This window comes from Vibrio ponticus (assembly GCF_009938225.1).
In the GTDB taxonomy this organism is placed as follows: Bacteria; Pseudomonadota; Gammaproteobacteria; order Enterobacterales; family Vibrionaceae; genus Vibrio; species Vibrio ponticus.
Genome location: NZ_AP019657.1, coordinates 2,708,119 through 3,169,491, shown reverse-complemented (window position 1 = coordinate 3,169,491; position 461,373 = coordinate 2,708,119). Strand labels below are relative to the sequence as shown.

Genomic DNA, 461,373 nt, shown 5'->3' with positions numbered 1-461,373 from the left:
CAAATCCACGATCTGCATGATTTCATCGGGAGAATCGGTACAAAGAATGATTGCTTCCGCTTTACTCGCCCCTGCAGCGCGGAGCAGATCGAGTTGAGTCGCGTCACCATAAAACACTTTGTAGCCATACTTTCTCAACAGCTTTATTTGACTGGCATCGCTCTCTAAAATAGTCAGTTTGATTTTATTGGCGTAAAGCAAACGCCCAACGATCTGACCAAATCGCCCGAAACCGGCAATGATCACCCGCGGTTGGTTATCCACAACATCACTTGAGAGCTGTGTATCATCATCTAGGTTTAAACTCAGCGCATACCATTTCTCTTGTCCCATCAGCAACAGCGGTGTGGTCACCATCGACAAACTCACCACCACCAACAGAAATGCCGTTTGCTCTGCGCTGAGTAGATTTTGACTTTGCGCCGCGGTAAAGATGACAAAAGCAAACTCGCCACCTTGGCTCAGAATGGCTGCCATGCGACTACGAGATTTGGCTCGGCTGCCTGCCGCGCGCGCTAAAGCATAAAGCAGTAACCCCTTAACCGTGATCAAAGCTAAAACGCCCAACAAAATCTTCCACGGATGCAGCGCTAATAGACCAAGGTTAACCGCCATACCGACAGCAATGAAAAACAGCCCAAGCAACAACCCTTTAAACGGCTCGATGGCGATTTCTAATTCATGGCGATACTCACTTTCTGCCAGCAGTACCCCTGCCAGAAATGCCCCCAGTGCCATTGATAACCCGAGTTGCTTCATGATCAGCGCAATACCAATCACCAACAGTAGCGCCGCGACAGTAAACAGTTCTCGCACACCACTGGCAACCACATAGCGAAACAGTGGTCGCAATAAGAAGTGTCCGCCGACTAAAAGCCCGAGAACACCACCTAGCATCCATAAACCATCTTGCCAATTACCACTGGTGTTACCCGCCAACAAAGGCAACATCGCCAGCATCGGGATCACCGCAATATCCTGGAACAGCAAAACCGCAAAACCCGATTGCCCCGTTTCACTCCCTGCCAGCCCCTGCTCCTCTATCACCCGTAAAGCGATCGCGGTAGACGAGAGCGCCAAGCCCATACCTATGGTTAAACTGACCTGCCACGACAACCCCATCGCATTGGCAACACTGGCAATAAAGGCGGTAGTTAACACCACCTGTGCACCACCGAGACCGAGAATCGGACCTCGCAGTTGCCACAACTTTTTAGGATTAAGCTCTAAACCAATCAGAAACAGCAGCAGCACCACACCAAATTCGGCAAAATGAAGTATTGCCTCTACATCGCGGATCAGCCCCAGCCCCCAAGGACCTATCGCCACACCAGCAAGTAGGTAGCCCAAGACCGACCCTAACCCAAGACGCTGCGCCAATGGTACGGCAACGACCGCAGCCGTTAGGAAGATCGCACTACTTTGCAGAAAATCACTTTCTAGAGCCATGGCTACCTCCTTGCCTATTGGAGTGCAAGTTCACCACTTCACCACTGATCACACTCACATCTTGCAGTGGCTTGAGTAGCCATTGACGATAGCGCTCTGCATGCGCTTCTCGCTCACCATCAGAAACGTTACGCGCCCAATAAAGCACTAAAGGCTCAATCCAATTCATGCGACATAAGGCTGCCGTCAGTTCAAACGGTTGCAGGATCTGTTCAAGGGGATATTTGTTGTAACCATGCTCGCCAAAAGCTTCTTGCTTACCACCCGTGGTGATCACGCTGCGCCAATATTTGCCACGCAGTGCGCTTCCCTCACCATAAGCAAAACCTTTTTTACCTAATACTCGGTCAAGCCACTCTTTGAGTAATGACGGACAGGAGTAGAGGTACATAGGGTGATGAAACACGATCACATCATGCTCTAGTAGCGCTTGATGTTCTGCACTAACATCAATAAAAAAATCGGGATAAAGGGCGTAAAGATCGCGCACAGTGACATTATCTAGTGAGGCGATCTTATTGATCATCACTTGATTGGCGACGGACGTTTGTGATTCCGGATGAGCGTAAATAACTAGTACTTTCGACTGGGCAGTAGCTGATAAATCCATTACTTGTACAGCATTCCTTTTATTTTCGTTATCATTTTGTTATACGCGGTTGAGAGGGATAACGCAATGATCGACTTTTTCGACCAATCCTCCTACTATGCGTGCGGAAACGATTAAAGAAAAAACAAAACTCTATGATTACCTTCTCTGATATTCAATTGCTACGCGGCGGTAAACCCCTGCTAGAAAATGCATCTGCAACCATCCACCCTGGCGATAAAGTCGGTCTAGTGGGTAAGAACGGTTGTGGTAAGTCGACCCTCTTTGCTTTGATCAAAGATGAACTTTCTATTGATGCTGGTAATTTTAGCAAACCAGCGCACTGGGAGTTAGCTTGGGTCGCTCAGGAAACCCCTGCACTTGACCGAACCGCACTTGAATATGTGATTGATGGTGATCGTGAGTACCGCGCCCTTGAGCAACAACTGGCGCAAGCTGAGCAAGCGGATAACGGCACACTCGTCGCTGAGCTGCATGGCAAAATCGAAACCATCGGTGGCTACAGTATTCGTGCTCGTGCGGCAGAACTCTTGGATGGTCTGGGCTTTACTCAGCCACAGATGAGTTGGCACCTCACTCAGTTCTCTGGTGGTTGGCGTATGCGTCTTAACCTTGCGCAAGCACTGCTATGCCGCTCTGACCTGCTATTGCTCGACGAGCCAACCAACCACTTGGACTTAGATGCGGTAATGTGGCTAGAACGCTGGCTACAAAACTATCCAGGTACATTAGTGCTGATCTCACACGACCGTGATTTCCTTGACCCAATCGTCGGTCGCATCATTCACGTTGAAAACCAAAAGCTGAATGAGTACACCGGTAACTACTCATCGTTTGAAGATCAACGTGCGCAGAAACTGATCCTGCAACAAGCTATGTATGCCAAACAGCAAAAGCATATGGCACACATGCAAAGCTATATTGATCGTTTCCGCTACAAAGCTTCGAAAGCGCGCCAAGCACAAAGCCGCATCAAAGCCCTTGAGCGAATGGAAAAAGTGCTACCTGCGCAGTTTGATAACCCATTTAGTTTTGAATTCCGTGAGCCAGAAGCCTTGCCAAACCCAATCATTATGATGGATGAAGCATCAGCCGGTTACGGTGATAACCTAATTCTCGAGAAAATCCGTCTTAACCTCGTACCGGGTAGCCGCATTGGTCTACTGGGTCGTAACGGTGCGGGTAAATCGACGCTGATCAAATTGCTCTCTGGTGAGCATAAGCCTCAAAGCGGTGAACTGACATACTCTCAAGGGGTAAAAATCGGTTACTTTGCCCAGCATCAGTTAGAAACACTACACCCTGAAGAAACGCCTTTGCAGCACATGATGCAGATCGCGCCAAAACACACCGAACAACAACTGCGCGATTACCTAGGTAGCTTTGGCTTCCAAGGCGACAAAGCGTTGGAGAAAGTGGCACCTTTCTCTGGTGGTGAAAAAGCGCGTTTGGTATTGGCATTAATAGTGTGGCAAAAGCCAAACTTGCTGCTGCTCGACGAACCAACCAACCACTTGGACTTGGATATGCGTCAGGCATTAACCATGGCACTGCAAACCTTTGAAGGTGCAATGGTGATTGTCTCCCACGACCGTTACCTACTGCGTGCGACCACCGATGACCTTTACCTCGTCCATGACCGCCAAGTAGCGCCATTTGATGGTGACTTGAACGACTACTACAAGTGGCTGACAGAGCAACAAAAAGCGGATCGTCGTGAAGCACAAGCGGAACAACCAGAGAAAAATACCGCCAACAGTGCCGCAGCGAAAAAAGATCAAAAACGTCGCGAAGCCGAGTTCCGTAAACTGACTGCCCCAATTCGCAAAAACCTGTCCAAACTCGAAGAGAAAATGGATAAATTAGGTGAACAACTTGCCAATGCAGAGCAACAATTAGCGGATAACTCACTGTATGAAGCCGAAAACAAGGCTAAACTTAATCAAGTTCTCGCGATACAAGCCTCCAGCAAAGCTGAGTTAGAAGACGTAGAAATGGAATGGATGGCTCTTCAAGAAGAGCTAGAGCAGATGGAACAGGAGTTCAGTGATCAATGAGTAATGAGCGCGTATACCTTTCACTTACCCTAGAACGCCTTTGGCAGTTTAGCTTGCAATACTACAGTGTGCGAGAAGTGAAAGAAGCGTGCTTAACTCTGCAAAACCATCACCATGGTAACGTTAACCTCCTGCTGCTTCTCAAGTGGCTGGATGAACAAGGCGCGACTATCGCGCCACAAGATTGGGCTCAAGTCGAACAGTGCTTGAGCCGCTCTGAAACGCTTCTCAGCAGCTTCCGAGAACTACGCCGAAAACTCAAACGTAATGTGCCCGATACCTTGTATCGTGAAACCTTACAATTTGAACTACAACTAGAAAAGCAACAACAGTCAGATTTAGTTGATTGCATCAATGGGCTTACTCTGCACAACGCCGATGATGAGTCCCTAACTCTGCGTTATTGTCGTCAGTTAGATGGAGAGCACCTTTACTCCATTTTCTCTCAACCCTTTGTACCGGATAACCCAACTGACACGCTATGACAAACTTTACTGCTGCCTCGGGCATGACCAATCCCCACATGCAAACTCTAGCGCCACGTTTTATTCGTAAAAAAGCGCTGTTTGAACCCATTTGGCAAACCCTCGATACCCCAGACGGTGATTTTATCGATCTTGCTTGGAGTGAAGATCCCCACTCCGATGCTGCACAAAACAAACCGCTGTTTATTCTGTTTCATGGTTTAGAGGGTTGTTTTTATAGCCCATACGCCAATGGATTGATGTCAGCCTTCGCCAAGCAAGGTTGGCTATCGGTGATGATGCATTTTCGCGGTTGTAGCGGTAAGCCGAATCGCTTGCCACGCGCCTATCACTCCGGTGAAGTAGAAGATGCACGTTTCTTCTTAGAGCACATTGAGCAGCAATTTCCTCAACAGACCAAAGTTGCGGTAGGCATTTCTCTCGGCGGTAATATGCTGGCTAACTATCTAGCTGAGTATGCTGATGAACCACTGCTCAATGCCGCATCGATTATCTCGGCACCACTCGACCTCTCAGCATGCTCAAGTCGTATTGAACAAGGTTTCTCGAAGCTCTACAAAGCCTACTTACTTAAGTCACTCAAGCGTAACGCGCTGCGCAAGCACCATCTACTTAAAGGTGAACTTGGGCTCACCTACCAAACCATTAAGCGCGTGACTAAGTTATACGACTTTGACGATTTGATTACCGCGCCACTGCATGGCTTTAAAGATGCAGAAGATTATTATCAGCGCTGCTCAGGCATCCATCGCCTGCAACAGATCAAACTGCCAACCCAGATCATTCACGCCAAAGATGATCCCTTTATGACTGATGCGGTGATCCCTCACTTTGTGCTGCCTGACAATATCGACTATCGACTGCTGGATAACGGCGGGCACGTCGGCTTTGTCACTGGCTCACTGCTCAAACCAAGATTCTGGCTAGAAGAGATGCTACCCGCTTACTATCAGCCACTAAAAACCGCATAATGTTAGAGCCAGCAAGACTGGCTCTCTCCCAATCATAAAAGTAAGAGGTATTTATGATTATCCCTTGGCAAGAAATTGCTGCCGATACCCTAGACAATTTAATTCGTGAGTTTGTACTACGTGAAGGAACCGACTACGGTGCGGTTGAGGTTTCACTACAAGCTAAAGTCGATCAAGTAAAAGCTCAGCTCGCTTCTGGCGAGGCAGTGATTGTCTATTCTGAGTTGCACGAAACCGTGGATATTCAGCTTAAACAGAAATTCTAATCTCTATGCGGCATAGACACTTCTGTGCCGCTACACCGTATTTTCTTCACCCATGCCCACAGTAGAATCTTTTAAACAAAAAGTTAAAGCATGTTATATTGCTGTGATATCCAAATAAGTCTGCCCAGCGCAGTACTGACTTGGAACAAACATAATTATTAACAGGAACGTTAGTTTTAGACAGGGTTTGTCATGTCAGCAAAGCATCCAATCATTGCCGTCACTGGTTCTTCTGGTGCGGGTACTACCACGACCTCCGAAGCCTTTCGCAAGATGTTCAATATGATGGACATCAAACCCGCCTGGGTTGAGGGGGATAGCTTCCATCGTTTTACACGTCCTGAAATGGATGTGGAGATCCGCAAAGCCCGTGAACAAGGTCGCCATATCAGCTACTTTGGTCCGCAAGCGAACGACTTCCCTGCTCTGGCTGAGTTTTTCCGTCAATACGGTGAAGATGGCAGCGGTAAAGTCCGTCGCTACTTGCACACTTTTGATGAAGCGGTGCCTTACAACCAAATGCCCGGCACTTTTACGCCATGGCAAGAGCTCCCAGAAGACAGTGATGTTCTGTTCTACGAAGGCTTGCATGGCGGCGTGGTGGATGGTGATGTTAATGTGTCTCAACATGTCGACTTTCTGATTGGCATGGTGCCGATCGTCAACCTTGAGTGGATTCAAAAGTTCGTCCGCGATACTCGTGACCGAGGTCATTCTCGTGAAGCGGTCATGGACTCAATTGTTCGCTCAATGGATGATTACCTAAACTACATTACGCCACAATTTTCTCGCACCCATATTAACTTCCAACGTGTGCCGACCGTGGATACCTCCAACCCGCTGGATGCGAAGGGGATTCCAAGCTTAGATGAAAGCTTTGTGGTAATCCGCTTACGTGGCTTCAAAAACGTTGACTATCCCTACCTATTAGCAATGATAGATGGGTCATTCATGTCGCGTCACAACACGCTCGTTGTCCCTGGTGGCAAAATGAGTTTTGCGATGGAACTGATTGTCAGACCGATTCTTCAGCAGTTAATAGAAACGGGCAAAATTGGCTAAATAGCGTAACCCAAGTCACCTAAAAGTGTGAGTATTACTGAGCGAGTCACGTACAAACGACCTAGAGAATACTTACCCCTGGGCGGCATTGTGCCTGTTACCTTTGTGGTAAATCAGGCACCGTGACGAGACTCTGAAGTCCGCGTTTTTAAGTCATTTAGGTAGCGATAAACGCGATTACTTTTCATACCGTGATCATGTGCACGTTTTCGCTTATAAAATAGCACCCTGTACCCGATTAAAATCAAGAAATCCTTTGGGAAAAAGGATACTATTTGAAACCGAAACACAAGATAGCTTGCAGCACTAGTAAAGTGCTCTTATCCTAGTTATCCCCATTTTGGGCTTAGCAACAACATGGAAAGCGCAAGCGTACCCTGCAGAGGAAGTGAGATATTATGGTTCTAGGTAAACCTCAAACCGATCCAACATTAGAGTGGTTCCTTTCACACTGTCATATTCATAAGTACCCATCAAAAAGCACGCTAATTCATGCGGGCGAGAAAGCAGAAACTTTGTACTACATCGTTAAGGGTTCTGTTGCGGTTCTTATCAAGGACGAAGAAGGTAAGGAAATGATCCTTTCTTACCTAAACCAAGGTGATTTCATCGGTGAGCTTGGTCTATTTGAAGAAGATCAAGAGCGCACAGCTTGGGTTCGTGCCAAGTCTCCTTGTGAAGTAGCTGAAATTTCATTTAAGAAATTCCGTCAACTTATCCAAGTAAACCCAGACATTCTTATGCGTCTGTCTTCGCAAATGGCACGTCGCCTACAAGTGACTAGCCAAAAAGTGGGTGACCTAGCATTCCTAGATGTAACTGGTCGTATCGCGCAAACGCTACTAAACCTAGCGAAACAACCTGATGCGATGACTCACCCAGACGGCATGCAAATCAAGATCACACGTCAAGAAATCGGTCAAATCGTTGGCTGTTCTCGTGAAACGGTTGGTCGTATCTTGAAGATGCTAGAAGAGCAGAACCTAATCTCTGCTCACGGTAAAACTATCGTTGTGTACGGCACTCGCTAATTCACACCTGTGAGCGAATAAGATTACAAAAGCCACCCTCGGGTGGCTTTTTTCTTTAGCGGAATCGAGAATTTGGAACGCTTCGCTCCGAGATCGGACTTCGAGATAAAACAACTTAAACCCCGTTCCATACACGAAGCACTCCAATATCTGTCAGCGGCAGCATTCCGTGTGAGAAGCATTCCCGTAGCCGTAAGCGACAGCGTTCCGTGCGCGAAGCATTCCCGCATCCGTAAGCGGCAGCGTTCCGTGCGCAAAGCATTCCCACATCCGTGAGCGGCAGCGTTCCGTGCGCGAAGCATTCCCACCTCCGTAAGCGGCAGCGTTCCGTGCGCGAAGCATTCCCACCTCCGTAAGCGGCAGCGTTCCGTGCGCGAAGCATTCCCACCTCCGTAAGCGGCAGCGTTCCGTGCGCGAAGCATTCCCACCTCCGTAAGCGGCAGCGTTCCGTTATCCGTTGGTACTCTCAAATATCTTATCGGCTGATGCGGCGACAAAGCCGGGGTAAAGCTCACCGTCTGCCATTGGGTAGCGCTTAGCAAACTCGTAGAAACCTCCGGGGATAAGCACTACCCCATCCTCAAATTCCACTTGAACTTTATCTGCCATGGTAGACGATTGTTCGAGCAACACATCGGGGGAACCTTTTACCTCTCCGCCGGATTGGTTAATCACAAAACCACAAGCTTTGAGATAGTCATTCACCTGTTGCACTTGGTCAAACTGATTGAGCTGATTAACACTCACAGTAAAGTGGTTGGCGCCATAACCGTGCGCGGCTAACCACGCGGCGTACTCACTCTCTTGTGCGAGCAGTTGATAATCTTGATGCGTCAATTGCCAAGGACGACCAGCGTACAAAAACTCACTACCTTGCATATCCTCCGCGGATACTTGAGCAACCAACTGTTTGACTATCGTTTGTAGCTGCGCAGAGCACTCTTCGACTTTAAGTTGACTAATAAACACTTTAGGTTGAGTTGGATCAGGGTGTTGATAGTGCTTGGCGACCAGTTTTTTGGCTTCAAACAGATAATCGCCAGCTTCTTGGTAGCCTAACGCTAAGAAAGGTTTAGCTAACACCTCTAACTCAACTGGCGCTAAGTTGAAGGTACGCAGGGCAATGTGGTCATTGATGAGTGGTTCATCTTCTTGCAGCAGCTTATGCACATTACCCGCTGAGGGGCAAAGGCGTGAGGTATAATCTTCCCATAGCGACTGGAACAATGTATCTGGCGTCATAGCGCCTCCTTGTTTCGGTGTAGGGTGTTGTTATTGTTCTTTGAGTAAGTCAATCAAGTGTAGTGTAAGACTAAGTCACTAGAGTATTAACCTATGTGACTTAGTCTAAGTTTTTACAAGATGATACCCGGGCTTAAGCTATCAGGTAACAAGGTTTGCTCACCTTCCATCGAAGCCATTGGGTAGGCGCAGTAGTCAGCCGCGTAATAAGCACTTGGACGCAAGTTACCCGATGCGCCCGGTCCACCAAATGGCGCATCGCCACTGGCTCCGGTTAACTGACGATTACGGTTAACGATACCGGCGCGAATGTGCTCAACAAAATATTCCCACTCCGCGTCATCGGTGGAGACTAACCCTGCCGACAAACCAAAGCGAGTATCATTGGCGAACTCTACCGCTTGCTCAATGCCTTGATAGCGAATCACTTGCAGTAAAGGACCGAAATACTCTTCATCTGGCAACGATTCGACAGCTGTTACATCAATGATGCCCGGTGAAACAAACGCGCATGAACCTAACTTTGCTTCAATGAGACTTTCACCACCGAGTGACTGCAGGTTTTGCTGAGCATCGAGGATTATGTTCGCTGCCGCTTGAGAGATCTGTGGTCCCATAAAAGGCGCCGGGTCGGCAAAAGGTTGATCAACACGAATATTACGCGTGGCTTCGACCAGTCTCACCAGCAGTTGGTCACCTTTATCACCGCTTGGTATATAAAGTCGGCGCGCACAGGTGCAACGCTGACCAGCACTGATAAATGCGGATTGGATAATGGTATAGACGGTCGCATCAAGATCGCCGTACTGCTCTGAAATCACCATCGGGTTGTTACCGCCCATCTCCAGCGCCAGCATTTTATCTGGCTGACCTGCAAACTGGCGATGCAGTAAGTGTCCAGTATTGGCGCTACCGGTAAACAACAGCCCATCAATCCCTTTTGATTCAGCGAGCGCGATCCCGGTCTCTTTGCCGCCTTGAACTAAGTTAATCACGCCATCAGGCAAACCCGCTTTCTGCCAAAGTTTCATCGCCAGTTCACCCGTCCACGGAGTTTGCTCCGACGGCTTAAACACCACGGTATTACCGGCTAACAGCGCAGGAACGATATGCCCATTGGGTAAATGGGCAGGAAAATTATAAGGACCAAAAACTGCCATAACGCCTAACGGTCTGTGACGCAGCACGATTTGATTACCTGCCGCCTCACGTTGCGACTCACCCGTGCGCTGATGATAAGCTCGAATTGAAATGGCAATTTTACCCGCCATAGCCGCCGCTTCCGTACGCGTTTCCCACAGCGGCTTCCCGGTCTCTTTGGCTATCACCTCAGCAACTTGCTCGCTATTGGCTTTGACCAATTCGGCAAAGCGCAACACGACCGCTTCACGCTGCTCAAAGCTCAGCTTTTTCCAGCTTAAAAATGCCCGTCTTGCGGATGAAACCGCCTCATCCACTTGAGCCGCCGTTGCGCTACGGCTTTGCCATACCACTTCACCACTGTATGGCGTGGTTGACTCTATCGTTTCACCTGCACCTTCTAGCCACTTACCTGCTATCCACTGTGTCATATCATCATTCCTTAACTGTTTGACGTTATTGCGCAAGCATGCGCACGTAATCCCCGTTTTCGACCTGCAAAGCCTCTGCAACATCCGGTGCGATAATGACCGACTCAGTGGCGTGGTCGTGAGCCGCTTTAGCCGCGACGGCTCTAAAGTTTTCAAACGAGGTGTTACTGATCAAATAGTCGTTATCGCTACTGTGCTCACTGATAGCAACTTTGGCGCGGAAAGAGTGACGCACCGATTCGATATTACGCAAATCGCACTCGACGGTTGGACCACCATCAAAAATATCGACGTAATTACGGCAGGTGAAGCCCTCTTTTTCCAATAGGCTCAACGCCGGCTTGGTATTGTCATGCACCTGCCCAATGACCGCTTGCGCTTCTGGGCTAAGCAAATTGATGTAGATAGGTAACTTCGGCATTAGGTCGGCAATAAATCCTTTCTTACCAATCCCGGTTAAGTAATCTGCCATGGTAAAATCGATACTGAAAAAGTTCTCTTGTAGCCATTGCCAAAATGGAGAGTTGCCCTCTTCGTCAGAGACTCCACGCATCTCTGCAAAAACGGTTTTTGAGAAACGATGAGGATGTTCCGCCATCATCAAAAAACGACACTTCGACATCAAGCGTCCATTGAGACCACCACGGAACTTCTCACGCAAAAACAAGGTACAAATTTCACTGCATCCAGTGTAGTTATTACCAAAGGTCAGCAGCTTCACCACATTATTCACCCCCAACTTGGGCGATGAATGAACAATGGTACTGATGTGGTAAGAATAAAACGGCACATCCCAACCAATCGATGCTTCAATACCAGTACAGCCCGCCACTTCATCACTGTCACTATCAAACCCGACCATGAGATAACCTTCATCACCAGGTTCGGTCACTTGGGGTTTAGCGAAGCTATATTCTGAGTGGGTGATACGGTTAGTCAGTAGTTCTTGATTAACCGGTAGAGATGTAAATCCGTGACCTGATTCGACGGCACAGGTGTGCAACGCATCATAGTCTGACATAGAGATAGGACGAACAACCAGCATCGATACTCCCTCCAGATACTGATATCAACACCACAATCTCAAGCTGGCTCAAAGCAAGCGAGTTGCCATGACCAGTTAAGAACCGCTGCGGGGTTGATATAGCGAAAACAGAGCTCTGTTTTCGCTGAATGTTGTAATTAGTTAGTCAGGCTTGCCAGAGCCTTATCCAGTTTTTCTAAACCTTGTTCGATATCTTGCTTACTGATCACTAAAGATGGTGTAAAGCGCACCACATTGGCTCCCGCCACAAGAACCATCAGCCCTTGTTCTCCTGCCGCAACCAACACATCGCGAGCGCGACCTTGCCATTTTTCATTGAGTGCCGCACCAAGCAATAGACCTTTACCACGGATTTCGCTGAAAATCTGATACTTAGCATTGATTTTCTCTAGCCCTGTGCGGAATAGCACTTCACGCTCTTTGACACCTGCCAAAGTTTGGGGCTCACTCACCACATCAATCACCGCTTCTGCAACCGCACAAGCAAGCGGGTTACCGCCATAAGTCGAGCCATGTGTGCCCACTTTTAAATGCTCAGCCAGTTCATTGGTCGTCAGCATTGCGCCAATTGGGAAACCCCCACCGAGAGATTTTGCGGTACTTAAAATATCTGGCGTAATACCCAAACCTTGGTAAGCATAAAACTCTCCAGTACGTCCGTTTCCGGTTTGAACTTCATCAAAGATCAGCAGCGCGTTGTGCTTATCACATAGTTCACGCACGGTTTGAATAAACTCATCGGTGGGTGCAATAATGCCGCCTTCCCCCTGCAATGGCTCCATCATGATCGCGCAAGTGCGATCAGAGATGTGCGCGCGCAAAGCATCAACATCATTATATTCAAGGTGAGTAACGTCACCGGGCTTTGGACCAAAACCGTCTGAATAAGCTTCTTGACCACCGACCGTCACAGTAAAAAATGTCCGCCCGTGGAAGCCTTGTTTAAAGGCGATAATTTCTGATTTTTCCGCGCCATAAACATCCGCCGCATAACGACGAGCCAGTTTGAGCGCCGCTTCATTGGCTTCTGCGCCAGAATTAGCAAAAAAGACCTTATCGGCAAAACAGAGATCGGTCAGTTTTTTCGCCAAACGCAGCGCGGGCTCATTGGTCATGACATTACTTAAATGCCAGATTTTTTGGCTCTGCTCATTAAGTGCCGCAACCATTGCTGGGTGACAATGACCCAAACAGCTCACGGCAATACCACCAGCAAAGTCGATGTATTCTTTACCGTTTTGATCCCATACTCGTGAACCTTCACCTTTTACAGGGATCATTTCCATTGGGCTGTAACAAGGTACCATCACCTCATCAAACAGCGCTCTTTGTACATTCATTTCTACCGTCATCGCACATTCCCTCTCGATACCGCATGCCAATGCAGGTTCTGTATCCTTACACTCGACCTTTCCCAAGTCATCGCAAACTGCTCGGTTTAAAGTCTCTTGACTATAAGTATAGAAACAATTTTTTGTGTTATGCATTCCCTAGCACGGCATTGTATTTACATTTAATTAACCAATTCAATAGTGATTTATGCTGTTTAAATGCAGAAAGATCACTTCATCAAAACAAGCCATGACTATTTATGCATCATTAAACGACTTTTATGAAGCAATTAATAGTTAAGATTGCCATAAGCTAAGGTTTAGAGTGCAGAGAGTTGAGATTGAAGAAGTGAGAATAGAGATGGTAGATGTGAGAATTGAGATAGTAGAACCAAGAGTTGAGATGGGAGATACGAGAAGAGTGGAGAATTGTGAGATTAGAAATTAGATGGAAGGGTTCTGAAATTAGAGTCGAGATAACAGATTTATCACCCGATAGAGAACGAATAGTTTTGCAAAACCCTCTACCCTAACAATCCTGTAAAGCAAATGTTAAAACAGTGAGCTTCATCGACATTTGAAGGTGAGTATCGCGAGTTTGGCATGGTCAAAAGCAATAAAACGAATCTCACCGATCACTGAGACAGATGCGCCGTGTTAGGCGAACAACACCACCAACACAGCAATAACCTCAATAAAGGCTGGGATTAACGCGCAAGGAAGTTAGCCAGCAGTTGATGACCTTGTTCCGTTTTAATCGACTCAGGGTGGAACTGCACCGCATCAATTGGCAAGGTTTTATGCTGATAGCCCATGATCTCATCCATTGAGCCATCTTCAAGTTCCGTCCAAGCTGTCAGTTCAAAGCAATCTGGTAAAGTATCGCTTTTTACTACCAATGAATGGTAACGCGTTACAGTCAAAGGATTGTTCAAGCCTTTAAATACGCTCTCACCAGTGTGACGAATTGGCGATGTTTTGCCATGCATCACTTGGCGTGCTCGCACGACTTCGCCACCAAACACCTGTGCGATCGCTTGATGACCAAGACAAACACCTAAAATTGGCAACTTACCCGCAAAGTGCTCAATCGCTTGTAACGAAATGCCCGCTTCATTGGGCGTACAAGGTCCTGGAGAAATCACCAAGTGGGTTGGCTCAAGCGCTTCAATGCCCAAAATATCAATCTGATCATTGCGTACCACTTGCACCTCAACCCCCAACTCACAAAAGTATTGGTATAGGTTGTAGGTAAACGAATCGTAATTATCAATAATCAGTAACATGACGGATAAACAGCTCAATAATCAATCTTGGTTAGGGCGTGTATTGTGCAATAGTGAACCATAAAGGTCAGCAAAAATTTTCTCGAGTACAAATAAAAAAGGTCAGCATTTCGCTGACCTTCGATTCGTTATGTTATCGCTTATGGGCGAGTAACAAAACCCACTGCTTTATACACTTCTTGCAGTGTAATGGCTGCGCGAGCAGATGCTTTCTCTGCACCTTGCTTCATCACTTGATCCATGTACGCGCGGTCAGCACGAATGCGGTGGTATTCCGCTTGAATCGGCTCAAGCATCGCAACCAGTGCTTCACCAACGTCTTTCTTAAATGGACCGTACATCTCTACGCCTTGGTATTTCGCTTCAATTTCCGCAAAGCTCAAACCTGTTGCAGCTGAGTACAGACCCATTAGGTTAGAGATACCTGCTTTGTTTTCCCAGTCGTTAGCGATACGTGGTGGCGTCTCGGTATCTGTCTGTGCTTTGTTGATCTTCTTGATGATCGACTTAGGATCTTCTAGCAGAGTGATAACGTTCTTACGGTTATCGTCTGATTTAGACATCTTCTTCGTTGCATCTTGCAAGCTCATTACACGCGCATTCACGGTTGGAATGTACGGCTCAGGAATGGTGAAGATTGGATTCTCTGGCGAGTAGATGTTGTTGAAGCGAGTCGCGATATCACGTGCTAGCTCAAGGTGCTGCTTCTGATCGCTGCCTACTGGTACTTGGTGCGCACCGTACAGCAGAATATCCGCAGCCATTAGCACTGGGTAACCAAATAGACCCACGTTCACGTCATTCGCGTAACGTGCAGACTTATCTTTAAACTGAGTCATACGGCTCAGCTCACCCATTTGGGTGTAGCAGTTAAGAAGCCAACCAAGTTGAGCATGCTCTGGTACATGTGACTGAACAAATAGTGTGCTCTTCTGTGGGTCAACACCAACAGCAAGACAGATAGCTAATGCGTCTAGAGTTGCTTCATGCAGCGCTTTAGGATCTTGACGAACCGTAATCGCATGAAGGTCAACTACGCAGTATTGGCAATCGTAATCGTCTTGCATTTGCTGCCATTGACGTAGAGCACCCAAGTAGTTACCGATACTTAGTTCACCTGATGGTTGAACACCACTCAATACGATGGGTTTGCTCATGGATGGATTCCTTTGACTTCTTAATCTAATAAATTGGGGGCATACCGCAAAACATTACTCCTCAATTTTCTGGATGTGATAGCCAGGCGACAAGCAAACGCACCGCTATCCGCATAGTAAACTATGTATTCAAGCTAAGTGCGCGCTGACAACACAGCTACAGCTTTCAGAAAGCCGAGGAGCGCGGTTTAATCAGTGTACTCATAGATGAGTATTTTGAAAGAGATTTTCGTCTACTTACGCAGAAACAGCGATCACTTCGAGTAATTGCGCAATATTATCCGCGACGAAATCAGGACCACTGGCGGAAATAGGTTCACCATGGTTATAGCCATAAGTCAGAGCAAACGACGCACAGCCAGCATTCTTTGCCGCTAAGATATCGTTCTTTGAATCACCAACCATCAGCATTTCATTCGGAGTGCAACCATGCTTTTCCATCAACCAATTCAGTGCAACGGGATTCGGTTTACGCTCAGGGAATGCGTCACCACCGAGCACATCACTAAAGAAATCTGCGATGTTGTGTTGCGCTAGCACATCCGGCACAAACTTAGATGGCTTGTTAGTGACCAACGCCAAAGTAAAGCCCGCTTGCTTTAACTCCGCCAAGGTCTCTTTTACTTGCGGATAAAGGTGCGTCAGTTTATGACCACTCTTTTCGTAGTAGTCATCAAACAATTCACGTCCCTTCGCTCGTAGCTCTGGGCTCAGCTCAGGGTCAATATCAATACTTTGGCTCAGTGCACGAGCAATCAAAATATCGGCACCATTACCCACGTAATCACGCACTTGCTCTTCGCTAACGCCCGCATAGCCTAATTCACGTACCGCTTGATCCGCAGCCACGGCAAGATCAGGCACGCTGTCTAGTAACGTACCGTCAAGATCGAAGGCGATCAGTTTTAATTGGTTCAAAACTCTATCCTACAACTTTAATCGATTAACTATGTGGGCTTATTTTGCTTGCGCAAGCTCGGCACGCATTTCGTCGATAACTTGCTTGTAATCTGGCTGGCTAAAGATCGCCGAACCTGCCACAAACATATCTGCGCCCGCTTCTGCGATTTCGCGAATGTTATCCACTTTTACACCGCCGTCGATTTCAAGACGAATATCGCGACCAGACTCATCGATCATCTTACGCACTGCACGCAATTTATCGAGTGTATTAGGGATAAATGACTGACCACCGAAGCCTGGGTTCACTGACATCAGTAGGATCATATCAACTTTGTCCATGATGTATTCAAGGTGAACCAGCGGTGTAGCAGGGTTTAGCACTACGCCAGCTTTACAGCCGTGTTCTTTGATCAACTGTAGTGTGCGGTCTACGTGTTCAGATGCTTCAATGTGGAAAGTGATCATCGACGCGCCTGCTTTAGCAAAGTCCGGGATGATGCGATCCACTGGTTTTACCATTAGATGAACATCAATTGGCGCGGTAATACCGTAGTCACGTAATGCTTTACACACTGGTGCACCAAAAGTCAGGTTTGGCACATAGTGGTTGTCCATAACGTCAAAGTGCACAACATCCGCACCGGCTGCGAGAACTTTCTCTACGTCTTCACCAAGACGAGCAAAATCCGCAGACAGAATCGAAGGAGCGATAAGGAAATCTTTCATACCTGACCTCAAAAAGTAAATTGGCTTCATTGCGTAAATTTGGCGCAATTCTACCTAAGCGGTCAGGCAGATGATAGTGGTAGGTTAAGAAATGTGTACCCTAGTCGTTATTTGGCTTAAACAGTGCCAACAACTCATCGACTTTATTGCGCCCTGCGCCATTGCGGCTGATGGTGCGCTTGACCTTCACCACGTTCAGTTCTGCACCATGGTACAAACGACGGGTTAATGTGGTGTCGTGGTTCGAGATCAATACTGGAATACCGCGCTGTTTGGCTGTCGTTTCCGCAATATCAGCCAGTGCAGCTTGATCATCAAGCGAGAAGCCATTACCTGCGTATGAGGTAAAGTTAGCGGTATTTGAAAGCGGTGCGTACGGTGGATCGCAATAGACCACGCTGCCTTTACGGGCACGTTTGAACGTCTCTGGGTAACCTTCACAGACAAAGGTTGCTTTCTTCGCTTTCTCAGCAAAAAACTCCAATTCTTTCTCAGGGAAATAAGGTTTTTTGTAAGAGCCAAACGGGACATTGAAGCCGCCTTTTTTGTTGTAACGGCAAAGACCATTAAAACCAAAACGGTTCATGTAAAGGAACGCCAGTGAGCGATACATCACGTTGTCGGTTTTATTAAACTCGGCGCGAATATCGAGATACACCTCTTTGCGGTTGTTTTCAGCCACAAACCAGCGCTTCGCCTCAGTGATGTACTCTTCTGGGTTCTCTTTCAGCAAGTTATAAAGATTGATCAGATCTGGGTTGATATCTGCCAGTAGATATTGCTCATAGTCAGTATTGAGAAATACAGAACCAGCGCCTACGAACGGTTCTACCAACTTGCGCGCTTCAGGCAGATGACGCTGAATATCTTCAACTAGTCCGTATTTTCCGCCAGCCCATTTCAGGAAGGCACGCTGCTTTTTCATCGACTGCTCTATCTATCAACCACAAATTAAGGCTGCGGAATGTAACATATTTAACGCCATACCCAAAGCAATTGGCAGAGTGATTTAGGCTGAGCGAGCAGAAAGTCACTGCTTTCGCTCAAGCTTTATCTAGTTAGTTGCTTCGAGCGATTTCACGCTGCACTTGATTTAGCGATTTTGCCCAAGGTCCAAGCCGTTGAATTGGTTCTGGTAGACCACCCACTGCATCGCGCGCGACCTGAATTGTCGGGTAGTTTTGATAAGTAATAATAAACCACTCAACCCCATCTCTCAGGGTTGGATAGACCATCACTTTATTGTTCAAATCAAAACGGTCGAGGAAGTTTTGCACCTCAGCTAAGCTATTTACCGCCGCCAGTTGCAACGTATAACTGCGTGGAGAAAAGGCATTGAGCTCATCTTTGGCAAAGGAAAAGCGAATCGCAGGCTCTGCCGGTGACGCTGAATCGGCTTCAACCACTTGACGGGTATCATCAACAAATTGTTCCACTTGCGAGATATCCGCTTGCTCTGCTTCATTTTCTAACAAGGCATCAACCACTTCCGATGTAATCACCACTCGCTGAGAGTCATCATCAATCACACCCACGCTTTCTGGTTTTTCCACCACTTCAGGCGGTAAAGCCGTGGAATCGTCTTCTGCACCAATAAATGAAGGGTCAAGCACCTCCGTTTGCTGCTCAGCAATAGATTGAGACTCACCGCCGATGCTTGCATCTGCCGCGCTACTCGCTTGTGGCTGTTCGAGAGTCGGAATAACCGTCTGTTCTAACTCACCCGTGATCTGCTGCGCGGTTTGATCTGGGGTTGGTTGCCCCATCATCCACCAGTAACCACCACCAATCATTGCCAAAAGTAGTAACACCACCAATGCAATATTGAGTGGCGAGCCAATAATTGAACGAATCACAATCTTCTTCTCCACCTTTTGATCCAGCAAAGCCATGATCTCTCCTGGTCGACGCGCAACCGTGCGATAAGCATTTCGCACTCTTCTTTCCATGTCATCTTCGACATAGCGCATCACCAATTGTTCCAAAAATCGTTCCGCTTCTTGCGAGCTAAGTGGTTCAATTTCCAGCTCAATCGGTTTAATTTCTTGTCCGTGACTTAAGCGTCTAAACAGCGCGTCAAGACTGGCTACGCGAGTAAACAGCACGATGTTAATCCGCCAGCGATTGCGATGCTGTGCTTGCATCAATAGCAGCCAGAGCTCAGACAACAAAGATTCATTGAGCAGGTGCGCATCATCGACCACTATGACAATATCACACGTCTCATGCTCCATATTGCGCGTAAAGCTCTCAACCAAGCTATCGGCTGGGTTAAATAACGGCTCTGACAACAACTGAGTGAGAATGGTTGTACGACGCTGCTCATCGGTTTGATTAGGATGACACATCAATAGCGCTTGGTTCTTATCTTGCGCCCATGTTTCTAAAAAACGCTGCGCAAGCCAGGTTTTACCTGCCCCGCTAGCACCAGAGACGGTGACAAAATTAGAAGTAAAATGTGTCAATAATTGCAGCCGTTCCAGCAACTCAATTTGACTATCTAATTCCAATACTCTGGCTTGATGTGTCACACTCATGTTCTCAACCTAAGCTTTTTCTAACTCTGCTCTTTTCAGCCACAGATAGGGCAATTACAGCTCTCGACCAAAGTCTATCGCTTGTTTAATGATTTGTTCAGAAACGCCTTTCACCACTTCTGCACGACCAATATCCGTTGGCAATACAAGACGCAGTTCACCAGCAAGCACTTTCTTATCACGCATCATATGACGCATGAAATCTTCAAAACTCATACTTTCTGGCGTATGTACTGGCAATTTTGCACGTTTCAGTAGCGCAATAATACGCTCGAGTTGCGCTTGAGTGATGTCGCCCAACAATTGTGCGGTTTTAGCTGCCATCACCGTACCCGATGAGACTGCCTCGCCGTGCAACCAATTGCCATAGCCCATCTCAGCTTCAATCGCATGACCAAAAGTGTGTCCAAGATTGAGCAGCGCACGAATGCCCGACTCTTTTTCATCTTGAGAGACCACTTCCGCTTTGATTTCACAGCAACGAGCAATTGCGTAAGTCAGTGCTTTTTCATCATGGGCATACAGCGCATCCAAGTTTTGCTCTAGCCAATCGAAAAACGCTGCATCATAAATAATGCCGTATTTAATCACCTCAGCCATACCTGCCGCAAACTCGCGCTCAGGTAAAGTGGATAGGCAGTTGGTATCAATAATCACCGACTTAGGCTGGTAGAAAGCACCGATCATGTTCTTGCCGAGTGGATGGTTAACCGCCGTCTTTCCGCCAACTGATGAGTCCACTTGTGACAATAAGGTGGTAGGGATCTGAATAAAATCGACCCCGCGCTGGTAACAAGACGCAGCAAAACCCACCAGATCACCAATCACACCGCCACCTAATGCAATCATCACCACATCACGGCTATGGTTGTGCTCAAGCATATAGCTCATCACGGTGTTAAAGGTTTCTAAGGTTTTGTATTGCTCGCCATCAGGCAATTCAAGTAACGATGCTTGGCAGCCATGCTGTGCCAGCATTGAGAGGATTCTATCGGCGTATAACGGCGCAACAGTGACATTACTAATCACTACTACCTTTTGCTTTGCCGTTAGAAGAGAAAGGTGGGCCGGATCATCAAACAATCCGGCACCAATTGATATTGGATAGCTACGTTCACCTAAGCTGACCGTAATCCGTTCCATGGGTATGCTCCAATTCGAGTTAAGTGATTCTTAACTCTCTTCTAGCATTTTTACGATCTGGTTGGCTACCACTTTTGCACTTTGATCGTCTGTGCGTACAGTGTAATCCGCAATTTCAGCGTATAGCGGGTTGCGCTCTTCAGCCAGAGACTCTAGTACATCGCGAGGCTTGTCCGTTTGTAGCAAAGGACGTTTTTTGTCGCGGTTTGTACGTGCAAGTTGTTTTTCAATGGTTGTCTCTAGGTATACAACGATACCGCGAGCAGATAGACGGTTACGGTTTTCTTTGCTCATGATTGAACCACCACCTGTAGCAAGAACGATACCTTGCTCTTCAGTTAGGTCATTAATCACTTTTTCTTCACGAGCGCGGAAGCCTTCTTCACCTTCAACATCGAAAACCCAAGCGATATCTGCGCCTGTGCGTTCTTCGATGACAGTGTCAGAGTCAACAAACTCCATATGAAGCTGTTGAGCTAGATGTCTACCAATCGTACTTTTGCCGGCTCCCATTGGGCCAACAAGGAAAATATTGCGTTTCTCAGCCATGTTTTAGCAGTAATTTACAACGTTAATTCAATGACATCGCCACAAGAAGGGACAGCCTTAAGCTGACTTAGAAGATGCTTGTGACACCTATTCCTCACAGATATTTCGTGATAAGACCCGAAATTATCTAGATAAGGTCGACCTAATGCAAATTTATTTTCTATTTAATGCACAACTACTTTTGGCGTAACGAAAATAAGTAGCTCACTTTTACCCAATTGTTGGTAGCTACGCCGAAACAAAGCGCCAAGCAGCGGCAAGTCACCGAGCAGTGGTACTTTATCCACTGTATCAGTCACACTGCGCTGATAAATACCGCCCAATACTATGGTTTCGCCATTTTCTACTAACACTTGCGTGCCAATACGTTGAGTGTTGATTGAGACCGCTTCTCCGGTACCCGTTTTCAACACCTCACCCGGTCTATCTTGAGTGACATTTAAATCTAAAATTAATCGATTATCAGGGGTAATTTGCGGCGTTACTTTAAGGCTTAATACCGCCTTTTTAAAGGATACTGATGTTGCACCACTCGATGCAGCTTCCAAATATGGAATTTCTGTCCCCTGCTCAATATAAGCAGGTTGCTTATTAGTCGTGATAAGACGTGGGCTGGAAATCACTTCCGCCTTCGACTCACGCTGCAATGCCGACAGTTCCAAATCGAGTAAAGTACTGCTACCTAGTTTAGCTACTTGAAAAGCGATGGTCGAAGAATTCGCTGCCGCAGCGGCTAAATTTACATTGAGCAACTCACTAATATCAACGTCAGGAAGCAAGCTACCATTAGCGTCAAGGAGTTGAGATTGATTGCGCTGGTCAAAGTTACCCTCTAAAGAGGCGCCTAGTCTACCATCATTGGAGTTGACACTCCAACGTACACCTAACTCATCGAGATTTCCTTCACTGATGGTGACAATCCGCGCCTCGATCTGCACCTGTTTAATTGGCACATCCAAAGCGGCAATAATCTCTCGCACAGCATCAATATTAGTCGAAAAATCACGAATCAAGAGGGAATTGGTACGTTCGTCGACCCGCACCGTTCCGCGCTCTGAAAGCATACCCGTGACGCCTTCTCCCCCGACTAGCTCTGCAATATCACTTGCATTGGCAAAGTTAACTTTAATGATTTGCGATTGAAACCCAACGCGCTCACTCTCTAAACGCGCCTGTTCAAGACGAATCTGCTCCCTTTGTTCAATCTCCGCCAAGGGCGCCACAATCACGACATTACCGTCAACATGTTTAGCCAGCCCTTTCACTTGTAAAATCACATCGAGTATTTGCGTCCACGGCACTTCATCTAACCGCAAACTGATATTACCGCTCACCGAGTCTGCCATGACTAAGTTAAAGCCATTGTATTGCGCGATAAGTTGCAACACGTTACGCACCGGCACGTCTTGAAAGTTAATCGACATATTCTTTGCGGGTAAGCTTAACTCTTCGCCTTTATTTGGCTCAACAGACTGCACTATCACTTCCAGCAAATGATCATTGAGTTGATAGTGATAGCGAAACGCTCCCTCAATTTGTGCGGTTAACTCAATATCATCACCATGCTGAAACAGCTCAAGCATCTGCACGCTACTGGCAAAATCAGCGACATCAAAGCGCTTAAGTTGCTCAGCATCAATCGCCGTATCAAAGACTTTAATTGATAAACCTTGAGCCGTTTTTTCGATATCCAATGCAATATGCGGCTCACTCAACTCAAGCATAATTTTACTGTTGCGCTGCTTATTAAGTTGAAAATCAATCCCTTCTAAGCGGTTAGACGTCACTTGCGCTAAGCTTGTTGTCGTGTGCATCAATGTAACCATCATCAGTGCAGCAAATAACCTAAAACGCATCGGCGAACCATTCATCATTGTCCCACTCCTTGTTTCCCTTCTCGCGGCTCATTAGCAACCACTATTGCTTGCGAAGAGAGTGATACGTTTGCCGCGACTGAAGATGGCAGAACGCATTGCGGCTCCCCGGTGTCAAACTGAGCCACTTGCATCCCTTGCGAGCTAATCTCAGTGATCACTCCAACATATGTACCGCTATCGAACGTCTGCCCCACTTCTCGCCCAATTAATTGACCATCAGCTAACGCCACCAATGCGATAGGTTGATTCTCTTTCAACACAACCCCTTTTAATGAATGCTCACCCACTTTGATCGCAATAGGGGCTGACCGAGCATTGGGTCTACAATGATCTTTTTGCTCATTGACCTGCACTACCACATCATTAGGGAGCGAAAACGGTGAGCCCTGCGCTTGGTAACTCAAGGGCGTAATCGCTAATACGGGCAGAGAAAACTCCGCCTTATCAATAGGCTGAGCTTTACCGTTCGCAATAAACGCCGCTAAATCGGATTGCTCTGCTCGACACCCCAGCAAGCTAACCAACAACGTCGCAGTTACAGTCATTTGTCTAGATAACGTCATCACCTATCACCTTGTTGTGCCACTTAGTTGGTCAGCCGAGCTGGATTCACTGCTCGCTTGATAAAGCTGCGCTCGTAGCGTGACTTTAACCAGCTGTGTCGTCACACCACTGCGACCAAACGCCATCTCGCTAATATGGATAAGTTGCGGAAGCGTCGCGATTTGTTGAATAAACCGAGCAATATCGTGATAGCTCCCAGCCAGCTCGATATTCAATGGCAGCAAATAGTAGCTTGCCTGCTGGTGTCGCTGTCCCCAATCAATGTGGTGCAACGACAAATGGTGGTGTTTCGCTAGCTGATTGATCGCCTGTAAAATCTGGGAAGATTGATGCGGCTGAACTAATTGCTGAAAAGATTGCTTTTCTAGCCGCTTAAGTTGGCTGATATGTTGAGTCAGGGCAGGCAGCAATGAGAGCTTTTGGGTCTGGTTAACAATACTCGCCTTTAAAGTCATTTCTTGCTGACGTAACTGCTTGAGCGTGAGCAATTTCCCGTCCAGATACCACAAGTAGCCAATTGCTTGGAGTGCTATCAATAATGCCAAGCAACACAGCAGACGAACCATCATCGGAGCTTGTGCTAAGTAAGCGAAATCTATCTGACTATCGATTCTCATCAGCACGCTCCTCTCTTTTTTCGCCCTTTTTATTCTTCTCTGGACGTAGAGGCAAACGAAAAGAGAGATGAAAAGTTTGGCTCAAATCACTGCTCGCCTGCTGACTGTGCTGAATAGAGTGCATCACCACCTGAGTGATCGATTGGCTCGTTTCAAAGCTTTCGAGCAGGTGAGTCAGTTGCTCGGTCGAGTGAGCAACTCCCTTTATGGTCACCAGCTGCGCTTTTAGCGTCATACTCTCGAGATACACCCCTTGGGGAATTAAGCTGGCTAATAACTGCATCAGTAATGTGGGTTGATTGCGCTGCCACTGTAAGTCGCTCAATTGCTGCAACTGCTGTTGTAATGCCTGTTGCTGCAAAGTGCGTTGCGCCAACTCCGTTTGCTGATGATTCAGTTTAGCCAGATGAGTGTTTAAATAATCCAACCGTTGCTGCTGGATCTGCTGTTGTGACTCGATATAACTCCCTGCACCTAAAAGCAGTAGATAAGCAATGACAATCGACACAACCAACATCGAGATAAAGCGCCGCTGTTGGTGCTTAAGCTGTTGCTCACGCCAAGGCAATAGATTGATTCTATGCAGCACCACTCCCCCTCAGCCAATCCAAGCCTAATAATGCAATGCCTAAAGCCGCGCTATAGCTAGGACCATCTTGAGCGGCGCTATCATCAACCAATTCGAGCGGATTGAGTAACTGACATTCAAGCCCCAAGCGACGCTTTAGCCTTAGTTGTAGGGCTTGAGCAATAAATGGCACATTTGCCCCGCCACCGGTTAACCAAACTCCGCGTATCGATGCTTGCTCCTCACTGCCAAGCAACTGCCATTGCCGCTCTATTTGCGCCACCAGCTCATTGGCAAACTCCTCCACCGCATCACCCCAAAGCTCACTCTGGGGTTGCTTCGTTATTGAACGAGTGCCGACCACCAGTTCTTTGCACCATGGAGAGCCGGTAATGAAGTCGCGAACTAGCAGTGCGTTGGTCTGCCCCAGCTCAAGTAACATCCAATCGTAACGCGCTTGGTTTTGCGCCGCTTGCTGCCATAAGCGAACCAGTCCATGACTGTGAGCATCACAAAACAAAGGTTTAAATCCGGCTAGTTGAAAAGCATGACAGCGACTATCAACAATCGCTTTTTTCGTCGCATAAACTTGGACTGATTGCTGGTCTGACTCAGAGGATAGCGAAGCTAAATCACAATGATCGAGATAGAGTTCAGTCACATCAAAGGGAGATTGATGAGAAAATCCCTCAATAATGGCATACTCTTTCTCTTGTACAGACAAGGCTTTATCTATCTGTATTAGTTTAGAAATCACTGAATTATCAGGTACCGAGATTGCGACTGTTTGACTAAAAATAGGCAAAGCCTTCCTTAGTTCTTTTAGTTTATTTACAATTTCCTGATGATTTAACTGATGATTATCGGAGAAAATATCATCTCTTATAATCAACTCTCGGCATGCTGAGAGTGTAAGTGTGCCTTTAACTGGTTTGATAACAACGGCTTTAATGCTGTAATGACCAATATCAACGCCAGTGATTAATGAATTAATCATATCGCTGTGCTCCAGGCATCGGTTGCAAATATTGCGTAAACAGCATTGTTGCCGACAAAAAGCACAAAATTAACGCAAGCTAAATTGTTAGCTAAGGTTACAAGGCATCTTGCCTTGAGTACCTCAATCAATCAGGAAATATCCGGTGAAGTTCATAAAGCGATTGCTCATTTTCATTGTGGTTTGCATGATACTTGGAGTAGGAACCATTTTTGGCTTCTATCTCTATGTCAAACCAGAACTACCAGACGTAGCGACTTTACGGGACGTTAAACTTCAAACGCCTATGCAGGTGTACAGCCAAGACGGCAAACTGATTTCTCAGTTTGGTGAAAAGCGCCGTATTCCTGTGAAGTATGACGAAATCCCACCGCATCTAGTTGAAGCCTTAATCGCGACCGAAGACAGCCGCTTCTACGACCACTATGGTATCGACCCTATTGGTATTACTCGTGCAGCCATCGTTGTGGCACTGTCGGGTTCTGCAAAACAGGGTGCGAGTACCATTACGCAGCAGCTTGCGCGTAACTTCTTCCTTTCAAACGAGAAGAAGATCATGCGTAAGATTAAAGAGATCTTCATTGCTATCCATATTGAACAACTTCTTAGCAAGCAAGAGATCATGGAGCTGTACGTTAACAAGATCTTCCTCGGTCATCGTTCGTACGGTTTTGGTGCTGCTGCACGCGTTTACTTTGGTAAAGATCTTAACCAGTTAACTCTGAGCGAAATTGCCACCTTAGCGGGTATGCCAAAAGCGCCATCCACTATGAACCCAATCTACTCGATTGAGCGCGCGACCAACCGTCGTAACGTAGTGCTAATGCGTATGTTGGATGAAAAATACATCACGCAGCAAGAGTACGACCAAGCCCGTGCTGAAACGATCGTTTCACGCTACCACGGTGCAGAGATTGAGTTAAGTGCACCCTACGTAGCTGAACTTGCGCGTGCGTGGATGGTTGAACGCTACGGTGAAGATGCTTACACCTCAGGTATGAACGTTTACACCACGGTTAACTCGAAACTGCAAGACGCAGCGAACGATGCCGCTATCAATAACCTGCTTGCTTACGATGAGCGTCATGGCTACCGCGGTGCTGAAAAAGTACTGTGGAAACCGAATGCAACGCCAATGTCTGCTGAGCAAATTGAAAAAACGCTTCGCAACGTACCAAGCTATGGTGAACTGACACCAGCGGTAGTGACTGCTGTGGCAGCAAAATCAGCAACCGTCACCATTAAAAATGTGGGTGAAGCAAAACTGGATTGGGATGGCATTAAGTGGGCGCGTCAATTCCGCACCGATGAACGCCAAGGTCCTGCTCCGAAGAAAGCAAGCGATGTTCTCGAAGTGGGTGAGCAAATTTGGGTACGCCAAATTGCCAATCAACAAGAGGAAGGTGACGTAGTTTATCACTGGCAACTAAGCCAAGTGCCAAATGCCAACACCGCCTTTGTCGCAATGAACCCTGAAAATGGTGCGGTGCTATCACTGGTGGGTGGCTTTAACTTTGTACATAACAAGTTTAACCGCGCCACTATGTCGGTACGCCAAGTGGGCTCAAGTATTAAGCCATTTATCTACTCAGCAGCAATCGATAAAGGTTTATCGCTAGCAACACTGATTAACGATGCGCCAATCAACCAGTGGGATCAAAGCCAAGGCACTGCATGGCGCCCGAAGAACTCACCACCAACTTATGTGGGTCCTACTCGTCTGCGTATCGGTCTTGCCCAATCGAAGAACGTAATGGCAGTGCGTGTACTGCGTGAAGTCGGCTTGGATGACACACGTAACTACCTCACTCGCTTTGGTTTTGCGATTGAAGATGTGCCGCGCTCAGAAACTATCGCGCTTGGTGCAGGCAGCTTAACACCGATGAAGATGGCACAAGGCTACTCAGTATTTGCCAACGGTGGTTACTATGTTGAGCCTTACTACATCGAAAAAGTGACCGGTCCATACGGTGATATGGAGTTTGAAGCAACGCCAAAAACCATTTGTCAGCAAAACTGCCCTGCGGCACAAATTGCACCGGTCGCTCAAGCTGACCAACCAGAAAATGAGTTTAACGAGCAAGATATCCCAACGGGTAACGAAGCTGAAGAAACCACAAAAGTTGAGTCACCTTATGCTCCGCAAGTGATCTCTGAGCAAACCGCATTCCTTGTACGTGAGATGATGTACAGCAACATCTGGGGTGGTGGTAGTTGGCGTGATGGCACAGGCTGGAACGGTACTGGCTGGCGAGCACAAAAACTGAAACGTCGTGATATTGGTGGTAAAACCGGTACGACCAACGATTCAAAAGATACTTGGTATAACGGTTACGGTCCTGGTGTCGTTGCGATTGCTTGGGTTGGCTTTGATGATCACAGCCGCACTCTAGGTCGCACAACACAAAACGCGAACCTAGGCAAAGGTCAAATCACTGGCGCTGAGTCTGGGGCGAAAACTGCTGAACCGGCTTGGATCGACTTTATGCATACTGCGCTATCCATCAACGCTGAGCAAGATAAGAAAATCCCGCAAGGTATCGTGCGTATTCGCATCGACCGTGACTCAGGTCTACTGACCAATAAAGTCGATGGTACATCGATGTTTGAATACTTCCGTGAAGGTCATGAGCCTAAGGAATATGTGTCAGAAGAGCTCACCGACACAATCTACTCAAGTGACGAAGGCGAAGAGCTGTTCTAGATACCTTCTTAAGTCATAAACGCAAAGAGGTTGGCAATGCCAACCTCTTTTTTATTCCAATCAAACAGTGTGAATTAAGCTTCAAGCTGCTGCTTAATCGTCTCTGCCAATTGCTCAAAGCGCGCTCTAAATGGTGACCCCGGACGATAAGCTACAACAATGCTGCGCGTCGGTTCAGGGTTGACGGCACGCACGTAGCAGACCCCATCTTTGATCTTCTCTTTTGGCAGCGCCAGTTTTGGTAGCAAGGTGATCCCTGCTCCTGCTGCGACCATGTTACGTAGAGTCTCTAAACTGGTTGCTTTAAAACGCTCATCATCTTTAGCACCAGCAGCAAAGCAAAAACCTAACGCGTGGTCGCGTAAACAATGCCCATCACCCAACGCTAAAACCGTGCGTCCATTAAGCTCTAACATGTCGATTTCATCCAGCGATGCCCATTCATGCTCGCAAGGCACGGCTACACTTAATGGCTCACTGTAAACTTCAATCTCTTTAAACTGCGCCGTTTCTTCTACCGCCGCTAACACCAAACAATCCAGCTTGCCGTCTTCAAGTTGATGAACAAGTTGCTGAGTTTGTGCCTCATGCAGATAAAGCTCAAGCTCAGGAAACTGCTCTTTCAGCTTAGGGACAATGCGCGGCAGAATGTAAGGACCAACCGTCGGGATAAAACCAATGTGCATCGGTCCTGTCATCGCGCCACTTTGATCACTTGCCATATCGCGGAACAGCTTCACCTCACTGAGGATTTTTTTCGCCTGTTCCACCAGTTGTAAACCCGCATCGGTAAACAACACGCGACGACTACTGCGCTCCAGCAGCGCGGTACCTAGCTCATCTTCCAGCTTACGAATCTGCCCACTCAAGGTAGGCTGACTAACAAAGCAGGCTTCCGCCGCTTTACGAAAATGATTGTGCTCAGCCAAGGCGACTAAGTATTCGAAATCACGAATATTCATAAACCATCCTTTACTAATAGGATCAAACTATCAAAATCATAACACCAAACGTTTATGACTATCAAAGCCATAGCGCCAAACGATTAGAGCTATCAATAAAAATTTTTATAATAACTGCAAAGAAAAAAGATTGAGTCCACCCAACTCTCAGATATATTACCAACGAACAATATCGTTAATAAGGATTTAACCATGTTTACATCAAAAGAAGGTCAAGCTGTACCACAAGTTACTTTTCCAACTCGCCAAGGTGATGCTTGGGTTAACGTAACGACTGACGATCTATTCAAAGACAAGACCGTTATCGTATTCAGCTTACCTGGTGCATTTACTCCGACTTGTTCATCAAGCCACCTACCTCGTTACAACGAGCTATTCTCTGTATTCAAAGAGCACGGCGTTGATGACATTCTATGTGTTTCTGTAAATGACACTTTCGTAATGAACGCATGGAAAGCAGACCAAGAAGCAGAAAACATCACGTTCATCCCAGATGGTAACGGTGATTTTACTGACGGCATGGGTATGCTGGTTGAGAAAAACGATCTAGGCTTCGGCAAACGTTCATGGCGTTACAGCATGCTAGTGAAAAACGGCGTGGTTGAGAAAATGTTCGTTGAAGAAAACGTACCAGGCGACCCGTTCAAAGTCTCTGATGCAGACACTATGCTGAACTACATTGCGCCAGAGCACAAAGAGCAAGCGTCAATCACAGTATTCAGCAAACCTGGTTGCCCATTCTGCATGAAAGCAAAACAGAACCTAATCGACAAAGGTCTGAACTACGAAGAGCTTGTACTAGGTAAAGACGCAACCACAGTGAGCCTACGTGCAATCACGGGGCGCACGACTGTTCCTCAAGTATTTATCGGTGGTAAACACATCGGTGGCAGCGAAGAGCTAGAAGCTTACCTAGGCTAATCCCCTAGCCGATTTAAGCTAAATAAATAGAAAGCTAAATAGAAAGGCGATGGCTAACTGGCTATCGCCTTTTTTCATTTCTGCTTCGAGAGCGAAGTGGAATAACCACCCAGCGCATCCAAAGGTGCAATGCTAATAACCCAGTAAAACCAACAATCGCAGTAATCAACGCGATAGATTCAATGCTCTTAGGCGTATCACGAAACATCAGCCACCAGATCGCCATACTCAGTAGCGATAATCCGCTCAGCTGATACACGCAGCGCATGCAGCGTCCAATCTTGCGCCAAAACCAGTTCTGTTGGCAGGTATTACAACTCATGTTTATCACTGACAAGGAAGAGTGAACCACATTGTAGTCCCTTCCTTTATCCGTTGGTAATAGCAAAGCACGATATGGGGAGTCGATCAAAAATGAAAAGTAAGCTTCGCCAGATAACAGTAGCACGTCATTGGTGTACCTTGTTGCTTCAAAAATAATCAAAATAAAATCCCAGTTTACTAGGGATTAATCTCGATATATTGAGGAGAAGTAAAGTGAGTACTGAATTAAAAACTGCATTAGTAATGGGTTCGAGTTGGTTTGTGATTGGTTTTAGTGCCATCGTGTTGGTAAGCCTGCACGCAATGCACTAATTCTTCCTGCCTATTTGGTGCTGAACTTGAGAGCCTAATCCCCCATCGTTCCAACACCGTCATCCCTGCGCAGGCAGGGATCTATCTTTTAATATCACCAACATATGAACCAATTAAAAGCGAGATTCCCCTCTTCAGGGGAATGACAAAATAAAAGCATAAACGCTTCGTAAGATCTTATCTAAAACTCAACGCACTCACAGCACTCAAACTTGCCCACTTCACTAGGTAAAAGTTCAGGACGAACTTTTAGGTTTTCGGTGTCGGGAACGCCTAAAACCGACCGGACAGCACACTCGAAACTAAAGCGCCTTTCTGATGACTCTTTGGCGCAGCAAAGAGTTATTGGACCGCTAGCACGGAGTCTAAGAAAGCGATGAGCTAATAGCGGGACATACCCTTCCCCTTCCTATTTGGCGCTACAGCGTCGTTAACCTGCATTCGAAAATCTCATCACATAGCTCACTATGCTCAGAGACTTTTCTCATTTGATTGCCTAGCTATAACACCAACTAGTTTGGAGAAAGACTTTCATATTGATGCTGAGCTTGAAAGCCTAATCCCCTATCGTTCCAACACCGCAATACCCACGCTCCAATACCGCCATAGCCACACCCCAATACCGTCATCCCTGCGAAGGCAGGGATCTAGCTTTTAATATCCCCAGCATATGGACCAATTAAAAGCGAGATTCCCCTCTTCAGGGGGAATGACAAAATAAAAGCATAAACGCTCCGTAAGATCTCATCTAAAACTCAACGCGCTCACACCACTCAAACTCACCCACTTCACTAGGTAAAAGTTCAGGACGAACTTTTAGGTTTTCGGTGTCGGGAACGCCTAAAACCGACCGGACAGCACACTCGAAACTAAAGCGCCTTTCTGATGACTCTTTGGCGCAGCAAAGAGTTATTGGACCGCTAACACAGAGTTAAGGAATACGACAAGCTAATAAGCGGGACATACCCTTCCCCCTTACTACAAACAAAAAAAGCCAGCAGTGGGATGCTGCTGGCAAAGTCTTGGGCTTCTAGTTTTGCTTCTTTCTTGCTGTGTAATTAACTGTTACGTCTTTTCTTGTCGCGTCACTTCTTATCAAGCAGATGACGCTCAAAAAATTAGCGCTTAACCTTGTTTACGGATTAGGTAATCAAATGCACCTAAACTTGCTTTTGCACCTTCACCCATCGCAATGATGATCTGTTTATAAGGTACTGTCGTTGCATCACCCGCTGCGAATACACCTTCTAGGCTGGTTTCACCTCGGCTACCAACTTCAATCTCACCACGCTCAGAGAGTGCCACTTCTGAATCTTTTAGCCATTCTGTGTTTGGTACTAGACCGATTTGAACAAAGATACCTGACAGTTCAATCTGTTTGATCTCATCTGTGTTGCGGTCTTTGTACTTCAAGCTCGTTACACGAGTACCGTCACCTACGACTTCTGTGGTTTGTGCCATGGTGATGATGTCGATGTTTGGTAGTGAGTTCGCTTTGTCGATAAGCACTTGGTCGGCGCGAAGTACATCGGCGAATTCAAGAACCGTTACGTGTTCAACAATACCTGCTAGGTCAATAGCGGCTTCAATACCTGAGTTACCACCACCGATAACCGCAGTTTTCTTGCCTTTGAACAGTGGACCGTCACAGTGTGGGCAGTACGCGACACCTTTGTTGCGGTACTCTTGCTCACCCGGGACGTTCATTTCACGCCAACGAGCACCTGGGCTTAGGATGACACTCTTACTCTTCAGCGTTGCACCACTTTCAAGTTGGATGTGAATCAAACCATCTTCTGTGTGTGCCGCGCCCATTAGTTTCTCAGCTTGTTGCTCAGTCACGACGTCTACGTCGTATTCTTTTAGATGTTCTGCCAGGTCAGTCGCCAGTTTTGGACCTTCAGTACGTTTTACCGAAATGAAGTTCTCGATTGCCATAGTATCCATAACCTGACCACCAAAACGCTTAGCAACCACACCCGTGCGAATACCTTTACGAGCGGCGTATAGAGCGGCTGCGCTACCACCAGGACCACCACCGACAACCAATACATCGTATGGGTCTTTTTCGCTCAGTGCTTTCGCCGCTTTCTCACTTGCACCGTCATCCACTTTGTTAAGGATTTCAGTCAGAGACATACGACCTTGACCAAATAGCTCACCGTTCACGAATACGCTTGGTACTGCCATGATGTCGCGCTGTTTCACTTCATCTTGGAATAAACCACCATCGATCATGGTTGCTTTCACTTTCGGGTTGATCGCTGCCATCATGTTGAACGCTTGAACCACGTCTGGGCAGTTTTGACATGACAGTGAAATAAAGATTTCTACGTCTAACTCTTTGTCTAGAGCTGCGATTTGCTCAATTACTTCCGGTTCTAGTTTGATTGGGTGACCGCCAGAATGTAGCAGTGCCAATACTAGAGAGGTAAATTCGTGCCCCATTGGCAAGCCTGCAAAACGTAGTGCGGTGCCTTTCGCTGGGTTGGTCACTGCCATCACTGGTTTACGTGCGCTTGCGTTGTCGTCACGTTCAACGGTGATGAGATCGCTCATTTCTGCGATTTGATTTGCTAGTGACAAGATATCATTCGATGCTTTGCTTTCATCTAGACTAACCACTAAACGAACTTCTTGTTTTACATTAGCCAGATATTGTTTGAGTTGTTGTTGGATCGCTTGGTCTAACATAGTGTTACTGCCTTCATTAAAGAGTTACCTATCAAAACAAGTATTTGTTCATTCTTGCTGGTTAAAATCGTTGATAACTGCGTTATAGATTTTGTAGTTAGATTGACTAGCTATCAAAAGTCTATGCCTTGTTCTGAACGATTTTCCCTGCGCAATTTCTGGACACCTACTTATTCAGAAAGGTAATAAAAGTGGTTACTGTAGATAAAATCTTGGGGTAGAGAGCAAATCAGGCAGATGGTCGTCAAGGTATCTAACCTGAAGTGCTCTCTGTTTGGTTCTAGTCAGTAAAAGGAGAATTAAACTGACTAGGTCCTAAATTTGTGTGGCTTAGATTTTGCCAACTAGGTCTAGAGATGGTGCTAGCGTCTCTTCGCCTTCTTTCCATTTAGCAGGACAAACTTCGCCTGGGTGTGCTGCTACGTATTGAGCTGCTTTTACTTTGCGTAGTAGGTCTTCTGCGTCACGACCGATACCTTCAGCAGTGATTTCCATTGCTTGGATAGTACCTTGTGGGTCGATTAGGAACGTTGCACGGTCTGCAAGACCTTGACCTTCACGCATCACACCGAAGTTGTTGGTGATGTTGCCTGTTTGGTCGCCAAGCATGTAGTACTGAATCTTGCCGATTGTGTCTGAGCTGTCGTGCCATGCTTTATGAGTGAAGTGTGTGTCAGTTGATACTGAGTAAACTTCTACGCCACGTTTTTGTAGCTCTTCGTAGTGGTCAGCAAGGTCGCCAAGTTCAGTTGGACATACAAACGTAAAGTCTGCTGGGTAGAAGAAGAACACCGCCCATTTACCTAGAACATCTTGCTCTGTTACTTCAACGAATTCGCCGTTTTTGTATGCTGTAGCTGAGAATGGTTTGATTTGAGTGTTAATCATAATTTACTTTCCTTTGAATGTTTTAAGCTGAGCTGTTGTTGCTTTCGGAAAGTATATTCGCATCACAGTGAGTTTAAGGAAAATCGCTTGTAACTATCCTATTGATAGTCATTTCCTATTAATGGTTATTTCACTTAATAGGGAGTATCGATGTCAGTGACGTGATATTTGAGTTTTGATTAGATCGATGTGTTTTATGTCCCGCATATCCATTTGGTGAACCCATTGAGATTTTCGTCTGCGGTCCAATAACTCTTTGCTGCGCCAAAGAGTCATCAGAAAGGCGCTTTAGTTTCGAGGGCGCTGTCCGGTCGGTTTTAGGTGTTCCCGACACCGAAAACCTTAAAATTCTTCCTGAATTTTTACCTCATATGCAGCGAATCTTTAATTGATTAAAAACGCTTCTAGATCTTTGCACTGATACTAAATACTTCCTCAAACTAATTAGATTCACAGTTAGGCGAGTAAATGAGAAAAGCCTCTGAGCATAGTGAACTATGTGATGAGGTTTTCGAATGCAACTCAACAACGCTGTGGGCTTAATTAGGCAGAGGAAGCTAGGCAAGCAAATGAGAAAAGTCCCTGAACATAGTGAACTATGTGATGAGATTTTCGAGTGCGGGTTAACGACGCTGTAGCGCCAAATAGGACGGGGAAAAGAAAAAAGCCCTGAAATCAATAGAAGATTTCAGGGCTCTCTTAGATTCATCTAAGAAAAAGCAGTGGTACAGTTATAGACCGAGCCTTTTCCAGATGGTTCAATTTTTTATCGATCTTTTTTGATCTTTTTATCTATCCACTAAAAATCAATATCTTAGATAGAGGGTTGCTGTACCTATTCAAACCAATTGGTGCTGCAGGTAGGCGACCAAAGAGCAAAGCCACTGCAGCGACCATTGGGAGGAATGATGAATCGCTACTTTAAACGCGCTTCGGCTTGCTCAACAGCAAACGCCACTTGCTCTGGCGCAACGCCGCCTAGGGCATTACGTTTAGCCAAACAAGATTCAATCGTTAGAATCGCGTACACGTCTTCTTCAATCACTGGCGAGAAAGCTTTGAGCTCTTCTAGTGACAATTCTTCTAGCGCACTGCCCTTTTCAATTGCGCCGACCACGGCAACGCCGACGATATGGTGCGCTTCACGGAAAGGAATCCCTTTCGCCACTAGGTAGTCAGCCAACTCGGTCGCGTTGGCATAACCTTGCTGCGCCGCTTCTAGCGTACGTTCACCGTTAACTTTGATACCATCAAAACAGAGCGCCGCCATTTCAATACAATCGAACCAAGTATCGAGTGCATCAAATAGCCCTTCTTTGTCTTCCTGCATATCTTTGTTGTATGCCAATGGCAGTGCTTTGACTGTCATCATCATGCCGGCTAAAGAGCCATAAACACGCCCGGTTTTACCACGGATAAGCTCTAGGGCATCCGGATTTTTCTTTTGCGGCATCAACGATGAACCGGATGTAACGGTATCGGCTAATTCAATAAAGTTGGCTTCACCTGAGTTATAGAAAATCATGTCTTCAGCTAGACGAGATAGGTGCAGCATTGAAATCGACGCAACCGACATCAGCTCCATCACATGGTCACGATCCGAAACCGAATCTAGCGAGTTACGAGTTGCACGGGCAAAACCAAGGTTTTGTGCAATCAGCTCTCGATCCATCGCATAGGCAGTACCTGCTAGTGCGCCAGAGCCAAGCGGACAAGTATTCAGACGCGCGACTGCATCTTTTAAACGGGAATGGTCACGTTCAAACATTTCAACGTAAGCAAGACACCAGTGAGCAAATGTCACCGGCTGCGCACGTTGCAGGTGAGTATAACCAGGTAGAACCGTGGTTTGATGCGCCTTAGCTACATTGACCATCTGCAATTGCAGATCTTCAAGCGCTTTTAATAGCACTTCACCTTGCTCACGGCACCACAGTTTGAGGTCGGTCGCCACTTGGTCGTTACGCGAACGCCCCGTGTGCAGTTTTTTACCCAAATCACCCACTTTGGCGATCAGTTGCTGTTCAACCCAAGAGTGAATGTCTTCCGCATCCGAAGCTAAGATCTGCTTGGGATTCTCTTCGACACTCACTTTCAGCTCATTCAAAGCCTGCTCAAGTTGCTGCTGCTCTTGCTCGCTCAACACGCCGACTGTGACTAGTGCTTTTGACCACGCAACCGAGCCGACAATGTCTTGCACTGCTAAGCGATAATCAAAACGAAGCGAATCATTAAAGTCTTTAAAACGTGTATCTGCTGCTTGGGTAAATCTACCGCCCCATAGTGCCATTGCATCTCTCCTGATAATCAAAGGATCCAGCCAAAGCTGAACCCTTTTAAGTCGGTCACATCGCCCAGACTCCGCTGAGCTTATTGGTCCTGGCAAGCTTTAACCTGCCAGTTTATTTATTACTTTTTCTTTGCTGCGTTTAGCGCTCTGATTCTGCTTGATAGCGAGTACAGGCGGATAAAGCCACCAGCATGGCTTTGGTCATACACTTCATCAGCACCAAAGGTTGCAAACTCTTCGCTGTACAAGCTGTTGTCTGAACGCTTCTGCGTAACCGTTGCTTGACCTTTGTAAAGCTTGATCACTACTTCACCATTCACATCTTGTGCAAGCTCATCTGCTGCCGCAAGCACTGACTTACATAGTGGCGTAAACCAACGACCATCGTATACAAGTTGAGCAGCTTTCACACCTAATTCTTCACGGAATTCGAACGACGTCTTGTCCAATACCAATTGCTCTACTGCACGTAGTGCTTCCATGATGATGGTGCCCCCTGGAGTTTCGTAACAGCCACGAGACTTCATACCGACAAGACGGTTTTCAACGATATCGATACGACCTACACCGTGCTTAGCACCTTTATCGTTTAGGTAAACCAGTGCGTTGTATGGGTTCATTGCTTCACCATCAACTTCAACCACTTCGCCTTTCGCCACTTTCAGCGTGACGTATTCCGCTTCATTTGGCGCTTGCTCAGGATCAACCGTCCAAGCCCAGCAATCTTCGTTTGGCGCATTCCAAGTATCTTCTAGAACACCACCTTCGGTTGATAGGTGCCATGCGTTCGCATCACGTGAGTAGATTTTGGTGATTGAAGCTGAACAAGGAATATTGCGCGCTTCTAGGTAATCCAAACACTCTTCACGGCTCACCAAGTCCCATTCACGCCATGGCGCAATCACTTTTAGATCCGGAGCAAGAGCGGCAAACGCACCTTCGAAACGTACTTGGTCGTTACCTTTACCCGTACAACCGTGACACAATGCGTCAGCGCCAACTTTACGTGCCACTTCTACTTGCGCTTTAGCAATGATTGGACGCGCCATTGAAGTACCCAGTAGGTATTTACCTTCGTAACATGCACCAGTTTTCAGCGTAGGGTTGATGTACTCAGCGACCATCTCTTCTTTTAGGTCAACCACGTAACACTCTGATGCACCAGAAGCGATAGCTTTTTCTTCAATGCCTTCAAGCTCGTAGTAGCCTTGACCAACATCAGCCACAAACGCCACGACTTCACAATCGTAGTTCTCTTTTAACCACGGGATAATTACTGAGGTATCGAGACCACCAGAGTAAGCTACTACTACTTTGTTTACGTTTACTTTGCTCATTTTCATTCTCCGAGCCTAAGCGTATGACGGCTTAGGTACTAATCCTTGTTATGACTCTCTATACAGATTTTGTCTGCGTTAGAAAATTTACTGCGGCAGAAATTGTGTGCCGATACTCTCACCCGCGAAAAGCTGGGCTAATTTTTCTGGGTAGCGCCAAGTAGCCACTTCAATAGGACGACCAAGGTCATTTGCCGCTTCCAGCGCCGCTTTAACCTTAACAATCATGCCATCAGTGATCACTTGACCATCAATCAGTTGGTTGGCTTTTTGCTCATCTAAACTCTTGATCAAATTACCTTTGCCGTCCAATACACCGCTCACATCTGAGAGCAAAACCAGCTCTGCATCAAGAGCGCCAGCGACCGCAACGGCAGCTTGGTCAGCATTAACATTCATCATTTGACCATCGTCGGTTAGACCAATTGAGCTGATAATTGGCAGTGCGCCCGTCGCTAATACCGCTTGCAGCACCGCTGGGTTACCCGGCGCCGCTTTACCGACTGCACCAAGCTCAGGATCAAGCTCTTCAACCTGACACAAACCGCCATCCGCTAGGCTAAATCCGACTGCATTCAAACCATCTTTGATTGCTTGACCTTGCAGTTGCTTATTGGCAGTGCCCGCTAGCGCACCGGCAATTAAACCAATTTGCTCGTAAGGGGTAACACGTAGACCCTGTTTTTTCACCGTCGGCAACTGTAGCTGTTTCATCAGGTCATCCACTAGGTAACCACCACCATGCACAATCACAATTGGTCGCAGCGCCTGAACTTGGTAGTTCGCAATGGCGCCAAATACTTGGCTAAGCGTGTCGGTACATGACAGGGCTGCTCCGCCGAGTTTGATCACTAATGGATTTTGTTTGCTCTCTGTCATAACTGCTCCTTGGTATGACTGACCTTGATAAGACTGACCTAGATATAATGAGTTAAATCAGTGCCGTGATTTCAGGGTATCCGTAGTGGATGTTCAAACATTGCATCGCTTGACTCGATGCACCTTTTAATAAGTTGTCGATCACCGCACATACAATGATGTGCTCGCCTTGTACTTTCCAACCGATATCGCAGAACGGGGTGAACTGAACGTTTTGCAGCTTTGGCATGCCATCGACTAGGCGCACCAAAGGTTTGTCTTGGTACGCATTAGCAAATACTTGTGCGACTTGCTCTGGGTTTACACCCGCAGAAAGTTTCATGGTGATAGTGGCAAGAATGCCACGTTTGAAGTCCGCTAAGTGCGGGGTAAAAATCACATCACAACCTAAATGAGTGGCGATTTCTGGCTGATGACGATGAGCAAACACGCCGTAAGGTTGCAAGCTCACTTCACACAAACTGTTGGTTAGTGTTGCCTTACGACCCGCGCCCGACGCACCGCTAGTTGCGTTAATCACTGGCCACTGATTGGTATCGATTAAGCCCGCTTGCAGCAAAGGTTTGATTGCCAATTGTGAAGCAGTTGGGTAACAACCCGGCACCGCCACCAGTTGGCTTTGTTTGATTTCTTCGCTCGCCCACTCAGCAAGACCGTAAGCGGCGTTATCTAGCCATTGTTCGTGTTGATGCTCAAAACCATAAAACTCTGGGTAGAAGCCGCCCTTTTTAACTCGGAAGGCACCCGACAAGTCAAACACTTGGCAACCATGCGCTAACAGCGTTGGCGCTAAATCATGGCTCACTTCATGCGCAGTAGCGAGAAAGACTACGTCTGCATTTTTCGCTACCGCTTCAACATCTACCAGCGGTTGAACTTGGTCATCAACCAAACCGGCTAACTTACCGTGCAAAGCAGAGATTGGCGTACCTGCATCTGCGCTGTTGGCGGAAACGTATAAACCTGATAGCGTAAGCTCTGGGTGTTTGTGCACCATCAGTGCAAGTTCTGCTCCGGTATAGCCAGTGGCACCAATGATGGTCGTTTTTAGCATTTTAAGACATCCGTATCGTTATTCAGCGTCACTCAATGTGACTAAAAAACTATTTAAAGTGTTTTTTAATGATTTTTTATTCATTAAAAATGATTTAATATGTGTTTTACCTTCTTAGTTAGCGTCTGTCAACAGGGAAACGAAGATAATATGCAACTACCGAGCTTTATTGAGGTCTACCGCGGCCTAATTTCTACTTCCTCTATCAGCTCTTCTGACCCAAGTTGGGATGAGGGTAACCAGCAGGTTATTGAGAAACTTGCCACTTGGCTGAAAGATGTCGGCTTTGACGTGGATGTCATTCAAGCTGCACCCGGTAAATACAATCTATTAGCCAAGAAAGGTCATGGCGAAGGCGGGCTACTACTTGCTGGTCACAGTGATACCGTGCCGTTTGATGAGGGGCGTTGGAACTTCGAGCCGCATGCGATTACCGAAACCAATAACCGCTTCTATGGTTTAGGCACTGCCGATATGAAAGGCTTCTTTGCTTTTATCTATGAAGCAGTAAAGAAGATTGATTGGAGCAAGCAAACCAAACCGCTCTATATTCTCGCCACTTGTGACGAAGAAACCTCGATGCTGGGCGCGCGTCACTTTACTGATAACACGCAGATCAAACCGGATTACTGCATTATTGGAGAGCCTACGAGCTTAGTGCCGATCCGTGCTCACAAAGGGCACGTCGCCAATGCGGTGCGCGTGACCGGTAAATCAGGTCACTCTTCCGACCCTGCGCTTGGTGTAAACGCTATAGAGATCATGCATGAAGTGCTTTTTGCACTGATGCAACTACGAGACAAGCTGATCAAAGAGTATCACCATCCGGGCTTTGCGATTCCAAGCCCTACGCTGAACCTCGGGCATATTCATGGTGGTGACAGTGCTAACCGTATCTGTGGTTGTTGTGAGTTGCATTACGATGTGCGTCCTCTTCCGGGGATCAGCTTAGATGGTCTAAGCAATATGCTGCTGGGTGCTTTGCAAGAAGTGCAAGCCAAATGGCCGGGAAGAATTGAAATCACCCCACTGCATGATCCCGTGCCAGGCTTTGAGTGTAACCACGACCATCCATTTGTCGGTGGCATGGAAAATATCTGTCAGACGCCATCGGAAACGGTCAACTACTGCACCGAAGCGCCATTTTTAAGCCAGCTATGCCCAACCTTGGTCTTAGGTCCCGGATCGATTGAACAAGCCCACCAGCCGGACGAGTTTTTAGCGTTTGAGTTCATCGACCCAACCATCAATATACTGTCGAAATCGATCTACACCTATTGCTTTGATTAAAGCGCTTGAAGCAGCAGAGAACGACTCTGCTGCTTTTTGATAGCCGTTAATAGAGATGCACGACTAAAGCCTAATGGGGGCGGAGCTCAATACAGTTTATAGTGATTGATCGCTCAAAATAGCGCTTTTCTGTAATAAATTTTCAGTAATTTAGGCAAAATAAGCGCAATTGTTCGAAGTGAACGAAATGACATTATTTGTGCAAAATAAGCTGGCACTATTTGACTGTTGGCGATATTTTTAGCTAGATTGTCTATCGACAAGGAACAATGGATGTAATTTTTTTACAAGGCAGGATGATAATGAACGAGAAATACTCTGCTCTACGTAGTAATGTGAGCATGTTGGGTCACTTGCTCGGCAATACTATCAAGGATGCACATGGAGACGTGATTCTTGAGAAAGTAGAAACCATACGTAAGCTTTCTAAATCAGCACGCTCTGGCAACCCAGCCGATCGCGAAAATCTCATCGAAGAGATCAAAAGCTTACCGAACGAACAACTCACTCCTGTTGCTCACGCCTTTAACCAGTTTCTAAATCTGACCAACATGGCAGAGCAATACCATACGATTTCACGTCATTGCGATGCGCATGTCTGCGAACCTGACGCTATCAACACTCTGTTTTCTAAACTCAGCCAAAATGGCATTAGCAAACTTGATACTGCACAAGCGGTTCGCGATCTGAATATCGAACTGGTACTGACTGCTCACCCTACTGAAATCACTCGTCGCACCATGATCAATAAACTGGTGAAAATTAACGAGTGTTTGTCCAAGCTTGAACTGAGCGATCTCTCGGTCAAAGAGCGCCAAAAAACTGAGCGCCGCCTAGAGCAACTTATCGCCCAAAGCTGGCATTCGGATACCATTCGCCAGCAACGCCCAACGCCACTTGATGAAGCGAAATGGGGCTTTGCTGTCGTTGAAAACTCACTTTGGGAAGCGGTACCAGACTTTCTCCGTGAGCTTGATGAAAAACTTGAAGCTTACCTAGGTGAAGAGCTGCCAATTGATGCAGCACCAGTACACTTCTCATCTTGGATGGGTGGTGACCGCGATGGTAACCCATTTGTGACACACACCATCACACGCGAAGTGCTGCTACTGTCTCGCTGGAAAGCTGCGGACCTATATTTAGGTGACATCAACGAGTTGGTTAGCGAACTGTCGATGACCCGCTGCAACGATGAAGTACGCGCTCTCGCTGGTGATGATGAGCATGAACCTTACCGTGCGATCCTTAAATCGCTGCGCGCGCTGCTAAATGACACCAAAGAGATCTTAGACGCTAAGATCCATGGTCAAAAACTGGCAATCAAAGCACCACTGCAAAATGCTGAGCAGCTATGGCAGCCACTACTCGCCTGCTACAAGTCGCTACACGAATGCGGTATGGGCGTGATTGCTGACGGCTCACTGCTTGATACTCTGCGCCGCGTAAAAGCGTTTGGCGTACACCTAGTGCGTTTGGATATTCGCCAAGAAAGCACCCGCCACTCCGATGTAATTTCAGAGCTTACTCGCTACCTCGGTATTGGTGACTATGACCAATGGAGCGAGCAGGACAAGATTGCGTTCTTAACTCAAGAGCTAAGCTCGAAGCGCCCGCTTCTTCCGCGTGATTGGCAACCGTCAGAGCCAGTTCAAGAAGTGCTGGATACTTGTCGTATTATCGCTGCGCAACCACGTGATGCCTTTGGTGCGTACGTGATCTCAATGGCGCGTACTGCTTCTGATGTATTAGCGGTGCACCTATTGCTGCAAGAAGCTGGTTGTCCTTACCGTATGGACGTGTGTCCACTGTTTGAAACCCTCGACGACCTCAATAACGCCGAGTCAGTGATCAAGCAACTAATGAGCATCGATCTCTACCGTGGCTTTATCCAAAACCAGCAAATGGTGATGATTGGTTACTCTGACTCAGCCAAAGATGCCGGCGTGATGGCGGCAGGTTGGGCGCAATACCATGCGATGGATGCCCTGGTTAAAGTTGCCGACGAAGAAGGCATCGAGCTGACACTATTCCACGGTCGTGGCGGCACGATTGGTCGCGGTGGTGCGCCAGCACACGCAGCACTACTCTCTCAGCCACCAAAGAGCTTGAAAGGAGGCTTGCGCGTAACTGAACAAGGCGAAATGATCCGCTTTAAGCTTGGGCTACCTGAAGTAGCAGTAAACAGCTTCAACATGTACGCCAGTGCGATTCTGGAAGCGAACCTATTGCCACCACCAGAGCCAAAACAAGAGTGGCGCGATCTGATGAACGTGCTGTCTGAAGTTAGCTGTGAAGCATACCGTGGCGTAGTTCGTGGTGAACCGGATTTCGTACCTTACTTCCGTCAAGCAACACCTGAGCTGGAGTTAGGTAAATTGCCATTAGGCTCACGCCCATCAAAACGTAATCCGAACGGTGGCGTGGAAAGTCTACGTGCAATCCCGTGGATCTTCTCATGGAGCCAAAACCGCCTAGTGCTACCTGCGTGGTTAGGTGCGGGTGAAGCGATTCAGTACTCGATTGACCAAGGTCACCAAGAACTACTAGAAGAGATGTGTCGCGAATGGCCATTCTTCTCAACTCGCCTTGGTATGCTTGAGATGGTGTATTCGAAATGTAGCATTGGCATCTCGCGTTACTACGATGAGCGTCTGGCTGATCCTGAGCTGCTTCCACTGGGTGATCGCCTCCGTGAACAGCTACAGAAAGACATCAAAACGGTGCTTAAAGTAGAGAACAACGAGAACCTGATGCAAAGCGATCCTTGGGGTCAAGAGTCTATCCGCCTACGCAACATCTACGTTGAGCCACTCAACATGCTGCAAGCTGAGTTACTCTACCGCACTCGCCAAGTCGACGATCCATCGCCAGAGCTAGAAGAAGCTCTAATGGTGACGATTGCAGGTATCGCTGCGGGTATGCGTAATACCGGCTAACCATACCGGCTAATCCTTAGCAACCGCCATACTACCGCAATATAAAGGTCGCTTTCATAGCGACCTTTTTGCTACCAAACAGCATAAAACACTAGTGATATGGGTCGCATTTAACTGTTAACTGCTAACATTTAATTTCATTTATAAGACATAAAAAACCACACTTTCAGTATAAAATACTGCAATAATTATTTATTGAGTGTTTTGTCAGTTTTTTCTGAACTTTGCCCCATCTATTCTACTTTATGCTTATTATTTAGATATACTATCGCTCCCCTGCGAAACACATAAATAATACAGTTCGCAGTTACGGTTATAGCAACCGTACTAGGTGAATAACGGCTTTATTAAGGTGACATGACCAACTTTGTTGGTACTGCCTCCATCGACATAACACAAGTGCCTATAGAAGCACATCTAGATGTTGGCGGTTGATTTGAGTTTTATTGACCATTTGGATTAAAGACATGTCATTACCACACGTAATTCTCACAGTTCTTAGCACTCGCGACGCTACTGGATACGACATCACCAAAGAATTTTCTAACACTATCGGTTACTTCTGGAAAGCAAGCCACCAACAAGTTTACCGTGAACTGAACAAGATGGCGCAAAACCAGCTTGTAACGTGCGTACTCGAGCCACAAGAAGGCAAACCAGACCGCAAGGTTTACTCAATCACTGACGCAGGCCGTGTTGCGCTAGGTGAATGGTTTGACCAACCGACAGCACACCCAACAGTACGTGACGAGTTCTCTGCAAAATTGATGGCATGTTCAGTACAGCCTTCAGCTGCGTTTAAAGAGCAACTTGCAGGTCTAGTTGAAGAGTCTCGTAAACTGGTTGAGCACTACAAAGAAATTGAAACTGCGTACTACTCAAACACAGCAAGCCTAGACAAGCAGCAACGTCTAGAGCGCCTAACTCTGCGCCGCAACCTACTACTACGTCAAACGTGGATTGAGTGGGCTGACGAAGTGTTAGCAGAACTAGAATCATTAGCATAAGTTCTAACACTCAGTAGCAAAACACTGACAGACAGATAAACAAAAAGGTTGGCACTGCCAATCTTTTTTATACCTTACGGATTAACGCTTATCCTGATTGGTATTAAATCCCATCGCCATGGACAAACTGCTGCGACTTGCCATTAAACTGCTGATCCATATCTAACGATGGTTTATCGGACTGTGGACGACCGACAATTTTCGCCGGAACCCCTGCTACCGTGGTATGAGGCGGAACCTCATGCAATACCACCGAACAAGAAGCAATCTTCGCCCCTTCGCCAACTTCGATATTGCCTAAGATCTTCGCACCAGCACCGATCATTACGCCTTCACGGATTTTCGGGTGACGATCGCCACACTCTTTACCCGTACCACCTAGCGTTACGTCTTGCAGGATCGATACGTCGTTTTCGACTACTGCCGTCTCACCAATCACAATACCCGTTGCGTGGTCGAGCATGATACCGCGACCAATGCGCGCTGCCGGGTGAATATCGACCTGACACGCCACCGAAATTTGGTTTTGCAGGTAGGTCGCAAGCGCGACTCGACCTTGTTTCCACAGCCAGTTAGCGACACGGTAGCCTTGCAGCGCATGGTAACCTTTTAGGTAGAGCAGCGGGATTGAATACATTGAAACCGCAGGGTCACGATTGACCGTCGCGCAGATATCACAAGCTGCCGCTTCAGTAATACTTGGGTCTGCAGCAAACGCCTCTTCCACCACCTCACGTACTGCCATTGCTGGCATTGACGCGGTGTTTAGCTTGTTGGCAAGAATGTAGCTCAGTGCCGCACACAAGCTATCGTGCTTGATGATGGTGGCATGATAGAAACTAGCAAGCATTGGCTCTTGTTCAGACTGCTCACGCGCTTCCTGAATAATCGTCTGCCATATCTGTTTTTTTTCACAATGCTTCATATTGATTGAACCTTTCTAAACGACGAACTTCCTTGTTTTGCCTATCCCCTTAATTATAGGTTTGCTGGGATAGATTAAGCTTCTGCTTTTTTATCGCGAGCGAGTAAGTCTTTAGCCGCTTCTCGCGCGTCTTTGTTTTGGTAAAGCACTTGGTAGATCTGATCAACGATTGGCATCTCGACGCCCATACGCTGTGCCAGCATCCACACTTCTTTAGTATTACGGTAACCTTCCACCACCTGACCAATCTCTTGCTGAGCGGTATCCACATCTTTGCCTTGACCAAGTGCCAAGCCAAAACGACGGTTACGTGATTGGTTATCAGTACAGGTTAGTACAAGATCACCCAAGCCAGCCATGCCCATAAAGGTCTCTTTATGCGCACCCAATGCCGCGCCAAGACGGCACATTTCCGCTAGACCACGAGTAATCAATGCAGTACGCGCGTTGGCACCAAAACCAATACCATCCGACATACCCGCACCGATGGCAATCACGTTCTTCACCGCACCACCTAGCTGCATGCCGGTAAAGTCACTGTTGGCATACACGCGGAAGGTTTTGCTACAGTGGATTTTCTCTTGTAGATCAGCCACAAACTGCGCATCTGGTGATGCGACCGAGATTGCGGTTGGCATCCCCATCGCCAGCTCTTTAGCAAACGTAGGACCCGATAACACAGCCAGTGAATAGCTCTCACCAAGAATATCGTGTGCCACTTCTTTAAGTAGGCGACCCGTCTCAGGCTCTAAGCCTTTGGTCGCCCAACAGATACGTGAGTTATCGTGCAAGTAAGGCTTCACATTACCTAACACAATGCCAAATACATGGCTTGGTACAACCACCAGCAAGTCACGGCTTGCTTGAACTGCCTTTTCTAAGTCTGACTCAACGATCAACGACTCAGGAAAATCAACGCCTGGTAAAAACTCATGGTTAGCACGCTCCGCTTCAAGCTTCGCCATGTGCTCAGGCTCATGCCCCCAAATCACCACATTGGCGCCATTACGAGCCAGAGAAATAGCAAGAGAGGTGCCGTAAGAGCCAGCGCCTAAAACCGTCATTGCGATCTCTTTTCCGTAGGCATTATTGATGTTTGAATTTGTCATTCGTCCGCCTGTTCAATACATATTGAGTAGTTATACCAAAACCGCTTTAGCCACAAAGCCAAGTTTGAGTATAACCACTGCGCTTAAAACAAAAAATGCACAACGCACGCTGTTTACGCTATGCCTTGTGCATTTTAATTGCAATCTTACCAATTAACAAAAAACGTTAATTAAGCTTCAGCTTGACCTTCGCCTTGTTGAGCTTGCTGTTGTAGGTAGTTCATGAACAGCGCATCAAAGTTTACAGGTGCAAGGTTAAGTTGAGGGAAAGTACCCTTCATCACTAGGCTAGAAATAGTTTCACGCGCGTATGGGAATAGGATGTTTGGACAGAAAGCACCTAGGCAGTGTGCTAGTTGACCCGCTTCCATATTCTCAGCAGTGAAAATACCACCTTGCTGAACTTCACATAGGAATGCAGTCTCTTCAGCGTTTTTCACTGTAGTAGTAAGGCGAAGAACCACTTCGTAAACGCCAGCACCTAGCTCACGGCTTTGCGTGTCTAGATCTAGCTTCACTTCTGGGTTCCAATCTTTTTGGAACATTTCAGGAGAGTTTGGCGCTTCAAAAGAAACATCTTTTAGGAAGATGCGTTGAATTACAAAGTTTTGCGCTTCTTGTTGCGGTGCTGCTTCAGCCATGTTCGAATCCTTTATTCCTTAAATTTCAAATTCTGCTTGAGACTAACGGAGAGATGCGTTTCGCTCTATTTGAACACGCAAAATCGTGCCACAATTCACATCTCTCTCAGTCAAACGCCGATTTATTACTCAGCGCTTACTTCTTACCACGTACTAGTGGCAGGTTTGCTTCGCTCCAAGAGACTAGACCATTTTTCAGAACAAACACTTGTTCAAAGCCAGCTTTCGCTAGTAGGTTAGCGCTCTCTTGAGCAGTTTGACCTGTTTTGCATACCACAATAATTGGGTCAGCTTTACGATTTTCAAGGCTACCGAAGTTACCTGCCTTGATATCAGACGGCAAAATGTGAACTGCTTCAGTAATGTGACCTTTTTTGAACTCGTCTTTTGAGCGGATATCAACAACCACACCGTTCTCACGGTTGATCTTGTGCGTCGTATCGCCCGCAGTGATCTCTTTGTACGCTGCAGTCGATGTTTTAACGATATTCATGATAAGTGCAACCAGAAGGCCAACCCATACCACAGACAGAATCATATTCTCTTGGAAAAACGCGATGTACTCTTGCATATCCTGTGCTCTTGTATAAATAAGAGGGGCAAATCGGTCGCCCCAGTTTCAAAATCAGATTGGGAGTATAGCGAGGATAAAGCCTCAAGGCGATATACAGCTTAAGTTATTTGTGAGGGCTAATGGTTTTATTGGCACGAGCTCAGAAGGCTTTGGTGCTGCACACTCCCCCTTTCCACTCGATCACCGACACATAAGCCAAGATAGGCTTTTCATCTCACATTTCCTGTACTTGGCAATTGCAAAGCAAAATCAATTGCATTTCTTGGTTCGATTTTTGCTAGCAAGACAAAAAATGGTAAATTACGGAATCAGTTTCACATGAAATCAGCTCAGTTATCGGCTCTACTCGCTATACCTGCCCTACTAACCGGCTGCGGCGGCGGCTCTGAAGGCGGCAGCGGCAATTCAGCGCCGTCAGTTCCTTCGGCACCAAAATATACTTGGCAGATCGTTAGCCTAAAATCAGAGAGCAGCGTAGCTTCTGGCTGTGCAACACTGGGAACTGTAGCAAGTACTGGTAACGTAATTGCTGTCTATGAAGCGACCGATAACTTCAATATCCTGATCCACAACCCTGATGGTTCCGTTAAGTCTACCATCAATACCAATGGCAGCAGTAAAGTTGTCATTGATAGCGCATCCGTTCCAGACGATGGCTTTGTCTCATTAGAAGAAATTGACGGCTCAATCGGTGGTAACAATGATGTGTATATGTTTGCAGTTGAAAAAGATTTACTGAGCAATATGACATTGAATGTTCGCCAGTTCTCTAACTCTTACACATGTTACAAAGGTGAGCAGTTCTCAACGGCTAATATCAATGTGGCTTCCGTAGTTAAAGTCGATCAAGTTAGCGGTAGCACTCAATACTACCAAACAAGCTATATAGACAATGCCGTAGATGGGCATAATATTGCAGCTAAGATTCCAGTGAAGTCCCCACTCCCTGCCCAAGAAAAAGTGTTAGTGACACTATTTAATTCTTATGCAGCAAATCAAGCAACTGACCTAACCCACTATGCAATCATGAATGGTAGCAGCGTATACAACGTTGCAGATACAGGGACAATAAGTGGCAATCCAACTGATCAAAACATTCTAACCCCCACCCTTGATGCTTTAACTCTGGGTACATTATCCAACACAGCTTCAAGCAGAATCGATGCGAACATTGGCAGCCATATCTATACTTGGCAACCAATTTACGCCCTCGACCAAGAGTACAGCGTCATCGATGGCAACTCAGATATCAAAAAATGGTCTTTAAATTTGACTATTAGTGACAACAATAATTGGGCAGGTAAAGTTTTTGCTCCTGTGGAAACAAACGGAACAACGATTGCAGCACCAACACTAACCGCTCTTGCGACCAATATTAGCTCAAGCTGTACCATCGGTGATTTCTGTGTTTCAAGCGCAAGTTTCGATGATAGCGAAGTAGATTTACAAAGAACTCATATTCGCTCTCAGACAACTAACTCTAGTCGTAGTTTTTATCAAACCATCTTAGCTTCAGCAAAAAATGAACAAGTCCTAATGCAAAGCAGCAGTGAAAGATTGGCTCCTACAACAGGCGACCGAGTGGAAATTTCTCTCGCCAAAGTAGACCAAATTTCACAAGCAAAAGTGGAACACTTCCTTTCTTGGAGTATTAACCCTGAAGAGTTAGTTTCCTCTAGCCCTGCAAACTTTAATGACGTCAACGGCTTTATTTCAATGCCATCCGATGACAAAGAACGCAGAATTGCAATCATGGGTAGTGAACTACAGATGTATCGCAGCAGTGTAAATTGATAGCAAACAGCCCAGCAACGCTGTAATGCCAGTCAGTTAAGCTGACTGGCATTTTTTCTATTTGTCGCATATTTCTTGGGTTTCAGTTTCACCCAACGAGGATAACTTCTATCTTCTCTTCGGGGGGGTAGGATAAACATGGATATTTGCTGTAGTAGCACTTCATAGTGTTTAGGGAGTTTCCCTGGACTCGTTAAAGGTAAAGCTGCAAAGTATTGAGTCACAGCCATGGCACTACTCGTAAAGCTTAATTGGTTCGGCCAAACGCTATCTAACTTGCTCGCCGCTTTTGTCATAACCTGCCTTATAAGGTTATAGGCTAGCAAAATCCCCCAGAGCTCCTGTCTAACCATATCTGGGCGCTTACTTCGCAATGTATACTCACTATCAAGCAAGGTTTGCTTCATTTCTCTATAGCCTAATTCGATTTCCCAACGATAGCGATAGAGCTCTACAATGTCTTCTCCGGGAAAGCGCAACCCATCACGCATTGAGGTAAGAACCTGATACTCCTTACCTTTAATGGCTTTCGATACCAACCTTGCTTCTATTATCTCAGGCAGGTCACTGAACTTCTTCCTTGCCTGAGGTGATGTTTTTATAGCAACGATAGCATCACTCTGACTGTATTTATGGACAACTTCATACTGAAAGTCTTTTCTCACAGGGAGCATCCAATGCCTTTCTTGACCTACTTTGTTCCAGCGATTAAGCAGCCCTAAAGAGTAATATCCTTTGTCAAAAATGGTCAGTGATTGATCTGGCGTTTGTTCAATAAGCTCTTCTGCGAGCCGCATTTCGCTGGTGCGATAGTCAGAGAATGCACTATCGATTAGCTGATGACTTGTAAGCTCCATCAAGCAAACCATGCGGACCTTAGGGTAAATATTCTCAGATGATTGATTGCGCTGCGCTTTAAACTCTTGATGATTTTCGGGTGTATCTGTCGTTCTCCAAACGACACCATCGACAGATAGAAGGTTTAGTCCACACCAAGTTTCGAAGTTAGACGACTGATAGCTATGCGCAGCCATCTTCTTAAAGACTTGCTTTACACCTTCTTCGCCTAATCTCTGTCTCGCTTGAACAACTGCACTTGGTGCAACAAAACGTTGTTTGTCTGGCAAGACAATATCGAGTTGGTTAGCAATATCCCAAACAGATTGTTGACGAAAGAGACTCATTCCAACAACGGACCAAAGTACGGCTTCTAAAGGTAACCGTCTTCTTCTAACGGTTGCTACACCAGCTTGCTCAAAACCTTGCTGGATAAGCTCTGGACTAAGAATGTCAGAGTATTTATCAAAGTGGTGGAAGGTATTACATGACCGAAAAGTATTGGCAAGTTGGCTTTCTAAAGACATAAAAAAATCCGATATTAGTTTCCTAATATCGGATTTTGAAGCCTTTTGAGGATCGGTCAAATGATCTCACAAATTTCTTAACTGATCGGCATTACAGCAACGCTGGGCTGTTTCATTTAAGCAATCGGAAACGGAAAGGCTGTCACTTGATCAATATGATCGCAACCGAGTGCGAGCATAATCAAACGATCAACGCCAAGGGCAACTCCTGCACATTCCGGCAAGCCAGACTTCAATGCCTCAATCAAATGGTAATCAATTGGCTGTGTGGGTAAGCCCATCTCAATACGTTTCGCATTGTCTTGCTCAAAACGCGCCAGTTGCTCAGCAGGGTTATCAAGCTCATGGAAACCATTAGCTAGCTCAATCCCTTTAAAATAGACTTCAAAACGGTCTGCTACGCGCGAGTCTGCTTGGTTAATCTTGGCTAATGCCGCTTGACTGGCTGGGAAGTCATACACAAAGGCTGGCACTTGTTGTCCAATTTTTGCCTCAACACCAATACTAAACAACAGTTGCAATAAGGTATCGCGGTCTTGCTCTGGCTCAGCAATATCACTCAAGCCTAGCTTAGCCGCTACTTGCTTTAACGCCTGCATTGAACCTTCTAGTGGACACACACCAAGCACATTAATGAAAGCTTGTTGGTAAGTCATGCGCTCGGCTTGCCCTACTTTGAGTACAAGCTGCAGCAGAGCATCCATCTCATCCATAAGCTTGTGGTGATCAAACCCAACGCGGTACCACTCAAGCATAGTGAACTCAGGGTTGTGGTAACGACCGTTCTCTTCATTACGAAATGCTTTGTTGATTTGGTAGATACAACCACTACCCGCCGCCAACAGACGCTTCATGTGAAACTCAGGGCTAGTCATCAAAAACAGTTTGCTGCCATCGGCATAACCCGGACCAATAAAGTCGGTTTGAAAAGTATGCAGGTGAATATCAGTCACCGTGGCGTGACTCATCGCAGGGGTGTCGACCTCAAGTACATTACGCTCAGAAAAAAAGTGACGAATTTGGCTGAGCACTTCAGCCCTTTGTTTAAGCAGTTCAATCGATGCGGTTGGTTGCCAGTTCATCTTGCTACCTTGTTTATCAAACCAATCAATGGGCGGGGAAGATACCATACCCATCACAAGAAGTATTTAGCCAACCGATTGAGGCGTCTGAGCGCGTTTTGAATCTCATCCAGATCCCAATCACAAGCTTTGAAATAGCAATCCGTAACGTGCTGATAATGCAAATTATCAGTGATTCAAACTTGTGTTCACAGCCATGTAACAGAGCGCAATTTCGCAACTTCATCTTGCGAATAGCGCGCCGTGATTAGCCTCACATATCCTATAAATTGTATGCCCACAAGTTCATTACCGGAGTAAAAAATGGGTCAAATCAATTTTTACCCCGTAGCCCTATTTTACACTGTTTGTAACACTTTTGAGTCGTGTGTAGCACGTTCTTCCTAGGCTAGAAAGTAACCGACTGCACCTACTCTATTACTATAACAAAGCGGCTATAGGCTGCACTTACACACTGGAGGATAACTGTGCAAACTATCATCACAGATATCGCAGTCATCGGCGCTGGCGGCGCTGGTCTTCGTACTGCTATTGCAGCGGCAGAGGCAAACCCGGACTTAGAAATCGCTCTGATCTCTAAAGTTTATCCAATGCGTTCCCACACAGTCGCGGCAGAGGGTGGCTCAGCGGCAGTTATCAAGGATGAAGATAGCTTAGACAATCACTTCAACGATACCGTTGGCGGTGGTGACTGGCTATGTGAACAGGATGTCGTTGAATACTTCGTTGAGAATGCGACTCGCGAGATGATCCAAATGGAACAATGGGGTTGTCCTTGGAGTCGTAAAGAAAATGGCGAAGTAAACGTACGCCGCTTTGGCGGTATGAAAGTCGAACGTACTTGGTTCGCAGCCGACAAAACCGGCTTCCACATGCTGCATACCCTATTCCAGACTTCAATGAAGTACCAAAACATCAAACGTTTTGACGAATACTTCGTGGTTGACCTATTGGTTGACGAAGGTGAAGTGCAAGGTCTTATCGCTATCCATATGGCTGAAGGTGAACTGGTTACCATCAAAGCTAAGTCTGTAGTACTGGCAACCGGCGGTGCAGGTCGCGTTTACCACTGCAACACCAACGGCGGCATCGTAACGGGTGACGGTATGGCAATGGCTTACCGCCACGGCGTACCACTGCGTGATATGGAATTCGTGCAATACCACCCAACCGGTCTACCTGGCACCGGCATCTTGATGACCGAAGGTTGTCGTGGTGAAGGCGGTATCATCGTTAACAAGAACGGCTACCGTTACCTGCAAGACTATGGTATGGGACCAGAAACCCCTGTTGGCGAGCCGAAGAACAAATACATGGAACTGGGTCCACGTGACAAAGTTTCTCAAGCATTCTGGCACGAGCAGCAAAAAGGCAACACCATCAAACACCCACTGGGTGATGTCGTGCACCTTGACCTTCGCCACCTAGGTGAAGAGTACCTGCAAGAGCGTCTACCATTTATCTGTGAACTTGCCAAAGCTTACGTCAACGTAGACCCAGCAAAAGAGCCGATTCCAATTCGCCCTACGGTTCACTACACCATGGGTGGTATTGAAACCAACGGTCAATGTGAAACGCGCATCAAGGGTCTATTTGCCGTTGGTGAATGTGCTTCTGTTGGCTTGCATGGCGCGAACCGTCTTGGCTCAAACTCACTGGCTGAGTTTGTGGTATTTGGTCGCGTAGCTGGTGAACACGCGGTACAACGCGCAGCAGAATTCAAAGGCTGGAATGACGAATCAATCGCAGAACAAGTGAAAGCAGTTGAAGCTCGCATTGAAGCGCTGATGAACCAAGAAGGCGATGAAAACTGGGCAGATATCCGCACGGAAATGGGTCACACCATGGAAGCGGGTTGTGGTATCTACCGCCAAGAAGATTTGATGCAAGCGACGATCGAAAAGATCACTGAGCTGAAAGCACGCTACAAAAAGATCGGCATTAAAGATAAAGGCAAAGTGTTCAACACTGACCTACTTTACGCAATCGAAGTGGGCTACGGTCTGGAAGTGGCTGAAGCAATGGTTCACTCAGCAATCCTACGTAAAGAATCTCGCGGTGCGCACCAACGTCTAGATGACGGCTGCACAGAGCGTGATGACGTGAACTTCCTTAAGCATACTCTGGCTTTCTACCAAACGGATGCAGCGCCAGCTATCGACTACAGCGATGTCACCATCACTAAGTCACAGCCAAAAGCGCGTCTATATGGCGAAGCGGCTGAGAAGGCAGCGGCTGAAGAAAAAGCAGCAGAGAAAGCGGCAGCGGAAAGCGCAGAGGAGCAAGCATAATGTCAGCACATCGTATTCAAAAAGTAGACATCCTGCGTTATGACCCAGAGAAAGACGCAGAGCCGCATTTCCAAACCTTTGAAGTGCCGTTTGATGAAACAATGTCAGTGCTCGATGCACTCGGCTACGTGAAAGATAACCTGGATAAAGATCTGGCTTACCGCTGGTCTTGTCGCATGGCAATCTGTGGCTCTTGCGGCATCATGGTTAACGGCGTACCAAAACTGGCGTGTAAGAGCTTCCTACGTGACTACATTGATGGCGTGAAGATTGAGCCTCTAGCAAACTTCCCAATCGAGAAAGATTTGATCGTTGATATGACGCCATTTATCGAGCGCCTTGAAGCGATTAAACCTTACATCATTGGTAACGATCGTAAACCTGAAGATGGCACCAACCTGCAAACGCCTGAACAGATGGCAAAATACAAGCAGTTTGCTGGTTGTATCAACTGTGGTCTGTGTTATGCAGCGTGTCCGCAATTCGGTCTAAACCCTGAGTTTATTGGTCCTGCAGCACTCACCCTTGCACACCGCTACAACCTAGATAGCCGTGATAATGGTAAAGCCGAACGTATGGCACTGATCAACGGCAAAAACGGCGCTTGGGGCTGTACCTTCGTTGGTTACTGTTCTGAAGTATGTCCGAAAAACGTCGATCCTGCAGGCGCGGTTAACCAAGGCAAAGTCGAGTCTTCAATGGATTTCGTGATTGCGATGCTTAAGCCTGACGGCAAACCAGTGAAAGAGGAAGCTTAGTATGAGTAACCGTAAACCTTATGTACGTGAGATGAAACGTACTTGGTGGCAAAGTAGCCCTTTCTACCGCTTCTACATGCTGCGTGAAGCAACAATACTGCCTCTGATCCTATTTACGCTGTTCCTAACCTTTGGTTTAGGCGCGTTAGTCAAAGGTCCAGAAGCTTGGCAAGGTTGGTTAGAGTTTATGGCAAACCCTTTAGTCGTAGCGATCAACATCGTTGCACTAGCAGGTAGCCTACTGCATGCACAAACTTTCTTTAGCATGATGCCACAAGTAATGCCAATTCGTATCAAAGGCAAACCAGTAGAGAAAAAGCTGATCGTACTTGCTCAATGGGCAGCGGTAGCGTTTATCTCTTTGGTTGTTCTGATCGTTGTATAAGGAGCAATGTATGAAACCCAATTATAAAGTTGACCGTTCTCCTGCTCGTTCAGATGAGCCAATTTGGTGGAGCCTATTTGGCGCGGGCGGTACTTGGTTTGCGATGATCACGCCAATTACTGTGTTAGTACTGGGTATCTTAGCGCCGCTAGGCATCATTGATGCTGACGCACTAAGCTATGAACGCGTAGCTGAGTTTGCTACTAGCTGGATTGGTGCGCTGTTTATTATCGGCACCCTCTCACTACCAATGTGGCATGCGATGCACCGCTTGCACCACGGCATGCACGATCTGAAAATCCACGCAGGCGTAGTAGGCAAAGTTTTGTGTTACGCATTTGCGGGTCTAATTTCAGCGCTATCAGTGATCTTTATCTTTATGATCTAAGTTCCACGCTGAAACTCTGAAATAATAAATCCCCCATTAATTTAAAAGATTAACTGGGGGATTTTTGTATCTATTCAATCACAGAATTAACTAAATCAGACCTTGCTCTTTCGCCATTTGCTGCGCGATTTTCGGCGCATTCCACAGCGATGGCAGAATGATGAAAGAGGTCGGCACAGCCGTGATAACAATAAAAGATTGCAGCGCGGAGATGCCGCCATCACCCATTGAAATCAGCACAATCGCCACTGTTCCCATCACCAAACCCCAAAATGCACGAATCAACGCATTTGGTTGGCTGTTACCTGTCATAACCACGCTGATGGTGTAAGTCATCGAGTCACCGGTAGTGACAATGAAGGTGGTAGTTAAGACTAAAAACAAAATCGAAATCAGCATTGGGAACGGCAATTGCTCGGTGATAGCAAGCAGCGCCCCCGGCAAATTAAAGCCTTCAAAACCTGCTTGAATACTGCCTGGGTTAGCCAACTCAAAGGCTAATCCGCTACCACCGACAATACTGAACCAGAAACAGGTGATCAATGGCGCGGCAATGCTGATCGCCAGAATCAATTGACGAATGGTGCGTCCACGGGAGATGCGGGCAATAAAAATTGCCATCATCGGCGCGTAACCAATAAACCAGCCCCAGAAAAATACCGTCCACCAGCTTAGCCAGCCCGTATCACCACGATAAAGCGCCATCGGGACAAAGTTATCGACCATGCGCCCTACCCCTTGAATATAGCCATCAATGATAAAGCTGGTTGGTCCTGCCACCAGAATAAATACAACCAATGCCAGTGAAAGGATAATGTTGTAGCGGCTAACAAGCTGAATGCCTCGGCTTAAACCACTCAGCGCCGACAGGGTATAACAAGCCATCGCAAGTACAACCACCAGCGTTTGGGTTTCAAACTGATCCGGCAGACCAAATAGCGCATTGAGCGCGTAGCTGATCTGTAAGCCCAAAAAGCCAATCGGACCAATTGTGCCGGCAGCAACCGCAATGATGCTCAACGCATCAATGGTATCACCAAGCCAGCCATGAATCGCACGCTGACCGAAGATTGGGTAAAGCAAAGTGCGCGGCTTAAGTGGCAAGCCTTTATCGTAGTGGAGGTGCATCAACACAATTGAAGATAAACAACCCAGAATGGCCCAAGCTAAGAAGCCCCAATGCAGAAATGACTGCGATAGTGCGTTGATTGCCATATCTCGAGTGCTGATCGAGCTATCATTGGCACTATAAAACGGCGGCGCCGAAACAAAGTGGGCAATGGGTTCTGCCGCAGCCCAAAATACCCCGCCACCAGCAAGCAGCGTACACAATACGATCGATAGCCATTTCGAGGTTTCAAGTTCAGGCTTGGCTAAACCGCCCAAACGCACGTAGCCTGTTTGACCTAGGGCGATAAACAGCCCTATCACAAAGTTGGCAAAAAGAAGGATTTGCCAGTAGCCACCAAACCATTGAGTCGCGTAGCTAAAGCCAGTATTAACCAAAGAGGTCAAAAGCTCGGTATCAAGTAGAGCCAGCAATACAAATAGAGAAAGAAAAGTGCCACTTAACCAGAGCACAGGGTTAGACAGCTCCAGTTGGGAGCGGATAGAAGGTTTACTGTCTGCAGTAAACGATGAAGATGAATAATCAGCTTCAGAAACGCAGGAAAGTCCTGCCGCCAAAGTGCCTTTAGACATTAGTGTCTCGCTTTTTTTGGCCCGCGTTAACGGGTTAGGCGTATTTCCCTCACAACTCATCCAGAGCGTGAGAATGATCACAAAGGCGATGTATCATACAGACACTTTTTACAAATTGCACACCGACAACCAGCACAAGTCACTAACTAAGCTATTAAATTATCTATAATTTGCCACATAACCCCTTAATATGCGGTCAATTTCTCTGAGTTAAAAATTTGTATAAAAAATATCTTAGCGACGATGAAATTGGTATGGTTTTGGGTGGTTGTTATGGTTCTAAATGCACAAAAAAGCCCCACCAAATGGCAGGGCTAGCAAACTTCGATTCGGGGAATTAAAGAATAAAGCGGCTTAGATCTTCATCTTCAACGAACTCACCTAAACGATCTTTCACGTAAGCAGCATCGATAACCAGCTTGCTGCCTGATTTATCGGTTGCTTCAAATGAAATCTCATCCATCAAACGCTCCATCACGGTATGTAGACGACGCGCACCGATGTTTTCAGTGGTTTCGTTTACCGTCCATGCAGCTTCAGCGATTTGCACGATGCCATCTTCAGTAAACTCAACATCCACTTCTTCAGTTTTCATTAACGCAATGTACTGCTCAGTCAATGATGCTTTAGGCTCAGTCAGAATGCGTTTGAAGTCATGGCTAGAAAGCGCTTCTAGTTCAACACGAATCGGTAGACGACCTTGCAGTTCAGGGATCAAATCCGATGGCTTCGCCACTTGGAATGCACCTGAGGTGATAAACAGAATATGGTCGGTTTTTACCATGCCGTGCTTAGTTGAAACCGTGCTACCTTCAATCAATGGCAGCAAGTCACGCTGTACACCTTCACGTGATACATCAGGACCTGAACTCTCACCACGTTTACAGATCTTATCGATCTCATCGATAAACACGATACCGTTGTTTTCAACGTTGTAGATCGCCTGCTCTTTCAGCTCTTCTTGATTCACAAGCTTAGCCGCTTCTTCTTCAACCAGCGCTTTAAGTGCATCTTTGATCTTTAACTTACGCTTTTTCTTGGTATCGCCAGCAAGGTTTGAGAACATGCTTTGTAGCTGGTTGGTCATCTCTTCCATACCAGGAGGCGCCATGATCTCTACGCCCATTTGTGGCGCAGCGACATCAATTTCAATCTCTTTCTCGTCTAGTTGACCTTCACGCAATTTCTTACGGAAGATTTGACGAGTATTCGAACTGCCTTCTTCTTGCTGCTGGTTTTGACCCCAAGCATCACGTGCTGGCGGCAGCAATGCATCAAGAATGCGCTCTTCCGCTTGCTCTTCTGCGCGGAATTTTACTTTTTCCATCGCTTGCTGATGTGTCATCTTAATTGAAACATCGGTTAGGTCGCGGATAATAGTTTCCACTTCCTTACCAACGTAACCCACCTCAGTAAACTTAGTCGCTTCCACTTTGATAAAGGGTGCATTCGCCAGCTTTGCTAGACGACGCGCGATTTCAGTTTTACCTACACCAGTTGGACCAATCATCAGAATGTTCTTGGGCGTGACTTCGGCACGCAAGCTCTCTTCAAGCTGCATACGACGCCAGCGGTTACGCAACGCAATCGCTACTGAGCGCTTTGCTTTATCTTGACCAATGATATGGCGATTCAATTCATGAACAATTTCACGTGGAGTCATTTCAGACATAATCAAATTCCTTTAAATTCCTACGAACACTATCTTTGGTTTTATTCAGCTTTGTCTGCTGGAATTTCTAGTTCTTCAATAGTGTGATGGTGATTGGTGAATACACAGATATCACCAGCAATGGTTAGCGCCTTCTCCGCAATTTCGCGCGCGTCTAACTCAGTATTTTCTAGTAGCGCTGTTGCCGCCGCTTGAGCAAAGTTACCGCCTGAACCGATCGCAATCAGATCGTGCTCTGGCTGCACCACGTCACCGTTACCAGTAATGATCAGCGATGCTGTTTCATCAGCGACCGCAAGCAGAGCTTCAAGCTTACGCAGTGCGCGATCGCTACGCCAATCTTTAGCGAGCTCAACAGCCGCTTTAGTCAAATGACCTTGGTGCATTTGCAGCTTGCTTTCAAAGCGCTCAAATAGAGTAAATGCGTCTGCTGTACCACCAGCAAAACCCGCCAGCACTTTACCGTTGTACAAACGGCGTACTTTGCGCGCATTACCTTTCATGACGGTATTGCCTAGTGATACTTGTCCGTCACCCGCGATGACAACTTTGTTATTTCGACGTACAGATACGATGGTAGTCACGAGTAGGGCCTCTTATTTTTAAAATTCGCTATTAAAGAGTATATGCGGATAAATAAGGAATAATTCAAGGGCTCGTTCAATGACTGATTCAAGGGCTCATTCAAGGAATCGCGCAAGCAGTCGCTAACAAATCGACCATGTGCAGATAAATGCTCGAAGTAACAATTCAATGAATAGTAAACAGCCAATGAGAGAAACGGAGCAAGGTCACATTACTCACGGTACGCTGCACAAATTTCGTGCAACACCATTGCGCAATTTAACAGCTGGGTTACATTATGCGCTGACAAATTTGCTAACCACGAATTTAAGTAAATTGTAAGTTTACTCCGTGCAGATTAGTCATTAAAACTTAACGGTTTTATGTAAGAAAATTCCTAGAGACTCATGTTTTTAGAGAGTTTGTTTACGCTTCGGTTCATAATTACCCTTAATGCAATTGCGGTCTTATGAAAATGCGTGGATAATCGACAAGTTTATCTTTTCTAGATCGGTCATTTCTGGCAAAGAAAACCCAATACAAACAATACATCTCGCGCCTCGCAAACAGTTGAGCGCGTAGTTTTTACACTACAGTTTGGCACGTGCTTTTTACTCTGACTTTTATAACTACAACAATCAGCGTTGTAAGCCAAAACTACAAATGATTTAGCGAACATGAAATTCAACAAAAAGCTTTTGCTTACGATCGCCATACCTGCCCTACTAGCAGGATGTGCAACTCCCGGCTCTCACTTATCGACCGATAATAAAAATTTAGTTGAACCTGACACCTCTCAAGAATCATCACTGTCAGGGCATATCAACCTCTACCCTTTAACCGCCCAAACCGTTGGTCGCCTATCAACCGCGCCAAAGTTTATCTCTCAGCCAAACCCTGAGTTAGACCAGCAAATTGCCAACTATGAATACCGCATTGGTCCTGGCGATATCCTTAACGTGACGGTATGGGACCACCCTGAGTTGACGATTCCGGCAGGCTCTTACCGCAGTGCTTCGGAATCTGGTAACTGGGTGCATGCTGATGGCAGCATTTTCTATCCGTACATTGGCACGGTAGAAGTTGAGGGTAAAACTGTGCGTGAAATTCGCACCGAGATTGCTCAACGTTTAGCGCGCTTTTTAGAAAGCCCACAAGTAGATGTTAGCGTAGCGGCATTTCGCTCACAAAAAGCGTATATCACCGGTGAAGTAGACAAACCTGGGCAACAAGCAATCAGCAACATTCCGCTTACGCTACTAGATGCGATTAACCGCGCTGGCGGTTTGGCAGAAAATGCCGATTGGCGCAATGTCACCCTAACTCGCAACGGCACGGAAGAGAACCTCTCTCTATATGCTTTGATGCAGCGTGGTGATTTAAAGCAAAACCGCTTATTACAAGCGGGCGATATTGTGCATGTGCCACGTAACGATACGCAGAAAGTGTTTGTCATGGGAGAAGTGAACGATCCTAAACTGCTTAAGATGGATCGCGCAGGTATGAGCCTAACCGAAGCACTAAGTAGCGTAGGCGGCATTAACCAACTTTCTGCGGACGCAACCGGTGTATTTGTTATTCGCACGGCTGCTGATGATTCCGAGCATATGGCGGATATCTACCAACTTGATATTAACGATGCTTCTGCCTTGGTGATTGGTACTGAGTTTGATCTAAAGCCTTACGACATTGTCTATGTAACAGCAGCACCAATCGTGCGTTGGAACCGCGTGATCGCGCAATTGCTGCCAACAATTACCGGCTTTAACGAGCTCACCGAAGGCGTACTACGCGTGCGTAACTGGCCTTAGAAGCTCAATTAAATCAATACTTATTTAATAAATGGAGCGCCTGACTGGTTAGCGGTCGGGCGACGAAAACAATGTTTAATAAAATCTTAGTCGTTTGTGTCGGTAATATTTGCCGCTCACCTACTGGTGAACGTGTATTGCAGCAACTGCTACCAGAAAAACATGTCGCATCTGCGGGTATCGCAGCCGAGAAAAGTGGCTTAGTTGGCAAACCTGCGGATAAAAGCGCAACCCTATTGGCAGAAGAGCACGGTGTGGATTTGAGCTCACATCAAGCACAACAACTGACCTCGGCACTGTGTGCTCAATACGATCTGATCCTAGTGATGGAAAAAGGCCATATTGAAGCGCTGACATCAATTGCCCCAGAAGCGCGTGGCAAAACCATGTTATTTGGTCAGTGGATTGGGCAAAAAGATATTCCTGACCCGTACCGTCAAAGCCGTGAGGCGTTCGAATTTGCTTACCAGCTAATTGAAGAGTCAGCTCAAGCTTGGGCTAAAAAGCTGTAACTACTAAAGAATTGCTAAATTTATTATGACAACAAAACAGACACGACAAGCATCAGAGCATAATTCTGATGAGATCGATTTGGGTAAACTGTTTGGCATTTTGTTAGATGCCAAATGGCTAATCATGGGTGTAACGGCGCTATTTGCCTGTATCGGCGTAGCAGTAGCACTGCTATCAACCCCTATCTACAAAGCGGATGCACTGATTCAAATTGAGCAGAAAAGCTCGGGCGGAATTTCTGCCATGGTTGGCGACATGGGTGAACTCTTCTCGCAAGAGTCTTCGGCGACAACTGAAATTGAAATCATCAAATCACGCATGATTTTAGGTGATACGGTTGAGAAATTTAACCTCACCACGGTAGCCACCCCAGATTACTTGCCATTGATTGGTAAAGGATTTGCTCGTCTATCTGGTGACGTAAACCAAATTAGTATTAGCCGCTATGAAACGCCAAGCTTTGCTCAAGTTATGGGTCACAAGTTAATTGTCACCAACGCTGAGCAGAAAACTTACCAGCTGGTGCGTGAAGATGAGCGCATAGTACTTGAAGGTAAAGCCGGTGAGCTAGCACAAAAAGATGGCTACACGCTATTTGTAACGGACTTACAATCTCATGATGGTTTTGAGTTTAACGTTGCACAACGCACCCCTCTGCAAGCCATTGAATGGCTCAAGCAAGGCTTAGCTATTAGCGAACGCGGCAAACAAACAGGTATTTTGAGCCTAAGCTTTGAAGGCGAAGATCGCGTGCTGATCAGCGAGATTCTTAACCATATTAGCCAAACTTACTTCTTACAGAATGTTGAACGCAACTCAGCAGAAGCGGAGCAAAGCTTAACGTTTTTAAAACAGCATCTACCAGAGATTAAGACTAACCTTACCGCCTCTGAAGATGTGCTTAACGCGTTCCGCCAGCAAAATGAATCTATCGATTTAGGCTTAGAGGCGCAATCAACGCTGAAAGTCATGGTTGAGCTAGAAGCGCAGCTTAATGAACTGACCTTTAAAGAGAGTGACATTAGCCAACGCTTTACCAAAGATCACCCAGCGTACCGCTCGCTACTCGATAAGCGTCAAACACTGTTAGCAGAGAAAGAGCGTTTAAACCAGCAAGTACAAAAACTGCCTAAGACGCAACGTGAAATTCTGCGAATGACGCGTGATGTAGAAGTAAACCAACAAATCTACATTCAACTGCTAAACAAAGTACAAGAGCTGAATATCATTAAAGCTGGCACAGTAGGTAACGTGCGCATTCTTGATGCGGCGCAAACTTATGCCAACCCAGTTAAACCAAAAAAACCATTAATTGCAGTGCTAGCGACTCTACTTGGCGGCATGTTAAGTGTGGCATTTGTGTTGGTTAAAGCCGCTTTCCATCGCGGGGTTGAAAACCCAGATGAGATTGAACAGCTTGGTCTATCGGTTTATGCCAGCGTTCCACGCTCAGAAATGCAAGAAAGCCTATTTGGTAAAGTGAAGCAAAAACGCAATCTAGAACAAATGCAATTACTTGCGGAAGCGAACCCTGCTGATTTGTCGGTAGAGGCGCTACGCGGTCTGCGCACTAGCCTGCACTTTGCAATGATGGAAGCGCAAAACAATGTGTTGATGATTTCAGGTCCGGCACCGGGCATTGGTAAATCTTTTGTGTCAACCAACTTTGCTGCAGTCGCTGCAAAAACCGGGCAACGCGTACTCTTGATTGATGCCGACATGCGTAAAGGCTACCTACAAAAAACCTTTGGCTTGCAATGGGATAACGGTTTATCCGATTTCTTATCAGGCAAGATCGCTAGAGAAAACGCAGTTAAGAAAACACCTGTAGAAAATCTCGATATCATTACCCGCGGGCAAGTACCACCTAACCCATCAGAGCTGCTAATGCATAACCGCTTTAAAGAGCTACTAGACTGGGCAAGCAACGACTATGACCTCGTGATTGTGGATACGCCACCAGTACTGGCGGTGACAGACCCGAGCATTGTCGGCGCGCTTGCGGGCACAACACTGATGGTGGCTCGTTTTGGGCAAAACACGGTAAAAGAGATTGATGTGGCACGCGATCGCTTTGAAAAAGCCGGCATCGAAGTAAAAGGCGTGATCTTAAACGCGGTCGAGAAGAAAGCATCGAGCTCTTATGGCTACGGTTACTACAACTATGCTTATAAGAGTGATAGCTAAACCCATTTTATTAATTTTGAACTAAACATTTGGAATTAATAAAAACAGTGAGTTAAACATTTTACTGTTTAAAAAATGTCACATAGAATAAGAAACGGAATGCTTAACATTCCAACATCGATGTGAATAATTGTAAATTTACAAGGAAATAACCCATGAAACATATTGCTTTAGCAATGTTAGTCGCGCTAGGTGCTTCAACTAACGCATTCGCAGCAGTAGAAGCTGGTGCAGGCGCTGGTGCAAGTGCTGGCGGTTCTGCAGGTGCGACAGCTGGCGCAACAGCAGGTGCAACGACTGGCGCGGCAGCTGGTGGTACAGCAGCAGCAGGCGCAGCAGCAGCGGGCGTAGCGACAACAACAGCAGTAGCGGTTGGCGCAGCAGTAGCAGTAGCAGCAGTTGCAGTGGCAGCTTCTGATGATAACGATGGTACTAATGACGGTACTGCTCAGTAATCAAACTGTATAAGTAAAACACCCTTAGCCTTGCTAAGGGTGTTTTTTTAGCTGTTACTGACAAATCAATTACTGTCAGCTTAAAAATAATTTCTTGGTTCATTTCAGGAAGAGTTAATGACTTACCTACGCAGAATTCTCCTCGTTCTATTACTTGGCTCACTCGTTGGCTGCTCACAAAAATTCCAAGATGTTAACGCCACTCTCAATGAAGCAATTTTTGGTTTTAACGACGTTAACATGACAGCAGCCCAAGTGGCAGAACTCGAATACGCCAGCATTTATGCACGTATCAATCATGGTGCAAAAATTTTTATGGTGCTGGCACTGGTTGATACCAACCCAGTAACTGGCAACCCACAACTGAAGTGGTCGTCTTCTGATGGCGCCATCATCACTACCGAAAATGGTCGCATTGTAAAAACCACCGCCTTACCTGAAGCCAACTTAGTCAATATTCAAGCATCAAACAATCTTGCCGCACCAAACTCACAAGTAAAAACTTGGCAAGCACAATACGATTGGCAACCGGGTTATCACTTTAGCGAATCTGCCCAAATAGAAAGCTTTCCAGTGGGTATTAATACCACCTCCTCTCTGTTATGGATTAAACCGACCACTCAAGTGCGTGAAATCATTAGCTTCAATGGTCACCAAACAATGCAAAGCGATTACTGGGTAGATAAAAACGGTAACGTAGTCAAAAGCGCTCAATCATTAATACCTGAGCAGCTATTTATTGAAATTGAAGTACTCAAACCTTTTGCTGGGTAATTTAAATGAAGCTTTTTTCCACTAAGACAAACAGACCCATTTCTGCAACTTTAAAAACGGGTGCTGTGGCGCTACTCACTTTACTGCTCTCGCCAATCACTCATGCAGAAAACCAGCTGTCGGTCCTGCTACCTGCAGAGCAAATCACGCTAAGTTACCCACAACCGGTACGCTTAGAACAGGTATTTAATGACGCAGTCACTCACAGTAAAGCAACCTCTCCGCTTGAGTTTCCGCTAGCAAACCAGTTATTCAACCTTGATAAACAAACTCAAGCAGAAAAGTTGAAGCAAAATGTGCTTACTCAAATTGATCAGCAATTGAATGATAATAAAGACAAACAATCTCTTATAAAACAAGTAACCAACTGGCAGGTAGGTTATCGCGAGCAGATCAACTTAGATTTTGACGTAATTCGCTCTCAAGCAAGCGCTAACCCAATGCTCAGTGGCAACTTGGAGCTAATTACAACCAAGCGCTCAGCAACCATTTCGATTGAAGGGTTAGTTAAGCAGCCACAAGCACTGAAATTCAAAGCCGACTCATCACTCAGCGATTACATCCAGCAAGTAAACGAGTCTGATAATGCTCACCCAAGTTATGCATGGGTCATTTACCCTGATGGTCACTTTGTCCGCGCCGGTTACGCGCTGTGGAACAATGAAAATATTCAACTGACGCCGAATAGCGTGATCTTCTTAGGCTCGAATTCTGACTCGGCAGAAACTATCAAACTGGAAGAGCAAATCGTCACACTAATCACCATGAGAAAGAACGCCCAATGAAGATTCGTCAATTTACTTTAATTCTCTCGTCATTGAGCGCGCTCTCTGCAAGCAACGCTTATGCAGATTCAACATGGCAGGTTTCACAAACTGACTTTGGCGGCACTGGCTTAATCCAAACCCCAACGGCACGCATGGCCGATGAAGGCGAATTTAATGTCGGCGTTAGCTTTAATGATGACTACCATCACTATAACGTTTCGCTACAGCTAATGAGTTGGCTAGAAACCACCATTCGCTATACCCGTGTACCTGATCTTTATTTTAGTAATGATGACGAATACAGCGGTGATAACTTATATACCGATAAAGGTATCGACTTTAAAATTCGCTTATTCGAAGAAAGCTACTGGTTACCAGAAACCTCGATTGGTGTACGCGACTTTGGCGGTACGGGACTTTTTGATGCTGAATATATTGCGGCAAGTAAACGCTTTGGTAATTTCGATTTTACCCTAGGTTTGGGCTGGGGCTATTTGGGACAAAGCGGCTCAATCACTAACCCATTTTGTAAAGCCAGTGATAAATACTGCAATCGCCCTAGCGACTATAAAGGTACTGGCGGTAGCGTCGACTATGAACGTTGGTTTAAAGGACCTGCCTCCCTGTTTGGTGGCATTGAATACCAAACCCCGTATCAGCCTTTACGCTTAAAACTCGAATACGACGGCAACGACTACAGCCAAGACTTCCCGGTTATTCGTGGTGGCAAAGCGATGCCACAACATATTCCATTAAACTTTGGCGTGAACTACCGTTTAGGTGACTGGGGGGATGCCAAACTTAGCTACCAGCGGGGTGATACCCTCACCCTTGGTTTTAACCTCTACACCAACTTCAACGAGATGAGTGCGATTTGGCGAGATGAGCCAAAGCCGCAAGCTTTGCTTCGCCCCTCAGTAACCGACACCAACTGGCAAAAAGTCGCTCAGCACATAGAAAACAATGCGGGTTATGAGCAAAACAGCATCAGCCAAGATGGTACAACGCTTGTTGTGACTGGCGAACAAACCAAATACCGCGATAGAAATGAAGCCTTAGACCGAACGGCAGCGATTCTCTCCAATAACAGTAACGACTCAATCGATAGCTTTGTGGTAATCGAGCAGCAAGATGGTATGCCTTTGATTGAAACGCGCATTGACCGCAATGAATACTTAACCGCTGCCAACCATATAGGTATTAACGCGAAGGTAGAAGAGAGCTTTACAAACGGTGAACCAAATGCAACTTCGAGTTCAGCCACTACACTAGCGCAAAATAAACAGCGTTGGGGATACGGGGTTGAACCCGTCTTAAGCCAGACTCTTGGTGCACCGGAAAGCTTTTACCTATACAGCATTGGTTTAAACGCAAAGTCGAACTACTGGCTCAATGATAACTTAGAGTTAGCTGGCTCGGTTTACTTAAACCTAGTGGATAACTACGACAAATTTAATTACGTAGAGAACTCACCTCACGTGCACAACTACGCAACACCGCGGGTTCGAACTATGTTCCGCGCTTATGTGGATGAACCACTGCGCCTAAACCGCTTACAGTTAACTTGGTTTGAGCAACCAGCAGAAGCTATTTATACCCAAATGTATGGTGGCTATTTAGAAACCATGTTTGCTGGTGTCGGTGGTGAAGTGTTGTATCGTCCATTAGGCAAAAACTGGGCAATAGGATTAGATGCCAACCTAATAAGCCAACGTGACCCAGATTCTTGGTTTGGCGTTTACAGTGAGGATTACTTCTTCTATGACGAAGAAGCTTGTAACGACCGTACCCCACAGTGCCAAGCGTATGTGCTTAGCCAAGGCACAACCGGACACATCACCGGCTACTACATGCCAAAATGGAAGTTACTTGAAAGCACGCTGTTTAAAGTCAGTGCTGGTAAATTCTTAGGTGGTGATATTGGCGCGCGAGTGGATTTTTCTAAGCAATTTAAATCCGGAGTGATTGTCGGGGCATACGCGACGCTAACCGACTTAACAGAAGAAGAGTATGGTGAAGGCAGTTACAACAAAGGTTTTTACGTCTCTATTCCGTTTGATTTAATGACAGTAAAACCAAGCACCAATCGAGCAAAAATTTCATGGCAGCCAATTACGCGCGATGGCGGGCAAATGTTAAATAGAAAATATTATCTATTTGATCAAACTGACGCTCGTTCGCAATGGAGCCAAAGACCAAGCAGTGTGAAATAATCGAGTTATCACTGCTAAAATTTATTAGAGCTAACCTTTAAAGTTAGCTCTAAATTTATAAATTGCAATGATTATATAAATTATAAGCCAACATCCTCTTTACCATCGTAGAAGCCATCAAATTACATCTTGTTAGGTAATGTAAACTAATAATTATTTTTGTCGGACATTTGGAATAATCAGCCTAGTTTCATATACAACCATGTGCGATTATCATATAATTTTTAGCCAACATTATAAAAAACCTTTTGGCTAGAAACCCTTATGTTAGTTGAGCTATCTTTTGTTAGCTTCTTTTCGTTCGCCTCACTTTTCTTAATGCGGAAAGTTGCTCGAACGATTGGCTTAGTCGACAAACCCAATGAAAGAAAACACCATATTGGTGCCGTGCCTCTAGTCGGTGGTATTTCTATATTTCTTTCTATTGCCCAATTTATTACTGCCAAGCCAGAAGTGATTACTAACAGCCATTTATTCATTGGTTGTTTAGCGGTATTGATCGTGGTTGGTGCTCTTGATGACAAATTTGATATTAGCTTTAAGATTCGACTTATCGTTCAAGCCGCCCTATCGATATTTATGATCGAATTTGCTGATATTAAACTGGATAATATTGGTGATATATTTGGCTTTGGTGAGATGCACTTTGGTATTCTTGCGCCAGTTGTGACGATTTTTGCCGTAATTGGAGCTATTAATGCATTTAACATGGTCGATGGTATTGACGGGCTACTTGGCGGGCTTGCTATCGTAACCTTTGCCGGAATTGCGGTACTACTCAATGTTGAGAGTAAGTATGGGCTGGCGTATTTGTGCTTGGTGTTTATCGCTGCGATCGTGCCTTACATTTGCATGAACTTAGGTATCTTTGGACGAGAGCGAAAGGTATTTATGGGTGATGCGGGTAGTATGATGATCGGCTTTACCGTGATTTGGATGCTACTCGGTGCCAGCCAAGAACCACTAACCAATGCGATTCGACCAGTCACTGCACTGTGGCTAATCGCCATCCCTCTTATGGACATGGCTGCTATTATGATCCGCAGAATGAGGCGTGGTCACTCCCCTTTCAAACCAGACAGAGAGCACTTACACCATATTTTCCAACGCTTAGGTTTAAGCTCACGCCAAACGCTATTAGTCATCTGCTCATTTGCAAGCCTACTCGCGGGCTTTGGTATTTATGGCGAGCTGGTTGGAATTAGTGAACCAATCATGTTTGTTACATTTCTTAGCTGCTTTATTTGCTATGCACTGGCGATGAACTACGTGTGGCGCATCACCAGTTGGATTCGAAGATCCAGAGGGTTACCAGAGAAGGTTTATTGAGCGCCAGAGCCACTAAAAGAGAGCCTATCTGGTTATTGGTCGCGTCGAATTACTGATGAGCACCGAATGATGACGACACGATAACTATAGTTGGCCTGAGATATCACTATAAGTGAGAACAAGTCGCCTTCGGGCTAACTCCTAATAAAATTATACCGTCAAAGGATGATGTAATAGAGTGTTTTCTTATCCATATTGTCCATCCTTAGCCTTTAAGGCTTAAGTTTAGGCAGTTGCACAGAATTCAGGAAACCTCTCCTGAACACACATAGAAATTACAGGCACTCATTGACGCTTTACCTGCTACCCAAGCCCTCTTGGTGTGTTGCGCATAACTTTCAAGCTCTTTGGTTGAACCCACCGCACAGCGAAATTTGCCCCCAAAGCTTTCAGAAAACTTCAGCCACTCTCCGCCATTCATATTGAGCCGTTCAAGAATCGTAGTATCACATGGCGGAATATAACCACGCGTGTTTGGCCGAACCACTTGGCCTAATGCTTCTACTAGCACTAAATAATCCAACAACGAAAACTCAATTCCACCTATTTTGGAAAAAACCGATGGCTGCATTTCTCGCTCATTTCCCAAAAAACCAGCCAAGCCTTTAGCGGGTATAGAGGCCAACTCGCCTTTTCTTTCATCCCCTTTACAAGTCACCGAATGAATGCGCTCATAAATGGAAGTAAACTCAGACTCTTCAAGTGATTGCGCCATATCCGCTCGAACGGGGTTTAAGTCCACATAAGCCATGCAGCTCAACAGCGCTTTTTCATCCAACAAGGCTTGACACTTAAAGCGACCTTCCCATCAGAGCAGTGGTCTGCTCAAACTAAACTCGCCATTGTCGCTGAAACTTACTCGATGACGGAAAATGAACTCAGTCAGTATTGTCGCGAGAAAGGCTTGTTCCCTGAACAAGTGCAAGGTTGGCGAAGTGAGTGTATGCAAGGGTTTATGTCTGCTAAAGAGCGTGAGGCTGAAGCCAAGAAACAAGCTAAAGCTGACAAACTTGAAATTAAAGAGCTGAAAAAAGAGTTACGCTTTAAAGAAAAAGCGTTAGCGGAAACGGCGGCGCTATTGGTTCTGCGAAAAAAGCTGAGAGCCTTTTACGGGGAAGAGAGCGTTGGTCAGGCAAGATTAGGAACTGTGAACCCGTTAGTGAGGTTCATCTAAATCCAGAAAGAAAAGCCGCTTAATAACTAAGCGAATGATGACAACTACCTTGAAAAACGCCGGAAGGCATGGGACTCTGGGTGGTATGAGTCCCATTGACTTTGAACTAATGAATTAATCCCATGTGTCTACTTTTATGGGGTCATACCAAACTAGAAACTAGATAAAAAATACAATATTTACTGAGTTCGCATCAAACTATACTCTAAGCTATTGGCAATACTTTCCACAGAAAATTCTGCTTCCAGCAGGCCATATGCAGATGAGCCAATCGCTTGTCGAGTAGGTAAATCCATTAATTTCACAGCATTTTTAAATAGCGCGTCGTCTTCGCCATTGACCGTAATAAGACCGGCTTCATTGTTGTTTACAATATCCAGCAAGTCGTTTCCGGCATTAACACTGCCTAAAATAGGCAACGACTGAACCATGTAGCCTAAAAGTTTACCTGGAAAGTTGTGTGCCGTATGGTTCGCAGCTAAAGAGAATAAACCAACGTCCATTTCAGCTAGAATTTCTTTGAATTCATCTTGATTTACGGATGGTAAATAAGAGAAATTAGTGAGATTCCAATCTGATGCCTGTTGATTTATCAATTCAACTTCATCCCCTTGACCGACGAACAGAAAATGCGCATCACGATAGGGTTGCATCGCTTTGGCAAGTCGCATCAAATTTCCCATATCTTGAGCATGCCCAATGTTACCGCCGTAGAAGAAAACGACCTTGTTTTCAAGACCTAACTTTCTTTTATACCGCCCTTCTTCTCGGCTCTCATGAGGCTCAAGAGACGCCCAATTACGCAATACCTCTGTTGGGTATCGACCATCCGTCAAATCATTAAACAGCTCTACATTCTTCTCTGACATTAAGCCAATCGTATCTGCTTGCTGATAAGATTGAGCCTCAAAGAATCGAAAGTAACGCTCAATGGCAGAACCTTGCTTCACCATTCCAGCATCAATAACCCATTGAGGGAATAAATCTCTTAAAATTAAGTACGAAGGGCACTGACAACGGCTTTTTATTTTTTTAACCAAATTCCCAAAGAAAATGGAAGGCGAATAGTAAATAACTCCATCAAAGGTGTCTGGTGCAATATTATTGGATATTGCACTCCAAGCTTTGGTCGATAATAGCGTTTCGTTTATTGCCCTTTTGACTTTACCAATATCCTTGATAGCGCCACTCGAAAAGCGCCAAACAGTTACACCGTCATACTCGGAAAATTCTAACTGAGACTTTTGCTCTACGGCTGGTGTAATCACTGTCACTTGATGCCCCATAAGTACAAATTGCTTTGCTAACTCATGAAACATTTTGGCTGCCACACGTGTGCTGTGTGGAAGGTAGTCATCAATAATTAACGCTAAGTGCATTACTGTTTCTTCCAAACAACGCGGTTAACATAATCGGTGTAGCTTAGAATTGTACGAAGTACCTTATCAGAAACATTTGGTGCAATATAATCCGCGACTTTGTTCAACAAACGATCTTCACCTCTTGGTTGATCACCCAAGATTTCAATCGCTTGTAGAATTCGCTCTACACTCATCCCTGTAAACATCACAGCCCCCTCTTCAAACCCTTCAGGTCGTTCTTGAGCTTCGCGGATGTTAATAGCAGGGAAGTTTAAAATCGAAGACTCTTCCGTAATCGTACCGCTATCACTTAAAACGACTTTCGCTTCTTTCTGCAGACGAATGTAATCACTGAAACCTAGCGGCTTCATCAGTCGAACTAAAGGATGGAACTCTAGGTTTAGTAGCTCAATTTTTTTACGCGTTCTTGGGTGAGTTGAAACGATAATAGGCAGATTATACTTTTCAGCAATCGTATTCAGCGCTAACACATAGTTATTAATGTTACGCTCAGAATCCACGTTCTCTTCACGATGCACACTCACCAAGAAGTAACCTTCAGTGGTCAGTTCTAGACGGCTTAAAACATCTGACTGTGCAATCTTTTCTTCGTAGTGATTCAATACTTCATCCATCGGGCTGCCCGTTTTAACGATGAAGTCAGGACTAATACCTTCACGCAATAGATAATCACGTGCAATATCACTGTAAGGTAGGTTCACATCAGAGATGTGATCAACAATCTTACGGTTAATTTCTTCTGGAACGCGTAAATCGAAACAACGGTTACCCGCTTCCATGTGGAAGATTGGGATCTTTTTACGCTTCGCTGAAATTGCAGAAAGGGCACTGTTGGTATCACCCAAAATCAATACCGCTTCAGGCTTGATTTCTTCAAAAAGTTTATCTGATTTACTAATCACCTGAGCCATCGTTTCAGCTGCAGTCCCACCCGCACATTCTAGAAAGACATCAGGAGAGCGGATACCCAGATCATCAAAAAAGATTTGGTTCAATTCGTAGTCATAGTTTTGACCTGTATGAACTAAGGTGTGATCCGTATATTCATCCAGCTTAGCAATGGTTCTTGATAGACGAATAATCTCTGGGCGAGTGCCAACGACGGTTACTACTTTTAATTTATTCATAGCTGTATCTCTTGCGGTAATCTGTGTGCATAAAGGCGACCAACTCATCCCAACTAGGTACTACGAACCCAGTCTCTTCACGGAACTTCGTTGAATTAAGTGAACGGTCCATCACAAAGTCTTCAAACTTCTCAATTTCAATCTGCTTGCTATAAATATCTGCAACTTTCGAGATCAAAGAAAATTTATCGATAGGGTCTACCGATAATTGGTACAGGCCAGACAACGATGGGTTGGGCAGTACATACTCTGCTAAAACTTTGGCAACATAAGCCGTTGGAAGGCCTGAGAATACAGCTTTCGAGAACCCTTTTACAGAACCTTCTTGGCTTAAGAACCAATCAATGAGGCTCACAGAAGATTTGAGCTCATGGCCTATGATTGAAGTACGCAGAGTCACGTGTTGACCATAGTCTACTTCACCGAGGCACTTAGATTTACCATACAGATCGGTTGCTGTAGGTAAATCAGATTCTAAGTAGTTCCCCGTTTTGCCATCGAAAACACAGTCCGTTGAAAAGTGGACTAAACGTGCTTGAATAGAATCACACAGCTGAGCAATTTTATGTGGAAGTAGCGCATTGATCTCAATGGCTTCCACATGCAGCTTAGATACATCGTGCTGCTTGATAAGGCCAATACAGTTAATGACAACGTCAGGGTTTGTGTCTAAGACAGCTTTTTCCAAAGTAGCGAAATCTTTAACGTCAACATTCGGAATCAGTTTATCTGTTGATGGAAAGAAATGCTCCACCCCATTGACGCTGCGGACTGTGCCATATACGTCGAGGTTTGATAATTCGGATAAATTGGAAAAGATGCTGTAACCCAGCATCCCTGTCGTTCCAATAACAAGAACTTTCACGTTATACACCCTCTGGAACGATAATGTTACCCGCTTCAATTTCACGGATGAAGTCTAGCTTTCTTAGCAGCTGCTTCATTCCTTCTACGTCGAGCCGCTCAGTATTATGAGAGTTATAATCTTTGACTTTAGAAAGATCTTTCTCGCCTTCTTCAAAATATTTTGAATAGTTAAGGTCACGATTATCAGCAGGAACACGGTAATATTCGTCTTGATCCTGTGCGACAAACATCTCTTCACGGCTACATAATGCTTCATAGTGTTTCTCGCCATGACGAGTACCAATGATGTTAACTTCATGGTTTGGCTTGTCTAAAATTTCGAGTAAGGCCTTCACTAATACCTCAATCGTCGCTGCTGGAGCTTTTTGAACAAAAATGTCGCCATTAGAGCCATTTTCAAACGCATGAAGCACTAAATCTACTGCATCATCTAACGTCATCATAAAACGCGTCATGTTTGGATCAGTAATCGTAATCGGTTCACCGTTAACGACCTGACGAATGAACAAAGGAATCACAGAACCACGAGAGGCCATCACGTTACCGTAACGGGTGCCACAAATCGTCGTATTGGTGTGCTCTAAATTACGACTCTTGGCAACAATCACCTTTTCCATCATCGCTTTAGAAATGCCCATTGCGTTGATTGGGTATACCGCTTTATCTGTACTTAAGCATACAACACGTTCAACGCCATGGTTGATCGCAGCTTCAAGTACATTCTCAGTGCCGATAACATTCGTTTTTACGGCCTCTAAAGGGTAAAACTCACAAGAGGGCACTTGTTTCAACGCAGCTGCGTGATAAACATAATCAACACCACGCATAGAGTTTGAAACACTTTGGTAATCACGTACATCACCAATGTAAAACTTTAATTTATCAGATAGAAAGTGCTTACGCATGTCATCTTGTTTCTTCTCGTCACGAGAAAAAATTCGGATTTCTTTAATATCAGTATCCAGAAAACGGCGTAATACAGCGTTGCCGAATGAGCCAGTACCGCCGGTAATTAACAGAGTTTTATTCTTAAACATATTTAGTTTTTCCCATCACTAAAGAAAAATTTCGTTGTATCATTTACAGTTTTACTCCATTGAAATGAGAGTGACTGTTTATATGCTCGTTCCCCCAACTCCTTCATTAACAGAGGTTTTTTTTCCATATCAGTTATAGCAAGAGCCAACGAGGTAGGCTCGTAAGGATCAAAATAAATTACTGACTCCTTGCCAAACTCGGGCATTGGTTGAATATTTGAGCACAAGATCGGTCTAGCTGATGAGAGCTTTTCTAAAAGAATATTAGGGCAACACTCGCAAGAAGAAGCAAAAACAAGCGATCTCGCTGATTGATACAGTTTAGGGAGTTCATCATAATCAATATGCCCTAAATAAATCACATGTTTTTCAAGATTGAGTTCAGATATTAAACTCAAGACTTGGTCACCATAATCGTTATACTTAGGTCCAACAAGAATAAGTGGATATTTAAATCCATTTCTAACAAGAATATCCCAAGCTTTTAAAACTTCTTTTTGAGCTTTATATACATCAAGGATGGAAACATAGAGGTAGTAGCCATTTTCAACTAACCCAGATGGTAAACCATTAGATTCAACTCTGTTAAAAAACAACTCATTTAATCCGTGTGGAATAACCGTGCTTTTTTTCATTATTTCAGGCATGTAACCTTTGACAACATCTCGGGAATAGTGAGATATAAATACTACTTTGTCACATTTCTTGTATGAAATTAGAAAAATATATTTAAGTAACCACAACTTAAACCTAGAGTAAGATAATAAAGAAAACCTTTTCCTCTCATTAACATCGAAAGGAAGCATATTTCTCAATGCTGTTACAGAGCATACTTCTTTGGGAATAACCGACAACATTATTCCCCCTGGGGAATAATACACATCAGCACATTTATCTTTAAGGTAACGAGGAAGGAAAAATAGTTCCCACAATGTCCGGTGAATGATACTTTTTGATGCTTGCTTTAAAACATGTATCTCCACCAAATCCGATTCATAATTTATAAAACAATCAACATTAAGTTTACTTACTAACAAGACAATTTTATAGTTCTTCGGTGAATGTTGAATGAAGTTAAGGATATATGTTTGTCCCCCACCTCTCAGTGCACTAAGTGCGTTAATCACAATCGTTTTCATAAAAGCCAACTTTAAATAGCAATTTAAAACACAGACATATACAAAATAGGGGGACTATTTTTATTATTAAATTCATGAATAAGTTAGTGAACTCACCAAATAACAAGCCACCTGGAATAGTAATTACAAACAAATAAAATGCACTAAAAAAAATCGCTTTATGAAAATTAACCACCCTATATTTTTGATCACAAAAAATCATAATAAACTTTTTATATATATATGAAACAATCAAAAACACAACTGTAGATATAAGCACAGAGAATAAAGCACCATAAAAATAACCGAAGTTAATTACTGACTCAGCAAAAATACCTGGGCTGTAGTTTGATGTTCCAAGATAAGATGTTCCTTTTGCAAATTTAGTTATTACCACTCCACCAGTGTCAGGCTTTTCAGGCCAGATCGAGCGAGGTACAAAATTGGTTACAACACTAAGAAATGTCACGCCATGCTGTAAATTTGTGAAATCGTCATCAAGTATAATATCTAATGGGATTATCCCATACCTAGTCAAATGCATCTTAGACAGGGAACCGCCTTCGTGATTCAAATCGACGCCTTCGGAAGATGAGTAACTAAAAGTATTTCTTATACTTCCAAGAAACGCAGCAACTACTACAAATATAACAATTGACAAAAGCGCCTTCGATATACTTATTCTCTTTATGTAGTAATGACCGATTATCATGATAAATAAAAATCCATACAAAACCCCACCTCTCGATCCCGACATAAAGCCCATAAATACGAGAGCTAAAAAATGAAAAATAAATAGAAACCACCACAATCGTCTATTCTTAACTTTATACATAATTCCTATTATAAAGTATACTACATTAATTATGGGGTATATTTTTCTCATAAATATTACATGCCCTAAACCTTGCCATTCAGTAACCCTTAACTGGATCGATGAAATATATGGTTCGATACCTCCCATTATACTAATGAGATAAGCTTGAGCTCCTAAAGGTATCAAACTCAACAACCAAAGAAAGAACAACACTTTTCCAGATGAGACAGGAAGATCGCCTTTATTAAAATTAAACTTATTACTATCTCCAACAAATGATTTTTCTATAAAGACAAAGATTAAACCTAACAGCATAAAAAAAACATAAATTAAATATACATACAAACTTTGCTCATCATAAAAAATTGAAGCAAAGTAAACAAAGAGGAATAAAAAGTAAAATTTAACGGGTGAAAAAATATCTCCGTTCACATGGAAGGATATAACAATACATATTGCAAGAAAAACAAAAAGCAATATACCTATCATGAAATCTTATCCAAAATATATTCAGCTCTTTTCTGCCAAGTATAGTTTTCAGTAAAGTCGATGTAAGCTCTTTCAGCGATTTTTTTTCTCAAGCTTAGATCGTGTAACTTATCTAATGATAAGGACCAAGCTTCGACACTATCCGGAGTAACTAATATAGCATTTTCGTCATTTAGCACTTCTCTTAGTACAGGAAGGTCCGAGCAAATTATTGGTTTTTGGTTAGACATATATTCAAAAATTTTCATTGGAGACATCCACCGACTTGTATCCGACTTACCATCAGATTGATTAGAACCTTGCTGATAAGGAGCTATTAAAACATCAAACTTTGTATAGTAATCATGCAAGTCAGCATGATCTAAATGCCCCACAAAATATATATTATGATCATTGTCAGTCTCTTTTTTCCAATGCGCTATATCCTCAGGCATTCCTCCTACTAGATAAAAATCACATCCCTTCTGCATCCTAGCTAAAGAAATTATAACTTCTATTCCTCTACCTTTATATAAATGCCCAACATACCCAACGGATAACCTTTCTTTTTCTCTAATTATTGATAATCCATTAGATTCATGAGGGATATCAGCACCATCATGTGCAACTAAGATATCACTACTTGTAAGTTGAGGGAACAACTCTAAATAGTCTTGTTTTAAAACTTCAGATATAACAACTAGCTTGCGGAAGCCATTTCTTTTAAAAAGCAGCTCTTCTAGTTTCCTTCGACTTCTATTTGGAGGTAGTGCATGGGCTTCGTATACAATTCCAGATCTAAAAAAAGAGACCATAAATAAAGGAATAAGATGTCTCCCATAAATTATATCTGATCTTGTATTAATAACTTTTTTAAATATATTAAAAAAGTATTTACACACTCCTAAAAGGCTCCCCTCTTTCCGAAAAAGAAAAATATCAAATGTTCCATCAACGCCATATTTTCCCTTTAAAATATCAGTACATTCTGTATTTTCACCTTCAGAACCTATCAATATGGTATCTTTGTATATTGAAAAAGCATTACACATCTTCATAACATGTACACTATTAGCAAATTTTGAAGGAATAATTGAGTTCGATATATATATCAACTTCATAGCTTTAGCCCATTTTTGAGGTGTATATCCAAGCTTGTAATTAATAACAAAATATTAGCGTGATTATTATACCCATTAACATGTTCCAAAAGAACTTTGTTTACATCGAAAGGTAATACAAACTCTCTTTCATTAAAATCGTTTACACTACATCTAATTAAATTATAGAATTTTTTATCTCTCCTAATCAAGTTCGCGAAATCCATGTAGTTAACATTAATATTTCTGTTTATTCGACTAACTTGTAGGAACTTATTAGATAGTCGTTTAAAGTTTGCTACTCTATGAGAGGTATTTAGAGGTAATCCATACTTTGTTCTAGTTCGGTATTTAAACTCTTTAGGAAAAGATTGTAGCAAGATATCAAAATATAAGTTTTGGTTGTCTCGATACTTATTATCTACATCCAACATGAACTGTGAGAAAGCACTATTAACAAATGGTAACTTATAGTCATATCCTTTCATTAATACATGTGGCATTACATACTTTAGTTGTCTATTAAAAAAATCGATCTGTTCGTAACATGATAAGTTATTGGAATTAATATTAGGCTTTGTCAAAAAAAACTCTTGCTCTATAGCATCATATAACTTAACTGATGTTGTAAAAACATTATCTAGTAAAAATTTTTCTTTTGCAGATTTCAAGCAGTTTTTATATTCATTTTTGTATTTAGATCCTGAAATAGGATCTCCCATAAAACCAGACCAATGAAAATGATCTTTAAAATTTTGATCGACCGCTTTAATCGGAGCATGATGAAATAGCATAGTTTGGCGATCAACTCGAGAAGATATATCGAACAAACTAGACTCATCGTAATCATACTTCTCTAGGTCGAAAGACATATGATTGGTACCGAGCTTTTTGGCTATATAATTTCCGATCTCAAAATCTAATGAGCCCCTAACTCCAAAAGTATAAGTTTCAATATTTCTTGCATCAGTAAACCTCAACAGTCCAGCCAAGATCGCCCTACTATCTAAACCACCACTAATAGGTACAAGATTTCTTTTGTTTGGTTCATACTCTTTAGAAATACTGTCTAAGAACTTATCTCCTCCAATTTTGACAAGTTCGCTTCTTGAAGCAGACTCATACTTATTTTTGTCTATCTCATCTAGTTTAATTTCCAAATCTGGGTTGTAATCAAAAAAATAACCAAACTTAAGGAAATTATTTATTTTATCATTTTTTATTTCAGTCATGATTGATAGAAACCATTAATTTTTGTCTAAGTAGCAATATAGATTCAATTTATAAAACGAAAAGTTATCATTTAAGCAGTAATTTCATTTTTATGCCCCTTAAAATACACAAAAACGATATACATCAAATTTGTAATAGCACTTGCCACACAAAAACATAGGACTGTAATAGTGAAATCTGTGTACTTACTACTAATTACAAGAGTAGATACTTTAATTAACATGCCAATAAACTCTAAACTAAACATCTCTTTCTGCATCATATTTTTGGTTAAGAATGCGGAACTTGGTGATTTGATAAATGCAAAACTCATCCACAAACATAGATAGGAAATCAAAATACCACTATCAATCCATTTTTCACCGAGATAAATCCTTACTATATCACCACCAAAGATTGCTATCGGTATAAATACAATTAAAGAGACCACAGATAACATTAGTGTAGGTTTAATAAAATATTGACAAAATGAGAGGTTCTCCTCTTTACATATAACTTGATATACTGATTTTGACAAAAATTGGACTGGTATTCTTACTATTTTATCGGCAAATACATATAGACCTACACTATATGCATCATAAATGCTATAAAAGTAATAAATAGGCAACTGCTGAGATAGCATATTAATAAAATATTCAGGAAGAGAGTACTTAGCAAATTTATTATACTTGAAAAATACTTTCTTGCTAAATTTGGCTTTATTTATATCCCATCTTGAGAACTTAACATAAAGTAATAAAGGTACCAACAAGCTAAATATCATACCAACTATCAAGCCCTCTTTCTTTATGATAGAAAAAGAAAGGGCAAATTGAGACATATTTAGTATTAAAGATTTTATTAAGTCAACGACTGTTACTTTGCTTATGTTATCTATTTTTAAATTATATATTCTAAAAACATTGTAATTAGATGTTATAAATATCCCAACCATGAGCCATATTGAGTTTAGGTTTGTAATATAGCCTAAGAATTCCAGTATCATAACAATCAGGGAGAACAATAAAGACATAAATAGATTCAATATTACAACGGTATCTAACACATCTTTTCTTTCATTATTTTCAGATATAAGTATAGCTTGTTCATATCTAAGAGTAGAAACTCCAGATAAAAGAGCTATTAAACTTAAAATCAGACCATAAGAGCCAAACTCTTCAGGAGAATATAGTCTAGCAAGTATTGGTGCAAAAATTAAAGATAAAACTTGACCTAAACCTACGGATGTAGATAGCTTTAATATCTTTCTATACATTTAACGTACTCAGAATATTGTTGATTAAGATTAACTTGAAGATGCACACACGGAAGAATAATGAATATACTTACTACATAATGGAAAAATCCGCATAAACATCACTATTACCATCACGTAAACTTTTATTTTTTTATTTTTTAGAGCATATGTTGTATCGAGTGCTCACATCCTGCTTTGTTGCCACCGCAAACACTTATCACATTAAAACCACAATACCCATCACTCTTGACTTAGGCCATTTATGTTCCATAGCACCTAAACCCGACAAATTACAATTCACTAAGTCCACTCTCATCTCCATTTTTCCGAAACTTTTGCCTTAATAGCTGCAAGTAAGTGTCATCTAAGTTTAGAACCTTACTACTCGAGAATAATTGTCAAGTGTTTGCTCAAGCATCTAGCGCCAATAACCGTTAACAAAAAAACCGCTTCTTTATAGAGAGTTTTGTGCACTATTTTTTCTTTTGGAACTCTGTAATTTCATTATTTTTCTAGCAACCTTATCTTCATCAACAATCATTCCGTTTGCAGTGGCAAAAGCGTTCACCAAGTGACTGGCTCCTTTGTCTTTCGGAGCGGTTATAAGAGCCAAGGTATATTTATCCATCAATCGGTATTATTTCGCCATCCGCTAGTACATGGTACTCATTTATCTATATCTTTAACGATGCAGGGTTAATCATACCCATCACACGAGACAATTTATTCAAAAAAGAAATATCAACGTCAAAATAACTATATCGCTTGAGGATATATAAGCGAGCGTTACAATAATCGATAAAACTATACCAATTATAATCCCACTCCAATATTACATAAACTGAAAGTATGGGGCAGTAGTAGCTATCTCTAAGCATCATCGCCCCCTAAAAATCAACGACCTTCAAGCGATTTCCCTAGATAACTAGAATTTTCATATAATTGATTAACCAATAAATTGTTTATACCACGGCATCGATTCCGCTATTCCCGCTGAAATATCATATTTTGGCTCATAACCCAACTTGCTTTTAGCTTTACTAATATCAGCTTGTGAGTGACGCACATCTCCAGCTCTGAATTCACGATATGCAGGTTCAGAAGAATAGCTAACACTATTATTAGACAACTCATTCTTAAGTGCATTAAACAACGTATTCAATGTGGTTCTATCACCTACCGCACAGTTATACACTTCGCCTAACGCTTCTTCTGACCCGGTCGCAGCCAACACATTCATTTGAACCACATTCTCTATATAGCAAAAGTCTCGGCTTGTTTCTCCATCACCATTAATGAATACATCTTCATTATTAATCATTGCCGATGTCCATTTAGGAATAACCGCAGCATAGGCACCATTTGGGTCTTGTCGACGACCAAATACATTAAAGTAGCGTAAGCCCGTCGCTTTAAATCCATAAGTCCTTGCATAAACAGAAGCATAAACTTCATTTACATATTTAGTAACCGCATATGGAGAAAGAGGCTTACCAATGTTTTCTTCCACTTTCGGTAATGCTGGATGATCACCATAAGTAGAGCTGCTCGCAGCATAGGTAAAGCTTGCCACGCCTTCTTCCTTAGAAGCTTGTAGCATATTTAAAAAGCCAGTAATGTTTGCAGCATTTGAAGTAACAGGATCCGCAATTGAGCGTGGAACAGAACCTAATGCAGCTTGGTGCAATACGTAATCAACCCCTTTCACAGCAGTCTCACATGTGGCGTAGTCTCGAATGTCACCTTCAATAAAACGAAACTTATCCCACTGCGTTTCAGTCACTAAGTTTTTTACTTCATCCAGGTTATGCTGATGACCCGTTGCAAAGTTATCTAAGCCAACTACAGTCTGGTTGAGTTTTAATAGCTTTTCTAATAGGTTTGAGCCAATAAAACCTGCAACACCTGTCACAAGCCATACTTTTGGCTGCTGCAGTAAGTCTTGTTGAATCTGTTCAAATTTAGACATTATTTATTCCATAAATAAAAAGTGAGAACTCTTCGCTCTCACTTTAATTAATTAAAAAGTTATTTTAATTACAGGCGCATATCTACGCTTTCTTTATCCAGTACATATTTCAGGTCGTATAGCACGTGCTCTCCCTTACCATATGCATGAATATTTTCTGCACCCATCTTCTTAAATTCGTCATGAGATACTGCCATGACAATCGCATCGTAGTAACCTTGCTGTGGTTCAGCGCATAAGCTAAGGCCATATTCATGTTGCGCCTCTTCTCCAGAACACCAAGGGTCAACGATATCTACATTAATATTGTATTCTTTTAACTCACTGACAATATCAACAACTTTCGTATTTCGTAAGTCTGGACAGTTCTCTTTAAACGTGAGTCCCATAACCAATACATTAGCGCCCTCGACATGAATGCGTTTCTTCAGCATTTTCTTCACAAGTTGAGAAACAACATATTGACCCATCCCATCATTGAGTCGGCGACCTGCTAAGATCATCTCAGGGTGGTAACCCACTGTTTGAGCTTTATGAGTTAAGTAGTATGGATCAACACCAATACAGTGCCCACCTACTAGACCTGGACGGAATGGCAAGAAGTTCCATTTCGTTCCAGCCGCTTCCAGCACCTCCAGCGTATCGATGCCCAGCTTGTTGAAGATAATTGATAGCTCATTGATCAATGCGATATTCACATCACGCTGTGTGTTTTCAATCACCTTCGCTGCTTCCGCAACTTTAATGGTTGACGCCTTATGCGTACCTGCCGTGATAATTGTTTTATATAACTGGTCAACGAACTCGGCAATTTCTGGAGTAGAGCCACTGGTTACTTTGAGAATATTGGTAACACGGTGCTCTTTATCACCTGGGTTAATACGCTCTGGAGAATACCCAGCATAGAAATCTTGGTTAAACTTAAGTCCAGACACTCTCTCTATAACAGGGATACAATCTTCCTCTGTTGCACCTGGGTATACTGTTGATTCATAGATGATAACATCGCCTTCTGATACCACTTTACCTAATGCTTCAGAAGCTTTGATCAGCGGCGTTAAATCTGGTTGTTTATGCTCATCAATAGGTGTAGGCACGGTAACAATGTAGACATTACACTTTGCTAAATCTTCAATGCTCGAAGAGTATCTCAACATCTCGGCATCATTTAGTTCTTGCTCCGAACATTCCAATGTAGAGTCATAGCCATCTCGCAACTCTGCGATACGGCGATCGTTAATATCAAACCCAACCACGTTGAATTTTTTTCCAAATTCTGCAGCCAAAGGAAGACCTACGTAACCAAGACCTATAATGCCAATTGTGACGTCGTTATGAGAATGCATTCGAAATTTTCCATGTATCAATAATAATTTTAGACACGCTACCGCCCTTAGGTTACAACCCCTAAAAGCTGATGGCTTTACCAATTTTTTCTACTACTTATTGTGAAGTGTTGAAACTATTTTACTTCGTTCACAAAAATGTTATTTCGCTATTTTCCACACTTAATTTTACTTGTTGATTGAGCAGTTTAATCAACAAAATGCTGCGTTTTTCACTTTCTGCTTCTAAGAAAATTGCGCTGATATTTTTGTACTGGTCATTGTTAACCATGACTTGATCGCCAGCTTGTAAACTTGTGTCGATCGTTTGGTTTTCTAACGTTTTCAGTTCCGCAATCAATTCATCAGGCACTTGCTGCGGGTTGCCTGCGAACTTAACAAAGCCATATACGCCAAAGGTGTAGTTCACCTTTGAAGTCGCACCACTTAAAAGATCTAAATGAACGAATAGATAACCAGGGAATAACGCTTCTTGTTTGGTTTGTTTTCTGCCACGCACCACTTTAATCACATCAACAGTCGGGAAGTACGATGTAATCGATTGATTTGAGAAATTAACACTCGCGCGCTGCTCTTGTTTGGATTTACATCTAACAAGGAACCACTTCTTATCGGTTTTAGCCGCGTGAATAGAATCTGTCATCGTGGGTTAGTTCAAATCCATTTAGTGATACTTTTGTTTTTACATACTAAAGGGATGAGCCTTTTTACAGTGCTCATCCCTTCTACTTCGTCTTTGCGAGTAGCTTATTTTATTTTTACTACTCGTCTTTAAACCCTTTCGGGTTGTTTGATTGCCAACGCCAAGAGTCTTGTGTCATCACTTCTAGCGTTCGCGTGGCTTGCCAGCCCAATTCGTTTTGCGCTTTGCTTGGGTCAGCCCAGCACTCGGCAATATCGCCAGGGCGACGCGGCGCAAACTTAAATGGCACCGCTTTGCCACTAGCTTTTTCAAACGCGTGCACCATATCTAACACGCTGTAGCCGTTGCCGGTACCAAGGTTGAAAATGTGCAAACCCGCTTTTGGTCCAACTTTATCTAATGCAGCAAGGTGCCCATCCGCTAAATCTACAACGTGGATGTAATCACGAATACCCGTACCATCTTTAGTTGGGTAATCATTACCAAAAACTGAGACAAATTCACGTCTGCCCACAGCCACTTGCGAAACAAAAGGCATTAAGTTGTTTGGAATACCTTGTGGATCTTCGCCTAACTCACCGGATTCATGTGCGCCCACTGGGTTGAAGTAGCGCAGAAGGGTAATGCTCCACTCGGGGTTGGCTTTATGAAAGTCCGCTAAGCACTCTTCCACCATTAACTTACTGCGACCGTATGGGTTAGTCGCACTGGTTGGGAAGTCTTCGGTAATTGGCACACTCGCTGGGTCGCCATACACAGTCGCTGATGAGCTAAAAATAAGCTTGCTCACGCCCGCTTCGCGCATCGCATCCACCAGCACTAATGTACCGTTCACGTTGTTGTCGTAATACTCAAGTGGCTTTTCTACCGATTCACCCACCGCTTTTAAGCCTGCAAAGTGAATCACAGCATCAATAGCGTGTTGCTTAAGCACATCAACCAGAGCTTTCTTATCGCGCACATCCGCTTGAATAAACGTTGGTTCGGTACCTGCTACCAGTTTAATTTTGCTTAGTACCGCTTTTTTGCTGTTACACAAGTTATCGATGATCACTGGCGTGTGACCAGCATTTAGCAGCTGAATGCATGTGTGGCTACCAATGTAACCTGTGCCGCCTGTAACTAAAACTTTCATACTAGATAATTCAACCCCATGCATAATCCACTCATTGTACATGTTTTGTGGAGCATATCTCAAATATAAATCCAAATACGTGATTTAGACCAATTACAAAATCAATTAGTTTAAATATAAGTACGATAGTGTTTAAAAATGGTTATACATTCATGCGCTTATACTAGCGCTCTGTTAACCAACTCGTATCGTATTGCAAACTACTAATAAACCATTTTGTAAGCAAGCGCAGCAAAAAATGCAGCTCTAAAGCACAAAAAAAGCCAGTCTCGACTGAAACTGGCTTTATACTCATTTGTTATAGGTTATTAGTGCATATTGAATTAAAAGCACCTATTTACTGCGTCTCTTTCCAAATCGCGCATGGCTCTATCTTGGCGCGCTGCAGTTTGTGCTTATCTCGCTCCGCATCACGCTTAAGCTTGTAAGGACCTAGCACCACGCGATACCAAGAACTGCCATCTTTTTTACGCACTTCACTGCTGATACCTTGGAATGCGATATCCAACTTACGCGCTTCTGCTTGCTGCGCATTTTTATACGCGCCGCACTGCATGATATATGGGATCGCCGAGATCACTTGCTCTTTGGCTTTCACTTCCACTTCACGGCTTGGCAACGTATCCACATAGTCCCACTTTTCTTCTGGTGGCGGTGGAATGGCTTTTTCCGCTTTTGGCTTAGTTTTGACTGGCGTTTGTGTTGCTACAACTGGCGCTGGCGGTTCAGGATCTTGACTCAAGGTATATAAACCAAAGCCAAAGCCACCCAGCACGATCAAAGCTAATAGTCCACTGCGCCATGGTTTGCGCTTTGGAGCAGGCTTTTTCTTTGCGGGTCTCTTACTGGCACCACGTTTTACGTAATCTCTACTTGCCACAGTTGTACTACAAATTTAGTGAGTGATTGCCGTTATCTTAATCTAGAACGTCGGTCGATAATAGCGTGGTTGAGCTTTCCTAACGGAATGAGGTGGAAAATTTGACATAGGGTAACAAAATTTAAGCAGCACCATTGCAGAGAACAGTGCTGCATTAAACTCTCTATAGAGTGAGTTAGATAACTCGCGGCGGCGCGGCGCTTTTACGTACGACAAGGTTGGTCTCTAACAAGCGAGAGCCTGTGCGCACATCGTGACCACGTAAAATCTCCAGCATCATCAACATCGCTTGGCGACCAATCTCATAGCGCGGTTGAGAAATCGTCGTTAACGGTGGATCGCAGTATTGAGCAAATTGAATATCATCAAAACCCACTACCGATAAATCTTGTGGCACACGTAGACCAAGGCGTTTGGCTTCTTGGATTGCACCAATCGCCATCGCATCATTGTGGCAGAAAATCGCCGTCGGTGGTTCAGGCAACGTCAGCAATTGACGAACCGATTTCGCCCCATCTTCAAAACTGAAATTACCGTGGATGCTGTAAGCCGGGTTCATGGTGATACCCGCACGGCGCAGCGCTTGTAGGTAACCTTGTTGGCGGAACTGGCACAGCGCAGCATCTTGCGGACCTGAAATCTGAGCAATACGCTTATGACCAAGCTGAGTCAGGTAATTCACCACTTCAAACGCTGAGGTAAGGTTATCAATGTGTACGGTTGGCAACTCAAGCTCTGGAGCAAATTCACACGCCATGACCATCGGTGGCAAATTCTTCTGCTCAGGCTTGCTCACATCAAAAGGTAGATCCGTTCCGAGTAGTAGCATGCCATCTGCTTGCTTGGTGAAAACCAAGTTAACAAAGGAGTTCTCGCGTTTTTTCTGCTGAGCACTGTCACCAAGTAAAACAATGTAGCCGTGCTCCATTGCCGCATCCTCAATACCGCGAATGATTTCGGTATAGTAGGGATCGCAAATGTCTGGAACAATCGCAATAATTGTTTTTGATTCGTTGCGGCGCAAATTGCGCGCAAGTGAGTTTGGTGAGTATCCAGCTTCTAGAACTGCATCTTCAACACGTTTTCGCGTAGCCGAAGAGACTTTCTCAGGATTCATCAGCGCCCTTGATACTGTCGCTGTCGAAACCCCTGCGAGCTGGGCAACATCCTTCATTGTCGCCATAAAAATAACCCTCTTAAATTTTCCCTTGTTAGTAGCGTAAGCCACCCAAGCCTGATAGTTGTTGATGGACTCTATCTCAACCTTCTCATCCGCCAACTCAATGAGTCATCATCATGGTCGCAGCTGAAAAAAGTAAAGATATATGCATCCACTCTTTAATAGTTTGTTTGTCCTTCACCATTTGAATTTATAATCGTCTTGATTGTCACTCATACGGTTTAGGTATATCGATGACACCGATAAAAACTGGGTATTCATCGAGGTGCGTAATGCAACCTGTAATAGTGTATTTATTTCACGCTTTAAAGTTACGGGATATTTAACAAAAACTGCTCCGCTATCGAGAGATACCTCACAAAATAACTTAAAACTGTAGCGTACGTAACATTGTAAAATCGAACTAGCTTAGATCTTGAGGTTCTATGTCTAGCGACCAGCGCACCTTTTTGCTATTGGGCAAAATCTCAATAGCTGGTTTAGCACTGGCGAGTAAACGCTGCATTTTTGGTCGCGTTTGCGTCTGCAGTAATAACTGCCAACGGTACTTACCCGCTTTTCTTGCCAATGGTGCAGGCGTTGGTCCTAATACTTGGCATTGTTCATCAAACAGCGGGTGCGCTTCTAAGCTGTATCTCACCTGCCGCAAAAACTCCTCTACAACTTCACTGCTGTTGGCTTCTGCGCGAAACAGAGTGAGGTAAGTATAAGGAGGCAACATAGCAAATTTTCTTTCCTGCAAAGCTGTTTGCGCAAAATTGCGATAGCTATGGTTCAATAGCGCTTGCAGCAATGTATGCTCCGGATGGTGAGTTTGTAATATCACCTCGCCAGGTTTACTTGCGCGCCCTGCACGCCCTGCAACCTGAATAAATAATTGAGCCAATCGCTCTGAGGCTCTGAAGTCACTACTGTACAGTGATCCGTCTACATCCAGCAATGCGACTAAAGTGACATCTGGGAAGTGGTGCCCTTTGGCGAGCATCTGTGTACCAATTAAGATTTGATACTCACCTTTGCGGATCGCCGTCAGTGCACTTTCTAAACTGCCTTTACGTCTGGTACTGTCACGGTCAATACGAATCGCTTTATGCTCAGGAAATAGCGTTTTAAGCTGCCCTTCTAGCTGCTCGGTCCCCACCCCGACTGTGACTAAATTCGTAGAGCCACACCCTTGGCACTGGTGGATAATCGGCTGCTGCGAACCACAGTGATGGCAGCGGATCTCATTGCTGTATTGATGGTAGGTGTAGTAAGCATCACAACGTTTACACTCAGCAATCCAACCACATTCATGGCACATCAAGGCAGGTGAAAACCCGCGACGGTTTAAGAACAGCATCACTTGGTTGCCGGCGGTTAAGTGCTTACGCATCTCCGCGATTAATGGCGCGGATAAGCCACTCTCTAGATAGAGCCCTTTGACATCGAGCACTTTATTGGTGGTTGGCTTGGCATTACCGGCACGCTTAGACAACTCCAAATGGTGATACTTACCAGTGAGCGCGTTGTGTAAGGTTTCTAACGCTGGCGTTGCCGAGCCAAGCACAATCGGGATTTGTTCTTTATTGGCGCGCATCACCGCCACATCGCGAGCATGATAACGCAAGCTGTCTTGCTGCTTATAAGAGCTGTCATGCTCTTCATCAACAATAATGATGCCTAAGTCAGCAAATGGCGTCAGCAGCGCTGAGCGAGTACCAATCACAATCCCCGCCCCTTTGTCTCGCGCACTCAACCAAGCATTAAGACGCTCAGTTTCATTTAACCCAGAGTGGATCACTTCCACGGGCACATTAAAACGCTGACGGAATCGGTTAATGGTTTGTGGCGTTAAGCCAATCTCTGGGACCAGCACCAAAGCTTGCCTGCCTTGCTCCAGCAGTGGCTTGATTAGGTTTAGGTAAACTTCGGTTTTTCCTGAACCGGTTACCCCTTCCAGTAGATAGCAACCAAAGCCTTGAGCACTATTGACTGTCGCGATGGCCACCGCCTGCTCTTGATTGAGCTTAGGCTTGTCGACCTCTGCCTCTACTTGGCTCCCCCAAGCTTTTATCGCTGGTTTTTTCTCTACCGCTTCAACCCAGCCTTTGTCTTGTAGCGTTTTCAGCGTGGTACCCGAGATATCTTGGTCAAGCAATTGCTGATGAGAAACCGCACCATACTCGAGCGCGCGCATCGCACTTTCTTGTTTGACTGCACGCCCCAACCCCGCCATCAATTGATTCTTGCCGGCTTCTGTCAATTGCCATTCGACCAAAGTAGAAAAGTCAGCCGGTTTACCTTTACGCAATGCGGTCGGCATCGCATTAGCCAGCGTATCGCCTAGTGGGTACTGGTAAAATTGACTACACCATTTGAGCAATTGATAGAGTGAATCAGCCCATACCGGCTGGCTATCAAGCACCTGCTTAATCGCTTTTAGCTGGCTTTGGTTAAATTCAGAATGATTGGTTAACTCAGTGACAATGCCAATTAAGGTTTTCGGTCCAAATGGCACAGAGACGCGCCCACCAATCACAGGGAAAAGGTGGCTTGGGATCAAGTAATCAAATTGCTTATCTAACGGTACAGGCAGTGCCACCCGAGCAATGGTAGGACGCATAAAATTGACGCTAACACTTGTGAGTAATGAACGGGATCAGTCTAAAGCAAAACGTCGCTTGATTCTATTTCCCTCTCCCTTCCTATTTGAACCATCAGCACTGTCTTTTAAAACATCAACACTGCCCTCCCAAACCTCATTACATACCCTGTCCAAATTAATGGCTATGCTCAGAGGCTTTGCTCGCTTGTCGCCTACCTGATGGTCCAACTAGTTTGGGAATAGTTACTCTCAAAGATAATAACGCGCTAGACTCTGGCTAATGGTGAAAAAAGTAGCAATAATTTTAGTAAATCTGTTGATCCTCACTAGCGGATTCATTACTATACTGCGCCTTAGCATTATGGCTTGAGGATTTATTCATCAAGCGGTATGCGAAATTTTTTATTAACTACGTGTGGTGTCCGGCTTAGAATCGGATGGCGACACGGCCTATTTGAGGTTTTCCCATGAAAGTTGGTATTCACCCAGAATACAAAGCAGTACAAGCTACTTGCTCTTGCGGTAACTCTTTCGAGTTCAACTCTACTCTAGGTAAAGAGTCAATCCACCTAGACGTATGTGACAAGTGCCACCCATTCTACACTGGTAAGCAACGTATCGTTGATACAGGCGGCCGTGTTGATCGCTTCAACAAGCGTTTCGGTGCTCTATCAAGCGGCAAGAAGTAATTACTACTTTTATACCGATTATAAAAAGGACGCTCAGGCGTCCTTTTTTCTTGCCTGCTATTTACCTCTTCCCTTCTCCTTCCCTCGCTATTTGCCGCTTAAATGCAAATTTGTGAGCTATCTGGTCTTATCAGACGCTCAAACCGACATAATGGTTACACCAATCGCATTCTTGCCTATGCAGCTTGACTTTATGGGTATAGAATAACTTTTGCTTAACAACCAACGATAACGAGAAACAAAACACCATGTCAGATGACCAATCACAAGAATACACCGCCGAAGAACTGTTCCGTCAGCAAGCGCTTGATTACCATGCCAACCCAGTACCTGGGAAAATTTCAGTCGAGCTAACCAAACCTGCCGAAACAGCCAAAGATCTAGCACTCGCATACAGCCCTGGCGTCGCCGAGCCTGTACGCGAAATCGCGCAAAACCCAGATAACGTCTACAAGTACACGTCCAAGGGTAATATGGTCGCGGTGATCTCAAACGGTACGGCAATTCTTGGTTTGGGTAACTTAGGTCCTCTGGCTTCAAAACCAGTAATGGAAGGTAAGTCGCTACTGTTCAAGCGTTTTGCAGGTCTAGACTCGATTGATATTGAGGTAAAACACCGCACTATCGAAGAGTTTGTCGATACCGTCGCCAATATCGCTGATACCTTTGGCGGTATTAACCTTGAAGATATTAAAGCCCCAGACTGTTTTGAAATTGAAAAACAGTTGATTGAACGTTGTGACGTGCCGGTTTTCCACGATGACCAGCACGGTACCGCGATTGTTACGGCTGCGGGCATGCTCAATGCGATTGAACTGCAAGGCAAGAAGCTAGAAGACGCAACCATTGTTTGCCTTGGCGCAGGCGCTGCCGCAGTGGCGTGTATGGAACTGCTAATCAAGTGCGGTGCAATGCGTGAAAAAATCTACATGCTTGACCGTAAAGGCGTGATCCACACTCGCCGTGATGATCTGAATGAATACAAAAAGCTATTTGCTAATAACACTGACAAACGCACGCTAGAAGATGTGATTGAAGGTGCGGATATTTTCTTAGGCGTATCGGGTCCTAACCTGCTACCACCAGAGGATCTCAAGCTAATGGCAGACAAACCAATCGTGTTTGCTTGTTCAAACCCAGATCCAGAAATCAAACCGGAATTGGCACATCAAGTCCGTGATGATTTAATTATGGGTACTGGTCGCAGTGATTACCCGAACCAAGTTAACAACGTTTTATGTTTCCCATTTATCTTCCGTGGTGCATTAGATGTGCGTGCAAGCGAAATCAACGATGAGATGAAGCTTGCTGCGGTAGAAGCAATTCGCCAGCTAGCCAAAGAGCCTGTTCCAGCCGAAGTACTTAAAGCTGCTGGAGTTGAAGCGCTGGAGTTTGGCGCGCAGTACATTATTCCAAAACCAATGGATCACCGCTTACTGCCACGCGTAGCAAAAGCGGTAGCGCAAGCTGCAGTTGATTCTGGTGTAGCGCGTATTGAGATGCCTGAGGGGTATATGGCGTAGCGGAACGCTGCGCTACGGATGCGGGACTGCGGAACGCCTCGTGAAAACGAGGCTTACGGAAGTGGGTACACGGAACGCCTCGTAAAAACGAGGCTTACGGATTCGCGAACGTTCGGCTTCGCCTCTCTACGGACATACCTTACTTTTGTCATCCTCAAGAGTGAGGAACGAACGAGTTGGGGATCTCTGGTTTAATCTAGAAAACAAGATTCCCTACTCGCGCTACGCGCTCTATGGAATGACAAATTGAAGTATGGGCGCTCTATGGATATACCTTACTTTGTCATCCTCAAGAGTGAGGAACGAACGAGTTGGGGATCTCTGGTTTAATCTAGAAAACAAGATTCCCTACTCGCGCTGCGCGCTCTATGGAATGACAAATTGAAGTATGGGCGCTCTAAAACAAAAAACCGCAGCTAATGAACTGCGGTTTTTTTATGTTCTGGTTTTCTCACCATCTGAACTGGTGCTTTAATTCAGATGCAGCAAGAATACGCTAACAATTATTCGTCGAACGCTTCAAATTCGATGCCCATTTCGGTCATAAGCTGCTTAGCTTCTGATGGGATGTCATCTGGGCGGTCTTTACGTAGATCTTCATCTGTTGGCAACGGTTGACCTGTGTAAGCATGCAGAAATGCTTCACATAGCAGTTCACTGTTCGTTGCATGGCGTAGGTTGTTAATTTGACGGCGTGTACGCTCATCGGTTAACACCTTTAATACTTTCAATGGAATTGAAACAGTAATCTTCTTTACTTGTTCGCTTTTCTTTCCATGCTCAGCGTATGGGCTAATGTATTCGCCATTCCAGTCTGCCATTGCGCACCTTCGTTATTGTTAGTCAGTAATTTTTGCAAAGTCTAATTTTAGCGGCTTTTAAGGCTACAAGCAAAGACATATAGACGTCTAGATGTGTTGACGTCTCAGTTTAACAACAGTAAAGTAGCGTGAATGGATTGTGAACGTGATGTATCAATGCTGATTGTGTAGATATATCGCATTCAAACTGACAAGTCACTATTGTTCTGGAAGGATACACTTATGAGCACCCACAAGCCTGCTACTATTGCGGTTCGCACTGGCATCGAGTCTGACACTCAACACCATGCCGTGGTTCCACCAATTTATCTTTCTACCAACTACGGTTTCCCTGCATTTGGCGAAGTGCCTAAATATGATTATACCCGCTCAGGCAACCCAAATCGCGGCTTGTTGGAACAAACTCTGTTTGAATTAGAATCAGGCAAAGGCGCGGTAATTACTAACTGTGGCACTTCCGCATTGAACTTGTGGGCAACCGCCTTTCTCGGACCTGACGATTTGATCGTAGCGCCGCATGATTGCTATGGCGGCAGCTATCGATTGTTTAATACCCGCGCGCAAAAAGGCGATTTCAAAGTTCTATTTGTTGACCAGTCCGATCCGGTCGCGCTTGCTGAAGCGTTAGCGCAAAAACCAAAACTGGTGCTGGTTGAAACCCCTTCTAACCCGCTGGTACGCGTGGTCGATATTGCGGCTTTATGTGAACAAGCCCATGCGGTTGATGCCTTAGTAGCTGTCGACAATACCTTTTTGACACCCGTATTCCAAAAGCCTCTGGAACTTGGCGCTGACTTTGTTATTCACTCAACCACCAAATACATCAACGGTCACTCTGATGTAATCGGCGGCGTTGTTATCACCAAAACTGAGCAACACGCAGAAGAGCTTGCTTGGTGGGGCAACTGCATTGGCGCGACGGGCACCCCATTTGATAGCTATATGACACTGCGTGGTCTACGCACCTTAGGCGCACGTATGCGCGTGCATGAAGAAAGCTCTCGCGAGATCCTTAGCTATCTGCAAAATCACCAAAGTGTCGGCACAATTTACCACCCTAGCCTACCGGAGCATCCTGGGCATGAGATTGCGCTAAAACAGCAATCTGGCTTTGGCTCGATGCTCAGTTTCGAATTCGCTGGCAGTTTTGAGCAGCTTAAAACTTTTGTTAGCGCGCTTAAGCTATTCTCTTTGGCTGAATCCCTTGGCGGTGTGGAAAGTTTAATATGCCACCCAGCATCAATGACGCACCGAGCGATGGGTGAAGCCGCCTTAGCGGAAGCTGGCGTATCTCAACAGCTGCTGCGCCTTTCGGTAGGGCTGGAAGATGTACAAGATTTAATTAGCGATTTAGAGCAAGCCTTTAATGTGGCAGCGGAGGACAACTAAATGAGCGTGGAAAGACAGCTGCACAAGTTTGGTGGCAGCAGTTTAGCAAATCCAGAATGCTACCGCCGCGTAGTCAATATTCTTAAAGAATACTCGCAGCAAGACGATTTGATTGTGGTCTCCGCAGCCGGCAAAACCACCAACAAGCTGATCGAGTTTATTGATGGCTTACACAAAGATGGTCGCCTTGCCCATGAAGCACTACAAGAGTTAAAGAAGTTTCAGACAGATTTAATCGAGCAACTGCTTGAAGGAGAGAGCAAAGAGCCGTTACTTGCTCAACTGAATGATGAATTTAAATTACTTGGTGAGCTGACTGCGCCACTGAGTGAAATCGAACAAGCTTGTGTATTAGGTCATGGCGAAAGCTGGTCTTCACGCCTGCTTGCTGCCCTGCTTAACCAAAATAAGCTGCCTTCTCGCGCCCAAGACTCGCGTGTATTTCTACGTGCTGAAGCAGGTACACAACCAGAAGTTGACCGCGGCGCTTCTTACCCACTACTCAAAGAAGTTCTCGCGCAACATGCTCATCACCGCGTGGTGATCACTGGCTTTATGGCGCAAGACAAACAAGGTAAGACTGTGCTGCTGGGTCGTAATGGTTCTGACTACTCAGCAACCGTGATTGGCGCACTCGCTCAAGTCTCTCGTGTGACCATTTGGAGTGATGTGGCTGGCGTTTACAGCGCAGATCCACGCCTCGTCGCTGATGCTTGCCTACTGCCACTACTGCGTCTTGATGAAGCCAGTGAACTTGCTCGTCTTGCTGCGCCTGTATTGCATAGCCGCACCTTACAGCCTGTCGCGCAAAGCACCATGGATTGTCATTTGCGTTGCAGTTACGAGCCTGAATCCGGCTCGACGCGTATTGAACGTGTGCTGGCTTCTGGTCGCGGTGCAAAAATTATTTCTTCACTTGATGAAGTGTTAATGATTGAACTGCACTTCTCATCAGGGCACGACTTCTTGCGTCTCTCTCAAGAGACGTTAGCTGGCTTAACCCGCGCACAGCTCGAGCCTTTGGCGTATGAAGCGCAAGATGATCAGCATTGCCTGCGCCTCACCTATACCGCAGAAATTGCAGGCGGCGCACTGAGCCATCTGCAAGATCGTGCCATCGAAGCCGAGATTAAGCTCAAAGAGGGCTATTCGATGGTGGCAGCAGTTGGCGCAGGGGTAACCAAAAACCCGAATCATTGCTACGGTTTCTACCAACAGCTGAAAAACGCCCCAGTAGAATTTATTTGCGAATCCGCCTCTGGGTTAAGTTTGGTTGCTGTCCTGCGCAAAACCGAGACCGATACGCTGGTGCAAGGCGTGCATAACCAACTGTTTCAAGCACAAAAGCGCGTCGCGATTGCCCTATGTGGTAAAGGCAACATCGGCAGCAGTTGGCTCAACTTGTTTGCAGAACAAAAACTGGAACTAGAAAAGCGTCGCGGGATGAACTTTGAATTGGTGGCGATCATTGATAGCCAAACCTATTGGTTTGACGCCAATGGTATCGATGCATCACAAGCCAATCAGCGTTTTGATGCCGAAGCGATTGAATACCAATCTGGCGAGTGGATCAAACGTTTAGGCGCGATTCAAGGCTATGATGATGCGGTGGTGTTAGATGTCACTGCCAGCCATGAACTGGCTGAGCGTTACGTCGAAATTGCAGAACAGGGGATGCACCTGATCTCAGCCAACAAAGTGGCAGGTTCTGCATCCAGTGAGTACTACCATCAAGTACAAGATGCGTTTGCCAAAATTAATCGCCACTGGCTATATAACGCCACCGTGGGGGCGGGTTTACCAATCAACCACACCGTCAGAGATCTGCGCGAAAGTGGCGATGAGATTGTCGCCCTATCGGGAATTTTCTCTGGCACCCTGTCTTGGCTATTCCAACAATATGATGGCTCGGTTCCTTTTGCCGATCTGGTAGATTTGGCTTGGCAACAAGGTCTGACGGAACCTGATCCGCGCAATGATCTCGATGGCTCAGATGTGATGCGTAAGCTGGTAATCTTGGCGCGAGAATCCGGTTTGACGATTGAACCAGGTGCTGTAAAAGTTGAAAGCTTAGTGCCAGAAGAGTTAGTCGATTTACCGCTGGATGACTTCTTAGACAATGGGCACATACTCAGCGAACTATTGGCAGAGCGACTGCGTAAAGCCCAGCGCGAAGATAAAGTGCTGCGCTACGTTGCTCGCTTAGAGAAAAATGGTAAAGCAACGGTAGGGGTCGAAGCGCTTACCCGTGAGCATGCGCTGGCAAACTTACTGCCATGTGACAACATCTTTGCCATCGAGAGTAAGTGGTATAAAGATAATCCACTGGTGATACGGGGACCTGGAGCAGGCAGAGAGGTCACTGCGGGTGCAATCCAATCTGACTTAAACTTGCTTTCAAGTCAGCTATAACTAAATAACAGGGGCGTGATGGGTAACTATCGCGCCCTTTTTGTATGTAACTACATTGCACTTAAGTAATTAACTTGAGATAGATTAATTATCAACTTGAATAAAATTCATAATCAGTTTGTTGACTTTAAACTCTATTCAATACATTCTGTGGACATATAGACGTCTATACTCAAGTAACCTCAAGGTGCGAGTTTCAGCGAGAATGACTTGGTTTGCAGACAAGACAACGATTTGAAGATCTAGTGGTTCTAAATCAAAAATCGTTAACGAAGTATGCGGACCAAGGCAACTCGCCCTTCGGGAGCATGTCACTGTCCCTATTTCTGCGTCAAGCAATTTGGCAATAGCCCGCTATTACACTGCATTGCTTTCCTTGATCTAGTAACAGTGACATTGCTCTGAATTCTGCACCTTGAAGTCACTTGAGTATAAGCATCAAAAGGAATTTAAAATAGCGAGTGGCAGAGGCAGCCACAGGGAGAGCAAGATGGGATACACACACGCCAGTCATATCGACGCTTTAAATCAGAATATTGCTGAATTATCGGACAATATTAATGTGTCATTTGAGTTTTTTCCACCGAGCAGTGAAAAGATGGAAGAGACTTTGTGGAATTCTGTCCATCGTTTAAAAACGCTCAAACCAAAATTCATTTCCGTTACCTATGGCGCCAACTCAGGTGAGCGCGACCGTACTCACTCAATCATCAAAGATATTAAGTCAGCAACCGGGCTTGTGGCAGCGCCACACTTAACGTGTATTGATGCGACCCGAGAAGAGCTGATTCAAATCGCCGATGATTACTGGTCAAACGGCATTCAAAGCATTGTTGCGCTGCGTGGTGACATTCCACTCGGTGGCGGTGCGCCAGATATGTATGCCTCAGATCTGGTTGAGCTATTAAAAGCACGTCATGACTTTGATATCTCAGTTGCAGCTTTCCCTGAAGTCCACCCAGAAGCAAAGAGCGCACAAGCTGATTTACTTAACCTAAAGCGCAAAGTGGATGCCGGGGCTAACCGCGCCATTACCCAATTCTTCTTTGATGTAGAGAGCTACCTGCGTTTTCGTGACCGCTGCGTCGCGGCTGGTATTGATGTGGAAATCGTACCGGGGATTCTGCCAGTTTCGAACTTTAAGCAAGCGTCACGCTTTGCTGCTCAGAATAATGTCAAAGTACCAGGTTGGATGGCAAAACAGTTTGAAGGGCTAGATGATGATCCGACAACACGCCAGCTGGTTGGGGCAAGCCAAGCGATCGATATGGTGCGTGTATTGAGCCGTGAAGGTGTTAAGGATTTCCACTTCTATACACTTAACCGTGCAGAGATGACTTATGCCTTGTGTCATACCCTCGGTGTTCGTCCGCGCTAACAACTCTGTCGTTGATAATTAACGTTTCTAAGGTCAGTGCTCGCTGGCCTTATTTGTCTACCGTTACTGTTTCCGATATCCGCTTTTGACCACCCATGATCCAAAAGCTGTTTGAAGCCATTCTAAGTTCAAGCTCTAAGCTCAAGTTCTAAACTCCAGATAGCAAAAAGGCCAACCTTTCGGTCAGCCTCTCTTCAGCTCTCAGCTCTCAGCTCTCAGCTCTCAGCTCTCAGCTCTCAGCAGCTTATTCTACTTCATCCATTTTGCCTAGTAGGCTACGGATGCGGTCTTGCCATGCAGCGTGCTCTTGTTGCATTTGCTGAGATTTTTGCTCAAGCTCTTCACGGCTTGTGCGTAGTTCTGTTGCTTCAGAAGATAGCTTTTCTTTTTCTTCTTTAAGCTCTTCAACTTCCATTTGAAGAAGTGCGATTGTATCTACTGCAGTTTGAATTTTTGCTTCTAGTTTTTCTAGTACTTCAAAAGACATCTTAGCCTACCTTTGATTTATTCGGTTGAAGTGAAGAACGCTTCACGTATTACCCTCATTCTACTTAGCACAGCCGAGAGACACACGCCCTATATTTGATATTGTGCGCTATTCGCGCAAAAAAGCACCAGTTACTGACATTTACCTAACTTTATCACTGAATGACTCCACTTAACTGCGCTGAATAGACGCAAAACTGAGGCGAGCCATGCATTGACGGTTAGGCTGACAGTGCTTCGGCAACCCACTTTACAGTGCTTTATTGATCAAATTCAATCTCTGCACGGCAAAAAGGCAAACGTTTTCTTTTTGATGTGGTAGAATCGCGCCAAAATTTAGTTCCTTCCATAAACCTATTTGGAGTCATCATGAAACGCGATTTAGCAATGGCATTTTCTCGAGTCACTGAAGGCGCAGCACTAGCCGGTTATAAATGGCTTGGTCGTGGCGATAAAAACGCTGCTGACGGTGCCGCGGTTGAGGTAATGCGCACCCTTCTCAATAAAACTGAGATCAGCGGTGAGATTGTGATCGGTGAAGGTGAAATTGATGATGCACCGATGCTTTACATCGGTGAGCAAGTGGGAACTGGTGGCGATGCGGTTGATATCGCTGTCGACCCTATCGAAGGGACGCGTATGACAGCAATGGGTCAATCGAATGCATTGGCTGTATTAGCTGCTGGCGAAAAAGGTAGCTTCTTGAAAGCGCCTGATATGTACATGGAAAAATTGGTGGTTGGTCCTGGTGCAAAAGGCTGCATTGACCTAAACAAACCACTGAAAGAAAACCTAGAGAACATTGCAGCTGCGCTAAACAAAACGCTGGATACACTGGTCGTAATTACACTGGCAAAGCCTCGTCATGACCAAGTGATTGCCGAAATGCAAGCGATGGGCGTGCGTGTATTCGCCGTGCCAGATGGTGACGTAGCCGCTTCTATCCTAACGTGTATGCCTGATAGCGAAGTGGACGTGATGTACTGCATTGGCGGAGCACCGGAAGGTGTGGTTTCTGCCGCGGTGATCCGCGCATTAGATGGTGACATGCACGGTCGTCTGCTGCCTCGTCACGAAGTGAAAGGCGATACCGAAGAAAACCGTATTTACGGCGCAGCAGAATTAGCTCGCTGTAAAGAGATGGGTGTCGAAGCTGGTATCGTACTGAAAATGGAAGACATGGCGCGCAGCGACAATGTGGTCTTTTCAGCCACCGGTATCACTAAAGGTGATCTGCTAGAAGGCATCACTCGCCAAGGTAATATCGCAACCACAGAAACTCTGCTGATCCGTGGTCGCTGCCGCACGATTCGTCGCATTAAGTCGATTCACTACCTGGAGCGTAAAGACCCAGAAGTACGCGACATCATTCTGTAATCGTTCGCGAAAAATTGAACAAGGATGGCTAAATGCCATCCTTTTTTATTTGTGTCGCTTTCCCAAACGGCTTGGCGTTACCGCTCAGTCAGCACAGTTAAACTTGATACAGGAATCGCTTAGCCATTATCTATGTCGATAATGATACGATTTTTCCCGGCTTTTTTCGCTTGGTAGAGCAGTTTATCAGCCGCGACAATACCCTTGCCTTGCCACACCTGCGCGGCGCTGATCATTTTGTTCATTTTATAAATGATTGCACCACCAGACGCCGTGACAGAAATCGTTTCATCACACAGGCGTATCTCCGGGGAGCTAATATCACTCTGCACTCGCTCAAGAACCAGTTGTGCTAATTCAGCCGTTTCACTGGTAATCGCGATCACAAATTCTTCTCCGCCAAAGCGAGCAATCAAATCACTTTGGCGTAAACTGGTGCTTAATAGCTTCGCCACTTGGCAGATGATGTCATCCCCAACTTGGTGCCCGCAGCTATCATTGATCGCTTTAAAGTTATCGATGTCAAATACCGCTATCGCCAAATACTGGCTCACTGGCAGATCTTTCAGTTTCGCTTCGAAACCGCGTCGATTGAGTAGGTTGGTCATTGGGTCCAACATCGCTAACTGTTTTAACTGCAAATGCGTGACTTGGGTATAGCGGAACCAAATAATACACAAAGCCAAAATGTAGAAAGAGATCAAAGCAATTAAACGTTGCCTCTCCACTTCAAAGATATGCCATAGGTGGATGCGTTTGGGCTCATGTACAGTTAGATATAGCCCCGTTTCTTTACCGTCCACCAGCACGGGCTGCGAATAGGTAAAACTAAACACATCCTTACTATTAGCGCCCTGCTCTTCAGTCAGCCGATAATCGCCAATATAGTTCTCGATTAAATGGTCCAAATCATTATCTATCGCTAGGACACCTTTGAACTGACCATCAACATAGATACCGCGAGTAATTGTCACGACACGCTTACCTGTCATGTAATCTTGATAGTCTCCGGTATAAATCACACTGTCGAAGTTTTCAGAGCAAGCAACGGTTCGTACCCAATACGGTCGGGTTGAAATCACTTTATCAAATGCATCACCTTCGATTGCTTGGGCAAAAGCTTTGGGCGAAGAGATGATGAACTTGCTGGTAGAGATGAAGTAGATCGATGATATGTGGCTAATACTTTTCGCAAAGTACGCCATGGATGGTGCGACAAATAGGCGTCGATACGCTTCCTGAAATAAAAGGGAGTGGTTATTACACATCTCTTTGGGTCCAGAGAACATAAAGTCGTACTCTTTGCCAGTATGCGATTTGCCACCAAAATTACAGGTGTCGCCGTTGAGCTTGATCGTATGGGGCAATACATAGCGATCATTTTGCAGCGGATAGAGTGACGTAATGCTGTAGTCCAAGGCGTTAATCACTTGGCTCGTGTCTTCCAGCAGCCTTTCTACTCGCTGTTTTTGTCTTTCATACTTCTGCTGCGACTCTTCTGCTGAATCAAGGACTAAAAAAGTCAGTATGATAATAAAAAGTGTTGTGATCCCTACAAACAGTCTTTTGTATCCTATTTTATCGTCGGTAATCACTAACTATGGCTCTACTTCTCGACTAAAACGAGCAACATTACTTAACCCGCTGTTTCTAAGAAACTTATATTTATGTATATAAGCCTGAAGTGCGGACACTAAAAAAGCCGAAGCATTTACTTCGGCTTTTTTTAATCAGCACTGGATGAGTCTCTATCTACTCAAGGGGCGGAGTGTATACTTTACAACCAACCCATTCAACGATTTTATAAATGAGACTATCACTGAGTGAGAGAGGATGATTACATCATGCCGCCCATACCACCCATGCCGCCCATACCACCCATGTCAGGCATGCCTGAATCTTTCTGTGGTAGGTCAGTTACCATTGCTTCTGTAGTGATCATTAGACCCGCAACAGAGGCTGCAAACTGTAGTGCACTGCGCGTTACTTTCGTTGGGTCTAGGATACCCATCTCTAGCATGTCGCCGTATTCACCTGTTGCTGCGTTGTAGCCGTAGCTGCCTTCACCCGCTTTCACGTTGTTCGCAACCACTGACTCTTCATCACCTGCGTTACGAGTGATTTGACGGATTGGCGCTTCCATTGCACGTAGTGCAACGCGGATACCAACGTTTTGCTCTTCGTTGTCGCCTTGTAGGTCAACAATCTTAGATGCTGCACGAATAAGTGCTACACCACCACCAGCCACTACGCCTTCTTCAACGGCAGCGCGAGTCGCGTGTAGAGCATCTTCTACGCGGTCTTTCTTCTCTTTCATTTCAACTTCAGTTGCTGCGCCAACTTTAATTACCGCAACACCACCAGCTAGCTTAGCCACGCGCTCTTGTAGCTTCTCTTTGTCGTAATCCGAAGTTGCATCTTCGATTTGTTGACGAATTTGCGCTACGCGACCTTGGATCATCGCTTCTTCACCCACACCGTCGATAATGGTGGTGTTTTCTTTCGTGATAGCCACGCGCTTCGCTTGACCTAGGTCTTCAAGAGTCACTTTTTCAAGCTCTAGACCAACTTCTTCAGAGATAACTGTACCGCCAGTTAGGATCGCGATGTCTTGCAGCATTGCCTTACGACGATCACCGAAACCAGGTGCTTTAACCGCAGCCACTTTCACGATACCGCGCATGTTGTTCACGACTAGCGTTGCCAGTGCTTCGCCTTCTACATCTTCTGCGATGATCAGTAGTGGACGAGAAGCTTTTGCTACTGCTTCTAACGTTGGAAGAAGTTCACGGATGTTTGAAACTTTCTTGTCTACAAGCAGGATGAATGGGCTTTCTAGATCAACAGAACCTGACTCTTGGTTGTTGATGAAGTAAGGAGATAGGTAACCACGGTCGAACTGCATGCCTTCTACAACATCAAGTTCGTCTTGTAGTGCTTGACCTTCTTCAACAGTGATAACACCGTCGCGACCTACTTTTTCCATTGCTTCAGCAATGATGCTACCTACGCTTGTATCTGAGTTTGCAGAGATTGTACCTACTTGCGCGATAGCTTTAGTATCTGCACATGGTACTGATAGCGTTTTTAGCTCTTCTACTGCTGCGATAACAGCTTTATCGATACCGCGCTTAAGATCCATTGGGTTCATACCCGCAGCAACAGCTTTAAGACCTTCGTTTACGATAGCTTGCGCAAGTACTGTTGCCGTTGTGGTACCGTCACCCGCTGCGTCGTTTGCTTGAGACGCAACTTCTTTAACCATTTGCGCGCCCATGTTTTGGAACTTGTCTTCAAGTTCAATTTCGCGCGCTACCGATACACCATCTTTAGTGATAGTTGGTGAACCAAAAGATTTGTCTAGAACTACGTTACGGCCTTTAGGACCTAGTGTTACTTTTACTGCGTCAGCTAGGATGTTCACACCTTCTAGCATTTTTACGCGTGCGTCATTACCAAATTTAACGTCTTTAGCAGCCATCTTTTATTTCCTTTATTCTGGTTTATCTGTTGTATGAATCAGAGTAAAAACTACTCAATGATTGCTATTACTCGACAATAGCCATGATGTCATTTTCAGACATGATAAGAACTTCTTTACCGTCGATTTTCTCAGTTTTCGTGCCGTAGCCTTCTGCGAAAATAACAGAATCACCAACTTTAACGTCCAAAGGTAGAACAGTGCCATTTTCTAGGATGCGGCCTTTGCCAACAGCTAGAACAACACCGCGAGTCGATTTTTCCGCAGCAGAACCAGTAAGCACAATGCCACCTGCAGACTTAGATTCAACTTCTTGGCGCTCTACGATAACTCGGTCATGTAATGGACGAATGTTCATCGGTCGTCTCTCCTGAAAATTTCCATGTGATTTGATAATTGCTTTAAAGCAACTTTAAAGCCTTGTGATAACGATATATGGGCAAAGGGAGTAAACCCAAGGGGAGATAGAGTGATTTTTGTGAGAAAGACAACAAAAAAGGGCTCAAAGAGCCCTTTAATCTGCCGTATTAAATCTATCGCCAATCAGAGAAGCGTTCATTAATGGAGATTACGTTCAGTTTAGCGGTTTTTTCTGGCTCTTTTGTCTCAAGTCCGCCTTGTAAACTTTGCTGAAACTTATGCACTTGCTTTCGCAGTTCTTGCATCAAGACAACGTTAACATGGTGAGGGTTTTTGCAGTGCCCAACCAATCGGTCAATATGGCTCTGTTGCGCCCAAAGCCGCGGCTGCATATCTTGTGAAGCACCTTGAATCATCTCTTGACACTTTTCGCGCTTAAGCTGTTCAAAGGCGGCTTCATCTTCCTGAGCAAGTTTGACTAACTCATCAAATGACGGCAATTGCTGCTGTTGTGGTAATTCCATCTTACCCTCACATAAACTGGCTGTTTATATTGAGCCTAGTTCATATCAGAGCAAATTTGTCCTCTAAAGATGTCTCACATTTAAGACGACTTAAAATTGAGACAAGATTGAGCCGACTAGATGCCTCTTAGTGAAATTTCGCCACCGATGTAAGTCTCAATGCCCTGCTCAGTTTCAATCAACACCCCACCCTGCTCATTAATGCCACGAGCAACGCCACTGACTTCTCGGTTACCCATAATCAATTTGATTTCACGTCCTAAGAAGTTATCTAAGCGATTCCAACGCTCAACAAACCCTTGCATGCCCGACATCTCGTATTCATTCAGGGCATTTTCAAGAGTGTTAATCAACTCAGCGGCAAGCTCATTACGGTCGATATCCTGCTCCGTGACCTCACTGAGGCATGACCACGGCTGAGTAATCCCTTGAGTATCACCTGCCATACGTAAATTCATCCCCATACCAATCACAAGGTGCGCAGCAGAACCTGCTTGCCCGGACATTTCGACTAAGATGCCTGCCAGCTTTTTGTCTTGGTAATAGAGATCATTCGGCCATTTAAGCTTGATACCTTCGATACCTAATTTCTCCATCGCTTCAACAATTGCGACACCCACCACTAGGCTCAAACCCATTGCGCCAGCCATGCCCGCTTCTAAGCGCCAGTACATAGAGAGGTAGAGATTGCAGCCAAATGGCGACACCCACTCTCGCCCACGACGACCACGCCCTTGGCTTTGATATTCCGCTAAGCAGACCGAGCCAGACTCTAAGCTATGAATGCGCTCAAGTAGGTGCTGGTTAGTCGAATCAATGACGGGAATTAGCGCTAGAGGAACATTGACCTTATCTTGCAGCCGTTGCTGATTAAGTAATTGCATCGGTTGAGCTAACTTATAACCTTTACCTTGCACGCTAAACACATCGACGCCCCACGCTTGAATGCCTTTGATGTGTTTGCTAACCGCAGCTCGCGAAATGCCAAGCTGCTCACCCAAGCCTTCACCTGAGTGAAAATTGCCATCAGCTAACGTATTTAGAATCGATAACTTGATTGAATGCTCTTTCATTTAACCCGTCCTCGCAGCGCTACTAGATTGGTTTCATGTTGCGCGCCCATAAAGCGTACTTCATGTTCAAGCTCAATTTGGTATTTTTGCCACACGGTTTGACGTACATGGTCTGCCAGCAAGACCACATCTTGCGCCGTTGCTTGAGCGCTATTCACTAGCACTAACGCTTGGTTGGGATGTACTTGGGCACCACCTTGCACGAATCCCTTCAAGCCACATTGGTCTATCAACCAACCTGCGGCGACTTTAACACCTTCTTCTACAGGGTAAGCCACCATATTAGGGTATTGCTCTAGCAGCGTTTGGTACTGCGCTTGTTCAATCACAGGGTTTTTAAAGAAGCTCCCTGCATTGCCCGTGACTTGTGGGTCGGGCAGTTTTTCCATACGAACTTGGCAAACTTGTTCAAAAATTTGTTGTGCAGTGACGGTTTCAACACTAAAAGACTGCAGCGGTCCGTAAGCAATACATGGCTGCCATGATTTTGCCAATTTAAAACCCACCGCCACGATGACGACTTTGCCAAACAGTTGATGTTTGAAAATTGAATCACGATAGCCAAACTGACACTCATCAGCCTGCATGCGACGAATGGCAAAAGTTTCTAAGTCGAGTACATCGACATACTCACAGACATCTTTGATCTCTTTGCCATAAGCGCCAATATTTTGAATCGGTGCAGAACCTACGCAGCCAGGGATTAGAGCCAGATTCTCTAAGCCAAAGTAACCCTGCTCAACCGACCATTTAACCAAACTTGGCCAATCTTCACCGCCAGCAACATGTAAATGCCAGGCGTGCTCGGTTTCGCTAACCTCTATCCCATGTAATTGGTTGATCATCACCAAGCCAGCAAAGTGTTCGGTAAACAGCATATTGCTGCCTTTACCCAACATCAGTTTAGGCAAATCTTGCCATTGTGGCGCTTGATAGACTTGCTGGATATCCTCAACAGAAGCGACTTCAACAAGTACGTCACACGTTTGTTCGATTGAGAATGTATGGTAGCTACGTAAGCTGGCGTTGGTTTGTATTTGCATGGGATTTAATTGCATCAGGCAAGTTTCGTCATTTACACTGCCGCCATTCTACATAGATATGACCGGATAGAGAATGCGCCAACTCAGAATAGAAACGCTGGATCCAATAAAATTGCCGCTAGTCGCGCGTTTATACAAAGCGCACTATCCTTCGGGTAAAGCCAAAAGTAATGAGTTGACCATTGCGGGTTACCTAGAGCATCAACTGGCGTGTGTGGTGCGTTTTCGTCCTATCGAGCAATATCACTTGCTCACAGGCATGTTAGTGGTGCCAGAACTACGTGAGCTGGGTTTGGGGCATCAACTGCTCAACCATTGCCAAACCGAAGTATGCAACACAAATACTTACTGTTTTGCTTATCCACACTTGGAAAACTTCTATCAGCAGCACGGTTTTGCCACTATTTCAGCGGATACACTGCCTAATAGCCTAAATCAGCTGTTTACGCGCTACACTGGAAGTGGGAAAGCCCTTATTCCAATGCACTATTTTGATAAGCAGAGCATTATTGCGTAGATAATTTATGAACTTTGCGCCATTTCTGGTAAATCCGTAGAGAGATTTGGTAGTATCCGTCTTCTGCTTTTTTGGCAGACGCTATTGTCGCCATTTTTGAGGTTAATCTTTCAATATGATCGCTAACAGGTATTCATTACAGCATCTTCCTACCCTTGCACAAGATCCAGAACAGTTTGAAGTTCTTTACGCTGCGGCAGATTTCCGCACTCGCTTAATTCAAGCAATACGTGAAGCTAGCAAGCGCATCTACCTTGTTGCCCTCTACCTAGAGGATGATGAAGCTGGTCGTGAAATTCTAAGCGAACTTTACCAAGCCAAGCAGAGAAACCCAGGTTTAGATATCAATGTTTGCGTAGATTGGCATCGTGCCCAACGTGGTTTGATTGGCGCTGAAGCGAGCGAAACCAACGCAAGCATGTACAAAGCTTTTTCTGATAAATACGAACACAAGGTGCCTGTTTATGGCGTGCCTGTACGTGGCAGAGAAGTGTTTGGTGTATTGCACCTTAAAGGCTTTATCATCGATGACTCGGTGATTTACAGCGGCGCAAGCTTAAATAACATCTACCTAAACTATCAAGATCGCTACCGTTTTGACCGCTACCATGTACTGCACAACCCTGATTTGGCAGATACTATGGTGCAGTTTGTGCAAAACGAGATGATTGCGCATCCAGCCGTCAATAACCTTGCCTGCCCGGCAAAACCAGAAACCAAAGAGATTAAAGCCAGCATACGCCAACTGCGTGCCTCTCTTGCTAAAGCGGCTTATAAATTTGATAGCCAACCGGTCTCTCCTGAGCAAGTCGCGGTGACACCGATTGTAGGCGTTGGCAAAAAGCGCAATAAGCTTAATCAAAGCATTAATAACTTGTTGGCATTGGCCAAAGATGAAATTTTCATCTGTACGCCTTACTTCAATTTCCCACGTAGCGTGGCTAAACAAATCAAACGTGCGATTAAGCGCGGCGTACGAGTAACCATCGTGGTCGGCGATAAAACCGCGAACGATTTCTTTATCTCACCAGAGCAAGAGTTTAAAACTATCGGTGGTTTGCCATACCTTTATGAGCGTAACCTACGTCAATTTGCGAAAGCCAATGAAGCGCACATTGCAAGCCGCCAGTTATCTATCCATCTTTGGAAGCATGACGCGAACAGCTTCCACCTAAAAGGTATCTGGGTTGATAAGCGTTACATGCTAATCACAGGTAACAACCTAAACCCACGCGCATGGAAACTCGACCTTGAAAACGCGATCATGGTGCAAGATGACTACAACCATCTGACTGAGAAGTTTGAAAAAGAAGTTGAGAACATTCTGCAGCACACCCAACTAATTTGCACCTACAAGCAGTTAGAAAAACTGGAAGATTACCCAGAAGTGGTGCAAAAACTGATGCGCAAGATCACCCGCGTAAAAGCGGACCGTGTGTTGAAGCAGATTCTTTAAAAATAGAACAAATATATTCGGATATTCAAAGTGAAGCGATTAATCCAAAATTCGGTCGTATGTCATGGACTCGGGGTCATTGGCACTGTAATTCTTATACATCTAATTACTGGTTGGAGAAGCAACTTACCGATTACTGCCGTAAATAGTTTATGGATAATTAGTGCTGCCTATATCTGTACGTCTTTAACTATCCCAAAGATAACTAATTATCTATTAGTTGATAGGAAATTTTACATTCTGCCTGTATTAGCTTCTATCTACGCAACGGCAATGGCCATAATCCTTCTACTACGCATAGATTACTCTAGAGAAGTGTTGATTTACGGTTTTAGCTTTCATCTGCTTTGGATGTATCTTAGCGCGTCACTTAGAGGTGAGCATTATAAAATCAAACTTAGCGCGATCAATAATTTTGAATATCAAGCTTTTCTGATGAAACATGCTCGCTTAGAAATAAATACACTTGAACACCTTACTTTACAAAGCGTGCATGGTGGATTAGTGGTTGATCTGCATGGTAATTTAACTGCCGAGCAAGAAAAATTTATTGCTGATTGCAGCATAAATAATATTCCCGTATTCCATTCAGAAAGCATTCGAGAAATGGTCGAGGGGAAAGTTCAAACCCAGCACCTTTCAGAAAATGCGATTGGAACATTGACTCCTAATCCAATATATCAAGCATTAAAGCGTTTTTGGGAATCATTATTAATTATTACAACTTTCCCACTCACACTACCGATAATGATAGTTACTGCGATCGTAATTAAGCTTGAAAGCCCAGGTAAAATATTTTTCACTCAAGAGCGCATAGGTCAAGGAGGGAAGCCTTTTACGATCTATAAGTTTCGTAGTATGACGAATAAGATGGAAGGAGCTAAAGACAAATTCGCAACTGAAGAGCAGGCGCGTGTTACTCGTATCGGTAGGTTTATACGCAAAGTTAGAATAGATGAACTTCCACAATTCTTTAATGTATTAAAAGGTGATATGTCTCTAATCGGACCTCGTCCTGAACAGGAAAGCTTTGTGAAAATGTTTGAACAGGAAATACCATTTTACGGATATCGACACATGGTTAAACCTGGCATTACAGGGTGGGCACAAACCGTTCAGGGTTATGCCGACTGTACTGACTCGACTAGAGAAAAGTTAGCTCACGATTTATACTATATTAAACATATCTCCTTCTGGCTAGATATGAATATTGTACTAAAAACGATAAAGACAATGTTGACAGGGTTTGGTGCAAAGTAAATGTATCAACACAATACAATATAAAAAAACAGCCTATTAGGCTGTTTTTTTTTCGACTGGCTAAATTTTTCTAGTGACACCTCTATACGCATAGTGCCTGAAATAATTGAGTGACTTTAACAATGGTAATTTCTCAACTTCACGATAAATCCGCCATTGATACTTAAGCACCGAAAGTTTATTTGAAGAAACAGTATTACGCCCTAGCCTATACCGAGCAAGAGGCTTCTCAAGTAAACCATAAGCTCTATCAATTTTTTTCAGTATATCTAACCACAATCCCATATCTTGTCGTTTCGCTACGTTAGGCATATATACTTTGCCCAATGCTTCACTATCATAAATAGCAGTCAAGCACCCTATTTGATTCGACTTTAAAATATCGTGATAAGTGAGTGACTCAGGAGGAACACGCTGTCCTAATACTTTACCCATAGTATCAACCACTTCATAAGAAGTATAAGAAAGGTAAACCTTATTTTCGAGCATGAAACGAACTTGAATCTCAAGTTTTTCTGGATGCCAAACATCGTCTGCATCCAAAAATGCAATAAATCGACCTCGAGCCTCGCTAATTGCTCTGTTTCTTGTTACTGCTGGACCAGCATTCCAAGATCTCTGTATAAATCTGATTTTTGGGTCGTCTTCTATCATTCTTGTAATATCAGAAGAATGTTCAATAGAAGATGCATCATCAACAATGATATGCTCATAGTCTTTAAAAGTTTGATTTTGAACACTAACTATGGTTTCCAAAAGCTTAGCATCGGGGTTGTAGCACGGAGTTATAATAGAGACTAATGGCATTGAATAAGACCCATTTCATTTATTATGTTTAAGATATAGTACTAAAATACTAGCAATATTCTTAAACCATGACCACTTGCTTAATGCTCTCAAAAAGTCGCATTAAGCAAATAAGCTTTTCACTTCATCGTAGATATGCTTTCTCTTCTTCTCTACGGATGTAGGAAGAATAAATTTATTATATGTGTCTATTTTTTGAGATAATACCCAAGGTTTTATATAGTTTCCACATAATTCACTAAGAATCAGTGCATGCATACGTCCTGAAAAAACAGAACCACTATCCAACACCAAAGACACATACTCTTCGAGTGGCGGAACTCTATCGATAAACCTTATTTCCATTCCTTCTTTTTTTTCTAACAGACGAATATAAACCTTATGGGATATATCAATATCCTCAGACGAAGTTGAACAAAACACTACCGTGCTAACATTAAGAGATAAAATAGAATTTACCCACTTATCGATATACTCTGTTTCATTTAATCTTCGCTCAGAAAATTCTAATTCACTAAAATATCGTTTATATATTTCATAATTAGTCACTCCAACAATTAGCCTTCTTTTATTCTTAAGACTAGTGGTTGGGAGTGGATAAGCATATGCGCTGTCGAAAGTTACCGTGGATTCTATATTGAAATTATTTCGTAAATTATCTCTACTTACCTCATCCCTAACTAGCACTTTTTCAGAGAGAGAAAGTGTGCATCTAAACATTAACTTAGAACCAAATGAAAACTTAGAACCAACGCCTACGGAAACAAAGTAAATTGGTATTCGTCGAAATCGAGCGATTAAACTCCAAACTAATAAAGCGACAGGGAAATAACGATTATCTAAAATCAATTGCCCCCCACCAACTACCAAAGCATCATAATTGCCTTTCGTTAATAAAAAAACCTTACGAATGTTAGATAACCCCCACTTAATCCTGGATAATAAAACCCAAAACCAGTGATTTCTATTCGCTTTTTTATTAATTACTCTTTCTGTTGTTACTTTGAAGTGATTTTCATTATTTGAAACAGAGTCAGACGATCTACATCGAGTCAAATCTATCTGTTTTACTTTTAAATCCAGAGAAGATAAACAATGGAACAACCCCTTATTCAAGGCCTGGTCTCCAATGTTGTCTGAAGACCCTTCGTTAACCAGAAGTATGTTATTCAATTAATTTACCCCACTGTATTCTATATTCTTTCGCACTATTTTTTAGTGAAAAATGGTCACATATATGTTGATAAGCCAACTCTACATCAATACTTGATAGAGCGTTTTTTATTTCGTCAGCAGTTAAAACTGTAGAGTCATCCAAAATACAGCCAAATCGCTCATCAATTATTAACTCATCAATGCCAGGACTTCGTCGTACGACAGCCTTACAGCCCAAATACATTGCCTCTTTAACAGCATTAGGAAGGCATTCACCGGGTTTATTTGATAGCAATAATAATACCTCACAAGAAGCCATATGATTAAACATTGTTGATTGCTTAACATGCCCATAAAATATTACTTTTTCTTTTATTTTCAATGAACTAACCAAAGAAGCTAAACGCTTCTTCTCCGGTCCATCCCCAAAAATCCAAAGTTCAGCATTGTCTTCGGTACTAGTGCATCTTGAGAACAATAAAATTGCATCATCTATATTTTTCTCATTTATCAATCGACTGGACAGGCACCACCTTGATCTCACTTTTTCTATACTCTTAAGTGCCGAATAAGTAGAAGTGTCTATACCACGATAGATTACAATTGGGTCCACATCACTACATAGCTTTCTAATTTTCGCCACATTCGAAACGCTATGTGTGAATACACGATCAACTTTGGATAATAATAATTTCGTCACTCCCAAAGATTGAACAAGGTCATATGCACCTAAAAACATAGTCAATTTTTTTGATGGCAACTTTTTTTTATATAGTAAACCACACAATGATGGAGTGTGCCCCCAAAAAAGATGTACAATATCGTAATTACTGCGACTCAAATTCCTATACAGAGAGATTGATGGCAAAATATAAAAAATACATTTAGCTATGTTAAAAAAACCACTCTCATGTTTGATTATTAGAAATAAAAGATAAAAAAACGACTTTACATCGAAAATTGAAATTAAATTTTCAGTATAAGATGGATAATATAGTTTAACACTCCCTAAACCACGTTCTTTAAGTAGTTCTATCTGTTTCTTGCTTGGACGCTTTAAAGAAAACACATCAGCAATCGAATCCACTTTATTCATTGCTTTTACATCTAAACAAGCAAACGTCTCTGAAAACTGGGGGAACAATGTAAATATATATGCAATTTTCAATAGATTAACTCTCGCACTTTATTAATAAACTGACTTCCATCAAAACTCTTGGCATACCCATACATGTCATGTTTTGACAAATAAACATACCTTTCTTCTAAGAGGATTCTAACCAGTTCATTTTCATTATTAACCAAAAAACCAGTCTGACCATTAACTATAGCCTCTTTTGCCCCATACCTATTGAAACCTATTGAAGGAATTCCTGCTAAGTTAGCCTCTAAATAAACCAAACCAAATGACTCTTTAAATTCAGACAATAATATCATACAAGATGATTTTGAATAAATTGCATTTAGACATGATCTATCAACCTTACCGAGAAAAGTTACGAACCTAGAAACCTCGCTTTCTTCTACTAGAGTTCTAAATTCATTTAAATACTCACCATCGCCAACAACTAACCAATGCCAATTTAAACAACCTAACTTCTTTAGTTCAATCAATGAATTTAAAACTCGCTCATGCCCCTTCCCTCTAACAAGCCTACTTGCAGTTATATATATGCGTTTATTTTTAATCTTATTAAAAATAAACTTAGTATCGACATCAACTTCATTAACACTGTCAACATTACCAATTGGTGTATAATCAACATCAATTACTAATCCTGACAATTTATCGACGGTTAACATCTTTTTTCTCATATACTTGCTAACCGCAACTCTTTTTATGCAATGATTTATAGCTCGTGAGTAAAACTTTTCATACCCAATAACTCTCCGAAAAACATTTGGAGACATGTATATTCTTTCCGGCTCACTCCCATGGAAAAAACAAATACATTTACTAAGTAATTTTTTAGAAAAAAACAGACCAGCAAAGAAAATTGATGACGAATCATTGAGGATAATCAAGTCGTAGTTAATAAACTCTTTGAACTTTATAAAACGCAAAACCCCGGGTAGAAATTTAGATGATGGCATTCTTTTAATGTCAAATTTGAAAGAACATTTACCCTCAATTCCTTCAATGTATTCTGTTAATACTGTGACGTGAATGTTAGCTTCATTACTCAATAACTTCGCATACTCAAATGCAGCAGAACCAGCTCCACCGACGAAAGGTGGAAATTCGCGAGAGAAAATTAGAATTTTTTTACCATGCTTTTCCAAAATATGTCATCACTTTAATAGATAATACAAGTATTTAATTTTCTCAACGCTCAAGCTTTTAGCGTATTTAATTTTTTCAAAAAAAGAAGGAACAACCCTTAAATAAGCCAACCTCCTGCAATGGAATTTATAATCATTTAGAGACTTAATGACTTCCTTATTACTAAATGAGTTGGTGATATTATTGCCATGTCTTCGGTAGAGTGAACGAGAAACATCAGTATATTTTATCCTCCCAAACTCCAATGATTTTATATAGAACAACCATTCACCGTAATTTCGATAACTCTCATCCCAACCACCAACCCGATTAAATAAACTTGTTCGGTGAATCATTCCGCAACTATTAATGAAGTTATCTATTGACAATTCAAATGCACAATTAAGTGTTTTTTCAAATTGAATATCATCACTTTTTTTCATCAGACCATGTTTATCATCCATATCAATATAAATACTATTGCAATGAACGCTAACCACATCAATCTCAAATTCATGCAACATTAATTCTACATGCCTACTTGGAAGTATGTCATCATGACCCAAGAGAATAAAAAACTCGCCTGACGCCAATGACATTGCCTTATTGACACTTTTAGATATACCGCAATTAACTTCGTTATATATAATTTTAACTTGCCCTTCATAAGGCTTAATTGTTTCTCTGGATTTATCTGTTGAACAGTCGTCAATAAGAATAACTTCTATATTTCGATAAGTCTGATTCAGACAAGAATCAATTGTTTTAGCGATAAACGAACTACCATTATATAGTGGTATAATAATACTAACCTTTTCGTTCAAACTCATCTAACCTTATATCTAAACAACGCACACATAGTAATAGCGTGCATTATAACTGTAATTAAAAAAGAATAGAGCACTCCATTCAAACCCAATTCACCTACAAAAACAACAGTTAAGAAACACCAAAGCAATGAAAATAAAATCTCTGTTGACACAGTATACTTTATCATTCCTTTTGCCACTAAAACGTAGCCAAATAACCATCCGAAAACTTTTATATTTATCCCTATCATTTGAAAAAGAAATAAATCTCTTAATTTATCAAACTCATTTGTATATAAAACAAGGATGATATAGTCCCTTAACAGATACATAATCATTGTCATACAAATAGTTAGCGGCATGATTATCTTAACTGCATCATATAATTCTCTAGTTATTTCTTTTTTATTATTAATCTTTGACAATGTAGGTAATAAGTATGTAGACAACGAGGTAGTAATCAACGAAAGTACGACTTGAGACAATGCCCATATTGCTTGCCAATTTCCTGCTGCGTTGGGTGACAAACTATCGATTAAATAATTTCGTATAAATAAAATAGAACTATTAGATGCTGCAATAGAGGTGAAGGTAAGTAGCGCAAAACCAAACAAACTCTTATACTGAGCTAATTCGGGCTTATACTGAAAATATTTAGTACTAAACCACTTTTGTTTTCTTACAAAAAATATGGTGATAAAACAAACTACAGATTGATTGGTAGCATAAGCTAACAATGCACCATTAAGACCATATGAATAACTAAGGAACACAACCAAAAACAATGAAACCACACTGAGTGATATGTTCAGGAATATATACATCTTTATTTCCTTCATCCCATTTAGAATGGCCAAAATGAAGGAATTTATTACAAAAAATGGCAATGAAAAAGCGAGCGCGCGGAATACAAAAGCATAACTAACTTCGCCTAATAAGATCTTTGATATTTCATTTGAAAAAAAATAAAACACAACAAAGAATACAACGCACAAAATGAAAACAATTTTCACTCCTGCCGACCATATTTTATATCGCCGCGCATCTTCATACTCTGCCGTATATTTTGTAACTGCAGTTTTCAAGAAGTCACCACATATCAACATAGATATGTTAATAACATTTTGAAGTTGCCCTATTACCGCAACACCACTTGGACCAGAAAACACCGCGATGGTTTTAGTTATAATAAGACCGCAGGCAATTCTTATGAACGTCGACACCCCTGACAACATCGATGTTTTAAGCAAGTTCATAACGTTCTGATCACTGTTGCTGGAACCCCGGCAGCTACTACATTGCTTGGAATTGACTTAACGACAATACTACCACTTCCTATAGATGTATTTTTACCAATTCTAACTCCTTTTAAGACAGTTACATTATTACCAATAAACACATTATCTTCTATGTGTACATCTGCTCTTTTTGTATTCCCACCAGTTAGTCGACCAGATGGACTAATATCATGAAAATCCGAATTTGAAACTTGGAAGTTCAACCCTATAAGACAGTTACTACCAATAGAAATGCTACCGCCCTCAGCAACAATAGAACAATTATTATTAATAAAAGTACTATCTCCTATTCTTATCAGACTATTTGCATTTCTTGACTCGATATAACCATAACCTGAAAAAAAGAATGGAGAACTTTCCACTCCAAATTGAATGTTATTGGAAAAACAGAAATTACCTTTCCCTTTTATCAGAACTGGTTGGTTTGCAATAAATTCATACTGTCTTTCTGACATGAACTTATACATTAAAACTCTAATTTTTTTTGTAATTGCCAATATCAATATTCTAATCTTAGCCATCAACCTTCGAATCCATTTACAATATCAATTATACTCATTACATCCGATTCATTCATTGTCGGATCGATTGGTAATGATAATATTTTTTCATGTATACATTCTGTAATCGGTAACTTAACAGAATTTAGCTCTGAATATGCTTGCTGTTTATGTGGAGGTATCGGGTAGTGCACTAATGTTTGAACTCCATTAGCATTCAGATAATTTATCAACTCTGTTCGACTCTCCGTTTGTATAACAAAAAGATGCCAGACATGACTCATTGGTTGTAAATATACGGGCAATGTTATACGTTTATTTACTATTTTAGTTAGATAGTTATCCGCAATTTCTCTTCGTCTGTTTGTTTCATAGTCAAGATATTTAAGCTTGACTCGAAGCATAGCTGCTTGTATTTCATCAAGTCGGCTATTAACGCCCTTGTATAAATTTTCATACTTCCGGTGAGAACCATAGTTTCGCAATGCTAGAAGAACTCCCGCTAACTCTTCATCGTTCGTAGTTATCGCGCCAGCGTCGCCCAACGCGCCTAAGTTTTTTCCTGGATAGAAACTAAAACCCGAAGCATGTCCCCAATTACCACATTTTACACTTTCTATTTCTGCACCATGAGACTGAGCACAATCTTCCAATACCAGAAAGGATCTTTCTTCCGCTAGTCTCATAATTTCTGGCATTGGAGATATCAGCCCATAGAGATGCACAGGCAAAATAACTCTAGTTCGACTCGTTATGGCTTTTTCAATTGAGTCTTTAGTTAAGTTATAAGTTTTAGGATCAGGTTCCACTAAAATGGGCACAAGTTCATTTTCAGTGATCGCGAGAATACTAGCAATATAAGTATTTGCTGGAACTATAACTTCATCTCCTTGCTTAATTTTCCCCATTTCCTTCCAAGCTCGAAGAGTTAGAGTTAGTGCGTCTAGTCCATTTGCAACACCTATGCAATATCTACTTCCGCAATAAGATGAAAACTCTTGTTCAAATTTAGATAACTCTTCCCCCATAATATACCAACCAGAATCAATAACTCTAGAGCACGCTAACTTCAATTCTTTGTGATACTGAGCGTTAATACTTTTTAAATCTAAAAATGGAATTTTCATATTTTTAACTCATAAAAATCGTGGACAATCGTTCTAGCACCAAAGCCTTCTTTTTGTGCAATTAATCCAGTATTTAAAAATCGACCTTGTTCTTCATTTGATATTCCGAAATCAAAATACCGCATATCGACAAATGTCTTATTAATTAGTTCATCTAAAACTAAATCTAGCGCCCCTATATCTCGACCCACTGAGTTAGATGCAAGATACTGACAGTGAGCGACTTCATCCGAAATGTAGATTAACGTACCTGCAACAATTTCACCATCATACTTCGCGACAAAACATCGAATGTTTTCAGGAAATTTTTGTTTAAGCCCTTCTATTTCATCAATACTGTGTACTGGTGTTGCATTGTGATTTTTTTCAAGTACGTTCGTGAGCATTGACCAATAACGATTCAATTGCTCAACTTCTTCTACTATTACATTTAGCTTTCTTGCTTTATTAATAGTTCTAACTCGACGCTTTTGATAAGGGATTCTATCTCGCATATTAATTGCAACTGAACTGTCTCTTCTTATTAATTGTGCATCATGTAAAAAGAGAGCATACAACTCCTCATCACTTGGTTTTGTTTCGTATATTCTTGGTATACATTTATATATCAAACTAGATATTTTATTTTTAGCAAGGTAATCAACAATGCAATCAAATATATTTATTACTAACTCACATGTTGCATTATCATCAACAATTAACCCACCAAAACTTAAACCTTGATGGCTATACAGAACAAAATCTCTTTCATTAGCCGGTAGTAGCGCTATTATTCTATTTTTATTGTTAAAAAAAACAAGAGAGTGGTCTAAAAATCTATCCTCATGGTAATCCATATAGTTACGATTAAACATAAAGTGTTTTTTTTTGCCACTATTGACAAAATTATTCCACTGCTGTTCTATATCCTTAGAATACCTAACTACTTTAATCATAATCGAGTACCTATCTTAAATGTCTCAATGTTAAAGTTTACTTCATCATTATGAAATTTAGATACTACTAAGTATCCATCTAAAACTTTAATCCAAATTCCATCGCTATCTATGTTTACTATTCGCCCTGTAGTCATTAAGTTTTCACTTTTCACTAGTTTTGCTTCAACAATAAATAGTTTTTTCTCTTCATATTCAATATAGGCTCTTGGATATGGTGGTGACAATGCCTTCAAAAACCTACTAATGCGCTCCACACTCCAGTCAAAACCAACTTTACAATCACTTAAATTTCGTTTGCAAACCCAAGATGCTTCACTTTTGTTTTGAGGAATTGGAGATATGTTCCCATTGAGATATTTAATAATTATATTGGCTAGATTATTTTCAACATGATCATTAAATGTTTCAACCACCTCTGTAGCTGTTTGACAGTCATAATCAATACAATGCTGATATACAATATCACCATCATCAATATTTTCATTTACTTCATGTATAGTATAACCCAACTTTTTTTCACCATTAATAATCGCCCATACAACAGAGTGCATTCCTCGATACTTTGGCAGGAGGGAGTAATGGATATTGACAAATTTGTTTTCAGCCAAGTCTCGATTATTAATAATAGGCTTGTAACCAGAGCAAATTATCAGATCGAAGTTTTTAGCGTTAAAACTATCGACTAGCATTTCATTATTATCAACCAGCTTTTTTAACTCTTCATCTCGGGTCAATAAAAACAAATTAATTCTTTCACTCTTCATTGCTTTATAAGCAGAAATAGCACCCCAGCCATCTCCAGCTATGCATATGTTTTTCATTTCGAGACCACCTCTAAAAACTCATCATAATTTCGAATATAATCACTTTCTAAATAAAGATGGCTTGCTAGCACTACTAAAATACAATCATCCGTAAAATCATGCATTTCATGCCATTGAAAAACATCAATTAATAAACCTTTATTTGGCGAGTCCAATTTTACTGTTTTTCTTGACTGACCATCATCCATTAAAATATTACATGATCCATTTAGACATATGGCTACTTGACGAGTTTCTTTATGAGCATGAAACCCTCTTGATATACCATTTTTTAGGTCAAATAAGTAATATACACGCTTAATATCAAACGGTATCGTCTTACAACTTTCTAAGGCAACTAACGTACCTCTTTCGTCTGTGAAATTAGGAAAATCTATCAAGTGAATAAGCTTATTCATTTATGAATCCAACAAAGCTAAAAGATATTGCCCATAATCATTTTTTTGCAACTGCACCCCGGCATTATAAAGTTCAGAATCACTTAACCATCCCTGCCTCCATGCAATTTCCTCTAGGCAAGCCACTTTAAGCCCTTGTACATGCTCTATCGTCTGTACGAATGATGAAGCTTCATGAAGACTGGAATGAGTGCCTGTATCAAGCCAAGCAAAACCTCTACCTAGTAACTCCACGCTCAATGAACCATCCATTAAGTACATTTCATTTAAAGTCGTAATTTCCAATTCACCTCTTTTTGATGGTTTTACTTTTTTGGCGAATTCAACTACTCGATTGTCATAAAAATACAACCCTGTCACAGCATAATTCGACTTCGGCTTAGCCGGTTTTTCCTCTATCGAAATTGCTTTCATTTGGTTATCAAACTCAACAACCCCAAAGCGCTCAGGATCTTTAACCTGATATCCAAACACTGTTGCACCACTTTGTCTCTCTGAAGCTCTGATTAAAATTGGAGTAAATCCCTGACCGTAAAAGACATTATCTCCTAGGACTAAACATACATCCTCATCTCCTATAAAGTCTTCTCCAATGATGAATGCTTGAGCTAGTCCATCTGGATTCGCTTGAATTTCGTAGCTCAATCTAATGCCAAAATCCGATCCGTCCCCTAATAATCGAATAAAATGAACCTGATCTTCTGGAGTTGTAATGATTAAAATATCCCGAATACCCGCCAACATTAAAACGGAAAGAGGGTAATAAATCATTGGCTTATCGTAAACAGGTAATAACTGCTTAGAAACACCCTTCGTTATAGGATACAATCGGGTTCCAGACCCCCCAGCAAGAACTATTCCCTTCATTTGATATTATCCTCATTACAGATACCTAAACGCTCTCCTGCATAAGAACCATTTCGAACTCGACACCACCATTCCTGATTATTTAAATACCATTGAACTGTTTTACGGATACCTGATTCAAAAGTCTCCTCAGGCTTCCATCCCAACTCTCGTTCAATTTTAGACGCGTCGATAGCGTAACGAACATCATGCCCAGGTCGATCTTCTACATGGATAATCAAATCCGTATAGTTTGCAATACCCTCGGGTTTCTTAGGGACAAGTTCCTCTAGTAGAGAACAAACTGTTTTCACTACCTCTATATTTGACTTTTCGTTATGTCCACCTATGTTGTAGGTTTCGCCAATACACCCTTTACTAACAACCTTGTAAAGAGCTCTCGCGTGATCTTCAACATATAACCAGTCACGGATTTGATTTCCACTCCCATAAACTGGCAAATGTTTACCTTCTAGAGCATTCAGAATCATCAATGGAATTAACTTTTCAGGAAAATGGTATGGTCCATAGTTGTTAGAACAATTAGTAATTATGGTAGGTAAACCATAGGTACGATTCCATGCCCTAACCAGGTGATCACTTGAAGCTTTCGACGCAGAATAAGGGGACGACGGAGCGTATGATGTGGACTCTGTAAACAGTTCATCTGTATCCTCTAAATCGCCGTAGACTTCATCCGTTGAAATATGATGAAAAAGAAATGATTGCTTCTTGTTCTCACTCAATGAAAGCCAATATAATCGCGACGCTTCCAATATATTATAGGTACCGACGATGTTTGTTTCTATAAACGCTGCGGGGCCATCTATCGAGCGATCGACATGCGATTCTGCAGCCAAATGCATAACCACATCAGGTTTGTACTTTGTGAATATTCTTTCTAATTCACTTCTATCACAAATATCAACCTTCTCGAAAGTATAACGCTTATTATTATCAATACCATGTAGAGACTCTAAGTTACCGGCATATGTCAATTTGTCGATATTTACAACTTCATCATCAGTGTTATTGATAACATACCTAACTAATGCTGAGCCTATAAAACCAGCCCCACCAGTAACCATAATTTTCATGGATAGCCCTTACAGTAAATGCAATAAACCATAGCATTGAAAATCTCGAAACTAATGGCCTATTTGAAATATTCAAGACGTTTTAGTTTACTAAAAAGACCTTAGAGAAGCGACCAATTCATTGCCACTTCTACCCAGAGCTAGATTTCAACCATAACCATAGCAATTTGTGCAAGGAAGTTTGAATGATATACTCAAGTTAGTTACATCCGCATACTTTAGGAACCTATATGATCATCGTAACCGGCGGCGCTGGCATGATTGGCAGCAACATCATCAAAGCACTCAACGAGAAAGGCATCAATGACATCTTAGTCGTTGATAACTTAAAAAATGGTAAGAAATTTCAAAACCTTGTCGATCTTGACATCGCCGACTATATGGATCGCGATGATTTTCTAATGCAAGTCATGGCTGGGGAAAACTTTGGGCCAATTGAAGCGATTTTCCATGAGGGCGCTTGCTCTGCGACTACCGAGTGGGATGGCAAATACATCATGCTCAACAACTACGAATATTCAAAAGAACTTCTTCATTACTGCTTAGAGCGTGAGATTCCCTTCCTTTATGCTTCATCTGCAGCAACCTATGGTGAAACCGATACCTTTATTGAAGAAAAACAATATGAAGGTGCATTGAATGTTTACGGTTACTCAAAGCAGCAGTTCGACAACTACGTTCGACGTATTTGGCAAGATGCTCAAGAGCATGGCGAAGAACTTTCACAAATTACCGGTTTCCGCTACTTCAACGTTTATGGTCCGCGTGAACAACACAAAGGTTCAATGGCATCGGTTGCCTTCCACCTAAATAATCAGATGAATGCTGGCGAAAATCCGAGACTTTTTGCAGGCAGTGAACATTTCAAGCGTGATTTCGTCTACGTTGGTGATGTATCAGCAGTCAACCTATGGTTCCTAGAGCACGGTATCTCTGGTATTTTCAATCTTGGCACAGGGCAAGCAGAGTCATTTAATGAAGTTGCAAAAGCCGTTATCAACTATCATGGCAAAGGTGAAGTTGAAACTATTCCTTTCCCTGAACATTTGAAAGGGGCTTACCAAGAGTACACTCAAGCTGATTTAACTAAGTTACGACAAGCTGGATGCAATCATAGTTTTAAAACTGTTGCCCAAGGCGTTGCCGAGTACATGGCTATTATCAATAAATAACTGCCATTTAAATGTAATTTTTTGAGGATATTGTGGTGAAAATTGCCATTGCAGGTACTGGTTATGTTGGGCTATCAAATGCCATGTTGCTAGCTCAAAATAATCAGGTGGTTGCACTTGATATTATTGCGGAAAAGGTTGAGATGCTAAATAACAAGCGCTCTCCTATTGTTGACAGTGAGATCGAGAGCTTTCTTACAAACAAAGAACTTGACTTTACAGCCACCACTGACAAACAAGTGGCATATGAAAATGCGGATTACGTAGTCATTGCAACCCCAACAGACTACGATCCTCAAACTAACTACTTCAACACCTCATCAGTTGAAGCGGTTATCAATGATGTTATGCAGCTAAACCCATCTGCAACCATGGTAATAAAATCAACCGTACCAGTGGGTTACACGGAAAGAATTAAACAGGAGCTGAGCTGTGACAACATTATTTTCTCTCCTGAATTCTTGCGCGAAGGTAAAGCGTTGTATGACAATCTATATCCATCGCGAATTATCGTAGGCGAACAGAGCCAACGCGCAGAGATCTTTGCTCAGCTATTAGTCGAAGGGGCCGAAAAGCAAGACATCCCGGTGTTATTCACTAATTCTACGGAAGCCGAAGCGGTTAAGCTATTTTCAAATACTTATCTAGCGATGCGAGTAGCATACTTCAACGAATTGGACTCATACGCTGAAGCTCATAACCTCGATGCTCGCCAAATTATTGAAGGTGTTGGACTCGATCCTCGTATCGGGAACCACTATAACAACCCTTCTTTCGGTTACGGCGGTTACTGTTTGCCAAAAGATACCAAACAGTTACTGGCGAACTATCAAAAGGTTCCAAATAACATCATTGGTGCAATTGTTGACGCGAACCGAACTCGAAAAGACTTTATTGCTGACTGTGTGCTCAAACGAAACCCGCAAGTCGTAGGTATCTATCGCTTAGTGATGAAAGCGGGTTCAGACAATTTCCGCGCGTCATCAATTCAAGGAATTATGAAGCGCCTTAAAGCCAAAGGGGTGGAAGTGGTTGTCTATGAACCCGTGTTACAAGACTCAGAATTCTTCCATTCTCGTGTAATCAAAGATGAGTCTGAGTTCTTTGATATTTGTGACACCATCGTATCCAACCGAATGTATCCAGAACTCGAATCTGTCGCTAATAAGGTATATACCCGAGATCTGTTTGGCTGCGACTAGATATCATATATTCCTCACTTTAGAGATGGGGTTATCCTACCCTATCTCTCATTGCGAACTTCCCTTTCTCATATATCTTTGACTGAAACAGCAAACATTGCGTGATACACTAGTGTGTATCAAATTAGACTAACTTTTCGCGCGAAGCGCCTATTGAGCAATATATGTCTACACCTCCACGCAATGACTTTGATGAAAAAGCCTACAACCCCAAGTTTGCATGGCACTTTTTAGCCCCCAAATATTGGCTAACTTGGTTAGGCGTACTGTTTGCACTACCAATTGCACTTTTACCCCTATCTTTCCATCGCTGGTTAGCTACCAAAGCAGCGAATAAACTATCTAAAGCAAAATCAGGTCCAGCCCACCGCGCACGAGTTAACTTTGAATTATGTTTCCCTGAGTTAAGCTTCGCTGAACGCGAGAAAATGGTTTATGACACACTTTTTACTTCCGGCGTTTTTTTACTTCGCTTTAGTCTACTGAGTTTAAAGTCTAAGTCATGGTTACAAAGCCAATGCGACTTTGTAAACAAAGAGAACCTAACAAAACTGACTAACGCTGGTGAAAAGGTCATATTACTCGTACCACACTCTTGGGCGATCGATATTCCGGCAGTGATGCTGGCATCGATGAATTTACCTGTTTCAGCAATGGCAAAAAAACAAAAAAACCCGGTTACGGATTGGTTGATGCACAGACAGCGAGTCCAATATGGTGGTCGTGTATACGAGCGCTCTGGCGGGATCAAACCATTTATCAAGTCGGTTAAAGATGGCTACCTCGGTTACTATTTGCCAGATCAAGATCATGGTGCTGAATTGAGTGAGTTTGTTCCCTTTTTTGCTACGACTAAAGCAACACTGCCCGGTTTGAGTAAACTCGCAAAACTCTCTAAAGCAAAAGTCGTCCCGCTATTTGCCTCAATTAATACTGAAACAGGTCGTTATAGTCTAGAGGTTCTGCCTGCGTTAGATATTCAAACGTCAGACTATGATGATGCTCGAGCAATGAACCAAGCAATTGAGCACTTTGTTCAGCCAAAGCCAGAACAATATATGTGGATATTGCAATTGCTTCGCACTCAAGAAGATAACAGTAACTACTACAACCTATTCAAAGAACGCTACAACAGTGACTGGAAAATAAAATAATGAAGGTATTTGTCGTTAGCCTTTCTCGTTCTAGCGAAAGAAGAGCAAGAATGCTGTGTCAGTTGAGTCAGCAAGGCATAAACTTTGAGTTTTTCGATGCAGTTGATGCTTCTCAAGTCGATTTCAAAAACTCAGATAGAGCTGTTCCAGAAATCACAATAAAACGCAAAGGATATGAACTTAGAGCGGGTGAACTAGGCTGTTTTTCCAGCCACTATATGCTTTGGCAAGAGTGTATTAAATTACGAGAGCCAATCCTTATTTTAGAAGATAATGTCGATATTCAACCGAATGTCAAAGAAGTAATCGAAGCTATCCGCCCCCTCGTGGATCGTTATGGTTACATTAAGCTCTCTGCTACTCAACCGAGCAAGTTTACCCCCATAGAAACAATTGATTCGCAACATGAACTAGGGCAATACGCAAAAAAAAGCTGTGGTACCACCGCCTATGCTCTAAGTCCTGGTGCGGCAAAAGCGTTTATCGAAAATGCATCAACTTTTATTGAGCCAGTAGATGACTATATGGAAAAACCTTGGCGTCACGGAGTCAAGACTTATAGTGTAAGCCCATCGCTATTCGAAAGAGCAAACATCAACTCAACGATCAGTAGCGATACAACCAAGCGTAAAGAGAAGAAAAAATTATCGCTGTTACATAAGGTCTATATTGAACTCTATCGTAGTTACGAATCGGTAATGAAGAAAATATACTGGACGCACAACCATGAATAAAATCTTAATTATTGGTCCATCATGGGTCGGTGACATGGTGATGTCACAATCACTTTATATCACGCTAAAACAGCTATACCCTGCGTCTCAAATTGATGTGCTTGCACCAGGTTGGTGTAAACCTATTCTTGAGAGAATGCCAGAAGTGAATAAAGCGCTCGAGATGCCGTTAGGGCATGGGGATTTAAATTTACTCGCAAGAAGAAAGATCGGTATTGAATTACGTACCGAGCAGTACGATCACGCCTTTGTACTGCCTAAGTCAGCTAAGTCAGCACTAATACCTTGGTTTGCCAACATCCCCGTAAGAACTGGTTGGAAAGGTGAGATGCGCTTTGGTTTGCTCAATGATATTCGCTCAAATATGTCAGAATTTGAGTATATGGTAGAGCGCTATGTAGCACTTGCCTACCCAAGCGAGACAATGCGCGATTCATCTTCATTGGGCGGCTTAGAGCAGTTAGCGAAACCAAAACTGTTTATTGATAAAATAGTACAACAACATACTCTTGCTAAGTACTCCTTAAGTACATCTCAAGTTGCAGTCGGGCTATGCCCAGGAGCTGAATTTGGACCAGCCAAAAAGTGGCCTGAGGATAAGTATGCTGAAACGGCAACTCACTTAGCCAAGCAAGGGAAGCAAGTTTGGCTGTTTGGCTCTCAAAAAGATGTTGAGACCTGCGAAGGCATCAAAGCACTCGTAAATACTGAACTTCAAAGCAATATTCATGTGTTAGCAGGGAAAACATCGCTAATTGAGGCAATCGACTTACTGGCAGCTTGCGAAACCGTAATCAGTAATGACTCTGGCTTAATGCACGTAGCAGCCGCTGTTGGTTGCCATGTTATCGGTATCTATGGTTCAACCTCGCCGCGCTACACGCCACCTTTGGCAGAAAAAGTAGATATCGTATCTATCGACCTAGAATGCCGCCCTTGCTTTAAACGCGAATGTCCACTGGGGCATTTGAATTGTTTGAAAAAACTACCTGCAACATCGGTTGTCAATAAAATATGAACAATAGCTATATAACAAAATCCCTGATGGCATTGCCCTTTATTTGGGTTTTCTCAGGTCTTTTTATGTATGAAAACTCTGACAAACATTTCTTTATTATCTGTCTTCTAAGTTTTTTCACTAACTTGTATGTTAATGGATATGAATCATTTCTTGATAACTTCAAGAAAAATACGTTAACCTGGATTATTGGTTTCGCTACAATCTCATGTATTATTACAAAGATTAATATGGGAGGGAGTTCTTCAGAACTCCGCGTTTTTATTTCTTTACTGCTGTTATCAATATGCACTAGTGCCAGCATTAAAAATAAGATAAATAATTACCTACCGCACCTCATCTTTATCGGAACAATTATATCATTACTCTTCGTGTCATATCATGCACTAATCCTTAAGATAGATCGTTCTTTGTGGAGCATCAATGCGATTCCATATACAACCTTTACAGCTGCAATAACATCCATAGCGATTTATTATGTATTCCTTTCAGATAACAAAAAAACCAGGTTATTATCATTAACATCTGTTATTTTAGGTTCATCCGCAATATTAATAAGTCAAACTCGAGGAAGTTTACTTGCTCTACTAATTGCACTTTTCGCAGTCGTCACCTTGGTTTTGTATAATAAAAAAAACACAATCTTAATTTTGTTAATTATAATTTCCACTTCAATTATTGTCGGTCTTTTTAGTTTTAATAGTTTACAGTCAAGATATATTCAAACAAAGCAAGAGGTTACCAAAATTTACAATGGTAACCTAAACACATCCATTGGCTATAGAATTCAAATGTGGAAGGCTGGTCTGGAGCTATCCAAGCAACCTACGATTTTTGGTTTAGGAAATACGCACATTCAGGCTAAGAAAAATCTATTTAATGAAGGAAAAATATCCGAAAAAGCATCCAAATTTAAACATTATCACAACCAAATAATAACAAACTTAATTATGAAGGGTATTGTAGGGCTTAGTTTTCTCATCTTGCTTCTTGGTTACCCTGCGTACAATTATTTGAAAAACAGAAGTGAAAAACACTTCTTAGCGTTCATATGCTCTATCGTGTATTTTGTTGCTGGACTTACAGACATTCCTCTATCTCAGCCACACTCTCTCGCTTTTTACCTTGTTATGCTCTTACTGCTCTGCACTTCGGATCAAAAAAATGCGAATTCTGTATAACTTACTTTTAATTCTACTAAGTCCTGTACTCCTCTTTTCTCTGTATAAGAAAAAAGAGGGGAAACCAAGCTTTAGCAAACGATGGAAAGAACACTTCGGCATATGTCCAAAATATAACGGCTCATCTCAGCCAGTTTGGATTCATGCAGTTTCAGTTGGTGAAAGCATTGCTGCAATACCACTTATTCGCGCGATTAAGCAAAGTAATCCAAAACAAAATATTGTTGTCACTACAACCACCAGCACTGGCGCAGCTCAAATCGAGAAACTTGGTAATCTTGTTGAACATCGATACATGCCGATTGATTTTACCTGGGCTATTAACGGTTTTCTTAATGCTATCAAACCAAGCCAACTATTGATTATAGAAACCGAGTTATGGCCAAATACTCTGCATCAGTTAGGTAAAAAGCACATTCCAATCACCGTTGTGAATGCGAGACTCTCTGAAAAATCATGTCGAAACTATGAAAAAGTTGGCAGACTATTTAAGCAAATGCAGGAAAATATAGACCAGATCCTGTGCCAATCTGAAGCCGATGCTAAACGATTTGCTCGACTAGGAGTCGATAACCAAAAACTGCAAGTTACGGGCTCGATCAAGTTTGATATTCAAATATCTAAACACATCCAGCAACAAGGACGACTGCTACGTGAACATATCGGCAGTGATCGTCCAGTTTGGATAGCCGCTAGCACTCATGCCGGTGAAGATGAAATAATCCTATCTAGCCACCGTAGAATTCTCGACAAAAATAAAGAGGCCCTGTTAATTATCGTGCCACGACATCCTGAACGCTTTAATGATGTTTATCAACTCTCTATCGGTGCAGGGTTTAATGTCGCAAGAAGAACCGTCACAGATAGCCTTAACCAATCTTCTCAAGTCTATCTAGCGGATACTATGGGTGAGATGCTAATTCTACTAAGTAGTGCTGACATTTGCTTTATGGGCGGTAGTTTACTCGGCAAAAAAGTAGGTGGTCACAATCTACTGGAACCGACTGCTGTAGGTATTCCATCCATTACTGGTCCGAGTTACTTTAATTTTAAAGAGATAACTGAAGCCCTTGTTGAAGAAAAAATTGTCTCTATCACATCATCAGAAGATGAGATCGCCAATTCTTTAGAGCAATTTTGGCAGTCCGATTCTACCAAAGTAAAACAAAGAGCTCTGCAGTTTATCGCACACCAAGGCGGCGCAATTCAAAAAAGCCTTTCGCATATAAAGCTTTAAATAACAGTGCTCGATATAACAATCGAGCGCTGTGTCACTAAAGTCTTCCAGCGTTAATCACATGGTGCGCCGTAAAGAGATAACCACTCTTCGCACTGCCAATAAATCCCCCGCTTAGCCACTTCCTTCTCAAATGAGCGCTTTAATCGATCCCAGTTCGCTTGTTTCCAACTATCACCTTCCTGCTGATAGCACTTATCAAAATCGATAATCCATACTTGCTGTTGATCATCAATGAGAATGTTGTGGATATTGAGATCGGTGTGATTAACCTGCGCCGCATGCATTTTGCAAATTTCGTTACCAATTTTTTGATACATCTCTGCTGACAATGGTTTTTCTTGCAAAATAGCCACGAGATCGCGCGCATTCGGTACTTTTTCGCTCAATAAGTCTGCTTGGTATACTACGCCTTTCTTAACGATGCGAGCGGCAATAGGACGTGGCACATTGACACCTGATGAGCGCAAAGTTTGCAAAAGCTGAAACTCTTGCAGGCTTCTGCTTTTCTCTTCTCCTTGATAGCAGTAACTGTCTGCAATCAATTTGCCAAACAAGCCTCCACGACGATAATGACGTAGCGCCGCTTGCAGCGAGTCGAGCTGAATAAACCAAGTCGTTCCTCTCCCTTGGGCACTGCCAATAATCTTATCTTGCTGCTGCCAAAAGTCAGCATCAAAAGCCTGTTTTACGGTTGCTTGATCAATCAGCGTTTCATCAAACCAAATCACCTGATCATCAATTCTCAGCGTTTGCATTCTATTCACCTGCGTCGTTAAGTAGATTTATTTTACATTGCCTACCCCCAACTGCATAATTCTTGTCTAACCATTAAGTTGAGTTCGTTTCATGCCGCTATTTAAATCCTCTCCTGAGTCCATTTGTATCTTACGCTTATCTGCCATCGGCGATGTTTGCAATGCCATCGCAACCGCACAAGCGATTCAAAAGCATTGGCCAAATACACACATCACGTGGATCACGAGTAAGCTGGAGGCTCAGCTTCTTGCTGCTGTAGAGAACATTGAAATCATCGTGTTTGATAAAAGCGCTGGCTGGAACGGCTATAAACAGCTTTGGCAACAATTAAACGGGCGTGAGTTTGATGCGCTACTGCATATGCAATACGCAATTAGAGCCAGTATTGCAACGTTAGGAATCAAAGCGAAATACAAGCTAGGCTTTGACTCATCACGCAGCCAAGATTTTCAAACCTGGTTTACCAACATCAAAGTACCATCACCGCAATCTTTGCATGTGGCTGATGGTCTCATGGCATTTGCACACAAACTCGGCGTTCCGGCTAATACAACGCCCTCTTGGTCTCTTCGTTATCAACCAAGTGATCTACAATGGGCAAATCAACAGTTAAATCATGAAACGCGCAATCTGCTGGTTGTCCCTGGTGCGAGCAAGGCTTATAAAAACTGGCACGCAGCAGGCTATGCCGAACTCATCGAGCATGCTCAGCAACGCGGTTGGAATATTATTCTGGCGGGTAGCCCAGCCAAAGTCGAAGTTGATTTAGCCAATACGGTTCAAGAACACTTAAATAAACCTTGTCTCAACTTGGTGGGTAAAAGCAGTCTATTGCAAATGTTAGCACTCATCGATCAGGTCGATTTAGTGATCGCGCCGGATACTGGACCTGCTCATATGGCGAATGCCATGCAAACGCCAATTATTGGGCTCTATGCTCACCATAACCCACTGCGCGTTGGTCCTTATCAATATCTAGACTATGCCGTCTCTGTTTATGAAGAGACCATCTTTGCTGAAACGGGCAAACACAGTGAACAACTCAACTGGCGAACTCGAGCCAAAGATAACCATGCTATGCAGCGCATCACGAGCGCACAAGTCATCACCATGTTTGACAAAGCAGTAGCAGATTTTCAGCTAACGAGCAGTTAAAATCATCAGTAGCACAGAGAAAGAAGGAATAATCAATTGTCTAAGCCAACCTTAGCCGTAGCATTGATCGTTAAAAATGAAGCAAAGCATCTCCAAGCATGCCTAGATACAGTCAAGGATTGGGTAGACGAGATTGTCATTCTGGACTCAGGGAGTACTGATGCGACAGAGTCTATCGCGAAACAATATACTGATAAGTTTTACACCAATCTTGATTGGCCTGGATTTGGCAAGCAACGCCAACTCGCACAGCAATATGTCGCTAGCGATTATGTGCTCTGGCTAGATGCCGATGAACAAGTCACTCCAGAGTTAAAAACCAGTATTCTCGCAGCAGTTGCAGCCGATAAGCCTAACGTACTGTATAAAATCAATCGTCTCAGCTCTGCATTCGGCAAATTTATCTACTATTCCGGCTGGTCTCCAGATTGGATTGTGCGCTTATATCGAACCGAATACACCCACTACAACGACGCACTGGTTCATGAAAAAGTCATTGATGGTAATTACGAAACAATCAAGCTCGATGGTCGTTTACACCACTATACTTATGAGCATCTTCATCACTACATCAACAAAACCACTGGCTACTTGAAAGCTTGGACTGATGAGCGTGAGGGGAAAAAGAAATCCGGTTTAACTACAGCTATTGTCCATGCTCTCGCGAGTTTCCTTAAGATGTATGTTCTTAAACGGGGCTTCCTGGATGGCAAGCACGGTTTCATCCTTGCGTGGCTCAGTATGCATTCCACTTTTGTTAAATACATCGATCTTTACCTACGCGAACAGGCAAAAAAATAATGAAAACCACCTTAATTATTACCACTTACAACTGGAAAGAAGCGCTAAAAGCGGTACTAGAAAGTGTTAAACGCCAAACCGTGTTGCCTGATGAAGTGATCGTCGCGGATGACGGTTCGCGTGAAGATACCAAGCTATTGATCGAAGAAATGGCACAGCATTTCCCTGTTGCTCTGATCCACAGCTGGCACGAAGATAATGGTTTCCAATTAGCCATGAGTCGCAACCGTGCAATTGCCAAAGCGAGTGGTGATTATTTAATTATGATTGACGGCGATATGGTGTTATCACAAACCTTTATCGAATCACATCAGCAAGTCGCCCTTGCAAATCGTTTTGTTCAAGGTGGACGTGTACTCACTGATGAAAAATGCAGTCAGGCGATCATGCATCAAGGCTTAGTGCCTTCGATCTTTACTCAGGGAATTCGCAACCGAAAGAACTGCATTACTCACCCGCTTTTAGCCAAGCTATTCTCTTATGAGCGCAATAACGATAAAGCCACTCGTGGTTGTAATATGGCATTTTGGAAAGCGGACGTTATTGAAGTCAATGGTTTTAACCAAGACTTCGTTGGCTGGGGTCGCGAAGATAGCGAATTTGTTCATCGCATGCTTAACGCTGGCAAAACTCGCCTCTATCTTAAGTTTGCCGGAGTGGGTTACCACTTGTATCACAATGAGAATTCACGCGCCTCATTAGCACAAAATGATGAGATTCTTGAAAAGACAATTCAGCAGCATTTAAAGCGCTGTGAGAATGGCGTTGATCAATTTATATCAGGAGCAGGCGATGAGTAAAAAAGTCATCTATCCCGGTACTTTTGACCCTTTAACCAATGGGCATCTCAATCTGATTGAGCGAACTGCAGAGATGTTTAACGATGTCACTATCGCTGTGGCAGCCAGTCCATCAAAGAAAACCATGTTTAGCTTAGAAGAGCGCGTTGCGCTTGTAGAGCTATCATGCGCTCACTTACCCAACGTTGCAGTGGTTGGATTCAGTGGCTTATTGGTCGACTTTGCCAAAGAGCAGAAAGCGAATGTACTGATCCGCGGTTTGCGTACCACCATGGATTTTGAATACGAGTTTGGACTAACCAGCATGTATCGCAAACTGCTACCGGGTCTAGAAAGTATCTTTCTAACTCCAGCAGAAGAATTTGCTTTTCTCTCTTCAACCATTGTCCGTGAGGTCGCAATTCATCAAGGCGATGTGGCGCAGTTTGTTCCTGAGCCAGTTAACAACGCCATTTTAAAAAAGCTCGCTGAACAATGAAAAAGTTAAAGTACTACTTATCTAATGGGTTACTCGCCGCCTTACCTGCCCCACTATTTCGCTGGTATGCTAAAACGCTGCTTGCAAAACGCAGCCAGTATGATGAGACATACCTAGCTGAACGCGTCGACTATTACTGTAAGCTAAACTCACACTTTAACCTCAGCGAAGAAGCACTTACTCGAGTTGGTGATTTCAAAAAAACCGGTGGTAGCGCTTACTACTATGACCTACTTAAAGTCATCAAATGCTTCCCAGCAAGCGCAGCATTCAAGTACGTTAATGGTGATGTGATTGATGTGCCAACTGAGCCTAGCTTTCTCAAAAGCAGACCCATCGATGGGGATAATGCAAACTCAGTATTATTGAAACTAAATGCGGTTAGGCATTACTTTTTTGTCGACAATGACATTCGTTATGAAGACAAAAAAGACATGATTGTCTGGCGTGGGACGGGATTTCGCCCCAATCGTCGAACCTTACTGGTCAAACACTTTGACAATCCGCGCTGTAATATCGGTCGAGTAGATACAAAGGATGAAGACCCGCAACAGTTAAACTATGTCACACCATCGATGACCATCGCTGAGCAGTTGCAGTATAAATTTATCCTCAGCTTAGAAGGCATGGACGTAGCAACTAACTTAAAGTGGATTATGTCATCAAACTCACTCTGCTTTACGCCAAAGCTTCGTTACGAAACATGGTTTATGGAAGGAAAGCTCGAAGCTGATGTGCATTTCGTTGAAGTAAAAGATGACTTTTCGGATCTTGATGAGAAAATGGATTACTACCTCGCCAATCCAGAAGAAGCTCAAGCCATTATTCATAATGCTCAAGCTTGGGTCGCGCAATTCAAAGATCATCAACGAGAGCAACTTATCTCACTGATGGTGGCAGAAAAATACTTCCTGCAGTCTTAAATAAATGGAGGTCAATAAGCCTCCATTTATAATTTTACTAAAGTTTAAAATATTCTCTATACCAATCAACAAAAGCCTTCACACCTACCTGTACATCAACTTGTGGCTTATAGCCTGTCACTTCAAAAAGATCCTCTGTATCTGCATAAGTGGCATAAACATCACCTGGTTGCATTGGCATAAAATTTTTCTTTGCTTTAATACCGAGAGATATCTCTAGCGATTCAATAAAATCCATCAACTTCACAGGACTACCATTACCGATATTATAAACTCTATATGGCGCAGAGCTATTTGCTGGAGAGTTATGCTCAACTGTCCATTCGGTATTTCTAGTTGGGATTATGTCCTGGATTCGAATAATGCCCTCTACTATATCATCAATATAAGTAAAGTCTCGGCGCATATCGCCATTGTTATACACATCAATTGTCTCACCTTTCACTATCGCATCTGTAAACTTAAACAGTGCCATATCTGGACGTCCCCACGGGCCGTATACAGTAAAGAATCGTAACCCGGTGGTTGGAACACCATATAGATGAGAATATGAATGAGCCATTAATTCGTTGGCTTTTTTCGTTGCAGCATACAAAGAGATTGGATGATCCACAGAATCACCAGTACTAAAAGGCATTTTTTTGTTCAAGCCATAGACAGAGCTTGATGAAGCATAGACTAGATGCTGAACTTTATGGTTGCGGCAACCTTCTAAGATTGTCAAGTGACCAATTAAATTACTATCAGCATAAGCCATTGGATTATCGATAGAATAACGGACACCAGCTTGTGCAGCCAAATGGATTACTCGGTCAAAGTTCTGTGTAGAAAATAAATTAGTAATGCCCTCGCGATCAGACAAATCCAACTCAAAAAAACTAAAGTTCTCGTGATCAATACGAGCAAGGCGATCATATTTTAGTGATACTGGATAGTAGTCATTTAAATTATCAATTCCAACAACACTGTGACCTAAAGAACATAAACGTTCCGAAACCGCAGCCCCAATAAAGCCAGCAGCACCCGTTACTAAATATTTCATTATAATGCTCTCAAATTATGAAATTTCGTTAATTGTATAACATGAATCAATGCATCAACCACTAGTACACTAAGTTATTATTTTTGGCAGTGGGTGCAGAAAAACGTATTACGCTGACCTATTTTTAGCTCTTCAATTTCCTCCCCGCAGCTTGGGCAGGGTTCCCCTGCCTTGCCGTAAACGCACAGCTCTTGTGCAAAATACCCTGGCTTACCATCTGCTTGGGAGAAGTCTTTGAGAGTCGTCCCACCTTGTTTTATCGAGGTCTCTAATACTTGTTTGATCTCTTTGACCAATAGAGTCCAGTCGTCTAGCGTTAAGCTACCCGCCGCACGCTGCGGATGAATATGAGAACTAAACAAGGATTCACTGGCATAAATATTCCCAACTCCGACCACGACTTTATTGTCCATAATAAACTGCTTAATCGTCACGCGCTTATTGACTGCCTTCTCCAGCATATACTGCGGATTAAACTCATCAGTCAAAGGCTCAGGTCCCATGTGACTAAGTACTTGATGATTGCCATCTTCACTATACAGCCAAGCACCAAAGCGGCGAGGATCGTTATAGCGCAGCACTTTGCCATTGGTCAGTTTTAAATCCACATGATCATGTTTGCTCGGTTCAATCTCAGCATCCAATACTCGCAGTGAGCCAGACATACCTAAATGCACAATCGCACAACCTGAGTCGGTTTCGATGACTAAATATTTTGCTCGGCGGCGAATACTGCGTATCTGTTGACCTTCTAATCGTTTTAACTCGACCGGAATATCCCAACGTAATTTGGGCGTGCGGAAAGTAAGAGTTTTAATGGTTTGTCCGACTAAGTGAGGAGTAATCCCCATGCGGCTCACTTCAACTTCAGGTAATTCAGGCACAGGTTTACTCCATTACTTAGTTTGAATCATTATGAGTAGGGAATAAGTAGGATTTATCAACGGTCACAGCAATCCAATCGCCCTGCCAATTCTGCAGCAACCAAAACTGAGGCAACTGATAAAACGTGATCCTATCAGGCTCTTCGTGACCCTCATACCATACCTCGATTGAGCTAGGCGATGTCAAACGAGACTTTAATGATTGATAATTTTCATCTGGAACTTGAGTTCCCGTCAGTGACTGCCAACGTGCAGCAAGCTCTTGCGCCTTAACTGGTGATGGAACGCTTAACACCCAATCATTCTCTTCATGGGTTAATGACCAATGGCTGGTATAAATGGCTTTTAATTGTTTCTGAGGGGCAAGCAGGTAGGGGTATTCACTTTCCGCAGGCGCTTCCAGTAAATAATTTTTAATCAAAGTCGGTAAGTTAAGCAACACCATAAACACTAACACACCTAAGATTAGGCGATTATTCCAGCGTCTACGATCTCTCGTTGATTTAGCCATAATAAATCCTTTATTCAATCAAGCTAATATTCTTGTGTGTAACATTGCTACACACAAGAAACAGATAACTCATCAGCTATGAATTGGATCGTCACTCAATTCTTCTAAGGGAACTAACTCCCCTTCACCATTGTTGATGATAGGCTCATCTCGATATGGTGAAAAGAATGACGGCACATCCGACAACTGCTCAGTCGACACACCCATTAACTCAGAGATCGCTTTAATCATCGCAAAGCCATTGCGTGGATAATCGATCAACTCTCGAGAATTAAACGCTGAACCAGTAATAAACAAAGGGACTTGATAAGACTGGCGCGTCGTCGGGTCATGACGCAAATTATGCCCACTATCGCGATGCGCCAAACCGTGATCAGACACATACAGCAAATTGAATGGTATCGACTGTGCTTGTGCCAAAGCATCAATTTTCTCTAACAAACTATCTGTTTGTCGAATCGACTCGATATAACATGAAATCTTATCGCCATTAAAGTTGAACTCAACGTCCCCTTCAACACGATCACAGAAGCGAGGGTGAGACCCAATTAAATGTACCACAATCAATTTTGATTGGTTGTTTGCGGCTAAAGCCTCTTCAACGCTAGGTAGTAACGTTGAATCATACACGTTGGAGTCACGGAAACTACCACTGCGGGTAAAAGAGATGTGCTGAGCATAGTTAGCTATCGCACTGATACCGGTATCAAACTCACCCATACGACCTTGGTTAGAAATCCAAAACGTCTCTATTCCAGCATTGTTCGCCAAGGTATTGATATTATTATTCAACTCTAAATCAATACCATTATTCAACGTGACATAACGCATCACTGAAGTAAACGTATTAGGACCTGGAGATAAAAATTCCGTCCAAAGTTGTCCATTGGCTCGTGACATAAATGGAGTATTCGCCAATGGAAGACCATAAGCATTCATATAGTCTTTACGTACACTCTCACCTAATACAATGATGGTATTAGACGCATGTTCAGGTCTCTTAGTCACAACCCAAGTTGCTGGCACTTCTTTTTGCGCCATGATTTCTTGATTGTACTGGTAGTACTTATCGTAAGAGTCATACCAATCGAAAACAAAACGAACTGGTGCAAAACGCATATTGGCAAACAATGCACTCGCATAATTCTCGCTAATATTGCGATCATTAATGGTTCGAATTGGCTTGTCCAACAATAAAAAAGCAAACAGTAACACACTCACTACCGTGACACGTCGCCCTGAAATAGCAGGCACAAACTTGAACAGCGCCATACTCACAATAGCAAACAGAATTGCTGCACTTAATGTCATCCATTCAAGATCCTTAAAGAACTCAAAGGCTTCAGATGAATTGGTCTCAAGCAGGGAGGATACGATAGTTAAATTGGGATGACCATAATTCCATGAAACTGGGATATAACATGCGGTAATTATGGTTAAGAAGACAAATACACCAAAGCCGAAACGGCTTGATTTGAGCCATGCTAGAGTAATAGAGAGCAAGATGACACTATCTACTTTTACTTCATACCCTAAAGCTGCGGTGATCAAGAAGGCTAATAAAACTAACGAAATGAACTTCAGTGTTGGCACGACATACTTCACTTCACGACTCTCCTACTCTCATTCTGCTTTTTTAGATAATAAAAAACCCAACTCGAAAGTTGGGTTTCTAATTTAAACTTCTTAAAAGAAGTTACAAAGAAAAAATCAATTACTTGATTTTAGCTTCTTTGTACACAACGTGCTTGCGAACTACAGGATCAAATTTCTTGATCTCGAATTTGCCAGGCATGTTACGTTTGTTCTTATCAGTTGTGTAGAAGTGACCTGTCTCAGCAGTTGATACTAGACGGATTTTCTCACGAACGCCTTTCTTTGCCATTGCCTATTTCCTCTTAAACGTTTTCGCCGCGCGCACGGATGTCAACAAGAACAGCATCGATGCCTTTCTTGTCAATGATGCGCATACCTTTTGCAGTAAGGCGTAGTTTAACAAAACGTTTTTCGCTCTCTACCCAGAAACGATGAGTTTGTAGGTTCGGCAGAAAACGACGCTTAGTAGCATTTCGTGCGTGTGAACGGTTGTTACCCGTTACTGGACGCTTACCAGTTACTTGGCATACTCGTGACATGAATGTCTTCTCCAAAATCGTTTCAGCTCGATATCAACCTTGGTGGCCGAACCTCTTCTATTTCTAAACAGAAGGATAGAGGTTTAGATCCGCTATAGAAAGTCTATACAAGGCTATCAAAGGTCGCGCATTATACTAACTTGAATAGCATTGCTCAAGACCCGAACAGATCCTTTTTACAGATTTCAGTGATCTTTTTTTAAGCAGAGCTGAATTTAGTCTAAAAAATGTCGAGGGATTGTACTCAGATTTAGTTAAAGTCACAACAAAAATTGTGATTCAAATCCAACCACGTTCTGCGAACGAAATTACGTCACCATCTCCAACCACAAAATGGTCGAGAATTCTTATCTCAACTAAGGCTAATGCATCCACTAAACGGCGGGTAATGCGCCGATCCGACTGACTTGGTTCTGCTACACCTGATGGATGGTTATGAGCCAGAATTAAAGCGGCTGCATTGAACTCTAACGAACGTTTCACCACTTCCCTAGGGTAAACCGAGGCAGAATCGATAGTGCCCTCAAACATAATCTCAGAGCTAATCACGCGATGCTGGTTATCCAAAAACAATATATAGAACGCTTCACGTTGGCGATCACGCAGTAAACCGGTGAGATAAAGTTTAGTTTGCTGCGGGCTGGTTAGCGCATCACCTCGCTGCAAAGTTTCTCGTAGATATCGTTGTGACATCTCCAAACACGCTTGCAGTTGTACATATTTTGCGGTGCCTAAACCTTTATGAAGGCAAAACTCATCCTGCGTCGCAGAAAACAGCTTTCTCAATGAGCCAAATTCCTTGATTAAGTTATCAGCCAGCTCTAAAACGTTCATCCCTTGCGTGCCAGTGCGAAGAAAAATCGCCAGCAACTCCGCATCAGTCAGCGCCTGTGCCCCGCGAGACAACAGTTTTTCTCTCGGCATCGAGCCTGTTGGTAGTGACTTTATTCCCATTGCTGCGCCCAATATCCAAATAAACCTGCCTCTATTGAACAAAATAAATAATTGAAACCAAAATCGCCGTCTTTATTTGTCCACTCATATCAGCGTTCTGATGCAATCGATAGGCAACTCCAAGCATTAGAAAACCTCTCGTTCGATTATCTTCTAAGACTAAAACCACGGCTTCGGCACTGGTTGTCGCGTTTCATTCTTCACTTGTTGGCTTTCACTATCCGCTCTTTCTTTGATTGAGATTCATAATCTGACCACTCCTGCAGAGCCTTGGTTGTGATACTATCGGCAGCAATATTTTGGAGATTCAACAATGCAAACACTCGCAGGTAAAAAGATTTTACTCGGCATTAGCGGTGGTATTGCCGCCTACAAATGTGCTGAATTAACCCGCCGTTTAATTGAACGTGGTGCGCAAGTTCAAGTCGTCATGACCAAAGCAGCCAAAGAGTTCATTACACCTCTGACCATGCAGGCAGTTTCTGGTCGTCCAGTCTCTGACAGCCTACTCGACCCTGCGGCAGAAGCTTCAATGGGTCACATTGAGTTGGCTAAATGGGCAGACCTTGTGTTGCTCGCTCCCGCCACTGCTGACTTAATTGCACGCATGGCAGCAGGCATGGGCAATGACTTACTGACAACATTAGTGCTCGCGAGTGACGCGCCGATTGCCGTATCTCCAGCAATGAATCAGCAGATGTACCGTAATCAAGCGACTCAAGAAAATATCGCCACCTTAGCTCGTCGCGGTATGCATATTTGGGGACCAGCAGCCGGTGAACAAGCCTGTGGTGATGTGGGTCCGGGTCGTATGCTAGAGCCAATGCAGCTGGTCGGCTTATGTGAGCAATTTTTTGCCGACAAACCACTAGAAGGCAAATCAATCTTAATTAGCGCGGGACCTACTCGTGAGGCGATCGACCCTGTCCGTTACATCAGCAACCACAGTTCTGGCAAAATGGGCTTTGCCCTTGCCGAAGCGGCTCAATTGCTGGGTGCAGAAGTCAAACTGGTTGCTGGCCCTGTGTCACTCCCGACACCTCAAGGCTGCGAGCGTATTGATGTAGAAAGTGCGAACGATATGCACCAAGCCGTGATGAGTAACGCTAGCCAAAGCGATATCTTCATTGCTTGCGCTGCAGTGGCAGATTACCGCCCAGAGACTGTTGCAGACAACAAACTGAAAAAGACTGATGACAGCGACTCAATGACGGTCACTATGGTGAAAAACCCAGACATCGTAGCTTCTGTTGCAGCCATGACTGACAACCGACCATTTACCGTTGGTTTCGCCGCAGAGACACAAAACGTAAAACAGTACGCACTCAGCAAACTAACACGTAAGAACCTCGATATGATCTGTGCGAATGACGTCTCAGTGCAAGGTCAGGGGTTTAATAGTAACGATAATGCGATTACCGTATACTGGCAAGATGGTGAGCAATCACTAACACTTGCATCAAAACAACAAATTGCACAACAAATTCTGCTGATTATTGCTGACAAGCTATAGTCTGGAATTCTTATTTTTTTGAGCTAATTCTCCCTGCCTTTTTCAAGGCGGGGATTCTATCGTGGTAAAAAGGAAGCGTTCATGGCTGGAACCCGAAAAACCAATCGCCGAGAAGAAATCTTACAAGCCCTAGCTGAAATGCTGGAATCGAACGAAGGCGCATCACGCATCACAACCGCTAAACTGGCAAAGCAAGTTGGCGTGTCTGAAGCGGCGCTTTATCGTCACTTTCCGAGTAAGGCTCGTATGTTTGAAGGCTTAATTGAGTTTATCGAAGAGTCTTTAATGTCACGTATCAACCGCATCTTAGATGAAGAAAAAGATACCCTGACGCGAATTCGCCTAGTGCTACAATTAATACTCGCATTTGCTGAGCGCAACCCAGGTCTGACGCGCATTCTGTCTGGCCACGCGTTGATGTTTGAAAACGAACGCTTGCGTGATCGCATCAATCAACTCTTTGAGCGTATTGAAACCTCTTTACGTCAAATTCTACGTGAGCGTAAACTGCGTGAAGGTAAATCTTTCCCTGTTGATGAGCGTATTCTCGCGGCACAATTACTGGGACAAGTAGAAGGTAGCTTAAACCGTTTTGTGCGTTCTGACTTTAAATATCAGCCAACCGCAAATTTTGACGAGTACTGGGCATTACTGAAAAAACAGATCGAATAAGATACGCCCCAAGATCTCAAACTCTATTTGGTGAGAGTTAATATTATGAATACAGATAAATACGCCAAACCGACTTTTTCGCTTGCGCTGCTGCACCCTAAAAACTGGGGGGTCTGGTTCGGCTTTGGCTTACTAGCCATCATTGTCAACATTTTGCCTTATGCATTGTTGTATCGCTTTGGTCGTCTCCTCGGCAAAATTGGTATGAAATATGGCAAAAGTCGCGTCCATGTTACCGCGCGTAACCTGGAGCTAGCCTTCCCTGATATGCCCGAGCAAGAGCGCCAAGCGATTGTTGAAGATAACTTCAAAAATACCGGTTTAGCGCTAATTGAAACCGGTATTACTTGGTTCTGGCCAACTTGGCGTTTCAAACGCTTAATCGCAGTAAAAGATATCGATGTGCTACTCGAGCACAAACAGAACAACAAAGGGGTTCTCCTTTGCTGCGTGCATGCCCTCAACCTTGAAATCACCGCGCGAGCATTTGCCGTCCTTGGTGTCGGTGGCTACGGGGCTTTCAGACCACACAACAATCCTGCCTACAACTTTATTCAATACTGGGGTCGCACCCATAACGGCAACCAGCTGATTGATCGTAAAGACCTCAAACAGATGATTCGCATCTTGCGCCAAGGCGAGCGCCTATTTTACTTACCAGACCATGATTACGGTCGTAACAAGTCAGTATTCGTGCCTTTCTTTGCGGTAGAAGATGCCTGCACAACCACAGGCACCAGTATTCTGGCTTACACCAGCAAATGTGCCATTGTGCCGGGCTCAGGCTTTAGAAACGCACAAGGCAAATATGAAATCATTGCTGACATGTCAATAGAAGGCGATTACCCACAAAAAGATGAAGTTGCGGCTGCCGCCTATATGAACAAGTATATCGAGATGGTGATCTTACGCGCGCCAGCACAATGGATGTGGCTCCATAAACGCTTTAAAACCATGGCAGACCCTGACGCACAAAAAAGTTGCCGATATAAATAAACATGTTTCAATATCTAAAACAAAGGGCTGATGGAATAATCCACCAGCCCTTTTTGTATCTTGCTCAATTGATAGAGACTAACGACCCAATTAGATGCCGTACTCAGCGCGGTAAGCTTTTACTGCTTCAAGATGCTCGGTGTTGTCGCCTTTCTCTTCTAGGAAAGTGATTAGGTCAGTCAGGCTCACGATAGAAATAACCGCACAACCAAAGTCACGTTCCACTTCTTGAATCGCTGATAGCTCGCCCTTACCTTTCTCTTGACGGTCAATCGCAACCAATACGCCCGCTAAATCTGCACCATTCGCTTGGATGATTTCCATTGACTCACGAATCGCGGTACCAGCAGTGATCACGTCATCCACCAGCATAATACGACCTTCAAGCGCGCTACCTACTAGGTTGCCACCTTCACCGTGATCTTTGGCTTCTTTACGGTTAAAACAGTAAGGCGTATCGATGTCATGGTGATCCGCTAGCGCAACCGCGGTTGTGGTCGCAATTGGAATACCTTTGTACGCAGGGCCAAACAACACATCAAATTCAATACCTGAATCCGCCAGCGCCGCCGCATAGAAACGACCTAAACGCGCCAAGTCACGACCAGTATTGAACAAGCCAGCGTTAAAGAAATATGGGCTCTTACGGCCTGACTTCAAAGTAAACTCACCAAACTTTAAAACTTCTTTCTCTAGTGCAAATTCAATAAATTCACGCTGGTATGCTTTCATCATCCACTCTCTAATTAAATGTCTAGTTTCCCTAGACTCAGTATCAACAAAATATAAATGACATTTTCTAGATAGGTAGCTTCAAGGCTAAGCAGCAAGCTTTCTCATCCCTATGAGCATACTCAAGTATGTGATTAGGGTGAGCAAGCGCAGCTAACAACGCATTGAAGTTTCCTATGACGAAAATAAAAAAATAGCCTCCGATAAAGGAAGCTATTTCTCAAAACTAATTGGCTAACGCCGTCTTCTGCGCTGCGACGATTTCCGCAATACCTTTGCTCGCCGATTCCAACAGCGCCAGCAGCTGTGCATGAGTAAACGGTTCGCCTTCCGCAGTGCCTTGCACTTCGATCATGCGACCATCTTCTGTCATCACCACGTTCATATCGGTATCCGCCGCTGAGTCTTCTACATACTCCAAATCACACAATACGTCTTCGCCAAGCAGACCCACAGACACTGCTGCAACATGGCCTTTCATTGGATTGCTCTTTAGCTTACCGCTATCGATTAGGTGTTGGAATGCATCAGCTAGTGCCACACTAGCACCAGAGATAGACGCGGTGCGAGTACCGCCATCAGCTTGGATTACGTCACAGTCAACGGTGATCATAAACTCACCCATCGCTTTTAGATCCACAACAGCACGTAGACTGCGCGCGATAAGACGTTGAATCTCCATAGTACGTCCACCCTGCTGACCATTGGTCGCTTCACGACGTGTGCGTGAGTGTGTTGCACGTGGCAGCATGCCATATTCAGCCGTGACCCAGCCTTTGCCTTGGCCTTTTAACCAACGAGGAACGTTTTCTTCAATTGAAGCGTTACAAAGAACCTTGGTGTTACCAAACTCAACAAGAACAGAGCCTTCAGCATAAGCTGTGTAGTTACGAGTAATTTTAATTGGGCGAACTTGATCCGCCTTGCGATCGTTTGGACGCATGGGCATCTACCTTTATTTGTAGGGGGAGACGTTTTGGTTGGAGCAGGATTATAACGGAAAAGGTTTGCGCTGGCGAGTCTGTCAACAATGCTTCAATAACTTAGCAAGAAACATCGACGGATTAAAAGGATTCCAGTGACGGCTGTGCTACTATCTCAGAGTTAATTTTCAGCATTTATAGACAGGAAAATTCGATGATCTACAGTATGACGGCATACGCTCGCAAAGAGCTTAAAGGCGACTGGGGTACAGCCGTATGGGAAATCCGCAGTGTTAACCAACGCTACCTAGAAACTTACTTCCGCTTACCAGAGCAGTTCCGTGGTCTTGAGCCAGTATTGCGTGAGCGTTTTCGTAAGCGTCTGGCGCGCGGCAAAGTGGAATGTCACCTACGCTTTGAAGCGAACCCTGCAGCCAAAGGCGAGCTAACCATCAATGAAACTCTGGCGAGCCAAGTGATCAAAGCGGCAGAGCAAGTGATGCACATGACGGGCGAACTTAGCCGCATTAACCCATTCCAAGTTATGCAATGGCCTGGTGTGATGGAAACCCCTGAGCAAGATATGGATGCGGTCAATAAAGACCTACTTGCTGGTTTTGATGAAGCTCTAAGCGAATTTATTGAAGCGCGTGGTCGTGAAGGCGACAACATGAAAGAGCTGATTGAACAGCGCCTAACCGCTATTACTGACGAAGTAGTAAAAGTGCGTGCACGTATGCCAGAGATCCTCGCTTGGCAACGTGAACGTCTGCTGGGTAAGTTTGAAGAAGCGAAAATTGAGCTGGATGCGGCGCGCGTTGAGCAAGAGCTGATCATGCTGGCACAAAAATCTGACGTGGCAGAAGAGCTAGATCGCTTGGATTCTCACGTTAAAGAAACCACTAACATCTTGAAAAAAGGCGGCGCAGTAGGTCGTCGTCTGGACTTTATGATGCAAGAGTTCAACCGTGAGTCGAACACACTAGCGTCGAAATCGATCAGCACCGATATCACCGCATCAGGCGTTGAGCTTAAAGTACTTATCGAACAAATGCGTGAACAAATTCAGAATATTGAATAATTTTCACCTACTTAACCTCTAGCGCCTAGAGGTTAAACTGATTAGCGGATCAGAGATTTAAGCGAATTGTTGATCCGCTTCTCCTTCCTAACCAAAATTGGTCAACCAAATCTTCCAAGCATTTTATAATTAGACTTTCTAACACCGCCGCTTGCGTGGTTATTGAGGTATAAAGTGTTTCAAGGCAACCTATCTGAGCTGAGCAACTATCAGCACCTGCCAACTAAGCTGTTCAACGTTATCGAACAAGTCAAACAGCGTATTTATGATTCTGTTGAGAATGGTCGCTACCCTATCGAAGGCGACGATGTCTTTTTCTTCGTAGTTGACGACAATACTCAAGAGCTCAAAGACCGACGTTCTGAGTGTCACCGTAAGTACGTTGACGTACAAATTCTGCTGGCTGGTGAAGAGCGTTACGGCTACAGCCTACAACCATTCCAAAGCCTTGAAGAAGATTTGCTAGAAAGCAAAGACATCGCATTCAGTGAAGATTTAATTGATGAACAGTTTACTGATCTCAATGTCCACGACTTCATTATCTTCAATGTTGCTCAACCACATCGCCCGCTAGTGGCAATCAATCAACCTATGCCAGTACGCAAAGCCATCATTAAAGTGGCGAACGACTGGTTGGAGGCGTAATCATGCATACACTAACTTGGAACGACAGCAATATTCCGCATCAAATTGCGCTTGAGAACGAAGGTCAACATACTCGTATCGAAATGCGTATTGTCAAAGATATCGAACCTGAAGTCATTGGCTTAAGCGTAGATTGGCCACTAGAGATGCTCACCACAGCATGGCAAGGCGCCGCCATGCCAGTTTCTGAAGCTTATGATGACGGCGATCTCTACTCACAAGTTCGCGTGCTATTTAACTTAGAAAATGGCTGCGTGATTTGGATGGTTAACCACATCAAAATGCCAAATGGCAAAAAGATGTCGACTGACCGCCTAGCGTGGGTACCGGCGATGCAAGGTAAAGAAGGCAAGTTAGTCGCAATTTGATCACCTGACTAACTCAAGCGATACCGATATAGAAAGATAAAACCGAGCATTTCGCTCGGTTTTTGTTTAATGCGCTGAATCAGACTGCCACGCGCCGCTCTGCGCGATACATTCTTACGATAGTCAGGCTGTTAACGATGATAAAAGTAAGCTCCATCAACGTGCCGCCAATCGAGCCGAGCAACAAATTATTGGTCACCCAACACAACGAGTTAAACATCACCAAGAGACGCATCTGAATCCCTTGAGTTTTAAACAACGCCCATGTTGCTACTGATGAACCAAAGATGGTTAATAATTCATAACTATACTCGAGCTGCGGAAGCCCCATAATCCAAAGTATGGCAATGAAAAATAGCATCACCCCAGTCGACTGAGTTTTGGTCGAAGCATAACTACGAATCGCACTAATACCACAACCAACCCCTGCCACTAGCGCTCCCATCATGATGAAGTGGCAGCACAGTACGATTTGAAACAACATCAAATGCAGGCGAAAACGACGCCCATCACTATGCAAAAATGCCGTTACACCAATGGCAAATGCGACCATACCGATTGCTTGGGCAAGGTTCCATTCCGGGAGAGTCACTATTAGCTCTGCCTCTTTTCAGCGGGTAGCACTAACTGCTCGACTAAATATTCAATACATGAGCTTGGACTGGTCAGCACTTTTACCTTCATGGCGGTCGGTAGGAACTTCACCGCTGGAGCCATTGAAGCTTGCGCGAGTACAACGGCATCATCACCCTCACAATGTTGCTCAATGTAATCAGCTATCGTCTGGTGATAGGACTCTAGCTGACCATCGATATAGTGTTGCCAAGCATCCTCGAGAATGACGACCCTCGCAACCTGATCAATATCAGCTTGATACTCTGCCAGTAAATTCATCGTTGGTTGCAGCGTCGTTTTAAGCGCCGCAAGCACACTCATTTGCTTGGCTTGTCGCGCCGCCCATGCCATCGGGCGATCCACTCGAATCACTTGTGCTCGCTGAACTTGAGCACTCTCAGCTAAGCGACCAATTGTCGAGCAAGTACAGATAATCCAATCCGCTCCTTGAGCTTCAATTTGTAAAACCTGTTGCTCTACCTGCATAGCCAAGTCCGCATCCAAACCCACTCGACTGGCGTACTGCAACAACCTTGGTGAACAATAGTGAATAACCTCAGCAATGTCAGCCAGAGAAGTTTCCTCGATACATGCGTCGAATAAGGTTTGGTTTGCCGCTAAAGTATGTAAAAACGCAACTTTCACGCTGATTGCTCCTTTAAAAAAGGCTTCCTTTTGGAAGCCTTACTCTACTCACTTTATTCCCGAATCAGTGCCGCTTATTTAACTAAATCTGCTGCTTCACGAGCTAGGCGACCGATCTCTTCCCAACGACCTTCGTTGATCATCGCTTTATCCACCATCCAAGTACCACCACAAGCGATAACGCGGTCAATCGCTAGGTAATCTTTTACGTTCTTAGGACTGATGCCGCCTGTTGGCATGAATTGGATTTGCGTGTAAGGACCAAGCAGAGATTTCACCATGTTGATACCACCTGACGCTTCCGCAGGGAAGAACTTCAACGTAGTTAGACCCATTTCGATTGCCGCTTCTACCGCACTTGGGTTGTTCACACCCGGAACGATATCGATGCCGATTTCACGACATGCAATCACTGTATTTGGGTTAAAGCCCGGTGATACCACAAACGTTGCACCCGCGTCTTTAGCCGCTTGTGCTTGCTCACGGTTTAGTATCGTGCCCGCACCGATCAACATTTCAGGTTGAGCTTCACGCAGTAGGCGAATCGCTTCAACCGCAGCGTCAGAGCGGAAAGTAATTTCAGCCGCTGGCAAACCGTTTTCTGCCAGTGCTTTACCTAAAGGAATGATGTCTTCTGCGCGATCAATCGCGATAACTGGGATTACTTTAATCGCGGCAAGCTGCTGTGCAATTGTCGTCATTTTTCGTACCTTAATTTCAATTTGGTTATTTAATTACACGAAATCAATCGCGTCAGTGGCTTGTTTAGGAATGATCGCACCTTTGTGCTGAATCACGATACCGGCTAACTGGTGACCTTGGCGAGAGCACTGTTCTGCATCTTTACCTTGTAGGTAACCCGCTAGGAAACCTGCGTTAAATGAATCGCCAGCTGAAGTAGTATCAACCACAGTCTCTACTGGGGTGGTCGGGATAGTTTGGCGAGTGCCAGCTACAAAATCATTGTAGTGGTTGCCTTGCGCGCCCATCTTCACCACAGCTTTCTTCACGCCAGCAGCTTGCAAACGCACTAGCGTTTGCTCTTCATCGCTGTCACCCCATAGGTTTTGCTCATCATCGTTAGTCACGAGAGCAAGATCGGTGATCTCTAAAACTTGGCGGTAGCACTCACGCGCTTCATCCGCGTTCAGCCATAGCGCTGGGCGATAGTTAGAGTCAAAAGCAATCTCTACACCTTGTTGGCTCAGTTTAGCCAACATCTCAACGAGGCGAACGCGATCTTCGGCAGGAAGAATCGCCAGGCTGATGCCGCTTAGGTAAACCATATCAACATTAGCCAGCTCAGCTTCCACCTTGGCGAAATCAGTATGCTGCATCATATAGCGCGCTGCAGATTGGTTACGCCAGTATAGGAAAGTACGCTCACCTTGTTCATCAAGCTGAATAAGGTACAGACCCGGCTGACGTGAACCATCACGAAGTACCAACTCAGTGCCAACGCCTTCTTCTTGCCAACGCGAAATCATGCCATCGCTGATCGCATCAGTGCCTAGCGCAGAGACATACTCCACGCCAACTTGCCCTTTTGTGCATCGTGCAAGATACACAGCAGTGTTCAATGAATCACCACCGTAAGTTTGAACCATGGCACCAAAAGGGGCGCCATTAAGTTCAATCATGCATTCACCTAATAAGGCGATACGTTTCATTATTTCTCTCCTGGTAGAGTGAAGTACGTTTTCGCGTTGTGATAGCAAATATCTTGCACCATCTTACCTAGCATAGGCATATCGCGTGGCACTTCACCGTTCTCTGCCCACTGTCCCATCATGTTACAAACAATACGACGGAAATACTCATGGCGAGTATATGAAAGAAAACTACGAGAATCTGTTAGCATTCCTACAAATTGACTTAATAATCCCAATTGAGAGAGTTGCTGCATTTGACGTTCCATGCCGTCTTTTTGGTCATTAAACCACCAGCCTGAACCAAATTGAATCTTGCCTGCGATGCCACCACCTTGGAAGTTACCAATCATGGTTGCCATCATTTCGTTATCACGTGGGTTTAGACAGTACAAAATGGTTTTTGGCAGCTCGTTAGTCACATCCATGGCATCCATTAGACAAGCCAGTTGCAGCGCAAATGGACGATCACCAATTGAATCGAAACCACAGTCAACACCAAGCTGACGGAACATGCGGGTGTTGTTATTACGCTGCGCACCAATATGTAGCTGCATTACCCAACCACGTTTAGCGTATTGTTTACCTAGCCAAACTTGTACTGCCGTACAGAACTGATCAATTTCTAACTCAGACAGCGTTTCACCCGACATGCGACGCGCAAGAATGCTATCTAGCGTGCTTTCGCTTGGTACTGCTGCATAACGCACGATTTCGATGCCGTGGTCAGCCGCGCGACAGCCGTGTGCACTAAAGTGGTCAAGGCGACGTTCTAACGCAGTCAGAAGATCAGCAAAGCGGACAATCTCCTTATCAGCCGCTTCACCTAGCAGTGTCATGTATTCAGCAAAGCCTTCTAGCTCAATTTTAAATGCACGGTCAGGGCGCCAGCTTGGTGCCACTTCAACATCAAAGCTTTCATCTTCAGCAATCGCTTTGTGGTACTCAAGTGTATGAATTGGGTCGTCAGTTGTACCCGCCATGACCACATTCATTTGCTTCATGATGCCACGTGCTGAAAACTCTGGCGTTGCCAATAATTCATTACACTCGTGCCAAATTTCATCCGCAGTTTCAGGGCTAAATAACTTACCCGTTACGCCAAATGGGCGACGTAGTTCTAGGTGAGTCCAGTGGTACAGTGGGTTGCCCAATGTTTGTGGAACCGTTCTCGACCACGCTTGATACTTCTCGTAGTCCGAGGTTTCTTTACCAGTGATCAATGACTCAGGAATACCTGCTGAGCGCATACCACGCCATTTGTAGTGATCGCCTTCCAACCAGATTTGACCTAGGTTGTCGAACTGGCGATTTTCCGCCACTTCTTTTGGATTTAGGTGACAGTGGTAGTCGTAGATTGGCATTGCTTTCGCGTAGTCATGGTATAGCTCGCGAGCGGTATCATTTGCTAGTAAGAAGTCTTCACACAAAAAGTTTTTCATTGGTCACTCCATTGGCGCCGGCTTTGCCCACGCCGAATATCGGGTAGAAATAGAAATGCCCTCACTCAGGAGGGCATATTAAATTAGATAAGAGAGGCAACTGCGCCGCGAGCACCGTCGTTAAGCAGGCATTGGTATGCATCCGTCACTGCCGTGACGAAGGTTTCATTTTGAATTAAGTCAGTACCAAAAATGGCTTCAATTGATAGCAGCGCTTTGACAACACTTACGTTCAAGCCGTGCTCTGCGTAGATAGCTTGGAACTGTTCAACCATTGGGTCGCGTACATCAATCGCTTCGCCCTGCTCAGTTTGTGCAGAGACATAGCGCATCCAACCCGCAATACCCATCGCTAGCCATTTAAAATCTGTACCTTGTGCAAGGTGATGACGCAGTGAGCCACCCATGCGTTGTGGGATCTTCTGGCTGCCATCCATTGCGATTTGCCAGGTCTGGTGCTTCAGGCTCGGGTTAGTAAAGCGCTCAATCAATAGCTTAGCGTAACCCTCTAGATCGGTACCTTCTGGCATGTTTAGCGTTGGCGCTTGCGCTTTCATCATCATATCGAATGCCGCTTGGCGGTAATCTTCGTTGGTCATGGTGTCAGAGATGTGCGCGTAACCACCTAGGTAGCCAAGGTATGCAAGGAAAGAGTGGCTACCGTTTAGCATACGCAGTTTCATTTCTTCAAATGGCACTACATCAGCAACAAATTCCGCACCAGCAACGTTCCACTCAGGGCGACCTGCAACGAAGTTATCTTCGATAACCCATTGACGGAATGGTTCACAAGCGATACCACAAGGATCAGCAACACCAACAAGCTCTGAAATTTCGTTTAGTGTTTCTTCCGTCGCAGCAGGCACGATACGGTCAACCATTGTGCATGGGAAAGTCACATTGCTTTCGATCCACGCCGCCAATTCAACATCGACTAAATTGGCAAAATCCAACACAGCAGCACGCGCTACGTGACCATTCTCTTGTACGTTATCGCAAGACATCACTGTAAATGGACGAATGCCTTTCTCACGGCGCTGGCGTAGCGCTTCAACGATATAACCAATCGCAGAGCTTGGGTCTTGTGGGTTAGCCAGATCATTAACGATAAGAGCATTATTTTTATCCAGACGACCCGTTGCTGGATCTGCGCAGTAACCCTTCTCTGTGATAGTCATAGAAACAATCGCGACTTGCTCTTCAGTCATTTTCGCAAGTACAGCGGCTTTGCCATCTAATGTTGGGTGTAGTGATTCTGTCACCGAACCAATCAGTTTTACTTCCGTCGCCTGAGCGCCTTTTTCTGCCACTGTATAAAGGTGATCTTGTTCGCGAAGTTGCTTAATCAGATCTTCGCCACCGAACAAGTTCACTTCACAGATACCCCAGTCACTACCGGTTTTCTCTAACATTTCGTTAGTAAATAACGCTTGATGCGCACGGTGGAAAGCACCAAAACCTAAGTGAACAATACGGCTTTTAAGGGCAGAGCGATCGTAATTTGGTCGAACAACTTGAGCATTCAAAGTGGTATTTGCGATTGTTTTCATTGTGTTTCCTTGTCTTCACCTTAATCAGTGGATGAAGCGAACGTATAGGTCAGAAGCTAATAATCTAAATGATGCGAAAGGGAGTCACGCCCTTGTCATGAGTTAGATGCGATTTAACTTTCATTAAATTGGTCAACCAAATTTAATGAGCAATTAAGTAAACACCTAAAAACCCATCTCGCCAAGGCATTATATAAACTAAAAAAAATTAAACTGTGACGTAAACCACATTGGATTGGATAACCAAAAAAGGAATTCAAGGCAAAAACTCACCAAAAACAACTCAATCAGTGCGACAGCCAAGAAAACCACTCAACCAATCACAAGAGAAACGCTCAACAAACAAGCTACACACTTCGTTATTCTGCTCAAAAAATGCAACATTTGATAAGTTAACACGAGATAAATCGCTTAAATCCGCACAAACACTGCTAATCAAAACGAACAAAATAACCAATTTAAACCATTGAAAATAAAGAAAAATACCAAAAATGACATTATTGTGCTAATTCAAATCACTATGCACGTCCAAGATGTGCATCACAAAAACAACCTTGGTTTACCAAAAACTATAATTATTGCTGCAAAGGTCAACCAATTGGACATATGCAATTGCTTCTTTGCCATCGAATGATAAAAATGCACCCATCACCGCTAGAACAAGAACAGAGGAAATTATGGAACAAACGTGGAGATGGTATGGGGACTCAGATTCAGTAACCTTATCTGATATTAAACAAGCTGGCGCGACTGGCATCGTTACCGCTCTTCATCACATTCCTAATGGTCAAGTATGGTCCGTTGCTGAGATTTTGAAGCGTAAAGAAACCATCGAAAATATGGGTATGAACTGGTCAGTTGTAGAAAGTATCCCAGTTCACGAAGAGATCAAAACTCGTACCGGTAACTACGCTCAATGGATTGAAAACTACAAGCAAAGCATCATCAATCTTGCCGAGTGTGGTATTGACACTGTTTGCTACAACTTCATGCCTGTTCTTGATTGGACTCGTACTGATCTAGCATTCGAACTCCCAGATGGCTCACGTGCACTACGTTTTGACCAAGTTCAATTCGCAGCATTTGACCTTTTCATCCTGTGCCGAGAAGAAGCAAAACAAGAGTACTCTGAAGCAGAACAAGAAGAAGCACGCAATTGCTTCGAATCGATGACTGCACAAGAAATCGACAAGCTAACAAGCAACATTGTTGCTGGTCTAGCGGGCTCTGAAGAGTCATACACGCTTGATCAATTCAAAGCGCAACTGGCTCGTTACGCAGATATTGATAAAGCACAACTGCGTGAGCATATGGCTCTTTTCCTAGGCGAACTGATCCCTGTTTGTGAACAACATGGCTTGCGTCTAGCAGTACACCCAGACGATCCACCGCGCCCTCTATTTGGTCTACCTCGCATCGTATCAACCATTGAAGATATGGATTGGTTAGTTGATGCAGTACCAAGCCAGATGAATGGCTTCACTATGTGTACCGGTTCGTACGGTGTTCGTGCTGACAATGATTTGGTCAGCATGATCAACAAGCACTCTTCTCGAATTTATTTTGCTCACTTACGTTCAACGCAACGTGATGAAGCTAACCCACTTTCATTCCATGAAGCAGCTCACTTAGAAGGTGATGTGGACATGTTTAATGTTGTCCATGCCCTACTTAGCGAAGAAAAAAGACGCTCGGAGAAAGGCGACATTCGTTTAATCCCAATGCGTCCAGACCACGGTCATCAAATGTTAGATGACCTGAAAAAGAAAAACATGAACGGCTACTCGGCTATCGGACGCTTGAAAGGTCTAGCGGAAGTTCGAGGCGTCGAGTTCGCACTCAAACGCACTGAATTTAGTTAAATAGATTAAAGGTGGTCGGAATTGGTCTGACCACCTAAATTTGGAAGTTTAATTATGAGTACAATAACAGCTACCCCGCAACAAAGGTCATGGCTCTGGAACTTTTTTAATAAGGTTGATACGAGTAACCCGAATAAGAAATTATGTTTAAGAAATAAAATTGGATATATGTTCGGTGACATCGGCAATAACATGTCATTTGCTTTATCTTCTACATTTTTCATGGCGTTTTATGTAGATGTTATCGGCGTATCTGCAGCAGCAGTGGGGGTTTTATTCCTTGTTGCTCGTATCTGGGATGGTTGTAATGACCCGATCATGGGTACAATCTCAGAACGCGCATACGTCAAGAAAAACGATCCAACCGCAGATAAGTATCGACCTTACCTATTAAAAGGTACGTTCATGCTTGCAGCTGCAGCGGTATTGATGTTCTTGGTTCCAGATTCACTAGAATCAATGAACGCTAAGATTGCATGGATGTCAGCGACATACATCATCTGGGGTATGTGTTACACCTTTGTTAACATTCCTTATGGTTCACTTGCCTCTTCAATGACGCAAGATGCGGCTGAGGGTCTAGCACTTTCTAACTTCCGTGTATTTGGTGCGATTCTAGCGGGTACGATCATCAAAACTGCATTACCAATTGCTTTCGTTCTCTTCGCGGATGATATGAAAACAGCATACTTAGTTGGTGCGGTTGCTTGTAGTATTCTAGGTATTACTTCTCACACACTGGCGTTCTTAAACACTAAAGAGAACATCAAGCCAGAACCACAACCAATGACCCCATTTAAAGAGCAGATTCGTTCTATCTTTACTAACCGTCTTCTCATTGCGGCAGCTCTGGCTGGTCTTGTATCACTAACAGCACTTTACGGTATTAGTGGCGTTCTAATATTCTACATCCGTAGTAACTTAGACAACGCAATGCACATCCTTGCTTACACTGGTTTTATTGACTTGACAGTAATGGCATTGATTATGAAATTCAGCCCTAAACTGGTTGATAAGTTCGGTAACCGTCTTCTTATCCTGTGGTGTTGTGCGGGTTCTCTAATCTTCTGTACGGCTGGTTACTTCCTAGTATCTACACCAACACAATATCTAGTTTTCTACTGTGTTGAAAAAATATTCAGCATGTTCAGTGTCGGTGTAATGTGGGCGCTAGTTGCTGACTGTATCGAATACAACCATTACAAAACAGGCAAACGTGAAGCGGGTGTTATCTACTCTGCTTACTCTCTGTCTCGTAAACTAGCGGGTGCTCTAGCGGGTCTAGTTGGTGGTGTTGGTGTGACTATCGTCGGTTACAACGCGACGCTAGCAACGCAAACGATTGAAACACAACAAGGCTTACACGCTATCGTATTCTTGATGCCAGCAGTTGCAGCAGGCTTGATGTGGCTAATCTTCAAGTTTATTTGGAACCTAACGCCTGAAAAACGTGAAGAAATCGTTAAGCACAACCAAGCAATGATGAAATTAGGCGACAAGTGCTAATTCAAACAATCTGAGTAATAAATACTCAACAATCAAAATAATAATAACACAATAATCGTGACCTATTTAGCGGTCGATCTCGTCCGCTAAATACTAATTAAAAACCAATCCCCTATTAATTAGAAACAAACAAAAGGTTAATGAAATTGAAAAGAATTATAATGAACAAAGGAATATTAGCATCGGCTATTACTCTTGCCCTAACAAATAGCGCTATTGCATCTGAATCGGTCGGTGAATTTGATCAGTCTTTGACTCTCAAACTACATAATGAATTACGTATAGCGGATCGCCCTAGTGCATGTGGAGATGGTGATTACGACAAAAATGGTAACCCAATTACCACACCAATTGATCGCGACTGCCAAGCTGGAGACGTAAAAGCATGGGTTCAAGGCGCCATGCTAGATTACGAAACTGACGGTCTACTGCCGTGGTTAGATGTTCAAGCATACGGTTATACAGTCCAAAAACTGTGGTCACCATCTAGCGCAACGAGTCGTTTCTACTTAGATGAAAGTAGCGGTAGTGCTGAATCGTTCTCATTGTTTGGTGGGTCGTTGAACTTAAAACCTACCGATAACGTAGAGTTAAAATTAGGTCGCTTTGGGGTCGATTTTGGACACGGTACTATCGATCATGTAGTGCCACTATTGGAGTACAGTTCAATTCGTACCATGCCTTACATGCGCGAGGGTGCAATGCTTCGCTATTCACCAACTGAAAATTCACACTTCTATGGTGCGATTACGAACAAGTTCGGCGGTGGTTACTACACTGAAATGGTTGATGAAGCAGTCGCTAACGGTGATAAAAGCGAAAAATACTTCTCTGCATACGTGTATGACGATCCGATGAAACACTTTGCTGTTGGTATGAGCTATCAAGGTGATGTTGCTGTTCAGGCACAAATGAATACCGATTACGCTTGGGTAAATGATGATAAATCCTTTATTAAGCTCGATGGTCGTGCGTTCTACGGTAGTCTATTGGGCTATACCAAAGACGCTCAACCGACAGGTAAGGACGATTCTACTTATGTAGTTTCTGGTCAAATTACCTACGCAAAAGGCAAGATGTTTGCTAATGCTGGTTTTGGTCAAGTTGGTTCTCGTATAGATGCAGGTGGTGTCGACACTGATATCGGCTTCCCGTTCGATATGTCAATCTCTCGCAACTACCAAAACACCACATCGTTCTCGACTGGCGCAGGTTACAACTTCAATGAAAACTGGATGGCGATGCTATCTCTAGTTAAGACCGACGGCGACTTAAATTATCACGAAACAACTGAAGTTGACGGCGTGGGCGCAAACTTAGTTATCCAGCACAAGTTTACTCAAGGTAACCTGAAAGGCATATCTACTCAGTTGATTGTTAACAAAGCTATGGAAGAACGTACAGGCGTCGTTAATGAAGATCTTGATTACTATGATATTAACTTAGATATCAAATACAAATTCAACATCATGTAACAACACAAGATGGGTATTAGTTTAACCTAAATAAATTAACACTCATTATTTTACAAAACGGCAACTTAAAATACCTTTTAAATTTATAAAAGCCATTTTACTTAAAGTTGCAAAGTAAAAAAGATTAAAAAATCGTCTGTATTCACGCACTCAACAGACAATTAAAAATACCAATCGTGAAGCGTTGAATTTGTATTTAAAACAACGCTTCATAATTGACAAAACAGTGATTAGCTTCACTGTTTAATAATAAGCATTGAATTACCATTTATTTTATAAAGTTAATTATAAAATAAATATCAAAATAAATTACTGAGGTATATATGACTGTTCGCGTAGGCATTATTGGTATTGGACAACAAGGTTCGATGTATTCTTCTGTTGTAGCTCACGGTAAGCTAATGGGCAATGACATCGGCAAAGTTGAGGGTATGGAATTAGGTGCGGTATGTGATATTAGCCTTGAGCGTAAAACCTGGGCTGAAGAAAATATCCCTAATGTTCCTTTCTTCACTGATTACATCGAAATGATGGACAGTGGTCTAGTTGATGCTGTGTTTGTAGTCGTTCCTCACTACCTACACCCAGAAATGGCTATCGAAGCAATGAAGCGCAACCTTCACGTGCTTGTTGATAAGCCAGCAGGTGTTTACACCAAGCAAGTTAAAGAAATGAACGAATTTGCGGCAACTAAGCCTGAGCTAAAATTCGCAATGATGTTCAACCAGCGTATGAACCCTCTTTACATTAAGCTTAAAGAGCTAATGGACGAAGGCGTTATCGGTGAAATCCGTCGTACAAACTGGATGATCACAACTTGGTGGCGCCCAGAAGGTTACTACCAAATGAGTGACTGGCGTGCAACTTGGGGCGGCGAAGGCGGTGGCGTTCTTATCAACCAAGCACCACACCAAATCGACTTGTGGCAATGGCTATGTGGTATGCCTACCAAAGTACTAGCAAAAGCATCTTACGGAAGTCAGCGTAACATCGCGGTAGAAGATGATGTAACCGCGCTTGTTGAATACGCGAACGGCGCAACAGGTTCATTCATCACTTGTGTTCACGACCTTATGGGTACTGACCGCTTTGAAATCCTTGGTGACAAGGGCAAGATTGTTGTTGATGGCAGCAAGAAAATTACGCTTAAAGTGCTTAACGAACCTGAGCAAGAAATCAGCAAAAACCTATCATTTGATGACATGAAACAGTTGTTCATGGGCGGTGGCATTGGTGACCGCGTTACTGAGACGACTTTTGAATTTGCTGACCAATGGGGCATCCAACACAAAGATGTAATGCGTAACTTTGCAGACGCTATCACTAATGGTGCTGAACTTGTTGCTCACGGCTCTGAAGGTATCAATGCATTGAGCATCACAAATGCTATGCACCTATCTAGCTGGTTGGGTGAAGAAGTTTCACTACCAATCGATGAAGACCTATACTTCGCCAAACTTCAAGAGAAGATTGACGAAGAAGCAGCTCAGAAGGCGAACTAATCATGACTAAGCCGCAAATTGCTGTTCAGATGATGATGCTGAAAGATAAAGTTGCAGAGAACGGTATCTACGAAACTCTGAAAACTTTGTCTGGTATGGGATTCAACGCTGTTGAGATTTCACAGCTTGATATGTCTGAAGAAAACGTAGCCGCGATGGAAAAAGCGATTCAAGACTTCGGTATCAATATCTGTTCTCTAAGTGCTTACACGCAACAGATTCACCCAAGCTTCCCTGTTGACTCTTTTGACTTGCACTACGACAAGATCATCTCTGATGCGAAACGTTTGAACGTCGAATACCTACGTATCGGTATGCTTCCATTCTCAATGTTTGGTGATGCAGAGAAAGTGGTTCAGTTTGCTAAAGAAATGGACAAATGGGGCGAGAAGCTAAGCGCAGAAGGCATTAAGCTGTTCTACCACAATCACCATTTAGAGTTCGATAAAGTCGATGGTAAGTCATACTTTGATATGCTGCTTGAAAACACGAACCCTAAAAACATCGGTTTTGAAATTGATGTTCACTGGATCCAACGTTCAGGTTTGAACCCTGTTACTGTGATTGAGAGTCTAGAAGGTCGTGCTGAGTTAGTTCACCTTAAAGATTTCCGTATCGCAACACCGGACCCAGAAGCAATGATGGGCGCTCTTGCAAAAGGCGATATGTCAGTGTTCTTCAACGCAATCCAATTCGCTGAAATTGGTGAAGGTAACCTTGACTTTAAAGCAATCATCGAAGCTTGTGAGCGCACTGGTGTTAAATACCTGCCAATCGAACAAGATGATACTTACGGTCGTGATCCGTTCGAATCTTTACAAATCAGTATGGACAACCTAAAAGCACTTGGTTTCTCTGAGTACTTCTAAGTCCTACTTTAAGTCGTTGTGGTGTTAGAAATAGCACCACAACTCAATCACTCTCTGTATCACTTTTCTTATTCCTTTTTTTTTATCAGAGATATCAACCATGTTAAAAGTAGGTCTTATTGGATGTGGTAACATCTCGGTTATCCACCTTGAAGCGATCAATAAAAATGCAGATGCACTATTGGTCAGTGTCTGTGACATAAAGAACGATGTGGTTTCTAAAGTCGCCAACGAAATGAACTGCAAGGCATACACCGATTATGCCGAGATGTTGGAACATGAAGATTTAGATGTCGTTCATATTTGCACACCCCACTATCTTCACAAAGAAATGATTGTAAAGGCGCTATCACTCAACATTCATGTTGTCACTGAAAAGCCTGTCGTCATGAACATCGAAGAGTCGAAAGCGGTTCAAGCTGCCCTTTCGCAATCAACAGCTAAGCTAGCAGTAACATTCCAGAACCGATTAAATCCAACCTCTTTGGTCATGCGTCGCTATGTTGACGAAGGTACCTTGGGAGACTTGATCGGTATTAAAGGTTTTGTTACTTGGTGTCGCGAGCCTATCCAATATTATGCTGAAAGTGATTGGCGTGGTCAGTACGCAACTGAAGGTGGTGGTTTCCTTATCAATCAAGGCATTCATACACTCGACCTCATTCAATGGCTCGGTGGTGAGATTCGTACTTTAAACGGAAGTTACTCGACAAAAGCCTTCCAACAATATATCGAAGTTGAAGATACAGCAGAAATATATATTGAGTTTAAGAATGGCGCTAAGGGATTATTCTACGGCACCAATGCTTACTCAACCAATACCCCTGTTGAGATGGAGCTTATGTTCCAAAATGGCTTACTAAAATACATGAATGGCAAACTTTACATCGAAGATGAAAATAAAGACTTTGTATTTTTAGAAGAAGACTTCGCACCTGATCAACGAGGCATGAGTTATTGGGGCGCGAGTCATCAAAAGACCATTAACGCTTTCTATAAAGCAATCATTGATAATACAAGTGACTACATCAATCTCGATGAAGGACTTAAAACAATCGCTATTCTTGACCAATTAAGAAACAAGGACAAATAATGAGCAAGCACGTATTGCTGTCTGCTTTTGCAGATGAAATTGATATGGACCTAACCACACAAATGGATGTTCTTGACACACATGGTATCAAGCATATTGAAATGCGTGGTGTTAACGGCAAAAACATTAGTGAAGTCACTGTAGAAGAAGCTGTTGAAATTAAAAAACAGCTTGATGCACGTGGCTTTAAAATTTCATCGCTTGGCTCACCTGTTGGTAAGATTTATCTGAAAGATGATTTTGAAGCTCACAAAGCGATGTTCGTTCAGCTACTAGAAGTCGCGAAAATCCTTGAATCTAAGTACATGCGTATCTTTAGTTTCTTTATGGAAAAAGAGACCAATCATGACGATTATGCTGATGACGTCATCAGTCGCTTGAAAGAGCTATCAGCAATCGCATCACCATACGATATCACTCTGCTTCATGAAAATGAAAAAGACATTTACGGTGACACGTCTGCACGTTGTCTGAATCTGGTTGAAAAAGTGAATTGCGACAACTTTAAGCTTGTTTTTGACCCAGCTAACTTTGTGCAGTGCGGTGAAAACCCGTTCGTTACTTACTCACTGCTAAAGGACCATGTGGCTTACTACCACATCAAAGATGCGCGTTCGTCTGATAGCGTTGTCGTGCCTGCTGGTGAAGGTGACGGTCAGATTAGTCAAATCATCAAAGAACTGACGACTGAGCGAGATTACCACGGTTTCTTATCTCTAGAACCTCATCTAGGTAACTTTGCTGGCTTCGCTGCACTTGAAAACATTGAAGAAGGTGAAGTGGAAGAGTTAGAGCAAAGTGATGCTGGTAAGTTTGGTATCGCGGTTGATGCGTTAAAGACTATTCTTGCTAGCCAGAATATTGCTCACGCATAAGGTGCATATCACCCACAGGTGTAAATATTGTGTTGAAGTAAAACACCTTAACCAATATTAATTAAATTCGCCAACCTGGGTTAACTAATCAAAAAGGTGTCGTTTATAACGGCTCCTTTTTTGATTTTGCGCACGAAAATAAATTAAAAATTTAATCGAACACAATCTTTCTTCAGACCAATTGTTGATTAAATTGCTATAAATCGAAGCGCAAGCCTAATCAATAAAAAGCATGAACAAGGTTAAAAAACCGAAAGCTTGTTCAACAGATAAAAACATCAATTTAAACAAATTAAATAGCAGTTAATTAACATTAATCTGCCGTCCTTACCTGCCTTGTAGATTTAAAATGAAATTAAAACATATTGCCGCATTAGCTTTATTTTGTTCAGCATCAACACATGCGTTAATTCTTCCTAATGACGCGAAAACTCTCGATCGTGTTTCTGTTTATTATATGGATTGGTCTGAGGGGGCAACCGAACAATCACAAGGTTTTGCTTTCGATACGGGTGTCATTCAATACAGCCACGCAGCGATCAAAGATTGGGGTGAATGGGTCGCTATCATTGATGCCTCTAACTTCACTAAGTTATCAAAAAATGATTTCGATGATATGGAGACCATAACCGTTCGCACCGTAACGCATAAGAACTTAGGGGATAGCAACTTCAATGCCTGGGCACAAAATACCCTCGCAACAAGCACCGTCATGACCGCGAACGACCTCTATGTGGGGATCAGCTATGACTGGAATATCGGCTCACTGCAACTTAAGCCTGCTGTCGGTATTCACCATAACTTTGGTATGGCAAGTCTGGTACTTCCTGACCAACCTAACCCAGAAACGGAGTTAGCCATTCACACCGATCATTCCGGTCTATCAGGCATGACGGCGGTAATTACCGCGCAATACCCACTGACATGGCTAAACCAATCATTTCTTCTTAATGCGGGTTTAGATTATCAATTTGCTCGTCCTGATGATTACAAAGAATTTGTCATGGTCGATCGTGATGCCGGCTACGCGGCGATCGTCAACCTAGACTGGATAATTTCCCAAAACTTCAACGCCTTCGTTGAATACCGCTACATGAACAACTATTCAGTGGCGATGGACGGCAACGCTGGTGGTTTAGCGGTGGGTGTCGGTTACAGCTTCTAAAACACAAGATGCCAGCCTCTCAGCCCATATATGGTTGAGAGGCTTAGCAACCACAACCCGATAGCCCTCCTCCACCGAAGCCAAACAACGCAGAATTACAAGGCAGAGTGATAGTGTTCAAGCGAGTCATGATGTCATTGGCAGATAACTGACACCATTCTTCCACCCTGGTCAGCATTGATGCACCGCAACCCGCGGCAACTTTAAGGAAAGCAAATGAACGAACTTCTTTCACTCCCACAGCTTCTTGGGTACTTGGCACTACTGGTTGCCATCATCGGGGTCCTGCAAACCAATGATATAAAGCTAAAACTGTGGATGATAGCGGGCTACGTAGTCCTCGCGTCACACTATGTCGTTCTAGGCTCAATGGTGACCGCCGGTGTTCTTCTGATTGGCATACTGAGAAACATCGTCGCGCTAAAGTATCATTCGTTATGGATCGCGCTGACATTTTCCATCATATACTTTGCGATGGGTATTATGATGATGTCTAGCCCAATTGATTTACTCCCCGTTATCGGAGCATCTATCAATACTATTGCGATTGTTACACTTCAAGGCATTAAGATGCGTGTTGTGCTTATTGTGTCGTCATTCTTTGGCATTGCCAATGCGGTTGTGGTCGGTTCCATTGGTGGTTTAGCTATCGAGAGCATGCTGCTCGTTTTCGGCTTAGTCACGTTATATCGCCTATTCAAACGCCGGCACAGAACTAACCAAGCCGATCTCAACCTCTAATTAAGCAGAAGCAACCAACTCCGCGATAAAGATCGCCCTTTGAATCAATTGTTGGTTGCTTCTTTGTTTCGCTACAAATTCATTATTCCGCACTGACCACTTCTCTGCCCTTAATAAGAACGACAAAATAACAATGCCAGTCGATAGTGCTCATAAATTGTGCACCATCACAATTCGGAAAACTTGCTCTCGCCAATTACATAACAATCCAATCACATCATTTAACCATTGCGATTATTGGTTAACCAAAAGACCAGAAAAACCGCACATCGAATCACACGTCAAAGACTAAGACTAAGCCATTGGCATTATGACTTTTTTTACTTTAAAAACTAATACCGAAACAATATTGGTTGACCAATTAAAGGGGATTATCTGTGACATTGCTCAACCAATTGTACTTTTTACTTTGACGCTTTTGTACATTGGTCGCAAGATTGGCTTGGGCAACAAAGAGGCGCATCGAAGGGCTAAAGGCTCTCCATTAAAACTCCTTTGGTCGCAAAGCTTATAAAACACCATCAAAGGTGAAAGCGCCTCAATAAAAACAGTAAACCAGTGAACGATCATCTTGAGAAGCAAACGGCAAAGTTTGTCTACACTTTTTAAGCTTATTCAAGCGGTTGATCAGCTCACGAAATTAAATTTGTTAGAGAAGTAAAGGTATTGCCACATAACTCTTGAGATAGGTTGACCAATTGCTTTGTTTGGTTATGATGGCGTGAGTAGTAATGGAAATAAGCGATAATATCATCATGGTACCTTTTGAACCCAAGCGTCCTTACCAAGAATTGGGTTTGGTTTTACGACAAGAACTCATTGACGGGCACTACCGCGTTGGCGACCGCCTTCCACCAGAGCGCGACATAGCTGAACGGCTTGACGTCAGCCGCACTGTCGTGCGCGAAGCGATCATCATGCTTGAGTTAGAAAACCTTGTAGAAGTAAAAAAAGGTTCTGGTGTTTATGTCACGCATATTCCTGACCAATCACCTCATCGTGAACGCATCATCAGTGATGAAGCGGGACCATTCGAAATGTTACAGGCGCGACAGTTACTAGAAAGTAACATTGCAGAATTTGCTGCAATCCAAGTGACGCCTGGCGACATCGCCAAAATGCGTTCAGCACTTATCCTAGAGCGCAAAGAACTGGCAGAGCAAAACGCACAATGTGTGGGTGACGAGCTGTTCCATATGAGTATTGCAGAAGCAACACACAACTCTGTGTTGGTTGATATGCTGAAGCAATCATGGGACCGTCGTGAGCAAAGCCCTATGTGGCAAAAGCTTCACTCGCGTATTAGCGGTCATGACTACCGCCAAGAGTGGATGGAAGACCACGCGAAAATCCTAGCTGCGATGCAGCGTAAAGATCCAATCGCTGCGAAAAACGCCATGTGGCAACACCTTGAAAACGTAAAGCAACGACTTCTCGAACTTTCTGATATTGATGACCCGGATTTTGATGGCTACCTATTTAGCTCCAATCCAGTTGTCTTGTTAGGTGGCGGGAAATAATCCGCCTTTTTAGGAAGCTTTACTAGCTACCTAATCATACATTCATCCGTCGTTATATTTATGCACCACTTAGTCACTCACTAGCTGAGCGGGTTAAGTGTGCCTATTAAAAGGTAATTTGTCATGGAACAAACGTGGCGTTGGTACGGTCCTAATGACTCTGTATCACTCGATGATATTCGCCAAGCTGGCGCAACTGGTATCGTTAATGCACTGCACCATATCCCAAATGGTGAAGTGTGGACGAAAGAAGAGATCTTAGCTCGTAAAGCGATTATTGAAGCAAAAGGGCTCACTTGGTCTGTGGTTGAAAGTGTACCTGTACACGAAGAGATCAAGACTCAAACGGGTAACTACCAACAGTGGATCGAAAACTACAAACAAACCCTGCGCAACCTGGCGCAATGTGGTATCGACACGGTTTGCTACAACTTTATGCCAGTTCTAGATTGGACTCGTACTGATCTTGAATATGAAATGGCGGATGGTTCAAAAGCACTGCGTTTTGACCAGATCGCGTTTGCCGCTTTTGAACTTCACATTCTAAAGCGCCCTGGTGCCAATGCTGATTATACTGAAGCGGAACAAGCGCAAGCACTTGAATACTTCAACAACATGTCTGAAGAGCAAGTTAAGCAGCTAACCGCCAATATTATCGCCGGTCTACCAGGCGCAGAAGAAGGCTACACACTAGAAGCATTCCAAGCACAACTTGATCGCTACGCAGGCATCAACAAAGACAAACTGCGTGAGCACATGCGTCATTTCCTTGCAGAGCTTATGCCTGTGTGTGACGAAGAAAACATCAAGATGGCGGTTCACCCAGACGATCCACCGCGCCCAATCCTAGGCTTACCACGCATCGTTTCAACCATCGAAGATATCGATTGGTTAACTGAGAAAGTACCTAGCCAGAACAATGGTATCACTATGTGTACCGGCTCTTACGGTGTACGCGGCGACAACGACCTAGTTAACATGATCAAAAAGCACGGCGATCGCGTTTACTTTACTCACCTACGTTCAACTAAGCGTGAAGAGCATAACCCAATGACTTTCCACGAAGCGGCGCACTTAGAAGGTGATGTCGACATGTACGGCGTAGTGATGGCGATTCTTGAAGAGGAACAGCGTCGTGAAGAAGCTGGTGATCTACGTAAGATCCCAATGCGTCCTGACCACGGTCATCAAATGCTGGATGACCTGAAAAAGAAAACCAACCCAGGTTACTCTGCGATTGGTCGTTTGAAAGGTCTGGCAGAAGTTCGCGGTTTAGAGCTAGCGTTAAAGCGCATGTACTTTACAAAATAACCCTGCCTAATTATGACAAAGCCTCGCATTGCGAGGCTTTATTGTATCTCAGCTCAAATCGAGTTTATTCGTCTTTCTCAGCCGTTTTGCCATCGATATATGGCCAGTAATGGTGGCCGACTCGAATCAGCAACGTCGCAGCCGCAAGCACAAAGGCTGCCAGTGATAGCCACACAATCATCACCGAATCGAGCTCTTTCATACCCAGCGTGATATAGCGCGCGATTGCCATCATCGCGATATAAATTGGGTAGCGCACCGGGATCTTACCGTTCATCACAAATTGCCCAACCATGGCGAGCACTTCCAGATAGATAAACATCAACAGAATATCTTCCAGTAACACACGCTTTTGCACGTAGATATGGACGAATTCTTCCACCATTGCCCACACTGTCGCCATAGTAATGGCAACCAGCAGCACAGCTTCAAGAATATGGAAAATCTTCAGAAATGGGCGACTAAACGAAGGAGGTAAATGGGAAGGCATTATGACAATTCCGCTCTGTTATTATTAATATCACGTAATAATATCACGGAAATATGACAAGCAATGCCCCTACCTTGGTAGGAGCATTGTTGAACAAAGGGTTTAAAGCAGCACAAGGTAAGTCAAAAATACCAGTGACAATACGTAAATCACTGGGTGCACTTCTTTACCACGACCCGCGACTAGCATTGAAAAGCTGTAGCTGATAAAGCCCATAGCCATACCGTTAGCTGGCGAGAAGCTCAGCACGGTGAACATAATGGTAAAGAAAGTCGCAATACGAGACTCTTTCTGATCCCAACTGATTTGCCCCAAGCGACCAATCATGTAGATGCCCACAACCACCATCGCTGGCGCTACCATCGCGGCTGAGAAAATTGAGAAGATTGGGTACATAAACAGGGATAGTGCAAACAGACCTGCCACCATCACCGCGGCTAGACCCGTTTTGGCACCTTGTGAAGAGGCAATACCTGACTCAGAGAACGCAGTGATTGATGTGGTACCAAGAATTGAACCGATCACCGTACCACCAGCATCCGCAACCAGAGCTGAACGTGCATTTGGCACTTTACCGTCATCATCGATAATCCCCGCATCACGCCCCACCCCAACGATAGTGCTTAAGCCATCAAAGAAGTCGACAATCAGGAAAATCACCACGATAAACAGCAAATCGAACCATTTGTCTGCCGTTAAGCCCGAAATATCAAAGACTGCGCCAAAGGTACTATCAATACTTGGTGGCATTGAGAAAACCTGATCAGGAATCGGCGCATTGTTGGTGCCCATGACAAGGTCAGCAATCACGGTTAGCAGAATCGCTGACACAAACGAAATGAACGTCGCTAACTTGATGTCACGAATCATACAACCGAGAGCGATAAAAATACTGATGTAAGCAATCAATACTTGTGGGTTAGAGATATCACCCATGCTGACCAAAATGATTGGGTTTGAAACAATAATCCCGGCATTCTTAAGACCCAAAAACGCAATAAACATACCCAGAGAAACGGTGATCGCCAGCTTAAGATCTTCTGGAATTGACTCAATTAAAGTCTTGCGAATATTGGTCATCGACAGGATCAAGTAAACGATACCCGAAAGGAAAATACCAAACAGCGCTTCGTTCCACACCAAAGCCACTGAACCGCTGAGTAGCATGCCTTTAAAGAAACCGTTCATACTCATGCCCGGTGCAAGCATCACCGGGTAGTTACCCCAAATACCCATAATCAGGGTTGCAATCGCTGCCGAAAGTGCCGTTGCGGTAAACACCGCCCCTTTATCCATGCCCGGAATGCCACCGAGAATGGCTGGGTTAACCGCGAGAATATAGGTCATAGCGAGGAAAGTAATAAAGCCCGCGTATAACTCAGTACTGATGGTGGTTTTGCGCTCTGAGATCTTAAAGATCGACTCAAGAACACTGCCAGATTTTTGCTCTTTAAGGGTAGATTCGAGACTCACTATGTAACCTTTGCAACTGTAAAATAAGTAGAGGGGTACACATGCTGAATAGAGAAAATCTTGGCAAGTAGCCAAGACTTACTGTAGTCACCAAGATAGGCTCGGTGGTAGAGACATCCAGTCCAATTCACTAGATATATACAGCACGTAAACGTTTGCGCGAATTGTATTGATCTAGAGTGAATATTCAACTGTTTTTGCCCAAAACCGACAAAATAAGCAAACGTTTGCTTCGAAGGTGCCAGCAAATACCACTTTATTAACCAACATGGTGCATATACTGCGTTGCTTAAATCCTCGACAAAGAGTCCCTGAACGAGAAAACCACCGAGATCGACTTTAACGCTATGGATTGCTTGTTTTCCTTGTGGAGATCCTTAAGATCGTGCTACTCTTCGCCTCCATTTTTCTGACCTATTTTTCACCACTCAAGTGATACTTCTTGGTCAGTGCTATCTTTAAACTGTCGACTCTTCTCGACACCATCCAACCAAATGTGGAACGTTACATATGGGCAAAGGTACTCTATATATCGTCTCGGCACCGAGCGGCGCTGGTAAATCTAGCTTGATCAATGCGATGCTGGAAACCAATCCAACATACGCGATGAAAGTATCTGTGTCTCACACAACGCGCGGCATGCGCCCGGGTGAGCAAGATGGTGTGCACTACCACTTTGTGCAAAAAGAGCTGTTTGAAGAACTTATCGAAAAAGGCCAGTTCCTAGAATACGCAGAAGTATTCGGTAACTACTACGGCACTTCTCGTGTATGGATTGAAGACAACCTAGACAAAGGTATCGACGTATTTCTTGATATCGACTGGCAAGGTGCTCGCCAAATCCGCGAACAAATGCCACTAGCAAAAAGCATTTTCATTCTGCCACCATCAAACGGTGAGCTAGAGCGTCGTCTTAATGCTCGTGGTCAAGATAGCGAAGCTGTGATTGCAAAACGCATGGCAGAAGCGAAATCAGAGATTTCTCACTATGACGAGTATGACTACGTTATTGTGAACGATGACTTTGATAATGCACTGGTTGATTTCAAATCAATCATTCGTGCAGAAAGATTGAAGCAAGATAAACAAGCTGCTAAATATAAAGGCATGCTTGAAGCGCTACTGGCTGAGTAAGGGTCTCCCAAAAGCCATATCACCGACGAGAAAACGCTTTGGCTAGAATATACTGGCTTTAGGCTGTATAATTTCTCGTCATTCAAAATTTTAGTTAACTATTTGGAGTCCTCATGGCACGCGTAACTGTTCAAGACGCTGTTGAAAAAGTTGGCAACCGTTTCGACCTAGTACTGATTGCGGCACGCCGCGCTCGTCAAATGCAAACTGGCGGTAAAGATTCACTAGTGCCAGAAGAGAACGATAAGCCAACGGTTATCGCTCTACGCGAAATCGAAGAAGGTCTAATCACTAAAGAAATCCTTGATGCTCGTGAGCGTCAAGAGCAGCAAGAGCAAGAAGCAGCTGAACTGGCAGCAGTTAGCAGCATCGCTCACGGTCGCTAATAGACTTTCTCTACAACTATCTTCCGGGCCTAAAGTTTGTATCTATTCGATAGCCTCAAAGACGTTGCCCAAGAATACCTAACAGAGCCTCAAATTGAGGCTCTGCGTCAATCTTATGTGGTAGCGAAAAATGCCCATGAAGGGCAAACCCGTTCAAGCGGGGAACCTTATATCATCCACCCTGTTGCTGTTTCTCGCATCTTGGCCGAAATGCGCCTTGACCTTGAAACCCTTCAAGCCGCTCTCCTGCACGACGTAATCGAAGATTGCGATGTCACCAAAGAAGATCTTGAAGAACAATTTGGCACTTCAGTTGCTGAACTGGTGGACGGTGTCTCTAAGCTGGATAAGCTTAAATTTCGTGATCGCAAAGAAGCCCAAGCAGAAAACTTCCGCAAAATGGTGCTTGCCATGGTGCAAGACATCCGCGTTATTCTGATCAAACTGGCTGACCGCACACACAATATGCGTACGCTCGGTGCTCTGCGCCCAGATAAAAAGCGTCGTATTGCCCGCGAAACTCTTGAGATCTACTCTCCTTTGGCACACCGCCTTGGTATCCACAACATCAAAACTGAATTGGAAGAGCTTGGCTTTGAAGCCCTCTATCCAAACCGCTACCGCGTTCTAAAAGAAGTGGTCAAAGCGGCACGTGGTAACCGTAAAGAGATGATTCAACGCATCCACGGCGAAATCGAAGGTCGCCTAGAAGATGTGGGTCTTAAAGCACGCGTCGTGGGTCGTGAGAAAAACCTGTTCTCTATCTACAACAAGATGAAAACCAAAGAGCAGCGTTTCCACACCATCATGGATATCTATGCATTCCGTGTGATTGTGGACAGTGCCGACACCTGTTATCGCGTACTGGGTCAAGTACACAGCTTGTACAAGCCACGTCCTGGTCGCGTAAAAGATTACATTGCGGTACCGAAAGCGAACGGCTACCAATCTATCCATACTTCAATGGTCGGCCCTCACGGCGTACCCGTAGAAGTACAGATCCGTACTGAAGATATGGATCAAATGGCGGATAAAGGTGTCGCGGCGCACTGGTCTTACAAAGGCAATGGCGAGCGCACAGGTACTACAGCGCAAGTTAAAGCACAGCGTTGGATGCAAAGCCTACTTGAGCTGCAACAAAGTGCGGGTAACTCATTTGAATTTATCGAAAACGTAAAATCGGATCTGTTCCCAGATGAGATTTACGTCTTTACGCCAAAAGGTCGTATCGTTGAATTGCCACTTGGCGCAACCGCGGTAGACTTTGCTTATGCGGTGCACACAGATGTCGGTAATGCCTGTGTTGGTGCGCGAGTTGATCGCAACCCTTACCCACTCAGCAAAGCACTGAAGAACGGCCAAACGGTTGAAATCATCAGCGCGCCGGGCGCACGACCAAACGCAGCATGGCTCAACTACGTAGTGACTTCACGTGCTCGCACTAAGATTCGTCAAGTGCTGAAAACCATGCGTCGTGAAGAGTCGATCATCTTAGGTCGTCGTCTACTTAACCACGCTTTAGGTCGTCACAATATCGACTCTATCTACCCTGAAAACATTCAGGAAGTGCTGACCGATCTACGCTTAGAAAGTGTTGATGACCTATTGGCAGCGATTGGTCTCGGTGAGCTCATGAGTATCGTCATCGCACGTCGCCTGCTGGGTGATACCGATGAGTTGACTACCACCAGCTCAATCCCAAGTGATAGCACGAAGAAACTGCCGATCCGCGGTGCTGAAGGTATTTTGCTGACGTTTGCTAACTGTTGTCACCCTATCCCGGATGACCACATCATTGCACACGTTTCGCCTGGTCGTGGCTTAGTGGTACACCGTGAAACGTGTCCAAACGTTCGTGGTTACCAAAAAGAGCCGGACAAATACATGGCTGTGGCTTGGTCAGAAGATTACGACCAAGAGTTTACCGCCGAGCTGCGTGTTGACGTACAAAACCGTCAAGGTGCATTGGCTGAGCTAACCAACGTTATCTCAAAAACGGGCTCGAACATTCATGGGCTCTCAACCAAAGAGCGCGATGGTCGTCTCTATACCGTGACGGTATTGTTGACTACCAAAGACCGCGTGCATCTGGCTGGCATTATGCGTCGCATTAAGGCTATGCCACAAACACTGCGCGTCCGTCGCCGTAAGCACTAATTAACGTCACTTCAGGCCCTTGAAGCTTCGCTTTCAAGGGCCTTATTTTTACGATCAATGTTATGAATCTAGAACGCTACCAACGTATCCAACAAGTCCTTAAAGCTCGCCAAACCGACCTCACCGTCTGCATGGAAGAGGTGCATAAACCTAATAACGTTTCGGCAGTAGTCCGTACCGCAGACGCGACCGGACTGCATAAAATCCATGCCATCTGGCCGGATAAAATGCGCACTCTCACCCACACCTCAGCGGGTGCACGCAACTGGGTTGAGGTAGACAACCACCGCACCATTGAAGAGGCCGTGACCGAGCTTAAAGCGCAAGGGATGCAAATCCTCGTCACCAACCTGTCTGATAGCGCGGTCGATTTTCGTCAAATCGATTACACCAAACCGACCGCAATTATTCTTGGCAGTGAGAAAGTCGGCGCATCTGAGCAAGCGAAAAAGCTGGCAGACCAAGACATCATCATTCCAATGATGGGCATGGTGCAGTCACTTAACGTATCGGTAGCCAGCGCAATTATTCTCTACGAAGCACAGCGTCAGCGCCAAGAGGCGGGCATGTACGACAACGAACAAAGCGCCCTGCCAGAAGAAGTGATTCACCGCACGCTGTTTGAACGCGGTCACCCAGTGCTAGCGAAAGTCGCCAAACGCAAAAAACTCCCATACCCGCCACTGGATGACGAAGGTCAGATCGTCGCAGACGAAGCTTGGTGGGCAGAGATGCAAGCCAAATAGAGCGGGGAACGCATCGCGTTACGGAACACTGCGTTTCGGGAACATCCAGCGAACTGTACTTCCAGATGCGGGACCGCGTTGCAACGGAAAAGCAACCATCTCCCGAAGAGAGGCGCAAGCCGAACGTTCCCCAATCCGTGAGCGAAGTGTTTCGGGAACTTGCAGCGAACTGCACTTCCAGATGCGGGAACGCGTTGCTACGGAAAAGCGACCTCCTCCCACAGTGGGGGGCAAGCCGAACGCTCCGTAATCCGTAAGCGAAGCGTTTCGGGAACATACAGTTAACGGCACTTACAAATGTGGGACCGCGTTGATACGGAAAAGCAACTGCTTCCCGCAGTGAGGCGCAAGCCGAACGTTCCGTATTCCGTAAGCGAAGCGTTCCCATAAAGCGTTCCACGCTTTACGCTCACTTTTCCTGTACAAAAACACAGCCAAATGGTTAACTATCTGCATCTTAGTTAATGAGCTTGGTGTTATGTCGCAACTTCTGTCTGCTATCCCTCTGACGTCTTTAAGTGGCGTCGGCGCTAAAGTAGCGGAAAAATTAGAGAAGGTTGGTTTGTGCAGTGTGCAGGATCTGTTGTTCCATTTGCCGCTGCGTTATGAAGACCGTACCCGTGTCTACCCTATCGTCAAATTGCATGCTGGTCTGTGGGCGGCGGTGCAAGGCAAAGTCATGAGCGTGGATACCTTATTTGGTAAGCGCAAAATGCTGACGGTAAAAATCAGCGACGGTAACGGCACGCTCACCTTACGCTTTTTCAACTTCACTGCGGGAATGAAAAACAACTTTAGTGAAGGCAAAACCGTGCATGCTTATGGTGAGATAAAACGTGGCAACTATGGCTTGGAAATCGTCCATCCTGATTACAAGTTCTATGCGCCAAACCAAGTCGCGGAGACAGAACCAAGCTTAACGCCTGTCTACCCAACCACTGACGGTCTGCGCCAAATTACCCTGCGCAATTTAACTGACCAAGCATTAGCGCTACTCGATAAAGCTGCCGTACAAGAGCTACTGCCTAGTGGCTTGTACCCACATCAGATCACCCTCGCGCAAGCGCTGCACACCATTCATCGCCCGCCGCCAGATATCGATTTGGCGCAATTTGATGAAGGTAAGCACCCAGCGCAAGTGCGTTTGATCATGGAAGAGTTGCTGGCGCAGAACCTCTCTATGCTCGCGGTACGCAGTAAAGGACAACAAGATGTGGCGATAGCTTTGCCAGCGGTAGAAAAGCTCAAACAACAGCTGCTAAGCCAATTGCCGTTCTCGCCAACCAATGCCCAAGCGCGCGTAGTCGGTGAGATTGAACAAGATCTTGCCAAGCCTCACCCTATGATGCGTTTGGTACAAGGTGACGTAGGCTCAGGAAAAACCTTAGTGGCTGCCCTTGCCGCAGTGCGTGCGATTGAGCACGGTTATCAAGTGGCACTTATGGCACCAACCGAACTGCTTGCCGAGCAGCACGCACTCAACTTTGCTAATTGGTTTGAAAGCATGGGCATTCAAGTCGGTTGGCTGGCTGGTAAGCTCAAAGGTAAAGCGAAAGAAGCTGAGTTGGCACGTATTGCCAGCGGTGAAGCACAAATGGTAGTCGGCACACATGCACTGTTCCAAGAGCATGTTGAGTTTCACAACTTAGCCTTAGTGATCATCGATGAGCAGCACCGCTTTGGTGTTCACCAACGCCTAGAGCTGCGCGCCAAAGGCGAGAAACAAGGTAGCTTCCCACACCAGCTGATCATGACAGCCACACCGATTCCTCGCACTCTGGCGATGACGGCTTACGCTGACTTAGAAACGTCGGTGATTGATGAACTGCCTCCGGGGCGAACGCCAATACAAACTGTCGCGATCCCGGATACCAAGCGCCATGACATCATAGAACGTGTGCGTCATGCCTGTTTAAACGAAGGCAAGCAAGCGTATTGGGTGTGTACTTTGATTGATGAGTCGGAAGTCTTAGAAGCACAAGCGGCAGCCGATACCGCAGAAGAGCTGCAACGTATCTTACCGGATGTGAAGATTGGCTTAGTTCACGGTCGTATGAAGCCAGCAGAAAAACAGGCAGTCATGCAGGACTTCAAAGACAACAAATTGCACTTACTGGTCGCAACCACAGTGATTGAGGTGGGCGTAGATGTACCCAACTCGAGCTTAATGATCATTGAAAACCCCGAGCGCCTTGGTTTAGCTCAGTTACACCAGTTGCGTGGTCGTGTTGGTCGAGGCTCCGTCGCCAGTCACTGTGTACTGCTTTACCATGCCCCGCTATCCAAAACAGCACAAAAGCGCCTTGGCGTACTGCGTGAAAGTAACGACGGCTTTGTCATTGCGCAGAAAGATCTGGAGATCCGCGGTCCCGGTGAGCTGCTTGGCACCAAGCAGACTGGTATGGCTGACTTTAAGATCGCGGATTTAGTTCGAGATCAACGCCTAGTTCCAGAAGTTCAGCGCATCGCACGTCATATTCACGACAACTACCCTCAAAATGCTTTAGCTATTATCGATCGCTGGCTAGGTGAGCGCGATATTTATTCTAAAGCCTAAGAGCTGGAATCGGGAACGCTGCGCTTACGGAGTCGGGACGTTCGGCTTACGCCTCTCTTCGGGAGACATCCGTAAGTGCCGTTTACGGCACGTTCCCGAAACCAAGTGTTCCATCAGCATAGCGCTCCCCCTTCCGTAAGCGCAGCGTTCCCGACTCCGAACCAAAAAAAAGGCCCTGCATCTGCAGGGCGCTTTGGCTTACCAACAACTTAAATCCATTTAATGATTAACTAACTGTTTAATTACTTCAGCGTGGTTACGCGACTCGCTTTCTCACCGCTGGCTGAGACTGAACGAATCCACACTTCACCACTTACGCTTGGGCGCGCATCGTCAGCATAGGTTAGCCAGTTTTGACCATCGATTGAGTACTGCAACTCAATACCTGGGAATGCACTGTTCATCGCTAACTTACCGTTCTCAATTTTCGCCCCTGGTACTGGAAGGCGGTAATCGATGCCTGCTTTCTCTAGCTTCGCCAACTCACGTTGACCAAGTACGTTAGCAAAGCGGTTGTAATCTTGGTTACGTGCAGCTTTATCCACTAAGTTGGTGCTTTGCGAATATTCTACGCCCACTTGGTACTCATTTTCCCAATCCGCTTTGTGCCATGCGCGCTCTGCTGCGGCTAGAACACGTGGGAACACCATGTATTCATACTGTTCATCGTTACGTACTGTCTCTGACCAAAGCTGCGCAGACAAACCGTAGAAAGGTTTCGCTTCGATGGTGCCTTTACCCGTAAAACCATTGCCATCGCGGTCAACCGAAGTTTCAGCGTTTTGTGGCATGTTCTCTGGTGCAAAGCCGAACATCTTACGAGTATCTGTCGCACGTGTTGCCCAGTAGTAACCACGCTCTTGTGGGTCAACTTCGTAAGGCATATCCATGTAAACGTAATCTGGGTTTGACACAATCACGTCATAGCCCTTCGCTGACCACTCATACACCGAAGAAGTGCCGCCCCAGTACAGAACATCCCAGAAGTTTACGCGGGTATTTTCAGTAGCAAAGGCTTTCTCACCACCTTCGCTGTACTTCAAGCCATCTTGCCACGCTTGGAAATTCGCAATGCCTTTTTGCGCAACAATCTTAGACACTTCTTCAGCGAAGTAACTTGGTAGATGAGCAAAGTCACTCACGGTACCGTCTTTAATCAACGCCTGACACTGAGGTGATTTAGCAAATGGCTTATCTTGTTGAGACAGGTCAATTGAGCCTTTCCACGTCACTTTGTCTTGCGCGTTAATATCTTGGAAACCTGCGCCCAGCTTAATGTTCTTCGCTTCATCACCACCGAAATGCCAAGTCGTCAGTGGCATGCCTGCCTCATTGTGCATCGCTGCGACTTCAGAAATTACCTTATCGACAAAACGAGTCGATGAGTCCAAGCATGGGTTAATAAAGCTGTGTTTATCGTAAAACTGTACCGTCGTAACATTCGATGTGTCTTGTGGGTCCATCAAACGATATTCATTGGCTTGCTGCTCTTTGCCTTGCGCCATTAAGCGATCGTAACGCGCTTCCATTGAAACAACTGCAGAACGTGCGTGAGCTGGCATATCGATTTCAGGAATCACCTCGATGTTACGTGCACCCGCGTATTTTAAGATCTCAATGTAGTCAGCTTTACTGAAGTAGCCCGAACCAAAATTATCAGAAGAAGGACCAGAGCCTAACTGCGGTAACAAACATTGTTGTTCATCCAAATCAAAACAACGCTGGCCGCCGATGTCGGTTAGCTCAGGAAGGCCTGGTATTTCTAAACGCCAACCTTCATCATCAGTCAGATGAAGGTGTAATTTGTTCATCTTGTACGCCGCCATTTGGTCTAGCGTCGCCAGAATCGCTTGTTTGCTGTGGAAGTTACGCGCGACATCCACCATCACGCCACGGTAATCAAAACGCGGCGCATCAATAATACGTAATACTGGTAGTGTCTCTTGCTCACCCGTTAAGGCAAAAATTGATTGCACTGCGTAGAACAGACCTGCTTGGTCAAATGCTACGATCTTGATGCCATCTTCAGCGATCACTAACTCATAAGCACCAGATTTCGCTAAATCTTCAGGAAACTCACTCGGTACAATCGCAGCATTGACGGCTAACTCACCGGCAAGGTTCACTTCAAGTAGATTGGCGCGCGCTTGCAGTGCAGCGTACTGCTCTGCTGAGAAATCAGCATTGTTGAGCTTAATGCCCTTAGCGATACTCACCACGCCTTGCCCTTCTTCGACAATCAGAGGGGTTGGCAATAGTGTTGTCGATACATTTTGCTCGGCAAGATCGGCGTTCTTTTCAAAACGGGTAACAGCTGTGGCGAACACATTGTTGTCATCCGGTGTACGTTTTAGGTTATCGCCCTCTAAACCTGACACAAAACTCGCCACATCTTCTGTGTTGAGTGAAGCAATCATTTTTGGCTGCGCATCTGGTGCGGTGATAAACGCGCCCGGCATAAAGTCGGTCGCAAATAGCTGCCAATATTCACCAATCAAACCCAATTCAATTTTTTCACCTGCGGCAAAACCATCAAATTTATCGGTTGGCTCTAGCTTGTGTAGGTCACCAGTGACACGAGTGATTTTAAATTGGTCGCTATCCACATCGAGAATTAAGCGAATGCTGTGGAAGTAAATCGCCCAATCTTTACCATTAACCGCATCACCTTGATTTTCTAGCGTCATAATCACTTGATTACATGATGCCCATTCCGCACCTAAGTTTTCACACGCTAAGCCATCATTGGCTCCATGGTTAGTCACAACTTGGTAGTGAATATCTAAGTTGTCTGCGAGCAAATCGACTACTTGTTGTGAGTTTTGCAGAGACGAGCAGCCGCTCAAAGTTGCTAACACTGAAGCTGCAATCAAAGTTGGTTTCAACATCTTACTTACCTTTCAAACACATAACACGCAGCCAAACAGCTGCACTTACCAAAAAAGAAAATCCAATGACAGGCAATATAAGTAGTTATTTTTCAGCGTAAAATTAATCGTGTTAATAGAGTGATCCAATTCAAATTACGCTTCGAGACAAAAATATAAAAACAATAAAATCAGCCACTTAAACTTGACGTCAAAATCACAAAAATTATTTTGACGAAAATTATGGGCTCAAGGTCACGTTTAGTGATGAGAACATCAATAACTTACGAATCGAGAGTCACGGTTTCATATTGATAAAAGGGATAGTTGTTGAATTTTCGTGATAAGAAATGTGCTTCAAGTCCCACTTTGTGACACGTTGATTTTGCTCAACAAAGCGGATTTTGACGGTTTTTCCACGGCGGGGAATAAGTGAAGCGGAGCGGGAATACGGAATCGGGAACGCTGCGCTCACGGATACGGGGATACGGAATCGGGAACGCTACGCTCACGGATACGGGACGTTCGGCTTACGCCTCTCTTCGGGAGGTACGTATCTTGAGCTGGGCAGTGGATAGTGAACTCATAAGACTGGATACTGAAGCAAAAGATTGTCATTCCAGACCGCGCGGCAGCGCGTGATAGGGAATCTGGTTTTTCTGAAAGCGAGCATTTCGCTAGAGATCCCCGACTCGGCTACGCCTCTCGAGGATGACAAAATTAAGAACTCTTATGCTGAATAGCGAACTTACAAGACTGGATACTCAAACAAAAGATTGTCATTCCATACCGCGCGGCAGCGCGTGATAGGGAATCTGGTTATTCTGAAAGCGAGCTCTTCGCTAGAGGTACCCGACTCGGCTACACATCTCGAGGATGACAAAAATCGATATCATGAGTGCGAAAACGTAACGTACTACTCTCCGTAAGTGCTGTTTACGGCACGTTCCCGGAATGGAATGTTCCGTAGCAAAGCGTTCCAATTACCGTTCCCGAAACGAAGTGTTCCGTAAGCGCAGCGTTCCAAAATCCGTAGCCCAGCAACGCTGGGCGTTCCGCTCTTCTAATCTTTAACCAACAAGATCTCATTCCAAGGCAAGTTCTCATCACCGAGGACGATAAAGTTCGGGTTCTCTAACGTGTCACGTTCATTGTAAGAAAGCGGTTCAAGTTGGGTGCTAAGAATGCGTCCACCAGCCTCTTCGACGATACATTGCGTTGCGGCGGTATCCCACTCACCGGTTGGACCAAGGCGCAGATAACAATCCACCGCACCTTCGGCAACCAAACACGCTTTGAGTGCAGCAGAGCCTAATGGTACTAAATCATAATTCCATGCAGTGCTCATACGGCTAGTAATGCGGTTGATATCTTGGCGGCGACTAATCGCAATCGCGATTGGGTGCTGAGGACCTTGATGTTGATGGGTGGTAATACGCACACTCTCATTCATGTCAGGGATCTTCCATGCGCCCTTGCCTTGGTAGGCATAATAAGTCACACCAGACACAGGACCATACACCACGCCCATCACCGGCTTGTGGTTCTCGATCAGGGCAATAATAGTGGCAAAGTCGCCGCTACGAGCAATGAACTCTTGTGTGCCATCTAATGGGTCAACTAGCCAGTAGCGATCCCACTGCGAGCGTTGCTCTAAGCTGATGTCCGCCGCTTCTTCAGAAAGTACCGGGATATCAGGGGTTAGTTCAGACAGTTTTTCGACAATAAACTTGTGCGCAGCGAGATCGGCGCTAGTCACAGGCGTCTCATCGGCTTTGATAAATTCTTCGTACTGCTTTTTTTGGTAGATGTCTAAAATCAGCTGACCTGCAGCGCGCGCCACATCAATCACGGCTGGTAAGTGATGCGATAAGTCTTGGGTTATTGGCATAAATAAATCCTTGGCACGTACTCTATTATGGTTTTAGGTATCTCAAAGCGAGCATCAGTGCGGTAATACTGCGCGCCTCGCTAAAATCGAGGTGCGTTAATAATTCTTCTGCTTGAGCTAATGGCCAGCGCACCAACTCTAGTGGCTCAGGCTCATCACCTTCTAGTTTTTCAGGGTAAAGATCTTGCGCGACGAATAACGTCATCTTGCTAGAAAAATAAGACGGCGCTAACACCACTTCTTTTAATGGCACGATCTGATTGGCACCAAAGCCAATCTCTTCTTTGAGTTCGCGGTTGGCAGCCTCAATCGCACTCTCGCCTGGGTCGATTAACCCTTTAGGAAAGCCCAACTCGTAGCGCTCAGTACCCGCGGCGTACTCACGCACCAAAAGTAAATCACCTTGCGCGGTCACAGGCACAATCATCACCGCATTACGACCACTTGGGCGCATGCGCTCATAAGTACGCTCTTCACCGTTACTAAAGCGTAAGTCCAACGCTTCAATGGCAAACAAACGTGATTGCGCCACGGTTTGCTTGTCCAGGATCTCTGGTAGCGTCTTTCTACTCACAAGATATCTCCTTTGCTCGCGCTAACTAACCTGAATATAGATTCTTAATATATGAGAAGACAATAATTTAAACCAGTTTCTCAAGTACTTAATTGCGCAACCTAAGATCTGTTCCCAATCCGGTTTGAAAGCGCAATGCTCTCTATTGTGTGGGGAAGTCAGTTGCAAAAAAGGCGCTCGTAAGCGCCTTTTGTCATCATATTCAACAGTGATTAGTAGTAAGAGTGCTCACCACGGTCATGCTCAGTAGCATCACGTACTGCGGTTAGTTCACCTTCAAACTGTTGTAGTAGCTCTTTCTCAATGCCTTCTTTTAGCGTGACATCAACCATTGAACAGCCATTACAACCGCCACCAAATGCAACGATAGCAACACCTTCATCAGTGATTTCCACTAGGCTAACGTGACCACCGTGACCAGCCAATTGCGGGTTCACTTGGGTTTGAATCACATACTCTACACGCTCAACAAGCGGCGCATCATCAGCGACTTTACGCATTTTCGCGTTCGGTGCTTTAAGCGTTAACTGAGAACCCATCTTGTCAGTCACGTAGTCAATTTCTGCATCTTCTAGGAAAGGCAGGCTAAGTTCATCAACATAAGCTGAAAGAACCTCAAACTTTAACTCTGTATCTGTAGCTTCCACCGCTTCTGGTGGGCAGTAAGAAACACCACATTCAGCGTTTTGCGTACCTGGGTTTACCACGAACACGCGAATGTTAGTACCTTCTGGCTGCTGAGCTAGCAGTTTAGCAAAGTGTTCTTGAGCGCTTTGGCTAATAGTAATTGGATTTGACACGACGAATACCTGAGTAAATTTGTAGGATATTTGTTGACCATTTTACTCCTGAAAATTTTCAGATCTAGTCCTTTAAGGACAAATCGTAAACTTATCGCTCACTATGCGGTTCAGGAGTACGGCAGATGCAATAAATATCAACGCTTTTGGCTCCGGCATCAAGCAGTAATTTGCATAATTGCTGAACGGTGCTGCCAGTCGTCACCACATCATCAACAATCGCCAGCGAGGAATAGCGGTTGATTTCAGACAACTCAAACGCATTTGTAAGATTTTGTTGCCTCTGCTTACGGCTCATACCCAACTGTGCTTTGGTGGCGCGAGTACGTTTAAATAGCCCAATACAAGGCAAACCGAGCCGTTTTGCTAAAGCTCTCGCAATCAATTCACTCTGATTAAACCCACGCCCAAACTGACGCCGCCAATGTAGCGGAACAAAAGTGATCGCCTCAACGTCAGAGGTAATTTGCTGCGCCAGCATCTGCGCTAAAACATCGGCTTGATGCAATTGCTGGTTAAACTTAAGTCGCTGCACGTAGTGCGAAAGTGGCGGGGTGTAATCACCAACGCAATATAAGTGTCGCCATAGCGGAGGGGATGTTAAGCACTGCCCACAATAGTCGACCTCTTGTAAGCAAGCGATACCACAACAACGACAGCGCGGTACCTGCAGTGCCTCTTGGCAACGTCGACACAGCAACCAAATCAAGCTCGATGAGCCCTCTCTTGCCTCAAGCGCCAAGCCACAATGCTGGCAATAATGTGCAACCAATCGCTGCCTGTTTTTCTGCCACCATTGCGTTAACATAGTCCACTCAAGGCTAAGGATTTATTTCATAGTGCAACAGCAGTCAGCTTGAAAGGATGATTTAAGTGGTAGAAGTTGAGACAACAGCAGCAAAGTTACATTGGCAAAGCATTGGCGAAGGTAAAGATCTGGTGCTTTTACATGGGTGGGGCATGAATGGTGCGGTGTGGCAGCAGACCGCAGAGGTATTAAGCCAATCCTTTCGCGTCCACGTCGTTGACCTACCGGGCTTTGGTCATAGTCACCAAGCCAGTTTCAATACACTGGCGGATCTCACCGAACAAGTCCTGCAAGAGGCACCCAAAAAGGCAATTTGGCTGGGTTGGTCATTAGGCGGTTTAGTTGCCTCGCATATTGCCCTGCACCACCCTGAGCGGATTCACGCTCTGATCACGGTTGCCAGCTCTCCCTGTTTTTCTGAGCAAAAACCTTGGCGTGGCATTCAAGCCAAAGTCCTCAAAGCCTTCACCGCACAATTGTTGGATGACTTTCAGCTCACGATTGAACGCTTTATCGCCCTGCAAGCGATGGGCAGCCCATCAGCAAGACAAGACCTCAAAGCACTCAAACAAGCGGTGCTCTCGCGTCCAGTGCCGAATCAACAGGCGCTACTGGCAGGTTTAAACCTACTCGGTGATGTGGATTATCGCCACCTGCTTGATCAAGTCACGGTACCAACACTGCGCCTTTATGGTCGCTTAGATGGCTTAGTACCAGTGCAAGTAGCCGAAGATGTGTCACAACTGATGCCCAATAGCCAAAGCTATGTGTTTAGCCAATCTTCTCACGCACCGTTTATGACTGAGTTTGAACTGTTCTGCCAACAAGTGACCGAATTTTCCCAGCTAAATGGATGATATACATCTATTTACACATTCAAGTGCCAAGTTTTTGTAGAAACCGCTAAATTTTTGACCATTGCCGCCGATAATATTGTCAGCTGACATTAGCCAATGTCAGCGGGCGAAACTGAGGAGGTCTCGGTTATGATCGTGTCACCCACTAACGTGAGCGTGCCACTTATCGCCCCATCGGTGAATGTGCATACGGAACAAACGGCGCGAGACAATCGTATTCGGCAGCCTATTGTCCCTACGGTTGCACTAGCCAAAAGTAATGCTGAACGCAAAATTAGCGGGGAAGATAAACGCCGACGTGAGTCAGCGTGGGACCCCGCCGAACATCCAAACTATGGCGCCGATGACGAGCAGGTAACTGATGCTTCTCAACATGACCCGCCACAGAACCCATTGGATCGTTTGTTTGAGTTACTCGCGCTGTCGAGTTACAGCAATCAGCAAGGTAAAGGCTACGCAATGCGGTTTCGTTTACCCAAGCGCGTTATCGATGCAGCGATAACCGAAGGTCGAATGGCGAAACGTCGGGTCGTAATTAAATTTCGTTACGGTCATGCTGTTGCGCCACATACGCCTTCAGAGGTCATTGCGGTGTTGTAGTCGCTCTTACTCTTAACCAGAAATAGAGTGAATACCTAGATAAAACAAAGCCCCACTCATTGAGCGGGGCTTTTTATTTATCTCGACAATTAGCGTTTCGCTTTAGCAAAAGCAGCGGCAAACGCGCCGCCCATTGCACCATTGCTCGCAGGCTCTTCACGGCGACGCTGACCTTGTGAGCGCTGGTTGTTACCACCACGAGGAGCGGCACTACGCTGGGTGCGGTTATCTTGACCCGGTTCATCGTTTAGGCGCATCGAAAGTGCAATACGCTTACGCTGCACATCCACTTCCATCACTTTCACTTTCACGATATCGCCGGCTTTTACCACTTCACGCGGATCAGAAACAAAGCGATCGGTCAGAGCAGAAATATGCACCAAACCATCTTGATGCACACCGATATCAACAAACGCACCGAAGTTCGCCACGTTAGATACCACACCTTCCAACACCATACCGACTTCAAGGTCTGACACTGAATTTACGCCATCCGCAAACGTCGCGGTCTTAAACTCTGGGCGCGGGTCGCGACCCGGTTTGTCCAGCTCTTTGATGATGTCTGTTACTGTTGGTAGACCGAAGTTTTCATCGGTGTAATCCACCGCATGCAACCCTTTCAGGAAGCTTGAGTCACCAATCAGCGCTTTTACCTGCTTGCCGTTTTTCTCCGCAATGGCTTTCACCACTGGGTAAGCTTCTGGGTGCACCGATGATGCATCTAACGGGTTTTTACCATCCATAATGCGTAGGAAGCCCGCACACTGCTCGAACGCTTTAGGTCCAAGACGCGCCACTTTCTTCAATGTAGTACGGCTTTCAAAGCGACCATTTTCATCACGGTAATCGACAATGTTTTGTGCCAATGTCGTCGACAAGCCTGCAACACGGTTAAGTAGTGCTGCCGAAGCGGTATTCACATCCACGCCGACCGCGTTTACACAGTCTTCCACGACCGCATCAAGGCGTTTTGCCAGCATAGATTGGCTCACATCATGCTGATATTGACCCACACCGATAGATTTCGGATCGATTTTTACCAACTCTGCCAACGGATCTTGCAAGCGACGCGCGATTGAAACGGCACCACGAATGGATACATCGAGATTCGGGAACTCTTTCGCTGCCAACTCAGATGCGGAATAAACCGAAGCGCCCGCTTCGCTGACCATAATTTTTTGCGCTTTCAGGTTGCCGCGTTTAATCACGTCAGCAACGAAACTGTCTGTTTCACGCGACGCCGTGCCGTTACCAATCGCAATCAGGTCAACGTTGTACTTACGCACTAACTGCTCAACGATTTGCGCCGATTTATCATATTGATTTTGTGGTGGGTGCGGGTAGATGGTCTCTGTTGCCAACACCTTGCCTGTCGAATCAACAATCGCAATTTTCGAACCGGTACGTAGACCCGGATCGAGACCCAGCGTTGCACGCGGACCGGCTGGCGCTGCCATCAACAGATCTTTAAGGTTAGTCGCGAACACTTCAATCGCTTCGATCTCCGCGCGCTCTTTCATCGCCCCCATCAGCTCAGTTTCCATGTGCATCGATACTTTGATGCGCCATGCCCAGCTGATCACCTGTTTACGCCACACATCGGCTGGCGCTTGGCTCAATGAAATACCGTAATGATCGGCGATCAGAGTTTCGCAGTAAGATTGGCGTACGCCCTCTTCTTGCTCAGGATCGGCATTCATCGCTAGGGTTAAGAAGCCCTCGTTGCGACCACGCAGCATCGCCAGCGCGCGGTGTGATGGCACTTTATTGAGTGCTTCGTTGTGTTCAAAGTAGTCTTTAAACTTCTCACCCGCTTGCTCTTGTCCTGTCACCACTCGAGCCACTAGCTCAGCATTGCGATTAAGGTGATTACGGATCTTCTCAAGCAAGTTAGCATCTTCAGCAATACGTTCCATGATGATCGCGCGCGCACCATCTAAAGCGGCTTTGTTATCCGTGATGCCATGCTCTGCATTGTGGTATTTCGCCGCTTCGCTCTCAGGCTCTGTTTGTGGCTGATTCCATAGCGTATCAGCTAAAGGCTCAAGCCCAGCTTCAATCGCAATTTGTCCTTTGGTGCGACGCTTTGGCTTGTAAGGTAAGTAAAGGTCTTCCAAACGCGTTTTGCTGTCAGCTTGATTGATCTCTTGCTCAAGCTCAGCCGTTAGCTTGCCTTGCTCTTGAATCGATTTCAGAATGGTTTGACGACGGTCATCCAACTCACGCAAGTAAGCCAAACGGCTGTCTAGGTTACGTAATTGGGTGTCGTCTAGACCGCCCGTTACCTCTTTACGGTAACGAGCGATAAATGGCACTGTGTTACCGTCATCAATAAGGTTAACAGCAGCAATCACTTGCTCAGGACGTACATTAAGTTCCTGAGCGATTAGTTTGCAGATAGCTTGGCTCATCCGTGCAATCTCTTTATTTGGTATCTATGTGAGGGTGAGGCAATTCTTTACTCTCACCCTAATAAAAGGGGTTAAAGCGTATCTTGATAGCGAATCTGGTTAATAAACCATTCTTTATCGCCATCGGGAGTTCTTACACAAAACTCATCATCGACTTCTTTTTTCAGTAGCGCACGCGCCATTGGCGAATCAATCGAGATGTAATTCTTAGCATCCCCATAGATTTCATCTGGACCAACGATACGAAACGACTTGATATCACCTTGTTCGTTTTCAATTTCGACCCAAGCACCAAAGAAAACCTTGCCTTCTTGTTGCGGGGCGTAATCAACCACTTTGACTTGTTCAAGGCGTTTACGCAGATAACGTACGCGACGGTCAATTTCGCGCAGACGTTTCTTATTGTATTGGTAATCCGCATTTTCACTGCGGTCGCCAAGACTGGCAGCCCAAGTGACCTTTTTTGTCACTTCAGGGCGCTCTTCTCGCCACAGAAAATCGAGTTCTTGTTTCAGGCGATCGTAGCCTTCACGTGTAATTAGGTTAGTTTTCATAACAGGTGTAATTGTAGTTACCCAATTCGCAATGGCGACACATTGACATAAAAAAGCCGACGGTAAAAGTGTGCATAATAAGAGTTGATGCAAAACTTACACTTTGCCGATTATGTCAGCGCTCACAGCAACAATTACTGCTAAATCCCTCACTAGCCGAAAGAATAAATTGCGGCGCAAAGACCATCCTAGACCGCAAAATATTGCTTAGGATAAAAAGAGTAACAATTTGAGCAAGCACGCTTTTACAAACAGTGATACATTTTTAGCACTATGCTTTGCTTTTGAATAAGGTGTTTCAATGCAAGAAAATCATAAAATCCTCGTAGTAGATGACGATGCTCGATTACGTGCGCTGTTGGAGCGATACCTATCGGAGCAAGGCTTCCAAGTGCGCAGTGTCGCCAATGGCGAACAGATGGACCGCTTACTGACGCGCGAAAACTTCCATTTAATGGTACTCGACCTGATGCTACCGGGCGAAGATGGTCTGTCGATCTGTCGCCGCTTACGTAATGCCAATAACGAGCTGCCAATTTTGATGCTCACCGCCAAAGGTGACGAAATTGACCGTATCGTTGGTTTAGAAGTCGGTGCGGATGATTACCTACCAAAACCGTTTAACCCACGCGAACTTCTTGCGCGCATCAAAGCGGTGCTACGTCGTCAAACGATTGAATTGCCGGGCGCACCAAGCGCAGAAGAGTCGGTAGTCGAGTTTGGTGATTTCCGTTTGAACCTTGGTACACGTGAAATGTACCGTGGTGATGAAGCGATGCCGCTAACATCCGGTGAATTTGCGGTACTGAAAGCGCTGGTTACCAACGCTCGTGAACCACTGTCTCGCGATAAACTAATGAACATGGCACGTGGTCGCGAATACTCAGCGATGGAGCGTTCAATCGACGTACAAATCTCACGTCTACGCCGCATGCTAGAAGTGGATCCAAGTAAACCACGTTACATCCAAACCGTGTGGGGCTTGGGCTATGTTTTCGTGCCAGATGGCAAAGAAGCGTAAGCCAACTTATCCCAACAAGTGCGAGTTCAGACTCGCACTTTTTCGTTCCTATCATCTAATAGGTTAAGTTTATGCGTTTTCGCAGTTCCTTTACTCAGTCTTTGTTACTGTTCATCACGCTACTAATTGCCAGCCAGGTCTACTCTTACTACGCCGTTTTTAACTACGCTTTGCTGCCAAGTTTGCAACAGTTCAACAAAATTCTTAGCTATGAAATCAACCTGATGCTGGACGATTCCGATACCACGGAAAACGCTCTAGCGATGGATGCGCCCATGCGCCGTCAGGTTCTCGAACGTCTTGGCGTGACCGTACATGCCAAAGACAGTGAAATCGCCAATCAGTATCACCATGCGATCAGCATTGATTTAATGAGTGAAGAGATGAGCCATGAGCTCGGTACACCAACCGACGTGCGCATGGCGCAAGGCGAAGATAGCTATGTGTTATGGATCAATATTCAAGCGCTGCCTGATTCACTGATCCGCATTCCGCTCTCTGAACTACAAGAAGAGGACTTTACCCCACTATTTCGCAACAGTTTACTGATGGCGCTGCTGATCATCGCCGGTGGTTGGCTATTTATGCGCTTGCAGAATCGACCTTTGTTGGCGTTGGAAAAAGCCGCTAAAGGTGTCGGTCGCGGTGCTATTCCGCCGCCGATCCCAGAAAAAGGCTCCACCGAAATTCGCTCAGTAACGCGCGCTTTTAACCAAATGTCGAAAGGGATTCAGGCATTGGAAGAAGACCGCGCACTGTTGATGGCGGGCATCAGTCATGACTTGCGTACGCCACTGACGCGTATTCGTCTCGCCACCGAAATGATGTCACCAGAAGATAGCTACTTAGCAGAAGGCATTATTAGCGATACCGAAGAGTGTAACGAGATCATCAGCCAGTTTATGGATTACCTTAAGCCAGTAAACAAGCAGTCGTTCACCGAAGTCGACCTCAATGAGATCGCCCGAGACTTAGCCAACTCAGAAGGCAGCGGTGAGCATATCGAGATGGTCACCGAGCTGAGCAATGTTAAGCCTGCATTCGGTAGCCCAATTGCGATGAAACGTGCAGTGAGTAACTTAGTGGTTAACGCTGTGCGCTATGGTAATGGCTGGATAAAAATCTCCACTGGCATGACCGCAGACAACAAACTGTGTTGGGTGTGCATTGAAGATAACGGCCCTGGTATTGCAACCGATCAGGTCGCGAAACTGTTCGAACCCTTCACCCGTGGCGACACCGCGCGTGGCAGTGAAGGAACGGGGTTGGGACTGGCGATTGTTAAACGTATCGTAAGCCAACATAACGGCTCGGTGGTGGTCAATAACCGGGGTGAAGGCGGCTTGAAAGTACAAGTGAGCTTCCCGGTGATCAAGTGATAATTGACCACTGACGCCAAAAGTAAAAAGCCCCAGTACTGGGGCTTTTTTTACATCTAAAATCAATAACGAATTTTGGTTAAATCTAAGCAGTATCCGTTAAATTCTTAATTTTCGGTTATAGGTGAGCAAACTCACAAATGAAATTTAATCATTAAAAATCAACACCTTAAAAATAAAATAAAATTGGCACAGTTTCTGCTCTATAGGGGATGTCACAAGACAAACTTTAGAAAGGAATATAAAAATGTCTGATTTTGAAATGAATAACTTCAACCTACAACGCGAAAAAATTATCGATACCGACCGTCGATTTAAAACAATCAATAACAAGCTTCATTTCGAAGATGTAGAACTAGAATCGCTAGCGAAAAAATACGGCACACCTCTATATGTTTACTCTGAACATGAAATCGTCCGTAATATTCGTGAAATTGAAGCAGCATTCTCTGCGCACAAAAATACAAAAACCTTCTTTGCATCAAAAGCCTGTTCTGTAATGTCAGTACTAAAAGCGATCAAAGACGCAGGCATTTACGCAGAAGCAAACTCTATGTACGAAGTACGCAAATGCCTTGAAGTTGGCTTCCCAGGTTCACAAATCGTCTTCAACGGCGTAGTTAAAAAGCCGGTGGACCTTGAGTTCGCAATCGCAAACGACCTATATCTAATCAACGTCGATAGTATTTACGAATTAGACCATATCGATGCAATCTCTCGTCGCCTAGAAAAAGTCGCTAACGTATGTGTGCGTGTTGAACCAAACGTACCATCAGCCACTCACGCTGAACTTGTAACCGCTTACCACGCTAAGTCCGGTCTAGACCTAGAACAAGCTGAAGAAACTTGTCGTCGTATTCTAGAAATGCCTTTCGTTTCTCTAAAAGGTCTACACATGCACGTAGGCGACCAAGTACCAGAAGCGGAACCATTTGCTAAAGCAACCAAAGTAATGGTGGATGAGTGTCGTCGTTTAGAAGAAAAACTAGGCATCCAATTTGAACTGATTAACGTTGGTGGTGGTATCCCAACACCATACAAATACGACGAAGAAAACGGTAACCCACTAGAAGACAACATGTATGCAGGTATCACGTCGCAAGACTTTGCTGACGCTATTATTTCTGAAGTACATAAATGGCGTGAAGATATCGCAATCGTTATCGAACCAGGTCGAAAAGTTGTTGGTTCTGCGGCCGTACTTCTCACTGAAGTTTCATGCGAAAAAACGAAAACTTTCTACGATTTAGACGGCAATGTAGAACAACTAGTTGATTGGACATTCGTTGATGCGGGTTACAGCCAGCTTTCTGATAGCCAACACTTTAACTGGTTCTTCTACGTATTCAACGCATCAAAAGTGGCAGAAAAACACGACAAATACGTGAAACTAGCAGGTCCTCTATGCGATGGTGGTGACTACTTCCACGTCGGTATCAAAGAAGAATTCTTCGCTGTACCAAACAACACTGAAATTGGCGATGTGATGGTATTCCTAGATGCTGGCGCATACACCATCGAAAGCCAGACTGTATACAACAACCGTCCTCGTACAGCCGTCGTAATGATTGATAAAGACGGTACTGACCGTCTAATCCGTCGCGAAGACACTTATGAAGACATCGTAGGCCAAGATATCTACTAATCCTCATCAATTGATCCCGTGCATTGCGCGGGATCTTTGGAAGTATAAGGACGTTGTTATGTCAGAAAATAAAAATTTAATGGGAACGAAAGAAGCCGTGTTTATGGCGGTCGCTGCTGTATTGGCTTTGCGTTCTATTCCTATGGTTGCGGGCTATGGTCCATCAGCTATTGCTATTTGGTTAGTTGCCGCATTATTTATGATCATCCCTCTGTCTATGGTATGTGGCGAGCTTGCCACTGGTTGGCCAAAAGACGGTGGTATCTTTGTTTGGGTAAAAGAGGCATTCGGTGCTCGCGTCGGTTGGGTTTCGACCGTTTGCTTCCTATTTTCTTGTGTAGTGTTTTTCCCATTAATGCTGCAATTTGGTTTTGCAGCGGTAAGCGGAAACCTACTATCACCTGAAATTGCTGAAAATAAAGTGTTTATTGGGGTCGGATCCGCGGTAATTTTCTGGGTGTTAACACTGATTAATATGCGCGGTCTTAAGTTCACGAATATCGTCAATAGCCTATCGGTGTATTTAGGTATTTTCATTCCAGCCGCCATCATCGGTTTAGTCGCAATTTACTGGCTAATGTCTGGTCGTCCAATGCAGACTGATTACGTGTCTGAAACCGCAAGCTTTATCCCTGATTTCTCCAAACTTTCTAATATCGTATTGGCATCCTCTGCAATGTTTGCTTTTGCTGGTTTAGAAGTAACAGGCATGGTTGCAGGACGAATGAAAAACCCACAACGTGATTTCCCGCGCTCAATGATCATCGCATCATTATTGATTGTCGGCATCTACACGTTGGCAACTATCGCAATCAATACCATCTTCCCAGCTAACCAATTGAACGTCGTATCTGGTATCAGCCAATCAATTGATTTTGCGAGTAAAGAACTGGGCGTTCCATGGCTGTCAGGTGTCATCGGTGGTTGTTTGTTCTTTGGTGCTATTGGTCAAATTAACTCGTGGTTGGTTGGTCCTATCTATATGTTCCAAGAAGCTGCGACAGAAGCAAAAATTCTTGCTCCAAACAGCATTGCAGTAAAAATGCATCCTGTGCATGACACTCCTTACATGGCAATGATTATTCAGGCAATTTTAGTGACCATCATGTGTTTTTCTTCATTCTTGAGTGAATCACTTGAAGGCGCTTACTGGATTCTTTCTGCGATGACAACAGTATGTTACTTCGTGCCTTACCTACTTATGTTCTCTGCATACATGGTGCTTCGTAAGACTCGCATGGATGTACACCGCTCATTTGAAATTCCAGGAAAGGTTCTACCTTACGTAATTTCAGGTATGGGTCTCGCTTCAATCATCTTTGCAATTGCGATTCTATTCATCCCACCAGAAGGCATCGAAATGGGTAACTTCTGGCTGGATACAGCGCAAATCTTTGGTGGTGCTGCAGTCGCTATCGTCTTCTCAGTGGTGCTGTATAACCGTGGTCAAAAACGCAATTCATCCCCTGAGCATGCTCTCGCTCAAGAAAAAATTAATGCGTAATGTTGCTAGGGAGGAGCCTCGCTTCTCCCTTGTTAAGGAGTCTTTATGTATAAGCCTACGCTTACAATTAATACCCGCAAGCTAAAGGAAAACACCCAAGCTGCAATCAAAGATCTTGGCGAATTTGGCGTCTCAATGATGGCTGTCAACAAAGTGTTTAATGGTTGTCCTGAAACCGCACAAGCTGTGGTTGATGGCGGAGTTCAAGTTGTCGCTGAATCTCGTGTTTACAATCTAGAAAAAATCAAACACATCGACTGTTTAAAATGCCTACTCCGTAGCCCTGTATTGAGCGAGATTGAAGATGTGATTCGCCTAGCCGATCTCAGCTTAAATAGTGAAGAAAGCGTTATTCGAGCGCTCTCTGCAGAAGCCAAAAAACAAAACCGCCAACACGGTGTGCTATTGATGATAGATTTGGGCGATTTACGCGAAGGAGTATGGTTTGAACACTACGAGCAAATCCTTAAGCTAATCAATCTTATTGAGTCACTTGATAACCTTTACCTCTACGGTATTGGCTCAAACTTCAACTGTTACGGTACCGTATTACCAACCGTAACTAATGGTGAAATGCTAAAACGCATCAAAGCTCGTTTGGAACGCGATCGCGGTCAATCAATCCCATTAGCATCTGCGGGTAACTGTACAAGCTACCACCTAATGGACAAAGGCATTTGGCCTGAAGGCTTAGATCACCTTCGTCTTGGTGGTCTACAAGAGTTTGGTATCGAATACGTCGAGATGAAATACCTCGATAATTACCACCACTCAAAAAAAGATGTCGGCTTAGCTTGCTCTGATATGTACATTCTTTCCGCGGAAATTATTGAGCTCAATGCAAAACCAACTGTACCCATAGGTGAACTTGGTGTGGATGCCTTCTTAAAAACTAAAGAGTTTGAAGATCATGGTACGCGTAAACGTGCTTTACTGGCGTTTGGTTTACAAGATGTCCCGCATGATGGCTGCCATCCATGCGACGATTCAATCAAGTTGTTAGGTCAAACTAGTGACCACACATTAGTGGACATCGAGGATTGCCAACAAGATCTCAAAGTGGGTGATCGAATTGAGTTTGAGCTCGACTACACCGCACTACTGATGGCATGCCAGACCACTGGTGTCGAATATCTGTTTACCGAAGATTAGGTCACAAAGGGAGTTGATGTAATGGCAGACGAGTTGGGGAAAAAATTAAACATGCGCCATCTTATGATGATCTCTATCGGTGGCACCATTGGTACAGGGTTATTTGTTGGTATTTCTTCCCCACTCGAAATTGCAGGAAGCCTTGGAACGCCTATCGCATATACCATAGCAGGCATTATCATGCTGCTTACCATGCTGAGTTTAGGCGAACTCAGCAGTGCAATGCCTCATTCTGGCTCATTTCAGCACTATCTACGCGTGTTGTTTAAAAGACCTTATTGGTCTTTTATGATCGGCTGGTTGTATTGGCTGAGTTGGGTGTTAACCATCTCAGCCGATCTTACAGCGACTTCAATGACGTTGAATAACCTCTTCCCTAGTATATCGACATCCGTTTATATTGGTTTGATATTACTCTTTATATGCTCTGTGCATCTCTACACAGTCAACGCTTATGGTGAAAGTGAAACCCTATTCGCGTCCCTAAAAATCGTCACAATTATTGCCTTTCTAATCGCATGTCTCTGCATCATATTCGGCGATGTCAGCACTATTTCACAAAGTAGTATCATGGATGAAAGAAGCCACCTACCCAATGGCATTATTGGCATCCTCGCCAGTATGTCTACTGTAACCTATGCATTTCAAGGAGTGGAAATCATTGGCACCCTGGCGGGAGAAGCTGAAGATAAAGGCGCATCCATGAATAAAATCATTAAAATGCTAATTATCCGCGTCTTCTTATTCTATATTCTGACGACCATGATGCTGGTGTTTGTCTACCCTCCAGGCGCGCAGGCAGCTATTAGTCCATTTGTTTGGGTTTTTGCACAAATGGGGATCGCCAATGCTGATGTGATTATGCAATTTGTCATAGTGTTATGTGGTTTTTCCGCAAGTAGCTCAGCTCTGTATGCGAGTTCACGTTTACTGTGGTCAATGTCCAAAGATAAAATCGCGCCACAACTTTTCTCACAAACGAGTCGCGTCGGTAGCCCTTACTATGCGGTATTGTTTACCGCCGCTATTGCCTCCGTAGCACTAGCAAGTGCCTATATTGCTCCCAAACAACTCTATTTATTCCTGATTGCCAGCACTGGACAAGTGGGATGTCTGGCGTGGTTCTGTATCGCTCTGTGTCACTATCGTTTTCGTAGGGCGAAGCAAGCAGGGCTCTACCCTCAATACCCATTATACTATCGAGCTCCTTGCTTCCCTTGGCTACCTTTACTCGCCATGGTGCTCAATGCGATCAGTATTGTGGGGCTGTGGTTTGCCGAAAACGGTCTGAAGATATTATTAGCCGAGTTAGTTTTAGTTAGCCTTTTATCAATTTGCTACGCTTTTTGGCAGCGCTGTAACCTTAACCAAATTATTAGCAACGAATCCGCTGCGTCATTAACAATTAGAAATTGAGAGTTTCAATTTTGTGTCGCTCAACTTTGTACTGCAATGTTGAGCGATGCACACCCAATTCACGAGCAGCTTTCGACAAACAGCCACGATTACGATTCAACGCACGCACGATAATATTGCGTTCATAAAATTTAACCGCTTCGTCTAGATTAACAGGTATGTTGCTCATCGAAGCATTCGATGAACATTGAGTATCTTCATCAATAGAAGAAATGGGCGACGCTAGCTCTACACTCACGGGCTCTTCACGTGGCAAAGAGATATCGATAGTGTTGATGCTTGAAGGCAATAATAGACCTGGCATATCCTGAAAAATCAAACTACGAATGATGGTATTTTCCAACATACGTACGTTGCCATCCCAAGACATCGATTCAAGTAGCAACTTGGTTTCAGGCGCGATGCCCGTAATCATATGGTTAAGGCTAGGTTGGTATTTTTCAATAAAGTACTCAGCTAATAAAACGATATCTTCTTTTCGCTCATAAAGACTAGGAATAGTGATAAAACCAACACAAAGACGGTAAAACAAGTCTTCTCTTAACCTTCCTTCATTTACGAGTTGTGTCGGAGCCTCATTGACTGCTGCAATCACCCTAACATTCGATCGGCACTCTTTATTACCACCTAATCGCCAGTATGAACGATCTTGCAAATAGCGGAGCAACTTAGGTTGCATGTCAATGCTTAAAGAGTTTAACTCATCCAAAAACAAGGTGCCGCCTTCTGCCATTTCAATGTAACCGGGCTTTTTCTCCGCGCCAGTATAAGCCCCTTTCTCCGTACCAAACATCATACTCTCAATGAGATTTTCGGGAATTGCCGCACAATTGACCGCAATAAATGGTTTCTCTCGACGCTCACTATTATCGTGAATAAGGTGTGCAAACAACTCTTTACCTGTACCAGTTGCCCCGTAAATCATTACCGGTACATCTTGCGTAGCTATGCGTGTCGCTTGCTTGACCAAGTTCGCCATTTTCTTGGAACGATGAATAATAGGTAGGGCGTTACCCTTTTTACTATGACGAGATAGGGTGCGGATAAGCGCATTCACTTCTTTCGTCATGCGTTGAGAAATATTTTTGCTTAGACCAATTTCTATCGCCCCAATAATACTGCCAGCATCATCGTAAATCGGCGATGTAGAATGAACATACTCAACCTTATTACCATACTTGTTATAGTAAATCTGAGTACAAGAACGATATTCTGCTCCGTGCGTTACCGCTTGCATCATCGTGCTAGAATCCGCATCCATATCCTTATATAGACTAAGAATATTAGCTCCCATCGCTTCTTGCCGCGGAATCTGGTCGATTTGTGCACTGGCCTCATTGTAATAAATGTATGTACCGTTAGTGTCGATAATTGCAATTGGGACGTCCAACAGTTCAAAAAATGGGCCAAAGGAATTGACCAGATTTGCAAGCGTAATCATAGGAGTGTGCTATTCGTAAGACTGTACGACAAAGACCTATAATTATAAAAAAAACAATAAAGAGAAACTGTGCAGCACCCCCATAATATCGCCAGTTGTCAGACTAGACTTAACGATAAATAGTAAAAAGCCCCACGCTTTTCCGAGCTTGGGGCTTTTCTTATTACTGACTAAATACGACCGCGATAGGTAAATTGATAGCGACCTTGGCTATCTGGTTTTGGTAGCCATTTCAATTGTTGGCTCAGCGCTTCTGGCATCTCTGGCTGTGGGCTAAACCATGCTTTCGCGTTGTACTGACGGTTGGCTTGCAGATCGAGACTGAATTCACTTCTCACTTGCTCGCTTTGCTGGTTACCCGCAACCGTGATGGCGCTGTCCTGACAGCTTAAATCGGCGACCACAGGACCAACTTGCAGCTCCGCGAGCGGCGTGCCGATCTTATCAGTATTCCACACCAACTTACCCTGACCTGTGCGGCAATAAGGCGCGGCGTAAGCAAGCGACTGAATGCTCAGTTCTAGCTGACCATTGATATCCAATGGCACTGGCAGCGGCGGAGCAAACTTGAGCACTTCAGTTGCAGGCAGTGAGGCAATCACATTCTCAGCGTAAGCGCCTTGTAAACCATAGCCTACCACACCGCGCGCGCGCAGTTGCCAAGGGTTACCACGACCTAAGCGCACATTCGCCTGCACCTTGCCGGTTAATAGCTTACTCGGTTGCAGCTGCCACGACACCTGACCGAGGTTGTAGCGCTGCCACTGCAATTGCTGCACTTGTCCTTGCCATAAAGTGCCACTGGCACCTGAGATACGCAGTTGCTTAGGCAATGGCGCATACGTAAGTACCGCTTGAATCGGCAAATGGACAATGGCACTGACGAAAAAGGTCACCAATAGTGCCAAGACCAATAGTAGTTTTCCCTTCACTCCACTATCCCTTTGTTAACTGCAGGCGTTTCACCTCAACCATACCCGCTTGGCTGCTCTTATCGATATCTAAAAACAGCACATCAATCGCATGATTAGCTTTCATGTACTCAATCCAGCTCATCAGCTGATTAAATGGCAATGGTTGCACCCAAACCTGCATCTCTTCACCGCGAGGTTGCACACGCACCATTTCGACGTTAAAACGACGCGCCGATGAAGATACCGCTTGGTTAAGCGGCAATGGCGAAATCGCTTTCACTCCGCTGCCACGCAGATCGACAATTTGATCGGCTTTGTCTTGCACCCAACTCAGTAACTGTTTTTCACTATTCAGATTGAGTTGAGCTTGTTCTGCTCGTTGCGCTACCGGCTGGTAAAGCCCCCAATAGAGCAACCCAAAACCTAAAGCTACGCCACCAATCATCACTAAACGCTGTTCACGCGGGGTAATGCGATACCACCAAACTTGCAGCGAGTTTAAAATAGCTCTCATCGTATTCTCCTCACTGCTGTTTCAGCACAAAGCTGCCGGTGACAAACTCACCGGATTTGCTCAATTGCCCTTGCTCGACCACAAACGCTTGTTCGAGTTGCGTGCGAGCTTGCTCAAAGGCTTGGAAATCTTTACTACGCGCCTCAAGCTTGATCTCTGCGCGGTTGCTATCAAAGGTAAAGCCTGTCATTTCAAAGCCAGGAATGTTCTTCAGCGCATTCGGCAGTTTGACCAGCCAATGCATGATCGACTCTTCAGTGCTACCACCGGACAGACGCTTCACTTCATTATCCAATTCACGCTTCAGATAACTGGTGGTTGGGATCTTATTCTTCGCCAATACCGCACGGAAAATACGCTCACTCTCAGCGCGATACGCGTCTGCCTGTTGCTGCGCTTGTTGCGCCTGAATCAAACTTTGCGCCAATAACACCGCGACTAACACACCCGCTGCGATGGCGGCTTTGCGCCAAACCTTAAGATGTTTAACCAAAGAAGATTTCGGTTTGAAGCTGCCGGTCAACAAATTGACTTTGCTACGTAAGGCTTGAGTCGCCAGCATCTGCATCACCAATTGAGGCTCTGCCTGATGCCAGTTTTGCTCTGCGGCTAAGCTTAGCGGCGGCAATGGGCTATAGGCTTGCAGCTCCAGCCACTCATCGTCGCTTTTCACCCACTCAGACTGCGCCACCATAGCCAGCCAATCCGCATCCACGGTCATCGCCTGATAAGCGGACTTTTTCAGTAGCCACTGCCCTTCGATTTCCACCGCGCTAATGCCACTAAACTCCGGCAAAGCCAGCGCATCTGGCAGCACTCGATTAACCACAAAGCCAGCATCAGCAAGCTCAGTCAGCTTTTGTGATAGCCACGCTTTATCCACCGCAGCGATGAAAGCTTGATCACCTTGCTTAGCTAACGTCGTAATGTGCAGCTCTTCCACATCTTGCGCCACATCATCTTCAATCAGATAAGGCAACATATTGTCGAATTGTCTCGCGCCACCCGCAGGGATCTCAACCTGCTTGAGCAACACATCGGCGCTATTAAGCAGCACGATCGTTGGGCGCTGCTGGGCGTAACTTTCAATTTCTGTCAGCGACTGCTCAGCGGTTAGCTCGCCACTGGCGATCACTTCTTGCTGGCTCTCTGACCAAACCAACCACTGCTGGTTAGCTTGTTGATTATTGCTCAGTCGAACGATTAGATACTCGCTCACCGATTCCTCCAAAGCGACGACTTATCACCGTCGCAGTTTCTCGATTGGCACTAAATAGTAAGCTGCGAATACGCACTCGCGATTCATTCACTACGACTTGTGCATCCAATTCAAAATAGCGGCTATCTACTGTGAGGTAGCCTTTTGCTGCATTTTTTACCGCATCGCTTAACGCGGCAATTTGTGTCTCGGCAAGGAAGTCATCAACACTTCCCCAGCCATCAAATGGGCGATTTTCTAATACGCTTTTGGCGTCACTCTCGCTAAGTTGCTTGGCAAACATCGCCACCAGCAATGCCGATTGTTCAGGCATTAAAGTGTTAACGTTAAGGCGAAATTCCGAGGTTGGCAGTGCACAAATATAGGGACGCACCTTCTCCATCACTTCACCAGAAACTTGGTTGATGGCGCGAAACTCGCTTTCGTCTGCCAATACGCTATTGGCTGCCATATAGTCCGGCGACATCGCCTCGTAAGTGCTATCTTCAACGCCAGTAACGGAGTTAATGTTGTTGTTGCGATCAACAAACTCCCATGCTGAATGGGCAACGATTTCGGCTACATACTCGTCAACTTCCAACTCGCTCAGCAAGTCTTGCAGTACATTGACCACATACGGTGCCTGCTGCGAGTTGCTCGGCGCTTGCGTATCAACCAAGCTATTGAGGTTGTAACACGCTTGGCGGTCAATCAGTCGCCCGGTTAAGCTGCCATAATCAAGCGGAAAGTTTTGCTCTTCTATTGCCCAATGTTGAGAAAGGTTAATGGTATCGCTGTCTTTATAACTTTGCTCAATACCCTCGATTGCCAGCGCTTCAGCCCCCATGGCATACCAATAGGCTTGCTGGTAATTCACTTGGTTCGCTGAACGCTTAAATTGACCAAACAAACGCTCAGACATAGTGGCAGCCACCGCTGTCATCATTGCCAGTATCAGCAACACAATCAGTAACGCGACGCCGCGCTGATTACTCTTCATCGCTGCTCTCCACGGCTATCTTGCCGCCACCGGTGAGATAGATACGCTTGATTTCACCATAGTCTTTAAAGGTTAAAGCCACTTCCACCGCCTGAGGCAGCGTAAAGGTTTTATCCCAAGTATTGCTCCACTGCTGACCATCAAAAAAGCGCAAATCAAACTTCTCAACCTGATCAATCAATGGCATTTCTGCGCCCTGTTGACCTGCTGGCGTATCGGTGTAATACCACCAGATGCGCTCCAACACGCCATCTTTGACTCGATAACCCACTTTAGTCACTTCGCCACGGGGAAATTGCTGGGCAGGGTTATGCCAACCACTGCGCGCAAACATCACGCCTTTCGCATCGGAATCCAATAAGTAATCGCGCCATTCAATCAGTTTGTCACTCGGCTCTTCACCGTTGGTGCGCATCTGACGCAGCGCCATTTGGCGAAAATCGTTATCGAGAAACACTAAAGTGCGCTGCAAGGTTTTGAGCCGCTCGCTGCGCTGCTGAGAAATATCGTTACTGCGATAAACTTGGCTCAGTACCTGCTGTGCGCCAATCGCCATAAAGGCAAAAATCGCCATCGCGATCAGCACTTCAATTAAGGTAAAGCCTTTGCGGCGACTCGCCACTGTGGTGCGCAACGGCGTTTTATTTAGGCACATAACTTCTCACCGAAATAATCGCTTCACCTTTGGCTTCTCGCGCCACTTCGACATCGAAAGCGCGGATCAAACTTTGCTGAGTTGAAACCGGAGTGATGGTCCAAAACCAATCACGATCCGCCAGTTTCTCCTTGCCTGACTGCTTACGCAGCCCTTTCGGGTTGAGCATCACTTTTGCCATTTGGTTATCGGCAACCATTGCTGCAAACGTCTTCTCTTCCATTAAAGTTAAGGTGTTGATGTGCTGCCCGACTGAACGAATTAACGCCATCGCAGACATGGCAAAAATCGCTAATGCCACCAACACTTCAAGCAGGGTTAACCCGCGTTCATTGCGCTTCATCTTGCTCTCCTGGAGCGAGTAAGATGATTTGACCATTTTCTTTTGCCACTACTTGCCATGCCGATTGTTCGATATCAGCATCGCTGGGATAAATAGCAATAGAAAATGGGGTAATTTCGCCACTCGACATAAAAAACACTTGTGGTTGAGGCAGTTGTTTCTGCTCTTCGAACTCAGCAAACATATCCTCATCAAACAGAGAGGTGGGCTCAAACAGTCGCTCTTGGTCTTGCCATACTGAGCCACCTAAAGTGAACTTAACCGCGACGCCCTCTTGAAGCTTGCTTTCATAAGGGATGCGATCCAGTGATAGCTTCTGCCAGCCTTTTTCCTCTAGCTGTTGCAAATAGTAGGTCGCTTTCTTCTCATCGACGCGTAACCCGTAGTCACGCCCACTGAGCAACGCTTCTTCATTCAGCAGTTGTAGACGATGCCATAACGCACTGGCTTGCTGCTTCGCTTCATCACGCTGATTATCAGGTAGAGCAAATACCACCGTGGTAACGGTGACAGCCAACAACGCGACCACCAACAACACTTCTAATAAGGTAAAACCTTTACTCTTAGGCATTTGGCTCTTAAACATTCGACTCTGAGATCTAGCAGGCTAGATTAAGCTAAAAGTGGCGACCATCGGTCGCCACTGGGACTATGAGGATTACTGGAAGTCTTCTAGGTTCCAGTTACCGATATCGGCATTGACACCTTCGCCACCTTCTTCACCGTCAGCACCAAGGGTGAAGATATCAACTGTACCTTTGTCACCAGGGCTTAGGTACTGGTAGTCGTTGCCCCATGGGTCTTGTGGCAGACGCTTGATGTAACCATCTTTTGGATAGTTGCGTGGCGTTGGGTTGCTTGGCTCAGTCACTAATGCTTCCAAACCTTGATCGGTAGTTGGGTAAACATTGTGATTCAAGCGGTAAGTATCCAGCGCAGTTTCTAACGCTTTAATATCCACAGCCGCTTTCTTTTGTGAAGCGGTATCTTTGCTACCCAATAGGTTTGGTGCAACCACACTCGCCAAAATGCCGAGGATCACTACCACAACCATCAGTTCTAGCAAGGTAAAGCCGGATTGTTTTTTCTTGTGTTGGTTTTTCATTGTTTTCTCCAATAACACAACTGAGCGAGGTGGATTAACCACTCATTAAGTTATTCATTTCCAAAATTGGCATCATGGTTGCCATCACGATAAACAGCACTAACCCCGCCATAACAGCAATCATCAGTGGGGTAAAAATGCCAAGCGAAATATTGACCATAGATTCAAAGTTAGCGTCTTGGTTATCTGCGGCACGAGTCAGCATGCCTTCCAATTCACCACTCTGTTCACCAGACGCAATCATATGCAGCATCATAGGTGGAAATAGTTTGGTTTGCTCCAAAGATTTACGCAGACTTGCGCCTTCGCGTACGTGGTCAGCCGCTAACAGCACTTGCTGCTTCACATACTGATTGGACATCACATCCACTGCCACGCGCATCCCCTCTAGAATCGGGATCGAGCTTGAGGTACAAATCGATAGGGTACGTGCAAAGCGGGCGGTATTTAAACCGCGCGCAATTTTGCCAATCACTGGCATACCAATCACTTTGCGGTCCCAGCGCAGACGAATGCTCTTTTTCGACAAAGCAAAACGGCACAAATAAGCGATGGCAATAAAACCAAGTGCCAAGTGAATCCACCAGTTCTGTACAAAATTACTCGCTGAAATCAGGATTTGAGTCGAGAACGGCAGTTCTTGCCCCATTTGAATAAACTGACCGACAATCTTTGGCACCACCGAGGCAAGCAAGAACGCCACGATGCTGATGGCAAACACCACCAGTACCACTGGGTAAATCAAGGCTTGTTGCAGTTTACTGCGCATCTTTTGGCGATTTTCTGCATAGTCTGCCAAACGCTCAAGGACGCTATCTAGGTGCCCGGACTTTTCGCCCGCCGCCACCATGGAACGAAACAGCTCATCAAAGATATGCGGGTAATCACCAAAGCCATCCGCTAAGGTATGACCTTCAACAACTTTGGCGCGAACTGCCAATAACATAGTGCGAATGCGCGGCTTTTCTGATTGCTCAGATACCGCACGCAAACACTCTTCCAAGGGCATACCAGATTGCACTAAGGTCGACAGCTGACGAGTGATCAGCGCTAAATCCGGGGTGCTTAAACCACGCTTAAAGGTAAGCGCCGATGATGCGCTCGGCTTCCCCGCACTGGCTGACTGTTTGGCTTGAGTCGGCACTACTTCAATTGGCACCAAACCTTGCTCTTTCAGTCGCGCACGCACTTGGCGAGCATTATCGCCTTCGATAACCCCTTTTTGTGACTTGCCCTTCGCATTGAGCGCTTTATATTCAAACGCCGCCATTAGCCTTCCTTAGTCACTCGCATCACTTCCTCAAGTGAGGTCACGCCTTGGCGCACTTTCTCTAAACCATCATCGCGGATCGCTGGCGTCTTGCCACGAATCGCTTTTTCAATCGCCTGCTCACCCGCTTCATTGTGGATCAGCTCTTGCACTTGTTCATCCACCACCAGCAGTTCATAAATACCAGAACGACCGCGGTAGCCTTTACCACTACACTTCTCACAACCCTGTGGCTTGTAGAGAGTCAGCTCTTGCTCACTGCTCAGACCAAACAGCGCTTTCTGCGCCGCATCGGCTGAGTATGGCTGCTTACATGAACATAGCGTGCGCACTAAACGCTGCGCCAATACACCAAGCAGTGATGACGAAATCAAGAATGGTTCGATGCCCATATCACGCAAACGAGTGATAGCACCAATCGCGGTATTGGTGTGCAACGTCGACATCACCAAGTGACCGGTCAGCGAGGCTTGAACCGCAATTTGCGCGGTTTCTAAGTCACGGATCTCACCCACCATCACCACGTCCGGGTCTTGACGCAAAATCGCACGTAAGCCACGCGCAAAGGTCATGTCCACTTTCGGGTTTACTTGGGTTTGACCGATACCGTCGATATCAAATTCGATTGGGTCTTCAACGGTGAGAATATTGCGCTCGTTGCTATTCAGCTCTTGTAGACCGGCGTATAGCGTGGTCGATTTACCTGAACCGGTCGGACCGGTGACCAAGATGATGCCGTGTGGGCGCTCAATCATGGTGCGGAACTGCTGATAGGTATGTGGCTTCATGCCCAAGCTGTGCAGATCAAGACGCGTCGCGTTCTTATCTAATAGACGCATTACCACGCGCTCACCGTGTGACGATGGCATGGTTGAAACACGCACGTCCACCGCTCGTCCACCTATGCGCAGCGAGATACGACCATCTTGTGGTACGCGCTTCTCGGCAATATCCAAACGCGCCATAACCTTCACGCGCGACACCAACAGTGGCGCGAGCTTACGACTTGGCGAAAGCACATCACGTAACACACCATCGACACGGAAACGAATCGACAGGCTCTTCTCAAAGGTTTCGATATGAATATCCGATGCACCTTCTTTGATCGCTTCGCCCAACATGGCGTTGATCAATTTGATGATTGGCGCATCGTCTTCTGATTCCAGCAAGTCTGCATCTTGCGGTAAATCTTCCGCCAGTGAGAAGAAATCGTCGCTGTCAGCGCCGATATCTTCCATTAACTGACGCGCTTCCGAAGAATCACGTTGGTAAGCTTGGGTGAGTTTTTTCTCAAACTCATCCTGGGTCACCGCTTGCAAGGCAAAGTCAGCAGAAATCGCACGTTTAACTTCCAGTAGCGCTTCAATCGCCAAAGGGGCAACGTAAAACAAGGTCGCACCTTGCACGTCATGCTCCAGCACCAAGTTAAAGCGCTTAGCAAAACTGAATGGCAGACGGCGCTGCACGGTCGTGAGCGGCATATCCATCATTACTTGCTTTCCATCTGATCGATAAAGGCTTGAATTTCAGCCGGGTGCTGACGCTCTTGACCAAACTCAGGCAGCACTGGAATGTGGCTGTCATCCATCAGCTTTAAGCCTTGCTCAGACTTGTACAGCTGCTCTGCACGGATAAAGTTGTATTTACGCTGAGTAATGCCATCAGCCGTCACGCCATCACGAATAATGGTTGGCTTAATGAACACCATCAGGTTTTTCTTCTCAACTTGAGTGCTGGTTGATTTAAACAGGTGACCCAGTACTGGAATATCACCCAGCAGCGGCACTTTTGATTCGCTCTCGAGTGCGCGCTCATCAATCAAACCACCCAGTACAATCATTTGACCATCTTCAACAATCACCGAGGTGTTCAATTGACGCTTAGCAAAACGTACGTCCACGGCACCATTTGCGCCCAGAACGTTCGATACTTCTTGCTCAATGTTCAGTTGTACTGAGTTGCCTTCGTTGATCTGTGGCACTACTTTAAGCTTGATACCCACTTCTTTACGATCGACGGTTTGGAATGGGTTGTCGTTGTTTGAACCCGCCGTTGAGCCGGTCAATACTGGCACTTCTTCACCCACAATAAATGACGCTTCGCCGTTATCCATCACAGTAATGCTTGGTGAAGAAAGAATGTTTGAGTTTGAGTCTGTCGATACCGCTGTCAGTAGCGCGGTCCAGTCACCCATCACTAAGCTCACTGCCGCACCATTCACACCAGTTAATGCTGACGCTAGCGTGCTGTAGTCGCCGGACTCGGTAACCTGATAAGGAACACGATCACCGTTACTATCTGTGTAGTATTCGGTGCTGGTTTGATCGCCCGCTTCTTCTAAGCCTACTAGAACTTGACCAATTGGTGCTTGCGTATTGCTGTACTGCACCACCGCACCGGTCTCTAGCGAGCCCCACTGCACACCTAAATTGATGCCGTCGCCTTCTGCCATTTCCACAATCAGCGCTTCAATCAATACTTGTGCACGGCGAATATCCAACTGCGCAATCACGTTTTGTAACGCACTCATGATCGATGGTGGCGCTGTGATCACCAACGCATTGGTTGCCGCGTGCGCCGCAATCACCACTTCATCGTTTGCTGAACGACTATTCTTCGAGCCGGCTGATTTCTCAGCCTGTAGGTTGTCTGATACGCCTTTCAGCACATCCACCAGCTCTTCGGCTTTGGCGTATTTCAGGTACACCACTTGGTTGTTACCTTTGGTTGCCATCTCAACATCAAGCTGTTGGATAAGCTTACGCAGACGCTTGCGCACCTGAGGGTCACCCGAGATCAACACAGAGTTAGTACGGTCATCGGCTACCAGCTTAGGTTGCAGAAATTCTGGGGTATTCTTGTTGTCGGTTTTATTCAGGGCATCAACAATGCGCACCATTTCAGCTGCCGAAGCGTTGTTTAGCTCCACCAGCTCAATTTCTTTATCGCCCGCTTGGTCAACGCGCTTAATGATGTCAGCCAGACGGTTGACTACCGCCGCGCGACCGGTGATAAGAATAATATTGGCAGGGTCATAGTGAACCACGTTACCCGCGCCAGCGTTGTCGTTTAGCTGACGCAGCAATGGTGACAGCTCACGCACTGACACGTTACGTACCGCAACCACGCGCGTGACGACTTCGTCACCTTTGACGTTACCGTCGCCCACGACTGGAATGGCAGAAGTCTTAGCGTCTTTCGATTTGATAACCTTAATGACGCCATTGTCCATTTCCACCACGGCATAGCCATACACTTCTAAAACATTGAGGAAGAAGCTGTAGTATTGATCCTCGGTGAGCGTGTCGTAGCTGCGAACATCAATTTTGCCACGCACAGATGGATCAACAATGATGGTTTTCTCTAGATTGCGACCAACGATATTGATGAATTCTTGAATATCGGTGCCTTTAAAACTGGCACTGTATTCGCTCGCGGTTGCCATCGGAGAGGCAGCTAAAGATGCCGCCAATAACCATGCGCTTTTTTTAAGCCAATGCTTCACTTTTTACTCCTCAAAGGATAATTCTCTGCGCGTATTACAATTCGATATAGATATCGTAGGGTTGTCCATCACGCTCTACGGTCAAATTCAGTTCGGTTAATTCCGATAGGCTCTTAAAGATCTCACCCATCGCCGCCGCGTTGCGTAAGTCTTGTCCATTTAAATGAGTGGCAACATCGCCCTCTTTTAAGCCTACCGAGTCAAACAGTTCGCGGCTTTTGCCTGGGCTAAGTCGATAACCGGCGACATCACCATCACGCTTTAATTGCGACATGCGAACATATTGGAAAATCTGTTGTGGGTTGCTGGTGATCTCAGCACGGATCTGATCAAGCTTGCCTTTATCTAGGTTATTTGCCGCCTTAGGCTGCGCTTTTTGCACTGGGGCTGCATATTTTAGCCCTTCAAGCATCACGGTTTCGTTACGCCCTGCGTTATCGACAATGATGCGATCTGACTGCACTTGCACTAATTTCGCACGCGTGCCTTCAATGGTTTCGTTAATGCCGTAGGTCGCCTGTTTGCCACCTTTTGCCACCACAGCCAAACTCTTTTGCGGATTAGTACTGGTGACCACACCCACCACGACCACGTTAAGACGGCTCTTTGGCGCATCTTCCAGCTTCTGTTTTACCACGGGTTTCACTGCCGCTTTGTACTCGCCAAACAGGTGGCTGTTGTACAGGTTTGCGGTATCCAAGCGAACATCGGCGGCTTGGCTTGCTGAGGCGCTCGCTTTCCACGGGGTGATTTGCGTTTGCTGATAAGGGAACCAAATCAAGCGACCTAGAATCCATGCGGTAAGCAACAATAAGGTGATCGTCAATAAAGCACTCACGCGCGCTTGATTGGCAATTAGCTTTTGTAAAACTGGAGAACTAGAGCTGAGCTTCACTGGATTTCCTTGATAACTGGGTGTTCAACTTGGTCATGCGATTTCAGTGCAATGGGGTTATCTATATGACCAGTAACCGATAATTCTAACAAACTATAGAATTGGGCTATATAAAAAAGATTCCTACAAACTCGGATGTTAATTAAATTTTAACCGTTAACTTGAAAAATGGGCTCCACATCACCATTGTATGGGCGATATTCGAGCTAGTTAGAGGGTAGAGAGCGAGATGAGTTCCCCAGCAGAAGCAGTAAGATTAGACAAATGGCTCTGGGCGGCACGTTTTTACAAAACGCGTTCAATTGCACGAAATATGGTTGATGGCGGCAAAGTCCATTATAATGGACAACGAAGCAAACCAAGTAAAATTGTTGAGCTAGGTGCCGTGATTACCTTGCGTCAAGGTAATGAAGAAAAGACAGTGACTATTGAGAAGATCTCTGGTCAGCGCCGTGGCGCACCTGAAGCTCAAACCCTCTACACTGAAACCGCAGCCAGTGTTGCCAAGCGCGAAGAACACGCGCTACAACGCAAACTGAATGCGCACAACCCTAGCCCAGATCGCCGCCCTGATAAGAAACAGCGCCGCGATATTATCAAGTTTAAACATCAATAAGTTGGACTCTCCAAATGACTGATACTGTAATCAAGAACAATGTTTTAAACCGCTACCTATTTGAAGAACTATCAGTACGTGGCGAAATGGTGCAACTGGATGAAGCATACCAACGAATTATCGCTAGCAAGGAATACCCAGTAGCACTGCAAAAGCTACTTGGTGAGCTACTGGTTTCGACCACGCTACTAACCGCAACACTTAAGTTTGAAGGCTCTATCACGATTCAACTGCAAGGTGACGGTCCAGTATCGCTTGCGGTTATCAACGGCGACCACGATCAAAAGATCCGTGGTGTGGCTCGCTGGGAAGGCGACATCGCTGATGACGCAACACTGCACGAGATGATGGGTAAAGGTTACCTAGTGATCACTATCGAACCGAAGAAAGGCGAACGCTACCAAGGTGTGGTTGGTCTTGAAGGTGAGAACCTAACGCAAGTTATCGAAAACTACTTCGCTAACTCAGAGCAGCTAAAAACGCGCCTGTGGATTCGCACTGGTGAATTTGAAGGCAAAGCGCACGCTGCGGGTATGCTGATCCAAGTGATGCCTGACGGCACAGGTACGCCAGATGACTTCGAGCATCTTGAGCAACTGACTAACACAGTGAAAAATGAAGAGCTGTTTGGTTTAAGTGCGGAAGAGCTACTTTACCGCCTATACAACCAAGACAAAGTTCGCCTATTTGAACCGCAACCAGTGGCGTTCCACTGTGGTTGTTCACGCGAGCGCAGTGGCGCGGCAATCATTACCGTCGACCGTGCTGAAATTAATGACATTTTGGCAGAGTCCGGCACAGTGTCTTTACATTGTGATTACTGTGGCACAACATACTCGTTCGATGAAGCGCAGGTGTCTGAGCTATTCATCGATGCAGAAAATGGTAACAAAACAATTCATTAATTTGCATTGATTATCAAGTCGATAAAATAATTCTATAGCCAGCTTTATGCTGGCTTTTTTTATGCCTAAAACCCCGCCATAACAGGCTTCATTAGCACCGCACGCTATACTTAATTTCTACACATTAATAATCTATTTGATCTAGCGCAACTGTTTGCGCACACGATAAAATAGTCGTGGCAATATGTGACGAGTCACCTAAAACCTTAGAAAAATTATGGGCAAATTTTGAGCTATACCCCTGTTTTATTGAAGGTCCGTTGCTAGCATGGTTAACATATAAAAATTAAAACATTCTTACAAAATCCCTACAAAAACTTATCACAAGGAGCACCTATGACCGTTATGGAACATACAAAGGCTGCAACAATTGATCTTTCGAAGCATGGGTTATACGACGTAAAAGAAGTGGTTAGAAACCCAAGTTATGAAATGCTTTTCGAGGAAGAAACTCGTGCCGATCTGCAAGGCTACGAGCGCGGTGTAGTCACCGAGCTTGGCGCGGTAGCAGTAGACACCGGTATCTTTACTGGTCGCTCACCAAAAGATAAATACATCGTTAAAGACGCCACAACGGAAGAACATATGTGGTGGACATCTGACGCGGTGAAAAACGATAACAAACCAATTAACCAAGAAGTGTGGAATGATCTTAAGCAATTGGTCACGTCTCAGCTTTCTGGTAAACGCCTATTTGTTATTGACGGTTACTGTGGTGCTAACCCTGATACTCGTTTAAGTATTCGAGTGATCACGGAAGTGGCATGGCAAGCTCACTTTGTGAAAAACATGTTTATTCGTCCTAGCGAAGAAGAACTGGCAAGCTTTGAGCCTGACTTCGTGGTGATGAACGGCGCGAAATGCACCAACCAGAAATGGGAAGAGCATGGTCTTAACTCTGAAAACTTTACCGTATTTAACCTAACTGAGCGTACTCAGTTAATCGGTGGTACTTGGTACGGCGGCGAGATGAAAAAAGGTATGTTCGCGATGATGAACTACTTCTTACCGCTTAAAGATATCGCTTCAATGCACTGTAGTGCCAACATGGGTCAAGAAGGCGATGTGGCGATCTTCTTCGGTCTATCGGGTACCGGTAAAACCACATTATCAACTGATCCTAAACGCGCATTGATCGGTGATGATGAGCACGGCTGGGATGACGATGGCGTATTCAACTTCGAGGGCGGTTGTTACGCGAAAACCATCAAGCTATCAAAAGAAGCTGAGCCAGATATTTATAATGCGATTCGCCGTGATGCGTTGCTAGAGAACGTAACAGTGCGTAACGACGGTTCGATTGATTTTGATGACGGTTCTAAAACTGAGAACACGCGTGTTTCTTACCCACTGCATCATATCGACAACATCGTTAAGCCAGTTTCAAAAGGCGGTCATGCCAACAAGGTGATCTTCCTTTCTGCTGACGCATTTGGCGTACTACCACCAGTATCAAAACTGACGCCAGAGCAAACTAAGTACCACTTCCTATCTGGCTTTACCGCTAAATTGGCAGGTACTGAGCGTGGTATCACTGAACCAACACCAACCTTCTCAGCGTGTTTTGGTGCAGCGTTCCTAACTCTACACCCAACTAAGTACGCAGAAGTACTGGTAAAACGTATGGAAGCGGCGGGTGCAGAAGCTTACCTTGTTAACACCGGCTGGAATGGCAGCGGTAAGCGCATCTCAATTCAAGATACGCGCGGCATCATCGATGCGATCTTGGATGGATCGATTGAGCATGCGGAAACCAAGCATATTCCGATCTTTAACCTAGAAGTACCAACATCACTACCAGGTGTGGATCCTAGCATTCTTGATCCACGTGACACTTACGTAGATCCACTGCAATGGGAAAGCAAAGCGCACGATCTAGCGCAGCGCTTTATCAACAACTTCGATAAATACACTGACAATGCAGAAGGCAAATCACTAGTGGCAGCTGGTCCTCAGCTCGATTAGTGACAATGGCTTGATTCTAACCACTAGCCCCTCTCTCGAGGGGCTTTTTTGTTGCAGCTAAACAAAATTGCGCACAGAATCATGGATATGACTTCTGTTGGGACAAGACATTGATTAAACGACTGGGCTATCTACTCTTGCTATTGGCAGCACTGTGTATCGGTGCAATCGTCGCGCTGTATGCAGTGATGCGTAGCCAATACGCGACATCCGTGGTCAATTATCTGCTCAACAACACCCATAGCAATATTCAAGTCGAACAAGCCCGCTATACACCACCGCTGCAACTGACCCTTGAGGGAATAAGCTTTGCCAGCGATGGAACTCTCTATCTACCCAAAGCAGAGTTATGGTTTTCTGCTGCGCTCCCGAATACCACCCGCCTCAAGCTGGATGCCTTAATCATTGAAGGGGCGAACCTTTCTCAACATCCAACTAAAGATTTAACCGCGTTGCACTCGCTCACCCAGTTTTTTACCACCCGACAATTGGCGATTAAGCATAGCGATCTCGCATGGGACGAGATTTCGGCGCGCAATGTCGATATTCAAATCGAGAATCCGGTTTGGCAGCCACAGCAGAGCCTTCCCTATGGCAAAATTCAATTTGCTTCAGAGCAGCTCTACCTGCAAGGTCATGCACTAAACGACCTGTTGGTTGATATTGACTACCAAGCCCAAGACAGCACCGTATATGGCGCTTCATTTGAGTGGAATGGCGCGCAAGTATCCGGGCAAGCAGAGCAATATCCACAAGGTTGGTCGCTGATCAATGTCACCATCGATGGCTTAAATATCCAGCCATCTGATCACCCATTCGAGTGGCTTGAGCAAGTGGCAGCGAGTGGCTGGATTCGCGATATTAATAGTCTCGATATTTTAAGCAGCAACCTGAACTATCAAGGCGTAGAGTTGCTCAATCTGGATTTATCGCTCGAGAACATCATACCATCTGCGTCGATCTGGCAACAAAAAGAGGGCTATTTGTCGTTTAATGCCGATACGCTTAACTATCAAGGTGAACAGTTTGTCGAGCCAAGCGCGACGATCTTCTTTACTCCTCAGTCGGTTGAAATCACCGAGCTTGATACTGACTGGCAACAAGGTCGCGTTCAATTACAAGGACGATTTAGCTCAGAGGCGGTGAAACTAAAATACCTCACTATTTCGGGGATGAAATGGCTCGATATTAATGGCGAAAAACTGGCAGCGTTAAACCATTGGAGCAACAGCCTTACCGACGTCAGTGTGGAGCAACTCGAGATCAACAACGCGCAACTGATCCAAATTGCCGATAAGCCATTTTGGCAAATCTCAGGGCTAAATATCGAAGGCAAACAACTCAAGCTCAAGCAGTACAATCAATTCGGTTTATGGCAAGGTTCACTGCAAATCTCGGCAAATAGCGCCAGTTACGCGCAATATCTCAGCACACAAGCGATTGTGGAAATGAGTAATCAAGAGAAAGTATGGCGACTTGAGCGTTTATTCTTACCACTAGAAAGTGGTTATATCGAAGCGACGGGAAAATGGGATCGCCAGCAACTCAGTGCGCCTTGGCAAATGGAGCTGAGCGTTGACGGCTTACCGCTTGAACACCAGTTTAGCAGCCCTCAAACACCACTTTACGTAAGTGGCACCGTCGATCTGCACGCGCAACTCAACGGCTTAGCCGGTGACTACTCTATGCTGGCACATTCGCTTAGCGGCGATATCACTGCCACACTGCGTGATAGTCATGTAGCCATGATCTCTCAGCCTAATCATGGTGAGCAAAGTGACCAAACTTCGCTTAAAATTACGCAAAATAGCCAATTTAGTCGCGATTTCCATGTAGATAAGTTACTGATCGCCGCAGATCGAGGCAGAATCTCACTTAGCTCTCAAGAAAGCAGTCACGGCACGCAACTGGCTGGCAAAATTGACTTAACCAAACCAGAGTTAGCCACGGTACTGCTACAAGTGGAAGATAAATGCCAACGCCTACAGGCAGATCTCACTGCAAAGGCATATCAAGTCAGCGATATCTGTCCTGAGCTTAATGCTCAGCAATCAAGCCTAGAATCGAGCAACTGATTGTAGTTAGGCAGCAGCATATAGGTACCGACAAACTCAACCGCAGCACGGTCGCCACTGTAGATAGTCACGTGAATAATGATGCGCGCTTTACGCCCGCTCGCGAGGCGATCTAAATCGCCGCTGATGCCATCTAATGAGCTTTGTGCGACAGGGTTTTGCTCGACAGGATGGCGATAACGAATCTGACTATCTGCCAAGACTATGTCGCCATGCAGACCGCGCTCTTTAAGCAGCAACCAAGTCATGCCCCACCCCGTTAAGGTGGCAAGGGTAAACGCCGAACCGGCGAACATGGTGTTATGTGGATTAAGATTGGGGTTAAGTTGGGCACTACATTCAAACTGATAACCAGTGTATTGGTTTATCTTGATGCCCATCTTATCGCTGATAGGAATGTGATGTTCCCAACGCTCTTGCAGCTCGGCGCACCACTCAGGGCGACGCAGAACATTCGCCATTGGATCGAGCGGTTTCACCATCTGTTGGTGACGCGTCGGACCGCGTTGGTCATTCAATTCACCCCGACGCTCGAAACCATTGCGCTCATAAAAGCTGATTGCTTCTTCGCGTGCATTACACACCAGACGCTTAGCGCCTTCTTGGCGCGCTAACGACTCAAGTGCCACTAAAATGAGCGAGCCCATGCCTTTGCTACGGCGATTGCTTTTTACCGCCATAAAGCGGATCTGACCTTCACTATCTGGAGTCATATAGAGACGACCAATCGCCATCGGGCGACCACGACCATCGACAATCATCCGGTGGTGGCTCATGGCATCAAACTCGTCACGCTCCGAGCCTTGCGGCATACGCCAAGGTTCACGCAGCATTTGCCAGCGAAATTGGTAGTATTTATTAAGTTGGTTATCTGTTTTCGGCGTGATCAGCTTAAACATAAAAATCCCTTTTATTGCTGCTCATCAATGAGTTTAGGCAACGAAACGTTGCGATGGTTCCCCAAGCGACTGTGCTCGGGGATGGGCTCGCTATACTTGCAGCCAGAAAGTCACAGGACCATCGTTAACCAGTGACACTTTCATGTCTGCGGCAAAGCGTCCACGTTCAGTCGGCAGTACTTGCTCACATTGGTCGGCAAAGTAGTCATACAAACGCTCTGCATCCACTGGGTGAGCACCGCGAGAGAAGCCAGCGCGCGTGCCTTTTTTGGTATCAGCTGGCAGCGTAAATTGCGAGACCACCAGCACCTTACCTTCGACTTGCTTAACGTTGAGGTTCATCTTGCCATCTTGATCTTCAAACACGCGGTAAGTCGTGACTCGCTCCATTAAGCGTTTGGCTTTCGCTTCATCGTCATCTTTTTCTACGCCGAGCAGCACCAAAAGACCACGATCAATTTCACCCACGACTTCACCATCAACGCGTACTGCGGCTTCACTCACTCTCTGGATCAGGGCTATCACTTTGACTTCCTTTTTGTTTATTTAGCAAATGTCTTGGCGCAGAGTGTACCATTTCTGCATCCTCACTCCAGTGCTCTTGCTCACCAAGCGCCGCAGTAACCTCCGCACCAACCAGTACAATCAGCCAGCACAAATAGACCCAAATAAACAGAATCGGAATCGTCGCCAACGCCCCATAAATCAACTGATACGACGGGAATTGCGTGATATAAGCGGCAAAGCCTTTCTTACTCAATTCAAACAATAATGCGGCGACTATCGCCCCAACCATAGCATGCGAAAGTTGCACTTTTTTGTTGGGAACCAACATATACAAGCCAACAAACGCCAAGAAAGAGAGAATTAACGGCAGCCAACGCAACATCAATTGGTAAGCCGTTGAGACGACTTGGTTATCCATCACCGTCAGGGAGGTGACATAAGACGTCACCGCGATACTTGCCCCAACCAGAATTGGTCCGAGGGTCAAAATCATCCAATACATTGAGAAAGAGAACACGGCGCGGCGCTTATGCTTCACCCGCCAAATGTAGTTGAGGTTCTTATCGATGTTAGATATCAGCATTAAAGCGGCGACAAATAAGAAAGCACCACCGACTGCGGTCATCTTGCCGGTATTTTGAATAAACTCCAGCAATGCGGATTTCACTGCATCACCGGCGGTCGGCACGAAATGGGTAATGACAAAATCTTGGATCACGGTGCCAACGTTAGCGAACACCGAAAACGATGAGAGAACCGAAAGCAGTACCGTCAACATAGGTACAATTGAGAGCAAGGTAATGTAAGCCAAATAGCCCGCATTGACATTGACACGGTCATGCAGCATCCGCGCTAAGAGATAACGCGCAAATTGATTAACATGCTGAATGATAGAAGTCATTTTCAACTTGTATCTCCCTATCATCTGATTCATCCTAACTACATATTATTGATTATTACAGGGACTTAAAGATGCCTTATTTGATTGCGATGCTGATTGCCCTCACCACCCTTACGGGTTGTCAGTCCACCTACTATGCGGCTATGGAGCAAGTTGGCGTGCATAAACGCGATATTATGGTTGATCGCGTTGAAGATGCTAAGCAGTCTCAACAAGAAGCACAACAAGAGTTTACCAGTGCTTTGGAAGCTCTGTCAGCTTTAACCAATTTTGATGGCGGTGAACTGGAGAGCGTTTACAACCAAATCAATGATAAATATGAGGCGAGTGAGAGCGCAGCGCAAGATGTTAGCGATCGCATTGCCGCGATTGAAGACGTTTCAGAAGCGTTATTTGCCGAGTGGCAAGATGAGCTCGACCTTTACACCAACGCCTCTCTACGCCGCGCCAGCGAGCAAAAACTGCGTGAAACGCGCACCTCATACAACACCATGATTAAAGCGATGCAGCGCGCCGAGCAACGCATGACCCCGGTGCTTAATGCCCTGCGTGACAATACGCTATTTCTTAAGCACAACCTTAACGCCAGCGCGATTGGCTCGCTACAAGGTGAGTTTGTTAGCTTAGAGAAAGAGATTGAACAAGCGATCAGTCAGATGAACCAAGCGATCAACGAATCAGACAAGTTCCTCAACAAACTCCAGGCTAAGTAATCCTACTCGATCGGGAGCGCAATCGCGCTCTCGATAAACACCACGCGCTCATCTAAGCTCCCCCAAGGCACTTCCACCACTCGATAACCCAACTGCTGATAGATTGCCACCAGCGCATCGTGAATCGCTAACGCGCCAGCAAATGGGTAGGGGCGCACCTCATCTTGCACATAAATCGCCTGATGTGGGCGGCAGAAAAACACCTGCGGATGATAGCCAGCACTCGCTTCAATATAGCACGCGTCAATCTCCAGCTTAGCCTCCGCTAAATAACCACAAATATCAGGAATCGCACGATCTAAAAATGCTACTGGATGCTGCGCTGCTTGTTGCTTTTGCTCACCCATATGAGTCAAACATAAAGCCGCAAAACCCGGCAGATCATGCCAAGGCAAAATGCCATTTTCTAACTGCGCCTGCTGCTCAATCAAATCGCGCGAGACTTCAGCAAATGTCTGATAGCCCTGCTGCGCCAACTGATTAATTAAACTGGTTTTACCTGCCCCCGGACCGCCGGTGATTATGATGGGTAACATCTGCTTTTCTGCCAATTGAAAGGATAGTTATTGGAAAGTTCAGTGAGATAGTAGCATGAGGATGATGGGTTCTTAAGTAAGCAAGTTCGTAGGTGTGTATAAAACGAAAAAAGGATGACCAATGGTCATCCTTATATACGAAAAATACTGATTTTTAATACATTTAGTCTTCGACTGGAACAATCGGTAGTTTTTTACCAAGCTCAGTCATAAGCGCTTTGTCTGTAGAGAACAGCATATATTGAATACCATCTTGTGCACCCATATAGTTTCCGCGATCCCATTCAATGTTGATGTAGAACTTTCCAAAATCACGATGAATGTATCGGGTACGAGTCTTCGGATAATCTCCATCGGTGTCTGTAAGTTGAATGATTTCTCGATTCTCTTTATCGTGAGCAATCGCCCAATCATTTACATGTGCTTCACCAATATATCCAGGAAGAACCCAATCCAAACTGTATTTAGTATCACTCGTGTAGGTGTACTCGTTGACGCTATACTTATTCTCGTTGTTCTCTGCCGGATGAGTATCTTCCATTAATTGATATTCAACGGTACCAACCTCTACTTTCGAGCTAACCGGGTTAACTTGCGCAAATGGTGTATCTGTTGAGTCAAACCAAAATAGCTCATCATCATTTAACTTCATAATGATTTGGTATTGAGCCTCTTCACCTGAACCAATCACATTTTGATATAGCATTTCCCAAGTTGATTCTTCGGTCACACCATTATAAACCTCTGACGAAACCAATAAGCCATTTCTTAGCTCAGCAGCCCAACAGTCTTTAGTTTCAGAGTCCTCATAACCTGTCGCTTGATCCAAACGGCTTAGTACCGGAATGATTTGGTCGCTCGAAAGAGGATTATTGAAGTCTTCACCATAATTACCAATGTTCGATTGGTAAGAGCCATTATCGTTGTCACCCCAACAAATCTCTAACGTTTCTCCATTCTTGCGCATCATTGCGTAAGCAATTTCGCCATCAGCGCGGGCAAAGCTACCCATCTTCGCAACTTTATTGTTGAAATGTGCTTCGGTGAATGCAAGTTCTGCTGCTGGCGGTGGAGTGATGTCCTCTCCAGGCTGAACCACTGGTAGATCAATAACTACCATCTCAGACTCTACATCGATGTCGTTGTCATCGATAAGATCGTAGCCTTTCGCAAGATACAATTTAACATCGGTTGCAACCTTTGTTGGAGTACCTACAAGCGTCACAACACCTGTCTCATTATTAACAGAAACCTTCACACCATGAATTGGGTTAGCTGGCGTTGTATGGTCATTCGCAGCGTAGTTAGCGTAGTACTCTGCTTTACCAGCAATTTCATCCACAAATAGCGTGCGAATATCCAGTGTTTTCTCAAATCGAACACCGACTTGAAGCTCATTTGCCCAACCATTCGCTGTAGTTTGAAGTTCACTCTTAGCAGCATGGTTAATATCGATCGAACCCAGATCTGCAGCCTGTACGTTTGGCAGCACAATCTTAACCATTTCAGACTCAACATCGTTATCCGCGCCACCGGTATAGTTAATACCTTTCGCAAGATACAGCACTACACCATTGGTTTTACTTGTCGGTGTGCCCGATAAGGTTACATCACCAGTCGTATGGTTAATTTCAATATCAACGCCTGGAATTGGATTTGCCGGATCGGTATTATCATGTGCAGCATAGTTCGCGTAGTACTCAACTTCACCACTTTCATCACCAGAGAACAATGAGCTGATATTCAGTGTTTGATTAAATGGTTCAAGTACTTTTAGCTGCCATTGATTTACTGCTTTCTGAAGCTGATCTTTAGCTTCAGTATCGACCGTAATATCACCTTGGTGGATCACTGGTAGAGTAAAGGTTGCAGGTTCAGACTTGATACGAGCAGGAACATTATCTTCCGCAACGATATTAAATGTTTTACCCGCAGAGTGAGCTTCAGCTGGGCGACCTGAAATCGTCATCACACCTGTTGTTGCATCATAGCTTGATGTTAAACCTGGAATGACGGTTTTGATATCAGCGATGTAGTCAAGAACATCACCTTCACGGTCAGTAAATAGATCCCACATGTCAAGTTGCGCAGTAAACGCCTTACCTTGAATTAGCATCCACTCAGAAATTCCTGTCTGCAGTGTTGATTGATACTCTGCATTTAGTTGTGGCGCTTCATTCGGTAACTCAACCTTCATCTCAAATGTGACAGAAACAGCGGTGTCTTCCTCTGTACCCGTCGCTGCAATGCCATCGTAAGTTGTCACCTTAATGATATACAGATCGCGCTTAAACTGACTATGGGACGTAACTGTAAAAGATTGCGTCGCTTGATTAAATGAAATGCTAACGTCGTTGCCGATATGATTGATTTCTACCTTAGAGGCATCAACATCATTGTATGAGCCATCAATACTAAACTTATCTTCGAATAAACCTACCAATGAGATTTCATTTGAAGTCGCACCTTGCGTAAGGGCAATTGCATTGATCTCATTTGCTACGCGTGATTGCTGCTCTGCCACAACCAGTAGTTTGAAGTTAGTCTTAACTTCATCACTTGGTTTGCTCGGGTTGATCACTGGCTTAACATCGAGTAGCTCTTCACTCGCCATGTTTTGTTCAGTCACCAGCTTTTCTGAGGTGTCTTTAGCTATGGATGCAATTTCACTCGCGTTATCCTCATACGCATCAACACCCTTCGCTTTAGTTTCCGTTAGGATCTGTGCTGTTTTATGTAGTTGAGCACTTGCTAGGTTGGTTTTAGCGTCTTGGACAAAGTCCGAAAATAAATCAGCTTCATTCGCACCAAGGTTGTTACTCACATTCTCTTTAGCCGTCGCAAGAGAGCCTACTTTTTCCAACTCAATTGAAACTAAGTCCGTGATAGGAGAGATAACCGCGTTAGTACCTAAACCTTCCGCCGGTGCACGGAAAACCACCGAGTTAGCCATAGGCTGATTTGGATGGTCCATATCGGTAGTAAAGATATTTTGGATTTGCGCAGGGGTATCAATTTCCGGAGTTGCTGCCGCAATACGTTTTGCTAGAGGCTCGGAGATGCCACCTGGCTTAAAAGTTTGTAGCGCAATTGACCCTTCGACTTTAGTGTCAGCAGGAAGAGTCAATTTACCTTGTGCGTTAGTCAGACCAAAAATCTTCTCACCATCACCCAAGATGCCGTTATTGTCGAAATCTTCAAACACCACTGCATTTTTAAAATAGCCATCAAAGCCAGTAATGACGATGCCTTTACCCTCTGGTTGAGAACCATCATTGTCACTGCCACTGCCGCCGCCACAGCCCGCTAGCGCGATCGCCATCGAAGCTGCTAAAAAAGATAACTTTTTGTTCATTGTTACTTCTCTAATTTGTTGTTAAATTTTTGTTTTATAATAATTTTTTAGCGCGGCATTATCATTTAACGAAGGCTCTGATGTACATCTAAAGCATTATTCTGCGTGACGCTGATCACATTAAGATTGGCTTTTATTGCCACTTCCATCAATAATTGTAAGAAATAGCGGACAAAAGACACCTTAAGCATCAAGTCATTGATAATACGCACTTTCTAATGGGCAAAATAAAAACTGCCATAGTAAAAAAATCTGAAGCCACTGACGTTGTTCTATAAACGTGTCAGATCACACCGCTGCGAAATTAGCCGTGCAATTTTGAGGCTCTTTTTTACGGGATTGGCGAGAGTGCTTCAAGGAACGAAAAACGAAAAAAAAACCGTAAAATAAATCACGGCTTTTTCTAAAAATTTTAGTTTGATTCGGCGTAGATAAGATTGAGCTTTATCTCCTCAATTCGATCGGCAAACTGAGGTTTGGGTTTGAGCACATAGCTGTATACCTCCCCAGGAACAAACTCTTCATAGGGTGAATAAGCGAGATCAAATGCCAGCGAGATCTGCCCAGTTTGTTCATTACTGACAAACTCAAAGCAATCTAACGAGTAAGCAGGATGGGCTGGATAATTGGTCGAAATAATGTCTACGCCATACTTTCCAACCCCGCCTAACACCCCATTATCAAACATCGGGGCGACTTGTGCGCAAGTTAAACTGCTTGAGTATGCTTTCAGGTTGAGATCAGAATCGGTGGTTTCCCCATTTGGTCCAGCGACTTCGGTCTTATAGTCATAGATATAGTTGGCATACTTCGTCATCAAATACTGTTCGCTGTTTACTGGCAACAGAAAATCAAACCATTCATTTTGAAACACATACTGCCCCGTCACACCATTAATCCGAGCTTCCATCGCCCGTTTATCTTTTTGCATGGTATAGCTTTCATGCTGACGACCATTATCGACAGAAACGAAATAGTTGGTCACACCTTGCTGTTGCACTGAATCGTATTGTTTTTTCAGTGTCCAAGTCTGAGCCGCATCGAAAAGAGAACGATCACTTGTCAGCACTAATTGCTGCTCAGACGCAATCTCATAGCGACCAATGGGCTCCAACTGCTCCTCACTAGGACAATGAGTCTTGTCCTTTGCTGCCGCAAAATAGACTTGCTGGTTAACAAACTTAAATGCTTGGCAATACACCACTTCATAGTTGGTGAACTTACCCGCTAAATTATTGGTGGTCTCCAGTCGATAAAGGGTTTCACCTTCTAAAGGAAACAGCGTTTGCACCAAACCATCTACCGCCGGCAGAGAAAACTGTGTCGTCACCCAATCCGTGTCGTCCCCAAGATTTTGACTATCACTTGCTTCAACGACCAGCGCCCCACGTCCGTTTGTGGCAACTGGCAAACCAAAAATATTGACCAACGGATAACCTGTAATTTTCAAACCATCAGCTTCCACTGCTACACGCACCGAGAGTAGATCATTCTCAGGGTCTTCAAATAGCCCCGCTAAATTAAGCGTGTCACGCACAGGGGTATTCACAGCCCATTGCCATTGATCGATAGAGGCTTGAATTGCACGATGTACTTCCTGATTAATCACTGGTCGTCCATTCGCTTCAGCCCCCGATAGCGAAGAGTCATCTTCATTAGCAACAATGGTTGTCGTAGATTGCTGCTGTTGATTAAACTGCTCGGCTAATAGCTCTTGCTCCAAGTTCGATAGCTTCGAGTTGTGTTGTAGAGCATCTTGGTTACCGCTATCGTCAACATCGGTAGAACGCAAAGTATCTGCGGCTTGAGCTCGCTCAAACTCATTCATTGCAACTAACGTATCAGCATTGTTGTGCTTAAATGTCAGCTCATCACTTTGTGCCGTTGTTCCGGTAGGTTGTGCGCTTTCGGTATTACTAACGAAGAAAAACGCACCTATACCAAGCGTCAAACCTATACTGGCAATAAGAAGTCTTGTTTTCTGATGCATGGGACATTAAACCATTCGAGCCTGTAGCCAGCTTCTTGAGAACTTGAGGTCTTTTTCAATCAAGCTGCTACTGCACTCTAGCAACTGACTAATCTCTTCGTTTTTAAGCCCCATCAAGTATTTCAACTTCACTGCATTCGATTGACGCGGATAGCGCTCGCTGAAACTATCCAAAACCTCATCAACCACTAAAATCTCTTCGAAGCCCCGTAGCGGCTTCTCTTCAAGCGGCGATTCTTGATCAATCTGGCGCTTTTGCGCTAATTGAGTTCGAGCATTATCAATCAATATTTGACGCATAATTCTCGCTGCCATCAGATAGAAATCACGATGATTGGCAATGTTGAGCATTTCACTATGTGACAACTTCAAATAGGCATCATGTATCAAGGCTGTGGTGCTATTGACGCTATCCATCAACACCTTATTTTTATGACCATATTTCTGGGCACTGCGTACACGTTCCTGCTGAGCGATGGTACGCAATTGTAAGTAGGCGAACTGATAAAGCTTGTTCTCTGCCTGTTTATCTCCGGCTTGCCATTGATGAATAATGGTCGTTAAAGCTGATCCCATACTAGTTATTTGTCCCTGTTATTTTTTTGAATTCAGAAATTGAATGTGTTTTAAGCCTTTCAGAACCATCAAGGTTACGAGTGATTTCCTGTTGATAGCGATACAAGATCCCTTGATCCCACCCCTGACCTGCGGGCAAATATTCCCACGAAGTGACCTTAGGTTGTGATTCCACATACCAACGCACCGAAATATTTAACTGCTCAAGCGATGCTAAGCGCGACTGGTTGCTTACCCACCACATATCTCCATATAAATGAGTGACCTCGCGCTGATATTGCGTGGTGTCTGAGGGGCAAGATTCACCATCTGCAAGACTTGTTTCATCAGATAAGGTGCTTACCTTGCCATCACTAATCAATATGCAGTGTGATTCCATCTGGTCAGTGAGGTAGATGGTCTCTTGCCAAATCCCTTCATATGAAAACTGCTTGAATTGCTGTTGTGGAGAAGTAAACCAAATCTGCTCGATCAGATTAGGATGGGAAATGAACTCTTTTTTGCCTAGCCCTTGCGTCTTCTCCATCATAAGCTGAGTCGCGGGATCGAAACTTAAAGATAATGAGCGATATTTCCAATCACCATCATCATTAAAACTATCAATATCAAAGCCATTCAGATCGTTGCGCGTACAGCCACTTTTGGCGCATTCTACCAAACCACGCTCCCCCCTCATTTCAACCAATGGGGTATATAAGGTTTGCATCGTATCAATATTATTGGGGTCTACATGGCAACCTCTAAAACGATCGCCGATATCAGGGTATTCCACCAACGTATCCGAGGTGATTTCAAACGTTACAGAACCATAAGGTGGACGATATTTAGGGTGTTGAGCCAGGCGTAAATCATAAACACAAATACGCCCAGAATAATCACGCCTTTTGACCACTATGGTTTTCAAACGTTTATTCATTGGAGAGAACAGCACTTGATCTGATGCAAAATGCTCAGCAATATATTCTTGGCTTTGGTTTAAGTGCTCGACTGCTTCCCGCGCGGTAACCAGATCGATATTCAGAGATGACAGCACCTCTGGTTCTAACGTTATCAGATCGAGTTTTTTCAAATGCTTCTGGATCTCTGGTTTAGCCAACCAGTCACTGACTAACAAGATTTCTTGCCTGTCTTCCGGCGTACTATCCAGTGATAACAGCAAACGCGTCAAGTTGATGCTTTTTGAAGGTAAACTAGAGATTAAATTTGGAGTGAGTATTTCTTGGCTAGAGACTCGGTTAAGCAGATACCCACTATCATCTCGTCCTAAATAAAAGCTGATCACATCCCCATCTTGGTATGAAAAAGCGCCTTTATTAGTCAAGCCACTTAGGTTTGATGTGGTTTTATAAAATAATCCCGTTACCGGAGCATCGATAAAATAGCCCGTTTTGACTGAACTTGCCGAGACAAACGTTGAAAAGCCAACCGCTAAGAATGCCAACAACTGGCTAGGTATTTTTTTTATTATCATGGGTTACTGATCGTATTTTGTTGTTGATTGTCCCTATGGCGCTCAGCAGGCGTCAACATAGCCAACAGCATTTTCTGTTTAATATGTTTAGGGATTTCTGGGTTAGATAAAATGCGACGGCGTGTAAGATCCAAAACCACATTAGCAGGCAAAGATTGAGCCTGCTCCGACTTAGCATCGAAAACCATACTCGTTACTTCAAAGATGAGATTTTCCGCAATCCGCTTCTCTTTGGCGAGTTGTTGATTCTTCCCGACCAACGCTGTTGAAAAAAGGGTACCGCCAAGCAGCAAAACCAAGGCAAGAGAGCTAGAAAGGGGGTGACGTTGAAACAATCGCTTGCCTGTATAAACCAGCTCTTTTTTGCGCAGTGAAATAGGATGTTTAGACAAAATGTTCTCGATGTCATTTTGCAACGCCATTGCACTTGAATAACGCAGAGAGGCTTGCGACTGGGTCGCTTTAGTTTGAATCAGGGCAATATCAGAGGTTGGGCTTTGGTTGGGAAATAACCACTTCAATAGTTGTCCAAGCGAATAGATATCACTCGCCGCGGTTAACTCTAAACCCGACAACTGCTCTGGGCTTGCGTATTGCTTACTTAACGCCGCTATTGGTGCCTCACGTCGGTCAAGTTTTTGCGTTAGATTAAAATCAATCAATTTGGCATTAAGTCGCGTATCTATCAGCACATTTTCTGGTTTGAGATCACCATGCACAATGCCTTGTTGATGAGTATGCTCTATACCATTACAAATCTGACAAAACAGCCGTAATCTATCCTGAACACACAAGGGTTGTTCTAACACGAATTCAGCTAAATGCTTACCCTCGATATACTCCATGACGATATAAACTTGTTTGCCATGCATGCCGCCATCAAACACTTTGGCAATATTAGGATGATTGAGATTGGCTAACAGCTGCGCTTCGGAGAATAATAAAGTCTCATCAAAAATTTGCGCCATATGAGGATGAAGAAACTTAATTGCTAACTTTTGCTCAAAACGGCGATCAGCTCGACAAGCGGCATACACCACCCCCATACCGCCTCGCCCCAATTCATGGGTCAGCAGATATTTATCGATTTGTTGATGGGTATAGTCCACCTCAGTATCACCCGAACTACAGATATTGAAATTAAGTAGCTCTGTTAATATGGAATCTGACTCTACAGCGAATAGCGTCATCAATTCCTGATGCAGTTCCGGATTCTGGGTCTGGAGATTTTCTAGATAACGGTTCTTTTGCTTGTCATCCAAGTCAAGCAAAGAGTAGTAAAGCTCGGTTATGCCAGCAGAAGAAGTCAATTTGTTTACACTTGTCACTTTTTTGGCTGCATTGTAGCGCAACTAACTGTTTTTATGATTATTTTATCGTGACAATTTTATCATTATGAGAAATGCCGACATGATTGATGATTTATCATACTGGCGAAACAGGAGCCTATAAAAAAGGCCCTGATAAAAATCAGAGCCTTTTGATAATCGACTAGCGACTAATTATTTTGCATCACGTGAAGCACGTTTACGATCGTTCTCAGTAAGGTGTTTCTTACGGATACGGATGCTTGCAGGTGTTACTTCTACTAGTTCGTCATCATCGATGAACTCAAGTGCTTGCTCTAGCGTGTATTTGATTGCTGGAGTTAGTACTTGCGCTTCATCTGTACCAGATGCACGTACGTTAGTTAACTGCTTACCTTTTAGACAGTTTACTGTTAGGTCGTTAGAACGGTTGTGAATACCGATTACTTGACCTTCGTATACTTCGTCAGCGTGCTCTGTAAATAGACGACCACGTTCTTGTAGGTTAAACAGTGCGTAAGTCAGTGCTTTACCTGTTGCATTCGAAATTAGAACACCGTTATTACGTTGACCGATAGTACCGCCCTTGTGTGGACCGTAGTGATCAAACGTATGGTAAAGAAGACCTGAACCTGAAGTTAGCGTCATGAATTCAGTTTGGAAACCGATTAGACCACGAGAAGGCATCATGAAGTCCATGCGAACACGGCCTTTGCCATCTGGAGACATATCAGTCAGTTCACCTTTACGAAGACCGATAGCTTCCATGATGCCACCTTGGTTTTCTTCCATAACGTCGATAGTTACAGTTTCAAACGGTTCTTCTAGGTTACCATTTTCGTCACGCTTGATGATTACTTCTGGACGAGATACTGCTAGCTCGAAACCTTCACGACGCATGTTTTCGATCAGGATAGATAGGTGAAGCTCACCACGGCCTGAAACGCGGAAACGGTCTGGGTTATCAGTTTCTTCAACACGTAGTGCAACGTTGTGTACTAGCTCTTTTTGCAGACGTTCAAGGATGTTACGTGAAGTTACGAACTTACCTTCTTTACCCGCAAATGGAGACGTGTTTACTTGGAACGTCATGGTTACTGTTGGTTCATCAACAGATAGCGGAGTCATCGCTTCAACGTTGTTCACATCACAAATTGTGTCAGAGATCTTAAGCTCGCCAAGACCTGTGATTGCAATGATATCACCAGCATTCGCTTGTTCAATATCGTGACGCTCTAGGCCTAGGTAGCCCATTACTGTGCCCACTTTACCGTTACGCTTCTTACCGTCTGCACCGATAATCGTTACTTGTTGGTTTGGTTTAACCGAACCACGAGTTACACGAGCAACACCGATAACACCTACGTATGAGCTGTAATCTAGCTGAGAGATTTGCATCTGTAGTGGACCATCAAGGTCAACGTTTGGCGCTTCAACAGTATCAACAACTGCTTGGAACAATGGTTCCATGTTCTCGCCAGTTTCGCCTTCTTCTAGCGTCGCCCAACCGTTAAGTGCTGATGCGTAAACTACTTTAAAGTCTAGCTGTTCATCAGTTGCACCTAGGTTGTCGAATAGGTCGAACACTTGGTCCATAACCCAGTCAGGACGTGCGCCAGGGCGGTCAATCTTGTTGATTACAACGATTGGCTTAAGACCGTGAGCAAATGCTTTTTGCGTTACGAAACGCGTTTGCGGCATTGGACCGTCAACAGCGTCAACGATAAGTAGCACTGAGTCTACCATCGACATGATACGCTCTACTTCACCACCGAAGTCCGCGTGTCCCGGAGTATCTACGATGTTGATGCGGTAGTCATTCCAGTTGATTGCTGTGTTTTTAGCAAGGATGGTAATGCCACGCTCTTTCTCGATGTCGTTCGAGTCCATGACTCGCTCTTCAGCTTCACCGCGAGACTCTAGCGTACCTGATTGTTGAAGTAGCTTATCAACCAGTGTGGTTTTACCGTGGTCAACGTGCGCGATGATCGCGATATTTCTTAATTTATCAATCTGTGGAGTAGCCATGGATTTGATTCACTTAATTTAAATGAAATGCCCCTAGTTGGGAACGGGTGCTCCCCAGCGACATTTTCTGATTAAAAAAACGGCCATTAATGTACCAGATTTTGGCGAAAAACCTAGAAATATGTGATCTATACTCGGGTTTTAAGCGATAAAATGAGATTTCGATAGCCTCTATTTTGTCAATTTTCCAGTACACCTTAAGCATAGCCAACATTTCCGCTCTATTTAGTCCCTTTTTTTCAACGGTGACGTTTCCAAATTCATCGCCCTGTCGTTGACTTATTGTTCAATTAGCGGCTGAATGAACAAGTTAGATTTGCGCCAACATTGTGCAGGATATGGAATTTGCACCAACAAGGTGCAACGCCGGATCAATCTGGTGCAATCACACTAACCTATATCTAGTCTATTTTTTTAAGTTACTGAAAAATAACACTTAAAATTATTGGCACGAATTTGGCTATATGAATTTCAACATTGTTTAGTCGCTCAAGAATCAACTTTGCATCAAGATGATTTACTGAAACGAGCACATACCGCTTTAATAACACTGGAGGTTATCCAAGATGTCAGTAGAAAACGTTTTATCGCTGATCCAAGAAAACGAAGTTAAGTTTGTTGACCTACGCTTTACTGATACGAAAGGTAAAGAGCAACACATCTCTATTCCTGCGCACCAAATCGACGCAGACTTCTTCGAAGAAGGTAAGATGTTTGATGGTTCTTCAGTGGCTGGCTGGAAAGGTATCAACGAATCAGACATGGTGATGATGCCTGACGCATCTTCAGCTGTTCTTGACCCATTCACAGAAGACGCGACGCTAAACATCCGTTGTGACATTCTTGAGCCAGCAACAATGCAAGGTTACGACCGTGACCCACGCTCAATCGCTAAACGTGCAGAAGACTACATGCGCGCTACTGGCATCGCAGACACAGTTCTTGTTGGTCCAGAGCCAGAGTTCTTCCTATTTGATGATGTTAAGTTCTCTAACGATATGTCTGGTTCTTTCTTCAAGATTGACGACGTAGAAGCTGCATGGAACACAGGTTCTGAAATCGAAGGCGGTAACAAAGGTCACCGTCCTGGCGTGAAAGGCGGTTACTTCCCAGTAGCTCCAGTTGACTCTTCTCAAGACATCCGTTCTGCTATGTGTCTAATCATGGAAGAAATGGGTCTAGTTGTAGAAGCGCACCACCACGAAGTAGCGACAGCGGGTCAAAACGAAATCGCAACTCGCTTTAACACGCTAACCACTAAAGCGGATGAAATCCAAATCTACAAGTACGTAGTACACAACGTTGCACACGCATTTGGTAAGACTGCGACATTCATGCCTAAACCACTTGTTGGTGACAACGGTTCTGGTATGCACGTGCACCAATCTCTAGCAAAAGATGGCGTTAACCTATTTGCTGGCGACAAGTACGGCGGTCTATCTGAAACAGCGCTATTCTACATCGGTGGTATCATCAAGCACGCTCGCGCAATCAACGCGTTTGCTAACCCATCGACTAACTCATACAAGCGTCTAGTCCCAGGCTTCGAAGCACCAGTAATGCTAGCTTACTCAGCTCGTAACCGTTCTGCTTCTATCCGTATCCCAGTGGTACCAAGCCCGAAAGCTCGTCGTATCGAAGCTCGCTTCCCAGATCCAGCAGCAAACCCATACCTAGCGTTTGCATGTCTACTAATGGCTGGTCTTGATGGTATCAAGAACAAGATCCACCCAGGCGAAGCAATGGATAAAGACTTGTACGACCTACCAGCTGAAGAAGCAGCAGAGATTCCAAAAGTAGCTGAATCTCTAGAAGTTGCACTGAAAGCTCTAGACGAAGACCGTGAGTTCCTAACTGCAGGCGGCGTATTCTCTGATGACTTCATCGATTCATACATCGCTCTGAAATCTCAAGACGTTGAGCGCGTAAACATGGCGACTCACCCACTTGAGTTCGAACTTTACTACTCTGTTTAATCACTAAGCAGACTGTTAGGCTCGCCTTTATGGCGGGCCTTTTTTTTACCGGCGAGAAGCGGAAAAAGAAAGAAGAGAGAATAAAGAAGAGAGAATTGAGAGTTGAGAAAAGAGAAAGAGAAAAGATGACGTGACCTAGTGCGGCAAGCAAATTGCATTACTCTATTGAGAGGGAGAGAAAAGCAGCTTAACCACTGCGCTTTCTCACCAATGATGTGCAAAACCGCGACTGGATCATGTTATCGCACCGATTTAGCCATTTATCTAATGGTGATGTAGTGCTGGTTTAGCGATAATGCACCAACATGGTGCGTTACTATGGATGGAGAACTAAGGTGAGCCTTGAGCTGAATACGACAATATTAAATCACCAAGTCACCGCGATTCTGATCATGAATGAGTCGCTGCAAATTCGCTACGCCAATCCGTCAGCTGAACAACTGTTTTCACAAAGCGCTAAGCGTCTAACCAGTTCTCCTCTGAGCAAGCACATTCAGCACGCTTCGCTCGACTTAGCCTTATTATCACAACCACTACAAAGCGGTCAGAGCATTACCGATAGTGACGTGACCTTTGTGGTGGATGGGCGCCCTCTGATGCTCGAAGTCACGGTAAGTCCAATTACTTGGCAAAAAGAACTGCTTCTGCTGGTCGAGATGCGCAAAATCGATCAGCAGCGCCGCCTCTCACAAGAGCTCAACCAACATGCCCAGCAACAAGCGGCAAAACTTTTGGTGCGTGGACTTGCCCACGAAATCAAAAATCCACTCGGAGGGTTGCGTGGCGCTGCGCAATTACTAGAACGCTGCCTGCCTGATGCCAGTCTTAAAGAATATACCCAAATCATCATTGAGCAGGCTGATCGCTTACGTTCACTGGTCGACCGACTGCTCGGCCCTCAGAAACCGGGCACCAAAAGTTGCGAGAATCTGCACCTTATTCTTGAAAAAGTGCGCCAGCTGGTTGAGCTAGATGTCGGTTGCCAAATCGTTATCGAGCGTGACTACGACCCTAGTCTGCCTGACATCATGATGGATGTTGAACAGATAGAGCAGGCTCTGCTTAATATTGTCAGCAATGCTGGTCAGATCCTCGCCAAGCAAGAGCATGGCAAAATCACCATACGCACCAGAACGGTGCATCAAGCCAATATCCATGGTCAACGCTACAAGTTGGCTGCACGAATAGAAGTCATCGATAACGGTCCAGGTATTCCTGCTGACCTACAAGACACCCTGTTTTACCCCATGGTCAGCGGTCGTGAGGGGGGCACCGGTTTAGGATTGTCGATTTCACAAAACTTAATCGATCAACATAAAGGTAAGATCGACGTAGAGAGTTGGCCAGGCCACACCTGCTTTACGATCTATCTGCCAATCAAATAGCACCATAAATTTAAAATTCGCCATAACGCACGGCTGTGAGGAGTAACGAGTATGAGTAAAGGAAACGTATGGGTAGTCGATGATGACAGCTCCATTCGCTGGGTTATGGAAAAGACTCTCTCTTCAGCCAATATCAAGTGCGATACATTTGCCGATGGTGAAAGCGTACTGCTTGCACTTGAGCGCGAAACCCCTGATGTGCTGATTTCTGATATTCGCATGCCGGGCATCAGCGGGATTGAGCTACTTAGTCAAGTTCATGAGCAATCACCGGATTTGCCAGTGATCATTATGACCGCGCACTCCGATTTAGATGCTGCGGTAAATGCCTACCAGCAAGGGGCGTTTGAGTACCTACCTAAGCCCTTTGATGTTGATGAGACACTCACCTTGGTTGAGCGCGCTATCGCTCACAATCAAGAGCAGCGCCAACAACAAGCCAAAGAGGATTATCAGCTACAGCCGACACCAGAAATCATCGGCGAAGCGCCCGCGATGCAAGAGGTGTTTCGCGCCATTGGTCGTCTTTCCCGCTCGTCGATTTCGGTATTAATCAATGGTGAATCGGGTACGGGTAAAGAGTTAGTCGCACATGCTCTGCATCGTCACAGCCCGCGGGCGAAAAATCCATTTATTGCCTTGAATATGGCTGCGATTCCCAAAGACTTAATTGAATCTGAGCTGTTTGGACACGAGAAAGGGGCATTTACTGGTGCCAACAGTGTCCGCCAAGGTCGCTTTGAACAAGCCAATGGCGGCACGCTGTTTCTCGATGAAATCGGTGATATGCCGCTTGATATCCAAACCCGTTTACTGCGCGTTTTAGCGGATGGGCAGTTCTATCGTGTTGGTGGGCATTCTCCGATCCGCGTCGATGTACGCATCGTCGCCGCGACCCACCAAGATCTTGAGAAACTGGTACATAAAGGCGATTTTCGCGAAGATTTATTCCATCGCCTCAATGTGATTCGTATTCAGATCCCTGCACTGCGTGAACGCCGACAAGATATTGAAAAATTAGCACTGCATTTCTTACAACTCGCCTCCGAGGAGCTGGCAGTGGATGTCAAAACCCTGCATCCTGCGACGGTTGAGAAACTGGCACAGCTCGATTGGCCGGGCAACGTACGTCAGTTAGAGAACATCTGTCGCTGGCTAACCGTAATGGCGAGTGGCAGTGAGGTATTACCTAATGATTTGCCAGCTGAATTACTCGAAAGTAAGCCGGTTGTCGCAACCAACAGCGAAGCAAACTGGCAACTGCAATTAACGCAATGGGCAAAACGCGCTCTTGCCAGTGGAGAAACGGAAATCCTCAACTCCGCACAACCAGAATTTGAACGCATTCTGCTTGAAGTGGCACTTGAGCATACTAATGGACATAAGCAAGATGCCGCCAAAGTGCTCGGTTGGGGACGAAATACGCTGACAAGAAAGCTCAAAGAATTGTATTAATACTCGCCAAAAACGAACAGAACATCTCAACACAGAGGTCCTAATTGGACCTTTTGTGTTTATAGACAAACAATATTGACCAGAATGATAGTTCTGTCACTTTCTGGTCTGCGCACCTATAAAGCGCTCGCCTTATCGATTAAAATCAATACAATTACAGAACACCATATTAAAAAGAACAATTACTAATGTCGCTCAATACTCAATGTACATTAAGAACTGCAGTGGTCTTGCCGTTTTTGCTCGTACTGCTTAGCACATTTGTCGTGCTGACCGTAGTACAAAATAACAACTACGAGAAGATGGCGACTGATGTAAGCCGTAAGCAACTTACGGCATTGAGCGACAATGTTGAACTTGAACTGACCACATTTCTCTACCAGCCACTTCAAGCAAGCCTTGCTTTAAGCCATAGCATCGCATTACATAAACTCTACAAGCCGCACGATATCTCAGCGGTGCAGACGGTGATGCTGAGTAAATTCAGTGAGCTGTATAATGGGGTATCGCAACTCGATAACATTGGCTTCGGTGGTCAAGCAGGCGAGTATGTGGGCTTGCGTAAAGAGTCTGACGGCGAGTTCTCTTTAATGCTGCAAGATAACCTACTCCATCGTGGGCTGGTTATTTATCAAGGTCACCAAATCAGCGACAACATTCGTTCGGTGATCAAAGATTACGATCCGCGTTTCCGCCCTTGGTATAAACCTCATGCTGGTACTGTCGACTCACGCTGGTCACCAATCTACGCGAACGCAGACGAGCGCCAAGAAGTCACGCTCTCGGCAACTGAGCCTGTTTACTACCAAAACAAATTGCAAGGCGTGGTTGTCAGTGATGTTAAGCTAAGTACTTTCAACGCATTCCTCAGCCAGCAACAACAAAACACCGGAGCCGTGATCTACTTGTTTGATGCTGGTCATCGTCTTGTTGCCCACTCTACCGGTGGCAGCATTATTTCTTGGGGTACCGACAAGAGCGTTAAGGGGCAACGTTTACTGAGCATTGAGAGCTCTAGCCCTGTCATTCAATCCAGTGCCAACTACGCTAATGACCATGAACTGAAACAACGTGAATTGCTGTTTAATACTTATGTGGATGGCGAGCGCTATTTTCATCTAATCACGCCATATCAAGATGACAACGGACTAGAATGGTACATCGGTGTCTCGATTTCTGAACACGAACTATTAGGCTCGATGCTTGAAAGCCAGCGTAACAGTTGGGTGATTGGTCTCTTAGTCAGTGGTATTGGTATGGTTTTAGGTCTGATTGTCTTTAACCGCACCGTGACTCCAATCACGTCAACAGCCAATGCTGCCAAGCAGTTAGCGCAAGGAAATTGGGATAGTGAATTACCAAAGCCAGGTAATATTTACGAAACCTCAATGCTGGTGCATGCGTTTAATGACATGGCCGACAAGCTCAAAGCGTCGTTTGAAGAGATCAGTACACGGCTGTTATACGACTCACTGACGAAGCTTTATAGCCGTGAGGGACTCGTTAATACTTGCGATAAGTTGAATAAACTAGAAGGCTGTTTGATTCTTATCGGAATCAACAAATTCCGCCATATCAACGACAGTATGGGGCATTTAAGTGGTGACCAGTTACTGGTGATCATTGCTGAACGCCTTAAGTCCACTTTTGGCACCGAGGCTCTGGTGGCGCGTATTGGTGGAGATGAGTTTGCCGTTTATCTACCGGAGTTAACCCAACAAGATCAAATTCCTCTTGCCACTGGACGCATTCAGCAAATGTTTGCTGCACCATTCTCAATGGGACAAGAGAGCATCATCATTCAAGTTTCATTAGGCATAGTGACCAATATTGAGGATAACTCAATGACCACATGGCTGCGCAATGGCAGCATTGCTCTAAGCAATGCCAAACAAGAAAAAGCGTCCATCAGTCACTACAAACCTGAAATGGCTGACATTTCGCGCAATAAAACCCGCATGCTGGCAAAAATAAAGCAGGCCATTGAACTGGAAGAATTTGTTCCTTATTACCAACCCATCGTTGATATTCAATCGGGTAAGGTGATTGGCACTGAAGCCCTAGCGCGTTGGATATCACCAACGGAAGGGATGGTTTCGCCGTTAGAATTTATTCCAATTGCAGAAGAAAGTGGGTTTATCTCGGCGATTGGCGAGATGATTCTAAGCAAAGCTTGTTACGATGCCGTCAAAGGCATGGAGCAAGGCAAATGGGATCAAGATTTCCATCTGCATGTTAACTTATCGGTTAATCAGTTGTCTCAAGCAAGTCTGGTTGAAGAGTTAACCAGAGTCTTGGCACAGTCGAAACTGCCAGCACGCAACTTAACCTTAGAGATTACAGAATCACGCTTGGTTGATAATGATCCAGTGACAATAACCAACATGCAGGCAATTCGCGATCTTGGTATTCAAATTGCGATTGATGATTTTGGTACCGGCTATAGTTCTCTCGCGTACTTACATAAACTGCCATTTGATTGCTTGAAAATAGACCGCACTTTTGTCAACAAACTGCAACCGGATCACCTTGATACCTCTATTGTCGCGGCGATTATTAATATGACCCGAGGCATGAAAGTGGATATCGTGGCTGAAGGCATCGAGACCATTGAGCAAGCCGAACTGCTTAAGCAATTAGGCTGTCAGCATGGTCAAGGTTTCTTATACAGTCGACCTGTGCCATTTAGCGAATGGCCAACAAATTTAGTTAACATGTAGCAAGAGTAGTCAATATTCGTCGTATTCGGGCGGAATTTGGGCTGACACTCACGCATTTGATTCTTATACTTAGCTCAAAATCACACAATTGAGCTAAGTATAATGATAACTAAGAATTTGCCCCTCACCGATCTGCACCGCCACCTTGATGGCAACATCCGTACCCAAACTATTCTTGAATTGGGTCAGAAGTTTGGCGTTGCCTTGCCTGCAAATGATGTTGCAGGACTTACTCCTCATGTACAGATTGTCGAAGCAGAGCCTTCACTCGTTGCGTTCCTATCGAAACTGGATTGGGGTGTGGCTGTTCTGGGTGATCTTGATGCGTGCCGCCGTGTCGCGTACGAAAACGTTGAAGATGCCTTAAACGCACAAATTGACTACGCTGAACTCCGCTTTTCTCCATACTACATGGCGATGAAACACAACCTTCCTGTTGCTGGTGTAGTCGAAGCCGTGGTTGACGGTGTACAAGCCGGTATACGTGACTTTGGTATCAAAGCAAACCTTATCGGCATTATGAGCCGTACCTTTGGTACTGACGCTTGCCAACAAGAGCTTGATGCTATCCTTACCCAAAAAGATAAAATCGTCGCAGTCGACCTTGCAGGCGATGAACTTGGTCAACCTGGTGAGCTGTTTGTAAAACACTTTGCACAAGTGAAAGATGCTGGGCTTAACGTAACCGTGCACGCTGGTGAAGCGGCGGGCGCAGCAAGTATGTGGCAAGCGATTCAAGAACTAGGCGCAACTCGTATTGGTCATGGTGTAAAAGCGATCCACGATCCTAAATTAATGGATTACTTGGCTGAGCACAAAATCGGTATTGAATCGTGCCTAACCTCTAACGTACAAACCAGTACAGTAGAGTCACTAGCAAATCACCCGCTTAAGCAGTTCCTTGATCACGGCGTAATGGCGTGTATCAATACTGATGACCCAGCAGTGGAAGGTATCGAGCTACCCCATGAATATGAAGTTGCAGCGCCTCAAGCCGGTCTAACCGCTGAACAGATTCGCCGTGCACAAATTAATGGTCTCGATCTAGCATTTATCTCTGAAGCAGAAAAACAAGCGCTAAGAGATAAAGCAGCAAATCGCTAGTTCTCAAATAAAATGATCAAGCCGGTACTGTGTATCGGCTTTTTTATTACCATTTGTTCGCCATATACGTGCAACAAGTCCAGATGCAAAAAACCGTTCACAAGCGAGAGGTCTCATGAACGGTTTTTTATTTTAAACAAGTCAGATGATTAGATTGAGTAGTACGTGAATGAGTTATCTTGTACACACTTGCCTAGGTCGAATTTCTCAACCGGTTCAACAATCTCATCTTGAGCAGCAATAGTTTGCAGCTCCCACTCACCCAATTCATGAGTCTTCTTCACTACCGCGTATGCCGCTTCATTACAGTGCTTAAATGCGCGTGCAACAGACCACTCCTTCAAAAGACCGCCAGTAAACAGTGATGAAATCAAATCACCAACACCAACAAGCGCTTTATCGAAATCTAATTGTGGACGCTGAGCAATAAAGCACTGGTCGTCAAACGCAAGCATCATTGAAAACTTATCATCTGAGATTGAGTACAGATGTTTTACTAATACGATTTGTGGTCCTAAAGTTAGGGCCTTTTTACACGCTGCGACAGCGTCATTTAAGCTGTTGATCTCCATACCAACGAACTGGCTTAGCTCAAATTGGTTAGGCACAATCACATCCGCCATAGGCATAAGTGTATTCAATAGGTACTCTGAAATACCTTCATTAACAATACAGCCTTTGTCTGGCGCGCCCATAACCGGATCACAAACATAGATAGATGCCGGGTTGTAGCTTTTTACTTTCTTAACCAACTCCGCGACCATCTCACACTGCTCTACGCTGCCTTGATACCCCGTTACAACCGCGTCGCACTTTTTCAATGCACCAATGTTTTCTAGACCTTGGGTGAGATCTTCAATATCTGAGGCAGGGAAAGCGTGACCAGTCCAACCTTCTTTATATTGGGTGTGATTGGAAAATTGCACTGTATGGATAGGAAAAACTTCAAATCCCATACGCTGTAAAGGAAAAACAGCTGAGCTATTTCCTGCGTGGCCGTATACCACATGACTTTGAATTGAAATCACACCGCGCATTTGTCTAGACCTCTTAAATTGCAAATCGCTGTAAAAAGTAATGACCATCCAATCAGTGTAGCAAACGACTACAGCTTAATTGGTAAGGACAAATCGAACTCTGGCTTTTACCTCCAACCGAAGTAGAAAGTTTTACATATCCAGTTGTCTTTAATAGTTTCAATTAGAATTTATTTAATTAAGAAAAGAAACAGTTAGTCGTGCGATAAGTAGAAAAACCCCGTAAATAATAGGGTACAAAATAAAATGCCGTAAACCTTGATGTCTCAACAGATTAAATTGCAATTACTGGATCAAGTCGCATTGCAGTGAAGCAAGCCTTTTGCTAGCTCGCTGGTGTTAGTGTGATTCTAGTAACAGTTCAGGGTGGGAGATGAATAAAAACACGGCAAATGGTGATGTACAAGAATCTGCACACCTTTGCCAAGATAAGCTTACTCACGTAACTCAATAAAATCAGATCCAAGCTTCGATAACAAAAGAGAGCAAGCCAATAAACAGCAAGCCACCCAGCAAGCTCTGTAGCGAGGGGAAGCGAACAGTCTAAGACAGAGTCGTTATTCCTAGCAACAAGGCGCTAAGCGACTGTAAGAGAGGTTAAACAACAAGTAGAGACGTACACAAACGTTTAGAGAAGAGACAAAGTAAATCACAGAGAAATAGAAGTGAAACATCTATGATAGGAAGCGCTTTCGATTGCCGCGTCTCGAAACGAGCTATCACAGATACGACGTATTCCCGAAGCACGATATCTTCGATATCAAACACACCAATTTCATTTTCGCAGAATGTGAAAAAGCCCTGCTATTTCTAGCAGGGCTTTTCAATGTGGCGGAGAGATAGGGATTTGAACCCTAGATACGCTATTAACGTATGCCGGTTTTCAAGACCGGTGCTTTCAACCACTCAGCCATCTCTCCACAAATTGTTACTAAAATATAGTCTTACACTATTGATGCTAAATTCTAGTTTTACTCTCAGATTAAATCTGACAGTTTTATTAAAGCCTGGCGATGTCCTACTCTCACATGGGGAAGCCCCACACTACCATCGGCGCTATTGCGTTTCACTTCTGAGTTCGGCATGGAATCAGGTGGGTCCGCAACGCTATGGTCGCCAAGCAAATTCTTTCTCTCTATTTCTAGAGAATAACTTGGAAAGCTGTTTTTGTGTTCTCTACACAATCAAGTTTTGTTCTTTCTTTGAGTCCAATCAAAACCCCTTGGGTGTTGTATGGTTAAGCCTCACGGGCAATTAGTATCAGTTAGCTCAATGCCTCACAGCACTTACACACCTGACCTATCAACGTCGTAGTCTCCGACAACCCTTTAGGATACTTAAAGTATCAGGGAGAACTCATCTCAAGGCTCGCTTCCCGCTTAGATGCTTTCAGCGGTTATCGATTCCGAACTTAGCTACCGGGCAATGCGTCTGGCGACACAACCCGAACACCAGAGGTTCGTCCACTCCGGTCCTCTCGTACTAGGAGCAGCCCCTTTCAATTCTCCAACGCCCACGGCAGATAGGGACCGAACTGTCTCACGACGTTCTAAACCCAGCTCGCGTACCACTTTAAATGGCGAACAGCCATACCCTTTGGGACCGACTTCAACCCCAGGATGTGATGAGCCGACATCGAGGTGCCAAACACCGCCGTCGATATGAACTCTTGGGCGGTATCAGCCTGTTATCCCCGGAGTACCTTTTATCCGTTGAGCGATACTACTTCCATTCAGAACCACCGGATCACTATGACCTGCTTTCGCACCTGCTCGAACCGTCATTCTCGCAGTTAAGCGGGCTTATGCCATTGCACTAACCTCACGATGTCCAACCGTGATTAGCCCACCTTCGTGCTCCTCCGTTACTCTTTGGGAGGAGACCGCCCCAGTCAAACTACCCACCAGGCACTGTCCGTAACCCCGATTAGGGGTCGACGTTAGAACATCAACACTACAAGGGTGGTATTTCAAGGACGGCTCCACAAATACTGGCGTACTTGCTTCAAAGCCTCCCACCTATCCTACACATGTAGGGTCAATGTTCAGTGCCAAGCTGTAGTAAAGGTTCACGGGGTCTTTCCGTCTAGCCGCGGGTACACTGCATCTTCACAGCGATTTCAATTTCACTGAGTCTCGGGTGGAGACAGCGTACTATCATTACGCCATTCGTGCAGGTCGGAACTTACCCGACAAGGAATTTCGCTACCTTAGGACCGTTATAGTTACGGTACCGCCGTTTACCGGGGCTTCGATCAAGAGCTTCGACCGAAGTCTAACCCCATCAATTAACCTTCCGGCACCGGGCAGGCGTCACACCGTATACGTCATCTTACGATTTTGCACAGTGCTGTGTTTTTAATAAACAGTTGCAGCCACCTGGTATCTGCGACTCTCAATAGCTCCATCCGCAAGGGACTTCACCGTCAAGAGCGTACCTTCTCCCGAAGTTACGGTACCATTTTGCCTAGTTCCTTCACCCGAGTTCTCTCAAGCGCCTTGGTATTCTCTACCCGACCACCTGTGTCGGTTTGGGGTACGATTCCTTACAATCTGAAGCTTAGAGGCTTTTCCTGGAAGCATGGCATCAATGACTTCACTACCGTAGTAGCTCGACGTCGTGTCTCAGCCTTAAGAAGAACCGGATTTACCTAATTCTTCAGCCTACGCACTTGAACCTGGACAACCGTCGCCAGGCCACCTAGCCTTCTCCGTCCCCCATCGCAATTGTAAGAAGTACGGGAATATTAACCCGTTTCCCATCGACTACGCCTTTCGGTACTCGCCTTAGGGGTCGACTTACCCTGCCCCGATTAACGTTGGACAGGAACCCTTGGTCTTCCGGCGAGGAGGTTTTTCACCCCTTTATCGTTACTCATGTCAGCATTCGCACTTCTGATACCTCCAGCATGCTTTACAACACACCTTCAACGGCTTACAGAACGCTCCCCTACCCAATGAAGTAAACTTCATTGCCGCAGCTTCGGTTTATTACTTAGCCCCGTTACATCTTCCGCGCAGGCATGACTCGACTAGTGAGCTATTACGCTTTCTTTAAATGATGGCTGCTTCTAAGCCAACATCCTAGCTGTCTAAGCCTTCCCACATCGTTTCCCACTTAGTAATAATTTGGGACCTTAGCGGCGGTCTGGGTTGTTTCCCTCTCCACGACGGACGTTAGCACCCGCCGTGTGTCTCCCGGATAGTACTTACTGGTATTCGGAGTTTGCAAAGGGTTGGTAAGTCGGGATGACCCCTAGCCTTAACAGTGCTCTACCCCCAGTAGTATTCGTCCGAGGCGCTACCTAAATAGCTTTCGGGGGAGAACCAGCTATCTCCAGGTTTGATTGGTACTTTTCACCCCTAGCCACAAGTCATCCGCTAATTTTTCAACATTAGTCGGTTCGGTCCTCCAGTTGATGTTACTCAACCTTCAACCTGCCCATGGCTAGATCACCTGGTTTCGGGTCTATATCCAGAGACTGAACGCCCAGTTAAGACTCGGTTTCCCTACGGCTCCCCTAGATGGTTAACCTTGCCACTGAATATAAGTCGCTGACCCATTATACAAAAGGTACGCAGTCACAGGACAAAAGCCTGCTCCTACTGCTTGTACGTACACGGTTTCAGGTTCTATTTCACTCCCCTCACAGGGGTTCTTTTCGCCTTTCCCTCACGGTACTGGTTCACTATCGGTCAGTCAGTAGTATTTAGCCTTGGAGGATGGTCCCCCCATATTCAGACAGGATAACACGTGTCCCGCCCTACTCGATTTCACTGAACACACATCGTCAACTACGGGACTATCACCCTGTATCGTCGGACTTTCCAGACCGTTCGTCTAACGCGTGTAAAGCTTAAGGGCTAGTCCAATTTCGCTCGCCGCTACTTTCGGAATCTCGGTTGATTTCTTTTTCCTCGGGGTACTTAGATGTTTCAGTTCCCCCGGTTCGCCTCGCTACGCTATGTATTCACGTAGCGATACTAGCTTATGCTAGTGGGTTTCCCCATTCGGAAATCCCAGACTCAAGTGGCTTTTACTGCCTAATCTGGGCTTATCGCAAGTTAATACGTCCTTCATCGCCTCTGACTGCCAAGGCATCCACCGTGTACGCTTAGTCACTTAACCATACAACCCGAAGGAGTTTCGAGTTGATGTCAAATCACCAAAGTTGTCTGCAATTTTTATACATGATGCAGACTCGATTTTGCCGGACTCAAATATGTTTTGTTTACTTAAAACAGTAAGACAAAACCCAAGAACACTTGAATGTGTTTTTAGTTGTATTCATAAATGAATACTTTGAGAACTTTACAAACAACAATAAATTGTTGTTTTGTCAGCTTTCCAAATTGTTAAAGAGCGATGCCACTTTTTATCAAAGTAACACTTTCTAAAGGTTCTTTAGAGGGCAAAAACCCAACCACCTTCCGTTTTACCGCAGTGGTTTGGAGTTTGACTTCAAAAACATTTAGAGAGTGGTGGGCGATACCGGGCTCGAACCAGTGACCCCCTGCTTGTAAGGCAGGTGCTCTCCCAACTGAGCTAATCGCCCACATTATTTGATTTCCTGTGGAAGGAAATGGTGGGTCGTGCAGGATTCGAACCTGCGACCAATTGATTAAAAGTCAACTGCTCTACCAACTGAGCTAACGACCCAATGGTATCCCGTAGGGGAGTCGAACCCCTGTTACCGCCGTGAAAGGGCGGTGTCCTAGGCCTCTAGACGAACGGGACACTGGATTGAAGAGTTTGGGAACTCTTCGTCTCTTTACTTTATAAACCATCAATCTGTGTGAACACTCATCGCAATAATCATCGTATAAGGAGGTGATCCAGCGCCAGGTTCCCCTAGCGCTACCTTGTTACGACTTCACCCCAGTCATGAACCACAAAGTGGTGAGCGTCCTCCCGAAGGTTAAACTACCCACTTCTTTTGCAGCCCACTCCCATGGTGTGACGGGCGGTGTGTACAAGGCCCGGGAACGTATTCACCGTGGCATTCTGATCCACGATTACTAGCGATTCCGACTTCATGGAGTCGAGTTGCAGACTCCAATCCGGACTACGACGCACTTTTTGGGATTCGCTCACCATCGCTGGTTGGCAGCCCTCTGTATGCGCCATTGTAGCACGTGTGTAGCCCTACTCGTAAGAGTATGATGACTTGACGTCGTCCCCACCTTCCTCCGGTTTATCACCGGCAGTCTCCCTGGAGTTCCCGACATTACTCGCTGGCAAACAAGGATAAGGGTTGCGCTCGTTGCGGGACTTAACCCAACATTTCACAACACAAGCTGACGACAGCCATGCAGCACCTGTCTCATAGTTCCCGAAGGCACCAAAGCATCTCTGCTAAGTTCTATGGATGTCAAGAGTAGGTAAGGTTCTTCGCGTTGCATCGAATTAAACCACATGCTCCACCGCTTGTGCGAAATCGTCAATTCATTTGAGTTTTAATCTTGCGACCGTACTCCCCAGGCGGTCTACTTAACGCGTTAGCTCCGAAAGCCACGGCTCAAAATTACCACAACCTCCAAGTAGACATCGTTTACGGCGTGGACTACCAGGGTATCTAATCCTGTTTGCTCCCCACGCTTTCGCATCTGAGTGTCAGTATCTGTCCAGGTACCGCCTTCGCCACCGGTATTCCTTCAGATCTCTACGCATTTCACCGCTACACCTGAAATTCTACCCCCCTCTACAGTACTCTAGTCAGCCAGTTTCAAATGCAATTCCGAGGTTGAGCCCCGGGCTTTCACATCTGACTTAACTAACCACCTGCATGCGCTTTACGCCCAGTAATTCCGATTAACGCTCGCACCCTCCGTATTACCGCGGTTGCTGGCACGGAGTTAGCCGGTGCTTCTTCTGTAGGTAACGTCAAATCCATACGCTATTAACGCATGAACCTTCCTCCCTACTGAAAGTACTTTACAACCCGAAGGCCTTCTTCATACACGCGGCATGGCTGCATCAGGCTTGCGCCCATTGTGCAATATTCCCCACTGCTGCCTCCCGTAGGAGTCTGGACCGTGTCTCAGTTCCAGTGTGGCTGATCATCCTCTCAGACCAGCAGGGGATCGTCGCCTTGGTGAGCCCTTACCTCACCAACTAGCTAATCCCACCTAGGCATATCCTGACGCGAGAGGCCTGAAGGTCCCCCTCTTTGGTTGGTAGGCATCATGCGGTATTAGCCATCGTTTCCAATGGTTATCCCCCACATCAGGGCAATTTCCTAGGCATTACTCACCCGTCCGCCGCTCGCCGCCCAACAAATCCCCGAAGGTTCAATGTTGTCGCTGCCGCTCGACTTGCATGTGTTAGGCCTGCCGCCAGCGTTCAATCTGAGCCATGATCAAACTCTTCAATTTAAGATTTTGGTGACTCAATGAATACTGACTTCAAAACTACTAATGTAATTTTAAAGCTATTATCGTTCCAACAGAACGATAATGAATTGACTGTGCTAAGACCGAAGTCTTAATTGGTCACTCAGTTCATTGAAATCAAATTTGAAGCCGAAGCTTCTAATTGGATTATCATCAACGAGTGCCCACACAGATTGATAGGTTTATATTGTTAAAGAGCTTTCTTCTTTGTGACTCACATCACTTCGGAAGAGGCGGTCATTTTAGCGAGATAAAGTTTAGTGTCAACCACTTTTTTCAAACTTTTTTTCAAGCGTTTCACTTCGCTAAGTGACCCTGTCAACTCGGTTACCGTTTCTTTCGAAGCTTTGCCGTGTCAACGAGGTGGCATTATAGAGATCGCCGTCACATTGGCAAGCCCTTTTTGTACTTTTTTTTGATTTTTTTATCATTTGGGCATTTTATAGTCACAAACGCCTATTTCTTCAACTCTTCTTGGCAAAATCACGGCTATATTAGGCTTGAAACATCTATTCAGGAGCAAAAATGAGTTCATTACGCAGCTATAAAGGCATTGCACCATCGATTGGTCAACGCGTCTATATAGATAGTAGTTCAGTTTTAGTCGGTGATATCACCATTGGCGATGATTCTAGTATTTGGCCACTGGTCGCAGCTCGCGGCGATGTAAACCACATAACGATCGGTGAACGCACCAATATTCAAGATGGCTCAGTTTTACATGTCACCCACAAAAATGCGCAAAACCCATCAGGCTATCCGCTGATCATTGGTAATGATGTCACTATCGGGCATAAGGTAATGCTGCATGGCTGTATTATCAAAGATCGCGTTTTAGTCGGTATGGGCGCGATTGTGCTAGATGGTGCGGTTATAGAAGAAGAGGTGATGATTGGTGCAGGCAGTTTAGTCCCGCCCGGAAAAAGATTAGAAAGTGGCTTTCTTTATGTAGGTAGCCCAGTGAAGCAAGCACGTCCATTAAAAGAAGAAGAACGAGCCTTTTTGCTTAAATCTGCCAATAACTATGTACAGAATAAAGAAGACTACCTACATCAAGTCGAGAATATTACGCCGTAAGTTCAATTAAGCCTGCAGCGTTATACTCTTCCTCTTCTATTAGCTGTTCAGCAAGCTCTTCGATTTCAAAGCGATTTTGTTCAAAAACCGCTAAAGCTTGTTGGGCAGTTGTCAGAGGTTCGCTCGCCAGAGAGCTCAAATACTCTAGTGATGCCACACATTCAATTAATGCCCCTGCTTGTTGAGCAGGAAACTTCACCCCATTCAGTGCATCATCCCAGTCTTGAATATCTGGAAATAGAATCGATTGATTCATCACATACCTTCTAAGTTTTTGCGTAATTCGCGTAAGATTTGTTTTGTACCTGGTCTTAAACCTCGCCACAACATAAAACTCTCTGCGGCTTGACCAACCAGCATACCTAATCCGTCATACGCCTGAGCAACGCCTTGTTCTAGCGCCCATTGGTTAAACGCCGTCTTACCTCGACCATACATCATGTCATAAGCAATGGTCGTTGAGGTAAAGATGGCAGGAGAGACCTGTGGTAATTCGCCACTTAAGCTAGCAGACGTTGAGTTGATCACCAGATCAAACCCGTCTTGAACTTGGTCCATCGCCAGGGCATGAATCGGACCTAACTCGGCAAACATATTGGCAAGCAGTTCAGCTTTACTAAAGGTTCGGTTGGTAATCACGATTTGCTGAGGCTTTAACTCTAATAATGATTGAATGACCCCCCTCGCCGCACCACCCGCACCAATGATTAGAATGCGCGCATCAGTAATTGGCACTTGGTAGTTTTGTAAATCCAATACCAAGCCAGCACCATCAGTCGTGTCACCTAGAATAATGCCATCATCAAGCTTCTTCAGGGTATTGACCGCTCCAGCTAACTCAGCACGAGCAGTGAGTCGATCTGCAAATTGATACGCATCTTCTTTGAATGGAATCGTGATATTACAACCACGACCACCTTGAGCGAAAAACAACTCAGCGGCTTGTTTAAAACCATCGACAGGTGCAAGTTCGGCGGTATAGCTCAGAGGCTGATTGGTTTGACGGGCAAACAGGGTGTGAATAAATGGCGACTTACTGTGTCCAATGGGATTGCCAAAAACAACGTAGCGATCAATTTGCTGAGTCATATCCTTATTACCAGAAACAAAATAGGGTCATATTATGACCCTATCATTATCTATACCTTGTTACCACTCTCTTGGCTTGAGGAAGTGCTGATACAATTGTGCTTCCGCAGAGCCCGGTTCAGGCTGGTATCCATATTCCCAGCGTGCCATTGGTGGCATTGACATCAAAATGGATTCGGTACGCCCACCACTTTGTAAGCCAAATAAAGTACCGCGGTCGAATACGAGGTTGAATTCAACGTAGCGCCCACGACGATAAAGCTGGAATTGTCTTTCTCTTACACCGTAAGAAGTGGTTTTGCGACGCTCAACAATCGGCAAATAGGCTTGTGTGTAACCCTCACCGACGGCTTTGATGTAGGCAAAGCACTTTTCAAACTCCCACTGGTTAAGATCATCGAAGAACAAACCACCGATACCACGGGTCTCATTGCGGTGTGGTAAATAGAAGTACTTATCGCACCACGCCTTATGCTCGGCATAAACCTCATCACCAAAAGGTGCGCAGATTTCTTTCGCCGTGTGGTGCCAATAAACGCAATCTTCCTCAAATGGGTAAAAAGGCGTAAGGTCAAAGCCACCACCGAACCACCAAATAGGCGCTTCCCCCTCTTTCTCAGCAATAAAAAAGCGCACATTCGCATGGGATGTCGGTACATAAGGGTTATGAGGGTGCATCACTAAGGAGACCCCCATCGCTTCAAAACTGCGTCCTGCCAACTCTGGTCGATGTGCGGTCGCTGATGCAGGCATCTCTTGCCCACTGACGTGAGAAAAGTTCACCCCACCTTGTTCAAACACTGCACCATTGGTCATCACACGAGTTCGACCACCACCAGCCAAACGTTCACCAGGCTGACGTTGCCAAGCATCTTCTTCAAAGCTAGCTTTACCATCAGCGTTTTCTAACTGGGTACAAATTTGATCTTGTAGCGCCATTAAGAACTGTTTTACTGCGTGTTTATCGATTGAAGTTGGCATCTTAGCTTCCTTTGTTCTTATCCTTGTCTTAGCACTTTTAATGTTTTTGCGTCACGAATTTCACTCGGTTTATCACGTCCGCTGGTTTCACCACGCAAAATGGCAACTAACTGGTCACCAAGTTGCGCTTCAACTTCTTCTGTCGTCATGCACGGTGGTAAACCGGAAAGGTTGGCGCTAGTAGAAGTCAGCGGTTTACCAAACGCTAGGCAGATTTTTTGTACCAATGGGTGATCGGTCACTCGGACTGCGATCGAATCAAACTGACCCGAGACCCAATCAGAGACCTTATCACTTGCCGGCATAATCCAAGTATAAGGACCTGGCCAAGACGCTTTTACCGTTTGCAATTGTTCTTCTGTCAGCTGTGACTCATCAATATACGGCAATAACTGCTCATAGCTCGCCGCAATCAGAATCAATCCTTTTTCAACCGGACGCTGCTTTAAGGTCAATAGTTTTTCAATCGCTTGCGGGCTATCGGGATCACAGCCAACACCGAATACACCTTCGGTTGGATAGGCAATCACTTCACCTTGCTGCAATGCATTCAGCGCTTGCTCAAAGTTATCCACTCAAGTTTCCTTTCTAATTTCGATACCGAAACGACGCAAAGCGAAGCGCAAAAAAAGCATTTCTATCGTGTGCTATGAAGCGAGCTTTTCCTGAGTTCATCACACTGCGACGTCTAGTTGGAATGGTATGTTAACATTTTTGTTCAGTTTACTAACAATCTGCCGCGCTGACTAAAGCAATTTATTTATTAAATGTGTCAATTCGATTTTTACCCCGCGCAAACGTTTGCTTGCGCTAAAAATACTCGTATAATGCGCACAAATTAACTTGGTATTCCCCAGTAGCAGCTTGAAGGAGTGTGAGATGAAAGTCGGTATTATCATGGGTTCAAAATCGGATTGGCCAACCATGAAACTTGCAGCAGAAATGCTCGACACATTTGGCGTGAGCTATGAAACCAAAGTGGTTTCTGCGCACCGAACCCCTCAACTGCTAGCAGAATACGCCACCAGCGCAAAAGAGCGTGGCATTAAAGTCATTATCGCTGGCGCTGGCGGCGCCGCCCACTTGCCGGGAATGACGGCAGCCTTTACTAGCTTGCCAGTGCTAGGCGTACCGGTGCAATCTCGCGCACTAAAAGGCATGGATTCACTGTTATCAATCGTGCAAATGCCAAAAGGCATTGCAGTCGGTACACTGGCAATTGGTGAAGCCGGCGCTGCCAACGCCGGTATTCTCGCAGCACAAATCATCGGCACTCATGATGATGAAGTAATGGCGAAAGTAGAAGCTTTCCGTAACGAGCAAACCGAAACTGTACTAGCAAACTCAAACCCAGCAGAGGATTAATCCATGCACGTTTTGGCTTTAGGCTCAGGTCAGTTGGCGCGAATGATGTCACTGGCTGGCGCACCACTGAATATCGAATTGTCGGCTTACGATGTCAGTAACGGCAATATTGTTCATCCATTAACGCAAACTGTACTTGGCAGCGGCTTAGACAACGCAATTGCCAACGCCGATGTGATCACTGCTGAGTTTGAGCATATCCCGCATCATATTCTCGACCTATGTGAGCAAAGCGGTAAGTTTCTCCCTTCAACGGCCGCGATCAAAGCTGGCGGCGATCGCCGTATTGAAAAAGCACTCTTGGATAATGCTGGGGTACGTAACGCTAAGTATGCGGTGATTAACACTCGTGAAGATTTTACCCACGCTATCGAACATGTCGGCATTCCGATGGTGCTGAAAAGTGCACTTGGTGGCTACGACGGCAAGGGACAGTGGCGTTTAAAAGATGCCGCAGATATCGAGACTATCTGGCTACAAATGGCAGATTGCATCGCAAGCAGCGATAACCAAGCCATTGTGGCTGAGCAGTTTGTGCCTTTCCAACGTGAAGTATCATTAGTTGGGGCTCGTGGTAAAGATGGTTCGATTGCGGTCTACCCATTGGCTGAAAACGTTCACACCAATGGTGTATTGAGTCTTTCCACTGCGATCGCCGATCAAGCGCTGCAAGAACAAGCGCAGCAAATGTTTGCCGCTGTGGCAGGCAGCTTAGATTACGTGGGTGTATTGGCGCTGGAGTTTTTTGACCTTGATGGTCAACTATTAGTCAACGAGATTGCTCCGCGAGTACATAACTCAGGTCACTGGACCCAGCAAGGCGCCGAAACTTGCCAATTTGAAAACCATCTACGCGCAGTCTGCGGTCTACCATTAGGTAGCACCAAACTGGTGCGTGAGACAGCGATGATCAACATCCTCGGTGAAGATACTTTACCGGCAGAACTGCTATCAATGCCAGGCTGCCACATTCACTGGTATGGCAAGGAAAAACGTGCGGGACGCAAAATGGGGCATATCAACGTTAGTGGTGACTACAGTGGTGAACTGCAACGCAGACTCTGTGCCTTAGCCGAGGTATTGGACGGCGAGGCATTTCCTGCCGTGCATGATTTTGCTAAACAATTTTCAGCTTAACTGAACCTAGCCAGTACCTTATCAACATCTATTAAAAAGCGACGTTAAACCGTCGCTTTTTTACTATGTATCATAACGAAGCATCAGCTGTCTGTTTGGGTGTGCTGGCATTTCCGGTCGGCACACTGCAATCTATTTCCGCTGGCGAGCTTCTTTTCCACTAACAGCGGAAAGCCGCATGCCTGACATTTGCCAGCCACAGGTGGCTGATTAACGGCAAATTTGCATTTCGGATAGTTATCACAGGCGTAAAACAGCTTACCAAAGCGTGTTTTACGCTCAACCAGGTGACCTTTGCTGCACTCAGGGCAAGCAATCTGCGCATTCTGCTCTGGCTGTTCATTGTGCTCCAGAGATTCAATGTGATGACACTCTGGGTAGTGACTGCAGCCGATAAACATCCCGTAGCGACCTTGGCGCAGCACCAATTCATTGCCACATTGTGGACAAGGCACACCAAGCTCTTTGATGATATGACCATCGTTTTGGTGCAGCGGCTTAATGTAGTCGCACTCAGGGTAGAGGCTACAACCTAAAAAGGGACCATGTTTGCCGTGGCGCAAATGCAACTCGCCCTCACGCTGCTGTTCCTGACATTTAGGACAAGCTTGGTGTTCGAGGGCGTGTTCATGGGCAGAAAACAGTTGTTGGTCGATTTTACTACTCATATAAATAGGTGCGTTCTGCTTAAGTTAGTGAAGAATACCTTGTTCTTTGGTATACAACAGCTCTTCCATAAGCGTATAGGCGTTTTCATTGCCTGGCACATTAAATAGCACCATTAACACAATCCATTTGAGATCTTCGAGTTCAAACTCATCGGTCTCTAAACCCATCACTCGATCAATCACCATCTCACGAGTTTCTGTGGTTAGCACACTTACTTGCTCCAAGAACATCAAGAAGCCACGACACTCAAGATCTAAGCGGTCCATCTCACGCGCGGTATAAATACGCGTCGACGTTGCACCACTGACTGAGATCGCTGAATCAAGCTCACCTTGTTGCAAGGCTGCCAACTCTTCTAACCAGACAAGGGCTTTGTAAATGTCTTTTTGATCAAAACCCGCTCGAAGCAATTCATCTTCAAGCTCATCTTGATTGACCTGTAACTCAGCATCACTATGGATGTAAGTTTCAAATAGATACATAAGAATATCCATCATCATAGCTAGCCCCTCCCCTTTCGAATATAGCCACCGGAAACCGCAACAACATGCCCTAAGAGCTCGAGCTCTAACAGCTGCATCATGACTTCTTGCACAGGAATATTGGTCCTTTGTGCCAGAATATCAACTGGTGTTACTTCTTTGCCTACGTTAGCTAGAAGATCGGCAAATGGCAATTGTTCTTTCGCTTCTTTTTCAATCACGTCATCAACGTCTAATCTAGCCTGATAATTATTAGACCACAGTAGCAGGTGCTCTATTTCATTTACGATGTCATCAACGGTTTGGATTAACGCTGCTCCTTGCTTGATCAACTGATTGCAACCCTTGGCTTGGGGTGTATGTATCGAGCCAGGCAAAGCAAACACGTCACGCCCTTGCTCAGCGGCATAACGAGCAGTGATTAAAGAACCGCTTCGCTCGGTTGCTTCCACCACCAACACCCCCAGTGACAAACCGCTGATAATACGATTGCGACGGGGAAAATTGGCGCCTTTGGGCAAGATGTTGGGATGAAACTCCGAAACCAACGCACCTTGTTGCTCAATTCGCATTGCTAATTGTTTATGCCGCGCCGGATAGATGGTGTTGAGCCCACAACCTAATACCGCCACAGTTTTACCACCGCCTTGCAGCGCACCATCGTGAGCATGACCATCGACACCCAGCGCTAAACCGCTAGTTACTATCAAACCCTGATCCGCCATGGCACGCGCAAAATTCTTAGCGCTCTGCAAACCATCAATCGTGGCGTGGCGACTGCCGACGATCGCGATTTGCGGCAAACTCAAGCTGGCAAGTTCACCTTTAACAAACAACAGTGGCGGCGGCACAGGCACCTGCGCTAATAACGGTGGATAACGTGGGTCATCAAGAGTAATGATATGGTGATGAGGTGCTTCATCTCGCCAACGTAAGCACTGCTCAATATAGTCATGACTGGCTTGCTGAATAAAAGCGACTTGCGCGTTAGAGAGCCCTGCCGCTTGCAGTTGTGCGCCATCCCAACCAAGCAGTTCATTGGGGCTCGCTTTGGCGAGCAATTTTTGTAGCCCTTTTCCCCCTAATCTTGGCGTGAAATAGAGCGTTAACCAAGCTCGCAATGCTTGTTCAGTCACGACGCTCACTCCACTCTATCGGTAGCGCAATATCATCAGCCCGCACTTCTTGTAGTAAACGAGTGATCTGCAAACGCGACATCTTTTCCCCGCTCTCTTGCAACTCAGCCCATGCGACCACTTTTAGCTGGACGAATTCTGACTCATCTTGTGAGTAGCTTTGGGTGGGATGATAGATTCCCCAGCGAGTTTGGCTCTGCGCGCCAGTAATAAATAGCCGATCTTGGTCAGTGATGTAATGCTTACCATGGTTAAGTCCAATCACCCGCGCAGCGTCTCGCAACTGTTGTGATGAGAGCACCAATGCCAAGCTATCGGCAGCCGACTCAGTTAGCAGCACAGTTTGATTTGCATCGAGAGGACGAATTTTGGGGATTAATTTAACTGTCGTTTTAACCTCAGGCGCTTGCTGAGCATAGCTTGGGAGCTGCGAAAACAGCAGTGTAACCAGCAAAAGAAGCTTAGTGTATCGCCAATGCATAACCCACTCCTTGTATTGATTCGTTAATAAACCTGACAACAAAGGTGGTTACTTTATCGACAGAAAAGCACCTCAAAAAGCGTATTGATGCTGTCATTTGAGGTCTAAAATGTCTAGAATTGAGCCAACGAGGTAATCTCGATTCGGCACAAATCAATATTTCGAGTGAATATGTCTGTATTACAAGTATTAACATTCCCAGATGATCGCCTTCGCACTGTGGCTAAGCCAGTAGAAGCTGTGACTCCAGAAATTCAAAAGATCGTCGACGACATGATTGAAACCATGTACGACGAAGAAGGTATCGGTCTTGCGGCAACGCAAGTTGATGTTCACCAGCGTATCGTGGTTATCGATATTTCAGAAAACCGTAATGAGCCAATGGTGCTTATTAACCCTGAAATTCTAGAGAAACGCGGCGAAGATGGCATTGAAGAAGGGTGTCTTTCAGTTCCTGGTGCTCGCGCTCTTGTGCCACGCGCAGCAGAAGTGACCGTTAAAGCACTAAACCGCGACGGTGAAGAATACACTTTCGAAGCGGATGACCTACTAGCGATTTGTGTTCAACACGAACTGGATCACCTAGAAGGCAAGCTATTCGTTGATTACCTATCGCCACTAAAGCGTAAGCGTATTCAAGACAAGCTAGCGAAAATCAAACGCTTTAACGACAAGCAACGTTAAGTCGCGACAGAATTAGTAAGAAGGAAGGTACCTTGAGCAAGCCTTTACGTATTGTATTTGCAGGTACTCCGGACTTCGCCGCCCGTCATTTGGCGGCGTTGTTGTCTTCGGAGCACGAAGTTATTGCTGTCTACACGCAGCCAGATCGCCCAGCGGGTCGTGGTAAGAAATTGACTGCGAGCGCGGTAAAACAGATCGCGGTTGAGCACAACATTCCGGTATACCAACCAGAAAACTTTAAGTCAGACGAAGCTAAGCAAGAATTAGCGGAGCTCAATGCTGACATCATGGTTGTGGTGGCATACGGTCTACTGCTACCACAAGTCGTACTGGATACACCTAAACTGGGTTGTATTAACGTACACGGATCGATTCTTCCACGCTGGCGTGGCGCTGCACCTATCCAACGTTCAATTTGGGCGGGTGATGCCGAAACCGGCGTGACCATTATGCAGATGGACATCGGTCTTGATACTGGTGATATGCTAAAAATCGCGACGCTACCAATCGAAGCAAGCGACACCAGTGCATCAATGTACGAAAAACTCGCTGAACTTGGTCCTGTTGCATTGGTTGAGTGTTTAACCGACATCGCAACCGGGAAAGCCGTGCCAGTTAAGCAAGATGACGAGTTGGCGAACTACGCGAAAAAACTAAGCAAAGAAGAAGCGCGCATTGACTGGAATGACGACGCGGCGCACATTGAACGCTGTGTGCGTGCTTTTAACCCATGGCCAATGAGCCACTTTGAAGTCGCTGAAAACAGCATCAAAGTATGGCAAAGCCGTGTTACAGAGCAAAGTAGCAATAAACCTGCGGGTACGATTATCCAAGCGGATAAATCAGGCATCTATGTGGCAACAGGCAATGGCGTATTGGTGCTAGAGCAACTGCAAGTACCAGGTAAAAAAGCCATGTCAGTTCAAGATATTCTGAACTCACGTGCGGCTTGGTTTGAAGTGGGTAGCCAACTGGCTTAATTCAAACCGCAACCAATACGCAATCCGCGCATTGGTGACAATACCTACCGAGCAACAGGTAGGTATATAAGAACTTTTTGAGGGCAGAGATGCCCTCCTTTACTTTAAGGTATTCAACATGAATGTTCGCGCTGCGGCAGCTAATGTCCTTTTCCAAGTTGTCGACAAAGGTCAATCACTCTCTAACGCCCTTCCTGCGGCTCAACAGCAGATTCGACCTCGTGACCATGCTCTATTACAAGAGATTTGCTACGGTGCGCTGCGTTACTTGCCTCGCTTAGAATCTATCGCCAATGAGTTGATGGACAAGCCGCTAAAAGGCAAACAACGTGTCTTCCATCACCTAATCCTTGTAGGTATTTACCAGCTGAGCTTTATGCGTATTCCTGCTCACGCAGCGGTTGGCGAAACCGTTGAGGGCACCAAAGATCTTAAAGGTCCGCGCCTACGTGGCTTAATCAATGCGGTATTACGTAACTACCAACGCAATCAAGAGCAATTGGATGAGCAAGCCGTTAGCCACAACGCAGGCAAATACGGTCACCCAAGTTGGTTACTGAAACTGCTACAACAAGCGTATCCAGAGCAATGGCAAGACATTGTTGAAGCAAACAACAGCAAAGCGCCAATGTGGCTACGTGTGAACCACCAGCACCATAGCCGTGATGAATACCAAGCGCTACTCGATAAAGAAGGCATCGAAACTAGCCTTCATCCACAAGCGGCTGACGCTCTGAAACTTGCTGCGCCTTGTGATGTCACTAAGCTGCCAGGTTTTGAAAAAGGCTGGGTATCGGTCCAAGATGCCGCGGCTCAGTTGTCACTTGATTACCTAACCCCGCAAGATGGCGAACTGATTCTAGATTGCTGCGCTGCACCAGGTGGTAAAACGGCACATATTCTTGAGCGCACCAAAGATGCACAAGTGGTCGCAATCGACTGTGATGACTCACGTCTAAAACGTGTGCACGACAACCTTAAGCGCCTTAATCTTCAAGCAGAAGTGATTTGTGGCGACGCACGCAAACCACAAGATTGGTGGCACGGCGAACAGTTCGATCGCATTCTATTGGATGCACCATGTTCGGCAACGGGTGTCATTCGTCGTCACCCAGACATCAAGTGGCTACGTCGCGCTGACGACATCGACGCATTGGCTGAACTGCAAAGTGAAATCATTGATGCGATGTGGCAACAACTAAAACCAGGCGGAACCTTAGTTTACGCAACTTGCTCTATCACCCCGCAAGAGAACAAACTACAGGTGAAAGCTTTCCTTGAGCGCACTAAAGATGCACAGCTGCAAGGCTCAGAGAGCGACAACCCTGGTCGTCAAATCCTTCCAGGTGAAGACGATATGGATGGTTTCTACTACGCAGTAATGACCAAAAAAGCCTAGTTCTGTCATAAAAGTGAAACTTATTCTTTGTAGGTTTCACTTTTATTTTCAAGGCATTGGAATACGAACTATACCTAGTAGGTCAGAGTTAATATATATTAACCACAATAGCCTTATGGGTATTTCAGTAACAAAATGAGATAAGAATATGAAGATCATCATTCTTGGCGCAGGTCAGGTTGGCGGTACTTTGGCAGAAAACCTTGTTGGTGAAAATAACGATATCACCATCGTCGATAAAGACAGTGACCGACTGCGTGAACTGCAAGATAAATATGATTTACGTGTTGTAAATGGTCATGCAAGTCACCCAGATGTACTGCGCGAAGCAGGGGCGCAAGATGCCGATATGCTGGTCGCGGTGACCAACACCGATGAAACCAACATGGCAGCCTGCCAAGTGGCGTTTTCTCTGTTTAACACGCCCAATCGAATTGCTCGTATTCGTTCCCCTCAATACCTTGCTGAAAAAGAAGCGCTATTCCAATCTGGCGCGGTTCCCGTTGACCACCTTATCGCTCCTGAAGAACTCGTCACGAGTTACATTGAACGTCTGATCCAATACCCAGGCGCCCTGCAAGTAGTCAGCTTTGCCGAGCAAAAGGTTAGCTTAGTTGCGGTTAAAGCCTACTATGGCGGTCCATTAGTGGGTAATGCACTCTCCGCTCTGCGTGAGCACATGCCGCACATTGATACCCGTGTCGCAGCGATATTCCGTCAAGGTCGTCCTATTCGTCCACAAGGCACCACCATTATTGAAGCGGACGATGAAGTGTTCTTCGTTGCTGCGAGTAACCACATTCGCTCCGTGATGAGTGAATTGCAACGCCTTGAAAAGCCATACCGCCGCATCATGATTGTTGGGGGTGGTAACATCGGTGCCAGCTTGGCTAAACGCCTTGAACAGAACTACAGCGTCAAGCTGATTGAGCGCAATTACCAGCGTGCTGAGCGCCTCTCAGAAGAGTTGGAAAACACCATCGTATTCTGTGGTGATGCCGCAGACCAAGAGCTACTGACCGAAGAAAACATCGACCAAGTGGATGTATTCATTGCGCTGACAAACGAAGATGAAACCAACATCATGTCAGCCATGCTTGCCAAACGTATGGGTGCGAAGAAGGTAATGGTGCTGATCCAACGTGGTGCTTACGTCGACTTGGTACAAGGTGGGGTTATCGATGTGGCAATCTCGCCGCAGCAAGCCACCATCTCTGCCCTACTCACTCACGTGCGTCGTGCTGATATTGTTAACGTATCTTCGCTGCGCCGCGGCGCTGCAGAAGCAATCGAAGCGATTGCCCACGGTGATGAGAGCACCTCGAAAGTGGTCGGTCGCGCGATTGGCGATATTAAACTGCCACCAGGCACCACCATTGGTGCGATTGTGCGTGGTGAAGAAGTACTGATTGCCCACGACAGAACGGTTATCGAACAAGATGACCACGTGGTAATGTTCTTGGTCGATAAGAAGTATGTCCCTGATGTAGAGACACTCTTCCAGCCGAGTCCATTCTTCCTCTAAGGCGCAGTTCAACATGGTTAATTTTCGTCCCGTACTGTTCGTGATAGGGTTAGTACTGTCTAAACTCGCCCTATTTATGTACGTACCCACCTTAGTGGCATTTTTCTCTGGCACCTCGGGGTTTATCGAGTTTGGTCAATCAGTCTTGATCACGCACTTGGTGGCTTTTTTCTGCTTAACCATAGGTCGCACCGCGACCTTTAAACTCAGCGTGCGCGATATGTTCCTCATCACCAGTTTGGTGTGGACCATTGCCAGTGCCTTTGCAGCGCTGCCGTTTGTGTTTATCAACCACATTAGCTTTACTGACGCCTACTTTGAGACCATGTCGGGTATCACCACTACCGGCTCAACCGTGTTAAGTGGCTTAGATAGCATGGCGCCGAGTATTTTGTTGTGGCGCTCAATCTTGCAATGGCTTGGTGGTATTGGCTTTATCGTAATGGCAGTAGCCATCTTACCGATGCTTAACGTCGGTGGTATGAAGTTATTCCAAACCGAATCTTCCGATTGGTCAGATAAAAGTAGCCCACGCGCAAAAACCGTCGCGAAAAATATCGTCTTGGTTTACGTAACGCTAACTGGTTTGTGCATGCTTGGTTTCTTACTGTCAGGCATGGACCTGTTTGAAGCGATCAACCACTCATTCACTACGCTATCCACCGGTGGTTACTCCACCTCTGATGGCTCAATGAACCACTTTTCCCATGGTGCACACTGGAACGCAACGCTATTTATGTTCCTTGGCGGTCTACCTTTCTTACTGTTTATCTCTGCCATCACCAAACGTAAGCCAAGCATTCTGTTGAAAGATGCCCAAGTGCGCGGCTTTGCTTATTTAGTATTGGCGACAGGCGTGGTGATCAGCACATGGCTAGTTGTGCGCAATGATTACACCGTGTTGGATGCGGTGCGCGTTTCGCTGTTTAACATCATTTCCGTGGTGACGACGACAGGTTTTGGCTTGGAAGACTTTACCGCGTGGGGGGCGCTACCCGCGACGCTGTTTTTCTTCTTGCTGATGGTGGGGGCGTGTTCGGGCTCAACCTCTGGCGGGATGAAAATATTCCGCTTCCAGATCGCAATGACGCTACTGAACAAACAGATCATGAAACTGATTCACCCATCAGGGGTGTTTATTCAGCGCTACAACCATCGTCCGGTGAATGACGATATCGTGCGCTCAGTTGTCGCGTTCTGTTTGACCTATTTCATTACCATCATTGTTGTGGCTGGCAGCTTAAGTGCCTTAGGACTTGATCCGGTGACCAGTATTTCTGGCTCGATCACCGCAGTAGCGAACGTCGGTCCGGGTATGGGTACCATTATCGGTCCAACCGGTAACTTCTCTTCGTTACCCGATACCGCCAAATGGATTTTAAGTTTTGGTATGTTAATGGGACGCTTGGAAATCCTCACCATTTTGGTGCTGTTCTTCCCTGCCTTCTGGAAACGTTAACTTGTCAGCCAGTCTCACACTGGCTGAACAAAGTAATAAATGGCAAAGAAATGACAAGCGCATCCTGCTAAAACAAAGCCATGCCAAATAGCATGATTGTAAGGGATGCGTTTCGCCACATAGAAAATCACCCCTAGCGAATAAATCAGTCCACCTACCGCTAACAGCGTTAAGCCTTCCCAAGCTAAATTCATCGCCAACTGATAGATCACCACTAACGATAACCAACCCATCATTAAATAGGTCACCAGAGAGAGTCGCTTAAAGCGATAAACAAAGGCCAGTTTCATAATGATGCCGACCAAAGCGATCGACCAAATCACGATCATCAAACCAATCGCCAGTGGTGTGCGCAGGCTGACTAACAAAAATGGCGTATAACTGCCCGCTATCAGCAGATAGATCGCGCAATGGTCAAAGGTCTTAAGCGCTCGCTTGGCTTTGCGGTATGGAATCGCATGATAAAGAGTGGAAGCAAGAAACAGCACAATGATGCTGCCCCCATAAATGCTCATACTAGTGATAGTCAACGCATCAGCATGATGGTCGATGGCTTTGATTAATAGCAATACCAGACCAACAATACCTAACACCATGCCGATAGCATGAGTAATGGTATTGGCGATCTCTTCTTTGACGCTATAAGCCGCATTTTGATTATTGTCGGACATAACTATCGCTCGGGATTGGCTGCAACACGAATCCCGAGTATGGCACATTTGGCTTACACGTGTAAGCCCAAGTTGGTGATAGTTTTATTATGCTATCGCTAGCAAGTCGCTTCGAGATACTCCAGCACTTGTTGACCCGCCGTTTTAGGCTCGGTGCTCAATGGGATCGTCAATTCGCGTTTTAGCTGACCAACACCCAGCAGAGATGCCAACATGCCACGCGCGCCCTCTCGATGCCTATCGACCTCAAACCACAACTTCAGTTGTTGCTCTTCACGGTAGGCCACCAACTCCAGTTCACGCCAACGCCCATGATACGGACCGGTGGTAGGCACAAACTCAAACTCTTGCACGAAAGGAAGTTCAAAACCATCAACCGCTTCACATTCAACCTGACGTAGACGCATTCCTTGCGCTTCTAACGCACTCAAAATGCCATCCATTAGAAGATCGGGGCGCACGGTGAGAATATCTTTATCGGTTGGGTCTTTGGCTAACGCGATATCGAGACCGGTATCAAGCCACACTTTAGAGTCACCAATGGTAATTGGCGTATTCCACGGCACATCCAGTTCCACATCAAAATCACGCGTCTCACCAGGATGAATGGTAAAGGCATAAGGCAGGTTCCACTCCGCTAATACATAGCTTTGTGGCGCACGACGTTTGTTGGTGGTTTCATGTTGCGCTTTATCCGGGTTAACCGGTACTTCTTTAATATAGCGACAACATAACTTTAATTCGATGTTGTCGATGGCTTGCTCTGTAGCTCCGCCATAGACATGAATCGTCACATTAACCTTCTGCCCCGGATAGAGCACTTCTTGTTGCAGGACTGAATCAACTTGGGCAGAACCAATACCAAAACTGGCAAGGGTTTTCTTAAAAAACGACATCAAACTCCTCCTTGATACACAACGAAGCCAAACTCTTTAAGTATACTATTTGGTGAGTTTGTCTCATAGATAGCCCAAAACTAGGCATGCGAATGAACTTCTCACACCATCGCACATTATTACCTCAGCAACCACCACCATGATCGGCTTTTCAACGATTTAGCGCACAAACTGAACCGCAAATCGATTAAAAACCCCACTTTTTATAGTGACATAGACTGCTTAAAAAGCGATCAGATATCGACCAGGCTGTTACGTAATGCTAACCTATTAGTGATATGTTGTTCATATCATAATCCCTCTTCAATCATTTGGATTGGCGTAGGCCAGAAAGAGCCAAACTTCAGTAATGAAGCTCAACTCATGATTGATTAGGCCATAACATTGGCAATGGATGTGCCTGACAGTTAGGTAATTAGATGCGCCCAACAACAGTCAGGTTTTCGCACACAAACCGTAGTGCAATGCGTCGTCGCAGTGGTTTTACCAAAGCGTTTGTCGCACCAAAACTTACGCCGACAATGACTTTGGTAGAGAAGCAAACGATTTTGGTTGCGACTCCGAACGAAGAAATTAAGGCGGCATAATGAAAAAGCGCAGACTCCTGCGCTTTTTTCTTATCTATCCTTATCTGGAGTAATATTGTCGATTGCTATCTACCACATGGATTTGTTACCTTTGACCGAAAATCATTATAAATATTGTGGAGAAAGTTAATGAATTGCCATCGCATCGAAGAATTGCTCGAACTTATTGGTCCTGAGTGGCAAAAAGACCAAGAACTTAACCTACTTCAGTTTATCGTTAAGCTAGCGAAAGAGGCTGGCTACAAGGGTGAGCTTGAAGATTTGACGGATGATGTGCTGATCTACCATCTTAAAATGCGTAACAGCGCAAAAGATGAAATGATCCCAGGTCTAAAGAAAGACCAAGAAGATGACTTTAAAACAGCGCTACTTAAAGCGCGCGGCATCATCAAATAAATCTTAACGCTCAACAAATTCAAGCAGCCTATGGCTGCTTTTTCGTATTACACGGTTAAAAAACCTGAAATTACCGTCAGTTACACCCAACCCACCGACCGAATCTAGGTTATATTACGAAAATTATTGTTAAAGGTTGATAGCGTTAAAGAAATGGATTTGTTATTAACTGTATACTTTCTCTTCTAATGATAATTAGCCCTAAAATTAAATTAGCAATGTCTCAAGTATTCAGCGCCTAGCTAACACTCTAACTCTACATCTTGTTAGGTCACGCTGAACGACTGCACCATTCAACTAGAGCGCTACATAAGAAACTGCGCCATTGAAAGCCTAGAGGAAGCGTAATGAGTCAAGATAAGATTGACGTAAAGGATGTGACGCCCAAAACTTTTAATCCCAAAACCCATAAAGGGCAAGGCGACCGCTTTAACCCCAATAACCGCATTTACGTGCGCGAGAGCAAAGGTAAGTTTCAAAAACTGCGTCGTTATGGCGGCTGGTTGTTACTGCTCCTGTTTGGTTTAGTGCCTTGGTTACCCTTTGGTGAACGCCAAGCTATCTTGCTCGATATTGGTAACCAACAATTCAATTTCTTTGGCACCACGCTTTACCCGCAAGATTTAACCCTGCTCGCAACCCTATTTGTGATTGCCGCCTTTGGGCTGTTCTTTATCACCACCTTCTTAGGGCGGGTATGGTGCGGCTATCTCTGCCCACAAACCGTCTGGACTTTTATCTATATCTGGTTTGAAGAAAAACTCGAGGGCAGTGCCAATAAACGCCGTAAGCAAGACTCCGGTAAACTCACACCTCAACTTATGTGGCGTAAAGGATTAAAACACTTTGCCTGGATTGCAGTGGCCTTAATTACCGGGCTGACCTTTGTCGGTTACTTTGTGCCGATTCGTGAATTAGTGGTGAACTTTTTTAGCTTCAACGCGGGTTTTTGGCCGGTGTTTTGGGTGCTATTTTTTGCCGCTTGTACCTATGCTAACGCCGGTTGGATGCGTTCAATTGTCTGTATCCACATGTGCCCTTATGCACGCTTCCAGTCAGCGATGTTCGATAAAGATACCTTTATCGTGGGTTACGATACCAAGCGAGGTGAAAGCCGCGGACCTCGTTCACGCAAAGCCGATCCGAAAGCTCTGGGACTCGGTGATTGTATCGACTGTAACTTGTGTGTTCAGGTATGTCCGACCGGTATCGACATTCGTGACGGACTGCAATATGAATGCATCAACTGTGGTGCGTGTATTGATGCCTGTGACCAAACCATGGATCGCATGGGATATGAGAAAGGTCTAATTAACTACACCACCGAACATCGCCTATCAGGACATAAAACTAAGGTGATGCGTCCAAAACTACTGGGTTATGGCGCGGTATTACTGGTGATTATCGGTCTGTTCTTTGCTCAAATTGCCACGGTTGAACCCGTTGGCATGAACGTTCTGCGCGATCGCAACCAGCTCTATCGTGAAAATGGTGCTGGCGAAATTGAAAACACCTATACCTTAAAAATCATCAACAAAACCCAGCAAGCTCAGCAATATAAACTCAGTGTAACCGGCTTAGATGATGTCTCTTGGTATGGCAAACAGACCATTCAAGTCGCACCTGGTGAAGTACTGACTCTGCCAATGAGCTTGGGAGTCAACCCTGAAAATCTCAACTCTCCTGTTTCGACAATTCAGTTTATACTGTCTGACAGTGAACAGTTTACCGTGACGGTAGAAAGTAGGTTCCTCAAGAACTTATAAGCCGACTTAACCCAATAAGGATACGGAAAGGGCTCAGTAATGAGCCCTTTATTTCTATGTCAGAAACAGCATTTAACTTTGAAGCGCTCACCCCTGATTTCATGTGGTACGCCCTCGAAAGTATCGGCGTGCGCGCAGAATCCGGCTTTCTTGCCCTCAACAGTTACGAAAACCGCGTGTATCAATTTACCGACGAAGAGCGTGTGCGTTATGTGGTGAAGTTCTACCGTCCTGAACGTTGGACGCGTGAACAGATCCAAGAAGAACACGATTTCACCTTGGAGTTGATTGACTCTGAAATTCCAGTTGCGCCGCCATGCAAAATTAATGGCCACACACTGCATGAATATCAGGGTTACCTTTTTGCTCTATTTGCCAGCGTCGGTGGTCGTCAATTTGAAGTCGATAACCTAGAGCAGCTTGAAGGGGTTGGTCGTTTCTTAGGTCGTATCCATAAAGTCGGCGCACGTCAGCCTTTTATTCATCGACCAACCATCAGCTTGCAAGAATATCTCTACCAACCACGAGAGATCTTACAGCAATCGCCTTTTATTCCGATGCACCTTGAGAACGCCTTCTTCAACGACTTAGATATGTTAATTGGTCAATTGGAGCAACATTGGCAACAACCAAGTCAGATCTTGCGCTTACATGGCGACTGCCACCCAGGCAATATTCTCTGGCGTGATGGTCCTATGTTTGTCGACTTAGATGACTCACGCAATGGTCCTGCGGTGCAAGATCTGTGGATGCTACTCAATGGTGAGCGCGCGGATAAATTGATGCAGCTCGACATTATTCTTGAGGCATACCAAGAATTTAGTGACTTCAACATGAGTGAATTGAAACTAATTGAGCCTTTGCGCGGTCTACGTATGGTGCACTATATGGCATGGTTAGCAAAAAGATGGCAGGATCCAGCCTTCCCAATTGCCTTTCCTTGGTTTGATGATCCAAAGTATTGGGAAAGTCAGGTGTTGGCGTTCAAGGAACAAATTTCAGTGCTCAACGAGCCACCACTATCACTGATGCCACAATGGTAAAATAAGCAAATACATGGAGAACATAATGAAAAAGCTGTTTGCACTATTTACAACTTTAATACTGAGCTTCTCAGTTCAGGCAGCTAAGTTTACCGAGGGAGAGTACTACAAAGTGCTAGACCTTGAGCCAGCGAAAAAGCCAGTGGTGACTGAATTTTTCTCATTCTACTGCCCACACTGTAATACCTTTGATCCAATCATTCGCCAGTTGAAAGCGCAACTTCCTGAAGGCGTAAAACTGCAAAAGAACCACGTATCATTTATGGGTGGTGCAATGGGTCTGCCAATGAGTAAAGCTTTCGCGACGATGATCGTGCTGAAAGTGGAAGACAAAATGGCACCAATCATGTTTAACCGCATCCACAACATGCGTAAAGCACCGAAAAATGAAGCTGAAATTCGTCAAATCTTCCTTGATGAAGGTATCGATGCGAAGAAATTCGATGCAGCTTACAATGGTTTCGCTGTAGATTCGATGGTGCGTCGAATGGACAAACAGTTCAATGACAGCGGTCTTGCGGGTGTTCCAGCGGTTATCGTCAACAACAAGTACCTAGTAGAAGCGGGCTCAATCACCAGCATCGACGAGTACTTCGCGCTAGTTAACTACCTACTAACGCTAAAATAAGTGACGAAAAAGGAGCTACGGCTCCTTTTTTAATCCCACGGGTAATTCACTTTGCTCACCTGACGGCTGGGATTGTGGCGACGCCGACCGGTAGATACTATCTAGCTTGGCATCTTTACGCTGCCACACCTCTCCCAACCAAAGCTGAAACTGGCGTTTGTACTTCTTATCGTTAAAGTAATCACCGCTAACCTGCTCATCAATCGGCAGCAGCTCCACATCAACCACAATCCGCTTCATTCGCCCCATCAGCATATCTTTAAACGGCTGCTCAGTATTATCAGGATAAGCCAACGTTACATCGATAATCTGATCAAACTGCTCTCCCATTGCTGCCAACGTGTAGGCAATACCGCCTGATTTCGGTTGCAATAGATGCTGATAGCCGGCTTTGCTCTTGGCGTGTTTCTGATCAGTAAAGCGAGTACCCTCAACGTAGTTCACTACTGTAGTAGGAATATGTTTGAATTTGGCGCAAGAACGGCGCGTGGTGTGCAAGTCCTGACCGCGCTTTTCTGGATTACGCAGTAGATATTCACGTGAGTAGCGGCGCATAAATGGCATATCCAACGCCCAGCATGCCATACCGATGAAAGGCACGTAGAGCAACTGCTGCTTAAGAAAGAATTTCGGCATTGGAATGCTGTCTTTAAAGACATAGCACAGCACCACGATATCGGTCCAACTGCGGTGATTGGAAAACATCAAATACCACGCGTCCTGGCTTAAACCCTTTACGCCTTTGATATCCCACTCGACATCATTTGTTGCTCGCAAGATCACACCATTGATGGTCGCCCATAACCACATCACTCGATTTGCACTATAGGTTATCCAACGTCTGAAGGTTTTTATTGGCACTATCAACTTAAATATCGCGAGCAAACAAATAATTAGCGACATCACAGCAGAATTGATAATGACCAGCGATACATTGATGAAAAATAATAGATACGCCAACATAATAAATCAGGTTAAAATTCGCACCGAATAAAAAACGATATGCAATTATACAAACCCAACCAAAGTTTGAAACATCTAGCCGATTGGTCAGATTTGTTATTTTGATGACTAAGATGTTTTCTGCTCAACTGAAATTCACGTTGAAGTGGGTCTATTGCAAAGATAATCGAGGAATCATGAACGTAAAATATTCTCTAGTGGCATTAGCACTAATGAGTGGCTCTGCTTGGGCTCAACTTGCTGAAACAGCGGGCTTCGCGGGTGAAGTATCAATCAGCACAGGTTTCTACTCGGTTGAGTCAAACCTAAATACCCATGACGACAACAAAGACCTAAAAGATCCAACATTAAGTCAAACCAATGATGCGGTAAGTGGCGGTCTACTGCTACCACTAGGTAACCTGTCTTACACTTTCGGTAATAACCTAAACCAACAGTTTTACATGGGTACCTCACGTGAAGATATCGCCACCGGTACACTTGCGTTCGAGATGGGTTACAAATACCAACTGGCGTCAGGCATGATCATCGATGCGTCGATTCTGCCAACCATTATGTCCGGTGAAGTATGGGCTGACCCATACCAAGCGACAGATCGCCAAACCACTGATGAAGATGGCAACGCATATCGCCTAAAAGTAGAGAATATTGCAGGCAGTAAGTTCTCTGTGGATATGGCTTACGCAACCAAAGACGTTGAAAACGACACGCTAGGCGCAACGTATTCAAGCCTACGTCGCGATGCTGACTCATTCTTCTTCAAGACTGACTACAAATACATGGTTGACCAAACCACGATGCTTAAACCACGCCTATCATTCATCAAATCAGATGCAGATGGCGATGCCAACTCGTTTAAAGGCTACGGTGTGGAACTGAGCTACTTCAAGTTCCTAGGTCGTCACCAATTTGCATTAACGGCTGGTTTTGACACGCGCGATTACGATGCGAATAACCCAGTATTTAACCAAACTCGTGAAGACGATGAAATGAGCCTATTCGCGGCGTACGAATACGCTAACGTGATGGATTGGCAAGATTGGTCATTCATCTCATTTGCTGGCTTTAACAGCTCAGATTCAAACATCGATTTCTACGATAAGAATGAGCTGATCATGTCTGTGGGTATGAACTACCAGTTCTAATCTGCGCAGCTAACTAATCTGCATAGCTAAGACCCACCTTTTGGTGGGTCTTTTATTTATTATCACGCCGCTAAACCGCTTGGGCATGAAGATGTTTCAACAAGCGATCCATCGCACGATAACCTAAAGCTTCGGCAAGGTGTTGGCGAGCAATATGCTCTTCACCAGCCAAGTCAGCAATGGTGCGCGCGACTTTAATGATGCGATGATAAGCTCGAACCGATAGACCTAGTCGATGCAGGGCTTGCTCTAAAAACTGCGCATCACTTTTCTCTAAACGGCAATCTCGCTCAATCTCTCGACTCGCCAGCAGCGCATTCGCTTTACCACCACGCGCAAACATCACCTCACGCGCCTGCAACACGCGCCGCTTAACTTCTGACGTTGTTTCGCCTCGCTCACCACCTGCCGCCAATGTCCCTTTGGGCAAGGCAGGGATTTCAATCGACATATCAAAGCGATCAAGCAACGGTCCAGAAAGACGGCTCAGATATCGCAGCGCCGCTTGGCTATTACCTTGCGGTTTACTGGCATCATAATGACCCGAAGGGCTGGGATTAAGCGCCCCGACTAATTGGAAACGGGCGGGAAAACGGGTTTTACCCTGCGCACGCGAGATAATGATCTCACCTGACTCAAGCGGCTCACGCAGTGCATCCAGCACTTTACGTTCAAACTCAGGCATCTCGTCAAGAAACAGCAAGCCATTGTGGGCTAGAGAGATCTCACCCGGTCTCGGTACTGAGCCGCCGCCCACCAGCGCCGCCATTGAGCTGGAATGATGCGGAGCGCGAAATGGTCGCTGCTTCCAGTTGTATTGATTAATTTCTTGTTGAGTCAATGACGCGACCGAGGCTGACTCCATCGCCTCTTGATTGGACATCTCAGGCAATAGATCACTTAACCGAGAAGCCAGCATGGTTTTCCCGGTACCGGGAGGACCAAGAAACAACAAATTATGATGACCTGCCGCCGCGATTTCTAACGCACGCTTACCCTGCTGCTGACCGATAATATCTTGCAAATCGCGAGTTAAACTTGGCATTTCGACCGATGCTGGCGTTTGGTGCAGTGCCAGCTTTTGCTGACCACAGAGATCTGCGCACACCTCGAGGAGGCTTTGTGCTGATTTATGTATCTCTTTCCCCACTAGTGCCGCTTGGTCGCCATTGGCGTGCGGTACCACTAAGCTCCGCCCGTGATTTTGCACCGTTAAGGCCGCAGGCAACACACCTTTGACCGCCCGAAGTTCGCCTGACAGCGCCAGTTCTCCGACAAACTCTTGGTTTTTGAGTGCTTGTAACGGAATTTGCTGTGAAGCCGCCAAAATACCCAGTGCTATTGGCAAATCAAACCGACCGCCCTCTTTGGGTAGATCCGCCGGCGCTAAATTTACCGTGATACGTTTGGCAGGGAATTCAAAGCGCGAATTGAGGATCGCACTGCGTACCCGATCGCGAGATTCTTTCACCGTGGTTTCCGGCAAGCCGACCAAAGCAAACCCCGGCATACCGTTACTGATGTGCACTTCCACCGTCACCAGCGGGGCTTCAACCCCCACCGATGCTCGGCTATAAACCACCGCTAATCCCATACTTTTCCTTATTCACTCAGCTAATTAAATCGCTTATTTTTATAGCGCCATTGTTATATAGCGTGGTGAGTTGCTGAGAGAATGTGAAAAAAGAATGAGTTTTTGCTTGTCAATTAACGGAAATATGTGATACCACTAGTGGTGCAAATTTAGACGTATCATATTACGCAAACACAACCGAAAAGAATTAATAATGAACTTGAACGCCCGCTTACATTCTCTGATCGCCCTGATTATCGTGGTCATTATCGGATCGCGCGGGGTCTAGTGGGCGAAACAAAGCCAAGAATTAGATAAACCCCCGCACTGAAAGGTCCGGGGGTTTTTTTACAATTATTTCGAATATTTTTTATGCAGTGCAGATAACAATTTAAAAACTAACAAGTACTTAGCTCGTAGGATTTCGAGCAGGTAGTGACAGGAAGAATGGGAGCGCACATGAAGTGCAACAATCACAAGGAATGCTACTCACGTAGCGAAGGAGGCGGACAATGACAGGTGCACAATTAGTCGTTGCCGCATTACAGCAGCAAGGCATCAAAACGGTATTTGGCTACCCTGGTGGCGCCATTATGCCAATCTACGATGCGCTCTATGACGGTGGTGTTGAACACATCTTATGTCGTCATGAGCAAGGCGCAGCAATGGCTGCAATTGGTATGGCACGCTCAACCCAAGAAGTCGCAGTGTGTATGGCGACATCCGGTCCGGGTGCCACCAACCTCGTGACGGGTCTGGCAGATGCGTTTATGGATTCCATACCACTTGTTGCCATCACCGGTCAGGTGGCCAGCTCACACATAGGGACTGACGCATTCCAAGAGATGGATGTGATTGGTATGTCCCTTTCATGTACTAAACACAGCTACTTAGTCACCGATATTAACGATCTTGCCCCCACTCTTGCAGAAGCGTTTGAAGTGGCAAAAACAGGGCGTCCCGGTCCGGTTATTGTTGATATCGCCAAAGACGTGCAACTGGCTCAAGCGCCAGTGACCGATTTACCCGCTTTTACGCCACCTGCGATGCCAGTCGCTAGCGCTGATGCCATTGCCAAAGCGCAAACCCTACTCTCACAAAGCTCTCGTCCTGTCTTGTATGTCGGTGGCGGTGTACAGCTAGGTAATGCGACTGAGTCGGTGCGTGAATTCTTGCGCCTCAATCCAATGCCGACAGTGAGCACCTTAAAAGGTTTGGGTACAATCGAGCGTCATGACCCACACTATCTTGGCATGCTCGGCATGCATGGCACCAAAGCGGCCAACTTAGTGGTTCAAGAGTGTGACTTGTTGATTGCGGTCGGTGCGCGTTTTGATGACCGAGTAACTGGCAAGTTAGATACCTTCGCACCAAGTGCCAAAATTATCCATATAGATATCGATGCCGCAGAAATCCATAAGCTGCGTCACGCACATGCGCCTCTGCGTGGTGAAATCAACACAGTTTTGCCGCAATTAGAGCTCACTCAAGATATCACACCGTGGGTAAAACACAGCAAAAGCCTACGTAGCGGTTTTAAATGGCGCTATGACCACCCTGGTGAGCTGATTTTTGCTCCCGGTTTACTTAAGCAATTGTCTGATTTGATGCCTGACAGCTCGATTGTGTCAACCGATGTCGGCCAACACCAAATGTGGGCAGCGCAGCACATTCAGCCCCGTGAACCACAAAACTTCATCACTTCAGCCGGTCTCGGCACTATGGGTTTTGGTCTACCAGCCGCGATGGGTGCAGCCGTCGCACGCCCTGATGATCAGTCGATCCTAATCACTGGTGATGGTTCATTTATGATGAATGTACAAGAGCTTGGCACACTTAAGCGTCGTCAGATCCCAGTCAAAATCGTACTACTCAACAACCAACGCTTAGGCATGGTGCGTCAGTGGCAATCTCTGTTTTTCGATGGGCGCCACAGTGAAACCATTTTGGATGATAACCCTGACTTTATCACGCTAGCTAAAGCGTTCGATATCCCGGGTAAAACCATCACCACCAAACAAGAAGTTGAACCGGCTCTAAAAGAGATGTTGGCAAGCAAAACTTCTTACCTGCTTCATGTCTTAATTGATGAAGAAGAGAATGTATGGCCACTCGTTCCACCGGGTGCGTCGAACAGTGACATGCTGGAGAACACCTAACATGGAAAGATACTTACTCGATATTAAAGCGGACGATAAGCCAGTTTTACTAGAGCGTGTTCTGCGTGTGGTTCGCCATCGTGGCTTCATCATCAAACAAGTCGCGGCGACGCAAAATCATGAAAGCCATGTCGCGAGTGTCGAAATCATTGTAGATAGCGATCGTCCTATCTCATTTATCACTAATCAAATTGAAAAACTCTGGGATGTTCGCACTGTTGACGTCACACAAATCGCCCGTGATGAACTACCAAATAACAACCTACAACAAAAAATCTGTGCATAAGGAAGGCAAGCAATGGCTACAAGAACAGCAGACTATATTTGGTTTAACGGTGAAATGGTTCCTTGGGCTGAGGCGAACGTTCACGTCCTCACTCACGCAATGCATTACGGTACTTCCGTATTTGAAGGTGTACGTTGTTACAACACGCCGAAAGGTCCTATCGTCTTTCGTCACCGCGAGCACGCACAGCGCCTAAAAGACTCAGCAAAAATCTACCGTTTCCCGATCCCATATACGGTAGAACAGATCATGGAAGCGACGCGTGAAACGCTCCGTCAAAACAAGCTCGATAATGCTTATATCCGTCCACTGGGCTTTGTTGGCAACGTCGGTCTTGGTGTTTGCCCACCAGCTGGGACGGAAATGGAGCTGATCATTGCTGCTTTCCCTTGGGGTTCATACCTAGGTGAAGAAGCGCTAGAAAATGGCGTGGCTGCGATGATTTCCAGCTGGAACCGCTCGGCACCAAACACCATTCCTACCGCCGCTAAAGCGGGCGGTAACTACCTATCCTCACTATTAGTTGGTGGTGAAGCACGTCGTCATGGTTATGCCGAAGGTATTGCCCTTAGCGTGGATGGTTACCTTTCTGAAGGTGCGGGCGAAAACATCTTTGTCGTCAAAGATGGTGTGCTGTCTACGCCGCCAGCAACCAGTGCAATTCTGCCGGGCATCACTCGTGACTCCATCATGACGCTGGCGCGTGAAATGGGCTACGAAGTGCGTGAAAACAACATCGCTCGTGAAGCGCTCTACCTTGCCGATGAGATCTTTATGACCGGTACTGCCGCAGAAGTTGTGCCTGTTAGCTCTGTGGACCAAATTGAAATTGGCAGCGGTAAACGCGGTCCAATCACCAAACAAATTCAAGAAGCATACTTTGGCCTATTTAATGGCACCACCGAAGATAAATGGGGATGGCTTGATTACGTCTACCCGCAAGATGCAGCCAAGTAGTAGAGGAAAAGGATATGCCTAAATACCGTTCAGCCACCACCACCCACGGAAGAAATATGGCTGGCGCACGCGCACTTTGGCGTGCAACTGGGGTAAAAGAAGAAGATTTTGGTAAACCGATCATCGCCGTGGTGAACTCATTTACCCAATTTGTACCGGGTCATGTCCATCTAAAAGACATGGGACAGTTAGTTGCCGGTGAAATTGAAAAAGCGGGCGGTATCGCGAAAGAGTTCAATACCATCGCGGTTGATGATGGTATCGCAATGGGTCACGGAGGCATGCTTTATTCACTGCCATCGCGCGAGCTGATTGCTGATTCGGTCGAGTATATGGTTAACGCTCACTGTGCGGATGCCATGGTGTGTATCTCCAACTGTGACAAAATCACCCCCGGGATGCTAATGGCATCAATGCGCCTCAATATTCCGGTGATTTTTGTTTCTGGTGGTCCAATGGAAGCGGGTAAAACCAAGCTTTCTGATCAAATCATCAAACTCGATTTGGTTGATGCCATGATTCAAGGTGCCGATCCAACCGTCTCTGATGAGCAAAGTGAACAAATTGAACGCTCAGCGTGCCCGACTTGTGGCTCGTGCTCGGGGATGTTTACCGCCAACTCGATGAACTGTCTAACCGAGGCGCTTGGTTTGTCTCAACCGGGCAATGGCTCAATGCTGGCCACTCACGCCGATCGTGAGCAGCTGTTTATCAATGCAGGTAAACGCATTGTTGAATTGACTCGTCGTTACTATGAGCAAGACGATGTCAGTGCCTTGCCGCGCACCATTGCCGATCGCGCTGCGTTTAAAAATGCAATGGCGCTTGATATTGCTATGGGCGGTTCAAGTAATACGGTGCTGCACTTACTCGCGGCGGCACAAGAAGGCGAGATTGACTTTGATATGGGCGATATCGATCAGATGTCTCGTCGCGTTCCGCATTTATGTAAAGTGGCGCCGTCCACCCAGAAATACCACATGGAAGATGTCCACCGCGCTGGTGGGGTGATGGCGATTTTAGGCGAACTCGACCGTGCTGGTCTGCTCAACACTGAAGCGCGTACTGTGCTCGGTCTTAGCCTAAAAGAACAATTAGCCCAATACGACATCATGCAAACCGAAGATGAAGCAGTACTAAAATTCTTTCGTGCTGGTCCTGCGGGCATCCGCACCACCCAAGCCTTCTCACAAGATTGCCGTTGGGATCGCCTTGATGATGACCGAGTCGATGGTTGTATCCGCACTAAAGAAAACGCCTTTAGCCCAGAAGGTGGTCTGGCGGTGCTATCTGGCAATATTGCCGTGGATGGTTGTATTGTAAAAACCGCTGGTGTGGATGAAGAAAACCTCAAATTCCAAGGTCCTGCGATTGTATTTGAAAGCCAAGATACCGCGGTTGATGGCATCTTAGGCGGCAAAGTGAAAGCCGGTGAAGTGGTGGTGATCCGCTACGAAGGACCGAAAGGTGGTCCGGGCATGCAAGAGATGCTCTATCCAACCACTTACCTTAAGTCGATGGGATTGGGCAAATCGTGTGCATTGCTGACCGATGGACGCTTCTCTGGTGGTACTTCTGGTCTATCAATTGGACACGCGTCACCAGAAGCAGCCAGTGGTGGCACTATTGGTCTAGTACGTGATGGCGACATCATTACCATCGATATCCCTAGCCGCTCCATCACACTTGATGTGCCAGAAGCGGAGCTGAATGCCCGTAGAGCTAAGCAAGATGAACTCGGCTGGAAACCAGTCGATCGTCAGCGCGAGGTTTCTTTTGCCCTTAAAGCGTATGCCAGCATGGCGACCAGTGCCGACAAAGGTGCAGTGCGCGACAAGAGTAAACTTGAGGGGTAATACCATGAGTGACACCTCTGTCGAACATAAACAATCTGGCGCAGACTACCTGCGCCAAATCCTACGCGCGCCGGTGTACGAAGTGGCGATCGTCACGCCACTGCAAGCAATGCCAAGGCTCTCAGCTCGCATCGGCAACCAAGTACAACTTAAGAGAGAAGACCGCCAACCGGTGCACTCATTTAAGTTGCGCGGGGCTTACAATATGGTTTCAAGCCTCAGTGACGGGCAAAAAGCCGCGGGCGTGATTGCTGCATCCGCAGGTAATCATGCGCAGGGCATGGCACTGTCCGGTACCAAGCTAGGCATCAAAACCACAATTGTGATGCCGAAAACCACGCCAGACATCAAAGTCGAAGCGGTACGCGGGTTTGGTGGCAATGTGGTGCTGCATGGTAACAACTTTGATGAAGCCAAAGCAGAAGCTGAGCGTCTATCGGTCGAATATGGCTACACCTTTGTACCACCTTTCGATCATCCTTTGGTGATCGCCGGGCAAGGCACGATTGGTATGGAGATGCTGCAGCAAAATGGTCATCTCGATTACATTTTCGTTCCAGTTGGCGGCGGCGGTTTAGCCGCTGGTGTGGCGGTACTGGTAAAACAGTTGATGCCAGAGATCAAAGTCATCGCGGTTGAGCCTGAAGATTCCGCCTGCTTGAAAGCTGCACTAGATGCCGGTGAACCAGTCGTGATTGACCAAGTCAGCATGTTTGCAGATGGTGTCGCCGTTAAACGCATCGGTGAAGAGACCTTCCGCCTATGTGACAAATACCTTGACGGTCATATTACCGTCTCCAGCGATGAGATCTGTTCAGCGGTCAAAGACATCTTTGAAGATACCCGAGCGATTGCCGAACCCTCTGGTGCATTAGCGCTCGCAGGGTTAAAGAAATTTACCGAGCAACACCAACTGCGTGGCAAACAACTGGGTACGGTGTTATCAGGTGCGAATACCAACTTCCATGGCTTACGCTACGTCTCTGAACGTTGTGAATTAGGTGAAAAACGCGAAGGTTTGCTGGCGGTGACGATCCCAGAACGTCAAGGTGCCTTCTTTGAGTTCTGTAATCTGATTGGCGGTCGCGCGGTGACTGAGTTTAACTACCGTTACAACGATGATGCCCTCGCCAATATCTTTGTTGGTGTGCGTCTCAATGGTGGGCAAGAAGAGTTGGAGCACATCATCCAAGATCTGCGTGCAGGAGGCTACCCTGTGGTCGATCTCTCCGATGATGAAATGGCAAAACTGCACGTGCGCTATATGATTGGGGGCAAACCTTCTAAACCACTGCAAGAGCGTTTGTACAGTTTCGAGTTTCCAGAATACCCAGGGGCGCTACTGAAATTCTTAAGCACGCTTGGCACGCATTGGAATATTAGCCTGTTCAACTACCGCAACCATGGCGCTGACTATGGGCGCGTACTGTGTGGCTTTGAGCTAGCAGATAGCGATTTAACCCGTTTCTCTGCCCATCTGCGCGAACTCGGCTACCAATGCAAAGATGAAACCGATAACCCGTCTTATCAGTTCTTCCTATCCTCTCCACGCTAACACAAGCGCCCTAAGCGTATGCTGTATTGAGCAAGCTCTTAGTTTTAACATTAAAGCCAGTCATCAGACTGGCTTTGTTCTATGGTTAAAATATTGATTCTTTGGCATTAATGCATTTAATACATAATATAAATGCTAAAGTTTCATTTTTGTCATAGCTCTAACCCGACTACACTGTGTGGGTAGAATTTAGAACAGTTTATTTGCTGCACTATTCATTTGCTGCATCATGCGGAGATCCCTATGTTTAACGCTCTAATCCTAAATCAAGAAGACAAACGCACTATCGCTTCAATCGAACAAATCGACGAAGCACAATTACCGGAAGGTAACGTTCTAATCGAAGTTGATTACTCATCTCTGAACTACAAAGATGGTTTGGCGATCACTGGTAAAGGCAAAATCATTCGTAACTTCCCAATGGTTCCTGGTATCGACCTTGCAGGTAAAGTAGTGAGTTCTGAAGACGCTCGTTACCAAGCAGGTGACGAAGTGGTTCTTACAGGTTGGGGCGTGGGTGAAAACCACTGGGGCGGCATGGCGCAACGCGCGCGTCTAAATGCAGACTGGTTGGTACCTCTACCAAAAGGTTTCGACGGCAAAAAAGCAATGATGGTGGGCACAGCTGGCTTTACTGCCATGCTATGTGTACAAGCTCTACTTGATGCGGGCATCAAACCAGAAGCTGGTGAAATCCTAGTTACTGGCGCAAGTGGTGGCGTAGGTTCAGTAGCCGTAACGCTACTTTCTCAACTAGGCTACAAAGTGGCAGCGGTTACAGGTCGTGTCGAGCAAAACGGTCCACTGCTAGAAAAACTAGGTGCTAGCCGTATCATCGACCGCGTTGAGTTTGAAGAGCCAGCTCGTCCACTTGAAAAACAAGTTTGGGCAGGTGCTGTGGATACCGTAGGTAGCAAAGTGCTAGCAAAAGTACTGGCACAAATGGATTACAACAGCGCTGTAGCAGCGTGTGGTCTAGCGGGTGGTTTCGACCTACCTACGACCGTGATGCCATTTATCTTACGTAACGTACGTCTACAAGGTGTGGACTCAGTAAGCTGCCCAACTGAAAAACGTATCGCAGCTTGGGAAAAACTGGTTGAGCTACTACCTGACAGCTACTTCGAGCAAGCATGTACTGAGGCAACGCTAGAAGAAGCACCAAAATACGCAGAAGACATCACTAACGGTCAAGTAACGGGTCGCGTGGTGATCAAGCTATAACGCTTAGCTAAAATGATGAAGAGCCAGCAATGCTGGCTCTTTTTGTATCGCTTCAATAACTGCGGCAACGTCGACTAGAAAGCAGACAATTAATCCAAACCCATATCTTCAATCCGCTTGGCAATCAAACGGCTACACTCTTCACGTAACACGCCACGTATCCACTCTTGTGCTGGAGAGTGCTCACAACGTGGATGCCAAATCAGCGAGTAGTCAAAGGGCGTAAAGTGAAATGGTAGTGGTTTGACGACTAAGTCATAACGCTCAGAAACCAAATAGGCTAAATCAGCCGGAACAGTAATAATCAACGGCATGGTATCGACAATCGCCAGCGCCGCTTCTAAGTGATACGCTCTTAGCACCATTCTGCGCTGCGGCAAATCGACTAGAGCTTGCTCAATCAGCGCCTTAACGCCATCACTGACTGCAATCATCGCATGTGGATAAGAGAGGTAATCATCGAGACTCATCTCTTTATCTGCCAACGGGTGATGTTTAGACAGCAGACAAAATACTCCAACTCGACCAATCACTTCACTGCGCAGAGGCTCAACCGCTCCAATCGGACGACAGATCGCGAGATCCGCACCCTCATAAGTCAACTGATCAGCCAAGCGGTCGTGATGCAGAGGAATAAAATTCAACGATACCAACGGCGCTTCTTGGTAAAGCCTGGGAATAGCGAACGGCAAGATAGTCTGCATCGCGTAGTCAGTGGTCGCAATAGTGAAGGTTTGCTCACAGCTATGTGGATCAAATTCAGCTGGTGCCAACAATTGGCGCAGCGACTCCAACGGAACACCCAATTGCGCATCGATCTCCAATGCCTTCTCTGTCGGGATTAAATGCTGCCCCTGACGGGTGAAAAGCGGGTCATTTAACAAACTTCTCAAACGCCCGAGCACTCGACTCATCGCCGACTGACTTAAATTCAGGCGCGTCGCCGCTTTACTCACACTGCACTCTTCAATCAAGACACGCAGTGCCACTAATAAATTTAAATCGCGGCGGTAAATCTCTTCTAATTCCACGGATGGCTTCCAAAGGCTAACAATGGCATAAGTGTACTATATCCCAAGCCCAAGGTACGGGATTTGCACCGATTTTACTCAATCGGGCACGGTTAGCGCGTGGTGATAAATGCCGAATGACAGGCAAAAAAATCCCGCCTTTCGGCGGGGAAGCCCAAGAAAACTGGGGATAGTGTCGGAATGTGTTTGGAAGATGTCTCTTTCAACATACATTGGTCGGTTTGTACTCTCTCAAGAGTTAAGCCTCTAGCACTTCTCAGTTCAAATCCCTACAATGAGAACCAAGTTGTACCGCTAGTGGTCTTTTTCCTCTTGTTGACCTGAGCTAAGGTCCAAGAGTACCCAACAAAAGCTTCTCGCTATCAATTCAAGCAGGTCGGTCAAACTGGCGTTGAATTGGTGTTGAAATGTTTTTGTTACCAACTTGTTAATTAAATTAAAACAAAATGATCATTTTGCCAAGTGATTATTGAATATTTTTTCTCCACTAGTATTATCAGTCGCCTAAAAAGGCAATGAAGTGATGACCATGACATTCAATCCAGAACAGGCTACACATACGTTGGAAGCAGAAGGACTACGCTGTCCAGAGCCAGTAATGATGGTCAGGAAGACAATTCGTAATATGCAGGATGGCGATATACTGCTAGTCAAAGCAGACGACCCATCAACAACTCGTGATATCCCAAGCTTTTGTCGCTTTATGGATCATCAACTGATTGGCGCTCAAACAGAAGAGCTACCGTATCAGTATCTGATTAAGAAAGGGTTAAGCTAAGATGACGTTGCTGACATGCAACTAAAATCTTTTGAGCAGAATGGAAAACGGCAGCCTTAGGCTGCCGTTTTGTTTATTCATCGTATTCGAGGGTTCGCACTTCCGATTGAAGCTTGCGGATTTGCTGTTGCATTGAACGCATCTCTTCATGCATAGGTATAATATGCGCTACACGAATCCACGCCTCAACGGTCAAGCCCGCGAGAATAATCGCACCAGCAACCATAGGTAGCCACATATCCGTCAGCATCATACCTAATAGGGTTAACGCTAACCCAAAGGTGAACAGATAGCTTTGACTCTTCGGGGACATCCCCATATAACGTGTCAACATACTCTTGCCCTCCACCACTAATGGTTAAGATTAAAGTAGCATGACAAACATGACACTTATATGTCACGGGTCACGCTATACGCCGATTTTTACTGGAGTTTGAACTAACTCAACTTCTGTGACGGATTGAAAATACCTTCGATTATGTCATCTATCGATTTTCATTCTGCCGATAATAAAAAAGGCTCTAATCACAAGATTAGAGCCTTTAACGCATTAGGCAAATTTAGCTGCGAGGCTTAAGATCCAGCACGTGTAGTAGACGCTCAGGCGTACCTTCCCAAATCATTGGACGACCCTTTGGATTGTCTTTGGTCCACCAGCCCGTAAAGCGCTTGGTGTTGTATTGGTAGAAGTTAGGACCAGACAACACCGGCACCGTGACTTGGTTCTCAGCGATGATCTTCTGAATCTTATGCGCTATCTTCAACTGTTCTTGGTTATCGGCTGTTTTATAGAAACTATCCAATAACTTATCTAGCTCAGCATTCTTCCAATGGTGCATCGCAAAACGCGGCATACCTTCAGAAGCTTGGAGGCGAGAGTGATAACCACTGTCCCAATATTTATGTGGTGTTGGACCATGGAAGTAGTTGGTGTAAGCAATATCGTAATCCGCACTGATCATACCGTTGTTGTAGATCGAGAAATCCGGCGTGCGCGCTTTGGCATTGATGCCCACTTCTGCAAGCTGCTCAACCGCAAGCATGACCGTATTGTTAAAGTCCGTCCAACCTTGCGGTGATTGGATTGCTAACTCAAACGGTTGCCCCGATGGGGACTCGACAAAACCATCACCATTGGTGTCTTTATAGCCTGCTTTAGCTAACAAGGCTTTCGCATTGTCTGGCGAGTAGGTCATAAATGGTTTGTACTTCTCATGCACTTCTTTGTCTGACCAAGTTTCAAATGCGTAACCCAAACCTGATGCAAAGTCGTTCAATACCGCGTTGCCATAGTTAGCAATATCGATCAGCGTTTGGCGATCCAGTGCCATTGAGAAAGCGCGGCGGAAATCGACATCGGTCAGAACTTCATGTTTTACTTTGTCTTTCGATGCGTAGTTAAACACAAATGCTTGCGTCCCTGCTGGCGGGAACCAGTAGCCGTGATCTTTTGACGCACCGAGGAAGGTCGCATCGATGTCCGGTACAAAGGAGCCAGCCCAATCGATACGCGAGTTAATTAGCTCACCTAATACTTGGTCGTTGTGGTTCATTTGCGGGATACGCAGACAATCGACGTCTAACTCAGCATTATCCCAGTAATTCGGGTTGCGACATTGCAGGAACAACGTTGAGGTGAACTGCGGCAGCTCGGTAAATGGACCAGTACCGACAGGATTTGGGTTCATAAATGCCGCTGGGTCTTCGACGGTTTTCCATTGGTGCTCAGGTACAATCGGCACTTGGACAATTTCGTAACTGATGTTGGTATTCACCTCATTAAGGTGGAAGCGAACTTTGTACTGACCTAACTTCTCTACCGACTTCAACTTACTGTTAATACCGCGATCATCAATATTTGGGTGCTTCTCAACCAAGTTAAAGGTAAAAATCACATCATCGGCATCGAAAGTCTCGCCATCGGACCATTTCACCCCTTCACGCAGGTCAAAAGTGATGCTGAGTAGATCGTTACTCATCTCATAGTTGGTCGCCAAACGGAAATTAGGCGTATTGCCTTTCAGTTCATTAAAGATAACCAAAGGCTCAAAAATAAAGTCACGAGCGGTGTGCAAACGTGAGACTGCATAAGGGTTGAAGTTGCGGATCAAAGACGCATTATGGTTAGGAATAATGGTGACTTGCGACATATTATCCACATCAGCTGCGACTGCGGTATGAGCAGACAGAGTCAATGCAGAAGCGATCACTGCAGAAAGTAGGGTTGTTTTCATGACGTTACCTTAACTATAGACACGAACACAAAATAACCAGTTAACTATCCGGCAGCAACTTCACTAAAAGACAACGAAAAACAGTTAGTTACTCTATTGTTAACAACCAATGTAAGTTTGATATTGCAGCAACGTAGCTTTGCCACGCCTCACCACAACAACCTCGATATGAGTCGAAAATAAACCAACAGAATGTTGGAAAATTACCACAAGCAAGTCGTCTTTAAGCTCAAATGATAAGAAACTAGAAATGCGAGTCGATTAAAAATTTCGCTCAACTCGCATCACCAAGCCAGCGTGCGCTAAAAGAACGCAGCCGCGATCGCTAACCCTAAGAACAACAAAGCTGAAATCTTACGAATAAGCGCCAACGGCAATTTATCCGCTGACATCTTACCCATCAAAACCACAGGCACATTGGCAACCATCATGCCTAACGTGGTACCGATAATCACCATCAGCAATGCATCGGCGTACTGCGCACCTAAAATCGAGGTGGCAATTTGAGTTTTATCGCCAATTTCAGCAATAAAGAACGCCACAAAACTGGTGACAAAGGCACTTTTTCCACAGCGAGTTTGTTCTTCGTCGAGTTTATCTGGAATCAAAACCCAGCCAGCCATCAATAAAAAACTAATGGTCACGACCCAACGTAGAATGTCTGGTGAAAGGTAGTCGGCAACCACCACACCAAGCCAAGCGGCTAAGGCATGATTTGCCAAGGTCGCGAATAAGATCGCGAGTATGATTGGAATCGGTTTACGATAACGACTGGCGAGAACCAGCGACAATAACTGGGTTTTGTCGCCGATCTCAGCGATCGCAACCGTCGTTAAAGATAGTGCTAATACACTCACAACATGCTCATTGCGAGGCGGGGATTATAGTTTTTATAACCATAGACAAACCTCACGCCCCACCCCGGTTCATGATGATTTGTCTAAGGTCTTGCTAAACTTGCCAAGAGTGGCAAGTCTTGGACGCCATGGTGATTTTGCACCAATTATGTTGACGAACAAACTCATCCACCAAGCGGTGAATTAAGTAAGCTACTCCCCAAAGACGGCGCGATTTTAATCATATTATCTCGGCATCTCAAGCCCGCTTTTGTAAGCAAAAATCACCTTAAAGGTTCAATTTCTCGCATTGATAGCTAAATATGCCAAGAAATGGGCAAACTTAGCGGTTCTGGCTATGAAATAAGCAAGATTAGCTCTACTCCCACGCACAATATCTGGGTATACTTGATCGTTATTTTATTCAACCGTCATTACTCCCAAACGTCAGAGCTGAGGTAGCAAACCTCGCCAAAGATGCCATGCGAGTAATTAGAGAATCGCGCGAACCGACTTATGCAAAAATACGATATCAAAACCTTCCAGGGAATGATCCTCGCGCTGCAGGATTATTGGGCTCAAAATGGTTGCACCATTGTTCAACCGCTAGATATGGAAGTGGGTGCGGGTACCTCTCACCCAATGACCTGTCTACGAGCGCTTGGCCCAGAGCCAATGTCTACAGCTTACGTACAACCTTCTCGTCGTCCAACTGATGGTCGTTACGGTGAAAACCCTAACCGTCTACAGCACTACTACCAATTCCAAGTAGCGCTAAAACCATCACCAGACAATATCCAAGAGTTGTACCTAGGTTCTCTAGAAGTACTTGGTATTGACCCACTAGTACACGACATTCGTTTCGTGGAAGACAACTGGGAAAACCCAACACTAGGCGCATGGGGTCTAGGCTGGGAAGTATGGCTAAACGGTATGGAAGTAACTCAGTTTACTTACTTCCAACAAGTTGGCGGTCTTGAATGTAAACCAGTTACCGGTGAAATCACTTACGGTATCGAGCGTCTAGCAATGTACATCCAAGAAGTAGACTCTGTTTACGATCTAACTTGGAACATTGCGCCAAATGGCAGCAAGGTTACTTACGGCGATATCTTCCACCAAAACGAAGTTGAGCAATCAACTTACAACTTTGAACACGCTGACGTTGATTTCCTATTTGGCTTCTTCGAACAGTGTGAGAAAGAGTGTCAAAACCTACTTGCTCTTGAAACACCGCTTCCGCTACCTGCGTACGAGCGCATTCTAAAAGCAGCACACGCGTTTAACCTACTGGATGCTCGCAAAGCAATCTCAGTAACTGAACGTCAACGCTACATCCTGCGCATCCGTAACCTGACTAAGTCAGTAGCAGAAGCATACTACGCATCGCGTGAAGCACTAGGCTTCCCAATGTGTAAAAAAGAACAAGCGTAAGGGGTAGAGTGAACATGGCAAAAGAATTTCTAATCGAGCTAGGTACTGAAGAACTGCCACCAACGCAACTTCGCACTCTGGCTGAAGCATTCGCAGCAAACTTTGAAGCTGAACTGAAAGGTGCTGAGCTAACGCACGAAGGCGTAAAATGGTACGCAGCACCTCGTCGTCTCGCGCTTAAAGTGGCAGCACTGGCAGAAAACCAAGCAGACAAGATCGTTGAAAAACGTGGTCCTGCGGTATCTGCAGCATTTGATGCAGAAGGTAACGCAACCAAAGCCGCTCAAGGTTGGGCACGTGGTTGTGGTATCACCGTTGAACAAGCTGATCGCATGGTGACGGACAAAGGCGAATGGCTACTGTTCAAACAAGAAGTAAAAGGCCAACCAACTGCGGATATCGTGGTTGAACTAGCAGCAAAAGCATTAGCAGGTCTGCCAATTGCAAAACCTATGCGTTGGGGCAACAAAACGACTCAGTTTATCCGCCCAGTAAAAACGCTCACTATGCTAATGGGTAGTGACCTTATTCAAGGTGAAATCCTAGGCGTAGCTTCTGATCGCGTTATCCGTGGTCACCGCTTTATGGGTGAGCGCGAGTTCACTATCGATTCTGCAGAGCAATACCCAGCGATCCTAGAAGAGCGCGGTAAAGTGATGGCAGATTACGAAGCGCGTAAAGCCATCATTCTTGCTGACGCACAAAAAGCGGCAGCGGCAATCGGCGGTATCGCAGATCTAGAAGATGACCTAGTCGAAGAAGTGACTTCTCTGGTTGAATGGCCAGTGGTACTAACCGCTAAGTTCGAAGAAGAGTTCCTAAAAGTCCCAGCTGAAGCATTGGTTTACACCATGAAAGGCGACCAAAAGTACTTCCCTGTTTACGATGAAAACAAGAAGCTACTACCTAACTTCATCTTCGTATCGAACATTGAATCGAAAGAGCCTCGTTACGTGATTGAAGGTAACGAGAAAGTGGTTCGTCCACGTCTTGCTGATGCTGAGTTCTTCTTCAACACTGACCGCAAGAGCAAGCTAGTCGATCGTCTGCCAATGCTAGAAAACGCGATTTTCCAACAGCAGCTTGGCACCATCAAAGACAAAACCGATCGCATCACTGAACTGGCTGGCTACATTGCTGAGCAAATCGGTGCGGACGTTGAGAAGTCAAAACGCGCAGGTCTACTAGCAAAATGTGACCTAATGACATCAATGGTATTCGAATTTACTGATACTCAAGGTGTTATGGGCATGCACTACGCTCGCCATGACGGTGAAGCAGAAGAAGTGGCAGTGGCACTGAACGAGCAATACATGCCTCGTTTCGCTGGTGATGACCTACCATCAAATGGTGTGTCAGCAGCGGTTGCTATGGCGGACAAGCTAGACACTATCGTCGGTATCTTCGGTATCGGTCAAGCGCCAAAAGGTTCTGACCCATTCGCACTACGCCGCGCATCTCTAGGTGTACTACGTATCATCGTTGAATACGGTTACAACCTAGACCTAGTAGACCTCGTAGCGAAAGCGAAGTCACTGTTTGGCGACCGCCTAACTAACGACAACGTTGAGCAAGAAGTGATTGAGTTTATGCTTGGTCGTTTCCGTGCATGGTACCAAGATGAAGGTTTCAGCGTTGACATCATTCAAGCGGTATTGGCACGTCGTCCAACTAAACCTGCTGACTTTGACCAACGTGTTAAAGCAGTTTCTCACTTCCGTGAACTGGAAGCGGCAGAAGCATTGGCAGCGGCAAACAAACGTGTAGGTAACATCCTAGCGAAATTCGATGGCGAGCTAGCAGCAGAAATCGACCTTGCGCTACTGCAAGAAGATGCGGAAAAAGTACTGGCTGAAAACGTTGAAGTAATGACTGAAGCGCTGGAACCAGCATTTGCAACCGGTAACTACCAAGAAGCACTAAGCAAGCTGGCTGACCTTCGTGAGCCTGTGGATGCGTTCTTCGACAACGTAATGGTTATGGCAGATGACGAAGCGCTTAAGACTAACCGTCTAACGCTACTGAACAACCTACGTAACCTGTTCCTACAGATCGCAGATATCTCATTACTACAAAAGTAATTGAGAGCCGATCACTAAGATAGCAAAGGGAAGCCAATGGCTTCCCTTTTTTATTGCTTACGACCACCAGCCAACTCGCATTCATTTCCTCTCCCGCATTTCATGCTTATTAATCCTAGTTTGATTAAATAGTTTCTAACTAGACTATCAATAGGCAGAGAAAAGCACTTTTATCTTATCTTGCGCAAATTTGTGCTTTGCGTCTCAAAGCCATTGCGGTATGTTCAAGGATTACTCGATTCGTCAGCAATGTACTGACGCCATACACATGAAAGCAAACACAATGTACTAGGTCTAACAAAGCATGCAATTCTCAAAATTTGGTGAAAAATTTAATCAGTATTCCGGTATCACGCAATTAATGGACGATTTGAATGATGGTCTGCGCACACCTGGCGCCATCATGCTCGGAGGGGGTAACCCAGCCGCCATTCCTGCTATGCTCGATTACTTTCATCAAGCCAGTGAGAAAATGCTCGCCAATGGCGAACTGGTCGCCGCCCTCGCCAACTATGATGGTCCTCAGGGCAAAGACAGCTTTGTTAAAGCACTGGCTAACCTACTTAAACAGACTTATGGCTGGGATATCAGCGAGAAGAACATTAGCCTAACGAATGGCAGCCAAAGCGGCTTCTTCTATCTGTTTAACTTGTTAGCAGGCAAACAACCAGACGGGTCACACAAGAAAATCCTGCTACCACTGGCGCCGGAATACATCGGCTACGGTGATGCGGGTATCGATGAAGATATCTTTGTCTCTTATCATCCTGAGATAGAGCTACTTGATGATGGTCTATTTAAATACCATGTCGACTTTGAGCAGCTAACCATCGATGATTCTATCGCCGCAATCTGTGCATCACGCCCAACCAACCCAACTGGCAATGTACTGACGGATGAAGAGATCCATAAGCTGGATAAACTGGCACGCCAGCATAACATTCCCCTGATCATCGATAACGCTTATGGCTTACCGTTCCCGAACATCATCTTTGAAGATGTCGAACCGTTTTGGAATGACAACACCATTTTGTGTATGAGCCTATCGAAACTCGGTTTACCGGGTGTGCGTTGTGGGATTGTGATTGCTAGCGAAGCGATCACCGAAGCGATGACCAATATGAATGGCATTATCAGCCTAGCCCCAAGCAGTGTTGGTCCCGCTTACGCTAACCATATGATTGAAAATGGTGACCTGCTAAAACTCAGCACTGGGGTGATTAAACCCTTCTATCGCCAAAAAGCGCTGCGTGCGGTTGAACTTCTACAACAAGCCATCACGGATACACGCTTTAAAATTCATAAGCCGGAAGGGGCGATCTTCTTATGGTTGTGGTTTGATGAACTGCCGATTACCACTATGGAGCTGTATAAGCGTCTTAAAGCACGCGCAGTACTGATTGTTCCGGGGGAATACTTCTTTATTGGTCAAGAAGACGACTGGGACCACGCTCACCAGTGCTTGCGTATGAACTACGTGCAAGACGATGAGATGATGCAAAAAGGCATCGCGATTATCGCAGAAGAAGTGGCAAAAGCTTATCGTGAAGGTAAGTAGCTTCGCCAACTAAGTGGCTATTCTGTTTAGAATCTCGGTTATAAAAATCCAAAACTAAAAAGAGCGCCATCTGGCGCTCTTTCTCATTCTATAACCGCGTTCTATATACGCGTGGTTAGCTGAGGTATAACTAACAGATTAGTTATTTTCAATCAGGCTATTGCCACCGATAGCAATCTTACGTGGTTGCATCGCTTCTGGAATTTCACGAACTAAATCGATATGAAGTAGACCGTTTTCCATTGAAGCACCAACAACTTTTACGTAATCCGCCAATTGGAATTTACGCTCAAAATCGCGCTCAGCAATGCCTTGGTAAACGTAGTTTTTACCTTCTTCCGCTTTACGCTCACCTTTAACAATCAGCATGTTTTCGTTTTGAGTCAGATCTAGCTGTTCTTCAGCAAAACCTGCCACCGCCATAGTAATACGGTAGTTGTGCTCGTCTTTTTGCTCGATGTTGTATGGAGGGTAACCGCCAGAAGTGTTTTTCGCAGAGCTTGCTTCCATCAGGTTGAACAGACGGTCGAAGCCAATTGCATTACGGTATAGTGGTGAGAAATCTACATTACGCATAATCCTATCCTCTTATTAAGCAATAGTCTTAGCCCGGATGAGAGTCATCCACATGGCGCATTTATGCAAGAAAGCGCCGAGCTAAGGGATTCGATGATTCATTCCTCTGACCTACTCTTTAGGTTCGGGGACATAATGTCGAATCTAGGGTCAAGTTGTGTGCTAATTTGAGTATCCTCTCCTGAGCGATCTCATTTAGCGATTCCAGAGGCGCTGTACTTCTCTTGTTGAGCAAGTTAGCCATCCCTCTTCATAAATAGATATAAGGTCAAAAGATCGGCTTTCAAGGGATCGGCTAAAAATATTTTTTAGATCCCCCTCTTCTATCGATATCACACTCTCGAAGCGAAGCGTTCCCGCATCTCAATTCTTTATCATAACGATCGCCCAATAAAAAACGCAGACATTACTGTCTGCGTTTTTAAATTTAGACGACAAATTAGCGTCTACACATCCAAGTTTGCTACTTTCAGCGCGTTCTCTTCGATGAAGTTACGACGCGGCTCAACTTGGTCACCCATCAGCGTGGTAAACAATTGGTCTGCTCCTACGGCATCTTCAATCGTTACTTGCATCATGCGGCGAGTTTCTGGGTCCATCGTAGTTTCCCAAAGCTGATCTGGGTTCATCTCACCAAGACCTTTGTAGCGCTGTAGGCTTAGACCACGACGTGATTCTTTGATTAGCCACTCGAGTGCATCGACAAAGCTTGCCACTGGCTGAGTACGCTCACCACGTTTGATGTAAGCGCCCTCTTCAATCAGACCATCTAGTGCTTCTGATAATGTCGCTAGTTTGCCGTACTCTTTCGAGTTAAGCAGATCAGCACTTAGTGCATACTCGTAAGTCACACCGTGGGTACGTACGATGATCTTAGGCAGATTAATACCTAGCTCAGCATGTTGCTCAACTTCAAAGCTGTAGTGGCTTGCGCCGACTTCTTTCGCGTTTAGTTGCTCAACCAATTGTTTCGTCCACGCTTCCACAGCTGCTGCGTCTTGGCATTGCTCAGCTGTGATACGCGGTACATAGATTAGCTCATGCACAAGTGCACGTGGGTAGCGGCGGCTCATGCGATCCACCAGCTTAATCGTTGCGTTGTACTGTTGTACTAGCTTCTCTAGCGCTTCACCTGCAAGTGCTGGAGCTTCTGCATTAACGTGTAGTGCTGCGTTGTCCAGAGCCAAAGCAACTTGGTACTGGTTCATTGCATCTTCATCTTTGATGTACTGCTCTTGTTTGCCTTTCTTCACTTTGTATAGTGGTGGCTGAGCAATGTACACATAGCCGCGCTCAATCAGCTCTGGCATTTGACGGTAGAAGAAGGTCAACAGTAGCGTACGAATGTGCGAACCGTCGACGTCAGCATCGGTCATGATGATGATGTTGTGGTAACGCAGTTTATCTGGGTTGTATTCGTCACGACCGATACCACAACCAAGTGCAGTAATTAGCGTTGCAACCTCTTGAGAAGAAAGCATTTTATCAAAACGTGCTTTCTCAACGTTTAGGATCTTACCTTTGAGTGGCAGGATAGCTTGGTTCTTACGGTTACGACCTTGTTTTGCTGAACCACCCGCAGAGTCACCCTCCACTATGTATAGTTCAGACAGTGCAGGATCTTTTTCCTGACAGTCAGCAAGTTTGCCTGGTAGACCCGCTAGATCAAGCGCACCTTTACGACGCGTCATTTCACGCGCTTTACGTGCCGCTTCACGCGCACGAGCTGCATCAATGATCTTCGAACAAACCATCTTAGCTTCTGACGGGTGCTCCGCTAGGAATTCCGACAGTTTCTCACCCATGGTTGACTCAACCGCTGATTTCACTTCAGATGAAACTAGCTTGTCTTTGGTTTGGCTTGAGAATTTTGGATCTGGCACCTTAACCGAAACAACCGCGGTTAGACCTTCACGCGCATCATCACCCGATGTCGCAGTCTTCGCTTTTTTCGAGAAGCCTTCTTTATCCATGAAAGTGTTCAGTGTACGCGTTAGCGCTGCACGGAAACCAGCTAAGTGCGTACCACCATCGCGTTGCGGAATGTTGTTAGTGAAACAGTAGATGTTCTCTTGGAAACCATCATTCCATTGCATTGCCACTTCGACCGAGATGCCATCTTCACGCTCAGAGTTGAAGTGGAATACTTTCTCATGGATTGGAGTTTTGTTGGTGTTTAGGTGATTAACAAACGCTTGAATACCACCTTCGTACATGAAGTGATCGTGTTTGTCTTCTTCGCGCTCGTCAGCAAGCTTGATAGAAACACCTGAGTTTAGGAATGATAGCTCACGCAGACGTTTCGCTAGGATGTCGTAGTGGAATTCTACGTTAGTGAACGTCTGGTCACTTGGCCAGAAACGGATCATGGTACCGGTTTTGTCAGTATCACCCACGACCGCTAGTGGCGCTTGAGGCTCACCATGGTGGTAAGTTTGGGTATGGATATGACCACCACGATGGATTGTCAGTTCCACTTTTTCAGACAGAGCGTTTACTACCGATACACCTACACCGTGCAGACCGCCCGATACTTTGTACGAGTTGTCATCGAACTTACCACCCGCGTGCAGTACCGTCATGATAACTTCGGCTGCCGACACTTTCTCTTCCGGGTGCATCTCAGTTGGGATACCACGGCCATCATCACTAACAGAAACAGAGTTATCCTCATGGATTGTCACAATGATGTCTTTACAGTGACCTGCCAACGCTTCATCAATTGAGTTATCCACCACCTCAAAGACCATGTGGTGAAGACCGGTGCCGTCGTCCGTGTCGCCGATGTACATACCTGGGCGCTTACGAACTGCGTCCAGACCCTTCAGTACCTTAATACTCGATGAATCGTAATTTTCAGACATGAGTTATCTTCCGCTATTTATAGTTGCTCTATTGTGCCATGTTCCACATGGAACATCTTGCCTTTATCGTCGTACATATCGGCAATTTGACCCTCAGTAATAGAGCTTACAAAAACTTGAGCCCCCGTCTCTTTCAAGCAATCAGCAAGACGCTTGCGACGTTGACTATCTAATTCCGATGCAAAGTCATCAATTAAGTAAATGCATTGCTTTCCGGTCATTTCGGTAAGGAGTTGCCCTTGCGCCACGCGCAGAGCACACACCATCAGTTTTAACTGACCACGTGAAAGCACATCTTCGACCGGTGTACCATTCACTTTTATGCGCAAATCGGCTTTATTAGGCCCGCTAAAGGTATAACCTAATGCCTGATCGCGCTCGAAGTTCTTTTCGAGGATTTGTTGATAAGGTGTGTCCTTATCCCACCCACGATAATACTTCAATTGGATATCAAATTCTGGCAAAAATGCTCCGCAGATCTGCTCTGCTTTGACGCACATCTGCTCAACATAGCGTGCACGCCATTGGCTAATGTTCTCAGCCAAGCGTGCCATTTCTTGGTCCCAGTAGCTTAGTTCACGATAGCTACGAGCCGTTTTCAATAACGCGTTACGTTGCTTACTCAGCCGACGAAACCTTCCCCATGCATCATAAAAAGCCGATTCTGAGTGAAACACACCCCAATCGATAAAAGCACGGCGATGTTTAGGTCCATCGGTCAACAAATCAAACCCTTCCGGGTGGATAAGTTGCAGCGGCAGAACTTGAGCCAGTTGCGCTAACTTTTGCCCAGATTGACCGCCTATTTTAACCTCTGTTGTACCGTCACGCTGCTTATTAATCCCAATCGGTAGCTCAAATTGATCCGAGTTCAAAAAACGACCGTGAACAAACAACTCGTCACATTCATTTTGGATCACGCGTCCAGTTAAACTGCTTTTAAATGAACGCCCATGTCCGAGCAAATAGATCGCTTCGAGGACGCTGGTCTTCCCGCTACCGTTAGGACCAATAAGAAAGTTAAAGCCTGCTGATAGTTGGATATCACAGGCTTCAATATTGCGAAATTGCTTAATAATAAGGCGAGATAGCGGCATGCTAGAGTCGAATCGGCATCACCACATACAGAGCGCTGTCGTCATCGGCGTTTTCAATCAACGCACTGGCATTGGCATCTGACATGGAAATACGCACTTTTTCACAGCGTAACGTATTCAAAACATCTAGAACATAACTTACGTTGAAGCCAATTTCGATCGCATCACCTTCAAAGTTAACATCCAACATCTCTTCCGCTTCTTCTTGCTCAGGGTTGTTGGCGGTAATACGCATCTCATTTTCTGCTAGGTTAACACGCACACCACGGAATTTCTCGTTAGATAAGATTGCCGCGCGCGAGAATGCTTGGCGCAGTTCATCACAGTTCGCTTCCAACGTTTTGGTAGTGCTTTGTGGCATAACACGGCGGTAGTCAGGGAAACGACCATCGACCAATTTAGAGGTGAAAACAAAGTTGTTCACTTCAGCACGCACGTTCGAGCTACCAATTTGTAGCACAACCGGCTGCTCTGGCGCATCCAACAGCTTAACCAGCTCTTGCACGCCTTTACGTGGAACGATGATTTGCTTAGTCGCAAAATCAGCACCGAGTGACACCAGTGACACCGCCATACGGTGACCATCGGTTGCCACGCTGCGCAACGTCGTACCGTCAATCTCAAATAGCATACCATTGAGGTAGTAACGTACGTCTTGGTTCGCCATTGAGAATTGCGTTTTCTCAATCAGACCACGCAATTCTGCTTGGGTCAGTGACACTTCAACTTCACTTTGCCAATCTTCAATATTTGGGAAATCGTTCGCAGGTAGGGTTGCCAGTGAAAAACGGCTACGACCTGAGCGAACTTGCACGCGATCGCCTTCAAGTACGAAGGTGATCACTGAATCGTCTGGCAGACCACGGCAGATATCAAGAAACTTACGTGATGGCACCGTGATGCTACCCGCTTCGAAATCCCCTTCAAGGGTCACGCGGCTGATCAGCTCAACTTCCAAATCCGTTGCGGTCATTGATAAGGTATTTTCTTCAACCTTAATCAATAAGTTACCTAAAATTGGTAACGTTGGTCGGCCGCCCAAAGCACCCGACACTTGTTGAAGTGGTTTCAGTAGATGACTGCGTTCGATGGAAAATTTCATAATGCGCTCTTGTTTGAATTCTTGATGGCGTTTAGCTCTATAGCCAATACTAGCAACTGATAAGAATACAGCGAATTAAGAAGAAAGGGTACGAATCAAGTTCGAGTAATCTTCTTTAATATCGTGACTCTCTTCGCGCAGCTGCTCAATCTTACGACACGCATGCAATACTGTCGTATGGTCACGACCACCAAATGCATCACCAATTTCAGGCAAACTGTGGTTGGTCAGCTCTTTGGCCAGAGCCATAGCCAATTGACGAGGACGAGCAACCGAACGCGAGCGGCGTTTCGACAATAGATCAGCCACTTTAATTTTGTAGTATTCCGCTACGGTCTTTTGAATGTTATCAATCGTCACCAGCTTTTCTTGCAATGCCAGTAAGTCACGCAGTGCTTCACGAACAAAATCAATCGTGATTGGACGACCAGTAAAGTTCGCATTGGCGATCACGCGGTTTAGCGCACCTTCGAGTTCACGAACGTTAGAACGTAGACGCTTGGCAATAAAGAAAGCCACTTCATCCGCCAAATGAATTTGGTGATCTTCGGCTTTTTTCATCAAGATAGCGACGCGCGTTTCCAGCTCAGGCGGCTCGATCGCAACCGTCAAACCCCAGCCAAAACGCGACTTCAAACGATCTTCAACACCGCTGATCTCTTTTGGATAGCGATCCGAAGTCAAAATGATCTGTTGATTACCCTCAAGCAATGCGTTGAAAGTATGGAAAAATTCTTCTTGAGAACGCTCTTTATTAGCAAAGAACTGAATATCATCGATAAGCAACGCATCCACACTACGATAGTAGCGTTTAAATTCTTCAATTGCGTTATTTTGCAGCGCTTTCACCATGTCTTGCACGAAACGCTCAGAGTGCATGTACACCACTTTCGCATTTGGCTTGTTATCGACGATCGCATTACCCACCGCATGCAGCAAGTGAGTCTTACCAAGACCCGTACCGCCATAAAGGAACAGCGGGTTGTAGGCTGCGCCTGGGTTATCCGCGACTTGACGTGCCGCCGCCAAACCAAGTTGATTCGACTTACCTTCAACAAAGTTATTGAACTTGTGTTTTGGGTTAACGTTTGAGCGGTGGTTGATGTTCGCGACAGCTTGCGCGTCATCATCCCAAGTTTTGTGTACCGGTTTGCGTGCTTGCAGCTGTGCAGGCGCTGAAGATTCTGCTGCCACATCCGCAGGCGTACGCTTAGGCGCAGGTGTTGGTGCCGCCACCGGACGACTACCCACCTCAAAGCGCAGGTTCGGAATATCGTTACCGCAGTATTCTTGCAGCAGTCGATTAATGCTATTTAGATACTTATCACGCACCCAATCCAATACAAATCGGTTTGGGGCAAACAAAGTGAGTGTATTGTCATTAAGCTCCGCTTGTAACGGACGTACCCACATACTGAATTCTGTAGCTGGCAGCTCTTCTTGAAGCTGTTGCAGGCATTGCAACCAAAGCGAAGATGACACGGAAACCCCACTCGAGATAATTGATCGGAAAAGAGAACAGATTTTACCTGTTGATAACCAAGATCGCCAGCAAATGATCGACGATCCAGTGAATAAGATCTAAGTTATTCACAATTTTCTCGCAATTATTCGATGGATCATCACACTCAATCCCTGTATTACCCACAAATTGATCCACATTTGCCCGTTTTTCCCCAGATCCACGCATTGGTGATAACTCTGTGCATGAAGTTATTTTTTCAAAGCTTATCCACAAGTGAATTGAATAAATCTCGAAAAATCTTCATCTGTAAATAACAATCTTATTACTAAGGTTTCTAGTTTATCGCTCTTAGTTATTTATCTAACCAGATTCTCATATGTAGTATTTGTAACCATAAATTTATGAGGATGTAATATGAAAAACTGGATAAAAACAACAATTGCTACCATCGCCCTCTCAACAGCGGCACTGCAGGTTTCAGCGGAAACTGTCATTGATGAAGTAAAAGTGGGGATGTCTGGTCGTTACTTCCCATTCACGTTTGTAGAAAAGGATAAACTGCAAGGGTTTGAAGTCGATCTGTGGGATGAAATTGGTAAACGTAATGGCTACCAAGTGGAGTATGTGACTGCCAACTTCTCTGGTCTATTTGGATTATTAGAAACTGGGCGTATCGATACCATTTCAAACCAGATCACCATGACTGACGCACGTAAAGCGAAATACCTATTTGCCGACCCATATGTCGTTGATGGCGCTCAAATCACCGTGCGCAAAGGCAACGATGAGATCCAAGACGTTACGGATCTCGCGGGTAAAACAGTGGCGGTGAACTTAGGTTCTAACTTCGAGCAGCTGCTGCGCCAATACGATAAAGATAATCAAATCAACATCAAAACTTACGATACCGGCATTGAGCACGATGTCGCTTTAGGTCGTGCGGATGCGTTTGTGATGGATCGTCTCTCAGCGCTGGAGTTAATCAAAAAAACCGGTCTACCGCTGCAACTCGCTGGCGAACCATTTGAAACCATTCAGAATGCTTGGCCTTTCTTAGACAATGCTCGCGGTCAACAGCTGCAAACTGAAGTCAACCAAGCCCTGGGTGAGATGCGCGCCGACGGTACGCTCAAAACCATCTCAGAAAAATGGTTCGGTGCTGATATTACTCACTAAGCTCTAATTATCATCCAACACAATAAAGGTGGAGTAACTCCACCTTTTCTTTTCTCTTTTAGGTAAGGTTTATGGGATTCGATTTTAATTACATGCTTGAGCTGATGCCGATCCTACTCAAGTATCTTGGCACCACTATGGAGATGGCATCGTGGGGATTGGTATTTTCGCTGATCTTAGCGGTCATTCTTGCCAATATTCGTGTTTTTCGTCTGCCTGTGTTGGATCAACTTAGTCAGCTATACATCAGCTTCTTTCGCGGCACTCCACTGCTGGTGCAACTGTTTTTACTCTATTACGGTCTGCCACAAATTTTTCCGATCATGGTCGGCATCGATGCCTTCAGTGCGGCGGTTATCGGGTTAACCTTGCACTTTGCCGCCTATATGGCCGAGAGCATTCGCGCTGCAATTATTGGTATTGATCGCAGTCAAATGGAAGCCAGTTTGTCTGTGGGCATGACCACTCCCCAAGCCATGCGCCGCATTATTCTGCCACAAGCAACCCGCGTAGCATTGCCATCATTGATGAACTATTTCATCGACATGATTAAATCGACGTCACTGGCATTTACTCTTGGCGTGGCGGAAATCATGGCAAAAGCCCAAATGGAAGCCTCTTCGAGTTTCCGCTTCTTTGAAGCTTTCTTAGCCGTTGCACTCATTTACTGGGGTGTGGTGGTAATTTTGACTCGTGTGCAAATTTGGGCCGAGCATAAATTGAATAAGGCGTACGTACGATGATCAAATTAACCAATATCCACAAACAATTTGGTGATAGCGAAGTACTTAAAGGCATTGATCTTGACATCAAACAAGGTGAGATCATTGTGATTATCGGCTCTAGTGGTACTGGTAAATCGACGCTATTACGTTGCGTGAATTTTCTCGAGCAAGCCGACCAAGGCACGATAACCATTGATGATGTCAGCGTCGATAGCCAAAAACACACCAAAGCGGAAGTGTTGGCGTTGCGCCGCAAAACCGGCTTTGTATTTCAAAACTACGCGCTATTTGCTCATATGACCGCGAGGCAAAACATCGCCGAGGGTTTAATCACGGTGCGTCACTGGAAAAAAGCCGATGCCCTCGCCCGCGCTCAGCAAATCCTTGATGATATTGGATTGGGTGATAAAGGCGACAGTTACCCTGCCGCGCTGTCTGGTGGACAACAACAGCGTGTCGGTATTGGCCGAGCGATGGCGTTGCAACCAGAATTATTGTTATTTGATGAGCCAACGTCAGCGTTAGATCCGGAATGGGTCGGCGAAGTGTTGAATCTCATGAAGCACCTTGCCACTCAGCATCAGACCATGCTGGTGGTGACTCATGAAATGCAATTTGCTAAAGAAGTCGCCGATCGCGTGATCTTCATGGCAGAGGGAAACATCGTCGAACAAGGATCGCCTGCGGAAATTTTCGACAATCCGCAAGATCCGAGACTGAAAAAGTTCCTTAATCAGGTAGGAGTTGAATAAAGATCCAACATAAGGATCGCTTGATCCTTGAGATTTTGCTCACACTACGTATAATCGCCCGACGCGGAATTTCATACACATGAGTCGTTGACACAATTTGTGAGTGTGATTACAATTCCGCCTCTTTGTTGAGAGGCGTCGGTTGTCCTCTTTATATATAAGAAGACTTTGTGCCCACGCCGGGTTAACGAAAGAACCTAAAACTACTGATCAGTAAGGTAATTATCATGAAACGCACTTTTCAACCTACAGTTCTAAAGCGCAAGCGTACTCACGGCTTCCGTGCTCGCATGGCAACTAAGAACGGTCGTAAAGTAATTAATGCACGTCGTGCTAAAGGCCGTGCGCGCCTATCAAAATAATAATTAATTTATTTTGAATACGTACGCGTTCAATCGGGAGTTACGCTTGTTAACTCCCGAGCATTATCAAAATGTCTTCAAGCAAGCTCATCGAGCGGGCTCACCTCATTTCACCATCATTGCACGCAACAATAACCTATCTCATCCTCGACTAGGTTTAGCTGTTCCTAAGAAGCAAATCAAAACTGCTGTCGGTCGCAACCGCTTTAAGCGTTTATCTCGCGAAAGTTTCCGTAATCATCAACATCAACTTCCAAACAAAGATTTTGTTGTAATTGCCAAGAAATCTGCGCAAGATTTAAGCAATGACGAAATGTTCAAATTGTTTGATAAGCTATGGCAACGACTGTCTCGCCCATCACGTGGCTAGCAATCGGTGTAGTCCGACTTTATCAAGGTCTCATTAGTCCGCTTATCGGACCACGTTGTCGTTTTCAACCAACATGCTCAACTTATGCCGTAGAAGCACTGAAAGCTCACGGTTTTGTAAAAGGGTGTTGGTTATCTGGCAAACGTCTATTAAAATGCCACCCTCTAAATGAAGGGGGCTTTGACCCCGTTCCACCAGTTCAAAAACACGACAGAGATAAATAACGATGGATTCTCAACGTAATATCCTGTTAATCGCCTTGGCTTTGGTCTCCTTCCTACTTTACCAGCAATGGAATGTAGCTAAGAATCCAGCTCCTCAAGCGATTGAACAGGCACAATCAAGCAGCTCCCTACCTGCACCATCTTTTGCCGATGAGCTAGACCCTGCGCCTGCTCAACAGGCAACAGCGAAAGCGATTACTGTAACAACGGATGTATTAACTCTGTCTATTGATACGGTTGGTGGTGACGTTGTTCAAGCTGACCTAAACCAATACACTGCTGAACTGGATTCACCAGAACTGTTTGAGTTACTAAAAAATGAACCGGGTCACCAGTTTATTGCTCAAAGTGGTCTAGTGGGCCCTCAAGGTATCGATTTAAGCAGCACAAACCGTCCTCACTACACAGTGAGCGCTGACAGTTTCACGCTAGCGGAAGGTCAAGACGAACTGCGCGTTCCAATGACATTCTCAGCAAACGGTATCGAGTACACCAAAACTTTCATCCTAAAACGTGGCAGCTACGCGGTTGACGTTGAATACGATGTAGTTAACAACTCTGGTAACAACGCAACCGTTGGTATGTACGCTCACCTACGTCAAAACGTAATGGATGACGGCGGCAGCATCACAATGCCGACTTACCGTGGTGGTGCTTACTCGACTGAAGATACTAAGTACAAAAAATACAGCTTCGAAGATATGCAAGATCGCAACCTGTCTATCAACCTGACTGACGGTCAAGGTTGGGCAGCGATGATCCAACACTACTTCGCAAGCGCGTGGATTCCACGTGATGAACCAGGTACAAACCTATACACTCGCGTTATTGGCAACCTAGCGGACATCGGTGTTCGTATGCCAAACAAAACTATCGCGAATGGTGAAACGGCAGAAATGACCGCAACACTATGGGTAGGTCCAAAACTTCAAGACCAAATGGCTGAAGTAGCACCACACCTAGACCTAGTAGTGGATTACGGTTGGTTATGGTTTATTGCAAAACCACTTCACACTCTACTTTCATTTATCCAAAGCTTTGTGGGTAACTGGGGTGTAGCGATCATCTGTTTGACCTTCATCGTTCGTGGTGCAATGTACCCACTAACGAAAGCGCAATACACCTCTATGGCGAAAATGCGTATGCTTCAGCCTAAGCTGCAAGCAATGCGTGAGCGTATCGGTGATGACCGTCAACGCATGAGCCAAGAGATGATGGAACTGTACAAGAAAGAGAAAGTAAACCCACTGGGTGGCTGTTTACCTCTTATCCTACAGATGCCTATTTTCATCGCGCTATACTGGGCACTAATGGAATCAGTTGAGCTTCGTCATTCACCATTCTTTGGTTGGATTCACGACCTATCAGCGCAAGACCCATACTACATCTTGCCTATCCTGATGGGTGCGTCGATGTTCATGATTCAGAAGATGAGCCCAACAACCGTTACTGACCCAATGCAGCAGAAGATCATGACCTTTATGCCGGTTATGTTTACTTTCTTCTTCCTGTTCTTCCCATCAGGTCTAGTACTGTACTGGTTGGTATCGAACATCGTAACTCTGATCCAGCAGACACTTATCTACAAGTCTCTGGAGAAGAAAGGCTTACACACTAAGTAAGTTTGATTCGAAAACAAAGGCGACCAAAAGGTCGCCTTTTTTATTGGAGCTGATTACAATTCAGCTAATCGCATTATTTAGCTCAATAGAGCCACTCAATCATAGGCACACTCTTTATGACTACAGATACCATTGTCGCCCAAGCTACTGCACCCGGTCGTGGCGGTGTCGGTATTATCCGCGTCTCAGGTCCGCTAGCAGAAAAAGTTGCGCTGGAAGTGACAGGTAAGACTCTTCGTCCACGTTACGCAGAATACCTACCATTTAGTGACGAAGCAGGTAATCAGCTAGACCAAGGCATCGCCCTTTACTTCCCTAACCCGCACTCATTCACCGGTGAAGATGTACTTGAGCTACAAGGTCATGGCGGTCCGGTTGTGATGGATATGCTGATCAAGCGTATTCTAAAAATTGACGGCATTCGCACTGCACGCCCAGGTGAGTTCTCAGAGCGTGCCTTCTTAAACGACAAGCTCGATTTAGCTCAGGCAGAAGCCATTGCTGACTTAATTGATGCCAGCTCAGAAGAAGCGGCAAAATCAGCACTACAGTCACTACAAGGTGCATTCTCACAACGCATCAATACCTTGGTCGAATCGTTAATTCATCTGCGTATCTACGTGGAAGCCGCGATTGATTTCCCAGAAGAAGAAATCGATTTTCTTGCCGATGGTAAAGTCTCTGCCGATCTACAAGCGATTATCGACAACCTCAATGCCGTGCGTAAAGAAGCCAACCAAGGCGCGATTATGCGTGAAGGGATGAAAGTGGTGATTGCCGGTCGTCCAAATGCGGGTAAATCAAGCCTACTGAATGCGTTATCCGGTAAAGAGTCGGCGATTGTTACTGATATTGCGGGCACCACTCGTGATGTACTGCGTGAACATATCCATATTGATGGCATGCCGCTACACATTATCGATACCGCAGGTCTGCGCGATGCTTCTGACGAAGTAGAAAAAATTGGTATTGAACGCGCTTGGGATGAAATCGCTCAAGCTGACCGCGTACTCTTTATGGTCGATGGCACCACGACAGATGCCACTGATCCAAAAGATATTTGGCCAGATTTCGTCGATCGCCTGCCAGATAGCATCGGCATGACAGTGATCCGCAATAAAGCCGATCAAACAGGCGAAGAGTTGGGGATCTGCCATGTCAATTCACCAACCCTGATCCGCCTGTCAGCGAAAACTGGCGCAGGCGTTGACGCACTGCGTAGCCACTTGAAAGAGTGCATGGGCTTTGCTGGTGGTCATGAAGGTGGCTTCATGGCGCGTAGACGCCATCTAGAAGCTCTAGAGCGTGCCTCTGAGCATCTGGATATCGGTCAGCAGCAACTTGAGGGCTACATGGCAGGAGAAATCTTGGCAGAAGAGCTACGCATTGCTCAGCAGCACCTCAACGAGATTACCGGTGAATTTAGCTCTGATGACCTACTCGGCCGTATCTTCTCTTCTTTCTGTATCGGCAAATAATCATTAAACGCGCACCATTGGTGCGCGTTTTTGTATCGATTTAAAAAATCCAAGCAATAGAATCAGTGAGGGATCAAAACAACATGATTCATATCATTACAGGCAGTACCTTAGGTGGTGCGGAATACGTCGGTGATCACCTAAGTGATCTGCTGATTGAAAAAGGCTTAGAAACCACGATCCACAACCAACCAAATCTAACAGAGATCGACAACCAAGGTACTTGGTTGATCATCACTTCAACCCATGGTGCGGGTGAATATCCAGATAACATCAAACCGTTTATCCAGACGCTACAAGATACACCACCAAAGATGACCGAGGTGAAATATGCCGTTATCGCGATTGGTGATTCAAGCTACGATACCTTCTGTGCGGCTGGTAAGCATGCCTACGACCTACTAGAAGACATCGGTGGAACCCCGATTTGTGACCTATTAACCATCGATATATTGGCGCAATCCGTTCCAGAAGATGCCGCAGAAGTATGGTTACAAGATCATATTGAACGTTTTTAAGTCTATTTTTGCTTAAATCACACTAAAATCTGGGTACCACTATTCGACTAGGTCAGCTTTGCTGGCCTATTTTTTTGCCTTGTGGATAGAGTAATAGAAAAAAACCGAGCTCGTTCGAACAAAAAACAACCAATCAGTCTGTGTATAAGTCTTGGTTTATCCGGTGATTAACCTATAGTTATCCAAAGAACAACTTTGATCCAAACTTACCCCTGTGCATAAGTAGCGATTTTGATCCCAGGTAATCCTCGATCTGATCAAGGTAAGATCACATGATATGATCCGAATAAGATCCATGATCTTGTTGATCATTTTTAAGTTATCCACAGAGATCGTCGATCCTAATAGTAGATCTAATAAAAGATCATATATATAGATCTTATATATATTTAGTTTGCCCCTCTAAACTAAAAAGTACAAAAGCGTTTTTCTCTCTACTAGAAAGCAGGTAGAATATCGCTCTTTTTTATCTCTCCGACTTTTCTTGAATACCAGAGGTCAGTTCATGCTTTATCACGAAAACTTTGACGTCATTGTGGTTGGTGGCGGTCACGCAGGAACGGAAGCCGCACTCGCATCAGCGCGTACAGGGCAAAAAACCCTCTTATTGACTCATAACATTGACACACTAGGTCAAATGTCATGTAACCCAGCAATCGGTGGCATCGGCAAAGGGCATCTAGTGAAAGAAGTGGATGCTATGGGTGGCTTAATGGCGCAAGCCATTGATCATGCTGGTATTCAATTTCGCACATTGAATGCTTCTAAAGGTCCTGCGGTACGTGCTACACGTGCACAAGCAGACCGTGCGTTGTACAAAGCCTTTGTGCGCGATGTGTTAGAGAACACACCAAACCTAACTCTTTTCCAACAAGCAGTGGATGATCTGATTGTTGAAAACGATCGTGCTGTGGGTGTGGTTACCCAAATGGGGCTCAAATTCCGCGCTAAAGCGGTTGTATTGACCGTTGGTACCTTCCTTGGTGGTAAGATTCACATTGGTATGGAAAGTTCGTCAGGTGGCCGTGCAGGCGATCCTCCATCGATCGCATTAGCAAATCGTCTACGTGAACTGCCACTGCGTGTGGATCGTTTAAAAACAGGTACGCCACCACGTATCGATGCCAATAGTGTTGATTTTTCAGTACTTGAAGCACAACACGGTGATAATCCAACACCGGTGTTCTCGTTTATGGGCAATCGTAACCAACATCCGCGTCAGATCCCGTGTTTTATTACTCATACCAATGAGCGTACTCACGATGTGATCCGCAACAACCTTGATCGTAGCCCAATGTATGCTGGCGTGATTGAAGGTATTGGTCCACGTTACTGCCCATCGATCGAAGATAAGGTGATGCGTTTTGCTGATAAAAACAGCCACCAAATTTTTATCGAGCCAGAAGGTCTCACCACCACAGAGCTTTACCCGAATGGTATTTCCACCAGCTTGCCATTTGACGTGCAGGTGCAAATCGTTCGTTCAATGAAAGGTTTTGAGAACGCACACATCGTGCGTCCAGGTTACGCGATTGAGTACGATTTCTTCGATCCTCGCGATTTGAAGCAAACTTACGAAAACAAATTTATTGCTGGTTTGTTCTTTGCTGGTCAAATTAACGGTACTACTGGTTACGAAGAAGCGGCAGCACAGGGTCTAATGGCGGGTCTAAACGCAAGTTTGTACAGCCAAGACAAAGAAGGCTGGAGCCCTCGTCGTGACCAAGCGTATGTGGGTGTACTTATCGACGACCTATCAACCATGGGTACTAAAGAGCCATACCGCATGTTTACCTCTCGTGCGGAATACCGTTTATTGCTACGTGAAGACAATGCCGATCTACGTTTGACCGAAAAAGCACGTGAGCTTGGTTTGATTGATGATGTTCGTTGGGCGCGTTTCAATGAGAAAATCGACAACATGGAAAAAGAGCGTCAACGCCTAAAAGAGACTTGGATGAATCCAAAATCGGCGGGTATTGATGAGCTTAACGCATTACTGAAAGCGCCAATGGCACGTGAAGCAAGCGGTGAAGATCTTCTCCGTCGTCCAGAGATCACTTACGCACAGCTAACCCAATTAGCTGCATTCCAGCCTGCTCTAGAGGATCAACAAGCTGCTGAGCAAGTTGAAATTCAGGTTAAGTACGAAGGCTACATCAAGCGTCAACAAGATGAGATTGAGAAGTCACTGCGTCATGAAAACACCAAACTGCCTGCGGATCTTGATTACAAACAAGTAAGCGGTTTGTCTAACGAAGTGGTGCTCAAACTATCGGAAGCGAAACCGGAATCAATTGGTATTGCATCACGTATTTCTGGTATTACACCTGCGGCGATCTCAATCCTGCTGGTTCACCTGAAAAAACAAGGTCTACTGAAAAAGGGTGAGGAAGCCTAATGTCTGTTTTACGTCAAAAGCTTGATGAGCTGATTGCACAAACTGATTTAGACGTTTCTGAACGTCAACGTGAGCAGTTGGTGGGTTATGTTGAACTGCTCAACAAGTGGAACAAAGCTTACAACCTAACTTCAGTGCGCGATCCGATTGAAATGTTGGTGAAACACATCCTCGATAGCATCATCGTTAGCACTCACCTTGAAGGTGAGCGCTTTATCGATGTTGGTACGGGTCCTGGTTTACCTGGTATTCCTTTGGCGATCATGAATCCAGACAAAGAATTCCACTTATTGGATAGCTTGGGTAAACGCATTCGCTTTATCAAGCAAGTGGTTCACGAGCTTAAAATTGAAAACGTGACCCCGATTCAAAGTCGAGTCGAAGAGTATCAACTTGAAGATAAGTTTGATGGTGTACTAAGCCGAGCTTTTGCCTCTATGGTCGATATGGTGGAGTGGTGTCATCACCTACCAAAAGATCACTCTGGACGCTTTTTGGCGCTCAAGGGGCAATTATCACAGGATGAGATTGCTGAACTGCCAGAGTGGTGTTGTGTGACCGATATCAAACCTTTGCAAGTTCCTCAATTGGAAGGTGAGCGTCATCTAGTAATCTTATCGCGCAAGGAATAATAGCGAGGTAGATCGTGGGAAAAATTGTAGCCATTGCCAACCAGAAAGGCGGTGTTGGAAAAACAACGACTTGTATTAATTTAGCTGCGTCTATGGCCGCAACTAAACGCAAGGTACTGGTTATCGATCTTGACCCACAGGGCAACGCAACCATGGCGAGTGGTGTCGACAAATACCAAGTTGATGCCACAGCATATGAGCTTTTAGTTGAAGATGTCGCGTTTCAGGATGTGGTGATCACTAAGACGACGGGGCATTACGACTTAATTGCTGCCAATGGCGATGTGACCGCTGCTGAGATTAAATTGATGGAAGTGTTTGCTCGCGAGGTGCGTTTAAAGCAAGCGCTTGCGTCGGTTCGCGATAACTATGATTTCATCTTTATCGATTGTCCTCCTTCTCTAAACCTTCTTACAATCAATGCCATGGCCGCAGCAGATTCTGTGTTAGTGCCAATGCAGTGTGAGTATTTTGCACTAGAAGGTTTAACTGCGTTAATGGATACCATTAGCAAGCTAGCCGCTGTTGTTAACGAGAATCTAAAAATCGAAGGGTTGTTGCGCACTATGTATGACCCGAGAAACCGGCTTTCCAATGAAGTATCCGATCAATTGAAAAAGCACTTTGGCACCAAAGTGTACCGTACTGTTATTCCTCGCAATGTTCGCTTAGCAGAAGCGCCAAGTCATGGTAAGCCTGCTATGTACTACGACAAACATTCCGCAGGCGCTAAAGCTTATCTAGCTCTAGCGGGTGAAATGCTTCGTCGTGAAGAAGTACCTGCATAACACTAACTAATAGGAACTGAATTCATGTCTAAACGTGGTTTAGGTAAAGGGCTTGATGCGCTTCTTTCAACCAGTTCGTTGGCGCGTGAACGCCAGCAGACAGTGAATTTGAGTCAAGAGCTGTCTAGTAATGGTCAGTTAACTGAACTTGGTATCAATCTGTTACGTCCAGGCGTTTATCAGCCACGTAAAGATATCGAGCCAGAAGCGCTTGAAGAGTTGGCGGCATCGATTGAGTCACAAGGTATTATCCAACCGATCGTGGTGCGCCAAGTGGATCACGATAAGTTCGAGATTATTGCTGGTGAGCGTCGTTGGCGTGCAGCCCGCAAAGCTGGCTTAAGCCAAGTACCATGTTTGGTGAAAAAAGTGGAAGATCGTGCGGCGATCGCCATGGCGTTGATCGAAAATATTCAACGCGAAGATCTCAATGTGATCGAAGAAGCTCAGGCGCTAGAACGTCTGCAGCAAGAGTTTACTTTGACCCACCAGCAAGTGGCTGAGGTGATTGGTAAGTCTCGCGCAAGCGTGAGTAATATCTTGCGTTTGAACCAACTGGAAGATGACGTGAAACAGTTGGTGGTGCAAAAGCAGCTTGAAATGGGTCATGCGCGCGCTCTAATCGTGCTCGAAGGTGAGCAACAAGTCGAAGTTGCGACACAGGTCGCAGCGAAGCAAATGACGGTTCGCCAAACTGAGCAGCTAGTTAAAAAGTGTCTAAAGCCGGCGGTTGAACCTAAAAACGTGCCAGAGGATGTTGAAACTCAACAAATGTCACAAAAATTAAGTGAAATCCTTGGGGCAAAAGTTGCGATTACACGTTCCGCGACAGGTAAGGCAAAAGTGACAATAAATGTTGATGAACCTCAAAAATTGGCGCAATTAATTGCCAAGTTGCAGAGCTAAGTGAGATAATTGATCTTCATCAAATTTTATAAAACATGATTTTTATGTAAAAGTTGTCGGTTTGTAAACAGAATTGTAACTTTTTGCGGTGTTTTCATTGCATTCAATTCGACTGACCGTATAATTTTTGCCAATTTCCCAGCACAAGGTTGTTATTGCTGTGGATATTACTAGAGGTATGAATACATGGTAGCGGCGTTGGCTAGACCTGGACGAGAGCTTGCTAAGCAATTGTTAATGATCCAGCTTGGCGCGGTTACGTTAGTGGCGGCGGGTATGGCTGCAACTGTGAGTATTGAATGGGGTATTTCTGCGTTAGTTGGCGGCGGTATTTTTGTCCTCGCTAATGCGGTCTTTGCTTTGTGTGCCTTCATGTTCAGTGGAGCACGTGCTGCAAAGAAAGTCGCGGCATCCTTTTACACGGGTGAAGTGCTTAAAATCCTTATCACAGTCGTTTTATTCTCGTTTGTCTACATGTATACACAGGTGGAACTTGTTCCCCTAAAACTAACCTATTTGCTGGCTCTAGGAGTTAATATCTGTGCGCCAGTGCTTTTCATTAACAACAAAAAATAGGATGAGTTATGGCTGCGCCAGGTGAAGCGCTAACACAATCCGGATATATTGCTCACCACCTTTCAAACCTTTCTTTTGGAAAGTTTGGCTGGGTGGAAGAAGCAAGTTTCTGGAACGTACATATCGATAGCCTGTTTTTTTCTTGGTTTACTGGTTTAATTTTCCTTGGAATTTTTTACAAAGTAGCAAAGAAAGCAACAGTAGGTGTACCGGGTAAGCTTCAGTGTGCTGTAGAAATGATCGTTGAATTTGTCGCGGAAAACGTCAAAGACACGTTCCATGGACGCAACCCTCTGATAGCGCCTTTAGCACTAACTATCTTTTGTTGGGTATTTTTAATGAACGTGATGGACTTAGTTCCGATCGATTTCTTACCTTACCCAGCAGAGCATTGGCTCGGAATCCCTTACTTGAAAGTGGTACCGTCTGCTGATGTGAACATCACCATGGCTATGGCACTAGGCGTATTCGCTCTGATGATCTACTACAGCATCAAAGTGAAAGGTCTAGGTGGCTTTGCAAAGGAATTAGCATTACATCCGTTTAATCACCCTGTAATGATTCCGTTTAACCTACTGATTGAAGTGGTATCGCTACTTGCGAAACCTCTATCACTTGGTATGCGTCTATTCGGTAACATGTTTGCAGGTGAGGTTGTATTCATTCTTTGTGCGGCAATGCTACCATGGTACTTACAATGGATGGGTTCACTACCGTGGGCAATCTTCCATATCTTGGTTATTACGATTCAAGCCTTCGTGTTTATGATGTTGACAATTGTTTACCTGTCAATGGCGCACGAAGACAGTGATCATTAATTTTTTTAAGCTTTTTATTTGGGCACTAAGCCAACAACTATAAATTGGAGATAGTAATGGAAACTTTACTGAGCTTTTCTGCAATCGCCGTAGGTATTATCGTCGGTCTTGCTTCTCTTGGTACAGCGATTGGTTTCGCACTTCTAGGTGGTAAATTCCTTGAAGGTGCAGCACGTCAACCAGAAATGGCTCCTATGCTACAAGTTAAGATGTTCATCATCGCGGGTCTACTTGATGCGGTTCCAATGATCGGTATCGTAATCGCGCTACTGTTCACTTTCGCAAACCCATTCGTTGGTCAACTAGGTTAATCACTTATTGCCAAGGGCAAGCCACACGGTTTGCCATTGATTAACACTAAGTCCAAATAGAGGGGTAGCTGTTGTGAATATGAACGCAACTCTGCTAGGTCAAGCAATCTCGTTCGCACTATTCGTGTGGTTCTGCATGAAGTATGTATGGCCACCATTGATGAATGCGATTGAAGAGCGTCAGAAGAAAATTGCTGACGGTCTACAAGCGGCAGAACGAGCTGCAAAAGACTTGGACCTAGCACAAGCCAATGCTTCAGATCAGTTGAAAGAAGCGAAGCGCACAGCATCTGAGATTATTGAGCAAGCTAACAAGCGTAAAGCTCAAATTCTAGATGAAGCTCGCGAGGAAGCTCAGGTTGAACGCCAGAACATCCTTAATCAAGCTGAAGCTGAACTAGAAGCGGAACGCAACCGCGCACGTGATGAACTGCGCAAACAAGTTGCAACTCTGGCTGTAGCTGGTGCTGAGAAAATCCTTGAGCGTACTATCGATAAAGATGCGCACAAAGATATTCTCGACAACATTACTGCAAAACTTTAAGTCTGGGGGCGCATATGTCTGATTTGACTACTATCGCACGCCCCTATGCTAAAGCAGCATTCGACTTTGCAGTTGAAAAAGAGCAATTGGAACAATGGGGACAAATGCTCTCTTTCGCTGCTGAAGTAGCCCAAAACGCACAAGTAAAAGAGCTTTTATCTAGCTCAATGTCTGCTGACAAACTAGCAGAGATTTTTGTTGCAATTTGTGGTGAACAAGTAGATGCACACGGTCAAAACCTTCTGAAGGTGATGGCTGAGAATGGCCGACTAAAGGCCCTTCCTGATGTAAGTGAGCAATTCTTCTTTTTGAAGAAAGAGCATGAGAAAGAGATCGATGTTGAAGTGATTTCAGCAACAGAACTTTCTGATGAACAGCTAGCGAATATCGGTGGCAAACTTGAGCAGCGCCTAGCGCGTAAAGTGAAGCTGAATTGCAGTGTAGACGAAGCCCTACTTGGTGGGGTAATAATTCGAGCCGGAGACCTAGTCATCGATGACTCAGCGCGTGGTCGTTTGAACCGCCTGAGCGATGCATTGCAGTCTTAATGGGGATTGGAGCATGCAACTTAATTCCACGGAAATTAGCGAACTGATCAAACAACGTATCGAGTCTTTCGAAGTTGTTAGTGAAGCTCGCAACGAGGGTACTATCGTATCGGTAAGCGATGGTATCATCCGCATTCACGGCCTAGCGGACGTGATGCAAGGTGAAATGATTGAATTACCGGGTGGCCGTTATGCACTAGCACTTAACCTTGAGCGTGACTCGGTTGGTGCGGTTGTAATGGGCCCATATGCTGACCTTAAGGAAGGCATGAAAGTTACAGGTACTGGCCGCATTCTTGAAGTGCCAGTTGGTCCAGAACTACTAGGTCGCGTAGTGAATACACTAGGTGAGCCTATCGATGGTAAAGGTCCAATCGAAGCGAAACTAACTTCGCCTGTAGAAGTGATTGCACCAGGTGTAATCGACCGTAAATCGGTTGACCAGCCTGTACAAACTGGTTACAAGTCAGTTGACTCAATGATCCCAATCGGTCGTGGTCAGCGTGAGCTTGTTATCGGTGACCGTCAAACTGGTAAAACAGCGATGGCGATCGATGCGATCATCAACCAGAAAAACTCTGGTATTTTCTCAATCTACGTAGCAATCGGTCAGAAAGCTTCTACCATCGCTAACGTAGTACGCAAACTAGAAGAACATGGCGCACTAGCGAACACTATCGTTGTTGTGGCATCAGCTTCTGAGTCTGCTGCACTGCAATACCTAGCGCCTTACGCTGGTTGTGCAATGGGTGAATACTTCCGCGATCGCGGCGAAGACGCACTGATTGTTTACGATGACCTATCTAAGCAAGCAGTCGCTTACCGTCAGATCTCTCTACTACTAAAACGCCCACCAGGCCGTGAGGCATTCCCAGGTGACGTATTCTACCTTCACTCGCGTCTACTAGAGCGTGCAGCTCGTGTAAACGAAGAGTACGTAGAGCGTTTCACTAATGGTGAAGTGAAAGGTAAGACTGGTTCTTTGACTGCTCTTCCTATCATCGAAACTCAAGCAGGTGACGTTTCAGCATTCGTACCGACTAACGTAATCTCGATTACCGATGGTCAGATCTTCCTACAAACTGAGCTATTCAACGCGGGTGTACGCCCAGCAGTTGACCCAGGTATCTCAGTATCTCGTGTAGGTGGTTCGGCACAGACGAAAATCATCAAGAAGCTATCAGGCGGTATCCGTACTGCACTAGCTCAGTACCGTGAACTAGCGGCATTCGCACAGTTCTCGTCTGACCTTGATGATGCAACGAAGAAACAGCTAGACCACGGTCAAAAAGTAACTGAGCTAATGAAGCAGAAGCAATACGTTCCATTCTCAGTATTTGACCAAGCACTAGTGATCTTCGCGGCAGAGCGCGGTTACTTAGCAGATGTTGAAATCAGCAAACTGCTAGATTTCGAAGCGGCTCTACTATCGTACGCTCGCGGTCAATACGCTGAACTTGCAGCTGAGATCGACAAGACGGGTGCTTACAACGATGAAATCGAAGCTCAGTTGAAGAAACTGACTGACGACTTCAAAGCAACCCAAACTTGGTAATAGGTCGGTGGCAGTAATGCCACCAACTAATGGAGAGTAACGATGGCCGGCGCAAAAGAGATACGTAATAAAATCGGTAGTGTTAAAAGCACGCAGAAAATTACGAAAGCGATGGAAATGGTAGCAGCTTCAAAAATGCGTCGTTCTCAAGATGCAATGGAAGCTTCTCGTCCATACGCTGAAACAATGCGTAAAGTGATCGGTCATGTGGCTAATGCAAATCTAGAGTACCGTCATCCGTACCTAGAAGAGCGTGAAGCTAAGCGTGTTGGTTACATCATCGTTTCTACAGACCGTGGCCTGTGTGGTGGCTTGAACATTAACGTGTTCAAAAAAGCCCTAGTTGATATGCAGGCTTGGAAAGAGAAAGGTGCTGAAGTTGAACTTGCATTAGTAGGTTCAAAAGCAACTGGCTTTTTCAAACACAGCGGCGCAAAAGTAGCTGCTCAGGTTTCTGGTCTTGGTGATCAACCAAGCCTTGAAGACCTAATCGGTTCTGTAAGCGTAATGCTGAAGAAATACGATGATGGTGAACTGGATCGTCTATATGTGGTTTTCAACAAGTTTGTGAACACCATGATTCAGGAACCAACGATCGATCAATTGCTACCTTTGCCTAAATCGGACAGCGAAGAGATGCAGCGTGAGCACTCATGGGACTACATCTATGAGCCTGAGCCAAAGCCTCTATTGGACACACTTTTAGTGCGTTACGTAGAGTCTCAGGTTTACCAAGGTGTAGTAGAAAACCTTGCTTGTGAGCAAGCGGCCCGAATGATTGCGATGAAAGCTGCAACGGATAACGCGAGCGACCTGATTGAAGATTTAGAACTTGTGTACAACAAAGCCCGTCAGGCTGCGATCACACAAGAACTGTCGGAAATCGTTGGCGGCGCTGCTGCGGTTTAAGTTTAGGTAAAACGAAATAGTTTAGAGGATTAACGATGGCTACAGGTAAGATCGTACAGATCATCGGTGCGGTAGTCGACGTAGAGTTCCCACAGAGCGATGTACCTAGTGTATATGACGCTCTAAACGTAACGGACTCAAAAGAACGTCTAGTTCTTGAAGTTCAGCAACAGCTAGGCGGTGGCATAGTTCGTTGTATCGTTATGGGTAGCTCAGATGGTTTACGTCGCGGAGTAGAAGTTGTAAACACTGGCGCTCCAATTTCAGTACCAGTAGGTACTAAAACCCTAGGTCGTATCATGAACGTTCTAGGTGACGCGATTGACGAGCGTGGCGAAATCGGTGCAGAAGAGGTTTACTCTATCCACCGTGAAGCGCCAAGCTACGAAGAGCAATCAAACGAAACAGCACTTCTAGAAACTGGTGTTAAAGTAATCGACTTGATTTGTCCATTCGCTAAGGGTGGTAAAATCGGTCTATTCGGTGGTGCAGGTGTAGGTAAGACCGTTAACATGATGGAACTTATCAACAACATCGCACTACAACACTCAGGTCTATCTGTGTTTGCAGGTGTTGGTGAGCGTACTCGTGAAGGTAACGATTTCTACTTTGAAATGCAGGAAGCAGGTGTTGTAAACATCGAAAAACCTGAAGAATCAAAAGTAGCAATGGTTTACGGTCAGATGAACGAGCCACCAGGCAACCGTCTACGTGTTGCACTGACGGGTCTAACGATGGCAGAGCGTTTCCGTGACGAAGGTCGTGACGTACTACTGTTCATCGATAACATCTACCGTTACACACTTGCAGGTACGGAAGTATCAGCACTGCTAGGTCGTATGCCATCAGCGGTAGGTTACCAGCCTACACTTGCTGAAGAAATGGGTGTACTACAGGAGCGTATCACGTCAACTAAGCAAGGTTCTATCACGTCTGTACAGGCGGTATACGTACCTGCGGATGACTTGACTGACCCGTCTCCAGCAACAACGTTCGCGCACTTGGATGCAACGGTTGTACTTAACCGTAACATCGCAGCAATGGGTCTATACCCAGCGATCGACCCACTAGATTCTACATCTCGTATGCTAGATCCATTGGTTGTTGGTCAAGAGCACTACGACACAGCTCGTGGCGTTCAGCAAACTCTTCAGCGCTACAAAGAGCTGAAAGATATCATTGCGATCCTAGGTATGGACGAGCTATCTGAAGCAGATAAGCAAGTTGTATCTCGTGCACGTAAGATTGAGCGTTTCCTAACTCAGCCTTACCACGTAGCGGAAGTATTTACAGGTGACCCAGGCGTATACGTACCTCTTAAAGAGACTCTACGTGGCTTTAAAGGTCTACTAGCTGGTGAATACGATGACATTCCAGAGCAAGCGTTCATGTACTGCGGTACTATCGACGATGCTATCGAGAATGCTAAGAAGCTATAAGGCTAACTAGGAGGCGATATGGCACCAATAACCTTTCATCTAGACGTAGTAAGCGCTGAGAAAAAGCTTTTCTCTGGTCGCGTTGAAACGTTCCAGGTGACCGGTAGCGAAGGTGAGCTGGGTATTTTCCATGGCCACACTCCGCTGCTGACCGCTATTAAGCCTGGTATGGTGCGTATTGTGAAACAGCACGGCCACGAAGAGTTCATTTATGTCTCTGGTGGTATGGTAGAAGTTCAGCCTGGTACAGCGACTGTACTGGCTGATACTGCTATCCGTGGTGAAGATCTAGACGCAGCGAAGGCAGAAGAAGCTAAGCGTCGCGCTGAGGAGAATATCCAGAATCAGCACGGCGACATGGACTTCGCACAAGCGGCCAGTGAACTGGCTAAAGCCATTGCTCAGCTACGAGTTATCGAGCTGACTAAAAAACGTCGTTAATCGATATTAACGGTGTTTAATATGTGAGAAAGGCGGCCTGTTGGTCGCCTTTTTGTTTATTTATTAACGTCAGGCATTAACTAATGGACTAATGCTGACTACAATATGCGCCAGTTGAAACAAATATAACGTCATAGGTTCTACATAATGAAATTTAGCGCTGTCATTCTTGCTGCGGGTAAAGGCACTCGCATGTATTCCAACAAGCCGAAGGTTTTGCACACATTAGCCGGCAAACCAATGGCGAAACATGTGATTGATACCTGTGTCGGCTTGGGCGCACAGAATATTCATTTGGTTTATGGCCATGGCGGCGATCAAATGCAAGCTGAATTAGCGGCAGAGCCAGTAAACTGGGTATTGCAAGCGGAGCAACTTGGTACTGGTCACGCGGTCGATCAAGCTTCTGATCAATTTGAAGATGATGAGAAGATCTTGGTGCTTTATGGTGATGTGCCGTTGATCTCGTCTGAGACGATTGAGAACCTACTTGATGCGCAACCAACTGGTGGTATTGCACTCTTGACTGTGGTTTTGGATAACCCTATGGGTTATGGTCGTATCGTGCGTAAGAACGGTCCTGTTGTGGCTATCGTTGAGCAAAAAGATGCGACGGATGAGCAGAAACTGATTAAAGAGATCAACACTGGCGTTATGGTGGCGACTGGGCGCGATCTGAAACGTTGGTTGTCAGGCTTAAACAACGACAACGCGCAAGGTGAGTACTACCTAACCGATATCATTGCAGCGGCGCACGAGGAAGGTCATGCCGTTGAAGCGGTTCACCCAGTCAATCCAATTGAAGTGGAAGGGGTGAATGACCGTGCACAACTGGCTCGTTTGGAGCGTGCGTACCAATCAATGCAAGCTCAGAAGCTGCTTGAACAAGGCGTGATGCTGCGCGATCCAGCGCGTTTCGATTTACGCGGTGAGCTACAGTGTGGCTTGGATGTCGAAATCGACGTGAACGTGATTATTGAAGGTTCGGTTTCAATTGGCGATAACGTAAAAATCGGTGCTGGCTGCGTACTGAAAGATTGTGAAATCGATGACAATACCGTAATCCGCCCATACAGTGTGATTGAAGGTGCGACGGTTGGTGAAGAGTGTACGGTTGGTCCATTCACACGTCTACGCCCTGGCGCTGAAATGCGCAATGATTCTCACGTGGGTAACTTCGTCGAAGTGAAAAATGCTCGTCTTGGTGAGGGCTCTAAAGCCAACCACCTGACTTATTTAGGTGATGCTGAAATTGGTCAACGCGTTAATATTGGTGCAGGTGTGATCACTTGTAACTACGATGGTGCGAATAAGTTTAAGACCATCATTGGTGATGACGTATTTGTTGGCTCAGATAGTCAACTGATTGCGCCTGTGACGATTGCTAATGGTGCAACGATTGGTGCTGGTACTACTTTGACCAAAGATGTGGCAGAAGGTGAGTTAGTGATCACTCGTGCCAAAGAGCGCAAAATCGCTGATTGGCAGCGCCCAGTTAAGAAGAAGTAATGTCGAACTTCTGCGTTAACTAGCTTAAAACCGCTCCCAAGAGCGGTTTTTTATTGCCTAATATTTAGAGTTAATAACTTGGGATAGCGATACGCTTTTCTAGCCAACGTACCGCTTGAGAAACCAATAGAATCAATATTAGGTATTCAAGGACGAGAAAGGTGTAGATCTCGAGTGGTAAGTACTCGGTGACCACCAGTTCATTGGCTCGTCTTGTTAGATCGCTTAAACCAATCACACTCACCAGTGAGCTCATTTTTAGAATATAGACAAATTGGTTGCCCAGTGGTGGCAATATTTGTCGAAATGCTTGCGGAAGAATCACTAAGCGCATGGTTTGCCAATAATTCAGTCCGAGTGATTCTGCGGCTTCGTGTTGCCCTTTACGTATCGCTTGAATCCCACCACGAAAGACTTCCGCCATGAAAGCGCTCTCGGCGATAGTGAGTGCTATCACCCCTGCCCAAAAATGATTCAATGAGATATCCATCAGAGTAGGCATACCATAGTAAACCCACAGCAGCAGCACCAGTACCGGAATTGAGCGAACAACCTCAACGTAGAGGCGGTTAAACCATTGTAGCGGTTTACTCTTGGACAGTGCGGGTAGAGCGATAATCAGCCCTAAAGACATCGCGAGTAACATGCTGAGCAACGAGATCTGTATTGTGTCGTTAAAGCCTGCTAATAAAAATGTCAGGTTGGTTCTGCCTTGCTCAGTGCTCGGGTCGAGTACATACCAGCCCCATTGATAATCGGAACATCCGGTTAGCATGAGTAAACTGAGTAGCCAAAGTCGTTGGTAGTTCACAGTTACTCCCTAAACTTGTGAAAAACAGTCCTTGTAACAACTATGTTACCAATGAAGACCGTTTAATGGTTAATAATTAAACGGAATATATTGGTCGTCTTGCTTTCGAGGGAATGAAATGAAAAAAATATTATTGGGCTTAGGGCTGGGTTTAGTGATGGTCGCACAGGTGGCGCAGGCACAAAGTCGTTTGCATCAGATATTGGATAGTGGGGTGCTGCGAGTCGGCACGACGGGGGACTGGAACCCAATGACGATTAAAGATCCTGCCACGAACAGTTATCGTGGGTTTGATATTGATGTTACGCGCGAGCTTGCTAACGATCTTGGCGTAAAAGTGGAGTATGTCGCCACGGATTGGAAGACCTTAGTTAACGGTATTACTGCGAATAAGTATGATATTACCGGTAGTGCTTCTCTGAATATGTCACGCGCTAAAGTTGCTGGTTATAGCCAGCCTTATTTTTATCTCGCTTTTGTGCCAGTAGTGCAAAAGAAAGATCTCGCAAAATACAGTGATTGGAGTGATTTTGATCGACCTGAAGTTAAAGTGGCGGCGACGTTGGGGACAGTACAAGAGAAGATGGTTAAGGCGTTTTTTCCATCCGCGAAGCACATTGTGATTGAAGCGCCGGCGCGAGATTTTCAAGAGTTGCTTGCTCGTCGTGCTGATGTGTCAGTGACGTCCAATGTTGAGGCTGCGACGCTGGTGGAGAAGTTTAACCAATTGGCGATTGTGCCAGTCAAACAACCGCGTAAACCAACCCCAATCGCCATGCTATTGCCACAAGACGATCAGGTGTGGATTAACTATATCAACCACTGGGTTGAGCTAAAGCAAACTCAGGGGTTCTTTAAAGCCACGGCAGAAAAGTGGGGATTGCCAAGTCTTTGATAGCAAAAGAGCCGCGAATGCGGCTCTTTAAACTTACTCTTCGCTTACAACGCGTGAATTATCTGGCGTGGTGAAGTGTTGAGAAAGCTCTCGGTTGGAAACGATATAACCCACCCACATACCAAGCATACAAATCACAATAGCAATACCCGTTGCTTGCTGTGCTTGGCTTGCCAGCGCAGCCACTAATGCACTGGATAGGCTGCTCACACTGATTTGTAGGCTATTTTGCAGACCCGCTGCTGTAGCCGGGCTTTGTTTAGCGCTACCCAACGCGCGGTTAACCACGATTGGGTACATTGCGCCGTTAGCGACCGCAATCAGACAGAATGGCGCGAGAATTGGCCAAATTGAACTTAATTCCCATTGTGATGCGATAAAAATCATTAATGAAGCAACACTGAATAGTCCCACCAATTGGCGTAGCACTTTTTCGTCACCATATTTAGCCACCATCACCTTGCCTAGCCAGCCACCAGCCATAAAGGCGATGGTTTGTGGGATAAAGCTAAGACCAATGTCTTTTGCCTCATAACCCAGTTGCGCCATGATTTCTGGCATGCCTGTTAGGTAAGCAAAGAAAGCCGCCGATGCGGTCGCAAACATCATCACGTTACCTAAGTAAGTTTTTGAACTCACTAGAGCGCGAATGTCAGCTGCGACTGAGGTCTGTTTAGTTTCTACTTGTTCTTGTGGTTGGCGCATTGTCGCCATAACAAGCAATACACCCATAACGGTCAGCGCGTAGAAGATGCTGTGCCAACCAAAGCTATCCGCGAGTAACACGCCCAATTGGGGTGCGAGTGCAGGAGAAAGCGCAACCAGTGGCATTATGGTGGCAAAGATCTGTTGGCTTGAGTTGCTGTAACGCTTAATGACCATTGCTTGCCAAATTACTGCCGGCGCACAAACACCGATAGCTTGAACAAAGCGCAGTGCCAGCAGTTGCCAAACTTGATCGCTAAACGCGAGACCCAGTGAAGAGACGGTAAATAGCGCCAACCCCACCGCCAGAGTATTACGGTGACCAAATTTATCTGACGCTAGGCCCCAAAGTAGCTGACCGCTTGCCATACCAACCAAAAATACGGTGAGAGAAAGTGCGATTTGTTCTGGACCGGTAGCAAAATCGACTTCCATCATCTTAAATGCTGGAAGGTACATGTCGGTGGCAATGAAGCCAAGCATAGAGAGTGCTGATAAATAGAACAGCTGCAGTTTTGACACTTTAGGGGAGACGTTCATCTTATTACCATTCAAAAAAATTCATTTATAAAGGTTTGCCACACTCTTCTGTAGAGCATGTTATTCAATGTCTCGCATTCTATTTTTGGAAATTGATAAAATGAAACGTTAATATTTGTGGTTATCAATCAAAAATTTTGAAGGCTAGCTATGAGCGTGTTTTCCCGTAACTCACTGAAGATGATCGACACCGTGGCTCGGCTGGGTAGTTTTACTGCGGCCGCTGAGGTTTTACATAAAGTCCCTTCGGCGATCAGCTATAGTGTCAGACAGATGGAACAAGATCTCGATGTGGTGCTTTTTAAGCGCTTACCGAGAAAAGTGGAGTTAACTCCAGCCGGTGAAGTGTTCTTAACCGAAGCGCGCGCAATGTTACGACAAATGGAAGAGGTGAAGAGTCAAACTCGACGCGCTGCTCATGGTTGGCAAAAAACCTTGAAGTTGACTTTAGACAATGTGGTGCGTTTGGATCAAATGAAGCCGTTGATCGAGGCATTCTATGCCACGTTTGAGCATGCAGAGCTACAGATCAACATGGAAGTATTTAATGGATCCTGGGAAGCGATTTCACAAGGTCGCGCGGATATTGTGATTGGCGCGACCGCGGCGATTCCGGTTGGCGGTGACTTTGAAGTTAAAGAGATGGGGGTATTGGACTGGGCATTTGTGATGTCGCCAAGCCATCCATGTGTGCGTGAGCAAGTCCTGACCGAAGAGTTTGTTAGTCAGTTTCCGGCGATCTGTTTAGATGACACATCGAATGTATTACCTAAACGTCATACTGTGCACTATCCACAACAAAGACGCTTGTTATTGCCTAATTGGTACAGCGCGATAGAGTGCCTGAAAAACGGTGTTGGTGTCGGTTATATGCCGAGACACATCGCTCAACCTTTGATTGAGGAGGGCGTACTGGTGGAAAAAATTCTGCCTGAGGATAAGCCATTAAGTTATTGCTGTTTGGTGTGGCGAAAAGATGAAAACCACAAAATGATTGAGTGGATGGTGGATTACCTAGGCTCAAGTGAACAGTTGTATAACGACTGGTTGCGCGCATAAAAAACGCCAGCGAGTCGCTGGCGCTTGCTTAAGGTTCGCTCTGATACTGACAGCGTGATTACTGAGGACGCTCGAATACCGTTGCAATACCTTGACCTAGCCCGATACACATAGTAGCTAGACCGTACTTGGCATCTTTCGCTTCCATTAGGTTGATTAGCGTAGTTGAGATGCGCGAACCAGAACAGCCGAGTGGGTGACCAAGTGCAATCGCACCGCCGTTCAAGTTCACTTTCTCATCCATAACCTCGAGTAGACCAAGGTCCTTGGCGACAGGCAATGCTTGCGCCGCAAAGGCTTCATTGAGCTCAACCACATCCATATCTGCGACAGTCAGCCCCGCTCGTTTAAGCGCTTTCTGTGTTGCAGGTACGGGTCCATAACCCATGATAGAAGGATCGCAACCAGCGATCGCCATGCTCTTGATGTAAGCGCGAATCGGCAGACCAAGTTGCTTGGCTTTTTCTTCACTCATGATCAGCATCGCTGAGGCACCATCAGATAGTGCAGAGGAAGAGCCTGCAGTGACCGTTCCATTGGCTGGGTCAAACACCGGACGCAATTGTGAGAGCCCCTCAACACTGGTTTCAGGGCGGATCACTTCATCGTCTTCAAGCAGCATTAAAGTACCATCCGCTGCATGTCCCTCTGTCGGCAGGATTTCGTTCTTGAAACGTCCCTCAACCGTTGCAGCATGAGCTCTGGCATGCGAGCGTGCAGCAAACTCATCTTGTTGCTCTCGACCTATGCCATGCAACTTACCGAGCATTTCAGCCGTTAAACCCATCATGCCAGCCGCTTTAGCTACGTTTTTAGCCATACCTGGATGGAAATCAACGCCATGGTTCATTGGAACATGACCCATGTGTTCGACCCCTCCAATCAGACAGATCTCTGCGTCGCCAGTCATAATCGCACGGGTACCATCATGCAGTGCTTGCATTGATGAGCCACATAAACGGTTGACGGTTACTGCTCCCACTTCAATAGGTAAGCCGGCAAGCAGAGCGGCATTGCGCGCGACATTAAAGCCTTGTTCCAATGTTTGTTGTACGCAGCCCCAGTAGATATCTTCAATCTCACTTGGATTAACCTGTGGGTTACGCGCTAGGATGCCTTTCATTAAATGGGCAGAGAGATCTTCTGCGCGCACATTACGAAAAGTGCCGCCTTTTGAACGTCCCATTGGGGTTCGAAGACAGTCAACGATTACTACTTTTCTTGTCTCTATAGTCATTTTCGATTCCCCCTTAAATTGAACTTTGCTGCTGACTGGCATAAAAGAGTTCGCCTTTAGCTGCCATATCTATCAACAATTGCGGCACTTGGTACATGGCACCTAAATGCTGGTATTGCTTGGCTTGTTCAATGTAAGTATCGAGCCCCATTTGGTCGAGGTAGCGGAATACACCACCTCGGAATGGTGGGAAGCCGAGACCGTAAATCAACGCCATATCCGCTTCTTGTGGTGAAGCAATAATGCCTTGCTCAAGACACAGCACGACTTCATTGATCATCGGGATCATAGTGCGGGCGATAATGGTTTGATCATCAAAGGTTTGTTTGTCTTGGCAAACCTCTGCGATCTGGCTAAGGATCGAAGGGTCAAATGTTTTCTTTGGTTTGCCTTTGCGATCCGTTGTGTAGCTGTAAAAACCGTTGCCATTCTTCTGACCGTATTTTTCTGCTTCAAACAGAACATCAATCACGTCGCGCTCTGTTTTTGCCATTCGCTCAGGGAACCCTTGTGCCATCACCGCTTGAGCGTGGTGAGCGGTATCAATACCGACGACATCGAGTAGATAAGCAGGTCCCATTGGCCAACCAAACTTACGTTCCATGACTTTATCCACTTGAGTGAAGTCAGCGCCGTCACGTAACAGCAGGCTAAAGCCACCAAAGTACGGAAACAGGACGCGGTTAACGAAGAATCCAGGGCAATCATTCACGACAATAGGGGATTTGCCCATTTTTGCCGCGTAGGCGACCACGCGATTGATGGTTTCCTCTGATGTGTGCTGACCACGAATGATTTCGACCAATGGCATACGATGCACAGGGTTGAAGAAATGCATTCCACAGAAGTTTTCTGGGCGTTGGAGTGATTTCGCTAATAGGTCGATTGGAATTGTTGATGTATTAGAAGTAATCACCGTATCTTGCGCGACATTTTGTTCGACTTCGCTTAATACGGCTGCTTTAATTTTCGGGTTCTCGACGACCGCTTCCACAATCACATCGGCTTGCTCAATGCCCGCATAATGTAGGCTAGGCGTGATAGAGCCGAGGATGCCAGCCATCTTAAAGCCATTAATACGTCCGCGTTCTAGGCTCTTGTTGAGTAATTTCGACGCCTCATTCATCCCCAAATCTAACGACGCTTGGGCAATGTCTTTCATCATTACCGGTACACCTTTCAGGGCCGATTGGTAAGCGATGCCACCACCCATGATACCTGCGCCCAGCACGGCAGCTCGTTGGGTCTCTTTATTGGCTGATTTCGCCGCTTTTTTAGCAATACCTTTGATGTATTGATCGCTAAGGAATAGACCGACGAGTGCACTTGCTTCAGGGGACTTGGCTAAACCAACAAAGTACTTACGCTCAACATCGAGGGCTTCGTTACGTGCCAGTGTTGCGCCTTCTTCGATGGTCTTCACTGCCGCCATGGGAGCCGGGTAATGTGGTCCCGCTTTTTGCGCGACTAAGCCCTTCGCCATGGTAAAACTCATCATGGCTTCGAGCTTACTCAGTGTTAGCGCTGAGGTTTTTTGCTTGCGTCGTGACTGCCAATCGACTTGCTCGCCGATTGCTTGATTGAGCGTTGTTAAAGCCGATTGGGTTAGCACTTCAGTATCGACAACCGCATCAAGCAGACCAATTTTTAGCGCTTCATTAGCGCGGCATGCTTTACCTTGGGTGATGATTTCCATTGCGCTATCAGCCCCAATTAGGCGTGGCAGTCGAACACAGCCACCAAATCCAGGCATGATGCCGAGTTTCGTTTCTGGTAATCCAATGCTGGTGGTTTTATCACCAATGCGGAAGTCGGTAGCGAGTACACACTCACATCCTCCACCAAGCGTATGTCCTTTCAGTACCGATATGGTAGGGAAAGGCAAATCTTCCAGCTTAGAAAATATTTGGTTAGCGAACTGTAACCATTGGTCCAGTTCTTCATCGGGTTTGGCAAACAGACCAAGGAATTCGGTGATATCCGCTCCAACGATAAAGGCATCTTTATCACTGGTCAGCATCAAACCACGAATACTGGCGTTTTGTTTGAGGGCGTCGAGTGCAGCGTCTAGCGATTCAAGCGTAGCTAAATCGAGTTTGTTCACCGAGTTTGGAGAGCTAAAACAAAGCTCGGCGATACCGTCTTGCACTTCCTTTACACGTAGGGTGTTGGCTTGGTAAATCATGTCTATCTCCGTGACATTCAATCTACTATTGGAATTTTTATTGTGATACGTCTTGTTTCGCTTCTAGTGTGGACGGGTGAATGTTTAATTTCAACACAAAATTCAAACAAGTGTTTAACATTGTGATTTGAGTATTCCACTCTTCTCTTGCTAAGGGCTCGTGATAAACTTGCTATCACTATGTATTTTGCAAGTAAATCATGAACGATAAGCCCTATTTGATTCCCGCACAGCCGGTGATTTTTGAAGAAGAGATTAAAAAGAGTCTCTTTATTACCTATTTGGCTCATACGCCCAGTATTGCCACGGCAAAGTCTTTTGTGGATGAGATAAAAAAGAAACACGCAGATGCTCGACATAATTGCTGGGGATTTGTCGCTGGGCGCCCAGAAGACTCAATGCAATGGGGGTTTAGTGATGATGGCGAACCATCAGGTACCGCTGGAAAGCCGATCTTGGCGCAACTATCTGGTTCAGGGGTTGGCGAAATCAGTGCCGTTGTGACGCGATATTATGGTGGAATTCGCTTGGGAACAGGCGGTTTGGTGAAAGCTTATGGTGGTGGTGTACAACAAGCTCTTAAGCAGCTTCAAACAATCGAGAAAAAAATCACCACATTAATAACGCTCCAGTTAGACTATGGTTTTATGCCAGTCGCACAATCGTTATTTGCTCAGTTCGGTGTGCAGGAAGTTGAGGCACAATACAGTGATGAAGTTGTACTTACCCTTGAAATTGAAGTGCGTGAGTTAGAGGCGTTTACCCAAGCTATCATCAATAAGAGTGGCGCTAAAGCCATTGTTACCCCGCTTAAAGGGATTAAATAGGAAGTCAGAAGCCTAGCTTCACACATCTAAGCAATGCAATTTCGATCAATTATCCGAATCGTAGGGCTGTTACTCGCCCTGTTTAGCGTCTCGATGCTTGCCCCTGCCTTGGTAGCGTTAATCTACCGAGATGGCGCTGGTGTACCGTTTGTGACGACTTTCTTTGTTCTACTTTTTTGTGGTGCAATCTGTTGGTTTCCCAATCGTCGTCATAAGCATGAACTTAAAGCGCGAGATGGCTTTTTAATTGTTGTTCTGTTCTGGACGGTTATCGGCAGCGCCGGTTCCTTGCCATTTTTACTCGCTGATAATCCTAGTGTGTCGGTAACGGATGCCTTTTTTGAATCCTTTTCCGCGTTAACGACCACGGGTGCGACAGTGATTGTCGGTCTTGACCATTTACCTAAAGCGATTTTGTTCTACCGTCAATTCTTACAATGGTTTGGCGGGATGGGGATCATCGTGTTAGCCGTTGCTATCCTGCCGGTGTTAGGTATCGGCGGAATGCAGCTTTATCGAGCTGAGATTCCCGGACCAGTAAAAGACAGCAAAATGACCCCACGTATTGCCGAGACAGCAAAAGCGTTGTGGTACATCTATTTAAGTTTGACGATAGCCTGTGCAGTCGCGTTTTGGTTGGCGGGGATGACACCGTTTGATGCTATTGGTCATAGTTTCTCAACCATCGCTATTGGTGGCTTCTCTACCCATGATGCGAGTATGGGCTACTTTGATAGTTACGCGATTAATATGATTACCGTGGTATTCCTATTAATCTCAGCGTGTAACTACTCATTGCACTTTGCTGCTTTTGCTTCTGGTGGTGTACACCCAAAATATTATTGGAAGGATCCTGAGTTTCGCGCATTCATCTTTATTCAAGTGCTGCTATTTCTCGTGTGCTTTTTGATGCTACTTAATCATCACTCTTATGACACTATCTATGAAGCATTCGATCAGGCGCTGTTCCAAACCGTGTCAATTTCAACCACCGCAGGTTTCACCACCACCGGATTTGCTGAGTGGCCACTGTTTCTACCCGTGTTGTTATTGTTCTCTTCTTTTATAGGGGGATGTGCCGGCTCGACAGGTGGCGGCATGAAAGTTATCCGAATCTTGTTGCTGACATTGCAAGGCGCTCGTGAACTGAAACGTTTAGTACATCCTCGAGCGGTCTATACGATTAAGTTAGGAGGCAGTGCACTTCCTCAGCGAGTGGTTGATGCAGTATGGGGATTCTTTTCTGCATACGCGTTGGTATTTGTTGTCTGTATGTTGGCGCTGATTGCAACAGGTATGGATGAGTTAAGCGCATTCTCTGCGGTTGCGGCAACCTTGAATAATCTCGGTCCTGGTCTAGGAGAAGTTGCGCTGCATTTTGGTGAGATTAACGATAAAGCTAAATGGGTATTAGTGGTGTCGATGTTGTTTGGACGACTTGAGATATTTACCCTACTTATATTACTGACACCGACGTTTTGGCGTAGCTAAGGACTAAATGTGAAAAAGGCATTGTTTCTATATTCTTCCCAAGAAGGGCAGACGATTAAAATCCTAAAACATATCGAAGCGCAGCTGGGAGGATATCAATGTGAGCTGGTGGATTTGCATCAGGCAGACCGCATTGACTTCTCTTTATATGAGCGAGTACTGATTGGTGCATCGATTCGTTATGGCAAACTCAATAAAAAGCTCTATCAGTTTATTGAAGCCAATCTTGCGCAGTTGCAGCAACATAAAGTCGCTTTCTTTTGCGTCAACCTAACCGCAAGAAAAGAAGACCAAGGTAAAGATACCCCAGAAGGAAGTGTCTATATTAAGAAGTTTCTGAAGCTATCCCCTTGGCAACCGGAATTGATTGGTGTGTTTGCTGGTGCACTTTATTACCCTCGTTACGGCTGGTTTGACAAAATGATGATTAAACTGATCATGACATTGACTGGGGGAGAAACGGATACCAGTAAAGAAGTCGAGTATACCAACTGGGAAAAAGTGACTTTATTTGCCGAAAAATTTAAGAACTTGTAAACAAAACCGCCTCTTTTGGCGGTTTTAGCTTAATAAATAATCGAACGATAAAAAAAACGAAAAAACTTCAAAAAAGCACTTGCCAAAGCGAACGCGATCTCTATAATGCGCCCTCGTTGACACGGCAAAGCTTCGAAAGAAACGAAAGCCAAGTTAACAAGGTCAAATTAGCCAAGCGAAACGCTTGAAAAAAAGTTTGAAAAAAGTGGTTGACACTAAACTTAATCTCGCTAAAATGACCGTCCGTTTTGAGAGAACTCAAAACGAAAAGCTCTTTAACAATATAAACCTATCAATCTGTGTGGGCACTCGTCGATGATAATCCAATTAGAAGCTTAGGCTTCAAATTTGATTTCAATGAACTGAGTGACCAATTAAGACTTCGGTCTTAGCACAGTCAATTCATTATCGTTCTGTTGGAACGATAATAGCTTTAAAATTACATTAGTAGTTTTGAAGTCAGTATTCATTGAGTCACCAAAATCTTAAATTGAAGAGTTTGATCATGGCTCAGATTGAACGCTGGCGGCAGGCCTAACACATGCAAGTCGAGCGGCAGCGACAACATTGAACCTTCGGGGGATTTGTTGGGCGGCGAGCGGCGGACGGGTGAGTAATGCCTAGGAAATTGCCCTGATGTGGGGGATAACCATTGGAAACGATGGCTAATACCGCATGATGCCTACGGGCCAAAGAGGGGGACCTTCGGGCCTCTCGCGTCAGGATATGCCTAGGTGGGATTAGCTAGTTGGTGAGGTAAGGGCTCACCAAGGCGACGATCCCTAGCTGGTCTGAGAGGATGATCAGCCACACTGGAACTGAGACACGGTCCAGACTCCTACGGGAGGCAGCAGTGGGGAATATTGCACAATGGGCGCAAGCCTGATGCAGCCATGCCGCGTGTATGAAGAAGGCCTTCGGGTTGTAAAGTACTTTCAGTAGGGAGGAAGGTTCATGCGTTAATAGCGTATGGATTTGACGTTACCTACAGAAGAAGCACCGGCTAACTCCGTGCCAGCAGCCGCGGTAATACGGAGGGTGCGAGCGTTAATCGGAATTACTGGGCGTAAAGCGCATGCAGGTGGTTAGTTAAGTCAGATGTGAAAGCCCGGGGCTCAACCTCGGAATTGCATTTGAAACTGGCTGACTAGAGTACTGTAGAGGGGGGTAGAATTTCAGGTGTAGCGGTGAAATGCGTAGAGATCTGAAGGAATACCGGTGGCGAAGGCGGCCCCCTGGACAGATACTGACACTCAGATGCGAAAGCGTGGGGAGCAAACAGGATTAGATACCCTGGTAGTCCACGCCGTAAACGATGTCTACTTGGAGGTTGTGGCCTTGAGCCGTGGCTTTCGGAGCTAACGCGTTAAGTAGACCGCCTGGGGAGTACGGTCGCAAGATTAAAACTCAAATGAATTGACGGGGGCCCGCACAAGCGGTGGAGCATGTGGTTTAATTCGATGCAACGCGAAGAACCTTACCTACTCTTGACATCCATAGAACTTAGCAGAGATGCTTTGGTGCCTTCGGGAACTATGAGACAGGTGCTGCATGGCTGTCGTCAGCTCGTGTTGTGAAATGTTGGGTTAAGTCCCGCAACGAGCGCAACCCTTATCCTTGTTTGCCAGCGAGTAATGTCGGGAACTCCAGGGAGACTGCCGGTGATAAACCGGAGGAAGGTGGGGACGACGTCAAGTCATCATGGCCCTTACGAGTAGGGCTACACACGTGCTACAATGGCGTATACAGAGGGCTGCCAACCAGCGATGGTGAGCGAATCCCAAAAAGTACGTCGTAGTCCGGATTGGAGTCTGCAACTCGACTCCATGAAGTCGGAATCGCTAGTAATCGTGGATCAGAATGCCACGGTGAATACGTTCCCGGGCCTTGTACACACCGCCCGTCACACCATGGGAGTGGGCTGCAAAAGAAGTGGGTAGTTTAACCTTTCGGGGAGGACGCTCACCACTTTGTGGTTCATGACTGGGGTGAAGTCGTAACAAGGTAGCGCTAGGGGAACCTGGCGCTGGATCACCTCCTTATACGATGATTATTGCGATGAGTGTTCACACAGATTGATGGTTTATAAAGTAAGAGAGATTTGAAGCATCCCCCAAGATGTTTCGCGCAGTGTCCCGTTCGTCTAGAGGCCTAGGACACCGCCCTTTCACGGCGGTAACAGGGGTTCGACTCCCCTACGGGATACCATTGGGTCGTTAGCTCAGTTGGTAGAGCAGTTGACTTTTAATCAATTGGTCGCAGGTTCGAATCCTGCACGACCCACCATTTCTCGATGGGGCTATAGCTCAGCTGGGAGAGCGCCTGCCTTGCACGCAGGAGGTCAGCAGTTCGATCCTGCTTAGCTCCACCATTCGAGACTTCTTCCACAAGAAGTAAAACTAATGTGGGCGATTAGCTCAGTTGGGAGAGCACCTGCCTTACAAGCAGGGGGTCACTGGTTCGAGCCCGGTATCGCCCACCACTCTCTAAATGTTTTTGGAAGTCAAACTCCAAACCACTGCGGTAAAACGGAAGGTGGTTAGGTTTTTTGCCCTCTAAAGAACCTTTAGAAAGTGTTACTTTGATAAAAAGTGGCATCGCTCTTTAACAATTTGGAAAGCTGACAAAACAACAATTTATTGTTGTTTGTAAAGTTCTCAAAGTATTCATTTATTGAATACACAAAAACACATTCAAGTGTTCTTGGGTTTTGTCTTACTGTTTTAAGTAAACAAAACATATTTGAGTCCGGCAAAATCGAGTCTGCATCATGTATAAAAATTGCAGACAACTTTGGTGATTTGATTATCAACTCGAAACTCCTTCGGGTTGTATGGTTAAGTGACTAAGCGTACACGGTGGATGCCTTGGCAGTCAGAGGCGATGAAGGACGTATTAACTTGCGATAAGCCCAGATTAGGCAGTAAAAGCCACTTGAGTCTGGGATTTCCGAATGGGGAAACCCACTAGCATAAGCTAGTATCGCTACGTGAATACATAGCGTAGCGAGGCGAACCGGGGGAACTGAAACATCTAAGTACCCCGAGGAAAAGAAATCAACCGAGATTCCGAAAGTAGCGGCGAGCGAAATTGGACTAGCCCTTAAGCTTTACACGCGTTAGACGAACGGTCTGGAAAGTCCGACGATACAGGGTGATAGTCCCGTAGTTGACGATGTGTGTTCAGTGAAATCGAGTAGGGCGGGACACGTGTTATCCTGTCTGAATATGGGGGGACCATCCTCCAAGGCTAAATACTACTGACTGACCGATAGTGAACCAGTACCGTGAGGGAAAGGCGAAAAGAACCCCTGTGAGGGGAGTGAAATAGAACCTGAAACCGTGTACGTACAAGCAGTAGGAGCAGGCTTTGTCCTGTGACTGCGTACCTTTTGTATAATGGGTCAGCGACTTATATTCAGTGGCAAGGTTAACCATCTAGGGGAGCCGTAGGGAAACCGAGTCTTAACTGGGCGTTCAGTCTCTGGATATAGACCCGAAACCAGGTGATCTAGCCATGGGCAGGTTGAAGGTTGAGTAACATCAACTGGAGGACCGAACCGACTAATGTTGAAAAATTAGCGGATGACTTGTGGCTAGGGGTGAAAGGCCAATCAAACCTGGAGATAGCTGGTTCTCCCCGAAAGCTATTTAGGTAGCGCCTCGGACGAATACTACTGGGGGTAGAGCACTGTTAAGGCTAGGGGGTCATCCCGACTTACCAACCCTTTGCAAACTCCGAATACCAGTAAGTACTATCCGGGAGACACACGGCGGGTGCTAACGTCCGTCGTGGAGAGGGAAACAACCCAGACCGCCAGCTAAGGTCCCAAATTATTACTAAGTGGGAAACGATGTGGGAAGGCTTAGACAGCTAGGATGTTGGCTTAGAAGCAGCCATCATTTAAAGAAAGCGTAATAGCTCACTAGTCGAGTCGGCCTGCGCGGAAGATGTAACGGGGCTAAGTAATAAACCGAAGCTGCGGCAATGAAGTTTACTTCATTGGGTAGGGGAGCGTTCTGTAAGCCGTTGAAGGTGTGTTGTAAAGCATGCTGGAGGTATCAGAAGTGCGAATGCTGACATGAGTAACGATAAAGGGGGTGAAAAACCTCCTCGCCGGAAGACCAAGGGTTCCTGTCCAACGTTAATCGGGGCAGGGTAAGTCGACCCCTAAGGCGAGGCCGAAAGGCGTAGTCGATGGGAAACGGGTTAATATTCCCGTACTTCTTACAATTGCGATGGGGGGACGGAGAAGGCTAGGTGGGCCTGGCGACGGTTGTCCAGGTTCAAGTGCGTAGGCTGAAGAATTAGGTAAATCCGGTTCTTCTTAAGGCTGAGACACGATGTCGAGCTACTACGGTAGTGAAGTCATTGATGCCATGCTTCCAGGAAAAGCCTCTAAGCTTCAGATTGTAAGGAATCGTACCCCAAACCGACACAGGTGGTCGGGTAGAGAATACCAAGGCGCTTGAGAGAACTCGGGTGAAGGAACTAGGCAAAATGGTACCGTAACTTCGGGAGAAGGTACGCTCTTGACGGTGAAGTCCCTCGCGGATGGAGCTATTGAGAGTCGCAGATACCAGGTGGCTGCAACTGTTTATTAAAAACACAGCACTGTGCAAAATCGTAAGATGACGTATACGGTGTGACGCCTGCCCGGTGCCGGAAGGTTAATTGATGGGGTTAGACTTCGGTCGAAGCTCTTGATCGAAGCCCCGGTAAACGGCGGCCGTAACTATAACGGTCCTAAGGTAGCGAAATTCCTTGTCGGGTAAGTTCCGACCTGCACGAATGGCGTAATGATGGCCACGCTGTCTCCACCCGAGACTCAGTGAAATTGAAATCGCTGTGAAGATGCAGTGTACCCGCGGCTAGACGGAAAGACCCCGTGAACCTTTACTACAGCTTGGCACTGAACATTGACCCTACATGTGTAGGATAGGTGGGAGGCTTTGAAGCAAGTACGCCAGTATTTGTGGAGCCGTCCTTGAAATACCACCCTTGTAGTGTTGATGTTCTAACGTCGACCCCTAATCGGGGTTACGGACAGTGCCTGGTGGGTAGTTTGACTGGGGCGGTCTCCTCCCAAAGAGTAACGGAGGAGCACGAAGGTGGGCTAATCACGGTTGGACATCGTGAGGTTAGTGCAATGGCATAAGCCCGCTTAACTGCGAGAATGACGGTTCGAGCAGGTGCGAAAGCAGGTCATAGTGATCCGGTGGTTCTGAATGGAAGGGCCATCGCTCAACGGATAAAAGGTACTCCGGGGATAACAGGCTGATACCGCCCAAGAGTTCATATCGACGGCGGTGTTTGGCACCTCGATGTCGGCTCATCACATCCTGGGGCTGAAGTCGGTCCCAAGGGTATGGCTGTTCGCCATTTAAAGTGGTACGCGAGCTGGGTTTAGAACGTCGTGAGACAGTTCGGTCCCTATCTGCCGTGGGCGTTGGAGAATTGAAAGGGGCTGCTCCTAGTACGAGAGGACCGGAGTGGACGAACCTCTGGTGTTCGGGTTGTGTCGCCAGACGCATTGCCCGGTAGCTAAGTTCGGAATCGATAACCGCTGAAAGCATCTAAGCGGGAAGCGAGCCTTGAGATGAGTTCTCCCTGATACTTTAAGTATCCTAAAGGGTTGTCGGAGACTACGACGTTGATAGGTCAGGTGTGTAAGTGCTGTGAGGCATTGAGCTAACTGATACTAATTGCCCGTGAGGCTTAACCATACAACACCCAAGGGGTTTTGATGGACTCAAAGAAAGAACAAAACTTGATTGTGTAGAGAACACAAAACAGCTTTCCAAGTTATTCTCTAGAAATAGAGAGAAAGAATTTGCTTGGCGACCATAGCGTTGCGGACCCACCTGATTCCATGCCGAACTCAGAAGTGAAACGCAATAGCGCCGATGGTAGTGTGGGGCTTCCCCATGTGAGAGTAGGACATCGCCAGGCTTTATATTTTGAACGCTTGTTATTAATAACGAGTATTCCACTGCGGAGTGGTAGTTCAGTTGGTTAGAATACCGGCCTGTCACGCCGGGGGTCGCGGGTTCGAGTCCCGTCCACTCCGCCACTTATTCGAAAACCTCGCTTTTGCGAGGTTTTTTTGAATCTACACTGTGATAAACTGTAGTTCAAATTTAGGGGTGTAGCTCCAATTGGCAGAGCAGCGGATTCCAAATCCGCGTGTTGGGAGTTCGAATCTCTCCACCCCTGCCATATACTAAGCCTCAGCAGTAATGCTGGGGCTTTTTTACGTCTGCATTTTATGGTTTTAGTCAATTGGCAGAGCAAGCGGATTCCGCTATTTACCAAAGAGCGCGTGTTGGGGTGAATAGTTCGAATCTCTGGATCGCCAGCCCGGTCCACCCCTGCCATCTTCGAAAGCCTCGACAGAAATGTCGGGGCTTTTTTGCATTTGTTGCTTTTGCAAAGCAAATGTTGGGAGCTTGTGCGCAAGCCCGGCGCCTCCGCCATATTCGAAGGCTCTGACTTAGGTCAGGGCCTTTTTCGTTTCTGGTAGAAACGAAATTGGAACGTTCGATATCTAAGATATCTCTCTTCGAGAACATTCCGTATCGTAGATACGTCATTTCGAGATGCGGGAAAGTTCAGTCTCTTCGATACTTCACTTTGAGAGTGGAAATAGAGCACTCCGTATCCGCGATACTTCGCTTCGGGATGGAGAAACGTTCTTTCTTTGGCTCTATATTCCAACGAGTGCCTCTCGGTTTTCAACTCTACACTCTCTTGCTCTTCTCTCGCATCCGTAGCGCAGCGTTCCGAACTCCCGTATCCACTTTCCCGCATCCGTAGTGCAGCGTTCCGAACTCCCGCATCCACTTTCCCGTATCCGTAGCGAAGCGTTCCAAACTCCGTTATCCGTCAAAGTGACTACGGTAACTTTTTTAATCTGTTAGCTTTTATGGGGTGAATATTTAGTTTGTAGACTCGAAATTTTTCAGGTTATGGCTACAATATAGCCACTTACAGTTTTGGGGGATTTATGGGACAGCTTTCCATTTTAGGTTTTATTGCTCTTGGTGGCGCTTTTGGTGCGTGTTCTCGCTATCTCGTCTCAGAGCTTTGTGTCGCGCTGCTGGGTCGAGGTTTTCCTTACGGCACACTCACTGTTAACGTTGTGGGCTCATTTATTATGGGACTACTGATTGCGGCATTTGAAAGTGAAATCATGTCGATTGAACCTTGGCGACAAATTATCGGCCTTGGTTTCCTTGGTGCTCTAACCACATTCTCTACGTTCTCAATGGATAATGTACTGCTGATGCAGCAGGGCGCATTCTTTAAGATGGGCTTAAATGTGTTACTCAATGTCTTTTTGAGCATCTCAGCGGCGTGGTTAGGTTTTCAATTACTGATGAAGTCTTAACAAAAATTTAAATATTTTTGTACAGGTCAGCTTGGTTTAGACCTGTCAATTGCTTATAATTGCATCACTTGTCGGAGTGCCATTTGGCTGAGACCGTTAATTCGGGATCCGTTGAACCTGATCAGATTAGAATCTGCGAAGGGAACAGGAGAAGATATTATCGTTAGGGATGTTTCTATCATCCTAGCGTACCTATCAACATATCGATGTTGTGTTTAGGTTGCTACAACCTAATTTTCGATACCTCTTGTCATATCGTTCCGCCAAGCATTTTTATCCCATACGTTTATAAAAAATGAGCAAGGAAAAATGCTATGTCGAGTCGCAAGCAAGCAAGACTGGAAGCTAAACAGTTTATTGATACTCTCTCAGTACAACCTTATCCAAATTCGCATAAGGTGTATGTTGAGGGTTCCCGTCCTGATATTCGAGTACCAATGCGCGAAATATCTTTGGCCGATAGCCTAGTCGGAGGCACCAAAGAAGCGCCTGTATTTGAGCCTAACGAGCCTATTCGTGTATACGATACCTCTGGTCTCTACACCGATCCTGAACACCAAATCGACCTTTACAATGGCTTACCTAAGCTTCGTGAGCAGTGGATCGAAGAGCGCAGTGATACCGAAGTTTTGGATGATGTTAGCTCCGTCTATACCAAAGAGCGTTTAGCCGATGAAACTCTCGATGAGCTTCGTTACGGTAATCTACCACGTATAAGACGTGCTAAGAGCGGTAAATGTGTTACTCAACTTCACTATGCTCGTCAGGGGCTTATTACTCCTGAAATGGAGTACATCGCTTTGCGTGAGAACATGGGACGTGCTCGCTATCGCGATGAAGTTCTCACTCAGCAGCATCCTGGCCAAAGTTTTGGTGCGAATCTACCCAAAGATATTACTCCTGAGTTTGTACGCAAAGAGGTCGCTGAGGGGCGCGCCATCATTCCTTCTAACATCAACCATCCAGAATCGGAGCCAATGATTATTGGTCGTAACTTCCTAGTCAAAGTGAACGCTAACATCGGCAACTCTTCAGTGACTTCGTCAATAGAAGAAGAAGTAGAGAAGCTGGTTTGGTCAACACGCTGGGGTGGTGATACGGTTATGGACCTGTCGACTGGGCGTAATATTCATGAAACTCGTGAATGGATCTTGCGTAACAGTCCTGTTCCTATTGGGACGGTGCCTATGTACCAAGCGTTAGAAAAAGTGAATGGTATTGCTGAGAACCTTAATTGGGAAGTGATGCGTGACACACTGATTGAGCAAGCCGAGCAGGGCGTGGATTACTTTACCATTCACGCAGGGTTACTTCTACGCTATGTGCCAATGACGGCAAAACGGGTTACCGGCATTGTCTCTCGTGGTGGTTCCATCATTGCTAAATGGTGTCTAGCCCATCATCAAGAAAGTTTTCTTTATACTCATTTCCGCGAAATCTGTGAGATCTGCGCTAAGTATGATGTCGCGCTTTCTCTTGGAGATGGGCTTCGTCCAGGTTCTGTCGCAGATGCTAACGATGAAGCGCAGTTCGCTGAACTTAGAACGCTCGGTGAGCTAACCAAGATCGCTTGGGAATATGATGTGCAAGTGATCATTGAAGGCCCGGGCCATGTGCCAATGCACATGATCAAAGAAAATATGGAAGAGCAGCTTGAGCATTGTCATGAAGCGCCTTTTTATACCTTAGGTCCACTTACAACTGATATTGCCCCAGGCTACGATCATATTACTTCGGGTATTGGTGCGGCGATGATTGGCTGGTATGGCTGTGCCATGCTGTGTTATGTCACGCCGAAAGAGCACCTTGGGTTACCAAACAAGGATGATGTTAAGACCGGTCTGATTACTTATAAATTGGCTGCCCATGCGGCGGATTTGGCAAAAGGTCATCCGGGAGCACAAGTGCGCGATAACGCCCTGTCGAAAGCGCGCTTTGAGTTCCGCTGGGAAGACCAATTTAACTTGTCTCTCGATCCGGAAACTGCACGCAGTTTCCATGATGAAACCTTGCCGCAAGAATCAGGTAAGGTTGCTCACTTTTGCTCAATGTGTGGTCCTAAATTCTGCTCGATGAAGATTTCGCAAGAGGTGCGTGAATACGCTAAGGACACCGAACAGGTAGCGGCCGATCAAGCTATAGAGATAAAAATGCTTGATGACCCATTAGAAGGAATGCGTCAGAAATCGGCGGAGTTTCTTGCGACTGGGTCAGAGTTGTACCATCCAGCGGTCAGCACAGAGGCTGAGTAATGATGGTCTCTATACTGGTTCCATCGAGTAAGATTGAGTTAACCGGTGAGATTCAACAGGCTCTTTTGTTAGCCAAGCAGCAAGGTTTGGCTATCGACAATATTGAGTTGGGTGTTAGCCCAACTCAATATCTGTTAATCAAAACCGATCAATCAGAACTCGTTATCGGTAGCGATCTCTGGTCATGTTCATCAAGAGATTGCCATCGTTATATTCACTATCACAGTAGTCAGGCGAGTTTACCAATTGAGAGCAATGCGGTTTATCACGGGATTGTAGATGGGAATGCTTGGCTAGATATTTGGATGCACGCAGAAAATCGTGAAACCCGCGCCATTGGCTATCAGAACGATCCAACATTGGTTGAACCCCGTTATCATTTTGCTTGGGCAATCGCATTACTGAGTCTCGATTTTCCGCTCGAAGATGCGTTAACTTTTGCTCGCGGCAAGATGCATGTTTCACGTGAAACATGGCCGAGTGAATACGGTGACTTTCCCGTGCCGATACTTGAACACGATAAATTTGGTATTTCGGTTGGTTGGAATGTCACATCTGAACTAGAGCAATTTAGTCATGTCGATGCGACTAAGTTAGGTTTGTATCCGGTGGTTGATAGTTTTGACTGGGTGGCAACCCTACTTGAATTGGGCATTAAAACCATTCAGTTAAGGATTAAAGATCCTGATGCTCCGGATCTAGAACAGCAAATCATCGATGCAATTGAACTTGGCAGGCAGCATTGCGCGCAAGTGTTTATCAATGATCACTGGCAATTGGCGATTAAGCATTGCGCTTATGGTGTGCATCTAGGTCAGGAGGACCTGGAGGTATCGAACATCTCTCAACTACGCAGGGCAGATATTCGACTAGGTTTATCGACTCATGGTTACTATGAGTTATTGAGGATAGTTCAGCTTAAACCGAGTTACATTGCTCTCGGGCATATCTTCCCGACAACCACCAAACAGATGCCTTCTAAGCCACAAGGGTTAGTTAGATTAGCGTTGTACCAGACCTTGATAAATAGCATCCCTAATGTGAATCATGCTAACGCTACGCAGAATTTCGGTTATCCAACGGTCGCAATTGGCGGTATCGATCTCTCCAATGCAGCATCGGTTTGGCGTTGTGGCGTGACCAGTCTAGCGGTAGTCCGAGCAATCACTCTCGCGGACTCGCCGCAAGAGGTCATCGGTGAGTTCGAACAAATTATGCGAGATAAAGCATTGCTGGTAGAGGAGGTGCTGGATGTTGACGGATGAACAGTTTATTCGTTATCAGCGTCAAGTAGCTTTGCCTGAAATCAGCGAGATTGGTCAACAGCGTTTATTCCAATCGCATGTATTGATTATTGGTTGTGGTGGTTTGGGCAGTGCGGCGGCACTCTATCTAGCAGGGGCAGGCGTGGGTCGATTGGTTTTGGTCGATGATGACAGCGTCGAAGTCAGTAACCTCCATCGGCAAGTAGCGTATCGAAGCTACGATTTGAACAGTAGTAAAGTTAACGCGATTTCTCGTCAATTGTCGGAGCTCAATTCCGAAGTTCAGTTACGCAGTATCACGCGTCGTATGGACGAATCACAACTGAGCTTGGAAGTGATGTTGGCTGATGTTGTCCTTGATTGTAGTGATAACTTAACGACGCGACAGTTAGTCAATCATGTCTGCTTTCAGCAAAAGACGCCGTTAATTTCCTCAGCTGCAATAGGTTGGCAAGGGCAGTTTACTGTTTTTGACTATCAGCAAGGGCAAGGCTGTTATCGCTGTCTTTATCCGTTTGATGAGCTTGTTCAAGCGCAGAGTTGCAGCGAATCAGGAGTTCTTGGACCTGTAGTTGGCACGTTAGGTAACTATCAAGCGTTGGCTGCGATTCAGAAACTCGCGCTTGGGGAGTTCTTAGTTGCAACAGGGCAAATTCATCTCTTTGACGGTAAAACTATGCTTTGGCAGACCATCAATATCTCACAAGATAGCCATTGCTCCGTATGCGGGGCATTAGTGGAGGAAGTCATCCATGACTCAACCAAACACAGCTAATATCACCATTACGATCAATCAACAGACGCAAGTGGTGGTTGGCGATAGCCACCTTGGTCAGATAATTGATCAACTTGAACTGCCTGCAGAAGGCTGCGTGTTCGCAATCAATAATCAAGTGATTCCCAAAAGTGAATGGTCGACCATGATAGTAAATCAAGGCGATGCGATTTCACTTTTTCAAGCGATAGCAGGGGGCTAATCATGAGTTCTATTTCAGCTTTAACCATTGCCGATAAGCGTTTTGATTCGAGACTTTTTACAGGGACGGGAAAATTTGCCAACAGTGAAGTGATGGCACAAGCGATTCGCGCTTCTGGCTCCCAACTCGCAACCATGGCGTTAAAGCGGGTTGATATTAATGACAAGCAAGATGATATTTTGCAGCCGCTGGTCGCAGCCGGAGTCAATTTACTGCCCAATACTTCCGGTGCGAAGAATGCTCAAGATGCCGTTTTCGCTGCTCATCTAGCTCGTGAAGCGTTAGGAACCAATTGGCTCAAGTTAGAAATACACCCAGATCCCAAGTATTTGATGCCCGATCCGATCGAGACGCTAAAAGCGGCAGAGCAACTGGTGCGAGATGGGTTTGTAGTTCTACCTTACTGTCATGCCGACCCCGTGTTGTGTAAGCGTTTAGAAGAGGTGGGGTGCGCTGCGGTAATGCCGCTTGGTGCTCCTATTGGCTCAAACAAAGGGATTGCCTCGCGTGATTTTCTTGAAATCATCATCGATCAAGCTCGAGTTCCGGTGATTGTTGATGCCGGGATTGGCGCGCCATCTCATGCGGCGCTTGCAATGGAAATGGGCGCGGATGCTGTGTTGGTCAATACTGCTATCGCTGCAGCGCAGCAACCCGTGGCGATGGCACAGGCTTTCAAGTTAGCGGTTGAATCTGGGCGATTAGCCTATCAAGCTGGATTGGCTGGGCAGGTTTCTCATGCCATTGCATCGAGCCCGTTAACCGCATTTCTTGATTCGTGAGGCTAGTGATGAGTTTTTTGCAGCAATTCAATCAACTCAATTGGGATGATATTTCACTGTCTATTTTGAGTAAAACCGCTGATGATGTTGAACGCGCATTGAGCAAATCTAAGCGTGATCTTGAAGACTTTAAGGCGCTGATATCCCCTGCGGCGGAACCTTACTTAGAGCAGATGGCACAAGCATCCTTGGCATTAACGCGTAAGCGATTTGGTAACACCATGTCGTTATATATCCCGCTTTATCTTTCCAATCTGTGTGCTAATGCGTGCACTTATTGCGGTTTCTCAATGGAGAATCGCATTAAACGTCGCACATTGAATGAACAAGAGATCCGCGCGGAAATTAATGCTATTAAAGCGATGAAGTTCGATAGCGTGTTATTGGTGACCGGTGAGCATGAAACGAAAGTCGGTATGAATTACTTTCGCCAAATGCTTCCACTGATTAAGCCGCACTTTAATTATCTAGCGATGGAAGTGCAGCCGTTAAAGCAGCATGAGTACGCTGAGCTTAAAAGCTTAGGTCTTGATGCGGTAATGGTCTATCAAGAAACCTATCATCCTTCGACTTACGCACAGCATCATCTACGGGGCAATAAAACCAACTTTGAGTTTCGTCTCGAAACACCCGATCGGCTTGCCAAGGCGGGGATTGATAAGATTGGTATTGGCGCTTTGATTGGATTAGAAGATTGGCGAACCGATTGTTTCTACGTTGCCGCGCATCTTGATTACTTAGAGCGAACCTATTGGCAGACACGGTATTCGATATCTTTTCCTCGTCTACGACCTTGCGCCGGAAGTTTGCAGCCTAAATCGTTGATGAGTGACAAGCAGTTAGTGCAGTTGATTTGTGCTTATCGTCTGTTGAATCCAGAAGTTGAACTTTCGTTGTCGACCCGCGAGAGTGAAGCCTTTCGGGACAATGTGTTACCTCTAGGTATCACGAGTCTATCGGCAGCTTCAAAAACCCAGCCGGGGGGCTACGCGATGCAAGAAGCAGAGTTAGAGCAATTTGAAATTAGTGATGAACGCAGTGCCGCAACCGTTGAAGCGATGATACGCAGCAAAGGTTTCGATCCTGTATGGCGTGATTGGCATTCGGCATATTCTGGCTAATCATCCGTATGTTTCACGTGAAACATAAAAGGCTCCCGCGGGAGCCTTTTATTTATCGATAACCGACCGATTATGCGGTTAGCTATTCACTGTTTCTTTTAGTGACTGAGTGCGCGAGTTGCTTGACGCAGCCATTGCTTGGCTAGTTCATCATCAATCAGTTGGTTGAGGTCTTGCCATACTTTTTCATGGTAGTCGTTTAGCCAGGCGAGTTCTGGACGAGTCAGTAGGTTGACATCAATATTACGTAGGTCGATTGGACAGCGCGTTAGTGACTCAAAGGTTAGCACTGAGAAATCGCCTTGAGTTGGAAGTTCAACAACCAGCTCTAAGTTCTCAATACGAATACCAAACTGTTCTGCACGGTAGTAGCCAGGCTCATTAGAAAGCACCATACCTTCTACTAGCGGCACATCAATCTGTTTCTTCGAGATGCTAGCTGGACCTTCATGTACACTGAGGAAGTGACCGACACCATGACCAGTACCATGGTCATAATCGAAGCCTTCTGCCCATAGATGTTGACGAGCAAGCGTATCGATTTGATAGCCACGGGTACCTTGTGGGAAGCGTGCACGAGCGACACCGATGTGTCCTTTTAAAGCGAGAGTAAATTGCTTAATCATTTCCGCACTCGGCTGTCCAATCGCGATAGTACGCGTAATGTCAGTGGTACCATCAAGATACTGACCGCCTGAATCCACTAAGTACAAGCTATCCATGGTGAGCTGTCCTGGTTCAGGCTGGTTCTCATGGTTGTAGTGACACATCGCAGCGTTACTACCTGCTGCTGAAATGGTATCAAAGCTTAGGTCCATAAGCGTTGGATCTTGGCGACGAATTGATTCTAGCTTGTCTGCCAACACGGCTTCGTTATGTACGTTACCTTGCGCTACTTCACTATCTAGCCAACTCAGGAATTGCACCATTGCGACGCCATCACGAATGTGACACGCTTTCATGCCTGCAATCTCAGTTGCGTTTTTGGCGGCTTTTGGCATCAGACATGGATCAGCGGCACTAATCACTTGAGCATCTGAATTTTGCAGTACCAGTTTGACCCAAGCGTTACTTGTCGCCGGATCAACCAGGACCTTACTACCATTCAGTGCTTCTAGTTGAGCTTGTAGTTGTTCTGGATGATAAACAGAAACACCTGTGCCAACGTGCGCGGCAAACTCAGCTGGAATACGAGTAGGGTCTAAGAAGAACTCAACATTACCATTGGCGTGTAAAATCGCATGAGAAAGCAGGACCGGAAGACGAGATACATCTAAACCACGAATATTGAGTAACCAACAAATTGAATCGAGAGCGGTAATCACAGCGCTGTCCGCACCTTGCTTCGCAACTAGTGCGGCGATCTCAGTGCGTTTCTCTTGGCTCGATTGACCAACAGACTCGGTTGGCATTAGACGTACATCAGAAAGCACTGGTGCTGGTCGGTCAGACCAAAGTTCATCAATCGGATTGCTGTTAAGAATTTCTAGTTGGTGGTTTTTCGCTAGCTTCGCTTGCGCACCTTCTAGCCAAGCGCCATTGTGCATGCGAGGGTCAATCGCCACTTTACCGCCAACAGCAACTTGTTCTGTTACCCAATCCAATGCTGGTTCATTGATTAGGTGGCGATATTCGAACAGCTCTGCAGGTACTTGTTTGGTGACTTGCACTGTATAGCGACCATCAACAAAAATTGCCGCTTTTTCGCGAGTGATGACTGCAACACCTGCTGAACCGGTAAAGCCTGTTAGCCAGTGAAGACGCTCGTTATGAGCGGGAACGTATTCACCGAGATATTCATCTTCATGAGGTACCAGTAAAGCATCAAGGTTATGCTGAACAAGCCATTCTCTAATGGCACTTAAACGTTGTTCAGTAGTTGTAAGCATCGTTTTAATCCTTCAATTTGTTGTGGTCGCACTACAGTTACGACAGTGCAGAATAAGCTACTCTTTTTGTTTCATCGCTGCAAATGTTAGCGTAAGCATATTTTGTTAACTGGTGTTTATCACCAGAAAGGTGTCTCATACACCTATCTTAACGCGTCGGTTTTATCGCGAATCATGGTTCGTAACCATGATAGAGCTGGGTCATTCTCACGATCTCGATGCCAAAACAAAGTGTATGCCATGGGTGGAAACTCCATCGGTAACGGCAATACGGTTAAGTTGAGCTGCTTTGCCGCCAATTGAATAAAGTGGCTTGGCGCGGTAAAGATAAAATCGGTATAGCTACACAAACTCGCTGCACTGTTAAAATCAGGAACGGTGATAGCGATATCACGTTCTCGTCCCATGTCTGCGAGGCGATAATCGAGTAACCAGCGGTCGTTACCATCACAACGAACTTGTACGTGGCGCTGCTTGAGGTAGTTCTCAAGATTCCAGGGTTGGTTTAACGCGGGATGGTTATTACGAATTAAACACACTTGGTTATCACGATAGATTTCCTGCTCACAGATATCACTTGGGGGGAGCATGGTGAGCTTGGCATCATTAATGTCGATATCTTTACCGGTAATACCAAGATCGATTTCACCGCGTTGCATTAATGGAAAAGTTTGCTCATTCCAGGGATGGGTACTGATGGTGACATTCGGCGCTTGCTTAAAGATATGCGGTAAGAAGTGCGGCAAGATCAGTGGATAAACACTTTCCACAGCGGCAATTTGAAAACGGTAGTCACTTGAGTCAGGCGTGAATTGCTCAGGTTGCGTCAGTATTTCTAATTGGTGGATCAAGTTATCGAGCTTAGGTTTTAAGAATAGCGCTTTGGGTGTGGCGGTTAAGCCATGGGAAGTTCGCACGAAAAGTGGGTCGTCAAACTGGGTTCTTAACTTAGCTAGGTTCTTGCTCACGGCTGATTGTGACAAACAGAGCCGACTGGCAGCGCGAGTGACATTGAGTTCTTCAAGCAATACTTTAAGACAAACCAGCAGATTAAGGTCAATGCGAGCAAGTTTTTCGATATTCATTGGTATTCCTAACTAGAATAACTGAGATGATTTAATGTCATTGGAAGTAATATCTAGCCTAACTTAGACTAGCGCCAATTTCATTAGTTAATCGTTTAGTTGTTTCAATGCATACTTCATACACCCCTAAAAAATCACAAATGGCACTGCTCACCCTGTTAGTGCTGTTTAGCCCTTTAGCCATCGATATCTACTTGCCGGCATTGCCTTTGATGTCTGAAGCGTTTCACGTGGAACATGCATTAACTCAAGGAACGATTACTTGGTTCTTATTTGCCATGGGCGTAGGTCAGTTATTTGCTGGTCCCTTGGCGGATAAACTCGGACGTCGAACTGTTGCATTGGGTGGCATTGGTATTTACGGTTTGAGCGCTCTATTGGCGTGGGGAGCTCAAAACATAGAGTGGATGCTGGTTGCTCGTATGCTACAAGGCTTAGGTGCGTGCGCGACATCGGTAGCAGCCTTTGCAACAGTTCGCGATCTATTTGGTCCTGAAAAGAGCGGACGAATGATCAGTTATCTTAATGGCGCAATCTGTTTTATTCCCGCTTTAGCGCCTATTTTAGGTAGTTGGTTAACTCAGCAGTTTGGCTGGCGCAGTAACTTTAGCTTTATGGCGCTATATGCCTTGGTTGTCTTCGCTTTGTTGTTTACCAGCATGAAAGAGAGCAACCCACAGGTAAGCAAAGAACCAGTGTTCCGTCTCAGTCGTTATCTCGATATTTTGCAAACCCCTTCATTTTTATTCCATGCCAGCCTATGTATGTTGGCAATGGCAGTGATTCTTGCGTATGTGACTTCTGCTCCAGTGGTCTTGATGGGCGAGTTAGGTCTTGATATGAACCAGTTTACGTTTTGGTTTGGCATCAATGCAGCATTAAATATCACCGCGAGTATGACGGCGCCAAAATGCATGGATAGATTGGGAACGCGAGCTACACTATTAATTGGCTTGGCTATTTTGATGGTGGCTGGCGTATTGATGTTAGCGTTAGCCGACATTGCGAGTCCAATCGCTTTCATGCTTCCTGTGTTTCTTTCATCGATTGGCTTTGCTTGGATTCTTGGCGCAGCCGCAGGCAAAGCGTTGGCGCCGTTTGGCGATAAAGCGGGCACGGCAGCGGCGCTATTAGGCTTGTTCCAGATGAGCGGTTCTGGTTTAGTGATCGGTATCATCCAGCTATCAGGTTTAGAACCGAAAGTGATGATCGCGATTCAGATGCTGATTGTTCTGCCTTGGTTCTTGCTGCTGTTTACTAAACCTGCGCGAGCTTGGCACCAAGCTGCGACGTATTAATTGTTGGAATATTGCCAAGATTTGGGCGACAACTATGCCAAGTTACAAAAACGGTGTATATTTAGCCTTTGATTTTTTAACTGGTGGATTTTAGGAAAAACATGTCTCTAACGACGTACGAGATGGCTCGATTATTGGAGCAACTGGACAGTTCTCCAGAAAAAGTTATGTTTGGTAAATTGCTTAATGAATTAGGCAACCAAAGTGGCGAGCGCATTCAAAGCGCAGCGAAACAAGTTCCGCTGCCAATGCTGAGAGATATCGTTTACCATTTTCAACAAGTGATTGCCTCGCGCAAAGACGAACAAGTGGATCTGCTAGCAAAACAGATCTCTGAGCAAGGTATCTCTGTTGAAGAGTTAAAAGAGTACTTAGCTTCACGCTAAACAGATTTTAAAAAGCTCGCTAGTTAGCGAGCTTTTTTTATGGGTTTACATTGCGATTGATCGGGTTTTGCAGCGAGATGAGTGTCTCGGTTGATTGGACTTCATCAATGGCTTGCAACTTGTCGATCAACACATATTGCAACTCTTCGATTGAACGACACATCAGTTTGACGAAGATGTTGTATGCCCCAGTGGTGTAGTAAGCTTCGACCACTTCTTCCAAAGCATTGAGTTTTTCCAGTGCTGAATGATAGTCGCGAGCTGCATTGAGGTTAATACCGATAAAGCAGCACACATCGTAGCCGAGCTTTTTACTATCAACGATCACTTCAGTGCCTTGTATAACTTGCGCAGCTTTCATCTTTTCAATTCGAACGTGAATCGTCGCTGGGCTGACGTTATATTTTTTCGCCATTTCAGCGTAAGGTGTTCGCGCATCAGCCATTAAGGTTTTCAGTATGGCTTTATCAAGATCATCCAGTTTGTTTGCCTGAACCTGCATTGCTTTTCCCATCGTAGTCAATTCGTTCTAGCTGAACCTAGTGTATGTGAATAATACTACTATGAAGGAAAGGTTTCCCTTTAGCTAGTGCGATAAAATCCGCTAAACTTCAAACTTCTTTTTTGCGCTTTAATGGAGCCCGCTTTTGCAACTACAACTTGTGTGTGAAGACCTAACCCAAACCGAACGTCTAAATGAAATTGCAGCTCGTTGGGGGTTACAACATGATGAGCAGAGCGTGTTTGCTTTAGTGTTGACCGAACAGCGACTTGAACTGCGTAAGCTAGATGAGCCTAAACTGGGTGCGATTTATGTCGACTTAGTCTCAGGCGCTGTGGCGCATCGCCGTAAATTTGGTGGTGGTAAAGGGCAAGCAATCGCAAAAGCAGCAGGTTTAAATAAAGGTGCTACACCAACCGTGCTTGATGGAACGGCGGGGCTAGGGCGTGATGCATTCGTTCTCGCATCACTCGGTTGTAAAGTGCAAATGGTCGAGCGCCATCCGGTTGTTGCTGCGCTACTCGATGATGGACTAGCGCGAGCGAAGCAAGACACTGAAATTGGAGAATGGGTTTCTGAGCGCATGTCTCTTGTGCACGCTTCAAGTCATAATGCATTGAGTGATCTGGTCAATGACCCAAATTTTGTTGCGCCAGATGTGGTTTACCTTGATCCAATGTATCCACACCCAGAAAACAAAAAGAAAAGTGCTTTAGTGAAAAAAGAGATGCGCGTGTTTCAGTCTTTAGTCGGCGCTGATAATGACGCAGACGCGCTATTGCAACCGGCGTTGGCTTTGGCAACGAAACGTGTGGTAGTAAAACGTCCTGACTATGCTGAGTGGCTAGACAACCAAAAACCGAGCATGGCGATAGAGACTAAGAAAAATCGCTTTGATGTCTACGTTAAGGCGTCAATGAGTTAATTATCACTTTTGCCACATTGAGAAACATTTTGCGCTTGCGCTAACTTGATACTGCATGTATATCTTAGTAATAATAATTCGTATTCTTGCTGAGGTGGTAGTATGAGTAAGCGCTTATGTAAATTGAATCGTCACGATATTGCGCAGCAGTTGAGTGATATTCAACGTATTGTCGCAGCGCCAAAATACCTCTGTCGCTCATGTGCACGGGCATCACAAGATAAAAATCTATTGTGTAAGCCAATGGCGCTACAAGCGGTGAATCTTGACGTGCCCGTAGCGGTAGAAGAGAAAAGTGTTTTACCTCAGCAGAGTGACGTTCTGCTTACTGCACAAGTTGAGTCTAGCGAATCATTGCTTGGTCAATCTCCGCTCAGTAAGTCTCAGCTTAAACAAGCCAAGAAGCAGGCTAAGAAGCAGAAGAAGTACTTCAAAAAGCTCAAGAAGACGGTCGATAAGCAGCAGAAACTACTGCGTAAACAGCAGAAACTCGAACAGCAATTTAATAAGACCAATATGAGTCTCAACCAGTTGACGCTAGTAAGTGGCTTGCCTGCTTCTCAACATGCAATGCATTAATTGGTCAACGTTGTACAAATATAAATAGCCCGCGATGATCGCGGGCTATTTATTTCTGGTGTGATAAGCGGCGATTAAGCTAAGCCGAAGCGTAATCACGCGCGACGCGACGTTTTACCCAGGTTTCATTGACCCACAAAGACAGCATGATAATCGCACCACCAATGCCTAAGCGCAGCAAGTCGACATCTCGATTCCAAATAACGATATTAACGATAAGTCCTGCTGGCACCAGTGCATTATTCATGACTGCCAGCGCGCCTGCGTTAACCATCGTCGCTCCTTTATTCCACGCGAAGTAACCGAGACCAGAAGCAATTAAACCAAGATAGATAAGGATACCCCACTGAGTGTTAGTAGTCGGTAACTTGTCTACATTACCCATTAGCGTAAAGGCGATGGTGGCGACGACCAGAGCCCCGAGATAGAAATAACCAAAGACTGCGTGTTGCGGCAATTCCACTTGCTCGGTTTCCATAATGTATTTGTAACCGACCTGACCGATGGCGAAACACAGGTTAGCACCTTGTACCACTAAAAAGCCGATTAGGAAGTTTTCATTGATGCCGGCAAACTTAATTACGGCAGCGCCAGCGACAGCGATGGCTGCCGTGACTAAATACCAAGGTGAGAAACGCTTTTTGAGTAAGTCGTAAATTAGCGTGACATAAATGGGCGTAAAGACGGTGAAAAGTAGTACTTCTGGTACGGAAAGGAGTAAAAAAGATTGGTAATAGAAGCAGTACATCAAGCCGAGCTGAAAGCCGCCAACGACCATCAACTTGCTGATCAGTGATTTACTGACACCTTTAAACTTAATAAAAGGCAAGAACACGACGCTTGCTAATGCCACTCGCATTAACACTGAAAACCAAGAATCAACCTGACCAGCAAGATAAACGCCAATCAAGCTAAATGAAAATGCCCACAGCAAAGTGACGGCTGATAGATAACCCATAATCCATACCCATGAATGATACCAGCCGTCAGTCTAAACGAGATTAATTCGCAGTGCGATCAATCCTTGAGTGGTACAACCAACAAATCGACCGGCGTACAATTTATTAATTGGCGCGTGGAAGAGAGCAACTTACTCCAAAAATCTTGATGGTGCCCACACACCACTAAGTCCACTTTGTATTCACCAATGTTTTCACACAGTTCGTTACCTAGGTCGCCGCTGCCCACCAAGGTGTGCTTAATCGGGTAATCAGCATGATCAGCCAGGTTTTGTAACTGCTGTTGAGAGGCTTCGGTCGCTTTATGTTGCGTCTCTGCCATATTGATGTCGATCAGTCCGGTATACAATTCGGCATAGTTCACATCGATATGGATAAAAGAGACATCTGCGTTAAGCGGCTTAGCTAAAGAGACAGCTTTTTCCACCAAATGTTTGCTGTCTTCAGACAGGTCAATTGCAACTAAAATATGTTGATAACTCATAATGCTATCTCCTCTATGACTTTGATTTAAGGTTAGCACTGGTCGTCTAAAAATTATGCTAGAGCGATCTCATATCTCTTTAAGGATCGTGTTATAGTTTAGTTACTTGCAGGAATATTAGGAGTTGAACATGCTGTCACAGGCAATGGTTGATCAATTGAATGAACAAATTAACCTCGAATTTTTTTCATCCAATCTATACTTACAAATGAGTGCTTGGTGTGAAGATAAAGGATTCGATGGCGCGGCTGAATTTTTACGCGCTCACGCCGTAGAAGAGATGGAGCACATGCAGCGTTTGTTCACTTACGTGAGTGAAACCGGTGCAATGCCGATTCTTGGGGCGATAGAAGCGCCTCAGCACCAGTTTGAGAGCCTTGGTCACGTATTCCGTGAAACCTATGAGCACGAGCAAATGATTACTGAAAAAATCAACAAGCTGGCTCATGTTGCGTTTACTTCACAAGACTACTCAACATTCAACTTCTTACAGTGGTACGTTGCAGAGCAGCACGAGGAAGAGAAGTTATTTAAAGGGATATTAGATAAGCTAGAACTTGTTGGTGAAGACGGTAAAGCACTGTTCTTTATTGATAAAGATCTGGCAGCTTTAGCAAAAGAAGGTTCATCTTCTGTTATGGATGCCCCGGCTGCTTAGTTAACAGCCAAAGACACTCTAATCGGATCGTCTTTTCTTCGGGCATGTATAGAAGGTGTAGGGAGGAAAGATGATCAGTGCAGACACCATTCTATTCGTACTTATGTTGGTTACTCTAGTGAATCTAGCTAGGTATCTGACCGCGTTGCGTTCACTCATTTATGTGATGCGAGAAGCTCATCCTTTGCTTTATCAACAGGTCGACGGCGGTGGCTTCTTTACCACCCATGGCAATGTGAGCAAGCAATTCAAGCTCTACTCTTATCTCAAGACCAAAGAGTATCACCATCACCATGACCCGGTCTTTACTTCTAAGTGCGCTCGCGTCAGAGAGCTCTTCATCCTGACGATGGCTTTGATTGGTGTCACGCTGCTGGCTGCCTTTATCCTCTGAATACCGAAGCGCTGATTGTCTAGCTTGAGTTGCCACTTAGTTGTGGCGCAACGCTGATTAATTGGCAATCAGAAAAAGAATCGCTAGAATAGCGCCTCGATTAGCAAGGATGTGCAAAAATTGCACATCCTTTTTTATTGCGTTTAGAGTTGTTTGAGTAAGTCATCATGAGTGAGAAGTTCGACGTCGTCATTATAGGTGCCGGTGCTGCTGGATTAATGTGTGCCGCAGAGGCAGGCAAGCGTGGACGCAAAGTATTGGTGCTTGATCATGCGAAAAAGCCGGGGCGTAAAATCCTTATTTCAGGCGGTGGTCGCTGCAACTTCACGAACTATGATGTCAGTGCGAATAACTACCTGTGCCGCAACCCTCATTTTGTTAAATCAGCCCTCTCGCAATACACCAACTGGGATTTCATCTCAATGGTGAGCAAATATGGGATTGAGTTTGAAGAGCGTGATCATGGTCAGTTGTTCTGTCTCGATTCAGCGAAGCAAATCGTCAGCATGCTGCTTGATGAGTGTCAGAATGCCAAAGTTCAGTTGCGCTACCAGCAAGATATTCATCAGATAGAGCAAACCGAGCAAGGCTTTAGTTTGCATGCCAATACCAATCAGATTGAGTGTCAGTCATTGATTGTGGCAACTGGTGGTTTGTCGATGCCAAAATTGGGTGCAACACCATTTGGCTACAAGATTGCCGAGCAGTTTGGTTTGCCAGTGGTGCCAACTACCGCAGGCTTAGTGCCGTTTACTCTGCATAAGCAAGATAAAGAAGATTTCGAAACGCTGTCAGGTATCGCGATTCCGGCTGAGATTACCGCCCAAGATGGCACGGTATTTAAAGAGGCGCTGCTATTTACCCATCGCGGTTTATCAGGTCCTGCGGTGTTGCAAATCTCTTCCTTCTGGAAAGCTGGTCAGCAAGTGACTATCAACCTAGTGCCAGAAGCAGACGTTGAGCAATTGCTTACCGCATCAAGAGAGAAGCACCCTAATCAGAGTTTGAAAAACACGCTGGCGAAAGTGCTACCGAAACGTTTAGTTGAAGTGATGATTGAGCGTAAAGAGTTGGAAGACAAACCGCTTAAACAATTCAATGAAAAGCAGCTTAAGCAGATCGCCGAGTACTTAGAGAATTGGCAGATTGCCCCAAATGGTACAGAAGGTTACCGAACCGCAGAAGTGACTTTAGGTGGGGTTGATACCGATCATCTGTCGTCGAAAACCATGGAGTGTAAGCAAGTGAAGGGCTTGTTCTTTATTGGTGAAGTGATGGATGTGACTGGCTGGTTGGGCGGTTACAATTTCCAATGGTGCTGGAGCTCTGGTTTTGTTGCTGGGCAGCACGTTTAATCGTTAAGTTATTTTCTTAAATCAAAGGGCGCCGAGGCGCCCTTTGTTATTGGTTTTAAATGTGATTAGCGGTATTGATGTACGGCATAACCACTAGAGAAAATCCATTGGTTGCCATTAGACCAGTAAACTTCTGGCTCTTGTACGCATTGACCACCGGCATTAACGAAGCCAACCCCATACCACTCACCACCTTTAGTTAGGCTACACAAAGTGGCATTAGACTGTGGTGAAGCGATCACAGGTGCACCCACTTGGCTGCGGTCATACAGTGACAGCCATTCAAACTGATTAAGTTCTGAAACCATTTCACGTTCACCTTGGTTATCACGCACCGTAATGTCACTGCCGCCAGTACATTGGTAGTCACCGTTGCCGAATGATTCCACGTAACCATGCAATAGTTTTTCGTTGCCATTGATCGTCATTGGGAAGCGACACACATACTCAGACTTTTCGCCTAAGCGCATGGTTGCCAAGTAGCTGCGTTGATTTGCCGTGAGTTCCTCTGGATTAAATTGCTCGTTATGAGCCATCCAACCGCTCGGCATGTCGACATCAAAATCTCGGTAACCGTTTTCTTGTCCCACAATCACCGGACCGACTAACTCGTCTGCCGCTGGGTTACGTGGCGTCAGTACCGTATCGAGAATAGACTCGCTGCCTGGTGTGGTTGCACATTCAATACTGATGCGCTCTGGGTGACGTTCCGCTGGTAAATTGAGGTGGAACTTGTTGCTTTCACCGCTGCTGTAGCGTTTGCCATGAAGTGCAATCTTATCGACCGAGCCATCTTGGTTCTCAACCACTAGCTGACACTGCTTCTGTGATTCAACTTGGTATTGGTCAATGCCACCTTGGTGAGTTGCGTAAGCCCAAAGTGCGCCATTGCTGTGCTTCATGCCATCAATTTGCTTACACTTGTTGTCTGCAAGGAAGCCCGCACCATCGTGACCGGTACCTGGCTTATTGAGGCTACACAGCGTCATTTCACCCAGCTCAGGGGTTGGAGTGTAAGTAATATTGCCGACCAGTTCGCCTTTGCTTGCCAGCAGTTGGTATTGTAGCGATTCAGAGACCGGCACTTCTGTTTGACCATCAATATGCCAAACCATTTCGCTGGTTACACGGCATTGCTCACCGTCTTCATAGCCAATAAAGTTAGCTTGCGTACCACCTTGGCTGGTGTAGCTAAACTGACACAGTGGCAACCACTGATTGTCCACTTTGATGGTTTGCCATTCGGTGTTGAGGCGATCTTCGGTAGTAATCGTATCAGCAGCGACCCAGCCTTCACGTTGTGCTGGGATGTTGCTCGGCTCTGGCAATTCAAACAGGTTGCCGTAGTTTGAATAGATCAGTGGGTAGATCTGGCTTGGATTCGCTTCAGTTGGGTCGTAGATACCAAGTACGGTGATCACCGGAACGCCTTTCTCACTGACTGCGCGTTGATTGGTTGCAGATTCGACGTAACGTTGAGTCTCTTGATCCCACGCTGAGTAGCCCGTTGCGCTATTGGTATCGACGTTGCTCGCACCATTAAACCAGTTTTGCGTTACGCGTGCGGCAATGGGATGCTCTAAGGTGTAGTTACTGATCAAGCCAGTACGTGCACTTTCACCGCCACCCATCGCTTCACGCATAAAGCGGAATTGATCAGCAAAGGGTTCAACGCTCTCGCCACTATTGGTATTGGTCACGGTTTGCGCCGCATCAGACCAGTGTAGGTTACCGATAAAGCGGTTATAGCGCGCATCCCAACCCCAGCCAGATTCCATATCGTGGATTGAGGCGTTTTTCGGATGGTGACCACGACCGTAGTTGTGACCCAGCTCGTGTGACCATTCGTTACCACGGGTACCACTTAAGGTCACCATACCGCCGCCACCACTTAAACCATGGTGGATAACACTTGAGGTGATGTTGCCATCTTCATCTTCGGCTAGGTAGCGTCCGCGGTTGTTGTGCGCAGTAATATGGCTAAATGGACGAGCCCAGTGTGCGCTACCACCCGCGGTGTCAACGATGCCGAAGTTCGCATTATTGATACCCATTGAAATCAGACGCTTACCAATGTATTCACGCATGTCACCAGCGTAAACCCCAGGGTTGTCGTATTCGCTGGCTCTGGTGTAAACCTTGCCATTGGGTAGCGTAACTTTACGTAGGTGCAGTGGTGTGTAGTCTGCCATGACCAGCTTGGAGACTGGAATTTTTTGGAAGTAGTCTGTCGCCAGTTCAGGCATACGGTCGATCATTTCGTACTGATCGCGTGGTTCGACCAACATACCGATATCGATGTTCTGAATCACCATTTCTGGCGCGCCAGCGAAGACTAAATCATTTTGCGCTAGTACGCCTTCACGACCACGGTTGTCACTGAACTTAAGCGATAATCCCGGTTTCATCCAATCCCATTGCAGCGGTAGGCTCCATGCGTATTTAGAGAAGACCACTTTGCTGCGACCGTTATCAGGTTGGTCAGTATCGGCCAGGGCACTCGGTGGTAGCAGCGCAAAGCGACCTTGGCTAATTCCATCCAATTCAACCTCTACCCACATCTGCTGAATCGCTGGTTGATTTGGGGTCACCAATAGCAGCGCAGCACGATCCATCACTAGGTTAGGGTGATTGAGTTCATCGTTGCCGTTTGGCATCACGCTGGTATGGGTTTGGGTAAAGTTAATGTGCGCGCGCAGCGAGCCTGAAAGGTGGTTTACTGCTGTGCGGCTATCGTTGTAGGCGAGACGTTCAGCTAAAGTCGTAAAGCTCAATTGTTGTTTAGCGCAGCCCAAATCATTACACGCTTCAATCTCAACTTCGTAGCGGGTGTTTGGTTCTAAATCACTGATATAAAGACCCGGCTCATTGGTGCGGTAGCGGTAAACGATCGGTGAGCTGTTGGCTGGTCGCGCGGTGAGATCGATAACATAGTTATTGCTCGGATGGTGTTCATCCCAAGTCAGTTCCACGCCAATATCAGACAAAGAACCAACTTTGAATGACTCAAGGTTTGGCATCGCCAGCTCGCCACAGTCAGACATAACTGTGCGCAGAATCATGTCGGACTCAGTGATGTAACTGCCGTCTTCGAGTTGTGAACCACGGCTTGCAGGCAGATATTCCACGTAGCAGCCGGTGTCGTTAGCGTTCATCACGCCAAGTTCACGATGCATTAAGTAGAAACCACCGTTGTAGGCGATGTATTCCCAGTTACTGTCGACAAAAGGAAAAGCGGTCGAGTATTCACCGCCAGCATCGTTGAGTGGGAACTTCGGGAAGTTCTCATGGTTTACCCAATACTGCTTGCCCTGGTATTGCAAGAAGCGGCGACCATCTTGGTGAACGACAATGTTGCTGTCATCCGTTGCCAGTTGCTGCATAGCAAACAGCTGTTGTTGCACTTGGGTTCCCAGTTGCGACAGGTTAAGTGTCTCTGCCGCCACGTGTGAGCTGGCAAGAACACCGCCGATCAAAAGAGAGAGTTGCGAAAGTCTCATGCATTATTCCTTATTATTATTGATAAATGCGTTGAATAGATTCGCGGGGATTATGGTTGGGATGTTAACGAGTCGGGAAAATTGATCGAAAATGCTAGATCTTGATGCAAAAATAAAACTTGAAATTTGGACTCTGCTGCCAAGTTAACCATTAAGTTGTTGGTTTGATGTGCAATTTTTCCTGGTTGATATCGTAGTAGCTACGAAAAAGCCACCCGAAGGTGGCTCTATGTTTTCGTTTTTCACTCTGCGCTGGTGGCTAATTTAGCCTTAAATTTCAGCTGCTGAATCACTAAGCCAGCAATAATCAGCACCAAACCAATTAAGGTGGTGGGGTGGATGCTCTCGCCAATCACGGTCGCGAGTAGGATCAGTGAGATAAACGGTGAGGCAAAAATCAGGTTGCTAATACGCGCGGTGTTTTGCGTCAGTTTTAATGCGCTGAGCCACAATACAAAAGTGATGCCCATTTCAAAGAGACCCACGTAGGTCACAGCTAACCAGCCCGAAGGGGTGATTTGGCTCCAATTGGCACCTTCCCAAATACTCAAACCAATCGCAAACGGGATAGCAACTAAAAACCCGAGCAATACACCCACCACAGGATCGGCTTTGTTTTTGGTATTTAGAATCCAGTAGCCAGCCCAAAGCAGGGTTGAAAGCAGCGCTAATCCGACGCCAAGCGGGCTTTCAAAATTGAGCCCGAGAATGTCGCCTTTAGTGGCAATCACCACCACACCAAAATAGCTCAGCACACATGCTATCCAATCTTGCTTGCGGATCTGCTGACCGAGAAAGACGGCTGCCATTAAGGTCAAAGTGATCGCCCAGCTGTAGTTGATCGCTTGTGCTTGCGATGCTGGGAGCAAATCATAAGCTTTAAATAAAATGATGTAGTAAGCCAACGGGTTGATTAAACCCAGTAGCAAGTAGTACCAAGGATTGGAGAGGAAAACGGCAGAGAGGGAAGCAAGCTTTCCTTGTACGCCACAGATAACAATCAAAACCAGAGCAGAAACAATGCTGGCGATTGTCAGCATTTGGATAGGAGTAAATTCAGCCAGAGTTAGCTTAAATGCGGTGGCTACTGTCGACCAGAGCAAAACTGCAGACAAACCAAACCCCAACGCGCGGCGCTCGTTCATAGTGTTCCTTCATATAGCAAGCAAAAACGCACCCGGCGAACCATTCGCACAGTGTACGGGGAGCTAAGTGTATCTGTTGATTATCTAACCGACAAACTGGACATTTATCCAGTGGTGAAATACCATTATTTGCAAGCAATAGAAAAGAGTTAACGCCTTATTATGCAATGGATTATCGAGAACCAAAGCGTGTTATTTAGTGCCCTTGGTGGCGCCGCAATCAGCGGAGTGGCAGTCGGTTGGTGGGTAAAGCAAAAATTAAGCTTAGAAAGCCAACTGCTCGAACAGCAATTAGAATCCAATCAGCAATTGGCAGACTCACAGATCAGTCAGTTAAAACAGTCGCTTATTGAAGCGCAGCAAGAGCTTGATGAGCTGGATGAAGATCGCGATAAAGCCGCGTACGAACTCAAACAATCGCACGGCAAATTGATGGCGGTGATGGAAAAGCTACGCTATTTCGAGGCGGTAAAGCAGGAACGTCAGCAATATGCCGATGATCTGACTCAAGTGCGTGAGCAAAAATCGCAACTGGAATCGCAATTGCGTGAACAAGAAGCGCGTCATCAGCAAGCGCAATTGGCAAGCCAAGAGAAGCTGCAACTGTTGGAAAAAGCTGAAGAACGTCTAAAGCAACAATTTGAGCATTTAGCCAATCAGCTGTTTGAAACTAAAACCGCCAAGGTCGATCAGCAAAACCGCCAAAGCTTGGAAGGTTTGCTTAGTCCACTCAAAGAGCAGTTAGAAGGGTTTAAACGCCAAGTGAATGACAGCTTTAATCTGGAAGCCAAAGAGCGTCACACTTTAGTGCATGAGCTAAAAAATCTGCAACGCTTAAACGAGCAGATGACTCGCGAAGCGGTTAATCTGACTCAAGCACTGAAAGGTGACAATAAACAGCAAGGCAACTGGGGTGAGGTGGTGCTAGCGCGCGTGTTGGCGGAGTCGGGTTTGCGTGAGGGGCACGAGTATCAAACTCAGGTTAGCTTGCAAAATGAAGCTGGTAAACGTTATCAGCCAGATGTGATCGTGCATTTACCGCAAGATAAACAAGTGGTGATTGACTCGAAAATGGTGCTGGTGGCGTATGAGCGTTACTTTAATGCACAAACCGATCACGATCGTGAGCGGGCACTAAGTGACCACTTACTTGCGCTGCGTAATCACATTAAAGGGCTAAGCCATAAGGATTATCATCAACTTAAAGGGATTCGCAGTCTTGATTATGTGCTGATGTTTATCCCGGTTGAGCCGGCGTTCCAAGTGGCGATTCAAGCGGATCCGAGTTTGGTTAAAGATGCTATGGAGCACAATATTATCTTAGTTAGCCCGACCACTTTGCTGGTGGCGCTAAGAACAATTGATAACTTGTGGCGCAATGACAGACAGAATCAGAACGCGCAGATTATCGCTGAGCGTGCGAGTAAGCTGTACGACAAGCTGCGTTTGTTTGTTGAAGATATGGAAGGTTTGGGTGGTGCACTAGACAAAGCAAACCAGAGTTACCAAGGTGCGATGAATAAGCTAGCCACTGGTCGAGGTAATGTGATTCGCCAAGCGGAAAGCTTTAAACAGCTAGGGGTGGAAGTGAAACGCCCAATCTCGCCAAGTATTGCAGAACTCGCGCATGGACAAGATGTGTCAGAAAATGAATATTTGGCGGAAAATCCACCGCAGTTAGAAAGACATCCGGCTGAGGATAAAGTAAACTAATCGACCGCAGCTCAGACCTATGACGTATGAAGAGTTTTATTGAGCTGCTCGAAGAGGAATCACAATGACGGATACAAGCGTGCAGTCAAATACAGCATTAGAAACAGCAGAAACCACCCACTTTGGTTTCACTACCGTAGCTAAAGAAGAGAAAGTCGCTAAAGTGGCTCAAGTATTCCACTCGGTAGCAGCAAAGTACGACATTATGAACGACTTAATGTCTGGTGGTGTGCATCGTTTGTGGAAGCGCTTCACGATTGATTGCAGTGGCGCTCGTCCGGGTCAACGTGTACTTGACCTTGGTGGTGGTACTGGTGACTTAACCGCTAAATTCTCACGCATTGTTGGTGACAAAGGTCATGTCGTGTTGGCTGACATTAACAACTCAATGCTTAATGTGGGTCGTGATAAGCTGCGTGATATTGGCGTAGTGGGTAATGTGCATTACGTACAAGCGAACGCAGAAGAATTGCCATTCCCTGATGATTACTTTGATGTGATCACCATTAGCTTCTGCCTGCGTAACGTGACGGACAAAGATAAAGCACTACGCTCAATGTTCCGTGTGCTTAAGCCAGGTGGTCGTCTGTTGGTACTTGAGTTTTCTAAGCCAATTATTGACCCTCTATCTAAAGTGTACGATGCGTACTCATTCCACTTACTGCCTAAAATGGGCGAGCTAGTGGCAAATGATGCAGAAAGCTACCGTTACCTTGCAGAATCGATTCGCATGCACCCTGATCAAGAAACACTGAAAGGCATGATGGATGACGCTGGCTTTGAGCAAACCAGTTACTACAACCTAACTGGCGGTATTGTTGCATTGCACCGCGGTTACAAGTTCTAAAAGGGTTGTTATGCCATTCGAACCATTAGTGACCGCCGTTATTGAAACGACGCTCAACACCCTAATTAAAGATGACCCGGAATTGGGTCGTCGTCTTGCTCGCCTGAAAGGGCAAGTGATTCAAGTTCATCTTAAAGAGCTCAACAAGACGCTGACATTTGTCTTTAGCCAACAAATTGATGTGTTGGCTCACTATGAAGGGCAGCCTGATTGTTACTTATCGCTCAATTTATCGGTATTGCCTGAACTTCGTGAGCAAGCTAATATCACCAAACTGATCAAGCAAGATAAGCTGATTTTAGAAGGTGATATTCAACTGGCGCAGAAGTTCTCGCAGTTGATGACCGATTGCAAACCCGATATCGAAGAGTGGTTATCGCGCGTGACCGGCGATGTGGTCGCGCATACCTTAGTCAAAGGTGCGACTCAAGTTGGTCAGTTTGTTAAAGCGCAAGCGAGTAAGCATCAAAACCACCTTGGTCAGGTGATCACTGAAGAGTGGAAGCTCACGCCAGCACCACTTGAAGTGGCGTATTTCTGTGACCAAGTGGATGATGTCAAAAGCCAAGCAGCACGTTTGGAAGCGAAACTGAATCAACTGTTGGAGCGAGTATGACGCCGTCTGAACTTCGTCGCCTATACCGCATCATCAAAGTCCAACTCGAATACGGGTTGGATGAATTACTGCCCAATCATCAGCTGACCAAAGCGCCATTATTGGCTCGTAAAGGGTTGTTTTGGCTTAAGAACCAACACGCAGACAAAGAGCTGGGTGACCGCCTACGCCTTGCGTTGCAAGAGTTGGGTCCGGTATGGATTAAGTTTGGTCAGATGATGTCGACTCGACGTGATTTGTTTCCCCCACACATTGCCGATCCACTCGCGCTGTTGCAAGACCAAGTGTCGCCGTTTGATGGTGAACTGGCTAAGCAGCAGATGGAGCTGGCGCTTGGTGGTCCGCTGGAAAACTGGTTTACCGATTTCGATATCAAGCCGCTGGCGTCTGCCTCGATTGCTCAAGTGCATACCGCTCGTCTAAAAGAGAGTGGAGAAGAAGTCGTTTTAAAGGTGATCCGACCGGATATTCGCCCTGTGATTGATGCAGATCTAAAACTGATGTATCGCATGGCGCGTATAGTCGCGAGGGCGCTGCCTGAAGCACGTCGTTTAAAACCCGTTGAGGTGGTTCGCGAGTATGAGAAGACTCTGCTTGATGAACTAGACTTAAGAAGAGAGGCGGCAAACGCGATTCAGTTGCGCCGCAACTTTGAAGGCAGTGAAGAGCTGTACGTACCCGAAGTATTCCCTGATTTTAGCAGCGAATCTTTGATGGTATCGGAACGTATCTACGGTATTCAGGTTTCTGACATCGCTGGCTTAGAAGCCAATGGCACCAATATGAAGTTATTGGCTGAGCGTGGTGTGAGCGTATTCTTTACCCAAGTATTCCGAGACAGCTTTTTCCATGCAGACATGCATCCAGGCAACGTATTCGTTAAACCTGAGCATCCTGAAAATCCGATGTGGATTGGTTTGGATTGTGGCATTGTCGGCACGTTAAATAGTGATGACAAACGCTACTTAGCAGAAAACTTCTTAGCCTTCTTTAATCGCGATTATCGCCGTGTGGCGGAATTGCATGTCGAATCAGGTTGGGTTCCACGTGAAACCAATATCGACGAGTTTGAATTTGCGATTCGCATTGTGTGTGAGCCCATTTTTGCTAAACCACTGTGTGAAATATCATTTGGTCATGTGTTGTTGAATCTATTTAACACCGCGCGCCGATTTGAGATGGAAGTGCAGCCGCAATTGGTCTTGCTACAAAAAACGCTGCTCTATGTGGAAGGCTTAGGTCGTCAACTATACCCACAACTTGATTTGTGGGCGACAGCCAAACCTTTCTTAGAAACGTGGATGATGAATCAAGTGGGTCCACAAGCGGTGATCAATGCGGTGAAAGATCGCGCGCCGTTTTGGGCGGAAAAATTACCAGAGCTGCCAGAGCTGCTTTATGACAGCCTCAGACAAGGCAAAGCGCTGAATCAGCGTATGGATCAGCTTTATCAAGGTTACCGTGACTCGAAGCGTCAGCAGGCAACCGGTAAATTTTTATTTGGTGTTGGTGCCACATTAGTCGTATGCTCGGCAATATTGGTTAACAGCACTTATGAACAACTATCGACAGCCAGTGCTATTGCGGGTGTCACATTTTGGTTGTTCAGTTGGCGAGCTTATCGCCGATAGGCGTTAGACTTTAACGATAATTTTTGTTTAATAGAACCCGAGGTAAAAAGAATGGGTGGTATTAGTATTTGGCAACTTCTTATTATTGCTGTGATTGTAATCTTGCTGTTTGGTACAAAGAAACTACGTAACATCGGTGGTGACTTGGGTAGCGCAGTAAAAGGCTTCAAGAAAGCAATGAGTGACGAGGAAGCTCAGCAAGAGAAGAAAGACGCTGACTTCGAACCTAAAAATCTAGAGCAGCAGAAGACTGAAGCGACTGCTGAAACTAAGAAAGACAAAGAGCAGGCATAACACGTGTTTGATATCGGTTTTTGGGAACTGGTATTAATATCTGTCGTCGCGCTCGTCGTTTTAGGTCCTGAACGTTTGCCACACGCAATTCGCAGTGTGTCGCGCTTTATCTCATCTGCGAAAAGCATGGCAAACAACGTGAAAGATGAAATCAATCACGAACTCAAGATCCAAGAACTGCAAGAGAACCTTCGCAAAGCTGAACAGATGGGGATGGAAGATCTATCTCCGGAATTGAAGTCTTCAGTGGATGAACTCAAGAAAGCGGCGCAAGAGGTGCAGCGTCCCTATGCTCAAAAGGCTACAGAGACCAGCAAGGTAGAGGTGGAAACTAAGCCACTTTCTACTGAGAGCACTGCCCCTGCAGATAAGAAAGCCGAGTAGTCTCATCGTGAGGAGCTGCAATGTAACTGTAGCTCCTTTTTGATCTTTTTGAATGAGGTTTGATATGTCCTCTGTCGAGCAGACACAACCTTTAATCAGCCATCTACTTGAGTTAAGAAACCGCTTGTTGCGTGCAATCTTGGCTGTGCTGGTGGTTTTTGTTGGTTTAATTTACTTCTCAAATGACATCTATGAGTTTGTATCTAAGCCACTGGTTGATAAGTTGCCTGAAGGGGCGACAATGATTGCAACCGATGTTGCATCGCCATTCTTTACCCCACTTAAACTGACCTTAATTGCTTCAGTCTTTGTTGCGGTGCCAGTTATCCTTTATCAGGTATGGGCATTTGTCGCACCAGGATTGTACAAGCATGAGCGTCGTTTAATTATGCCGCTGATGTTCTCAAGCTCACTCTTGTTCTATGCAGGTGTGGCGTTTGCGTACTTTGTGGTGTTTCCGCTGGTGTTTGGCTTCTTTACTGCCATTTCGCTTGGTGGCGTTGAGTTTGCCACCGATATCTCGAGTTATCTCGACTTTGTCTTGGCGCTCTTCTTAGCCTTCGGTATTGCGTTTGAAGTTCCGGTGGCGATTATTTTGCTTTGCTGGACGGGTGCGACGGACCCAGACAGCCTGCGTGAAAAGCGCCCTTATATCATCGTGATTGCGTTTATCGTTGGTATGTTACTGACGCCGCCAGATATGATTTCGCAAACCTTACTCGCTATCCCGATGTGTTTGTTGTTTGAGGTCGGTTTGTTCTTTGCGCGATTCTATGTACGCAAAGATGAAGACGAGAATGAAAGCGAAGAGGAAAGCCAATAGGTTTTCGACACAAAATGCTAAAAAGGCTTGCCAAGTGGCAAGCCTTTTTTATTTCGAACGCTAGCAGCAGTACAGTCGACAAGTAATTACCTAATTTTAGTGATATGTCCACAATTCGAGCATCGGTAAACTTCTTTAATGCCCAATAACTTTTGCCAAAACGTACGGTGCTGTCTTTGTAAGTACTTAGCATGGTCGCACATTTTAGTCACCTCGGTTACTTCTGAGGGGAGTAATACTAAATTAGTGGCAATGCAATGTTTTTGGTACAGATCACCTTTTTACACAGTTTAATGAAACTTGTTGTAGTTTTTTTCTTAAATATTAAACAACGAATGGGTATTTTTGTTGGTTATTGCGACAATCTCGTCTAATTTCTGCTCTCTGAGCTCTGCAACTTTCTCGGCGACTAAGGAAACATAAGCGGGCTCATTGCGTTTACCGCGATGAGGCACAGGCGCGAGATAAGGGCAGTCGGTTTCTAAAATCACGTAGTTCATATCTAAGTGCGGGATCACTTTATCCATCCCACCATTTTTAAACGTCGATACGCCCCCTAAGCCTAAATGAAAACCAAGATCGTTGATCGCTTTGGCTTCTTCTACACTGCCACCAAAGCAGTGGAACACGCCGCTCAGTGAGCCGTCTTGTTCTTTTTCCAGCAGTGCTAAGGTTTCTTCAATCGAATCACGGGTGTGGATCACCACTGGCAGTTGCATCTCTTTCGCCCAATTAAGTTGGGTCACAAATGCATGCTCTTGTTCAGCTTTATAGGTTTTATCCCAGTATAGGTCGATACCAATTTCACCTACGGCAATAAAAGAGTGTTTGCTAAACCAACTATGGATGGTGGCAAGAGTTTGCTCGACATTGCCATCGACATAGCATGGATGTAAGCCCATCATTGAGCGGCAAATTTGCGGATAGGCGGCTTCCGTCGCCAACATTGGCTCGATAGAGTCAAGGTCAATATTTGGCAGTAAAATATTACTGATGCCTTGAGCTAGCGCGCGCTCAACCACTTGGTCGCGATCGTTATCAAACTCGCTCGCGTAAATATGCGCATGGGTATCGATCATGGTAGTACTCTTTTATCACTGATGGCATGAGTATACGGCAGTGTGAAGCCGAGGTCATTTTTTGCATTTTTCGCTATTGGCGCTAGCGTGATGAAGTGAGAGTGATATCATTCTCTACAAGCACTTTCACCAGATTGAAGGAGAATAGAGTGTCAGTTTCCATCCAAGGTCAATTTCCAGCGCGCCGTATGCGCCGTATGCGTAAACATGATTTCAGCCGTCGTCTTATGGCAGAGAACCAACTGTCTGTGAATGATCTGATCTACCCAATGTTTGTCTTGATGGGTAAAGATCGTCGTGAACAAGTTGAATCAATGCCAGGTATTGAGCGTTTGTCGATTGATCTACTGCTTGAAGAGGCGCAATACCTAGCGCAACTAGGTGTGCCAGCGATCGCTCTATTCCCAGTCGTTAACCAAGACGCGAAAAGCCTTTGTGCGGCAGAAGCATACAACCCTGAGGGTTTGGTTCAGCGTACTGTTCGTGCTCTTAAAGAACATGTGCCAGAAATCGGTGTGATCACGGATATTGCGTTGGATCCGTTCACCACTCACGGTCAAGATGGGATCATCGACGAAGAAGGCTACGTGCTGAATGATGAAACCACAGCAGTATTGATCAAGCAGGCGCTTTCACACGCTGAAGCGGGTGCGGATGTGGTGGCACCTTCCGATATGATGGATGGTCGAATTGGTGCGATTCGCGAAGCATTAGAAGAAGCCGGTCATATCAATACGCAAATTATGGCTTACTCAGCTAAGTACGCATCAAGTTACTACGGTCCATTCCGTGATGCGGTCGGTTCAGCCTCTAACCTTAAAGGTGGCAACAAGAAGAACTACCAAATGGATCCTGCCAACAGTGATGAAGCCTTGCATGAAGTGGCAATGGACATCAATGAAGGTGCAGATATGGTGATGGTGAAACCAGGTATGCCATATCTTGATCTTGTTCGCCGTGTGAAATCTGAGCTTCAAGTTCCGACATTTGCTTACCAAGTCTCTGGCGAGTATGCGATGCACAAAGCTGCGATTCAAAATGGTTGGCTGAAAGAGCGCGAAACCGTATTGGAATCATTGCTATGCTTCAAGCGTGCCGGCGCGGATGGTATTTTGACTTACTTTGCTAAAGACGTTGCTGAGTGGCTTGCTGAAGAGAACAGCCAAGCAGCTCAATATCTACGTAATGGCGAATAAGCGTTTATTCAGTTTTGCAAGGTCAGCGATGCTGACCTTTTTTATTGCCTGAAGTTTGATTAACGAAAATGGCATTGTTTTAATTTAAAACAATTACTTAACTAGGTTGTAAAAAATAAATGAGATTTTTTCTCATTTAGATGTTGACGAGTTAAATGAGAATCATTATTATTAATCTCGTCTTAGGGAATGAGGAAAGTTCACAAGGACGTTGATTTACCAGATTCAACCGATTGGATTTAGTGATGACACAGAACTTAACGGACTTACACAAGTTCTTTTTGACACGACATTGCTCACATTGCTTCCAGTGTAATTTATAGCTTTATGGCAAAGCGGCATGTTCCAACATGAAAAGCTTTGACTCTTTTTTGCTAGGCGACATCGAAAGGTGTCGCTTTTTTTATGCGTTTAATTTGCCTTTGAGCAAAAGGGCACCAGCACTCTTTTCCACAGTCAAGGATCGTTTTTAGATCGCTAAAAAAAGGATCGATCTTTTGATTTTTCATTTATATACAATCATTTATATTTTAATTTCAGAAAAGTGTGACATTAGTCAATGTCGGTGGATAATTATTATAAACAGAGTTATCCACAGGTGACCACATCATGTGGTGGCTTATTCAACAAATCTCGCTAGAGACATCACAGAGTTTGCATGGCATCGCCGACCTAGTCGTGGCATCCTAAGCAGATCTAATTTGCATTCTCTTTGGAAACTATAAGACTATGGCTCGCATTCCAGATAATCCACTGATTCTGATCGACGGTTCTTCTTACCTCTATCGTGCATTCCATGCCTATCCAGGCACTATGAGTAATGGTGAAATTCCGACTAACGCTGTTTACGGTGTGGTGAATATGTTGCGCAGTATGATGCGCCAATTTGCGTCAGATCGTATCGCGGTGGTGTTTGATGCCAAAGGTAAGACTTTTCGTGATGATATGTATCCGGAATACAAAGCGAATCGTCCGCCAATGCCGGATGATCTGCGTTGCCAAATCGAGCCATTACACAATGTGATCCGTGCAATGGGTCTGCCATTGATCTCGATCTCGGGCGTTGAGGCGGATGACGTGATCGGCACGTTAGCTTCTCAAGCCTCTCAGCAAGGCATTCCAGTATTGATCAGTACTGGGGATAAAGATATGGCTCAGCTGGTGGATGAGAATGTTACCTTGATCAACACCATGACCAATGTGGTATTGGATCGTGAAGGCGTGATTGAAAAATTTGGTATCCCGCCAGAGCTTATCATCGATTACCTTGCGTTGATGGGTGACAAAGTCGATAACATTCCTGGTGTACCAGGTGTGGGTGATAAAACTGCAACAGCATTGCTACAAGGCATCGGTGGTTTAGATAAGTTATTTGAAAACCTTGATGATATTGCGCCACTGGGTTTCCGTGGCTCGAAAACCATGGCGAAAAAGTTAGTCGACAATAAAGACAATGCGCTGCTTTCTTACGAGCTTGCGACCATCAAACTTGATGTCGAGATGGAGTTTAAACCGCAAGAGCTAGTAAAAGCAGAACCAAATAAAGATGAGCTGATTAAGCTATTTGGTCAGCTGGTGTTTAAGTCTTGGCTCAATGAGCTACTCGAAGGCGGCAGCGGTGTGGTTGAGGCAGATGAGAAGTCAGGCGCAGTGGCAGCCACGACTGCGTCTGCGAGCCAAGCTGAGATCAATACAGCAGCGGTAACCATTGATCGCAGCCAATACCAAACCATTGTGGACAAAGAGACCTTTGCTGAGTGGTTAGAGAAGTTGAAAGCGGCAGACGTGTTTGCCTTTGATACCGAAACCGACAGCTTAGATTACATGGTGGCGAACCTAGTTGGTTTGTCATTTGCGGTGGAAGAGGGCGTTGCTGCCTATGTGCCGGTTGCGCACGATTATTTGGATGCACCTGAGCAGCTTGATCGCGATTGGGTGTTAGCGCAGTTAAAACCAATTCTTGAAGACGAGAATCAAGCCAAAGTCGGTCAAAACCTTAAGTACGATGCGAGTGTGCTGGCACGTTATGACATTAAGATGCGCGGCATCAAATACGACACCATGCTGGCGTCTTACGTTTACAACAGTGTAGGCGGCAAGCATGATATGGATAGCCTAGCACTGCGTTTCCTTCAGCATAGCTGCATCTCTTTTGAGCAAATTGCTGGCAAAGGCAAAAATCAGCTGACGTTTAATCAAATTGATCTCGAGCAGGCTGCACCATACGCTGCCGAAGATGCTGATGTGACTTTGCGTCTGCATAATCGTCTTAATGAACATTTGCTCCAAGACGAAAAGTTAAATGCCATTTATCAGCAGATTGAAGTGCCACTTGTGCCAGTACTTTCACGTATTGAACGCACCGGCGTACTGATTGACGACATGATGCTGGCGGCACAATCTCAAGAGATTGCGGTACGTTTAGATGAGCTAGAACAAAAAGCGTATGAGTTAGCTGAGCAGGAGTTCAATATGAACTCACCGAAGCAACTACAAGCGATTTTGTTTGAAAAAATGGGTCTGCCAGTGGTGAAGAAGACACCATCAGGCACACCGTCGACCAATGAAGAAGTACTGCAAGAGCTGGCTTTGGACTATCCATTACCAAAATTGATTTTGGAATACCGCGGGTTAGCTAAACTGAAATCAACTTATACCGATAAGCTACCGAAGATGATTAACCCAGAAACGGGTCGCGTGCATACTTCTTATCATCAAGCGGTGACGGCGACAGGACGCCTATCATCGACCGATCCAAACTTACAGAACATTCCAATTCGTAATGAAGAAGGTCGTCGCATTCGCCAAGCTTTTGTTGCACCGCACGGCTACAAAATTATGGCAGTCGACTACTCACAAATCGAATTGCGTATTATGGCGCACCTATCGGGTGACCAAGCGTTATTAGACGCCTTCCGTGAGGGTAAAGATATTCACGCAGCAACGGCGGCGGAAATCATGGGAACCACGATTGAGAATGTCACCTCAGAGCAGCGTCGTCGTGCTAAAGCGGTGAACTTTGGTCTCATTTACGGTATGAGTGCTTTTGGTCTGGCGAAGCAACTCGGTATTCCTCGTGGTGAAGCGCAAGAGTACATGAACAAGTACTTTGAACGTTACCCTGGCGTGATGCAGTACATGGAAGACACGCGCAGTGCGGCAGCAGAAAAAGGGTATGTTGAGACGATTTACGGTCGTCGTCTACACCTGCCGGAAATTCAATCACGCAACGGTATGCGTCGTAAAGCAGCAGAGCGAGCGGCAATCAACGCTCCGATGCAAGGTACTGCGGCTGACATTATTAAAAAAGCGATGCTGTTGGTTGATGAGTGGATCGAAAAAGAAGGCGACGGTCGAGTGAAATTGCTGATGCAAGTACACGATGAACTGGTGTTTGAAGTTCAAGAGTCTGCTTTAGCCGAAATTGAAACAAAAGTACAAAAATTGATGGAATCTGCTGCTCAGTTAGAAGTACCTCTTATTGCTGAAGCTGGTCATGGTGACAACTGGGAACAGGCTCACTAGACAAAAAATGAACAATATTTAACATTTAACATGAGCCAGCGCACAAATGCTGGCTTTTTTTTGCGGTTAAAAAAGCCAGTTGCGAAAAGGGGTTTGTGTTGTTTTAACTAAAAAAGCTGAAAAAAACTTACAAAATGACTTTGAAATTCTGACCAATTGTTGTACATTAATCGACGTAGGGTACAGAGGTAAGATGTTCTATCTTTCAGACCTTTTGTTTCACGTTATTGGATTAGGCTGATTCAGCCGCCCCAGCCAGTGTTTGGCTGGGGCGTTTTTTCTTGTGGCAAAGAAAATTTCTCTACGCACTTCCAAACTGCTCCACAGCACACTATTTTTCCTCTCTTAGTTAATTTTTCTCAGCGCTGCTACGCGATAGAAACGTCTGATTACAAAAAGCTGTAATATTCCTTCATCACACTTTTGTTATTTCGTATAAAAAATAAATAGCGACAATTTAACTAATTGAAAAGAAACAATTTGCTCTAACCCTTAAGCGATAAGGTCTAGGGTCAGATAAAGGCATTTTAAGCGGGATTTGGCGAGGGGTTGATAATTCCTTTGAGTTGCGGAAAGCTAGCAACATAACTATAACAACCTACAATTCTCTCCCGTTGCCCCATTGTTGAGTGGGGCTTTTTCTTGATTCTACTTCACCTTTGTCCTGCATTTTGCTTGGTTCGAGACAAAAAAAGCCTCGCATGAGCGAGGCTATCTATCAGTCGATGAGCGAATTATTCGCCGTCGTGATCTGATGCGTGGTCCGCATCCAAATCTTCATCAACCAGATCGGCAAATGCAGGTGCAAACCACTCGTCTAGCTTGTTACGCAGAACATCCACGCCTAGACCTTTTAGTGAAGAGAACGCATCGACTTTCACTGTGCCACCGAAACCTTTGGCATCTTCACGGATCTTAAGCACAGCCGCTTTGCGCGCGCCACTTTTCAGTTTGTCTGCTTTAGTGAGCAGAACTTGTACTGGAATACCGCTATCCACCGCCCAGAAGATCAGTTGTTGGTCGAGGTCTTTCATCGGATGACGAATGTCCATCAGTACCACCAAGCCTTTTAGACATTGGCGCTTTTGTAGATATTCACCCAGAGACTTTTGCCACTTCTTCTTCATTTCTAGTGGTACTTGAGCAAAACCATACCCTGGTAGGTCGACGATATGGCAGCCATCAGTGACCTTAAATAGGTTGATCAGCTGGGTACGACCCGGGGTTTTACTGGTTTTAGCGAGACTCTTTTGGTTGGTCAAACGGTTAAGAGAGCTCGATTTCCCGGCATTAGAGCGTCCAGCGAACGCAATTTCAATGCCCTCATCCTCTGGCAAGTGGCGAATATCAGGCGCACTTGTGATGAAATGGGTGTTTTGGTAATTAATTTTTACGCTCACTGTTAACTCCATCTCGACTTTGTGTAGTCAATTGATTACTTTTTTGTGAAATTGTGTAAAATAACCGTACTCGGCATGAGGTCGCCTATTGTACCATGAGTGGCAATGCAGAGTGGTACTGGAAGCTTGATAATTATAATGGAATGTCATGAAGAAATTAGTGCTAATTGTGAGTCTTTTGGCCAGCTGCTCCGTATGGGCCCAAGGCAGCATAGAAGCTGGTAAAGCAAAATCTCAAACTTGTGTTGCGTGTCATGGAGCGGATGGCAACAGTTTACTTGGAATGTACCCTTCACTGGCCGGTCAGCATGCGAAGTATATTGAGAAGCAGCTGAAAGACCTAAAACTCGGAATGACGAGTGGTGGTAAACAAGGTCGTTATGACCCTGTGATGAGTGGTATGGCAATGCCACTGAATGAGCAAGATATGGCAGATCTCGCTGCTTACTATGCTTCATTACCACTCGCTCACAACACCACACCAGAAAACGTGGTCGAGCAGGGCAAGAACCTTTACGCAGCAGGTGATGCTGAGCGCGGCATCGCGGCTTGTATTGCTTGTCATGGTCCTCGTGGTAATGGTACAGAACTATCTGGATTCCCTAAAATTTCAGGTCAGCATGCAGATTACATCAAGCTGCAGCTAGAGAAATTCAGAGACGGTAACCGCAATAATGATATGAACGCGATGATGCGTGATGTTGCGAAGAAACTAACCGATGAGGATATCGACGTACTGTCTAAGTATGTGGGTGGTCTTCACTAAACGCTTATCTTCCAGTAAGACTCTCAAAGCCATGTCCGAACGACATGGCTTTTTGTTTGTCCCTAATTTATTTGATCAATGTCACACACACGATGTTGTCGCGTTTGACGATCTTGCTCAGCACTTTGTAAGACATTTGCCATTCATTACTCAGCCAAATGAGTAGGTAGATTGAAAATAACCTTTAAATACATGATGTTGTGGGTTTGTATTTTATTTAACCACAGTTTTTTAGTTTGACCTGTTGTCTGAAAAGGCTCGGATAGTAAAGTATCTACATCAACACGATGTTGAGCAGGATAAAAGACTAGGATGGTCTCCATGGATGCAAGTAAGGATTACTTGGCAGATGGAAAAAGGATTGAAAGGTAAGCAGGACGTTTGCCTTAATAAGGATGGTTAACTCGTCTGATGGTACAGACAGGGGAAAGGATCAGGCTTAGGAAGAGCTCAGCTACAGGAAGTAATGGAACGCCAAAATTCATTAGGATGATGACAAACAACACCTTTTTGGCAGGGAAAGCTCGAAAAACAAATGGAAATTTGGAGTACAGTTTTTGTACAACCCAGTTTAGCCATCATGGCATTTAGAAAGCGATAGTCAATCTATCGCTTTTTTTATATCTATTTTTACCGATTTGATGATTTATTGCACAATAACACTCCACTCTAAGAGCAGTTTCTGGTATGTTTCGCATCCCCTGTAAGAAGGATGTATCAATGCACAACTGCCCGCTTTGTCAAAGCAATCAAACTCACCATTACTTTGAAGATAAGCACCGTCAGTATTTACAGTGCTCACGCTGCGCATTGGTGTTTGTTAACCCAGACCAGCGTCTTGATGCAAAGACAGAGAAAGCTCACTATGATCTTCATGAGAACGATCCTAGTGATGAAGGCTATCGCCGTTTTCTCTCGCGCATGGCAGATCCAATTTGCCAGCGAGTCGCGCCTAATTCTCAAGGGTTAGATTTTGGCTGTGGTCCTGGTCCAACGTTATCATTAATGTTGGAAGAGCAGGGGCACGCTATGAAGTTGTATGACATCTACTATCACCCAGAACGCTCGGTGTTGGATGAACAATACGATTTCGTGACTGCTACAGAAGTGATCGAACACTTATACCATCCGGATATGGTGTGGCAGCAATGGTTAAATTTAGTTAAGCCCGGTGGCTGGCTTGGTATCATGACCAAGATGGTGATCGATGTTGAAGCGTTTGCACCATGGCACTATAAAAATGATCTTACCCATGTGATCTTTTTTAGCCGTGCAACGTTTGAGTACTTGGCTGAGCGGGATAAGCTCGAACTTGAATTTATTGGAAAAGATGTAATTTTACTGAGGAAAACCCAGTAATGAGTCGTAGTAAGAAAGCTAGATCAGGCGGTAACGGCGACGTTATCGTAGTTCGTAACCGTACCCAATCAGACGTTGAAGGACGTCTGCGCAAACGCGATAAAAAGCGTAAAGGCTTAAAGACTGGTAGTCGCAACTCAGAAGCGAAATCAAGCAAAGAGTTCACTAACGGTCAAAAGCGCGATCCACGTTTAGGCAGCAAAAAACCAATTCCATTGATTGTTGAAGCTGTTAAGAAGCCAACTAAAGTTGAGCGTCGTCTAAGCGCTGAGAAAGAGCTAGAGATGCTAGAAAATGATGCGCAATTGAACGTGTTGCTTGACCGTATCGATGAAGGCGAGAAGCTGGGCGCTGGTCTACAGAAATACGTAGACGAGAAATTGGCTCGCATCGAAGCATTGATGAAGCAACTAGGTATCTATGAAGATGACCTAGAAGCTGATGATTACTCGGAAGAAGAGTTCTTCGAAGATGAGACATATTCTGTTGCAAATAATGCAGAGAAAAAATCGTCATCTGATGATGATCTGTTGTCTCAATTTGAGTCACTAGATATCAATCAATACAAATAGGATAACAGTAAGATATGAATGTAACCTTGTTAGCCATTGCTGGTGGAATTATTGTTCTCGGCTTAGCGTCATACGCAGGTTACCTTCTTCTCCAACTGAAGAAGCAAAAGGAGTTGCAGCTTAGACATCAGCAACTGGCGATTGAAAAGCGCAACGCGAATATTTTTGAAAACGTAAACACACTGTGTTTAGCGGGTATTCAAGGTCAATGTGACCTGTCTGAAATCAGTATTCGCGTCTACTGCATTATGGACTACGTTCAAGGCGATGATCGCGTCGACTTTGATAAAGAGTTCCCAGCGACAGCTGAGCTATACCATGTGGTGAAAGACATGGCTCGCGGTGAAGACCGTCAGGCGCTGAGCAAAAAAGAGCGCATGCAGGAAAACTTAACTCGCCATAAAGCGGAGTCGCGTCTGCAAGATGCGATTGTTGAAGAGTTAAAAGTGCTGCAAGAGAAAGTGCAGCCACTGAATAATCAAATCAACATCCAAATGCTTTAGGCGCCAGCGCCTTCCCTGATTACGTTCAGGGAACGATAGCCGATTTCTAAGTCGGATAACTAAGCCTGATAACCGAACGTCGATCACTTACACTTAAGGGTGAGTGATCGATTTATCAGTTCTGGCATCAGTTCTGAGTATTTGTACTCAAAAAACGGCACGCCTAGGTACTTCAACTTAGCACCTATGGCAAAATAGCCCGTTATTGTAACCATGACCTTTCAGTCAAAAGAATGGAAAGAGCACCATGTCGCAGCAAGTCGTAGCAAGCCAACAAATCGAGTGGGATCAAACGGTTCTGGATAAATATAACTATTCCGGTCCACGTTACACATCTTACCCAACCGCATTAGAGTTCCATGAAGCCTTTACGGTCGCGGACTTTGATATGGCGTGTACGGCTTACCCAGAGCGACCATTGTCTCTGTACATTCATATCCCATTTTGTCACAAGCTTTGTTACTACTGTGGTTGTAATAAAGTCATCACTCGTCATGCGCATAAAGCGGATGAGTATCTTGATGTGTTAGAACTGGAGATCCGCACGCGTGCAAGCTTGTTGCAAGAGCGTCGTGTGACGCAATTGCACTTTGGCGGTGGTACACCAACCTTCCTCAATAAAGCGCAGATCAGCCGTATTATGGCGATTTTACGTGGCGAGTTTGATTTTGAAGCGACCGCTGAAATCAGTATCGAAGTAGACCCACGTGAAATTGAACTGGATGTGCTTGATCACCTCCGTGAAGAAGGATTTAACCGCCTGAGTATTGGTGTTCAAGATTTCAATAAAGAAGTTCAGAAGCTAGTTAACCGTGAACAAGATGAAGCGTTCATTGTTGCGATGGTTAAACGTGCGAAAGAGTTAGGTTTCCGTTCAACCAACCTAGACTTAATCTACGGTCTACCAAAACAGACTCAAGAATCCTTTGCTGAAACATTGAAGCAAGTGCTAGAGATGCAACCGGGTCGTCTATCGGTGTTTAACTACGCGCACATGCCGCAGCTATTTGCTGCACAGCGTAAGATTAAAGATGAAGATCTGCCGCAAGCGACCGAAAAAATGGCGATCCTGCAGCAGACTATTGGCACTTTAACTGGAGCGGGTTACCAGTTTATCGGTATGGACCACTTTGCTCTGCCTGATGATGAATTGGCGGTTGCTCAGCGCAATGGCATTTTGCACCGTAACTTCCAAGGCTACACCACTCAAGGTGAGTGTGACCTAATGGGCTTTGGTGTTTCGGCTATTTCGATGATTGGTGATGCTTACGCGCAAAACCAGAAAGAGCTTAAAAAGTACTACGCGCAGGTGAATGAACAGCGCCACGCATTGTGGAAAGGCGTATCACTGGATAGCGATGATCTGATTCGCCGTGAAGTTATCAAGCAACTGATTTGTAACTTCAAGCTGGACAAAGTGTTTATTGAACGCGAATTTAAACTCAACTTTAATCAATACTTTGCGCAAGATTTAGAGCTTTTACAGACCTTTATCAATGATGGGTTAGTGGAAGTGGATGAGAGCGAAATCCGTGTGACTCTGCGTGGTCGCCTACTGATCCGTAATATCTGTATGTGTTTTGATAAATACCTACGTGATCGCGCTCGTCAGCAGCAATTCTCTCGCGTTATCTAAGCGTTCGTTTAAGAGATTTAGATTTGAAAGCCACGCCTAGCGTGGCTTTTAGCGTTTTGGCGAAGACTTACAAAGTAATGTATTTTTCTTGCGCCACTTTCCACAGCGCTTTTACCAGCGGATTATCAAGTTGCGAGCGTTTGCAGCATACACCAAGTTCAAAAGGTGCGATCGGTGCGACTTTTAGACGCTCAATTTTATCTCTCACTGGGCTATTGTTGATCACCACATCTGGCGCGATACCAACCCCACAACCGAGTGCGACCATACTGACGATTGCTTCATGACCGGATACTTGTGCATAGATGTTTGGTTTGATTTTCATCGCTTTAAACCAAGTGTTGGCACGCTCACGAGCCGTACCAGCTTCCGGTACGATAAACGGAATTGAGTTCCAATCTGGCTTATCGCTTTGCAGTTGCTGGGCAAAATTACTCACCCCAGATGGCGCAATCACCGATAGAGGGATCTCGCTAATGGTTTCAAACTCAATTCGTGATGGCAGTTGCTCTGGCATGGCTGAAATGGCGATATCTGCCTCGTCATTGAGTATTTTCTCAATCGCTTGAGCGGGGTCACCCGTTGAGAGTTTGAACTCAATAAAAGGGTGTTGCAGGCGAAACTCAGACAGTAGTTCCGGCAAATGGCTATAGCTAGCAGTTACTGAGCAAAAAAGATGAATTTCACCTTTCAGTTCGCTATCAGAATCAGCAAACAACGCATGGTAGTTTTGCCACTCACCTAAGATATTCAGTGCGACAGGCAGCAGTTTCTTGCCTGCGGGTGTGAGTTCAACGCTGCGGTTATCACGCAGAAATAATCCTTGTCCGGTTTCTTGCTCAAGTTTTTGAATTTGGCGACTGAGCGCCGAAGGGCTAATGTGCATCGCTTCGGCAGTTTTGGCGAAGCTTTTACTCTCACATAAATGAATAAAGAGTTGCAGGCTTTTAATGTTCATAGCTTGTCACATCCATGTTGCATTTTTTGCAATAACTAATTGTGAATATATCACTTTAAGCAACTTTTTGTCTGTTTTAGTATCAGGTTATTCGGTAAGCAAAATTACCGACCTCATGGACATTATTCTTAAAGGAGAGCCCTACAATGGCTAACTATTTCAATACCCTAAACTTGCGTGAGCAATTGGACCAATTAGGTCGTTGTCGTTTTATGGATCGTAGTGAGTTTGCAACGGAAGCAGACTACCTGAAAGGTAAGAAGGTTGTCATTGTAGGTTGTGGTGCTCAAGGTCTAAACCAAGGTCTGAACATGCGTGATTCAGGTCTAGACGTTGCCTACGCACTACGCCAAGCGGCGATTGATGAGCAGCGTCAGTCATACAAAAATGCCAAAGAGAATGGGTTTGAAGTTGCGAGCTACGAAGCGCTAATTCCTCAAGCTGACCTAGTGGTAAACCTAACGCCAGATAAACAGCATACCAATGTAGTAGAAACGGTAATGCCATTGATGAAGCAAGGCGCTGCACTGGGTTACTCACACGGCTTCAACATTGTTGAAGAAGGCATGCAAATCCGTAAAGACCTAACTGTCGTGATGGTTGCACCTAAGTGTCCAGGTACGGAAGTACGTGAAGAATACAAACGTGGCTTTGGTGTACCAACGCTAATCGCAGTTCACCCAGAAAACGATCCGCAAGGCGAGGGTTGGGACATCGCGAAAGCATGGGCAGCTGCAACAGGTGGTCACCGTGCAGGTTGCCTAGAGTCATCGTTCGTCGCAGAAGTGAAGTCTGACCTAATGGGTGAGCAAACTATTCTATGTGGCATGCTACAAGCGGGTTCTATCGTATGTTACGAGAAGATGGTTGCTGATGGTATCGACCCAGGCTACGCAGGTAAACTATTGCAATTCGGTTGGGAAACAGTAACTGAAGCATTGAAGTTTGGTGGCATCACTCACATGATGGATCGTCTATCAAACCCTGCGAAAATCAAAGCGTTTGACCTATCTGAAGAGCTAAAAGATCTAATGCGTCCGCTATACAACAAGCATATGGATGACATCATTCAAGGTGAGTTCTCAAGCACTATGATGGCTGACTGGGCGAATGATGATGTGAATCTATTAGGCTGGCGTGCAGAAACGGGTGAAACCGCCTTTGAAAACTACCCAACGACCGACGTTCAAATCTCAGAGCAGGAGTACTTTGATAACGGTATCCTAATGATCGCTATGGTTCGTGCTGGGGTAGAACTGGCATTTGAAGCGATGACAGCATCAGGCATCATTGATGAGTCTGCATACTACGAATCACTACACGAGCTACCGCTAATCGCCAACACAGTAGCACGTAAGCGCCTATACGAAATGAACGTAGTAATCTCAGATACGGCAGAATATGGTAACTACCTATTCGCTAACGTAGCGACACCGCTACTGCGTGAGAAATTTATGCCATCAGTAAACACAGATGTGATTGGTAAAGGCTTGCAAGTTGAGTCAAACCAAGTCGATAACCAGCGTCTAATTGAAGTGAATGAAGCGATTCGTAACCACCCGGTTGAGTACATTGGTGAAGAGCTGCGTGGGTATATGACTGATATGAAGCACATCGCCGTGGGCGGCTAATTTCTTTGCTCTAGAGCTGAATCTCTTTGTCGGGAATGCTCATTTGCAGGTGCAAACTGTGCGTTCCCTTCGCGAGCTTAAGCGCTATAGCTTTGAAATAAATCGGGTCGGGATAACTTCGTTGTCTGATGTGCGCATTTACTCACGTAAACTGTGCGCATCATCCTAGAATTTATCGCCCAATCCCTGCGAGATGGCTTAATTTGTACTAGGTTTAAAGAACTCTGTTAGACAGAGTCAAAAAATACAAAGTACAGACACAACATTAATAAAAAGGCTTGCTCCGGTTGGGGCAAGCCTTTTCAATTTCTCGCTTATTTATCCGCAAGCTTCGCTTCTAGATCCGCCAGTTTCTTTTCCATTTCGGTAAGTTTTTGGCGAGTGCGTAGCAGAACTTGAGTTTGTACATCAAACTCTTCGCGGCTTACTACGTCTAGCTTGTTAAGCTGACCTTGGATTACTTGACGAACTTTCTGATCAACGTCTGCACCTAGGTCTTTCACTGGTTGCGGCATTGACTCATGAATTTGCTTAGCGATTTGCTCTAATTTCTTTGGGTCAAACATGGTGTGAACACTCCTGTATCTTTGGCGTCATTTTATGTAATTGATACGCAAATGTCGCTAGTTGTAGGGCAAAAAAGCGACTTTTGCGCTTGGCTTATCACCATTGCAGTATCAAATTGCTGGGAATAAAAAAGGTCACCGAAGTGACCTTTTAAGAGTGAATGTTGCGACTAATGATTAGCTTTTCTTGGCGAGTTCACGACAAGCCGCTTTCGCTTCGTCAACTCTGGCTAACTTTTCTAAGTCTTTATCTTCAACAAACACAGGCAGTGGCTTATGTTTCTCAGCTAGGTAGCTGTAAATCACTGGCAGTACAAACAGCGTAAACAGCGTACCAATCGCAAGACCTGCGACGATTACGATGCCGATACTAAAGCGCTGCGCTGCACCCGCACCGGTGGCGTACATCAGTGGGATTAGACCCGCAATCATTGCCGCGGTCGTCATCAGGATAGGGCGTAGACGAACTTTCGCCGCTTCCATTACTGCGTCCATCTTGCTGAGTTTGTTGTGCAGCTGCTCTTCTTTGGCTACCTCACAAATCAAGATACCGTGCTTGGTGATCAGACCGACTAACGTGATCAGACCGACTTGCGAGTAGATGTTCATCGTTGCCGCGCCCCAAGCCAGAGCAATCAATGCACCACAGATCGCCAGCGGTACCGATACCATGATGACGATTGGGTCTTTGATTGACTCAAACTGAATCGCCAGTACCAAGAAGATGATCGCCAAAGCGAGACCGAAGGTGGCATACAGCGCACTACCTTCCGTTACGTATTGGCGCGCTTCACCCATATAGTCGTGGTTGTAACCACTCGGTAGGGTATTCGCTGCGACATCTTCAAACCATGTGATGGCATCACCCATTGCAGTGCCTGGTGCAGGTACTGCACCAACCGTCGCTGAGTTTAGCTGGTTGAAGTGTGGTAGTGAGCGAGGTTCCGCGACAACATCAATGGTAATTAGGCTACCTAAAGGTACCGCTTTGCCATCGGCTGCGCGTACGTAGTAGTTATTCATTGATTCTGGGTTAAGACGCCACTTACGCTCAACCTGAGGAATAACTTCGTATGAGCGACCATTTAGGTCGATACGGTTAACGTAGCCGTCTGCCATCATGGTACTAAGCGTGATACCGATGTCCTGCATCGTCACACCGTAAGCACCGGCTTTGTCTTTGTCGATGTTGATTTTCATCGTCGCTGAATCGTAGTTCAGATCCAGATCCGAGTAGACAAACATCGGGCTCGACTTCACTTGCGTCAACACTTCAGTCGCAATCGCAAACAAGCTTTCAAAGGCATTTGGGGTGGTAATGACGAACTGCAGTGGTAGACCTGAGCCTGCACCTGGCAGTTCTGGCATCTGGAATGCCGTTACCGCCATACCTGGAACGTTAGCAACTAGACCACCAACACGGTTTGCCACTTCTGCTTGGCTCGCTTCACGTTCGCTCCACGGCACCATTGAGGCAATACCAAAGGCTTGGTTTGAGTTAGGCACACCAGTAAACACCTGCGCAAACGCCACTTCTGGCTGATCAGACAGAATCTTGTTTACGTCGTTCATGGTGTTTTGCATGTAGTCCAAGTTCGCATTTGATGGGGCTGTACCCATCAACATCACTACGCCTTTATCTTCTGAAGGGGCAAGTTCGCTTGGAATAAACTTAAACAGCACTGGGAGTGTGGCAAACACGATAACCGCGAAAGCGAGTACCACTGGGCGGTGGTCCATAACGGCTTTAAGCATCTTCGCGTAGCGATTGGTCATACCATCGAGAATATGATGCACTTTTTGCTCAAACTTGCTCGGCTCTTCATTAGCTTTGAGCATCTTTGAACACATCATTGGCGATAGGGTAAGTGCCACGATACCCGAGACAAATACCGCACCCGCCAAGGTGAGGGCAAACTCTTTAAATAGCGAGCCAGTAATACCACCCATAAGTGCGATTGGCGCGTATACCGCACCGAGCGTTAATGTCATCGCAATAACCGGTACCGCAATTTCACGCGTACCAATAATTGCAGCGCGGAAAGGTGATTCACCCAGTTTGATGTGACGGTCAACGTTCTCGAGTACCACGATCGCATCATCCACCACCAGACCGATTGCCAGTACCATCGCCAGGAGGGTCATCAAGTTCCAAGAGAAACCCATTGCCTGCATCACCATCGCTACACCAATCAGTGAGAGCGGAATAGTAACGATAGGAATGATTACCGCACGGAAAGAACCAAGGAATAGCGTGATTACTACCAGTACGATTACTGCCGCTTCAAGGATGGTCTTCACCACTTCATGAATGGATTCATTGATCGCGATGGTTGAGTCATACATCACGTTCATTTTGATGGTGCTAGGTAAGTTACGCTCGAGTTGAGGCAGCAGTTCTAACACATCTGCAGCGATGTTGATTGGGTTAGCACTAGGCGCGGCGTTAATCGCAGCGACCACGGCTTCTTGACCATTGGCACTCGCGCGGTAAACGTCATGGCTTTTCGCCAGTGTTACTTTGGCGATATCACCAAGGCGGATAACTTCACCTTCGTCGGATTTCACCACCAAGTTGGATAGCTCTTCGACGTTGGAGACTTGAGTATCCGCACTACCGTTGTAGAGCACGAACTCACCGACTGCTTGACCGGTTGCGGACTGATAGTTGTTGGCGTTAAGCACGCTCATAACATCGGTCGCGGTCATCTTGATCGCTGCCATCTTAGCTGGGTCTAACCAAATACGTAGTGCGTATTTCATGCCACCATAAAGGTCGATCTTCGATACACCGTTAACCGTAAATAGCTGCGGGTTGATCACACGCTCTAGGTAGTCAGTGATTTGGCTTGAATTAAGCTCGTCACTGGTAAAGCCGATGTACAGTACCGCGGTAGTTGAACCGGTCGACATGGTTACCGTTGGGTCTTCCGCTTCTTTAGGGAGCTGCGAACGTACCGAGTTGGTTTTAGCCAGAATATCCGATAAGGCGGCATTCGGGTCGGTATTGAGCTTCATGTTGACTGTGATGGTCGATTTACCTAACACAGACTGTGAAGTCATATAATCAATATTATCTGCCTGCGCGACGGCTTGTTCCAAAGGCTGGGTAATAAAGCCTTGAATAAGGTCGGCACTGGCGCCGTAGTAGCTGGTGGATACCGTCACTACTGTGTTCGTCATTTCAGGGTATTCGCGAACCTGCATCTTGAAAACCGCTTGCATACCAAGCAAGGCAATCAAGAAACTGATCGATACCGCTAAAACTGGACGTTTAATAAAAACATCAGTAAAGCGCATGAATCCTCCAATTACAGCATTGGTGTTTCAGCAGGTGGTGTGGTTGCGTCACTTTCCACAACGCGAACTTTCGCACCATTACTTAAACGTACTTGACCTGTGGTCACGACCGTATCTCCTGGCTTAACGCCTTCAAGAATATGGGCGATATCAGCCACACGCTCACCCACTTTTACAACGTGTTGTTGTACACGTTTCTCACCATCTTCTTCTGTTACGATGTAGACGTTGTCGCCGTACAGGGTGTAGGTGATGGCAGTTTGTGGCAGAGTCACTTGGTCAACTAGCTTAGGTAGGATGATGTTGGCACGGGCGAACATGCCGCTGCGCAATTTACCATCGCTGTTAGGGATATCCGCTTGTACTTGGATCAGACCGCTTTGCACGTTAACAGCGGGCTCAATCGCTGAGATGGAACCTTTAAACGGTTTTTCTGGGTAAGCATCCACGTAGATTTCTACTTCTTGTTTAAGCTGGATACGCGAGATGTCGGTTTGCGGCACGGTAAAGCGCAGGCGCATTACGGTGGTGTCTTCTAGACGGACGATATCGCTGCCAGCTTGTAGATACTGACCTAGATAAACATTACGAATACCCACTTCACCAGCAAATGGTGCTTTGATTTCGCGGCGGTCAATCGAGGCTTTTAGGCTCTCAATGTCTGCTTGTAGTGAGAAGTAGTTAGCGCCAGCTTCGTCGTAAGCCTCTTTAGAGATAGAGCCTTTTTTGTATAGACCTTGGTAGCGCTTATATTTGGCTTGTGCCGCTGGCAATTTAGCCTGAGCACTTTTTAAATTGGCTTTTTCTACTTCAGAATCAAGAGTGATAAGTAACTGACCTTCTTCAACCTGGGTTCCCGACTCGAAACTGATTTTATCAATCACACCACTGGTTTCATTGGCGACGGTGACACCTTGGTTAGGCTCGATAAAACCGATCGCTTCGATAACAGGTACCCAATCGACAGGTTTTACTTGCGTTACCGTCACCGGAAATTCGGGCTCTGGTCGGTTAGCGAGATATTCAGCTATTTTTTGTTGCTTGAATAGATTGAAACCAATCACGCTACCAAACAGTAGCAAGACGATGACAATCATAAAGAAAGTCCACTTTTTCATTCTTGTTAGAACTCCAAGTTAATGATTAATTACTGCGTCCCAGCTGGCATTGATGGCGGCTTCAATTGCCTCATCATCCAGATGGTAAAACCCCCACGCATGTTTACGAGCAAGCGCTACACACGCCTCAAATGTCAAACCAGACAAAACTTCATTAGCAATCGGCTTAAAAACCTTTTGTGCTTTGCCATCTTCGAATAACTTTTGCACTTGATGAAACATCAGCTTTTCTTGTGCACGAATCTCTATATCGGTAGTGCAAGGTAGTGAGTCATATTGCACTCGGTTACTTAGGGCGTTTTTGTTAGACACTGCTAAGTTCCAAGTGTTTAACCACATGGTGCGATAACGATCTTTAAGAGGCTCATCCCCGACGACCCCAGCTTGTACAGCATCGGCAATACGCTGGGTGACATTGAGCCGCACCTCGGCAAGAAGGTGCTCCTTATCAGAAAAGTAACAATAGATAGTTCCAGCAGCGACACCAGCTTGTTTGGCGACTTTCTGCATGGATAAGCCATGAAATCCTGACTCCGCGAGAATCGCTTCTGCGGCATCCAGAATTTGCTGCTTTTTATCTACACTGAGTTTTTTGGTCATTTAATGAGACCGCTAATGAATGAACGTTCATTCATTATAGACCAAATTACAAACAGAAGTTCAATAAAGTATTGCATTAATTCAGTAAAAATCTTGTCGATGGATATAAGTATGAGGGTGGCAATCGCACCTTGTGGACGCTTTACTTAAATATTAGCAATCGTCGTGTTGCACCATTATTATAGGCGCCATTATTTTTTCTGGATGAGACCATCATGAAGCTGAACCCCGGACAAGACCAAGCGGTTAAGTATGTGTCAGGCCCTTGCCTAGTATTGGCAGGCGCGGGCTCTGGTAAAACGCGAGTGATCACTAACAAAATTGCTTACTTGGTTCAGCAATGCGGCTATAAAGCTCGCAATATCGCAGCAGTGACCTTTACCAATAAAGCCGCACGTGAAATGAAAGAGCGTGTTGGGCAGACTTTAGGTAAACAAGAGTCGAAAGGGTTGATGGTCTCAACTTTCCACACTCTTGGTCTGAACATCATTAAGCGTGAGCACAAGCATCTCGGTTTGAAATCGGGTTTTTCTCTGTTTGATGATCAAGACCAGTTGGCGCTACTAAAAGATCTCACCGAGAAGCAGTTGGATGGTGACAAAGATTTGTTGCGCCAATTGATGAGTGCTATCTCGAACTGGAAAAATGACATGTTGTCGCCAGATGAAGCCAAAGCGCGTGCTCAGGGTGAGCAACAGCAGCTATTTGCTTTCTGTTTTGAGATGTACCAAAAGCAGATGCGTGCTTATAACGCTTTGGATTTTGATGATCTGATCCTGATGCCAGTATTGCTGCTGCGTGGCAATACAGAGGTACGAGAGCGTTGGCAAAACAAGATTCGCTACCTGCTGGTCGATGAGTACCAAGATACCAACACCAGTCAGTATGAGTTGGTGCGTTTGCTGGTGGGTGAGCGCGCACGTTTTACGGTGGTAGGAGATGATGACCAGTCAATCTACTCATGGCGCGGAGCAAAACCACAAAACTTGGTGTTGCTTGGTGAAGATTATCCAAGTCTTAAGCTGATTAAGTTGGAGCAGAACTACCGTTCAACCAACCGTATTCTGCGCTGTGCCAACATCCTGATTGCCAATAACCCGCACGTGTATGAGAAAGCGCTGTTCTCAGAACTGCCGGATGGCGAGCAACTGAAAGTGTTGTTGGCAAAAAATGAAGAGCATGAGGCGGAACGCGTCACCGGTGAAATCATTGCGCATAAATTCTTAAATCGTACTGATTACCGTGACTATGCGATTTTATATCGTGGTAATCACCAATCGCGTCTGATCGAAAAATCCTTGATGCAAAACCGTGTGCCATACAAGTTATCTGGCGGCACGTCGTTTTTTGCTCGCGCTGAAATCAAAGACATCATGGCTTACCTAAAAGTCTTGGTGAACCCGGATGATGACAACGCCTTCCTACGTATCGTGAATACGCCAAAGCGTGAGATTGGACCGGTCACGTTAGAAAAGCTCGGTAGCTATGCCAATATGCGTGGTAAGAGCTTATTTGAAGCCAGCTTTGAGTTAGGTCTAGAGCATCATCTTTCCGGGCGAGGCTTAGAGAACTTGCGCCGTTTTACTACTTGGCTGGTGGCGATTTCTGATCAAGCCGAGCGTGGTGATACGGTGGAAGCGGTTCGCTCTCTGGTGCGTGATATCAATTACGAAGATTGGTTGTATGAGACCTCATCAAGCCCGAAAGCGGCTGAGATGCGGATGAAGAACGTTTCTGATCTTTACTCTTGGATAGTGTCAGACTTAGAAGGTGATAACTACGACCAAGAAGAGAAGACACTGCGTGAAGTGGTTCAACGTCTCACATTGCGTGACATGATGGAGCGCAGTGAAGAAGATGATGATAGTGATGCGGTGCAGTTGATGACGCTACACGCCTCAAAAGGTTTGGAGTTCCCGTACGTTTATTTGATTGGTACCGAAGAGGGCATTTTGCCGCACCAAACCAGCATTGATGAAGATAACGTTGAAGAGGAGCGCCGCCTGATGTACGTGGGTATTACCCGCGCCCAGAAAGAGCTGACTTTTACTATGTGTCGTGAACGTCGTCAGTATGGTGAACTGATTAAGCCAACTCAGAGTCGTTTTCTCGATGAACTGCCATTTGATGATGTTGAATGGGAGCAAACCAAGAAGCCAGTGACACAAGAAGAACGTATGGCGAAAGGGCAGGCACATATTGCTAACTTACGCGCGATGTTTAAGAAGTAACGTCTGCGTAGAACAAAAATCAAAAAGGCTTGGGTTTCCCAAGCCTTTTGCTTTTTATCACAGCGGTCTTACAGACCTTCAATCATATGGTCGATCGCGGCGATGATTTCATCGTCAGAACAATCCATACAAGAGCCTTTGGCTGGCATGGCGTTAAAGCCATTGATTGCGTGGTCATTCAGTACGTCACGACCTTGGGCAATACGTGGAGCCCAATCATCAGCGTTACCAGTTTTCGGTGCACCACTTACGCCTGTTGAGTGACAAGCCGTACAGAAAGTGCCATAAACAGTCGCACCATCACGAGGACCAGTTGGTACCACGGCTACAGGCTCACTGCCTGCAAGGTAAACATCACCAACAGGTTTAATTCTTTCTGCAATCGCATCATATTGTTCTTGGCTTACGTTTGCTGCAAAAGTAGCGCTAGAAAATGTTGCTGCAGCGACCAAAGCGGTTAATATTTTTCGAGACATATCCATTAAACTCACTATACATTCCTGAGGGTAAGTTCGTGCTTACCTTTTAATTAGAGTTTCATTTGACAAACAGGTGACTTGCGCTGTTAAATCAATGTAAACAGTGGGTGATTATATCTCGATAAGTTGTTGCAATAAACAATAACTTCCCAACGAGCGGGGTTACATCACACGCTGAACTGAGTTTTATTTGAGCTTTGCTGCTGAAAAAGGCAGCAAACGATAAAAAAAGTAAAAAAAGTACTAGACGCAATAGTGTGATATCCGTATTATTCCTCTCCGCCGATGGGGCATGCGCCCGTAGCTCAGCTGGATAGAGCGTTGGCCTCCGGAGCCAAAGGTCGAAGGTTCGAATCCTTTCGGGCGCGCCAAAAGCCTGGAGGAAAATCGGTGAAATACAATGGTGGCTATAGCTCAGTTGGTAGAGTCCCGGATTGTGATTCCGGTTGTCGCGGGTTCAAATCCCGTTAGCCACCCCATTTTCCCTTTCGAAAATGGTTTAGGTAGCGTAAGCTTCCATTCTTAATCTCGATTAAGATAAAACATAAGTCGGTGAATCGTGTTACTTGTAGCGCATCTCGGCTCTTGGAATAAGCGGGACCAGAGGGTTGACCCTCAACGCAAACCAAGTAAAAAAATAACTTGTCGGTGAATAGCGCAGCTTGGTAGCGCATCTGGTTTGGGACCAGAGGGTCGGGGGTTCGAATCCCTCTTCACCGACCACTATTTAGTTTAACGTTCTTGAACGGTAAACATGACAATTTGATGGTGGCTATAGCTCAGTTGGTAGAGTCCCGGATTGTGATTCCGGTTGTCGCGGGTTCAAATCCCGTTAGCCACCCCATTCTTTTCTAAAGAATACATGCTCGGTGAATAGCGCAGCTTGGTAGCGCATCTGGTTTGGGACCAGAGGGTCGGGGGTTCGAATCCCTCTTCACCGACCACTATACGAAGCCCTAGTCGAAAGACTAGGGCTTTTTTACGTCTATGATATTGTCAAATAGCCACCATTTATCGGAAAGTCAAAACTATTGAGTTTTTCTTTACCAAACGCTATTTAAGACCTCGACTAGGCGTCCCCGTCAGCAATGATGAGGCTTTTTTGCATTTACAGCTTAAAACTAAGTCTGCACATGCTGAGTCGGGGTCTGGGGTGCCAGTCCAATGGAATGCCAGTCCTCGGGAACCCGAACGTATCAAATCCCTCTTCACCGACCACTATACGAAGCCCTAGACTGGGCGTCCCCGACTAGCCGTCCGCGACTAGCCGTCCGCAACAAAAGACTAGTGTTTTACGCCTATAATTCGGTGACTGACGGTCACTTTCCGGAAAGTCAGACGTATCGGTTCTCCTTTATCTCCTTCTATTTTTACCGTGCTTAGCTACTGTGCTTAACGAAGCACATCCACACATATCTTCCCTTTGATTAGTCATCACCAGTGATTGTTCGTAAACCTTGTGGCGGTTGATGAAGGAAGCCGCATAAATCGCTGGTTTTAAATTGGCTTGTCTTTCTATTAGACCAATAGAGGGTGATGTTACCACTGAGTTTCTTAGTGGTTTTAAAGTTTGCATGTTCGGTTTTTTTTGGTTTTTGAATCTAAATATAACGTTTTAAGTGGCGATATTTACTTGTTTTATTGCATTCGTTGGTCAAATTGTTTTTATGTTGTTAATGACTACTTTTGACTAACTATTCATGGCATTTTGTTTTTCTAACAGAGTCTTATGGAGTTTGGTAGCTTTTGTTGCTTTGCATTTGGATAATTATGCATTCACTAAGCTATAACTTGCTTAAAATATGAGCAAACACAACTTTTTATACTGCTTTTGTTGCAATTGTGTGAAATCTTTGCCAGATTGAATGGCTTGTGAGTGCCAGAACATCATACTGGTATTTGAACGGATTCAATTTTTCAGACAGGGCAGGGAACTGCCCAAGCAGTAGAGGTCTGGTAATGTCACTTTTAGAAGTTAAAAATCTTCGTATTGAATACCCCTCACGTCACGGGGTACATGCCGCGGTAAAGTCACTCTCGTTCAATATTGAACGTGGTGAAATCGTTGGTGTAGTGGGTGAGTCGGGAGCGGGTAAATCCACCGTTGGTAATGCTGTCATCGATCTACTCAGCCCTCCAGGAACCATCGCGGGTGGTGAGGTTTTCTTAGATGGTGAAAAGATTTCCGGTCTTTCGCCACAAAAGATGCGTGCAGTACGTGGCTCTAAGATTGGATTTATCTTTCAAGATCCCATGACTTCTCTCAACCCACTGTTTACGGTTGAGCAGCAATTGAAAGAGACCATTCATGCCAATATGAATGTGTCTGATCAAGAAGCGTATCAGCGCGCGTTATCATTAATGCAGCAAGTAGGCATTCCGCAGCCAGAAAATCGCCTCAAGCAGTATCCGCACCAATTCTCAGGTGGTATGCGCCAGCGTGTGGTGATTGCCATTGCATTGGCGGGTGAACCCGATCTGATTATTGCTGACGAACCGACTACCGCGCTGGATGTGTCCATCCAAGATCAAATCCTTAATCTGATTCGCGAGTTATGCGTTAAGAACAATGTGGGTTGTATGTTGGTAACACACGATATGGGTGTGGTTTCCAATGTGACAGACCGAGTGGCGGTAATGTATCGCGGTGATTTGGTTGAGTTTGGTCCGACAGCAAAAGTGTTGGGCGATCCTGACCATTCTTATACGCGCAGTCTCATTTCTGCTGTACCTCGTTCAGACGTCAAGTTGAAACGCTTTCCACTGGTCAGTTATATCGAAGAAGCCACAGAGATGGAGCCGCTTGATATTAAGAATCACTGGTTAGGACAGAGTCAGGATCAGCGAGATTACACTGGGGCATTGCTTGAAGTTGAAAACGTAAACTTGCGTTTTGTGACTAAAGATTCGCTATTTGAAAGTCGTCGTGAATATGTCCAAGCGTCAAATAATGTCAGCTTTGAAGTGCGAGAGGGTGAAACCTTTGGTCTGGTGGGGGAATCCGGTTCGGGCAAATCGACTATCGCGCGTGTGATTGCTGGTCTGTACCAACCTAATTCAGGACGAGTGACTTTTGAAGGCATTGATCTTACGTCATTGACCTCAGAAAAAGAGCGTCGTCCAATGCGCCGTCAAATGCAGATGGTGTTTCAAAATCCTTATACATCGATGAATCCACGCATGAAAGTGTTCGATATCATCGCAGAACCGATTCGATTTCATAAACTTACGCGCGATGAAACAGAAACGCGACAGATCGTTAACGATCTTTTGGATCATGTTGGTTTGGGGGTTATGGCGGGAGTTAAGTACCCGCACGAGTTCTCAGGCGGTCAGCGTCAGCGTATTTCGATAGCGCGTGCTCTCGCTACACGCCCACGTCTTTTGATTTGTGATGAGCCGACCTCAGCATTAGATGTGTCAGTACAAGCGCAAATTCTAAATCTACTCAAAGATCTGCAAGACGAATTAAATCTGACCATGTTGTTTATTAGCCATGACCTGCCAGTGATTCGCCAAATGTGCGATCGCGTCGGGGTGATGCAAATGGGGACGCTGTTAGAGGTCGCACCGACCGAGCAGTTATTTACCAACCCACAGCATGAGTACAGCAAGCAATTAATTTCATTAATGCCAGAATTTACTGGTTTAAGAGAAGAAGTAAAAACGGCATAAGTCGCGAGTAACCCGGGCATTGGCAGCAAAGCTTTGGTTACTTGATAGATGCAAACACAACACAACGAGGGATTGAAATCCCGCATAAGGAGTTATGCAATGAAAACCATGAAGAGCAAAATCGCAGTCGCACTAATGGCGGCAGGCTTGAGCTTAAGTGCAGCCGCAGCTGATATCACAGTCGCTTATGATGCGGATCCAGTATCACTTGATCCCCACGAGCAGTTGTCAGGCGGTACTCTGCAAATGTCACACATGGTATTTGACCCACTAGTACGCTTTACCCAAGAGATGAAATTCGAGCCACGTTTGGCTGAGTCTTGGGAGCGCGTTGATAATGAAACAATGCGCTTCAATCTTCGTAAAGGGGTGAAGTTCCACTCAGGAAATGAGCTTACTGCGGATGACGTAGTATGGACATTCGATCGCCTAAAGAGCTCACCTGACTTTAAAGGTATTTTTGGTCCGCTAGTGTCGCTAACCAAAGTGGATGATTACACCGTTGAAGTAAAAACCGATGGTACTTACCCACTGATTGAAAACGTGGCGACTTACATCTTCCCAATGGATAGCAAGTTCTACACTGGTAAAACGGAAGATGGCAAAGATAAAGCAGAGCTAGTGAAACACGGTAACTCGTTTGCATCGACTAACGTTTCTGGTACGGGTCCATTTGTGATCTCTTCGCGTGAGCAAGGTGTTAAGGTGGAGTTCGAGCGTTTTGCGGATTACTGGGATAAAGATGCCGGTAACGTAGACAAGATCACGCTAGTGCCAATCAAAGAGGACGCGACACGTGTTGCGGCATTGCTTTCTGGTGATGTGGATATGATTGCCCCAGTCTCTCCGAATGATTACAAACGAATTAAGAGCGCGGATAACGTAAACCTATACACCATGCCGGGCACACGTGTAATTACCTTCCAAATGAACCAAAACAGTAATCCTGCTTTGAAAGATGTCCGCGTGCGTCAAGCGATCACTTACGCCATCAATAACGAAGGCATCGTTAAGAAGATTATGAAAGGCGCAGCGACTGCTGCAGCTCAACAGAGCCCTGTCGGTTATGCGGGTTACAACGAAGAGCTGAAACCACGCTACGACTTGAAAAAAGCAAAACAGCTAATGAAAGAGGCGGGTTATGAAGATGGCTTTACGCTAACCATGATGGCGCCAAATAACCGTTATGTGAATGATGACAAGATCGCACAAGCATCAGCGGCAATGCTATCGAAAATTGGCATTAAGGTTGATCTGAAAACCATGCCAAAAGCACAGTACTGGCCTGAGTTTGATAAGTGTGCAGCGGACATGCTGATGATTGGTTGGCACCCAGATACGGAAGATTCAGCAAACTTTACTGAGTTCTTAGCCATGACTCGTAATGCTGATACAGGTAAAGGTCAGTACAACTGTGGTTACTACTCAAATGCCGAAGTGGATAAGCTAGTCGAAGCATCGAATACGGAAACGGATCTGGTGAAACGTGGTGAGATGCTAAAACAAGTCGAAGCGACGCTTTATGATGAAGCGGCGTTTGTACCACTGCACTGGCAAGATCCATCATGGGCGGCGAAGAGCAATGTGGATATTCAACCAATCATCAATGGTATGAACTTCCCATACTTTGGCGACTTAGTGGTTAAGTAAGCTCGTGCAGTAATTTGGCTTAACGAGTTTGGCTAAGCAGAGCGGTAACGCTTGTGGCTAGCCATTCTTGTCAGCTTGAGGTACCTAGCTTTACTCAGTCGGGCTAGGTACCGATTTGCAGACTGATTGTCTAATTGCCGTTGTATTGCAATTAGATTTCTATGGAAAGTTAAAGGGGCAAGGAATGTTTTCGTTTCTGGTCAAGCGCCTGTTTCAGGCACTGATAGTGATGTTTGTGATCAGTTTAGTGGCGTTTGCCATTCAAGATAACTTGGGTGATCCGCTACGTGAGCTTGTTGGTCAATCGGTTTCCGAATCCGAACGCCAAGCCTTACGTGACGAGCTCGGCTTGAACGATCCCTTCATTACAAAATATACCCGCTTTGTTGGTAATGCTTTGCAAGGCGATTTAGGCACATCCTATTTCTTCAAACGTCCAGCAGCAGAAGTGATTCTGGATAAGTTAGTACCCACTCTCGAGTTGGTGTTTGGTGCGACGTTAATTATTATTGTTTTCTCTATTCCATTGGGCGTTTACTCCGCGATTCACCCTAAAAGTGTCTTTACCAAAGTGGTGATGGCGATGAGTAGTGTCGGCATATCGATCCCGGTGTTCTTAACCGCGATTATGCTGATGTATGTATTCTCGATTGAGCTTGGCTGGTTGCCTTCCTACGGACGAGGCGATACTGCCAATGTGTTGGGTTGGGAGTCGGGGTATTTCACCCTTGATGGTCTCTCTCATTTAGTTCTGCCATGTATCTCTCTGGCTTCAATTATGTTGCCGCTGTTTATTCGTTTAGTTCGCTCTGAAATGCTTGAAGTGCTTAGCTCGGAATACATTAAGTTCGCGAAAGCGAAAGGGCTTAATCTGAAGAAGATCTACTACCAGCACGCATTGAAGAACACCATGCTACCTGTGCTTACGGTGGGCGGTGTTCAAATCGGTACTATGGTGGCGTATACCATTTTGACTGAAACGGTATTCCAATGGCCGGGTATGGGCTTCTTATTCCTTGAGGCAATTAACCGTGTTGATACGCCACTGATTACCGCTTACGTCATCTTTGTGGGTCTGATATTTGTGGTGACCAATACCATTGTCGACCTGCTATATGGATTGATTAACCCAACCGTGAACTTAACAGGCAAAGGAGCGTAATCATGGAACAGACAGTGACAGCTCCTTCTCGTTGGGAGCGATTCAAACAATCAGATTTTCTCTACTACTTCTTACGCGACAAAGTGGCAATGTTCAGCTTTGCTGTGTTTATGATGTTCTTGGTGTTAGCACTGGCGGCACCGATTATTTCACCAACTGACCCATACGATCTTAGCTCGATTGATATTATGGACTCAGAGCTACCACCGTCATGGATGGAAGAGGGGGATGAACGCTTCTTATTGGGTACAGATGAGCAAGGGCGCGATATTCTTTCTACCATTCTTTATGGTTCACGCTTATCACTGACTATCGGCTTTTTAGCGGTAGGTTTGCAGTTAGTACTTGGTATCGTAATTGGTTTGTCTGCGGGTTACTTTGGCGGGCGCATTGATAGCTTTTTGATGCGTTTTGCTGATGTACAGCTGTCTTTCTCAACCATGATGGTCGCAATTATTGTCTCGGCAATATTTAAGGCGAGCTTCGGTAGCGAGTTTTACAGCCAGTACGCGGTGGTGATGCTGGTGGTGATTATCGGTATTGCTGAGTGGCCACAGTATGCGCGAACTATCCGAGCTTCGGTTTTAGCTGAGAAGAAGAAAGAGTATGTGGAAGCGGCGCGCGTAATGGGCTTTAAAGCGCCTCGTATTATGTTCCGCCATATTCTACCGAACTGCTTATCGCCGATTTTGGTGATTTCAACGGTTCAAGTGGCCAATGCGATCATGTCTGAGGCGGCGCTTTCTTTCCTCGGTTTGGGATTGCCTGTCGATCAGCCATCACTCGGTGCGCTAATCAGTATTGGTTTTAACTACATCTTCTCTGGTGCATGGTGGATAACCGCCTTCCCGGGTATTGTGTTGGTGACGTTAGTACTCGTGATTAACCTGTTAGGTGATTGGTTACGCGATGTATTCAACCCTAAACTGTATAAAGGTTAACCACTCACCCATGATGAGAAAACCGCGTTAATTCGCGGTTTTTTTATGCCTGCACATTACGTTTGAAATATGGAATCTTTGTTTTTGCCCGCGCTCATCAAAAATATATGAAAATTGTTGTCAGAGATTCAGTTCGTAAATATGTGCGATGGCACGAAAACAGAGAAGTAGGTAGCAAGTGAAACCAGGAAAAACAGGTATAGCAAGAATAGTCGATGCAACAGGCTATTCGATAAAGGGACTTGGAGCGGCATGGAAACATGAAGCGGCCTTTCGTCAAGAGGTGCTTTTACTCGCTATTTTATCGATTGTGGCTTACTGCTTGCCCGTCGGCGTGGTAGAGCGAGTGCTGATGATTGGTAGTGTTGCGATAGTTGTTATCGTAGAGCTACTAAACTCAGCTATAGAGGCTGTGGTTGATAGAGTGGGTTCTGAGTGGCATGAACTCAGTGGACGAGCTAAAGATATTGGTTCAGCTGCTGTGTTGGTGGCTTTGTTACTTGCTCTGTTCACCTGGGTATCGATTATTGTGGAGCAACTAGTATGATGCAATCTCGTCGTTTTTCATTATCTTATCTATCGATTACCGCTCTGCTGGCGCTCTATTTTGCTTTGGTGTTCAACTTGCCAATTTATAAAGAGCTGGAACATATTTTTAGCCAAATGGAGACGGTGCATCTTGGTTTTATTATTTCGATCCCCTTTTTCTTCTGGGCAGCACTTAACTTTATTTTTAATCTGTTTAGCTGGCCGTATTTCACCAAACCCTTTTTTATCTTGTTACTGGTTTCATCTGCTTTGGTGAGCTATGCCGGATTTAATTACGGTACTATTTTTGATGCAGATATGATCACCAATATCATGCAAACCGATAGCGGCGAAGCGAACGCTTACTTGAGTGCTTATTCGGTAGTATGGTTTGTTGCTTTAGGTCTTGTACCTGCAATCTTATTGGCGATGGTACCGATACGCTCACAATCTTGGTTGAAGTTCCTGGGTATTAAGCTCATATCTATGGTGCTCTCGGTGTTGGTCATCATATTCATTGCCGCGCTTTATTATCAGGACTACGCCTCTGTTGGGCGCAATAATAGCTATTTGAAGCATGTCATCGTGCCTACACAGTTTGTCGGTGCGACAGTGAAATACATCAACAAAACTTATTTTTATACCCCCGTTCCTTACAAAGAGTTGGGCGTCGATGCCCATCAATCTGCGCAAGCGTTAGCGCAGGCGAAGACCAAACCGACGTTATTGGTATTGGTAGTGGGTGAAACCGCTCGCTCGCAGAATTATCAGCTCAATGGTTACCCGCGTGAAACCAACCCTTACACAGAGAAATTAAATGTCGTCTCATTTCAAGACGTACGCTCATGTGGTACTGCGACCGCGGTTTCTCTGCCTTGTATGTTCTCTCTGTTAACTCACGATAACTATGACCATGATGTGGCAGTGAACCAAGACAATGCGATCGATATTCTTAAGCGTGCTGGCATTGGTATGGTGTGGGAAGATGACGACGGTGGTGATAAAACAGTCGCCAAGCACATTGAGCGTCAAATGATGAATCGTCACCGCGTTGATGCGACTTGTGATGGTAATACTTGTTATGACATGGTGTTGTTGGAAAACTTTGAACAGAATGTGGAGAAGCTCTCCGGTAACCGCATGATCGCGCTGCACTTAATTGGTAGTCATGGGCCAACTTACTACAAGCGTTACCCTAAAGAGATGGCATTCTTCCAGCCTGATTGCCCAAGAGCGGATATTGAAAACTGCAGTGAGGAGCAAATTCGCAATAGTTATGACAATACGATTCGCTATACCGATTATGTACTAAGTCAGTTGATTGAGCGATTAACTCAACTTGAGGATAAGTACAATACCGCGCTGATTTATCTTTCGGATCATGGTGAGTCATTAGGGGAGGATGGGTTGTTTTTGCATGGTGCTCCTTATGCAATTGCCCCTGATTATCAAAAAACCGTGCCATTGATTGTTTGGATGTCACCAGAATTTCAAGCAACAAAAAACATTGATATCGATTGTTTAAAACAGCAGGCGAAGCTGACCGATACCCATTCACATGACAATTTATTCCACTCTTTATTGGGCGTGATGGATGTGCAAAGTGAGGTTTATCAGTCAAAGCTCGATATTTTCTCTACTTGTCGTAGTAAAAATTAGCGTTTTACATGCAAACAGTGATCAATGCCTAAGAATTGCACTAGATTGATTTTCTAAACTAAGAGTCGTTTGCTGAAACGGCTCTTTTTTTGCATTCACATTTTCTCAACGCTGCACGGTATACAATGTCGATTGCCATGGTTTTCCTTGAACTGAAACCAGTGATAAGACTTTGCATACTGCATCGAAAAGCCAGTTGAGTATAGTTGCTCTAAGCTGAGTGTTTTTTGCCGAATAATCAAAATAACAACAAAGGTCGATAATCGATATGGATATGAATTTGCTACCGTTTTGTTTTAAACGCACCCAAATGCTAACTGCAATTGCGTTAGGTAGTGCTTGCCTGACTTTATCCGCAAATGCTCAAGAAGTGCTTTGCGATGCAACTCAAGCTTCAACCCATGAGCTACCGTTACTTAATGCATCTTGCCCAATCGGCAAAGGGCTATGGGGCAAACAAACGCCGCGAGGCAGTGAGTCGACATTCTGGATTCAGTGTGGCGTGCTTGCCAAGCCTTTATCCCTTGATCAAGCAAAAGTGATTTATCAGCACATATCTACCGATGTGTGGGGGAAAATTGAAGGTAAAAACGCGCGCTGTTTGATTGGTCCATATCAAGATTTTGCCACAGCGAGTAAAGAACTTCAGGCAGTCAAAAAGCTTAAACCATATCAACAAGCATTCATTCGTGAAGTGATCAAAGGCGCGCCAGTGAAAAAGCAACAAGCAGCAGCCATCTCTGCTAAACCGGCAAAGCCATTAGTGCCAGCGCGTCAGTCAACGACGATTCTTCCTCCGGTAAAAGCAACCAAAGTGGTTACGGATAAACCAATTCCCAATATCGCTAAAGCACAGCCCGAATCAATGGAAGTATCGATTCGCGGTGAAATCAAACTTGGAAATTTGCATTTTAAAATGCCGTATCTGCCTTTTGGCGATAATCAATTCTATATGGAATATGACAAACCGTGGACTCGGCTTGATTTTGCTAAAGCCAACCAACTGTGTGGTTCATTGGGAATGAAGGTGCCGAATCGCGAGCAGTGGCAAACGCTGCTAGAAGCGGATGTGATGAAAGCCAATCAGTGGCCGATGTATTTACCTTACTGGGGGGCGGATAACTCAGCGTTATTTACCACCGGGAAAATGACAACAACCTCCGGGAACTCGCTGCTTAACGTGATGTGTGTGGGGTGAGTGCCTAGTAATTGAGTAAATATTGATGCTATTTGAATGAGTAAAAGAAAACCGCTCGCGAAGGAGCGGTTTGATTTAATGAGAAGTAGCCTAGTCAGTAAATGTGATTAATTTGTAGTCAGAACTAGTCATAAGAGCTGTTACCATCAAAAGTCATGTTCATATTGAATGAAGGCTCTTCATCAGTAAGACCGAATAGGAATATACGATGGGTGCTTTGGTCAACAAATTCAGCGGCAGAGTCAAAATCATAACTCACGTATTCGTAGGTAACACCATCACGAGTTTCTTCTTCGTCACGACATCCCTGATTAGATCCAAGGTCGCCAAATGAGATTCCATCAAATGATGCTTGCATATCGTTACAAGTGATACTGCCAGCCATGTTTTCAACCCATAAGTCTGCATCAGCAACACCATTGCCGTTATCACTTTGGTTTCGCATTTGCGCAGTGATATGCAATTCAACATATTGGCCGTTGATCTTTAACGTTGTAATTTGCGAAAGATCATCCCAGTTTAAGGTAGAGCGCTGATTGATGCGACTTTCGGCTTCTTCTTTGTCATCAATAGCCTCAAACATCGCAACATGAGTAGATTGATCGGCGTTTTGTTCAACGCTTCTCACCATAAATCGAGTTGCGTCGCCCTGCTCTGAGGTATGTTTGATTTCCAAGGTCATTGGGTCTTCACCATTTTCGGCAATGGTAATAATATCACCATCAATAGTGTAGCTACCGCTTGCTGTCGATGAAACAGGAGCACAACTAACGGTCAAACTCTCTGAATGTCCAGTATCGCCGAGGAAGAACTGACCATCTTCTAAACGGAAAGAAACACAATGGCTTAGGTTGACTGCACTTCCCCACTCAGGCGTTTCGATAAAGAATAAGTCTTTAGCTTCAAGAGGATGCAGCGATTCCGCCGCAATTTCTGGTACATCAAAGGTGACTTTTTCTGATAGGCCTGTTTGTGTATCTGTAGCCGTAATCCAGACTTTGAAATCAACGTCGTAATCTTCACTCGCTTTGGTTGGCGTACCAGTGAGTGTAAAAGTCTTGGCGTTTTCGTCTTTCGTGAAAGAGAGACCATTTGACTCAAGACTCGAATCTAAGGTGATTGCAAAGTTATCGTGGTTAAATAGTCCGGCGTAGCTAATAACGTACTGAGCTTGAGATGGTACTTCTTCTCCTTCTGTTAGAGACCAATTTTCTATCTGTTGTTCAATAACGTCATAGTGATCGGTAACTTCAGGTGCGCTAGCGTCACCTTTATCCACATCTAAAGTGAAAATTGCGCTTGTTGCATTGGTATCGTTTGAATTACCAACGTGTACCACAATTCTAAATTCGCCCGCTTTCGCGATAACTTTAGTATCGCTCACGCCAATATTAAGCTGAAAGTCCGTAGAAGAGGCATAAACTGCTTCGATATTGCTGCCGGAAAGACTTGCGGCATCAATTTTAATTAGCTCGGAAGTAATGACTGCATCTTTATCCACAAATAGTTCAGTAAGGTCGAGTCTAATGAAATAGTCCCTTGCTCCCGGTGTGCCAATTTCTAAATCAAGCTCGTCCAGTTCATCTTGGATTCGTTGCTGAACCTCTGCACTAACGGTTGTTTTGAAGCTGAGTGTACTATTTGTTTGCGGGTCACCATCCACGCTCGTGACATAAGTTGGGTCTTTTTGTTGTTCTTCTGTAAGTGTATCAACCAATAGTTTAGCTTCTTTGGCGATCTCTTTCGCTTTGGTTTGGTAAGCGGTTGGATCTTCGCCTTTTGAAGCGGTTAGAACTTGCGCGGTTTTATGTAACAGAGGATCGGCTTGATTGCCACTGACGAAGTCTGTGTATGGATCGAAACTTTGCTCTTCAACGCCATCATTAAATGCTTTGCTGACCTCTAAAATCGCTTCCGCTTCAGTTAAAGAGCTGTTTGCCGCCATTTCTATGGCAACTAGGTCGGTGATTGGTGATATTACATCTGATGAGTTTGGTGCTCGGAAAACCAATGGTTTCTCTACCGGTTGACCAGGAAAATCAGAATCGACAGTGAATAAGTTAAGGTTAAGCTCATTGGCTATCAGTTGGCTAGTGAAATCACTGTTGTCGCCGTTTAATATTTGCAATGCAAGAGTTCCCTGTGGTTTTGTCTCTCCTACGTTGAGCTGGCCATTTTTATCTGTTAAGCCAAGGACCTTGTCCGAAACATCCCACTTACCGTCATTATTTTTGTCGATAAAAACCACTGCGTTTTCGAAGTATCCGTCAAAGCCTGTAATAGTGACGCCGCTATTTCCTGATGAATTGTCGCTAGAGCTGCCACTTCCATCTCCACCGCCACAACCTGTTAAAGCCACGGCAACTGACGCTGCTAGTAAACTCAGTTTTTTCATTCTGAATTGTCCCTTTTAATTATTAGTGTGATTTATATCTCGACCCGTTTTTGGTACTTAAGTTTATTAAACTAAGTAATTGTTCAATTTTTAGTTGGTTTACGAATCGCTTTCAAGGGACGTAAAGCAGACAAAAAGCCGTAAAACAAACTCGATTTTTTTTACTTTTGTGTCGTGGTTCAATCGAAAATTGGACAACGAAGGTTAGGTTTAACTTGCTGAGTTAAATAGTACTAGGTGGTTGATGAGTTTATTTTTAATGGCTATTTGAGAATTTAAGAAAGCTTGGGCTTTAGTACCCAAGCCATATGATGACGTATACGAATCATGCCATTTGCGCTTGAAGCCAGCTGCGGGAAAACTTGAGGTCTTTCTCTACTAAGCTTGGGCTGCATTCGAGCAGTTGACCGATTTCGCCATTTTTTAGCCCCATCAAGTACTTGAGTTTAATCGCTTTGGATTGACGGGGGTATTTTAGGCTAAAGTGATCTAATGCTTGGTCTACGACAATTAACTCTTCAAACGCTTGCTGCTCATCTTGAACAATGGTGGCTGTTTGGCGCTTTTTCGCCAGTTGTGAGCGAGCGTTATCGATCAAAATTTGGCGCATGACAGTCGCCGCCATTAAGTAAAAATCACGCTGATTTTGGATGTCACTTAAATCACAGCTCGACATTTTTAGGTAGGCATCATGGATTAATGCGGTCGTGCTACTCACGCTATCCAGTAATACCTTATTGTCCTCACCATACTTGCGCGCGTTTCTTTCCCGCTCTTTTTGTGCCACTTTACGCAGTTTTAAGTAGGCAAATTGGTAGAGTTGATTCTCGGCGTGTTTGTCGCCAGCTTGCCACTGCTGGATGATGTGAGTAATTGTGGATTCCATATCGATTAATTTACTCCGGTGATTTTTTGGTATTCAGAGATCGCGTAAGTATCGAGTTGCTCCATGCCTCGCGCTGATTTGGAAAGGGTTTGTTGATAGCGATATAAAATGCCTTTGTCCCAATGTTTACCAACGGGTAGGTATTCCCAAGTGGTGTAATTTGGGGTGTGAGTCTGCGGCTGTCGCCAAGTGACGGTGATATTAAACTGTTCTAAAGATGCGTTATTTGAATCGCTGTCGACCCACCACATATCAGGGTAGAGATGGGTGACATCGGTATCATAATTATCGATCTCAAGTGGGCATTGTTCATTGTTCAATGACGCGGAATGAATCGTCCCTTGCTTGATCAGTAAGCAGCTTTTTTCAATTTTATCAGTCAAGTACGAGGTTTGCTGCCAAACCCCTTCATAGTTAAAAGAGCTGCTCTTTTCTACTGGAAAGGTGAACCACAGATCTTCACTGCGATTAGCATGGCGGATATTTCCTTTTGGACCTAGCCCTTGCAGTTTCTCCATGACCAATTCGGTGCTTGGGTCAAAATTAATCGCAATAGAACGATATTTTTGGTCACCATCATCGTTATAGTCGTCAATGGCAAAACCGTTGAGCTGCTGTCGGGTGCAGCCACTTACTGCGCAATTATATAGCCCATAGGTCAGATCGATTTCAGATTTTGGGGTCACTATGGGTTGCGTTGCGGTGCTTGGTTCGAGATAGCAGCCATCGAAATAGTCCCCAGTCTCTGGGTATTCGATAAGTGAGTCTTGCAGTATTTTATAGCTTTGCGTGCCAATTGGAGGCTGGTAGTCAGGGTGCTTACGCAGCTTTAAATCGAGCGCGCAAATACGACCGCTGTAATCACGTTTTTTGACTACGATGTAACGAAAGGTTTTATTAAGTGGCGAGAAAACAATTTCATCAGAGTTGAATTTCTGGCTGATGTATTGCTGGCTTTGATTGAGATGTTCTGCGGCTTCTTGTATTGAGGGCAGATCCAAATCCAATTCCCTGATCGCCGCTTCATCAAGACTGTTCAAGTCGAGTTTTTGCAGTTGACGTTGAAACTCTGGTTGAGAGATTAAGTCACTGAGTAAGATGATTTCCTCTCGATTCTCAGGAGTACTATCCAGTGCGAGCAATAACCGCGTGATATTAATGCTGCGACTTGGTTTGGTTGTCACTGCGGTGGGCGTAACAATCATCTGCGCAGAGAGTTTACTGAGCAAATAGCTTTGCTCGCTGCTACCGAGATAAAAATTAACGATATCCCCATTTCTAAATTGGAATGCACCTTTTTCGGTGGTGCCGCTTAAATTAGAGCTGGTGCTATAAAATAATCCTGTCACCGGAGCATCAATAAAGTAGCCTGTTTTCACCTCTGCTTGGGCTGGGAGATCGAGCGTAAGCCCCAACAATGCGAGTGAAGCTTTAGCGCTTAGGGCAATGGGTAGCTTGTTCATTTTCGTCACGGGTTGTTCTCCAAGGCTAAGCTGTATGGGGTACTGGATGAGGTCATCATTGCCAACAGCATTTTCTGTTTGATATGCGCGGGGATTTCCGGATTGGCGAGTATTCGGCGTCTAGTGAGGTCAAGCATCGCACTGGCTGGTATATCGTGCAGTTGTTGGCTTTTGGTATTGAACATCATGCTGGTCACTTCAAACATCATGTTCTCTGCAATCCGTTTTTCTTGTTGCAACTGCTGATTTTTAGCGACCAAAATGGAGCTAAATAGTGTCGCAGAGAAAGTCAGAAACAGGGCGAGTGAACAAGTGAGTGGATGGCGTTGAAATAGACGAAGCGCTTGGTAAACGGGTTGCGATCTACGTAGAGAGATAGGCTGTCGCGTCAAAACACATTCAATATCATGTTGGAGTTGGGCGACACTCTGATAACGTTCTTCAGCCAAGAGTTTGGTCGCTTTGTTGATGACCGCTTGTAAATCGTGGTTGATTTTTGTTTCCAAGAGCAGCCACTCAAGCAGTTTACCGAGTGAATAAATATCACTACTGGGCGAGAGTCTTTCTCCCGCTTGTTGTTCTGGGCTGGCATACTGACGGCTAAAGGCTCGAAACCCATCTTGCTGTTGGTTAATGTTTTGAGTTAGGTTGAAATCAATCAATTTCGTTTGTTGTTGATGATCAATCAATATGTTTTCGGGTTTGAGGTCGCCATGCACAATATTTTGCTGATGAGAGTGTTCGATCGCAGCGCAAATCTGACCAAATAGCATGAGTTTGTTGCGTTCACTGAGGTTGTGACTTTCGAGATAATGAGCAAGATGGTCACCCTCAATTCGCTCCATGACGAGATACACTTGCTCATCATAAATCCCCCCATCGAACACCTTCGCAATGTGAGGGTGATTGAGACGCGCCAGTAACTGTGCCTCAGCAAATAGCGCTTGTTGCGGCAAGATGTTGGCTAAATCACTGTGCAAAAGCTTGACTGCCAGCCGCTGTTCAAAGCTCTTATCAGCTCGAGTGGCGGCATATACGACCCCCAGACCACCACGACCAATTTCAGACTCGATCAGGTATTTATCAATCTGTTGATTGCTATGATCGACTTGATGTTTGGTGGTACTGCTGACGTTAATATGAAAAAGCTGCGTTAATCTTTGGGAAGATTCTGCATTAACTAAACGCTTTACCTTGGCATATAAAGAAGGATTTTCTTTTTGCAAGGCACTCAAGCGAGCCTGTTTGTGACTTTCTTCTAGGTCGAGCAGTGAGTAATAGATATTTGTTGAGCTGGTTTCTATATTCACTGGTTTTATAATCAATTATAGGTATATCTGATTAACATAGGTTAACCAATAATAATAACAATTACTTAACTGTGTTTCGTTTTTGAGAAGGTATGCACCCATGTATTGGACTGGAGAGTAAAACCAGGCACAGAATGGTTTGGTTATTGGATCAACATGCTAAGTATTGTGGTGAATAGTGTAGAAAGGGATAGAGCGCGAGAATATGACTAGTTGGAAGTTTGGTTCGGATACATGAAACACTTCGCACGAAAGTGCTAGATGGTTTCAGTGTTACATCGTTTTACTTTGTGGCGATCAAATCAACAATTTCGCAATTACTTTTCAATTTAGTAATGATGTAAAAAAGCCATGCTTTTTATAAATGCATGGCTTTCGATTTAGTACGCTATGGTAGTGATACGACTGGCAAGCCGCGTACTGCTACTTAACGCATCGTAACGAATTCTTCCGAACCCGTTGGGTGGATAGCGACTACTGAGTCGAAATCTGCTTTGGTTGCGCCCATCTTCATCGCAACGCCAAAGCCTTGGATCATCTCATCCACTGCAAAGCCAATACCGTGCAGACCGACAACTTTTTCATCTTCGCCAGCACACACAAGTTTCATTTTGCATGGTTGACGGTGTTGGGTTACAGCTGTGTACATCGCGGTAAAACCAGAGGTGTAAACCTTAACGTTCTCTTCGCCGTATTGAGCAATCGCTTCAGGTTCCGTTAGACCAATGGTGCCAATCGGTGGGTGGCTGAATACCACTGTTGGGACTAGCGCGTAGTCCATTTTTGCGTTTGGCTTGTTGTTGAATAGACGCTCAGAAAGCTGACGACCCGCTTTAACCGCAACCGGTGTAAGTTCGATACCGCCTTCCATGATGTCACCAACACAGTAGATGCCAGGTACGTTGGTTGCTTGGTACTCATCTACTTTGATGTAGCCACGTTCGTTGATTGCTACACCCGTCGCGCTCAGGTTGATCGCATCGGTTGCTGGGTGACGACCGATTGCCCAAATGAGCTGGTCAACATTTTGGCTCTCACCGTTTTCTAGATGTAGCGTTAGGCTGCCGTCCGCTTCTTTAACCACTTCTTTTGGTACAGAGTGGGTATGCAGCGTTGGACCTTCTGCGTTCATCACTTCTACCAATGTTTCGATGATCATTGGATCAAAACTACGTAGTGGTGATTCTTTACGGCAGAATAGGTGCGTATCAGTGCCAAGTGCACTCAGTACACCCGCAATCTCAACCGCGATGTAACCTGCACCAACCACAGCAACGCGTTTTGGTTGCTCTGCAAGGTCAAAGAAGCCGTTTGAATCAATGCCATATTCCGCGCCTGGGATGTTTGGAATCGTAGGACGACCACCGACTGCGATAAGGATGTGATCAGCCGTGTATAGTTCGCCATCCACTTCGACAGTTTTCTCATCAACAAACTTAGCAAAACCTTTGATAACGTTTATTTTGTTGTTGCCAAGCACGCGGTCATAAGATTGGTGGATGCGACCAATGTAAGCCTGACGGCTTTCTACCAATTTGCCCCAGTCGAAACCTTTTACGTCTACATCAAAACCGTAATCTGGAGCGTATAGGTTCATCGCTTCAGCGATTTGCGCGCCATGCCACATCACTTTCTTTGGTACACAACCTACGTTTACACACGTACCGCCAAGGTCTTTTGCTTCAATCAGAGCTACCTTAGCGCCATACATTGCTGCACGGTTTGCTGATGCGATGCCGCCGCTGCCGCCGCCGATACAGATATAGTCAAAATGAGTCGCCATTACTTTCTCCAAGAGCTTATTAATTTTGTCTGACAACAGTTACATTGGGGTGGTGAGTTATAAACTCAACATCACCATATCAACTGCTATCCATCCTATGTTGCTATCATAAATCGAGTCTAGCAATTTGCTAAATGGGAAAAAGTGATATTGCTTATGACAAATAGCGATGAGAGTCATATAAAGGGGAATAAGCGGATAAAAAAACGCAGCGAAAAGAGTCGCTGCGTTCTAAAGATGATGGGATTATTCCGGTACAATCCAGTCGACTTTCCAGTGACCTGTTGCCGGTGCAATAGCTTCTTGCAGGAATGGCAAGATTTCTTGCATTTGGCTCTCTAGCTTCCAAGGCGGGTTAATTACAATCATGCCCGATGCCGTCATGCCACGCTCATTGGTATCTGGAGAGACGCCCAGTTCAATTTGCAGGATCTTGCGAATGCCAAGCCCTTCCAAGCCTTCAATCATATCTTCGATATCACAGCGATTCACCACTGGGTACCAAATTGCGTAAATGCCGGTTGCCCAGCGTTTATGACTTTGATAAATCGCTTGAACCACATCGCGATACTCTTTCGCGAGCTCATAAGGTGGATCAATCAGCACTAAGCCGCGACGTTCTTGTGGCGGTAAGCTTGCCTTAAGACGTTTAAAGCCATCTTCTTTGTAGATGCTGACTTGGCGATCGCGTTCGAACTCTTGTTCAAGTAGTGGATGATCACTTGGGTGAAGTTCGGTTAACACCATGCGGTCTTGTGGGCGGATTTGCGCACGCGCTACACGTGGTGATCCTGGGTAGTAACGCAGAGTTTCACCGTTATTGAGGGTTTTGATCGACTCAATGTAGCTTTTGATATCTTCAGGGATATTTGGGTTGTCCCAAATACGTGCGATACCTTGTTTGTATTCGCCGGTTTTTTCTGACCATTCGTGGGTTAGGTCATAGCGACCCACACCCGAGTGGGTATCGTGGTAAACAAAAGGCTTATCTTTTTGCTTTAAGGCATCAAGGATAAGGCTTTGCACAATGTGCTTAACAACATCGGCATGGTTGCCAGCGTGAAAACTGTGACGATAACTCAGCAAGTGACACTCTCGAAACGGTCTTTTGACCATAATCTTAGGATTAACAATTGCGCTTAGTATATACCTAACTCAGTGAGAGGGGCAGTATTGGCGAATCGACCTAAGCCGGTTTTTTACTTAGCCAGTGCCTTTATTTCGCTGGGCTTGTGAGCATAATCATCGAGATGACTATTGAAAATCACTTAACTTACCTATATTTAACATAGACGTGATTATTAAATTTCAAACGAACTCGTCAGTTCGCTTTGTGCAAACATAAGGAATGCATTATGTCTAATCCGCTTCTTACCTTTACCGACTTACCGCCTTTCTCTCAGATCAAACCTGAGCATATCAAGCCTGCAGTCGAGCAAGCGATTAGCGATTGCCGTGACAAGATTGAGCAAGTAATGGCAAACGCTAGTGAGCCAACTTGGGAGTCTGTTGTTGCGCCAATTGAAGAGATGGATGATCGCCTAAGCCGCATTTGGTCACCAGTGAGCCATATGAACTCAGTGATGAACAGCGATGAGTTGCGCGAAGCGTACGAAAGCTGCCTACCTATTTTATCTGAGTATGGTACCTGGGTTGGTCAGCACAAAGGTTTGTTTGATGCGTACAAAGCGATTAAGAGTAGCGATGCCTTTGTTACATTAAGCCAAGCGCAGCAAAAAACCATTACCGATTCACTGCGTGACTTTGAATTATCGGGTATTGGTTTGCCAGCCGAAGAGCAACGTCGTTACGGCGAGATCAGCAAACGCATGTCTGAGCTAGGCTCGCAATTCTCTAACAATGTGCTCGATGCAACCATGGGTTGGACAAAGCACATTACCGACGAGAAAGCGTTAGCGGGTATGCCTGAGTCTGCACTCGCTGCAGCGCAAGCCGCCGCGCAAGCGAAAGAGCTTGATGGCTACCTACTGACATTAGATATTCCATCTTACCTGCCAGTGATGACTTACTGTGATAATCAAGCGCTGCGCCAAGAGTTGTACGAAGCGTACGTAACGCGCGCGTCTGATCGTGGTCCAAACGCAGGTAAATGGGACAACAGTGAAATCATCGCCGAGAAGCTGAAACTGCGTCATGAAATTGCACGTATGCTGGGCTTTGGTACTTACAGTGAAAAATCACTGGCAACCAAAATGGCGGAAACGCCAGAGCAGGTACTGGGCTTCCTCAATGACTTAGCCACCAAAGCAAAACCGCAAGGTGAGCGCGAAGTGGAAGAGTTGCGTCAATTTGCTCAAAGTGAATTTGGTGTCTCTGAGCTCAACCTTTGGGATATTGCTTACTACAGCGAAAAACAGAAGCAGCACTTGTTCCAAATTTCTGATGAAGAACTGCGCCCTTACTTCCCAGAGCAGAAAGCCGTGAGTGGTCTGTTTGAAGTATTGAACCGCGTCTTCGGTATGACAGTGACCGAGCGTCAAGGGGTCGATACTTGGCATGAGTCAGTGCGTTTCTTCGATATCTTTGATAGTGAGAAGACACTGCGTGGTAGCTTCTATCTTGATTTGTACGCGCGTGAGCACAAACGTGGCGGTGCCTGGATGGATGACTGCCGTGGTCGCCGTATCACACTGGATGGTGAACTACAGACCCCAGTAGCGTATCTAACCTGTAACTTCAATAAACCGGTCGGTGACAAGCCAGCGCTGTTTACTCATGATGAGTTAGTGACGCTATTCCACGAGTTTGGTCATGGTATCCACCATATGCTAACGCAAGTGAACACCGGTGCAGTGTCAGGTATCAATGGCGTACCATGGGATGCGGTAGAGCTACCAAGTCAGTTCCTAGAAAACTGGTGCTGGGAAGAAGAAGCGCTAGCGTTTATCTCTGGTCACTATGAGACCGGTGAGCCACTACCAAAAGAGATGCTCGATAAAATGCTCGCGGCGAAGAACTTCCAATCGGCGATGTTTATTCTGCGTCAGTTAGAGTTTGGCTTGTTTGATTTCACGCTACACACAGAATATGACCCAGAAGTCGGTCCACGCGTGCTAGAAACGTTAGCTGAAGTGAAGTCGAAAGTTGCCGTACTACCAGGTCTAGAGTGGAACCGTTTCTCGCACAGCTTTAGCCATATTTTTGCAGGTGGTTACAGCGCAGGTTACTACAGCTACCTATGGGCAGAAGTGCTTTCTTCAGATGCGTTCTCACGCTTTGAAGAGGAAGGTATCTTTAACAAAGAAACCGGACAAAGCTTCCTCAATAACATCCTAGAGATGGGCGGCAGTGAAGAGCCGATGGAACTGTTTAAGCGTTTCCGTGGCAGAGAGCCGGAGATTGATGCTTTGTTACGTCATTCTGGCATCCTAGCCTAACCCTGCCTATTTGGCGCTGTAGCGTTGTTGTCCTACGCTCGCAAACCTCATCACATAGTTTGTCTATGTTCAGAGGCTTTGCTCCTTGGACGCCTAGCTACAACGCCAACTAGTTTGGCTGAGTGTTGAATTAGATTGATTAGAAATATTAAAGCCTTCCGATTGGAAGGCTTTTTTGTATATGCTGGGTAGTGAGTTAGTTTTGCAACTTAGCTTTAATTAGCTTGTCGAGGGATATTGGACCGGGTCCCCAAACGATGACGATTAAGATCATTAAGCCCCACAGCTGGTGGTCATAGAAGCCTTTTTCCCACAGTAATGGGTAAGAGACCACAGCGATAATATTGAAGACAAACAAGATGGCTGCCATTGGGCGAGTGAGTAAGCCGAATGCGAGAAATACGGGCAGGATAAGCTCGGCGGCAGTGCCCATATACGCGGCTAATTCCCAAGGCAAGAGTGGCACTTGGTATTCCAACTCAAACAGGTAGAGGGTGCTATCCCATGAGCTGATTTTTATCAGACCGGAATTAAAAAACACCCAAGCGACCCACAAACGGCAAAATAGTAACAGGAGTGGAACGAACACACATTGCAATTTGCCGATCAGATCATCATAGGTCTCAAGCATGGTTTTGGTGGTCATGGTGTTCTCCTTAACTTGGGTTTGATTGTTGGGATAAGGAAAACCCAGCAATCAAATTGAGTTCAATCAGTTGATTGAGGGCGGTGAGATAAACGGGGTCGATTTCTTGTAAGGTGAACCCTTTAGCGATGCTGGTAAGCAGTTGATAGACCTCTTCTTCAACCGCAAGATTCCAGGATTCTCCTGTTTGATTGCAAGCACATACACCTTGTTGTGGACGTTGAATATCCAGCTTGGCAAGCTCATCTGGGTTGTGGAAAATCGCTTGATAGAGAGCAAAAGTGGCATAGGTGCTAGTAAATAACACGACATCTGGATAGAGCTGAAAACGAATTTGACCATGCTGATCGACAGGTAATGTGGCAAGTTGGTCGAGAGTGTGGCTGCCGAGCGGTTGGCGCGAAAACCTTTGTTGTGTTAAATCCAATCCCCATTCAAAACGAGCCACGTCTCCGATATAAGGAGCGGCTTGGATCACCGTAGGAAAAGTGTTGAGTGACTGGTCAAAATGTTCGCCATAATGGGTAACGTCGCCACTGGTCAAAGGATAATTAAGCACATGGTGGCGCGCGATTTGCGCGAAGCACTCTTCTCCCAATAGAGCCTTCACCATAGGATACGTTGCCTCCAAAACTTCGCTTAAGCTCATCACGAAGTTATTGCGGTAGATCTGCATGCGCTCGTCTGCACTAAAGTGGTCACTGATAATTTGGCACTCTTCGCCTTTCGCTTGGTAGTGTAAGGCGCTAGCAAATTGATGTTGCATCTCAGCAAGCTTCATAGCGCCTCCTTGAATGACGCTTTTGTCTCACAACCAATTAGGATTTGGCTCGCTTTACGTGCCTCGCCGAGCAATACCTCTGGCGTTGGAATATCTAAATCCCACTCAATGAGTGTGTGTCGTGGACCATTGTGGTGAATCCAATTTTGAAATAGTTGCCAAACCTCATTACTGACAGGGCGGCTGTGGGTATCAATCCAAATCTCGCCTTTCTCTAGTTGTTTAACGGTAAAACCTGCCAAATGAATTTCATCGACCGCGTGGCTTGGTATGCCGTTGAGGTAAGTTTCGCAGCTAAAGCCATGATTGAAGGCGGAGACATAAATATTGTTAAAATCGAGCAGCAAGCGGCAATCGGTTCTGCGCTGCACTTCAGCGAGAAACTCCCATTCAGTAATGATGGAGTGGGCGAATTTTACGTAGCTCGATGGGTTCTCGATTAGCAGTGGGCGCTTAAGTGCGTCTTGCACTTCCAGCACATTGCGACAAAACACGCTTAAGGCTTCCTCTGTATAGGGAAGAGGCAGTAGGTCGTTAAAATAGTGCCCGCCATTTTCACTCCAACTTAAATGATCAGAGATTAAGATAGGTTCAATGTCATCGACTAAATGACATAGCTGTTTAATATGCAGCGGATTCACTCGTTCAACGCTACCCAGTGATAAACCAATACCATGACAGCTTATTTGGTAATGATTGCGGATTTGGCGCAGTTGCTGGCGAGCAATTGAATCTGGTTTAAAATAGTTTTCACTGTGGATCTCGAGCCAAGAGAGTTGCGCAGGCTCAGTTAAAAAATAGTCGATATGAGGTGAGCGTAATCCAACTCCGATTGATGGGTGAAAGTGTGTCGTCGTCACGGTTGATCCCTAGCAAAAATGGCGTGAAAGAGATGACGCGCCGTTGAGCTCAGCGCGTCATACAAGACTTAAGCTGACTCTGTGCTACCACCAACCAGCTTTTCACATAGACCTTTCGGAACCACCACAAATGCATCTTTCTGACCATCTTCTTTAGCGGTACCAGCACATGAGCTGGTTTTGGTTGCGCAGTCATTTTTACCTGCTTTAGATACGCCATAGCATTTCTCTTTTTCAGCAGCGACCGCTGGTGCTGCCGTAAGCGTACCCATAGCCAGTAGACCCGTGATTGCAGCAGTTACAGCTAGATTAGACTTTTTCATAGTAGATTCCTCAGACTGATTTCCTTGATTAAATTTGGCAGACTGTTCAACAGTTTGCTCACTTAATAGGATAGAAAAGCCGCCAGAAAACTTTCATAAAATTTATTTTTGCTAGCCAAATGATGCGGAATTGTTATCTAATTGTTTGATGGCAAAGCAATAAAAAAATGGAAAAAAATTCTCGGTTTTCTGCATATATCACCTAGCTGTTTAGGTTATAATCAACTTTTATGTATAAATAACCAGTAGCTTAGCCATGATGGATCCCTCTTTACTTCTCGACGGTCTAAACGATAAACAGCGTGAAGCCGTTGCAGCTCCAATTGAAAACCTGCTTGTTCTTGCTGGAGCAGGGAGTGGTAAAACTCGTGTGCTTGTTCACCGAATTGCTTGGCTGATGTCTGTTGAGCAAGCGTCGCCTTTCTCGATTATGTCGGTAACCTTTACCAACAAAGCCGCAGCAGAAATGCGTGGGCGTATCGAAGAATTGATGATGGGTAGTGCATCAGGCATGTGGAATGGTACTTTCCATGGTATCTGTCATCGCATTTTGCGTGCTCATTATCTGGACGCTAAGCTACCGGAAGATTTCCAAATTATTGATAGTGATGATCAGCAGCGCTTGCTCAAGCGTTTGATCAAAGCGCAAAACCTGGATGAAAAGCAGTGGCCACCTCGCCAAGTTTGCTGGTGGATTAACGGCAAGAAAGATGAAGGTCTGCGCCCGCAGCACATAGATGCTTATCACGATCCTGTGACCAAGACCTATTTGCAGCTTTATAGCGCTTATCAAGAAGCGTGTGATCGTGCAGGTTTGGTTGATTTTGCCGAGATCTTGCTGCGAACTCACGAGTTATTACGTGATAAGACGGCAATTCGTGAACACTACCAAGCGCGCTTTAAACATATTTTGGTCGACGAATTTCAAGATACCAACAATATCCAATACGCTTGGCTACGCATGATGGCAGGTCCAGATACGCGCGTAATGATCGTTGGTGATGATGACCAATCTATCTACGGTTGGCGCGGGGCGAAAATTGAGAATATTGAAAAATTTACCCTTGAGTTTCCAAGTGTAAATACCATTCGTTTGGAGCAAAACTACCGTTCGACCAAAACCATTCTAGAAGCCTCGAACACTCTGATCGCCAATAACACTGAGCGTATGGGTAAAGAGCTATGGACTGACGGCAATGTGGGTGAACCGATTTCTGTTTATGCCGCTTACAACGAGTTAGATGAAGCGCGCTTTGCGGTTGGTAAAATTAAAGAGTGGCAAGACAAAGGTGGAGCTCTGAACGATACGGCAATGCTGTACCGTAATAACGCCCAGTCACGTGTGTTGGAAGAAGCCTTGCTGCAAGCCGGTCTACCGTACCGAATTTATGGTGGGATGCGATTCTTCGAACGCCAAGAAATTCGTGACGCATTAGGTTATATGCGCCTGATTAATAACCGTGATAATGATGCGGCGTTTGAGCGTATTGTGAATACACCAACGCGCGGTTTGGGTGATAAAACCTTAGAGACGGTTCGTTTTGCTGCGCGTGATCGTGGTTGTACCTTATGGGAAGCCAGTATCGCTCTAATTGATGAGAAAGTACTAACTGGTCGTGCTGCTGGTGCACTAAGCCGCTTTATTGAGCTGATCAATGCGCTGGAAGATGACACTTGTGAAATGCCAATGCATCAACAAACTGACCATGTGATCAAATACTCGGGCTTGTTTGCAATGTATGAGCAAGAGAAGGGTGAAAAGTCTAAGGCGCGTATTGAGAACTTGGAAGAGTTGGTGACAGCAACGCGCCAGTTCGAAAAACCTGAAGAAGCGGACGAGATGAGTGAACTCACCGCTTTCTTGACTCATGCTGCATTAGAAGCGGGTGAAGGTCAGGCGGATGAGTTTGAAGATGCGGTGCAGCTAATGACGCTACACAGTGCAAAAGGTCTAGAGTTCCCAATGGTGTTTATGGTTGGCGTCGAAGAGGGGATGTTCCCAAGCCAAATGTCTGCAGAAGAGGCTGGTCGTTTGGAAGAGGAGCGCCGTCTTTGCTACGTAGGCATGACTCGTGCGATGGAAAAACTCTACATTACCTACGCTGAGATGCGCCGTTTGTATGGTCAAGATAAGTACCATAAACCGTCGCGCTTTATTAAAGAGTTGCCAGAAAGCTGCTTAGATGAAGTGCGTATGAAAGCGCAAGTGAGCCGTCCTGCTAGCTCAGGTCGCTTTAGCCAAACTGTGGTGAAAGAGAGCTTCAACGAAACAGGTTTTAGCCTAGGCTCTCGCGTGCTACACCCGAAATTTGGTGAAGGTACCATCATTAATTTTGAAGGCAGTGGTCCACAAAGCCGTGTGCAAGTCGCTTTTAATGGTGAAGGCATCAAGTGGCTAGTCACCGCTTATGCTCGATTAGAAAAACTCTAATCAGCAGACATGATTGAATTAAAAAGGCGTGCTTCGGCACGCTTTTTTAGTATTTGGCCTATGGGTGTCCAAAAGCTAAAAAAGCTGTACATCAAGCATGGGGTGTTAATTAAGTCTTTGTTATTAAATGATTTAATCTATTCGTTTTTAACTGATCTAATTCGCTTATCATGAGCAAAATACTTTTTAGCTGTACAGATTTAGCCTGATCATATTGAGCAATGGTTTGTGGCAAAAGATGGCTATTCCGAGTAGGGAGCTTGAGTAGTGCTCTACTGTAAAATTCGATGTGCTGCCTACTAATTTATTTGTAGGTAATTTTGTCGATTATTCTCGTCTTAGAACGTGACACTTCAAAGTAGAGGAAGTTTTAGTTAGGCGATAAATAAGCGAATCCCCTGAGCAATACCGTACCTACCAATCTATTTGCAGCTGATGCTAGGCGGCAATTGAACGACATCCCTGAGCATAGTTTGCTATGTGATGGGAGGAGAGAAAGCAGCCAACAACGCAGCAGCAAGAAATAGGCAGGTAGAAGAAAAAGAAAAACCCCGAGGGCAAAAGCCCATCGGGGTTATAGTCTTACTCGCAGCAATCCGGCTACTAAAAGTGCTCCATGCATCAAATCCATGATAGTGTGCTGTATTCCTTCAGCATAATCCTTTCGTCGCCGTCCTAGCGGTGTCCTTGACCTTATCCTGGTCTGCTAACAATCCTCGTTAGCTCTCATCACTTGATCCCTGAGCGGTGTCCATGACATCATCCTGATGTTCAGTCCTTGCCTCGTCCAGAGGTGTCCATTTCCCATCCTTAGTAGCAACCATCCTAGTCACTATTGCGTCCGTTCAATGTCCAATTTGCTTTCCATGCCGACTATTCATCCTGAATAACCGTATCTTCTTCCTGAAGATTACCTAATCCTTGGTAATTTCCTGTTCCATGTCAGTATCCTTCCGACAGGGTTAATATTACGTCTTTCTCACTTTAGAACAATCTAGCAAAATCGCTTATTTTTCTTAATAACTGTTCAAATTTAACTCAACCTGAATAATAACAATGACTTATGATTTTTGTTTTGCTCTTTTCTGCGCGACTATCCGATATATCCGCATCCTTTTGTAAGAGATCTCGCACAAGGATGCGGGCTGATCGATGATCGACTATCCGATTAGTAATGTGGTGATATCTGCTACAGAGCTAAATAAAATAGTAAAACCAATCACTGAGAACATAATTCCGCATGCGCCATCGATATATTTGGCTGCATTTTGCATTTTCTTTTGCAGTCTAGAGCTGGAAAGTAGCCAAGCAAGCAGAGAAAACCAGACCAAGGACAATCCCCACAAAATCACCAGTGCGATGCCTTTCCCACCCCAAGACATACCAACGGGTACCAAGCTCGACATCAGACTGACAAAAAACACCAACGCTTTAGGATTGAGAATGTTAGTGGCAAAGCCGCGTGAAAACGCTTGGCGTTTGCTGGCTAATAAGTAGTGTCCAGAGGTTGCGAGATTGTCGGGTTCGCTTTTTGGTGCATTCCTGCTTTGCCATAAACCATGTAAGGCACCAAAACCTAAGTAAAGCAAATAGCTACCACCAAGCAGTTGTACAATCGCGAACAATCCAGGATGCTGCTGAACCAGATAGCTAACCCCCGTCAGGCTAAATATTGAATGCAGCAGAATGCCGAACGAGAGGCCAAGTGCAATGTACAGACCGGTTTGGCGACCATAGCGAGTGGTGTTTTGTACCACTAAAGCAAAGTCAGGACCGGGACTCATTAAGGCGATCCAGTGAACCGACGCCAAGGTAGCAAGAATAGTAATTTCGTTCATAACAACATTTCTATATCAGCAACGTGCGTTGCTGGTTTATTAGGTAAATAGAGATGGGGTTATTATCGGGCGTTACAGTAAGCAAAGCTTGTAAATTATGATCACTGCTTTTGCGAGATACTACGGAGCGACTTGTTTTGGGGTGACACCAAAATTGGTTTTGAATGCTTTAGTGAAGTGGGCGTGGTCGTAGAAACCAACATGGTGAGCGACCTGAGTGGCGCTTTGACCCTCACGCAGCAGTTTCATCGCGTATTCGAGACGCAGGCGAGTTAGCCATGCGTATGGCGTCATACCCATTTGAGCTTTAAAGTGGCGTTGAAACTGAGTTGGGGTCAGTTCGCACAGCGTCGCTAATTGTTCGAGCCTAATTGGTTGGTCGATATGGTGCCAAATAAACTCTTTGAGAATTACGGTGGATTGTGTACCTAATTTTTGTACTTGCGGAGGCTGACCATAGCCGTAGTGTTTGAAAAGTTGCTCAAACCCTTCCAGCGGTAGGCAATCTTTGGCGAGTTGGCTAAGGTTATCGTTAGCAAGCAACTGATGGAGTTGGTAAAGTTGCTTGAATATCGCCGGATCACTGAGCACGGATTGGCGAAAGGTCACAATCTGTTTGTCCTCTTTATCACTCGCCAGATCTGAGAACCAGTGTGGATCAAGAGAAAATACTTTGGTGTGGTAGCCACTGTCCAATACTGAATGACCATCATGTAGCTCGTCAGGCTGCATGATCACTACTTGCCCTTGTCCTACGTGATGGGTGCAGCCTTGGTGATGAAACTTCTGCTCGCCTTGAGTTATCAAACCAATATGAAAATCGAGATGATAATGGCGCTGAAAGCTAAAATGCTGGTAGCGCGCATCAATCAAATTGATCGATTCACTGATGGTATTGCGATAATTGGCGTGTTCCATAATAAAAAAGCTTGGTGAAATTATCACCAAGCTTATCGTTGAAGGTTTGCTTTGTCTTGTAAAAAACGATCAGACGTTAGCGATTATTGACGCTGTTTTGTGCTTGAGCGGCTTTCTTGTTACGGCGGCTATTGCGTAAGCCGTCAAAACTAAACACCACCAAAGCGCCCCAGATAAAGACGAAAGTTAACGCTTTATCCAGAGAGAATGCTTCGCCATATACTGCGACAGCAAGTAGGAACATTAAGCTTGGACCGATGTATTGGAAAAAGCCGAGTGTCGAGAGTTTCAAACGCGTTGCAGCACCCGTAAAACACAGCAATGGTAAGGTCGTGATCACGCCCGCTGCGATAAGCAGTAGATTGAGGCTCATTGGGTTCTGAGTAAAGTCGGAGGTAGCTGAATTGGCAATCCACAAGACATAGATCAGCGCAGCAGGTAGCAGTACCAAAGTCTCAATAAATAATCCCGTTTGTGCATTGACGCTCACTTTCTTGCGCAGTAGCCCGTAAAAGCCAAACGTACAGGCAAGGGCAATCGCAACCAGTGGTACAGAGCCAAAAGCAATCAACTGAATCAATACGCCGGCAGCGGCTAGGGCAACCGCAACCCATTGCATTTTTCGCAAGCGTTCGCCAAGAAACAGCATACCTAACAACACGTTAATCAGTGGGTTGATGTAGTAGCCCAAGCTGGCATCTAGCATATGGTTCGCGTTGACCGCCCAAATGAAAATAAGCCAGTTAACCCCAATGAGAATCGCGGATGTGGTTAAATAAATTAGCTTGCGTTTGTCGCAAAAAATGTCTCGAACCGATCGCCAATGGCGACCAAAATGGAGTAACGCGGCAAGCAAAAAAAACGACCAAATGACACGATGGCTTAGGATTTCTAGCGCTGGGACAGCACCTAAGGCTTTGAAGTATATCGGTGCAATTCCCCACATAGTGTAGGCACTGATAGCCAGTAAGACGCCTTGGCGCGATCGTTGTTGCTCTTCTTCTGTTGTCATACAAAGATCACTGTTTGAATAAGATAGGAACGGATTTGCCAGTATAAGATCCGGTTAAGAATTCTCCTAACATTTGCAGTTTAATTCACCATCATTCCCCACTACAATGTGCCCCCAACCTCATTATGAGAAAACAGAGAGATTCAATGACCTCAACATTGCTTGCCCAATCTGACGAACAGTCGCTTATCACCGCACAAAATGTGCTTGAGCAAGTGTTCGGCTATCAAAAATTTCGTAGTGGGCAAGAGCAGGTGATTGAATCAGCCATTGAGGGGCGTGACAGCTTAGTCATCATGCCGACCGGTGGCGGTAAATCGCTTTGTTATCAAATTCCAGCGTTAGTACGCAGCGGGCTGACTTTAGTTATTTCACCATTGATTTCATTGATGAAAGACCAAGTTGATCAGCTTAAAGCCAATGGTGTTGCGGCGGAGTGTGTTAACTCGACGATGTCGCGAGAAGAGCTGATTTCTGTCTATAACCGCATGCACAGTGGCAATCTCAAGTTGGTGTATGTCTCACCTGAGCGCGTGTTAATGCGCGATTTTATTGAGCGTTTAGAAAGCTTGCCGCTGAGTATGATCGCTGTCGACGAAGCGCACTGTATTTCTCAATGGGGACACGATTTCCGACCAGAATATGCCTCACTTGGTCAGCTTAAACAGCATTTTCCTTATGTACCTGTGATGGCATTAACGGCAACGGCTGACGATGCGACGCGCAAAGACATTATGAGCCGTCTGCAATTGAATCAGCCGCACGAGTATTTGGGCAGTTTTGACCGCCCGAACATTCGCTATACCTTGCTCGAAAAGCATAAACCCGTCTCACAGATCATTCGTTATCTCGATACGCAAAAAGGCAATTGCGGCATCATTTATTGTGGTAGCCGTAAGAAGGTTGAGATGTTGACCGAGAAACTGTGTAACAACCACATTCGTGCAGCCAGCTACCACGCGGGTATGGACGCCGATGAGCGAGCATACGTGCAAGAAGCGTTTCAGCGCGACGATATTCAGATTGTGGTGGCGACAGTTGCCTTTGGTATGGGAATTAATAAACCCAACGTGCGTTTTGTGGTGCATTTTGATATCCCACGTAACATTGAGTCTTACTACCAAGAGACTGGGCGCGCAGGACGTGATGGTTTACCCGCAGAAGCGATGATGCTGTATGACCCGGCAGATATTGGTTGGCTGCGTCGTATGCTTGACGAAAAAGACGACGGACCACAAAAGCAAGTGGAAGCGCATAAACTCAATGCCATGAGTGCTTTTGCCGAAGCGCAGACTTGTCGTCGTCAGGTGCTATTAAATTATTTTGGCGAATATCGTGATAAGCCGTGTGGTAACTGCGATATTTGTTTAGATCCGCCTAAGCATTTTGATGCCACCCAAGAGGCACAAAAAGCGCTCTCTTGCGTTTACCGCGTTAATCAAAGTTTCGGCATTGGCTACGTGGTTGAAGTGCTGCGAGGCATGCAGAACATTCGTATACGTGAGCATGGGCACGATAAAATTTCCACCTATGGTTTAGGGCGTGATCATAGCCATGACTATTGGGTGAGCATTTTCCGCCAGTTGATCCACAAAGGAATGCTGTTTCAAAACATCACGCGTAATTCGACATTGCAACTAACTGAAGAGGCACGTCCTCTGCTGCGTGGCGAGATGAGTTTAGAGTTAGCCGTGCCTCGATTAGATACGGCAGTCAGAGCAGCGAAATCCGACAAACTGACCAGTAAGAATTACGATAAGAAGCTATTTGCTAAATTGCGTAAGCTACGTAAGTCGATTGCTGATGAAGATGGCTTACCACCGTACGTGGTATTCAGTGATGCGACTTTGATTGATATGGCGGAAATTTTGCCGACTTCGTACGGTGAAATGTTAGCCGTTAATGGTGTCGGTCAGCGTAAGTTAGAGAAATATGCTGATCCATTCTTAGATCTTATTCAGGAGCATATTACTCACCATGGTTAAGCAAACGGATTTTGGCTTGATGGAGTATCAAGCGGAGCAGGGAAGAATCATCGTGCGTGCGCCAAGCTTTGATTTTGATTCCTTTCCCGCCTTGGGTGAACGCCTGCTGACAATTTTGTCGGCGACCGTTGTTGAGAAACAATGCGATGCAGATCTTCACTCTTGGTTGATTGATTTTGAAGGCTGCCAGTTGTTCCTTAAAGCGGAGCATTACAGTGAAAGTGTCTGGCTCGAATCACTAGCGGGAGTATCGAACCAAGAAGAACTTGAGTATTTGGCGGGTTTATTTCGCACTGAATTTGATCTGATCTAATTAAGATTATCTGGGTGATTAAAAACCATCTTGCAGCGCAACTTGGTTAATGTATAATCGCCCGCCTTGCTTATTGACGCCAATTGATGCGCACTAAGCGGTTTTGTTTAACATTGTTGGTAAGAGTTCACTTGGTTTATTTCGCTGGAAAAGACTAAGTTGATTCGATTTGGGTTCCCTCACCCCCAAACCAAACTAAAAAGGTATCGCATGAGTAACTTTACCCCTGCGCAGCAGCGCAACGCCCTTATCTATCTAGTTCTGTTTCACCTGATCATCATTGCATCAAGTAACTATCTAGTTCAGCTTCCGTTTACCATCATGGGTTTCCACACCACATGGGGTGCATTCACTTTCCCATTTATTTTCTTGGCAACTGACCTCACCGTACGTATTTTTGGTGCTCAGTTGGCACGTAGAATCATTTTCTTGGTGATGCTTCCAGCCCTAGCCGTATCGTATGGCTTGTCGGTGTTGTTCTTTGAAGGGCAGTTCCAAGGTTTTGCTCACTTAGGTGAATTTAACTTGTTTGTGGCACGTATTGCAGCCGCAAGCTTTATGGCTTATCTACTTGGTCAGATCATGGATGTGCACGTCTTTAACCGCTTGCGTCAAATGAAGCAGTGGTGGGTCGCGCCAACGTGTTCAACCTTGTTTGGTAATGCTCTCGACACCATCGCATTTTTCGCTATCGCTTTCTACCAAAGCCCAGATCCATTTATGGCGGAGCACTGGACAGAAATTGCTTTAGTTGATTACGGTTTCAAATTGGTGATTAGCTTGGGTCTATTTGTACCTATGTACGGCGTGTTATTGAACTACCTAGTTAAGAAGCTAACCGCATCTAACCCAGAATTTAAAATCGTTGGTGCAAATAACTAAGCCAGCGAAGCAGTGAGCCAAATTGGTGTGAGGATTAAGAAAGCCCGAGTTGTTTAAACTCGGGCTTTTTATTTGTTCTGGGTTTATTGGCTGATAATTGCCAGTGGCCAGCCGATATCGCTTTGTCGGTTGGCTTCAATTTCTAATTCGGCAGCAGTCAGTGGGTTTTTCGCCAACCATGCTGCAGAGATAGTGAGTTTTAGCTTATCGCCTTCGCTTTGCAGTGACACTTGCGGTTCCAGTTCTGGATTGCGACGGTGGGTCAGCAATACTGCTAAGCGTAGCAAGCGCAATACACGTTTGGCACTGGCGCCAGTAATAGCGTGTTGTTCTGGCAGAGAGCTGAGTTGTTCACGATAACGACGTGTAAGCTCTGCGAGTAAGTGTTTTTGTGCTCGGGTATAACCGGGTAAATCCAGATTACGCAGTAAATAGGCGCTGTGCTCACCGCCTTTTTTGAAGTCGATGGTTAAACCGATTTCATGCAGTTTCGCTGCGGTTTCTAGCAATACTTTCGCTTGTGACTCTGGTAGCCAATCTGCCTGGCATTGTTGGAGTAAACGCGCAGCCAGCGTTGCCACTTGCTCACCATAAAGGGTATCGATTTGGTAACGAGTTTGCACACTAGTAATGGTGCGAGCGCGAATATCATCTTGCTTTAACTCATCGACCATTTCATAGACTAAACCTTCACGTAATGCGCCGCCGGCCAGTGTCATCGAATCAATTTCTAGTAATTCGAAGATGGCAATTAAGATCGATAGACCGCTTGGGAACACCAAAGCGCGCTCAAGGGTAAGCCCTTCAATCTCAAGCTCTTCTAAATGGTCAGCTAACATCGCCTGTTTTTGCAGGCGTTTTAGCTTAGCGTGTGTGATGACTTCATCCATGCCTTGCGCCAGCATGATTTCTTGCAGGGCTTGTACTGTGCCAGATGCGCCAACACAGACATCCCAACCGAGCGTCGTGTATTGCTCGAGAATAGGTTGCAGTGTCTCTTTGGCCGCACTAATGGCTTGGTTGAAGTTAGAAACATTGAGTTGGCGATCTTTAAAGTGGCGTTCTAACCAAGTGACACAACCCATCTTTAAACTGGTGAGTGCTTTGGCTTCAAACCCTTCACCAATGATCAGTTCTGTACTGGCTCCGCCGATATCGACAACTAAGCGGCGACCGCTACCACCAGAGGTATGTGCAACCCCTTTATAAATGGTTGCAGCTTCTTCTTCGCCACAGATTACCTCAATATCATGACCGAGGATTTGGTTGGCTTTAGCTAAGAAAACATCCACATTGGTAGCCGTGCGCAAAGTAGCGGTGCCGACAATGCGAATGTTTTCTTTCGGGATATCTTGCAGTCGTTCAGCAAATAGACTCAAGCAGTCCCACCCCCTTTGCATGGCTTCTTGGCTCAACGCATTGTTTTCGTTTAACCCCGCAGCAAGGCGCACCTTGCGCTTGATTTTGGCCATGGTTTGAACGCTGCCATCAATGTGACGCACAACGAGCATATGAAAACTGTTCGACCCAAGGTCGATAGCAGCGTAAAGCGGAGAGGGAACAACTTGGCTCATAAACGACTTAAGAATCCTTTTGCTGACGTGGACGAGAGCGATTTGGTTTACGGTTACCAGAACGTGAGCCACCGGTATTGGTGCGGCGTTGTTGCTGGTTACGTGTACGTAGACGGATCGGCGCAGGTAAATCCTGAATCAGTGCCGAAGAGTCATAATCTGAAACTGGAATCGCGTGTTCAATATATTCTTCGATTGCAGGTAGATTAATCGCGTATTGCTCACAAGCAAAGCTAATTGAGTGACCACTTGCCCCTGCGCGACCGGTACGACCAATACGGTGCACGTAGTCTTCACAATCGTCAGGTAAGTCGTAGTTAAATACGTGCGTTACTTGTGGAATATGCAGACCACGAGCGGCAACGTCAGTTGCAACAAGGAGATCAACTTCGCCACGAGTAAATTGCTCAAGGATGCGCTCACGTTTTTTCTGCGGTACATCACCAGTCAGTAGACCCACGCGGTGTTTGTCTGCCGCTAGGTGACCCCAAATTGATTCACAAACGTGTTTGGTGTTAGCAAAAATGATCGCGCGATCTGGCCACTCTTCTTCGATAAGCGTCTGCAGTAGCGCCATCTTATCTTCGTTAGAAGGGTAGAACAGTTCCTCTTGAATGCGGTGACCTGTTTTTTGTTCAGGTTCAACCACAACCGATTCTGGCTCGTTCATGTGTTCAAACGCTAACTCTTGTACGCGGTACGAAAGTGTTGCAGAGAACAGCATGTTCAAACGATCTTTTGGCTCCGGCATGCGACGGAACAAGAAACGAATGTCTTTAATAAAGCCAAGGTCAAACATACGGTCCGCTTCATCCAGAACCACAGCTTGAATGTGGTTAAGATTAAATACGCGTTGTTTGTGGAAATCGATAATACGACCAGTGGTACCGATCAGAATATCAACCCCTTGCTCTAGCTTCGCTAGTTGTTTGTCGTAGCTTTCGCCACCATAAGCCAATGCAGCCTTGATACCTGTGCTAGCAATTAGAGGTTCAGCATCATTAAAGATCTGAATCGCCAATTCACGCGTCGGTGCCATGATAATAGCGCGCGGCTGAGTTGGTTTACGGCCTTCCATTTCTGGCGTGGTCAGTAAGTGGTTAAAAGTAGCAGTAAGGAACGCTAGCGTCTTACCAGTACCCGTTTGGGCCTGGCCTGCAATGTCACGGCCGGTGAGCAGTACCGGCAGCGCCTGAGCTTGGATAGGGGTACAAAATTCGAACCCTTTTTGCTCCAAACCCTTTGTAACTTGAGGGTGTAACCCCAAATCGGCGAACTTTTGCTCTGTGATGTGCGTCTTCTTCATTGCTATAGAATATCAGCTTAAGCTTGCAATACGAAAGTAAATACATTCCAATAGGGCATCTCAATACTGGTTATCATCCAACCAGTTCCGAAAAACACAGTGGAGTGGAAGATGAGTGATAAAATTTTGCAGCTTACTGATGACGGTTTTGATAACGACGTAATCAATGCTGCAGGCCCAGTTCTTGTTGATTTTTGGGCAGAGTGGTGTGGTCCTTGTAAAATGATCGCTCCGATTCTTGACGAAATCGCAGAAGAGTACGAAGGCAAACTCACTATCGGCAAATTGAATATCGACCAAAACGCAGGTACTCCACCTAAATTTGGTATTCGTGGTATTCCAACGTTACTTCTTTTCAAAGATGGTAGCGTGGCAGCAACTAAAGTTGGTGCGCTGTCTAAAACTCAGTTAAAAGAGTTCTTGGACGCAAACCTATAAGACTCGCTGTAAAAAAAAGACCGTACATTTGATCAATGTACGGTTTTGTTTTTGAACGGCAACAAAAGATAGACTAGGCTATATTTTAGTGCTAATTTATCGCACGTTAATTAAACAGAATTCTCTTCTTGGTCGATCCTGAGACCATATTCCATCTAACTTAAACAACAGATCCTATTTTGACTAAACAAGCATCTACCACAATGAATCTTACAGAACTGAAGAACAGACCTGTTTCTGATCTTGTTAAACTTGGCGAAAGCTTAGGTTTAGAAAACCTTGCCCGTCTAAGAAAGCAAGACATCATCTTCGCAATCCTGAAAGCTCACGCGAAAAGCGGTGAAGATATTTTTGGTGACGGCGTACTGGAAATTCTTCAAGACGGTTTTGGTTTCCTTCGTAGTGCCGACAGTTCTTACCTAGCTGGTCCTGACGATATTTACGTTTCTCCAAGCCAAATTCGTCGCTTCAACCTACGTACTGGTGACTCTATTGCTGGTAAAATTCGTCCACCAAAAGATGGCGAACGCTACTTTGCTCTACTAAAAGTCAACACCGTAAATGACGACAAGCCAGATAACGCACGTAATAAGATCCTGTTTGAAAACCTAACTCCGCTACATGCAAATGAGCGTATGGTGATGGAACGTGGTAACGGTTCTACCGAAGATATCACGGCTCGTGTTCTAGACCTTGCATCGCCAATTGGTAAAGGTCAGCGTGGTCTGATTGTAGCTCCGCCAAAAGCGGGTAAAACAATGTTGCTACAAAACATCGCGCAAAGTATTGCTTACAACCACCCTGAGTGTGAGTTGATGGTACTTCTAATCGACGAACGTCCAGAAGAAGTAACTGAGATGCAACGCCTAGTTAAAGGTGAAGTAGTTGCATCGACATTTGATGAGCCAGCTTCTCGTCACGTACAAGTGGCAGAAATGGTTATCGAGAAAGCAAAACGTCTAGTAGAACACAAGAAAGATGTGGTTATCCTACTTGACTCTATTACTCGTCTAGCTCGTGCATACAACACTGTAGTACCTTCATCTGGTAAAGTACTAACAGGTGGTGTGGACGCGAACGCTCTACACCGTCCAAAGCGTTTCTTTGGTGCGGCTCGTAACGTAGAAGAAGGCGGTAGCTTAACAATCATCGCAACAGCACTAGTTGATACTGGTTCTAAGATGGACGAAGTAATCTACGAAGAGTTTAAAGGTACAGGTAACATGGAACTGCACCTAAACCGTAAGATTGCTGAGAAGCGTGTATTCCCTGCGATTGATTTCAACCGCTCAGGTACGCGTCGTGAAGAGCTACTGACTAAGACTGATGAACTACAGAAAATGTGGATTCTACGTAAGATTGTTCACCCAATGGGCGAAACTGATGCGATGGAATTCCTAATCGATAAGCTAGCAATGACTAAGACTAACGATGAATTCTTTGATGCAATGCGTCGTCAGTAAGTAAATCAATGCGATAACGCCACCGTTTTTAACGGTGGCGTTTTTGTTTGCATTCTCTTTGCGGTCACTGCACAATGAGAGAGAATGTTACAAGGAGGTTAACATGCAACAAGGAATGTTGTCGTCGCTTCTCCTGTCCCTCTTTTTGGCGCTAGGAGTGCCTCAAGCTATGGCGACCCAGATGACCCCAGAGCGGGTTGAGTTATGGCGTCAAAGCGATCATATGCAGGCAAAGGTTGCCGAATTTCTGCAGTATGTCATGGAAGATGATGTCGATACGCTCAACTTCTCTCTCGAACGACTCGCTTTTCCGCAACAGGAAGTCGCCCGTTATCTTTTGCTACAAAAACTCGAACAGCAAGACGTTATCTTAACGGCGAAGATGGCTATTTTTGTTGAACAGCAAAAAGCCATGATCCCAACTTATCAAATATTAGAACGTGGCGATGGCTATGAATTTACCACGCCAGCGTTTAACTACCCTGCGATTGCCAGCCGTTTACTCAAGCGTTGGCGCCAAGATCAATCAACCTTAGATTTTGTGATGCAAGCAGAGCGACAAGAGCTCGACTTGCGCCAATGGTTAATGGCGGGCTCCGACTATCAAACCCAAACACGTGAAAAGCTGTTGATGCGTGAGCTGGATAGTTTGTCGTCCGAAGCACTGAAAGCTTTAACGGCTCAGTTAACTGACAAAGCGGTCGTAGAATGGTTACCGCCCGCAGAGGTGATGGTTCGTCTTGCTCAAGTCAGTGAAGATCCTGCAGTATATAAATTGGTGTGGTTAATGAAGGCGAATCATTACAGTGAGAATGAGTTGATACGCCTGGGTAGTGTCGCTGATGAGTTCTCTATTCAACAGATCATGCAAGCGGCCAGCAATCCCAGTTTAGATGAGTTGGCGATTAAGCAGTTAGTTGGCATCAAACCAATGAGCAATGCGGTTGAAGAGTTTTTGATCGCGAGGATGGGCAGTAATGATGATGCGCCTTTTGTCGCACGCCAACTTGCTGAGCAGGGGTATTCAAACTGGCTTGCGGAGTTGGCCAGTAGTGATAAACGCGTTAAGAGTCGTCATTTGCTGAGTGTCCTAAGCCAGTAGCACCGATAAAATACCCACAATGAAAAGAGGGATCGTCGATCCCTCTTTTTTGATATACTGCCTGGAGTTTAACCAGTCAGCAGAAGAGCTATGAGTTTTAAGGACTTACGCGATTTTATTCACCTGTTAGAGCAACAAGGTAAATTAAAACGCATTACTCACCCTATCGATCCTCATTATGAAATGACGGAAATCAGCGATCGCACGCTTCGTGCGGGCGGTCCGGCATTATTATTCGAAAACCCAATTGGCTACGATTACCCGGTGTTAACCAATCTATTTGGTACTGCGGAGCGCGTAGCAATGGGCATGGGACGTAGTGAAGTGAAAGAGTTGCGTGAGGTTGGTAAGTTACTCGCTTACTTAAAAGAGCCTGAACCGCCAAAAGGTTTCAAAGACGCACTTGAGAAACTTCCGTTGTTTAAGCAAGTTCTGCACATGCCTGCCAAACGTCTGCGTAATGCCTCTTGTCAGGAAATTGTCTGGCAAGGCGACGATGTTGACCTTGATAAAATACCGGTGATGAGTTGTTGGCAAGATGATGTCGCACCTTTGCTGACTTGGGGCTTAACCGTGACCAAAGGTCCTAATAAAAAGCGCCAAAATTTAGGTATCTATCGTCAACAAAAGCTGGGTAAGAATAAAATCATCATGCGCTGGCTGGCTCACCGAGGTGGAGCGCTCGATTTACGTGACTGGATGGAGACCAATCCGGGTCAACCATTCCCAGTTTCCGTCGCTTTTGGTGCTGATCCAGCAACGATTCTTGGGGCGGTTACGCCAGTACCTGATACTTTGTCGGAGTATGCGTTTGCAGGCTTACTGCGCGGCAGTCGTACTGAAGTAGTGAAATCAGTCAGTAACGACCTTGAAGTCCCCGCGAGTGCAGAGATTGTACTAGAAGGCTATATCGACCCGAATGAATTTGCCGATGAAGGTCCTTACGGTGACCATACTGGTTACTATAACGAAAAAGAAAAACACCATGTTTTCACTATTACGCATATCACGATGCGTAATAAGCCAATCTACCACAGTACCTATACTGGTCGTCCGCCTGATGAGCCAGCAGTATTGGGGGTGGCATTAAACGAAGTGTTTGTGCCGATATTGCAAAAGCAATTCCCAGAGATTGAAGATTTCTACTTGCCGCCAGAAGGCTGCTCTTATCGTATGGCCGTCGTGACAATGAAGAAACAATACCCGGGTCATGCTAAACGCGTGATGATGGGGGTATGGTCTTTCTTACGTCAGTTCATGTACACCAAGTACGTCATTGTGTGTGATGAATCGGTTGATGCGCGAGATTGGCGCGCTGTGACAAAAGCGATGACGGAACATATGGATCCGGTGCGCGATACCTTGATGATCGAGAACACACCAATCGATTCGCTCGATTTCGCTTCACCTGTGGTGGGTTTAGGTTCGAAAATGGGCTTAGACGCCACGATTAAGTGGGATGCTGAGTTAGCGTTGACACGTAATAAACCGAAAGCGCCATTAACCAATCCAATCGAGAAAATTGCTGAACTGAAACAGAACATTCCACAGCTATTAGATATCTACCTTCCTGAAGGTGCTATCTCTGGACAGATGGTTCTGCTTTCTATTGATAAGCAAGCGATAGGGCAAGGTCGCCAAGCCATAGAGGCGGTGTGGTCTGGTTTAGAGGACGTTGTCGATCCTAAGTTTGTGATTGTATGCGACGATGACGTCAATATTCGTGATTGGAACGATGTAATCTGGGCAGTAACGACACGAATGGATCCCGCGCGCGATAGTCTTCTATATACTGAGTCAAAATCAGGCGTAAGTCGTATGGCTTGGGATGCAACCAATAAACTAGGCGATGAAAAACTCAGAGAGTGGGGGATTCCGATTAAGAAGGATCCTGAATTGGTTGCGAAAATAGATGCTATTTGGCATCAATTGGGAATCGAATGACACACAAGGTTACTTTGCTCCCAAGTCAGGTAGAATTTGAAGTCCCACAAGGGCAAACGGTGTTGGAAGCTGCGCTCAACAATAATATTGGCTTTCCACATCGTTGCCAGGTCGGAGCATGTGCGATGTGCATGTGTAAAAAAGTCTCGGGTGAGGTGAGTTATGACCTTGAACCCATGCTTACCGAACAAGAACAACAACAAGGCTGGATATTTCCCTGTCTAGCTCATACAGAAAGTCATTTAGTCCTTACTTTTGAAGAGTAAGCGAGAGGAACCCATGAGTATTCAATGTAAAGTAAAGTCAATTGAGTCGTTAGCATCTAATACCTACCGTATTTTGCTTCACCCTGAAAACCCAGTGCCTTTTAAAGCGGGGCAATACCTAATGGTTGTAATGGGTGAAAAAGACAAGCGCCCATTTTCTATTGCGAGTAGCCCTTGTCGTCATGAAGGAGAGCTTGAGCTTCACATTGGTGCGGCAGAACAGAATGCTTACGCACTTGAAGTCGTTGAAGCAATGAAGTCGGCATTGGCGCAGGACTCTTCAATTACTATTGATGCACCTCATGGTGATGCTTGGGTAAGAGAAGAGAGTGATCACCCGCTTTTACTTATTGCCGGTGGTACAGGGTTTAGCTATGTTCGCTCGATTCTCGATCACTGCATTGCACAAAACAAAGTAAATCCGATTTACCTTTATTGGGGCGCTCGCGATATTAGCCAGTTATACGCAAAAGCAGAGTTGAAAGAAATTGCAGCTAAATACAGTAACGTTCACTTTGTACCTGTAGTAGAAGAGGCCGCTGCGGATTGGCAAGGTAAGCTTGGCAATGTACTAGAAGCGGTGAATCAAGATTTCCCAACATTAGAAAACTACGATATTTACATTGCTGGTCGTTTCGAAATGGCGGGAGCGGCGCGCGAACAGTTCACTCAAAATAAACAAGCGAAAAGTGACAGAATGTTCGCTGATGCCTACGCTTTCATATAGTAATAGCTAGCAATTATTGATTTGAAGAGGGCAAAATGCCCTCTTTTTCGTCGTTTTGATGGTAATTTAAACGAACGGTCACTTTTTTCGTTTTTTTTGCAAAAAAGGGTTGCCATAAAAATCCATCTCCCTATAATGCGCTTCCACTGACAGGGCAGACGCCACAAGGCTTCAGCGTTGGTCAGAGAGGTAAAAGCTTCTGAGAAAATAAATTGAAAAAAGTGTTTGACTCTTTCAATTATCTCGTTAGAATGCACCTCCGCTTTGAGAGAAAATCTTAAAGCAAAGCTCTTTAACAATATAAACCTATCAATCTGTGTGGGCACTCGTTGATGATAATCCAATTAGAAGCTTAGGCTTCAAATTTGATTTCAATGAACTGAGTGACCAATTAAGACTTCGGTCTTAGCACAGTCAATTCATTATCGTTCTGTTGGAACGATAATAGCTTTAAAATTACTTCTTACTTTCGAGTAAGAGCAGTTTTGAAGTCAGTATTCATTGAGTCACCAAAATCTTAAATTGAAGAGTTTGATCATGGCTCAGATTGAACGCTGGCGGCAGGCCTAACACATGCAAGTCGAGCGGCAGCGACAACATTGAACCTTCGGGGGATTTGTTGGGCGGCGAGCGGCGGACGGGTGAGTAATGCCTAGGAAATTGCCCTGATGTGGGGGATAACCATTGGAAACGATGGCTAATACCGCATGATGCCTACGGGTAAAGAGGGGGGACCTTCGGGCGCTCGCGTCAGGATATGCCTAGGTGGGATTAGCTAGTTGGTGAGGTAAGGGCTCACCAAGGCGACGATCCCTGCTGGTCTGAGAGGATGATCAGCCACACTGGAACTGAGACACGGTCCAGACTCCTACGGGAGGCAGCAGTGGGGAATATTGCACAATGGGCGCAAGCCTGATGCAGCCATGCCGCGTGTATGAAGAAGGCCTTCGGGTTGTAAAGTACTTTCAGTAGGGAGGAAGGTTCATGCGTTAATAGCGTATGGATTTGACGTTACCTACAGAAGAAGCACCGGCTAACTCCGTGCCAGCAACCGCGGTAATACGGAGGGTGCGAGCGTTAATCGGAATTACTGGGCGTAAAGCGCATGCAGGTGGTTAGTTAAGTCAGATGTGAAAGCCCGGGGCTCAACCTCGGAATTGCATTTGAAACTGGCTGACTAGAGTACTGTAGAGGGGGGTAGAATTTCAGGTGTAGCGGTGAAATGCGTAGAGATCTGAAGGAATACCGGTGGCGAAGGCGGTACCTGGACAGATACTGACACTCAGATGCGAAAGCGTGGGGAGCAAACAGGATTAGATACCCTGGTAGTCCACGCCGTAAACGATGTCTACTTGGAGGTTGTGGTACTTTGAGCCGTGGCTTTCGGAGCTAACGCGTTAAGTAGACCGCCTGGGGAGTACGGTCGCAAGATTAAAACTCAAATGAATTGACGAAAATACACAAGCGGTGGAGCATGTGGTTTAATTCGATGCAACGCGAAGAACCTTACCTACTCTTGACATCCATAGAACTTAGCAGAGATGCTTTGGTGCCTTCGGGAACTATGAGACAGGTGCTGCATGGCTGTCGTCAGCTCGTGTTGTGAAATGTTGGGTTAAGTCCCGCAACGAGCGCAACCCTTATCCTTGTTTGCCAGCGAGTAATGTCGGGAACTCCAGGGAGACTGCCGGTGATAAACCGGAGGAAGGTGGGGACGACGTCAAGTCATCATACTACTTACGAGTAGGGCTACACACGTGCTACAATGGCGTATACAGAGGGCTGCCAACCAGCGATGGTGAGCGAATCCCAAAAAGTACGTCGTAGTCCGGATTGGAGTCTGCAACTCGACTCCATGAAGTCGGAATCGCTAGTAATCGTGGATCAGAATGCCACGGTGAATACGTTCCCGGCGCTTTGTACACACCGCCCGTCACACCATGGGAGTGGGCTGCAAAAAGAAGTGGGTAGTTTAACCTTTCGGGGAGGACGCTCACCACTTTGTGGTTCATGACTGGGGTGAAGTCGTAACAAGGTAGCGCTAGGGGAACCTGGCGCTGGATCACCTCCTTATACGATGATTATTGCGATGAGTGTTCACACAGATTGATGGTTTATAAAGTTTAAGAGACGATACTGGGTCTGTAGCTCAGGTGGTTAGAGCGTTCGCCTGATAAGCGAGAGGTCGGTGGTTCGAGTCCACTCAGACCCACCAATCTTCCTTCCCAAGAAGATTGGCACACAGTATCACACACTGATGGGGCTATAGCTCAGCTGGGAGAGCGCCTGCCTTGCACGCAGGAGGTCAGCAGTTCGATCCTGCTTAGCTCCACCATCTTTAAGCGCATTTGCTTAAGTGTTCTTAAAAATGGTTTCGAAAGAAACATGCTCTTTAACAATTTGGAAAGCTGACAAAACAACAATTTATTGTTGTTTGTAAAGTTCTCAAAGTATTCATTTATTGAATACACAAAAACACATTCAAGTGTTCTTGGGTTTTGCGAAAGCAAAACATATTTGAGTCCGGCAAAATCGAGTCTGCATCATGTATAAAAATTGCAGACAACTTTGGTGATTTGATTATCAACTCGAAACTCCTTCGGGTTGTATGGTTAAGTGACTAAGCGTACACGGTGGATGCCTTGGCAGTCAGAGGCGATGAAGGACGTATTAACTTGCGATAAGCCCAGATTAGGCAGTAAAAGCCACTTGAGTCTGGGATTTCCGAATGGGGAAACCCACTAGCATAAGCTAGTATCGCTACGTGAATACATAGCGTAGCGAGGCGAACCGGGGAACTGAAACATCTAAGTACCCCGAGGAAAAGAAATCAACCGAGATTCCGAAAGTAGCGGCGAGCGAAATTGGACTAGCCCTTAAGCTTTACACGCGTTAGACGAACGGTCTGGAAAGTCCGACGATACAGGGTGATAGTCCCGTAGTTGACGATGTGTGTTCAGTGAAATCGAGTAGGGCGGGACACGTGTTATCCTGTCTGAATATGGGGGACCATCCTCCAAGGCTAAATACTACTGACTGACCGATAGTGAACCAGTACCGTGAGGGAAAGGCGAAAAGAACCCCTGTGAGGGGAGTGAAATAGAACCTGAAACCGTGTACGTACAAGCAGTAGGAGCAGGCTTTGTCCTGTGACTGCGTACCTTTTGTATAATGGGTCAGCGACTTATATTCAGTGGCAAGGTTAACCATCTAGGGGAGCCGTAGGGAAACCGAGTCTTAACTGGGCGTTCAGTCTCTGGATATAGACCCGAAACCAGGTGATCTAGCCATGGGCAGGTTGAAGGTTGAGTAACATCAACTGGAGGACCGAACCGACTAATGTTGAAAAAATTAGCGGATGACTTGTGGCTAGGGGTGAAAGAGTAATCAAACCTGGAGATAGCTGGTTCTCCCCGAAAGCTATTTAGGTAGCGCCTCGGACGAATACTACTGGGGGTAGAGCACTGTTAAGGCTAGGGGGTCATCCCGACTTACCAACCCTTTGCAAACTCCGAATACCAGTAAGTACTATCCGGGAGACACACGGCGGGTGCTAACGTCCGTCGTGGAGAGGGAAACAACCCAGACCGCCAGCTAAGGTCCCAAATTATTACTAAGTGGGAAACGATGTGGGAAGGCTTAGACAGCTAGGATGTTGGCTTAGAAGCAGCCATCATTTAAAGAAAGCGTAATAGCTCACTAGTCGAGTCACCTATGCGCGGAAGATGTAACGGGGCTAAGTAATAAACCGAAGCTGCGGCAATGAAGTTTACTTCATTGGGTAGGGGAGCGTTCTGTAAGCCGTTGAAGGTGTGTTGTAAAGCATGCTGGAGGTATCAGAAGTGCGAATGCTGACATGAGTAACGATAAAGGGGTGAAAAACCTCCTCGCCGGAAGACCAAGGGTTCCTGTCCAACGTTAATCGGGGCAGGGTAAGTCGACCCCTAAGGCGAGTAAAAGGCGTAGTCGATGGGAAACGGGTTAATATTCCCGTACTTCTTACAATTGCGATGGGGGGGACGGAGAAGGCTAGGTGGGTACTGGCGACGGTTGTCCAGGTTCAAGTGCGTAGGCTGAAGAATTAGGTAAATCCGGTTCTTCTTAAGGCTGAGACACGATGTCGAGCTACTACGGTAGTGAAGTCATTGATGCCATGCTTCCAGGAAAAGCCTCTAAGCTTCAGATTGTAAGGAATCGTACCCCAAACCGACACAGGTGGTCGGGTAGAGAATACCAAGGCGCTTGAGAGAACTCGGGTGAAGGAACTAGGCAAAATGGTACCGTAACTTCGGGAGAAGGTACGCTCTTGACGGTGAAGTCCCTCGCGGATGGAGCTATTGAGAGTCGCAGATACCAGGTGGCTGCAACTGTTTATTAAAAACACAGCACTGTGCAAAATCGTAAGATGACGTATACGGTGTGACGCCTGCCCGGTGCCGGAAGGTTAATTGATGGGGTTAGACTTCGGTCGAAGCTCTTGATCGAAGCCCCGGTAAACGGCGGTAGTAACTATAACGGTCCTAAGGTAGCGAAATTCCTTGTCGGGTAAGTTCCGACCTGCACGAATGGCGTAATGATACCACGCTGTCTCCACCCGAGACTCAGTGAAATTGAAATCGCTGTGAAGATGCAGTGTACCCGCGGCTAGACGGAAAGACCCCGTGAACCTTTACTACAGCTTGGCACTGAACATTGACCCTACATGTGTAGGATAGGTGGGAGGCTTTGAAGCAAGTACGCCAGTATTTGTGGAGCCGTCCTTGAAATACCACCCTTGTAGTGTTGATGTTCTAACGTCGACCCCTAATCGGGGTTACGGACAGTGCCTGGTGGGTAGTTTGACTGGGGCGGTCTCCTCCCAAAGAGTAACGGAGGAGCACGAAGGTGGGCTAATCACGGTTGGACATCGTGAGGTTAGTGCAATGGCATAAGCCCGCTTAACTGCGAGAATGACGGTTCGAGCAGGTGCGAAAGCAGGTCATAGTGATCCGGTGGTTCTGAATGGAAGACCATCGCTCAACGGATAAAAGGTACTCCGGGGATAACAGGCTGATACCGCCCAAGAGTTCATATCGACGGCGGTGTTTGGCACCTCGATGTCGGCTCATCACATCCTGGGGCTGAAGTCGGTCCCAAGGGTATGGCTGTTCGCCATTTAAAGTGGTACGCGAGCTGGGTTTAGAACGTCGTGAGACAGTTCGGTCCCTATCTGCCGTGGGCGTTGGAGAATTGAAAGGGGCTGCTCCTAGTACGAGAGGACCGGAGTGGACGAACCTCTGGTGTTCGGGTTGTGTCGCCAGACGCATTGCCCGGTAGCTAAGTTCGGAATCGATAACCGCTGAAAGCATCTAAGCGGGAAGCGAGCCTTGAGATGAGTTCTCCCTGATACTTTAAGTATCCTAAAGGGTTGTCGGAGACTACGACGTTGATAGGTCAGGTGTGTAAGTGCTGTGAGGCATTGAGCTAACTGATACTAATTGCCCGTGAGGCTTAACCATACAACACCCAAGGGGTTTTGATTGGACTCAAATAGAACATTGAATGTGTAAGAACTAAAAACAGCTTTCCGAATTAAAGAATTTGCTTGGCGACCATAGCGTTGCGGACCCACCTGATTCCATGCCGAACTCAGAAGTGAAACGCAATAGCGCCGATGGTAGTGTGGGGTTTCCCCATGTGAGAGTAGGACATCGCCAGGCTTGCTTACTTGTTTTCAGATTTTGAAAAATCTGAAGGCAAAACTAAATAAAGCTACCTAACCATAAGACTTTATTTAGCAAAAATACCGCTGCGGAGTGGTAGTTCAGTTGGTTAGAATACCAGTATGTCACGCCGGGGGTCGCGGGTTCGAGTCCCGTCCACTCCGCCACTTATTTAACCCGATGCGAAAGCGTCGGGTTTTTTAATATCTAAAGAAAAGTTCCTTTTGCAAAGGAATTGAGTCCCGCTGGATTGCCAGCCCAGCTGCTCCGCCACTTATTTAACCCGATGCGAAAGCGTCGGGTTTTTTAATGTCTAAAGGAAAGTTTCTTTTGCAAAGGAATCGAGTCCCGCTGGATTGCCAGCCCAGCCACTCCGCCACTTATTGAGAAGCCCTGCTAGGCGTGCCCGCAAGAAATAGCAGGGCTTTTTCACATTCTGCGAAAGTGAAATTGGAACGCACGATATATTGATATCGTGCTTCGGGATGTGAGAACGTTCGGCTAGCACCTCACTTACAGATGAGGGAATCGGGAGCGTTCAGCATCTTTGATGCTTCACTTTGAGAAAAGAACAAGTGAGTGGTTGATCTTGATGTCGATCTTTAGACGGGCGTTTCTCGAATCTCAACTCTAAATTCTTACCTCTCTTTCTCTCATCCCGCATCTACCGTGAAATATCTATTTGGCTTGATTGATAGACTCAATATAGGCAAAGATTTCTTTCACTTGTTTCTCGTTGAGTTCATGACCCCAAGCCGGCATCTCTTCATTGCCATTGAGTACGGCATCAATCAATTCAGCTTCTGATTCAAACCAAGAGCTGAGCTCTTGATAAATGTTCGATGGTTGCTCATTTAGGGCTTGTGCAGCTATGCCATCGCCATGCCCTAACTCACCATGACAGGCTAAACAAAGTGCTTGGTAGTTTCTCTGACCATTTTCGACAGCACTGGGTGCATTCGTGTTAGCCAAAACCAGAGAAGGCAAAATAATCAGTGTGGCAGCGATAAGAACGGTAGCAATCTTTTGCATGAGAATCATCCATAGCATCCTAGAGTAGTGCTACATAAAGTATGCTATCTGCTATGAATGGTTTCTGAACAGTTTGTTTAGATACAAAAAAGCCGACCTAAGGGTCGGCTTTATAAGTATTAGATACGCTACTTGAGCTATTTACTGCTGACTAAAGTTAGTGCTTTCTTTGATACTTCGTGCGCTGCTTTATTAAAGTTCTGTTTCTCTAATGCATCGGCTAAGTAAGCATAGTCAGAGACATTGGAACGTTGCGCGAGGGCTTTTTCAAAATGTTCCTGAGCTTCTGACCACTTCTGACTACGTAGATGGAACTGAGCCAGTGCGCTGTGCGCTTCAGCATTGTTGCCATCTTTACGCAGTGTATCTTCAAGAAAGACCACCGCTGGATGGCTATCAAGTAAGTTCAATTCAGGCAGAAGTTTGTATAGATCGGCATTAGGGTGCTTCTTCAATGTCTCTTTGATAATGGTAAACGCATTATCATCTGCTTTGCGTGAGATCAGTTGTTTGGTAAAGCATTCAACCAGGTGCAAATCGCTCTTCACTTTGCGTGGCAGCGCATTCCAATGTTGAGTTAACCCTTCACTGCCTTGCTGTTCGGCAATCTCAGCTAACAAGCCACACTGCGCATGTTGCTCAAGCTGCAACTGTTCTTCTTTAGTGATGAGTTTTGCTTTAGCGAGCTTCGGTAGTAGGTCTAATAGCGGCTGCCAAAGCTTAAGTTCCATGTAAACGGTTTTAAGCAGGTTTAGCACAATCGCATTATTTGGAAATTCGCCCTTGAGATCCGATAGTGTCGTAAAGGCATCATCAAAGCGCCCTTCACGCAGTTGCTGTTTTGCTCGTGTTAGCTCCACCGCGAGACGAGAATCTTTTTGTTCAGCGGCAAGCTTAAGGTAGTGATCGCGCTTCGCACTGTCACCTTGTCCTTGTGCAGCCTCAGATGCCACTAAATAACACAGCAGTGGCATATCGTGATGATTTGCCCAGCGAGTGACTTTCTTTTCTGCGTCTTTGAAATCACCTTCTAACAGCTTGATGATCCCTTCGTTAGTATAACGACGAGAGCGACGCATCTTACGCACGCTGAAGTAGTTCCATGTTGCTGAACTTGCATAGAAGACTTTCTTGATCAGAAACTCGAGTGCAAATAGAGCTGCTAGGGCTGCAATAACAAAAATCACTAACGTGGTGACACTCATCTCTATGGTTTGGTTTGCCACAGAGATTAAGACATAGCCTTGCTGACCAGAGTATTGGCTACCGAGAAATAGCCCAGCACCGAGTACGGCGAAGAGAAATATCAGTCGAAACATTATTTTTCCTCCGTCACTAGGGTTGTTACCTCACGGCGCAAGCGCTCACGAATGACATCAGATAGAATTTGCTGAGTTTCGAGTTTAACTGGGTATTCCACTTCAACTGTTTGCTTGCTTAATAGCTCTAGTGCTTTATCGAACTCTTTTACAGCATTGCTATTTTGATCGTAGAACGATTGTGACCATTGTTCTGCAGTGCTTAAAGCAGCGGTGTAAATCTCTTGTTGCTCAACATAGACAGCCTTGATCGCCGTCTCCAACTTCGCCTTCATATTCTCTTTAAGATAGAAGTGCTGTTGAGGAGAAAGTAATGGAATGATATTGCCATCACGCGTGCGGAAGGTGATGAAGTTCTCTGAGAAATCTTTGAGTGACGTCTTTAGGTTCTGCTGCCAGTCGTTGATATCTTGCGATACCTTTTCTGCTTCTTGCACTTTCTCTTCAGGCAGAATTGCATTAGCCAGCGGTAACTGATCGACTTGTTGCTGCAATGCCGTTAAACGTAGCACTAAACCATCTCGGTCAATCAGAGGAATGGTTTTGAGCTTTGTGATGTCATTAGCCATCGATTTACGCAGTGGAACTAAGCTTGGATCGTTGAGCGCTGCAATGCGCTGGTCGGCACTCTCCATCAGCAGCGTGGCACTCTCGGCATCATGCTCAAGGAACAGTTTACGTCCAGCCAGTTTCACGAGGTAGTCTGCTTCTGCCAGTAACCAATCGTTCGGACGACGACCTTTTACATCCGCGACAGCAATTTGCAGGCTTTCTATGCTCTTTTGTTGCTGTGCTAATACCGTTTCTGCGCGGTGAGCGATTTCGGTTGCTTTAGCAAGCGTTGCTTCTTCAGTCGCTTTGACTTCACTGGTTAGTGATGATTGGGTTTGTTGTAGTTGAGCCGCTAGAGCGTCAATTTTAGCCTGATACTGGGCGTCTTTTTGTTGCATGTGGTAAGTCAGACCACCACCAAACAGGATAGAGAGTACAATCGCGATTGCACCCAGCTTAACCCCACGCTTACCATGTTTTTCTTCCGCTTGAGGCGCTGGTTGGTTGGCGGGCTCAGTTTGGGTTGTTTCAGCTTTTGCTTCAGTTTGCGTTTCAGTGTCAGTTGGAGAGGTAGTGTCGACGCTTGGCTCTTGAGCTAGTTCGGTTTTGTTCTCTGATTCAACCTGATCGTTATTCTTTTTACTTGTCATTGTTTTCGTCCTGTTTCCTTGGCCAGAGAGATGCCAATAAATCTTTGTTTGAAGCACTTCCTGTATTGACGACGGTTTGGAAGCCAACGCGTCGCGCTTCAATCGCTATGCGTTCACTCGGTACCAAGAGCACCAACTGGAAAATCCAATCTCTATACTGTGGTGCAATTTGTTCTATGAAGAAGCTAAGTTGTCCCGAGCTGGTAATAATAAGTTGTTTAATCTGCCTATCTTGCCAGAAAGGTACGGCAATTTCTGAGTGGAAAGCGAGATTTTCACGTTTATACACCTCGCAATACTCGACGATCGCCCCTCTTTCCCTCAAAGTTTCGTAAATCAGTTCGCGTCCACCATTACCTCTTAAAATGATGATTCGCTTGCCAGAGACTTGTTGTAAAAGAGGCAGGTTCAGTAAGTTTTCACTATCACTAACTTCAGGGTAGTGTACTTTCTGATTGACCGCTTTGCTTAAAAACTGCGCGGATTTTTGACCGACGGCAAGGTAGACTGCCGTATTGGGCCAGTTGAGATTGGCATTAGTGAGAGCTTGGTGGGTGAATTCGACCGTATGCTGGCTGACAGCAATAATGATATCAGCCAGAGGTAACTGTTGTTTTAAGCTGGAGAGTTGTTCTCCAGCCTGGATGGTGATTAAAGGGTGATGAATTGCTTTGATGCCAAGCTCTTCAAGCTGACGACAAAGTGCAAGCCCTTGTTTACCTGGTCGCGTAACGAGCACGCTCATAGCAATTACTCGTGATCAGCGTACAGTCGCGTAAGGATGTCACGAGCGCCGTTCTCTAGCAGTTGATTTGCTAGCTTAACGCCCATTTCTTCTGCTTGTGCACGAGAGCCACGAATTTCACCGCGAATGATTTCGCTGCCATCTGGTTCGCCGACTAGTGCGCGTAGCCAAAGCTCATCACCATCGAGTAGAGAATAACTGCCGATTGGCACTTGGCAGCCACCTTCGAGGGTCAGGTTCATGGCGCGCTCACACTTAACTCGATCTGCAGTATCAATGTGGTTGAGAGGCTCAAGTAGCTTGATAAGACGTTCGTCATCGAGACGACACTCGATACCAACCGCGCCTTGTCCTACCGCTGGCAGTGACTGTTCTGGTTCGATAAAACTCGCAATACGCTCTTCAAGCTTGAGACGTTTCAAGCCAGCCGCAGCTAGGACAATGGCGTCGTACTCACCAGCATCCAGTTTGCCTAGGCGCGTGCCCACGTTGCCGCGTAGTTCTTTGATCACAAGATCTGGACGGTATTCTTTCAACTGGCATTGACGGCGTAGGCTACAAGTCCCCACAACCGCCCCTTGAGGCAGTTCGTCAACATTGTTGTAAGTGTTCGAAACGAAAGCATCACGTGGGTCTTCACGCTCACAAATCGTCACGAGACCCAAACCTTCAGGGAAGTCTACCGGCACATCTTTCATTGAGTGCACCGCAAGGTCTGCGCGTCCTTCGAGCATTGCTACTTCAAGTTCTTTGACGAACAGACCTTTACCGCCAACTTTAGCCAGAGGCGTATCCAAAATGATGTCACCCTTAGTGACCATAGTCACGAGTTCTACTTCGAGACCTGGGTGAGCGGCTTGCAAAGCATCTTTTACATAGTGAGCCTGCCATAGAGCAAGTGGGCTTTTACGCGTTGCAATTCGAATTGGAGCCGTATTTGTCATATTCGCCTGTTTTGAAATTGTGATAGATAAGCTAATCCTACCACTGAGAGGGCAAAAAATTTACTGATCAATGCATCGAATGAACAAATGGACTCGCGTTAGCGCAGTTTGGTCAAAATATTGTGATTAAAGTCCCGTTTGTTAACTAGGTTATTATTAGAAAAGGCGGTTACAGACCAAACTAGGGGCAGGAAATTCACGGATGTTGAAAGACAAAACAATGTAGAATCGATCGTACAAATCTTTACCAATCAAAATAAAAATGATAGATTGATCACGTTTTGTTGGCGCTTTAGCCTGTTTATTGAGCAAGGCGTATAATAGGAAATAACCAAGGAATCTCCCTTGCAGGCTTACACTGAGAAGTTAATTCAACGACTAGATAGTTTGAACCAGCAGCGTATCGAACGCGCGCTGGCGCTTATGGATTTGCAAGCTCAGCGAGTCTTCCACCTGATTCCTGCTCTTCTGCATTATAACCATCCGGTTTTCCCTGGTTATTACGACGCGCATGTGCCACATGGTATTTATGGCTTCGATTTAAACCATCAACAACAGCAGTTTGTTGAAGACACCGAGCTTACTATTGGTCAGCCTCTGACCGCGAATCCCACTCCTGATATTCTCGCACTTTATACGATGGGCAGTACCTCATCGATAGGTCAAAGCACGTCTAGTGACTTAGACATTTGGGTCTGTGTGGATCCGGCTATGGGGCATGATGAGCGCGAAAGTCTTAATAACAAATGTTCGTTAATCACCGATTGGGCACAAAGCCAAGGTGTTGAAGCCAATTTCTTCATCATGGACGCTGATCGTTTCCGCTCAAACCATTCCGAGGAGATGACCGGAGATAACTGTGGTTCTTCGCAACATATGCTGTTGCTGGATGAATTTTACCGCAGTGCAGTGCGTCTCGCAGGTCAACGTCTGTTGTGGCAAATTGTGCCGCCAGAGATGGAAGAGTGCTACGACGAATACGTTCAAGAACTTTGTAATCGCGGCAGCATCGACTGCACCACTTGGATTGACTTTGGTCAATTGCACCGAATTCCTGCGGAGGAATACTTCGGCTCTAACTTGTGGCAGCTGTATAAAAGTATCGATTCACCCTATAAATCGGTATTGAAAGCGATTCTGTTAGAAGCGTATTCGTGGGAGTACCCACATGCTCAATTACTGAGCTTAGACACCAAACGTCGCTTCTTTGCCGATGAGCAAGATCTCTATGGCATGGATGCGTATTACCTAATGCTTGAGAAAGTAACGCGTTACCTTGAACGTATCGGTGATACTACGCGTCTCGATCTTGTGCGTCGTTGCTTCTACCTAAAAACTCACGAAAAACTCTCTCGTGAGCCAGGCACTGGCTCTGTACCTTGGCGTCGTGAAGCATTAGGGCAACTGGTCACCAAATGGAACTGGCAACCAGAGGTGATTGAAGAGCTCGATAATCGCCGTCACTGGAAAGTGGAACAGGTCAAAGTGGTGCATCACTCTTTACTTGATGCATTGATGCTCAGCTACCGTAACCTTATTCAGTTTGCTCGTCGTAATGACATCACTTCGGCGATTAGCCCGCAAGACATCAGTATTCTGGCGCGTAAGCTTTATGCCGCGTTTGAGGTTTTGCCGGGTAAAGTGACTCTGCTTAACCCTCAGATTTCGCCTGATTTGCATGAACCCGAGCTAACTTTTATTGAAGTGCAGCCTGGGCGAACGAATCAATCGGGTTGGTATCTCTACAAACAACCATTGCAACCGCATCGAATTTTAGGTCAGCCTTACCTTGAGCATAATGAATACTTAAGTAAGTTGGTGGCGTGGGCGTTCTTTAACGGCTTAATTACCGAGTCAACGCACTTAAATGCGGTGATCCGCGATGCCCACCTGGATATCGATAAGTTCTACCAAATGGTGAGCGATTTACGTAACACCTTCTCGTTACGTAAGCGCCGTCCAAGTATGCAGGCGCTGGCAAGCCCTTGTGAGATTAGCCAACTGGCAATGTTCATCAACTTTGAAGAAGATCCGACCGCTGAATTAAGTGGTAAGGCACTCAAGGTTGATTTAAAGAATATTGATATCTTTAGCTACGGACCAGAGCAGAAATGTTTGGTTGGCAGTGTGGATTTGGTTTATCGAAATTCTTGGCATGAAGTGCGTACTTTGCACTTCAAAGGTGAGACTGCCATGTTGGACGCATTGAAAACCGTACTGGGCAAAATGCACCAAGATGCGCTGCCACCAGAATCGGTAGACGTGTTCTGCTACAGCAAAAACATGCGCGGCGTGATGCGTAACATGGTTTATCAGTTACTGGCGGAATGTATCGATTTACGCTTGAAACCTGTCGAGCAAGAAAAACGTCGTCGTTTTAAAGCATTACGTATCGCACAGCAGATGTATGGTTTGTTCTTTGAGCGTCGTGGTGTATCAGTGCAGATGTTGGAAAACTCGGTGGATTTTTACCGCAGCATTTCGACCAATAAACTCAAGGGTTCACCGTTGTTAATGCTCGATCAAGAGCAAGACTATCAATTACCAGAAGTCGTCGATAACTGTGCCAGTGAAGGTTTAGTGCAGTTCTTCTTTGAGGATAGTGACAAAGGCTTCAACATTTACGTGCTTGATGAGGCTAACCGCGTTGAGGTTTATCATCAGTATAATGGCGAGAAAGATGAAATGATCGCCAGCGTCAATAGCTTCTACACCTCTATCCGTGATGACAATGCTGTTGCTTCGAAGTTTATTAACTTTAATTTGCCGCAATACTATCAGATTGTGTACTGCGAAGATGGTGGTGACCCTTATATCGTGCCATATCGCAACGATGGGGCCAGTTATTCAAAGCCTAATCGCGCGGTTAACGCCTAATAACAAAAAAGAGCACGTTTGTGCTCTTTTTACTTTTTGTCACTTTTTAGTGTTACACCCAGTCGATTGTCTCACCAGCGTGTTTTTCACATTCTTGCTTCACCATCGCAATCAATTCTAAGCCTGTTTTAGAACAGATCCACTGTTGCTCCACATAAGCGAAGTGGAAGCCACCAGAACGAGATGCTAACCAAATTTCTTTCATTGGTTCTTGGCGGTTGATAATGATTTGACTGCGATCTTCAAACTCTAAGGTCATCACATTACCAGACGTTTCATAGTCGATATCAGCGCCAGAATCATCAATCATTTCTTCGATGAATTGCATTTGCTGATCGGCAAGTTGATGAAATTCTGTCTCGTTCATCTTGTCTATCCTATTGCTTTTCCTGAGTGTGGTGCGATTATAGGGGGCATTGAAAGAATAATCACGGTTAGACCTATGAAAAAATCAATCTTAGCTCTATTTATCATCTCGATGTTAGGTTTGACTGGTTGTGGTCAAACAGGACCACTCTATATGCCTGACGATGCTCAACAAAATGAGCAAACACAGCAATAATATCGCACTTAGCATGATGCTCTAGGCGATATACCTAAGCATGAGTGAATCACGCTTGGGCAGAGACTACAAAAATTAAAGGGAAAGCACATTGGATTACTTCAACTATCAGGATGATGGCCAACTTTGGGCCGAAGATGTTCCTCTTACTGACTTAGCTGAGCAGTTTGGAACGCCACTTTATGTATATTCGCGCGCAACGATTGAGCGTCATTGGCATGCTTTCGATAAATCGGTTGGCGACCATCCTCATCTTGTCTGTTTTGCAGTAAAAGCGAACTCAAATATCGGTGTGCTTAACGCGCTCGCTCGTTTGGGGTCTGGTTTTGATATCGTGTCTGGTGGTGAGCTAGAACGTGTCTTAGCGGCTGGTGGTGATCCAAGTAAAGTGGTTTTCTCTGGTTTAGGTAAGACTGAAGCCGAGATGAAGCGTGCTTTGGAAGTCGGCATTAAATGTTTTAACGTTGAGTCTGAGCCCGAGCTTGAGCGTTTGAATAAAGTGGCGAGCGAGATGGGCGTTAAAGCGCCAGTCTCTTTGCGCATTAACCCTGATGTCGATGCGCAAACTCACCCTTACATTTCGACTGGTCTGCGTGATAACAAGTTTGGTATCGCTTTTGACCGTGCTCCTGTGGTGTATCAACTTGCTCATAGCTTAGAGAGTTTGGATGTAAAAGGCATTGATTGTCACATCGGCTCTCAGTTGACGGATATTGAACCTTTTATTGATGCCACCGATCGCTTACTGGCTCTAATTGATGAGCTCAAAGCGCAAGGTATTGTGATCCGTCACCTTGATGTTGGTGGTGGTCTTGGTGTGGTCTATCGTGATGAGTTGCCACCGCAACCGTCAGAGTACGCTAAGGCGCTATTAGGTCGTTTAGATAATCATCAAGATCTTGAGCTTATTTTTGAACCGGGACGAGCCATTGTCGCCAATGCCGGGGTGTTGTTGACCAAGGTCGAATTCTTGAAACATACCGAGCATAAAAACTTTGCCATTATTGATGCGGCAATGAATGATCTGATGCGTCCGGCTCTTTACCAAGCTTGGCAAGACATCGTGCCCGTAAATCCACGCCAAGGTGAAGCAAAAACTTATGATGTGGTGGGGGCGATTTGTGAGACCAGTGATTTCCTAGGCAAAGATCGCGCTTTGGTTCTTGAAGCAAATGATTTGCTTGCAGTACGTTCAGCTGGCGCTTATGGGTTTGTGATGGCGTCAAACTACAACACTCGTACCCGAGCGGCTGAAGTAATGATTGATGGCAATCGTGCACATTTGGTACGTAAACGCGAAGAGCTTACCAGTTTGTGGGAACTAGAGAGCGTATTACCGGAGTAATTTAAACTGTATGCATTTCCATTTTTCTAAAATGCATGGTTTGGGTAACGACTTTATGGTGGTCGATTGTATTACCCAAAACATATTTTTTTCACCAGAGTTGATCCGTCGCATGGCGGATCGTCACACTGGTGTCGGTTTTGACCAGCTTTTAGTGGTTGAGGCCCCCTATGATCCTGAAACGGATTTTCACTACCGTATTTTTAACGCTGATGGCAGTGAAGTCGAACAGTGTGGCAACGGCGCTCGCTGCTTTGCTCGTTTTGTGCGAATGAAAGGTTTGACCAACAAATACACCATCAGTGTCAGCACCAAAAAAGGCAAAATGCTGCTCAATATCGAAGAGGACGACCAAGTTACCGTTAACATGGGCGTGCCTGAATTTGAGCCAAGCAAAATTCCATTTAAAGCTAAACAGATGGAAAAAACCTACATCATGCGTGCAGAAGATAAAACCTTGTTCTGTGGTGCGGTGAGTATGGGCAATCCTCATGTCGTTACTGTGGTTGATGATGTGAAAACGGCCGATGTAGAAACCTTAGGTCCTATGCTGGAGTCGCATGAGCGTTTTCCTGAGCGCGTTAATGCCGGGTTTATGCAAGTGGTAAACCGCAACGAAATCAACTTGCGTGTTTATGAGCGTGGTACTGGTGAAACACAAGCTTGTGGCAGCGGCGCTTGTGGTGCCGTTGCAGTAGGTATCGTTCAAGGTCTATTGGATGAGAATGTGAGAGTACGTCTGCCGGGTGGAGAGCTAAACATTCACTGGCAAGGTATCGGCAAACCGCTGTATATGACCGGTCCTGCAACTCACGTTTATGACGGTCAAATTAACTGTTAACAAAGGAATTTTTGTGTCTCAGATTGAAGCGGATGCATTAACTGCGGAAGTGGTGGCAGAGTATCTGCGTGATAATCCGGATTTTTTTATCCACCGGCGTGACCTAGTTGATCGCCTTGCTCTACCAACTCAAGAGCAAGGCGCAGTATCATTGGTGCATGTTCAGCTCAATCGCCAGCGTCAGCGGATTGAGGAATTAGAAGAAGAGATCACCACCTTGATGTCGCTGGCTGCAAATAACGACAGAACTTTCCATGAGTTTATGGATCTGCAAGAGCAGATCTTGAAGTGTGATTGTTTGTTAGATGCAATTAAGGCGATTGAGAGTAAAGCCAAAGCGTTAGGCTTGCTGGCTTATGTGCGTTTGTTCAATGCTCCATCCAAACATTATCTAACCAGTTTTGAGCATTATCAGCGTTTTGCAACCAATAATCTCAATGGTAAATCAGCCTATCTAGGGCGTATGCGTAAAGCCGATCGTGAGCTTCTATTTGGCGAACTTAATCGTGCTCCAGAGCTTGGCTCTTACGTTGTGCTACCTTTAGTAAAAGGCAAAGCACAAGGGTTAATCGCCTTCTCAAGTGAGGATGGTGGTCACTTCCAACCCCATATGGATACCCTGTTTTTACGTCATTTGGCACTAGTGCTCTCTCATGCGATAGCAACTCTGCCTTGGCAAATGGACACCAATGAGCGAATTAGTACAACCTCTGCCTAACGGCCTACAAAAGCCCTTGGAACGCTTCTATGAATATCTGAGAAGCGAAAAAGGGCTCAGTCTTCATACTCAACGTAATTACAAACAACAATTGGAAACCATGGCGCAGCATCTGCTGAGCATGGGGCTCAAAGATTGGACTCAGGTCGATGCTGCCTGGGTACGCCAGCTGGCGAGTAAGGGCATGCGTGAGGGCATGAAACCGAGCAGCTTAGCGACAAGACTCTCTTCACTGCGTAGCTTTTTTGATTTTCTGATCTTACGCGGCGAGTTATCGGCGAACCCTGCGAAAGGGGTCTCAGCGCCACGCAAAAAGCGCCCATTACCTAAAAACCTGGATGTGGATGAAGTCGGTCAGTTGCTTGAAGTGACCGACGATGACCCGTTGTCGATTCGCGATCGAGCAATGATGGAGCTGATGTATGGCGCAGGCTTACGTTTGGCGGAATTGGTCAGCATTAACGTTAAGGATGTCAGTCTGTTTAGTGGCGAATTACGCGTAGTCGGTAAAGGTGACAAAGAGCGTAAAGTGCCGTTTTCAGGTCTGGCAAAAGAGTGGGTAGGTAAGTGGCTTAAAGTACGCAGTGGTTTAGCCAAACCGGATGAAAAAGGGTTATTTGTTTCTAAACTGGGCGTGCGTATTTCTCACCGTAACGTCCAAAAACGGATGGCAGAATGGGGACAGAAGCAGGCGGTAGCCAGTCATATCAGCCCGCATAAATTACGTCACTCCTTTGCCACTCATATGTTGGAATCGAGTAATAACTTACGTGCGGTGCAAGAGTTGCTTGGGCATGAGAATATCTCGACCACACAGATCTATACCCACCTAGATTTCCAACACCTTGCGCAAGTGTATGACCAAGCCCACCCAAGGGCGAAAAAGAAGTAATCGAAATAGGGTGAAGTGATGAAATACTACCGACAGTTAAAGCCAATCAAGGCGATGAGTTTTGATTTGGACGACACGCTTTATGACAACCGTCCTGTTATTGCACGGTTGACGCGTGAAGCGAATGCTTGGTTTTTTCATCATCACCCGATTGCGGCTACTCGTGATGAGGCTTGGTGGTTAAAGCTAAAACTCGATTTAGCTAAACAAGACAATTGGCTATACAGCGATCTGACGCTGTGGCGTCATCGCACGACCACGACCGGTTTGACTGAGTTGGGTTATTCGGCGGCGCAGGCGGAACAAGCGGCAGATGATCTATTGCAAGTTGTGACTGAGCTGCGGAGTGATTTTGTTGTACCTAAGACCACTCACCAAGTGATGGCACAATTAGCCGAAAAATACCCGCTGGTGGCCATTACCAACGGCAATGTGGATGTCGAACGTATTGGTTTAGCAGACTACTTCTCATTGATTTTACAAGCTGGTCGAAATGGCCATGCTAAGCCTCATGGCGATATGTTTCGTCAAACTCAGCAATTTCTTACTCTAGACAGTGAGTCTATATTGCATGTGGGCGATCACTTGAAAACCGATGTGTTTGGTGCCAAACAAAACGGCTTTCAAGCGTGTTGGTATAACGACCAAGGCACTTGCTTACGTGAGGCGAAACACACTCGTGTATTACCTGATGTGGAAATCCACCAACTGGATTCGTTGCTACTACTTTAAAGCGTGACCACTTTTATCGGCTTTAAACACTCGCATATAGTGATGAAAGAATGTATTCAATGCTTGAGCTTGCTCGTTCAGACCAAGCTCTTTAATAATTTCACTTCCCACCTCCAAGGTACACAAGTGCCCTTGTTGCTGGTTGCGCCTTAACTGGTAATCCGACTGTTCACTCGGTTCAAGATGGACGCAGGGTAAATCACTCAGCCATTCACTCTTTCTCAACATTTTTCCTGCTTCTTGCCATGTGCCATCAAGAATAATCAATAATGGTATTTTCCCAGTATTATCAGCCTCTTGTTTAACCGTATTTAGCGAAACACTGTTATCCGTGGGGTAAACCAAATAGACCTGATAGCGATCATTTTTGATCAGTTTGATCAATTCAGGGCAAGGAGATCGGCGCTGCCATACGTGCTGACTGCTTGATGGGATTGCTTGCAGCAACCATTTACCGGTATTGGTATCACGCTTGAGCTCATTTTCGTGCATCAACAGCGCAATATGAACTGGTGCCTCAAAATGAGGCACCAAATGACAAACACATTGATGATGCAGCCCACAGCTGGGACAAGGTGTTGCTTGGGGCATTACATTTTTACCCCTTCTTGATGAGGTGTCAGTCCATCGCTAAACAGCTGTATAGGACTAATATCATCAAAACTGGCGATTGGAGCCATACTTGGATTGAGTGGGTAGCTGCCATTGTTAAAACGTAAAACATGCTGATTTGGTACCGCGCCACCACCACGGACAAATAACACTAAATCTTGCCAACCTTGATGGTTTTTATGACCCAAGTTGAGTGGCGTATTGACTAAAGTCATGCGGCTGTTGAAGACCCATTTTTGTTGTTGGTTTGCAAAGATCAGCAAAGTGCAGCCACCAGAGCCGCACCAATCTAATTGAGTAAGTAATTCATCTTGCCCATCACCATTGAGATCGTAGGTGAGCCAGCGGTAGCGTGTGCCTCCGGCATCAATATTATTTTGGCTAAAGTAATCACGTAGTGCGCGATCCACTTTCGGATTAAAGCTTGCCGATGAAGGAACCGCATTAGTACGACTTTGTTTTTGCTGATGAGTGTTGTTTTGCTCAGTCTTAAATAAGGTTAAACCGCCATCGGCAATTGGATAAACCACATCTCCGACTTTCTCTTTGTCTGCGGTTAACTGCTCGTCGCTGCGCACAAACAAGCGTTCAGAGAGTAAGGGTTGCTGCTGGTGGTGTGTCATGACCACTTGCACTTGTTGTGGCGAGAGTTGCTGCCAGTAACCGCGCTCAACTAAATCGCCGCTACCATCGAGGTAACGATAAGTTGTTGTCGCACCATGATCCGGTTGCATCTCGAGTATGACGCTAAACCCACTGCTCTGGGTTGAAGAAGCTTGATATTTACCTGACCAGTTAAGGCTCTGGTCTCGATTGCTTAATGTTGCGCAGCCTTGATAAGTTTGGTCAGCTAGCGTGAGTGTCGAAGTCCAACCATAGAGACTGTCACTCATGCCATCTGAACAACTACGCTGGGTAAGCTCTAGTTGACCCTCTGCAAATTGATAACGCTGGCGATCAGATTTAATTTTTGATGAGGTGATCGGCAAAATTTGCTTTTGACCACCCATAGGCGAAAAGGTCAATTCGCTGTTTGAGACAGAGAGTGACCAGAATGGCTCAGTGCCAAAAGCTTGGGTAGGTTGGATAGCACGGTCACAGCGATTTGGGTTTTCTGCACTTAGTACGTTGATCTTTGATACCACAAAGCGAGCATTGTAGTCACCATCGAAGCCATCTTGGCTTGAGGTTTCTAGATGACCAATCAGTTCACCATACATGGGTTGATAAGGGGTATTGATCAGGCGCAGCGCTTGATTAAATTTATCGTTATCGATTGAAAGCCAGTATTGCTGCTCACTACCGCAAGGTTGAATCGATTGAGCTTCATGACCGAGGATCACTTCACCGCGCAGAATAAAAGGTTGTGGCTGTATTGAGTTTGGCTGCTCAAGATTGGCGAGTGGCAAACTGGGTTGAGATTCTGACTCGCTTGATGAAAAATCTAATGTCGAGCACGCTTGCAATGCCAAAAGGCTGACCAGCATCGCTGGGTTTCTCAATGCCTTCATGCTATATCTTCCTTATCCGAACTGATACTGAGGACATTATGGCATATTGGTTGTTCAAAACAGAACCAGACACCTTCTCTATTGACACTCTACGAACACAAAATACCTCGTGTTGGGAAGGGGTGCGCAACTATCAAGCGCGGAATATGTTGCGAGATGAGGTGAAGCTGGGGGATTTCGTACTCATTTATCACTCTTCGTGCAAGCATGTTGGTGTTGCCGGAATAGCCAAAGTGACGAAAGAGTCTTACCCCGATCATTTTGCTTTTGATCTTGAGAGTGATTATTTCGATGCCAAATCAACACCAGAGAACCCACGTTGGTTTATGGTCGATATTGAATTTGTCCGCAAGACAGAGCGGGTGATCCCCTTATCGGTGTTGAAAGCGATGCCCGAGTTAGACAATCTACCGCTAGTAAAGCGTGGGAATCGTTTGTCGGTAATGCCAGTCTCTGAGGCGGAGTGGCAAGCCATCTTAAGTAAAGAGCTGCGACCTTCTAGACAAAAATAAAGGCAGCGAGTGCTGCCTTATCAATCTTTAACTCAAGATTACAGTAGGTGATCTTGTAGATAGTGCGCCACGGCATCATTTGCATTACTGCCAATGACTTCGTTGTTTGGTAGCGCGTTTTTCACACGTTGGTGTGAGGTTTCCATCACCAAGCCACGACCCGCCATTTGCAGCATTTCAACGTCATTCATCCCATCACCAAATGCGATGCAGTTTTCTAGTTTCAGTCCGAGTGATTCCGCGATAACTTTGAGTGCATCACCTTTTGATACGTCAGCAGCCATCACTTCCAAACACCAAGGTGTAGAGAAGGCGATGTTTAGCTGGTCGCCAAATTTTTCATTGAGCTCATCTTCAAATTTCACCAGGTAATCATGGTCTTGATCTGGGTGAGTGAAAAACAGTTTAGCAATGCCATCCACTGGTGGATTATTCACATCATAGAGTGTGTAGCTAAAGCCTGATTCTTCATGATAGTTACGTAGAAACTCATCATCGCGGTTTAGCATCCAGTCATCATTACGGTACAAATGAATAAAGATTTCTGGATCAACTTTGATCGTGTCGATCACTTGTTTAACTAAATCCATTGGTACGTTGTTGCTGTACATCAGCTTATTATGTTGGTCGTGCACGCGTGCGCCGTTTGATGTCACCATGTAAGCTGGAATACCCACATGTTCACGAATACCCGCTACGTCGATATGGTGACGACCCGTCGCAAAGATAAAGGTGAAGCCTTTGTCGTGAAGATCTTTAAGGGTCTGCTTTGAGAAAGCGCTGAGCTTATGGTCTGGTGCGAGAAGCGTACCATCAAGATCTGAGGCGACAAGTTGGAATGGGGTGTCTTTGCGTGCTGTGGTCATATTGCCCTCATGTGAACATAACGCTGCAATGCGAGAAGCCGAATTGCGAGGTGGTTAGTTTACTTCAATTGGGGAAAGAAAAAGAGGGTAAAAAAACACCTCTCTATTTCCTTATTTATTTTCTCTAAATAACAACAATATAACTCGATTTATCTGTTCATCGAATCCCCGTCTGTTCAGAGACATCAGTATTGAGCAAAGAAATCGAGCGTTGTGTCGAGCGCCAAATTACGCGCGTTATCATGCTCGAATAATAATTCGTGTCTGGCGTGATAAATTATCTTCAAAGCACAGGTGCGATTGGTCTTAGCTAATTTTTTGATGAACTGAACCTGTGCCTCATTGGCGACAACTTTGTCATCGCTAGCTTGCAGTAATAGCAGAGGTATTCTGACTTGTCGGGTCATGAGGATCGCTTGTTTGCAGGCGACTAACCCTTGCCATACCCAACGAGTGCTTGCGCCACCCACTTGCAATTCCGGTTGTTCATCATAAAGATTACGGAACCAGTGGTAGCGCACGCTACTTTGACTCAGCAGATTGCCATCGAATGGTTTGGCGTAGTAAGGCTTCTGTCCCGGAGCGTAATTAGGTTCGGCATGTAACGCCGTCAAGATTTGCCCTACCCAACGAGCAATCGGTTTTAGGTACCAAGGCACATTGACCCCAAACATAGGAGCGCTAAGCGCCATCGCATCAAATGGGTGTTCAGGGTGAGTCTGGACGTAACGGGTGATCACATTACCACCCATCGAGTGCCCAAGAAGGTAGCGTTTTTGATAGTGGTTTAAACTAAAGTGTTTAACCATTAAATCAAGGTCTTGTACGTAATCATCAAACTCTTCGACATAACCAATATCATGGTTTTTGACTAAGCGATCAGAGCGACCTTGGCCACGATGATCATAAGAGTAAATGTCATAACCTTGACGAAATAGATCATAAAAAAGCTCTTGGTATTTGTCGGTGCATTCGATGCGCCCATTTACCACTACAATTACCTTTGTATGGTGCGGTGCGGTAAGCGAGACCCAAGCTAACTTACGTTTGTCGGCAGTGCGTATAAATCCTTGTTTACGACTGTGCCATAGCTCAGCAATTTCGTTATTGATTGCTTGCTCAAAATTAGACTCTTGAGTATAAGAAAGCGGATTGACTGCACTGATTGTGGTCATATTTTATGAACCTGAACTACCTTGGGTTTGTGACAAGTTTTAATTATGTTTGGCTAATGAAGTTTAGTCGAGAGGTATTACACCATGGATTTGCATGTTTGGTTAGCTTACGTAGTAACCGCGATCGTTTTTAGTTTGGCTCCAGGGTCAGGTACCGTTAACTCTATTAGCAATGGTTTAAGTTACGGAACACGCAAATCTTTAGGGGCGATTGTTGGTCTGCAAATTGGTTTGGCTTGTCACATTATTTTAGTTGGTGCGGGCATCGGTGCGCTGGTGGCTCAGTCCGCCATGGCTTTTACTGTGATCAAATGGGTTGGGGCAGCTTACCTTGTGTGGCTAGGTATTCAAAAGTGGCGTGATAAAGCGAGCTTGGCAACTCATAACAGCGATGAGAATCGAACCGGTTTAGCGTTGCTGCGCAGTGCGGTGTTTATTAACTTAACAAATCCTAAATCGATCGTATTTTTGGTGGCGCTTTTTCCTCAGTTTATTAATCCAGACCAACCACAATTGATCCAATTTGCAATTCTGGGAGTGACGACGGTTGTTATCGACGCAATTGTGATGTTGGGTTACACCACCCTGGCTTCGCAAATGGGACGTTTTATTCGCTCGGAAAGAGTGATGGCGAAAATTAATAAGGTTTTTGGATCGATGTTTGTGGGTTGCGGTGCACTACTAGCAACCGCTAAAGCATGATTTATCAATAATTATCTAACGTAGTGGCAAATGAAACAGACCTATGTAGCTAGACAACCGATCCTCAATACTCGCCAACAAACTCTTGGGTATGAGTTGTTGTTTCGAGATGGCGAAAATAACGCTTATCCGATGCACATTGAGTCGAATCGTGCCACTTATCGTCTGATTGCTGAAAATTTACTGAGCATTGGTATTAGCCCAACCAATGATCACTCTCGCTGTTTTATCAACTTTACTCACCAGAGCTTAGTTCGTCGCTTGCCACTGGCATTACCTAAACAAAAAGTCGTCATCGAAGTGCTAGAAACATGTCAGCCGAATGATGAACTTTATGCTGCAATCCGTGAGCTGAAACAGAATGGCTATTTAATCGCGTTGGATGATTTTATCTACACTCCAGAGTGGGAGCGTTTTTTACCTTTAGTGCACATTGTTAAAATCGACATTAGTGCGATGGGGTTAGATGCGGCGTGTCAGTTTGTTTCGCAACGTATCGCACAGGGCAGTAAGCGTAAATATCTGGCTGAGCGTGTTGAAACCGCGAGTGAATTTAACCAAGTTCGTGAAGCGGGTTTTCATTTTTTCCAAGGCTACTTTTTTAGTAAGCCCAAGATGGTGAGACAGCGCTACATCAGTCCAGAGCAAATTATTGCCATGGAACTTTTCCAAGAGGTGTGCAAGACAGAAGTCGATTTTGCCAAGGTCGAACGTATCGTAGCAAAGGACGCGACGTTATCTTTTAAATTGCTCTGTTTTGTAAATAGCCATTCGGATCGTCTTGAAGTGACGATTTCGTCTTTTCGTCAGGCGTTAATTTACCTCGGACAAGAGCGGCTAAAAATGTTTGTATCGCTCACCGTTGCTTCATTTATTACCACTAAAAAACCACGAGAACTACTATTGATGGCACTACAAAGAGCACAATTCTGTGCTTTGATGTCCACTCATAGTTTATTTCAACCTCATAAAGAACAAGCCTTCTTAATTGGTCTGTTTTCAATCTTAGATGCGATGTTCGATCTCTCAATTGAAGATTTACTCGAACAACTGCCACTGAGCACGACGATTAAACAGGCGCTATTGCAACGTCAAGGCGCATACGGTGTTTTACTCACGATCGCAGAATCTTACGAGAAATCAGATTGGCAAGAAATGCAGCAAGCCTGCGACAGTCTTGGTCTTTCTCTCGATGATGTGATGGATAAAATTACCCAAGCTCAGCGTTGGAGCCAATCTATCCACTCTTGATAAGAGTCCTTCCTTTTTTCCTTAGATGAATCTTTTGTGACAGCGATGATTCAGTACTTGATCAATGGTAAAAAATAAATAAAGATATACGCATATCCATATATGAGTATATTTAGTTATGTTACCACATCAATTTTTCAAGTTACTTTCCGATGAGACTCGCGTGCGTTGTCTAATGTTAATCATGCGCGAAGAGTGTTTGTGTGTTGGTGACTTAACTCAGGCTCTCAATGAGAGCCAACCAAAGATTTCCCGTCATTTAGCTCAACTTCGCTCGAGTGGCATCTTAGTTGATGTACGCCAAGGGCAGTGGGTGTTCTATCGCCGTGCACCCTCGTTACCGGGCTGGATGAATAAATTGATCGATGATCTTGTTGCATCAAACTGCTTGAAAACAGAGTACCAACAAGATATCGAAAGACTTAAAGCAATACAGGGTCGTCCTGTTTGCTGCCGATAAATGTAGAAAGAGACACGATTATGACGATTAAAGTAGGTATCAACGGATTTGGTCGCATCGGCCGCTTAGCACTTCGCGCTGCGTTTGACTGGCCGGAGTTAGAGTTTGTGTTGATTAATGATGTAGCAGGCGACTGCAACACACTGGCGCATTTGCTTGAGTTTGACTCGGTACAAGGGCGTTGGAATCACGCAGTGACCACTGACGGTGATGAAATGATTATTGCTGGTCAGCGCATTAAAACCACTCGCGAGAAAGAGATTGATGCGGTTGATTGGTCGGACTGTGACGTCGTGATTGAAGCAACCGGTGTGCATCGTAAAACCGAGTTTCTTAATAAGTATCTTGAGCAAGGTGTTAAGCGCGTCGTGGTTTCAGCGCCAGTGAAAGAAGAGGGTATTGCGAACATTGTGGTGGGTGTGAATGATGACATCTTTAACCCAGATATCCACCGAATTGTCACTGCGGCTTCTTGTACTACGAACTGTATTGCTCCTGTGGTTAAAGTGATTCATGAGAAGTTAGGTATTGAGCAATCGTCGTTTACCACGATTCACGATTTAACCAACACACAAACCATTTTAGATGCACCACACAAAGATCTACGACGCGCCCGTGCATGTGGTATGAGCTTGATCCCGACCACAACGGGTTCAGCAACGGCAATCGTCGAAATCTTCCCAGAGCTTGCCGGTAAGATTAATGGTCACGCGGTACGTGTCCCTCTTGCGAACGCATCTCTAACTGACATCATTTTCGATGTTAAGCGCGATACGACAGCTGAAGAAGTGAATGCACTACTTAAAGAGGCGTCAGAGGGTGAGCTAAAAGGCATCCTAGGTTTTGAAGAACGCCCACTAGTTTCAATCGATTACAAAGGTGACCAACGTTCTACCATAGTGGACGCTCTGTCGACTATGGTTGTAGGTACACGCATGGTGAAAATCTACGCTTGGTACGATAACGAAATGGGTTACGCAACTCGCACCGCTGAGTTGGTACGTAAAGTAGGTTTGGTGTAAGGAGAATGATGATGACACACCCAACATGGCAACTTGATGTTGAACAAGGCGCGTTGATTTTAACGCCATGTCCAGGCACGAAAGATGCTTCTCTTTACGAGAGCCTAGAGCAACTTAAGCAACAAGGTGTGCAAGCGATTGTCACTGCTTTGGACGATCGCGAACTGGCAGAAAAAAACGTTTCTCAACTTGGCTCATTAACAAAAGAGTTAGGTATGCAGTGGTTTCAATTAGAGATTGAAGATGACTGCGCTCCAGATGGTAAATTTGCCGCTAAATGGGCAGAGGTGGCGCCGACACTGCATCAAATCGTTGAGCAAGGTGGCAAAGTCGCGATGCACTGCATGGGCGGTTCTGGTCGCACTGGTTTACTCGCAGCACATTTATTACTTGAGCGCGATTGGGCTTTGGCTGACATCGTCTCTCAAGTACAGGCACTTCGTCCTGGCGCATTCACCAAGCCAGTTCAAGTGGAATACATTGAGCAAGTGGCTCAAGGTTAATCATACCCCAATGAGCTTTTGGAACATGGGTGTCCAAAAGCTCTTATTGCTGTTCATATAGGGTGGCTTATGTTTGCCAATTTGAGCAAAAGTGTTCGTCAATATATGTTGGTGACCTTTAATTATTGGAATTTTACCGTCACGGATGGCGCACTGCGCATGCTGGTGGTGCTGTACTTTCATGATTTGGGCTACAGTACGCTAGAAATTGCCTCACTTTTCCTTTTCTATGAATTCTTTGGTGTCGTGACCAACTTAATTGGTGGTTGGTTAGGCGCAAGACTAGGTTTGAATAAAACCATGAATCTTGGTCTCGCGATGCAAATTGTTGCTCTCGCGATGTTAGCTGTACCAACCGCTTGGTTGACCATTCCTTGGGTGATGTTGGCTCAAGCGATGTCAGGTATCGCGAAAGATCTTAATAAGATGAGTGCCAAGAGCTCGATTAAGACACTCGTACCAGACGATCAGCAAGGTGCGCTCTATAAGTGGGTGGCGATCTTAACTGGCTCTAAAAACGCACTGAAAGGTGTGGGCTTTTTTGTCGGTGGTTTACTGCTCTCGCTGGTGGGCTTTAAGGCTGCGGTGCTGTTAATGGCGGGCGTATTAACGCTAGTGTTGATTGGCAGCTTACTTGGTCTTGAAAGTGATATGGGTAAAGCCAAGGTAAAACCGAAGTTCAGCCAAATTTTTTCTAAGTCTGAATCGATCAATATTCTCTCTGCAGCGCGCATGTTCTTGTTTGGCGCTCGCGATGTATGGTTTGTGATAGCCCTACCGATCTACTTGGGCAGCACGTTTGGTTGGCAGCATCTGTGGGTCGGTAGCTTCCTTGCCTTGTGGGTGATTGCTTACGGATTCGTGCAGGGGCTCGCGCCTAAAATTACCGGTAAAGCGCAAGGTCGTGTGCCGGATGGCGGTGCCGCGCTATTCTGGGCTGGGTTACTGGCTATCATCACAGCCGCGATTGCTTACGCCGTGCAGGTTGGTTGGCAACCGCAACTGGTTATTGTGGTTGGTCTCATGATTTTTGGTGCTGTGTTTGCGGTTAACTCATCGCTGCATTCTTACTTGATAGTGAGTTATGCCAAAGGCGATGGAGTCTCGCTGGATGTGGGCTTCTACTATATGGCGAACGCGATGGGGCGCTTAATTGGTACAGTATTGTCAGGCTGGGTGTTCCAAATGGCAGGCTTATCTGCTTGTTTATGGGTCTCGTTTGTCTTTTTGGCAATCACGACGCTAATTTCGATAAAACTGCCTAAGCTTGAGCAAGCGGCGACCTAATCGAGATTCATGTAAATTTAGCTTACGAAAAGCTGACTAAACCGTTACTTGTTATTGGTTTAGTCAGCTTTTTTATTGCTATATTCAATACAGTTCTTAATTTTAGTTGGTTGGGTATGAGAGAACGAGTTCGGTTTTTCGACTTATTGCGTTGTGTCGCCGCGGTTGCGGTTATTGCTATTCATGTGCTCGCTCCTTATCGGCATGAGTTAGGCTCAATACCTTTTGAACAGTGGGCGACGGCGGTTTCAATAAACAGCATTAGCCGTTGGGCGGTGCCGGTCTTTATTTTGATCACCGGAGCGTTAATGCTCAGTGATAAACGTGATTTTGAGCTCGGTTACTACATTAAACGCCGATTAGGAAAGGTGCTGGTGCCCTTTTTAATTTGGTCGTTGTTTTATGCCTATTTATCAGGATGGACAGCGCAAGGATTTGACGGGCAGGCTGCCAAAGAGGTATTGCTCGAGAGTCCTCACCACGCCACTTATTACCACCTTGGTTTCTTCTACTACTTTATTCCACTCTATTTCGTCATTCCGTTTTTCCAGTGGGTGGTGAAACAAGACAATGATGCGGCGTTGTATGCTTTCGTTGCTTTATGGTTGGTGACGACAACACTTTATCTGTTTGGCATTAATGGTCCATGGAGTGCCGAGCTTTGGCTCTATAGTGGTTATTTACCTCTGGGGTATTTGCTCTACCAAAAGCTTCCTTTGAGTCGTTCGGCGGTAATCAGTTTTACTTGGCTGGGTGTTGTTGCGTTGTTGGTGACGGTGTTTATGGTGCTCACCAATAGTGTCGAAGTAGGCAAGTATACGGTTGGGCGCTGGTTATCTTATAAGACTTTGAATGTCGTTATGGTGGCGAGCATGATATTTGTGGTGTGTCGCTATTTGAGTGATTTCCTTTCAGAGCATGCACATAAAGTGGTTGCGTTAATCAGTCAGCACAGTTTGGGTATTTATCTTCTTCATCCGATATTTTTATGGCCGATGAAAGCATTCGGTTGGCATCAAGGTCATCCAGGTTGGGTTATACCACTATGGATCATCATCAGTGGTGGAGGAGCGCTAGCATTGAGTTGTTTGCTAGCGCGCAGTAAAAAGACAGCATGGTTACTGCCGTAAGTCTTATGGACGTTTGATCGCGAAATGAAGGAACTTATCGCCTTGATAGGTAAGGGTTCCTTTATCTCCCGGATTTAATGCATGGAAGTAGTGGATGCCCACCTGAAATTCTCGTTTTGGTCCAATTCGTCCACGTTGTACATAAATCCAATATTCTTGGTCTTCCTGACCTGGTTGTGCATCTTCAATTTCGATTGCTTGCTTGTCGAGTACCGTCACATCGACGGATTGCTCAGGTGCGTTTTCACCTTGCATATGGCGACGATAGAAATTGCTAAACACCCATCCAGCTAAAATACACAGCAAAGCAATGGCGATAAATATTGAAATAGGCATCAGTTCCTCCCCGATGAACTTAAGGGAGCATTCTAGCTACTTTTTAGTGATGATGTTGACTATGCTCTGAGATATAAAGCACAGAATGGTGATATCGAAAATAGATCTTCGATCTACATCACAAGCTATTGACGATTAACTCGGTAATCTAGAGATGTAGACAGAATTCATTTGTATGATGACCCTTGTAACTTGTTAAATAACAAAGACAATAGAGACGGAGATTGTAGTATCAAACAGGGAGAGAAATTATGTCCGATATCGATAGCGTAATTACTCGCACGCGTAAAATTGAGCACTTACTGCGAACCCAATACCATGCAGAAGGTAAAGGGCTTCACCAGCTTATCACTAGCTGTGAAGAGCGTTTACCCCATAATGTGGTGGGTAAGCTGCGTTATATCGCTACGATTCGCAATAAGATTGTGCATGAGTATGACTATGAGTTAGAGAATCGTCGCGAGTTTCTTTCGGTTTGTGATGAGTGTGAGAAAGAGCTAACTCCGAGAAGCAGCCGCTTTATTTGGCGCGTAGCGATCTCCCTCATGACCTTGATTACCTTAGCCGCGATGCTGTTTTATTATGCACATTGGGATGTTTTATCGAAACACTTCTAACTTAGGTGGTGAAGTGCTTAAAAGTATTGGTTTTTATTCTTGGTTCAAAAATAGACGAATGTTTAATAGTTGAACATTTCTTGCTTGATACTGAGGCATAAAGCAAAAAAGGGACGCCAGTGGCGTCCCTTTCTTTTTTAATCTGACTAGTACATCATCATCGGCAGAGTCATCAAGCCTACGATGACCGCGATCATTACAAGTCCTTGTTTTTGTGAAGAAGTAATCATAACTCTGCTCCTTATATTCGATGATTTATTCTATGTATAAAAGAATAGCAGAATTTTAAGGGTTTGATCAAGGATCAAGCTCAAAAGAGTCATAAAAAACAAATTAATGGTCTCGATTATTGGCGTTAATCGCCTGTTTAAATGATGAAATTATCGTTTTTTGCACAAGATCATATTGTGATTTTGGTTTGTTTTTTGGTTTAACTGTTTGATAAATAATGAATTAAAAGTCGTTTAAATAATGTTCTATTGGTTTGTATTGGTTTTTGTGTCCTTCATTTTGCAAATCTTGTTTTTGCTTCATTTGTCACTGTTTTTACTTTTTACGCTCTGCTTTCATGATAGAAATTCTCATTTGTTGAGAGTTTTCTGACGAAAAATTTGCAAAATTTTAAATATGACTTAAACCACAAGATGACTTAGAGCCGATTTGTCACTATGCGTTCCTGTTTATGTTATTGTATTTTAAGTGTTTTTATCCATTTATTCATTGTGGGTGGTTTTGTTTGTTATGGGGTTATTCAGGTTTGTATGCAGAAATGGTGGTTAGCACTTGGTTCTGGTCGGTAAATTTAAAAAACAGGCTGACGAGAGAGTATCTGCATGATGTGAGCAACATCCGGTGGCGAGAATTGAATCGCAACCAAGATCCAAGTTTTGTTTGTCATATATAGACAATTCATGACTCAAGCCTAAACTGGCGGTTCGAATTTCTAGAGGTAATGTTATGTGGAGCTGGCTCGCTGTCGCACTCTCAGGGTTTATTACCAGCTCTGCTTGTGAAAATAACCAACCTAAACAAGCAATTTTTTTCTCCTGCTTTTCTCTATTCCTGTTATTAGTCATGCTTTGGAGCAAAGAGAGCTTAGTGGGACGCTTGGAGTGGTGGGTGTCTCTCGGACTCGTTATTTCGATGTTTGCCGATAGCCTCTATATCACCAAACGACTCAAGCGAATTTGTTTTGCTTGCTTTATTGCGGCGCAACTTTGCTATAGCACTTCGTTCTGGTTGCAACTTTCTGGTGAAGTGGTGTGGTGGCTAGCGGCGATGTTGCTGGCGATGGGCATCATGGCATTTTTCCTCTTACTGCCTAAAATCGATCGTCTTATCTTCCCTGTTGTCATCATGGGAATGGTGTTACTGCAATTGAATTGGGTTACTGGTGAACTATGGCTGTTGCAGCATAGTCAAACCGCTCTGCTGGCGTTTGTTGGTAGCCTATCTTTGACCACTTCTGCCGCATTGTTAGCGATTCATGACTATCGTCACTCCTTGCCGTTGGGGCGTTACTTAATTTCTGGCACTTATCTGTTGGCTCATTGCTTGATAACCGCTTCCTTCATTATTTGATATCAAAGAAAGGTTGTTGCTTTCTCATCTATCCTATTTGGGTTTCAAATCCACAGGAGTTATTCATATGAGTGAAGTTCATGCTCACAAAGTGTTAAACCTACTACGTGAAAAGCCGATGAGTGAAGAGGCGCTACGCCAAACTGTACTTGATGAGTTTGGTGCAGATGCTCAGTTTCGTACGTGTAAACTGTCAGGTTTTAACTTTGATCAGTTGTTTAGCTTCTTTATTGAACGTCAAAAGATCACGCAACAAGGTGAGCTTTGGGCGGTGAATCAAGAGCGAGTTTGCAGCCACTAATAAAGGTGTGCTTGTAAAGCCCAGTCGGTTTTACAAATTGGGCATTATCTTCGAGATAGGGTTATACTTCGCCGCAAAGTCTTGGAGGTAATTAATGGACATTCTTTCTGCGGCGACGCTGCTGTTTTTGATCATGGACCCGCTGGGCAATCTGCCGATTGTTCTGTCGATCTTAAAGCATTTAGAACCCAAACGACGCCGTATCGTACTGATTCGAGAGCTCTTTTTTGCGCTGGCGATTTTGTTGTTGTTCCTGTTTGCGGGTAAAAGCATTATGGCTTTTCTGCATGTTCAGCCAGAAACTCTGAGTATCTCTGGTGGTATCATCTTATTTATTATCGCAATAAAGATGATTTTTCCGGCGGCAGGCAGTGTTACCGGTTTGGCGGCAGGTGAAGAGCCATTCATTGTGCCGATGGCAATCCCAATGCTCGCAGGACCGTCAGTGATTGCGACCATCTTATTGCTTTCGAGCCAGCATCCGAACAATCTGTTAGAACTGTCTGGTGCGGTAGTGCTTGCGTGGACGGCAACGTTTGTGATTTTGATGTTCTCCGGCATCTTGCATCGTCTATTGGGCGAGCGAGGTCTTAAAGCGGTAGAGCGTTTGATGGGCTTGTTGTTGGTGATGATATCAACGCAGATGTTCTTGGATGGCATGAAAAGCTATATGGGCATGTAATCCCAGTCCGATTAAAATAAAAACGCCGCTCAAGAGAGCGGCGTTTTTTTACATCATATGTTTACGACGAATGTCGAGTAGGGCAAAGATACCAAAGATTAAGATTGACCACTTCTCCCATCGGCTCATATTGATCTTGTCGCCAAAGGCACCAATGAAGATCAGCATTTGTAAGCCATGCATCATAAATAGGAAGGCAGTCAAAATATAAAGTGCGATGGCTGCGTTGCCTGGGAATGGCATAAAAAAGTTTAATAGCAGAATAAACCACACAAAACCGATGGCGGCTTTGGCTAACAAAATCAGTGCTTTCATTTTATTTCCTTATGCTGATTGTCGTTGGTAGAGACGGAAGCTCACCTGACCTGCCGTTTTATCACGGTGTAGGTGCCAGCTTTCCGGTAGACCTTCAATGGTCAGCTCTTTTTCTGTTTCAATGTAAATCATGGCATCTTCTGCCAACCAGCCGTTTTGCTCAAGTAACGCGATGGTTTCGCTTAATAGACCTTTGCGAAACGGTGGGTCGATAAAGACGACGTGGTGCGGTGTACCTGGTTGGGCTAAAAAGCTCAACGCATCGGTGTTTTTCGCCACAATGTTATCCGCTTTC

The 461,373-nt window shown here is 45.4% G+C and carries 397 protein-coding genes, 18 tRNA genes, 9 rRNA genes, 3 pseudogenes and 2 riboswitches (2 of these 429 cut by a window edge); of the genes and pseudogenes, 227 read left to right on the top strand and 200 right to left on the bottom strand.

Annotation, left to right across the window (positions count from 1 at the left end):
* Together kefB and kefG are read right to left on the bottom strand one after the other, a co-directional pair.
* Positions 1–1,449 carry the 5' portion of a glutathione-regulated potassium-efflux system protein KefB gene (gene kefB / locus GZN30_RS14300; protein WP_075651066.1) on the bottom strand. It extends 348 nt beyond the left edge of the window, so only the first 1,449 of its 1,797 coding nucleotides appear in the window; the start codon lies at positions 1,447–1,449; its stop codon lies beyond the left edge, outside the window.
* Positions 1,433–2,059, bottom strand: coding sequence for a glutathione-regulated potassium-efflux system ancillary protein KefG (gene kefG, locus GZN30_RS14295; protein ID WP_075651068.1), 627 nt, complete (start codon positions 2,057–2,059; stop codon positions 1,433–1,435). The genes kefB and kefG overlap by 17 nt, the downstream gene beginning before the upstream one ends.
* A gap of 134 nt (positions 2,060–2,193) precedes the next feature.
* Between kefG and GZN30_RS14290 the strand changes: the two genes are divergently transcribed.
* The 6 genes from GZN30_RS14290 to crp all read left to right on the top strand — a co-directional run bounded on the left by GZN30_RS14290 (position 2,194) and on the right by crp (position 7,931).
* The gene (locus GZN30_RS14290; protein WP_075651070.1) at positions 2,194–4,116 is read left to right on the top strand and encodes an ABC transporter ATP-binding protein; all 1,923 of its coding nucleotides are present in this window, start codon (positions 2,194–2,196) and stop codon (positions 4,114–4,116) included.
* Positions 4,113–4,601 carry a TIGR02444 family protein gene (locus GZN30_RS14285; protein WP_075651072.1) on the top strand — a complete coding sequence of 163 codons (489 nt, stop codon included), beginning with the start codon at positions 4,113–4,115 and terminating at the stop codon, positions 4,599–4,601. Before GZN30_RS14290 ends, GZN30_RS14285 begins: the two co-directional genes overlap by 4 nt.
* The gene (locus GZN30_RS14280; protein WP_075651074.1) at positions 4,598–5,572 is read left to right on the top strand and encodes a hydrolase; all 975 of its coding nucleotides are present in this window, start codon (positions 4,598–4,600) and stop codon (positions 5,570–5,572) included. The genes GZN30_RS14285 and GZN30_RS14280 overlap by 4 nt, the downstream gene beginning before the upstream one ends.
* 53 nt (positions 5,573–5,625) lie before the next feature.
* On the top strand, positions 5,626–5,838 hold the full coding sequence (locus GZN30_RS14275) for a YheU family protein (protein WP_075651076.1): 213 nt from the start codon (positions 5,626–5,628) through the stop codon (positions 5,836–5,838).
* 192 nt (positions 5,839–6,030) lie between these two features.
* A complete protein-coding gene (locus GZN30_RS14270; RefSeq protein WP_075651078.1) occupies positions 6,031–6,900 on the top strand; it encodes a phosphoribulokinase in 870 nt (289 codons plus the stop codon).
* 398 nt (positions 6,901–7,298) lie between these two features.
* Positions 7,299–7,931, top strand: coding sequence for a cAMP-activated global transcriptional regulator CRP (gene crp / locus GZN30_RS14265; RefSeq protein WP_005597159.1), 633 nt, complete (start codon positions 7,299–7,301; stop codon positions 7,929–7,931).
* A 450-nt stretch (positions 7,932–8,381) separates the two neighbouring features.
* Here crp and GZN30_RS14260 read toward each other — a convergent pair whose 3' ends face one another.
* The 17 genes from GZN30_RS14260 to pilM form a co-directional block, all read right to left on the bottom strand.
* Positions 8,382–9,173 carry a DUF1338 domain-containing protein gene (locus GZN30_RS14260; RefSeq protein ID WP_075651888.1) on the bottom strand — a complete coding sequence of 264 codons (792 nt, stop codon included), beginning with the start codon at positions 9,171–9,173 and terminating at the stop codon, positions 8,382–8,384.
* Between the two features lie 113 nt (positions 9,174–9,286).
* Positions 9,287–10,744 carry a succinylglutamate-semialdehyde dehydrogenase gene (astD, locus tag GZN30_RS14255; protein ID WP_075651886.1) on the bottom strand — a complete coding sequence of 486 codons (1,458 nt, stop codon included), beginning with the start codon at positions 10,742–10,744 and terminating at the stop codon, positions 9,287–9,289.
* A 25-nt stretch (positions 10,745–10,769) separates the two neighbouring features.
* Complete coding sequence (astA, locus tag GZN30_RS14250; protein WP_075651884.1) at positions 10,770–11,789, bottom strand: arginine N-succinyltransferase; 1,020 nt, start codon at positions 11,787–11,789, stop codon at positions 10,770–10,772.
* 137 nt (positions 11,790–11,926) lie between these two features.
* Positions 11,927–13,141, bottom strand: coding sequence for an aspartate aminotransferase family protein (locus GZN30_RS14245; protein WP_075651882.1), 1,215 nt, complete (start codon positions 13,139–13,141; stop codon positions 11,927–11,929).
* Between the two features lie 686 nt (positions 13,142–13,827).
* Positions 13,828–14,406, bottom strand: a complete 579-nt coding sequence (locus tag GZN30_RS14240; RefSeq protein WP_075651880.1) for an aminodeoxychorismate/anthranilate synthase component II — start codon at positions 14,404–14,406, stop codon at positions 13,828–13,830.
* 140 nt (positions 14,407–14,546) lie between these two features.
* Positions 14,547–15,563 carry a tryptophan--tRNA ligase gene (gene trpS / locus GZN30_RS14235; RefSeq protein WP_075651878.1) on the bottom strand — a complete coding sequence of 339 codons (1,017 nt, stop codon included), beginning with the start codon at positions 15,561–15,563 and terminating at the stop codon, positions 14,547–14,549.
* A 237-nt stretch (positions 15,564–15,800) separates the two neighbouring features.
* The gene (locus tag GZN30_RS14230) at positions 15,801–16,481 is read right to left on the bottom strand and encodes a phosphoglycolate phosphatase (RefSeq protein ID WP_075651876.1); all 681 of its coding nucleotides are present in this window, start codon (positions 16,479–16,481) and stop codon (positions 15,801–15,803) included.
* Between the two features lie 39 nt (positions 16,482–16,520).
* Positions 16,521–17,192 (bottom strand): ribulose-phosphate 3-epimerase, encoded by a 672-nt coding sequence (rpe, locus tag GZN30_RS14225; RefSeq protein WP_075651874.1) that lies wholly within the window; start codon positions 17,190–17,192, stop codon positions 16,521–16,523.
* A 100-nt stretch (positions 17,193–17,292) separates the two neighbouring features.
* A complete protein-coding gene (locus GZN30_RS14220) occupies positions 17,293–18,117 on the bottom strand; it encodes a Dam family site-specific DNA-(adenine-N6)-methyltransferase (RefSeq protein WP_075651872.1) in 825 nt (274 codons plus the stop codon).
* A 133-nt stretch (positions 18,118–18,250) separates the two neighbouring features.
* Complete coding sequence (locus GZN30_RS14215) at positions 18,251–19,729, bottom strand: AAA family ATPase (RefSeq protein WP_075651870.1); 1,479 nt, start codon at positions 19,727–19,729, stop codon at positions 18,251–18,253.
* A 54-nt stretch (positions 19,730–19,783) separates the two neighbouring features.
* Positions 19,784–20,872, bottom strand: coding sequence for a 3-dehydroquinate synthase (gene aroB, locus GZN30_RS14210; protein ID WP_075651868.1), 1,089 nt, complete (start codon positions 20,870–20,872; stop codon positions 19,784–19,786).
* Between the two features lie 30 nt (positions 20,873–20,902).
* On the bottom strand, positions 20,903–21,421 hold the full coding sequence (gene aroK / locus GZN30_RS14205) for a shikimate kinase AroK (protein WP_075651866.1): 519 nt from the start codon (positions 21,419–21,421) through the stop codon (positions 20,903–20,905).
* Between the two features lie 164 nt (positions 21,422–21,585).
* A complete protein-coding gene (locus GZN30_RS14200; protein ID WP_075651892.1) occupies positions 21,586–23,277 on the bottom strand; it encodes a type IV pilus secretin PilQ in 1,692 nt (563 codons plus the stop codon).
* Positions 23,278–23,291: 14 nt separating this feature from the next.
* Positions 23,292–23,861 carry a pilus assembly protein PilP gene (locus tag GZN30_RS14195; RefSeq protein WP_075651864.1) on the bottom strand — a complete coding sequence of 190 codons (570 nt, stop codon included), beginning with the start codon at positions 23,859–23,861 and terminating at the stop codon, positions 23,292–23,294.
* Between the two features lie 6 nt (positions 23,862–23,867).
* Positions 23,868–24,479: a type IV pilus inner membrane component PilO gene (locus tag GZN30_RS14190; protein ID WP_075651862.1), complete on the bottom strand. Its 612-nt coding sequence runs from the start codon at positions 24,477–24,479 to the stop codon at positions 23,868–23,870.
* Entirely contained in the window at positions 24,466–25,068 is a 603-nt protein-coding gene (locus tag GZN30_RS14185; RefSeq protein WP_139312273.1) for a PilN domain-containing protein, read from the bottom strand. The genes GZN30_RS14190 and GZN30_RS14185 overlap by 14 nt, the downstream gene beginning before the upstream one ends.
* Positions 25,058–26,044, bottom strand: a complete 987-nt coding sequence (gene pilM, locus GZN30_RS14180; protein ID WP_075651858.1) for a type IV pilus assembly protein PilM — start codon at positions 26,042–26,044, stop codon at positions 25,058–25,060. The genes GZN30_RS14185 and pilM overlap by 11 nt, the downstream gene beginning before the upstream one ends.
* A 145-nt stretch (positions 26,045–26,189) precedes the next feature.
* Between pilM and GZN30_RS14175 the strand changes: the two genes are divergently transcribed.
* A complete protein-coding gene (locus tag GZN30_RS14175) occupies positions 26,190–28,748 on the top strand; it encodes a penicillin-binding protein 1A (RefSeq protein ID WP_075651856.1) in 2,559 nt (852 codons plus the stop codon).
* A gap of 74 nt (positions 28,749–28,822) precedes the next feature.
* Here GZN30_RS14175 and oxyR read toward each other — a convergent pair whose 3' ends face one another.
* Positions 28,823–29,710 carry a DNA-binding transcriptional regulator OxyR gene (gene oxyR, locus GZN30_RS14170; RefSeq protein ID WP_075651854.1) on the bottom strand — a complete coding sequence of 296 codons (888 nt, stop codon included), beginning with the start codon at positions 29,708–29,710 and terminating at the stop codon, positions 28,823–28,825.
* A 192-nt stretch (positions 29,711–29,902) separates the two neighbouring features.
* On the opposite strand from oxyR, the gene GZN30_RS14165 reads away from it, so the two are divergent.
* Positions 29,903–30,631, top strand: coding sequence for a glutathione peroxidase (locus GZN30_RS14165; RefSeq protein ID WP_075651852.1), 729 nt, complete (start codon positions 29,903–29,905; stop codon positions 30,629–30,631).
* Positions 30,632–30,692: 61 nt separating this feature from the next.
* Here the strand turns inward: GZN30_RS14165 and GZN30_RS14160 are convergent, their stop codons facing one another.
* The 7 genes and pseudogenes from GZN30_RS14160 to argC all read right to left on the bottom strand — a co-directional run bounded on the left by GZN30_RS14160 (position 30,693) and on the right by argC (position 40,409).
* Positions 30,693–30,953 carry a DUF3624 domain-containing protein gene (locus GZN30_RS14160; protein WP_075651890.1) on the bottom strand — a complete coding sequence of 87 codons (261 nt, stop codon included), beginning with the start codon at positions 30,951–30,953 and terminating at the stop codon, positions 30,693–30,695.
* A gap of 1,439 nt (positions 30,954–32,392) precedes the next feature.
* On the bottom strand, positions 32,393–33,961 hold the full coding sequence (gene ahpF / locus GZN30_RS14155) for an alkyl hydroperoxide reductase subunit F (protein ID WP_075652226.1): 1,569 nt from the start codon (positions 33,959–33,961) through the stop codon (positions 32,393–32,395).
* A gap of 330 nt (positions 33,962–34,291) precedes the next feature.
* A complete protein-coding gene (gene ahpC, locus GZN30_RS14150; protein ID WP_075652225.1) occupies positions 34,292–34,849 on the bottom strand; it encodes an alkyl hydroperoxide reductase subunit C in 558 nt (185 codons plus the stop codon).
* A gap of 922 nt (positions 34,850–35,771) precedes the next feature.
* Positions 35,772–37,139: pseudogene (gene argH, locus GZN30_RS14145) on the bottom strand (argininosuccinate lyase); the annotation flags it as partial.
* Positions 37,140–37,258: 119 nt separating this feature from the next.
* Positions 37,259–38,476 (bottom strand): argininosuccinate synthase, encoded by a 1,218-nt coding sequence (locus GZN30_RS14140; RefSeq protein ID WP_075652223.1) that lies wholly within the window; start codon positions 38,474–38,476, stop codon positions 37,259–37,261.
* 87 nt (positions 38,477–38,563) lie between these two features.
* On the bottom strand, positions 38,564–39,355 hold the full coding sequence (gene argB / locus GZN30_RS14135; protein WP_075652222.1) for an acetylglutamate kinase: 792 nt from the start codon (positions 39,353–39,355) through the stop codon (positions 38,564–38,566).
* 52 nt (positions 39,356–39,407) lie between these two features.
* Positions 39,408–40,409, bottom strand: coding sequence for an N-acetyl-gamma-glutamyl-phosphate reductase (argC, locus tag GZN30_RS14130; protein ID WP_075652221.1), 1,002 nt, complete (start codon positions 40,407–40,409; stop codon positions 39,408–39,410).
* A gap of 150 nt (positions 40,410–40,559) precedes the next feature.
* Here argC and argE point away from each other — a divergent pair, with 150 nt between their 5' ends.
* The 3 genes from argE (at position 40,560) to GZN30_RS14115 (ending at position 45,642) form a co-directional block, all read left to right on the top strand.
* Complete coding sequence (gene argE / locus GZN30_RS14125) at positions 40,560–41,699, top strand: acetylornithine deacetylase (RefSeq protein ID WP_075652220.1); 1,140 nt, start codon at positions 40,560–40,562, stop codon at positions 41,697–41,699.
* A 302-nt stretch (positions 41,700–42,001) separates the two neighbouring features.
* Positions 42,002–44,635, top strand: a complete 2,634-nt coding sequence (gene ppc / locus GZN30_RS14120) for a phosphoenolpyruvate carboxylase (protein WP_075652219.1) — start codon at positions 42,002–42,004, stop codon at positions 44,633–44,635.
* 467 nt (positions 44,636–45,102) lie between these two features.
* Positions 45,103–45,642 (top strand): PadR family transcriptional regulator, encoded by a 540-nt coding sequence (locus GZN30_RS14115; protein WP_075652218.1) that lies wholly within the window; start codon positions 45,103–45,105, stop codon positions 45,640–45,642.
* 103 nt (positions 45,643–45,745) lie between these two features.
* Here the strand turns inward: GZN30_RS14115 and cysE are convergent, their stop codons facing one another.
* From cysE to GZN30_RS14095, 4 genes are all read right to left on the bottom strand, one after another.
* Positions 45,746–46,567: a serine O-acetyltransferase gene (gene cysE, locus GZN30_RS14110; protein WP_075652217.1), complete on the bottom strand. Its 822-nt coding sequence runs from the start codon at positions 46,565–46,567 to the stop codon at positions 45,746–45,748.
* Between the two features lie 74 nt (positions 46,568–46,641).
* Positions 46,642–47,676: an NAD(P)H-dependent glycerol-3-phosphate dehydrogenase gene (gene gpsA, locus GZN30_RS14105; protein WP_075652216.1), complete on the bottom strand. Its 1,035-nt coding sequence runs from the start codon at positions 47,674–47,676 to the stop codon at positions 46,642–46,644.
* Between the two features lie 170 nt (positions 47,677–47,846).
* Entirely contained in the window at positions 47,847–48,317 is a 471-nt protein-coding gene (secB, locus tag GZN30_RS14100; RefSeq protein ID WP_075652215.1) for a protein-export chaperone SecB, read from the bottom strand.
* Between the two features lie 136 nt (positions 48,318–48,453).
* Positions 48,454–48,888 carry a rhodanese-like domain-containing protein gene (locus GZN30_RS14095; RefSeq protein ID WP_075652214.1) on the bottom strand — a complete coding sequence of 145 codons (435 nt, stop codon included), beginning with the start codon at positions 48,886–48,888 and terminating at the stop codon, positions 48,454–48,456.
* A 321-nt stretch (positions 48,889–49,209) separates the two neighbouring features.
* Here GZN30_RS14095 and GZN30_RS14090 point away from each other — a divergent pair, with 321 nt between their 5' ends.
* Positions 49,210–50,685: a hypothetical protein gene (locus GZN30_RS14090; protein WP_075652213.1), complete on the top strand. Its 1,476-nt coding sequence runs from the start codon at positions 49,210–49,212 to the stop codon at positions 50,683–50,685.
* 32 nt (positions 50,686–50,717) lie between these two features.
* On the opposite strand, the gene GZN30_RS14085 is transcribed toward GZN30_RS14090, so the two are convergent.
* Together GZN30_RS14085 and epmA are read right to left on the bottom strand one after the other, a co-directional pair.
* A complete protein-coding gene (locus GZN30_RS14085; RefSeq protein ID WP_075649976.1) occupies positions 50,718–52,049 on the bottom strand; it encodes an IS4 family transposase in 1,332 nt (443 codons plus the stop codon).
* A gap of 116 nt (positions 52,050–52,165) precedes the next feature.
* Positions 52,166–53,131, bottom strand: a complete 966-nt coding sequence (gene epmA, locus GZN30_RS14080) for an elongation factor P--(R)-beta-lysine ligase (protein ID WP_075651689.1) — start codon at positions 53,129–53,131, stop codon at positions 52,166–52,168.
* Positions 53,132–53,598: 467 nt separating this feature from the next.
* Between epmA and frdA the strand changes: the two genes are divergently transcribed.
* Genes frdA through frdD form a run of 4 tightly spaced genes read left to right on the top strand, consistent with a single transcriptional unit; the run spans position 53,599 to position 56,953 of the window.
* The gene (frdA, locus tag GZN30_RS14075) at positions 53,599–55,422 is read left to right on the top strand and encodes a fumarate reductase (quinol) flavoprotein subunit (protein ID WP_075651687.1); all 1,824 of its coding nucleotides are present in this window, start codon (positions 53,599–53,601) and stop codon (positions 55,420–55,422) included.
* Positions 55,422–56,180, top strand: a complete 759-nt coding sequence (locus tag GZN30_RS14070; RefSeq protein WP_075651685.1) for a succinate dehydrogenase/fumarate reductase iron-sulfur subunit — start codon at positions 55,422–55,424, stop codon at positions 56,178–56,180. Before frdA ends, GZN30_RS14070 begins: the two co-directional genes overlap by 1 nt.
* A 1-nt stretch (position 56,181) precedes the next feature.
* Positions 56,182–56,565, top strand: a complete 384-nt coding sequence (gene frdC / locus GZN30_RS14065) for a fumarate reductase subunit FrdC (protein ID WP_075651683.1) — start codon at positions 56,182–56,184, stop codon at positions 56,563–56,565.
* A gap of 10 nt (positions 56,566–56,575) precedes the next feature.
* Positions 56,576–56,953, top strand: a complete 378-nt coding sequence (gene frdD / locus GZN30_RS14060; RefSeq protein ID WP_075651681.1) for a fumarate reductase subunit FrdD — start codon at positions 56,576–56,578, stop codon at positions 56,951–56,953.
* Positions 56,954–57,043: 90 nt separating this feature from the next.
* Here the strand turns inward: frdD and GZN30_RS14055 are convergent, their stop codons facing one another.
* The 3 genes from GZN30_RS14055 to hslV form a co-directional block, all read right to left on the bottom strand.
* Positions 57,044–58,654 (bottom strand): BCCT family transporter, encoded by a 1,611-nt coding sequence (locus GZN30_RS14055; RefSeq protein WP_075651679.1) that lies wholly within the window; start codon positions 58,652–58,654, stop codon positions 57,044–57,046.
* A gap of 337 nt (positions 58,655–58,991) precedes the next feature.
* Positions 58,992–60,326, bottom strand: coding sequence for an HslU--HslV peptidase ATPase subunit (hslU, locus tag GZN30_RS14050; RefSeq protein ID WP_075651677.1), 1,335 nt, complete (start codon positions 60,324–60,326; stop codon positions 58,992–58,994).
* Positions 60,327–60,367: 41 nt separating this feature from the next.
* Positions 60,368–60,910, bottom strand: a complete 543-nt coding sequence (gene hslV / locus GZN30_RS14045; RefSeq protein WP_075651675.1) for an ATP-dependent protease subunit HslV — start codon at positions 60,908–60,910, stop codon at positions 60,368–60,370.
* Between the two features lie 657 nt (positions 60,911–61,567).
* On the opposite strand from hslV, the gene GZN30_RS14040 reads away from it, so the two are divergent.
* The 9 genes and pseudogenes from GZN30_RS14040 to GZN30_RS14000 form a co-directional block, all read left to right on the top strand.
* Positions 61,568–62,701: a polysaccharide export protein gene (locus tag GZN30_RS14040; protein WP_075651673.1), complete on the top strand. Its 1,134-nt coding sequence runs from the start codon at positions 61,568–61,570 to the stop codon at positions 62,699–62,701.
* 71 nt (positions 62,702–62,772) lie between these two features.
* Positions 62,773–63,213, top strand: coding sequence for a low molecular weight protein-tyrosine-phosphatase (locus tag GZN30_RS14035; protein ID WP_075651671.1), 441 nt, complete (start codon positions 62,773–62,775; stop codon positions 63,211–63,213).
* A gap of 25 nt (positions 63,214–63,238) precedes the next feature.
* The gene (locus GZN30_RS14030; RefSeq protein ID WP_075651669.1) at positions 63,239–65,401 is read left to right on the top strand and encodes a polysaccharide biosynthesis tyrosine autokinase; all 2,163 of its coding nucleotides are present in this window, start codon (positions 63,239–63,241) and stop codon (positions 65,399–65,401) included.
* Between the two features lie 155 nt (positions 65,402–65,556).
* Complete coding sequence (locus GZN30_RS14025) at positions 65,557–65,856, top strand: hypothetical protein (RefSeq protein WP_075651667.1); 300 nt, start codon at positions 65,557–65,559, stop codon at positions 65,854–65,856.
* Between the two features lie 117 nt (positions 65,857–65,973).
* Positions 65,974–66,630: a YjbF family lipoprotein gene (locus GZN30_RS14020; RefSeq protein ID WP_075651665.1), complete on the top strand. Its 657-nt coding sequence runs from the start codon at positions 65,974–65,976 to the stop codon at positions 66,628–66,630.
* 5 nt (positions 66,631–66,635) lie between these two features.
* The gene (locus tag GZN30_RS14015) at positions 66,636–67,415 is read left to right on the top strand and encodes a capsule biosynthesis GfcC family protein (protein ID WP_083627204.1); all 780 of its coding nucleotides are present in this window, start codon (positions 66,636–66,638) and stop codon (positions 67,413–67,415) included.
* Positions 67,412–69,610: a YjbH domain-containing protein gene (locus GZN30_RS14010; protein ID WP_075651663.1), complete on the top strand. Its 2,199-nt coding sequence runs from the start codon at positions 67,412–67,414 to the stop codon at positions 69,608–69,610. Before GZN30_RS14015 ends, GZN30_RS14010 begins: the two co-directional genes overlap by 4 nt.
* Before the next feature lie 264 nt (positions 69,611–69,874).
* The gene (gene wecA / locus GZN30_RS14005) at positions 69,875–70,939 is read left to right on the top strand and encodes a UDP-N-acetylglucosamine--undecaprenyl-phosphate N-acetylglucosaminephosphotransferase (protein WP_075651661.1); all 1,065 of its coding nucleotides are present in this window, start codon (positions 69,875–69,877) and stop codon (positions 70,937–70,939) included.
* A 3-nt stretch (positions 70,940–70,942) separates the two neighbouring features.
* Positions 70,943–71,055: pseudogene (locus GZN30_RS14000) on the top strand (type II toxin-antitoxin system YoeB family toxin); the annotation flags it as partial.
* Between the two features lie 128 nt (positions 71,056–71,183).
* Here GZN30_RS14000 and GZN30_RS13995 read toward each other — a convergent pair.
* Positions 71,184–71,720: a hypothetical protein gene (locus GZN30_RS13995; protein WP_139312269.1), complete on the bottom strand. Its 537-nt coding sequence runs from the start codon at positions 71,718–71,720 to the stop codon at positions 71,184–71,186.
* Positions 71,721–71,723: 3 nt separating this feature from the next.
* Here GZN30_RS13995 and GZN30_RS13990 point away from each other — a divergent pair, with 3 nt between their 5' ends.
* Positions 71,724–72,113: a transposase gene (locus tag GZN30_RS13990; protein ID WP_083627203.1), complete on the top strand. Its 390-nt coding sequence runs from the start codon at positions 71,724–71,726 to the stop codon at positions 72,111–72,113.
* Positions 72,114–72,292: 179 nt separating this feature from the next.
* Here the strand turns inward: GZN30_RS13990 and GZN30_RS13985 are convergent, their stop codons facing one another.
* The 17 genes from GZN30_RS13985 to priA all read right to left on the bottom strand — a co-directional run bounded on the left by GZN30_RS13985 (position 72,293) and on the right by priA (position 92,260).
* Positions 72,293–73,492 carry a glycosyltransferase family 4 protein gene (locus tag GZN30_RS13985; RefSeq protein WP_075651655.1) on the bottom strand — a complete coding sequence of 400 codons (1,200 nt, stop codon included), beginning with the start codon at positions 73,490–73,492 and terminating at the stop codon, positions 72,293–72,295.
* Positions 73,492–74,622: a non-hydrolyzing UDP-N-acetylglucosamine 2-epimerase gene (gene wecB / locus GZN30_RS13980; RefSeq protein ID WP_075651653.1), complete on the bottom strand. Its 1,131-nt coding sequence runs from the start codon at positions 74,620–74,622 to the stop codon at positions 73,492–73,494. The genes GZN30_RS13985 and wecB overlap by 1 nt, the downstream gene beginning before the upstream one ends.
* Positions 74,615–75,487: a dTDP-4-dehydrorhamnose reductase family protein gene (locus tag GZN30_RS13975; RefSeq protein ID WP_075651651.1), complete on the bottom strand. Its 873-nt coding sequence runs from the start codon at positions 75,485–75,487 to the stop codon at positions 74,615–74,617. Before GZN30_RS13975 ends, wecB begins: the two co-directional genes overlap by 8 nt.
* A 1-nt stretch (position 75,488) precedes the next feature.
* Positions 75,489–76,526, bottom strand: coding sequence for a nucleoside-diphosphate sugar epimerase/dehydratase (locus tag GZN30_RS13970; protein WP_075651649.1), 1,038 nt, complete (start codon positions 76,524–76,526; stop codon positions 75,489–75,491).
* A gap of 2 nt (positions 76,527–76,528) precedes the next feature.
* Entirely contained in the window at positions 76,529–77,665 is a 1,137-nt protein-coding gene (locus GZN30_RS13965) for a glycosyltransferase family 4 protein (protein WP_075651647.1), read from the bottom strand.
* Positions 77,646–78,950, bottom strand: a complete 1,305-nt coding sequence (locus GZN30_RS13960) for an O-antigen polymerase (RefSeq protein WP_161987056.1) — start codon at positions 78,948–78,950, stop codon at positions 77,646–77,648. Before GZN30_RS13960 ends, GZN30_RS13965 begins: the two co-directional genes overlap by 20 nt.
* Entirely contained in the window at positions 78,947–79,987 is a 1,041-nt protein-coding gene (locus GZN30_RS13955) for a glycosyltransferase family 4 protein (RefSeq protein ID WP_161987055.1), read from the bottom strand. Before GZN30_RS13955 ends, GZN30_RS13960 begins: the two co-directional genes overlap by 4 nt.
* Before the next feature lie 59 nt (positions 79,988–80,046).
* Entirely contained in the window at positions 80,047–81,261 is a 1,215-nt protein-coding gene (locus GZN30_RS13950) for an asparagine synthase-related protein (RefSeq protein WP_075647886.1), read from the bottom strand.
* Positions 81,262–81,332: 71 nt separating this feature from the next.
* Positions 81,333–82,520 carry an oligosaccharide flippase family protein gene (locus GZN30_RS13945; RefSeq protein ID WP_075650065.1) on the bottom strand — a complete coding sequence of 396 codons (1,188 nt, stop codon included), beginning with the start codon at positions 82,518–82,520 and terminating at the stop codon, positions 81,333–81,335.
* Between the two features lie 436 nt (positions 82,521–82,956).
* Positions 82,957–83,130: a hypothetical protein gene (locus GZN30_RS13940; RefSeq protein ID WP_161987054.1), complete on the bottom strand. Its 174-nt coding sequence runs from the start codon at positions 83,128–83,130 to the stop codon at positions 82,957–82,959.
* Between the two features lie 318 nt (positions 83,131–83,448).
* Positions 83,449–84,471 carry an SDR family oxidoreductase gene (locus GZN30_RS13935; protein ID WP_075650064.1) on the bottom strand — a complete coding sequence of 341 codons (1,023 nt, stop codon included), beginning with the start codon at positions 84,469–84,471 and terminating at the stop codon, positions 83,449–83,451.
* Between the two features lie 68 nt (positions 84,472–84,539).
* The gene (gene tviB / locus GZN30_RS13930) at positions 84,540–85,817 is read right to left on the bottom strand and encodes a Vi polysaccharide biosynthesis UDP-N-acetylglucosamine C-6 dehydrogenase TviB (protein ID WP_075650063.1); all 1,278 of its coding nucleotides are present in this window, start codon (positions 85,815–85,817) and stop codon (positions 84,540–84,542) included.
* A gap of 130 nt (positions 85,818–85,947) precedes the next feature.
* Complete coding sequence (gene rfaH, locus GZN30_RS13925; RefSeq protein WP_075650062.1) at positions 85,948–86,460, bottom strand: transcription/translation regulatory transformer protein RfaH; 513 nt, start codon at positions 86,458–86,460, stop codon at positions 85,948–85,950.
* 118 nt (positions 86,461–86,578) lie between these two features.
* The gene (gene galE, locus GZN30_RS13920) at positions 86,579–87,595 is read right to left on the bottom strand and encodes a UDP-glucose 4-epimerase GalE (RefSeq protein ID WP_075650067.1); all 1,017 of its coding nucleotides are present in this window, start codon (positions 87,593–87,595) and stop codon (positions 86,579–86,581) included.
* Positions 87,596–87,932: 337 nt separating this feature from the next.
* Positions 87,933–88,475, bottom strand: a complete 543-nt coding sequence (locus GZN30_RS13915; RefSeq protein ID WP_075650061.1) for an SPOR domain-containing protein — start codon at positions 88,473–88,475, stop codon at positions 87,933–87,935.
* 175 nt (positions 88,476–88,650) lie between these two features.
* Positions 88,651–89,664 (bottom strand): DNA-binding transcriptional regulator CytR, encoded by a 1,014-nt coding sequence (gene cytR / locus GZN30_RS13910; RefSeq protein WP_269472807.1) that lies wholly within the window; start codon positions 89,662–89,664, stop codon positions 88,651–88,653.
* A 394-nt stretch (positions 89,665–90,058) separates the two neighbouring features.
* Positions 90,059–92,260: a primosomal protein N' gene (gene priA, locus GZN30_RS13905; protein WP_075650059.1), complete on the bottom strand. Its 2,202-nt coding sequence runs from the start codon at positions 92,258–92,260 to the stop codon at positions 90,059–90,061.
* Positions 92,261–92,709: 449 nt separating this feature from the next.
* Here priA and rpmE point away from each other — a divergent pair, with 449 nt between their 5' ends.
* Both rpmE and GZN30_RS13895 read left to right on the top strand, forming a co-directional pair.
* Positions 92,710–92,931: a 50S ribosomal protein L31 gene (rpmE, locus tag GZN30_RS13900; protein ID WP_075650058.1), complete on the top strand. Its 222-nt coding sequence runs from the start codon at positions 92,710–92,712 to the stop codon at positions 92,929–92,931.
* A gap of 248 nt (positions 92,932–93,179) precedes the next feature.
* A complete protein-coding gene (locus GZN30_RS13895) occupies positions 93,180–94,454 on the top strand; it encodes a malic enzyme-like NAD(P)-binding protein (protein WP_075650057.1) in 1,275 nt (424 codons plus the stop codon).
* Positions 94,455–94,957: 503 nt separating this feature from the next.
* On the opposite strand, the gene metJ is transcribed toward GZN30_RS13895, so the two are convergent.
* Complete coding sequence (gene metJ, locus GZN30_RS13890) at positions 94,958–95,275, bottom strand: met regulon transcriptional regulator MetJ (RefSeq protein WP_075650056.1); 318 nt, start codon at positions 95,273–95,275, stop codon at positions 94,958–94,960.
* Between the two features lie 222 nt (positions 95,276–95,497).
* Here metJ and GZN30_RS13885 point away from each other — a divergent pair, with 222 nt between their 5' ends.
* The 3 genes from GZN30_RS13885 (at position 95,498) to metF (ending at position 100,454) form a co-directional block, all read left to right on the top strand.
* Positions 95,498–96,664, top strand: coding sequence for an O-succinylhomoserine (thiol)-lyase (locus GZN30_RS13885; RefSeq protein WP_075650055.1), 1,167 nt, complete (start codon positions 95,498–95,500; stop codon positions 96,662–96,664).
* A complete protein-coding gene (locus tag GZN30_RS13880) occupies positions 96,665–99,076 on the top strand; it encodes a bifunctional aspartate kinase/homoserine dehydrogenase II (protein WP_075650054.1) in 2,412 nt (803 codons plus the stop codon). It begins immediately after the preceding gene.
* Between the two features lie 490 nt (positions 99,077–99,566).
* Positions 99,567–100,454 carry a methylenetetrahydrofolate reductase gene (gene metF / locus GZN30_RS13875; RefSeq protein WP_075650052.1) on the top strand — a complete coding sequence of 296 codons (888 nt, stop codon included), beginning with the start codon at positions 99,567–99,569 and terminating at the stop codon, positions 100,452–100,454.
* A gap of 244 nt (positions 100,455–100,698) precedes the next feature.
* On the opposite strand, the gene zapB is transcribed toward metF, so the two are convergent.
* Positions 100,699–100,941 (bottom strand): cell division protein ZapB, encoded by a 243-nt coding sequence (gene zapB / locus GZN30_RS13870; protein WP_075650051.1) that lies wholly within the window; start codon positions 100,939–100,941, stop codon positions 100,699–100,701.
* Between the two features lie 368 nt (positions 100,942–101,309).
* Between zapB and glpX the strand changes: the two genes are divergently transcribed.
* The gene (gene glpX, locus GZN30_RS13865; RefSeq protein ID WP_075650050.1) at positions 101,310–102,317 is read left to right on the top strand and encodes a class II fructose-bisphosphatase; all 1,008 of its coding nucleotides are present in this window, start codon (positions 101,310–101,312) and stop codon (positions 102,315–102,317) included.
* A 119-nt stretch (positions 102,318–102,436) separates the two neighbouring features.
* Here glpX and GZN30_RS13860 read toward each other — a convergent pair whose 3' ends face one another.
* The 6 genes from GZN30_RS13860 to murB all read right to left on the bottom strand — a co-directional run bounded on the left by GZN30_RS13860 (position 102,437) and on the right by murB (position 108,798).
* Positions 102,437–103,912, bottom strand: a complete 1,476-nt coding sequence (locus GZN30_RS13860) for a sensor domain-containing diguanylate cyclase (RefSeq protein ID WP_232060481.1) — start codon at positions 103,910–103,912, stop codon at positions 102,437–102,439.
* Positions 103,913–104,154: 242 nt separating this feature from the next.
* The gene (groL, locus tag GZN30_RS13855; protein ID WP_075650049.1) at positions 104,155–105,798 is read right to left on the bottom strand and encodes a chaperonin GroEL; all 1,644 of its coding nucleotides are present in this window, start codon (positions 105,796–105,798) and stop codon (positions 104,155–104,157) included.
* 67 nt (positions 105,799–105,865) lie between these two features.
* Entirely contained in the window at positions 105,866–106,156 is a 291-nt protein-coding gene (locus GZN30_RS13850) for a co-chaperone GroES (RefSeq protein ID WP_075650048.1), read from the bottom strand.
* 175 nt (positions 106,157–106,331) lie between these two features.
* A complete protein-coding gene (locus tag GZN30_RS13845; protein WP_075650047.1) occupies positions 106,332–106,682 on the bottom strand; it encodes a DUF3135 domain-containing protein in 351 nt (116 codons plus the stop codon).
* Between the two features lie 116 nt (positions 106,683–106,798).
* Positions 106,799–107,755 (bottom strand): bifunctional biotin--[acetyl-CoA-carboxylase] ligase/biotin operon repressor BirA, encoded by a 957-nt coding sequence (gene birA, locus GZN30_RS13840; protein WP_075650046.1) that lies wholly within the window; start codon positions 107,753–107,755, stop codon positions 106,799–106,801.
* The gene (gene murB, locus GZN30_RS13835) at positions 107,752–108,798 is read right to left on the bottom strand and encodes a UDP-N-acetylmuramate dehydrogenase (protein ID WP_075650045.1); all 1,047 of its coding nucleotides are present in this window, start codon (positions 108,796–108,798) and stop codon (positions 107,752–107,754) included. The genes birA and murB overlap by 4 nt, the downstream gene beginning before the upstream one ends.
* A 73-nt stretch (positions 108,799–108,871) precedes the next feature.
* Between murB and GZN30_RS13830 the strand changes: the two genes are divergently transcribed.
* The 3 genes from GZN30_RS13830 to GZN30_RS13820 all read left to right on the top strand — a co-directional run bounded on the left by GZN30_RS13830 (position 108,872) and on the right by GZN30_RS13820 (position 112,031).
* Entirely contained in the window at positions 108,872–109,315 is a 444-nt protein-coding gene (locus GZN30_RS13830) for a GNAT family N-acetyltransferase (RefSeq protein ID WP_075650044.1), read from the top strand.
* 115 nt (positions 109,316–109,430) lie between these two features.
* Complete coding sequence (gene pssA, locus GZN30_RS13825; RefSeq protein ID WP_075650043.1) at positions 109,431–110,771, top strand: CDP-diacylglycerol--serine O-phosphatidyltransferase; 1,341 nt, start codon at positions 109,431–109,433, stop codon at positions 110,769–110,771.
* Between the two features lie 30 nt (positions 110,772–110,801).
* Positions 110,802–112,031, top strand: coding sequence for a sugar transferase (locus GZN30_RS13820; RefSeq protein WP_075650042.1), 1,230 nt, complete (start codon positions 110,802–110,804; stop codon positions 112,029–112,031).
* Between the two features lie 60 nt (positions 112,032–112,091).
* Here GZN30_RS13820 and GZN30_RS13815 read toward each other — a convergent pair whose 3' ends face one another.
* The 13 genes from GZN30_RS13815 to rfbB form a co-directional block, all read right to left on the bottom strand.
* Positions 112,092–112,838 (bottom strand): glycosyltransferase family 2 protein, encoded by a 747-nt coding sequence (locus GZN30_RS13815; protein WP_075650041.1) that lies wholly within the window; start codon positions 112,836–112,838, stop codon positions 112,092–112,094.
* Between the two features lie 102 nt (positions 112,839–112,940).
* Positions 112,941–114,011 (bottom strand): polysaccharide pyruvyl transferase family protein, encoded by a 1,071-nt coding sequence (locus GZN30_RS13810; protein WP_075650040.1) that lies wholly within the window; start codon positions 114,009–114,011, stop codon positions 112,941–112,943.
* Positions 114,004–115,161, bottom strand: a complete 1,158-nt coding sequence (locus GZN30_RS13805; RefSeq protein ID WP_075650039.1) for a glycosyltransferase family 4 protein — start codon at positions 115,159–115,161, stop codon at positions 114,004–114,006. Before GZN30_RS13805 ends, GZN30_RS13810 begins: the two co-directional genes overlap by 8 nt.
* A complete protein-coding gene (locus GZN30_RS13800) occupies positions 115,158–116,276 on the bottom strand; it encodes a glycosyltransferase family 4 protein (protein ID WP_075650038.1) in 1,119 nt (372 codons plus the stop codon). The genes GZN30_RS13805 and GZN30_RS13800 overlap by 4 nt, the downstream gene beginning before the upstream one ends.
* Positions 116,277–116,285: 9 nt before the next feature.
* Positions 116,286–117,080 carry a glycosyltransferase gene (locus tag GZN30_RS13795; RefSeq protein WP_161987053.1) on the bottom strand — a complete coding sequence of 265 codons (795 nt, stop codon included), beginning with the start codon at positions 117,078–117,080 and terminating at the stop codon, positions 116,286–116,288.
* Between the two features lie 2 nt (positions 117,081–117,082).
* Positions 117,083–118,321, bottom strand: a complete 1,239-nt coding sequence (locus tag GZN30_RS13790; RefSeq protein ID WP_075650036.1) for an O-antigen translocase — start codon at positions 118,319–118,321, stop codon at positions 117,083–117,085.
* Positions 118,318–118,884, bottom strand: coding sequence for an LbetaH domain-containing protein (locus GZN30_RS13785; RefSeq protein ID WP_075650035.1), 567 nt, complete (start codon positions 118,882–118,884; stop codon positions 118,318–118,320). The genes GZN30_RS13790 and GZN30_RS13785 overlap by 4 nt, the downstream gene beginning before the upstream one ends.
* Positions 118,884–119,990: a DegT/DnrJ/EryC1/StrS family aminotransferase gene (locus GZN30_RS13780; protein WP_075650034.1), complete on the bottom strand. Its 1,107-nt coding sequence runs from the start codon at positions 119,988–119,990 to the stop codon at positions 118,884–118,886. The genes GZN30_RS13785 and GZN30_RS13780 overlap by 1 nt, the downstream gene beginning before the upstream one ends.
* Positions 119,987–120,925, bottom strand: a complete 939-nt coding sequence (locus GZN30_RS13775) for a GNAT family N-acetyltransferase (RefSeq protein WP_075650033.1) — start codon at positions 120,923–120,925, stop codon at positions 119,987–119,989. The genes GZN30_RS13780 and GZN30_RS13775 overlap by 4 nt, the downstream gene beginning before the upstream one ends.
* Positions 120,922–121,749 (bottom strand): methionyl-tRNA formyltransferase, encoded by an 828-nt coding sequence (locus GZN30_RS13770; RefSeq protein WP_161987052.1) that lies wholly within the window; start codon positions 121,747–121,749, stop codon positions 120,922–120,924. Before GZN30_RS13770 ends, GZN30_RS13775 begins: the two co-directional genes overlap by 4 nt.
* Positions 121,746–122,150, bottom strand: coding sequence for a sugar 3,4-ketoisomerase (locus GZN30_RS13765; protein WP_075652148.1), 405 nt, complete (start codon positions 122,148–122,150; stop codon positions 121,746–121,748). Before GZN30_RS13765 ends, GZN30_RS13770 begins: the two co-directional genes overlap by 4 nt.
* A complete protein-coding gene (rfbA, locus tag GZN30_RS13760) occupies positions 122,151–123,017 on the bottom strand; it encodes a glucose-1-phosphate thymidylyltransferase RfbA (protein ID WP_075652147.1) in 867 nt (288 codons plus the stop codon).
* Positions 123,014–124,093 carry a dTDP-glucose 4,6-dehydratase gene (gene rfbB / locus GZN30_RS13755; RefSeq protein ID WP_075652146.1) on the bottom strand — a complete coding sequence of 360 codons (1,080 nt, stop codon included), beginning with the start codon at positions 124,091–124,093 and terminating at the stop codon, positions 123,014–123,016. The genes rfbA and rfbB overlap by 4 nt, the downstream gene beginning before the upstream one ends.
* Positions 124,094–124,323: 230 nt before the next feature.
* Between rfbB and rfaD the strand changes: the two genes are divergently transcribed.
* The 7 genes from rfaD to waaA all read left to right on the top strand — a co-directional run bounded on the left by rfaD (position 124,324) and on the right by waaA (position 131,791).
* Positions 124,324–125,265, top strand: a complete 942-nt coding sequence (rfaD, locus tag GZN30_RS13750; RefSeq protein ID WP_075652145.1) for an ADP-glyceromanno-heptose 6-epimerase — start codon at positions 124,324–124,326, stop codon at positions 125,263–125,265.
* A gap of 35 nt (positions 125,266–125,300) precedes the next feature.
* Positions 125,301–126,467 (top strand): nucleotide sugar dehydrogenase, encoded by a 1,167-nt coding sequence (locus GZN30_RS13745; RefSeq protein ID WP_075652144.1) that lies wholly within the window; start codon positions 125,301–125,303, stop codon positions 126,465–126,467.
* A 164-nt stretch (positions 126,468–126,631) separates the two neighbouring features.
* Positions 126,632–127,621: a lauroyl-Kdo(2)-lipid IV(A) myristoyltransferase gene (gene lpxM / locus GZN30_RS13740; protein WP_075652143.1), complete on the top strand. Its 990-nt coding sequence runs from the start codon at positions 126,632–126,634 to the stop codon at positions 127,619–127,621.
* Positions 127,621–128,355: a glycosyltransferase family 25 protein gene (locus GZN30_RS13735; RefSeq protein WP_075652142.1), complete on the top strand. Its 735-nt coding sequence runs from the start codon at positions 127,621–127,623 to the stop codon at positions 128,353–128,355. Before lpxM ends, GZN30_RS13735 begins: the two co-directional genes overlap by 1 nt.
* On the top strand, positions 128,348–129,373 hold the full coding sequence (gene waaF / locus GZN30_RS13730) for a lipopolysaccharide heptosyltransferase II (protein ID WP_075652141.1): 1,026 nt from the start codon (positions 128,348–128,350) through the stop codon (positions 129,371–129,373). Before GZN30_RS13735 ends, waaF begins: the two co-directional genes overlap by 8 nt.
* On the top strand, positions 129,370–130,554 hold the full coding sequence (locus GZN30_RS13725; RefSeq protein ID WP_075652140.1) for an O-antigen ligase family protein: 1,185 nt from the start codon (positions 129,370–129,372) through the stop codon (positions 130,552–130,554). The genes waaF and GZN30_RS13725 overlap by 4 nt, the downstream gene beginning before the upstream one ends.
* On the top strand, positions 130,538–131,791 hold the full coding sequence (gene waaA, locus GZN30_RS13720) for a lipid IV(A) 3-deoxy-D-manno-octulosonic acid transferase (protein ID WP_075652139.1): 1,254 nt from the start codon (positions 130,538–130,540) through the stop codon (positions 131,789–131,791). The genes GZN30_RS13725 and waaA overlap by 17 nt, the downstream gene beginning before the upstream one ends.
* Positions 131,792–131,844: 53 nt before the next feature.
* Here the strand turns inward: waaA and GZN30_RS13715 are convergent, their stop codons facing one another.
* The gene (locus tag GZN30_RS13715) at positions 131,845–132,549 is read right to left on the bottom strand and encodes a 3-deoxy-D-manno-octulosonic acid kinase (protein ID WP_075652138.1); all 705 of its coding nucleotides are present in this window, start codon (positions 132,547–132,549) and stop codon (positions 131,845–131,847) included.
* 91 nt (positions 132,550–132,640) lie between these two features.
* On the opposite strand from GZN30_RS13715, the gene GZN30_RS13710 reads away from it, so the two are divergent.
* The 5 genes from GZN30_RS13710 to GZN30_RS13690 are packed head-to-tail and all read left to right on the top strand — an operon-like array spanning position 132,641 to position 136,707.
* Entirely contained in the window at positions 132,641–133,705 is a 1,065-nt protein-coding gene (locus GZN30_RS13710) for a glycosyltransferase family 9 protein (RefSeq protein WP_075652137.1), read from the top strand.
* A 36-nt stretch (positions 133,706–133,741) separates the two neighbouring features.
* Positions 133,742–134,506 carry a glycosyltransferase family 2 protein gene (locus GZN30_RS13705; protein ID WP_075652136.1) on the top strand — a complete coding sequence of 255 codons (765 nt, stop codon included), beginning with the start codon at positions 133,742–133,744 and terminating at the stop codon, positions 134,504–134,506.
* The gene (locus tag GZN30_RS13700; protein ID WP_075652135.1) at positions 134,506–135,306 is read left to right on the top strand and encodes a glycosyltransferase family 2 protein; all 801 of its coding nucleotides are present in this window, start codon (positions 134,506–134,508) and stop codon (positions 135,304–135,306) included. The genes GZN30_RS13705 and GZN30_RS13700 overlap by 1 nt, the downstream gene beginning before the upstream one ends.
* Positions 135,299–135,784, top strand: a complete 486-nt coding sequence (coaD, locus tag GZN30_RS13695; RefSeq protein WP_075652134.1) for a pantetheine-phosphate adenylyltransferase — start codon at positions 135,299–135,301, stop codon at positions 135,782–135,784. Before GZN30_RS13700 ends, coaD begins: the two co-directional genes overlap by 8 nt.
* On the top strand, positions 135,781–136,707 hold the full coding sequence (locus tag GZN30_RS13690; protein WP_075652133.1) for a glycosyl transferase family 90: 927 nt from the start codon (positions 135,781–135,783) through the stop codon (positions 136,705–136,707). The genes coaD and GZN30_RS13690 overlap by 4 nt, the downstream gene beginning before the upstream one ends.
* A gap of 37 nt (positions 136,708–136,744) precedes the next feature.
* Here the strand turns inward: GZN30_RS13690 and GZN30_RS13685 are convergent, their stop codons facing one another.
* The 7 genes from GZN30_RS13685 to radC all read right to left on the bottom strand — a co-directional run bounded on the left by GZN30_RS13685 (position 136,745) and on the right by radC (position 142,233).
* Positions 136,745–137,749 (bottom strand): NAD-dependent epimerase, encoded by a 1,005-nt coding sequence (locus tag GZN30_RS13685; RefSeq protein WP_075652132.1) that lies wholly within the window; start codon positions 137,747–137,749, stop codon positions 136,745–136,747.
* A gap of 77 nt (positions 137,750–137,826) precedes the next feature.
* Positions 137,827–138,633: a bifunctional DNA-formamidopyrimidine glycosylase/DNA-(apurinic or apyrimidinic site) lyase gene (mutM, locus tag GZN30_RS13680; RefSeq protein WP_075652131.1), complete on the bottom strand. Its 807-nt coding sequence runs from the start codon at positions 138,631–138,633 to the stop codon at positions 137,827–137,829.
* A gap of 16 nt (positions 138,634–138,649) precedes the next feature.
* Positions 138,650–139,144 carry a hypothetical protein gene (locus tag GZN30_RS13675; RefSeq protein ID WP_075652130.1) on the bottom strand — a complete coding sequence of 165 codons (495 nt, stop codon included), beginning with the start codon at positions 139,142–139,144 and terminating at the stop codon, positions 138,650–138,652.
* A 72-nt stretch (positions 139,145–139,216) separates the two neighbouring features.
* Positions 139,217–140,749 (bottom strand): sulfatase-like hydrolase/transferase, encoded by a 1,533-nt coding sequence (locus GZN30_RS13670; protein WP_075652129.1) that lies wholly within the window; start codon positions 140,747–140,749, stop codon positions 139,217–139,219.
* 109 nt (positions 140,750–140,858) lie between these two features.
* Entirely contained in the window at positions 140,859–141,029 is a 171-nt protein-coding gene (rpmG, locus tag GZN30_RS13665) for a 50S ribosomal protein L33 (RefSeq protein ID WP_075652128.1), read from the bottom strand.
* Positions 141,030–141,042: 13 nt separating this feature from the next.
* Complete coding sequence (rpmB, locus tag GZN30_RS13660) at positions 141,043–141,279, bottom strand: 50S ribosomal protein L28 (RefSeq protein ID WP_004728407.1); 237 nt, start codon at positions 141,277–141,279, stop codon at positions 141,043–141,045.
* Between the two features lie 279 nt (positions 141,280–141,558).
* Positions 141,559–142,233, bottom strand: a complete 675-nt coding sequence (radC, locus tag GZN30_RS13655) for a RadC family protein (RefSeq protein ID WP_075652127.1) — start codon at positions 142,231–142,233, stop codon at positions 141,559–141,561.
* A gap of 313 nt (positions 142,234–142,546) precedes the next feature.
* Between radC and coaBC the strand changes: the two genes are divergently transcribed.
* The 3 genes from coaBC to GZN30_RS13640 all read left to right on the top strand — a co-directional run bounded on the left by coaBC (position 142,547) and on the right by GZN30_RS13640 (position 145,414).
* Entirely contained in the window at positions 142,547–143,746 is a 1,200-nt protein-coding gene (gene coaBC / locus GZN30_RS13650) for a bifunctional phosphopantothenoylcysteine decarboxylase/phosphopantothenate--cysteine ligase CoaBC (protein ID WP_075652126.1), read from the top strand.
* Positions 143,747–143,827: 81 nt separating this feature from the next.
* Positions 143,828–144,418, top strand: a complete 591-nt coding sequence (gene slmA / locus GZN30_RS13645; protein WP_075652125.1) for a nucleoid occlusion factor SlmA — start codon at positions 143,828–143,830, stop codon at positions 144,416–144,418.
* 45 nt (positions 144,419–144,463) lie between these two features.
* Complete coding sequence (locus GZN30_RS13640; RefSeq protein WP_075652124.1) at positions 144,464–145,414, top strand: Kdo(2)-lipid IV(A) acyltransferase; 951 nt, start codon at positions 144,464–144,466, stop codon at positions 145,412–145,414.
* A gap of 90 nt (positions 145,415–145,504) precedes the next feature.
* Here GZN30_RS13640 and pyrE read toward each other — a convergent pair whose 3' ends face one another.
* On the bottom strand, positions 145,505–146,146 hold the full coding sequence (gene pyrE, locus GZN30_RS13635) for an orotate phosphoribosyltransferase (protein ID WP_075652123.1): 642 nt from the start codon (positions 146,144–146,146) through the stop codon (positions 145,505–145,507).
* 226 nt (positions 146,147–146,372) lie between these two features.
* Entirely contained in the window at positions 146,373–147,089 is a 717-nt protein-coding gene (gene rph / locus GZN30_RS13630; protein ID WP_075652122.1) for a ribonuclease PH, read from the bottom strand.
* 194 nt (positions 147,090–147,283) lie between these two features.
* Here rph and GZN30_RS13625 point away from each other — a divergent pair, with 194 nt between their 5' ends.
* From GZN30_RS13625 to GZN30_RS13615, 3 genes are all read left to right on the top strand, one after another.
* Positions 147,284–148,150: a YicC/YloC family endoribonuclease gene (locus GZN30_RS13625; RefSeq protein ID WP_075652121.1), complete on the top strand. Its 867-nt coding sequence runs from the start codon at positions 147,284–147,286 to the stop codon at positions 148,148–148,150.
* Positions 148,151–148,324: 174 nt separating this feature from the next.
* The gene (locus tag GZN30_RS13620) at positions 148,325–148,795 is read left to right on the top strand and encodes a YhcH/YjgK/YiaL family protein (protein ID WP_075652120.1); all 471 of its coding nucleotides are present in this window, start codon (positions 148,325–148,327) and stop codon (positions 148,793–148,795) included.
* Positions 148,796–148,797: 2 nt separating this feature from the next.
* On the top strand, positions 148,798–149,163 hold the full coding sequence (locus GZN30_RS13615; protein ID WP_075652119.1) for a hypothetical protein: 366 nt from the start codon (positions 148,798–148,800) through the stop codon (positions 149,161–149,163).
* Positions 149,164–149,242: 79 nt separating this feature from the next.
* Here the strand turns inward: GZN30_RS13615 and GZN30_RS13610 are convergent, their stop codons facing one another.
* The 6 genes from GZN30_RS13610 to GZN30_RS13585 all read right to left on the bottom strand — a co-directional run bounded on the left by GZN30_RS13610 (position 149,243) and on the right by GZN30_RS13585 (position 155,064).
* Complete coding sequence (locus tag GZN30_RS13610) at positions 149,243–149,755, bottom strand: YgjV family protein (protein WP_269472803.1); 513 nt, start codon at positions 149,753–149,755, stop codon at positions 149,243–149,245.
* A gap of 2 nt (positions 149,756–149,757) precedes the next feature.
* Positions 149,758–150,423: a hypothetical protein gene (locus GZN30_RS13605; protein ID WP_075652118.1), complete on the bottom strand. Its 666-nt coding sequence runs from the start codon at positions 150,421–150,423 to the stop codon at positions 149,758–149,760.
* A gap of 74 nt (positions 150,424–150,497) precedes the next feature.
* Positions 150,498–151,124, bottom strand: coding sequence for a bifunctional 4-hydroxy-2-oxoglutarate aldolase/2-dehydro-3-deoxy-phosphogluconate aldolase (locus tag GZN30_RS13600; protein WP_075652117.1), 627 nt, complete (start codon positions 151,122–151,124; stop codon positions 150,498–150,500).
* 33 nt (positions 151,125–151,157) lie between these two features.
* Positions 151,158–152,093, bottom strand: a complete 936-nt coding sequence (locus GZN30_RS13595) for a sugar kinase (RefSeq protein WP_075652116.1) — start codon at positions 152,091–152,093, stop codon at positions 151,158–151,160.
* A complete protein-coding gene (gene uxaC, locus GZN30_RS13590) occupies positions 152,093–153,514 on the bottom strand; it encodes a glucuronate isomerase (protein WP_075652115.1) in 1,422 nt (473 codons plus the stop codon). Before uxaC ends, GZN30_RS13595 begins: the two co-directional genes overlap by 1 nt.
* Before the next feature lie 83 nt (positions 153,515–153,597).
* The gene (locus tag GZN30_RS13585; protein WP_075652114.1) at positions 153,598–155,064 is read right to left on the bottom strand and encodes a fructuronate reductase; all 1,467 of its coding nucleotides are present in this window, start codon (positions 155,062–155,064) and stop codon (positions 153,598–153,600) included.
* 677 nt (positions 155,065–155,741) lie between these two features.
* Between GZN30_RS13585 and uxuA (GZN30_RS13580) the strand changes: the two genes are divergently transcribed.
* From uxuA (GZN30_RS13580) to GZN30_RS13545, 8 genes are all read left to right on the top strand, one after another.
* Positions 155,742–156,926, top strand: a complete 1,185-nt coding sequence (uxuA, locus tag GZN30_RS13580) for a mannonate dehydratase (protein WP_075652106.1) — start codon at positions 155,742–155,744, stop codon at positions 156,924–156,926.
* A 54-nt stretch (positions 156,927–156,980) separates the two neighbouring features.
* Positions 156,981–158,432 (top strand): MFS transporter, encoded by a 1,452-nt coding sequence (locus GZN30_RS13575; protein ID WP_075652104.1) that lies wholly within the window; start codon positions 156,981–156,983, stop codon positions 158,430–158,432.
* Between the two features lie 161 nt (positions 158,433–158,593).
* A complete protein-coding gene (locus GZN30_RS13570) occupies positions 158,594–159,907 on the top strand; it encodes an OprD family porin (protein WP_075652102.1) in 1,314 nt (437 codons plus the stop codon).
* Positions 159,908–160,230: 323 nt separating this feature from the next.
* Positions 160,231–161,409, top strand: a complete 1,179-nt coding sequence (locus GZN30_RS13565; RefSeq protein ID WP_075652100.1) for a Gfo/Idh/MocA family protein — start codon at positions 160,231–160,233, stop codon at positions 161,407–161,409.
* 2 nt (positions 161,410–161,411) lie between these two features.
* Positions 161,412–162,278: a sugar phosphate isomerase/epimerase family protein gene (locus GZN30_RS13560; RefSeq protein WP_083627219.1), complete on the top strand. Its 867-nt coding sequence runs from the start codon at positions 161,412–161,414 to the stop codon at positions 162,276–162,278.
* A gap of 100 nt (positions 162,279–162,378) precedes the next feature.
* The gene (locus tag GZN30_RS13555; RefSeq protein ID WP_075652098.1) at positions 162,379–163,371 is read left to right on the top strand and encodes a Gfo/Idh/MocA family protein; all 993 of its coding nucleotides are present in this window, start codon (positions 162,379–162,381) and stop codon (positions 163,369–163,371) included.
* Positions 163,371–164,246 carry a sugar phosphate isomerase/epimerase family protein gene (locus GZN30_RS13550; RefSeq protein WP_075652095.1) on the top strand — a complete coding sequence of 292 codons (876 nt, stop codon included), beginning with the start codon at positions 163,371–163,373 and terminating at the stop codon, positions 164,244–164,246. The genes GZN30_RS13555 and GZN30_RS13550 overlap by 1 nt, the downstream gene beginning before the upstream one ends.
* A 349-nt stretch (positions 164,247–164,595) precedes the next feature.
* On the top strand, positions 164,596–165,411 hold the full coding sequence (locus GZN30_RS13545) for a nucleoside-specific channel-forming Tsx family protein (protein ID WP_075652093.1): 816 nt from the start codon (positions 164,596–164,598) through the stop codon (positions 165,409–165,411).
* A 43-nt stretch (positions 165,412–165,454) separates the two neighbouring features.
* On the opposite strand, the gene GZN30_RS13540 is transcribed toward GZN30_RS13545, so the two are convergent.
* Complete coding sequence (locus GZN30_RS13540; protein ID WP_139312277.1) at positions 165,455–165,646, bottom strand: hypothetical protein; 192 nt, start codon at positions 165,644–165,646, stop codon at positions 165,455–165,457.
* On the opposite strand from GZN30_RS13540, the gene GZN30_RS13535 reads away from it, so the two are divergent.
* The 3 genes from GZN30_RS13535 (at position 165,628) to uxuA (GZN30_RS13525) (ending at position 168,983) form a co-directional block, all read left to right on the top strand.
* The gene (locus GZN30_RS13535) at positions 165,628–166,152 is read left to right on the top strand and encodes a YgjV family protein (RefSeq protein WP_075652091.1); all 525 of its coding nucleotides are present in this window, start codon (positions 165,628–165,630) and stop codon (positions 166,150–166,152) included. The genes GZN30_RS13540 and GZN30_RS13535 overlap by 19 nt on opposite strands.
* A 731-nt stretch (positions 166,153–166,883) precedes the next feature.
* On the top strand, positions 166,884–167,672 hold the full coding sequence (locus GZN30_RS13530) for an FCD domain-containing protein (RefSeq protein ID WP_075652089.1): 789 nt from the start codon (positions 166,884–166,886) through the stop codon (positions 167,670–167,672).
* Positions 167,673–167,795: 123 nt separating this feature from the next.
* A complete protein-coding gene (uxuA, locus tag GZN30_RS13525; protein WP_075652087.1) occupies positions 167,796–168,983 on the top strand; it encodes a mannonate dehydratase in 1,188 nt (395 codons plus the stop codon).
* Between the two features lie 64 nt (positions 168,984–169,047).
* Here uxuA (GZN30_RS13525) and GZN30_RS13520 read toward each other — a convergent pair whose 3' ends face one another.
* Together GZN30_RS13520 and GZN30_RS13515 are read right to left on the bottom strand one after the other, a co-directional pair.
* On the bottom strand, positions 169,048–169,473 hold the full coding sequence (locus tag GZN30_RS13520; protein ID WP_075652084.1) for a phosphate-starvation-inducible protein PsiE: 426 nt from the start codon (positions 169,471–169,473) through the stop codon (positions 169,048–169,050).
* Positions 169,474–169,575: 102 nt separating this feature from the next.
* Positions 169,576–170,946 (bottom strand): NCS2 family permease, encoded by a 1,371-nt coding sequence (locus GZN30_RS13515; RefSeq protein WP_075652082.1) that lies wholly within the window; start codon positions 170,944–170,946, stop codon positions 169,576–169,578.
* Between the two features lie 64 nt (positions 170,947–171,010).
* A riboswitch (purine riboswitch) is annotated at positions 171,011–171,110 on the bottom strand.
* A gap of 346 nt (positions 171,111–171,456) precedes the next feature.
* On the opposite strand from GZN30_RS13515, the gene gmk reads away from it, so the two are divergent.
* The 5 genes from gmk to recG all read left to right on the top strand — a co-directional run bounded on the left by gmk (position 171,457) and on the right by recG (position 177,926).
* On the top strand, positions 171,457–172,080 hold the full coding sequence (gene gmk, locus GZN30_RS13510; RefSeq protein ID WP_075652080.1) for a guanylate kinase: 624 nt from the start codon (positions 171,457–171,459) through the stop codon (positions 172,078–172,080).
* A gap of 113 nt (positions 172,081–172,193) precedes the next feature.
* Complete coding sequence (rpoZ, locus tag GZN30_RS13505) at positions 172,194–172,466, top strand: DNA-directed RNA polymerase subunit omega (protein ID WP_075652078.1); 273 nt, start codon at positions 172,194–172,196, stop codon at positions 172,464–172,466.
* 36 nt (positions 172,467–172,502) lie between these two features.
* A complete protein-coding gene (gene spoT / locus GZN30_RS13500) occupies positions 172,503–174,623 on the top strand; it encodes a bifunctional GTP diphosphokinase/guanosine-3',5'-bis pyrophosphate 3'-pyrophosphohydrolase (protein WP_075652076.1) in 2,121 nt (706 codons plus the stop codon).
* 62 nt (positions 174,624–174,685) lie between these two features.
* Positions 174,686–175,369 carry a tRNA (guanosine(18)-2'-O)-methyltransferase TrmH gene (trmH, locus tag GZN30_RS13495; protein ID WP_075652074.1) on the top strand — a complete coding sequence of 228 codons (684 nt, stop codon included), beginning with the start codon at positions 174,686–174,688 and terminating at the stop codon, positions 175,367–175,369.
* A gap of 478 nt (positions 175,370–175,847) precedes the next feature.
* The gene (gene recG, locus GZN30_RS13490; protein ID WP_075652072.1) at positions 175,848–177,926 is read left to right on the top strand and encodes an ATP-dependent DNA helicase RecG; all 2,079 of its coding nucleotides are present in this window, start codon (positions 175,848–175,850) and stop codon (positions 177,924–177,926) included.
* A 242-nt stretch (positions 177,927–178,168) separates the two neighbouring features.
* Here the strand turns inward: recG and GZN30_RS13485 are convergent, their stop codons facing one another.
* The 5 genes from GZN30_RS13485 to GZN30_RS13465 form a co-directional block, all read right to left on the bottom strand.
* Positions 178,169–180,814 carry a beta-N-acetylhexosaminidase gene (locus GZN30_RS13485; protein ID WP_075652070.1) on the bottom strand — a complete coding sequence of 882 codons (2,646 nt, stop codon included), beginning with the start codon at positions 180,812–180,814 and terminating at the stop codon, positions 178,169–178,171.
* 1,042 nt (positions 180,815–181,856) lie between these two features.
* Entirely contained in the window at positions 181,857–182,684 is an 828-nt protein-coding gene (gene cysQ / locus GZN30_RS13480; protein ID WP_075652068.1) for a 3'(2'),5'-bisphosphate nucleotidase CysQ, read from the bottom strand.
* Between the two features lie 25 nt (positions 182,685–182,709).
* Complete coding sequence (nudE, locus tag GZN30_RS13475; protein ID WP_075652066.1) at positions 182,710–183,258, bottom strand: ADP compounds hydrolase NudE; 549 nt, start codon at positions 183,256–183,258, stop codon at positions 182,710–182,712.
* A 212-nt stretch (positions 183,259–183,470) separates the two neighbouring features.
* On the bottom strand, positions 183,471–184,058 hold the full coding sequence (gene nfuA, locus GZN30_RS13470) for a Fe-S biogenesis protein NfuA (protein WP_075652064.1): 588 nt from the start codon (positions 184,056–184,058) through the stop codon (positions 183,471–183,473).
* Positions 184,059–184,149: 91 nt separating this feature from the next.
* Positions 184,150–184,866 (bottom strand): ComF family protein, encoded by a 717-nt coding sequence (locus tag GZN30_RS13465; protein ID WP_075652062.1) that lies wholly within the window; start codon positions 184,864–184,866, stop codon positions 184,150–184,152.
* Between the two features lie 65 nt (positions 184,867–184,931).
* Here GZN30_RS13465 and bioH point away from each other — a divergent pair, with 65 nt between their 5' ends.
* Both bioH and GZN30_RS13455 read left to right on the top strand, forming a co-directional pair.
* Positions 184,932–185,723 (top strand): pimeloyl-ACP methyl ester esterase BioH, encoded by a 792-nt coding sequence (gene bioH / locus GZN30_RS13460; RefSeq protein WP_075652060.1) that lies wholly within the window; start codon positions 184,932–184,934, stop codon positions 185,721–185,723.
* Positions 185,724–185,852: 129 nt separating this feature from the next.
* Positions 185,853–186,323 (top strand): ATP-dependent Lon protease, encoded by a 471-nt coding sequence (locus GZN30_RS13455; RefSeq protein ID WP_075652058.1) that lies wholly within the window; start codon positions 185,853–185,855, stop codon positions 186,321–186,323.
* Positions 186,324–186,412: 89 nt separating this feature from the next.
* On the opposite strand, the gene GZN30_RS13450 is transcribed toward GZN30_RS13455, so the two are convergent.
* Together GZN30_RS13450 and greB are read right to left on the bottom strand one after the other, a co-directional pair.
* A complete protein-coding gene (locus GZN30_RS13450; protein ID WP_075652056.1) occupies positions 186,413–188,734 on the bottom strand; it encodes a Tex family protein in 2,322 nt (773 codons plus the stop codon).
* 71 nt (positions 188,735–188,805) lie between these two features.
* The gene (gene greB / locus GZN30_RS13445) at positions 188,806–189,288 is read right to left on the bottom strand and encodes a transcription elongation factor GreB (protein WP_075652054.1); all 483 of its coding nucleotides are present in this window, start codon (positions 189,286–189,288) and stop codon (positions 188,806–188,808) included.
* Positions 189,289–189,589: 301 nt separating this feature from the next.
* Between greB and ompR the strand changes: the two genes are divergently transcribed.
* The 6 genes from ompR (at position 189,590) to GZN30_RS13415 (ending at position 197,405) form a co-directional block, all read left to right on the top strand.
* Positions 189,590–190,309, top strand: a complete 720-nt coding sequence (gene ompR, locus GZN30_RS13440) for an osmolarity response regulator transcription factor OmpR (RefSeq protein WP_075652052.1) — start codon at positions 189,590–189,592, stop codon at positions 190,307–190,309.
* Positions 190,310–190,380: 71 nt separating this feature from the next.
* The gene (envZ, locus tag GZN30_RS13435; protein ID WP_075652050.1) at positions 190,381–191,688 is read left to right on the top strand and encodes a two-component system sensor histidine kinase EnvZ; all 1,308 of its coding nucleotides are present in this window, start codon (positions 190,381–190,383) and stop codon (positions 191,686–191,688) included.
* Between the two features lie 247 nt (positions 191,689–191,935).
* A complete protein-coding gene (gene lysA / locus GZN30_RS13430; RefSeq protein ID WP_075652048.1) occupies positions 191,936–193,333 on the top strand; it encodes an ornithine/lysine decarboxylase DokD in 1,398 nt (465 codons plus the stop codon).
* Positions 193,334–193,391: 58 nt separating this feature from the next.
* Positions 193,392–194,837, top strand: coding sequence for an APC family permease (locus tag GZN30_RS13425; protein WP_075652046.1), 1,446 nt, complete (start codon positions 193,392–193,394; stop codon positions 194,835–194,837).
* A 45-nt stretch (positions 194,838–194,882) separates the two neighbouring features.
* Positions 194,883–195,989, top strand: a complete 1,107-nt coding sequence (locus GZN30_RS13420) for an alanine/ornithine racemase family PLP-dependent enzyme (RefSeq protein WP_075652044.1) — start codon at positions 194,883–194,885, stop codon at positions 195,987–195,989.
* Positions 195,990–196,010: 21 nt separating this feature from the next.
* Positions 196,011–197,405, top strand: a complete 1,395-nt coding sequence (locus GZN30_RS13415) for an amino acid permease (protein ID WP_075652042.1) — start codon at positions 196,011–196,013, stop codon at positions 197,403–197,405.
* Here GZN30_RS13415 and GZN30_RS13410 read toward each other — a convergent pair.
* From GZN30_RS13410 to gspC, 13 genes are all read right to left on the bottom strand, one after another.
* Positions 197,395–198,846 (bottom strand): sigma-54 interaction domain-containing protein, encoded by a 1,452-nt coding sequence (locus GZN30_RS13410; RefSeq protein ID WP_075652040.1) that lies wholly within the window; start codon positions 198,844–198,846, stop codon positions 197,395–197,397. The genes GZN30_RS13415 and GZN30_RS13410 overlap by 11 nt on opposite strands.
* Before the next feature lie 170 nt (positions 198,847–199,016).
* Complete coding sequence (locus tag GZN30_RS13405; protein ID WP_075652038.1) at positions 199,017–199,778, bottom strand: type II secretion system protein N; 762 nt, start codon at positions 199,776–199,778, stop codon at positions 199,017–199,019.
* Positions 199,779–199,782: 4 nt separating this feature from the next.
* Positions 199,783–200,274, bottom strand: coding sequence for a type II secretion system protein M (locus tag GZN30_RS13400; protein ID WP_075652036.1), 492 nt, complete (start codon positions 200,272–200,274; stop codon positions 199,783–199,785).
* A gap of 10 nt (positions 200,275–200,284) precedes the next feature.
* The gene (gene gspL, locus GZN30_RS13395) at positions 200,285–201,493 is read right to left on the bottom strand and encodes a type II secretion system protein GspL (RefSeq protein WP_075652034.1); all 1,209 of its coding nucleotides are present in this window, start codon (positions 201,491–201,493) and stop codon (positions 200,285–200,287) included.
* Complete coding sequence (gene gspK, locus GZN30_RS13390) at positions 201,459–202,472, bottom strand: type II secretion system minor pseudopilin GspK (RefSeq protein WP_075652032.1); 1,014 nt, start codon at positions 202,470–202,472, stop codon at positions 201,459–201,461. Before gspK ends, gspL begins: the two co-directional genes overlap by 35 nt.
* Positions 202,462–203,127 (bottom strand): type II secretion system minor pseudopilin GspJ, encoded by a 666-nt coding sequence (gene gspJ / locus GZN30_RS13385; RefSeq protein ID WP_075652030.1) that lies wholly within the window; start codon positions 203,125–203,127, stop codon positions 202,462–202,464. Before gspJ ends, gspK begins: the two co-directional genes overlap by 11 nt.
* On the bottom strand, positions 203,114–203,470 hold the full coding sequence (gspI, locus tag GZN30_RS13380) for a type II secretion system minor pseudopilin GspI (RefSeq protein ID WP_075652028.1): 357 nt from the start codon (positions 203,468–203,470) through the stop codon (positions 203,114–203,116). Before gspI ends, gspJ begins: the two co-directional genes overlap by 14 nt.
* Positions 203,457–204,041 carry a type II secretion system minor pseudopilin GspH gene (gene gspH / locus GZN30_RS13375; protein ID WP_075652026.1) on the bottom strand — a complete coding sequence of 195 codons (585 nt, stop codon included), beginning with the start codon at positions 204,039–204,041 and terminating at the stop codon, positions 203,457–203,459. Before gspH ends, gspI begins: the two co-directional genes overlap by 14 nt.
* A gap of 87 nt (positions 204,042–204,128) precedes the next feature.
* Positions 204,129–204,575, bottom strand: a complete 447-nt coding sequence (gspG, locus tag GZN30_RS13370; protein ID WP_075652024.1) for a type II secretion system major pseudopilin GspG — start codon at positions 204,573–204,575, stop codon at positions 204,129–204,131.
* Between the two features lie 34 nt (positions 204,576–204,609).
* Positions 204,610–205,845 (bottom strand): type II secretion system inner membrane protein GspF, encoded by a 1,236-nt coding sequence (gene gspF, locus GZN30_RS13365; protein ID WP_075652022.1) that lies wholly within the window; start codon positions 205,843–205,845, stop codon positions 204,610–204,612.
* Positions 205,845–207,335 carry a type II secretion system ATPase GspE gene (gene gspE, locus GZN30_RS13360; protein ID WP_075652020.1) on the bottom strand — a complete coding sequence of 497 codons (1,491 nt, stop codon included), beginning with the start codon at positions 207,333–207,335 and terminating at the stop codon, positions 205,845–205,847. The genes gspF and gspE overlap by 1 nt, the downstream gene beginning before the upstream one ends.
* A complete protein-coding gene (gene gspD, locus GZN30_RS13355; protein WP_075652018.1) occupies positions 207,335–209,350 on the bottom strand; it encodes a type II secretion system secretin GspD in 2,016 nt (671 codons plus the stop codon). The genes gspE and gspD overlap by 1 nt, the downstream gene beginning before the upstream one ends.
* Positions 209,351–209,384: 34 nt before the next feature.
* Complete coding sequence (gspC, locus tag GZN30_RS13350; RefSeq protein WP_075652016.1) at positions 209,385–210,245, bottom strand: type II secretion system protein GspC; 861 nt, start codon at positions 210,243–210,245, stop codon at positions 209,385–209,387.
* 229 nt (positions 210,246–210,474) lie between these two features.
* On the opposite strand from gspC, the gene hslR reads away from it, so the two are divergent.
* The 4 genes from hslR to GZN30_RS13330 all read left to right on the top strand — a co-directional run bounded on the left by hslR (position 210,475) and on the right by GZN30_RS13330 (position 215,806).
* A complete protein-coding gene (gene hslR / locus GZN30_RS13345) occupies positions 210,475–210,861 on the top strand; it encodes a ribosome-associated heat shock protein Hsp15 (RefSeq protein WP_075652014.1) in 387 nt (128 codons plus the stop codon).
* Between the two features lie 29 nt (positions 210,862–210,890).
* Complete coding sequence (hslO, locus tag GZN30_RS13340; RefSeq protein ID WP_139312279.1) at positions 210,891–211,766, top strand: Hsp33 family molecular chaperone HslO; 876 nt, start codon at positions 210,891–210,893, stop codon at positions 211,764–211,766.
* A gap of 336 nt (positions 211,767–212,102) precedes the next feature.
* Positions 212,103–213,731: a phosphoenolpyruvate carboxykinase (ATP) gene (gene pckA, locus GZN30_RS13335; RefSeq protein ID WP_075652010.1), complete on the top strand. Its 1,629-nt coding sequence runs from the start codon at positions 212,103–212,105 to the stop codon at positions 213,729–213,731.
* Between the two features lie 110 nt (positions 213,732–213,841).
* A complete protein-coding gene (locus tag GZN30_RS13330) occupies positions 213,842–215,806 on the top strand; it encodes an AsmA family protein (RefSeq protein ID WP_075652008.1) in 1,965 nt (654 codons plus the stop codon).
* On the opposite strand, the gene GZN30_RS13325 is transcribed toward GZN30_RS13330, so the two are convergent.
* The 3 genes from GZN30_RS13325 to GZN30_RS13315 all read right to left on the bottom strand — a co-directional run bounded on the left by GZN30_RS13325 (position 215,776) and on the right by GZN30_RS13315 (position 218,146).
* Positions 215,776–216,705 carry a bifunctional GNAT family N-acetyltransferase/hotdog fold thioesterase gene (locus GZN30_RS13325; RefSeq protein ID WP_075652006.1) on the bottom strand — a complete coding sequence of 310 codons (930 nt, stop codon included), beginning with the start codon at positions 216,703–216,705 and terminating at the stop codon, positions 215,776–215,778. The two genes, GZN30_RS13330 and GZN30_RS13325, sit on opposite strands and share 31 nt — an antisense overlap.
* Positions 216,706–216,795: 90 nt before the next feature.
* On the bottom strand, positions 216,796–217,230 hold the full coding sequence (dtd, locus tag GZN30_RS13320) for a D-aminoacyl-tRNA deacylase (RefSeq protein ID WP_075652004.1): 435 nt from the start codon (positions 217,228–217,230) through the stop codon (positions 216,796–216,798).
* A complete protein-coding gene (locus GZN30_RS13315) occupies positions 217,202–218,146 on the bottom strand; it encodes a virulence factor BrkB family protein (RefSeq protein ID WP_139312276.1) in 945 nt (314 codons plus the stop codon). Before GZN30_RS13315 ends, dtd begins: the two co-directional genes overlap by 29 nt.
* Before the next feature lie 38 nt (positions 218,147–218,184).
* Here GZN30_RS13315 and GZN30_RS13310 point away from each other — a divergent pair, with 38 nt between their 5' ends.
* Positions 218,185–218,826 (top strand): DUF2959 domain-containing protein, encoded by a 642-nt coding sequence (locus GZN30_RS13310; RefSeq protein WP_075652000.1) that lies wholly within the window; start codon positions 218,185–218,187, stop codon positions 218,824–218,826.
* A gap of 2 nt (positions 218,827–218,828) precedes the next feature.
* Here GZN30_RS13310 and GZN30_RS13305 read toward each other — a convergent pair whose 3' ends face one another.
* From GZN30_RS13305 to typA, 7 genes are all read right to left on the bottom strand, one after another.
* Positions 218,829–219,362: an AAA family ATPase gene (locus GZN30_RS13305; RefSeq protein ID WP_075651998.1), complete on the bottom strand. Its 534-nt coding sequence runs from the start codon at positions 219,360–219,362 to the stop codon at positions 218,829–218,831.
* A gap of 163 nt (positions 219,363–219,525) precedes the next feature.
* Positions 219,526–222,717: a hypothetical protein gene (locus GZN30_RS13300; protein ID WP_075651996.1), complete on the bottom strand. Its 3,192-nt coding sequence runs from the start codon at positions 222,715–222,717 to the stop codon at positions 219,526–219,528.
* 412 nt (positions 222,718–223,129) lie between these two features.
* Positions 223,130–224,707 carry a hypothetical protein gene (locus GZN30_RS13295; RefSeq protein ID WP_075651994.1) on the bottom strand — a complete coding sequence of 526 codons (1,578 nt, stop codon included), beginning with the start codon at positions 224,705–224,707 and terminating at the stop codon, positions 223,130–223,132.
* 6 nt (positions 224,708–224,713) lie between these two features.
* On the bottom strand, positions 224,714–225,283 hold the full coding sequence (locus GZN30_RS13290; protein ID WP_075651992.1) for an ECF-type sigma factor: 570 nt from the start codon (positions 225,281–225,283) through the stop codon (positions 224,714–224,716).
* A 1-nt stretch (position 225,284) separates the two neighbouring features.
* Positions 225,285–226,565, bottom strand: a complete 1,281-nt coding sequence (locus GZN30_RS13285) for a chromosome partitioning protein ParA (protein WP_232060480.1) — start codon at positions 226,563–226,565, stop codon at positions 225,285–225,287.
* Positions 226,566–226,750: 185 nt separating this feature from the next.
* Positions 226,751–228,082: a serine/threonine protein kinase gene (locus GZN30_RS13280; RefSeq protein WP_139312275.1), complete on the bottom strand. Its 1,332-nt coding sequence runs from the start codon at positions 228,080–228,082 to the stop codon at positions 226,751–226,753.
* Positions 228,083–228,256: 174 nt separating this feature from the next.
* Positions 228,257–230,089 carry a translational GTPase TypA gene (gene typA, locus GZN30_RS13275; RefSeq protein WP_075651988.1) on the bottom strand — a complete coding sequence of 611 codons (1,833 nt, stop codon included), beginning with the start codon at positions 230,087–230,089 and terminating at the stop codon, positions 228,257–228,259.
* A gap of 566 nt (positions 230,090–230,655) precedes the next feature.
* On the opposite strand from typA, the gene glnA reads away from it, so the two are divergent.
* The 5 genes from glnA to add all read left to right on the top strand — a co-directional run bounded on the left by glnA (position 230,656) and on the right by add (position 238,729).
* Positions 230,656–232,065, top strand: coding sequence for a glutamate--ammonia ligase (gene glnA, locus GZN30_RS13270; protein ID WP_075651984.1), 1,410 nt, complete (start codon positions 230,656–230,658; stop codon positions 232,063–232,065).
* 347 nt (positions 232,066–232,412) lie between these two features.
* Positions 232,413–233,450, top strand: coding sequence for a nitrogen regulation protein NR(II) (gene glnL / locus GZN30_RS13265; RefSeq protein WP_408646837.1), 1,038 nt, complete (start codon positions 232,413–232,415; stop codon positions 233,448–233,450).
* 51 nt (positions 233,451–233,501) lie between these two features.
* The gene (glnG, locus tag GZN30_RS13260) at positions 233,502–234,905 is read left to right on the top strand and encodes a nitrogen regulation protein NR(I) (protein WP_075651980.1); all 1,404 of its coding nucleotides are present in this window, start codon (positions 233,502–233,504) and stop codon (positions 234,903–234,905) included.
* A gap of 188 nt (positions 234,906–235,093) precedes the next feature.
* Entirely contained in the window at positions 235,094–237,625 is a 2,532-nt protein-coding gene (gene gepA, locus GZN30_RS13255) for a phosphodiesterase GepA (protein ID WP_075651978.1), read from the top strand.
* Between the two features lie 102 nt (positions 237,626–237,727).
* Positions 237,728–238,729 carry an adenosine deaminase gene (gene add / locus GZN30_RS13250; protein WP_075651976.1) on the top strand — a complete coding sequence of 334 codons (1,002 nt, stop codon included), beginning with the start codon at positions 237,728–237,730 and terminating at the stop codon, positions 238,727–238,729.
* Positions 238,730–238,878: 149 nt separating this feature from the next.
* On the opposite strand, the gene pdxY is transcribed toward add, so the two are convergent.
* From pdxY to GZN30_RS13210, 8 genes are all read right to left on the bottom strand, one after another.
* Positions 238,879–239,766, bottom strand: coding sequence for a pyridoxal kinase PdxY (pdxY, locus tag GZN30_RS13245; protein WP_075651974.1), 888 nt, complete (start codon positions 239,764–239,766; stop codon positions 238,879–238,881).
* A gap of 829 nt (positions 239,767–240,595) precedes the next feature.
* Positions 240,596–240,686 (bottom strand) — tRNA-Ser (locus tag GZN30_RS13240).
* A gap of 85 nt (positions 240,687–240,771) precedes the next feature.
* A 5S ribosomal RNA gene (gene rrf / locus GZN30_RS13235) occupies positions 240,772–240,887 on the bottom strand.
* 112 nt (positions 240,888–240,999) lie between these two features.
* Positions 241,000–243,894 (bottom strand): 23S ribosomal RNA (locus GZN30_RS13230).
* A 351-nt stretch (positions 243,895–244,245) separates the two neighbouring features.
* Positions 244,246–244,321 (bottom strand) — tRNA-Val (locus GZN30_RS13225).
* Between the two features lie 28 nt (positions 244,322–244,349).
* Positions 244,350–244,425: transfer RNA gene (locus GZN30_RS13220), tRNA-Lys, on the bottom strand.
* Between the two features lie 2 nt (positions 244,426–244,427).
* Positions 244,428–244,503, bottom strand: a tRNA-Glu gene (locus GZN30_RS13215).
* Between the two features lie 86 nt (positions 244,504–244,589).
* Positions 244,590–246,140 (bottom strand): 16S ribosomal RNA (locus tag GZN30_RS13210).
* A gap of 543 nt (positions 246,141–246,683) precedes the next feature.
* Here GZN30_RS13210 and GZN30_RS13205 point away from each other — a divergent pair.
* Positions 246,684–247,235, top strand: coding sequence for a gamma carbonic anhydrase family protein (locus GZN30_RS13205; RefSeq protein ID WP_075648200.1), 552 nt, complete (start codon positions 246,684–246,686; stop codon positions 247,233–247,235).
* Here the strand turns inward: GZN30_RS13205 and GZN30_RS13200 are convergent.
* The 4 genes from GZN30_RS13200 to GZN30_RS13185 are packed head-to-tail and all read right to left on the bottom strand — an operon-like array spanning position 247,225 to position 249,880.
* Positions 247,225–247,491 (bottom strand): DUF1488 family protein, encoded by a 267-nt coding sequence (locus GZN30_RS13200; RefSeq protein WP_075648199.1) that lies wholly within the window; start codon positions 247,489–247,491, stop codon positions 247,225–247,227. The genes GZN30_RS13205 and GZN30_RS13200 overlap by 11 nt on opposite strands.
* Positions 247,491–248,324, bottom strand: coding sequence for a shikimate dehydrogenase (gene aroE / locus GZN30_RS13195; protein WP_075648198.1), 834 nt, complete (start codon positions 248,322–248,324; stop codon positions 247,491–247,493). Before aroE ends, GZN30_RS13200 begins: the two co-directional genes overlap by 1 nt.
* Before the next feature lie 60 nt (positions 248,325–248,384).
* Positions 248,385–249,305, bottom strand: a complete 921-nt coding sequence (gene hemF / locus GZN30_RS13190; RefSeq protein ID WP_075648197.1) for an oxygen-dependent coproporphyrinogen oxidase — start codon at positions 249,303–249,305, stop codon at positions 248,385–248,387.
* Between the two features lie 17 nt (positions 249,306–249,322).
* Positions 249,323–249,880 (bottom strand): L-threonylcarbamoyladenylate synthase, encoded by a 558-nt coding sequence (locus tag GZN30_RS13185; RefSeq protein ID WP_075648196.1) that lies wholly within the window; start codon positions 249,878–249,880, stop codon positions 249,323–249,325.
* Positions 249,881–250,184: 304 nt separating this feature from the next.
* Between GZN30_RS13185 and purE the strand changes: the two genes are divergently transcribed.
* Both purE and GZN30_RS13175 read left to right on the top strand, forming a co-directional pair.
* Complete coding sequence (gene purE / locus GZN30_RS13180; protein ID WP_075648195.1) at positions 250,185–250,670, top strand: 5-(carboxyamino)imidazole ribonucleotide mutase; 486 nt, start codon at positions 250,185–250,187, stop codon at positions 250,668–250,670.
* Between the two features lie 3 nt (positions 250,671–250,673).
* A complete protein-coding gene (locus tag GZN30_RS13175) occupies positions 250,674–251,807 on the top strand; it encodes a 5-(carboxyamino)imidazole ribonucleotide synthase (protein ID WP_075648194.1) in 1,134 nt (377 codons plus the stop codon).
* An 83-nt stretch (positions 251,808–251,890) separates the two neighbouring features.
* Here GZN30_RS13175 and GZN30_RS13170 read toward each other — a convergent pair whose 3' ends face one another.
* From GZN30_RS13170 to GZN30_RS13155, 4 genes are read right to left on the bottom strand one after another with little or no spacing between them, the layout of a single operon-like run.
* On the bottom strand, positions 251,891–252,475 hold the full coding sequence (locus tag GZN30_RS13170; RefSeq protein ID WP_075648193.1) for a DNA topoisomerase family protein: 585 nt from the start codon (positions 252,473–252,475) through the stop codon (positions 251,891–251,893).
* A gap of 24 nt (positions 252,476–252,499) precedes the next feature.
* Positions 252,500–252,976, bottom strand: coding sequence for a DUF494 family protein (locus GZN30_RS13165; RefSeq protein ID WP_075648192.1), 477 nt, complete (start codon positions 252,974–252,976; stop codon positions 252,500–252,502).
* A gap of 2 nt (positions 252,977–252,978) precedes the next feature.
* Positions 252,979–254,094, bottom strand: a complete 1,116-nt coding sequence (dprA, locus tag GZN30_RS13160) for a DNA-processing protein DprA (protein WP_075648191.1) — start codon at positions 254,092–254,094, stop codon at positions 252,979–252,981.
* Positions 254,087–254,575: a hypothetical protein gene (locus GZN30_RS13155; protein WP_075648190.1), complete on the bottom strand. Its 489-nt coding sequence runs from the start codon at positions 254,573–254,575 to the stop codon at positions 254,087–254,089. Before GZN30_RS13155 ends, dprA begins: the two co-directional genes overlap by 8 nt.
* A gap of 171 nt (positions 254,576–254,746) precedes the next feature.
* Between GZN30_RS13155 and def the strand changes: the two genes are divergently transcribed.
* From def to GZN30_RS13130, 5 genes are all read left to right on the top strand, one after another.
* Entirely contained in the window at positions 254,747–255,259 is a 513-nt protein-coding gene (def, locus tag GZN30_RS13150) for a peptide deformylase (protein WP_075648189.1), read from the top strand.
* Positions 255,260–255,291: 32 nt separating this feature from the next.
* Entirely contained in the window at positions 255,292–256,239 is a 948-nt protein-coding gene (fmt, locus tag GZN30_RS13145; RefSeq protein WP_075648188.1) for a methionyl-tRNA formyltransferase, read from the top strand.
* A 118-nt stretch (positions 256,240–256,357) separates the two neighbouring features.
* A complete protein-coding gene (gene rsmB / locus GZN30_RS13140) occupies positions 256,358–257,638 on the top strand; it encodes a 16S rRNA (cytosine(967)-C(5))-methyltransferase RsmB (protein WP_075648187.1) in 1,281 nt (426 codons plus the stop codon).
* A 148-nt stretch (positions 257,639–257,786) separates the two neighbouring features.
* Positions 257,787–259,163: a Trk system potassium transporter TrkA gene (trkA, locus tag GZN30_RS13135; RefSeq protein WP_075648186.1), complete on the top strand. Its 1,377-nt coding sequence runs from the start codon at positions 257,787–257,789 to the stop codon at positions 259,161–259,163.
* Between the two features lie 13 nt (positions 259,164–259,176).
* Entirely contained in the window at positions 259,177–260,622 is a 1,446-nt protein-coding gene (locus tag GZN30_RS13130; protein ID WP_075648185.1) for a TrkH family potassium uptake protein, read from the top strand.
* Between the two features lie 14 nt (positions 260,623–260,636).
* Here GZN30_RS13130 and trhA read toward each other — a convergent pair whose 3' ends face one another.
* Both trhA and GZN30_RS13120 read right to left on the bottom strand, forming a co-directional pair.
* A complete protein-coding gene (gene trhA, locus GZN30_RS13125) occupies positions 260,637–261,293 on the bottom strand; it encodes a PAQR family membrane homeostasis protein TrhA (RefSeq protein ID WP_075648184.1) in 657 nt (218 codons plus the stop codon).
* 98 nt (positions 261,294–261,391) lie between these two features.
* On the bottom strand, positions 261,392–262,189 hold the full coding sequence (locus GZN30_RS13120; RefSeq protein WP_075648183.1) for a sporulation protein: 798 nt from the start codon (positions 262,187–262,189) through the stop codon (positions 261,392–261,394).
* A gap of 419 nt (positions 262,190–262,608) precedes the next feature.
* Here GZN30_RS13120 and GZN30_RS21295 point away from each other — a divergent pair, with 419 nt between their 5' ends.
* The 5 genes from GZN30_RS21295 to GZN30_RS13100 all read left to right on the top strand — a co-directional run bounded on the left by GZN30_RS21295 (position 262,609) and on the right by GZN30_RS13100 (position 266,609).
* Complete coding sequence (locus tag GZN30_RS21295; protein ID WP_167521311.1) at positions 262,609–262,776, top strand: hypothetical protein; 168 nt, start codon at positions 262,609–262,611, stop codon at positions 262,774–262,776.
* A 129-nt stretch (positions 262,777–262,905) separates the two neighbouring features.
* A complete protein-coding gene (locus GZN30_RS13115; protein WP_075648182.1) occupies positions 262,906–263,172 on the top strand; it encodes a YihD family protein in 267 nt (88 codons plus the stop codon).
* Positions 263,173–263,519: 347 nt separating this feature from the next.
* Complete coding sequence (gene ccoG / locus GZN30_RS13110) at positions 263,520–264,938, top strand: cytochrome c oxidase accessory protein CcoG (protein ID WP_075648181.1); 1,419 nt, start codon at positions 263,520–263,522, stop codon at positions 264,936–264,938.
* A gap of 56 nt (positions 264,939–264,994) precedes the next feature.
* Positions 264,995–265,981: a serine/threonine protein kinase gene (locus tag GZN30_RS13105; protein WP_075648180.1), complete on the top strand. Its 987-nt coding sequence runs from the start codon at positions 264,995–264,997 to the stop codon at positions 265,979–265,981.
* A 25-nt stretch (positions 265,982–266,006) separates the two neighbouring features.
* Positions 266,007–266,609: a thiol:disulfide interchange protein DsbA/DsbL gene (locus GZN30_RS13100; RefSeq protein ID WP_075648179.1), complete on the top strand. Its 603-nt coding sequence runs from the start codon at positions 266,007–266,009 to the stop codon at positions 266,607–266,609.
* An 87-nt stretch (positions 266,610–266,696) separates the two neighbouring features.
* On the opposite strand, the pseudogene GZN30_RS13095 reads toward GZN30_RS13100, so the two are convergent.
* Positions 266,697–267,572 (bottom strand): annotated as a pseudogene (locus GZN30_RS13095) (acyltransferase); the annotation flags it as partial.
* A 176-nt stretch (positions 267,573–267,748) separates the two neighbouring features.
* Between GZN30_RS13095 and GZN30_RS13090 the strand changes: the two are divergent.
* Positions 267,749–268,717: a DUF2860 domain-containing protein gene (locus GZN30_RS13090; RefSeq protein WP_075648178.1), complete on the top strand. Its 969-nt coding sequence runs from the start codon at positions 267,749–267,751 to the stop codon at positions 268,715–268,717.
* A gap of 70 nt (positions 268,718–268,787) precedes the next feature.
* Here GZN30_RS13090 and GZN30_RS13085 read toward each other — a convergent pair whose 3' ends face one another.
* Complete coding sequence (locus GZN30_RS13085; protein ID WP_075648177.1) at positions 268,788–270,311, bottom strand: YifB family Mg chelatase-like AAA ATPase; 1,524 nt, start codon at positions 270,309–270,311, stop codon at positions 268,788–268,790.
* 491 nt (positions 270,312–270,802) lie between these two features.
* On the opposite strand from GZN30_RS13085, the gene ilvG reads away from it, so the two are divergent.
* From ilvG to acuI, 6 genes are all read left to right on the top strand, one after another.
* Entirely contained in the window at positions 270,803–272,449 is a 1,647-nt protein-coding gene (gene ilvG / locus GZN30_RS13080; protein ID WP_075648176.1) for an acetolactate synthase 2 catalytic subunit, read from the top strand.
* Between the two features lies 1 nt (position 272,450).
* A complete protein-coding gene (ilvM, locus tag GZN30_RS13075) occupies positions 272,451–272,735 on the top strand; it encodes an acetolactate synthase 2 small subunit (RefSeq protein ID WP_075648175.1) in 285 nt (94 codons plus the stop codon).
* A 12-nt stretch (positions 272,736–272,747) separates the two neighbouring features.
* The gene (gene ilvE / locus GZN30_RS13070; RefSeq protein WP_075648174.1) at positions 272,748–273,692 is read left to right on the top strand and encodes a branched-chain-amino-acid transaminase; all 945 of its coding nucleotides are present in this window, start codon (positions 272,748–272,750) and stop codon (positions 273,690–273,692) included.
* 14 nt (positions 273,693–273,706) lie between these two features.
* Entirely contained in the window at positions 273,707–275,548 is a 1,842-nt protein-coding gene (ilvD, locus tag GZN30_RS13065) for a dihydroxy-acid dehydratase (protein ID WP_075648173.1), read from the top strand.
* 4 nt (positions 275,549–275,552) lie between these two features.
* Positions 275,553–277,103 (top strand): threonine ammonia-lyase, biosynthetic, encoded by a 1,551-nt coding sequence (gene ilvA, locus GZN30_RS13060; protein ID WP_075648172.1) that lies wholly within the window; start codon positions 275,553–275,555, stop codon positions 277,101–277,103.
* 243 nt (positions 277,104–277,346) lie between these two features.
* Positions 277,347–278,327 carry an acrylyl-CoA reductase (NADPH) gene (gene acuI / locus GZN30_RS13055; RefSeq protein ID WP_075648171.1) on the top strand — a complete coding sequence of 327 codons (981 nt, stop codon included), beginning with the start codon at positions 277,347–277,349 and terminating at the stop codon, positions 278,325–278,327.
* A gap of 89 nt (positions 278,328–278,416) precedes the next feature.
* Here acuI and GZN30_RS13050 read toward each other — a convergent pair whose 3' ends face one another.
* Entirely contained in the window at positions 278,417–279,358 is a 942-nt protein-coding gene (locus GZN30_RS13050) for a LysR family transcriptional regulator (RefSeq protein ID WP_075648170.1), read from the bottom strand.
* Positions 279,359–279,887: 529 nt separating this feature from the next.
* Here GZN30_RS13050 and tusA point away from each other — a divergent pair.
* Entirely contained in the window at positions 279,888–280,136 is a 249-nt protein-coding gene (gene tusA / locus GZN30_RS13045) for a sulfurtransferase TusA (RefSeq protein ID WP_075648203.1), read from the top strand.
* 73 nt (positions 280,137–280,209) lie between these two features.
* Here the strand turns inward: tusA and GZN30_RS13040 are convergent, their stop codons facing one another.
* The 3 genes from GZN30_RS13040 to GZN30_RS13030 form a co-directional block, all read right to left on the bottom strand.
* Positions 280,210–280,470, bottom strand: coding sequence for a hypothetical protein (locus GZN30_RS13040; RefSeq protein WP_075648169.1), 261 nt, complete (start codon positions 280,468–280,470; stop codon positions 280,210–280,212).
* A 226-nt stretch (positions 280,471–280,696) separates the two neighbouring features.
* On the bottom strand, positions 280,697–282,370 hold the full coding sequence (locus GZN30_RS13035) for an ABC transporter substrate-binding protein (RefSeq protein WP_075648168.1): 1,674 nt from the start codon (positions 282,368–282,370) through the stop codon (positions 280,697–280,699).
* A gap of 302 nt (positions 282,371–282,672) precedes the next feature.
* Positions 282,673–283,227 carry a TMEM165/GDT1 family protein gene (locus GZN30_RS13030; RefSeq protein ID WP_075648167.1) on the bottom strand — a complete coding sequence of 185 codons (555 nt, stop codon included), beginning with the start codon at positions 283,225–283,227 and terminating at the stop codon, positions 282,673–282,675.
* Between the two features lie 495 nt (positions 283,228–283,722).
* Here GZN30_RS13030 and glyQ point away from each other — a divergent pair, with 495 nt between their 5' ends.
* The 3 genes from glyQ (at position 283,723) to GZN30_RS13015 (ending at position 288,279) form a co-directional block, all read left to right on the top strand.
* Entirely contained in the window at positions 283,723–284,640 is a 918-nt protein-coding gene (glyQ, locus tag GZN30_RS13025) for a glycine--tRNA ligase subunit alpha (protein WP_075648166.1), read from the top strand.
* A gap of 14 nt (positions 284,641–284,654) precedes the next feature.
* A complete protein-coding gene (glyS, locus tag GZN30_RS13020) occupies positions 284,655–286,721 on the top strand; it encodes a glycine--tRNA ligase subunit beta (RefSeq protein ID WP_075648165.1) in 2,067 nt (688 codons plus the stop codon).
* Between the two features lie 304 nt (positions 286,722–287,025).
* Positions 287,026–288,279 carry a valine--pyruvate transaminase gene (locus tag GZN30_RS13015; RefSeq protein ID WP_075648164.1) on the top strand — a complete coding sequence of 418 codons (1,254 nt, stop codon included), beginning with the start codon at positions 287,026–287,028 and terminating at the stop codon, positions 288,277–288,279.
* 138 nt (positions 288,280–288,417) lie between these two features.
* Here the strand turns inward: GZN30_RS13015 and GZN30_RS13010 are convergent, their stop codons facing one another.
* The 5 genes from GZN30_RS13010 to dnaA form a co-directional block, all read right to left on the bottom strand.
* A complete protein-coding gene (locus GZN30_RS13010) occupies positions 288,418–288,855 on the bottom strand; it encodes an Hsp20 family protein (protein WP_075648163.1) in 438 nt (145 codons plus the stop codon).
* Positions 288,856–289,301: 446 nt separating this feature from the next.
* Positions 289,302–291,719, bottom strand: coding sequence for a DNA topoisomerase (ATP-hydrolyzing) subunit B (gyrB, locus tag GZN30_RS13005; RefSeq protein WP_075648162.1), 2,418 nt, complete (start codon positions 291,717–291,719; stop codon positions 289,302–289,304).
* A gap of 17 nt (positions 291,720–291,736) precedes the next feature.
* On the bottom strand, positions 291,737–292,816 hold the full coding sequence (gene recF, locus GZN30_RS13000; RefSeq protein WP_075648161.1) for a DNA replication/repair protein RecF: 1,080 nt from the start codon (positions 292,814–292,816) through the stop codon (positions 291,737–291,739).
* A gap of 1 nt (position 292,817) precedes the next feature.
* Positions 292,818–293,918: a DNA polymerase III subunit beta gene (gene dnaN / locus GZN30_RS12995; RefSeq protein WP_075648160.1), complete on the bottom strand. Its 1,101-nt coding sequence runs from the start codon at positions 293,916–293,918 to the stop codon at positions 292,818–292,820.
* Between the two features lie 75 nt (positions 293,919–293,993).
* Positions 293,994–295,400, bottom strand: coding sequence for a chromosomal replication initiator protein DnaA (gene dnaA, locus GZN30_RS12990; RefSeq protein ID WP_075648159.1), 1,407 nt, complete (start codon positions 295,398–295,400; stop codon positions 293,994–293,996).
* A 397-nt stretch (positions 295,401–295,797) separates the two neighbouring features.
* Here dnaA and GZN30_RS12985 point away from each other — a divergent pair, with 397 nt between their 5' ends.
* From GZN30_RS12985 to glmU, 23 genes are all read left to right on the top strand, one after another.
* Positions 295,798–296,559: an amino acid ABC transporter substrate-binding protein gene (locus tag GZN30_RS12985; RefSeq protein ID WP_075648158.1), complete on the top strand. Its 762-nt coding sequence runs from the start codon at positions 295,798–295,800 to the stop codon at positions 296,557–296,559.
* 71 nt (positions 296,560–296,630) lie between these two features.
* Positions 296,631–297,302: an amino acid ABC transporter permease gene (locus GZN30_RS12980; RefSeq protein WP_075648157.1), complete on the top strand. Its 672-nt coding sequence runs from the start codon at positions 296,631–296,633 to the stop codon at positions 297,300–297,302.
* Positions 297,299–298,036, top strand: a complete 738-nt coding sequence (locus GZN30_RS12975) for an amino acid ABC transporter ATP-binding protein (RefSeq protein WP_075648156.1) — start codon at positions 297,299–297,301, stop codon at positions 298,034–298,036. Before GZN30_RS12980 ends, GZN30_RS12975 begins: the two co-directional genes overlap by 4 nt.
* Before the next feature lie 227 nt (positions 298,037–298,263).
* Positions 298,264–298,398, top strand: coding sequence for a 50S ribosomal protein L34 (gene rpmH / locus GZN30_RS12970; protein ID WP_005378825.1), 135 nt, complete (start codon positions 298,264–298,266; stop codon positions 298,396–298,398).
* A 46-nt stretch (positions 298,399–298,444) separates the two neighbouring features.
* Positions 298,445–298,768: a ribonuclease P protein component gene (rnpA, locus tag GZN30_RS12965; RefSeq protein ID WP_232060479.1), complete on the top strand. Its 324-nt coding sequence runs from the start codon at positions 298,445–298,447 to the stop codon at positions 298,766–298,768.
* Entirely contained in the window at positions 298,735–298,992 is a 258-nt protein-coding gene (gene yidD, locus GZN30_RS12960) for a membrane protein insertion efficiency factor YidD (RefSeq protein ID WP_075648154.1), read from the top strand. The genes rnpA and yidD overlap by 34 nt, the downstream gene beginning before the upstream one ends.
* A 2-nt stretch (positions 298,993–298,994) precedes the next feature.
* Positions 298,995–300,614 carry a membrane protein insertase YidC gene (gene yidC / locus GZN30_RS12955; RefSeq protein WP_075648153.1) on the top strand — a complete coding sequence of 540 codons (1,620 nt, stop codon included), beginning with the start codon at positions 298,995–298,997 and terminating at the stop codon, positions 300,612–300,614.
* A gap of 116 nt (positions 300,615–300,730) precedes the next feature.
* Positions 300,731–302,092 (top strand): tRNA uridine-5-carboxymethylaminomethyl(34) synthesis GTPase MnmE, encoded by a 1,362-nt coding sequence (gene mnmE, locus GZN30_RS12950; RefSeq protein WP_075648152.1) that lies wholly within the window; start codon positions 300,731–300,733, stop codon positions 302,090–302,092.
* An 83-nt stretch (positions 302,093–302,175) separates the two neighbouring features.
* Positions 302,176–302,610, top strand: a complete 435-nt coding sequence (gene mioC / locus GZN30_RS12945; protein ID WP_075648151.1) for an FMN-binding protein MioC — start codon at positions 302,176–302,178, stop codon at positions 302,608–302,610.
* A gap of 505 nt (positions 302,611–303,115) precedes the next feature.
* Positions 303,116–305,011: a tRNA uridine-5-carboxymethylaminomethyl(34) synthesis enzyme MnmG gene (gene mnmG, locus GZN30_RS12940; RefSeq protein ID WP_075648150.1), complete on the top strand. Its 1,896-nt coding sequence runs from the start codon at positions 303,116–303,118 to the stop codon at positions 305,009–305,011.
* Positions 305,011–305,643 carry a 16S rRNA (guanine(527)-N(7))-methyltransferase RsmG gene (gene rsmG, locus GZN30_RS12935; protein WP_075648149.1) on the top strand — a complete coding sequence of 211 codons (633 nt, stop codon included), beginning with the start codon at positions 305,011–305,013 and terminating at the stop codon, positions 305,641–305,643. The genes mnmG and rsmG overlap by 1 nt, the downstream gene beginning before the upstream one ends.
* A 14-nt stretch (positions 305,644–305,657) precedes the next feature.
* Entirely contained in the window at positions 305,658–306,431 is a 774-nt protein-coding gene (locus GZN30_RS12930) for a ParA family protein (RefSeq protein ID WP_075648148.1), read from the top strand.
* A gap of 24 nt (positions 306,432–306,455) precedes the next feature.
* Positions 306,456–307,337, top strand: a complete 882-nt coding sequence (locus GZN30_RS12925; RefSeq protein ID WP_075648147.1) for a ParB/RepB/Spo0J family partition protein — start codon at positions 306,456–306,458, stop codon at positions 307,335–307,337.
* Between the two features lie 186 nt (positions 307,338–307,523).
* Positions 307,524–307,913, top strand: a complete 390-nt coding sequence (locus GZN30_RS12920) for a F0F1 ATP synthase subunit I (protein ID WP_075648146.1) — start codon at positions 307,524–307,526, stop codon at positions 307,911–307,913.
* 8 nt (positions 307,914–307,921) lie between these two features.
* On the top strand, positions 307,922–308,731 hold the full coding sequence (gene atpB, locus GZN30_RS12915) for a F0F1 ATP synthase subunit A (RefSeq protein WP_075648145.1): 810 nt from the start codon (positions 307,922–307,924) through the stop codon (positions 308,729–308,731).
* A 56-nt stretch (positions 308,732–308,787) separates the two neighbouring features.
* Positions 308,788–309,042, top strand: coding sequence for a F0F1 ATP synthase subunit C (atpE, locus tag GZN30_RS12910; RefSeq protein WP_002540812.1), 255 nt, complete (start codon positions 308,788–308,790; stop codon positions 309,040–309,042).
* A 73-nt stretch (positions 309,043–309,115) separates the two neighbouring features.
* Positions 309,116–309,586: a F0F1 ATP synthase subunit B gene (atpF, locus tag GZN30_RS12905; protein ID WP_075648144.1), complete on the top strand. Its 471-nt coding sequence runs from the start codon at positions 309,116–309,118 to the stop codon at positions 309,584–309,586.
* Positions 309,587–309,600: 14 nt separating this feature from the next.
* The gene (atpH, locus tag GZN30_RS12900) at positions 309,601–310,134 is read left to right on the top strand and encodes a F0F1 ATP synthase subunit delta (RefSeq protein WP_075648143.1); all 534 of its coding nucleotides are present in this window, start codon (positions 309,601–309,603) and stop codon (positions 310,132–310,134) included.
* A gap of 13 nt (positions 310,135–310,147) precedes the next feature.
* Positions 310,148–311,689, top strand: coding sequence for a F0F1 ATP synthase subunit alpha (gene atpA / locus GZN30_RS12895; protein ID WP_075648142.1), 1,542 nt, complete (start codon positions 310,148–310,150; stop codon positions 311,687–311,689).
* A 42-nt stretch (positions 311,690–311,731) separates the two neighbouring features.
* The gene (atpG, locus tag GZN30_RS12890) at positions 311,732–312,598 is read left to right on the top strand and encodes a F0F1 ATP synthase subunit gamma (protein WP_075648141.1); all 867 of its coding nucleotides are present in this window, start codon (positions 311,732–311,734) and stop codon (positions 312,596–312,598) included.
* A 35-nt stretch (positions 312,599–312,633) separates the two neighbouring features.
* Positions 312,634–314,037 (top strand): F0F1 ATP synthase subunit beta, encoded by a 1,404-nt coding sequence (gene atpD, locus GZN30_RS12885; RefSeq protein ID WP_075648140.1) that lies wholly within the window; start codon positions 312,634–312,636, stop codon positions 314,035–314,037.
* Between the two features lie 18 nt (positions 314,038–314,055).
* On the top strand, positions 314,056–314,478 hold the full coding sequence (locus tag GZN30_RS12880; RefSeq protein WP_075648139.1) for a F0F1 ATP synthase subunit epsilon: 423 nt from the start codon (positions 314,056–314,058) through the stop codon (positions 314,476–314,478).
* 147 nt (positions 314,479–314,625) lie between these two features.
* On the top strand, positions 314,626–315,987 hold the full coding sequence (glmU, locus tag GZN30_RS12875) for a bifunctional UDP-N-acetylglucosamine diphosphorylase/glucosamine-1-phosphate N-acetyltransferase GlmU (protein WP_075648138.1): 1,362 nt from the start codon (positions 314,626–314,628) through the stop codon (positions 315,985–315,987).
* 70 nt (positions 315,988–316,057) lie between these two features.
* Here glmU and GZN30_RS12870 read toward each other — a convergent pair whose 3' ends face one another.
* Positions 316,058–316,798 carry an amino acid ABC transporter permease gene (locus tag GZN30_RS12870; protein ID WP_075648137.1) on the bottom strand — a complete coding sequence of 247 codons (741 nt, stop codon included), beginning with the start codon at positions 316,796–316,798 and terminating at the stop codon, positions 316,058–316,060.
* Between the two features lie 118 nt (positions 316,799–316,916).
* Here GZN30_RS12870 and GZN30_RS12865 point away from each other — a divergent pair, with 118 nt between their 5' ends.
* Positions 316,917–317,693, top strand: coding sequence for a transporter substrate-binding domain-containing protein (locus tag GZN30_RS12865; protein WP_075648136.1), 777 nt, complete (start codon positions 316,917–316,919; stop codon positions 317,691–317,693).
* A 33-nt stretch (positions 317,694–317,726) separates the two neighbouring features.
* Here GZN30_RS12865 and punC read toward each other — a convergent pair whose 3' ends face one another.
* On the bottom strand, positions 317,727–318,938 hold the full coding sequence (gene punC / locus GZN30_RS12860; RefSeq protein WP_075648135.1) for a purine nucleoside transporter PunC: 1,212 nt from the start codon (positions 318,936–318,938) through the stop codon (positions 317,727–317,729).
* Between the two features lie 156 nt (positions 318,939–319,094).
* Between punC and punR the strand changes: the two genes are divergently transcribed.
* Complete coding sequence (gene punR / locus GZN30_RS12855) at positions 319,095–319,997, top strand: DNA-binding transcriptional activator PunR (RefSeq protein ID WP_075648202.1); 903 nt, start codon at positions 319,095–319,097, stop codon at positions 319,995–319,997.
* 58 nt (positions 319,998–320,055) lie between these two features.
* On the opposite strand, the gene fadA is transcribed toward punR, so the two are convergent.
* Positions 320,056–321,234: an acetyl-CoA C-acyltransferase FadA gene (fadA, locus tag GZN30_RS12850; RefSeq protein WP_075648201.1), complete on the bottom strand. Its 1,179-nt coding sequence runs from the start codon at positions 321,232–321,234 to the stop codon at positions 320,056–320,058.
* Between the two features lie 13 nt (positions 321,235–321,247).
* A complete protein-coding gene (fadB, locus tag GZN30_RS12845) occupies positions 321,248–323,419 on the bottom strand; it encodes a fatty acid oxidation complex subunit alpha FadB (protein WP_075648134.1) in 2,172 nt (723 codons plus the stop codon).
* 200 nt (positions 323,420–323,619) lie between these two features.
* Here fadB and GZN30_RS12840 point away from each other — a divergent pair, with 200 nt between their 5' ends.
* From GZN30_RS12840 to thiH, 19 genes are all read left to right on the top strand, one after another.
* Positions 323,620–324,246: a YigZ family protein gene (locus GZN30_RS12840; RefSeq protein ID WP_075648133.1), complete on the top strand. Its 627-nt coding sequence runs from the start codon at positions 323,620–323,622 to the stop codon at positions 324,244–324,246.
* A gap of 33 nt (positions 324,247–324,279) precedes the next feature.
* Complete coding sequence (locus tag GZN30_RS12835) at positions 324,280–325,737, top strand: TrkH family potassium uptake protein (RefSeq protein ID WP_075648132.1); 1,458 nt, start codon at positions 324,280–324,282, stop codon at positions 325,735–325,737.
* 9 nt (positions 325,738–325,746) lie between these two features.
* Positions 325,747–326,274 carry a menaquinone-dependent protoporphyrinogen IX dehydrogenase gene (gene hemG / locus GZN30_RS12830; RefSeq protein WP_075648131.1) on the top strand — a complete coding sequence of 176 codons (528 nt, stop codon included), beginning with the start codon at positions 325,747–325,749 and terminating at the stop codon, positions 326,272–326,274.
* A gap of 487 nt (positions 326,275–326,761) precedes the next feature.
* Positions 326,762–328,316: ribosomal RNA gene (locus GZN30_RS12825) — 16S ribosomal RNA — on the top strand.
* A 90-nt stretch (positions 328,317–328,406) separates the two neighbouring features.
* A tRNA-Glu gene (locus tag GZN30_RS12820) sits at positions 328,407–328,482 on the top strand.
* A gap of 2 nt (positions 328,483–328,484) precedes the next feature.
* A tRNA-Lys gene (locus GZN30_RS12815) sits at positions 328,485–328,560 on the top strand.
* Positions 328,561–328,569: 9 nt separating this feature from the next.
* Positions 328,570–328,645, top strand: a tRNA-Ala gene (locus GZN30_RS12810).
* 35 nt (positions 328,646–328,680) lie between these two features.
* Positions 328,681–328,756: transfer RNA gene (locus tag GZN30_RS12805), tRNA-Val, on the top strand.
* 353 nt (positions 328,757–329,109) lie between these two features.
* Positions 329,110–332,000, top strand: a 23S ribosomal RNA gene (locus GZN30_RS12800).
* 110 nt (positions 332,001–332,110) lie between these two features.
* Positions 332,111–332,226 (top strand): 5S ribosomal RNA (gene rrf / locus GZN30_RS12795).
* 44 nt (positions 332,227–332,270) lie between these two features.
* Positions 332,271–332,347: transfer RNA gene (locus tag GZN30_RS12790), tRNA-Asp, on the top strand.
* 69 nt (positions 332,348–332,416) lie between these two features.
* Positions 332,417–332,493 (top strand) — tRNA-Trp (locus GZN30_RS12785).
* Between the two features lie 787 nt (positions 332,494–333,280).
* Positions 333,281–333,664, top strand: coding sequence for a fluoride efflux transporter CrcB (crcB, locus tag GZN30_RS12780; protein ID WP_075647687.1), 384 nt, complete (start codon positions 333,281–333,283; stop codon positions 333,662–333,664).
* A 62-nt stretch (positions 333,665–333,726) separates the two neighbouring features.
* Positions 333,727–333,825, top strand: a riboswitch (TPP riboswitch).
* A gap of 153 nt (positions 333,826–333,978) precedes the next feature.
* Positions 333,979–335,916, top strand: coding sequence for a phosphomethylpyrimidine synthase ThiC (gene thiC, locus GZN30_RS12775; RefSeq protein ID WP_075647688.1), 1,938 nt, complete (start codon positions 333,979–333,981; stop codon positions 335,914–335,916).
* Entirely contained in the window at positions 335,916–337,181 is a 1,266-nt protein-coding gene (locus GZN30_RS12770; protein WP_075647689.1) for a thiamine phosphate synthase, read from the top strand. Before thiC ends, GZN30_RS12770 begins: the two co-directional genes overlap by 1 nt.
* Positions 337,168–337,956 carry a HesA/MoeB/ThiF family protein gene (locus GZN30_RS12765; protein ID WP_075647690.1) on the top strand — a complete coding sequence of 263 codons (789 nt, stop codon included), beginning with the start codon at positions 337,168–337,170 and terminating at the stop codon, positions 337,954–337,956. The genes GZN30_RS12770 and GZN30_RS12765 overlap by 14 nt, the downstream gene beginning before the upstream one ends.
* The gene (thiS, locus tag GZN30_RS12760) at positions 337,934–338,158 is read left to right on the top strand and encodes a sulfur carrier protein ThiS (protein WP_075647691.1); all 225 of its coding nucleotides are present in this window, start codon (positions 337,934–337,936) and stop codon (positions 338,156–338,158) included. The genes GZN30_RS12765 and thiS overlap by 23 nt, the downstream gene beginning before the upstream one ends.
* A 2-nt stretch (positions 338,159–338,160) precedes the next feature.
* Positions 338,161–338,940 (top strand): thiazole synthase, encoded by a 780-nt coding sequence (locus tag GZN30_RS12755; RefSeq protein WP_075647692.1) that lies wholly within the window; start codon positions 338,161–338,163, stop codon positions 338,938–338,940.
* 8 nt (positions 338,941–338,948) lie between these two features.
* Complete coding sequence (gene thiH, locus GZN30_RS12750; protein ID WP_075647693.1) at positions 338,949–340,061, top strand: 2-iminoacetate synthase ThiH; 1,113 nt, start codon at positions 338,949–338,951, stop codon at positions 340,059–340,061.
* Positions 340,062–340,159: 98 nt separating this feature from the next.
* Here thiH and GZN30_RS12745 read toward each other — a convergent pair whose 3' ends face one another.
* Both GZN30_RS12745 and GZN30_RS12740 read right to left on the bottom strand, forming a co-directional pair.
* Positions 340,160–341,950 (bottom strand): aminopeptidase P family protein, encoded by a 1,791-nt coding sequence (locus GZN30_RS12745; RefSeq protein WP_075647694.1) that lies wholly within the window; start codon positions 341,948–341,950, stop codon positions 340,160–340,162.
* 143 nt (positions 341,951–342,093) lie between these two features.
* A complete protein-coding gene (locus GZN30_RS12740) occupies positions 342,094–343,035 on the bottom strand; it encodes a LysR family transcriptional regulator (RefSeq protein ID WP_075647695.1) in 942 nt (313 codons plus the stop codon).
* A gap of 107 nt (positions 343,036–343,142) precedes the next feature.
* Between GZN30_RS12740 and GZN30_RS12735 the strand changes: the two genes are divergently transcribed.
* Entirely contained in the window at positions 343,143–344,333 is a 1,191-nt protein-coding gene (locus GZN30_RS12735) for a multidrug effflux MFS transporter (RefSeq protein WP_075647696.1), read from the top strand.
* Between the two features lie 101 nt (positions 344,334–344,434).
* Complete coding sequence (gene tsrA / locus GZN30_RS12730) at positions 344,435–344,719, top strand: H-NS-like global regulator TsrA (protein WP_075647697.1); 285 nt, start codon at positions 344,435–344,437, stop codon at positions 344,717–344,719.
* Between the two features lie 37 nt (positions 344,720–344,756).
* Here tsrA and asnC read toward each other — a convergent pair whose 3' ends face one another.
* Positions 344,757–345,221: a transcriptional regulator AsnC gene (gene asnC / locus GZN30_RS12725; RefSeq protein ID WP_075647698.1), complete on the bottom strand. Its 465-nt coding sequence runs from the start codon at positions 345,219–345,221 to the stop codon at positions 344,757–344,759.
* A 145-nt stretch (positions 345,222–345,366) separates the two neighbouring features.
* Here asnC and GZN30_RS12720 point away from each other — a divergent pair, with 145 nt between their 5' ends.
* Both GZN30_RS12720 and GZN30_RS12715 read left to right on the top strand, forming a co-directional pair.
* Complete coding sequence (locus GZN30_RS12720) at positions 345,367–346,146, top strand: class I SAM-dependent methyltransferase (RefSeq protein ID WP_075647699.1); 780 nt, start codon at positions 345,367–345,369, stop codon at positions 346,144–346,146.
* A 102-nt stretch (positions 346,147–346,248) separates the two neighbouring features.
* Positions 346,249–346,725: a hypothetical protein gene (locus GZN30_RS12715; RefSeq protein WP_075647700.1), complete on the top strand. Its 477-nt coding sequence runs from the start codon at positions 346,249–346,251 to the stop codon at positions 346,723–346,725.
* Between the two features lie 79 nt (positions 346,726–346,804).
* Here GZN30_RS12715 and GZN30_RS12710 read toward each other — a convergent pair whose 3' ends face one another.
* Positions 346,805–347,683, bottom strand: a complete 879-nt coding sequence (locus GZN30_RS12710; protein WP_075647701.1) for a carboxylate/amino acid/amine transporter — start codon at positions 347,681–347,683, stop codon at positions 346,805–346,807.
* Between the two features lie 59 nt (positions 347,684–347,742).
* Entirely contained in the window at positions 347,743–348,168 is a 426-nt protein-coding gene (gene uspA, locus GZN30_RS12705; protein ID WP_075647702.1) for a universal stress protein UspA, read from the bottom strand.
* A gap of 130 nt (positions 348,169–348,298) precedes the next feature.
* Between uspA and ftnA the strand changes: the two genes are divergently transcribed.
* From ftnA to GZN30_RS12690, 3 genes are all read left to right on the top strand, one after another.
* A complete protein-coding gene (gene ftnA, locus GZN30_RS12700; RefSeq protein ID WP_075647703.1) occupies positions 348,299–348,826 on the top strand; it encodes a non-heme ferritin in 528 nt (175 codons plus the stop codon).
* A 70-nt stretch (positions 348,827–348,896) separates the two neighbouring features.
* Positions 348,897–349,220, top strand: a complete 324-nt coding sequence (gene uspB / locus GZN30_RS12695; RefSeq protein ID WP_075647704.1) for a universal stress protein UspB — start codon at positions 348,897–348,899, stop codon at positions 349,218–349,220.
* A 167-nt stretch (positions 349,221–349,387) separates the two neighbouring features.
* Entirely contained in the window at positions 349,388–350,575 is a 1,188-nt protein-coding gene (locus tag GZN30_RS12690) for a BaiN/RdsA family NAD(P)/FAD-dependent oxidoreductase (RefSeq protein ID WP_075647705.1), read from the top strand.
* Positions 350,576–350,640: 65 nt separating this feature from the next.
* Here GZN30_RS12690 and GZN30_RS12685 read toward each other — a convergent pair whose 3' ends face one another.
* Positions 350,641–354,075 (bottom strand): M66 family metalloprotease, encoded by a 3,435-nt coding sequence (locus tag GZN30_RS12685; protein ID WP_075647706.1) that lies wholly within the window; start codon positions 354,073–354,075, stop codon positions 350,641–350,643.
* A 242-nt stretch (positions 354,076–354,317) separates the two neighbouring features.
* On the bottom strand, positions 354,318–355,220 hold the full coding sequence (locus GZN30_RS12680) for a DMT family transporter (RefSeq protein ID WP_075647707.1): 903 nt from the start codon (positions 355,218–355,220) through the stop codon (positions 354,318–354,320).
* 162 nt (positions 355,221–355,382) lie between these two features.
* Here GZN30_RS12680 and rmuC point away from each other — a divergent pair, with 162 nt between their 5' ends.
* The 7 genes from rmuC to tatC all read left to right on the top strand — a co-directional run bounded on the left by rmuC (position 355,383) and on the right by tatC (position 361,528).
* Positions 355,383–356,933, top strand: a complete 1,551-nt coding sequence (rmuC, locus tag GZN30_RS12675; protein WP_075647708.1) for a DNA recombination protein RmuC — start codon at positions 355,383–355,385, stop codon at positions 356,931–356,933.
* Between the two features lie 64 nt (positions 356,934–356,997).
* Entirely contained in the window at positions 356,998–357,780 is a 783-nt protein-coding gene (gene ubiE, locus GZN30_RS12670; RefSeq protein WP_075647709.1) for a bifunctional demethylmenaquinone methyltransferase/2-methoxy-6-polyprenyl-1,4-benzoquinol methylase UbiE, read from the top strand.
* Positions 357,781–357,790: 10 nt separating this feature from the next.
* Positions 357,791–358,396 carry a ubiquinone biosynthesis accessory factor UbiJ gene (locus GZN30_RS12665; RefSeq protein ID WP_075647710.1) on the top strand — a complete coding sequence of 202 codons (606 nt, stop codon included), beginning with the start codon at positions 357,791–357,793 and terminating at the stop codon, positions 358,394–358,396.
* The gene (ubiB, locus tag GZN30_RS12660) at positions 358,393–360,027 is read left to right on the top strand and encodes a ubiquinone biosynthesis regulatory protein kinase UbiB (RefSeq protein WP_075647711.1); all 1,635 of its coding nucleotides are present in this window, start codon (positions 358,393–358,395) and stop codon (positions 360,025–360,027) included. Before GZN30_RS12665 ends, ubiB begins: the two co-directional genes overlap by 4 nt.
* A 51-nt stretch (positions 360,028–360,078) precedes the next feature.
* The gene (tatA, locus tag GZN30_RS12655; RefSeq protein ID WP_075647712.1) at positions 360,079–360,321 is read left to right on the top strand and encodes a Sec-independent protein translocase subunit TatA; all 243 of its coding nucleotides are present in this window, start codon (positions 360,079–360,081) and stop codon (positions 360,319–360,321) included.
* A gap of 3 nt (positions 360,322–360,324) precedes the next feature.
* A complete protein-coding gene (gene tatB / locus GZN30_RS12650; protein ID WP_075647713.1) occupies positions 360,325–360,705 on the top strand; it encodes a Sec-independent protein translocase protein TatB in 381 nt (126 codons plus the stop codon).
* 64 nt (positions 360,706–360,769) lie between these two features.
* The gene (gene tatC / locus GZN30_RS12645; protein ID WP_075647714.1) at positions 360,770–361,528 is read left to right on the top strand and encodes a twin-arginine translocase subunit TatC; all 759 of its coding nucleotides are present in this window, start codon (positions 360,770–360,772) and stop codon (positions 361,526–361,528) included.
* A 317-nt stretch (positions 361,529–361,845) separates the two neighbouring features.
* Here tatC and GZN30_RS12640 read toward each other — a convergent pair whose 3' ends face one another.
* Positions 361,846–362,607, bottom strand: coding sequence for a TatD family hydrolase (locus GZN30_RS12640; RefSeq protein ID WP_075647715.1), 762 nt, complete (start codon positions 362,605–362,607; stop codon positions 361,846–361,848).
* A 149-nt stretch (positions 362,608–362,756) separates the two neighbouring features.
* Here GZN30_RS12640 and hemB point away from each other — a divergent pair, with 149 nt between their 5' ends.
* The 3 genes from hemB to GZN30_RS21495 all read left to right on the top strand — a co-directional run bounded on the left by hemB (position 362,757) and on the right by GZN30_RS21495 (position 367,569).
* Complete coding sequence (gene hemB, locus GZN30_RS12635; RefSeq protein ID WP_075647716.1) at positions 362,757–363,803, top strand: porphobilinogen synthase; 1,047 nt, start codon at positions 362,757–362,759, stop codon at positions 363,801–363,803.
* A 729-nt stretch (positions 363,804–364,532) separates the two neighbouring features.
* A complete protein-coding gene (polA, locus tag GZN30_RS12630; RefSeq protein ID WP_075647717.1) occupies positions 364,533–367,328 on the top strand; it encodes a DNA polymerase I in 2,796 nt (931 codons plus the stop codon).
* 193 nt (positions 367,329–367,521) lie between these two features.
* Positions 367,522–367,569, top strand: a complete 48-nt coding sequence (locus tag GZN30_RS21495; protein ID WP_438356636.1) for a hypothetical protein — start codon at positions 367,522–367,524, stop codon at positions 367,567–367,569.
* Between the two features lie 493 nt (positions 367,570–368,062).
* Here the strand turns inward: GZN30_RS21495 and yihA are convergent, their stop codons facing one another.
* Positions 368,063–368,728: a ribosome biogenesis GTP-binding protein YihA/YsxC gene (yihA, locus tag GZN30_RS12625; protein WP_075647718.1), complete on the bottom strand. Its 666-nt coding sequence runs from the start codon at positions 368,726–368,728 to the stop codon at positions 368,063–368,065.
* 148 nt (positions 368,729–368,876) lie between these two features.
* Here yihA and GZN30_RS12620 point away from each other — a divergent pair, with 148 nt between their 5' ends.
* From GZN30_RS12620 to hemN, 5 genes are all read left to right on the top strand, one after another.
* Complete coding sequence (locus GZN30_RS12620; RefSeq protein ID WP_075647719.1) at positions 368,877–369,494, top strand: c-type cytochrome; 618 nt, start codon at positions 368,877–368,879, stop codon at positions 369,492–369,494.
* A gap of 720 nt (positions 369,495–370,214) precedes the next feature.
* Positions 370,215–370,853 carry a class I SAM-dependent methyltransferase gene (locus tag GZN30_RS12610; protein ID WP_075647720.1) on the top strand — a complete coding sequence of 213 codons (639 nt, stop codon included), beginning with the start codon at positions 370,215–370,217 and terminating at the stop codon, positions 370,851–370,853.
* Complete coding sequence (yihI, locus tag GZN30_RS12605; protein WP_075647721.1) at positions 370,853–371,425, top strand: Der GTPase-activating protein YihI; 573 nt, start codon at positions 370,853–370,855, stop codon at positions 371,423–371,425. Before GZN30_RS12610 ends, yihI begins: the two co-directional genes overlap by 1 nt.
* A gap of 14 nt (positions 371,426–371,439) precedes the next feature.
* On the top strand, positions 371,440–371,928 hold the full coding sequence (locus GZN30_RS12600) for a DUF2489 domain-containing protein (protein WP_075647722.1): 489 nt from the start codon (positions 371,440–371,442) through the stop codon (positions 371,926–371,928).
* Positions 371,929–372,175: 247 nt separating this feature from the next.
* The gene (hemN, locus tag GZN30_RS12595; RefSeq protein WP_075647723.1) at positions 372,176–373,564 is read left to right on the top strand and encodes an oxygen-independent coproporphyrinogen III oxidase; all 1,389 of its coding nucleotides are present in this window, start codon (positions 372,176–372,178) and stop codon (positions 373,562–373,564) included.
* Between the two features lie 67 nt (positions 373,565–373,631).
* Here hemN and ilvY read toward each other — a convergent pair whose 3' ends face one another.
* Complete coding sequence (ilvY, locus tag GZN30_RS12590; RefSeq protein WP_075647724.1) at positions 373,632–374,522, bottom strand: HTH-type transcriptional activator IlvY; 891 nt, start codon at positions 374,520–374,522, stop codon at positions 373,632–373,634.
* Between the two features lie 146 nt (positions 374,523–374,668).
* Between ilvY and ilvC the strand changes: the two genes are divergently transcribed.
* Positions 374,669–376,153, top strand: coding sequence for a ketol-acid reductoisomerase (ilvC, locus tag GZN30_RS12585; protein WP_075647725.1), 1,485 nt, complete (start codon positions 374,669–374,671; stop codon positions 376,151–376,153).
* A 314-nt stretch (positions 376,154–376,467) separates the two neighbouring features.
* On the opposite strand, the gene ubiK is transcribed toward ilvC, so the two are convergent.
* The 4 genes from ubiK to GZN30_RS12565 form a co-directional block, all read right to left on the bottom strand.
* Entirely contained in the window at positions 376,468–376,719 is a 252-nt protein-coding gene (gene ubiK, locus GZN30_RS12580; protein WP_075647726.1) for a ubiquinone biosynthesis accessory factor UbiK, read from the bottom strand.
* Positions 376,720–376,896: 177 nt separating this feature from the next.
* Positions 376,897–380,019, bottom strand: a complete 3,123-nt coding sequence (locus tag GZN30_RS12575) for a multidrug efflux RND transporter permease subunit (protein ID WP_075647727.1) — start codon at positions 380,017–380,019, stop codon at positions 376,897–376,899.
* Between the two features lie 11 nt (positions 380,020–380,030).
* Positions 380,031–381,137, bottom strand: coding sequence for an efflux RND transporter periplasmic adaptor subunit (locus GZN30_RS12570; RefSeq protein ID WP_075647728.1), 1,107 nt, complete (start codon positions 381,135–381,137; stop codon positions 380,031–380,033).
* Between the two features lie 18 nt (positions 381,138–381,155).
* Positions 381,156–381,737, bottom strand: coding sequence for a TetR/AcrR family transcriptional regulator (locus GZN30_RS12565; protein ID WP_075647729.1), 582 nt, complete (start codon positions 381,735–381,737; stop codon positions 381,156–381,158).
* A 215-nt stretch (positions 381,738–381,952) separates the two neighbouring features.
* On the opposite strand from GZN30_RS12565, the gene rep reads away from it, so the two are divergent.
* Positions 381,953–383,968, top strand: a complete 2,016-nt coding sequence (gene rep / locus GZN30_RS12560) for a DNA helicase Rep (protein ID WP_075647730.1) — start codon at positions 381,953–381,955, stop codon at positions 383,966–383,968.
* 68 nt (positions 383,969–384,036) lie between these two features.
* Here the strand turns inward: rep and GZN30_RS12555 are convergent, their stop codons facing one another.
* On the bottom strand, positions 384,037–384,450 hold the full coding sequence (locus GZN30_RS12555; RefSeq protein ID WP_075647731.1) for a c-type cytochrome: 414 nt from the start codon (positions 384,448–384,450) through the stop codon (positions 384,037–384,039).
* 291 nt (positions 384,451–384,741) lie between these two features.
* On the opposite strand from GZN30_RS12555, the gene GZN30_RS12550 reads away from it, so the two are divergent.
* The 12 genes from GZN30_RS12550 to GZN30_RS12495 all read left to right on the top strand — a co-directional run bounded on the left by GZN30_RS12550 (position 384,742) and on the right by GZN30_RS12495 (position 395,260).
* Positions 384,742–384,818, top strand: a tRNA-Arg gene (locus tag GZN30_RS12550).
* A 32-nt stretch (positions 384,819–384,850) separates the two neighbouring features.
* Positions 384,851–384,926: transfer RNA gene (locus GZN30_RS12545), tRNA-His, on the top strand.
* A 167-nt stretch (positions 384,927–385,093) separates the two neighbouring features.
* Positions 385,094–385,170, top strand: a tRNA-Pro gene (locus GZN30_RS12540).
* A 45-nt stretch (positions 385,171–385,215) separates the two neighbouring features.
* Positions 385,216–385,291: transfer RNA gene (locus tag GZN30_RS12535), tRNA-His, on the top strand.
* 23 nt (positions 385,292–385,314) lie between these two features.
* Positions 385,315–385,391, top strand: a tRNA-Pro gene (locus GZN30_RS12530).
* Positions 385,392–386,406: 1,015 nt separating this feature from the next.
* Positions 386,407–388,122: a dipeptide ABC transporter ATP-binding protein gene (locus GZN30_RS12525; RefSeq protein WP_075647732.1), complete on the top strand. Its 1,716-nt coding sequence runs from the start codon at positions 386,407–386,409 to the stop codon at positions 388,120–388,122.
* 99 nt (positions 388,123–388,221) lie between these two features.
* Entirely contained in the window at positions 388,222–389,772 is a 1,551-nt protein-coding gene (locus tag GZN30_RS12520; RefSeq protein ID WP_075647733.1) for an ABC transporter substrate-binding protein, read from the top strand.
* 184 nt (positions 389,773–389,956) lie between these two features.
* Complete coding sequence (locus GZN30_RS12515) at positions 389,957–390,934, top strand: ABC transporter permease (protein WP_075647734.1); 978 nt, start codon at positions 389,957–389,959, stop codon at positions 390,932–390,934.
* A gap of 2 nt (positions 390,935–390,936) precedes the next feature.
* Complete coding sequence (locus GZN30_RS12510; RefSeq protein ID WP_075647735.1) at positions 390,937–391,875, top strand: ABC transporter permease; 939 nt, start codon at positions 390,937–390,939, stop codon at positions 391,873–391,875.
* A 178-nt stretch (positions 391,876–392,053) separates the two neighbouring features.
* Complete coding sequence (locus tag GZN30_RS12505) at positions 392,054–392,422, top strand: diacylglycerol kinase (protein ID WP_075647736.1); 369 nt, start codon at positions 392,054–392,056, stop codon at positions 392,420–392,422.
* Entirely contained in the window at positions 392,419–394,062 is a 1,644-nt protein-coding gene (locus GZN30_RS12500) for a phosphoethanolamine transferase (RefSeq protein WP_408646816.1), read from the top strand. Before GZN30_RS12505 ends, GZN30_RS12500 begins: the two co-directional genes overlap by 4 nt.
* A gap of 268 nt (positions 394,063–394,330) precedes the next feature.
* Complete coding sequence (locus tag GZN30_RS12495) at positions 394,331–395,260, top strand: SPOR domain-containing protein (RefSeq protein ID WP_075647737.1); 930 nt, start codon at positions 394,331–394,333, stop codon at positions 395,258–395,260.
* A 124-nt stretch (positions 395,261–395,384) separates the two neighbouring features.
* Here GZN30_RS12495 and GZN30_RS12490 read toward each other — a convergent pair whose 3' ends face one another.
* The 6 genes from GZN30_RS12490 to GZN30_RS12465 all read right to left on the bottom strand — a co-directional run bounded on the left by GZN30_RS12490 (position 395,385) and on the right by GZN30_RS12465 (position 404,183).
* Positions 395,385–397,655, bottom strand: a complete 2,271-nt coding sequence (locus GZN30_RS12490) for a hypothetical protein (protein ID WP_075647738.1) — start codon at positions 397,653–397,655, stop codon at positions 395,385–395,387.
* A 325-nt stretch (positions 397,656–397,980) separates the two neighbouring features.
* Positions 397,981–398,541 (bottom strand): ECF-type sigma factor, encoded by a 561-nt coding sequence (locus GZN30_RS12485; protein WP_075647739.1) that lies wholly within the window; start codon positions 398,539–398,541, stop codon positions 397,981–397,983.
* A 5-nt stretch (positions 398,542–398,546) separates the two neighbouring features.
* Complete coding sequence (locus tag GZN30_RS12480; protein ID WP_075647764.1) at positions 398,547–400,004, bottom strand: chromosome partitioning protein ParA; 1,458 nt, start codon at positions 400,002–400,004, stop codon at positions 398,547–398,549.
* A 5-nt stretch (positions 400,005–400,009) separates the two neighbouring features.
* Positions 400,010–401,314 carry a serine/threonine protein kinase gene (locus GZN30_RS12475; protein ID WP_075647740.1) on the bottom strand — a complete coding sequence of 435 codons (1,305 nt, stop codon included), beginning with the start codon at positions 401,312–401,314 and terminating at the stop codon, positions 400,010–400,012.
* Positions 401,315–401,741: 427 nt separating this feature from the next.
* Positions 401,742–403,097: a glutathione-disulfide reductase gene (gene gorA, locus GZN30_RS12470; protein ID WP_075647741.1), complete on the bottom strand. Its 1,356-nt coding sequence runs from the start codon at positions 403,095–403,097 to the stop codon at positions 401,742–401,744.
* Between the two features lie 246 nt (positions 403,098–403,343).
* Positions 403,344–404,183, bottom strand: a complete 840-nt coding sequence (locus GZN30_RS12465; protein ID WP_075647765.1) for a 23S rRNA (adenine(2030)-N(6))-methyltransferase RlmJ — start codon at positions 404,181–404,183, stop codon at positions 403,344–403,346.
* Positions 404,184–404,452: 269 nt separating this feature from the next.
* Here GZN30_RS12465 and prlC point away from each other — a divergent pair, with 269 nt between their 5' ends.
* The gene (prlC, locus tag GZN30_RS12460) at positions 404,453–406,495 is read left to right on the top strand and encodes an oligopeptidase A (RefSeq protein ID WP_075647742.1); all 2,043 of its coding nucleotides are present in this window, start codon (positions 404,453–404,455) and stop codon (positions 406,493–406,495) included.
* 196 nt (positions 406,496–406,691) lie between these two features.
* On the opposite strand, the gene GZN30_RS12455 is transcribed toward prlC, so the two are convergent.
* From GZN30_RS12455 to GZN30_RS12440, 4 genes are all read right to left on the bottom strand, one after another.
* Positions 406,692–407,141 (bottom strand): DoxX family protein, encoded by a 450-nt coding sequence (locus GZN30_RS12455; protein WP_075647743.1) that lies wholly within the window; start codon positions 407,139–407,141, stop codon positions 406,692–406,694.
* A 10-nt stretch (positions 407,142–407,151) separates the two neighbouring features.
* Positions 407,152–407,922 carry an HvfC/BufC N-terminal domain-containing protein gene (locus GZN30_RS12450; protein ID WP_075647744.1) on the bottom strand — a complete coding sequence of 257 codons (771 nt, stop codon included), beginning with the start codon at positions 407,920–407,922 and terminating at the stop codon, positions 407,152–407,154.
* Positions 407,919–408,782, bottom strand: coding sequence for an MNIO family bufferin maturase (gene bufB, locus GZN30_RS12445; protein WP_075647745.1), 864 nt, complete (start codon positions 408,780–408,782; stop codon positions 407,919–407,921). The genes GZN30_RS12450 and bufB overlap by 4 nt, the downstream gene beginning before the upstream one ends.
* Before the next feature lie 68 nt (positions 408,783–408,850).
* A complete protein-coding gene (locus GZN30_RS12440; RefSeq protein ID WP_075647746.1) occupies positions 408,851–409,105 on the bottom strand; it encodes a BufA1 family periplasmic bufferin-type metallophore in 255 nt (84 codons plus the stop codon).
* A 256-nt stretch (positions 409,106–409,361) separates the two neighbouring features.
* On the opposite strand from GZN30_RS12440, the gene uvrD reads away from it, so the two are divergent.
* On the top strand, positions 409,362–411,536 hold the full coding sequence (uvrD, locus tag GZN30_RS12435) for a DNA helicase II (RefSeq protein ID WP_075647747.1): 2,175 nt from the start codon (positions 409,362–409,364) through the stop codon (positions 411,534–411,536).
* A 1,160-nt stretch (positions 411,537–412,696) separates the two neighbouring features.
* Here the strand turns inward: uvrD and GZN30_RS12430 are convergent.
* The 3 genes from GZN30_RS12430 to rarD form a co-directional block, all read right to left on the bottom strand.
* Positions 412,697–413,374 (bottom strand): LysE family translocator, encoded by a 678-nt coding sequence (locus GZN30_RS12430; protein ID WP_075647748.1) that lies wholly within the window; start codon positions 413,372–413,374, stop codon positions 412,697–412,699.
* 120 nt (positions 413,375–413,494) lie between these two features.
* Positions 413,495–414,292 carry a helix-turn-helix transcriptional regulator gene (locus tag GZN30_RS12425; protein WP_075647749.1) on the bottom strand — a complete coding sequence of 266 codons (798 nt, stop codon included), beginning with the start codon at positions 414,290–414,292 and terminating at the stop codon, positions 413,495–413,497.
* Positions 414,293–414,368: 76 nt separating this feature from the next.
* Positions 414,369–415,304, bottom strand: coding sequence for an EamA family transporter RarD (gene rarD / locus GZN30_RS12420; RefSeq protein ID WP_075647750.1), 936 nt, complete (start codon positions 415,302–415,304; stop codon positions 414,369–414,371).
* A gap of 146 nt (positions 415,305–415,450) precedes the next feature.
* Between rarD and recQ the strand changes: the two genes are divergently transcribed.
* From recQ to GZN30_RS12405, 3 genes are all read left to right on the top strand, one after another.
* On the top strand, positions 415,451–417,289 hold the full coding sequence (gene recQ, locus GZN30_RS12415; protein ID WP_075647751.1) for an ATP-dependent DNA helicase RecQ: 1,839 nt from the start codon (positions 415,451–415,453) through the stop codon (positions 417,287–417,289).
* Positions 417,282–417,602: a DUF3630 family protein gene (locus GZN30_RS12410; protein ID WP_075647752.1), complete on the top strand. Its 321-nt coding sequence runs from the start codon at positions 417,282–417,284 to the stop codon at positions 417,600–417,602. The genes recQ and GZN30_RS12410 overlap by 8 nt, the downstream gene beginning before the upstream one ends.
* 210 nt (positions 417,603–417,812) lie before the next feature.
* Positions 417,813–418,484 (top strand): 7-cyano-7-deazaguanine/7-aminomethyl-7-deazaguanine transporter, encoded by a 672-nt coding sequence (locus tag GZN30_RS12405; protein WP_075647753.1) that lies wholly within the window; start codon positions 417,813–417,815, stop codon positions 418,482–418,484.
* Positions 418,485–418,567: 83 nt separating this feature from the next.
* Here GZN30_RS12405 and gppA read toward each other — a convergent pair whose 3' ends face one another.
* On the bottom strand, positions 418,568–420,058 hold the full coding sequence (gppA, locus tag GZN30_RS12400) for a guanosine-5'-triphosphate,3'-diphosphate diphosphatase (protein ID WP_075647754.1): 1,491 nt from the start codon (positions 420,056–420,058) through the stop codon (positions 418,568–418,570).
* A 7-nt stretch (positions 420,059–420,065) separates the two neighbouring features.
* Positions 420,066–421,364 (bottom strand): ATP-dependent RNA helicase RhlB, encoded by a 1,299-nt coding sequence (gene rhlB, locus GZN30_RS12395; protein WP_075647755.1) that lies wholly within the window; start codon positions 421,362–421,364, stop codon positions 420,066–420,068.
* 111 nt (positions 421,365–421,475) lie between these two features.
* On the opposite strand from rhlB, the gene trxA reads away from it, so the two are divergent.
* The 12 genes from trxA to GZN30_RS12325 all read left to right on the top strand — a co-directional run bounded on the left by trxA (position 421,476) and on the right by GZN30_RS12325 (position 433,173).
* Positions 421,476–421,802 carry a thioredoxin TrxA gene (gene trxA, locus GZN30_RS12390; protein ID WP_075647756.1) on the top strand — a complete coding sequence of 109 codons (327 nt, stop codon included), beginning with the start codon at positions 421,476–421,478 and terminating at the stop codon, positions 421,800–421,802.
* A 203-nt stretch (positions 421,803–422,005) separates the two neighbouring features.
* A complete protein-coding gene (gene rho, locus GZN30_RS12385) occupies positions 422,006–423,265 on the top strand; it encodes a transcription termination factor Rho (protein ID WP_075647757.1) in 1,260 nt (419 codons plus the stop codon).
* 103 nt (positions 423,266–423,368) lie between these two features.
* Positions 423,369–424,367 carry a hypothetical protein gene (locus tag GZN30_RS12380; protein WP_075647758.1) on the top strand — a complete coding sequence of 333 codons (999 nt, stop codon included), beginning with the start codon at positions 423,369–423,371 and terminating at the stop codon, positions 424,365–424,367.
* 90 nt (positions 424,368–424,457) lie between these two features.
* On the top strand, positions 424,458–426,311 hold the full coding sequence (gene ubiD / locus GZN30_RS12375; protein ID WP_075647759.1) for a 4-hydroxy-3-polyprenylbenzoate decarboxylase: 1,854 nt from the start codon (positions 424,458–424,460) through the stop codon (positions 426,309–426,311).
* Positions 426,308–426,577 (top strand): 2Fe-2S iron-sulfur cluster-binding protein, encoded by a 270-nt coding sequence (locus GZN30_RS12370; RefSeq protein ID WP_075647760.1) that lies wholly within the window; start codon positions 426,308–426,310, stop codon positions 426,575–426,577. Before ubiD ends, GZN30_RS12370 begins: the two co-directional genes overlap by 4 nt.
* Positions 426,578–426,590: 13 nt before the next feature.
* On the top strand, positions 426,591–427,304 hold the full coding sequence (fre, locus tag GZN30_RS12365; RefSeq protein WP_075647761.1) for an NAD(P)H-flavin reductase: 714 nt from the start codon (positions 426,591–426,593) through the stop codon (positions 427,302–427,304).
* Between the two features lie 519 nt (positions 427,305–427,823).
* Positions 427,824–429,377: ribosomal RNA gene (locus tag GZN30_RS12350) — 16S ribosomal RNA — on the top strand.
* Positions 429,378–429,442: 65 nt separating this feature from the next.
* Positions 429,443–429,519: transfer RNA gene (locus GZN30_RS12345), tRNA-Ile, on the top strand.
* A 44-nt stretch (positions 429,520–429,563) separates the two neighbouring features.
* Positions 429,564–429,639: transfer RNA gene (locus tag GZN30_RS12340), tRNA-Ala, on the top strand.
* Positions 429,640–429,914: 275 nt separating this feature from the next.
* Positions 429,915–432,802 (top strand): 23S ribosomal RNA (locus tag GZN30_RS12335).
* Between the two features lie 85 nt (positions 432,803–432,887).
* Positions 432,888–433,003 (top strand): 5S ribosomal RNA (gene rrf, locus GZN30_RS12330).
* 93 nt (positions 433,004–433,096) lie between these two features.
* Positions 433,097–433,173, top strand: a tRNA-Asp gene (locus tag GZN30_RS12325).
* Between the two features lie 511 nt (positions 433,174–433,684).
* Here the strand turns inward: GZN30_RS12325 and GZN30_RS12320 are convergent.
* The 5 genes from GZN30_RS12320 to hemC all read right to left on the bottom strand — a co-directional run bounded on the left by GZN30_RS12320 (position 433,685) and on the right by hemC (position 438,248).
* Positions 433,685–434,038: a c-type cytochrome gene (locus GZN30_RS12320; protein ID WP_075649224.1), complete on the bottom strand. Its 354-nt coding sequence runs from the start codon at positions 434,036–434,038 to the stop codon at positions 433,685–433,687.
* Between the two features lie 137 nt (positions 434,039–434,175).
* Positions 434,176–435,357 (bottom strand): heme biosynthesis protein HemY, encoded by a 1,182-nt coding sequence (locus tag GZN30_RS12315; protein ID WP_075649172.1) that lies wholly within the window; start codon positions 435,355–435,357, stop codon positions 434,176–434,178.
* Complete coding sequence (locus GZN30_RS12310; RefSeq protein ID WP_075649173.1) at positions 435,357–436,559, bottom strand: uroporphyrinogen-III C-methyltransferase; 1,203 nt, start codon at positions 436,557–436,559, stop codon at positions 435,357–435,359. Before GZN30_RS12310 ends, GZN30_RS12315 begins: the two co-directional genes overlap by 1 nt.
* On the bottom strand, positions 436,549–437,304 hold the full coding sequence (locus tag GZN30_RS12305; RefSeq protein ID WP_075649174.1) for a uroporphyrinogen-III synthase: 756 nt from the start codon (positions 437,302–437,304) through the stop codon (positions 436,549–436,551). The genes GZN30_RS12310 and GZN30_RS12305 overlap by 11 nt, the downstream gene beginning before the upstream one ends.
* Positions 437,305–437,309: 5 nt before the next feature.
* Complete coding sequence (gene hemC, locus GZN30_RS12300; RefSeq protein WP_075649175.1) at positions 437,310–438,248, bottom strand: hydroxymethylbilane synthase; 939 nt, start codon at positions 438,246–438,248, stop codon at positions 437,310–437,312.
* A gap of 345 nt (positions 438,249–438,593) precedes the next feature.
* On the opposite strand from hemC, the gene GZN30_RS12295 reads away from it, so the two are divergent.
* A complete protein-coding gene (locus tag GZN30_RS12295) occupies positions 438,594–441,125 on the top strand; it encodes a class I adenylate cyclase (RefSeq protein WP_075649176.1) in 2,532 nt (843 codons plus the stop codon).
* A 52-nt stretch (positions 441,126–441,177) separates the two neighbouring features.
* On the opposite strand, the gene cyaY is transcribed toward GZN30_RS12295, so the two are convergent.
* Positions 441,178–441,492, bottom strand: a complete 315-nt coding sequence (cyaY, locus tag GZN30_RS12290) for an iron donor protein CyaY (protein WP_075649177.1) — start codon at positions 441,490–441,492, stop codon at positions 441,178–441,180.
* A gap of 75 nt (positions 441,493–441,567) precedes the next feature.
* On the opposite strand from cyaY, the gene lptM reads away from it, so the two are divergent.
* The 6 genes from lptM to yigB all read left to right on the top strand — a co-directional run bounded on the left by lptM (position 441,568) and on the right by yigB (position 446,215).
* The gene (lptM, locus tag GZN30_RS21480; RefSeq protein WP_408646813.1) at positions 441,568–441,687 is read left to right on the top strand and encodes an LPS translocon maturation chaperone LptM; all 120 of its coding nucleotides are present in this window, start codon (positions 441,568–441,570) and stop codon (positions 441,685–441,687) included.
* 91 nt (positions 441,688–441,778) lie between these two features.
* Positions 441,779–443,032 carry a diaminopimelate decarboxylase gene (lysA, locus tag GZN30_RS12280; protein ID WP_075649179.1) on the top strand — a complete coding sequence of 418 codons (1,254 nt, stop codon included), beginning with the start codon at positions 441,779–441,781 and terminating at the stop codon, positions 443,030–443,032.
* 10 nt (positions 443,033–443,042) lie between these two features.
* Entirely contained in the window at positions 443,043–443,873 is an 831-nt protein-coding gene (dapF, locus tag GZN30_RS12275; RefSeq protein ID WP_075649180.1) for a diaminopimelate epimerase, read from the top strand.
* A gap of 13 nt (positions 443,874–443,886) precedes the next feature.
* Entirely contained in the window at positions 443,887–444,591 is a 705-nt protein-coding gene (locus GZN30_RS12270) for a DUF484 family protein (RefSeq protein WP_075649181.1), read from the top strand.
* Positions 444,563–445,483: a tyrosine recombinase XerC gene (gene xerC, locus GZN30_RS12265; RefSeq protein ID WP_075649182.1), complete on the top strand. Its 921-nt coding sequence runs from the start codon at positions 444,563–444,565 to the stop codon at positions 445,481–445,483. The genes GZN30_RS12270 and xerC overlap by 29 nt, the downstream gene beginning before the upstream one ends.
* Positions 445,484–445,501: 18 nt before the next feature.
* Entirely contained in the window at positions 445,502–446,215 is a 714-nt protein-coding gene (gene yigB, locus GZN30_RS12260; protein ID WP_075649183.1) for a 5-amino-6-(5-phospho-D-ribitylamino)uracil phosphatase YigB, read from the top strand.
* On the opposite strand, the gene GZN30_RS12255 is transcribed toward yigB, so the two are convergent.
* Positions 446,207–446,806, bottom strand: coding sequence for a tRNA-uridine aminocarboxypropyltransferase (locus GZN30_RS12255; RefSeq protein WP_075649184.1), 600 nt, complete (start codon positions 446,804–446,806; stop codon positions 446,207–446,209). The genes yigB and GZN30_RS12255 overlap by 9 nt on opposite strands.
* Positions 446,806–448,338 (bottom strand): COG3650 family protein, encoded by a 1,533-nt coding sequence (locus GZN30_RS12250; protein ID WP_075649185.1) that lies wholly within the window; start codon positions 448,336–448,338, stop codon positions 446,806–446,808. Before GZN30_RS12250 ends, GZN30_RS12255 begins: the two co-directional genes overlap by 1 nt.
* A 38-nt stretch (positions 448,339–448,376) precedes the next feature.
* Here GZN30_RS12250 and GZN30_RS12245 point away from each other — a divergent pair, with 38 nt between their 5' ends.
* Positions 448,377–448,850 (top strand): EVE domain-containing protein, encoded by a 474-nt coding sequence (locus tag GZN30_RS12245; protein WP_075649186.1) that lies wholly within the window; start codon positions 448,377–448,379, stop codon positions 448,848–448,850.
* A gap of 38 nt (positions 448,851–448,888) precedes the next feature.
* Here GZN30_RS12245 and GZN30_RS12240 read toward each other — a convergent pair whose 3' ends face one another.
* Together GZN30_RS12240 and GZN30_RS12235 are read right to left on the bottom strand one after the other, a co-directional pair.
* Positions 448,889–449,716 (bottom strand): Cof-type HAD-IIB family hydrolase, encoded by an 828-nt coding sequence (locus GZN30_RS12240; protein ID WP_075649187.1) that lies wholly within the window; start codon positions 449,714–449,716, stop codon positions 448,889–448,891.
* A gap of 185 nt (positions 449,717–449,901) precedes the next feature.
* Positions 449,902–450,891 (bottom strand): alpha/beta fold hydrolase, encoded by a 990-nt coding sequence (locus GZN30_RS12235; protein ID WP_075649188.1) that lies wholly within the window; start codon positions 450,889–450,891, stop codon positions 449,902–449,904.
* A gap of 84 nt (positions 450,892–450,975) precedes the next feature.
* On the opposite strand from GZN30_RS12235, the gene rhtB reads away from it, so the two are divergent.
* The 7 genes from rhtB to GZN30_RS12200 all read left to right on the top strand — a co-directional run bounded on the left by rhtB (position 450,976) and on the right by GZN30_RS12200 (position 457,246).
* On the top strand, positions 450,976–451,593 hold the full coding sequence (rhtB, locus tag GZN30_RS12230; RefSeq protein ID WP_075649189.1) for a homoserine/homoserine lactone efflux protein: 618 nt from the start codon (positions 450,976–450,978) through the stop codon (positions 451,591–451,593).
* 30 nt (positions 451,594–451,623) lie between these two features.
* Entirely contained in the window at positions 451,624–452,844 is a 1,221-nt protein-coding gene (locus GZN30_RS12225) for an EAL and HDOD domain-containing protein (RefSeq protein ID WP_075649190.1), read from the top strand.
* 118 nt (positions 452,845–452,962) lie between these two features.
* Positions 452,963–453,304: a metalloregulator ArsR/SmtB family transcription factor gene (locus GZN30_RS12220; RefSeq protein WP_075649191.1), complete on the top strand. Its 342-nt coding sequence runs from the start codon at positions 452,963–452,965 to the stop codon at positions 453,302–453,304.
* Positions 453,305–453,324: 20 nt separating this feature from the next.
* Positions 453,325–454,326, top strand: a complete 1,002-nt coding sequence (locus GZN30_RS12215; protein WP_075649192.1) for an ArsJ-associated glyceraldehyde-3-phosphate dehydrogenase — start codon at positions 453,325–453,327, stop codon at positions 454,324–454,326.
* Positions 454,327–454,337: 11 nt separating this feature from the next.
* Positions 454,338–454,829, top strand: coding sequence for a cyclin-dependent kinase inhibitor 3 family protein (locus tag GZN30_RS12210; protein ID WP_075649193.1), 492 nt, complete (start codon positions 454,338–454,340; stop codon positions 454,827–454,829).
* 69 nt (positions 454,830–454,898) lie between these two features.
* Positions 454,899–456,116 (top strand): organoarsenical effux MFS transporter ArsJ, encoded by a 1,218-nt coding sequence (arsJ, locus tag GZN30_RS12205; protein WP_075649194.1) that lies wholly within the window; start codon positions 454,899–454,901, stop codon positions 456,114–456,116.
* Positions 456,117–456,232: 116 nt separating this feature from the next.
* Positions 456,233–457,246 (top strand): acyltransferase, encoded by a 1,014-nt coding sequence (locus tag GZN30_RS12200; RefSeq protein ID WP_075649195.1) that lies wholly within the window; start codon positions 456,233–456,235, stop codon positions 457,244–457,246.
* A 3-nt stretch (positions 457,247–457,249) separates the two neighbouring features.
* Here GZN30_RS12200 and GZN30_RS12195 read toward each other — a convergent pair whose 3' ends face one another.
* Positions 457,250–457,582 (bottom strand): DUF2500 domain-containing protein, encoded by a 333-nt coding sequence (locus GZN30_RS12195; RefSeq protein ID WP_075649196.1) that lies wholly within the window; start codon positions 457,580–457,582, stop codon positions 457,250–457,252.
* Positions 457,583–457,833: 251 nt separating this feature from the next.
* Here GZN30_RS12195 and GZN30_RS12190 point away from each other — a divergent pair, with 251 nt between their 5' ends.
* The 4 genes from GZN30_RS12190 to GZN30_RS12175 all read left to right on the top strand — a co-directional run bounded on the left by GZN30_RS12190 (position 457,834) and on the right by GZN30_RS12175 (position 460,763).
* Positions 457,834–458,199: a DUF4145 domain-containing protein gene (locus GZN30_RS12190; RefSeq protein WP_075649197.1), complete on the top strand. Its 366-nt coding sequence runs from the start codon at positions 457,834–457,836 to the stop codon at positions 458,197–458,199.
* A 957-nt stretch (positions 458,200–459,156) separates the two neighbouring features.
* Complete coding sequence (locus GZN30_RS12185) at positions 459,157–459,780, top strand: lysoplasmalogenase (protein ID WP_075649198.1); 624 nt, start codon at positions 459,157–459,159, stop codon at positions 459,778–459,780.
* A 67-nt stretch (positions 459,781–459,847) separates the two neighbouring features.
* A complete protein-coding gene (locus GZN30_RS12180) occupies positions 459,848–460,081 on the top strand; it encodes a YecH family metal-binding protein (RefSeq protein ID WP_075649199.1) in 234 nt (77 codons plus the stop codon).
* A 94-nt stretch (positions 460,082–460,175) separates the two neighbouring features.
* A complete protein-coding gene (locus tag GZN30_RS12175) occupies positions 460,176–460,763 on the top strand; it encodes a YhgN family NAAT transporter (RefSeq protein ID WP_075649200.1) in 588 nt (195 codons plus the stop codon).
* Between the two features lie 48 nt (positions 460,764–460,811).
* Here GZN30_RS12175 and GZN30_RS12170 read toward each other — a convergent pair whose 3' ends face one another.
* Complete coding sequence (locus tag GZN30_RS12170) at positions 460,812–461,078, bottom strand: DUF1145 domain-containing protein (RefSeq protein ID WP_075649201.1); 267 nt, start codon at positions 461,076–461,078, stop codon at positions 460,812–460,814.
* A gap of 9 nt (positions 461,079–461,087) precedes the next feature.
* Positions 461,088–461,373, bottom strand: partial view of a 16S rRNA (guanine(966)-N(2))-methyltransferase RsmD gene (gene rsmD, locus GZN30_RS12165; protein ID WP_075649202.1) — the 3' portion only. It continues 314 nt past the right edge of the window; 286 of the gene's 600 nt are visible here — the last part of the coding sequence; its start codon lies beyond the right edge, outside the window — the gene reads right to left on this strand; the stop codon is at positions 461,088–461,090.

Coding starts and splice junctions, on each gene's coding strand:
- kefG (WP_075651068.1), bottom strand. CDS start 2,059: ATGGATTTATCAGCTACTGCCCAGTCGAAAGTACTAGTTATTTACGCT.
- GZN30_RS14290 (WP_075651070.1), top strand. CDS start 2,194: ATGATTACCTTCTCTGATATTCAATTGCTACGCGGCGGTAAACCCCTG.
- GZN30_RS14285 (WP_075651072.1), top strand. CDS start 4,113: ATGAGTAATGAGCGCGTATACCTTTCACTTACCCTAGAACGCCTTTGG.
- GZN30_RS14280 (WP_075651074.1), top strand. CDS start 4,598: ATGACAAACTTTACTGCTGCCTCGGGCATGACCAATCCCCACATGCAA.
- GZN30_RS14275 (WP_075651076.1), top strand. CDS start 5,626: ATGATTATCCCTTGGCAAGAAATTGCTGCCGATACCCTAGACAATTTA.
- GZN30_RS14270 (WP_075651078.1), top strand. CDS start 6,031: ATGTCAGCAAAGCATCCAATCATTGCCGTCACTGGTTCTTCTGGTGCG.
- crp (WP_005597159.1), top strand. CDS start 7,299: ATGGTTCTAGGTAAACCTCAAACCGATCCAACATTAGAGTGGTTCCTT.
- GZN30_RS14260 (WP_075651888.1), bottom strand. CDS start 9,173: ATGACGCCAGATACATTGTTCCAGTCGCTATGGGAAGATTATACCTCA.
- astD (WP_075651886.1), bottom strand. CDS start 10,744: ATGACACAGTGGATAGCAGGTAAGTGGCTAGAAGGTGCAGGTGAAACG.
- astA (WP_075651884.1), bottom strand. CDS start 11,789: ATGCTGGTTGTTCGTCCTATCTCTATGTCAGACTATGATGCGTTGCAC.
- GZN30_RS14245 (WP_075651882.1), bottom strand. CDS start 13,141: ATGACGGTAGAAATGAATGTACAAAGAGCGCTGTTTGATGAGGTGATG.
- GZN30_RS14240 (WP_075651880.1), bottom strand. CDS start 14,406: ATGTTACTGATTATTGATAATTACGATTCGTTTACCTACAACCTATAC.
- trpS (WP_075651878.1), bottom strand. CDS start 15,563: ATGAGCAAACCCATCGTATTGAGTGGTGTTCAACCATCAGGTGAACTA.
- rpe (WP_075651874.1), bottom strand. CDS start 17,192: ATGAAAGATTTCCTTATCGCTCCTTCGATTCTGTCTGCGGATTTTGCT.
- GZN30_RS14220 (WP_075651872.1), bottom strand. CDS start 18,117: ATGAAAAAGCAGCGTGCCTTCCTGAAATGGGCTGGCGGAAAATACGGA.
- GZN30_RS14215 (WP_075651870.1), bottom strand. CDS start 19,729: ATGAGTGTGACACATCAAGCCAGAGTATTGGAATTAGATAGTCAAATT.
- aroB (WP_075651868.1), bottom strand. CDS start 20,872: ATGGAACGGATTACGGTCAGCTTAGGTGAACGTAGCTATCCAATATCA.
- aroK (WP_075651866.1), bottom strand. CDS start 21,421: ATGGCTGAGAAACGCAATATTTTCCTTGTTGGCCCAATGGGAGCCGGC.
- GZN30_RS14200 (WP_075651892.1), bottom strand. CDS start 23,277: ATGCGTTTTAGGTTATTTGCTGCACTGATGATGGTTACATTGATGCAC.
- GZN30_RS14195 (WP_075651864.1), bottom strand. CDS start 23,861: ATGACGTTATCTAGACAAATGACTGTAACTGCGACGTTGTTGGTTAGC.
- GZN30_RS14190 (WP_075651862.1), bottom strand. CDS start 24,479: ATGAGAATCGATAGTCAGATAGATTTCGCTTACTTAGCACAAGCTCCG.
- pilM (WP_075651858.1), bottom strand. CDS start 26,044: ATGATTAATTCATTAATCACTGGCGTTGATATTGGTCATTACAGCATT.
- oxyR (WP_075651854.1), bottom strand. CDS start 29,710: ATGAATATTCGTGATTTCGAATACTTAGTCGCCTTGGCTGAGCACAAT.
- GZN30_RS14165 (WP_075651852.1), top strand. CDS start 29,903: ATGTTTACATCAAAAGAAGGTCAAGCTGTACCACAAGTTACTTTTCCA.
- GZN30_RS14160 (WP_075651890.1), bottom strand. CDS start 30,953: ATGAGTTGTAATACCTGCCAACAGAACTGGTTTTGGCGCAAGATTGGA.
- ahpF (WP_075652226.1), bottom strand. CDS start 33,961: ATGTTAGACCAAGCGATCCAACAACAACTCAAACAATATCTGGCTAAT.
- ahpC (WP_075652225.1), bottom strand. CDS start 34,849: ATGATTAACACTCAAATCAAACCATTCTCAGCTACAGCATACAAAAAC.
- GZN30_RS14140 (WP_075652223.1), bottom strand. CDS start 38,476: ATGAGCAAAGTAAACGTAAACAAAGTAGTAGTAGCTTACTCTGGTGGT.
- argB (WP_075652222.1), bottom strand. CDS start 39,355: ATGACAGAGAGCAAACAAAATCCATTAGTGATCAAACTCGGCGGAGCA.
- argC (WP_075652221.1), bottom strand. CDS start 40,409: ATGCTAAAAACGACCATCATTGGTGCCACTGGCTATACCGGAGCAGAA.
- argE (WP_075652220.1), top strand. CDS start 40,560: ATGCAACTACCGAGCTTTATTGAGGTCTACCGCGGCCTAATTTCTACT.
- ppc (WP_075652219.1), top strand. CDS start 42,002: ATGAACGAGAAATACTCTGCTCTACGTAGTAATGTGAGCATGTTGGGT.
- GZN30_RS14115 (WP_075652218.1), top strand. CDS start 45,103: ATGTCATTACCACACGTAATTCTCACAGTTCTTAGCACTCGCGACGCT.
- cysE (WP_075652217.1), bottom strand. CDS start 46,567: ATGAAGCATTGTGAAAAAAAACAGATATGGCAGACGATTATTCAGGAA.
- gpsA (WP_075652216.1), bottom strand. CDS start 47,676: ATGACAAATTCAAACATCAATAATGCCTACGGAAAAGAGATCGCAATG.
- secB (WP_075652215.1), bottom strand. CDS start 48,317: ATGGCTGAAGCAGCACCGCAACAAGAAGCGCAAAACTTTGTAATTCAA.
- GZN30_RS14095 (WP_075652214.1), bottom strand. CDS start 48,888: ATGCAAGAGTACATCGCGTTTTTCCAAGAGAATATGATTCTGTCTGTG.
- GZN30_RS14090 (WP_075652213.1), top strand. CDS start 49,210: ATGAAATCAGCTCAGTTATCGGCTCTACTCGCTATACCTGCCCTACTA.
- GZN30_RS14085 (WP_075649976.1), bottom strand. CDS start 52,049: ATGTCTTTAGAAAGCCAACTTGCCAATACTTTTCGGTCATGTAATACC.
- epmA (WP_075651689.1), bottom strand. CDS start 53,131: ATGAACTGGCAACCAACCGCATCGATTGAACTGCTTAAACAAAGGGCT.
- GZN30_RS14070 (WP_075651685.1), top strand. CDS start 55,422: ATGTCAGCACATCGTATTCAAAAAGTAGACATCCTGCGTTATGACCCA.
- frdC (WP_075651683.1), top strand. CDS start 56,182: ATGAGTAACCGTAAACCTTATGTACGTGAGATGAAACGTACTTGGTGG.
- frdD (WP_075651681.1), top strand. CDS start 56,576: ATGAAACCCAATTATAAAGTTGACCGTTCTCCTGCTCGTTCAGATGAG.
- GZN30_RS14055 (WP_075651679.1), bottom strand. CDS start 58,654: ATGTCTAAAGGCACTTTGGCGGCAGGACTTTCCTGCGTTTCTGAAGCT.
- hslU (WP_075651677.1), bottom strand. CDS start 60,326: ATGTCTGAAATGACTCCACGTGAAATTGTTCATGAATTGAATCGCCAT.
- GZN30_RS14040 (WP_075651673.1), top strand. CDS start 61,568: ATGAAATTCAACAAAAAGCTTTTGCTTACGATCGCCATACCTGCCCTA.
- GZN30_RS14035 (WP_075651671.1), top strand. CDS start 62,773: ATGTTTAATAAAATCTTAGTCGTTTGTGTCGGTAATATTTGCCGCTCA.
- GZN30_RS14030 (WP_075651669.1), top strand. CDS start 63,239: ATGACAACAAAACAGACACGACAAGCATCAGAGCATAATTCTGATGAG.
- GZN30_RS14025 (WP_075651667.1), top strand. CDS start 65,557: ATGAAACATATTGCTTTAGCAATGTTAGTCGCGCTAGGTGCTTCAACT.
- GZN30_RS14020 (WP_075651665.1), top strand. CDS start 65,974: ATGACTTACCTACGCAGAATTCTCCTCGTTCTATTACTTGGCTCACTC.
- GZN30_RS14015 (WP_083627204.1), top strand. CDS start 66,636: ATGAAGCTTTTTTCCACTAAGACAAACAGACCCATTTCTGCAACTTTA.
- GZN30_RS14010 (WP_075651663.1), top strand. CDS start 67,412: ATGAAGATTCGTCAATTTACTTTAATTCTCTCGTCATTGAGCGCGCTC.
- wecA (WP_075651661.1), top strand. CDS start 69,875: ATGTTAGTTGAGCTATCTTTTGTTAGCTTCTTTTCGTTCGCCTCACTT.
- GZN30_RS13985 (WP_075651655.1), bottom strand. CDS start 73,492: ATGCACTTAGCGTTAATTATTGATGACTACCTTCCACACAGCACACGT.
- wecB (WP_075651653.1), bottom strand. CDS start 74,622: ATGAATAAATTAAAAGTAGTAACCGTCGTTGGCACTCGCCCAGAGATT.
- GZN30_RS13970 (WP_075651649.1), bottom strand. CDS start 76,526: ATGTTTAAGAATAAAACTCTGTTAATTACCGGCGGTACTGGCTCATTC.
- GZN30_RS13965 (WP_075651647.1), bottom strand. CDS start 77,665: ATGAAAACGATTGTGATTAACGCACTTAGTGCACTGAGAGGTGGGGGA.
- GZN30_RS13960 (WP_161987056.1), bottom strand. CDS start 78,950: ATGATAGGTATATTGCTTTTTGTTTTTCTTGCAATATGTATTGTTATA.
- GZN30_RS13955 (WP_161987055.1), bottom strand. CDS start 79,987: ATGAAGATGTGTAATGCTTTTTCAATATACAAAGATACCATATTGATA.
- GZN30_RS13950 (WP_075647886.1), bottom strand. CDS start 81,261: ATGACTGAAATAAAAAATGATAAAATAAATAATTTCCTTAAGTTTGGT.
- GZN30_RS13945 (WP_075650065.1), bottom strand. CDS start 82,520: ATGTATAGAAAGATATTAAAGCTATCTACATCCGTAGGTTTAGGTCAA.
- GZN30_RS13940 (WP_161987054.1), bottom strand. CDS start 83,130: ATGGATAAATATACCTTGGCTCTTATAACCGCTCCGAAAGACAAAGGA.
- GZN30_RS13935 (WP_075650064.1), bottom strand. CDS start 84,471: ATGTCTAAATTTGAACAGATTCAACAAGACTTACTGCAGCAGCCAAAA.
- tviB (WP_075650063.1), bottom strand. CDS start 85,817: ATGCATTCTCATAACGACGTCACAATTGGCATTATAGGTCTTGGTTAC.
- rfaH (WP_075650062.1), bottom strand. CDS start 86,460: ATGACAGATTCTATTCACGCGGCTAAAACCGATAAGAAGTGGTTCCTT.
- galE (WP_075650067.1), bottom strand. CDS start 87,595: ATGAAAGTTTTAGTTACAGGCGGCACAGGTTACATTGGTAGCCACACA.
- priA (WP_075650059.1), bottom strand. CDS start 92,260: ATGCGTCCTACCATTGCTCGGGTGGCACTGCCTGTACCGTTAGATAAG.
- rpmE (WP_075650058.1), top strand. CDS start 92,710: ATGAAAGTTGGTATTCACCCAGAATACAAAGCAGTACAAGCTACTTGC.
- GZN30_RS13895 (WP_075650057.1), top strand. CDS start 93,180: ATGTCAGATGACCAATCACAAGAATACACCGCCGAAGAACTGTTCCGT.
- metJ (WP_075650056.1), bottom strand. CDS start 95,275: ATGGCAGACTGGAATGGCGAATACATTAGCCCATACGCTGAGCATGGA.
- GZN30_RS13885 (WP_075650055.1), top strand. CDS start 95,498: ATGAGCACCCACAAGCCTGCTACTATTGCGGTTCGCACTGGCATCGAG.
- GZN30_RS13880 (WP_075650054.1), top strand. CDS start 96,665: ATGAGCGTGGAAAGACAGCTGCACAAGTTTGGTGGCAGCAGTTTAGCA.
- metF (WP_075650052.1), top strand. CDS start 99,567: ATGGGATACACACACGCCAGTCATATCGACGCTTTAAATCAGAATATT.
- zapB (WP_075650051.1), bottom strand. CDS start 100,941: ATGTCTTTTGAAGTACTAGAAAAACTAGAAGCAAAAATTCAAACTGCA.
- glpX (WP_075650050.1), top strand. CDS start 101,310: ATGAAACGCGATTTAGCAATGGCATTTTCTCGAGTCACTGAAGGCGCA.
- groL (WP_075650049.1), bottom strand. CDS start 105,798: ATGGCTGCTAAAGACGTTAAATTTGGTAATGACGCACGCGTAAAAATG.
- GZN30_RS13850 (WP_075650048.1), bottom strand. CDS start 106,156: ATGAACATTCGTCCATTACATGACCGAGTTATCGTAGAGCGCCAAGAA.
- GZN30_RS13845 (WP_075650047.1), bottom strand. CDS start 106,682: ATGGAATTACCACAACAGCAGCAATTGCCGTCATTTGATGAGTTAGTC.
- birA (WP_075650046.1), bottom strand. CDS start 107,755: ATGAAAGAGCATTCAATCAAGTTATCGATTCTAAATACGTTAGCTGAT.
- murB (WP_075650045.1), bottom strand. CDS start 108,798: ATGCAAATACAAACCAACGCCAGCTTACGTAGCTACCATACATTCTCA.
- GZN30_RS13830 (WP_075650044.1), top strand. CDS start 108,872: ATGCGCCAACTCAGAATAGAAACGCTGGATCCAATAAAATTGCCGCTA.
- pssA (WP_075650043.1), top strand. CDS start 109,431: ATGATCGCTAACAGGTATTCATTACAGCATCTTCCTACCCTTGCACAA.
- GZN30_RS13815 (WP_075650041.1), bottom strand. CDS start 112,838: ATGCCATTAGTCTCTATTATAACTCCGTGCTACAACCCCGATGCTAAG.
- GZN30_RS13790 (WP_075650036.1), bottom strand. CDS start 118,321: ATGAACTTGCTTAAAACATCGATGTTGTCAGGGGTGTCGACGTTCATA.
- GZN30_RS13785 (WP_075650035.1), bottom strand. CDS start 118,884: ATGGCTAAGATTAGAATATTGATATTGGCAATTACAAAAAAAATTAGA.
- GZN30_RS13780 (WP_075650034.1), bottom strand. CDS start 119,990: ATGAAAATTCCATTTTTAGATTTAAAAAGTATTAACGCTCAGTATCAC.
- GZN30_RS13775 (WP_075650033.1), bottom strand. CDS start 120,925: ATGATTAAAGTAGTTAGGTATTCTAAGGATATAGAACAGCAGTGGAAT.
- GZN30_RS13770 (WP_161987052.1), bottom strand. CDS start 121,749: ATGAAAAACATATGCATAGCTGGAGATGGCTGGGGTGCTATTTCTGCT.
- GZN30_RS13765 (WP_075652148.1), bottom strand. CDS start 122,150: ATGAATAAGCTTATTCACTTGATAGATTTTCCTAATTTCACAGACGAA.
- rfbA (WP_075652147.1), bottom strand. CDS start 123,017: ATGAAGGGAATAGTTCTTGCTGGGGGGTCTGGAACCCGATTGTATCCT.
- rfbB (WP_075652146.1), bottom strand. CDS start 124,093: ATGAAAATTATGGTTACTGGTGGGGCTGGTTTTATAGGCTCAGCATTA.
- rfaD (WP_075652145.1), top strand. CDS start 124,324: ATGATCATCGTAACCGGCGGCGCTGGCATGATTGGCAGCAACATCATC.
- lpxM (WP_075652143.1), top strand. CDS start 126,632: ATGTCTACACCTCCACGCAATGACTTTGATGAAAAAGCCTACAACCCC.
- GZN30_RS13735 (WP_075652142.1), top strand. CDS start 127,621: ATGAAGGTATTTGTCGTTAGCCTTTCTCGTTCTAGCGAAAGAAGAGCA.
- waaF (WP_075652141.1), top strand. CDS start 128,348: ATGAATAAAATCTTAATTATTGGTCCATCATGGGTCGGTGACATGGTG.
- GZN30_RS13725 (WP_075652140.1), top strand. CDS start 129,370: ATGAACAATAGCTATATAACAAAATCCCTGATGGCATTGCCCTTTATT.
- waaA (WP_075652139.1), top strand. CDS start 130,538: ATGCGAATTCTGTATAACTTACTTTTAATTCTACTAAGTCCTGTACTC.
- GZN30_RS13715 (WP_075652138.1), bottom strand. CDS start 132,549: ATGCAAACGCTGAGAATTGATGATCAGGTGATTTGGTTTGATGAAACG.
- GZN30_RS13710 (WP_075652137.1), top strand. CDS start 132,641: ATGCCGCTATTTAAATCCTCTCCTGAGTCCATTTGTATCTTACGCTTA.
- GZN30_RS13700 (WP_075652135.1), top strand. CDS start 134,506: ATGAAAACCACCTTAATTATTACCACTTACAACTGGAAAGAAGCGCTA.
- coaD (WP_075652134.1), top strand. CDS start 135,299: ATGAGTAAAAAAGTCATCTATCCCGGTACTTTTGACCCTTTAACCAAT.
- GZN30_RS13690 (WP_075652133.1), top strand. CDS start 135,781: ATGAAAAAGTTAAAGTACTACTTATCTAATGGGTTACTCGCCGCCTTA.
- GZN30_RS13685 (WP_075652132.1), bottom strand. CDS start 137,749: ATGAAATATTTAGTAACGGGTGCTGCTGGCTTTATTGGGGCTGCGGTT.
- GZN30_RS13675 (WP_075652130.1), bottom strand. CDS start 139,144: ATGGCTAAATCAACGAGAGATCGTAGACGCTGGAATAATCGCCTAATC.
- rpmG (WP_075652128.1), bottom strand. CDS start 141,029: ATGGCAAAGAAAGGCGTTCGTGAGAAAATCCGTCTAGTATCAACTGCT.
- rpmB (WP_004728407.1), bottom strand. CDS start 141,279: ATGTCACGAGTATGCCAAGTAACTGGTAAGCGTCCAGTAACGGGTAAC.
- radC (WP_075652127.1), bottom strand. CDS start 142,233: ATGGGAATAAAGTCACTACCAACAGGCTCGATGCCGAGAGAAAAACTG.
- coaBC (WP_075652126.1), top strand. CDS start 142,547: ATGCAAACACTCGCAGGTAAAAAGATTTTACTCGGCATTAGCGGTGGT.
- slmA (WP_075652125.1), top strand. CDS start 143,828: ATGGCTGGAACCCGAAAAACCAATCGCCGAGAAGAAATCTTACAAGCC.
- GZN30_RS13640 (WP_075652124.1), top strand. CDS start 144,464: ATGAATACAGATAAATACGCCAAACCGACTTTTTCGCTTGCGCTGCTG.
- pyrE (WP_075652123.1), bottom strand. CDS start 146,146: ATGAAAGCATACCAGCGTGAATTTATTGAATTTGCACTAGAGAAAGAA.
- rph (WP_075652122.1), bottom strand. CDS start 147,089: ATGCGTCCAAACGATCGCAAGGCGGATCAAGTTCGCCCAATTAAAATT.
- GZN30_RS13625 (WP_075652121.1), top strand. CDS start 147,284: ATGATCTACAGTATGACGGCATACGCTCGCAAAGAGCTTAAAGGCGAC.
- GZN30_RS13615 (WP_075652119.1), top strand. CDS start 148,798: ATGCATACACTAACTTGGAACGACAGCAATATTCCGCATCAAATTGCG.
- GZN30_RS13600 (WP_075652117.1), bottom strand. CDS start 151,124: ATGACGACAATTGCACAGCAGCTTGCCGCGATTAAAGTAATCCCAGTT.
- GZN30_RS13595 (WP_075652116.1), bottom strand. CDS start 152,093: ATGAAACGTATCGCCTTATTAGGTGAATGCATGATTGAACTTAATGGC.
- uxaC (WP_075652115.1), bottom strand. CDS start 153,514: ATGAAAAACTTTTTGTGTGAAGACTTCTTACTAGCAAATGATACCGCT.
- GZN30_RS13585 (WP_075652114.1), bottom strand. CDS start 155,064: ATGAAAACAATCGCAAATACCACTTTGAATGCTCAAGTTGTTCGACCA.
- uxuA (WP_075652106.1), top strand. CDS start 155,742: ATGGAACAAACGTGGAGATGGTATGGGGACTCAGATTCAGTAACCTTA.
- GZN30_RS13575 (WP_075652104.1), top strand. CDS start 156,981: ATGAGTACAATAACAGCTACCCCGCAACAAAGGTCATGGCTCTGGAAC.
- GZN30_RS13570 (WP_075652102.1), top strand. CDS start 158,594: ATGAACAAAGGAATATTAGCATCGGCTATTACTCTTGCCCTAACAAAT.
- GZN30_RS13565 (WP_075652100.1), top strand. CDS start 160,231: ATGACTGTTCGCGTAGGCATTATTGGTATTGGACAACAAGGTTCGATG.
- GZN30_RS13560 (WP_083627219.1), top strand. CDS start 161,412: ATGACTAAGCCGCAAATTGCTGTTCAGATGATGATGCTGAAAGATAAA.
- GZN30_RS13555 (WP_075652098.1), top strand. CDS start 162,379: ATGTTAAAAGTAGGTCTTATTGGATGTGGTAACATCTCGGTTATCCAC.
- GZN30_RS13550 (WP_075652095.1), top strand. CDS start 163,371: ATGAGCAAGCACGTATTGCTGTCTGCTTTTGCAGATGAAATTGATATG.
- GZN30_RS13545 (WP_075652093.1), top strand. CDS start 164,596: ATGAAATTAAAACATATTGCCGCATTAGCTTTATTTTGTTCAGCATCA.
- GZN30_RS13535 (WP_075652091.1), top strand. CDS start 165,628: ATGAACGAACTTCTTTCACTCCCACAGCTTCTTGGGTACTTGGCACTA.
- GZN30_RS13530 (WP_075652089.1), top strand. CDS start 166,884: ATGGAAATAAGCGATAATATCATCATGGTACCTTTTGAACCCAAGCGT.
- uxuA (WP_075652087.1), top strand. CDS start 167,796: ATGGAACAAACGTGGCGTTGGTACGGTCCTAATGACTCTGTATCACTC.
- GZN30_RS13520 (WP_075652084.1), bottom strand. CDS start 169,473: ATGCCTTCCCATTTACCTCCTTCGTTTAGTCGCCCATTTCTGAAGATT.
- gmk (WP_075652080.1), top strand. CDS start 171,457: ATGGGCAAAGGTACTCTATATATCGTCTCGGCACCGAGCGGCGCTGGT.
- rpoZ (WP_075652078.1), top strand. CDS start 172,194: ATGGCACGCGTAACTGTTCAAGACGCTGTTGAAAAAGTTGGCAACCGT.
- trmH (WP_075652074.1), top strand. CDS start 174,686: ATGAATCTAGAACGCTACCAACGTATCCAACAAGTCCTTAAAGCTCGC.
- recG (WP_075652072.1), top strand. CDS start 175,848: ATGTCGCAACTTCTGTCTGCTATCCCTCTGACGTCTTTAAGTGGCGTC.
- GZN30_RS13485 (WP_075652070.1), bottom strand. CDS start 180,814: ATGTTGAAACCAACTTTGATTGCAGCTTCAGTGTTAGCAACTTTGAGC.
- cysQ (WP_075652068.1), bottom strand. CDS start 182,684: ATGCCAATAACCCAAGACTTATCGCATCACTTACCAGCCGTGATTGAT.
- GZN30_RS13465 (WP_075652062.1), bottom strand. CDS start 184,866: ATGTTAACGCAATGGTGGCAGAAAAACAGGCAGCGATTGGTTGCACAT.
- GZN30_RS13455 (WP_075652058.1), top strand. CDS start 185,853: ATGATCGTGTCACCCACTAACGTGAGCGTGCCACTTATCGCCCCATCG.
- GZN30_RS13450 (WP_075652056.1), bottom strand. CDS start 188,734: ATGAGCCAAGCTATCTGCAAACTAATCGCTCAGGAACTTAATGTACGT.
- greB (WP_075652054.1), bottom strand. CDS start 189,288: ATGAAAACTAACCTAATTACACGTGAAGGCTACGATCGCCTGAAACAA.
- ompR (WP_075652052.1), top strand. CDS start 189,590: ATGCAAGAAAATCATAAAATCCTCGTAGTAGATGACGATGCTCGATTA.
- envZ (WP_075652050.1), top strand. CDS start 190,381: ATGCGTTTTCGCAGTTCCTTTACTCAGTCTTTGTTACTGTTCATCACG.
- lysA (WP_075652048.1), top strand. CDS start 191,936: ATGTCTGATTTTGAAATGAATAACTTCAACCTACAACGCGAAAAAATT.
- GZN30_RS13425 (WP_075652046.1), top strand. CDS start 193,392: ATGTCAGAAAATAAAAATTTAATGGGAACGAAAGAAGCCGTGTTTATG.
- GZN30_RS13420 (WP_075652044.1), top strand. CDS start 194,883: ATGTATAAGCCTACGCTTACAATTAATACCCGCAAGCTAAAGGAAAAC.
- GZN30_RS13415 (WP_075652042.1), top strand. CDS start 196,011: ATGGCAGACGAGTTGGGGAAAAAATTAAACATGCGCCATCTTATGATG.
- GZN30_RS13410 (WP_075652040.1), bottom strand. CDS start 198,846: ATGATTACGCTTGCAAATCTGGTCAATTCCTTTGGCCCATTTTTTGAA.
- GZN30_RS13400 (WP_075652036.1), bottom strand. CDS start 200,274: ATGAGAGCTATTTTAAACTCGCTGCAAGTTTGGTGGTATCGCATTACC.
- gspK (WP_075652032.1), bottom strand. CDS start 202,472: ATGAAGAGTAATCAGCGCGGCGTCGCGTTACTGATTGTGTTGCTGATA.
- gspJ (WP_075652030.1), bottom strand. CDS start 203,127: ATGTGCCTAAATAAAACGCCGTTGCGCACCACAGTGGCGAGTCGCCGC.
- gspI (WP_075652028.1), bottom strand. CDS start 203,470: ATGAAGCGCAATGAACGCGGGTTAACCCTGCTTGAAGTGTTGGTGGCA.
- gspH (WP_075652026.1), bottom strand. CDS start 204,041: ATGCCTAAGAGTAAAGGTTTTACCTTATTAGAAGTGTTGTTGGTGGTC.
- gspG (WP_075652024.1), bottom strand. CDS start 204,575: ATGAAAAACCAACACAAGAAAAAACAATCCGGCTTTACCTTGCTAGAA.
- gspF (WP_075652022.1), bottom strand. CDS start 205,845: ATGGCGGCGTTTGAATATAAAGCGCTCAATGCGAAGGGCAAGTCACAA.
- gspE (WP_075652020.1), bottom strand. CDS start 207,335: ATGATGGATATGCCGCTCACGACCGTGCAGCGCCGTCTGCCATTCAGT.
- hslR (WP_075652014.1), top strand. CDS start 210,475: ATGAGTTCCCCAGCAGAAGCAGTAAGATTAGACAAATGGCTCTGGGCG.
- pckA (WP_075652010.1), top strand. CDS start 212,103: ATGACCGTTATGGAACATACAAAGGCTGCAACAATTGATCTTTCGAAG.
- GZN30_RS13325 (WP_075652006.1), bottom strand. CDS start 216,705: ATGTTTAAGCTGATCACGCCGAAAACAGATAACCAACTTAATAAATAC.
- GZN30_RS13315 (WP_139312276.1), bottom strand. CDS start 218,146: ATGAATCAGATGATAGGGAGATACAAGTTGAAAATGACTTCTATCATT.
- GZN30_RS13310 (WP_075652000.1), top strand. CDS start 218,185: ATGCCTTATTTGATTGCGATGCTGATTGCCCTCACCACCCTTACGGGT.
- GZN30_RS13305 (WP_075651998.1), bottom strand. CDS start 219,362: ATGTTACCCATCATAATCACCGGCGGTCCGGGGGCAGGTAAAACCAGT.
- GZN30_RS13300 (WP_075651996.1), bottom strand. CDS start 222,717: ATGAACAAAAAGTTATCTTTTTTAGCAGCTTCGATGGCGATCGCGCTA.
- GZN30_RS13295 (WP_075651994.1), bottom strand. CDS start 224,707: ATGCATCAGAAAACAAGACTTCTTATTGCCAGTATAGGTTTGACGCTT.
- GZN30_RS13290 (WP_075651992.1), bottom strand. CDS start 225,283: ATGGGATCAGCTTTAACGACCATTATTCATCAATGGCAAGCCGGAGAT.
- typA (WP_075651988.1), bottom strand. CDS start 230,089: ATGGCTACTCCACAGATTGATAAATTAAGAAATATCGCGATCATCGCG.
- glnA (WP_075651984.1), top strand. CDS start 230,656: ATGTCAGTAGAAAACGTTTTATCGCTGATCCAAGAAAACGAAGTTAAG.
- glnG (WP_075651980.1), top strand. CDS start 233,502: ATGAGTAAAGGAAACGTATGGGTAGTCGATGATGACAGCTCCATTCGC.
- gepA (WP_075651978.1), top strand. CDS start 235,094: ATGTCGCTCAATACTCAATGTACATTAAGAACTGCAGTGGTCTTGCCG.
- add (WP_075651976.1), top strand. CDS start 237,728: ATGATAACTAAGAATTTGCCCCTCACCGATCTGCACCGCCACCTTGAT.
- pdxY (WP_075651974.1), bottom strand. CDS start 239,766: ATGCGCGGTGTGATTTCAATTCAAAGTCATGTGGTATACGGCCACGCA.
- GZN30_RS13205 (WP_075648200.1), top strand. CDS start 246,684: ATGAGTTCATTACGCAGCTATAAAGGCATTGCACCATCGATTGGTCAA.
- GZN30_RS13200 (WP_075648199.1), bottom strand. CDS start 247,491: ATGAATCAATCGATTCTATTTCCAGATATTCAAGACTGGGATGATGCA.
- aroE (WP_075648198.1), bottom strand. CDS start 248,324: ATGACTCAGCAAATTGATCGCTACGTTGTTTTTGGCAATCCCATTGGA.
- hemF (WP_075648197.1), bottom strand. CDS start 249,305: ATGCCAACTTCAATCGATAAACACGCAGTAAAACAGTTCTTAATGGCG.
- purE (WP_075648195.1), top strand. CDS start 250,185: ATGAAAGTCGGTATTATCATGGGTTCAAAATCGGATTGGCCAACCATG.
- GZN30_RS13175 (WP_075648194.1), top strand. CDS start 250,674: ATGCACGTTTTGGCTTTAGGCTCAGGTCAGTTGGCGCGAATGATGTCA.
- GZN30_RS13170 (WP_075648193.1), bottom strand. CDS start 252,475: ATGAGTAGTAAAATCGACCAACAACTGTTTTCTGCCCATGAACACGCC.
- GZN30_RS13165 (WP_075648192.1), bottom strand. CDS start 252,976: ATGATGATGGATATTCTTATGTATCTATTTGAAACTTACATCCATAGT.
- GZN30_RS13155 (WP_075648190.1), bottom strand. CDS start 254,575: ATGCATTGGCGATACACTAAGCTTCTTTTGCTGGTTACACTGCTGTTT.
- def (WP_075648189.1), top strand. CDS start 254,747: ATGTCTGTATTACAAGTATTAACATTCCCAGATGATCGCCTTCGCACT.
- rsmB (WP_075648187.1), top strand. CDS start 256,358: ATGAATGTTCGCGCTGCGGCAGCTAATGTCCTTTTCCAAGTTGTCGAC.
- trkA (WP_075648186.1), top strand. CDS start 257,787: ATGAAGATCATCATTCTTGGCGCAGGTCAGGTTGGCGGTACTTTGGCA.
- GZN30_RS13130 (WP_075648185.1), top strand. CDS start 259,177: ATGGTTAATTTTCGTCCCGTACTGTTCGTGATAGGGTTAGTACTGTCT.
- trhA (WP_075648184.1), bottom strand. CDS start 261,293: ATGTCCGACAATAATCAAAATGCGGCTTATAGCGTCAAAGAAGAGATC.
- GZN30_RS13120 (WP_075648183.1), bottom strand. CDS start 262,189: ATGTCGTTTTTTAAGAAAACCCTTGCCAGTTTTGGTATTGGTTCTGCC.
- GZN30_RS21295 (WP_167521311.1), top strand. CDS start 262,609: ATGCGCCCAACAACAGTCAGGTTTTCGCACACAAACCGTAGTGCAATG.
- GZN30_RS13115 (WP_075648182.1), top strand. CDS start 262,906: ATGAATTGCCATCGCATCGAAGAATTGCTCGAACTTATTGGTCCTGAG.
- ccoG (WP_075648181.1), top strand. CDS start 263,520: ATGAGTCAAGATAAGATTGACGTAAAGGATGTGACGCCCAAAACTTTT.
- GZN30_RS13105 (WP_075648180.1), top strand. CDS start 264,995: ATGTCAGAAACAGCATTTAACTTTGAAGCGCTCACCCCTGATTTCATG.
- GZN30_RS13100 (WP_075648179.1), top strand. CDS start 266,007: ATGAAAAAGCTGTTTGCACTATTTACAACTTTAATACTGAGCTTCTCA.
- GZN30_RS13090 (WP_075648178.1), top strand. CDS start 267,749: ATGAACGTAAAATATTCTCTAGTGGCATTAGCACTAATGAGTGGCTCT.
- GZN30_RS13085 (WP_075648177.1), bottom strand. CDS start 270,311: ATGGGATTAGCGGTGGTTTATAGCCGAGCATCGGTGGGGGTTGAAGCC.
- ilvG (WP_075648176.1), top strand. CDS start 270,803: ATGACAGGTGCACAATTAGTCGTTGCCGCATTACAGCAGCAAGGCATC.
- ilvM (WP_075648175.1), top strand. CDS start 272,451: ATGGAAAGATACTTACTCGATATTAAAGCGGACGATAAGCCAGTTTTA.
- ilvE (WP_075648174.1), top strand. CDS start 272,748: ATGGCTACAAGAACAGCAGACTATATTTGGTTTAACGGTGAAATGGTT.
- ilvD (WP_075648173.1), top strand. CDS start 273,707: ATGCCTAAATACCGTTCAGCCACCACCACCCACGGAAGAAATATGGCT.
- ilvA (WP_075648172.1), top strand. CDS start 275,553: ATGAGTGACACCTCTGTCGAACATAAACAATCTGGCGCAGACTACCTG.
- acuI (WP_075648171.1), top strand. CDS start 277,347: ATGTTTAACGCTCTAATCCTAAATCAAGAAGACAAACGCACTATCGCT.
- tusA (WP_075648203.1), top strand. CDS start 279,888: ATGACATTCAATCCAGAACAGGCTACACATACGTTGGAAGCAGAAGGA.
- GZN30_RS13040 (WP_075648169.1), bottom strand. CDS start 280,470: ATGTTGACACGTTATATGGGGATGTCCCCGAAGAGTCAAAGCTATCTG.
- GZN30_RS13035 (WP_075648168.1), bottom strand. CDS start 282,370: ATGAAAACAACCCTACTTTCTGCAGTGATCGCTTCTGCATTGACTCTG.
- glyQ (WP_075648166.1), top strand. CDS start 283,723: ATGCAAAAATACGATATCAAAACCTTCCAGGGAATGATCCTCGCGCTG.
- glyS (WP_075648165.1), top strand. CDS start 284,655: ATGGCAAAAGAATTTCTAATCGAGCTAGGTACTGAAGAACTGCCACCA.
- GZN30_RS13015 (WP_075648164.1), top strand. CDS start 287,026: ATGCAATTCTCAAAATTTGGTGAAAAATTTAATCAGTATTCCGGTATC.
- GZN30_RS13010 (WP_075648163.1), bottom strand. CDS start 288,855: ATGCGTAATGTAGATTTCTCACCACTATACCGTAATGCAATTGGCTTC.
- gyrB (WP_075648162.1), bottom strand. CDS start 291,719: ATGTCTGAAAATTACGATTCATCGAGTATTAAGGTACTGAAGGGTCTG.
- recF (WP_075648161.1), bottom strand. CDS start 292,816: ATGCCGCTATCTCGCCTTATTATTAAGCAATTTCGCAATATTGAAGCC.
- dnaN (WP_075648160.1), bottom strand. CDS start 293,918: ATGAAATTTTCCATCGAACGCAGTCATCTACTGAAACCACTTCAACAA.
- GZN30_RS12985 (WP_075648158.1), top strand. CDS start 295,798: ATGAAAAACTGGATAAAAACAACAATTGCTACCATCGCCCTCTCAACA.
- GZN30_RS12980 (WP_075648157.1), top strand. CDS start 296,631: ATGGGATTCGATTTTAATTACATGCTTGAGCTGATGCCGATCCTACTC.
- GZN30_RS12975 (WP_075648156.1), top strand. CDS start 297,299: ATGATCAAATTAACCAATATCCACAAACAATTTGGTGATAGCGAAGTA.
- rpmH (WP_005378825.1), top strand. CDS start 298,264: ATGAAACGCACTTTTCAACCTACAGTTCTAAAGCGCAAGCGTACTCAC.
- yidD (WP_075648154.1), top strand. CDS start 298,735: ATGGCAACGACTGTCTCGCCCATCACGTGGCTAGCAATCGGTGTAGTC.
- yidC (WP_075648153.1), top strand. CDS start 298,995: ATGGATTCTCAACGTAATATCCTGTTAATCGCCTTGGCTTTGGTCTCC.
- mnmE (WP_075648152.1), top strand. CDS start 300,731: ATGACTACAGATACCATTGTCGCCCAAGCTACTGCACCCGGTCGTGGC.
- mioC (WP_075648151.1), top strand. CDS start 302,176: ATGATTCATATCATTACAGGCAGTACCTTAGGTGGTGCGGAATACGTC.
- mnmG (WP_075648150.1), top strand. CDS start 303,116: ATGCTTTATCACGAAAACTTTGACGTCATTGTGGTTGGTGGCGGTCAC.
- rsmG (WP_075648149.1), top strand. CDS start 305,011: ATGTCTGTTTTACGTCAAAAGCTTGATGAGCTGATTGCACAAACTGAT.
- GZN30_RS12925 (WP_075648147.1), top strand. CDS start 306,456: ATGTCTAAACGTGGTTTAGGTAAAGGGCTTGATGCGCTTCTTTCAACC.
- GZN30_RS12920 (WP_075648146.1), top strand. CDS start 307,524: ATGGTAGCGGCGTTGGCTAGACCTGGACGAGAGCTTGCTAAGCAATTG.
- atpB (WP_075648145.1), top strand. CDS start 307,922: ATGGCTGCGCCAGGTGAAGCGCTAACACAATCCGGATATATTGCTCAC.
- atpE (WP_002540812.1), top strand. CDS start 308,788: ATGGAAACTTTACTGAGCTTTTCTGCAATCGCCGTAGGTATTATCGTC.
- atpH (WP_075648143.1), top strand. CDS start 309,601: ATGTCTGATTTGACTACTATCGCACGCCCCTATGCTAAAGCAGCATTC.
- atpA (WP_075648142.1), top strand. CDS start 310,148: ATGCAACTTAATTCCACGGAAATTAGCGAACTGATCAAACAACGTATC.
- atpG (WP_075648141.1), top strand. CDS start 311,732: ATGGCCGGCGCAAAAGAGATACGTAATAAAATCGGTAGTGTTAAAAGC.
- atpD (WP_075648140.1), top strand. CDS start 312,634: ATGGCTACAGGTAAGATCGTACAGATCATCGGTGCGGTAGTCGACGTA.
- GZN30_RS12880 (WP_075648139.1), top strand. CDS start 314,056: ATGGCACCAATAACCTTTCATCTAGACGTAGTAAGCGCTGAGAAAAAG.
- glmU (WP_075648138.1), top strand. CDS start 314,626: ATGAAATTTAGCGCTGTCATTCTTGCTGCGGGTAAAGGCACTCGCATG.
- GZN30_RS12865 (WP_075648136.1), top strand. CDS start 316,917: ATGAAAAAAATATTATTGGGCTTAGGGCTGGGTTTAGTGATGGTCGCA.
- punC (WP_075648135.1), bottom strand. CDS start 318,938: ATGAACGTCTCCCCTAAAGTGTCAAAACTGCAGCTGTTCTATTTATCA.
- fadA (WP_075648201.1), bottom strand. CDS start 321,234: ATGACTATAGAGACAAGAAAAGTAGTAATCGTTGACTGTCTTCGAACC.
- fadB (WP_075648134.1), bottom strand. CDS start 323,419: ATGATTTACCAAGCCAACACCCTACGTGTAAAGGAAGTGCAAGACGGT.
- GZN30_RS12840 (WP_075648133.1), top strand. CDS start 323,620: ATGAACGATAAGCCCTATTTGATTCCCGCACAGCCGGTGATTTTTGAA.
- GZN30_RS12835 (WP_075648132.1), top strand. CDS start 324,280: ATGCAATTTCGATCAATTATCCGAATCGTAGGGCTGTTACTCGCCCTG.
- crcB (WP_075647687.1), top strand. CDS start 333,281: ATGGGACAGCTTTCCATTTTAGGTTTTATTGCTCTTGGTGGCGCTTTT.
- thiC (WP_075647688.1), top strand. CDS start 333,979: ATGTCGAGTCGCAAGCAAGCAAGACTGGAAGCTAAACAGTTTATTGAT.
- GZN30_RS12770 (WP_075647689.1), top strand. CDS start 335,916: ATGATGGTCTCTATACTGGTTCCATCGAGTAAGATTGAGTTAACCGGT.
- GZN30_RS12765 (WP_075647690.1), top strand. CDS start 337,168: ATGTTGACGGATGAACAGTTTATTCGTTATCAGCGTCAAGTAGCTTTG.
- thiS (WP_075647691.1), top strand. CDS start 337,934: ATGACTCAACCAAACACAGCTAATATCACCATTACGATCAATCAACAG.
- GZN30_RS12755 (WP_075647692.1), top strand. CDS start 338,161: ATGAGTTCTATTTCAGCTTTAACCATTGCCGATAAGCGTTTTGATTCG.
- thiH (WP_075647693.1), top strand. CDS start 338,949: ATGAGTTTTTTGCAGCAATTCAATCAACTCAATTGGGATGATATTTCA.
- GZN30_RS12745 (WP_075647694.1), bottom strand. CDS start 341,950: ATGCTTACAACTACTGAACAACGTTTAAGTGCCATTAGAGAATGGCTT.
- GZN30_RS12740 (WP_075647695.1), bottom strand. CDS start 343,035: ATGAATATCGAAAAACTTGCTCGCATTGACCTTAATCTGCTGGTTTGT.
- GZN30_RS12735 (WP_075647696.1), top strand. CDS start 343,143: ATGCATACTTCATACACCCCTAAAAAATCACAAATGGCACTGCTCACC.
- tsrA (WP_075647697.1), top strand. CDS start 344,435: ATGTCTCTAACGACGTACGAGATGGCTCGATTATTGGAGCAACTGGAC.
- asnC (WP_075647698.1), bottom strand. CDS start 345,221: ATGCAGGTTCAGGCAAACAAACTGGATGATCTTGATAAAGCCATACTG.
- GZN30_RS12715 (WP_075647700.1), top strand. CDS start 346,249: ATGAGTAAGCGCTTATGTAAATTGAATCGTCACGATATTGCGCAGCAG.
- GZN30_RS12710 (WP_075647701.1), bottom strand. CDS start 347,683: ATGGGTTATCTATCAGCCGTCACTTTGCTGTGGGCATTTTCATTTAGC.
- uspA (WP_075647702.1), bottom strand. CDS start 348,168: ATGAGTTATCAACATATTTTAGTTGCAATTGACCTGTCTGAAGACAGC.
- ftnA (WP_075647703.1), top strand. CDS start 348,299: ATGCTGTCACAGGCAATGGTTGATCAATTGAATGAACAAATTAACCTC.
- uspB (WP_075647704.1), top strand. CDS start 348,897: ATGATCAGTGCAGACACCATTCTATTCGTACTTATGTTGGTTACTCTA.
- GZN30_RS12690 (WP_075647705.1), top strand. CDS start 349,388: ATGAGTGAGAAGTTCGACGTCGTCATTATAGGTGCCGGTGCTGCTGGA.
- GZN30_RS12685 (WP_075647706.1), bottom strand. CDS start 354,075: ATGAGACTTTCGCAACTCTCTCTTTTGATCGGCGGTGTTCTTGCCAGC.
- GZN30_RS12680 (WP_075647707.1), bottom strand. CDS start 355,220: ATGAACGAGCGCCGCGCGTTGGGGTTTGGTTTGTCTGCAGTTTTGCTC.
- rmuC (WP_075647708.1), top strand. CDS start 355,383: ATGCAATGGATTATCGAGAACCAAAGCGTGTTATTTAGTGCCCTTGGT.
- ubiE (WP_075647709.1), top strand. CDS start 356,998: ATGACGGATACAAGCGTGCAGTCAAATACAGCATTAGAAACAGCAGAA.
- GZN30_RS12665 (WP_075647710.1), top strand. CDS start 357,791: ATGCCATTCGAACCATTAGTGACCGCCGTTATTGAAACGACGCTCAAC.
- ubiB (WP_075647711.1), top strand. CDS start 358,393: ATGACGCCGTCTGAACTTCGTCGCCTATACCGCATCATCAAAGTCCAA.
- tatA (WP_075647712.1), top strand. CDS start 360,079: ATGGGTGGTATTAGTATTTGGCAACTTCTTATTATTGCTGTGATTGTA.
- tatC (WP_075647714.1), top strand. CDS start 360,770: ATGTCCTCTGTCGAGCAGACACAACCTTTAATCAGCCATCTACTTGAG.
- GZN30_RS12640 (WP_075647715.1), bottom strand. CDS start 362,607: ATGATCGATACCCATGCGCATATTTACGCGAGCGAGTTTGATAACGAT.
- polA (WP_075647717.1), top strand. CDS start 364,533: ATGGCTCGCATTCCAGATAATCCACTGATTCTGATCGACGGTTCTTCT.
- GZN30_RS12620 (WP_075647719.1), top strand. CDS start 368,877: ATGAAGAAATTAGTGCTAATTGTGAGTCTTTTGGCCAGCTGCTCCGTA.
- GZN30_RS12610 (WP_075647720.1), top strand. CDS start 370,215: ATGCACAACTGCCCGCTTTGTCAAAGCAATCAAACTCACCATTACTTT.
- yihI (WP_075647721.1), top strand. CDS start 370,853: ATGAGTCGTAGTAAGAAAGCTAGATCAGGCGGTAACGGCGACGTTATC.
- GZN30_RS12600 (WP_075647722.1), top strand. CDS start 371,440: ATGAATGTAACCTTGTTAGCCATTGCTGGTGGAATTATTGTTCTCGGC.
- hemN (WP_075647723.1), top strand. CDS start 372,176: ATGTCGCAGCAAGTCGTAGCAAGCCAACAAATCGAGTGGGATCAAACG.
- ilvY (WP_075647724.1), bottom strand. CDS start 374,522: ATGAACATTAAAAGCCTGCAACTCTTTATTCATTTATGTGAGAGTAAA.
- ilvC (WP_075647725.1), top strand. CDS start 374,669: ATGGCTAACTATTTCAATACCCTAAACTTGCGTGAGCAATTGGACCAA.
- ubiK (WP_075647726.1), bottom strand. CDS start 376,719: ATGTTTGACCCAAAGAAATTAGAGCAAATCGCTAAGCAAATTCATGAG.
- GZN30_RS12575 (WP_075647727.1), bottom strand. CDS start 380,019: ATGCGCTTTACTGATGTTTTTATTAAACGTCCAGTTTTAGCGGTATCG.
- GZN30_RS12570 (WP_075647728.1), bottom strand. CDS start 381,137: ATGAAAAAGTGGACTTTCTTTATGATTGTCATCGTCTTGCTACTGTTT.
- GZN30_RS12565 (WP_075647729.1), bottom strand. CDS start 381,737: ATGACCAAAAAACTCAGTGTAGATAAAAAGCAGCAAATTCTGGATGCC.
- rep (WP_075647730.1), top strand. CDS start 381,953: ATGAAGCTGAACCCCGGACAAGACCAAGCGGTTAAGTATGTGTCAGGC.
- GZN30_RS12555 (WP_075647731.1), bottom strand. CDS start 384,450: ATGGATATGTCTCGAAAAATATTAACCGCTTTGGTCGCTGCAGCAACA.
- GZN30_RS12525 (WP_075647732.1), top strand. CDS start 386,407: ATGTCACTTTTAGAAGTTAAAAATCTTCGTATTGAATACCCCTCACGT.
- GZN30_RS12520 (WP_075647733.1), top strand. CDS start 388,222: ATGAAAACCATGAAGAGCAAAATCGCAGTCGCACTAATGGCGGCAGGC.
- GZN30_RS12515 (WP_075647734.1), top strand. CDS start 389,957: ATGTTTTCGTTTCTGGTCAAGCGCCTGTTTCAGGCACTGATAGTGATG.
- GZN30_RS12510 (WP_075647735.1), top strand. CDS start 390,937: ATGGAACAGACAGTGACAGCTCCTTCTCGTTGGGAGCGATTCAAACAA.
- GZN30_RS12500 (WP_408646816.1), top strand. CDS start 392,419: ATGATGCAATCTCGTCGTTTTTCATTATCTTATCTATCGATTACCGCT.
- GZN30_RS12495 (WP_075647737.1), top strand. CDS start 394,331: ATGGATATGAATTTGCTACCGTTTTGTTTTAAACGCACCCAAATGCTA.
- GZN30_RS12490 (WP_075647738.1), bottom strand. CDS start 397,655: ATGAAAAAACTGAGTTTACTAGCAGCGTCAGTTGCCGTGGCTTTAACA.
- GZN30_RS12485 (WP_075647739.1), bottom strand. CDS start 398,541: ATGGAATCCACAATTACTCACATCATCCAGCAGTGGCAAGCTGGCGAC.
- GZN30_RS12480 (WP_075647764.1), bottom strand. CDS start 400,004: ATGAACAAGCTACCCATTGCCCTAAGCGCTAAAGCTTCACTCGCATTG.
- gorA (WP_075647741.1), bottom strand. CDS start 403,097: ATGGCGACTCATTTTGACTATATCTGTATCGGCGGCGGCAGCGGCGGC.
- prlC (WP_075647742.1), top strand. CDS start 404,453: ATGTCTAATCCGCTTCTTACCTTTACCGACTTACCGCCTTTCTCTCAG.
- GZN30_RS12455 (WP_075647743.1), bottom strand. CDS start 407,141: ATGACCACCAAAACCATGCTTGAGACCTATGATGATCTGATCGGCAAA.
- GZN30_RS12450 (WP_075647744.1), bottom strand. CDS start 407,922: ATGAAGCTTGCTGAGATGCAACATCAATTTGCTAGCGCCTTACACTAC.
- GZN30_RS12440 (WP_075647746.1), bottom strand. CDS start 409,105: ATGAAAAAGTCTAATCTAGCTGTAACTGCTGCAATCACGGGTCTACTG.
- uvrD (WP_075647747.1), top strand. CDS start 409,362: ATGATGGATCCCTCTTTACTTCTCGACGGTCTAAACGATAAACAGCGT.
- GZN30_RS12430 (WP_075647748.1), bottom strand. CDS start 413,374: ATGAACGAAATTACTATTCTTGCTACCTTGGCGTCGGTTCACTGGATC.
- GZN30_RS12425 (WP_075647749.1), bottom strand. CDS start 414,292: ATGGAACACGCCAATTATCGCAATACCATCAGTGAATCGATCAATTTG.
- rarD (WP_075647750.1), bottom strand. CDS start 415,304: ATGACAACAGAAGAAGAGCAACAACGATCGCGCCAAGGCGTCTTACTG.
- recQ (WP_075647751.1), top strand. CDS start 415,451: ATGACCTCAACATTGCTTGCCCAATCTGACGAACAGTCGCTTATCACC.
- GZN30_RS12410 (WP_075647752.1), top strand. CDS start 417,282: ATGGTTAAGCAAACGGATTTTGGCTTGATGGAGTATCAAGCGGAGCAG.
- GZN30_RS12405 (WP_075647753.1), top strand. CDS start 417,813: ATGAGTAACTTTACCCCTGCGCAGCAGCGCAACGCCCTTATCTATCTA.
- gppA (WP_075647754.1), bottom strand. CDS start 420,058: ATGAGCCAAGTTGTTCCCTCTCCGCTTTACGCTGCTATCGACCTTGGG.
- rhlB (WP_075647755.1), bottom strand. CDS start 421,364: ATGAAGAAGACGCACATCACAGAGCAAAAGTTCGCCGATTTGGGGTTA.
- trxA (WP_075647756.1), top strand. CDS start 421,476: ATGAGTGATAAAATTTTGCAGCTTACTGATGACGGTTTTGATAACGAC.
- rho (WP_075647757.1), top strand. CDS start 422,006: ATGAATCTTACAGAACTGAAGAACAGACCTGTTTCTGATCTTGTTAAA.
- GZN30_RS12380 (WP_075647758.1), top strand. CDS start 423,369: ATGCAACAAGGAATGTTGTCGTCGCTTCTCCTGTCCCTCTTTTTGGCG.
- ubiD (WP_075647759.1), top strand. CDS start 424,458: ATGAGTTTTAAGGACTTACGCGATTTTATTCACCTGTTAGAGCAACAA.
- GZN30_RS12370 (WP_075647760.1), top strand. CDS start 426,308: ATGACACACAAGGTTACTTTGCTCCCAAGTCAGGTAGAATTTGAAGTC.
- fre (WP_075647761.1), top strand. CDS start 426,591: ATGAGTATTCAATGTAAAGTAAAGTCAATTGAGTCGTTAGCATCTAAT.
- GZN30_RS12320 (WP_075649224.1), bottom strand. CDS start 434,038: ATGCAAAAGATTGCTACCGTTCTTATCGCTGCCACACTGATTATTTTG.
- GZN30_RS12315 (WP_075649172.1), bottom strand. CDS start 435,357: ATGTTTCGACTGATATTTCTCTTCGCCGTACTCGGTGCTGGGCTATTT.
- GZN30_RS12310 (WP_075649173.1), bottom strand. CDS start 436,559: ATGACAAGTAAAAAGAATAACGATCAGGTTGAATCAGAGAACAAAACC.
- GZN30_RS12305 (WP_075649174.1), bottom strand. CDS start 437,304: ATGAGCGTGCTCGTTACGCGACCAGGTAAACAAGGGCTTGCACTTTGT.
- hemC (WP_075649175.1), bottom strand. CDS start 438,248: ATGACAAATACGGCTCCAATTCGAATTGCAACGCGTAAAAGCCCACTT.
- cyaY (WP_075649177.1), bottom strand. CDS start 441,492: ATGAACGAGACAGAATTTCATCAACTTGCCGATCAGCAAATGCAATTC.
- lptM (WP_408646813.1), top strand. CDS start 441,568: ATGAAAAAATCAATCTTAGCTCTATTTATCATCTCGATGTTAGGTTTG.
- dapF (WP_075649180.1), top strand. CDS start 443,043: ATGCATTTCCATTTTTCTAAAATGCATGGTTTGGGTAACGACTTTATG.
- xerC (WP_075649182.1), top strand. CDS start 444,563: ATGAGCGAATTAGTACAACCTCTGCCTAACGGCCTACAAAAGCCCTTG.
- yigB (WP_075649183.1), top strand. CDS start 445,502: ATGAAATACTACCGACAGTTAAAGCCAATCAAGGCGATGAGTTTTGAT.
- GZN30_RS12255 (WP_075649184.1), bottom strand. CDS start 446,806: ATGCCCCAAGCAACACCTTGTCCCAGCTGTGGGCTGCATCATCAATGT.
- GZN30_RS12250 (WP_075649185.1), bottom strand. CDS start 448,338: ATGAAGGCATTGAGAAACCCAGCGATGCTGGTCAGCCTTTTGGCATTG.
- GZN30_RS12245 (WP_075649186.1), top strand. CDS start 448,377: ATGGCATATTGGTTGTTCAAAACAGAACCAGACACCTTCTCTATTGAC.
- GZN30_RS12240 (WP_075649187.1), bottom strand. CDS start 449,716: ATGACCACAGCACGCAAAGACACCCCATTCCAACTTGTCGCCTCAGAT.
- GZN30_RS12235 (WP_075649188.1), bottom strand. CDS start 450,891: ATGACCACAATCAGTGCAGTCAATCCGCTTTCTTATACTCAAGAGTCT.
- rhtB (WP_075649189.1), top strand. CDS start 450,976: ATGGATTTGCATGTTTGGTTAGCTTACGTAGTAACCGCGATCGTTTTT.
- GZN30_RS12225 (WP_075649190.1), top strand. CDS start 451,624: ATGAAACAGACCTATGTAGCTAGACAACCGATCCTCAATACTCGCCAA.
- GZN30_RS12220 (WP_075649191.1), top strand. CDS start 452,963: ATGTTACCACATCAATTTTTCAAGTTACTTTCCGATGAGACTCGCGTG.
- GZN30_RS12215 (WP_075649192.1), top strand. CDS start 453,325: ATGACGATTAAAGTAGGTATCAACGGATTTGGTCGCATCGGCCGCTTA.
- GZN30_RS12210 (WP_075649193.1), top strand. CDS start 454,338: ATGACACACCCAACATGGCAACTTGATGTTGAACAAGGCGCGTTGATT.
- arsJ (WP_075649194.1), top strand. CDS start 454,899: ATGTTTGCCAATTTGAGCAAAAGTGTTCGTCAATATATGTTGGTGACC.
- GZN30_RS12200 (WP_075649195.1), top strand. CDS start 456,233: ATGAGAGAACGAGTTCGGTTTTTCGACTTATTGCGTTGTGTCGCCGCG.
- GZN30_RS12195 (WP_075649196.1), bottom strand. CDS start 457,582: ATGCCTATTTCAATATTTATCGCCATTGCTTTGCTGTGTATTTTAGCT.
- GZN30_RS12190 (WP_075649197.1), top strand. CDS start 457,834: ATGTCCGATATCGATAGCGTAATTACTCGCACGCGTAAAATTGAGCAC.
- GZN30_RS12185 (WP_075649198.1), top strand. CDS start 459,157: ATGTGGAGCTGGCTCGCTGTCGCACTCTCAGGGTTTATTACCAGCTCT.
- GZN30_RS12180 (WP_075649199.1), top strand. CDS start 459,848: ATGAGTGAAGTTCATGCTCACAAAGTGTTAAACCTACTACGTGAAAAG.
- GZN30_RS12175 (WP_075649200.1), top strand. CDS start 460,176: ATGGACATTCTTTCTGCGGCGACGCTGCTGTTTTTGATCATGGACCCG.
- GZN30_RS12170 (WP_075649201.1), bottom strand. CDS start 461,078: ATGAAAGCACTGATTTTGTTAGCCAAAGCCGCCATCGGTTTTGTGTGG.